Origin of the sequence: Streptomyces sp. NPDC057682 (assembly GCF_042799575.1) — a bacterium.
Classification (GTDB): Bacteria; Actinomycetota; Actinomycetes; order Streptomycetales; family Streptomycetaceae; genus Streptomyces.
The window spans coordinates 1-457,111 of the sequence record NZ_JBHVIN010000002.1; the positions used below are offsets into that span (position 1 = coordinate 1).

Below are 457,111 nucleotides of genomic sequence, written 5' to 3' on the forward strand. Positions count from 1 at the left end.
ATGTCGTGCGGTCCGGGCCCCTTCTGTTCTGCCGGGCGGATCAGGCCTTCGCCGGCTCCGGCTCGTCGGAGGAGTCCGGGGCGGAGGAGTCCGGGGCGGAGGAGTCCGGGGCGGAGGAGGACGATGTGCTCTCCTCGGACTCGGCCGGGGCCGGGATGCCCGCCTTCCTGGCCCGCTTGGCGGCCTTCTTCTTGCGGCGGCGCTCCTTGAACAGCTCCACCATCGTGTACAGCGTGGGCACCAGGAGCAGCGTGAGCAGCGTCGAGGTGACCAGGCCGCCGATGACGACGACGGCGAGCGGCTGGGAGATGAAGCCGCCCTCGCCGGTCACGCCGAGTGCCATCGGGAGCAGGGCGAAGATGGTCGCCAGGGCAGTCATGAGGATCGGGCGCAGACGGTGGCGTCCGCCCTCGACGACCGCCTCGACGACGCCGAGGCCCTGGGCGCGGTACTGGTTGATCAGGTCGATCAGGACGATCGCGTTGGTGACCACGATGCCGATGAGCATCAGCATGCCGATCATCGAGGCGACGCCCATCGGGGTGCCGGTGATGACGAGCAGGCCGATGGCTCCGGTGGCCGCGAACGGGATGGAGACCAGCAGGATCAGCGGCTGGATCAGCGAGCGGAACGTGGCGACCAGCAGCATGAAGACGATCGCGATCGCCGCCAGCATGGCCAGGCCCAGCTTCATGAACGCGTCGTCCTGGTCCTCGGTGACGCCGCCGATGGTGGCGGTGGCGCCCTCGGGCAGGTCCAGGTCCTTGAGCTTGGCCTGGAGGTCGGTGCCCACGGCGCCGGTGTTGTCACCGGTGGGCCGGGCCGTGACCGTGGCGGCACGCTGGCCGTCGATGCGGGTCATGGAGACCGGTCCGGGAACCAGCTTCACGTCGGCGATCCGGCCGAGCTTGACCGGGCCGAGCGGGAGGTCCTTCAACTGCTGCATCGTGGTGGCCGGGTGGGCGGACGTGATGAGCACATCGCGCTCGGTGTCGTCCATGATCGCCTTGCCGGCCGGGGTGCCGCGCACCGCTCCGGCGACGACCGCGCCCAGGGCGGCCTGGTTGAAGCCGGCGTCGGCGGCCTTGGCGTTGGCCGTGACCGAGATCCGCGGGATGCTCTGGGCCAGGTCGCTCTGGACGTCGGTGACGTCCTTGAGCTTGGCGACCTCGGCGCGGACCTGCTCGGAGGCCTTCTTCAGGGTGTCCGCGTCGGCGGCCTTGACCACGACGCTGAGGTCCTGGGAGCCGAAGCCGTCACCGGCGGAGATGGTGGTGTCGCCGATGCCGTCGAGCTTGGCCAGGCCCTGCTCGATACGGTCCTGCGCGGCCTCGAAGTGCTTGGAGTCCTTCAGCGTGACCTGGTACGAGGCCTGGTTGGAGCCCGTACCGCCGCCGAAGGCGGCCATGAAGCCCGAGGAGCCGACGGTGACCTGGTAGTCCTTGACGTCCTTGTCGTCCGCGAGGAGCTTCTCGATCTTCTTCGCGGCCTCGTCGGAGGCGGCCAGGCTGGTGCCGGGGGCCAGCTCCTGCTTGATGGAGAGGACCTCCTGCTCGCCCTGGTCGAAGAAGTTGGTCTTCAGGAGCGGGGCCATGCCGAAGGTGCCGATGAGGATGGCGACGGCGATGACGACGCTGGTGATGCGGCGCCGGGTGGCGAAGCGCAGCACCGGCAGGTAGATCCGCTGGAGGCGGCTGCGGGCTTCCTTCTCCTCGGCCTCGCGGCGGGCCTTGTCCGGGTCCTCGGCGCTGCCCTTGGGGGCGCGCAGGAACCAGAACGAGAGCACCGGGACCACGGTCAGCGAGACCAGCAGGGAGGCCAGCAGGGCGGCCGTGACGGTGAGCGAGAAGGAGCCGAACAGCTCGCCGACCATGCCGCCGACCAGGCCGATCGGCAGGAAGACGGCGACGGTGGTGAGGGTCGAGGCGGTGACCGCTCCGGCCACCTCCTTCACCGCGGTGATGATCGCGGACTGGCGCTCCTCGCCGTAGCCGAGGTGCCGCTTGATGTTCTCCAGGACGACGATCGAGTCGTCGACGACCCGGCCGATCGCGATGGTCAGCGCGCCCAGCGTGAGCATGTTGAGCGAGAGGTCACGCGTCCAGAGCACGATCAGCGCGAGGACGACCGAGAGCGGGATGGAGACCGCGGTGACCAGGGTGGAGCGGATCGAGGCCAGGAAGACCAGGATCACGATGACCGCGAAGACGAGGCCGAGCGCGCCCTCGGTGGTCAGACCGGAGATGGCCTTGGAGACGGCCGGGCCCTGGTCGGAGACGATGGTCAGCTCGGCGCCGGAACCGAGGTCCTGACGGAGCTTCGGGAGCTTGTCCTTGACGGCGTCCGAGATGGCGACGGCGCTGCCGTCCTTGTCCATGGTGGCCATCACGGCGAGGCTCGGCTTGCCGTTGGTCCGGGTGAGGGAGACCGCGGTGGCGGGCTCCTGCTTCACCGCGGCGATGTCGCCTACGCGGACCGGCTTGCCGGCCTTGCCGGTCGCCGGGTCCTGGGCGGTGACCCGCAGGTCCTCGATCTGCTTCAGCGAGGTGAAGGCGCCGCCGACCTGGACGGTGCGGCTCTTGCCGGACTCGGAGAAGGAGCCGGCCGGGACGGTGGCGCCGCCGGCCTGGAGCGCCTGGGCGAGCGAGGCCGCGTTGAGACCGGCCGCCGCGAGCTTCCTGTCGTCGGGGGTGATCGAGACCTGGAGGTCCCGGACACCGTCGACGGCGACCTGGCCGACACCGTCGATGTCCTCCAGGGCGGGGACGACGGTGCGGTCCAGCTGGTCGGCGAGCGCCTGCTGGTCCTTGTCGGAGGTGACCGCGAGGACGACGGTCGGGATGTCGTCGGTGGAGCCGGCGATGACCTGCGGGTCCACGTCGTCGGGCAGCTGGACGCGGGCGCGGTTCACCGCCTGCTGGATGTCCGCGACGAGCTGCTTGGTGCCCTCGTCGCCGAAGTCGAAGGACGCCATGATGACGGCGTTGCCCTCGCTGGCGGTCGAGGTGATGCCGGTGACCCCGTCGACGGCCTTGATCGAGTTCTCGAGCGGTTCGACGACCTGCTTCTCGACCACGTCGGGGGACGCGCCCTGGTAGGGGGCGAGCACCGACACCATCGGGAGCTCGATCGTGGGCAGCAGCTGCTGCTTGAGCTGCGGGATCGCGATCGCGCCGAAGACGAGCGCGACGACCGACATCAGCCCGATCAGGGCCCTTTGCGCGAGGCTGAATCTGGACAGCCAGGACATGGGTGGGGTCTCTTTCTGTGGCGTACGCGGCAGGCGGGCGGGCAACCTGGGGACAGGCCCGGCCCCTCTATACGATCGCTCACTCCCGGAGCCGGAAGGGGCGACCCCAGGCCGATATCTCACACCGCGCATACCGCAGCTGGAGTATGCCGGGGTGCAACCCTCACTCCACCCGTGGGCGCACCAGGCCCGATTCGTACGCTATGACCACCAATTGGGCCCGGTCGCGGGCGCCGAGCTTCGCCATCGCGCGGTTCACATGGGTCTTGACGGTGAGGGGGCTGACGACCAGCCGTTCGGCGATCTCGTCGTTGGAGAGCCCGCCGGCGACGAGGACCAGCACCTCCCGCTCCCGGGTGGTGAGGGCCTCCAGGCGCGCGGAGTACTCCGCTGCGCCCGGCCCCGCCTCGTCCGGACTGCCGCCCTGAGCCAGGAAGGTGGCGATCAGCCCCTTGGTCGCGGCGGGCGAGAGCAGGGCCTCCCCGGCGGCGGCGATCCGGATGGCGTTGAGCAGTTCCTCCGGTTCGGCGCCCTTGCCGAGGAAGCCCGAGGCACCGGCGCGCAGCGACTGCACCACGTACTCGTCGACCTCGAAGGTGGTCAGCATGACCACGCGCACCTCGGACAGCTCCGGGTCGGCGCTGATCATCCGGGTCGCGGTCAGTCCGTCGGTGCCGGGCATCCGGATGTCCATCAGCACCACGTCGGCGCCGGTCGTGCGGGCCAGTTCCACGGCCTGCGCCCCGTCCGAGGCCTCGCCGACCACCCGCATGTCCGGCTCCGAGTCCACCAGCACCCGGAACGCGCTGCGCAGCAGCGCCTGGTCGTCGACGAGCAGCACCCTGATGGCGTCGTCGGTCATGTGTGTCCCCCCGTACGGCCCGCCGTGTCCGGCCTCTCCGGCTCCTGTGCGCGGGCTTCGAGGGGCAGGATCGCATGGACCCGGAAGCCGCCTCCGTAACGGGGTCCGGCGGTGAGGGTGCCGCCCAGGGCGGTGACGCGTTCGCGCATGCCGAGCAGTCCGTGGCCGCCGCCGGTGGGGGCGGTGCCGGGCGCGGAGGAGGCGCCGCCGCCGTTGTCCAGGACCATGATCTCGGCCGTCGCGCCGACCCGGACGACGCTGATCTCGGCCTTGGCCCCGGCGCCCGCGTGCTTGCGGACGTTGGTCAGCGCCTCCTGGATCACCCGGTACGCGGCCAGGTCCACGGCGGCGGGCAGCGGCGGGCCCTCCTTCGCCGCGCAGGCCACCTCGACGGGCAGCCCGGCTCGGCGGACGGTCTCCACCAGTTCGTCGAGGACGGCGAGGCCGGGGGCCGGTTCGGTCGGGGCGGCCGGGTCGCCGGACTGGCGCAGCAGCCCGACGGTGGCACGCAGTTCGTTGAGGGCGGAGCGGCTGGCCTCGCGGACGTGGGCCAGGGCCTCCTTGGCCTGGTCGGGGCGGCGGTCCATGACGTGGGCGGCGACCCCGGCCTGCACGTTGACCAGGGCGATGTGGTGGGCGACGACGTCGTGGAGGTCGCGGGCGATGCGCAGCCGCTCCTCGGCGACCCGGCGCCGGGCCTCCTCCTCCCGGGTCCGCTCGGCCCGTTCGGCGCGTTCCCTGATCGCGTCGACGAAGGCGCGCCGGGAGCGGACCGCGTCCCCGGCCGCGCCCGCCATCCCGGTCCAGGCGAAGACGCCGAGGTTCTCCTGGCTGTACCAGGGGGCCGTGCCGAAGCACATCGCGGCGGCGGTGAGCGCCGCCATGGTGAGGAGGCCGACCCGCCAGGTCGTCGGCCGGTCGGTGCGGGCGGCGACGGTGTAGAGGGCGATGACGGCGCTCATCACCACGGGCGACGGCGGATCGGCGGTCACCAGCTCCACGACGGTGAGCACCCCGGTGGCGCCGAGCACGCACATGGGGCTGCGCCTGCGCCAGACCAGCGCGAGGGCGCCGAGTCCCATCAGGAACACGCTGCCCGCGGCGGGGGTGCGGGTGCCGAAGGTGGGTCCGTTGTGGGCGTTCGGGTCGGCGAAGGACGTGATGAACATGGCCACGAACACGGCCAGGGCGAGGGCGCCGTCCAGCGCGAGGGGATGGTCGCGCAGCCAGCTCCGGATGCGCAGGAGCCCGGTTCCGAGGGTGGTCACGTCAAGCTACGTTACGGCGTGTCGCACCGGAATCGTCCCGGCGCGGAGGAAAGCCGGACCCTGCGGTGCGTACGGCGGTGCCCCGTGTCCGGCGGGGCTGCCGGTTCACGGGGCACGGTCGGGACTGCCGGGGCGGCGGCGGTCCGCCGCCACGCGCTCAGCCGGGGATCAGGCCGTCGTCGCTGAGCATCGCCCGTACCTCTTCGAGCGTGGCGTCGGGCGACGGGAGGATCAGCTCCGACGGCTCCAGGGAGTCGTCCGGCAAGGGTGTGCCGAGCTCGCGCACCCGGGCCAGGAGCGCGTGGAGCGTGGCGCGGAACCCCGGTCCGTCGCCCCGCTCCATCTCGGCGAGCAGGTTGTCGTCGAGCTTGTCGAGCTCGGCGAGATGACTGTCGGCCAGGACTGCCTGGCCCTCCCCCATGATCCGTACGATCATGACGCTGCCTTAATTCTTGTCGAACTTGTGGGTGGTCCGGTCCTGCGGGACGGCGTCCTGCGGGCCGCCCTCGATGGCCTGCTGCTGGGCGGAGGGGCCTCCGGCCAGCTCGGCCTTCATGCGCTGCAGTTCCAGCTCCACATCCGTACCACCCGAGATGCGGTCCAGCTCGGCGGCGATGTCGTCCTTCGCCGTGCCGGTCGGGTCGTCCAGGGCGCCCGAGGCGAGCAGTTCGTCGATGGCGCCGGCCCGTGCCTGGAGCTGCTGGGTCTTGTCCTCGGCCCGCTGGATCGCCAGGCCGACGTCGCCCATCTCCTCGGAGATGCCCGAGAAGGCCTCGCCGATCCGGGTCTGCGCCTGGGCCGCCGTGTAGGTGGCCTTGATGGTCTCCTTCTTCGTGCGGAAGGCGTCGACCTTGGCCTGGAGGCGCTGGGCCGCCAGGGTGAGCTTCTCCTCCTCGCCCTGGAGCGTGGTGTGCTGCGTCTCCAGGTCGGTCACCTGCTGCTGGAGGGCGGCGCGGCGGGAGAGCGCCTCGCGGGCCAGGTCCTCGCGGCCGAGCGCGAGCGCCTTGCGGCCCTGGTCCTCCAGCTTGGACGTCTGGCCCTGCAGCTGGTTCAGCTGCAGCTCCAGGCGCTTGCGGGAGGTCGCCACGTCGGCGACGCCGCGGCGCACCTTCTGAAGCAGCTCCAGCTGCTTCTGGTAGGAGTAATCGAGGGTTTCGCGCGGGTCCTCGGCCCGGTCAAGGGCCTTGTTCGCCTTCGCGCGGAAGATCATCCCCATACGCTTCATGACACCGCTCATGGGCTTCGCGCGCCCCCTTCTGACTCAACCGGTCTTCCAGCAGTCCGACAGAACCCACAGTACGGGCCCTGTCTCTATTACCGCACTGTTCGAGCACGGATGGGGTCCTCCCCAAGGACGAGTGCCGTCGGTGACGGCTCCGGCCCAGGGAGTAGACGACGGCCGGGGAAACCCGGTGACGAAGCCCGTACCGTGCGGTGCGGACACCGGCAAGGACGCCGTCCGTTGCCGGATCGTTCCCGGCCGGCCTGGGGTCGTGGCCTTCGACCCCGTACCCTTGGGCCTTGTGTTTGGTAGCCGCTCCAAGGAAGAGAAGGCCCCCACCGGCAAGGTGACGGCGGACCTCTCCAAGACGCCCCGTGACCCTGAGGCACCCAAGGGTCGCCCCACCCCGAAGCGCAGCGACGCCCAGTCGCAGCGCCGTCGCGCCTCCAGCAGCGCGCCGCTCGACCGCAAGGAGGCGGTGAAGCGCCAGCGAGAGGCACGCCGGGTCGACCTGGCCAAGCAGCGCGAGGCCCTGGCCAACGGGGACGAGCGGTATCTGCCGGCCCGTGACAAGGGTCCGGTGCGGCGCTTCGTCCGCGACTTCGTGGACTCCCGCTTCTGCATCGCCGAGTACTTCCTGCCGCTGGCCGTGGTCATCCTGATCCTCAGCGTGATCCAGGTGCGCGGGATCCAGAACATCTCGCTGCTCCTGTGGCTCGGTGTGATCGTGCTGATCGTCGTCGACTCGATCGGGCTCGCCTTCCGGCTGCGCAAGCAGCTGAACGAGCGCTTCCTGGACACGCCCAAGCGCGGCGCGGTCGCCTACGGTCTGATGCGCACGCTCCAGATGCGTCGGCTGCGGCTGCCGAAGCCGCAGGTCAAGCGCGGGGAGCGACCCTGAGCGCGGACCCCTCCGGACCGGCCGGCGGGGCGCCCCGCGGGCGGACGGACGCCGTGGTCTCCGGGTTCACCGGGGCGGCTCCGGACTGGCTGAAGGGGCTCGGCGGGCTACGGAACACCGTGCGCCAGGAGCTGGTGGCCCGGCAGCTGGACGAGCAGATCGGGGCCCGGTTCCCGGTCGGGCAGCGGCTGCGGATCCTGGACGTCGGCATGGGCCAGGGCACCCAGGCCCTGCGGCTGGCCCGCGCCGGTCACAGCGTCACGGGGCTGGAGTCCGATCCCGAGATGCTGCGGATGGCGCGCGAGTCGCTGGCCGGCGAACCGGCCGGGATCCGTGAGCGGGTCCGGCTCATCGAGGGCAACGGCCAGGACACCGGTGTGCACTTCCTGCCGGGCAGCTTCGACGTGGTGCTGTGCCACGGAGTGCTGATGTACGTCCAGGAGCCCGACGCCATGGTGGCCGGGCTGGCCAGGATGCTGGCCCCGGGCGGACTGCTCTCGCTGCTCGTGCGGAACGCGGACGCGCTGGCGATGCGGCCCGGAATGGCCGGGGACTGGGACGCGGCGCTGGCCGCGTTCGACACCGACCGCTACACCAACCGCCTCGGGCTCTCCGTGCGCGCGGACCGGCTCGCCGATCTGACCGCGACGCTGGCCGGGATCGCCGCGCCGCTGCACGCCTGGTACGGGGTGCGGATCTTCACGGACAACGTGAGCAACGACGTCGAGCTGCCGCCGGCCGCCGAGCTGGAGCGGGTGCTCGCGGCGGAGGACCGGGCGGGGCGGACCGATCCGTACCGGGGCGTCGCGGCGCTGCTGCATCTGTGCGGGGTGCGCGGCTGAGGCGACGACGCCCGGGGCGGGTCCCCGGGCGGGTGCGCTCAACAGGCCGCCAAAGGGGTTAATAGTAATAATCCGGACATGGATGCCCTTCATAGCCGCAGCCGTGTGCGCCGGCTGCTGATGCCCCTGTCCGCCGGTGTCTGCGCGATCGCGCTGGTGAGCGGTTGCTCCGACGCGGATTCCAGCTCCTCCGGGACCACCCCGACGAAGTCCGGGTCGGCCCAGCAGGGCTCGGCCTCGAAGGCCAGCGGTGACCTGCAGAGCGAGTACCAGACCGTCATCGAGAACGTCCTGCCGTCGGTGGTGCAGATCGACGCCTCCGAGAGCCTGGGCTCCGGCATCGTCTACGACGACAAGGGCCATATCGTCACCAACGCCCATGTGGTCGGCGACGAGAAGACCTTCAAGGTCACCGTGGCCACCGGCGAGAAGGTGCTGAAGGCCTCGCTGGTCGCCGCCTATCCCGAGCAGGACCTGGCGGTCATCAAGCTCGACAGCGTCCCCAAGGGGCTGAAGCCCGCGAAGTTCGGTGACTCGGAGAAGGTCGAGGTCGGCCAGATCGTGCTGGCCATGGGCTCGCCGCTGGGGCTCTCCAGCAGCGTCACCCAGGGAATCGTCTCGGCCCTCGGCCGGACCGTGAGCGAGAGCCGGGCGGGAGGCGGCACCGGCGCGACGATCGCCAACATGGTGCAGACCTCGGCGGCGATCAACCCGGGCAACAGCGGCGGCGCGCTGGTGAACCTCGACAGCGAGGTCATCGGCATCCCCACACTGGCGGCCACCGACCCCCAGATGGGTGACAGCGCGGCACCGGGGATCGGATTCGCGATCCCGGTCTCGATGGTGAAGACGGTCGCCGACCAGATCATCAAGAGCGGCAAGGTCACCGACTCCGGCCGCGCGGCGCTGAACATCACCGGCCGCACGGTCGTCAACAGCAGCTACCAGCCCGCCGGGGTCGCGATCGTCAGCGCCACGAGCGGCGGCGCGGCGCAGAAGGCCGGGCTCCGGTCCGGCGACATCATCACCAAGGTCGGTGACACCCCGATCACCACGATCACCTCCCTGTCGGAGGCGCTGGCCTCCGACAAGCCCGGCGACAAGGTCACCGTGACCTATCTGCGCAACGGGGCGGAGAAGACGGCCGAGGTGACGCTCGGCGAGGTGTAGACCCCAAGTGGGGCCGACGGTGCGGCGGGCGGGCCCGGGAGGGTCCGCCCGCCGCACCGTGCGGGTCAGCCCTGGTCGGCGTGGAGGCTCATCGGGCCGTAGATCTTCGTCCCGTCGTCGAACAGGGTCACCTGGTCCGCGCCGCCGTCGGCGAGTTCCTTCCAGTACTCACCGACCCAGGACTCCGCGTCCCCCTGCGTCGTGAACTCCTCCGGCTGAAGGGCCGGCTCCGTCTCCGTTCCGTCGGACTTCTCGAACCGCCACGTCCACGCCATGTCCGCCTCCTGGATCACGTCTCTGCTCAAGTCAGCAGCCTAAGGGTTGTCCCGTAATCCCTTAGGGCCTCGGGTCCTGGTCACGCCGACGGACCCCGTGCGTGGGTCCTGCCCCGGACGGGCCCCCGCGACTCCGTTCACCCCCACATCGCGCAGCCGGTGCGGGGACGCGGGAGGATCGGGGCGTGGAACTGACACTGCTCGGCACCGGCGCCCCCGACGGGCTGCCCCGGCCCGACTGCCCCTGCGCCGCCTGCGCCGCCGCCCTGGGTACGGGTGCGCGCGCCGCGACCGCCCTGCTGATCGACGACGCGCTGCTGCTCGACCTGACCCCCGGGGCCGTGTTCGCCGCCGCCCGCGCCGGGCGTTCCCTGACCGGCGTACGGCAGGTGCTGCTCACCCACCCGCACGACGGACCGGCCGTCGAGCTGCCGGCCGGGCTGCCCCCGGCGGGCCGGGTCCCGGACGGGCGGGTGCTGACGCTGATCAGCGGTCACCGGGTGCGGGCCGTGCCGATGGACGCGCCGGGCACCGGTTACGAGGTCGTCTCGCCGGACGGGGAGCGGCTGCTCTATCTGCCGCCGGGCGGCGCCCCCGCCGGGCTGACCGAGCGGGCGGCCCAGCCGTACGACACGGTCGTCGGCGATCTCGTGGGGCGGCCCGACGCGCTGGCCCGGCTGCGGGCCGTCGAGGCGGTCGGCCCGGCCACCGAGGTCATCGCCGTCCATCTCGACCACGACGCCCCGCCAGGACCCGAGCTGGACCGCCGGCTGGCCGCGGCGGGCGCGCGGGCCGTCCCGGACGGGACGACGCTGCCCGTCGGCGGTTTCCGGGCGGTACCGGGGCCGCCCCGGCGCACCCTGGTCACCGGGGGCGCCCGCTCCGGCAAGTCGCTGGAGGCCGAGCGCCGGCTGGAGACGTATCCGGAGGTCGTGTACGTGGCGACCGGCGGCGGCCGGGACGGTGACGCGGAGTGGGCGGCGCGGATCGGACTGCACCGGGAGCGCAGGCCCGCCGCCTGGCGCACCGAGGAGACCTGCGAGCTGGCGGAGCTGCTGACGTCCGACGGGCCGCCGCTGCTCGTCGACTGCCTGTCGCTGTGGCTGACGGACGCGATGGACCGGGTGGACGCCTGGGACGACACGGCCTGGGCGCGGGGCGGCGAGAGCGCGCTGCGGAAGCGGACGGCCGAACTGGTCGCCGCCGTCCGCGCCACCCGGCGCACCGTCGTGCTGGTGACCAACGAGACCGGGTCCGGGGTGGTCCCGGCGACGGCGGCCGGGCGGCGCTTCCGGGACGAGCTGGGCCGGCTGAACGCCGCCGTGGCCGACCAGTGCGAGCAGGTGCTGCTGGTGGTGGCCGGACAGGCGCTGGTGCTGCGCGGCTGACGGGCCGGCCGGGAGGGCGGGCGCCCGCGTCAACTGCGGTGCGGGCGGCGGCGGGCGCACGGCGGAGGGGCGGAAAACGCGGCGGGTACTGTTCCGCAGTGAGGTTCTCGCGTGGCCGCGCGGTCCGGGATCGCCCGGGAGCCTCCGTTCCCGTCGGCGGGCCCCGGCCCCCACCCCGTATCGACCCGCGAGGCAGACCCCCGTGAATCTGGACGACTTCTCCGACCTGATCGAACGCCCCGACGGGGGTGTACGGCGTGACGCCGAGGAACGCCGGGAGCGGTTCCTCGTGCCGCCCGGTGCGCTCGGCCGTCTCGACGAACTGGGCGAGTGGCTGTCCGCCGCCCAGCAGGCCGTGCCGGTCCGGCCGGTGGAGCAGGCCCGGGTGGTGCTGTTCGCGGGCGACCACGGGGTGGCGGAGCTGGACGTGTCGGGGCGTGCGGCCGGGACGGCGCACGAGCTGGTGCGGGCCACGCTGGACGGTACGACGCCGCTCGCCGTGCTGGCCCGCCGGTTCTCCGTGCCCGTGCGGATCGTCGACGCGGGTCTGGACTGCGATCCGGAGCTGCTGCCGGAATCCGTGGTGCGGACCCGGGTGCGACGGGGCAGCGGCCGGATCGACATCGAGGACGCGCTGACGGTCGAGGAGGCCGAGGCGGCGGTCCGGCTCGGCATGGCGATCGCCGACGAGGAGGCGGACTCGGGCACCGATCTGGTGGTGCTGGGCGATCTGAGCGTCGGCGGCACCACGGCCGCGGCGACCCTGGTCGCGGCGCTCTGCGGCACCGACGCCTCGGTCGTCACCGGACGCGGGGGCGCGGGCATCGACGATCTGGCCTGGATGCGCAAGTGCGCGGCGATCCGTGACGCGCTGCGCCGGGCCCGGCCGGTCCTGGGCGACCAGCTGGAGCTGCTGGCGACGGTCGGCGGGGCCGACCTCGCGGCGATGACGGGCTTCCTGCTCCAGTGCGCGGTGCGCCGGCTCCCCGTGATCCTGGACGGCGTGGTCTCCGCCGCCTGTGCGCTGGTCGGTCAGCGGGCCGCGTTCCGGGCGCCCGACTGGTGGCTGGCGGGCCAGCTGAGCGGTGAGCCGGCCCAGGCCAAGGCGCTGGACCGGATGGCGCTCAACCCGCTGCTGGACCACGGCGTCATCGTCGGCGAGGGAAGCGGCGCGCTGCTCGCGCTGCCGCTGGTGCAGGCCGCGGCCGCGCTGGCGGCGGAACTGCCCGAGCGCGCGCCGGAGGACGACGAGGAGCCGGAGGGCGACGAGGAATCCGGGGACGGCGTAGAGCCGGAGGCCTGAGACAGGACCCGGGCCGTCGGCACGCAGGGCGACGGCGAGCGGTGACGCGTACCCCCGGACGAAGCGATATGCCCCATATGATCGCTTTTCATGGGAGAGGTCCGCATGACCACCGAGGAGTCCACCTACGCCGCGGCCCGGCCGCCGAGCACCGAACGCTCGCGCCGGGGTGCGGCGTTCGCCCTCTGGTATCTGCGCGTCGTGTCGTTCCTCAATTTCCTCAGCGCCGTCTGGGTCACCTTCGGCCAGGACCTGCGCCGCCACAACACCGAGAACTACTTCACGCCGTATCTGCTGACGGCCGGGTTCTCCTCGGGCGTCGTCGCGCTGTTCCTCGCCGTGACGATGCGGCGGCGCAAGCGCGCCGCGTGGATCGTCAACATGGTGCTGAGCGGTCTCACCCTGCTGCTCTTCGCCGCGGTGATCGGCTTCCCGGAGATCCGCCGCTATCCGCAGAACTGGATCTCGCTTGCGCTGACGGCCTCCTTCGTCCTCGCCCTCGCGCTCGGGCAGCGGGAGTTCTACGCGAAGGGCGACCGCTCCAACCCGAAGCTGGCCGCCCTGGTGGCGGTCGGCGGGCTGCTGGTCACCTCGCTGATCGCGGCCGCTCTGGTCACCGTCACCAACCGGGCGCACGACGAATACCGTTCGACGTTCCTGGACCGCTGGCGCTACGGCACGCTGCGGCTGATCTCGGTGGCCTCCGACGACTCCCGCTTCCCCGGCATCACCGCCCCGGGCTGGGTGAACGTCGCCATCAACATCCTGTCCACGCTGCTGCTGATCGCCGTCGTCTACGCGGCGTTCCGCGCCCGGCGGGCGGTCGACCCGCTCAGCCCCGAGGACGAGGCGGCGCTGCGCGCCCTGCTCGACAAGCACGGCGACCGGGACTCGCTCGGCTACTTCGCGCTGCGCCGCGAGAAGAGCGCGATCTGGTCGCCGACCGGGAAGGCCGCGGTCACCTACCGGGTGGTCGGCGGGGTCTCGCTGGCCTCCGGCGATCCCCTCGGGGACCCGGAGGCCTGGCCCGGGGCGATCGCCCCCTGGCTGGCCGAGGCCCGCGAGCACGGCTGGATCCCCGCGGTGATGGGGGCGAGCGAGGAGGGCGGCACGGTCTACGCCCGGCACGGCATGGACGCCCTGGAGCTGGGTGACGAGGCGATCGTGGAGACCGCCGACTTCACCCTGGAGGGGCGGGCGATGCGCACGGTCCGCCAGGCGTACAACCGGGTCAGACGGGCCGGTTACGAGGTGACGGTGCGCCGGCACGCGGACATTCCCGCGGCCGAGATGGCCGAACTGGTGCGCCGCGCCGACGACTGGCGCGACGGCGCGACCGAACGCGGCTTCTCGATGGCGCTGGGGCGGCTCGGCGACCCTGCCGACGGGCAGTGCGTGATGCTGGAGTGCCGGGACGCGGGCGAGGACGGGCGCCCCGGCGAACTGCGCGCCCTGCTGAGCTTCGTGCCCTGGGGCCCGGCCGGCCTCTCCCTGGATCTGATGCGCCGTGACCGGGACGCCGAGAACGGGCTGATGGAGTTCATGGTGATCGAACTCCTGCAACGGGCCGGGACGATCGGGGTCACCCAGGTGTCGCTGAACTTCGCGATGTTCCGCTCGGTCTTCGAACGCGGCTCGCGGCTCGGCGCCGGGCCGGTGCTGCGGCTGTGGCGGTCGCTGCTCAGCTTCTTCTCCCGCTGGTGGCAGATCGAGTCGCTGTACCGCGCCAACGCCAAGTACCGGCCGATCTGGGAACCGCGCTACATGCTCTTCGAGCGGAGCGCCGACCTGCTGCGCATCGGCGTCTCCGCGGGCCGCGCGGAAGGTTTCCTGGAGGCGCCCGGACTGCCCAAGTGGCTGCACCGCTCGCAGCTCGGACCGCGCGGGTGACCGTGCCGGCCGTCCTCGGCCGGGCGGCGCGGGCCGAATGGGGGCCGCTGTGGGCGACCGTACGGGCGGCACTCGCCGCCGAGCGGCTGCGGGCCGTGCCGATGACGCTGGGCGCGGTCGGTCTGACCGGGCTGCTCCAGATCGTGCAGAACCGCTCCTGGGGCTACGGGCCGGTGCAGACCCTGGGGGCGGTGCGCGCCGAGGACCCGCTCTGGGCGGCCCTGCTGCGCACGCCGCTGTCGCTCTTCGTGCCCGCCCTGGACCTGCCGGTGTGGGGCGCGCTGGCCCAGATCCTGCTGGTCTTCGGGACGGCCGAGATCTGCCTGGGCCGGTGGCGGACGCTGCTGATCGCGTACGTCGCCACGCTGGCCGGGACGCTGTACGCGCGGATCGGCGTGGCCCTCGGCCCCGACGCCTTCCTGGGCCTGCCCGGCAGTGACGCCCGGATCGTCGACACCGGCCCCTCCGCCGCCGTCGTCGCCCTGGCGGTCTGTGTCTGCTGCGCCTACCGGGCCCGGTTCACCGGGGCCCTGGTGATCGCCGCGATGGTGGCGGAGGTCGTCGTCAAGGACAACCTGGCGGGCAAGGAGCATCTGGCAGCCATCGTGGCGGCGCTGGCCCTCTGCGCGGTCCCGGCGCTGCGGGTGCGGCGGCCTCCGCGGCGCCGTCAGGGCTTGGACGAGGGGGCGGGGACGCGGTCGGGGGCTCCGCCGATCAGGTCCTGGAAGCGGCGGCGGGGGCCGGCCCAGCGGACGTCGTGGTGGTAGGCGCGCAGCACCGCGCGGGAGCGGGCGCGGTGGCGGTGGCGGTAGAAGCGCCGGGCCCACGGCGAGGTGGGCCGGGCCAGCCGGACCGCCCCGACGACGGCGACGAACGGGACGAGGGTGCCGACCACCGCCATCCGCGCCTTGCCCTTGAACAGGGTGATCAGCACGAAGCCGAAGTTGACGACGAGGGTGAGGACGGCGCCGAGCCGGTTCTGCTGCTGGGTGTCGCTGAGATCGTCCACCCCGAGCGGCGAGAAGCCGCCGAGGACCAGCAGGACGAGCGCGGCGGTGAGGACCACCATCTCCACGCTCTGCCGGCCCTCCTCCGTCCAGTACACGTCGTCCAGGTGCAGGATCAGGGCGAACTCGTCCAGGACCAGCCCCGCGCCCACCCCGAACAGGACCGCGCAGATCCCCGCCGCGACGCCGTGCTGCCCGCTGGCGACAGCGCCGAATCCGCCGATCACGCTGAGCACCACCCCCGGCACCACATGGTGGATGTGCACCCCGCCGGGCGTGATGTTGCGGAAGGGGCCCTTCCCTGCCCGGATCATCCGGGTGATGACCCGGGTGACCGCGAAGGTCAGCACGAACGCGGCCAGGGCCAGGAGCAGCGGGAGCTTGCCCGGCTCGACGATGTTGCGGGCGAACCAGTGACCCATCCCACCCACTCCCGATCAACCACATATGCCCGCATACGCACGGCTTCGCCCCAATCTAGCGGGCGGGGCCTCCGATTAGCCTGCGGGCCGTGACCTCCCTGAACAGCCACGGGCTGCGCTTCGCCTTCGGCACGCTCACCGTGCTGCCCGTCCGTGTGACCCGCTGGGACCGGGACACCGCGCGCACCGGCATGCTCTGCGCCCCGCTGGCCGGCCTCGTCGTCGGGGTGCTCGCGGCGCTGCCCGGCTGTCTGCTGCTGCTCTGCGGTGCGGGCCCGCTCCTGGCCGCCGTCGCCTCGGCCGCGCTCCCGGCGGCCCTCACCCGGGGTCTCCACCTCGACGGACTCGCCGACACCGCCGACGGACTGGGCAGCGGCCGGCCGGCCGACGACGCCCTGCGGATCATGAAGCAGTCGGACATCGGGCCCTTCGGCGTGATCACCCTGCTGTTCGTGCTCCTCGCCCAGGTGGCGGTCCTCCAGCAGCTGTACGCCCGGGGCTGGGCCGAGGGCGCGGCGGCGGCCGTGGTCGCGGCGGTCACCGCCCGGCTCGCCCTCACCCTCGCCTCCCGGCGCGGGGTGCCCGCCGCCCGCCCGGAGGGACTGGGCGCCGCCGTCGCCGGCACCGTCCCGCCCGGGTCCGCCGCGCTCTGCGCCCTCGCCGCGGTGGCCGCCTGCGCCGGGGCGGGCGCCCTCCTCGGCGGGTCCGGGGCACCGCGCCACGCCCTGGCCGCGCTGGCGGGCCTCGTGGCGGCGCAGGTGCTGCTGCGGCACTGCGTGCGGCGGTTCGGCGGGGTGACCGGCGATGTGTTCGGCGCGCTGGCGGAGACGGCGGCGACGGTGACGCTGATGGGACTGGCCCTGGGCTGAGCCCGCCCCCCGTCAGGCCCCGGCCGCGCAGCTCTCGCGCCAGGCGCCCAGCTCGTACCGTTTGCGCAGCGAGCTGAGCCCCAGCTCCCGGGAGCGCTCGCAGAACCGGGCCGCCGGCAGTTCGTACTCGACGTGGTAGACCGGTTTGCCCGCCTTCACGAACGGGGTGAGCTTCTCGCACTCGTCGTACTGGGCGCACTGCTCGTTGACCGCGAAGTCGAAGTCCCCCACCAGCTCGGGGATCTGCGGCAGATCGTTCTTCAGGCCGACCGCGAGTCCGTGGCGGTGGGCGATGCGGGCGACCAGCCGGTTGTAGCGCAGCTGGTCGGCGGCGGTCAGCGGGAAGCCGGTGGGATTGCGGTAGCCGTCCATGTTGTCCGGCTCGACCGCGTCGAAGCCCTTCTTCGCGCACATGGCGATCCGGCTCTCCATCAGCGGCTCCAGGACGTCCACCTGCCGGATGTCGAGCCAGCGCTCGCCCTCCCAGCCGTTGCCCCGGCCCAGGAGCGCGGTGGGGAACCGGGCCGCGTCCGGGCGGAACTCCTCCCAGGCACCGGTGGACAGATAGCAGATGACCCTGCGGCCCGCCCGGTGCAGCGCCGCCACCTCGGAGGCGTCGCGGTCGAAGCCGTCGACGTCGTAGACCGGCACGTCCACCGAGGTGTCCAGCCGGCCGGAGAGCTGCCACTGCCAGTCGGTGCCCGGTTCGGGCTTCCAGCGCGCGGACGCGGGGCCTCCGGACGGGTCGGGCGGCGGGGCGGTCCGGGGCGCCGCCGTGCAACCGGCCAGCATCGCCAGAAGAATCAGTACGGTGGCGGACCGTACGGCCCGCCCGCCGGTCCGGGGCGTGGCCACCCGGTCGTGCATCGTCTCCCCCTCGTCGCCCGACCACCGCCGGCTCCCGGCCGCCGGTCGTCCCGCCCGGGACGGACGGCCCGGGGACCACCACCGTACGGGCCGGCACCGGGCACGGGCCCACCGCGCCGTAATCGGGCAGCAAAGGCGCGCGTAGGCTCATTCCCGGCACATCCGGGGGCGTCTACGATGCGCCGGGCACGGTCGCCCACCCCCTCGACCGACACAGAACTCAAACGGAAGCGAGATTTCACCACCGTGACTGCTCTCACTCTCAGCACTGCCGGTGCGGCGACGCTGCGCGCCGACGCGCTCGTCGTCGGCGTCGCCAAGGGCTCCAAGCCCGGAGACCTGGTCCTCGCACCGGGCGCCGAGGCCGTGGACAAGGCGTTCGGCGGGAAGCTCGCCACCGTCCTGCAGACCCTGGGCGCCACGGGTGCGGAGGGCGAGCTGACCAAGCTCCCCGCCCCCGACGGGCTGAAGGCCCCGGTCGTCGTCGCGGCCGGTCTCGGCCGGGCCCCGGAGAAGGACGCCGGTTACGAGGCCGAGGCGCTGCGCCGGGCCGCCGGCTCCGCCGCCCGCTCGCTCGCCGGTGCCAAGAAGGCCGGCTTCGCGCTGCCCGCCGCGACCGTCGAGGACGCCGCCGCCGTCGCCGAGGGCGCGCTGCTGGGCGCGTACGCCTTCACCGCCTACCAGGCCGGCGAGAACAAGCTCGCCCCCAAGGGCGACAAGCCCGCCGCGAAGCTCCCGCTGGCCGAGGTCGCCGTGCTGGGCGCCAAGCCCCGCGACAAGGCGTTCAAGGCCGCCGCCGAGCGCGCGATCGCGCTGGCCGAGGAGATCAACCGCGCCCGCGACCTGGTGAACACCCCGCCGAACGACCTGTACCCCGAGTCCTTCGCCGCCGTGGCCACCGCCGCGGGCAAGGAGCACGGCGTCAAGGTGCAGGTCCTCGACGAGAAGGCGCTCGTCAAGGGCGGCTTCGGCGGCATCCTCGGCGTCGGCCAGGGCTCGACGCACGGCCCGCGCCTGGTCAAGCTCGCCTACACGCACCCGAAGGCGGAGAAGACCCTGGCCCTGGTCGGCAAGGGCATCACCTACGACTCGGGCGGCATCTCGCTGAAGCCGGCCGGCCACAACGAGACGATGAAGTGCGACATGGCCGGCGCCGCCGCCGTGTTCGCCACCGTCGTCACGGCCGCGCGCCTGGGCCTGAAGGTCAATGTCACCGGCTGGCTGGCGCTCGCCGAGAACATGCCGTCGGGCAGCGCCACCCGTCCGGGCGACGTGCTGCGCATGTACAGCGGCAAGACCGTCGAGGTCCTCAACACGGACGCCGAGGGCCGGCTGGTCCTGGCCGACGCGCTGACCCGCGCCTCCGAGGAGAAGCCGGACGCGATCGTCGACGTGGCGACCCTGACCGGCGCGATGGTGCTGGCCCTGGGCAACCGCACCTTCGGGATCATGGCGAACGACGACGCCTTCCGCACCTCGATCCACGAGATCGCCGACGAGACCGGCGAGGCCTCCTGGCCGATGCCGCTCCCGGCGGACCTGCGCAAGGGCATGGACTCGCCGACCGCCGACATCGCCAACATGGGCGAGCGCATGGGCGGCGGCCTGGTGGCCGGACTCTTCCTCAAGGAGTTCGTGGGCGAGGGCATCGCCTGGGCCCACCTGGACATCGCCGGCCCGGCCTTCCACGAGGGCGCGCCGTACGGCTACACGCCCAAGGGCGGCACCGGCTCCTCCGTCCGGACCCTGGTCCGGCTGGCCGAGCGCACCGCCGACGGCGACCTCGGCTGAGGCTCCGGCTCCCGTCGTCAGCGGCCCCGGGCATAGGTCCGGGGCCGCTGGTGTTCCCCCCATGGCTCCCCTGCGGGGCGCGGGCGGTTTCGCTCTGGACGAAACCCGGCCGGAGCGGCCCGCCCCCACGCAGCGGCGACCGTCCGGGACGGACGATCATCCGTCCCGGACACGGGCCCCGCGTCCCGCTCACCGTCAACAAGTGCGAAGATGGGTTCTCGGCAGGACAGGGCCCCCACCACAGGGCCGAAGACAAAGCGGCCGAACACCAGCCGACCGGCCGGTAACACCCCGAGGACGGGGCCCGGCGTACGGCGCACATGCATGGAGGACGTGACGTGGCGAACGACGCCAGCACCGTTTTCGACCTAGTGATCCTCGGCGGTGGTAGCGGCGGGTACGCCGCGGCCCTGCGCGGAGCGCAGCTGGGCCTGGACGTCGCTCTGATCGAGAAGGGCAAGGTCGGCGGCACCTGCCTGCACAACGGCTGCATCCCGACGAAGGCGCTGCTGCACGCCGGCGAGGTCGCCGACCAGGCGCGCGAGGCCGACCAGTTCGGTGTCAAGGCCACCTTCGAGGGCATCGACATGGCGGCCGTCCACAAGTACAAGGACGACGTGATCTCGGGCCTGTACAAGGGTCTCCAGGGTCTCGTCGCCTCCCGCAAGGTGCACTACATCGAGGGTGAGGGCCGGCTCTCCTCCCCCACCTCGGTGGATGTGAACGGCCAGCGCATCCAGGGCCGCCACGTGCTCCTGGCGACCGGCTCCGTGCCGAAGTCGCTCCCGGGCCTGGAGATCGACGGCAACCGGATCATCTCCTCGGACCACGCGCTGAAGCTGGACCGCGTCCCGAAGTCCGCGATCGTGCTGGGCGGCGGCGTCATCGGCGTCGAGTTCGCCTCGGCGTGGACGTCCTTCGGCACCGACGTCACGATCATCGAGGGTCTGAAGCACCTCGTGCCGGTCGAGGACGAGAACAGCTCCAAGCTTCTTGAGCGCGCGTTCCGCAAGCGCGGCATCAAGTTCAACCTCGGCACGTTCTTCCAGAGCGCCGAGTACACGCAGGACGGCGTCCGCGTGACCCTCGCCGACGGCAAGACCTTCGAGGCGGAGGTGCTGCTGGTCGCGATCGGCCGCGGCCCGGTCTCGCAGGGCCTGGGCTACGAGGAGGCCGGGGTCGCCATGGACCGCGGCTACGTCCTGGTCGACGAGTACATGCGGACCAACGTCGAGACGATCTCGGCCGTCGGCGACCTGGTCCCGACGCTCCAGCTGGCGCACGTCGGCTTCGCCGAGGGCATCCTCGTGGCGGAGCGGCTGGCCGGTCTGAAGACCGTCCCGGTCGACTACGACGGTGTCCCCCGGGTCACGTACTGCCACCCCGAGGTCGCCTCCGTCGGCATCACCGAGGCCAAGGCCAAGGAGCTCTACGGCGCGGACAAGGTCGTGGCGCTGAAGTACAACCTCGCGGGCAACGGAAAGAGCAAGATCCTCAAGACCGCGGGCGAGATCAAGCTCGTCCAGGTCAAGGACGGTGCCGTGGTCGGCGTCCACATGGTCGGTGACCGCATGGGCGAGCAGGTCGGCGAAGCCCAGCTGATCTACAACTGGGAGGCGCTGCCGGCCGAGGTCGCGCAGCTCATCCACGCCCACCCGACCCAGAGCGAGGCGCTCGGCGAGGCCCACCTGGCCCTGGCCGGCAAGCCCCTGCACTCCCACGACTGACGGTCGACCCGGGCGCGACGACCGACCACTTCCGCATTTTCGTTAGGAGCAACTGAAACCATGTCGGTTTCCGTAACCCTTCCGGCGCTCGGCGAGAGCGTCACCGAGGGCACTGTCACCCGCTGGCTGAAGGCCGAGGGCGAGCGCGTCGAGGCCGACGAGCCGCTTCTCGAAGTGTCGACCGACAAGGTCGACACCGAGATCCCGGCCCCCGCCTCCGGCATCCTGGCCTCGATCAAGGTCGCCGAGGACGAGACCGTCGAGGTCGGCGCCGAGCTGGCCGTCATCGACGACGGCACGGGCGCGCCGGCCCCCGCCGCGGCTCCGGCCGCCGAGGCCCCGGCCGCTCCGGCCCCGGCGCCCGCCGCCGAGGCCCCCGCCGCGCCGGCCCCCGCGGCCGAGGCTCCGGCCGCCGCGCCGGCCGGTGGTGCCTCCGGCACCGACGTCACCCTTCCGGCGCTCGGCGAGAGCGTCACCGAGGGCACCGTCACCCGCTGGCTGAAGGAGGTCGGCGAGGAGGTCACCGAGGACGAGCCTCTGCTGGAGGTCTCCACGGACAAGGTCGACACCGAGATCCCGGCCCCGGTCTCCGGCGTGCTGCTGGAGATCGTCGTCGGCGAGGACGAGACCGCCGAGGTCGGCGCCAAGCTGGCCGTCATCGGTGCGGCCGGTGCCGCTCCGGCCGCGGCCCCCGCTGCCGCCGCCCCGGCTCCCGCCGCGGCTCCGGCCCCGGCCGCTCCCGCCCCCGCTCCGGCGGCCCCGGCGCCGGCTCCGGTGGCACCTACGGCTCCGGCCGCTCCGGCCCCGGCTCCGGCTCCGGCTGCTCCGGCCCCCGCTCCCGCCGCCCCGGCTCCGGTCGCCGCTCCGGCTCCGGCCGCCCCGGCCGCGACCTCCGGTGACGACGGCGCGTACGTCACGCCGCTGGTCCGCAAGCTCGCCGCCGAGAACGGCGTCGACCTGGGCGCGGTCAAGGGCACCGGTGTCGGTGGCCGCATCCGCAAGCAGGATGTCGTCGCCGCCGCGGAGGCCGCCAAGGCCGCCGCCGCTGCCCCGGCGCCCGCCGCCGCTCCGGCCGCCGCCTCCAAGGCGCCGAAGCTGGAGGCCTCCCCGCTGCGCGGTCAGACGGTCAAGATGACCCGCATGCGCAAGGTCATCGGCGACAACATGATGAAGGCACTGCACTCGCAGGCCCAGCTGACCTCGGTCGTCGAGGTCGACGTCACCAAGCTGATGAAGCTGCGCGCCAAGGCGAAGGACGGCTTCGCGGCCCGTGAGGGCGTCAAGCTCTCCCCGATGCCGTTCTACGTGAAGGCCGCCGCCCAGGCGCTGAAGGCCCACCCGGTCATCAACGCCCGGATCAACGAGGACGAAGGCACCATCACGTACTTCGACTCGGAGAACATCGGCATCGCCGTGGACGCCGAGAAGGGCCTGATGACCCCGGTCATCAAGGGCGCGGGCGACCTCAACATCGCCGGCATCTCGAAGAAGACCGCCGAGCTGGCCGGCAAGGCCCGCGGTGGCGGTCTGACGCCGGACGACATGTCCGGTGCCACCTTCACCATCAGCAACACCGGTTCGCGCGGTGCGCTGTTCGACACCGTCATCGTGCCGCCGAACCAGGCCGCCATCCTGGGCATCGGCGCCACCGTGAAGCGTCCGGCCGTCATCGAGACCGCCGAGGGCACCGTCATCGGCGTCCGCGACATGACGTACCTCTCGCTCTCCTACGACCACCGTCTGGTGGACGGCGCGGACGCCGCCCGCTACCTGACCGCGGTCAAGGCGATCCTGGAGGCCGGTGAGTTCGAGGTCGAGCTCGGCCTCTGAGCACCCCGGCTGTAACCAGCCTCACCAGCGGCGCCCCCGTCCGGAACACTCCCGGGCGGGGGCGCCGCCGTATTGTCTAGACACCACCGGTCGCTCCGGCCGCCGCGTTGGTGCAGGCAGCACCGGTTTGCCCCGAAGGAGCCCCTCATGACCCCGCCCGTCGTCCACTCGCTGCGCGAACAGATCCGCGAGCACATCGTGGAGGGGATCGTCAGCGGGCGCTGGAAGCCGGGCGAGCGGATCGTGGAGCGGCGGATCGCCACCGAGCTGGAGGTCAGCCAGACACCGGTGCGCGAGGCGCTGCGCGAGCTGGAGACGCTGCGGCTGATCGAGTCGGCGCCCAACAAGGGCGTCCGGGTCCGCAACCTCACCGCCGCCGATCTGGAGGAGAGTTATCCGGTCCGGGCCGGCCTGGAGCAGATCGCCGCCGAGCTGGCGGCCCCCGGGCTCGGCGAGGACTGCTCGCTGCTGGCCCCGCACGTGGCGGCGCTGTACGAGGCGGACCGGCTGGCCGACGGGGAGGCCCAGGTGCGCCACACGGTCGGCTTCCACCGGGAGATGGTCCGGGCGGCCGGCAACGCGGTCCTGCTGCACACCTGGGAGGGGCTGGGCATCGAGGTGTTCACGGCGCTCTCGATCCGCTGGCTGGGCACGGTGCAGAAGTCCTACGCCGAGGAGCACGAGGCGCTCATCGAGGCGTTCCTGCGCAAGGACCCGGACATCGGGGTGCTCGTGAAGGCCCATGTGCTCGGCTGCGCGCCGCGCGCCTGAGCGCCGCCCGCGCTCCGGATGCCGCCGGGACGGGCGCGAGGGGTGATGCGCATGTGTCACCACGGGCGCTCTCCTGTGCAGACGAGCACCCCTTTTGACCGTTAAATCCCGTCACTCCGTGCCCCATTTCGCGGCACCGCATGCCAATTTCTTCATATCGAGAAGTTTTGCCTTTCATCCTTTGATCGATCATCGATCGGCGCCTTACAGTTCACTCCGCGGGCCCACCGGCCCCATCGCCCTGTCCTGCCAGTCAGGGACTTCTCCACCCCCCTCCTCACCGGAAGGCGGCGATCATGACCGACCCCGTAGGAAAGCTTCCGAGCGAGCTCGACCAGCTCCCGGACCGCGACCCGGAGGAGACCGCTGAATGGGCGGCCTCCCTGGACGCCGTCACCAAGGCGGCGGGCCCGCACCGTGCCGCGTACCTGATGCGCCGCTCGCTCCAGCACGCCGAGGGCGCCGGTCTCGCGCTGCCCAAGCTGCTGGAGACCGACTACGTCAACTCCATCCCCACGGCCGCCGAGCCCGCGTTCGACGGCGACCTGGAGATGGAGTCCCGGATCACCGCCTGGAACCGCTGGAACGCGGCCGCGATGGTCACCCGCGGCGCCCGCTACGGCGTCGGCGGCCACATCGCCACCTTCGCCTCGGCGGCCTGGCTGTACGAGACCGGCTTCAACCACTTCTTCCGCGGCAAGGAGGGGGACGGCTCCGGCGACCAGCTGTACGTGCAGGGCCACGCCTCCCCCGGCATCTACGCCCGCGCGTTCCTCGACGGCCGGCTCAGCGAGCAGCAGCTCGACAACTTCCGCCAGGAGGCGGGCGGCGACGGCCTGCCCTCCTACCCGCACCCGCGGCGGCTGCCCTGGCTGTGGGAGTTCCCCACGGTCTCCATGGGCCTCGGCCCGCTCTCGGCGATCTACCAGGCGCGCTTCAACCGCTATCTGTCCGGCCGGGGCATCAAGGACACCTCGAACTCGCACGTCTGGGCCTTCCTGGGCGACGGCGAGATGGACGAGCCCGAGTCGACCGCGGCCCTCGCGCTGGCGGCCCGCGAGAAGCTCGACAACCTGACCTTCGTCATCAACTGCAACCTGCAGCGCCTCGACGGTCCGGTCCGCGCCAACTTCCGCGTCGTGCAGGAGCTGGAGGGCGCCTTCCGCGGCGCCGGCTGGAACGTCGTCAAGACGCTCTGGGGCAACGCCTGGGACGAGCTGTTCCAGCTCGACACCACGGGCGCGCTGGTCCGCCGGCTCCGCGAGGTCCCGGACGCGCAGTTCCAGACGTACGCCACCCGTGACGTCGCGTACATCCGCGAGCACTTCTTCGGCGCCGAGCCCGCGCTGGCCGAGCTGGCGAAACTGCTCACCGACGCGAAGATCGCCGAGTGTTTCTACACCTCCCGCGGCGGCCACGAGGCCCGCAAGGTGTACGCGGCCTACCGCGCGGCCGTCGAGCACAAGGGCGCGCCGACCGTGATCCTCGCCCAGACGGTGAAGGGCTACACGCTCGGCAAGGGCTTCGAGTCCAAGAACGCCAACCACCAGATGAAGAAGCTGTCGATCGACGAGTTCAAGAGCATGCGCGAGCTGCTCGGCCTCCCGATCCCGGACAGCGCCTTCGCCGACGGCCTGGTGCCCTACGGCCACCCTGGCGCCGACTCCCCCGAGGTCCGCTACCTCCAGGAGCGCCGTGCCGCCCTCGGCGGCCCCGCGCCGGCCCGCCGCGTCCACGCCGTCGCGCTGCCCGAGCCCGAGGAGCGCGCGTTCGCCGCCCTCAAGAAGGGTTCCGGCAAGCAGGAGATGGCCACCACCATGGCCTTCGTCCGCCTGGTCAAGGACCTGATGCGGGACAAGCAGACCGGCAGGCGCTGGGTGCCGATCGTCCCGGACGAGGCCCGCACCTTCGGCATGGAGTCGCTCTTCCCGTCGGCCGGCATCTACTCGCCGCTGGGCCAGACGTACGAGCCGGTCGACCGCGACCAGCTGATGTACTACAAGGAGGCCACCGACGGCCAGATCCTCAACGAGGGGATCACCGAGGCCGGGGCCATGGCCGACTTCATCGCCGCCTCCACGTCGTACGCGACGCACGGCGAGACGATGATCCCGTTCTACATCTTCTACTCGATGTTCGGCTGGCAGCGGACCGGCGACCAGATGTGGCAGCTCGCCGACCAGCTCGGCAAGGGCTTCATCGTCGGTGCCACCGCCGGCCGTACGACCCTGACGGGTGAGGGCCTCCAGCACGCGGACGGCCACTCGCACCTGATCGCGGCCACGAACCCGGCGTCGCTCAACTACGACCCGGCGTTCGCGTACGAGATCGCGGTCATCGTCAAGGACGGTCTGCGGCGGATGTACGGCCCCGAGGCCGAGAACGTCTTCTACTACCTGACGGTCTACAACGAGCCGAAGCAGCAGCCCGCGATGCCGGCCGGGGTCGAGGAGGGCATCCTCAAGGGCCTGTACCGCTTCAAGGAGGGCACGCCCGCCAAGGCGAACGGGCCGCGCGCCCAGCTGCTGGCCTCGGGCACGGCGATCCACTGGGCCCTGGAGGCCCAGGAGCTGCTGGCCGCCGACTGGGGCGTCACGGCCGACGTCTGGTCCGCCACCTCGTGGGGCGAGCTGCGCCGGGACGCGCTGGAGTGCGACGAGGCGCTGCTCCGCGGCGAGCTGCGGGTGCCGTACGTGACCCAGGCGCTGGAGGGCGCACCGGGCCCGGTCGTCGCGGTCAGCGACTGGATGCGCCAGGTTCCGGACCAGATCAGCCAGTGGGTGGAGCAGGACTGGACCTCGCTCGGCACGGACGGCTTCGGCCTCTCCGACACCCGGGACGCGGCCCGCCGCCACTTCGGCGTCGACGCGCAGTCGGTCGTCGTCGCGGCCCTGGCCCAGCTGGCCCGCCGCGGTGAGGTCGACGCCTCCGCGGTCAAGGAGGCCCGCGAGCGCTACGGCCTCTGACGGCCACCGCTCCACCCCTGATGAGCCGGGCAGCACGCTCGGGGCCCCGCCCCGCGGCCACAATGGCCGTATGCGTGCTGCCCGGCTCATCAGAATGGTGCTGCTCCTCCAGTCCCGCCCCGGGATGGGGGCCGCCGAACTCGCCCGGGAGCTGGGGGTCTCGGAGCGGACCGTCACCCGGGACGCCCAGGCGCTGTCCGAGGCCGGGGTCCCGGTCTACGCGGAGCGCGGCCGGGCGGGCGGCTACCGGCTCGTCGGCGGCTACCGGACCGGGCTGACCGGTCTGGCCCGGGACGAGGCGGAGGCGCTGTTCCTCTCCGGTCTGCCCTCCGCGCTGCGCGCGATGGGGCTGGCCGACGCCGCGTCCACCGCCCGGCTGAAGGTGTCGGCGGCGCTGCTGCCCTCGCTCCGGGACGCGCCGGCCGGTGCCGCGCGGCGCTTCCATCTGGACGCGCCCGGCTGGTACCGGGAACCGGTCACCCCCGCCCTGCTGCCCGCCGTGGCCGGGGCCGTGTGGGACGACCGGCGGATCCTCACGCGCTACCGGCGGCCCGGCCGGGACGAGGACGCGGAGCGCGCGCTCGCCCCGTACGGGCTCGTCCTCAAGGCCGGGGTCTGGTACCTGTGCGCCCGTGCGGAGGAGGGTTTCCGGGTGTACCGGATCGACCGCTTCACGGCCGTCGAGGTCTCCGAGGAGCGGTTCGCGCGGGACGAGGACTTCGATCTCGCCGCGTTCTGGGAGTCCCGCGCGGCCGACTTCGCCCGGTCGATCCTGCGGTCCGAGGTGGTGCTGCGGCTCTCTCCGGCCGCCGTGGAGCGGCTGGGGCACGCCACGGACCGGGCCGCGGCCGGGGAGGCGCTGGCCGCGGCGGGACCGCCGGACGCCGACGGGTGGGTGACCGTCACCCTGCCGGTCGAGTCGCCCGAGGTCGCGTACGGTCAGCTGCTGGCGCTGGGCCCGGAGTTGGAGGTGCTGGCCCCGGCCGCGCTGCGCACCCGGTTCGCGGGGGCCGCGAGGGCCCTGCACCGGCTGTACGGGGACGGCGGCTGAGCGCGCTTCCGCGTGCGGGGGCCGCCGCCCGGACGGATCCTGGTCGCGTGATGGACGAGACGGAGTTCTGGGAGATCGTGGACCGCGCCCGCGAGGCCGCCGGCGGCGACCCCGAGGAGCAGGCCGATCTGATGGTCGAGCGGCTGGTGCGGCTCGATCCGGACTCCGTGCTGGACTTCGCCCGGCACTTCGAGGCCCGTTTCAACCGGGCCTACCGCTGGGACCTGTGGGGTGCCGCGGTCCTGCTCACCGGCGCGGCGGACGACGAGGGCTTCGACGCCTTCCGCTGCTGGCTGATCGGCCGGGGCCGGGACGTCTTCGAGGGCGCGGTGCACGATCCGGACGCCCTGGCCGGTCTGCTGGAGGACTTCGATCCGGAGCTGGACGGCGACGGGGAGGAGCTGGGCTACGCCGCCGACGAGGCGTACGAGCAGCTGACCGGGGTGGTCGCCCCGGACCTCGGGCTGCCGCCGCAGGCCGCCGAGCCGGACGGCACCCCGCTCGCCCTGGACGAGGACGCGGTGCTGGCGGCGCGGCTGCCCGCGCTGTGGGAGCGGTTCGGCGCGCTCACGGCGTGAGCGCGCGTCCCATCAGGACGTCGTCCACGTACCGCCCGTTCAGGAAGAACTCACCGGGCAGCACCCCCTCGACGACGAAGCCCTCGGAGGCGTAGAGCGCGCGGGCGGGGGCGTTGTGCCCGAGGACCCGGAGGGTCATACGGTTGGCCCCGGCCTCGCGGGCCGTCGCGCAGCAGGCCCGGATCAGGGCGCGGCCGATGCCCCGGCCGCGTGCCCAGCCGGCGACGGCGAAGCCCTGTATCTGCCGGACGTGCGTGTTGCAGGCCAGCGGGGTGGGCGGCACCGCCCGGATGTAGCCGGCCAGGGCGCGCTCCCCCGTCTCCGTCACGGCCTCCGCGACCAGCATGTCCTGCGGCCGGTGGCGTTCGTCGAAGAAGGGCGCGTACGGCGGCTGCGGGCGGGGCTGCACCTCGTGCAGCGTGGACCAGGCGCCCCGGTCGAGCGCGCCGAGCTCGGGGCCGTCCTCGGCGGCGGCGGGGCGGATCGAGTGGGCGGGGTGGTTCAGGGCTTCGGACATGGCGGCCACTGTGGCACGGACGCGGCGGGCGGGACAGGGCGGGCCCGGGGCGGTGGGGCGGGGCACGGTGAGCCCGGGGCGGCGGGCCGGGGTCGCGTCCGGCGGGCGGGCGATGGGGCAGGATGGGCCCATGGCTCACTCCCGTATCGCCGTCACCGGATCGACCGGACTCATCGGAGCGGCGCTGGTGCGCTCGCTGCGGGCCGACGGGAACGAGGTGGTCCGGCTGGTCCGCCGCCCCGCGCGTGCCGGTGACGAGGTGGAGTGGGATCCGCAGCGCGGTTTCGTGGACGTGGCCGGTCTGGTGGGGTGCGACGCGGTCGTCCATCTCGCCGGGGCCGGGGTCGGCGACCACCGCTGGAGCGAGGCGTACAAGCGGGAGATCCGGGACAGCCGGGTGCTGGGCACGGCCGCGATCGCCGAGGCCGTCGCCTCGCTGGACGTGCCGCCGAAGGTGCTGGTCTCGGGGTCCGCGATCGGTTTCTACGGCGACACCGGGGACCGGGCGGTCGACGAGGGCGCGCCGCCCGGCGACGGTTTCCTGCCGTCGGTGTGCGTGGAGTGGGAGGAGGCCACGGCCGCCGCCGAGGAGGCCGGGATCCGGACCGTGCACGCCCGCACCGGCTTGGTCGTCGCCCGGGAGGGCGGTGCCTGGGGCCGGCTCTTCCCGCTGTTCCGGGCGGGGCTCGGCGGCCGGATGGGCAACGGGCGGCAGTACTGGAGCTTCATCGCGCTGCACGACGAGGTCGCGGCGCTGCGCCATCTCGTGGACACCCCGGAGCTGTCCGGTCCGGTCAACCTGGCCGGACCCGCCCCGGTGACCAACGGCGAGGTGACGGCGGCGATGGGGCGGGTGCTGCGCCGTCCCACCCTGTTCACCGCGCCGGCCCCCGCGCTGCGGCTGGCGCTGGGCGACTTCGCCGAGGACGTGCTCGGCAGCCAGCGGGTGCTGCCGGGCCGGCTGCTGGACTCCGGGTTCGCCTTCGCCTTTCCGGGCATCGACGCGGCGATCCGCGCGGCCCTGCGCTGACGCCTCTCCCGACCGGACCCGTACGGGTGTGCGACCCCATGCACCGGTGCCCCGGGGCGCGCGCGACTGCGCACGATTCCGCCATGTCCCTAGCCTCGTGGGCGAACTCGCGCATTCCGGTGGCCGGTTGAGGGAAAGAGCCCCCCACTTGTTGCGCCGACTCGGGGAGGGCACGTGCTCAGCACGGCACACCACGCGGACGTCGTCATCATCGGGGCCGGGATCGCCGGCCTGTCAGCGGCCCACCGGCTGATCAGTGCGGGAGTCAGCGTCAGCGTCCTGGAGGCCGGCCCCCGGATCGGCGGCCGGATGGCCACCGACGAGGTGGACGGATTCCGGCTCGACCACATCGGACCGCTGCTCACCACCTCGTATCCGGAGCTGTACGGGACACCCGGGCTCGAAGGTCTCGCGCTGCGGACCTTCGACCCCGGCGTCCTCGTGCACAGCGCCGGTCACCGCCACCGGACCGGCGAGGTGCCGGGGCCCCGGGGCTCCCGCAGCGCACGGGGCGCGTTCAGGGCCGCGCGCGCCCTCGCGCACGCCCCCCGGGCTCCACTGGGCGGGGCCCTCACCGGAGCCATGGGCGGGGCGATCGACCAGGCCCGGCTGGGGGTGGCGCTGGCCCGGCTCGCTGCCACGCCCCGCTCGCGCGTCCTGGCCCGGCCCGAACGGGCCGCGCTCGACGCCCTGTCGGGGCGCGGGCTGTCCGCCCGTACGCTCAACGGCTTCGTCCGCCCGCTGCTGACCGCGCTGCTCAGCGATCCCGGGCTCACGACGTCGAGCCGCTACGCCGATCTCGCCCTGCGCGGCTACGCGAGCGGCCGGCTCTGTGTGCCGGAGGGCGGTTCGTCGGCGCTGCCCGAACTGCTCGCGGCGGCGCTGCCGCCCGGCACCGTCCGCACCGGTGTGCACGTCACGGCGGCCGACATCACCTCGGTGCGCACCAAGGAGCACGGCGAACTGGGCTGCCGTTCGCTGCTCCTGGCGACCAACGCGAGTGCCGCCGCCGAGCTGCTGCCGGGGCTGCGGGTGCCGCCCTTCCGCCCGGTCACGGTGGTCCACCACACCGCGCCCGCCGCCCCGCCGACCGGGGCCTCGCTGCTGCTGGACGCCGACCGGTCGGGCCCGGTGGCGCACACCGCGGTGATGAGCGAGGTGGACCCCTCGCGGGCGCCGAAGGGCCGGGCGCTGATCAGCTCGACGGTGCTCGGCACCCGTCCGGCCGATCTGGACCGGACCGTGCGCGCGCATCTGGCGGCCCTGTACGGCGTGCGCACGGACGACTGGGAGCTGCTGGCCGTCCACCACGATCCGGAGGCCGTGCCCGCGATGGAGCCCCCGCACGACCCGCAGCGCCCGGTGCGGGTGCTCGCGGGGCTGTACGTGTGCGGCGACCACCGCGACACCGGCACCGTCCAGGGCGCCCTGTCCTCCGCCCGGCGGGCCGCCGCGGCGATCCTGGACGACCTCGGCGTACGGCACGCGGACCGCGGCTCAGCGGCGCTCCCCGAGGCCGCGTAGGAGCCATGCGGGCGGGCGGCGGCGGGGCTCGGCACCCGCGGCGACGCGGCACCGGGCGCCCCGTCTGCCCCGCGCCCTCGGCCCCGCGCCGCCGTCCCGGGTCAGCCCAGGGCGGCGACCCGCTCGCGGTAACCGCGGACGGCGGCGGCGTCCCGGAAGGGCTCCAGCCGCCGTTCGAAGTCGCGTACGTACTCGGTGGCCCGGACCGAGCGCATCTCGGCGGCCTGCTGGGCGGCCTCCGCGCCGAGCCGGCAGGCCTGGTCCAGCTCGCCGAGGCCGAGCCGGGCGGAGGCCAGCACCACCCGGCAGAAGAGCCGGCTGCGGGCGTACGCGGGCGCGCGCAGCTGGAGGGAGCGCTCGGCGTACTGGGCGGCGATCCGGTACTGCTGGAGGTCGCGGTGGCAGTGGCCGAACTCGTCGGCGAGCTGCGCCTCGTCGAAGAAGCGCGCCCAGTACGGCACCTCGTCGCCGGGGCGGGAGGTCTCCAGCGCGCGTTCCGCCCGGGTCAGCGAGGCCGTGCACGCCTTGGCGTCGCCGAGCACGCCGTGACCGCGCGCCTCGACCGCGTGGAGCAGGGCGAGGACGGACTGGGGCGCGGCGGAGCCGACGCCCTGCTGGGCCACCCGGGCCAGCTGCACCGCCTCCCGGCCGTGCCCGAGGTAGACCGCCTGGCGGCTCATGGTGATCAGCACGAAGCTGCCGTAGGCCCGGTCGCCGGCGGCCTGGGCGAGCCGCAGCGCCTGGACGAAGTAGCGCTGGGCGAGGCCGTGGGCGGCGATGTCGTACGAGGTCCAGCCGGCGAGCCGGGTGAGGTCGGCGGCGGCCGCGAAGAGCCGGCGGCCGGTGGCCTCGCCGTAGGTGCCGCGCAGCATCGGCTCGGTCTCGTGCTCCAGATAGCGCACGAGCGCCTGGCGGGCGTGGCCGCCGCCGTAGGCGTTGTCCAGGGTGCGGAAGAGTTCGGCGACCGAGCGGAGCGCCGCCACGTCGCCGCTGCCGACCCGCTGGCCCGAGCCGCGTTCGGTCTGCCGCTGCCGGGGGACGCCGGGCGGCGCTCCGGCCGGGGCCTGCGGTCCGCCGGGCCGGGCGGGGGCGGGGCCGCGCAGTCCGTGCCGGGCGCCCTGCTCGGGCACGGCGCCCCCGTGCGGTCCGGGGGTGCCGGACCCGGGGCGGGGGCCCTGAGGGGTCCTGGCGGGGCCCGCCGGGGTCTCACCGGGACCGCCGCGCGCCACCCACTCGTCGGCGCGCCCGATCAGCCAGTCCCGGCTGGGCACGACCAGCCCCGCCGGGGTGAAGGCGATCTTCCGCAGTTCGGCGTGGCTGCCGGAGTCCTTGCGCCAGAGTCCGCTGACGATGTCGACGGCCTCGGCGGGGGTGGCGGCGAACTCCAGCCCGGCGTAGACCGGCGCGCAGGCGTCCAGCCCCAGGTCCTGCGCGGAGAGCCGGCGTCCGAGCCGGCGGGTGAAGACCTCGGCGATCAGCGCCGGTGTGGTGCCCCGGGGCTGCTGGCCGCGGAGCCAGCGGGTCACGGAGGTCTTGTCGTACCGCAGATCGAGGCCGTGCTCCAGGCCGAGCTGGTCCACCCGGCGGGCGAGCCCGGCGTTGGAGAACCCGGCCTCGGTGATGAGCGAGGCGAGCCGGCGGTTGGGGGTGCGCTGCGGAGGTCGTTCCGACATCAGCTGTACGGTCTCCTGCCTTCGGGTCAGGGACAGGCCTCCGGACGGGCCCTGGGGAACGGCGTGAATTTAACGGCCCCCGGGACGGCCTCAGCGGCCATCGCTTCACTTTCATCCGATCGTGTGAGGATTGGGGGCGGCGCTGACGGGAACACCTGCCGGGCCCCCGTTCCGGCCCCGGTCGTACAGTGGCTGAGGCGCGATGCGACGCGGCGTGGCAGTACGGGGACACCCCCCGCACCCACGGCACCGCAGGAAGAGAGGCAGCAGCCGTGACCGAGCTCCGGTTCGTCCGTCTGGGATTCGGCGAGCAGGCGGTCGACTATCAGGAGGCCTGGCAGAAGCAGCGCGAGGTGCACGCGGCGCGGTTCGAGGACACCGTCCCCGACACCTGCCTGCTGCTGGAGCACCCGCCCGTCTACACCGCCGGCCGCCGCACGGCCGACAGCGAGCGCCCGCTCGACGGCACCCCGGTCATCGACGTGGACCGCGGCGGCAAGATCACCTGGCACGGCCCCGGCCAGCTGGTCGGCTACCCGATCCAGAAGCTGCCCCGCCCGGTCGACGTCGTGGCGCACGTGCGCCGGCTGGAGGAGGCGCTGATCCGTACGGCCGCCGAATTCGGTGTGGAGACCTCCCGGGTCGAGGGCCGCAGCGGCGTCTGGGTGCTCGGCGACCCGGTCGAGCAGCGCCCGGCGCTCGGCGGCCTCTCGCTGGACTTCGACCCCCGGCTCCAGGACGAGGAGTTCGACGCCCGGCTCAACGGCCCGGAGTACGCCCCGTCCAACGCCGGCCAGCGCCGCGAGGACCGCAAGCTGGCCGCCATCGGGATCCGGGTGGCCAAGGGCGTGACCATGCACGGCTTCTCGTTCAACGTGAACCCGGACAACACCTGGTTCGACCGGATCGTGCCGTGCGGCATCCGGGACGCGGGCGTCACCTCGCTCGGCTACGAGCTGGGCCGCGACATCACCATCGCCGAGGTGCTCCCGGTCGTCGAGAAGCATCTGCGGGACGTCCTGGAGAACGCCGAACTCGCCCCGCGCACGATCGCGCGCGACGACGACGCCATGGCCACGGCGTGACCCACGGAACACCGGTCCGGGAATAGGACCTGTCGGCCCCAGGTTGGGCAGACGTAAAGCCGAACGAACCACGGGCGTACCCTGGTGTTCGCCGAAGAATCCAATGCAGTGAAAGCAAAGGGGAGTGCCGGAGTGTCTGTCGCACCCGACGGGCGCAAGATGCTGCGCCTGGAGGTCCGGAACAGCCAGACCCCCATCGAGCGCAAGCCCGAGTGGATCAAGACCCGGGCGAAGATGGGCCCCGAGTACAACCAGCTGCAGAAGCTCGTGAAGAGCGAGGGTCTGCACACGGTGTGCCAGGAGGCCGGCTGCCCCAACATCTTCGAGTGCTGGGAGGACCGCGAGGCCACGTTCCTCATCGGCGGTGACCAGTGCACCCGGCGCTGTGACTTCTGTCAGATCGACACCGGCAAGCCGCAGGCGCTGGACCGGGACGAACCCCGCCGCGTCGGCGAGTCGGTCGTCACGATGGACCTGAACTACGCCACCATCACCGGCGTCGCCCGCGACGACCTGGAGGACGGCGGTGCCTGGCTGTACGCGGAGACCGTGCGCCAGATCCACGCGCTGACCGCGGAGCGGGAGGCCGGCCGCACCAAGGTCGAGCTGCTGATCCCCGACTTCAACGCGGAGCCCGCCCAGCTCGCCGAGGTCTTCTCCTCGCGCCCCGAGGTGCTGGCGCACAACGTGGAGACGGTGCCGCGCATCTTCAAGCGCATCCGCCCCGGCTTCCGCTACGAGCGCTCCCTGGAGGTCATCACCCGGGCCCGTGAGGCCGGTCTGGTGACCAAGTCCAATCTGATCCTCGGCATGGGCGAGACCCGCGAGGAGGTCAGCGAGGCGCTGCGCGACCTGTACGAGGCGGGCTGCGAGCTGATCACGATCACCCAGTACCTGCGCCCGTCGGTGCGCCACCACCCGGTGGAGCGCTGGGTGAAGCCGCACGAGTTCGTGGAGCTGAAGGACGAGGCCGACGCGATCGGCTACTCCGGTGTGATGTCCGGGCCGCTGGTCCGCTCCTCGTACCGGGCCGGCCGGCTCTTCCAGCAGGCGATGGACCGGCGCGGGGCGACGGCCGCGGCCGGGGCGCCGACCGCGTGACGTCACCCGTGTGAATCCCGGCGCAGGCACCGCCCCGGCGGTCACCGCCGGACCGAAGCGGCTCGTACGCTCCTCGCAGGCCGGGGGCGCGTATGGGCCGCTTCGGCGTGCGCGGCGCGCTCATCGGGGTTTCATTGGTGTGTGACCGACCGGCCACGCGCTGGTAACACCGAGCCGCGACCCTGGGTGCAACGCTCGTTCCCGTCACTCCGTCCGCGCAGCACATCCCGCCCGCCGGGCCCGCCCGGTGCGCGCATCCGTTCCGAGGGGACTTCCACGATGCAGGCCGTGCCGGTACGTGCCACCGCCCTCCCGTCCGTCACGGGCGCCCTCCGCGCCGTCGAGTCGCTGCTCCTGGCCGGCGGCCAGCGCACCGCCCGCCGCAACGCCTGGACGGCGGTCCTGGAGGACCGCCGCCGGGCCGAGGACCGCGTCGCCTCCGCGCACGTACTGGAGGCCGTGGCGGACCACCGTTCGAAGGCCACGTAAACTTCATTGCATGGCGAGGAAGGCAAACACCACTGAAGGCGCGGACAGCGCCGAGAACGCGGGGCGGCTCAAGCAGATCGCCCTGACCTACAAGATGACCAGGCGGACCGACCCCAAGATCGGTCTTGTCGTCGCGGGTGTGGGAATCGTCACCTTCGGTGTCCTCCTCGCGATCGGTTTCTTGATCGATCACCCGATCTACCTGGGCATCCTGGGCTTCGTGCTCGCTCTCCTCGCGATGGCGATCGTCTTCGGACGGCGCGCCGAGCGGGCGGCCTTCGGCCAGATGGAGGGCCAGCCGGGTGCGGCGGCGGCGGTGCTCGACCGCGTCGGCCGGGGCTGGACCACGACGCCGGCGGTCGCGATGAACCGCAACCAGGACGTCGTCCACCGGGCCGTGGGCAAGGCGGGCATCGTGCTGGTGGCGGAGGGCAACCCGAACCGGGTGAAGAGCCTGCTCGCCGCCGAGAAGAAGAAGATGGCCCGCATCGTGGTCGACGTGCCCGTGCACGACATCATCGTCGGCAACGGCGAGGGTCAGGTGCCGCTCAAGAAGGTGCGCACCAAGATGCTGAAGATGCCGCGCGTGCTGACCGGCCCGCAGGTGACGGCCGCCAACGACCGGCTGCGCGCCATGGGCGACCTGATGAGCAACATGCCGCTGCCGAAGGGCCCCATGCCGAAGGGCATGCGGATGCCGCGCGGCGGAAAGATGCGCTGACCCGCCACGGACGGACGAAGAGGGCGGGCGTGAACCGAATCGGTTCGCGCCCGCCCTCTTCTCGTCTCCCGCAGTCCGGCCCGCGCGGGTCTCAGATGCGCACCTGGACGGCGCGGCCCAGCCGGTCGTGCACGCCCCGCCCGTCGCGGTCCCAGACCAGGGCCGGGATCACCAGGCAGAGCAGCAGGCTGCGCACCAGCGCCCGCCCGAACCCCAGCGGTCCGCCGTTCTCCGAGACGACCCGGACGCCCATCAGACGCTTGCCCGGAGTGCAGCCGATGGTACCGACGGTGAGCACGCTGAGGACGAAGAAGATCCCGAGCGCCCAGTTGCCCGCGGCCTGCTGGTCACCGCGAGCGAACAGCCCGTATGCGATCAGCATGCACAGGGCCCAGTCGATGAAGAGCGCGCCGAAGCGCCGCCCGAGGGGCGCCATGGCCCCCGGTCCCTGCTCGGGAAGCCCGAGCCGCTTGCCCCGGTACCCGAAGTCGGCGCCCATCTCCTCGGCGGCCGCACGCGGCCCGGAGAGCCACGATCCGATTGCTTGCCTGTTGTCCACCCGACCACGGTACTGCGCCCCTCCCGCGGCCCCGCCCGGCGGGGGCGGGCCACGGCCGTGACACGCGTCCGGAACAGGGCCGGAACGCCGCCGGAACGACCCCGGAGCAGAGGAAGGAGGCGCCGGTCACACCCGCCCCGGTTAACTTCGGCGAAACAAATGGGTCATGCTTGAGAAATCCGGTCTGCCTATGGTCGGGTCCAGCGTGGGCCACCGCACTGGCCGCACCACGAGCTACCACCCCGTTCCTCTCCGGACGGGAGTAGGAGGAGTTGGATGTTCCAGAACGCCGACGACGCGAAGAAGTTCATCGCCGACAACGACGTCAAGTTCATCGATGTCCGGTTCTGCGACCTGCCCGGTGTGATGCAGCACGTCACGGTCCCGGCGGCGACCTTCAACCCGGCCGACGAGCTTGCCTTCGACGGCTCGTCGATCCGCGGCTTCCAGGCCATCCACGAGTCCGACATGTCGCTGCGCGCGGACCTGTCGACCGCCCGGGTCGACCCCTTCCGCCGCGACAAGACCGTCAACATCAACTTCTTCATCCACGACCCGATCACCGGCGAGCAGTACAGCCGTGACCCGCGGAACGTGGCCAAGAAGGCGGAGGCCTACCTCGCCTCCACCGGCATCGCCGACACGGCGTACTTCGGCCCGGAGGCCGAGTTCTACGTCTTCGACAACGTCCGCTTCCAGACGTCGGCGAACGAGAGCTTCTACCACATCGACTCCGAGGCCGGCGCCTGGAACACCGGCGCGGTCGAGAACAACCGCGGCTACAAGGTCCGCTACAAGGGCGGCTACTTCCCGGTCTCGCCGGTCGACCACTTCGCCGACCTGCGCGCCGAGATGTCCCTGGAGCTGCAGAACAGCGGTCTGGAGATCGAGCGCCAGCACCACGAGGTCGGCACCGGCGGCCAGGCGGAGATCAACTACAAGTTCAACACGCTGCTCGCCGCGGCCGACGACCTGATGCTCTTCAAGTACATCGTGAAGAACGTCGCCTGGCGCAACGGCAAGACCGCGACCTTCATGCCGAAGCCGATCTTCGGCGACAACGGCTCGGGCATGCACGTCCACCAGTCCCTGTGGGCCGGCGGCGACCCGCTGTTCTACGACGAGCAGGGCTACGCGGGCCTCTCGGACACCGCCCGCTACTACATCGGCGGCATCCTCAAGCACGCCCCGTCGCTGCTGGCCTTCACCAACCCGACGGTGAACTCCTACCACCGTCTGGTGCCCGGCTTCGAGGCCCCGGTCAACATGGTGTACTCGCAGCGCAACCGCTCCGCCGCGATGCGCATCCCGATCACCGGCTCCAACCCGAAGGCCAAGCGCGTCGAGTTCCGCGCCCCGGACCCGTCGTCCAACCCGTACCTGGCCTTCTCCGCCCTCCTGATGGCCGGCCTCGACGGCATCAAGAACAAGATCGAGCCCGCCGAGCCGATCGACAAGGACCTCTACGAGCTGGCTCCCGAGGAGCACGCCAACGTCCAGCAGGTCCCGACGTCCCTCCCGGCCGTCCTGGACGCCCTGGAGGCGGACAACGAGTACCTCCAGGCCGGCGGCGTCTTCACGTCCGACCTGATCGAGACGTGGATCGACTACAAGCGCACCCACGAGATTGCCCCGATCCAGCTGCGCCCGCACCCGCACGAGTTCGAGCTCTACTTCGACCTCTAGATCGCGGATCGCGTACACGCACGGGCCGGGCCCGCTCCTCCTCGACGGAGGGGCGGGCCCGGCCCGTTTCCGTGCCCGCCCGGTGGCTCAGCCGCGGTGCCGGCGGAAGCCGATGTACGCGTAGCTCTCCCCCTTGCGCGGGGCACGGGTCCAGGAGCGGGTGGGGAAGGTGTGGAGGGCGCCGCGGGCGAGGGCGAAGCGGGGGAGGGAGAGGTTCAGTTCGGTGTGGAGGGCGGTCAGGAAGCGGCGCTCGTTGGCGAGGGGGGTGTCCTCGGGCCGGAAGAGCCGGGTGGGGTCCAGGGCCTCGGGTATCGCCCCGGAGCGCTCGGTCCCGGTGTCCCGGACGGTGAACGCGTAGAGCTCGCGGCCCTGTTCGGCGACGGAGAGGTGGAAGGCGGAGCGGTCGGAATCGGGGTCCTCGCGTCGGGGGTCGTTCCAGACCACGACCGCGCGGCCGGTGGCGGAGGCGGCCGCGGCGGGGGAATCGAGGCGGTCGCCCACCAGGTGGGACTCGCCGTCGAAGGCGAAGGCCCAGCCCTCGGCGGTGCGGCCGACGCTCACCGTGGCCCGGTCCTCCCACGGCTCGGCGTCGTCGAGACCGCGTCGGTCACGCCGGTGGTGGGGGGTCATGCGCAGGTTCACGGGGCCGCCCAGGGCGGCGCCCTCCCCGCCCAGCAGTGCGGGCAGCCGGTCCGGGGACGCGTCCTCCACCCAGACGCAGCGGTAGCCGGAGAAGGAGGGCTGGTAGCCGTCGGGCTCGGTGATCCAGACGAGGCCGGGCGGGTCGAGGTCGGGCACGGGGGCGGGGGCCGGGCCGCGCTCGCCGGAGCGGGGTGTGGCGAGGAGTTCGGCGCCGCGCTCCGGGGTGATCAGCGGGCCGAGGTACGGGTCGGCGAGCAGACCGACCGGGGCGATCAGCGAGGGGCCGGTGGTCTCCCACTCCGGAAGGCCGGCGCGCAGCGTGCGCCAGGCGGCGTCCGTCGCGCCCCAGCGGGCCTCGTCCCGGGCGCGGGCGACGGCCCGGCCCCAGGCGCCCTCGGGCGCGTAGCGGTGGGTGCCGTCCCGGACGGCACCGACGAGGGCCTCGGCCGTCTCCCGGGGGACGCCCCGTGCGGCGATCATCCCCAGCCAGTGGTCGTCCCCGCCCGGCCGCCAGGTGCCGCGGCCGGGGTCCAGGGCCTGCACGGGCAGGAACTCGGACAGATAGCGGGGGTCGCCGACCAGCATGCCGTAGTCCTGGCGGCCGTTCGGCGCGAGGAACTGCCGGATCTGCTGGAGCAGCACATGGCTGTGCGGCCGGCCGAAGGAGCCGGCGTCCTCCAGCAGCGGCACGGCCTCCTCGTACCGTCCCCGCAGGGCCAGCCGCCGGGCCTCCTCGACATGGGCGTCCTGGGCGCGCGTGGTCGCGTTCACGAAGCCTGGCTGTGCGGCGCGGTCGCCGTGGAAGCCGCGGTACATGTCCTCCATGTACGCGTGGAAGGAGGCGTAGCGCTCCGGGTACTCACCGCCCCAGCCCTGGTAGACGTACAGGGCCCATTCGCCGTCCTCGTCCGTGTCACCCGGGTCCAGGAGGGCGTGCGACATGTCGGAGTCGGTCTCCAGGCGCAGCGCGCGGGTCCACATCCCGGCCATCAGGACGTCCTCGCGGCGCGGGTTCTCGCCCAGGTTCTCCTCGTACATCGGGGTCATGTCGAAGGGGTCCCCGAACCAGTCGACGTCCTCGGCGCCGCCGAGCCGGTAGATCCCGGCGCTCTGGTCGACCTGCCATCCGTTGCTCGCGGCCAGGAAGCCCCGGTACGAGGGCGGCAGCCGCCGTCCGAGCCGGGCCTCGGCGGCTGCGATCGCGGCCTCGGACGCCCCCGGCACGCCGAGCCGGCGCGGCCCCTCCCCCGGGTCCTCGTCCGCTTCCTCGTCGGCCTCGTCGTCGGAGGGGACCCACTCGTCCTGCCAACGCCCGAGGAATGCCTGCCAGTCGAAAGAACCTTCACTCATGGCCCGGATGGTGTCATCCGGCACCGACAACGCCGCCGTCGCGCCCGTTCAGGCGCCGGCGTCGTGCACGATCTGGATGAGGTTGCCGCAGGTGTCGTCCAGCACCGCCACCGTCACCGGCCCCATCTCCAGGGGCTTCTGGGTGAAGCGCACCCCGAGTGCGCCCAGCCGGGCGTACTCGGCGGGCACGTCGTCCACGGCGAAGGACGCGGCGGGGATGCCGTCCTTGACCAGGGCAGCCTTGTACGGCTTCACGGCGGGGTGGCCGTCGGGCTCCAGGAGCAGTTCGGTGCCGTCGGGCGCCTCGGGCGACACCACGGTCAGCCAGCGGTCCGCACCCACGGGCACCTCGTGCTTCTTCACGAAGCCCAGCACCTCCGTGTAGAAGCGCAGGGCCTTGTCCTGGTCGTCGACGAAGACGCTGGTCAGATGGATGCGCATGAGGCTTCTCCGGGTCGGTGCGGCGGTGGCGGCTCAGTGTCGCAGGGCCTTGCCCACTTCGGCCTTCACGTCTCCTTCGAGCGTGCGGTTGCTGCGGGCCGTGGCGTCCTTGGTGCCCTTGGCCGCGACGTCGTCGACCGTGACCACGACCGTGTCGAGGAGGTTGCCGCTCGCGTCCTCGAAGTCGACCTGGACGGCATAGGACTGCGTGCTGTCGGTGCTGTTGGTGACGGTGATCTTCGAGGTGGCCCGGCCGTCGCCGTCGATCGTGGCGGCGGCCGCCTTGACGTCCCCGCTCGCGTTCACGCCGTCCTTGATGTCGTTGAGCTTGTCCCCGGCGGCGGCCGTCGCGGAGGCCACGGCGTCGGCCCCCTTGGAGGCGGCGGACGAGGCCGCGGAGGCCGCCTTGGAGACCGTGCTCGACGCGGTGTCCCCGTCGTCGGAGCAGGCCGTGGCCGTCGCGGCGATCACCGCCGCCACCAGCACCGCGCCCGCGCCCCGTACGCCTCGCCTCGCCATGGTGCCTCCCAGCACTCGCCGTGTCGGAGCCAGTCAACGGGGCGGCGGGGGCGGGCGCACCCGGGGCGGGCGGTGGTTGGGCCGGACGGGCGGCGGGGTCGCGGGACCGGGCCGGAGCACCGAGGGTGGGGGGATGGACGAGCCGGCCGCATCCCCGAGCCCCGCTCCGGAACCCGCGCCCGGGTCCGGGCCCCGGCGACGGCTGTGGCCGTGGGTGCTCGTGATGATCCTGGTGCTGCTGGCCCTGGGGGCCGGCGCGGTCTCCGCCGTACTGGCGCGGGAGGCGCACAGCGCGGGGGCCAGGACCCTGCACATCCGCTACGAGGTGACGGGGGCGGCCGAGAACGTGACCCTCACGTACAGCACCTGGCGGGACGACGAGCTGGCGACCGGGCGGCTGACGCTTCGCCGGCTGCCGTGGGCCGGGGAGGTGGACACGAAGGGCTTCATGGACGGCGGTTCGTTCACCGTCACGCTCGGCGGGTCCGGGGGCCGTGTGGCCTGCGCGGTGACCGTGGACGACGGCACCCGGCGGACCGCCACCGCCTCGGGGCCCTTCGCCACGGCCTCGTGCGACGGCTTCTGAGCGGCCGGCCACCGCACCCCGCCCCCGCCCGGAGAGGTCCGGACGGGGGCGGGGTGCGTGCCGGGGTGCGTGCGGGTCAGCGGCCGTAGCGGATGAGGGCGCGGACCATGCGGCACGTGGTGTCGGACGGCGGGTGGATGCCGATGCGCTCGGCGGTCGTGCGTATCCGGGCGTTGCTCGCGGTCGACGGGTGGTGGACGCCCGTGTCGAGCAGCACGATCGCCAGGCGCATCGCCTTCAGCCGGCGGTTGTGCGCGACGTACCACTCGCGCGGACGGCCGGCGGGAAGGCGCTTCTTCCTCAGGGGCTTGTGGACGGGCGGGGTCGTGACTGCGGCAACGGTCATGGGCAACCTCCTGGCGCGGTGGCGTGACTCTGCGGAACCCTCACGAACTACCCCCATTTTACTGCCCCCCACTGACAATCGCCCCTGGCCAGAGGGGTTTTCGGGGATCCATCCCGTACCTTTGGCCCCATGGAGATCTGGATCAATCCCGCCTGTTCCAAGTGCCGTTCCGCGGTGAGTCTGCTCGATGCGGAGGGGGCCGACTACACCGTCCGCCGCTATCTGGAGGACGTGCCCTCGCCCGACGAGATCCGGGCCGTGCTCGGCCGTCTCGGACTGGAGCCGTGGGACATCACCCGTACCGGGGAGGCCGAGGCCAAGGAACTCGGCCTCGCGGACTGGCCGCGCGACGCGGACGCCCGCGACCGCTGGATCACCGCCCTCGCCGAGCATCCGAAGCTGATCCAGCGGCCGATCATCACGGCGGACGACGGCACGGCCGTGGTGGGCCGCACCGACGAGGCGGTCCGGGACGCGCTGGGGCGGTGAGCGGACCGCCCGGGCCGGATCAGCCCGCCACCGCCTCGGCCTCCGCGAGCAGTTCGGTCAGCCGGAGGCCGAAGCGGACGTCGCAGGGGTGCGGTTCGCCCGTGCGGACGGAGTCGGTCAGGGCGTCCACGGCGGCGCGGAAGGCGTCCACGGCGCCGTCCCAGCCGGGCAGTGCGGCGGTGCCGTGCTCGCCCCGCAATTCGACGCCGACGCCGGCGGCGGCGACCGGGGCGCCGAGGGCGAGGGTCACGGTGCTGGAGGCGCCGGAGGTGTGACGGAGCACCAGGTGGTGGAGGTCCGCCGGGCCCCGGGCGGCGGTCAGGGCGGTGACGTCGCCGAGGACCGGGATCAGGACGGAGAGGGCGTGCGGGCCGACGTCCCAGAGGCCGCCCTTCTCCCGGCGCCACGGGGACGCGGCGTAGGCGCTGTCGGTGCCCGGGGCCCACAGCGCGCCGATCCACTCGGCCCGTGCGGTGAACCAGTCGCCCCGCGCGCGCTGTTCCTCGATCCAGGCGGCGGTCTCCGGCGCGAAGCGCAGGGTGCAGAACACGATCGAGGCGACCCGGGCCTGTTCGGCCGCCTCGGCGACCGCGCGGGCCGCCTCGACGGTGGTGGCCACCGGCTTGTCCATGAGCAGATGGCAGCCGGCCGCCGCGGCCCGCACGGCCAGCGGGGCCTGGACGTCCGGCGGCAGCGCGAAGGCGACGGCGTCACTGGCGGCGAACAGCTCGTCGAGCCCCGCGTCCCCGCTGTACGCCTCGGTCCCGTGCTCCCCGGCCAGCGCGCGGGCGGCCTCCTCCCGGCGGCCCCACACCCCGCTCAGCACGGCGCCGGGGTGGGCGGCGAGGGCGGGTGCCTGGGTGGCGCGGGCCCACGGGCCCGTACCGACCAGGCCGATACGCAGGGGGTTCACGGGAGGCGTCATGGGTCCAGTGTGCCCGGTGGGGCGTGGTGCGCGTCCGAATGGGGTGGCGGGGCGGACAGGCGTACGGATACGTTTGCGGGGCCGGCCGCGGGACTCCGGTGCGACTTCCGGGACTTGCCTTTGAAGCAAATATTTCGCTGTTCGCACCCCCATTCCCCGGCCGGCTTCCGTGTGCGCGCACGGCTCGCGGAACACCACGGGGGGGGCACCGACCATGACGACCGAGACGACCGAGACCCTGGCCGACCTCGTTGCGGCCGAGGACGTCCTGCTCTTCGTCAACGCGGCGATCACCGCGACCGGGCAGCGCGAATTCCGCTCGGACGCGGACGAGCAGCGGCTCTCGCTGGACTTCCTGCACGCGTACGTACGCGTCAACTACCGCCGGGTGTACGCCGCCACGCTCGCCCTGGACATCAACGACCACAACGCCGCGCACATCGTGCACGGCCTGCTGGCCCACGCCGGAGACGCCACCGCCGCACAGCGGCGCGCCGAGGGCCGGCTGATCGCGGCCCGGCTGGCGCGGATGGCGCCCCAGCGGGTCTACCGGCTGTTCCGGGCGCTGCGCGCGGCCGGGGTCAACAACCGGCGCACCCGTGCGATCGTGCGCGACTGGCTGGCCGCCCGGCCGGACCTCGGGCACGACGCCGTGAAGTACCGCGCGGGCCTGAAGGCCGCGGCCCGGCACACCCATCTCCGGCTCGACACCACGGACCCGGGAGCCGGCGGCGAGCTGGGGGCGTTCCTGTTCCGGCCGGGCACGCTGCCGCGCTACCGGCACCCGCTGCTGGACGCCTGGCGCCGGGCCCACTACGAGCAGGGCGCCGTCGGGGAGCTGCCGTTCACCGTCGCGGAGGGCTTCGCCGCCCGGCGCGGCATGGAGCGCGAGGCGTTCCTGGAGCGGATGGCGCCCCGGATGACCCGGCTGGAGCGGCTGCGCACCCGGGAGGAGCGGGCGGAGGGGCGTCCCGGTCCGCCCCCGGACGTCGATCTGGCGGTGATGCCGCTGACCCGTCTCGCGCTGTACGTGCTGGCGCTGGACCGGGAGGAGCGCGGGCGGCGGCGCGCGGAGCTGACCGGGGCGCTGCGCACGGCCGCCCGCCGGGCCGCCGGACCGCACGCCGGGAGCTGGGGACGGGTCGCCGCGGTGCTCGACGACAGCTACTCCTCGTCCGGTTCGGGCGTGAAGCGGCGCCGCCCGCTGGCCGTGGCGCTGGCCTGCCACCATCTGCTGGAGGCGCTCGCCGCGCCCGGCGCGTACACCGGGCTGTGGACCTCCGGCGCGCGCGATCCACTGCTGGTCGTGCCGTGGGGGCCGACGCCGCTGGGCCTGCGGATCCTGGACGCGCTGGAGCACGGCCCGGACCGGCTGGTCGTCGTCTCGGACGGCTGGGACAACGCCCCGCCGGGGCTGGCCGGTGAGGTGCTGCGGGTGTGGCGGACGCGGATCGACCCGGAGCGGCGCACCTCGGCGGTCCATGTGAACCCTGTATACGACGCGGAGGGTTTCGACGTGCGACGGCTGTCGCCCGCCGTGCCGACGGCCGGGATCCGCGACGCGGAGGACCTGCCGGCGCTGGTGGAGCTGGCGCAGTTCTCCGAGGGCCGTACCGGGCCCGCCGAGCTGTACGCGTACCTGGACCGGCAGGTCGCCCGGTTCACCGGGGCCGGTCCGCGGGGAGCGGAGCGGTGACCGGGATCGAGACGGCCGGGCTCACCACGGGCCCGGCGCAGGTGTGGGGCGGTATCCGGCTGGTGCCGCTGCTGCGCGAGGCCCCGGTGGAGGGGCTGCGGCTGCACCGGGAGGTGTACGAGGGGTACGGGGCCGGGACCGTGACGCTCGGACCGCGCGGGACGTACACCTCGTACATCCCGCACGGGTTCGTCGCGGACTGGTCGGGCGAGGGAGCGGGCTCGGCGGCGTACGGCACCCAGCTGTCCGGTGCGGACGGGGACGGCGGCGCGCGGCCGGAGGCCGTGCGGCTGCCCCGGCTGCGCCACCACCGGCTCGCCAAGCGGAAGCCGGGCGACCGGCTGCGCTTCCTGCCGCTGCATCTGGCGCTGGAGGGCTATCTGGCCCTGCACTTCGGCGGTCCCTCGACGGCCTGGGAGGAGTGGTCGCGCTCGGCGCTGCGGAACGGGCTGTCGCCGCGTGCGGAGGACACGTACCTGGGGTGGTCGGTGCGGGGGCTCGGCGAGGCGCTGCGGGTCTTCGAGATCCATCCGGGCCAGTGCGGGGTGATGGTGTACGTCTCGGACGCGCTCGCCGCCGCGTTCGTGGTGCCGCATCCGGAGGACTACCGGCTGCTGCACGCCACGCTGGTCCAGGACCTGTACGGGGAGCTGGTCCACCAGTACGCGATGTACGGCGCCCCGGTGGCCGATTTCGCGGCGCGGATCGCGGACGGCCCGCATCTGCGGACGCTCGGGGACCTGCGGGCCGCGGCGCGGGTCCAGGAGCGGGCGTGGCGCACGGGGCACGACACGCTGTTCGCGGGGGAGCTGCTGGACGGTTCGTACGCCTTCGACCGGGTGTACCGGATGGGGTCGTTCACGCTGCGGCGGTTCCTGCCGCCGTTCGCCCGCGACGGGACGGGGCAGCACATCGGGGAGACGATCACCGACCACAAGGGCCGCGTCGCGTACCTGAAGACGTTCCGGCTCTCCGAGGCGCAGATCCGGCGCGGGTACCTGCTGCGGCGGCTGGCCGCCGAGGACTGGCACCTGGGGAACACGGCGCGGGCGCTGGGGACGGGTCCCGAGGAGCTGGTGCGGCGGATCCGGGCGGCCGGTTTCGCGTCGCTGCTGCGCGACCGGGGGCGGTGAGCGCGGCCCCGGGCGCGGGGTCCGCTCCCCCGCACCGGGGGTGCGTCGCATGGCGGAAACCCCGGTAACACGGGGTTCACACGAGGGCAACGGTCGGGAAATCGCGCCTTGCGAAGCTGCGCTGCAGAGACCCGCAGCACCCCCGAAGGATGGCTTCCGTGACGTTCAAGGCTGAGTACATCTGGATCGACGGCACCGAGCCGACCGCCAAGCTCCGGTCCAAGACCAAGATCATGCCGGGCGCCCCGTCGTCCGACGTGGCCGCGCTGCCCATCTGGGGCTTCGACGGTTCGAGCACCAGCCAGGCCGAGGGCCACGCCTCCGACCGGGTGCTGAAGCCGGTCTTCACCTGCCCGGACCCGATCCGCGGCGGCGACGACGTCCTGGTCCTGTGCGAGGTCTTCGACATCGACATGACCCCGCACGCCTCCAACACGCGGGCGCTGCTGCGTCCGGTCGCCGAGCAGTTCGGCGGGCAGGAGCCGATCTTCGGCATCGAGCAGGAGTACACCTTCTTCGACGGCCACCGTCCGCTCGGCTTCCCCGAGGGCGGCTTCCCCGCCGCGCAGGGCGGCTACTACTGCGGCGTCGGCGCGGACGAGATCTTCGGCCGCGAGATCGTCGAGAAGCACCTCGACAACTGTCTCAAGGCGGGCCTGGGCATCTCCGGCATCAACGCCGAGGTCATGCCCGGCCAGTGGGAGTTCCAGGTGGGCCCGCTCTCCCCTCTGGAGGTCTCCGACCAGCTGTGGGTGGCCCGTTGGCTGCTCTACCGCACCGCCGAGGACTTCAACGTCTCCGCGACGCTCGACCCCAAGCCGGTCAAGGGCGACTGGAACGGCGCGGGCGCGCACACCAACTTCTCCACCCGGTCCATGCGCGAGGGCTACGACGCGATCATCACCGCCTGCGAGTCCCTCGGCGAGGGCTCCAAGCCCATGGACCACGTGAAGAACTACGGCGCCGGCATCGACGACCGTCTGACGGGCCTCCACGAGACCGCCCCCTGGAACGAGTACAGCTACGGCGTCTCGGACCGCGGCGCCTCCGTCCGCATCCCGTGGCAGGTCGAGCAGGACCGCAAGGGCTACATCGAGGACCGCCGCCCCAACGCCAACGTCGACCCCTATGTCGTCACCCGGCTGATCGTCGACACCTGCTGCACCGCGCTGGAGAAGGCCGGCCAGGCCTGATCCGCACCGCACACGCATGCGCCGAGGGGGCGTTCACCGGAATCCGGTGGGCGCCCCTTCGGCGTGGCGTGAGGTACGTAACGCCAAAGGTCCGTATCGACGGCCGAGAGAGGTCTGCTGCCGGAGGGTGTTCTCTGGTTCAATGGGGGCATGGCCAGCATCCCGTACCTCTCGACCGGTCGCAGCGACCTCGAACCGTTCTGGCCGTCCCGTCAGCACCACGACTTCGACCGGGTGTGTTGCCGCGCGTGGAACGCGCCGGCCCTCTAAAGCCGCTCACCCCGGTCTTCGGCCCGCGCGCACGAAGCACGTCCCTCCACAGACGACTCCTCGCGCGAAAGAGCTGACCCTCATGGCGAACACCCGTACCTTCTCCACCGCTGCCGCCTCCACCGCTCCTCCCCCGTCCGCCCCCCGGCACCGGCTGCGTGCCGTGGCACCGGACGAGACCGTCCGGCCCGCCGATGTCTCCGCGCTGCTGACACCGGGGGCGACCTGGCTGCCGGCACCCCAGCACACCCTGCCCGCGCTGCCGGGGCGGCCTCCGATGGTCGGCTATCTGGTGCTCGTACCGGCCGACCAGCAGCCGGCCCTCGCGGCCGCCGCCGCGCAGTACGTGCTGCCGGAGGTGCCGGCCCAGGCTCCGGCGGGGCCGGTGACCATCGATTCCGTCCAGCGTTCCGCCTCCGTGAACGGAGCGGTGCTCGATCTGACGTATCTGGAGTTCGAGCTGCTCGCCCATCTCGTGGCGCACCCCCACCGGGTGCACACCCGCGACCAGTTGGTGACCACCGTGTGGGGCTACGGGCATGTGGGCGACGGGCGGACCGTCGACGTCCACATCGCCCGGCTGCGCCGCAAGCTGGGGGCCGAGCACCGCCGGTCGATCCAGACGGTGCGGCGCGTCGGATACAAGTACGCGCCCTGACGTACGAAGGAGGGGGCCCGGTCCCGGACTGTTCCGGAACCGGGCCCCCTTCGCCGTCCGGGGGGCGGGAGACAGGTCAGACGCGTACGGCCGGGGCGGGCGCGGCGGCCGGTTCGCCGTGGTCGGGGGCCGGGAGGCGGGTCAGGGCGCGCGGGGTGCGCCAGTTGCGTTCGCCGAGGAGCGCCATCACCGAGGGCAGCAGCACCATGCGGACGATCGTGGCGTCGAGCAGGACGGCGACGGCCAGGCCGACGCCCATCTGCTGCATGTCCTGCATGGAGAGCGTGCCGAAGACGGAGAACACCGCCACCATGATCACGGCCGCGCCGGTGACGGCGCCCGCGGTGCGCCGGATGCCCTCGTCGATGGCCTCGCGGGTGGACAGGCCCCGCAGCCGGGCCTCGCGGATCCGGGAGACCACGAAGACGTGGTAGTCCATGGACAGTCCGAACAGGACGACGAGGACGAACAGCGGCATCCAGGACTCGATCGCGCCGACCCCCTCGGAGCCGATCAGCGAGGCGCCCCAGCCGTGCTGGAAGACCGCGGTCATCACCCCGTAGGCGGCGGCCACGGAGAGCAGGTTGAGGACGATCGAGGTGACGGCGACGACGTAGCTGCGGAAGCAGAACAGCATGAGCAGGAAGGTCACCGCGGCGATGAAGAGGAACACCGGCACGATGCCGCGCCGCAACTGGTCGTTGAAGTCGACGGACCCGGCCGTCTCGCCGGTGACGTAGGCGTGCGCCCCGGTGCCGTCGAAGGCGGCCGGCAGCCGCTTCTCGCGCAGTTCGCGCAGTCCGTCCGCGCCGTCGGGCAGCGGCACCTCGAACTCGGCGACGTTCTGGGCGCGGTGGACGGTCACGTGGTCGAAGCCGGTGAGCGCCTTCCGGACGGCCGGGGCGGCTATGTCGTCGGCCTCGACGACCACCTGAGCGGGGGCGGGGCCGCCGGGGAAGGTCTCGCTGATCTTCCGGTAGGCGACCGAGAGCGTGGAGTCGGAGCCGAACTGCTTCTCCAGGCCGAGCGATTCGGTCTTCATGCCGACGGCGGGCGCGGCGAGGGCGAGCAGGACGGCGACGGAGGCCACGGCGAAGAGCTTCGGCCGGTTGAGCACCGGGCGCAGCAGCCGTCCGGCCAGCCGGCCGCTCTCCTTGCGGCCGCGCCGGGCACGGCGGTTGAGCAGCGGGATGCGGCCCGCCTCGACGCGGTCGCCGAGCCAGGACATCAGGGCGGGCAGCACGGTCACGGAGCCGAGCATCGCGATGAGGACGACGAGGATCGTGGCGAGGGCGAAGCCCTTGAACAGCATCAGCCCGGACAGGAACATCCCGGCCATGGCGACCATGACGGTCAGCCCGGAGACGAGCACGGCGCGGCCGCTGGTCGCGGCGGCGATGTGCAGCGCCGTCTCGGCGTCGTGCCCGGCGGCCCGCTCGTCGCGTTCGCGGCGCAGGTAGAACAGGCAGTAGTCGACGCCGACGGCGAAGCCCATCAGGAACATCACGGAGTACGTGGTCTGGAACAGGTGCAGCTGGTGGCTGGCGAGCGAGAGCAGGCCGAAGGCGGCCATGCAGGCGGTGAGGGCGAGGCCGACGGGGAGCAGGGCCGCGACGACGGCGCCGAAGGCGACGAGCAGGATGCCGAGCGCGAGGGGCACGGCGGTGAACTCGGCCTTCTTGAAGTCGTCGGAGAGCAGGTCGCCGAGCCACTTGCCGGCGCTGGCGTCGCCGAACTGGCGGACGGTGACGTCGTTCCGTTCCTCCGCGACGCCGGCGACGGCGTCCAGGACCGGCTGGACCCGGTCGGCGGCGGTGTCCGGGTCGCCCTTCATGGCGAAGGTGATCAGCCCGTCCTTGCCGTTCCCGGAGGCGACGGGCGGGGCGAGGTCGGTGATCTCGCCGGTGCGGTCGAGTGCGGTGGCCAGTTCGGCGGCGGCCTTCCGCCAGCCGTCGGGACGGTCGGACGACACCATGACCAGTTCGCCGGCCCGGTGGCCCAGGCCCGCGTCGGCGAGGATCCTCTCGGCGCGGGCGGAGTCGCTGGCCCCGTTCTCGGCGTCGGTCATCTCGACCATGCCGGACGCGCCGCCGAGACCCGCGGCCAGAACCACGAAGAGCAGCCAGCCGAGAACGGCCGTCTTGCGATGGTGTGCGCTCCACACACCGATACGTGCCGCGAGGTTTCGCCTCATGGCGGTGTCGCCCCCTGAAGTAGTACGTCGGACCTGACTCCCCCGAATCTAGGAATCGCCGGTCCGCCGCCCCAGCCGCCGAGGCCCCCACCCGCCCGTGCCGTAGGGCGAGGTCCGGGGGGTGGTGCTGGGTACACCCCGCCCGGGTGGCGGACCGGCTGACGCCCGGGGCGCGGCCCGGGTCAGACTGGGTGCGCACCGGGCCGGCACGGCGGCCCGACGAGGGGAAGCGAGTGGTTCATGAACGCCATCGGAGGACGGATACGGGCGGCGCTGCTGGCCGCGTGGCGCGGACTGGTGCTGTCGTTCACCGCCCTCGCGGGCTCCGTCACGCTGTTCACGGTGACGCTGGTGTCCATCGCGCTCATTCCGCTGGGCATCGGCCTGGTGACCACTCCGTACCTGGTCGCGGCGGTGCGCAGGCACGCCAATCAGCGGCGGCTGCTGGCGATCACCTGGTCGGACGTGCGGATCCCCGTGCCGTACCGGCCGTTCCCCAAGGATCTGCGGAGCGGGTTCACCGGCTCGGTGGAGCGCACCACGCTGCTGATGAAGGATCCGGCGACCTGGCGGGACATGCGCTGGATGCTGGTGGACATGACGGCGGGCGCGGTGGTGGCGCTGCTGGCGGCGGCGCTGATGGCCTACCCGGTGGAGGGCTTCGTCCTGGCGGCCGGTCTGTGGCGGGTGTTCCGGGACGACCGCTACTGGTACGGGTTCGTCCCGGTGGACAGCCAGGCGACCGGGCTGATGGCCGCCGGGCTCGGCCTGGTGCTCCTCGTGGCCGGCATGGCGCTGAGCCGGCCGCTGCTGCGGGCCCACTTCGTGCTCGCCCGGTCGGTGCTCGCCCCCACCCAGGAGCAGGAACTGGCGCTGCGCGTCGACCGGTTGACCGAGACGCGGCACGAGGCCGTGGACACGGCCGCCTCGGAGCTGCGGCGCATCGAGCGGGATCTGCACGACGGGGCGCAGGCCCGGCTGGTCGCCATGGGCATGAACCTCGGGGCCATCGAGGCGCTGGTCGAGAAGGACCCGGCGCAGGCGAAGAAGCTCCTGGCGATGGCCCGGGAGTCCTCGGCCGAGGCGCTCACCGAGCTGCGCGATCTGGTGCGGGGCATCCATCCTCCGGTGCTGGCGGAGCGCGGGCTCGGGGACGCGGTGCGGGCGTTGGCGCTGCGGCTGCCGCTGACGACCGAGGTGGACGTGGAGCTGGCGGGCCGGGCCGAGGCCCCGGTGGAGTCGGCGGCCTACTTCGCGGTGAGCGAGGTGCTGACGAACGCGGCGAAGCATTCGGGCGCCGACCGGGTCTGGGTGGACATGCATCACGCGGAGGGGATGCTGCGGATCTCGGTGACCGACAACGGGCGGGGCGGGGCCGAGGCCGGGGCGGGTTCCGGGCTGAGCGGAATCGAACGGCGACTCGGTACATTCGACGGCGTCATGGCCGTCAGCAGTCCCGCGGGCGGTCCCACCATGGTGACCATGGAGATCCCTTGCGAGTTGTCCTAGCCGAAGATCTCTTCCTGCTGCGCGACGGACTGGTCCGCCTGCTGGAGGCGTACGACTTCGAGATCGCGGCCGCCGTCGAGACCGGGCCCGAACTGACCCGGGCCCTCGCGGAGTTGCAGCCGGACGTCGCCGTGGTCGACGTCCGGCTCCCGCCGTCGCACACGGACGAGGGGCTGCAGTGCGCCCTGGCCGCCCGGCGGGCGCGTCCGGGGCTCCCGGTGCTCGTCCTGTCCCAGCACGTGGAGCAGTTGTACGCGCGCGAGCTGCTGGCGGACGGCAACGGGGCGATCGGCTATCTGCTCAAGGACCGGGTCTTCGACGCGGACCAGTTCATCGACGCGGTCCGCCGGGTCGCGGCGGGCGGCACGGCGATGGATCCGCAGGTCATCTCCCAGCTGCTGAGCCGGCGGGCGCAGGACGAGCCGATGGGCGGGCTGACGCCGCGCGAGCGGGAGGTCATGGAGCTGATGGCCCAGGGCCGGTCGAACGCGGCGATCGCCTCGCAGATGGTGATCACGGAGCGGGCGGTGGCCAAGCACACCTCGAACATCTTCGGGAAGCTCGGTCTGCCGCCCTCCGACGACGACAACCGCCGCGTCCTCGCGGTGCTCGCCTATCTGGACCGGGGCAAGGCGTAGGACCCACTCGGTGTCACCCGTGTCACCCGTTGAACCAGGCGGCCATGTCGAGCCGGTTGGCGTCCGCGCCGGCCATGGTGCGCAGATCGTCCTCCAGGGCGCGGACGCGGTCGGCGCCGAGGGTGCGCACCCAGGCGGCGCGGAGCCGGTCGAAGCCCTCGGCGGACCGGGTCAGCATGTCGATGCCGTGCGGGGAGAGCCGGACCAGTTTGCGGCGGCCGTCGTGGGGGTCGTCGAGGCGTTCGACGTATCCGAGGGCTTCGAGTTTCTCGACGGTCTTGCCGGCGGCCTGTTTGGAGACGCCGAGCCGGCGGCCGATCTCCCCGGCGGTGGATCCGGCGAGGCCCACCGCCTGGAGCGCGTAGCCGTGCGCGGGGCTGAGGCCGGCGTGCCCCTCCTCGGCCAGTTCGGCGTGGAGGGCGTCGATGACCGACCGGAAGCCGGCGAACAGCAGCAGGGGCAGCTCGAAGCCGGCCGGGTCCGCGCCGGGCGTCCCCCCGACGGGCTCAGCCATTGCGAAACTCGACAACCTGGTTTACTTTTTCGTCAATCACGTTGTCGAGTTTACCGCGAGAGGCGACACCCATGTCCGCGACCCGCTTTCCCGACCACACGCTCGAAACCGCCCCGCCCGCCGCCCGTCCGACCATGGTCTCCGTGACGGAGAAGCAGGGCTATCTGCCCGCCGGGGTTGCCCGGCTCGCCACCTCGCCGGAGACGCTGAACGGCTTCCTCAGGCTCAGCGCCCTCTTCGAGTCGACGACCCTGGACCCGCTCTCCCGCGAGGTCCTGATCATGACGGTGGCCACCCGCAACGGCTGCCACCTCTGCGTGGCGATGCACACCGCCCGGCTCGCGGCGCTGGAGGCCGACGCCGCACTCGTCGCCGCCCTGCGCGAGGGCGGCCCGCTCCCCGACGAACGGCTCGACGCCGTACGGACGTTCACCCTGGCCGTCATCGGGACGACCGGCGCCGTGGACGACGCCGCGCTCGCGGCGTTCCTGTCCCACGGCTACACCCCGCGCAACGCCCTGGAGGTGACCCTCGGCATCGGCGCCTACACCGTCTCGACCCTGGCCAACCGGATGACGGGCGCCCCCGTCGACCCCCAACTCGCCGCCTTCGCCTGAGGATTGTCCTCTCCCGGGCCCGCCGCCCGGGGTGACCATCGCACGATTCGCTCGTTCTGCTGAATGTGCGCCCACAGCCAGAGCCATCGTCAGCCGGCGCGGAGCGGCCCGGGGCCGCGCTCGTCGAGCACTATCCGCGCCTGGTCCGGCTCGGCTATCTCATCCTGCCCCAGGCACCCGACCGCGACCGGCGCGTGCTCACCGCCCACGCCCTGGCCCAGCGGTCCCTCCAGGCGGCGCTGCGGGCCGGTCCGGCGCACGACGGGGTGCTGTCGCCGCCGCGCCGCCCCGGCCGGTCCGCGCCGGCCGATCCGGGGTACGCGTACGTGCGGAGCCGGGTGGTGCGGGGCGCTCTGGCGGCCGGACGCGGCGCGGGGCCGGGCCACCGCCCCCGGCTCCGCCCGCTGCCGCCCCTCCTGCCCCTGGCCTGGGGCCTGCGACTCCTCCCCCACGCCGGAGGGGCCGGTCAACTGGCCCTGGAGCAGGAGCTGTCGGAGGTCAGCCGGGCCGCGCGGGCGGCGTTCGCGCTGCGCGGCCTGGAGGGTCTCGCGGACGGGGAGATCCGCCGGGAGCTGGCCGACGCCGGCGTGGCGGATCCGCACGCGGCGCTGACCGAGGCGGACGGCGTGGCCTCGCCGGCGGCGCTGCTGGCCTCCCCGGGCTTCGACGCCTGCTCGCTCCAGGCCCGCCCGCCCGATCTGCCGCGCCGCCGGCGGTACGCCCGCGCCGGTCTGGTGGCGCTCGCCGCGCTGCTGGTCTGCGGGGCGCTGCTCGGGCTGCCCGGCGACGGCTGGGGCCACAGCGCCCCGGCCGCACCGCCGTACGCGCGCGACCCCGCCGCCGAGAAGGCCCTGGACCCGGCGGCGCTGCTCCGGGTCCCCGCGGACTTCTGGCGGCGTTCGGCCCGTACGGACTTCACGGCCTGGCCCACGCGCGGCGACCGCGCCGACGACACCGCGCTGCTGCGGCGGGCGCTCGCGGTCTGGGCACGGCCGGGCGAGGGAGTGCGGACCTCGGCGACGCCGCGCACCCCCGAGGGCCCGCCGATGGGACCGCCGCAACTGCTGTACGCGGGCGAGGTCGGCGCCTCCCGTGTGGTGCTGTTCCACGACGGGCTGCGGGTGGTGCGGTACGCGGAGCCGCGCGCGGCAGGAGCCGCGGGCGCCGCGCTCGACTTCGCCCGGGTCGACGGGGCCGACGCGGCGGCCTCGGGCGCGCTGGTCGTGGACCGGGGACGCGACGGGGTCCGGTATCTGACCGCGCCCTGGGTGCGCGGGGTGCGGGTGCGGGACCTGCTCGCCCCGGACCGGGCGCCCCGGGCCCTGCACCGCACCGCCGACGGGGTCACGGACGCGCTGCCGAGCCCGGTGAGCGCCTCCGGCTGCACGTCCTGGTCCGCGCTGGAACTGGCCGGGCCGGGGGCGGTGCGGCTGGTGACGGATCTCGGCGAACTCGCCCCGGCCCGGCTGACCTCCGGCGCGCCCGCGCACCCCCACGACGTCTCCGGGCGCGCGGAGCACGCGAGCTGGGCGCGGACCGCCTGTCTGCTTGCGGCGGTGAGCTCGCACGGGGTCCGGTCGGTCAACTCCTGGGTGTACGCCCGCCAGCCGCTTCCGGAGGGCACCGGCACGGCGGAGTGGCTGTGCACCCGGGCGGAGACCTGGCGGGGCACCGGGAGCCGGGTCCTCGCCGTGTTCCAGCCGCTGCCCGCCGGTCCGGGCGGGACCCCGCCGCCGGGTGCGGTCGCGGCCCGCGCCGAGGACTCGCCCGCCTGCGGGACGCGTACGCCCCGGGCGCTGGCCGGTGTGCTGTGGAAATCGCCCACCGGGCGGTGGTACGTCCTGGCCGGGGGCAGCGAGCAGTTCGCCTCGCTGACCGCCTCGGGCGGGGTGAGCGCACGGGCGCGCGGCCGGCTGCTCGCGGTGCCGGCCCGCGCGGGCGACCGGGCCCGGCTCGACGGCGAACTGGCGGACGGCAGCCGGGTCGGGGTGCTGCGGTAGGAAGCGTCCCGGCCCGCCGCGGCGGGCTCACGGGGGAAGGGGAGGAACCGGCGTTCCTCCCCTTCCCCGGCGGGTGTTCCGCTCCCGCACCGCGCTCCGGCGGATCAGGAGCGTGCGGCGGCAGGACCGCCGCAGGCCGTTCAGACCTGGAGCCCCGTGGCCTTCACGTCCTCGACCTTGCGGACCTTGATCTCCATGCGATTCACCTCCTCGTGACTGGATGACGTCCCCCGGGCCGGCGGTGCGCCGGACCGGGGTGGACCGGTACCCGCGGGGGTCTCAGCTCCTCGCCGTGAGCCGTCGCAGGCGCTCACGGACCGCGAGGGCCGCGGGAAGAACGAAGGGGGTCAGACAGACCGCGGTGCACAGCAGCGCCCACCAGAACGGTCCGGTGGCCGGGCCCGTGCCGAGTCGGCCGGCGGCCCAGCGCAGCACCTCCCAGGCGAAGGGCGCCAGGAAGAGCGCCGCCCAGACCAGGGTCAGCACGGCTCCGGAGAGCCGCACCCAGCGGAACCAGCGCCCGGCCCGGACGTCGACCGGATGTGCCTCGGCCAGTTCGGCCGCGCCCGCGGCGTCCAGCCGGCCGGCGGAGCGCCGGAGCATCAGGGTCGTGACCTGCCACAGATTGCGGCAGCCCAGCGCGTTGACCAGCACCGCGTACAGGTCCGTGCGCAGGAAGACCATGCACTGCCAGAGCATCGCGGTGAGCTTCACGTAGATCCAGGTGGCGAGGACCGTGTCGAGTCCGTCCGGCGCCGCCCAGGTGCCGGTGTCGATCAGCAGCCGCGCCGCCAGCGGTACGGCGAGCAGCACCGCGTCGAGGGCGAGGCCGGCCAGCAGCGGCCCGTACCGCTTGCGTCGCGGCACGGTCCACAGCTGGGTCAGATCGGTCTCGAAGACCAGCAGGAAGCCCATCCGCCGGTCCATGCCGAACCGGGCCCCCAGACCGAGCGCGCGGGCCGCGAACCAGTGCCCCAGTTCGTGCACCGCCGTGGCGGCCGTGGCGAGCGGCACGAGGATCAGGCTGCCGAGACCGATGTCGTCGACGACGAACGCGTCGGTGGCCGGATCGGGGAAGAGGGCGGGCCGGAACACGAACACGGCGAGCGCGAACACCGCGCACACGGCGTAGCAGCTCCAGGCCACCGGGCCGAAGAAGGGCCGCGCGACCTCCTGGCGGACGCCGTCCAGCCACCGTCCGCCCTGGACGGGCGCCGAGCGGACCGGGGTGCTCTCCTGCCCCTCGTCGAGGAAGCCGAGCTCGCGCAGGACCTCGACGAAGGACGGTACGTCGACGGGCTGTCCGGCGAACTCCTCGGCCTCGGCGGCGGCCTCCGCGATCGTCGCCCCGCGCGTCAGCGCCTCGACGACCACGCCCCCGACCTTCGGAATGGCGACGAACCGCCCCGTTTCCGGGTCGCCGACCAGGACCTCGTCCTCCCCCTCGGGCACCAGGCTCAGCGGGCGCAGCCGCACGGTCGTCCCCGGGGATCCGTCCGCCCCGCTCATCCCGCGGCCACCCGTACGGGAGCCAGCGCGCAGACCGGGCAGTCCGGCACGTCGGGGAACGGCACCCGTTCGGCCGCCAGTCCCTCGCGCAGATCGAGCCGGATCCTGGCCCCCGCGGCCACCGGCTCCTGGAACCCGGTCAGATGGCGCAGGCCCTCCAGCGCGATCAGTGAGCCGATCTGCATGGCCACCGGGCCGATGAGCGGGTTCGTGGTCCGCATCCCGTGCACGAGGTCCTCCGCGGCCGCCGCGCCGGTGCCCTCCTCCGGCCCCTGCGCGAACTCGCACGCCAGACAGGCGCTCCGGCCCGGATCGACGGACATGTAGGAGAGCAGCGTGCGGGTCGCGCCGCCGACGACCAGCGGCACACCGGCCCGGACGGCGGCCTCGTTCACCCAGAGGCCCGCGTCGGGGTGGCCGTCCAGACCGCCCACGATCAGATCGGTCCCGTCGGTGAGGTCGGCGAGGTCCTCGGGGCCCGCGACCCAGCGGTCGACGGCGCGCACCTCGATGTCCGGGTCGTAGGCCCGCACCCAGGCCGCGGCGCGCTCGACCTTGGAGCGGCCGACGTCCTCGTGCCGGTAGAGGAACTGCCGGGCGAAGTTGCGGGTCTCGACGCGGTCGTGGTCCAGCAGTGTCAGCCGGCCGACTCCCAGTCCCGCCAGGCACTGGACCAGCGAGGAACCGCCGCCGCCCACACCGAGCACCAGGACGTGCGCGTCGCGCACCCGGCGCAGGAAGTCGGTGCGGTGCCGGTCGAGGTCCGCGAAGGTGCCGAAGAACGCCAGGTTGGAGAAGTGCCGCTCGTCCACGGCCGGATCGCCGGTGAACCGGCCCTCCTCGCGTTCGACCAGCCCCAGGCCGGCCAGCCCCGCCAGTCCCCCGTCGAGTTCCCCGGCGGTGACCTCGACGCCCCGGGCGGCGAGCGCGTCCCGCAGTCCGGGGACGCTCCGGGGGCCTTCCCGGAGCACGGAGAGAAGCGCCTCGATCTTCCCCTCGGGGTCCTCCAGGGTGATCGCCTCGCGGGGGTCGAAGACGACGATCAGCTCCTCCCCCACCGTCTGCCAGGAGCACTCCTTGAGCGCGACACGCATCAACCCACCCGCCTTCGGCCTCAGCGGACCCCGGACCTCCCGGGGCACGGCCGCAACTCTGCTGTCCCGGGCTGAACTTCCGCTTTGACGTCGCTTTGGGCCCCTGCCTCGGGCCGCGGACCGGCCCGTACGGCGCGCGTACGTGCCCGGTGGCTCAGTCCGCCGCCCCCAGCAGCGCGCGCACGGCGTCCGCGTCCGGGTGGTCGAGTCCGCCGAGGAGGACGAGGGAGTCCCGCCACGCCTCGCGCGCGCCCGCGAGGTCGCCGACGGTGCGCAGGAGTTCGCCGAGGTTGCGGAGCGCGTCCGCCTCGCCGTACCGGTTGCCGAGCCGGTGGAACTCCTCCCGGCACCGGCGGTAGCAGTCGAGGGCCTCGGTGTACTCGCCCATCGCGCGACGAGTGAAGCCGAGCGTCTCCCAGGTGTACGCCTCACCGACGGAGGCGCCCGCCTCCCGGTGCAGCCGCAGCGCCTCGTGGCAGCAGACGAGTGCCTTCTCGTGGTCGCCGAGATGGCTGTGGCACCAGCCGATGTTGTTGAGCGCGCCGCCCCAGCCGGCCAGGTTGCCGGCGGCGCGCTCCAGTTCGAGCACCTGCTCCAGCCGGCGGAGCGTGGCGCGGTAGTCGCCCTGCTGCTCGTACAGCCAGGCCAGCGTCCGCAGGGTGTGGGTCTGCCCCGGCAGGTCGTTGAGCCCGCGCTGCAGCTCCAGCGCCCGCGACAGCGCGTCCCGGGCCTCCTCGTGCCGTCCCAGCCGGATCGCGGCCCGGCCCGATTCGCAGTGGCACAGGGCCGTCCCGGCCGGGTCGTCCTGGCGCCGGGCCGCGGCGATCGCCGTGCGCTGGGTGGCCGCCCAGTCGTGCCAGCGACCGCTGAGGTGCAGGAAGTCCCCCATGACAAGGGGCAGTTGCCAGGCGTGGCCGTCGAACCCCGCCGGGCCCGCCGCGTCCGTGACCGCGAGGAGCACGGCGCGCTCCGCTTCGAACCACGCCATCGCCTCCCCGTAGTCCTCGGGGTGGCGGGGCGCGGAGCCGGGCACCGGTGGCGGCAGCGGCAGTGCGCGGCGGACCGGGACGAGCCGCCGCCCCGCGAGGTGCGCGGTGTGCAGGAAGTGGTCGAAGAGGCGGTGGAGTGCCGCGGTGCGTTCCGCCGGGGACTCCTCGGCCGCCGCCAGCCCCGCCGCGTAGACGCGCAGCAGATCGTGGAAGGAGTACCGGCCGGGGCGGTGCTCGTCGATCAGATGGACGTGGGCCAGCCCGGTCAGCGCCGCCGCGGCCTCCTGGACGGTCAGTCCGGCCAGCGCGGCCACCGCGGGCGCGGCGGCGTCCCGGCCGGGGTAGAGCCCGAGCAGCCGGAAGACCCGGGCCGTACGGGCGTCCAGCCGGAGGTACGACCACGAGAAGACCGTCCGTACGCTGCTCGCCCCCTCGCCGGTGTCCAGCACGTCCAGCCGGCCCCGGGTGTCGCGCAGTTCCGCCGCGACCGCGCTCAGCGCGAAGCCGGGCCGGCCGACGGCGCGGGCGGCGGTCACGGCGAGCGCCAGTGGCAGCCGGGCGCACAGCTCGATCAGTTCGGCCGCCGCCTCCGGTTCCGCGGCGATGCGGTCCGCGCCGAGCCGGGCGACGAGCAGTTCGTGCGCCTCCTCGCGCGGCAGCACGTCGAGACGGATCAGCCGGGCCCCGTCGGTGACGGCGAGACCGGCCAGCCGGCCGCGTCCGGTGACGACCACGGCGCAGCCGGCCCCGCCCGGCAGCAGCGGGCGCACCTGGGCGGCGTCGGTGGCGTTGTCGAGGACGAACAGCAGCCGGCGGCCGGCGGTCTCGGTGCGCAGCAGCGCCGCCCTCGCCTCCAGCGGATCGGGGATGCGCTCCGGCGGCACCGACAGGGCCTCCAGGAAGCCGCGGACCGCCTCGCCGGGCGGCACGGGACCGGCGGTGGAGTCGAAACCGCGCAGATTCACGTAGAGCTGGCCGTCGGGGAAGTCCCGCGCCGCGCGATGCGCCCAGTGCAGGGCCAGCGCGGTCTTCCCGGCACCGGCCGTGCCGGTGATCACGCGTACGGCGGGGCCCGCCCCCGGCTCGGCACCGTCGGACGGCCCGTCCAGCAGGCGCAGTTCCGCCCGGCGGCCGGTGAACCCGCTGACCGCGGCGGGGAGCTGGCGCGGAGGCCCCGGGCCCCGTCCGGCGCGGGCGGCCCGCTCCGGTGGCCGGGGGCCGGGCCCGGGGGCCGCGAGCCCCGGATCACCGCGCAGCATGCGCCGGTGCAGCGCGCGCAGCGGGGCGGAGGGTTCGACGCTCAGCTCGGCGGCGAGCAGCCGGTGCACCTCCCGGTAGGCGTCGAGCGCCTCCGCCTGCCGCCCCGACCCGTACAGCGAGAGCATCAACTGCTCCCACAGCCCCTCGCGGAGTGGGTGTTCGCGCACCGACTGGCGCAGCTCCGGCACCAGTGCGCGGTGCCGTCCGCAGGCCAGATCCGCCTCGACCCGGGCCTGGAGGACGTCGAGCCGCTGTTCGTCCAGCCGGGCCGCCTCCGCCTCCACGACCGGCCCGGCCGGTACGTCGGCGAGCGCGGGGCCGCGCCAGAGCGCGAGCGCCTCCGCGAGCAGGCCCGCCGCACGTTCCGGCTCGCCGGCGGCCAGCGCGGCGCGGCCGGACGCGCCGAGCCGGGCGAAGACGGCGGCGTCCAGGTCGTCCTCACCGTCGGGCACCACCTGGTAGCCCGGTGGCCGGGTGACGAGTAACCGGCCCTCCCGGTCCCCGAGTTCACGGCGCAGCCGCAGCACGTACTGCTGGATGAGATTGGCGGCCGCCCTGGGTTCGCGTTCGCCCCACAGCTCCGCGCCCAGCCGGTCCGTCGGCACGGGGCCGTCGCGCCGCACCAGCAACGCGGCGAGCAGCGCGCGCGGTTTCGCGGCGGAGATCCCCCGCCAGTCGGTGCCGTCGAATATTTCGAGCGCACCGAGGATACGGAAACGCATCCGGCCTCCCCCGCCGTCCGTACCGTGCGAAGGTGATCTTGCCACTGGCCGGAACGATGCGCCACGCGGTTGCCCCGGTCGCCGGGCGGGTCCGCCCGGCCCGGGGGCCGAGGAAGTCGCCGCAGACCTCTGTCCTCCCGGCTTACCCCTCAGTACATTGACAACATGTCTAACACGCAGCCTGCGGCGGTCGCGTCGGAGCGGATCGCGCTCAAGGCCCGCCGGGTCTCCTTCGCCTGGGACCGGACCCCCCTGCACTGGGTGCCCGGCGATCCGTTCACCACGCACACCATCAATGTGCTCCATCTGCTCCTCCCGGCCGGGGAGCGCTGGTTCATCCACGTCTACCGCCAGGTGCTGCCGTACATCCACGACGAGCGGCTGCGGCAGGACGTCATCGGCTTCATCGGCCAGGAGGCGGTGCACTCCCAGGCCCACGACGACGTGCTGCCGCACCTGCGCGAACTCGGCCTGGACCCCACCCCGTACACCGCGCAGATCGACTGGTTCTTCGAGAAGCTGCTCGGCGACCGGACGCTGCCGCCGGGCCGCTCCCGCCGGTGGTGGCTGATGGAGCGGGTGGCGATCATCGCGGCGATCGAGCACTACACCGCGTTCCTCGGCGACTGGATACTCAACGCCGACGAACTGGACCGGCGGGGCGCCGACCCCACCATGCTGGACCTGCTGCGCTGGCACGGCGCCGAGGAGGTCGAGCACCGATCGGTCGCCTTCGACGTCTTCATGCACGTCGACGGCGGCTACCGGCGACGGGTACGGACCTGGGCGACGGCCTTCTCCGCCCTGCTCTTCCTCTGGCAGCGCGGTGCCCGCTTCTTCATGGAGAACGACCCGAGCCTGCTGGACGGCAAGGCGTCCTTCGGACAGTTCTACCGCGGCGGCCGGCGGGGCACCCTGCCCAGCACGCCGGCGATGCTGCGCTCCATACCGCGCTATCTGAGCCGTTCGTACCACCCCTCGCAGGAGGGAAGTACGGCCCAGGCCGCCGCCTACCTCGCCCGCTCGCCCGCCGCGGTCGCGGCCGAGGCCCGTACGACGGAAGCGCCCTGACGATGAACCGCACCTCCCTGCCCCTGCCCCGGCTGCGGACCGTCGCCGCGGTGGCCGGTGCCGCGCTGCTCACCCGGCGGGCCCTGCGCCGGCGCATCGCCCGCTCCCCGCTCTGGCCGCTCCCCGCGCTGGACGAACCGATATCCGGCCACGCCCGGCAGCGCCGCTCCACCGCCGGCCGGCGGCTGCTGATCACCGCGCGGACGGCTCCGGCCGACGGCGTCGTCCAACTGCGCCTGGAGGGGCCGGACCTGCCCGCCTGGGAGCCGGGCGCGCATCTGGACCTGGTGCTGCCCTCCGGCCTGGTCCGTCAGTACTCCCTCTGCGGCGACCCGGCCGACACCGGGGCGTACACCGTGGCGGTCCGGCTGGTCGAGGACGGCCGCGGCGGCTCCCGTGAGGTGCACACCGCGCTCCGCGAGGGCCTGGAGATCGAGGTGCACGGCCCGCGCAACCGCTTCCCGCTGGCCGGGGCCCCGGCCCATCTCCTCGTCGCGGGCGGCATCGGCATCACCCCGGTCCTGCCGATGGTCCGCGCGCTGGCCGCCGCCGGGGCGGACTGGCGGCTGGTCTACGGGGGCCGCAGCCGGGCCACGATGCCCTTCCTCGACGAGCTGGAGCGGCTGGACGCGGGCGGCGGCCGGGTGACCGTCGTCCCGCAGGACGAGTCCGGCCACCCCGACCTGAAGGCCGCCCTCGCGGACGCGGCCGAGGGCACCGCCGTCCACTGCTGCGGCCCGGAACCGCTCATGGAGGCCGTCGCCGCCGCGCTGCCGCCCGGCTGCACCCTGCACCTGGAGCGCTTCTCGGCACGCGGCGGCGACGCGGCGGACCAGTCCCCCTTCGAGGTCGAACTGCGCCGCACCGGCCGCACGGTGCCGGTCGCCGCCGGCCAGTCGGTGCTGTCCGCCGTCCGCGCGGAGGTGCCGTACGTGGCGTACTCCTGCGAACAGGGCTTCTGCGGTACGTGCCAACAGCGCGTCCTGGAGGGCGAGGTCGACCACCGCGACGAACTGCTCAACGACGAGGAGCGGCGCGCCTCCATGCTGATCTGCGTGTCCCGGTGCCGGGGCGAGCGGCTGGTGCTGGACCTCTAGAAAAGGGTGCCGGGAGCGGGTCGTACGCTGGTGACCATGACGACGACCCGGGTGAAGCGCAGGATGGGCGTCGAGGAGCGCCGGCAGCAGCTGATCGGCGTGGCGCTGGAGTTGTTCAGCCGCCGGGCCCCGGACGAGGTGTCGATCGACGAGATCGCGGCCGCCGCCGGGATCTCCCGGCCGCTGGTCTACCACTACTTCCCCGGCAAGCAGAGCCTGTACGAGGCGGCGCTGCGGCGGGCCGCCGACGAACTGGCGGCCCGCTTCCTGGAACCGCACGAAGGCCCGCTGGGCGCCCGGCTGTTGCGGGTGATGGGGCGGTTCTTCGACTTCGTCGACGAGCACGGCCCCGGCTTCGCCGCGCTCATGCGGGGCGGCCCCGCCGCCGGTTCCTCCACGGCGAACGCGATGATCGACGGGGTGCGCCGGGCGGCCTGCGAGCAGATCCTCGCCCATCTCGGCGTCGAGGACCCGCCCGCCCGGCTGGAGCTGGTCGTCCGCTCCTGGGTCTCGCTCGCCGAGTCCACCGCGCTGATCTGGCTGGACGGCCGGCGCGTTCCGCGCGCGGAGCTGGAGACCCAGCTCGTGCACGACTTCGCCGCGCTGGCCGCCGTGAGCGCCGCGTACAACGAGGAGATGGCCGGCATCGTGCTCCGCGTCCTCTCCCAGGAACCCCCCGACGGCCCCTTCGGCGACCTGCTGACCCGGCTCTCCGCCCTGGCACCCGCCGTCCCGGCCGTCCCCGCGCGACGGCTGCCGCGCGCAGACTCCTGAGGTACGGCGGGCCCCCGTTCACCCCCGCCCCGGGGAACCCGCGAACCTCAGCGAGCGGCGCGCCGCACCGAGACGAACGGCTGGGGCTCCGCGCCCGCCGCGGTCGAGGTGCCGACCACCGTCAGGCCGCCCCGGCCACCGGTCACCCCGTTCGCCACGTTCTCCGGGGACGCCGAGGGGTCGGCCGCCGCGGGCTGCGCCAGTGCCAGGTCCTTCCAGCGCCCCCGGGCCCCGGCCGCACCGGTCGCGCGCGGGTCGAGCGGCGTCCAGGACCAGGCCAGCGCGGAGCGCCGGGCGCCGAGGGTCTGGCCCACGACGGCGATCCCGCCCCCGGGGCGGGCGGTCAGGCCGAGGAGCCGCGCGTCCACGTCCGGCACGGCGACCCGGTGCCATCCGGTGCCGTCGTGGCGGGCGGCCAGGGCGCGGGTCGTGCCGTCCTCGGGCGACCAGTCCTCGCCGGCCAGCCACACGTCGCCCTCCTCGGTCACCGCGAGGCTCTGGGCCTGGCCGGGAACATCGGTGACGCCGGGAACGCCGACCCGCGTCCAGGAGACCCCGTCGTAGTGCATCAGCAGCGGGGTTCCGCCGGCGCCGTCGTACCCGGTCGCCCAGACGTCGCGGTCGGAGACGGCCCGTACCGCGTTCAGGTACCAGTAGTCGCCGGGCAGTTCGGGGAGCGGTACGTCGCGCCAGGCCGTCCCGTCGAAGTGCCGGGCGATCCCGGCGGTCCGGGACTCGATGATCCAGCCGCCCTTCGCCTCGTTCCAGGTGCGCGACACCTCGATCTGCGCGAGGCCCACGGCCCAGGCACCGCCCGGCCGCGCGTCCACGTCGAGCAGGGAGCCGTACTCGGCCTTCTCCGGCAGGCCGGCCGCGACGACCTGCCACCGCCTGCCGTCGAAGTGCTGCGTGTAGACCCGTCCGTCGAGGACCGGGGTGTCGTCGCCGACGAGCCACACATCGCGGGGGCCGTACGCGTCCATGGCGTTGACGCGGCTGCTGATCTCCCCGGCGGCATCGGTGGCCGGGGCGACCGGGGTCCAGGCACCGCCCGGTTCGGAGCGCTCGGCCACCACCGGCCCGAACCGGGTCACCTTGCCCTCCTGCCGCACGGTGAATCCGGCCGCCCAGGTCTTCCCCCCTCCCATCGGCACGACGTCGATGAGGGTGGCGTCACCGAACGGCACCGCCTCGCCCGCCCAGGCGGGTGCCGGCGCGGCGGTCGCGGGCAGGGAGACGGACAGGGCGACGGTCAGGGCGGCCGCGGCCACGACGGCCCGACGGCTGGGTCTCAGCACAGGTGGTTCCTTCCGGAGACGGTCTCACCCGCTAAGTGCGCCGGCCCCACGGCCGGGTTGCAGCAGGCTTCCCGCCTTCGCCGCTCAGAGCTTCCGGTACGACGGGTCCAGGTCGCGGGTCTCCGCCGAGAGGTGCGGGGCGAGCCCCTCGGCGGGCCGGATGTGCGCGGTCAGCAGGTCCAGTACGGCCTGGGTGAGCCGGGCCCGGACCTCCGGGGTGCGGCCGGGCAGCAGCGCGATCTCTACGTGGACGATCGCATCGCCCTCGGGGGCGTCCGCGACGACGGTCTCCTCGACCCGGCGGAACCGGGTCTTGCAGGCGGCGATCTTCGTGGTGACGGTCTCCGCGATCAGGGGATGCAGGGCGCCGGCGAAGCCGGTGCGGTCGAAGGTGTCGTCGAGTTCGGCGGAGTAGTCGACGGTGATCTGCGGCATGGCGGGCTCCTGGTCGGAACATGGGACGCGGAAATGCGACCGCCCCACCCTTCACCGCCGACGGCGGCCCGCACAAGCGCGATCCACCACGTGGAAGCCCCTGGGGTCCGTCTGACCACGCCCGGCAGACGGGAATGGTCGGACAGCCCCTAGGAGAGCAACTGCCCCTGGAGGGCCAGCGCCAGCCCGGTCTCCGCGTTGTCGGAGCGGCCCCGTTCGAAGGCGCGGCGGTAGGCGGCGTCGCCGATGGCGGCGCGGGCGCGGCGTTCGCAGGCCTCGCGGAGGGGGCCCAGTTCGGGGGTGCCGCGCTGGGGGTGGCCGACCATGCCCCAGTAGATCTGTCCGGTTCCGTAGACGCGGGCGGCCTCGGCGCCCTCGCCCTGGGAGGCGATGGCGGCGGCCAGGATGTCCAGGCCGAGGGCGATGCCGAAGCGGTCGCGGAGGCGGTGCTTGCCCGCGATCATGGAGCGGGCGTGCGCGGCGGCGGCGTCGGCGCGGTCCTGGAGCAGGGCGATCAGGGCGAGTTGGTAGTCGACGTAGCTGAGGGTCCATCCCTCGTCCCTGGCCTCGCAGGCGGCGCGGAGCACGACGGCGGCCTCGGCGGCCTCGTCGAGCCGGCCGAGGCCGATGAGGGCGAAAACGGTGATCATGTGGCAGCGCAGCCGGTAGGCGGTCTCCAGGGGGGTGCCGGCGCCGGTGGTGCTGAGGACCCGGTCCGCCTCGCGCAGCCCCTTCTGCGGTTCGCCGGTCATCAGATGGGTGAGGCCGCGCAGATAGGCGGCGGCGAGGATGCCCTCGTCGGTGCCGTCCTCGGCGGCCGCCCGCAGGCACTGCTCGCCGACGCGTTCGGCGGCCTGGTAGTCGCCCTGGAGCATCTGGCAGATGCCGAGGACCCACAGGACGCGGGTGCGGTGGGGGCCGTCGGCGGGGCCGCGTTCCAGGGCGCGCTGGGCGTAGCCGCGGGTCTGCGGGAGGTGGCCGCAGCAGCACCAGAAGAAGCCGATGCGGCCGGCCATCTCCTGGGCGGCCTCCGGATCGTGGTCGAGCAGGTGGTCGAGGGCGGCGCAGAGGTCGGCGTGGGACTCGGCGATGCGGTGGTACCAGTGGATCTGGTCGTCGCCGGTCCAGCCGGCGTGGGCGCTGCGGGCCAGCCGGAGGAAGCAGGCGGCGTGCCGGTCGGCGGCGGCGCGCTCCTCGCCGAGTTCGGCGAGCCACATCCGGCCGTACTCGCGGATGCTGTCGAGCATGCGGTGGCGTACGCCGTCGCGGTCGCGGGCGACGACCGACTGGGCGACCAGGGCGCGCAGGGCGCCGCGGACGGCTTCCGGGGTGAGGGGTCCGCCGGCGCAGACGGCGACGGCGGTGTCCTCGTCGAAGTCGCCGCGCAGCACGGTGAGCCGGGCCCAGAGCAGGCGCTGGGCGGGGGTGCACAGTTCGTGGGACCAGCCGATGGTGGTCCGCAGGGTGCGGTGGCGCCGGGGCAGCAGGGTGGTGTCGGCGAAGACGTCGAGGCGGGAGCCGAGCCGGGTGGCGACCTCGCCGGGGCTCTGGCGTCCGACGGCCGCGGCGGCGAGTTCGATGGCGAGGGGGATGCCTTCGAGGCGCCGGCAGATCTCGGCGGCGGCCCCGGGGTCGTGGGGGGTGTCGGGGGCGGCGGCGGCCGCGCGGTCGCGGAAGAGGGTGAGGGCGGCGGCCCCGGGCCCGTCCACGGGCAGCGGTTCCACGTCGACGCGCTGTTCGCCCCTGATGTCCAGGGGGCGGCGGCTGGTGGCGAGGACGGTGAGTCCGGGCGAGGTGGTGAGGATCTCGCCCAGGAGGTGCGCGCAGGAGGGGCGCAGGTGTTCGCAGGAGTCCAGGACGAGCAGCAGCTGTTTGTCGGCGAGCCATTCGCAGAGCACGTCGATGGGGGTGCGCAGGGTGTGGTCGCTGAGGCCGACGGCGTCGGAGACGGTGGCCAGGAGGAGTTCGTCGTCGTGCAGGGGGGCGAGGCCGGCCCAGTGGACGCCGTCGCGGTAGAGGGATTCCACGCGGGTGGCCGCGCGGACGGCGATCCGGGTCTTGCCGACGCCGCCGGGTCCGGTGAGCGTGGTCAGCCGGCCGGCGGAGAGGGCGTGGCCGATCAGTTCGAGCTCCGCCTCCCGTCCGACGAAGCTGTTGGTCTCCTCGGGGATGTTGCTCGCCATGGTCACCGTCGCTGCACAGCTGGATCGGCCGGTCCCGGCCCCCGGGGCCCGCACGCCCGTGGAGGGGGTGCGGGTGCCGGGGCCGGAACCGGCCGGTGGAGTAGGAGGGGCGCGTCGGGGAGTGCGCTGGTGGGGCTCTCTCCGACGGGCTGCCCCTACGGTAGTCCTGTCGCGGTCAGCGCAGGGCGAAGACCGCCACCGTACGTCCCGGAACGGTGAAGCTTCCCGAACTCCGCTCGTACGAGGCCTTCTTGACGGTAAGATCCGCGCCCGCCGCCTGGACGGGGTGGAGCGCGTAGTCCTTTCCGGCCAGGGCGGCGATCTTCTGGGTGGTGGTGCCGGGCGCGGCGTTGAAGACGACCACGAGCGGGCCGAGCCGCATGGTGATCACGCCGGGGGTCTCACCGGCGCCGGAGAGCGGGAACGAGAGCCGGTCCTGCACCTGCGCGGCGGTGGCCAGACCGAAGTCCTTCTCCGTGGCGCGGATGGTGAGCAGGTCCCGGTACGCGGCCGAGGTGCCGTTGATCTCCGCGCAGCCCGGGGTGATTGCCGGATTCGCCAGCAGCGGCTCGGCGTACGGCCACTTGGCCTCGTTGTCGGCGGCCGGCGGCAGTCCGCGCCCGAAGCCGTTGCCGTCCCGGCAGTCCCAGTGCAGGGCGTTGAACCAGTCGCCGCTGTCGAAGGAGTTGCGGTCCAGCGACTTGGAGCGGAGCAGGTCGGTGCCGGCCTGGGAGAGAGCGGGGCCCTGCGAGAGGGTCGCCGTCGCCATGGCCAGGACCTGCATCCTGGCCCGGTCGGCGGCGGAGGTGCCCGCCGGGAGCTTGAACGCGAGCGCGTCGTACAGGGACTCGTTGTCGTGGGCGTCGGCGTAGGCGAGGGCGTCGCCGGGGGCGGCGGCGTAGCCGGCCGGGGCACCGTTGTAGTCGACGTCGGAGCCCTTGACGGTGTTCCCGGAGGTGTCGGTGAAGGTGTAGCCGGCGAGGTTGCCGGTGAGGCCGACCTTGATCAGGTCCTGGTAGTGGAGGAGGCGGGCCTTCTGTTCGGCCTCCGTGCCGTTGGCGGTGGAGGTGTTGGGGTCGGTGTAGAGGCCGGTGGCGAAGCCCTGGACGCCGGGGTCCTCGTCGAACGGGGAGCCGCCGCGCACGGCGTCGCGGGCCCGGTCGGAGAAGGTGGCGATGCCGGTGCCGGCCATGTTCTTCTGGGTGGCCTGGACGAAGCGGGCGTCGTCGGCGATCTCGCCGAAGTTCCAGCCCTCGCCGTACAGGATGATCTTCTTGCCGTCCACGCCGTCCTTGGCGGGGGTCAGCGCGTCGAGGGCCTTGCGGACGGCCAGGATGTTGGCCTTGGGGTGGTGGCCCATCAGGTCGAAGCGGAAGCCGTCGACCTTGTACTCCTTGGCCCAGGTGACGACCGAGTCCACGACGAGCTTGCCCATCATGGTGTTCTCGGGGGCGGTGTTGGCGCAGCAGGTGGAGGTGGCGACGGTGCCGTCCTCCAGGAGCCGCTGGTAGTAGCCGGGCACGATCCGGTCGAGGACGGACTTCTCGTCCTGGCCGGCGGCGACGGTGTGGTTGTAGACGACGTCCATGACGGTGCGCAGTCCGGCGCCGTTGAGGCCCTGGACCATCTGCCGGAACTCGACGGTGCGCTTCGTGCCGTCGGGGTCGGAGGCGTAGCTGCCCTCGGGGACGGTGTAGTGCAGCGGGTCGTAGCCCCAGTTGAAGCCGTCCTTCGCGGCGGCCTTCGCCACGCAGGCCTGCTGTTCGGCGGAGTCGGGGGCGTAGACGGACAGTTCGCAGGCCGGCTTCTGCTGGTCCTTCTTCTTCTCGGGGACGGTCCCGATGTCGAAGGCGGGCAGCAGGTGGACGTAGCCGGTGCCGGAGTCGGCGAGCCGCTTGAGGTGCTTCATCCCGTCGGAGCGGGTGTCGGTGAACGCGAGGTACTCACCGGGGTGCTTCGAGGTGGGGTCCGCGATGGAGAAGTCGCGGATCTGCAGCTCCTGGATCTGCGCGTCGCGCAGCGGTGCGGCGGCGGGCTTGCGGAGGGTGTCCCAGCCCTTGGGGGCGAGGGAGCGGTCCTCCAGGTCGACGACGAGGCTGCGGGCGGAGTCGGCGGTCAGGGCGGTGGAGTAGGGGTCGGTGACCTTGTTGGTGACGCGCTTCTGGACGGTGGGCGCCCAGACGTCCACGACGTAGCGGTAGGGCTTGCCCTTCCAGTTCTTCTTACCGGTGACGGACCAGACGCCGGTGCGGTCGTCGCGCCGCATGGGGACGGTCTTCCCGTCGAGTTCGAGGGCGACGGTACGGGCGGTGGGGGCCCACACCGACAGGGTGGGGGTGCCGTGGCGGAAGACCGGGCCGAGGGAGGCGCCGCTCGCCCTCTCGCCGTAGAGGTCGTCGAGCACCCCGGCGCTCTGCACGCCGGTGGCGGCGAGCAGGGCTCCGTTGGCGGCGCGCTGCGTGGCGATGAGCTGGCCGCGCAGGGCCTCGCGGACGCGGTCGCGGTCCCGGGCGTCGACGGTGAAGGCGGGGTAGTCCTTGAGGTGCGGGTACGTCGCCTTCTGGGCGTCGGTGAGCGCGGACGGGGTGAGCCGCAGCCACTGGCCCTCGTCACTGAGGGCGCCGTCCTTGACGGTGATGCCACCCTTCTCCGCGTACACGAGCTGCTGGCTGGTGGCCTCGGTGGCCTTCACCTTCCAGACGACGGTGTCGGCGTCGATCCACTGCGCCTCGGCCTTGGTGAGGTCGGGCGTCGGTACGCCACCGGCCTGCGGGAGCAGGTAGCCGCCCCGGCCGCCGAGCATCCAGACCTCGTGGCCGTACGTGGCGAGGTCGAGGGACTGGTCGCTGGGGAGGTCCTTCTCGTCGCCCCGGTGCAGGATGTAGCTGAGCGCGGTGGCGCCGTCGGTGAGCGGGACCTCGAAGGTGAGCCCGGAGGCGTCCTTCTTCACGGGCTGGAGCGGCTTGGCCCAGTCGGTGGGCTCCTTGGCTCCGGTCCAGGTGTGCAGGCCCCAGCCGTCGTAGTCGCCGTCGGCGCGGTAGTAGTGCAGGACGGCCTTGGTGGTGTCCTGTGCGGGGTAGGCACCGTCGGGCGCGGTGTCCGCCTGGCCGTCCTGGCCCTGCGCGATCCACACCTCACCGGTCTTCGCCAGGTCGACGGTGCGCTCGGGCCCGTCGGCGGTGCCGGCCTTCTCGACGGTGTACGGGACGGTGGCGGCGCCCTCGGGCACCTCGACCCAGGCGAACGCGCCGTACGCGTCGCGCCCGGTGAAGGCGGCGGTGGCCTCGCCGGACCTCACCTGCCGGCCGTCGTAGTCGCCGTCGGCGCGCTTGTAGTGGACGACTGCGTAGTCGCGCTCGACGGCGACGGGCTTGGCGGGGGCGGGCGCCTGTCCGGTGGTGGAGGAGGCGGTGGCGCTCGCGGTGCGGCCGGTGCGGTCGACGACGACGGCCTTGTAGCGCAGCGGCGTTCCGGCGGCGGTGGTGGCGTCGATGGTCTGGGTGACCTTGTACGGGGCGTGGTCGGCGGTGCCGAGGGTGGTCCACTTCCCGTTGCCGGTCTGGGCTGCGAAGACGACCCGGTTGAGGGAGCCGCCGTCCACGTCGGCGGTGATCTCGACGGTGCCGGTGGCGCCGGCCGCCGGGGCCTTCAGGGTGACGGAGGGCTTGGCGGCCGGGGCCGCGAGCGGTCCGGAGGCGCGGAGCACGAGGCTCGACAGGGCCGGGACGGTGACCGTGATCTTCTTGTCGGCGCCGCTGCGGACCGTGCCGGTACCGCCGTACAGGGTGCGGAAGTCCATCCGGGCGGATCCGGTGGGCAGTTCGACGGTCTTCGCGGTCGTGCCGTTGTTGGTGGCGACGACGTACTCGGTGCCGCGCGCCGCGTCCGTACGGGAGAAGGCGTAGACGGAGCCCTCGGCGTACCGCTCGGTCTGCACACCGTCGCGCAGCGCCGGGTTGTCCCGGGTCAGCTTCGAGAGGGCGGCGATGGAGCGGTAGAGCGGGTGCGACGGGTCGTAGGCGTCGGAGGCGTGGGTGCGGTCGGTGCCCAGCTCGTCGTCATCGAGGTAGTCGGCGGTCTTCGAGGCGAACATCGTCTGGCGGGCGTCCTTGTCGCCGCCGGCGCCGGTGAAGCCCTGTTCGTCGCCGTAGTAGACGACGGGGTTGCCCCGGCTGAGGAACATCAGCTCGTTGGCCAGCTCCGCGCGCTCGACCAGCTCCGTGTCACCGGCGTCCGGGTTGTCCTGCTTGAGGAACGTCCCGATGCGGCCCATGTCGTGGTTGCCGAGGAAGGTGACCTGTTCGTAGGCGTTGGCCTTGTCGGTGGTGTACCGGTAGTCGTCGCCGAAGACGGCGGCGAGCTTCGAGGCCGGGGCGCCCTGCGAGGCGTACTGCCGGGCCGCCTCCTGGAACGGGAAGTCGAGCGTGGCGTCGAGCCGCCCCCGGGTGACGTAGGGGGAGGTGATCGCGGTGTCGGACGAGTAGACCTCGCCGAACATGAAGAAGTCCTCGCGCCCGCGCTTGGCCGCGTAGGCGTCGAGCGCGGTGGCCCACTGGGTCCAGAAGTCCAGGTCGACGTGTTTCACGGTGTCGATCCGGAACCCGTCGATGTCGAAGTCGCGGACCCACTTCTCGTAGATCTTCTCCATGCCGGAGACGACCTCGGGCCGCTCGGTCCACAGGTCGTCGAGCCCGGAGAAGTCGCCGTAGGTGGTGGACTCGCCGGCGTACGTCGAGTCGCCCCGGTTGTGGTACATCGTCGGGTCGTTGAGCCAGGACGGCGTCTTGCCGCCGCCGCTCACCGGCTTGTACGGGAAGGAGTCGGCGTCCACCTTCGCCATGCCCGCCGCGTCGTCGAAGGGGCGGCCGTCGCGGTCGAGGTAGGGGTAGGCGCCCTTGGACTTGTAGCCGTAGGTCTTCTCGGCGTAGTCGACGGTGTCGGCGGTGTGGTTGGTGATGACGTCGAAGAAGACCTTCATGCCCTTGGCGTGGGCCTTGTCGATCAGCTTCGTGAGGTCGGCGTTGGTGCCGAAGTGCGGGTCGACCTGGGTGAAGTCGGTGATCCAGTAGCCGTGGTAGCCGGCCGACGCGTCCTTGCCGGTGCCCTGGACGGGCCGGTTCCTGAAGATCGGGGCGAGCCAGATCGCGGTGGTGCCGAGCCCCTTGATGTAGTCGAGCCTGCTGGTCAGCCCCTTGAGGTCGCCGCCCTGGTAGAAGCCCTTGTCGGTGGGGTCGTAGCCCGTCTCCAGGCGCGAACCGGTCAGCCCGCCCCGGTCGTTGCCGGTGTCGCCGTTGGCGAAGCGGTCGGGCATGACGAAGTAGAACTGCTCGCGGGTCAGATCGTGCCGGGCGGGCTGTGCGGCCAGCTCGGCGTCCGACGGTGCGGCGGGCGGCCTGGCCGCGGCGGCGGGCAGTGCGGGCACCAGCGCCGCGCACAGGGCGGCCGCGACGACGGCGGGCGCCGTTCTTCGCGCGGGCACGCGCAGGGACGGACGTATCACTCGGGCTCTCCTCGGAGGGGTACGGGATGTGCGGGCCGGACGGGCCGCAGGGAGACGGCCCGTCCGGCGAGGGGGGAGGTCAGCTCCGCCAGACGTCGGCGGTCAGGGCGACCTTGCCGGAGGACGGCACCGTGCCCGTGCGGTTGGCACCGCTCTCCCAGGTGACGTTGCCGTTCGCGTCCTTGCGGATGTACTTGTACTCGAACGTGGTGCCCGCGGGCATGTTCACGTCGAGCTTCCAGACCGGGTACGTGGCCGGGTCCAGCTTCAGGGCGCTGCCGGTGTTCCAGTTGCCGAGGGCGGACTGGTTGCCGGTGACGTAGATGTTCTGGCCGAGCTGGGTGGTGGCGTTGACGCCGAAGGAGGCGCCGGACGTGCCCGTGCCCGTACCGGGGTCGGTGCCGGGGTCGGTGGAGCCGCCGCCGCAGGTGCGGGCGCCGGTGTGCAGCGCGAGGGCGGTGTCGGCGCCGAGGGTGGCGGTGAACTGTCCGGAGCCGTTGACGGTGACGCCCTTGCCGGACTGGACGTCGCAGTAGTCGCCAGCGGGCAGCGAGGTCTGGAAGGTCCGGGTCAGCGAGGAACCCTCGTGGTTGATCGCCACATACGCCTTGGAGCCGCGGCCGAAGGCGATCTGGTCGCCGCCGTTGTCCCACCAGTTCGTGACGGCCTCACCGCGCGCGGTGTTGCGGAAGCCGACCATGGAGGAGATCTCGCGCCAGGCGTGCTGGCACTTCCAGCCGTCGCTGTAGCAGGCGTTCACCGTGCCGCCGCTCGGCGGGCCGGCGTCCTTGTCGGACCACTCGTAGCCGGAGTGGACGTCGGGCGAGCCGTAGGGCCAGGCCAGCATGAACACGCTGGCGAGCGTGTAGGAGGCGCCGGCCTTGTAGTTCAGCGTCTCGCCGTTGCGCTCGGTGTCGTGGTTGTCGACGAAGACCGCGGCCCGCGACGACGGCATGAAGCCCCAGCCCTCGCCGAAGTTCTTCAGATAGGCGAGGTTCTGGTCGTTGAAGACCTGCTTGAGGCTCCGGGCGTACCGGAACTCCTGGACGTCACCGGTGCCGGCGTACTCGTCGGGCGAGACGGCCTCGCCGGCGCCGTAGATCGCCTCCTGCTTCCAGTAGGCGTTCGGGTTGCTCAGCCGCGACTTGATGTTGGCGAGGTCGGCGGCGGGCATGTGCTTGGCGGCGTCGATGCGGAAGCCGTCGACGCCGAGCGAGAGCAGGTCGTTGAGGTAGCCGGCGATCCTGCCCCGGACGTAGTCCTCACCGGTGTCCAGGTCGGCCAGCCCGACGAGTTCGCAGTTCTGGACGTTGGCCCGGTCGCCGTAGTTGGTGATCTGCGACTGGCAGTCGTTCATGTCGTTGACCGAGTACAGGCCGGGGTAGTCGTACTTCGTGTACGAGGAGCCGCCGGTGCCGGTGCCCGAGCCCGAGGACATGTGGTTGATGACCGAGTCGGCGACGACCTTCACGCCGGCGCCGTGGCAGGTGTTGACCATGTTCGCGAAGGACGCGCGGTCGCCGAGGCGCCCGGCGATCTTGTAGCTGACCGGCTGGTAGGAGGTCCACCACTGGCCGCCCTGGATGTGCTCCTGCGGCGGCGAGACCTGGACGAAGCCGTAACCGGCCGGGCCGAGCGTGTCGGTGCACGCCTTGGCGACGGAGTCGAACTTCCACTCGAAGAGGACGGCGGTGACGTCCTTGGCGCCCGGGGCGGATGCCTCGGCCGTCGTGGCGGGGACCACGAGGGCGGCGGCTCCCGCGACGAGGGCGAGCGCGGCAGACAGGGGTCTGCGGGCCATGTCTTTCCTCCTGCATGTGGGGGAAACGCGGGTGACGGTGCAGCCTCATACGGCAACGCGCCCTGCCCTCAAGGCTCTGAAGGTTCTTGCTGCAAGAATGCAAACCTTGCCGCGAGCAGACCGTACGAGCCCGTCAGTGCGCGGTCAACCCTTTGGACATGAGCTGCTCACATCCGCGAAATAGTGCAGATTTCTTTCTGCAAGGTCTTACGCAAGACATTGCAGCCCTGTTACGTTGCTCCCGACTCCGGTCCGGCCGGCCGGGGGTCCCGTTACCCCGGGCCCCACGCGCCCGGCCGGCCGGGCCGGTCACACAGGGGGTGCACCGGAGGTCACACTCCCCGCCGGCCCGTCCGGGCCGACTTCCGGTGCCTCTCCCCCGTGTACGACACCCCGCCGTCGCCCCCGTGCCGCTTCCGGCCTACGCTCGTGTGCCATGTCCACCGACCGGCCCCTGACCCCCCGCGGACGCCTCGTCGTCCGCATCGGCGTCGTCTTCGTGCTGCTCGTCTCGCTCGGCGGCGGACTCGGCCTGGCCGCCGAGGGCCTGGAGGGCCGGACCGCCCTGCGCTCGGGCCCCGTCGGCACCCTCACCCCCGCCGACCGCGACTGCGGCAAGGAATCCTGCGTCTGGACCGGCACCTTCACCGGCGCCGACGGCAGCGTCCTCGCGCACGACGTCGAACTGCGCGGCGCCGCCCGGGTCCGCCGGAGCGACCCCGCCCCCGCCCGCATCGACGACGTCCGGCTCGCCGGGGACGCCGGGGCCGCCTACACCGCCGACTACGGCTGGCACGGCCCCGTGGTCAAGGGCGCGGTACTCGCCGCCGTGGGCCTGGCGGTCGCGACCGGGCTCCTGGTGATGCTGCGCCGGCAGCGGAGGACCGCCGCCCCGCCCTCATGAGAACGGAAGAGGGAGGCCGGATCCCCCCTCCGGACCCGGCCTCCCTCTCCCTTCCGCCTCACGCCCCCCGCAGCGCCGCCGTCGACCCCCGTACGACCAGTTCGGGCTGGAAGACGTACTCCGTGCGCTGCACGGGGCTGCCGCCTATCTCCTCCAGCAGCGCGCCCACCGCGGCCGCCGCCATCGCCTGGACGGGCTGGCGGACCGTGGTCAGCGGCGGGTCGGTGAAGGCGATGAGCTGGGAGTCGTCGAAGCCGACGACGGAGACGTCGCGCGGGACGTCGAGACCGCGGTCGCGGGCCGCGCGGACCACGCCCAGGGCCATCAGGTCGCTGCCGCAGACGATGCCGGTGCAGCCCCGGTCCAACAGGGCGCCGGCCGCCACCTGACCGCCCTCGACGCTGAACAGCGTGGAGCAGACAAGGAGTTCGGCCTCCGCACGGTCCAGCCCCAGCACCGAGACCGCCGCGTCCACGAAGCCGTCCCGCTTGCGGCGGGAGGGCACGTAGCGCTGCGGACCTATGGCGAGGCCGACCTTGCGGTGACCGAGTTCGGCGAGGTGGCTCACGGCCATCCGCACGGCCGCGGCGTCGTCGGGCGAGACGAACGGGGCGCTGATGCGCTCGTTGTAGCCGTTGATCAGGACGAACGGCACGCCGCGCTCGGTCAGCGCGGCGTAGCGCGCCGGGTCGGCCGAGGTGTCGGCGTGCAGTCCGGAGAGGAACACGATGCCGCCGACGCCGCGTTCGACGAGCTGCTCGACGAGTTCGTCCTCGGTGGCGCCGCCGGGCAGCTGGGTGCAGAGCACCGGGGTGTAGCCGTGCCCGGCCAGGACCTGTTCCACGGACTGCGCGAACGCGGGGAAGATCGGGTTGGTGAGCTCGGGCGTCACCAGTCCGATCAGCCCGGCGCTGCGCTGCCGCAGCCGTACGGGTCGTTCGTACCCCAGGATGTCGAGCGCCGCGAGCACCCGCTGACGCGTGGTGTCCGCGACGCCCGGCTTGCCGTTGAGGACGCGGCTGACCGTCGCCTCGCTGACGGCTGCCTGGCCGGCGATGTCGGAGAGCCTGAGCGCGGAACCGGCCCTGGGCGGGGGGACGGTCACACCGTCCACCACACCGTGGTGTCGGCGGGCAGCTCGACCTCGGGGCCGTCGGTCTCGACCGGGGCGCTGGACAGCAGCGGGGTGCCGTACGCGGGGATCCGGACGGGGGCGCCGGTCGTGTTGACGGTGCAGACGAAACCGGGGCGGGCGAGGACGAGGACGCCCTCGGGGGCATCGAGCCACTCCACGTCCGTTCCGGCGCCGAGGCCGGGGTGGGCGCGGCGGGAGGCGATCGCGGCCCGGTACAGCTCCAGGGTGGAGCCGGGCGTGCCGGTCTGGGCCTCGACGCTCAGCTCGCCCCAGCCGGCCGGCTGCGGGAGCCAGCTGCCGCCCGCGCCGAAGCCGTAGCTGCTGCCCTCGCGGGTCCACGGGATCGGGACGCGGCAGCCGTCGCGGTAGCCGTCCTGGCCCTCGGCGCGGAAGAACGAGGGGTCCTGGCGGGCCTCGTCGGGCAGGTCGGTGACGTCGGGCAGGCCCAGCTCCTCGCCCTGGTAGACGTAGGCGGAGCCGGGCAGCGCCAGCATCAGCAGGGTGGCCGCGCGGGCCCGGCGCAGGCCCAGCTCGCGGTCGCCGGCGGTGCGGATCTGGGTGCCGAGGCCCGCCGGGTTGGCGAAGCGGGTGGCGTGCCGGGTGACGTCGTGGTTGGAGAGCACCCAGGTGGTGGGCGCGCCGACCGGGCGCATCGCGTCGAGCGAGGTGTCGATGACCTCGCGCAGGGCGGCGGCGTCCCAGGCGGTGGCCAGGTACTGGAAGTTGAACGCCTGGTGCATCTCGTCGGAGCGCACGTAGTTGGCGGTGCGCTCGACGGTGGGCGTCCACGCTTCAGCGACGGCAATCCTGTCACCCGGGTACTCGTCCAGGATGGTGCGCCAGCTGCGGTAGATCGCGTGCACCCCGTCCTGGTCGAAGAACGGCATGACGTCGTTGCCGAGCAGCTTCAGCTGGTCGTGGGTGCCGAGGTCCGGCAGGCCCTCGGCCTTGACCAGGCCGTGCGCGACATCCACCCGGAAGCCGTCGACGCCCATGTCGAGCCAGAAGCGCAGGATCGAGCGGAACTCGTCGGCGACGGCCGGGTGCTCCCAGTTGAAGTCGGGCTGCTCGGGCGCGAAGAGGTGGAGGTACCACTCGCCGGGGGTGCCGTCCGGGTCGGTGGTGCGGGTCCAGGCCGGGCCGCCGAAGATGGACTCCCAGTCGTTGGGCGGGAGTTCGCCGTTCGCGCCCTTGCCGGGGCGGAAGTGGTAGCGCTCGCGCAGGGCGGAGCCGGGGCCCTCGGCGAGGGCGCGCTTGAACCACTCGTGCTGGTCGGAGGAGTGGTTGGGCACCAGGTCGACGATGATCCGCAGGCCCAGGTCGTGGGCGTCGCGAATCAGCGCGTCGGCGTCCAGCAGGTTGCCGAACATCGGGTCGATGGCCCGGTAGTCGGCGACGTCGTAGCCGGCGTCGGCCTGCGGGGAGGCGTAGAAGGGGCTGAGCCACACCGCGTCGACGCCGAGGTCCTTGAGGTACGGGAGGCGGGCGGTGACGCCGGCGAGGTCGCCCATGCCGTCGCCGTTGCCGTCGGCGAAGCTGCGCGGGTAGACCTGGTAGATCACCGCGTCCTGCCACCAGCCGGTGCGGTGGCCCGGGGCGTCGTCGGACGTGCCGGTGGAGGGGGCAGCGAGGTGCTGGGTCATGTCGTCCCTGGGGTGTCTGGGTGGGGGTGGCGCCGGGACCGGGTCGGGATGCCGGCGCCACCGTGACGGTGCGTGGGGTCGTACGGCCGTGCTGTGCGGCTCAGCCCTTGACGGCACCGGCGGACATGCCGGTGACCAGGTGCTTCTGCGCGAACAGGAAGACCAGGGCCGCGGGTATCGCGATGAGCACGGACGCGGCGGTCATCGGGCCCCACTGGGCGCCGTACCGGTTGACGAACAGCTGGAGGCCGCCCGCGAGGGTCAGGTTGTCCTCGCCGACCAGGAAAGCGGAGGCGTACGCGACCTCGCCCCAGGCGGTGATGAAGGAGTAGAACGCGGTGACGGCGATGCCGGGCTTGGCCAGCGGCAGGATGAGCCGCCAGAACGTGCCGAACGGGGTGAGCCCGTCGACCTGTCCGGACTCGTCGATCTCGCGCGGGATGGTGTCGAAGAAGCCCTTCATCATCCAGGCGCAGAACGGCACCGAGATGGTGAGGTAGGTGATGACGAGACCGGACGGCTTGTTGAGCAGTCCCATGCTCGCCATGATGTTGTAGATCGGCACGATGAGGACGGCGACCGGGAACATCTGAGTGATCAGCAGCGTCCACATCAGGCCGCGCTTCCCGGGGAAGCGGAAGCGGCTGACGGCGTAGCCGGTGGAGGCCGAGATGATCACGCCGGCCAGCGTGGTGAGGCCCGCGACGATCAGCGAGTTGCCGAACCAGGTCAGGAACTTCGTGTTCGTGATGAGGTTCGTGTAGTTCTCGAACGTCGTGTCCTTGAAGAAGTCCGTGGTGGTGGCGAACTCGGCGGGCTTCAGCGAGGTGAGCAGGACCCACAGCACGGGGAACACCGCGATCACGGACGCGACGATCAGCGTCAGGTGCAGTGCCGTGGAGGCCAGCGGCGAACGCTCGCCGCGCAGCCGGACCTTGGCGGGGCGCGGGGCGGAATGCCGCGCGGTGGAGGTGGGTGCGGTGGTCACCAGTCGTCTCCCTGCGTGCGGAGGACTCGCCGGTAGATCGCGGCGAAGACCATCAGAAGGACGAGGATCAGCACGCCCCAGGTGGAGGACTGCGCGAAGTCGCGCGGGCTGATCTCGAAGGAGAACTTGTACGCCTGGGTGACCAGGATCTGCGTGGCCTCGCCGGGCCCTCCGCCGGTCAGCAGGAAGATCACCGGGAACATGTTGAAGGTCCAGATGGTGGAGAGCAGGACCACGGTCGTGGAGACCGGGCGCAGTCCGGGCATGGTGACGTGGCGGAAGCGCTGCCACGGGCTGGCGCCGTCCATCTCCGCGGCCTCGTACTGCTCGCTGGGGATCGACTGGAGGCCGCCGAGGAGCGCGACCATCATGAACGGCACGCCGAGCCAGACGTTGACGATGATGACGGAGACCTTGGCCAGGGTGGGGTCACCGAGCCAGTCGATCCCGCCGATGCCGCCGCCGGAGAGAATCTTGTTGAGCAGCCCGCGGTCCTCGTTGTAGAGGAAGCGCCAGGCGAAGACCGAGACGAAGCCGGGGATGGCCCAGGGAAGGATCAGCGCCATCCGGTAGGCGGAGCGCCCGGCGATCCTCCGGTTCAGGATGTTGGCCAGTGCCAGGCCGAGGGCGAAGGTGATGGTGACGCAGGAGACCGTCCACACCAGGGTCCACCAGAGCGTGCCGAGGAACTGCTGACCGGTGAGCGCGTCGGTGTAGTTGTCCAGGCCCACGAACTTGTACGTGGCGGGCATGTGGTTGACACCGATGGACCGCGCGACGTTGCGCTCGTTGGCGTCGGTCAGCGACAGGTAGATACCGCGGACCAGCGGGTACCCGATGATCACGCCGATCACGAGGACGACCGGGGCCACCATCGCCCAGGCGTACCAGTGCGTCGACAGGGCCCGCCGGAGCCGTCCCGGCGGCGGGGGGTTACCAGTACCGCGGCTCCGGCCGCGGGCGCTCTCGTCGCCCGCGGCCTTCACCACCGACTGGCTGGTGTGGACAGCCATCAGTCGGCCTGCCTTCCTGAGTTACTTCCAGCCCTTGAGGAGCTTGCGGTAGGAGTCACCGGTCGTCTTGACCGCCTTCTCCGGGGTCGTCTGACCGGTGAGGACCTTGGTGTACTCGGTCACCAGCGGCGCGAAGAGGCTGCCGGTCTCCGGGATCCAGGGGCGCTCGACCGCGCTCTCGACGACGGGCTTGAAGAAGCCGACGATCTCGTTGTCGACGACCGACTCCTCGGCGTAGGCGGAGGTGCGGGTCGGCAGGAGGTTGAGCTCCTTGGTGACCTGGGCCTGCGTCTTGACGGAGGTCATGTAGTCGACGAAGGCGTAGGAGGCGTCGAGGTTCTTGGAACCGGCGTAGACGGCCAGGTTGTGACCGCCCTGCGGGGCGCCCTGGGCGGCGGAGCCGGCCGGGACCGGGGCGACGCCCAGGTTGGCCTTGTCCTTGAACTCCTTGCCGGCGTAGGTGTCGGCGACGGCCCACGGGCCGTTGATCATCATCGCGACGTCGCCGTTCTTGAACGACGCCTGCATGTTCTCCCAGCCGTCCGTGGCGTCCGTCTTGGCGGCACCCGAGTCGACCAGGTCCTTGACGACCTTCATCGCCTTGACACCGGCGGCGTTGTCGATGGTGACGGTCTTGTCGGCGGCGTTGACCATGTCGCCGCCCTCGCCGTACAGGAAGGAGAGGAACCAGTACGCGTCGTCGCCGCGCAGGTAGAGGCCGGTCTTGCCGGTCTTGTCCTTGATCTTCTTCGAGACGGTCTTCAGGTCCTCGACGGACTTCGGGACCTCGACGCCGGCCTCCTTGAAGATCTTCTTGTTGTAGAAGACGCCCATGGAGTCGATGACCTGCGGCACCGCGTACGTCTTGCCGTTGTACTTGGTGGAGGCGGCGGCCTGCTTCAGGAAGTCCTCGGGCTTCTTGAGCGCGGTGGTGCCGTCGAGCGGGGCCAGGTAGCCCAGGTCCGCGAACTCGGGCGTCCAGGCGACCTCGGAGCGGATCACGTCGGGGGCGCCGGAGCCCGCCTGCGCGGCGTTCTTGAACTTGTTCTGCGCGTCACCGAAGGGGACGTTGACGTACTTGACGTCGACCTTCGGGTGCAGCTTCTCGAAACCCTCGGCGATCTTCTTGAAGACCTTGTCCTCGCTGCCCGCCGTGGAGGTGTCCCACCACGTGACGGTGCCGGAGAGCTCGCCGGAGCTCTTCGAGGTGCCGTTCGAACTGTCGTCATCGCTGCCGCAGGCGGTCGCCGCGAGCGCCAGGGCCGCGACCAGGGCGGTGGCCGTTATGCCACGTCGCATCTGAACTCCTTCAACTGCCGTACCGCTCCGTCGCGGCGCCGGGTCGACGTGAACGTAACAAGGATGAAAGACGACCGAAAGAGTTTGCGGAAGATTTCTGCAAGCTCCGGTGATCGTTACATTCGCGTGTCCTCACGGTTGCCGTCAAGCCTCTTGACGGAACCGGCTACCCCCTGGCAGAAGCGCCCCACCCCGGGTGATTCCGCAGTGCGACGATCCGACCGCAGACAGCGGGGAGGGTCCGCAAGAGCTTGCAAGATGTTGCCGATGCCCCGCCGGAGTCCGTCGCAAGGGGCCCGAGCGGCGCCGCCGCGACGGCCGGCCGGAGCCGAGGCCGCGGGCACCGCCGCCCGAATCCCGTGCATGGTGGGCAATCCGACCCGCTCCCGGTACAGTCCAGTGCCATGACCGCACGGCTTGCCGATATCGCCACTCAGGCGGGGGTCAGCGAAGCGACGGTCAGCCGCGTGTTGAACGGCAAGCCCGGTGTCGCCGCTGCCACCCGTGAATCCGTCCTCGCGGCGCTCGACGTCCTCGGCTACGAGCGGCCCGTGCGGCTGCGCCGGCGCAGCGCCGGTCTCGTCGGCCTGATCACGCCCGAGCTGGAGAACCCGATCTTCCCGGCGCTCGCCCAGGTCATCGGCCAGGCACTGACGCGCCAGGGCTACACCCCCGTGCTGGCCACCCAGACCCCCGGCGGCTCCACCGAGGACGAGCTGACCGAGATGCTGGTCGACCGGGGCGTCTCCGGCATCATCTTCGTCTCCGGACTGCACGCCGACACCTCCGCCGACATGGGGCGCTACGAACAACTGCGCGCCCAGGGCGTGCCCTTCGTCCTGGTCAACGGTTTCTCGCCCAAGGTGCAGGCACCGTTCATCTCGCCGGACGACCGGGCCGCGATGCGGCTGGCGGTGACCCATCTCGTCTCGCTCGGCCACACCCGGATCGGGCTGGCGGTCGGCCCCAAGCGCTTCGTCCCGGTGCTCCGCAAGATCGAGGGCTTCCACGCCACGATGCGCGAGCAGTTGAACCTCGCGGCGGACGACGTGGAGGAGCTGATCCAGCACTCCCTGTACACGCTGGAGGGCGGCCAGGCGGCCGCCTCGGCGCTGATGGAGCGGGGCTGCACGGCGGTCGTCTGCGCGAGCGACATGATGGCGCTGGGCGCGATCCGGGCCGCCCGCAGGCTCTCCCGCGAGGTCCCGCGCGAACTGTCGGTGGTCGGATACGACGACTCACCGCTCATAGCGTTCACGGATCCGCCGCTGACCACGATCCGGCAGCCGGTGACGGCCATGGGCCAGGCCGCGGTGCGCACGCTGCTGGAGGAGATCGGCGGCACGCCCGCCCCGCACAGCGAATTCGTCTTCATGCCCGAGCTGGTGGTGCGCGGCTCGACCGCCGCGGGACCCGGCGCCGGCCCCGGCTCGGGAGCCCCGGCCGTTCCAGGATCCCACGCGCGCTGATCCCCCGCGCGCCGATCCCACGCGCGTTCACCCCCCGCAGGATGTGCGGGCCACCCCCCGCCGGAGGATCATCGGGCGAAGGGGGCAAATCTGGCAGACTCTGTGCCTATGGGTGAATTGAGCGTGAAACCACAGGAAGGCCGGTCGAAGGCCACCCCGTCACCCATCGTGAACGAGGCGGCCGACGAGGCGAAACCCCAGCGCACCGCGTACGCGGACCGGATCGGCAGACTTCCCGCCCGGCTCAGGTCCGGGCTGAGCGGCCCGCACTCCCCGGGGCGGCCACGGCTCTGGTTCGAAATCCTGCTCATCGCGGTCAGTTACTGGCTGTACTCGCTGGTGCGCAACGCCGTCCCGGAACAGAAGGCGGCGGCCCTCGCCAACGCCGACTGGATCTGGTCGGCCGAGCGCTTCCTGGGCATCGCGTTCGAGCAGTCCGTCAACCACGCGGTCAACTCGGTGACATGGCTGATCGTGTCGATGAACTACTACTACGCGACGCTGCACTTCGTCGTGACCATCGGGGTGCTCGTCTGGCTCTTCCGCCGCCACCCCGGCCGCTACGCCCCCGCCCGGCTCGCGCTGTTCGCGACGACCGCGGTGGCCCTGCTCGGCTACTACCTGTACCCGCTGGCCCCGCCCCGGCTGATGAACGGCGGCCACTTCATCGACACGGTCATGATCCACCAGACCTGGGGGTCGATGGCCTCGGGCAACTTCAAGCAGATGTCGAACCAGTACGCGGCGATGCCGTCCATGCACATCGGGTGGTCGCTGTGGTGCGGGCTGACGGTGTTCGCCCTGGCGTCCGCCCCGTGGGCGCGGATCCTGGCCCTGGTCTACCCGGCCGTGACCCTGATGGTGATCGTGTCCACGGCCAACCACTTCTGGCTGGACGCCGTGGGCGGCATGGTCTGCCTGGCCTTCGGTTACGCGGTGTCGTACGCCTGGTACGGGGCGCTGCCGCACCACCTGCCGAAGCGGATCGCGCCGAAACCCGCCCGGCGTCCACGGCTGACGGCGGTGCGCAGGCCTCCCCGGCCGCTGCGGGACGCGCCCCGCCCCCGGCGCCGGGGCGCTCAGGCCGCCCCGTAGAACATCTCCTCCACCACGGCGCGGGCCCGGCGCGTGATCCGGCGGTAGTCGTCGAGCATGTCCCCGACGTGCCCGGCCTCGTAGCCGAGGTAGCGTCCCACGGCGGTCAGCTCCCTCGGCACGGACGGGAAGGTGTCGCCGGGCCGGCCGCGGACCAGCATCACGGCGTTGCGCACCCGGGTCGCCAGCACCCACGCCTCGTCCAGCGTCCGGGCGTCCTCGCCGGAGATCAGCTCGGCCGCGCAGGCGGCGGCCAGCGCCTCGCGGGTGCGGGTGGTGCGCAGCCCCGGCTCGGCCCAGCCGTGCCGCATCTGGAGCAGTTGCACCGTCCACTCCACATCGCTCAGCCCGCCGCGCCCCAGCTTGGTGTGCAGGGTCGGGTCGGCGCCGCGCGGCAGCCGCTCGGACTCCATACGGGCCTTGAGCCGGCGGATCTCCCGGACGGCGTCCTCGCCCAGCCCCTCCGCCGGATACCGCAGCGGATCGATCAGGTCGACGAAGTCGCGGCCCAGGTCCGCGTCGCCCGCCACCGGCTGGGCGCGCAGCAGCGCCTGGCTCTCCCACACCAGTGACCAGCGCCGGTAGTAGGCCTCGTACGACTTCAGGGTCCGCACCAGCGGCCCGTTCTTGCCCTCGGGGCGCAGATCGGCGTCGATGAGCAGCGGCGGGTCCGCGGTGGGCAGCTGGAGGAGCCTGCGCATCTCGGCGACCACCCGGTTCGCGGCCCGGCCGGCCTCCTGCTCGTCGACGCCCTCGCGGGGCGCGTGGACGAACAGCACGTCGGCGTCGGAGCCGTAGCCCAGCTCCTGGCCGCCGAAGCGGCCCATGCCGATCACGGCGAAGCGGGTCGGCAGGGTGTCGCCCCACTCCGCGCGGACGGCGGCGCGCAGCGCCCCGGCGATCGTCACCGCGTTCAGATCGGTGACGGCGCCGCCGACCCGGTCGACGAGCGCCCCCGGGTCGGGTTCGGCCGGGTTCTCCTCGGTGCCGTAGGAACCGATGAGGTCGGCGGCGGTGGTGCGGAACAGCTCGCGCCGGCGCACCCCGCGGACCACGGCGACCGCCGATTCGGCGTCGTCCGCGCGGCCGACGGCGGCCAGCACCTCCTGCTCCAGGTTCTCCCGGCTGCGGGGCGTCAGCCCCTGCGGGTCGCCGAGGAGCGCGACGGCCTCGGGGGCCCGCATCAGCAGATCCGGAGCGAGCCGGCCGGCCGACAGGACCCGGGCCAGGTTCTCCGCCGCCGCGCCCTCGTCGCGCAGCAGCCGCAGATACCACGGGGTCTTGCCGAGGGCGTCGGACACCTGGCGGAAGCCGAGGAGCCCGGCGTCCGGGTCGGCGGAGTCCGCGAACCAGCCGAGCAGCACCGGCAGCAGGGTGCGCTGGATGGCGGCCTTGCGCGAGACGCCGGAGGACAGGGCCTCCAGATGGCGCAGGGCGGCCGCCGGGTCCTCGTAGCCGAGCGCCTCCAGACGGTGCGCGGCGGCCTCGGTGCTGAGCCGGGACTCCCCCGGTGCCAGCTGGGCCACGGCGTCGAGCAGCGGACGGTAGAAGAGCTTCTCGTGGAGCCGGCGGACCACGGAGGCGTGGCGCCGCCAGGCCTGGTTCAGCTCGGTGACGGGGTCGGTGCGCAGCCCCAGCGAACGGCCGATCCGGCGCAGGTCCGGTTCGTCCTCGGGCACGAGGTGGGTGCGGCGCAGCCGGTAGAGCTGGATGCGGTGCTCCAGGGCGCGCAGGAAGCGGTAGGCGTCGTCGAGCTGGGCGGCGTCCACGCGCCCCACGTAGCCGCCCGCGGCGAGCGCCCGCAGTGCCTCCAGCGTCGATCCGCTGCGCAGGGTGGCGTCGCTGCGCCCGTGCACGAGCTGGAGGAGCTGCACGGCGAACTCCACGTCGCGCAGTCCGCCGGGCCCGAGCTTGAGCTCGCGGTCGACACGGTCGGCGGGGATGGTGTCCACGACGCGGCGCCGCATCTTCTGCACGTCGGAGACGAAGTTCTCGCGTTCGGCGGCCTGCCAGACCAGCGGGGAGACCGCCTCCACGTACTCGGCGCCCAGCTCGGGGTCGCCGGCCACCGGCCGGGCCTTGAGGAGCGCCTGGAACTCCCAGGTCTTCGCCCAGCGCTGGTAGTAGGCCAGATGCGAGGAGAGCGTGCGCACCAGGGGCCCGTTGCGGCCCTCGGGGCGGAGGTTGGCGTCCACGGGCCAGATGGTGCCCTCGACCGTGGTGTCGGAGCAGATCCGCATCATGTGGGCGGCGAGGCGGGTGGCGGCCTGCATCGCGGCGCTCTCGTCGGCGTCCCCGGCCGGTTCGCCGACGAAGATGACGTCCACGTCGGAGACGTAGTTCAGCTCGTGACCGCCGCACTTGCCCATCGCGATGACCGCGAGCCGGCAGCGCGCGGCGTCGGCGGGCTCCGCCGTGCGGGCGATGGCGAGGGCGGCGCGGAGCGTGGCGGTGGCCAGATCGGCCAGTTCGGCCGCGGTCTGGGCGACGTCCGTCGTCCCGCACACATCACGGGCCGCTATGGCCAGCAGGCACCTGCGGTAGGCGACGCGCAGCGCGTCGGGGTCGGCGGCGTCGGCCAGCTCCCGTTCGAACTCGGGGACGCCGGGGTGCAGATCGGCCGCCTCGTACGTGACGAGCGCCTGCCAGTCGCGCGGGTGGCGCGCCAGGTGGTCCCCGAGCGCCTCGGACGCCCCGAGCACACCGAGCAGCCGGTCCCGCAGGGGTTTGGCGGTGACGAGCGTGTCCAGCAGGACCTGCCGTTCGGCGGGCTCCTCGGCCTCGACGAGCCGGACGAGGCCGCGCAGCGCCAGATCGGGGTCGGCGGTGGCGCCGAGCGCTTCGAGCAGGACGGGGTCGGAGCGTACGGAGGAAAGGTCCGGCAGTTCGAGCAGCCGCTCGGCGGCGGACGGGTCGGTGAATCCGTGCCGCAGCAATCGGGTGAACGTGCTGCTCCTGCGCCCCGGCAACGTCGTCATTCCGTGCTCTCCTGCTCGCCGCCCGATCACCTTCCGGTCTTCCGAGCCTAGCGGGGTGTGGGGGGTGCGGGGTTGTCCGTGTGCGGGGTTCCGTCCTCAATCTCCCCCATAGCCTTAAAGGCATGGGGGGACCCCCTCGACGGGCTTGTTTGTGCGGGGTCCCCGCGGGGCGCCTTTGTCCGGTGGGTGGGGGTCCGGGGTCCCTCCGGGGCGACTCCTCGAACGACGAACGTGCGGGGACCTCGTACACGTACCCCGGTCTGTGTTCGTCGTTCTGCGGGGACGCCCCTGCACGCCCCCGAACCCGGCCGTCGTGCGTCTGCGACAGCGTGATTCACCGGCGTGAGGACGCACAACCGGCCCGGGTGGGGGCGTGCAGGGGTGTCCCCGCAGGAAATGGCGTACGACCCGACCCACTCCTCGTACCCGGGTGAACACGCCATTTCCGAGGAGTCACCCCGGAGGGACCCCGCCCCCACCCACCGGACAACGGCGCACCCCGCACCCCCGGAGGGCTATCGCGTGCCGATCACGACGGTCGCGTACCACTCGTCGGAGGTGACCACGCGCGGGAGGAGCCCGCCGGCGCGGACGGTCTCCTCGGCGCGTGCGGCCTGGCGTTCGCTGGTCTCGACGAGGAGGCTGCCGCCGGGGGCCAGCCACCGGGGCGCCTCGGCGGCGACGCGGCGCAGCACGTCGAGGCCGTCGCCGCCGCCGTCGAGGGCGACGAGCGGTTCGTGGTCGCGGGCCTCGGCGGGCAGGAGGGGGACGTCGTCCGTGGGTACGTACGGCACGTTGGCGAGGAGCACGTCGACGCGTCCGCGCAGGGAGCGGGGCAGGGGGGCGAAGAGGTCGCCCTCGTAGACCCGGCCGCGGGGGCCGAGGTTGCGCCGGGCGCAGCGCACGGCGGCGGGCTCGACGTCGGCGGCGTGCAGTTCGATGTCGCTCCGCCGGGCGGCGAGGGCCGCGCCGAGGGCGCCCGTACCGCAGCAGAGGTCGACCACGACGGCGGAGTCGGGGGCCAGGCCGACGGCCTGGCGGACCAGGAACTCGGTGCGGCGGCGGGGCACGAAGACGCCGGGGTCGACGGCGATCCGCAGTCCGCCGAACTCGGCCCAGCCGAGGACGTGTTCGAGGGGGTGTCCGGCGACGCGGCGCCGGGTCATGGTGCCGAGTTCGGCGGGGGCGGCGGCGGTGGCGGCCAGGAGCGAGGCCTCCTCCTCGGCGAACACGCAGCCGGCCGAGCGCAGCGTGGTGACGAGGGCGGAGAGGTCGTGCGGGGACAGGGGGACCGGCATGGAGCGGTGCCTTTCGGAGAACGCCGAGGGGTGCTCCGGGCCGGACACGCCCTAGAGAGGGCCGGCCGCGCGCTCGTGGGAGGGGAGCACCCGCGCTGATACAGCGGTGATGGGTCCCACCTCCTTCGGTACGCCCCGTGCGGGGACGGCGTCGCCCCGGCTTCCGGGGATGCGAAACACTACCGCAGCCGGGGCCGCCGCCGTACGGGGTTCAACGTTTGCGGGGCGTCCAGTCGTTGCCGCCGTCGATGAGGCGGTTGTGGACGGCGATCGACTTGTTGGCCGCCTTGATCTCGCGGATGTCGGCGCTGAACTGGCGCTCGATCTGCTGGCCGTCGAAGTTCTCCGTACGGCGGCGGTGCTTGAGCGATACGCGCACGATCAGGAAGACGATCACGGCGAGCAGAATTCCGAACACGACAAGTACGTCTGTCATCGGTCGTCCCCCGTTCGCGGCACGCTCCGACGCGGCGGCCGTACGGCCATTGTCCTTGATCACGGTCCAGGAGTCCACTGCTCGGACGCGAGGGGGACCCTGGCCGACCAGCGGATAATGGGGCCATGGAGCGCGCTGTGGGACTGCGGGAACGCAAGAAGCAAGCCACCCGGCAAGCCGTGCACGAGGCGGCCCTGAGGCTGACCGTGGAACTGGGCTTCGACCAGGTCACGGTGGAGGCCGTCGCGGACGCGGCCGGGATCTCCCGTCGGACGTTCTCCAACTACTTCGCCGGCAAGGAGGACGCGCTGCTGCACGGCGAGGAGCAGCAGATCCGGGAGCTGGTGCGGGCGGTGCGCGAGCGTCCGCAGGAGGAGGACGCGTGGCCGGCGCTGCGTGCGGCGGTGGCCCTCTTCGCGGAGCGGGTCCCGCCTCCGGAGCGGGAGTGGGCGGTGCGGACCCGGCTGGCGATGGGGCATCCCTCGCTGCTCGCCCGGCAGTTGGCCAATCACGCCGCGATGGAGCGGGATCTCGCGGACGCCGTGGCGGGGCGGGGCAGCGGTACGGGCGCGCCGGTGCGCCCGCTGGTGCTCGCGGCGGCGTTCCTGGCCGCGCTGCGGATCGCGATGCGGATCTGGATCGAGGAGGATCTGGCCCGGGAGCCGGCCGAGGTGATCGACGAGGTCCTGGAGGAGATGGGCCGCGCCTTCGGCTGACGCGTCAGGGGGCGGCGGGGCCGGGGCCTTCCTCGGCCTCCGTCGTCCGCGCGGCCTGCGCGGTCCCGGTGATCTCCGGGCAGTGGGTCCGGGTGTAGATGGTGGGCATGCAGCGGTTGCAGTGGATGCACTGCGAGCGGGTGGCGGCGTCGCGGCGGATGCGGTGCAGCAGATCGGGTTCGCGCAGCAGGGCGCGGGCCATCGCGACGAACTCGAAGCCCTCGGCCATGGCACGGTCCATGCCCGTGCGGTCGGTGACGCCGCCGAGCAGGATCAGCGGGAGTCCGAGGGCGGCCCGGAACTGCCGTGCGTCGTCGAGGAGGTACAGCGGCCGGTAGGGGTACGCGCGGAAGAACCGGTGCCCCGAGGCCCGGATGGCGAGCCGCTGGGGCAGCGGGAAGTTGGCGGCGAACTCGCGGACGGGGGCGTCGCCGCGGAAGAGGTACATCGGGTTGAGCAGGGAGCTGCCGGCGGTCAGTTCGAGGGCGTCGACGCTGCCGTCCTCCTCCAGCCAGCGGGCCACCTGAAGGCTCTCCTCCAGGGTGAGTCCGCCGCGTACGCCGTCCTTCATGTTCAGTTTGGCGGTGATGGCCAGCCGGTCGCCGAGTGCCTCGCGCACGGCCCGGGTCACCCGGAGCGCGACGGTGGCGCGGGCGCGCGGGGAACCGCCGAAGGCGTCGGTGCGGCGGTTGAGCCGGGGGCTGAGGAAGGCACCGGCGAGGTAGTTGTGGCCGAGGTGGATCTCCACCGCGTCGAACCCGGCCTCGGCCGCGAGCAGCGCCGCCTCGGCGTGGGCGCGCACGACCCGGTCGATGTCCTCGGCGGTGGCGGCCCGGTTGCGGCGCATGCTCAGCGCGTTGAACCCGGCCATGGGGGCGAGCGAGGGCGCCCCGTTGGACCGCCCGTCGGCGACGGGTCCGGCATGCCCGAGCTGGGCGCAGACGGCGGCCCCGGTGCCGTGCACGGCCTCCGTGAGCCGGCGCAGCCCCGGCACCGCCTCGGGCCGCATCCACAGCTGCCGCCGCTCGGTGCGCCCCTCGGGCGCCACCGCGCAGTACGCCACCGTCGTCATCGCGACCCCGCCCGCCGCGGGCCGCAGGTGGTAGTCGATCAGCTCCGGCGTCACCAGCGCGTCCGGCGTGGCCCCCTCGAAGGTCGCCGCCTTCAGCACCCGGTTCCGCAGCCGCAGCGGCCCGAGCCGGGCGGGCGCGAGCACGTCCGGTACCGCGTGGTCGTTCCCGTCTGCCGTTTCCGGTCCGGTCACCATGGCGCGCAGCATGACAGAGATCTGACGAATAGTCAGCAACCGTGCGGGGCCGCCGGGGACGTCGGGGCCGGGCCGTCCGGGGACGCCGTCGCGGGGCCGCCGGGGCCCGGTTGTCAGTGCCGTCTGTCAGGCTCGTCCGTGCACATCACCACCGTGGCCGAGGGGGGCACATGGCCAGGCGCACACGCCAGCAGGCGCGCGGACGGAAGCGGACCGGGGGCGGCAAGGGCATCGCGATCCACCACGACATGAAGGTGTACGAGAACTTCGAGCGCTCCGCCCAGCGGATCTTCGCGTGCGTCCAGCGGGCGGAGGAGACGGCGCCGGGTGCCCCGCGCTTCCTCTACATCGACATCCAGGGCCACCGCAACGAGGCGGGCGGCTTCGATCACGACGCGCACGAGCTGATGCGGGACTACGCGATGGGTTTCCTGCTCCCCTACCTCACGGAGGTGCACACCCCGCTGCTCTCCGTGCGCAATCCGAAGCCGCAGCGCAACGACGTCCCGCACGTCCTGGGGATCAACCACCCCACCGACGGCTCGGCCTTCGGATACGACGGCAACGCGCTCGGCATCAGACCCCGCGAGACGCGTCCGACCGAGCGCAGGACACCGCCCACGGTGCGGGCCATCGCCCGCTACCTCGGGATGGAGGAGGCGTGCTGTCTGGTCTGCTGGAGCAGGACCGTGGAGCGCGCCCATGTGGTGCCGAAGGCACTGGGCGGCTCGATGGACGTCCGGAATTTCGCCCTGCTCTGCCCCGACCACCACGCGGAGGCCCCCGACGTGGCGGACGCCGAGAGCTTCTGGGCCTGGGTGGACTACGCGGAGCTGCGGGACAGCCCGGCCAAGTGGAGCGCCGCTCCCGAGGAGCTCAAGGAGTTCCTGCGCACGCACCACGTCCGGGTGGACCGGGAGCCCCGTGAGCCGCTGTCGTTCTTCTCCGCGGTGAAGGAGCAGCTGAGGTCGCTCTACGGCTGGAAGGAGGACGACCTGCGGGCGGCGGACTGGTCGGAGCTGATGGACGAGTTCCACCGGGTGCTCGACACGGCGACCGGGCGGCACTTCTCCATCGAGAAGAAGGTCTCCACCCATGCCTGGGCCTACGACATCGCGCTGCGCCGGATCCGCGACGAGGGGGACGCGATCGTGCGCGCCACCATGTGACGGATCCGGCACGCCTCAGTTCTGGTTCACCGGCCACACCGCCGCCGGATCGCAGTGGTCCGGACAGGCCAGCAGATAGACCTCGTTGCCGAGGAACAGGTTGTACGTGTCGGCGCCGACGCTGTACGGCTGCTCGGGAAGGCCGGGGTGGACCTCGAATTCCATGTCCTCGGGGACCTGGCACAGATAGACCAGTTCGGCCCCGCAGGCGCAGGTGTGCTCCTCGGGGTCCTGGGCCCAGGAAGGGGTGCCGCCGACCTTGAAGGTCTGCTCTCCGAGGCCTCGGGCGCTCGGGGTCTCCGCGTACGGGCGGAGCGTGAGCCGTCTGGCCCGCACGGAGGGCTCGCGCTCCTCGGTGGGGTGGGAGGCCTCGCGCTGGAGGAGGACGCGCCAGAACGGGCCGGGGTAGGGGTCCTGCGGGGCGTCCCAGTAGCGGGGCACCAGACGTTCGCCCTCGTAGGAGGCGTCGGTGGCCTCGTTGTGGTCCCTGCAGTGGAAGACCAGGAGGTGGTCGCCGCCGAAGTGGGCGATGTCCTCGGGCACGTCGAGCTGGAAGAAGAGCGCCAGCCGTTCGCCGCAGAAGCAGACGGGCCATTCCTGCCCGGGGTCAAGGAAGGGGTGGCCGCCCAGGGAGTTCCGGGCGGGCCCGTCCAGCGGTCCGTCCCCGGTCTCGATGGTGTGGGCGGGCAGCGCGGCCCGCGTCGGACGTATCTCTGTCTCCGGCATCCGGTCACCCTATGGCCGGACAGACCTCAGAGGGTGTCGGCCGGGGCGTCCTCGGGCGCGTCCGGGACCACGAGTTCCCAGTCGAGCTGCCAGACGCGCAGGACGCCGTCCGTGGTGCGGGCGAGTGCGAGCCGGGCGTCGGGGGTCATCGACAGGGCGGACAGGCCGGAGGTGCCGGCGTGGGAGTCGAAGGCACGCAGACGGCGGCCGGTGGTCACGTCCCAGGCCAGCACGTGGGTGCCGATGTCGCCGGAGAGGGCGAAGTCGCCCTCGTCCGTGACGGCCAGCTCCCGGCAGGACCGGTCCCGGCCGAACGCGTGGAGCGCCGTGCCGGTGGCGACGTCCCAGATCTGGACGGTGTCGTGGTCCAGGCCCATCCCGCCCGCGACGAACAACCGTTTCCCCCCGTCCGCGAAGCGCAGCTGCGCCGGATTCCAGTGCTGGATGTTCCGGTGGGCCCGTGGATCGGTCAGCGTGTGCAGGACGGTGCCGTCGTCGGCGTCGAGCAGCGCGACACCGTTGCGGTCGGCGACCGCGACCGTGCGGCCGTCGGGTGCGGCCTCGACCCACTTGTCCTGCTGCCGGCCCCTCGGTGTCTCCACGGTCCGGTCGATCCGCCCGTCGCGCAGGTTCCACCACCGCAGGGCGTGCGGCGCGGCGACGACGGCGTGGCGGCCGCCGGGCAGCAGACGGGCTCCCACGGGCCGGTGTTCCCCCGGGTAGTCGTGCATGCCGGACGCCAGTGTGCGTACGCACTCCCCCGTGTCCGTCCGCCACAGGCGCACCGTCCCCGCGCTGTCGGCGGTCAGCAGCAGGCCGTGCTCCTCGCTCAGGTCGACTTCGAGCACATGTCTGGTGTGGCCGCCGAACTCCCGTATCGGGGCCCCGGTGCCGAGGTCCCACAACCGCACCGTCTCGTCCCAGCTGCCGGTGACGGCCAGCCGCCCGTCACCGGACAGGATCACGGGCCCGCTCGTGGAGCCGGGATGGGTGAACTCGCGTACGGGCCAGGCTCCCCGCAGCCGGCCTCGGCGGATGTGCCGGGCGAGGTCGCCCCAGGCGGCCATCACCCGGGGAGCCCGCTCGTACCCCGTCGTGGCCCGCACGGCTTCGAGCCGGGCGAGGGCGACGTCGTACCGCCCCGAGGTCCGCGCCTCCTCCGCCTCGCCGAGCAGCGTGTCCACGCGGTCCCCGAGCCGGCTCACCTCCGCGTGGCGGCGCGGCTCGCTCAGCCGGGGCGGGGCGGTGTAGCCGCCCGGCAGCGACCAGGCGCGGACCGTGCGGTCGGCGGAGGCGGACACCAGGGTCCGGCCGCCGTCGGTGAACGTCAGGGCGGTGACGTCGCGTTCGTGCCCGCGATAGGTCCGCAGACAGCGCCCGGTCCCCGTCTCCCAGAGCCGGACACCGCCGTACGAGCGTCCGGCCGAGGCCAGCAGCCGGCCGTCCGGGGAGAGGGCGACGGCCCGGTCCCCCGTGGCGCCGCCGAAGATCCGCAGACGGCGTCCGGTCTCCGCGTCCCACAGCACCAGCGTGCGGACCGTGCTCGTCACGGCGCGGCGGCCGTCCGCCGAGAGGTGCAGGACGCCCGGCATGTTCGCGTGCCCGGCCAGCGCGCGCAGACACCGGCCCGAGGGGACGTCCCAGACCTGGGCGGCGAAGTCACCCACGTCCACGGGGACATGGCCCTTCTCCTTGTCCCAGTGCGTGGCGATCACCCGGTTCCCGTCGGCGGACACCGCCACTCCTCCGCCCCCCAGATGGCCGGGGAAGGTGCCCCGCAGCCGCCCGTCACGCGTGTCCCAGACCCGGACCGTGCCCCGCCCGTCCACGGCCACGGCGGTACGCCCGTCCGGGGTGAGGGCGACGGAGCGCCGGGCCGGATCACGCGGGATGCGCGGCGGCCTGGCCGTGTCCAGGATCCGGGGCTCGCCCCGGAACAGGGGGGTGCCGAGGACCGGCCGGGCCAGAAAGCCCCGGGACAGGTTCCAGAAGCGGACCACCCCGTCGGCCGCCAGCGACAGCGCGTGGCGGCCGTCCGGGGTGAGGGCGACCCCCTCCACCTCGCGGCGGTGCCCCCAGAGCGTCTTCACGCACCGCTCCCGGCGCACGTCCCACAGGCGCAGCGCGCCGTCCGGGCAGCCGGTGAGCGCGATCCGGGCGTCGCGGGCGAGCGCCAGCGGCAGCGACTCCTGCTTCCAGGGCCGCTTCGTTCCGAGTCCGGGCAGGATGTCCAACGGGCCGCGCGGCAGCGGCAGTTCCCACCGTCCGGTGAGCGTGGCGTGCGCGGCGGTCCCGGACCGGGCGGCGTCGAGGGCGGCCTCGGTCTCCCGGTCCTCCGGCCGTGCGCGGGCCGTCTTCTCCAACAGGTCGCGGGCACCGTCCAGTTCGCCCCGCTCCAGCTGCACCTGGGCGAGGAGCCGACGGGTCTCAGCCGTGTCGCCGGTGTCCCGGCGGACCCGTTCGATCCGGGTGATCACGTCCTCGTCGGTGCGCCGGCCGCGCCGCCAGCGCAGCAACTCGTCGTTGTAGAGGGCCGGTACGTGGCGCGGGTCGGCGTCCAGCGCCGCCGCGAACGCCTCCGCCGCGTCGTCCGCGCGGCCCAGGTCGAGAAGCGACAGTGCGCGGTTGTTCAGCTCGTCGGCCCGCAGTTCCGCCGCCACGGGCAGGGGCCGGGGATACGGGGAGCCGGCGCACCCCTCGTAGATGTCGGTGAGCACATCGGCGATGTCCGCCATCGACGGCGGCCGCCCGGCGGCCCGCGGGCGCAGACAGCGCCGCAGCAGATGGGCGAGTTCCGGGGGCGCGGAGACCGGGTTGCCTGATTCGGCCAGGAAGTCGTCCAGCGCGAACGCGGCGACCGACCCGAACTGCCAGCGCACCCCGCCCGTCACCATCTCCAGCACCGAGACCGCGAAGCTGTGCACATCGCTGCGGCGCCCCACCGACTGCCCGGCCAATTGCTCCGGCGAGGCGTACGCGAGCGTCATCCCGCCCGTCGGCACCAGCACACTGGACTCGGGCTCCCAGCCCAGCACCCGGTTCTCCGCCGTGGGCATCCCGTACTTGGACCGGGCGAGCCCGAAGTCGGTGATCTTCGCCGTCCCCGCCCGGTCCAGCAGCACGTTCGCCGGCTTCACGTCCTGGTGCACCAGCCCCGTCCGGTGGGCGTGCCCGAGCCCCCACGCCATCTGCACCGCGATGTCCAGCACCCGCCGCAGCGCCTCGTCCGCGCCTCCCGCGTACAGCCGCCCGTCCCGTATCCACGCGGCGAGGCTCCCCCCGTCCACGTACTCCGCGAACACCCGGGGCAGCCCGTCGATCACGCGCACGTAGTGGCAGGCGCAGACGTTCGGATGCAGCCCGAGCGACACCCAGGTCTCCGCCTCCCGGACGAACAGCTCCTCGTCCCCCGGGTCCCGCACCGTCTCCGGCCTCGGACTCTTCACCGCCATATCGGTGCCCCACACCAGATGCCGCACCCGGTGCACGACCCCCATCCCCCCGCGCCCCAGCTCCCCGAGCACCCGGTACCGGCCGTCGACGGTGGAGCCCAGCTCCCAGGAGGCGTGCGCTTCAGGTGAGTTCACTCGGTCTCCCGGGGGCCGGCACGGCAGCGGAACGGCCGTCAGTATCCGCCGCCGCGCGATCGCCTGTCGACGCGGACGCGTCCCGGGCCTACTCCTCCCTTGTGATCCTCGACGGATCCGGGGCGGGGCCGCCGGGCACCTGGCCGGGATGGTCGACGATGCCGGAGGCCACACGGGCGGAGGACAGGGCGACGGCGTTCCGGCCCGGACGCTCGGTACGGCTGCCGAGGTAGGCGTACGTGTCCGGGTCCAGGAAGAGGAAGAGGCGCACGGGTCCGGGGAGCGAGTCCTGGCGGTCGAAGGCCAGGGTGAGCCCAGGCCGGCCGGCCGCGTCCCGCGCGGGGGTGTCCACCAGCCTGACTCCGGGGACGAGGGCCAGCGCCCGGTAGAGCGCGGCAGTGGTCCGTGGGGGGATACCCGGTTCGTTCTGCAGGATGAAGAGGATTCTGGCGAACTGGGATCCGGGGGTGGTCGCGTCGGGGAGTTCCGGAAGGCTCTGGTGTCCGATGGAGTGGACGATGGCCGCGTACGGGTCCGCTTCGAGGGCGTAGAAGCGGTCGGTGCTGATGCGTGCGAGGAGCTTGCGGGGGTCGGCCGGCAGTCGGGACAGGGCCTCTCGGGTCTCCCGGGGCCGGTCGCCGATCTTGCTGGGCCGTGTGGACCGGGGGGCGTCGCTGACGAGAACGCTGGGCTCGCCGGTGCTGGTCGCGGGGCCGTAACGCGCGTTGCTGGCTCCGTCGTACCTCTGCCAGGAAAGGCTGTGCTCGCAGCCCTTCGTACAGACGACCTGGTCGGTGTAGACCCATTGGTGAGGGCCGGGCTTCCGCTCCGGCTCCTTCGCGGCGGCGGTCGCGGCCGCGTCGAGGACCTGGGCGACCGTCATGGGACGCGGCGGCCGGGGCGTCGCGCCCGGTCCGTCCGAGGTGGCGACGACCGTGGCGGCCACGGCACCGGCCGCGAGACCCACCAGCAGGGTCCGCCGCACCCCGGGCCGCGCGAGGCCCCGACGGCGTGCGGTCACCGGCGCGCCGTTCCGTCCGTTCCTCTCCTGTCCGAGCCTCTCCTCGGCCGCGTGCCCGGCCCGTTCCTCTTCCAGGCGCGCCAGTTCGGCACCAAGCCGCTGGGTGAATCCGGTGGGCGTGTTCATCGGGTGACCTCCGCGACGGGGGAGCTGAACGTGCTGGGCGTGGTGGTGCCTCCGGCCCGCAGCGCGCTACGGGCACGGTGCAGACGGACGCGGGCTGTCGCCTGGGAGATCCGGAGGACCTTGGCGGCCTCCTTGGTGCTCAGACCGTCCACGACGACGAGGTCGATCACCGCGCGCAACGGCTCCGACAGCACCGCGTGCCGGGCGATCAGCTCACGGGCCTCCCGCTCGGCGTCGATGCGTTCCTCGAACCGCAGTACGTCCTGCTCGTCCAGCAGCCGCCGCCCGCTCACCGCGGCCACCGCCTCCCGTTCACGGGCCGCGTGCCGGGCGTGCGAGGCCAGCGTGTTCCGGGCGATCCCGTACAGCCACATCAGATGCGTCCCGCGCCCGACGTCGTAACCCTCGAACCCCTCCAGCGCGGCCACGAAGACATCGGCGGTCAGATCCGCCGCCAGATACGGGTCTCCGGTCCGCCGGGTGACGAACCCGAGGACGGCATCGACATGTTCCTCGTAGACCTCTCCGAACGGAGTTCTGCTCCGTCCGGGTTCGTGCTCGGGTGCCTGCACGGCGACCTCCTGTGCGGTTCTGCGGTCTGTCACCCGCTTCTTGGCACGGGGCCCGTGGACCGTTACTTCGCGCAGGTCAGGAGGTGCGGCGGAGGCGGGACGGACCCGAGCCGGACACAGCTGCGGGCGGGTCGCCCCGGTCTCACCGGGTGACCCGCCCGCTTTCTGGAACCCAGGCGCCTGGCCTGCTGCTACAGCACCGGCAGCAGGTTCTTCAGCTCGAAGGCCGTGACCTCGCTGCGGTACTCCTCCCACTCCTGCTTCTTGTTGCGGAGGAAGAAGTCGAAGACGTGCTCGCCGAGGGTTTCGGCGACGAGTTCGCTCTTCTCCATGAGGGAGATGGCCTCGCCGAGGTTCTGCGGGAGGGGCTCGATGCCCATCGCGCGGCGTTCCGAGTCGGAGAGGGCCCAGACGTCGTCGTCGGCGCCGGCGGGGAGTTCGTAGCCCTCCTCGATGCCCTTGAGGCCGGCGGCGAGGAGGACGGCGTAGGTGAGGTAGGGGTTGGCGCCGGAGTCGATGGAACGGACCTCGACGCGGGCGGAGCCGGTCTTGCCGGGCTTGTACATGGGGACGCGGATGAGGGCGGAGCGGTTGTTGTGTCCCCAGCAGATGTACGAGGGGGCCTCGCCGCCGGCGCCCGCGGCGCGGGTGGAGCCGCCCCAGATGCGCTTGTAGGAGTTGACCCACTGGTTGGTGACGGCGGAGATCTCCGCGGCGTGGCGGAGGAGGCCGGCGATGAAGGAGCGGCCGACCTTGGACAGCTGGTACTCGGCGCCGGACTCGTAGAACGCGTTGCGGTCGCCCTCGAAGAGGGAGAGGTGGGTGTGCATGCCCGAGCCGGGGTACTCGGAGAACGGCTTGGGCATGAACGTGGCCTGGACGCCCTGCTCCAGCGCGACCTGCTTCATGACGAGGCGGAAGGTCATGATGTTGTCGGCGGTGGAGAGCGCGTCCGCGTACCGCAGGTCGATCTCCTGCTGGCCGGGGGCGCCCTCGTGGTGGCTGAACTCGACCGAGATGCCCATGGATTCGAGCATGGTGATGGCCTGGCGGCGGAAGTCCATGCCGACGTTCTGCGGGGTGTGGTCGAAGTAGCCGGAGCTGTCGGCCGGGGTCGGGCGGCTGCCGTCGACCGGCTTGTCCTTCAGCAGGAAGAACTCGATCTCGGGGTGCGTGTAGAACGTGAAGCCCAGGTCGGACGTCTTGGCCAGGATCCGCTTGAGGACATAGCGCGGATCGGCGAAGGACGGCGAGCCGTCCGGCATCAGGATGTCGCAGAACATGCGCGCGGTGCCGGGCGCCTCCGCCCGCCAGGGCAGGATCTGGAAGGTGCCGGGGTCCGGCTTGGCGATCATGTCCGATTCGTATACACGGGCGAAGCCCTCGATGGCCGAGCCGTCGAAGCCGATGCCCTCGTCAAACGCCTGTTCCAGCTCGGCAGGGGCCACGGCCACGGACTTGAGGTAACCGAGCACGTCGGTGAACCACAGCCGTACGAACCGGATGTCGCGCTCCTCAAGTGTCCTGAGGACGAATTCCTGCTGCTTGTCCATGAGCCACATCCTTGCAGTTCAGACGGTCTGTGCACCACCGCCCGGGGAAGGGGTGAGGCACCAGTATCACGACCCCGGATTTCCCCCAGATTACGCACCCGGCGTGAGATGGAGCACGTGGCCACCCACTACGATCGTCCGCCGTGGTGTACGAGGGCCGCGACGGCCTCGCACTGGCCCCGCGCACACCGCTCGCGCGACCGTTCAGCCCCCTCATCGCCCCTTCGCCGAAGGACCATGACATGAGCTTCGACCGCAGGACCCGCATAGAGCAGATGCGCAACGCCGACCGGGCGCGCGACCGCCGCAATCGCGCGCTGGTCATCGGCGTGAGCGCCGTCGTCGTCGCGGGGCTCGTCACCTTCGGCGCGTACACCCTGGTGGACCGGTCGCAGGCGAACGCCGACCAGAAGGCCGCCGACGTGAAGGAGTCGAAGCAGGCCGAGGCGGAGAAGAAGGAGCTGGCCAAGGGCGACGTCGAGGGCGAGCAGTCCTGGGACCCGAAGAAGCTGACCCGCAACCACGTCACCAAGACCGTCAGCTACCCGATGAAGCCGCCGGTCGGCGGCGACCACAGTCCGGTCTGGATGAACTGCGACGGCGAGGTGTACAAGAAGGCCATCCCCGACATGAACGCCGTGCACGCCCTGGAGCACGGTTCGGTCTGGGTGACGTACACCGACAAGGCCCCGGCCGCCGATGTGGACAAGCTCGCGGAGCGGGTCGGGAAGACCCCGTACTCCCTGATGAGCCCCTACCCGGACCAGGAGGGCGCGCTCATGCTCAGCGCCTGGGGCAAGCAGGTCACCGTGGACAGTGCCGACGACCCCCGGGTGGCGACGTTCTTCGCCAAGTACGTGCAGGGCCCGCAGACGCCCGAGCCGGGTGCGGCGTGCACCGGCGGGCTGGGGGCTCCGTGACCGTGAGCGAGGGCACCCGGCGCGTGCGCTGGGTCGCCGGTTCCGCCGTCGCACTGGCGGCGCTGTTCGCGGGGGCGGCGACGGTCGCCTCCGCGGGCGGGGACGACGGGGACCACCCGGCGGCCACCGCCCCGGCGGTCCCGGCCGCCGGTTCCGCGGACGCCGGGTTCGCCCAGGACATGGCCGTCCACCACCAGCAGGCCGTGGAGATGTCCTTCATCGTCCGCGACCGCACACAGGACGAGGACGTGCGCCGGTTCGCGTACGACATCGCCAACACCCAGGCCAACCAGCGCGGCATGCTCCTGGGCTGGCTCGATCTGTGGGAGCTGCCGAAGACCTCCGCCGGGCAGGAGCCGATGGCCTGGATGCGGGAGCCCTCCGCCGACGGCCACGAGGGCCATGACATGGCCTCGATGCCCGGCATGGACATGGGCGACGGAAGCGGGGACGCCGACGCCCCGGACGGCGGGTACCAGCCCCACGACGGCTCCCTCATGCCCGGCATGGCCACCCGCACCGAACTCGACGCCCTGCGGCGGGCCGGCGGCAAGCGGGCCGAGGTCCTGTACCTCCGGCTCATGACCGACCACCACAAGGGCGGCATCGCCATGGCCCGGGGCTGCGTCCGGCTCTGCACCGTGAAGGCGGAGAAGCGGCTCGCCCAGGGCATGGTCGACGCCCAGCAGTCCGAACTGGACGCGATGGCCGCCCTGCTCAAGGAGCGCGGGGCCGCTCCGCGCGGCTGAGGAACGGGGGCGGCGCGCCCGCACATCCGCACGCCGCCCCGGTTCCCGTTTCACACCGGATGCACCCGAATGGGTGATAGCGGTCGCGTACTCCGAACGGGTCACCCGACGATGGAAGGGCTCGGGGTGTGACGGCTGTGCCTCACGGCACCAGGAGGAATCCCCATGACCACCGCCAAGGACATCATGCACAACGGCGCCACCTGGATCCCGGCGCACGAGACCCTCGACCGCGCCGCCCAGCTCATGCGCGACCACCACGTGGGTGCGCTGCCCATCTCGGAGAACGGCCACCAGGACCGGATGATCGGCATCCTCACGGACCGCGACATCGTGGTCGGGTGCATCGCCGCCGGTCACGACCCGTCGAAGATGACCGCCGGCGACCTCGCCCAGGGCACCCCGCGCTGGATCGACGCGGCGGCCGGCGTCGAGGCCGTGCTGGAGGAGATGCAGACCCACCGGATCCGCCGGCTGCCGGTCGTCGAGGACAAGATGCTGATCGGCATGATCAGCGAGGCGGACCTCGCCCAGCACCTGGAGGACGAGCAGATCGCCGCCTGGGCGGAACAGGTCTACGCCCGCGGCTGACCGGGACCGATCGCCGCTCACGTACGTACACCTCCGCCACGGCCCGCCGGCCCGCACCGCCCGGGTGGCGGGTCGTCGCCGTGCCCCTGGACGCCCTGCCGAAGGTCCGTCGAACGGCCCGGATACCCGGGAGGGGTAGGGTGACGCCATGTCGGTGACGAGGCGAGCGACGTACGGACGGCTGCTGCTGTTCGCCGCGCTGCTCTTCGGCATCGTCACGATGCACACCGTCGGGCACCCGGCCGAACACACGGACGCCGCGTCCATGGCGCCGGCGGCCCACGCGATGGCACCGGCCGCCGCCGCGCCGGAAACCCCTCCGACCGCGCCCGCCCCGTATACGGTCCACGGCCCCGGGGCCCACCGTCCGGCCCCCGACCCCGCGCCTGCGCACGGCATGGACCCGATGGCCGTCTGTCTCGCGGTGCTCGGGGCCTGGGGGCTGGCCCTGCTCGTCACCCTGCTGGTGACCCGCCACGCCGCCGGACGGATGCCCCGGGCCGCCGGGGCCGGTTCGTCCCGGCTGCCCCGGCCCCCTCCCCCGCGCCGGCCCGGCACGGCACTCCTCACCGATCTGTCGGTCCTGCGGATATAAGGCGGACCCGGCGCCCCGCGCCCGTCCGCCCCTTCCGCATGCCCCGACACCATCCTTGAGGTGCACTCCGTCATGTCCGCACAGCCCACCCGCCGCACCCTGCTCGGCGCGGCGATCGCCGTCGCCGGTACCGGCGTCCTCACCGCCTGCACCGGCTCCGACGCAGGCCCCGACCACTCCTCCATGAACCACGGGGCGCCCTCGGGGACCGCCGCCCCGGACGGCTATGTCGCCCCCGACGGCCCCGAGGCGGCCGCCGCCGAGAAGCGCCGGGGCGCCGGCCCCGAGCGCGCGGTCTCGCTGACCGCCACCCCCGCCCGGCTCGACCTGGGCGGCGGACGCACCGTCCGCTCCTGGGCGTACGGGGACCGGCTCCCGGGCAAGGAAGTCCGGGTCACCGCGGGCGACACCCTCGCGCTGACCCTCGCCAACCATCTGCCGCAGTCCACCTCCCTGCACTGGCACGGCCTGGCCCTGCGCAACGACATGGACGGGGTGCCGGGGCTGACCCAGCGGGCCGTCGCGCCGGGCGCGCGGTTCACGTACCGGTTCGCGGTGCCGCACCCCGGGACGTACTGGTTCCATCCGCACTCCGGTGTCCAGCAGGACCGGGGGCTGTACGCGCCGCTGATCGTCGAGGACCCGAAGGAGCCCCTGGCGTACGACAAGGAGTGGGTCCTCGTGCTCGACGACTGGGTCGACGGGGTGGACGGGTCCACACCGGACGCGGTGCTCCGCGAGCTGACCGGGGGCGGCGGGCACGGCGGGCACTCCATGGACGACATGGAGGGGATGGACGGGATGGACGGGATGCAGGGGATGTCCGGGGCGGAGGAGAGCCCGGCCCCGGGCGGCGGTCCCTCCCGCATGCTCATGGGGGCCACCAGCGAACTGCTGGGCGGCGACGCCGGGGACGTCGGCTATCCGGCCTATCTGGTCAACGGGCGCACCGCCGGGGACCCGGCCTCCTTCACCGCGCGGCCGGGCGACCGGATCCGGCTGCGGATCATCAACGCGGGCGGCGACACCGCCTTCCGGGTCGCGCTCGGCGGCCACCGGATGACGGTGACGCACACCGACGGCTTCCCGGTCCGGCACACGGCGACGGACGCGCTGCTGCTCGGCATGGGCGAGCGGTACGACGTGCTGGTCACCGCAGGGGACGGGGTGTTCCCGCTGACCGCGCTGGCCGAGGGCAAGAACGCCGTGGCGCGGGCGCTGCTGCGGACCGGGGGCGGCGCGGCGCCCGGCGCGTCCGTGCGGCCGAAGGAGCTGGACGGGGAGCTGGTGACGGCGGAGCGGCTGGTGCCGGACGCGTCGGCGGTGCTCGCGCCCCGGCGGCCGGACCGGACGGTGCGGCTGCGGCTGACCGGTTCGATGGCGGCGTACGACTGGGCCTTCGACGGGAAGCCGTACCGGGCGGACCGGCGGCATCCGGTGAGGGCCGGGGAGCGGGTGCGGCTCGTGGTGCGCAACGACACGGAGATGTGGCACCCGGTGCATCTGCACGGGCACACCTTCGCTCTGGCCGGAGGCGCGAAGGGGGCGCGCAAGGACACCGCGGTCGTGCTCCCCCGGCGCTCGCTGACCGTCGACTTCGACGCGGACAATCCGGGGCTGTGGATGCTCCACTGCCACAACGTGTACCACGCGGAGGCGGGCATGATGACGGTCCTCGGCTACCGCCGCTGACGGCCGGTCCGCCCCTGGGGTCCCGGCGGGCCGCGGCGTCTTCCGCACGGCCCGCCGGGACATCGCGTCAGTCAGACGATTACACTGGGCGGCGTGCCTCAACTACGCCTCGCACTGAATCAGATCGACTCGACCGTCGGCGACCTCGCCGGCAACAGCGAGTCGATCGTCCACTGGACCCGGCACGCCGCCGAGCAGGGCGCCCACCTCGTGGCGTTCCCCGAGATGGCGCTGACCGGCTACCCCGTCGAGGACCTGGCCCTGCGGTCGTCCTTCGTCGAGGCGTCGCGGAGCGCGCTGCGCGCGCTGGCCGCGCGGCTGGACGCGGAGGGCTTCGGGGAACTGCCGGTCGTCGTCGGCTATCTCGACCGCTCGGAGTCGGCGGCGCCCCGCTACGGGCAGCCCGCGGGCTCGCCGCGCAACGCCGCCGCGGTGCTGCACCGCGGCCGGGTCGCGCTGAACTTCGCCAAGCACCACCTGCCCAACTACGGCGTCTTCGACGAGTTCCGGTACTTCGTGCCGGGCGACTCGATGCCCGTGGTGCGGGTGCACGGCATCGATGTGGCGCTCGCGATCTGCGAGGACCTCTGGCAGGACGGCGGCCGGGTGCCGGCCGCGCGGGCCGCCGGGGCCGGGCTGCTGCTGTCGGTCAACGCCTCGCCGTACGAGCGGGACAAGGACGACACACGGCTGGAACTGGTCCGCAAGCGGGCCCAGGAGGCCGGCTGCACCACCGCCTACCTCGCGATGATCGGCGGCCAGGACGAGCTGGTCTTCGACGGCGACTCGATCGTCGTCGACCGGAACGGCGAGGTGATCGCCCGTGCCCCGCAGTTCTCCGAGGGCAGCGTGATCCTGGACCTGGAGCTGCCGGCCGCCGCGGCCGAGGCGCCGTCGGGGGTGGTGAACGACGGGCTGCGGATCGACCACGTGGTCCTCTCCGAGGAGCCGCTGCCGGCCTACGAGCCCGAGCTGACCGGCGGGTACGCCGAGCGGCTCGACGACGACGAGGAGCTGTACTCGGCGCTGGTCGTGGGCCTGCGGGCGTACGCCGCGAAGAACGGCTTCGGCAGTGTGCTGATCGGGCTGTCCGGCGGGATCGACTCGGCGCTGGTCGCCGCGATCGCCTGCGACGCGCTGGGCGCGGCGAACGTGTACGGCATCTCGATGCCGTCGAAGTACTCCTCGGACCACTCCAAGGGCGACGCGGCCGAGCTGGCGCGGCGGACCGGGCTGAACTTCCGGACCGTGCCGATCGAGCCGATGTTCGACGCCTATATGGGGTCGCTGGGCCTGACCGGTCTCGCGGAGGAGAACCTCCAGTCCCGGCTGCGCGGCACGATGCTGATGGCCGTCTCCAACCAGGAGGGGCAGATCGTCCTGGCGCCGGGCAACAAGTCGGAGCTGGCGGTCGGCTACTCGACGCTGTACGGCGACTCGGTCGGCGCGTACGGGCCGATCAAGGACGTGTACAAGACGTCGGTCTTCCGGCTGGCGAAGTGGCGCAACCGGGCCGCCGAGGAGCGCGGGCAGACCCCGCCGATCCCGGAGGCCTCGATCACCAAGCCGCCGAGCGCGGAGCTGCGTCCGGGCCAGGTCGACACGGACTCGCTGCCCGACTACGACGTCCTCGACCGGATCCTGGAGCTGTACGTCGACCGGGACCAGGGGCTGGACGCGATCGTGGCGGCCGGGTTCGATCCGGAGCTGGTGGCGAAGACGCTGCGGATGGTGGACACCGCCGAGTACAAGCGGCGGCAGTACCCGCCGGGGACGAAGATCTCGCCCAAGGGCTTCGGCAAGGACCGCCGGCTGCCGATCACCAACCGGTGGCGCGAGTCCGGCTGAGGCCGGGCGTTCGGTCTCCTCCGCCGGTCGCCGTCCGGGTCAGAGCCTGACGCGGGCGGCGATCGGCAGATGGTCGCTGTCGGTGGCCGGGAGGGTCCAGGAGGACATCGGCTCGACGCCCTTGACCATGATCTGGTCGATGCGCGCCATCGGGAACGAGGCGGGCCAGCTGAAGCCGAAGCCACTGCCGGCCGCGCCCTGGGTGGAGCGCATCTGGGAGGTCACGGCGGTGAGTGAGCGGTCGTTCATGGTGCCGTTGAGGTCGCCGAGCAGGACGACGCGTTCCAGCGGCTCGTGGGAGATCGCCTCGCCGAGCGCGTCGGCGCTCTGGTCGCGCTGGTCGGCGGTGAATCCGGCGTGCAGCTTGACCCGGACCGACGGCAGGTGCGCGACGTAGACGGCGACCTTGCCCTCGGGCGCGGTGACGGTGGTCCGCATGGCGCGGACCCAGCCCATCTTGATGTCCACGGGGCGGGTGTCGCCGATGGGGTACTTGCTCCAGAGTCCGACGGTGCCCTGGACGGAGTGGTACGGGAAGCGGGCGCGGAGCGCGGACTCGTACGCCGCGACCTTGCCGGTGGGCAGTTCCTGGAGCGCGACGACGTCCGCGCCCGAGCCGGCGACCTGCTGGGCGGTGCCGGCCGGGTCGGGGTTGTCGGCGTTGACGTTGTGGGTGGCGACGGTGAGGTCGCCGCCGCCGCTCTGCTTGTCGGTGAGCAGCCCGCCGAAGAGGTTGAACCAGACGGCGACGGGGAGCAGCAGGGCGATCAGCGCGGTCGCGGAGCGGCGGACCAGGCCGAGGATCAGCAGCAGCGGCACGAAGACCGCGCACCAGGGCAGGAAGGTCTCGGTGAGGCTGCCCAGGTTGCCGATGGTGTTGGGGATCTGGGCGTGGAGCAGCATCACCAGGGTCAGCAGGACCGAGCAGCAGGCGAGGACGATGCCCCGGCGCCAGATGCCCGGATTCCGGGCGATTCTGTCGCGCAGGTCCCGGAGGCGGGATCCGGAGCCCTGCGGCTCCGTGCCGTCGCTCCCGGTGTCCGTCCTGTACGCCTGCACCATTGCGCCGTCCTCACTGCCTTGCCCTGAACATCGCCGCGACCACGACCCTAGTGCCTCGGCGTGCCTCGGCCGCCGAGCCCTCGGTGCTGCGCGGCGCTTTCGCCGCCGTCGACGACGGCCGTACGGGGACGAGGACGACCGGGGCCCGTCGGCGGGTTCCGGCGGTGGGCCGCCGGGGCGGGCTTGTGACAGAACGCGCATACGCGTCCGGCCCCGGCGGGTCAGCCCCGGCCCGCTCCGTTCCGGTCCGCCGCTTCGGGGCCGAGGCCCTGGAGGAGCAGGCGGATGATCCGGTCGGCGAGGTCCTCGGGGAGCGGGGCCTCCAGGCGGTGGATGGTGCGGACGATCATGGGGCCGAGGAAGAGGTCGTCCATCAGCTCCACGTCCGTGTCGTCGCGCAGTTCGCCGGCCTCGACGGCCCGGCCGACGGCGGCGAGCATCGCGGCCCGGCGAGGTGCGATCACGGTGCCCTGGTACTCGGCCCAGAGCTTGGGGTGGGACTTCATCTGGGCGAAGACGTTGTGCAGGAAGACCGAGGAGCGCTGGGCGAGGCCCCGGGTGCGCATGGATTCCAGGAGGATGCGCAGATCGGCCAGGCCACCGGTGCCGGAGACCTCCGGTTCGGGGGGTTCGATATCGCGCAGGACGTCGACGAAGAGGGCCTCCTTGTCGGCCCAGCGGCGGTAGATGGTGGCCTTGCCGACGCCGGCGGTGCGGGCGATGCGCTCGATGGAGAGTCCGGCGAGGGGTTCACCGGCTTCGAGGAGGGCGGCGACGGCGTCCAGGATGGAGCGTTCGGCGGCGGCGCTGCGGGGCCGGCCCCGTCGGGGCTCCTGTTCGTCGCCCGGTGGCTGGTCCGGGCACGGCCCGGGGGCCGGTGGGCCGTCGTCGCCGGGGATCCGCCGGTCCTGCCCGCCGGGGACCCGGCCGCCCGGGTCCGCTGCCTGAGCCTGCACGTGAAACCACCTTTCGCCGCCCCGATTCTCGCCGAAGCGGGCGGCACCCGTGGCCGGACGGGTGCCGCCGCTCCCTCACCGTCCGGCGCCCGCGGGCACCGCCTTCTCGTCCCGGGCGGCCGGGTCGCCGCCGGAGGGCTTCCCCGGCAGGAACAGGGCGACCACGAGGGCGCCGAGCGCGGCGACGCCCGCCGAGCAGAAGGCGGTGACGTGCATGGCGCTCATGAAGGCGTCGTTCGCGGCGGCGACCAGCGGGGTGCCGGCCGGTCCCATCTTCTCCGCGACGCCGAGCGTCGCCTCGATCGACTCGCCCGCCACGTCCCGTACGGCGGCCGGGACCGCGCCGAGGTGGTCCTCGATGTCGCCCCGGTAGACGGTGGAGAGCACCGAGCCGAGGACGGCGATGCCGAGGGCGCCGCCGACCTGGCGGAAGGTGTTGTTGACGGCCGAGCCGGAACCGGCCTTCTCCCGGGGCAGGGCCTGCATGACGGCGACGGTGACGGGCGGCATGACGTGGGCCATGCCGGTGCCCTGGACGAAGAAGACCACGCACATCACCCAGACCGGCGTGTCGGCGTCGAACAGCGCGAAGGCCGCGAGGCCGGCGGCGACCGCCAGCATGCCGACGGTGCACACGGCGCGGGCGCCGAAGCGCGCGACGACGTGCCGGGCCCGGGGCGCGAAGACCATCTGGGCCACGGCCAGGGGCAGGATCAGCAGCCCGGACTGGAGGGCGCTCCAGCCGCGCACGCTCTGCATGTAGAAGGCGGAGAAGAAGGTCACGCCCATCAGCGCGAAGAAGACCAGCGCGATCGCGGCGACGGCCGCGGAGAACGCGGGCTTGCGGAAGTACGTGATGTCGATGGCGGGGCTGCTGCTGCGCTTCTCGTGCAGGACGAAGACCACGAGGACGGCGAGGCCGCCGAGGACCGGCAGGAGCACGGAGGCATCGGTGAAGTCGGCGAGTTCGCCGCCGCGGATGATGCCGTAGACCAGCAGCACCAGGCCGATGACGGAGAGCACCACGCCGACCGGGTCGAGCCGGCCGGGCCGGGGGTCCTTGGACTCCGGCACGAGCACCGCCATGGCGATCACCGCGATCACCACGACGGGCACGTTGACCAGGAAGATCGAACCCCACCAGAAGTGTTCGAGGAGCAGTCCGCCGGTGATCGGGCCGATCGCGATGCCGAGGCCGACGCTGCCGGCCCAGATGCCGATGGCCTTGGGCTGCTCGTCGCGCTCGAAGACGTTCATCAGGACGGCCAGGGTGGCCGGCATCACGAAGGCGGCGCCGAAGCCCATCACCGCGCGCCAGGTGATCAGCTCGGCGGGCGAGCCGGACATGGCGGCGAGGGCCGAGCCCAGGCCGAACAGGACGATGCCGAAGAGGAGGACCTTCTTGCGGCCGATGCGGTCGCCGAGGAGTCCGGCGGTGAAGAGCAGTCCGGCGAAGACGAGCGTGTAGGAGTTGATGGCCCACTCCAGCTCGCTCTGGGTGGCTCCCAGACCGGTGGGCGCGGGCGAGGCGATCGTCTTGACCGCGACGTTCAGGATCGAGTTGTCCAGCACCACGATGAGCAGACTGAACATGAGTACGGCGAGAATCGCCCACCGGCGGCGGTGGACCGCCTCGGGGACCTGGGGCACGGCGGCGGGTGCGCCGGACGGTATGGACATGGACGAGAGCGTAACCCCATTTCGATACGAGACCGTCTCGTATTGGAAAGTCTTTACCGGTCCCGTGGCACGGAGTGCCGTTCTGTGTGCGGGCCCACTTCACGCGAGCCGTACGGGGATGCCACCATGGAAGGGATCCGGGGACGCCGTCAGGGCGCCTCGAGATGACGAAGGAGCCGTACGCCATGTCGCTTCAGGCTGCGCAGAACCAGTCCGCCACACCCCCCTCCGGTGCCCCCGCCGACAGCAGCAAGGCGCTGTACGGCGGCAAGAGCAACCGCCGGGTCACCGTCCACGACATCGCCGCCGCCACCGCGCGGGGCGAGAAGTGGCCCATGCTCACCGCCTACGACGCCATGACCGCGTCCGTCTTCGACGAGGCCGGCATCCCGGTCATGCTCGTCGGCGACTCGATGGGCAACTGTCACCTCGGCTACGACACCACCGTGCCCGTCACGATGGACGAGATCGCCATCCTGTCCGCCGCCGTCGTCCGGGGCACCAGGCGCGCCCTGATCGTCGCCGACCTGCCCTTCGGCTCGTACCAGGAGAGCCCGGTCCAGGCCCTGCGCAACGCCACCCGGCTGATCAAGGAGTCCGGGGTCGGCGCCGTCAAGCTGGAGGGCGGCGAGCGCAGCCACGAGCAGATCAAGCTGCTCGTGGACGCCGGCATCCCGGTCATGGCCCACATCGGCCTGACCCCGCAGTCCGTCAACGCCATGGGCTACCGGGTGCAGGGCCGCGGCGAGGAGGCCGCCCAGCAGATGCTGCGCGACGCCAAGGCCGTCCAGGACGCGGGCGCGTTCGCCGTCGTCCTGGAACTCGTACCGGCCGAACTGGCCGCCGAGGTCACCCGCACCCTGCACATCCCGACCATCGGCATCGGTGCCGGCCCGGAGACCGACGCCCAGGTCCTCGTCTACACCGACATGGTGGGTCTGACCGGCGGCAAGGTGCCGCGCTTCACCAAGCAGTACGCCGACCTGCGGCAGATCCTCGGCGACGCCGCGAAGGCGTACGCGGACGAGGTCGTCGGCGGCACCTTCCCCGCGCCGGAGCACACCTTCCACTGAGACAGCCGGGCCGCCGGGCCCGAGGACCACCGCCGCACCACCGACAGCCCGCCGACTTCCCCCATCGGCGGGCTGTCGCGCTGCTGTCGGCGGACTGTCGGCGCGCTGTCGGTGGCGGCTGGTCTGATGGTGGACATGACGCGAATCGACAAGAACCCCGGAAACGGCAGGAGCGGCACGAACGCCGTAGAGGTGCGGGGACTGGTCAAGCACTACGGCGAGACCAAGGCTCTGGACGGCGTGGACCTCGATGTGCGCGAGGGCACCGTCCTCGGAGTACTCGGCCCCAACGGCGCCGGCAAGACCACGCTCGTCCGAGTCCTCTCCACCCTGATCCGGCCCGACGCGGGACACGCGGTCGTGGCGGGCTTCGACGTGGTGCGCCAGCCCCGCGCGCTGCGCCGCACCATCGGCCTGACCGGGCAGTACGCCTCGGTCGACGAGAAGCTCTCCGGCTGGGAGAACCTCTACATGATCGGGCGGCTGCTCGACCTCCCGCGCAAGAAGGCCCGCTCGCGCGCCGACGAACTGCTGGAGCGCTTCTCGCTCACCGAGGCCGCGAAGAAGGCCGCGATGGAGTACTCCGGCGGCATGCGGCGCCGCCTCGACCTGGCCGCCTCCATGATCGGCAACCCGGCCGTGCTCTATCTCGACGAGCCCACCACGGGGCTCGACCCCCGGACCCGCAACGAGGTCTGGGACGAGGTGCAGCGGATGGTCGCGGAGGGCGCGACCGTGCTGCTCACCACCCAGTACATGGAAGAGGCCGAGCAGCTGGCCAGTGAGCTGACGGTCATCGACCGCGGGAAGATCGTCGCCCGCGGCGGGATCGACGAGCTGAAGGCCAAGGTCGGCGGCCGCACCCTGCAGATCCGCCCCGCCGACCCGGCGGACCTGGCAGCGATGGCCCAGGCCGTCCGGGAGGCCGGACTCGACGGGGTGGCCGGTGCCCAGGCGGTCCCGGACGAGGGCCTGCTGTACGTACCGATCCTCAGCGACGAGCAGCTCACCGCCGTCATCGGCCTGCTCGGCACCCGGGGCTTCCCGCTGGCGCACGTCGCCACCGCGCTGCCCAGCCTGGACGAGGTCTTCCTCGCCATCACCGGCGACAAGGCCACCGTCACCGACACGACTCCCGAGGAGGTCGCGGCATGAGCACGACGACCCTGACGCCCACGCCCATCGACACCGCCTCCGCCGCCCCGGCCGGCAAGCTCCACGACGAGGGCGCGATCGGACTGCGGAACAACCTGCGCCACATCGGCGCGCTCGTACGGCGCAACATGCTCCAGATCAAGAAGGATCCGGAGTCCATGTTCGACGCGCTGCTGATGCCCGTCATCTTCACGCTGCTGTTCGTCTACGTCTTCGGCGGATCGGTCGGCAGCAGCATGGGCGGCGGCCGGCAGGAGTATCTGAACTACCTGATCCCCGGTCTGATGGCGATGATGGGCATGAACATCGCCATGGCCGTCGGCTCCGGAGTCAACGACGACTTCCGCAAGGGCATCATGGACCGGTTCCGGACCATGCCGATCGCCCGCTCCTCCGTCCTGATCGCCAAGATCGTGGTCGAACTCGGCCGGATGCTGGTCGCGACGGTCATCCTGCTCGCCATGGGCTTCGCCCTCGGTATGGAGCTCAAGGAATCGGTGGTCGGTCTGATCGCGGCGGTCGGTCTGTCGGCCGCGTTCGGCGCCGCCATCATGTGGATCTTCATCCTGCTCGGTCTGTCCATGAAGACCCCGCAGGCCGTCCAGGGCATGGGCATGCTGGTGATGATGCCGCTCCAGTTCGGTTCCTCGATCTTCGCCCCGACCCAGACGATGCCCGGCTGGCTCCAGTCGTTCACCGACTACAACCCGCTGTCCAACCTGGCCGACGCCGCCCGCGGGCTGATGATGGGCGGTCCGCTCGCCCACTCGGTCTGGGTGACCCTCGGCTGGACCGTGGTCATCACCGCGGTCATGGCGCCACTCGCGGTGTCCAAGTTCCGCAAGAAGGCCTGACCCCCTCCCGCGGGTTCAGTCCACGTACGCGTCGACGAGGGCGGTGGCCTCCTCCAGGGAGAGGCTGCCGCCCTCGGCGTAGGCGGTCTCGAAGACCTCGTCGCCCGCGGCGGCACGGGCCAGCGCCTCCGCGCGGGTGAAACTGTCGCGTTCCATCGTGGTCTTGAAATGCCCCGGGGGCAGCAGCTCCTGGGCGCAGGCCAGCAGCCGCGCTGCGAGGGCGCCCCGGTCCTCCCCGCCGAGCCCGGCCAGCGCCCAGGCCACCACCACCAGATTGATGATCCTCATCTGCGGGGCCACCATCTGCGTGAGCGGGTCGCCCAGCCGCGTCAGCGAGTACCGCGCCTGCTCCAGTCCTCGTTCGTACGCCCCGTCCTGGTTGTCCAGCCAGGCCAGGCCGCCCACCACGAAGCCCTCGAATATCGCCATCGTCTGGGACCTGAACTGCTCCAGCAGCGCCTCGAACTGCTCGCGGGCCTCGTCGGTACGGCCCGAGCGGCCCAGCAGCAGGGCGAGGAAGAGCCGGGCGGCGGGTTTCGCCTCGTGCCCGGTGTGGCGCTCGTCGGCCAGCACCTCGCGCAGGATGGCCTCGCCCTCCTCGGCCCGGTCCAGTTCGGACAGGGCGAAGGCGTACCGGGTCCGGAGCACCGAGACCTGGGCCAGCGCGCCGAGCTTCTCCGCGTACCGGACGGCCTCCAGATAGTCCTCGGCGGCCCGTTCGTAGGCACCGGTCTTCTCGTTGGCCTCGCCGCGCGAGGACAGTGCCTCGGCCATGCCCCAGTCGTCGCCGAGCCGGCGGAAGATCTCCAGAGCCTCGTCGGCGTCCACATGGGCCGCGCCCGACCAGTCGGGCCGGTTGGCCAGGACGTTGGCCCGCATCTGGAGGGCGGCGGCCAGCTCCCACTCGTAGCCGAACTCCCGCGAGGCGCGCACCGTCTCGTCCAGCAGATGGCGCAGGTCGCCGACGCCGCCGGTGAGCATCACGGCGAAGAACCAGAGCGAGCCGGGGCTGCGGCAGGTCTGCGGCTGGCCGGCCCGGTAGGTGGCGGCGATGGCCCGCAGCCGCCGCAGGCTCGACTCGTTCTTCCACTCGTCCATCGCGTGGTCCATGCTGACCAGCTGGACCAGGATCACCTGGCGGCGCGCCTCTTCGAGCAGTTCGGGCCGCATCGGCGGGGGCGCGTCCGTGCAGCGCTCGTGGATCGAGGGCGCCGGGCGCACGGGTTCGGCGAACGGGTCGGGCCCGAGGGCGGCGGTCGCGTCGGCCCAGTGCAGCGCGTCACCGCGCAGATTGCGGATCTGCCAGTACCAGGAGAGCGAGAGCACCAGGCACAGCGCCTCCTGCTCGTCACGGGTGGCGACGGCGTGCCGCAGCGCGGTGCGCAGGTTCTCGTACTCCTGCTGGAGGACGGCGACGGCGGCGTGCTGCCCGGAGCCGCGCAGCAGCGGATCGGTGGTGCGGGCCAGCTCCCGGAAGTACACGAGATGGCGGCGTTCGACGGCTTCCCGCTCACCGGATTCCGCGAGCCGCCGCGCCGCGTACTCGCCGACCGTCTCCAGGAGCCGGTAGCGCATGGCGCCGTCGGCGGCGGGCGCGGCCACGACGAGGGACTTGTCGACGAGGGAGCCGAGGATCGCGGCGATCTCGTGGGCCCGGTCGGGGTCGTGGGCGCAGACCGCTTCGGCGGCCTCCAGGGTGCAGCCGCCGGCGAAGGCCGAGAGCCGGCGCAGTACGGCCCGTTCGTCCTCGGCCAGCAGGTCCCAGGACCAGTCGACGACGGCGCGCAGGGTCTGCTGGCGCGGGAGGACGGTGCGGCTGCCGCTGGTCAGCAGGCGGAAGCGGTCGTCGAGGCGGTCGGCGATCTGGCGCGGGGTGAGCATCCGCAGCCGGGCGGCGGCCAGTTCGATGGCGAGTGGCAGTCCGTCCAGCCTGCGGCAGATCTCGGCGGTGGCCTCGGCCGTGGCGGGGTCGGCGTCGGTCCGGAAGCCGGGCCGGGCGGCGGCCCCGCGCTCGGCCAGCAGGCGCAGCGCCGTCGGGTCGGGCAGGGGTTCCACGGGGCGGAGGAACTCGCCGGGGACGCCGAGGGGTTCGCGGCTGGTGGCGAGGACGGTCAGCCCGGGGCAGTGGGCCAGCAGATGGTCGGCGAGGCCTGCGGCGGCCCCGATCAGATGCTCGCAGTTGTCCAGGAGCAGCAGCATGCGGCGGCTCGCGCAGTGCTCGGTGAGGCGGGCGAGCGGTTCACCGGCACCGCGTTCGGCGGCCCGGAACTCCTCGGCGCCCGCCCCGCGCAGCACGGTCTCCCGGGCGCCGAGCGCGCCGAGCACCGCCTCGGGGACGGCCTCGGGGTCGTCGACCGGGGCGAGTTCGGCGAGCCAGACGCCGTCGGGCCACCGGCCGGGGCCGAAGGATTCGGCGGTCTCCTGGGAGAGCCGGGTCTTGCCGGCGCCGCCGGGGCCGAGGAGCGTGACGAGCCGGGCGCGGGAGAGGTCGCCGCGCAGCGCCTCCATGTCCTGTTCCCGGCCGACGAAACTGGTGAGCCGGGCGCGGAGGTTGCCCTGCCGGACGGCGGGCACGGCGGGCGCGGCGGGCACGACCGGTGCGGCCTCGGGGGCGGCGGGCGGGGGCGCGGGCGCCGGTTCCTGATGGAGCAGTGCGGTGTGGAGCGCGGTGAGTTCGGGTCCGGGGTCGGTGCCGAGCCGGTCGGCGAGCACGGTGCGGACCTCGTCGTAGGCGGCGAGCGCCTGGGCGGTGCGGCCGGCGTCGCGCAGGGCGCGCAGCCGCAGCGCCTGGAGCGGTTCGTCCAGGGGGTGCTCGCCGCAGAGGGCGGTCAGCTCCGGCAGCACCTCGTCGGCGCGGCCGAGCGCGAGCGCGGCGGCGATCCGGGCGCGGCGGGCGTCGAGCCGGCGCAGGGACCAGCGCGCGGCGTCGGAGGCGCGGTCGGGCAGATCGGCGAGGACCGGTCCGCGCCACAGGGCGAGTGCCTCGTCGAGAAGGCCGAGGGCCTTCGCCGGATCGCCCCCGGCGAGGGCCCTCGTCCCTTCGCCGGTCAGCCGGTCGAAGCGGTGGAGGTCGACACGGTCGGGGTCGGCGGTGAGCCGGTAGCCGTTGGCGGCGGAGGCGACGGCGTCGTGGCCCACGGCGCGGCGGAGCCGGCCGACGAGTGCCTGGAGGGCACCGGGCGCGTCGGCGGGCGGCTCTCCGTCCCACACCTCGTCGACGAGGACGGCCGTGGAGACGGTCCGCCCGGCGCGCAGCGCCAGCACGGCCAGCAGGGCGCGCAGCCGCGCCCCGCCGACGGCGACGGGCGTGCCGTCGTCGCGGAAGGCCTGGGTGGTGCCGAGAATGCCGTAACGCATCCGCCCATTGTCCGTGACGGGCGGTGGGCCATCCACAGCCGCCCGGCCGACCCCGCCCGCCCCGCCCCGTGTGCTGCCCGTCATGCCCCCACCCTTCATGGAACTCCCCGCCCGGCGCGAGACGTTTTCCGCGTGTCGCCTGTACGGTCGGGGCGCGCCGCCCGACCGCTGGGTCCGGTCCGGAGTTCCGCGTCGTCCGCCCGCCGAGCGGACGGGGAACTCCGGACCGGCCCCAGGACCGTCCCACCGCCCCCGGGAGCCTGCTGATGACCTCCACGACAGCCCGCAGCGACCGGCGCATCAGCCCGGTCTTCCTCGGTATCGCCGCCGTGACGGCGGTCTCCGGCTGGGCGGTGTGGACGGATTTCGCCGAGCAGCCGGGCTTCGCGACCTTCCTGTTCGTCACCGGGGCATGGGTGGTCTCGCTCTGTCTGCACGAGTACGCGCACGCCAGGACGGCCCTGCACAGCGGGGACATCTCCATCGGCGCGAAGGGCTATCTGACGCTGAACCCGCTGAAGTACACACACGCCCTGCTGAGCATCGTCCTGCCGGTGCTCTTCGTGATCATGGGCGGGATCGGGCTGCCGGGCGGGGCGGTCTTCATCGAGCGGGGCCGGATCCGGGGCCGCTGGCGGCACAGTCTGATCTCGGCGGCGGGTCCGCTGACCAATGTGCTGTTCGCGGTGGTGTGCACGGCGCCGTTCTGGCTGGACGCGCTGGACGGGGTGCCGCGTCCCTTCCGGTACGCGCTGGGCTTCCTGGCGCTGCTCCAGGTGACGGCGGCGATCCTGAACTCGGTCCCGGTGCCGGGGCTGGACGGCTACGGGGTGGTCGAGCCGTGGCTGTCGCACCGGCTGCGCCGCTCGGTGGAGCCCTTCGCCCCGTACGGGCTGATCGCGGTCTTCGGCCTGCTGTGGATCCCCGAGGTCAACGCGGCCTTCTTCGACGGGGTCGACGCGATCCTGCGGGGGCTGGGCGTCAGCGGCACGGAGACGTACTGCGGTCTGGACGCCTACCGGTTCTGGCAGACGGGCGATCCGGGGTGCGCGGTGGCCGGCTGAGCCCCGCGCCGGCGGCTGGGCCCCGCGCCGGGCGACCGAGCCCCGCGCCGGGCGGTTGAGTCCCGGCCCGGCGACTGAGTCCCGCGCCGAGCGGCGGTCAGGCGTCCTGGGCGGTGTTCCGGCGTCGCACGTAGTACCAGGCCATGTTGGACGAGAGCCCGACGAGGAGCACCCAGACGACGCCGAGGAGCCAGCTGCCCTGGACGAAGGCGATCACGGCCGCGACGACGGCGAGGACGCAGACGGCGAGTGCGTAGAGGGCGAGGCGGGGCATGGGGTGGCTCCTGTCGGGGGTGCTGCGCGGTCCCGTCCAGTGTCCCCCATGCCCCCGGACGCCGTGAGCGGGGTGCGGGGCCGGCTCAGACGTCGGTGGTGCGCAGTCCGGCGTGGGCCTTGTAGCGGCGGTTGACCGAGATCAGGTTGGCGACCAGCGATTCGACCTGGTGGGCGTTGCGCAGCCGGCCGGCGAAGATGCCGCGCATCCCGGGGATGCGGGCGGCCAGGGCCTGGACGGTGTCGGTGTCGGCGCGGACCTCGCCGAGGACCAGGACGTCGGTGTCGATCTCCTCGATCGACTCGTCCTGGAGGAGCACCGCGGACAGATGGTGGAAGGCGGCGGTGACGCGGGAGTCGGGCAGCAGGGCGGCGGCCTGCTCGGCGGCGCTGCCCTCCTCGGGCTTGAGGGCGTAGGCGCCCTTCTTGTCGAAGCCGAGCGGGTTGACGCAGTCGACGACGAGCTTGCCGGCCAGTTCCTCGCGCAGGGACTCCAGCGTCTTGGCGTGGCCGTCCCAGGGGACGGCGACGATCACGATGTCGCTCTCCCGGGCGCAGGAGGCGTTGTCGGTGCCGCGCACCCCGTGGCCCAGTTCGGCGGCGGCGGCCTCGGCCCGGTCGGCGGCGCGGGAGCCGATGATCACGCGCTGTCCGGCGCGGGCGAACCGGTAGGCGAGCCCCCGGCCCTGCGGCCCGGTTCCGCCGAGCACGCCGACCGTCAGGCCGGAGACGTCGGGGAGGTCCCAGGGGTCCTTGGCGGGGGGCTTGGGCGCGCTGCCGCTGTCATTCGTAGTCATGGCCCCGACACTACTGCCAGGTACCGGACCGGGCGGCGGCCCCGGCCGTCCAGTGGGACGGGGGTGCCCCATGGACCCGTTCGGGTGATCCGGTGCTGTTCGCCGGTGCCGGGCGCGGCGGCCCTGCATGATGCCGGGCCATGGATGCCGTACGAGTGGCGCTGCTGCGCGAAGTGCTGGCGGGGACCCAGTGGCCGGCGGCCACCCGGCGGTTCGGGGGGACGCTGCGGTCCTGTGTGGTGCCGCACGGCGGCGGGCTGCTGCTGGTGGGGACCGAGGAGTACGAGCCGTGGCATCTGGCCGCCCATCTGGTCGACGAGTCGACCTGGTCCGGGCTGCCGGAGCTGACGCCGACGTTGGTGCGCCACCGGGTGGAGCCCGGGGATCCGGCGCATCTGTCCGTGGGGCTCGGCCGAATCGAGGCGGCCGGGCGGGGCGAGACGCTGCTCGTGGTGGTGCCGGAGCGGCCGGGGGCGGGGCTGCTGGAGCGGGTGCACGACGCCCGCCGGGCCGGGGCGACGGTGCTCTCGCTGGACAACGGCGATCCGGAGGTGCGCGGGCTCGCCCACGAGGCGCTGTCCGTGGCGGACGGCGAGGACGTGGACCTGGACACGGTCCAGCATCTGGTGAGCGCGGCGGCCGGGGAGAACGGGGTGCCGGTGCCACGCGGCCGGCGCCGCTTCCGGGACCGGCTGTCCCGGCTCGCCGACCAGCTGACCGCACCACCGCCGGCCCGGTGGTGAGCGGCGGCCCGCACCTGTCGGCCGCCCCGGCCGACGGGTGCGGGCCCCGACCGCCCCCGCCGATAGATGCCTGCCCCGGCCACCCCAGCCGTCCCGGCCGCTCCCGCCCCCCTCCGCCGCTTCCGCCACCCCGGCCACTCCCGCTACCCCGGCCACCCCATCCACCCCGGCCGATATCTGTTTGCGCAGGACACGGACCGGGACGGACCATGTCTCCTCGTGACCTCCCGCACCTCCCCCGCCGACCGCCCCTCCCTGGCGGCCCGGATCACCGCGCTGCTGCCCGATCTCTCGCCCTGGCGTTCGTCGGCGGACTTCCGCCTCCTGTGGGTGCAGGGGCTCGTCACGTACTTCGGCAGTTTCATGGCGCTGATCGCGCTGCCGCTCCAGATCAAGGAGCTGACCGGCTCCCCGCTGGCCGTCGGCGCGATGGGCGCGGTCGAACTGGTGCCGCTGGTCGTCTTCGGGCTGTACGGCGGGGCGCTCGCGGACGCGGTGGACCGGCGCAAGGTCATCCTGGCCACCGAGGCGGGACTGGGGCTGCTGGCGCTGATCCTGCTGGTCAACGCCTGTCTGCCGGATCCGCTGCTGTGGCCGCTCTACGTCGTGGCCGGCGGGGTCTCGGCCCTCGCCGGGCTCCAGCGGCCCGCGCTCGACTCGCTGATGGCCCGCATCGTGCCGCACGACCAGCTGGGCGCCGCCGCCGCGCTGAACTCGCTGCGCTGGCAGGCCGGCGCGATCATGGGCCCGGCGCTGGCCGGTCTGGTGGTGGCCTACGCGGGGCACGCCACGGCGTACGCGGTGACCGTGACCACCTTCGCCGTCTCCGTCCTGATGTGCCGGCGGCTCGCGCCCGCGCCGCCCGCCGAGAAGGGCACGAAGCCCTCCCTGCGCGGGATAGCCGAAGGGGCCCGCTACGCCTGGAGCAGGCCGGTGCTGCTGGGGACGTACGCGATCGACATGGCGGCGATGTTCTTCGCGTTCCCGAACACGATCTTCCCGTTCCTCGCCGACGACCTCGACGCGGACTGGGCGCTCGGGCTGATGTACGCGGCGGGCTCGGTGGGCTCGCTGCTGCTGGGGCTGACCAGCGGCTGGACCGCCCGGGTACGCAGGCACGGGCTCTTCGTGCTGTTCGGCGCGGCCGTCTGGGGGCTGGCGATCGCGGCGGCGGGCTGGTTCGGCAACGTCTGGCTGGTGCTGGTCTGCCTGGCCGTGGCCGGGGCGGGGGACATGCTCAGCGGGCTGGGCCGGTCCACGATCTGGAACCAGACGATCCCGGAGGAGCTGCGGGGGCGGCTCGCGGGCATCGAGGTGCTGTCGTACAGCGTCGGCCCGCAGCTGGGCCAGGTCCGGGCCGGGGCCATGGCGGGCTGGACGGGGACCCGGGCCGCGATCTGGAGCGGGGGCGTGGCCTGTGTCGCCTCGGTGGCCCTGCTGGCGGCCACCCTGCCGAAGCTCCTGACCTACGACGCGGAGACGGACGAGGACGCGCTGCGCCGACGGGCGCGCAGCCAGGAGGCCCTGGGTGCGGCCGGAGCGAGCGGAGCGGCCTGAGCGGGCGGAGCAGCCGGAGCGGGCAGGGCGAGTACGGCCGGAGCGGGCGCGGCAGGCAGGAGTGGGCGGGGCCTGAGCGGGCGGGGCGGGTGCGGTGGCGGCTGCCCGGGGCGCCGGCCCCGGGCCCGCGGTCCCGGCGCGGGGGCTCAGCCGGCCGCGTCCTCGTCCGGGCCCTGGCGGTCGTGCCACTTGGGGTCGTTCTCCCACTCCAGGTTCCGCTCCCGGGCGATGTCCATGGCGTGCTGGGCCTCCTCGCGGGTGGCGTACGGGCCGAAGCGGTCCTTGGCGGGGCACTCCGGGCCCTCCTCGACCTTCTTGTGCTCCAGGCAGTAGAACCACTCGCCCGGCTTGCCGACCGTGCGCTTCTTGAACAGGGCCATCCCGTGCTCCTTTCCTCTGTGCCATGCTGCCCCAGGCGCGCTGGTTAGACTCGCTGGCATGTCTGGTCAGTCGCTGCTTGTGCCGGGGGAGCTCACTCCCGTCCGTTCCGTGCCCGGAAACATCCGGCGCCCCGAGTATGTGGGCAAGCCGGCCCCGACGCCGTACACCGGCCCCGAGGTCCAGGACGCCGACACCGTCGAGCGCATGCGCGTCGCCGGGCGGATCGCCGCCCAGGCCATGGCCGAGGCGGCCAAGCACATCGCCCCGGGCGTCACGACGGACGAACTCGACCGCGTCGCCCACGAGTTCATGTGCGACCACGGCGCGTACCCGTCGACCCTGGGCTACCGGGGCTTCCCCAAGTCGCTGTGCACCTCGGTCAACGAGGTGATCTGCCACGGGATTCCGGACTCCACGGTGCTGCGCGACGGGGACATCGTGAACCTCGACGTGACCGCGTACCTGAACGGGGTGCACGGCGACAACAACGCCACCTATCTCTGCGGCGACGTCGACGAGGAGTCGCGCCTGCTCGTGGAGCGCACCGAGGAGGCGCTGAACCGGGCGATCAAGGCGGTGCGTCCGGGCCGGCAGATCAATGTGATCGGCCGTGTCATCGAGTCGTACGCGAAGCGCTTCGGCTACGGCGTGGTGCGGGACTTCACCGGGCACGGGATCAACTCCTCGTTCCACTCCGGGCTGATCATCCCGCACTACGACAGCCCGCACGCCACCACCGTGATGCGGCCCGGCATGACGTTCACCATCGAGCCGATGCTGACGCTCGGGACGCACGACTACGACATGTGGGACGACGGCTGGACCGTGGTGACGAAGGACCGCAAGCGCACCGCCCAGTTCGAGCACACCATGGTCGTGACGGAGACGGGCGCGGACATCCTCACGCTTCCGTAGGGCCCGTCCGCCGGATCACGGCCGGGGCGCCGGCGCGGCTGTCAGCACCTCCCGGCACCACTGGCGGAAGCCGGTGGGGGCCGGGGCGGTCAGGGTCCGCCAGCCGGGCGCGTAGATGCCGTCGTCCTGCGCGGCCGCCATGTCGAGCAGCCCCTGGGCCCAGGCGGGGTTCATCCCGTACCGCGTCAGCGTCGCGCGGTACTCCTCGGCGTCCGGCCGCTCGAAGCGGACCGGGCGCTCCAGGACCTCCGACAGCACCTCCGCCATGCCGTCGGGGGTGAGGGAGTCCGGGCCTATCAGCGGGACCGTCTCCTGCCCGCTCCAGGAGTCGTCGGCGAGGAGGCGGGCGGCCACGGCGGCGATGTCGCGGGTGGCGACGAGCGGCAGCGCCCGGTCGGCGGCGACCGGCAGGGAGAGCACGCCCCGCGCCCTGAGCGCGTCCGCCTGGTGGAGCAGGTTCTCCATGAAGAACGGCATGGCCAGGGACCGGTAGTCCACCCCGGTCGCCTCGATCGCCTCGTCCATCGCGAACGCGGCCGACAACTGCCCGGCGGGCGCCCCGTATGCCCGACCCAGGCTGCTGACCCCGACGACGCGCCGGACCCCCCGGTCCGTCAGAGCCGCGCAGGCCGGGCGGGTGAAGCCGAGGTAGTGCTCCCGGATGTCGCCGGCGCCCGGGTCCGGCGGGACCAGCCAGAGCACACTGCCGGCGCCTTCGAACGCCTCCCCCAGCACCGCCGGGTCCCGGTGGGAGCCCCGGACGATCTCCACGCGCTCACGCGCCTCCGGGGCGAGACGGTCGGGGTCGCGGGCAATCACCCGTACCTTCCGGCCCTCGTCGAGCAGCAGGCCGAGCACTTGGCGGCCGATCCGGCCGGTGGGAGCGGTGAGAACGATCACGGGTGCCTCCGAAATGCGCAGGGCTGTGGTGCGGCACGGCACGCCCGTCGTCGCCGACGACCCGCCGTTTCCACCGTTAACGATTGCACGCTAACACCGATACCGCAAGGCGCTAACAGCGTTCCGTTATCATCGGAAACCATGGAGACCGAGCGCCCCGCCCCCGCCGAGAGCAACCGCCAACGGATCATCGCCTCCGCCACCCGGCTGCTGGCGGAGGAGGGGCGCGAGGCGGTGTCGACGCGCGCCGTCAGCGCCGCGGCCGGCGTCCAGGCGCCCACCATCTACCGGCTCTTCGGCGACAAGCAGGGCCTGCTCGACGCCGTCGCCGCCCACGGGTTCGCGAGCCATGTCGACGAGAAGGCCGCGCTGGAAACGACCGGCGACCCGGTGGAGGACCTGCGCAGAGGGTGGGACTTCAACACCGAGTTCGGGCTGGCCAATCCGGCCCTGTACACCCTGATGTACGCCCAGCCCAGCCCCGGCACCCCCTCCACCGCCGCCACGGCCGCGCTGGAGATCCTCGGCGCCCACATCCACCGGATCGCCGAGGCCGGACGCCTGCGGATCGACGAGGCGCGCGCCACGCACCTGGTGCACGCCGTGGGCGGCGGCACCACCCTCGCCCTCATCGCCACCCCCGAGGACGACCGGGACCTGAGCGTGTCCCGTCTGGCCAGGGAGGCGGTCATCTCCGCGATCACCACCGAGGCCCCCGTCTCCCCTCCCCCCGGACCCGCCGCCGCGGCCGTCGCCCTGCACGCCCTGCTCCCCCGTACCGGCGCACTGACCGCCGGCGAACGCGCCCTGCTCACCGAACTGCTCGACCGCATCTCGGCCACCCCCGACGAGACCGGCTGACACCGGACGCCTGCCGACCGCCGCCTGCCGCCTGCCGCCTGTCGCCTGTCGCCTGCCGACCGCCGCCTACCGAAACCACCCGACGCAACCACCCGGCAGCAGGCCCCGCACCACCACCCGGCACGAGCGCCCGGCGAGACGAAACAGGCGGAAGGACCGCGCCGCCGCGCGTCCGCTTTTCCCGACAGCTTTTCCCGACAGCACGTCGGCAAGCAGTTGACTTAGGTAAGCCTAAGTAGGAAGATCGACGCACCGGCAGGCGTCGCGGGAGTCCCGCGCGACGGGCCGACATATCCCACTCTTTCTGGACTTCCCGTCCCCTTCGGCCCCGGAGGCCCGCCTTGGACGCAACCGCTACCGTCACGCCCTTCTCGACGCTGATCCGTACCGCGTCGCACGAGCAGCACACCGAGGCGGAGACCACGACCTTCATGGGCGACCTGCTCGGCGGGCGGCTCGGGGTGGACGCGTACACCCGCTACACCGAGCAACTGTGGTTCGTGTACCGGGCGCTGGAGGAGGGGGCCGGGGAGCTGGCCGGTGACCCGGTCGCCGGGCCCTTCGTCCGGCCGGAGCTGATGCGCACCGCCGAGTTGGAGCGCGACCTCGCCCATCTGCGGGGCGCGGACTGGCGCGAGGGCCTGGAGCCGCTGCCGGCCACCGCCACGTACGCCGCCCGGGTCGCCGAGTGCGCGCGCACCTGGCCGGCCGGGTACATAGCCCACCACTACACCCGCTACCTGGGCGACCTGTCGGGCGGTCAGATCATCCGGGACAAGGCGGAACGGACCTGGGGCTTTACGCGCAAGGGCGACGGGGTGCGGTTCTACGTGTTCGAGGAAATAACCAACCCCGCCGCCTTCAAGCGCGACTACCGCGAACTGCTCGACGCGGTCGACGCGGACAATCTGGAGAAGCAGCGGATCGTGGACGAGTGCAAGCGCGCGTTCGCGCTGAACACCGCCGTGTTCCGGGAGCTGGGCGAGGCCTTCCGCGCCGCCTAGGCCGGGTCCCGGTCCGGGCCGCCCGGACCGGGACCCGATCGATCAGCCGTGGTGGGCCAGTACCACCCTGCCGCCGATCTCCACCGTGCCGTCCGGTGCCGGTGCGGTGAGGATCTGGGAGCCGCGGCCCTGTGCGATGTTGAGCGCGCGACCGAGTTCCGCGCTCAGCAACAGGGCCGCGGCTCCCGTCGCTTCGTCCTCCGCGATTCCGTCATCCCTACGGGGGAACGCCCGAGCCCGCACCCGGCCCGCCGCCTCGTCCTCCCACGCCCAGGCGTACAGCCAGCCCTCGCCCGGCGGCGGGGCCGGCAGCGCGTCGACCTCGGCGGCCGAGGCGTACCGCTCCAGCCGGCGCGGGGGTGCCCACTCGGGGCGGGCGGTGATCCAGGTGAACTCCCCGTCGTGGCGGGCGAACACCTCCCCCACCCCCAGTTCCAGGATCTCCAGATCGAGCAGCCAGGCCGCTCCCACCACGGGATGTCCGGCGAAGGGCAGCCGGAGACCGGGGGTGTAGATGTCCAGATCGCCGCGCTCCGGGTCGTCCACGAACACCGTCTCGCTGAAGCCGAGTTGCCGGGCGAGCTGCTGCCGGGAGGCCTGATCGGGGTAGCCGCGCCCGTCGCGCACGACGCCGAGGGCGTTGCCGTGCCGTCCGTCGGGGCCGCAGAACACGCGCAGCACATCGGTGCCGGCGGGTACGTCGTAGTGGTTCACGTCCGCATTCAAGCACCCGTCCGGGCACCGGTTCCTCCTGAGGACCGGTGCCCGGACGGGTCGCTCCGCGTGGGGAGACGGGCCGGACGCGTCAGACGGTACGGCGGCGGCGCGCGACGACGACCGCTCCGGCACCGGCCGCCACGATGACGCCCGAGGCGGCGAACAGGGCGCCGGCCGGGAGGTCCGAGCCGGTGGAGGCGAGGGCCCCGGAGCCGCCGACCGTACCCGCGCCGCCCACGGTGCCGCCGGTGGACGAACCGGAGTTCGTGGTCGTCCCGCCCGTGGAGCCGCCTGTGGAGCCGCCGGTGGACGGCAGGGTCGCGTCCTTGTCGAGGGCGACCGCGACGGTCAGCGCGTCGAGCTGCTCGCCCGCCTTGTACATCCCGCCGAACACCTTGGCCGCGCCGTCGGCGGTGAGGGTGGCGGGCACGGCCGAGAGGGTCACCACGCCGTTCTTCGCGGTGAGTCCGCCGGCGGGCAGCCTGAGGTCGGCGACGGTCAGCGCGGTGTACGTGGACGTCTTGCCGGTGGCCCGGTCCTTCGCCGTGACATCGGCGACGAGGCGGCCCTTGGTGCCCTCGGCCCGGATCTCCAGTCCGGTCAGCGCGAGGTCGAGGGCGTAGCTGCCGTTCTCCTCGTGGCCGAGGAAGCGGACCTTTCCGTCGAAGGAGGCCGTGAGGGTCTGCTTCCCGGCGTCGAACCGACCGGTGGCGTCGGGGAAGCGGTAGCCCTGTCCGGTCGCGGTGGCTCCGGCGGTCGTCTCGACGCGGCCGTGCGCGATGGGGCCCGTGACGTACGAGCGGAAGGAGGACTTCACACCCCAGTCCAGGGTGCCGTCGACGATCTCGCCCTGGGAGGCGGGGCGGCCGGTGGCCGTGGCGGTGCTCGTCGAGGTGGGCTTCGGGGTGGACCCGGTCGGCTCGGTGGTGGGCTTCTCCGTCGGCTTCGTGGTGGGCTTCGTGGTCGGATCGGTGGGCTTCGTGGTCGGCTTCTCCGTCGGCTCGGTCGGGGCCTTGACCGCCGTGACGGTGAGCGTGGCGGGGTCGAGCACCTCCCCTTCCTTGTACTGGCCGTTGAAGGCCTCGGAGCCCGCCTTGGTGAGCGTGGCGGGGATGTCCTTGAAGACCATCGCCCCGCCCGTGCCCTGGCCCGGACGGACGGCCGAGAGGTCGAGGTCGGCGACGGCCACGTCGTTCGCGGTGCCCTGCGGGGTCGCCACATCGGCGGTGATCGCGCCGCCGGTGCCGCTGGTGGAGAGCTTGAGGTCGGAGAGCGTGATGTCGAGGACGCCGCCGTGGGCCGAGAAGTTGACGCTGCCGTCGAAGGCGGTGTCGGTGCCGTGGGTGGTGAGGTCGTAGGTGCCCTTGCCGTTGCCGAAGGTGAAGACGCCGTTGGAGGCGGCCTGGGTGGCGCCGTCCTTGACCGTGATGGTGCCGGCGGCGCCGATGTACTTGCGGAAGGACTCCTTGAAGCCCCAGTCCAGCGTGCCGTCCTTCAGCTCCATCGTGGAGGCGGCTGCGGCCTCCTGCGTGGACGACGGAGCGGCGGCGAGTGCCGGCAGGGCGAAGACGGCGCCGAGGGTGGCGGCGGTCGCGACGGCTGCGGCGAGGGTGATGGGGCGGCGGGTGGCTGCCATGGTCGGGGGTCTCCTCAGGGGTGGAACAGGTATCGGGGGATGGGGATACGGGGATGGGGATGTGACGGAGTCACGGGATGTGACGGAGTCACGAGGTATGGAGAGGGTCAGGAACCCGGGGGTGTGGGGGTCGTGGGGTCTGCGGTGGGGCGGTTGCGGCGGACCAGGGCGAGCACCCCGGCCGCGACGGCGGCCAGGACTCCGGCGCCGCCGAGGACCGCGTACAGCCCGGTGCGGGAGCCCTCGTCGGGCGCGGCGGCCGCGGCCGGGGCGGTGCTCGCGGGGGCCGCGGTGCCGGGCTCGGCCGAGGGGGCCGGCTCGCTGCCCAGATCGGGGAGGGCGGGCAGCTTCGCCGAGGCCTCGACGGCCACGGCCAGGGAGACCGGGTCCATGGCGGTGCCCGCCGTGTAGAGCGAGCCGAAGGCCTTGGCCCCGCCGGAGGTCAGGGTGGCCGGGGCCTCGGTGAGGACGGCGAGCCCGTTCTTCGGGACGAAGTCCTCGGCGGTGAAGGTGACCAGCGGGACGGCCCTGCTGGTGGCGTCGTCGGTGCGGACGTCCGCGCTCAGCGTGCCCCGGCCCGCCTTCACGGCGACCGTGAACCGGGACAGCGTCAGATCGAGGCCGCCCGCCCCGGTGAAGCGGACGCCGCCCGCGAAGTCCGCCGCCAGGGTTTTCCTCGCGGGGTCGTACGTACCAGTGCCCTTCGGGAAGCGGAAGAGCGCGCCGCCGTCCTGGGCACCGCCGGACAGCGTCCACTTCCCCTGTCCGATCGAGCCGGTGACGTACTCGCGGTAGGTGCGGCGTACGCCCCAGTCGACGGCGGCGTCCTCGATGCGGCCGGCCGCGGCGGTCTTCCTCGGCGCGGCGCTCGCGCCCTTCCCGGAGGGTGAGGAGGACGGGGACGGCTTCGCGGCCGGGCCCGTGGTGTCCACCGAGAGGCTGACCGGGTCCAGCGGCGTCCCGGCCGTGTAGTAGCCGGCGAAGGCCTGGGCGCCCCGCGCGGTCAGCGTCGCCGGGACGTGGGTGAGGGCGACGGGTGTGGAGCCGCCCCGCATGTCGATGCCGCCCAGCGAGAGCGTGGCGAGCGGGACCTGGGCGGCGGAGGTGACCCGCCCGGTCCCCCGGTCCCTGCTCGTCATATCGGCGTGGATCGTGCCGCTGCCGCCCTGGATGCGGACGGTGGGACGGCTGATCGTGAGGTCGAGTTCGTACGAGCCGTCCGGCTTGCGGTGGCCCGTGAAGTGGACGCCGCCCGAGAAGCCGGAGCGGAACGCGCCGCTCGCCGGATCGTAGGAACCGGTCGCCGAGTGGAAGCGGAACCGGTCGGCGCCGACCGTGGCGGCCCCGCCCGTCAGGCTCCAACTGCCTTGCGCGATCGGGCCCGTGACATAGCTCTGGAACGAGGACTTGATGCCCCAGTCCAGCCGCCCGCCCTGCACCGTACGGGCCGCGGCGTGCGCGGCCGTGACCGGGAGCAGGGCCCCGGCGACCACCCCCACGAGCGCGACCACCAGGGCGCGGACAGCACGGAACGACGGCATGGGGACCCCTCCGAGGGCTAGAAAGTGAGGTAAGGCTAACCTAAGGTATGAACATCCTGTGCTGGTACCCCCTTCCCGCACATTCCTCGCAAACCACTGCCAACTGCACGCCATGGAACGACAGGACGGTGCCCCGTGCGCTTCTCGCAGGACTTCGCCCCACCGGGACGCGTACGCGGTGCCGCCCGCGCCGCCGCGCTCGCCGCGGCCGCCGTGCTGGTGCTGGCCGGGTGCGGGGGCGCCGGGGCCTCCTCGGCGCGGACGGCGGGCGCCGGGGCCTCCGCGAGCGCCGCGGCCGACCGGGTCGAACCGCTGGACGCCACCCCGGAGCCCCGGCTCCCGGTCACCGTCGACTCCGCGGACGGCAAGCGGACCACCGTGGCCTCGGCCGACCGGATCGTGCCGCTGACCGGCGGACTGAGCGAGATCGTGTTCACCCTCGGGCTCGGCGGGCGGGTGGTGGCCCGGGACGTCACCGCCACCTTCGAACAGGCCGCGAAGCTCCCCGTGGTGACGCGGGCCCATGACGTATCGGCGGAAAGCGTGCTGTCGCTGCGCCCCACCGTCGTCCTCGCCGAGACCACGACCGGACCGGCCGAGGCCATCGGCCAGATCCGCGACGCCGGGATCCCGCTCGTCGTGATCGACCCCGCCAAGGACCTCTCGGACGTGGGGAGCCGGATCACCGCCGTGGCCGCCGCCCTCGGCGTCCCGGACGCCGGCACCGCACTGGAACGACGCACCCGGGACCGGATCGACGCCGTGCGCGACACCGTGCCCGCCCCGGCCGACGGGGCGGCGAAGCCCCGGGTCGCGTTCCTCTATCTGCGCGGATCCGCCTCCATCTATCTGCTGGGCGGCCGGGAGTCCGGGGCGAGTTCGCTGCTGGAGGCGGCCGGCGCCGTGGACGCGGGCAAGGCGTCCGGACTGCGGAAGGACTTCACCGCGATCACCAGCGAGGCACTGGCCAAGGCCGCCCCCGACGCGATCCTCGTCATGACCAAGGGGCTCGAATCCGTCGGTGGGACCGACGGGCTGGTGAAGATCCCTGGGGTCGCGGAGACCCCCGCCGGCATGGACCGGCGGATCGTCTCCGTCGACGACGGGGTGCTGCTGAACTACGGGCCGCGCACCGACCGCGTACTGCGCGAACTGATCGCCCAGCTCTATCCGGAGAAGGGAGCGGCCCGATGACCGCCCCCTGCGAAGCCCCCCTCGTGAAGGACGCCGCCGCACCGGACCCCGTACCGGCCGGCGGACCGCCCCGGGCCCGGCGCTCCACCGCCGTCCCGCTCACCGCCGCTCTCGTCGCCGCCCTGCTGGTGTGCTGTCTGCTCTCCGCCGGGCTCGGCGCGTACAGCATTCCGCTCGGGGACGTCCTCGCCTCCGTCCAGCACCGGATCGGACTCGGCGGCCACGCCCTGGACCGGGTCGGCGAGAGCGTCCTGTGGAACGTACGGCTGCCCCGTGTCGTCCTCGCCCTGCTGGTCGGCGCCTCGCTCGGCTGCGCCGGGGCCCTGATGCAGGGCGTGTTCGGCAATCCGCTCGCCGAGCCGGGGGTGATCGGGATCTCCTCGGGCGCGGCGGTCGGCGCGGTCGCCTCGATCGCGCTCGGGCTCAGCTTCTTCGGCAACTGGACCGTGACCGTCTGCGCGTTCGTCGCCGGACTGTTCACCGTCCTGCTGGTGTACGCGCTGTCGCGGTCCGGCGGCCGGACCGAGGTGGTCACGCTGATCCTCACCGGCATCGCCGTCAACGCCTTCGCGGGCGCGCTGATCGGGCTGTTCATCTTCTTCGCGGACAACGCGCAGATCTCCCAGATCACGTTCTGGCAGCTCGGTTCGCTGGCCCAGGCCACCTGGCCGAAGGTCCTGGCGGTGCTGCCGTGCGCGGTGCTGGGGCTCGCCGTCGCGCCGTTCCACGCCCGCCGGCTGGATCTGCTGGCGCTCGGCGAACGGCCCGCCCGGCACCTCGGGGTCGACGTCGAACGGCTCCGCGTGGTGCTGGTGCTGGTGGTGGCGCTGCTGACCGCCGCCGCCGTCGCGGTCGCGGGGATCATCTCGTTCGTCGGGTTGCTGGTACCGCATCTGCTGCGGATGGCGAACGGCCCGGGGCACCGCTTCCTGGTCCCGGGCAGCGCGCTGGGCGGCGCGCTGGTGCTGGTGGCCGGGGACCTCGCGGCCCGGACCGTCGCCGACCCGGCCGAGCTGCCGCTCGGCGTACTGACCGCACTCCTCGGCAGCCCGTTCTTCTTCTGGCTGCTGCGCAGGACCCGTCGCAAGCAAGGTGGTTGGGCATGAGAACGCTGCGGAACCCCTTCACGGCGCGCCCCCGGCGGCTGCCCGCCCCGGCCTCCCCCGGTGCGGCGGTGGCCGAGGCGCGCGGGCTGCGGGTCCGGCTAGGCGGCCGGCCGGTGCTGGACTCCATCGATCTGACGGCCCGCGCGGGCGAGGTGCTGGCGCTGGTCGGTCCGAACGGGGCCGGGAAGTCGACACTGCTGGCCGCGCTCGCCGCCGATCTGCCCGCCGGGGCCGGCACGGTGCGCGTCGACGGCCGCCCCGTCACCGACTGGTCCGCACCCGAACTGGCCCTGCGCCGGGCGGTGCTGCCGCAGTCCGCCGCGCTCTCCTTCCCGTTCCCGGTGGAGGACGTCGTCCGGATGGGGCGGGCGCCCTGGGCCGGCACGGACCGGGCCGACGAGGACGATCCGGCGGTCCGCGCGGCGATGGCGGCCACCGAGGTGACCGCCTTCGCGGACCGCCCCTTCTCCGCGCTCTCCGGCGGCGAGCGGGCCCGGGTGGCGCTGGCCCGGGTGCTGGCGCAGCGCGCCCCGCTGCTGCTGCTCGACGAACCGACCGCCGCGCTCGATCTGCGCCACCAGGAACTGGTGCTGCGGATCTGCCGGGAGCGGGCCGCCGCCGGGGACGCGGTGGTGGTGGTGCTGCACGACCTGGGTCTCGCGGCGGCGTACGCGGACCGGGCCGCGGTGCTGCACGGCGGGCGGATCGCGGTGGCGGGCCCGCCCGCCGAGGTGTTCAGCGGGGAGTTGCTCGGCGCGGTCTACCGGCAGCCGGTGGAGGTGTTCCCGCATCCGCGGACCGGGGTGCCGCTCGTCGTACCGGAACGGGCTTCTTGACCCTTGCTTGACCTTTTACTGGTTCGCTCATGGGTCGACCGTGATCCCGCCGTTCCTGTGGGTTCCCAGTGAGAGCTGAATCACTGCGGAGGGGGGTAACAGTCAGGTAAGCCTCGGTTAAGTTAGGTCCGCCTCACCCGCCTTTGTCCGACCCGCCGTTCCTCCCTTCGTCCCCCCTGTGGAGTCCGCATGCGAGCCGTTCGTCTCTCCGTCGCCACCGCCGCCGTCACGGCGGCGGCCCTGACCGCCGTCACGGGCTGCTCCGCGAAGAGCGACGGCAAGGGCGAGGGGGCCGTCCAGGTCGTCGCCAAGGACGACGCCTGCGAGGTGTCGAAGACGAAGCTGCCGGCCGGCCACGTCGAACTGGCCGTGGAGAACAAGGGTTCCAAGGTCACCGAGGTCTACGTCCTCTTCCCGGACGACCGCATCGTCGCCGAGCGCGAGAACATCGGTCCGGGCACCAAGGCCACCATCACCGCCGAGATCAAGGCCGGTTCGTACGAGATCGCCTGCAAGCCCGGGATGAAGGGCCACGGCATCCGGCAGAAGATCGAAGTCAGCGGCGGCAAGGCGGCCAAGCGCAGCCCCGAGATGGACCGGGCGGTGGCCGCGTACCGCACCTATGTCCAGGCCCAGGCCGACCAGACGCTGCCGAAGGCCAAGGTCTTCACGGACGCCGTCGCCGCCGGGGACGTCGAGGCCGCGAAGAAGGCGTACGCCGACTCCCGTATCGGCTGGGAGCGCACCGAGCCGGTCGCCGAGTCCTTCGGCGACATCGACCCGAAGGTCGACGTCCGCGAGGACGGCCTGGAGGACGGCCAGAAGTGGACCGGCTGGCACCGCCTGGAGAAGGCGCTGTGGCACGACAAGAAGCTGGGCGCCGAGGAGAAGGCCCTCGCCCCCGCCCTCTACAAGGACCTGGTCGACTGGCAGAAGCGCGTCGGCACCGCGGACATCACCCCGACCTCCATGGCCAACGGCGCCAAGGAACTCCTCGACGAGGTCGCCACCGGCAAGGTGACCGGCGAGGAGGAGCGCTACAGCCACACCGACCTGGCCGACTTCAAGGCCAACGTCGAGGGCGCCGAGCAGTCCTACCAGCTCCTCAAAGCCATCGCCGCGAAGAACGACGCGGAGCTGACCGCCACCCTGGACAAGCGGTTCGCGGAGCTGAACACGCTCCTCGACACCTTCCGCGCGGACAAGACGTCGTACGAGTTCACCTCGTACGACAAGGTCGGCAAGGCCGACCGCAAGAAGCTGTCCGACGCGGTCAACGCCCTGGCCGAGCCGCTGTCCCGGCTCGCCGCCGCGGTGACGAAGTAACGCGGACCGGAAGAGGGGGCCCGGAATGACCGGTCAGGCCGAGGAGAACTCCACCGCGTCCACCGCTCCGTCACGCCGGGCCGTGCTCGGCTGGGGCGGTGCGGGGCTGGCGCTCGGCGCCGCCGTGGCGGGCACCGCCGTGGCCGCGGTGCGCTCCGACGACACTCCCGTCGCCGCCGCGGAGAGCGGGGCGGCGGTGCCCTTCCACGGGACGCACCAGGCCGGCATCGCCACGGCCGTCCAGGACCGGCTGCACTTCGCCGCGTTCGACGTGACGACGAAGGACCGCGCCGACCTGATCGCGCTGCTCAAGGAGTGGACGCGGGCGGCGGAGCGGATGACGGCCGGCCACGCGGTCGGGGACGGCGCCTTCGGCGGACTGCCCGAGGCGCCGCCGGACGACACGGGCGAGGCGCTGGGCCTCAAGCCGTCCCGGCTGACGCTGACGATCGGCTTCGGCCCCTCGCTGTTCGCCAAGGGCCGGTTCGGGCTGGAGGACCGGCGGCCGGACGCGCTCGTGGACCTGCCGAAGTTCCCGGGCGACAATCTGGACGCGGCGCGCAGCGGCGGCGATCTGTGCGTCCAGGCCTGTGCGGACGACCCGCAGGTGGCGGTGCACGCGATCCGCAACCTGGCCAGGATCGGCATGGGCCGCACCGCGATCCGCTGGTCGCAGCTGGGCTTCGGCAAGACCTCGTCCACGACGCCCGACGCCCAGACCCCGCGCAACATGATGGGCTTCAAGGACGGCACCCGGAACATCTCCGGCACCGACACCGCCGCCCTGGACCGCCATGTGTGGGTCGGCGCGAAGGACGGCACCGACTGGATGACCGGCGGTTCCTATCTGGTGGCCCGCCGGATCCGGATGCACATCGAGACCTGGGACCGGGCCGGACTCCAGGAGCAGGAGGACGTGTTCGGCCGCGACAAGGGCGAGGGCGCCCCGGTCGGGAAGGCGAAGGAGCGCGACGAGCCGTTCCTCAAGGCGATGCTGCCGACCGCGCACGTACGCCTCGCGCATCCCGACAGCAACGGCGGTGCGGAGATCCTGCGGCGCGGCTACTCCTTCACCGACGGCACGGACGGCCTCGGCCGGCTCGACGCCGGGCTGTTCTTCCTCGCCTACCAGCGCGACACCCGCAAGGCGTTCGTCCCGCTGCAACGGCGGCTGGCCGCGCACGACGCGCTCAACGAGTACATCCAGCACGTGGGTTCGGCGCACTTCGCCGTCCCGCCGGGCGTCCGCGACACGGACGACTGGTGGGGCCGGGCGCTGTTCTCGTAACGGGACTCGAAGCGGAAAGGGAACCGAGACGTGTTCAGTAACTTCCTGATCGGACTGCGCGAGGGGCTGGAGGCCAGCCTCGTCGTCTGCATCCTCATCGCCTACCTGGTGAAGACGGGCCACCGCGACAGGCTGGCACCCATCTGGATCGGGGTGTCCATCGCGGTGGTGGTCAGCCTGGCGTTCGGCGCGGGGCTGGAGTTCGGCTCGCAGGAGATGACGTTCAAGGCGCAGGAGGCGCTGGGCGGTTCGCTGTCCATCGTCTCGGTGGGCCTGGTCACCTGGATGGTCTTCTGGATGCGGCGCACCGCGCGGCATCTGAAGACGGAGCTGCACGGCAAGCTGGACGCGGCCCTTGCGATGGGGACCGGGGCGCTCGTCGCCACGGCGCTGCTCGCGGTGGGACGCGAGGGGCTGGAGACCTCGCTGTTCGTGTGGCGCGCGGTGCACGCGGCGGACGACGGCTGGCATCCGATGATCGGTGCGCTGCTGGGCATCCTCGCGGCCGTGGTGCTGGGGTGGCTGTTCTACCGGGGCGCGCTGAGGATCAATCTGTCGAAGTTCTTCACCTGGACCGGCGGCATGCTGGTCGTGGTCGCCGCGGGTGTGCTGGCGTACGGCGTGCACGACCTCCAGGAGGCCGAGTTCCTGGGCGGTCTGCGGAACCGGGCGTTCGACATCAGCGGGGCGGTCCCGCCGGACAGCTGGTACGGCACGCTGCTGAAGGGGACGTTCAACTTCCAGCCGGATCCCACCGTTCTCCAGATCACGGTGTGGGCGCTGTATCTGATCCCCACCCTCGCGCTGTTCCTCGCCCCGGTAGGGTTCGGACGGTCAGGGAGCCCTGCTGTGGGGGCGACGGATCAGAAGGCGCGGAAGTCAACGGATGAGAAGCCTGAGGCCGGTTCGGCCGGCAACGGGGCTCGCGGCGGCGATAGTGCTGTGCATGACGGCGAGCGGGTGCGTGACGGTGCACGGCGAGCTGGAAGTCGTTCCGGCGGCGACGCGGTCTGAGGCCGCGCAGGCCCTGAAGGCCTTCACCACCGCGTACAACGCGGCGGACAAGGCCTACGACCCCGCACGGGACGAGAAACAGGTCACCGGCGCCCTCGGTGCGATCAACCAGGCCGGGCTGACGGCCCGGCACAAGAACAATCCGGACGGCAACGCGAACCACCGTCCGCTGGAGCTGACCGACGCCCGCTACGTCATTCCGCAGAAGGCGGGCTGGCCCCGGTGGTTCCTCGCGGACACCGATTCCAACCGGGACCGGGACGAGGGGGCCCAGGACACGCGCTGGCTGATCGCCTTCGTCAAGTCCGGCCCCCGCCAGGGGTGGAAGGCCGCCTATCTGGCGGTCGTCGCGCCGTCCCGGATCCCGGAGGCGGCGAAGGACGGCGACGGCAGGGCCACGCCGGTCGCGGCGGACGGTGCGGGTCTCGCCGTCGCCCCGCGGGACCTGGGCACGAAGTACACCGGGTACCTCCAGGAGGGCGCCCCGGACGTCTTCGCCCCGGGTACCTCGACCTCGGCCTGGCGCGCCGCGCGGCTGAACACCCGGCGGGCCGGTTTCTCCTTCCAGTTCCGCGACCAGGCGCTGGACAGCGGGACGTACGCGCCGCTGGGCCTGAGGACGAAGGACGGCGGCGCGCTGGTCTTCTTCACCAGCAAGCACTTCGAGCGGCAGACCGCCGCGCAGGGCCTGCGTCCGGAGGTCAGCCCGGACGTCTCGGCGCTGCTGACCGGCGAGGTGAAGAGCACGCTCACCAAGGAGCGGGTCTCCAGCCAGCTGGTCTACATACCGAAGAAGGGCGCCGGTGACGGCAAGGTCGTCATGCTGAACCGCCTGGCGGGCCTGGTCTCGGCCACCGGGTCGTAGTGCCGCGGCGCTGGAACGGCCGACAGGGCCTGTCCGGGTGCACCGGACAGGCCCTGTCGGCCTTGCGCGGGGGCCGTCAGCGACTCAGCGGCCAGGCCACGGACTCGTGGTCGACGTCGCTCTGCTCGGCGGAGCCCACGAAGCGGGCGCAGGCCTCCGTCAGGGTCTCCAGCAGGGTCAGCGGGTCCGGCAGCGGGTGCTCGGGGCCGCGCAGCCACTGGACGTCCAGTTCACCGGGGAGCGTCGCCGGCGGCAGGAGTACGTAGCTGCCGCGGCAGTGCCAGCGCAGTCCGGGGTGCTCGTCCATCGTCTCGGGGTGACAGTCCAGCTCGCACGGCCACCACTCGTCCTCGTCCTCGGGCGTGCCCCGGGTCGCGGTGAAGAAGAGCATCCGGTCGTCGCCGGAGCGGGCCACGGGGCCGACCTCGATGCCGGCGGCCAGCAGGTTCTCCAGGGCCTGGGCACCGGCGTCCAGCGGGACGTCCAGGACGTCGTGGACCATGCCGGTCGCGGTGATGAAGTTGGCCTGCGGCTGATTGCGGGCCCAGCGCTCGATCTGTGCCCGGTCGGTGGTGGACTGGGTCTGCCAGGCGAAGGAGACCGGATGCCGGGCGGGGGTGGGGCAGCCGATGCGTTCGCACGAACATCGGTAGCCGACGGGATGGGCGGCGGGCGCGATCGGCATCCCGGCCTCGGCGACGGCCAGGAGCAGTGCCACCCGTGCGGTGCCGTCGACATCGCTCGCGGGCGGTTTGGGCCGTCGGCGCAGCCACTGGGAAAACCTGCTCTCCGAGCCGCGACCGCGACTGAAATCGGCGCCCATCTATCCCCTTACCTCTACGTTGCCCCTGCCCATGGTCCCACCATCCTGCGCCTCGGGTGGCCAGAGTCCCGAAGCGGGGTACGCCGCCTCCTGCCCCGTCATGACCGTTGGCCTCACATTTGTCAGGGAATGGGAGGTCAGGGACCACCCGATCGGTTCACTGTGCGGGGCCCCGGAACGGGCGCACCATGGCCTCACGCACACACCCGTGCGACGCACCGGCCGCAGCGGCCACCATTGCCGCGCGACGATCCGTGAGGAGGCCCCGTTGCCTCGTTCAGCCCGACCCCGCCGCTATCTGATGTGCGCCCCGGCGCACTTCCGGGTGACGTATTCCATCAATCCGTGGATGGACCCCAGCAAACCCGTCGACCTGCCGCTGGCCCGGACCCAGTGGGAGGACCTGCGCGACCGCTACCGTGCGCTCGGCCACACCGTGGAACTGCTCACACCCCGCCCGGACCTCCCCGACATGGTCTTCGCGGCCAACGGGGCCACCGTGATCGACGGCCGGGTGCTGGGGGCGCGCTTCGCCTACCAGGAGCGGTTCCCCGAGGCCGCCGCCCACCGCGACTGGTTCCGGGAGCACGGCTTCGCCGAGATCCATGAGCCGGAACACGTCAACGAGGGCGAGGGCGATTTCGCGGTGACCTCCTCGTACGTGCTGGCGGGGCGCGGATTCCGGTCGAGCCCGCTGGCCCACGACGAGGCACAGGAGTTCTTCGGGCGGCCGGTGATCGGTCTCGATCTGGTCGATCCGCGCTACTACCACCTCGACACGGCGCTGTGCGTGCTGGACGACGGGAGCGACGAGATCATGTACTACCCGGACGCGTTCTCGCCGGGCAGCCGGTCCGTGCTGGCCCGGCTCTTCCCGGACGCGCTGCTCGCCACCGGGGCGGACGCGGCCGCCTTCGGACTGAACGCGGTGAGCGACGGGCTCCACGTGCTGCTGCCGCAGGCCGCGACGGGCCTGTTCGACCCGTTGCGGGAGCGCGGTTTCGCGCCGGTGCCGATGGATCTGGGCGAGCTGCTCAAGGGCGGCGGCAGCGTGAAGTGCTGTACGCAGGAGCTGCGCGGTCCGGGTCTGCTCTAGGGCCTGTGGATCGGACCGGATCAGGGGCCCTCGGGCTCCTGGTCCGGGTCGTGCGGGGGCGGCCAGGCGTCGCCCCAGCCGGCGTCCCGGGCGGCTCGGTACAGCTCGCCGTGCCGCTTGGTGACCGTCTCCCGGCGCAGCCCCTCCTCGCGGGTGCACAGCTCCAGCAGCACCTGGCCCTTGCGGATCTGCGGGCGGCGCGTGACCCGGGCCGCCGCGGGCGTCACGGGGAAGCGGGTGGCGGCCACGTACGCGAACTTCTCGTCCTCGTACGGCAGCGAGCCGCCCTTGATCCGGCGGTGCAGCGAGGAGCGGCTGACCCGGGCGGAGAAGTGGCACCAGTCGGTGCCCGGCTCGATGGGGCAGGCGCCGCTGTGCGGGCAGGGCGCGGCGACGGTGAGGCCGGCGGCGACCAGCCGGTCGCGGGCCTCGATGACGCGGGCGTAGCCGTCGGGGGTGCCGGGTTCGACGACCACGACGGCCCCGGCGGTGCGGGCCACGTCGTCGACGAGGGCGGCGCGGGCCGGGGCGGTCAGCTCGTTGAGCACGTAGGAGACGGTCACCAGGTCGGCGGGGCCGGGGACGGGGTCCGTGCCGATCCGGGCGCGCACCCACTGCGCCTCGCGCAGGGCCGGGGCTCCGGAGGCGGCGGCCAGTTCGCGGCCGAGCGCGAGGGCGGGCTCGGCCCAGTCCACGACGGTGCTGCGGGCTCCCTCCCAGGCCCCGGCGACCGCCCAGACCGCCGCGCCGGTGCCGCCGCCGACATCGGTGTGGGTGGCCGGGGCCCAGTCGGGTGCTGCGGCGCGCAGGGCGTCGAGCGCGGACCGTACGGCCTCGAAGGTGGCGGGCATCCGGTACGCGGCATAGGCGGCGACGTCGGAGCGGTCGCGCAGGACCGGGGTGTCGGTGGGAACGGTTCCCCGGTAGTGGGCGATCAGCCGGTCGACGGCCTGGGCGGCCCGTTTGGGCGGCAGACCGTCCAGCAGGGCCGCGAGGGCGGCGCGCAGGTCGTCGGTGGTGGGGAGGGTGGCGTTCACCGAGGAATTGTAGGCGTCCGCCGCGAAGGTCCGGACAGGGGCCGGTTCCGGTGCAGAACCGGGACGGAATGGGTACGGAACCGAACTGCGGATCGGTACCGACCAGTTGCTACGCTGACCGCCGCGAGGTCGGTATTGCTCTTCGGGGGGACCATGAGGCTGAGGATCGGGCGACTGGCTCCGGTGGGCATGCAGTCCACCAGGCAGCGGGTCGTGCGCATGGCCCTGCTCGGCGGCGTGCTGGTGCTGGTCCTGGTGCTCCTGCTCGCCACCTGCGGGGGCGGGGACGCCAAGAAGAAGGACGACGCCACGCCGAAGAAGCCGGTGAAGCGGAGTGCCGCGCCGGCCACCCAGCTGACCGTCCCGTCCGCGTACACGACGCAGCGGGGCTGGGAGCTGGTCGGCACCTCCCCGGACTACGCACTGTCGCGGACGACGGGGCGGCTGGCCTATCTGGTGCGGACCGCCGAGGGCGAGTACCAGCTGCGGACCATCGATTCGGAGACCGGCAAGGCCGGCTGGAGCGGCGAGAAGTGGCGGCCCCCGGCCGCGGCGCACTTCCCGAAGCTGCTCACCGTCACCGCCGACGACCACGAGTACTTCGTGACCTGGTCGTACGGGAAGGTCGGCGAGGACGCCCCGGCGCCCGCCGACCGGATCGTCTCCCTCGACGTGTACGCGGTGGAGGACGGCAGCCGGGAGCGCGTCGAGGTGCCGTGGTCCACGCAGCCGGCCGTGTCCGTGACCGGTCCCGGCATCCTGATCGGCGACGGCGGCACGACGAACGTGGTGGTGGACCCGGCGACGGGCCGGATCAGCCGGGTGCCCGCCAAGGCGCTGAAGTACCCGAAGGGCTGTGCGGCCTGCAAGCAGCTCACCGAGGTGCGCGGGGTCACGTCGAAGGGGCTGCTGGTCAGCGGGGCGCGGGAGTTCTGGGTGCAGGGCGGCTGGTTCAGCCGGAACGTGGCGCCCAAGGGCACCGACCGGCAGAGCGGGGTCCCGACGTCGGTGGCGCCCGGTCTGATCCTGGCCCGGTGGCAGCTGGCCAAGGGGACGAAGAACGCCGCGACGCACGAGCTGTGGACGGTGCACGACCTGGAGACCGGCAAGGCGCTGGTCTCGGTGCAGTGCCACAAGCCGGCGATCGCCCCGGGGCAGTTCCCGCAGGCGGTCGTCTCCTCCTCGGGCGGCTATCTGGTCGCCGGGAACCTGGCCTTCGACATGGAGGCCGGCAAGGGCTACTGCTTCGAGGACACGGAGGGCTCCAGGACCCTGGTGCTGGCGTCCGTGACCGACGGCGGCACGGCGTACGGGGCCACGAACGTGCGCAACGCCTCGGACGTGCTGGCCGGGGGCGGCTTCCCGGTGGAGGCCGACATCACCTCGGGGTCGACGGACCTGCTGTCGCCGAACGTGCGGGTGCCCGGCGCGGAGGGCGCCGAGGGCACCGGGCTGTTCCGCTGGACGGACGACAAGGACCGCCAGCATCTGATCGGCTACCCGCGCGAGGACTGAGGCCGGTACGCGAAGAAGCCCGGCCGGGCGGCATCGGTGCCGTCCGGCCGGGCTTCTTCGCGTACGGCGTCAGGGACGCGCGGCCAGGCGCTGCCAGGGGCGGCACATGCCGAGGAAGCAGCCCATCGCCGCCAGCGCGCAGACCAGCTGCACCACGGCCATCGGCACGGCGGTGTCCTCCCCCGCGACCCCGACGAGCGGGGAGGCGACGGCGCCGACCAGGAACGAGGAGGTGCCCAGCAGCGCGGAGGCGGAGCCGGCGGCGTGCTTGGTGCGCATCAGCGCCTGGGCGTTGGTGTTGGGCATCGCGAGCCCCATCGCCGACATCAGCACGAAGAGCCCCGTCGCCACCGGCACCAGTCCGACGTCGCCGAAGACCCCGGTGGTCATCAGCAGCAGGGCGGTGGCTGCCAGCACGATCACGCCGAGGCCGAAGCCGAGGGCCTTGTCGAGGCTGACCCGGCCGACGAGGACCTTGCCGTTGAACTGGCCCACCGCGATCAGCCCGATGGAGTTGACGCCGAACAGCAGGCTGAAGGTCTGCGGCGAGGCCCCGTAGATCTCCTGGACGACGAACGGCGAGGCGCTCACGTAGGAGAACAGGGCGGCGAAGGCGAGGCTGCCCGCGATCATGTAGCCGCTGAAGACCCGGTCGCCGAGGAGTCCGCGCATGGTGCGCAGCGCGTCCCCGACGCCTCCGGTGTGGCGCTCGGCGGGCGGCAGGGTCTCGTGCAGCCATTTGTGGACGACCAGGGTGAGCAGCAGCCCGACCACGGTGAGGACGGCGAAGATGCCGCGCCAGTCGGTGAAGCGCAGGACCTGGCCGCCGATCACGGGGGCGACGACCGGGGCGACGCCGGAGATCAGCATCAGCGTGGAGAAGAAGCGGGCCATCTCGTCGCCGTCGTACAGATCGCGGACCACGGCGCGGGCGATGACGATGCCGGCGGCACCGGCGAGCCCCTGGATCAGCCGGAAGCCGATGAGCAGCTCGGCGGTCGGTGCGAAGACGCAGATCGCGGTGGCCAGGACGTAGACCACCATCCCGAGCATCAGCGGGCGGCGGCGCCCCCAGCGGTCGCTCATCGGCCCGACGACGAGCTGGCCGAGCGCCATACCGGTGAGGCAGGCGGTGAGCGTGAGCTGGACGGTCGCGGCGGGGGCGTGCAGCGCGTCGGTGACGGCGGGCAGCGCCGGGAGGTACATGTCCATGGAGAGCGGCGGAAGCGCGGTGAGTCCGCCGAGGACCAGGGTGACGAGGAGGCCGGCGCGCCGGGCCGCCACCGGGGCACCGGCCGGGCCCGCCTCGGCCCGGGAATCGTGGGTGGGTATTCGCTGGGCCCGGCTGACGCCGCTGTCCGGCATTCTCATCTCCGTAGTCGTTGAATTCGCCCTCTATGCTCTCAGCTCGGCGGGGATGGTCGACACTCTTGGGAGAGCGTGCATGAGCAGGACAGTCCGTTGGGGCGTGCTGGCGACGGGTGGGATCGCGGCGACCTTCACCGCGGATCTGCTGGCGATGCCCGGTGCGGAGGTGGTCGCCGTGGCCTCCCGCACGGAGGCCTCGGCGCAGGCGTTCGCCGAGCGGTTCGGGATACCGAGGGCGTACGGGAGCTGGGCGGAGCTGGTGGCCGACGCGGACGTGGACGTGGTGTACGTGGCCACGCCGCACTCCGCGCACCGGGCGGCGGCCGGGCTGGCGCTGGAGGCCGGGAAGCACGTGCTGTGCGAGAAGGCCTTCACCCTGAACGCGCGCGAGGCGCGGGAGCTGGTGGATCTGGCCCGGGAGCGCGGTCTGTTCCTGATGGAGGCCATGTGGACGTATTGCAACCCGGTGATCCGGCGGATGACGGAGCTGGTCCGCGACGGGGCGATCGGTGAGATCCGGACCGTCCAGGCCGATTTCGGCTTCGCGGCGGAGCTGGACGCCGGGCACCGGCTGCGGAACCCCGCTCTGGGCGGCGGTGCCCTGCTGGACCTGGGGGTCTATCCGGTGTCGTTCGCGCAGTTGCTGCTGGGCGAGCCGGACCGGGTGCGGGCCGACGCGCTGCTGTCGCCGGAGGGCGTCGACCTGAACACGGGGATGCTGCTGGGCTGGGACTCGGGTGCGAACGCGCTGCTGTCCTGCTCGATCGTCGGGCACCATCCGACGGCGGCGACGGTGATCGGCACAGCCGGGCGGATCGACATCCCCGAGAACTTCTTCCACCCGGGCCGCTTCGTGCTGCACCGGGCCGGCCACGAGCCGGAGGAGATCGTCTCGGGGCCCGGACCGCAGGGCCTGTCCGGGATGCAGTTCGAGGCGGCCGAGGTGATGCGGGCCGTCCTGGCGGGCGAGAAGGAGTCCCCGCTGGTGCCGCTGGAGGGTTCGCTCGCGGTGATGCGGACGCTCGACGCGGTGCGTGAGCGCATCGGCGTCCGCTACCCGGTGGACGGCCCGGCGTGAGCCCGCGGGCCCTTCGCGCGGGGTGCCGCGCGAAGGGCCCGGGGAACCGGGTCAGGCGGGGGTGAGGCCCGGACGGCCCGCCTCCGTGACGAACGAGGCGGCCGTGGTGACGGGGGCGCCGGGCGTGGTGACGGCGGACACCGTGCGGTAGTCGGCGCGGGCCAGCCCCTCCCGCAGGGTGACCAGCGCGTAGCCGCGGCGGCCGTTGTAGTACTTCATGTGCGGGTTGGCGGTCGTGAGGTTGGTCCAGTTCGCGGGCTTCTCCGAGCCGTTCTTGCCGCTGGTGATCGAGGTGGCGACGATCTCGGTGCCGACGGTGCGCGAGGCGGGGTCGTCGAAGTCGGCCTTCAGGTCGAAGGCGTAGCCGACGTGCACATCGCCGGTGAGGACCATCAGGTTGTCCACCCCGGCGGACTCGGCGCCGCGCAGCACGCGGTCGCGGGAGGCGGGGTAGCCGTCCCAGGAGTCCATGGAGAGCTTGTACGCGTCGGTGGGGACGTCGCGCCGCCGCGCGAAGGTGACCTGCTGCGGGACGACGTTCCACACGGCGCGCGAGTGGCGCCAGCCGTCGATGAGCCAGCGTTCCTGGGCGGCGCCGGTGAGGGTGCGCGAGGGGTCCTCGGACTCGGGTCCCGGGGTCTGCCAGCCGTCGCCGTAGGCCTGGTCGCTGCGGTACTGGCGGGTGTCGAGGATGTCGAACTGGGCGAGCCGGCCGAACTGGAGGCGCCGGTAGAGCCGCATGTCCGGGCCCTGGGGCAGCTGCGGGGTGCGCAGCGGCTGGTTCTCCCAGTACGCGCGGTAGGCGGCGGCCCGGCGGATCAGGAACTCCTCGGGCGGCACGCTGTTCTCGGGGGTGCCGCCCGCGTAGTTGTTCTCCGTCTCGTGGTCGTCCCAGGTGACGACGAAGGGGTGCGCGGCGTGCGCGGCGCGCAGATCGGGGTCGGATTTGTAGAGGGCGTACCGCAGCCGGTAGTCCTCCAGCGTGGTCGTCTCCCGGTTGAAGAGCGCGGGCAGGGTGCGGTCGGTGTAGTTGCGGGCGCCGCCGACGGCGTTGACCGCGTACTCGTAGAGGTAGTCGCCGAGGTGGAAGACGACGTCGACGTCCTCGTCGGCGAGGTGCTTGTACGCGGTGAAGTAGCCGTCGTGGTACGCCTGGCAGGAGACGGCGGCCAGTCGCAGCTCGCCGGTGCGGGCGCCGGGGGCGGGGGCGGTGCGGGTCCGGCCGACGGGGCTGGTCCACTGTCCGGTGCGGAAGCGGTAGTAGAGGACCCGGTCCGGGGCGAGGCCCTTCACCTCGACGTGGACGCTGTGGTGGAACTCCGGGTGGGCGAGGGCGGTGCCGCGCCGGACGATGCGCTGGAAGCGTTCGTCGCGGGCGAGTTCCCAGCGGACCTCGACCCGGGCGGGGGGCAGTCCGCTGTCGGGTTCGAAGGGGCGGGGCGCGAGGCGGGTCCAGAGGAGGACGGATTCGGGCAGCGGGTCTCCGGAGGCGACGCCGAGCGTGAAGGGGTTCTCGGTGATCCTCCTGCCGTCGAGTGCGGCGGCGCTCGCGGTTCCGGCGGCCGGCAGCCCGACCGAGAAGGCGAGTGCGGCGGCGGCTCCGGTGACCGTGAGGAAGCGGCGCCGGTCGGTGTGCCGGGCGGCCTCGCGCAGCTCCTGCTGGGGCGATGCGTGCGTCATCTGTCCCTCCCCTGACTGGTGGTGTGGGGGGAAGTCCACCGGTCCGGCGCATCGCGCGGCTGTCGCGCTCGCGACGCGCGGGCGTCGGCGCGGTGAGGAGTGCGGCAGGAATGGATCCCCCAGGGCAAACACCGCATACGCGGCCGAAGCCATGATCATCACCGGTGGGTGCGGGGCCCGGGGGAATCGCCGGTCCGGGCCGGAAAATCACTCCCGGGGGTCGAACGCCCCGCCTCCGCGCCCCCTTTGGCCCGTCCGGCGGGTGGCGGGCGTACGCTGCCGCCCCATGAGCAACAGTCTGTCGCACAGCACCACGCGGACCGCCGTGGTCACGGGCGCCGGTTCCGGGATCGGCCGCGCGGTGGCGCTGGCCCTGAGCGGTGCGGGCTGGTCGGTGGCGCTCGCGGGCCGCCGTCCGGGCCCGCTCGCCGAGACCGCCGCGCTCGCCGCCCCGGACGCCCGGATGATCACCGTCCCGGCGGACGTGTCCCGCCCGGAGGACGTCGACGCCCTGTTCTCCGCCGTACGGGAGACCTTCGGCCACCTCGGTCTGCTCTTCAACAACGCGGGAACCTTCGGGCCCGGCGGCGTACCGGTGGAGGATCTGGCGTACGAGGACTGGCGCACGGTCGTCGACACCAATCTGACCGGGGCGTTCCTCTGCGCCCAGGGGGCCTACCGGCTGATGCGCGCGCAGGATCCGCAGGGCGGCCGGATCATCAACAACGGTTCGATCTCCGCCCACACCCCGCGTCCGCACTCCGTGGCGTACACCGCGACCAAGCACGCGATCACCGGCCTGACCAAGTCGCTGTCCCTGGACGGGCGTCCGTACCGCATCGCCTGCGGCCAGATCGACATCGGCAACGCGGCCACCGACATGACCGAGCGCATGCGCACCGGCACCCTCCAGGCCAACGGCGAGACGGCCGTGGAGCCGGTCATGGCGGCGGCGGACGTGGCCCGGACCGTGGTCCACATGGCGGATCTGCCCCTGGAAGCCAATGTGCAGTTCGCCACGGTGATGGCGACGGCGATGCCGTACGTGGGACGGGGCTGACGGCCCGCCCTTCGACGACGGCGCAGGGGTCAGCGGGCGAGGAACTCCCGGTACCAGGAGGCGTGCGCGGCGAAGGACTCTGCGAAGGCGGGGCCGGGGATCCAGTCGAGTTCCTTCTCGGCGCGGTCGTCGTCGAACCAGTGGTCCACGGCCAGCATCTCGAAGTGGTGCCGGGCCCTCGGGGCCGCCTCCAGCCGGGCCCACGCCTCGTCCGTGCCGATCTCCCCGTCGACGCCGGGCGGCCGGAGGGCGCCGAGCACGGTGGACAGCAGCTCCGAGCAGCCGACCGGTTCGGGGTGGTTGACGTGGAAGACGCCGGACGGCGCGGCCGGGGCGAGGGCGGCGCCGAGCAGGGCCCGGCCCAGGCTCTCCACATCGATCATCGAATGGCGGGCCGGACAGCCGGCGGGCGCGGCGGACAGGTACCGCAGCAGCCCCACCAGTCCCGGGACGACCCACCGGTCCCCCGTCCCGTACACCAGGTGCGGGCGCAGCACCGCTCCCTGGGCCTCCAGGACGTGGCGCTCGGCGGCGGCCCGGGTGCGGCTGGCCGCGGAGACCGGGGCGAGCGGGGCGGCCTCCGGCAGCAGTGCGGTGAAGGGGCCCCGGCCGTAGACGGAGGCGGTGGAGAGCTGGACGATCCGCCCGGCCCCGGCCCGGACCGCCTCGTCGACGAGGGCGCGGGTGCCGTGGTCGTTGACGGCGCGGAGGGTGGCCTCGTCGGCGTCGAGCCGGGAGGCGCAGTGGATGACCGCGTCCACGCCGTCGCAGCTGCCGCGCAGGGACGCGGGGTCGGCGAGGTCGCCGCGCACCGTCTCCACCCCGGGCCCGGTGAGGGAGGTGCCGAGGGCGGTGCGGTGGGTCATCAGGCGGAGCCGGACCCCGGGCGTGGCGCGGGCGGCGGCGGCCACCCGGCCGCCGATGAATCCGGTCGCTCCGGTGATGAGAAGGCGGGGGCTCATGCGCGGTCGCTCCGGACGTCGTGGGGGCCGGCCGCCGGCAGGTCGGCCGAGAACAGGTCGCAGGTGAAGGCCGGGGTGCCGTCCTGCACGGCCCGCACCCGCACCCCGGCGGGCAGGGCCCCCTCCGCCGGGAGTTCCTCGGCCTCGATCCGGCAGGGGCGGTCCAGCTCCACGTACTGGTGGAAATCGGCCTGCATCGTCGTCGGCAGGAAGGGGGCGCCACCCGCGGCGTGCGCGGCCTGCCGGGCCGCTTCCAGGAGCAGGATGCCCGGTACGTGGTCGTTGGGGCGCCCGAAGAGGGTCGGGTGGCGGGTGTCCAGCCGCAGCTGCCACGCCCCGGGGGCCGCGTCGGGCGAGAGGACGACGTCCTGTTCGCGGGTCCTGCCGACCGTGCGCGGCGCGACGGCGGGCAGGAGGGGTATCGGGGTGTCGAGGACCGCGCCGCGGTGCCCGCGCATCTTCTGGTACGCCCGCGCCGAGGAGCAGCTGATCCGGCCGCCGCCGGTGGCGAGGACGGTGCCGCGCCGGTGCAGCAGCAGTTCGAGGTGCATGGAGCCGAGGCTCCGGCCGCGCCTGCGGATCCGGGAGCAGGAGACGTCCACCGTGATGTCCCACGGTTCGTCGTTGCGTTCGAGGCGTTCGGACGCGGAGGTGTAGCGCAGCTCCCACATCACGAAGGCGTCGCCCACCGGCACGCCGAACTGGGCGTGGGCGATCAGCATCGTCGTCTGCCGCATGGTCTCCGCTATGAGGAGCGGGTCCTGGTGGCGGCCGACGGGGGCGAAGAAGCGGTGGGCGCGGGGCCAGCGCGCGGCGACGGAGAACTGGGTCTCGGTGAGCGGGGTCAGTCCGGTGGGGAAGGCGTCCCGCAGATCGGTCCGGTGAACCAGCTCACCCAGCCGCTCGGGCGCCCAGCCTCTGTGGCCCGGTTCCCCGACCCCGGCGGCGGCTTCCGCTTCCGCGCCTTCGGCGGGTGGTCCGGACGGGCGGCCGGTGCCGGTGGCGCGCTCGGCGGACCGGGCGTCGTCCACCGCGGTCGAAGCGCTGCGTGAGGTGAGCCGAACCATGAAGTTCCCCCAGGAGGATCCGCGCCGACGGGCCGAGCCGCCCCGAGTAAGATACTGACAGCCCGGTATTCCCCTCCAGCCAACCCCCTGTGGCCCCCACCACGCCACTATTAGAGAGAAGCTGATGGCACAGCAGGCGCGCGCGATCCAGACCCGGCACTCGATCCTGGTGGCGGCCGCAGACGTGTTCGACGAGCGGGGCTACAGCAGCGCCACCATCAGCGAGATCCTGGCTCGGGCCGGGGTGACCAAGGGCGCGATGTACTTCCACTTCGCCTCGAAGGAAGAGCTCGCGCTCGGCGTGATGGACATCCAGCTGGACAGCGATCCGCTGCCCCCGCAGCTCACCAAGCTCCAGGAGCTGGTGGACCAGGGCATGCTCCTGGCCTACCGGCTTCGCCACGAGCCGCTGGTCCGGGCGAGCGTCGGCCTGGCCATGGACCAGGCCGTGGAGGGCCTGGTCAGGGGCACTCCGTTCCGTGGCTGGATAGACCGGATCGAGCAGCTGCTGGCCGCCGCCAAGGGCCAGGGCGAGCTGCTGCCGCACGTCAATCCGGGTGAGGCCGCGGAGATGCTGGCGGGTTCCTTCTCGGGCATCCAGGTGATGTCCCAGGTCCTGTCCAACCGCGAGGACCTGGGCCGGCGCATCTCGGTCCTGCTCCACTACATCCTGCCCAGCATCTCGACCCCGGCCGTCCTGGCCACACTGGACATGGCGGAGGACCGCGGCGAGCGGCTGGTCCTGGGCCGGGAGACGGTGCCGAGCCAGGCCGCGGCGTCCGGCTGAGCCCGCCCGGGTCCGGCGGGCGGACCACGGCCGGGTCCGGCCGGGGAGTCACGGTCCGGTCCGGTCAGGCTCCCGCGTGCAGGTACGCGGCCCATTCGTGCGGCCGGTCCGGCGCACGGTCCCGCAGCTCCCTGACCGCCTCGTGGACCGCGTACGCGGCCGTCGGCCCGCCGACCGGGGAGCGGGCGTGGAAGGCGGCGAGGAACGCGCCGATCCGCGTGCTCTCCACCTCCCACAGCGTGCCCACCGCCTGCGGATAGCCGGCCAGCAGAAACGCGCCGGAGACATGCACGGCCTCGTCCGTGAGCCGGGTGGACGTCCGCGCGGTACCGCAGGCCGTGAGCACGGCGAGCCGGGTCGACTCGGGCCGGATCCGGCAGATGTCGGCCACGGACAGCGCCTCCCCGGACGGCAGCTGGATCCACCCGCCCGAGGGCTCCTCGGGCGAGCCGTGGGCGTGGCAGCCGAACTGCACCCACTGGGACCGTTCCAGGGCCGCGAGAACCGCCGGACGGGTGGCGGCGTCCCCGACGAGCAGGGTCGGGTGGGCGAAGGCGTCCGCGGTGAGCCGGGCCGCGGCCACGGCGCCCGGCAGGATCTCGTCCGTCTCGGAGACGATCAGCGCGCGCTCCGTCCCGGTTCCGGGCCGCCGGGCCGCCCGGGACCGGGCGTGGGCCAGGGTCTGGAATCCCGGGACGTAGGAGGAGACGACCTCGTCGAGCGCGCTGCCCCGTCCCCGCTCGCAGTCCTCGGACACGCACTGCGCCGCGTGCAGCGGCAGCGCCCCGAACGGTCCGGTCGGCACCCACCAGATCCTCGGCGGTGCGGTGCCCGGGGGCAGCGCACCGTCGCTCCGCAGCTGGTCGAGTACGGGCTCCACCACGGTGTGCCAGGTCCAGCCGAGCAGCCGGTGGATCGTGTCCCGGGCCTCGATCAGCCGGGACGGCGGCGGCCGTCTGCCGCCGCGCGCGTGGATCGTCGCGATGGCCCGGGCGAACTCCTCCGCCGCCGCCGTGACTTCCTGGGCCCGCACGTCCAGGAGCAGCGCGGTCGCCCCCTCGGCGGTGACGACGAAGGCGACGCACGAGAGGGTGCCCGCGTGGTTGAGCACGACGACCGGTCCCTCGGCCGCGAGGGCGCGCAGGCGCTCCGGCGGGAGCGGGGCGAGGAAGTCCTCGAAGCCCGGTCGCGTCCGGATGTGCGCGATGAGCCGGTCCAGTTCCCCGGAGGCGCGCCGCGCCGCCAGCCGGGCGCGGCCGGTTCCGTCGCCCGGCCCCCGCTCCAGTTCCCCGGTGATCCGGGCGAACCGGGAGGACAGGGCGGGGTGTTCCCGGGCCAGGGCGCCGAGATCGGTACGGGATTCCAGGCGCCTGGCCAGGAGCAGGCCGCGACCGCGTTCGTGCAGGGCCAGGGCCGCTTCGACCCGGGGGCCCCGCACGGTGCGGATCAGCCCCGGGTCCGGAAGGGCGGCCGTGAGCGCGGCGAGCGCGGCCTCGTCGCCGCGTTCGAGACGTTCGAGGCGTTCGGTGACCGTCCGCAGCCCCTCCGCCACCTCCATGGCGTGGGTCGCGTTGCGCCGGTGCAGCAGGTGGATCGCGATCATTCCCGTGAGCATGCGCATATCGCCGTCGAAGCCCAGGAGTCCGTGCTCGGCGGCGTGCTGCGGACCTCCCCGGTCGGTCACCCGCTCCAGCAGCTCCACGGTCTCCGCGCCCAGTGCCAGCGCCCGGTCGATGTCCTCCCTGTTGACGTCGGTGCAGTTCACCGCCGCCGCGATCCCGGCGTGGGCGCGCATCCAGACCGAGAGGCCGGGGCTGCGCAGCACGGCGAGATGCCGCTCCAGCCGGTCCCCGGGCGCGAGCGAACTCCACAGGGAGGACGTCAGCCCGCCCATCGGTCCGGTCGCCGGACCCGCGTCCTCCCCGTCGGCTCGCCGGGCGAGGACGTCCGGGCCGGCCACGGGCGGCCCGCCCGGTCCGGCGCGCAGATGGGCGGCCATCGTCCGCACCATCCTGACGACCGCCGCGTCGCAGTCGTCCGCGATCGCGTCGAGCACGGTCTCGGCCTCGTCGATCAGCCGGCCGGCGGCGTCCGGATCGCCGGGCCCCACCGCCATGGAGCGCAGCAGCAGGGCTCTGTTCAGGGTCATGCCCGCGGATGTCCGGTTCGGCCCCGGGGGCGCGGCCCGGAACGTCCGGCGGCATGCCTCGACCTCCTCGTCCGTGGTGCCGGTGGCCGGGCCGCCGCCGGGGCCGACGAGAGCGATCAGGTTCTTCAGGTTCTCGGCGCGGCTGCGGTTCTCGTCCGTCCCGGGTTCCTCGGCGTCGGCCCGCCGACCGGCCTCGATCAGCCGGGGCAGCAGGTCCCGGGCGTGCTCCATCCGGTCGGGGTCGTGCGCGTGGGTGTAGGCGAGGATGTCGGCCATGACCGCGAAGTAGAGCGCCCGGAAGGTCTCCCCCGCGCTCTGCGGCTCCCCGCCCGGCGGGAACCCCTCCCGTTCCTCGTGGACGGCGACCGATTCCATCACCAGGTCCGCCTCGCCGGTCGTCGCGCCCAGCACCACGAGCAGTTCGGCGAGCCGGGCCGCCACCGCGTCGGAGGAGCCGGTCTCCTCGTACGCCTGGCGCAGGATCGCGGCGGCGTCCGTGAGGGTCCCGGCGTCGGCGGTGCTCAGGTCCTCCGTGCCCAGCAGGGTGCCCAGCCACTCGACCGCCGCGCCCCGCAGGTCCTCGTCCCCGCCGAGCCGGTCCAGTACGGTCCGGATGTCCCCGACCCGGGCCGCCAGGGTGGGTGGTTCGGCGTCGTCCTCCTCCAGCAGCGCGAGCATGGACCGCAGGCCCGCGAGGTCGCCTCCCATCTCCTCCCTGATCGCGGCGGCGGCCGACGTGAGCAGTCCGCCCGCTTCGCGCAGTGCCTCGCAGCCCATGCGGCCCAGGACACGCTCCGAGTCGGCGGACCACGGGGGATCGGTGAGCGCGCACAGGGCGCCGAAGACCGCCTCGCGCGTGTGCCCGGCGCGGAGCCAGACGAGGGGTTCGAATCCCTCGGGCGCGCAGGCCGCCGTCGCCTCGGTGACCTCGGCGGCCGTCGCCCTCCACCGCGCGGCCGCGCCCGGCGGGCCGTCGGGCGGGTCCTCCGCCCTGAGCAGCGCCGACCCGGCGAGGACGACGCCGAGCACCGGGCGCAGCGCGTCGTCCGGTGCGAGTGCGTCGAAGGCCCGGCGGTAGCGGCGGAGCCGTTCGAACGGCCGGTCCGAGGGATCGTCCGGGGCCTGGTCGACGAGGCAGTCGGCGAAGGCGACGGCGGCCCGTACGTCGGCGGGGAGGCCGGGCAGGCCGTGGGCGCGGGCCAGTTGCTCCGCCAGGTCCAGGACGTGGTCGAGCAGGGCGGCCGCCTCGCCCGTCCGCTGCCGGTCCTGGTCGCGCTGGATCAGGAAGTACCGTACGACGGCCGCCTCGATCCGTTCCTTCGGTCCGGCCTCGGGACGCGGGGCGTCGCCGGTGTCCTCGCCCAGCCGGTCGAGGATGTCGTGCAGGGTGGCGGCGAGGACGCCGCGGTCCGGGGCGTCCGGCGGCAGCGCGGCGAGCGCGGCCCGTACGCGTACGGCCGCGCAGGCCAGGACATGGGCGGTCCCGCTGCCCAGGTACTCCGCGGCCAGCAGCAGTCCGGTGGCGGCGTGGGCCTCGGCGGGGTCCTGGTGGGCGGCGCGCCACAGCTCCCGCAGCCGGGCGAGCGCGCCGGCCGTGTCGGGCAGCGGGGTGATGCCGTAGCCGGCGAGCAGGTGCTCGACCCGCTCCGGGGCGGGTTCGCCCAGCAGCAGGGCGGCCCGGACGACCACGTCGAACAGCCGGGGCAGCACGGCGCCCTGGCGGGGGTGCGAGGGCGGCACCAGGACGCACGCCTTGGCCGCGGTCCGGGCCGCCGCCGTCAGCGAGTCGGGTTCGGCCAGCGCCTCGAACCGCTGCATGCGCAGCGCGACGAGTGCCGTGGAGAGGTCGCCGTATCCCTCGTGGGCGGCGGGCATCACGGTGAACGCGTCGAGCAGCCAGGCGATCCCCTGGTCGTAGAGGGCGGCCGCTCGGGCCGGGTCGTCGCACTCCCCCGGGTACCCGGCGACGGTGGTGCAGGCGGCGCTCATGAGGCAGGCGAAGTCCGCGAGGCAGGCGTGCGGGTCGGTCTCCGGTTCCCCGGCCTCCGGCGGCAGTTCGGGCAGCATCCGCGGATCGGGGAGCCGGGGGCGCAGGGTGGCGCGCAGGGCCAGGGCGATCGCGGCCTCCGCCTCGGCCTCCGGGTTCTCCTCCCCCGCCCCCGCGCGGAACCAGTACGTCCAGCAGATCAGCAGCAGGGGGCCGAACCGGACCTCCCGGTCCGGCGACGGTGCCACCGTCACGAGCAGCCGGAGGGCGTCGGCCGCGGCCTCCTCGCTCAGCAGCTCCCGGCGGTCCTGGGTCCTTTCGGCCCGGTCCAGACGGCCGGCCACACGACGGATCAACGCGTCGTCAGACATGACGCGTATCCTACGGTGACACAGCGTCAAGGACCGGTGTCAGAGGTGTGGTTCAGCGACGCGGAGCACGTCCGGGGACGGGGAGCGTGACAGGTGCGCAAGGCGGAACGGCTGCGACGCGAGGCCTATGAGGGGGCCGTTGAATATCTGTGCGCCCAGTTCGCCCTGTTGGAAGAGGAGTTCGGCGGCCCCGACTGGGCCGGCCGGGTCGGGGCGATCACCTCGGGCGAACCGTTCACGGAGGAGTGGTACGCCGCCGTCCTGCGTCTGCACGAGTCCCTGGAGGCGGGGGGCCTGCCGGGCGGGCTCGGCCTGACGACGCCCATGGGCGGCACGGAGTGGCCCGGCCCCTCGCCCCGTACGGCGGGCTGGGTCTGTCCCACCGGTGCCTGTTCGCGCGTACGGCGCACCGAGGGCGGCGCGCCGGAGCGGGACGCTCCGCGCTGCGCGCTGGTGGGACGGGCGATGCGTTTCGTGGGGGACTGACCGGCATGGGGCTGCTGCTCGCTCTCCAGAGCCGGCTGCCGGACCGCTGGTTCCTGCGCCGCCTGCTGCCGTCGGCGCTCTTCGTCGCGGTCGCCTTTCTCGCGGGCGGGCCGGGCCACTCCCACTGGTACGACGCCGGTCGTGCCGCCCGCCGGCTGGAGCGGCAGCTGGGCACCGCGGGCGGCGGCACCCCGCACACCACGACGACGACGCTGCTGCTCTACGCGCTCGCGGTGGTCTGCGGGGCGTTCGTCGTGCCGGTGGCGGCGCGGGCGGTGAGTCTGCTGGCCGCCGGTGCGTGGCCGTGGTGGCTGGCACCGGTGGGCGAGCGGATGCGGGCGTCCCGGGTCCGGCGCTGGCGTGCGCCGGACGCGCTGCGGGACGACGCCCTGCGCAGCCGGGGCCGCGGGGAGGTCCTGCGCGCGGCCCGGCTGGAGGCGCGTGCGGCGGCCGCGCCCAGGTCCGCCCCGAGGACGCCGACCTGGACGGGCGACCGGTTGCGGGCGGCGGCGGACCGGGTCCGCGCGGCGCGCGGCCTGACCGTGGAGGCGTCGTGGGTCGCGCTCCTGCTGGAGTTGCCGGACGGCGACCGCGCCGCCGTGGCCGAGGCGCGCGAGGGCTACGACGAGGCGTGCGAGGCGACGGTCTGGAGCATCGCCTGTCTGGCCCTGGGGGTGTGCTGGTGGCCCGCCGCCCTCGTGGGGGCCGTGGCCTGGCTGGGCGCCTGGCGGTGGCTGCGGCGCGCGGCCGACCTGTTCGCGAGCACGGCGGAGGCCGTTCTGAGCACGCCCCGCACCTGAGCGGGGCCGCGTACGCCCCGTTCGTGCCGGGTGGTGCGTCCGGTCAGCCGCAGGCGAGCGGACGCGTCCTCGGTCCGGACGGGGTCGGGGTCAGCCAGGCCACGCAGACGGCGGTGGCGGTGTGCCCGTCCTCCGTGACGCGCACCTCGTAGCGCACCGGGCCGGCACGGGCCCCGTCCGTGGCGTGCAGCCGGAAACCGGCCGGGACGGTGGCACCGGCGGCGATCCCGCCCGGTGCGGTCCCGGCGGGGTCGGCACGCCAGCCGGGCGGCAGGGCCGGGGGCCGGACGTCGACGGCCACCGGCCGGTTCACCGTGCTGGTGATCAGCAGGTCCGGACCGTCGGGCCGCAGCCGGAGCAGTCCGTTGGAGGGCGACCAGACGCGCAGCGTGCCGAGGAACACCCCGCCGGGTTCGGCCTCGGCGGGGATGTTGATCCTGAGCGCCGACGCGGTGGCCCCCACGGTGATGTCGTCGTCGGCGACGGAAACGGCGGGGTCCGGTTCGACGCGGTGCGTGACGGTCCGTTCCGTCCAGCGTCCGGTGCCGTTCCGCGTCAGGATCTCCAGAGCGCGCGTGGGGGGTTGTTCGTCGGCGACGGTACCGATCATCAACTCGATCCGGGAGATCGGCACCGGCAGGCCGAAGTCCACCTCCAGCCAGTCCCCCTTGCCGCCCTTGCCCCTGTTGGGGCTTCCCGATGTCGACCAGAGGCCGACGATGCCCGTCCGGGCACCGTCCGGGCTCGCCCCGCCCGCCGTGTAACTCGCCTTGAACACCGGCCACTTGACGCCCTTGTGATAGGCCGTCAAGTCCTGTTCGGTGTGGTGGGAGTGCAGCGGTCCGGCCCATCGGTCGTAGGCCGCGGGCAGGCCGAAGAGCGAGGTGGCCGGGAGGGACGAGGTCATCAACAGGACGGACAGCAGCGGAAGGGCCGCGAATCCGGCGGCGTGCGACAGCACCAGAGCACCGCGGGCGGGTCCGGTCCGCCGCCGGGAGGGGCGGCGGCGGACCGGGCGCGGCAGCCCGGGGAGGGAGAGGGCCGGGCGTCGCCGGGGGGCGGCCCGGATGCCCGCCGTCCAGAGCAGCAGGGCCCCGAGGTCCGTGTTCCCGCGCGCCCCCGCGCCGTCGGCCAGAAAGCGCACCGGGGCGCCGGTCTCCCCCAGCAGGCGCACCAGGTTTCCGGCGCCCGCCGTCACCAGCCACGCGCGTACGGCGTCGTCGCCGTCCCCGAGTTCCGCACCGGCCGAGACGGTGCGGAGCGCGGCGCTCTTCGTCACGACGACGGCGATACGGCGGGGACGCTGCCGCGCGGGGAGCGTGACGACGGTGCGCAGCACGCGCTCGGCGGCTTCGACGGGGTCCTGGCGGGCCTGCGGCACCGAGGAGATCCGCTCGCGCTCCTCGGTGGTCGAGGCCCGTCGTACGGTGCCGAGCGCGGGCCCGTCGAGCACCAGCAGCAGACCGTCGGCATGGCGCGGCCCGTCCATGGTGTCGAGCTTCGACTGCCCGGCGAAGGCACCCTTGGGCGGGTCGAGCAGGGTGAGGGAGCGGCGGCGGCCGCGCAGGCGGTACAGCCCGGTCGCGGTGGTCCCGGGCACCCCGCCGCCGGCGCTGCCGCCCAGCGAGCGCACCAGCCGGGACACCTGGACGAGCCCGGTGCGCGCCACGGTACTGCGGCCGGAGCCGGGCGCCCCGGCGACGAGGACCGCGTGGGGCCGGGTGTCGTCCCGTGGCAGCGGGCGGGAGCAGTGCGGGCACTGGGCGTCCAGGCGGCGGATGCCGGAGAGGACGGCCGCGGGCAGCCGGATCCCGCAGCGGCAGGTGTGGTGCAGGGCGCCGTTCCGGTCGGGCACGAGGTTCCGGTGGAGCAGACCGCAGCCGGGGCAGAGCCGTACGGGCCGGGTCACGTACCGCCCGCACGACGGGTGCGGGCACGGGGCGCCGGGCCGGCGGGCGGCCCGGTCGGCGGCCCGGACGCCTGCGCGGCACAGCCGGAGGGCTCCCGCCAGCACGGCCCAGACCAGGAGGTGGAACAGTGACGCCGACAGGACCAGCACGGTCGCCACCAGGGCGACGGCCAGAAGCCACAGGCTCCGGTACAGGCATCCGGAGAGGCCGACGAAGGCGTCCATCAGCACCGAGGAACGGTCGCGGGGCCGGCCGGCCGTCACGAAGATCTCGTAGTCCCGGGTGAGCGCGCGCTTCGCCTCCACGGCGCACGCCTCCCCGTGGTCGCGGAACAGGGCCCGGAGCACCCGGGGTCCGGACCGGGAGAGGTACGGGGTCCTGACCGGTTCGGTGCCCCCGGCCGCCGGGGCCGGGCCGCCGGTCAGCCGCCATACGGTCTTCGCGTGGCGGACGACGAGCCTCGGGAGCACGCCGAAGACGTAGAAGAAGGCGAATCCGACGCCCATGAGGAGGAAGAACACCGCGCAGGTGCCGAGGAGCACCACGGCCATGAACGGAAAGGCCAGGATCTTCGCGGTGGTCTCGGCGCACGCGCGCAGGAACCCGCGCGGTGTGCCCGTCGTCGTCCCGCCCTCGCGCCTGGGCAACGCCGCCCCCCTCAGCGTCCGGGTCCGGCGCCGTCGAGCAGCCCGAAGCGGTGCAGCAGCCACAGCAGCGGGTCCTCCGCCCGGTGCGGCCGGGGTCCGCCGGGCGGCACCGTGGCGCCGCGCGGTGCGGCGCCCAGCGCGGAGAAGGCGAAGAGCTGGTGGTCCGCGCAGCGTTCGCGGAGCCATCCGTCGATCTCCTCGCCCTGCCACAGCGCCAGCAGGGCCCGCAGCTCCGTGTGCACGGCCGACCGGTCGTCGGCGTCGAACCCGGTGCCGGGACGGCGCTCCCGGTGCAGGGGCGAGTGGGGCGGCAGCCACGGGGTGACGAGGTCCAGTTTCGGTACGGCGACGGCGACCGGAACGCGGGCCCGGCCCCCGGCGGCGGACCGGCCCCTTCCGGTACGCAGCCGGTCGAGCACCCGCTCCGCCACCCGCAGGGAGTCCCCGGTCGGCGCCCGTCCGGCCGCGGGCGAGACCGCACCGGTCAGGTCCCGGGGGTCCAGCAGGAGCAGGACCGCGTCCGCCACGTCCAGTTTCCGCAGCTCGCTCTCGTCCGGTTCCGGGTCCGCGAACCGCGGTCCGGACGTGTCGAGGAGCACGAGCGAGACGGCGGGCCGGCGTCGTCCCGTGCTCCGGCTCAGCCGGTGGACCAGCGCCACCCCGGCACCGGGCGCCACGGGCGGCGGGTGCTCGTCCTCGTAGAACGGCCGCTCGTACCGCAGGCGCGCCTCGGTCGCGGTGCGGTCGTCGCGGGGCAGCAGGGTCAGGCCCTGTTCCTCGCCGAGGCGGTGCCGCAGGGCGTGCAGGGCGACGGCGACGAAGGTGCTGCGTCCGCTGCCCGCCGCGCCCGCGAGGACGACGACGCGGCTGCGGTCCGCCACGTACCCCTCCGGCAGCCGCTCACCGCACCGGCCGCAGTGCGGACGTCCCGTCGTGCGCGCGCAGGTGCGGCAGCGGACGGCGGGCGGAAGCGGTGCCGTGGCCGGCACGCGCGGCCGTCCGCCGCAGCCCCGCACGCACCGGAAGGCGATATCGGTGCGGGAGAGCCTCCGCAGACACGACGGACACGTCCAGGCACCCGGGCCGTGCGTCAGGAACGCCATCGCCCCGCCCGTCCGGCCGCCATGCGCAGCTGCCGCGTCGGGGGATCGACGAGGACGGATTCCTCACCGACGGCGAAACAGCGCAGCCAGGGGACCCGGCCCCGGGGCAGCCGGGCCGTGAGGACGGCCGGGCTGCCGGGCCCGACCTCGACCGCGCCGAGCCCGGCCAGGGTGTCGCCGTCCCCCGCGGCCAGGGGCCATGACGGCCCATAGGAGGCGACGAGCAGCAGTCCGGGCACCCGCACGGGGACCGGGGAGGTGAACACCGCCCGTACCGAGGACCGTCCGGGCAGCCCCCGGCGGGTCAGGGTGTAGCCGATGTCGAAACGTGCCGGGAGCGCCAGCCGTGCCGGTTCGCCCACCGCGCGCAGGCCGTGCGCCCTGCCGACGGGGCGTACCTCGATCTCGACGGCGGCGCCGCCGGGGACGGGAAGCCGGGCCCCGGCGCGGTGCAGGTATCCGAGCCGGGTGACGGTCCGCCGCTGCGGTGCGCCGTCGCCGGTGTGCCACAACAGCTCCACCTCGTTGGGCCCGTCGGGCGGCCAGCCGAAGGTGACCACGGCTTCTCCGGGGCCCCGGGCCACCGCGACGTCGCGCAGTTCCGGGACCGCGACGACCAGTTCCCGGGCACCGGCCACCGCCCGGTCCCCGGCGACCGTGGCCGCCAGCACGACGCTGCTGTGCCACGGCGGCCGGAACACCAGACCGCCGCTCACCGGCCGGGCCGTGATCCGGACGCCTCCGGCGTCGAGCTCCGCCGGGGGCAGCCGCCGCCCAACGGGCCAGGGCGGGGGGCCGTCGAAGGCGTAGAGCCGCACCTCGCCCCGTGGCGCGTCGAACCGGGCCTCGAACAGCGCGCGTTCCTCGGGCACGGCACCGATCGCCAGGCCGGTGACCGGCTCGGGCGGGCCGTAGGGGGTGGCCGCGAGCCAGGTGCCCTTCGAGGCCGCGACCGTGCCGTCGGCCTCGCCGTAGAGCACCTGGACCAGATAGCGGTAGGTGACGTCGTCGGTCAGCCCCTTGTCGGTGAACCCGTCGCGCCGGGCGGGCACCGGGCGTTCTCCGCCGGGGCCGGAGCGGCGTGCCACGCGCACGGACACCGCTTCGGACGGCACCTCCCAGTGGGCGTTCACCACACCGTCCGCGGCGTCCACCACGACCGCGCGGACCTCCGGCCGGTACCGCACGGGACCGGAGACGGCGAACTCGGACAGCGGACCGTCCGGCTCGACCGCGCGCCGGACCGCGACGCCGTAGTGGACGGGGACGTTCACCGGGACGTCGGCGTCCAGCAGTTGGCGTGACCCGTCCGGGGGCACCGGCAGACAGGTCCCGTCGGCCGCGGAGCGCGGTGGCCGTCCCACCTGGCGCACGACCACGTATCCCGGTTCACCGGCGGTCGACCCGGTGGCCTCCCAGGAGACCAGCGCCCCTTCGGGGCCCGTGGTCACCAGCACCCGGGGAACCTTCATCACGGGCAGCCGGCGCCGCATCTCGTGGATCCTGGGCAGATCCCGGACCATGTCCTCGGCCTGGTCCAGCAGGTCCCAGGCGAGGTCGGGGGCCTCGACGGAGCGGATCGAGGCGTGAATGGTCAGCTGCTCCGCCTCGGCCAGGACGGAACGCACCCGGCCGGCCAGTTCCACGGCGTCCGGCGGCAGCCCTCCGGGAGGCAGCCGGTCCAGGACCGCTGCGGCCTCGGAGAGCAGCCCGTCCGCCACGAGCGACCGCAACCGTGCGGTGAGGGGGTCGGCGGCCCGTTCGTGCACGACGGCGAAGACGAGACGGCGGGCGTCCGCCTGTGCCAGGGACAGCTCGCCGGTGGCGTACGCGAGAAGCGTGCGCGCCCCGGACCGCGCCGCGTGCCGTGCCCGCACGCGTTCCGCCAGTTCGTGGAGCATCACCGCCTTCAGGCCCTCGGGTCCCGCGTCCTCGACGACCGTGCGCGCGGCGGCGGCGACGGCCTGCGCCGCCGTGTGCGCGGCGCTGTGCGGGAGGCGGCCCCAGCGCCGGGCGGCCGCCGACACCTCGCTCGCCGTGGGGGCGGGCCCGGTGAAGGGGCGGACCGGGTCGGTCCGGCGGTCGCCGGGACCCTTCGCGGCCAGGAAGTCGGCGAGATGGCGCAGCCGCAGCACGGCCAGGTGCCGGTGGCAGCGCGCGTAGGCGGGATGCGGCAGCTCCACGGGCAGGGGATCCGGCTCCGCGACGGCGACGGACAGGGCGGTCAGGGCGGTGGCCACGCGTGCCGCGTCGGCCCCGTGGACGAGACCGGCCTGCCGCCGCGTCTCCTCGGTGATCAGCCCGAGTCCTTCGGCGGCCTCGCTCAGGGTGGCGGTCAGTTCCTCCTCCGCCGCCGTGGCCCGTCTGCCCTGTTCCTCCAGGGCCGCGCGCAGGGGGGCCAGATCACCGTCGCCGACCGCTTCGAACAGGGGCTGGTGCACCAGATGGCCGGATTCCAGCTCCTCGATGACCGCCCGGTACGCGAGCCGGCCGCGCTGGCGCCGCCAGCACGCGCGGACCGCCCGCACGGTCTCGGCGACCGCGGGGGCGAGGAGCACCTGCGGGAGCTGGTAACGGAACCGCAGGTCCTCCTTGACGGGCAGTCCCGCGTCGAGCACCTCGCGCCGGTATCGCGATTCGTCGAAGGCCATGGCCGCACGCGCCCGGACGCCGTCAGGCGATCCTCTCCCGTCCCAGGGCCACGCGGGCCTCGTCCACATCGGTGCGGGTCATGCCGCCGATCTGCACGGACAGGTGAAGGCGTTTTCCCGTCTCGCGTTCGGTGGCGACCACGTCGAGCAGCCCCGACGCGTTGAGGGAGAACTCGCAGGCGAACGGCCACCGGGCGGGCTTGCCCGGCGGGATGTCCAGATTGCCTTCGGCGACGACCGTGTTGTGGTCGAGCTCCTCCGACTCGACGGCGCCCGCCTGTTCCATCACCTGGATGTGCACCTTGCGCTGGTCGTCCCTGATCGTGTAGAAGTCCTCGCTCACGGCGGCGGGCAGACTGTCGTTCGCGTGCACGAGGTGGGACACGTAGTCCCGGTCGGTCTCGACGTCCAGCACCCGGATCCCGTAGCTGCGCGAGGCGACGGTCGAGACCTGGTACGGCTGCCGCGTGATCCGGCCGGTGTCGGGGACGTCGGGGGCGTCCGCGGCACGCATCTCGCCGGAGTTGATGGCGTACAGCGCCCGGTCGAGCGCGTAGAGGGCGGCGCCCCGGGCCACCGTCAGATCGGGGTTGTGGAGCCTCGGTTCGAAACCGAAGGCGTCGGTGAGCCGCTGCGCGACCGCGGGCATCTTGGACGCCCCGCCGACCAGCAGCACCTCGTCGAAGCGGTCGACTCCGCGTTCCTGGGCGACGGCGATGGTGCGCCGGGTGATGTCGACCGTCCGGTCGAGCAGGTCGGAGGTGAGCTCCTCCAGCAGTTCGCGGGTCAGATCGACCTCGGCGACCAGGCCCTGGTGCATGACGCGGACCGTGTACTGGGCGCGGAAGGAGAGCGCCTTCTTCGCGTCCTCGGCGTCCCGCCGCAGCTGGGTCTCCGAGTGCTGGTCCGCCAGCGGGTCCTCGGCGTCGGGGAACTTGTCCCGGAAGGTCTCCACCAGGTGCATCACGATGCGGTCGTCGAAGTCCGCTCCGCCGAGTTCCTTGGCACCGTCGGTGCACAGCACGCTCAGGTCGGTCCCGCGCAGCGTCAGGACCGTGGTGTCGAAGGTGCCGCCGCCCAGGTCGTAGACGAGGACGTTGCGGTCGCCCCCGGCGGCGACGTCGAGGGCCCCGTAGTCGAGCGCCGCGGCGATGGGTTCGGCGACGATGTCCAGCACCCGGAGTCCGGCGATCTCACCGGCCTTCCGCGTGGCGTCCCGCTCCGCGAGCCCGAAGTAGGCCGGCACGGTGATCACCACGTCGCGCACCTCGGCCCCGCCGCTGACCCGGGCGTCGTCGGCGAGTTTCCGTACGATGCGCGCGGAGATCTCCTCCGCGGTGAAGGAGCGCCCGTGGAAGGTGCGCTCCACGGACTCCCCCATGTCCCGCTTGATCAGCTGGACGACGTTCTCCGGATCGAGCACCGCCGCGTCCTTGGCGCTCTGGCCGACGACCGTCTGGTCCTCGTTCTCGAAGTACACCACCGACGGTGTGGTGTCCGACCCCTCCAGATTGCGCAGGACCGTGGGCCGGCCGACATCGTCGACGCAGGCGACGCAGGAGTAGGTGGTGCCGAGATCGATTCCGTAGACGGCCATGTACGGCTCCTAGCTGTCGAGAGGTGCTGGAACACTGCGGCGGGGGCCGGGGGGGGTGGCGGTCAGGGCGCCCAATGGGTGACGAAGACCTCGGACTTCCGCACGACGCGCTCCCCCTGCTCGAACCCCGCGGTGACGACGCGGCCGACGAGACGGTCCTCCTCGGCCGACCCGGCGGGGACCCGCCCGAGCGGCCGGTGCCGCGACGCGTCGTAGGCATCGCCCTCCCGCGCCTCGTACCGCTCGACGCCGGATGCCGCCAGCGCATCGGCCGTCTCGTCCGCCAGGGCCCTCAGGAGCACCCGCAACTCCTCGACGCTCAGGGGCTCGTCGACCCGGTCGGCCTGCTGCAGGATGCGGTCGTGGAGCCGGATCAACGGCCTGCGCACGACATCGAGCGCCTGCTCGACCTCGCCCCGCCGCAACTGCTCCAGCTCCCCGTGCAGACGCGTGATCACCGCTTCCCGCGCCGCCGCGAGCTCCTGCTCACGGGCCAGGGCGGCCACGAACTCCCGGGTCAGTGCCGCGAGTTCCCCACCGCTCACGCCCGGATCCGCCTCGACGGGTTCCGTACCGACCGGCTCCGTGTCCACGGGCTCCGTCACGGCCGGTTCGGCCTCGGTCGGTTCCGCCTCGGCCGGCGTCTCGGACATCGGTGCTCCCTCCCGCCGAAAGGTGTACTCGACCGTAGCCCGTGCGACGGCTCCGGACAGCCGGGTTTCCGCAACTCTCCTCCCTCAGGGGGGCATCCGCCGATATATGGCCGACAACAGACGGTCCGCCGCGTGCGGTGACGGGCCGCCCCGGGGTCCAGCACGCCCACCGGCCCCCGCCCGGCGGACGGGTGTCCACCGGGCGGGGGCCGGGGCGGCGTGGTGGGGCACGCCGTGACGGGGCGGTTCAGGAGGTGCGGAGAATCAGCAGGCCCCCAGGTCCTTCCAGACACCCCACTCGCCGGTGCTTCCCGGCGCCTCGTTCTGCGTCCACCACTGGGCCTTGTACCGGTGGCCGCCGTAGGAGACCTCGCTGCCCGCGTTGTACACGGATCCGGCCACGTACGCCGGGACCGAGCCGCAGCCGGTGGCGGGCGGGTCGGTGGGGTCGGTGGTGGGAGGCGTGGTGGGGTCGGTGGTCGGGGGCGTCGTCGGCGGGGTGGTGGGCCCGGTGGTGGTGCCGCCGAGCGCGGTGTTGATCTGCTTCAGCAGGGTGGCGTTGTCGTCCAGACCGATGAGCGAGTACATCATCGCCCCGGCCAGTCCGCGCTGCTTGGCGTAGTCGACACGGGCCTGGATGGACTTCTGGTCCAGGCCGGTGAAGAACTCGCCGTCCTTGTAGAAGTAGGAGGCCTTCGCCTCGTCGTCCCAGTAGGTCGTCGCCGGGTTGTCGACGATGCCGCCGAGCTCCTTGTAGTTGGCGATGCCGGCCTGCTGGCTGAGCGGGCGGGCGGCGGAGCCACCGGTGGCGGTCTGGGCGAGGCCGTGGGTGGTCCCCTCCGGGACACCCTTCCAGCCGCGGTAGTAGAACTCGTAGCCCAGGTTCAGCTTGGCGGCGGGGAAGCCGCCCGCGATGCCGTACGCCGGCTTGCCGTCGATCCAGGAGTCGACCGCGTTGTCGACCGAGTACTTCTCGGTGCCGGGCGCGACCGGGTCGGAGGGGTCGTTGCCGCCGGAGTAGAGCGGGGACTGGTGGTACGTCGGCCCGTCGCCGTCCCAGGCGCCGTGCATGTCGTACGTCATCAGGTTGGCGTAGTCGAGGTACTGACCGATCTTGTCGGTCTCGATGTTCTTGATCTTGTCCTGGCCGGCCCCGAACGCGGCGGTCAGCAGGTACTTCTTGCCGCCGTTGGCCGCGCCGTACGCGTCGAGCTGCTTGCGGAACTCGGCGAGCAGCAGGGTGAAGTTCTGCTTGTCCTCGGGGGCGTAGTGGTTGCCCAGGTGGCCGCCGTCGGAGCCGGGGTACTCCCAGTCGAGGTCGATGCCGTCGAAGATGCCGGCCGCCGAACCCGGGCCGCCGTAGCCGCCCTCGACCGGCAGGTTGCCCTTGATGTACTGGTCGATGCAGGAGGAGACGAGCTTCTTGCGGCTCGCGTCCGTCTTGGCCGCGTCGCTGAAGTACTTGGAGTAGGTCCAGCCGCCCAGCGAGATGTTGATCTTCAGATGCGGGTACTTCGCCTTCAGTTCCTTGAACTGGTTGAAGACACCGACGATCGGCTGGTCCCACTTGTCGCCCACGCCGTCCACGCTGTCGGCGGCACTGAAGGACTTCTGGTAGTCGGCGTACGAATCGCCCGCGCCGTCACCGGCGTTGGGGTTGTTGTCGTCCCCCGCGGCCTTGTTCGCCTCGAAGCAGGTGAGGTCGGTGGGGTGGATGTTGCCGAACGAGTAGTTGATGATGTCCAGCTGGCCGGCGATGCCCCGGGTGTCGAGGTGCTTCGGGTAGAAGGCGTTGCCGTAGACGCTCCACTGGTCGTAGTACGCGATGCGCACCTTGCCCGCGGCGGGAGCGGCCTCCGCACCGGCCGCCTGGGCCGAGCCGATGCCGACGGTCGCGGCGAGCGCGCCCGAGGCGAGGGCCGTGCTGAGAAGCGCGGCGATCAATGTCTTACGGGGGTGCACGTACAGCCTCCAGCGGGGAGTGGGGTTGCGCTGCGAATGAGCTGGAGCAGTGATAACCGGCCCGTGACCTGCACGTCAACGATCCCAAGAAGATTAGGACTAGACCAATTTGACGCCCCGTACGCCCCTCGGAGGCGGCCGGGACGGGACGCGGCGGCGCGCGGCATCGTTGACCAGGGACTTAAGGATCACTTAAAAACAGCCCGCCAGTGATTCGAAAACGAACCACTCGATCTTAAAAAGTGGACGCCTGGACTTACCCGTTCGCACTCCTTGACTGGGGCCGGTTCGTCATTAAGGTCTAGACCTACATCGCCCAGGGCCCGGCCCAGGTCGGGGCCCCGTATCGGCCGCGACCACGCCTGCCCGGATGCCGCGACCCGTACCGCCCGGCCCCGCGCCGACCGGACGGCTCCGCACCCCCCGTACCACCGACGAGACCGCCCGACCCCCTGGAACCGCCGCCGCACACACGCCGCGACGGTCCCGGGCGGCCTCCGCACGAGCGAAGGAAGTGATGTGGCATGAACACAAAGAGGCGACTGGCCGTTTCGATCGGCGCCCTGGTCGCGCCGGTACTCGCCCTCGGCGTCCAGGCCGGCACCGCGAACGCCCACGGCTGGGTCACCGCCCCGGCCAGCCGGCAGGCCCAGTGCGCGACGGGCATCGTCGACTGCGGCCAGATCACGTACGAACCGCAGAGCGTCGAGGGCGTCAAGGGCCTCAAGAGCTGCAGCGGCGGCAACGCCGCGTTCGCCGAGCTGGACGACGACAACAAGGGCTGGCAGGTCACCCCCGTCGGCAAGAAGTTCACCTTCACCTGGCACCACACGGCCCGTCACGCCACGGCGAACTGGCAGTACTTCATCGGCGACCAGAAGATCGCCGAGTACCAGGGCAACGGCGCCCAGCCCCCCGCCGACGTCAGCCACGAGGTCGACTTCGGCAGCTTCACCGGCAAGCAGAAGGTCCTCGCCGTCTGGAACGTCGCCGACACCGTCAACGCCTTCTACTCCTGCGTCGACGTCAACATCGGCGGCACGGACGGCGGTACGGGCGGCGGCGACGGAGGCACGGGCGGCACCGGCGGCGGCACGGGCGGTACGGGCGGCGGCGACGGCGGCACCGGCGGCGGCACCACCGACCCGGGCGACTGCGCCGCGCCCCTCTGGAGCACGGAGGCCACCTACACCGGCGGCGACACCGTCACCTCCGAGGGACACACCTGGCGCGCCAAGTGGTGGGTGAAGGGCGACAAGCCCGGCACCACGGGCGACTGGGGCGCGTGGGAGGACCTGGGCGTCTGCGCGGCCTGATCATCACCGAACAGTGATCGCCGTCAGCTGATCACTGACCACCGGGAACGGACCCCGGCGGGCACGCGCACGCGTGCCCGCCGGGGTCCTGCGCCCGGACTCGTGGCCCGGTCACCTCACACCGGACCGCACCCGTGCCCGCGCAGATACCGGCCCACGCTCTCGTTGAAGTCCTCGGCGCGTTCCACCTGGGACCAGTGCCCGCACCGGCTGAAGAGGTGCGCGTCGGCACGCGGAAGGGCGTGCAGGAGTTCCCAGGTCCGGGAGACCGGGATGACCACGTCCCGCGTGCCGTGGATCAGCAGCACCGGGATGTCCACCTCCGCGAGCGCGCCGAGGTCGAGCGGCAGCGCGTCCCGGTCGCGGTCGCGGGCCGCCACGACCTCCTTCAGCCGGCTCGACGCGCTGTCGTTGAGAGCCGCCCGGTAGCGAAGGCCGACGAGTTCGTCGGTGATCAGCCCCGTGTCCACGACGAACTGTTCGAGCGTGCGGCGGATGCCCTGCGGCGTGAGTTCCGGCGTGGCGTGGCCCGCCAGTGCCGCGGTCCTCCTGGCTCCTCCGGTGCCCATCGAGACGATGCCCAGGATGCGCTCGGGGGCGTCGATGGCGAGTTGCAGGGCGACCCAGCCGCCGATCGAGTTGCCGACGATCCAGGTCTTGTCGATGCCCAGCGCGTCCAGGACGCGCAGCGCGTGCCGGCCCCACTCCCGGATACCGTACTCGGTGCCCGGCGCCACGACGCTCTGGCCGTAGCCGATGGAGTCGATGGCGATACAGCGGCCGTGCCGCGCGAGCCGGGGCAGGTTCAGCCACCAGTTGGCGGCGGCGGTGACCCCCGTACCCGAGCCGTGCAGAAAGAGGACCGGGGTTCCTTCCCCGACCTCGTGGTAGTGGGTCAGCTCGCCGTCGGCGGTGGACAGCCACCGGTCCTCCAGGCCGAAGAAGGGGTCGGTCCTGTACTCGGGGATCTCGACCGTGGTCATCGGCATTCCTTTCCCTCTTCCTTTCCCCGGGTCGTCCCGTGACGCCCGGGGACCCGTCACGAACGGCGGGTGAGCTTCTCGACGACGGCGTGCACGCCGACGACGTTGTTCACCATCTGGGTCACGCGGACGTCCGCGGCGATGGAGCAGAGGCTGTACGCCTCGTCCGGGTCGAGGCCCTCCCCGGTCAGCCAGTTCACGAGGTCGTCCACCGCGTCGTGGGCGGCGGCCTCCAGGTTCTCCCCGAAACCGGTGGAGACGAAGTGGTCCGCCGTCTCGGCCCGGGGGGTACGCGGAGCGGCCCCCGGCTCCACCGTGAACCGCAACCGGACGTGGTCCATCCCGGTCTCGATCGCGGTCTGGTTCACCTCGCCGTCGCCCTGGACGGCGTGGCCGTCACCGCAGTAGAAACCGGCGCCGTCCCGGAAGACGGGGAGCCTGAGGCGGGTGCCCACGACAAGTGCGGACAGGTCCATGTTGCCGCCGAAGGGGCCGGGTTCCACCGTGCTGCGCGGGCCGTCCTCGGCCGGGGCGACTCCCATGATGCCCAGGAACGGCCTGAGGGGGACGCGCACCTTGCCGCCGAGCGTGGTGGTCATGGTGGCGCGGTCCAGCTCGAAGTGGCGGATCGTTCCCCGGGGGAAGCGGTCCCGCAGGACGCCTCGGCCTCGTGGCCCGGCCACCACCAGGTTGAACCCGTGGGCCGCGGGCGTCAGCGCCAGCACGTCCACCACGAGGGCGTCACCGGGACGGGCCCCGCGCACCCGGATGGGGCCGGTGAGGGAGTGCGGCCCGAGCGCGTCGGGGAAGGCCGCCCGGAGCGCCGGGAAGTCCTCCATCACGGTGCCCGGGGTGACCCGGTTGCCCCAGTGCCCCCAGGTCGACAGCGTGACCTCGTCGCCGGAGTCGATCGTGAGCACCGGCGGTGCGGCGGGATCGATCACCCCGACCCGGACGGTGTCGGGCCCGGCGGGGAGCTCGTGGACACGGCCGCCCCCCACCGCCGACGGAACGGGCACCCGCGTCACACGTCACCCGTTTCGGTACGGCCTGCGGCGGGTTCACCACGGATCGAGGCCAGCAGGTGCTGCACGGCACTGGTGGCTCCGTTGGTGTTGCTGGCGAACAGGATCCGGGCGAACTGGGCCCCGAGGTAGGGGTGGAACCCAAGGTCGTAGAGGGTGCGGAAGTCGCGTTCCTCGATGGCGGTGCGCTCGGCACCGGTCAGTTCGTATCGGTCGAGCACGGCGGCCTCGTCCTCGGCGAACTCCGCACGGAGGCCGGCGTCCCACTTCAGGTCCTGCACGAGGTCGTGCGCGACCAGGGCGCGGTTGATGTGTTCCAGACTCATGGCGTTCTCCTTCTCAGCGTCCGGCCGGCGCCGAGGTCATGTCCCAGCTCACGGCCCCGATGCCGCAGCGCCACTGGTCCCAGGCGGTGTAGCCGAGGACGTCGCAGGGCCGCTCGCCGATCGCGCCCATGACCAGGATCCAGCTCAGCAGCTCGCCGGTGCCGCCGATGCCGGCCCGGTCGAGCCGCTCCAAGGTGACCTCGGTCAGGACCTTCTCGTGGTCGCCGTCGGCAAGCAGGCCGAGGAACCACTGGTCGAACTCCTCGTCGATCCAGAAGTCCCGGACCCCGCCGGGCTCGTGGCTCATGCCGCCGGTGGCGAAGAGGCCGACGCGCAGATCGGACGGCAGGTCGTGCTCGATGAGGTCGGCGAGCTGTCGGCCGATCTCGTAGCAGCGGTGCTGGTCGGGGAAGGGCGGGACCGTGACGTTCTGGAGGACGGGCACGATCGGGACGCCGCTCGCCTCGATCCCGGTCCTGACCACGGGCACCGAGACGTTGTCGTCGAAGTTGAGGTTGTCGCGGGTCGCGGAGACCGGGACACCGCGCCGGTTCAGGCCGTTGAGGATCTTCTCCGCGATGTCCGGGCGCCCCGGTATCCGGTACTCCCCGCATCCCAGCCAGTCCTTGAAGAACTCGGCCGGGCCGCGGTGCTCGGGCGCCATGCCGATGACGAAGTCCGGGTACGCGCGGATGCGGTTGTTGGCCATGTGGTCGTTGGCCACCATGAGGAGGACGTCGAGTTCGGCGTCACGGATCTGCCGGGTCAGGGTCCCGTAGGCGGACGTGACCATCTGCTGCGACGCTTCGGGCGCCTGATCGAGCATGCCGATCAGGCCGGGGGCGTGGCTCGCCGCCACGGCGAGGCCGATGTGGGCCATGGTGCGTGTTCCTTTGGTGCTCGCGGTGATGTGGGGGGGGGCCGGTCAGATCGCGGCGCGCAGGTCCCGGGTCTCGTCCTCATGGACTTCGAGGGTGTCCGCGTCGATGGCGACGCCGTAGACGGTGCGCGCCGCGTCGAGGGAGACGACCCCTTCGCGTACGTCGCGCAGCACCAGGTCGGCGGGGCGCAGTCGCGGGTCGCCGAAGCCGCCGCCCCCGCTCGCGATCACCTCGACCACGTCGCCCGTGTTGAGGGTGTAGAAGGAGTTCGAGTCGATGGCGACGGGCTCGGCGCCGGCGCGGGTCAGGGTCAGGTGCTGGACGATGCCGGGGCGTCCGCCGAGCAGTCCCACGGGAGCGGTCTGCGGCATGAAACCGCTGCCGTACGTGGCGCAGGCGATGTTGTCGGCCAGCACCCGCCACCGGTACCGCACGCCGAGACCTCCGCGCCACTGGCCGCCGCCCGCGCTGTCCGGCAGGTATTCGAGCTCCTCCAGCAGGTACGGGGTGTCCAGCTCGTGCAGTTCGGGGTCCGGGGCGCGCAGTCCGCCCAGGGTGTTCGACGGGGAGAGGTGGTCCCAGCCGTCGAAGCCCTCGGTGGCGCCGCTGCCGCCCTTGCCCAGGAAGTGGAGGTCGCCGAAGTGGCGTCCGGTGCGCGGGTTCATGCCCATGGTGGCGGGTGTGCACCAGCGGGCCCAGCCGGCGTGCGCGCGGTCGGGGACGGCCTGGGAGAGGGCCACCCAGACCGCCGACGCGATGGCCTCGCAGGTCGGGACGGTGCAGGCGGCGACGGGGGCCGGGGCTTCGGGGTTGGTGAGGGAGCCGGCCGGGGCGATCACGTCGATCGGCTCGATCGCGCCGTCGTTGTAGCGGATGTCCGGATCGATGCATCCGAAGAGGGCCAGATGGGCCGAGGACACCGTGTTGGCGATCGTGCTGTTGATGAAGCCCTTGGCCTGCTCGTCGCTCTCGCCGAAGTCGAAGGTGAGGTGCTCGCCCTCGACCCTGATCGTCAGGGCGACCCGGTAGGAGCGGTCCCGGTCGATCCCGTCGTTGTCGAGCAGCGCGTCGGCGCGGTACTCGCCGTCGGGGATCCGGGCGATCTCGGCGCGGACCTGGCGGGCGCTGGCCCGCAGCAGTTCGTCGGTGGCGGCGGCGATCGTCTGCGGCCCGTACTTCTCCAGAAGGCCCTTGAGGCGTCGTTCGCCGATGGCGGTGGCGCCGATCTGGCAGTTCAGCACGCTCTCCACCAGGGCGCGCATCCGCACGTTGGAGAGGATCAGCTCCCATGCGTCGCGCCGCAGCTCGCCCCGCGAGACCACGCGGGTGGGCGGGATCACGATGCCCTCCTCCTGGACGTCCCGCGCACCGGGGTTGAACCCGACGACGCCGCCACCGCCGACATCGGCGTTGTGCCCCTTGGTCGTGGCCCAGAAGACGAGTGCGCCGTCCCAGAAGACCGGCCGGGCGATGGTGATGTCGGGCAGGTGCGAGCCGCCGTTGAACGGGTCGTTGTGGATGAAGATGTCGCCGTCGTGCACGTCGTCGCCGAAGAACTCCGCGATGGCGCGCAGGGCGAACGGCGTCGCCCCTCCGATGACCGGGATGTAGTGGGTCTGGGCGAGCAGCCGGCAGTCCGCGCTGAAGAGGGAGGTGGCGAAGTCGCGGGCCTCGACGAAGATGGGCGACCGCGAGGTGCGCAGCATCGTCTGGCCCATCTCGCCGGTGATGCCGTCCAGGGCGCTGCCGATCACGGCGACGAGGATGGGGTTGGACGGGGACTGCGTCTGGGTCGTCTGCTGTGTCATCTGCTCGATTCCCTTCAGGCCGGCTGGTTCGCCGGTTCGATGACGTAGTTGCCCTGCGCGTCCACCGTCATGGCGTAGCCCTCGATGAGCACGACGGTGGTGGTGGGCTGCTCGATGATCGCGGGGCCGACGACGCGGTTGTCACGGCGCAGGGCCAGGCCGTCGTAGACGTCGGTGCGGACGGTGCGGCCGGAGAAGACGGCCTCGCGGGCGCCCTTGCGGGCGGCGCTCGGGTCGGGGCCGGCGGAGGGCTCGTCGGCGAGGGCGGGCTTGGTCGTACGGCCGAGCGAGGTGAGGCGGACGTTGATGAGTTCGGTGGGCTCGCCGGGCATGGCGTACCCGTTGAGGGCCTCGTGCTTGGCCTCGAAGTCGCTGACGAGCTGCTTGACCGACTCCTGGGTCAGCTCGCCGTCGAACGACAGGGGGACCTCGATCTCGGTGAACTGGCCGATGTAGCGCACGTCCGCGCTGAAGACCAGACCGATCGCCCCGTCCTCGACGTTCTCCGAGCGGAGCGTCTCGACGGCCTCGTCGCGCATCTCGCGGTACAGCGCGCCGACACGGTCCAGGTCCAGGGCGTCCATGTCCGACACGAAGGTGCGGGCGTACAGGTGCTTGAGGTCGGTCAGAAGGGTGCCGACGGCGCAGAACACCGACGATTCGCGCGGCACGATGATGCGGGTGATGCCGAGTTCCTGGGCGATCGGTACGGCGTGGATCGGTCCGGCGCCGCCGGCGACCACCACGGTGAACTCCCGGGGGTCGACACCGCGCTTGACCGACACCGCGCTGACGGCCTCGGCCATGGTCGCGTTGACCACGCGGTAGATGCCCTCGACCGCTTCGGTGACCGTGAGTCCGAGCGGTTTCGCGACCTTCTCCTCCACGGCCCTGCGCGACGCCTCGATGTCCAGGGTGAAGGCGCCGTCGCCGAACATGTCGGGGTTCAGGTAGCCCATGAGGAGATCGGCGTCCGTGGTGGTGGGGTTCTCGCCGCCGCGTCCGTAGCAGGCGGGGCCCGGGTTGGCGGTGGCGCTCTGCGGACCCACCCGGAGGATGCCGCCGGAGTCCACCCACACCAGCGAACCGCCGCCCGCGCCGACCGTGTGGATGTCCAGCATCGGCAGGGCGACGCGGTATCCGGCGATCTCGCTGTCGCCGGTGAGCAGCGACTCCCCGTCGCGCACCAGGGCGACGTCGAAGCTGGTGCCCCCCATGTCGACGGCGATGACGTCCTGGGCGCCGTGCCTGCGGGCGTACTGGAGGGCCGCCCCGGGCGCCGCCGCCGGTCCCGACATGAGCGCGTTGACCGCGGAATTGCTGGCGATCTCGGGCGACATCACGCCGCCGTTGGACTGCACGATGAGCAGGGTTCCGAAAAATCCCCGGTCCGCCAGCTGCCGTTCGATGTTCGCCAGGTAATTCTGCAGTTTCGGTCCGACGAACGCGTTCAGCACCGTGGTGCTGTGCCGCTCGTAGGCGCGGATCTGGGGCACCACGTCGCTGGATATCGTGATGAAGACACCGGGAAGTTCCTCGCGCAGGATTTCCGCGGTGCGCTGCTCGTGGGCGGCGTCGACGAAGGACCACAGATACGAGACCGCGACCGCCTCGACACCCTGTTCGCGGAAATAGCGCGCCGCCGCGCGCACGTCCTCCTCGTTGAGCGCCTCGATCTCGTTGCCGGACACGTCGACGCGTTCGCGGACGGTGGCGATGAGCTCCCGGGGGACCAGCGGGGGCGGCGGCGCGTACTTGGAGTCGTTCTGCCGGTCCCGGATACCGCGGCGCATGTTCAGCAGGTCACGGAAGCCGTGCGTCGTGACGAAGCCGGTCTTCGCCCCCTGGTGGGTCAGCACGGCGTTGGTGGCGATCGTCGTGCCGTGCACGATCGTGGACACCGCGCCGAGGAAGTCCTCCAGCGACTCCCCGAAACTGTCGGCCGCTTTGGTCAGGCCGTTCAGCAGACCGACGGACGGGTCGTGCGGCGTCGTCGGAGACTTGTAGATACGGGACTCCCCGTTCCCTTCGACCACGAAGAGGTCGGTGAATGTCCCACCGATATCAATTCCGATCCGCCGACTCGCACTGCTGCTTACGTTCGTCATCGAGGAAACTCCATTACTGAGGACCGAATGGGCACGCAGAAGGGCGTGCGGCGCATTGACGCAAGAAGAATTGCGCGAATGGTGCGGCCGGTGCGAACCGAATTCGAGACTTACAGAAGGCGCGGTGTTTCCAGGACCGTAGCCCCTCGTACAGGGGCCGACAACGAAGTGTTCGGCTCAGCCGAACAGGGGCGACCGGGTCACGGCGCGCGCTCGGAAAGCCGCCGGGCCGCCTCGGCCACGGCGCGGGCGTAGGTGTCCCCGTGGGTGGCCAGCCGCTGCTCGACGAAGCTCATGCTCAGCGCCCAGGTGACGTCGCCGTGCCGGTTGCTGACCGGCGCCGCGACACAGCACACGCCCTCGACCGCCTCCTCGACGTCCCGTGCGTACCCGCGCTCACGCACCGTGTGCAGCTCCGCCTCCAGCGCGGGGAGCGTGGTGAGCGAACGGTCCGTGAGCGCGGTCAGCGGGTCGTGACCGTAGACATCGCGCAGTTCGCGGGGGGAGAGATAGGCCAACAGCATCTTGCCGGGCGCCGTGCAGTGCGCCGGAAGGCGTTCACCGACCCGGGTCGCGTTGAGCCGCACCCCGTCGTGCGGCGCGAGCTTCTCCAGGTAGACGATCTCGCCGTAATGACGTGACGACAGCTGAACCGTCTGCTGATGAGCGGCGACCAGGGCGCGCATCTCCACCCACGCCGGCTCGGAGATCTCCGAGGTCATCCGCGCACGCAGCCCCAGCTGGAAGGCGCGCCACCCGAGCCGGTAGCGACCGCGCCCCGTCCGGCGCAGCAGGCCGAGCGCGACCATGGACTGCATGTGGTCCCAGGTCGTCGTCTTCGGAAGGCCGAGCGCGCGGCACACCTCGCTGACCGTCCGCTCGGGGGCGTCGGAGGAGAAGAGGTCCAGAATCCGCACGGCCCGCTCAAGACCGTCGATCACGCCGCATCACGTACCCGCACGACCGAAAGGATACGGGGCCCGGCACGCCCGCGAGGGACGGCGAGGTCCTGTCCTCGGGGGCTGAAGCCGCAGGTGGGAGCGTCGGCGGTGCCCCGGGGAGCATCGGCGCTTCCCGGCGTCCGGAGCGGCCCGGCGTATCGGCCGGCCGCCCGGACGGCCCGGCAGGTGACAACGCCCTTTCCCCGAAACGCCGTTGGGGAGAGAAGGACGCCCGGACGCCTACCGGAGCGCGATCCGGGCCGCCACAATCTCGGTATGACGATCACGCCGGCCCCTCCGAGCGCACCGCCGACGCGCCGCACCTCGCTCGTGCTCGCCCGCGGGGTCCTCACGGGCGCGGTGATCGGGAGCTCGCTCGCCGCACTCGCCGTCGGCACTGTCCTCGAACACGTTCCCCTGCTGATCGGCGGCCTGGCCGTCCCCCTCGCCTACGGACTGCTGGTCCTCGCCGCCGGGGCACCCGGGCGCGCACGCGAGGCGGCCGTCGCCCCCCGTACCGCGCTCGCCGTGATCGAGAGCCTGCGCGCCACCGGTGGGGAGACCAGCGACGTACCCGTCCGCTTCGACCTCACCGTCGCCCCGGACGGCGGACCGGCGTACCGCGTCGAGTCCACCCAGTTCGTCAATCTCGTCGACCTGCGCGACTACGAGCCGGGCGGCATCGTCGTCGTCCAGTACCCACCGCACCGGCCGTGGGCGGTGAAGCTGGTGAAGCGCCCGACACCGGAATGGGAGGACCGCGCGGCCGGGGCCCGGATCGATTCGGCACCCGGCCCGGCCCTGGCCGACGAGCCGTCCCCGGGCGGCACCGTCGGCGGCTACCTCACGCTCCTCGCCCTGCTGCTCGGCGCGGCCGGCGTGGTCCTCGTCTTCCGGGGCGAACTCTTCGGCGCGGAAGAGCCCACCGACCGACCCCCCTCGGCCGCCGGGCCCGCCGACCCCGGCACCTCGTCCACCACCATCGTCTCGGCCGCGTCCGGCACCGTCGCCCTCGGCCCCGGACAGTCCCTGTTCGACGAGGGCCGGCTGCGTCTGGCGGTCGACTCGCTCACCAAGGGCGACAGCGGGAAGCGCCAGGCCCTCACCGTCGTGGTGCAGGACCGCCTCCTCACCGTCGTCTTCACCCCCGCGGGCTCGCGGGCACCCGGCTTCGACCTGGACGACCTGCCCTACCCGCGCATCCCCGCCCTCGTCCGGGAGGCCAGGACCACGCTCGGTGTCCGCTCCCCGAAGACCTGGCAGCTCACCGCCGAGAGCCTGTCCGGCGCCCTCACCCTCAGGGTCGGGGTGACCGGCACCGACGGCGCCGCCTCGTTGGAGGCGAACGGCCGGGGCGAGATCGTGCGGCGCGTCCCGGCGCGCTGAGGGAACGGACGGGACGGGCAGGACAGGCGAAACGGGTAGGCCGGGCGGATCGGGTGGGTCGGGCGGGGCAGTCGGCTGGGACCAGGAGGAGCACGGATGGGCTGGCACGGATATCTGGCGGTGTGGTGCGTCGTTCTCGGCGCCGTCGCGCTCGTCGGATACGGGCGGGCGCTGGCCGGGGTGACCCGCGGCCAGCGGGCGGTCCGCGTCATGGGGCGGATCGAACGGGTCGCGGAGCCCCGCCACGGGAGCTCGGGACACGAGGGGATCGCCGTGGTCGTCACCTTCCGCGATCCCGCCACGGGGCAGGAGTTCACGGTCACCAACGACGGCGAGTGCGGCGACCGCATCAGTACGGCGTGGACCGGCCGGGAGGTCGGCATCCGCTACCCTCCCGGCCGCCCGCACGCCTACCGCTTCACCACCGACCCGGACGCCGGACGGAGCGGGCTCGGACAGCCCAACTTCATGGTCTTCCTCATCTACGTCGGGCTGGTCGTCGTCGCCTCGATCGACTGGGGCTGGCCGTGGGCCCTCGTCGGCTTCGGCGTGCCCTGGACACTGCTGGGCGCGACCTACCTGCCCGGGGCCGTACGCGACACGCGCCTGCGCGTCGAGGCCCTCGCCTCCGGCGGCCCGGTCCAGGGCCGCGTCATCGCCGTACTGAAGGACGTCACCGTCGACGAGGACAGCGGCACCCTCACCAGCCACACCCCGGTCGTCGCCTTCACCACGCACGACGGCACCGCCGTCACCGCGTACCGCACCACAGGGCTGCACGATCCCGCAGGCTCACGCGGCCGGGATCTCAGGATCCACTACCGCCCCGACGACCCGAGCGTCTTCACCACGGACCTCGCCGCCGAACACCGCTCCAGCGTCGGCGAGATCGCGTTCGCCGTCGTGGCCCTTCTCGTGGGGGTGGCGGCAGCCGCGGCGGGAGGGATCATGATCGCGGGCTGACGCCGGCCACCCGGGCCGCGGGAATGACGGAAGAGGGGACGACGCGCGAGCACGTGTTCAAGGGGATTCGGGTTCGACGTGCTCGCTCCCGAAAGCCCGGAAAGGGCCTCCGCCGCGGGCCGGAGGCCCTTCAGCAGGTGAAGCCGCGGGTAGGGGCGGCAGACGAGTCGGGCTGTACGCCGGGTTCTGTCACCCGGGCGCCTCGCGGCGGCCGGGGAGACGGCCATCCATCTAGGGCCGGCATTGCTGCCGGCCTCGTGCGGTCTACCCGCGAACTCGGGCGGGCCGCCCTCGAACGTTCGCGCAGGGCCGTCGTACGACGGCCCCTCTTGACCTTGCTCCGGGTGGGGTTTACCTAGCCGCCTGAGTCGCCTCAGGCGCTGGTGGTCTCTTACACCACCGTTTCACCCTTACCCGGGACCGAGGTCCCGGGCGGTCTGTTCTCTGTGGCACTGTCCCGCGGGTCACCCCGGGTGGCCGTTAGCCATCACCCTGCCCTGTGGAGCCCGGACGTTCCTCGGGAGGGTCCGAAGATCCTCACGCGGCCGTCCGCCCGGCTCGTCTGCCGTGGGACCCATCGTACCGGTCAGATGAACTCGTCGGTCCGCAGGTCGAGCGCGAAGGGGGCGGGGAGGTGGATCTCCTTGCCGAAGGGGATCGTGCAGTGCTGGCGGTAGTCGTCGTCGCCCGGGTCGCTGAACAGGGTCACCGAGGACTCCTCCCGGTCGACCAGCAGGTAGAGGGGGACGGGGCCCCTGGCGTAGCAGTGCCGTTTGGCGGTGCGGTCGGCCACCGGCTTCGAGGACGTGACCTCGACGACCAGCGCGACGCCCTCGCAGGGCATCCACGGGTCCGCTCCCCGGTAGAGGCGCAGGGCGGTGGGGGCGAAGGTGCCGTCGGGGATGGCGTGGTCGTCGGGACAGCCTCCTGCGCCGCGAAGTCTCAGTCCCTTGTTCGCGGAGAAGTCCATTCCGGTGCGGCCGTAGCGGATCACCTGATCCAGGATCACGCTGAGGGAGTACTCATGGTTCCCGTCCGGCGGCGGCGTCAGCACGATATCCCCCTCGATCAACTCGGCCCGGAAGCCTTCGGGTGGGTCCAGCGCAAAGAAGTCCCCAAGCAGGACGTCCGCCCGCGAGAGCGGTTCATGCGGCTTGGCAGACATGTCGTGCCCTTTCCTCGGTCCCGGTCGCTCGCCAGGATGGGGCACCAGTGGATCCGTCGCCCATGGGTGGAGGGGGCGTTCCCTCGATCGTGGGGTGGAACCGGGACCCGTCAGAGGCCGACCGGCCCCGTCCCGGCGAAGGCGTCGATGCCCGCGTGCCAGGCCTCGGTGACGGTGGCGTCCGTGGGGAAGCGGCCGTTCAGTTCCATGGTGACCATGCCGTGGGCGAAGGCCCAGGCCGCCCTGGCGCGGGCCTCGTCGCCGGAGAGGGCGCGCAGGAGCGGGGCGGCGGCGCGCACCTCCAGGTCGCGCGGGAGGGGGCGGGCGGTGATGAGGCGGTAGAGGTGGGGGTGGGCCAGGGCGTGGGTGCGGTACGCGGTGGCCAGGGCGGGGAACGAGCCGGGGGACGTCCGCTCCGCCGCTTCGAGCACCTCCGCGATCTCCCGGAGCATCGCGTCGGCCAGGGCGTCGACCACGGCGGACTTGTCCGGGAAGTACTTGTAGAGCGAGGGCGCGGTGACGCCCGTGGCCCCGGCGATCCGGCGCATGGTGAGCGCGGCCGGCCCCTCCTGTTCCAGGAGTTCGCGTGCGGCGGCGAGGATCCGGCGGGGGCGGTCGGGCACGGCGGTCTCCTCCGGTGGTCGGGTGCGGGGTACGGGCCGGTGGCCGAAGGCGCGATCGTACGAGACGGCGGGCGGCGGCCCGGGGAGCGGGGGGCGGGTCGGGGCTTGACCTTGTCGCGGCGTCAGGGTTTCTACTGGCCCCATGCGCATCGGAGAGATCGCCGCGCTGGTCGGGCTCACCCCCCGGGCCGTGCGCCACTACCACCGGATCGGGCTGTTGGCGGAGCCCGCCCGCCGGGCCAACGGCTATCGCTCGTACACCGTGCGGGACGCCGTGTTCCTGGCCCGGATCCGCAGGCTCAGCGAGCTGGGGCTCCGTCTCGACGAGGTGCGGGAGGTCCTGGCCGGGGACGCCGGGCGGCCGCTCGGGGAGGTGCTGGCGGAGCTGGACGACGATCTCGCCCGGCAGGAACGGGAGATCGGGGAGCGCCGGGCGCGGCTCGCGGAGCTGCGGGCCGGAGTGGCCGCCGGGGCGGGGCCCGTCTCCCCCGCGCTCGCCGGACTGCTCGCCGCCGGGCCCGTCACCGGTTCCCCGGCCGCCGCCCGGGACCGTGAGCACCTGGAGCTGCTGGACACGGCCGTGGCGGACGGCGAGGTCTTCTCCGTACTGCGCACCCTGGCCGACGATCCGGCCGTACTCACGCTGTACGGGGAGCTGGACGCGCTCGAATCGGCGCCCGTGGACGATCCGCGCATCGGGCCGCTGGCCGCGCGGATCACCGCACTGGTGCCGGAGGAGCTGCTGGCCGCCCTCCCGGACGGCGGACCGGAACGGACCGGGGTCGGGGAGGCACTGCTGGCGGACTATCCGCCGGCGCAGGCCGAGGTGGTGCGCCGCGTCATGACGGCGCTGGTGGCGCGTACGGAGGCGCGGAAACGGAAGGAAGAGGGGGCCGGGGGATGACCGGAATACGGGGAGCGCGGATCGCGGCCGGGGCGGTGCTGCCCGCCGAGCTGGCCGTCGTGGTCTGTCTGGTGGCAGGGGTGCGGGTTCCGGTGGCCGTGGTGGCGGGGGTGGAGGGGCTGCTGCTCGCCGTCCTGGTGCTGGAGGCGGTGGTCCTGGCGCGGCTGGTGCGGGCGGGGCGCCGGGCGGGAGCGGGGTGGCGGGAGGCGGCGGCCGGGGCGGTGCGGAGCGTCGTACCGGTGGCGGTGCGCCGGCTGGTCGTGCACGAACTGCGGGCGCTGCACAGCCTGGGGCTGTGGGTGCTGCGCCGCCGCCACGCCGTGCCGGAGTCGGCCGTGGCCGTCCCGTACACCGGGCCGCAGACCGCGATGATGTACGGCCTCGTCTTCGTCTCCGTGGTGGAGACGGTGATGCTGGCGCTGTTGGTCCCGTGGCCGGTCGTGCACCGGATCCTGCTGGTCGTGGACGTGTACGGCGTGCTGCTGGTGCTCGCGCTGCACGCCGCCTGTGTGACCCGGCCGCATGTGGTGGAGGCGGACGGCGGGCTCCGGCTGCGGTACGGGGCGCTGTTCGATCTGCGGATCCCGGCCGCCTCGGTCGCCGCGGCCCGGATCGACCGGCGCTTTCCCGGGGGGCGGTCGGTGGCGCTGGGGGCGGACGGGGTGCTGGACGTCGCGGTCGGCGGGCAGACCACGGTGACGGTGGAGCTGACCGGGCCTCTCGGCTTCGTGCGTCCGCTCGGCGGGCGGGGGACGGCGGGCGCGGTCCGGTTCCACGCGGACGATCCGCGCGCGGTCGTCGCCGCGCTCACGCGGGCGCGCCGGGACGCCTCCCCTTCCGGGCCGGACCGGCCCGACCGGCCGGAACGGCCCGAACGCACAGCGCCACCGGCGCTCAAGCCGGGGCGAACAGCACCTTCGACGTTCCCGGGTCCGCCTGTGTGAGCCGGACCCGCAGCCGCTGCCCCAGCGGGAGCGCGGTGGAGCCGCCCTCGATCCGGGCGACGACCGCCGGTTCGTCGATGTGGACGGTCCCGACGGACGGGTCGCTCTCCTTGACGTCGACGACGTACGCGTCGAAGACCGTGCCGACCCGGTCCTTGAGCAGCGCCGCCTCGACGAGGTCCACGCACGCCCGCTCCACCGTGTTGGCCCGCCCGGTGCCCTCCGCCATCTCCTTGGGCAGACCGGGCAGCGCGGACAGGACCCACTCCGGCGGTTCGGCCCCGGCGGCCGCGGCGAGGCAGAGTTCGGCCGCGTACCGGTCGACGAGCCGGCGCAGCGGGGCCGTGCAGTGGGTGTAGAGGTCGGCGACGGCGGCGTGCACGGCGGGGTCCGGCAGCTCGCCGTGGTCGAAGACCGTGTAGCCGGCGCCGCGCAGCAGGGTGGTGCACTCCTGGAGGAACGCCGCGTGGCGGGTCCGCTTCGGGTCGAGGGAGCGGACGACCTCCGCGTAGGGCACATGGTGCGGCCAGTCGACGTGCAGGGCCTCGGCCGAGCGGCGCAGCCGCGCGACCGCCCCGTCCGGGGCCACGGGCAGGGTGCGCAGGATGCCCGTACCCGAATCCCGCATCAGCCGGGCCGCCGCCATGCCGGTGAGCAGGGAGATCTGGGCGTTCCAGGACTCGGCGGGGAGCGGGGCGCGGTATTCCAGTCCGTACCGTCCGTCGCGCGCGACGATCTCCTGCTCGGGCACGTCGAGCGAGATGCCGCCCCGGGCGATCTCCTGTTCCTCGCGCAGGATGCCGATCTCCCGCAGCAGCGCCAGCGGTTCCTCGGCGGTCCCGCCGTCGATCGCCCGCTGCACCCCTGCGTAGTCGAGCTTGGCGCGGCTGCGGACGAGCGCCCGGCGCACCCGGGTGGCGACGGCGGCACCGTCGCCGTCCAGGTCGATCTCCCAGAGCACGGCGGGGCGCGCCCCGCCCGGCAGCAGGCTCGCCGCGCCCTCGGAGAGCTCCTCGGGGTGGAGCGGCACCCTGCCGTCGGGGAAGTAGAGGGTGTTCACCCGGCGGTGGGCCTCGGCGTCGAGCGCGCCGCCGGGGCGGACGAACGCGGCGACGTCCGCGATGGCGTAGTGCACGCGGTAGCCGTGCGCCCGGCGGGCCAGGTGCATGGCCTGGTCGAGATCGGTGGAGGCCGGCGGGTCGATGGTGAGGAACGGCAGGTCCGTGGCGTCCTCGTGCCCGGAGACCGCCGGGGTCCGCGCCGCCTCCGCGGCCTCCGCCAGCACCTCGGCGGGGAAGCCTTCGGGGAGCGCGAGTTCGGTCCGCAGCGCGCGCAGGGCCGTGCCCAGCGGGGTGTCGGCTGCGCCGGTCATGTGCAGATGGCGGCGGGGCATGGACCGAGCGTATGACCGGGCCGGTCGGGCGGCATCCCGGGTGCGGACCGGCGAACCCGGGGGGGTGGACGGCTTCGGGTGCCGGGGGTCCGTCCCCGTACGCTGGCGCGAGGGGTTTCGCGTCCCGTTCCGTCCGTACGAAGGAGAACCACCGTGCTCGTGCTGTTGCCGCCCTCCGAAGGAAAGGCCGCCTCGGGGCGCGGGGCACCGCTGAAGATCGAGTCGCTGTCGCTGCCCGGTCTGACCGGGGCGCGCACCGCCGTGCTCGACGCGCTGGTGGAGCTGTGCGCGGCCGACGAGGAGAAGGCCCGCGGGGTGCTGGGGCTCAGCGAGGGGCTGCGCGGCGAGATCGCGAAGAACGTGGAGTTGCGGACGGCGGGGACGCGTCCGGCCGGGGAGATCTACACCGGGGTGCTGTACGACGCGCTGGACCTGGCCTCCCTGGACGCGGCCGCCCGGCGCCGGGCGCGGACGTCGCTGCTGGTGTTCTCCGGGCTGTGGGGCGCGGTGCGGGTGGGCGACCGGATCCCCTCGTACCGCTGCTCGATGGGGGTGAAGCTGCCGGGGACCGGTGCCCTGGGAGCTTTCTGGCGTACGCCGATGGCCGAGGTGATGCCGGAGGCCGCCGGGGACGGGCTGGTGCTGGATCTGCGCTCGTCCGCGTACACGGCGGCGTGGAAGCCGAAGGGTGCGGTGGCCGAGCGCACGGCGAGCGTGCGGGTGCTGCACTCCCAGGTCGTCGACGGGGTGGAGAAACGGTCGGTGGTCAGCCATTTCAACAAGGCGACCAAGGGCCGGATCGTCCGGGATCTGCTGGTGGCCGGAGCCCGTCCGAAGGATCCCGCGGAGCTGGTGGAGGTCCTGCGGGACCTCGGCTACGTGGTGGAGGCGGAGGCTCCCGCCCGCTCCGGGAGGCCCTGGGAGCTCGATGTCGTGGTGACCGAGATCCACTGACCGGGCCCGGCGGACGGAGACGGCCGGACGGCCGCAGGGACCTTGGTCGGCGGGGGCGGCCGGGACGTCGTTCGGGCCCGGCGGGCGGGGAGGGTCGGTAGGTCGTTCGGGCCCGGCGGGCAGGGGGCGACCGGAGACCGTTGCAGCATACGCAACGGCCGTTGCGCAACGTGCCGCGCACCGGCAGGATGAGGGCATGACCTCCTCCGTGCTGGACCTTGCCCCCGTCGTGCCCGTGGTCGTCCTGGAGGACGCCGCCGACGCGGTGCCGCTCGCGCGCGCCCTGGTGGCGGGCGGTCTCCCGGCGATCGAGGTGACGCTGCGCACCCCCGCCGCCCTGGACGCGATCCGGGCGATCGCCGAGGGCGTGCCGGACGCGGTGGTCGGCGCCGGCACGGTGATCGCGCCGCGGCATGTCGAGGACACGGTGGCCGCCGGCGCCCGCTTCCTGGTGAGCCCGGGGTGGACGGACGCCCTGCTGGACGCGATGAAGGCGTCGGGACTGCCGTTCCTTCCGGGCGTCTCCACGACGTCCGAGGTGGTCGCGCTGCTGGAGCGCGGGGTCACCGAGATGAAGTTCTTCCCGGCCGAGGCAGCCGGCGGCACGGCCTATCTGAAGGCCCTGGCGTCACCGCTCCCCCAGGCCCGGTTCTGCCCGACCGGCGGGATCTCCCTCGCCTCGGCCCCCCGCTATCTCGCCCTGCCGAACGTCGGCTGCGTGGGCGGCAGCTGGATGGTGCCCGGCGACGCCGTGGCGGCCCGGGACTGGTCCCGGGTGGAGAAGCTGGCCGCCGAGGCGGCGGCGCTGCGCGGCTGAGCGGGGCGCACGCCGGGCGCCGGAGGGCCGCCGTCCCGGCGGCGCCGGAGCGGACCAGGGTCCGCTCGCGCGCCCGGGTCGGCGCCCCCGCGCGGCCGAAAACCGACGCCCGCGACGGGCGGCCGAAAAGCGACGGGCGCGAGCCCTTCCGCGAGCGCCGCAGGCATGCTTCCCGGCAACCGGGGCACGAGACATTCAAGACGTGACCCGGGCTCCCGGGACACCCGGGTTCCGCCGGACAATCCCCCGGCCCGGCGGAACCGCCCCGGCCCCATCGGCCTTCCCCCCGCCGATGGGGCCGGCTGCCGTCCCGGCCCGGTCCACCGGGACCGGGGCCGCGGCCCGAGCCGCTACCGCAGGTGCGAGGTGTCGTTCAGCAGCCGTACGGAGGCGTTGCCGTCCGCGTAGTACGCCACGGCCGACACCGAGGCCGCCGAGAGCTCCATCCGGAACAGCGACTCCGGCGGGGCGCCCAGGGCCAGCCGGACCAGGGTCTTGATCGGCGTGACGTGGGTGACCACCAGGACCGTACGGCCCGCGTACCGGGTCACCAGGCGGTCGCGGGTGGCGGCGACCCGGCGGGCGACCTCCGCGAAGCTCTCGCCTCCCCCGGTCGGCGCGGCCTTCGCCGAGCCGAGCCAGGCGTCCAGGTCCTCCCCGTACCGCTCCCTGACCTCGGCGAACGTCAGGCCCTCCCAGGCCCCGAAGTCCGTCTCGCGCAGCCCGTCCTCGATCCGGACGTCCAGCCCCAGCCGGGCCGCGACCGCGCCCGCGGTCTCCCGGCAGCGCCGCAGCGGCGAGCAGACGATCTCCTGCACCGTGCCCCGCGCGGCGAAGGCCTCGGCGGCCCGCCGGGCCTGCTCGCGACCGGCCGCGGACAGCTCCGGATCCGTCCCGCCGCTGCCGGAGAACCGCTTCTCCGGCGTGAGCGCCGTCTCCCCGTGGCGCAGCAGCACGAAGGTGGCGGGCGCGCCGAGATCGGGGGCCGAACCCCAGCCGACCTGCGGGGTGGCGGTGGTCGAGGAGCCGGAGGAAGCGGAAGAGGCAGAGGAGCCGGAGCCGGCGGGAAAGCCTGAAGAGCCGGAGGAGGCGGAGGAGCCCGGCGGGGCCGAGGCGCCCGGGGAGGCGGCAGGGCCCGAAGGGGCCGCAGCGCTCGTGGAAGCGGGCGCGGACGCCGTCGTCCGGTTCAGCGCCGCCCTGGCGCGGGCCGCTCCGGCCGCCGCGTCGCCGGGCGGGCCCGAGACCGGTGGCAGGGCGGCGGCGACCGAGTCCCGCGGGGTGTCGAGGGCGGCGGTCGAGGCGGACGGCTCCCACTGCTCGCCCCGGCGGCCCGCGTCCATGGCCTCGTTGGCGAGCCGGTCCGCGTGCTTGTTCTTCTCGCGCGGGATCCACTCGTAGGTGACGGCGGACGCCGGAAGGATCCGGGCCGCCTCGGCGGCGAGCGGCTTCATGTCCGGATGCTTGATCTTCCAGCGGCCCGACATCTGCTCGACCACGAGCTTGGAGTCCATCCGGACGCGGACCCGCGGGACGCCCTCGGGCACCAGGGCCGCGGCGGCGCGGAGCCCGGCGATGAGGCCCTTGTACTCCGCGACGTTGTTCGTCGCGACGCCGATGTACTCGGCGGCCTCGGCCAGGGTCTCCCCCGTCCGCGCGTCGATGACGACCGCGCCGTAGCCGGCGGGGCCCGGATTGCCCCGGGAACCCCCGTCGGCCTCGACGACGAAGTGGCGCGGCCCGCCCACTACAGGCCCGAGTCGGCGGTGCGGACCAGAATGCGGCGGCAGTTCTCGCAGCGCAGCACGGCGTCGGGGGCGGCGGCCTTCACCTCGTTGACCTCGGTGATGTTGAGCTCCAGCCGGCAGCCCTCGCAGCGGCGCTGGTAGAGGCGGGCGGCGCCCACCCCGCCCTGCTGGGCGCGGAGCTTGTCGTACAGCTTGAGCAGGTCGGCGGGGACGGAGGCGGCGACGACCTCGCGCTCCTTGGCCACCGTGGCGGCCTCCTCGTCCAGCTCGCGGGTGGCGGTGTCCCGGCGGCCGGTCGCGTCGTCGGCCTTGGCCTGCACGGCGGCGACGCGGTCGGTCAGCTCGGTGACGCGCTCCTGCACGGACTCGCGGCGCTCCATGACTTCGAGGACGACGTCCTCCAGGTCGCCCTGGCGCTTGGCGAGCGAGACGATCTCGCGCTGGAGGTTCTCCAGGTCCTTGGGCGAGGTCACCGCGCCGGAGTCCAGCCGCTGCTGGTCGCGGGCGGCGCGCTGGCGCACCTGGTCGACGTCCTGCTCCGCCTTGGTCTGCTCGCGGGCGGTGTCGCTCTCCTCGGTCGTGGCCGCGACCAGCAGATCGCGGAGCTGGGCGAGGTCGGCGGTCAGCGACTCGATCTCGGCGTGCTCGGGCAGGGAGGTGCGGCGGTGCGCGAGCTGGGCGAGGCGCTGGTCGAGGGCCTGGACGTCGAGGAGTCGGATCTGGTCGGCGGGCGCGGCGTTCAGTTGGGGGCTCCAGAAGAGTGGTGGGTGGTCCAGGGGTCGGTGACCTGCTTCGAGACATGGACCCGCAGGTCCCATCCGTGGCGGTCGGAGATCGCGTCGAGCTGCGCCGCGGCCTGCTCGCACCACGGCCATTCGGTGGCCCAGTGCGCGGCGTCGACCAGGCCGAGCGGCGAGTGCTGGATGGCCTCGGAGGCCGGGTGGTGGCGCAGGTCCGCGGTGAGGAAGGCGTCCACGCCCGCCGCGCGGACCGCGTCGAAGAGGCTGTCACCGGATCCGCCGCTCACCGCGACCCTGCGCACCACGGCCTCGGGGTCGCCGGCGAGGCGGATGCCCTGGGCGGTGGCGGGCAGCCGGGCGGCGGCGCGGGCCGCGAAGGCGGCCAGGGTCTCGGGGTGGTCGAGCGCGCAGATCCGGCCGAGGCCACGGCGGCCCGCGGGGTCGGTGGGGTCCGGTACGAGGGGGCCCTCGACGCGCAGGTCGAGGGCGCCGGCCAGGGCGTCGGAGACGCCGGGGTCCGCGGTGTCGGCGTTGGTGTGCGCCACGTGCAGCGCGATGTCGTGCTTGATCAGGGTGTGCACGACGCGGCCCTTGAAGGTGCCGGCCGCGACCGTCGTCGTCCCGCGCAGATAGAGCGGGTGGTGGGTGACGATCAGCTGGGCGCCGAGCCGCATCGCCTCGTCGGCGATCTCGTGCACGGGGTCGACGGCGAAGAGCACCCGGCGCACCTCGGCGTCCGGATCGCCGCAGACCGTGCCGACCGCGTCCCATCCTTCGGCCCGCTCGGGCGGCCACAGGGCGTCGAGCTCGGCGATGACTTCAGACAGACGGGGCACGGAGGAAAGGCTACCTGCCCTCCGTGCCCCGCGGTCCCGGGCCGCCGGACCCGCGGGGGCGGGGCGGCGGCCGGTCATGAATCGTTACTTCGGCGGGTGCGCGCGGCCGTCACTTCACCAGGTCGGCGCGCAGGTCGTCGAGGACCAGGTTGGCGGCGGTGACGCCGAGGCCGAGGTACCAGGTCTCGTCGGAGACGTTCTTGGCGCGGCCCTCCTTGACGGCGGTGAGGTTCTTCCACAGCGGGTTGGCCTGGGTGGTGTCCCGCTTGGTGGCCTTCACGGGGCCGTAGACGCCGGTGAAGATCCAGTCGGCGTCCGCCTCGTCGATCTTCTCCGGGCTGATCTCCGCGGCCAGCTCGTTGATCTGCTGGTTCTTGGGCCGCGGCAGTCCGGCGTCGTCGAGGATGGTGCCGATGAAGGAGGCCTTGGCGTAGAGGCGGATCTTGTCCGGCAGGTAGCGGACCATGGAGATGGTCGGCTTCTTCGGGCCGATGTCCTCGCCGAGCTTCTTGGCGTTGGTCTCGTAGGCGCCCAGCTCGGACTTGGCCTTGGCGGTCTTGTCGAGCGCGGCGGCGTTGAGGAGGTAGTTCTCCTTCCAGGTGAAGCCCGGACGGATGGAGAACACGGTCGGCGCGATCTTGGACAGCTCGTCGTACTTGTCCGCGGCGCGCAGCTGGCTGCCGAGGATCAGGTCGGGCTTCAGTCCGGCGATCGCCTCCAGGTTGAGGTTGTTGATCGTGCCGACGTTCTTGGGCTCGCCCGCGTCCTTCTTCAGGTACGAGGGGATCGCCGCGTCGCCCTCGGAGGGGGCGTAGCCGACCGGCTTCACGCCCAGCGAGACGACGTTGTCGAACTCGCCGACGTCCAGCACGACGACCCGCTTCGGGGCGGCCTTCAGCTCGGTCTTGCCCATCGCGTGCGTGATGGTGCGCGGGAACGTGCCGGCCGGGGCGTCCGTGCCGTACGCCGCGGTCTTCGCCGCCGCGTCGCCGAAGTCCTTGCCGCCGGTGGCGACCGAGGCCTTCTTGTCGGCGTCGGACTTGGCCGAACCGCCGGAGCCGCCGTCGTCGCTCCCGCAGGCGGAGAGGGACAGGGCGGCCACTACGGCCAGACCGACTGCGGCGGTGCCGCGGCGTCGAAGGGACATCACTTGCTCCAGTCGAGGGTCACACAGGCAATGCTTAGGAATGCCTAACCTTAGGCGCTCCTCCTGGGGCAAGCACAACCACCCCCGCCTCTTCAGGCGAATACGGGCATCGCCACCCTTATGTGTGAAGTGGTGTGGCTCGTGTTGTTCGGCTGGAAGTGCGAAAACTAGCTTCGGTTGCCGGAGGTGATGAGTCGATGACTGCCTGTGCCATCGAGGACGAGGTCGCCGAGGCGGTCGGACCGGCCGGCGCGGAGGGTCCGGCGCCCGGTGCGCCGGAGACGGCCGGGGAGACCGCGGAGCCGGCCGGGGACGCGGCGGGCCCCGCCCGGGACGCCGGGACGGACCCCGACGCGAACCGCGACGAGGACGTCGACAGGGACCCCGCGTCCCCGCCGCCCGCACCAGCACCAGCACCCGCACCCGCACCCGCCGAAACGGTCCTGCCCGTCCTCGCGCTCAGCGCCGACGGGGCCTACGGCGCCCGGCTCACCACGGCCCGCCCGGCGGGCGGAGGACCGGACTCCGGCGGTGAGCCCGCCTGGTTCGCCGAGCGGTGGACGCTGGACGGGCCCGAGCCCTACGCCGTGCCGCTGCCGCTGGACCAGCCGGAGGAGGCGGACTCACAGGTGCTGCCGCTCGCCGACGGGCGGGTGCTGATCCACCGCCGGGTCGCCGGGCACCGGGCGTTCTCGCTGCTCTATCCGACCGGCCCTGGCACCGGTGAACTCCCCCTGGGCATCGTGGAATGCGAGGAGCTGACGCTGCTCCCGCCCTCGCCCGACGGCGTCAGCGCGTACGCCCTGGCCCCGGGGACGTACTCCACAGCGCTCTGGCGGATCGCCGGCGCGGCCGGGGGCCCCGAGCATCTGGCGGATCTGCCGGGGCACTGCACGGGCGGGGTCTGGCTGGACCGGGCGGGCCGGATGCTGGCCCTGGACCGGGAGCCGGCGGGCGGCGGCCCGGTCAAGGCGGTCGCGGTGGATCTGGGCCGGGACGCCGAGACGACCCCGCTGCTGCAGATCGCGCCGGAGAGCGACGACCGGCTGCTGCTGGCCGATCCGGACAGCGGGCTGCTGCTGATCCGCTCCGACGCGCCGGGGCACGACCGGATCGGCTGGGGCGTGCTGGGCAGTTGCCTGCCCGTGCGCTTCCCGGAGTGCCTGCGGCTGCCGGACGCCGCCGTGACGCCGTTCGCCGTGCAGCCGGGGCAGGCGCTGATGCCGGAGAGCTGTGCGGTGGCCCTGCGGATCGACGGGGCGGCGGGCACCTGGCTGGGCGTCTGGCGCCCCTCGGGCCGCCGGCTCCATCAACGCCCCGCGCCCTTCGGCTGGTTGGCCGGCAGCGGGGTCTGGTCGGCCGACGGCGTCCTCGCCCTGCCGTACGCGGACGCGGAGACGGACTGCGCGGTGGCGCTGCTCGACGCCCCCTCCGACGAGGCTCCGTCCGGCCCGTCCGGGGGTACCGGAAACGGTACGCAACCCTCCGCCGCCGGGAGGGGTCTCACGGTGTGCCGACCCGTTCCGCTGGGGCAGGCGCCGCTCGTGGGACGCATGGCGTCGCACTGAAGTGCCGCTCTAGGAAATCGGTCTAAGGTGAGGCCGGGGATCTTGCGCAACCGCGCTCGCGGTCGCCGACGGTGACCGGGTGCGCGGGGGCGTGCCGGCCCCCGTGACACACGCAGGCAAGCAATCGCAACGGGGTGACTTCCCAGATGTCTGAGGCGCGAACCGACACGACCCAGACGCGTCCGCCGGGGGCGGACGCACCACGGGCCGGAGCCGGCGGCTCCGGAAAGCACCGAGGGGGTGTGGCCGTGGACGACGCGGCGGTGCAGCCGCTCGGACGCCACCGCCGCCCCTCCGAGGGCGGTGACAGGGCGGCCTGACCGCCCGCGAGACGTAACGAGGGGAGACGGAGGGCCCCCGCATCCGGCACCGGATGCGGGGGCCCTCCTCTGTCGCGGGGTGCTCCCCTCCCGCGTCAGCCCCGCTTGAGTCCCAGCACCTCGGCCGCCGCGAACGTCCGGTTCGGCGGCTGCTGCGCGTAGTACGGGGAGAGCAGTTCGTCCAGCTCGTCGAAGGAGAAGGTGTCCTTCGTCGCGTCGAACTGCGCGGCCACCCGGGGCCGTTCGACGACCGCGACCATGCCGCCGTGCACCACGAGCAGCTGCCCGTTGACCCGGGCGGCGGCCGGTGAGGCCAGATAGCCGACGAGCGGTGAGACGTGCTCGGGGGCGAGCGCGTCGAGCCGGCCGTCCTGCGGCACCTCGAAGCCCGCGAAAACGTCCTCGGTCATCCGGGTGCGGGCGCGCGGGCAGATCGCGTTGGCGGTGACGCCGTACTTGGCCAGGGCCAGCGCGGTGGAGGTGGTCAGGCCGACGATGCCGCCCTTGGCCGCGGCGTAGTTGGGCTGGCCCGCCGAACCGGCCAGGAAGGCCTCGGACGAGGTGTTGACGATCCGTCCGTAGACCGGGCCGCCGGCCTCCTTCGAGCGGGTCCGCCAGTGCGCGGCGGCGAAGTGCGTGGTGTTGAAGTGGCCCTTGAGGTGCACCCGTACGACCGAGTCCCATTCGTCCTCGGTCATCGAGAAGATCATCCGGTCGCGCAGGATGCCCGCGTTGTTGACCAGGATGTCGAGCTTGCCGTAGGTGGTGACGGCCAGGTCGACCAGGGCGCGGGCCTGGTCGTGGTCGGCGACGTCGCCGAGGTGCGCGACGGCGCGGCCGCCCGCCGCGCGGATCTCCTCGGCGACCTCCTCCGCCGGAGTGGCGGACGCCTCGCCCGAGCCGTCGCGGCCCGGCTGCCCGTAGTCGTTGACGACGACGGCCGCGCCGAGCCGGGCCAGTTCCAGCGCCTCGGCCCGGCCGAGACCGCGCCCGGCGCCGGTGACGATCGCGGACAGTCCGTCCAGGGGAAGTGACATCGGATCTCGGGTTCCTCTCGGGTGGGGGCGGGGGGTCAGAGTTCGATGCAGGTGCGCAGCGACTCTCCGGTCCGCATCTGGTCGAGGGCGTCGTTGATGCCGTCGAGCCGGACCCGGTGGGTGATCATGGACTCCAGGTCGATGCGGCCGGCCCGCCAGAGCGCGATGGCCCGTTCGTAGGAGCGCAGGACGTCCCCGCCGCCGTACATGGAGGGCAGGATGCGCTTCTCGTCGAAGAACAGCTCGAACATGTTGACCTGGAAGTTGTCGTCCATGGCGCCGGCGCCGACGATGCACAGGGTGCCGCCGCGCCGGGTGTGCTCGTAGGCGGTGCGGGCGGTGACGGACTTGCCGACGACCTCGAAGACGTAGTCGAAGCCCTCGCCGGCGGTGATCCGCTGTTTGGCGTCGGTGAACTCCTCGGGCGGGACGGCCTCGGTGGCGCCGAAGCGCAGGGCCGCCTCGCGCCGGGAGGCGACCGGGTCGACGGCGACGATCTGGGCGGCGCCCTGGACTCGGGCGCCCTGGATCGTGGAGATGCCGACGCCGCCGCAACCGATCACGGCGACCGAGGAACCGGCCTCCACCCGCGCGGTGTTGATGGCCGCGCCGAGGCCGGTGGTGACCCCGCAGCCGATCAGGGCGGCGATCTCGAACGGGACGTCGTCGGGGATGGGCACCGCGCAGCCGGCGCCGACGACGACCTCCTCGGTGAAGGTGCCGGTGCCGGCGAAGCCGAAGACGTCGCCGCCGGGGCGCTTGAAGTTGGGGGTGCCCGCGTTCATGAAGCCGGCGAGGCAGAGCTGGGTCTGGCCGCGCTTGCAGGAGGGGCAGGCGCCGCAGGCCGGCAGCCAGCAGACCAGCACCCGGTCCCCGGCGCTCAGTCCGGTCACCCCGTCGCCGACGTCGACGACCTCGCCGGCGCCCTCGTGGCCGGGGATGAAGGGGGCGGGCTGCGGCAGCACACCGCTCATCGCGGAGACGTCGGAGTGGCAGAGGCCGGTGGCCCGGATGCGGAGCTTCACCTTGCCGGGGCCGAAGCCCACCGCCTCGACGTCGTCGAGTACTTCGAGTTTCTCCTGGCCGATCTCGTGCAGTACGGCTGCGCGCATGGTGCGGCTCCCCTCATGGGCCGGGTGGTGCGGTGACGGGTTCGTTCTCGTTCCGGTGCGGGTCGGGGGGTGCGGGGTCCGGGTTCGGGTCCGGTGTCTGCCGCCCGGGATCCGGGGACGGACCGGGTCCGGGATGCGGAACGCGGGGTGCGGGATGCGGAGGCGGGGTGCGGGGTGCGGGATGCGGGATCCCGCGTACGGGTCAGTCGTGTTCGACGAAGGTGTCGCCGAGGACCGCCGCGCCGTCCCGTTCCACGGCGCTCACCTCGACGCGTACCCGCTTCTCCGAGGTCCACATGGCGATGCGCAGGGTCTCGCCGGGGAAGACGACCCCGGTGAAGCGGGTGCGGCAGGCGCGGACGCGGGAGGCGTCGCCGCCCAGGACCGTGTCGGTGACGGCCTTGAGCGTCATGCCGTAGGTGCACAGACCGTGCAGGATCGGCCGGTCGAAGCCGGCGAGCGCGGCGAACTCGGGGTCGGCGTGGAGCGGGTTCCAGTCGCCGGACAGCCGGTAGAGCAGTGCCTGGTCGGGGCGGACAGGGCGTTCGACGACGTGGTTCGGGGCGACGGCGGGGTAGGCGGTCCGTTCGGAGGGGCCGCGCTCCCCGCCGAAGCCGCCCTCGCCGCGTACGAAGATCTGGGCGTCGCTGGTCCACAGCGGTCCGTCCTCGTCGGCCGCCTCGGTCCGCAGCACCAGGACGGCCGCCTTGACCTTGTCGTACACGGCGGCGACCTTCGAGGTCTGGACGGCGGAGCCGCTGACCGGGATCGGGCGGTGCACCCGGACGCTCTGGCCGCCGTGCAGCACGGCGGCGAGGTCGACGTCGATCCCGGGCGAGGAGAGGCCCGCCGAGGTGCCGAGGCCCGCACCGGCGACGGTGGCGAAGGAGGGCAGCACCTGGAGCCGCGACTCCAGGGTGTAGCGCAGTTCGCCGGGGTCGACGGCGGGGGCGGCGACATCGGGGCGGGCGCCCGCGCCGATCCCGAGGTGGTAGAGCTGGACGTCCTTGTGGTCCCAGTCGATCCGGCTGGTCCGGGGTTCGGCGGCGAGAGCCTTCTCGGCATCAATGGGCATGGGGAAGCTGCTCCTCGACGGTGAAAGACCCCGGCGCGGCCGTCCGCACCGTCGGCCGCACCGAGGTCGTACGGGACCGGAGCCCGCGCCCGTTCTAGAACGCGTTCTATCCGGCTGGCCCTATGTATAACGCAGCCCCCAGCACATGGGAAGACTCCTGACGTGTCGTCAGATCACTTGGACGCAAGGCATATCCGGTCATCGCTACAGGGCGGCCAGGCGATCCGTCCGCGCCCCACCGGTGACATTTGTCATCGCGGAGTCCGTACAAGCGCCTCTGCCCCGTGCGCCGCGGACTCCGTAGCGTCGTAGCCATGACGAAGACAACGGGGAACGAGGCCGCGGTGGTGTTCACCGGGGCAGTGAAGACCTTCGGCCGGGCGGAGCGGACCGTGCGCGCCGTGGACGGGATCGGGCTCACCGTCGGGCGGGGCGAGACCGTCGCCCTGCTCGGCCGCAACGGGGCCGGCAAGTCCACCGCGATCAGCCTGCTCCTCGGGCTGAACGAGCCGGACTCCGGCAGCGTGCGGGTGCTGGGCCGCACCCCCGAACAGGCGGTGCGCGCGGGCCTGGTGGGTGCGATGCTCCAGGAGGGGCAGCCGATCCCCCGGGTGACCGTCCAGGAACTGATCACGTTCGTCGCCTCCACGTATCCGAAGCCGATGCCGGTCGCCGAGGCGCTGGACCTGGCGGGGGTCGCCCCGTACGTGGACCGGCGGATCGACAAGCTGTCCGGCGGCCAGCTCCAGCGGGTCCGGTTCGCCGTCGCGCTGGCCGGGAACCCCGAGCTGATCGTGCTGGACGAGCCGACCGCCGCCCTGGACGTGGAGGCCCGGCACACCTTCTGGGAGTCGATGCGGGGCTACGCCCGGCGCGGCAACACGGTCCTCTTCTCCACGCACTACCTGGAGGAGGCCGACGAGAACGCCGACCGGATCGTCGTCGTCGACCACGGCCGGATCGTGGCCGACGGCAGCGGCGAGGCCATCAAGGCGGAGGCCGGCCACAGCCAGGTCTCCTTCGATCTGGCGGGCCGGCCGTCCGAGGGCCTGGAACTGCTGCCCGGCGTGGTGACCGTCGAGATCACCGGCGACCGGGCCGTCCTGCACACCGAGGACTCCGACGCCACCGTCATGGAACTGGCCCGGCTGAACGCCGTCCGCAACCTCCAGGTCGCCCAGGCCTCGCTGGAGGCCGCCTTCCTCTCCCTCACCGCGCCGGGCGCCGGCGCCTCCCGCCTCACGAAGGAAGCCGTCTGATGTACCAGTACGTGATGCTCGAAGTCCGGCGCACCCTTCGGGACGCCTCGTTCCTGATCTTCGGCACGGGCATGCCCGTGATGATGTACCTGATCTTCACCAATATCGGCGGGGGCGGCGACGTCGACGGCTGGAAGACCGCCTCGATGGTCGGCATGGCCGCGTACGGCGCCCTGGGCTCCGCGATGTCCATCGGCACGGGTGTCGCCTCCGACAAGTCCCTCGGCTGGCTCCAGCAGTTGAGGGTCACCCCGCTCGCCCCCACGCACGCGGTGGTGGGCCGGGCGATCAGCGGCTCGGTGACCGTACTGCCGACGATCCTGACCGTGCTGCTGGCCGGCGGACTGGTCAACGGCGTACGGATGGCGGCCTGGCAGTGGGCCGCGCTGGTCCTGCTGCTCTGGATCGGCGCGCTGCCCTTCACCATGCTCGGCCTGGGCAACGGCTACCGGCTGACCCCGCAGGGCACCGGAGTGGTCAACATCGCCTGTCTGATGGGCTTCGCGATCATCGGCGGCCTCTGGTTCCCGATGGAGGTCATGCCCGGCTGGATCCGCTCCTTCGGCACCCTCACCCCGGCCAACCGCTTCGCCGACCTGGGCTGGGCGATCACCGACGGACACGCCCCCGGCCTCGCGACCGTCGGCGTCCTCCTCTTCTGGCTGGCGCTGTTCGGCGGGTACGCCGTGATCTCGTACCGTCGGTCCGCGAGGACCGTGTGACGGGAGTGGACATGCTGGGGTACGGCACAGAGGGGTTCCGGGAACGGCGCCGGCTGCGGAAGGAGCGGCGCGGACCGGGCCCCGGGCCGTACGCCCTGCTCCCCTGGCTGCTGATGGGCCTGGGGTCCTTCTCCAATCTCTTCCAGGGCAAGACCCCCAACCCGTGGATCGGCGGGCTGGGGCTGCTCGCCTTCAACAGCCTCTACATCTCCCTGGTGGCCCGGGGGTTCACCAGGGAGAAGCGCGAGAGCACCGTCTCCTACGTCCTGCTGGGGACGATGGCCGTGATCACCTTCGGGCTGGCGATCGGCTACGGCGGGAGCTGGCTGCTCTTCTTCCCGCTGCTCTCCCTGGCCTGCGGGACGATCCTGCGCCGGCGCTGGCTCGCCGCCGTGCTCTTCGCCCTCGCCGTGTCGGTCTGCCTGATCGCGGTGTGGCGCGAGGACGGGGCGGCGACCCCCTGGACCCTGGCGTACGGCACGTTCATCTCGGGCGCGGTGACGGCGGCGATCCTCACCCTGTCGGAGACCGTGCGGGAACTGGCCTCCACCCGCGAGGAACTGGCCCGCACCGCCGTCGAGAAGGAGCGGCTGCGCTTCTCCCGGGACCTCCACGACCTCCTGGGACACACGCTCTCCGTCATCGTCGTGAAGTCGGAGGCGGCCCGCCGGCTGGCCCCCCGCGACATGGACGCCGCCCTCCTCCAGGTCGCCGACATCGAGTCCGTGGGCCGGCAGGCGCTCACCGAGATCCGGGAGGCCGTCACCGGCTACCGCGAGGGCAGCCTCGCCACCGAACTGGACCGCGCCCGCTCCGCGTTGACCGCCGCCGGCATCACCCCGTCGGTCCGCCTCTCCGGCGCGCCGCTCGCCCCGCAGACCGAGGCCCTCCTCGGCTGGGTGGTCCGCGAGGCCGTCACGAACGTCGTCCGCCACTCCTCCGCCACCACCTGCTCCTTCGTCGTCGACGGCACCGCCGACCGCGTCCACCTCACCGTCACCGACGACGGCACCACCCCCGCCGCCCCGCCCTCCCCCGGCATCGGCGGCACCGGCCTCAAGGGCCTCACCGAACGCCTCGCCACCGCCGGCGGCTCCCTCACCGCCGGCCCCGCCCCCTCGGGCGGCTTCACGGTCAGGGCGGAACTGCCGGCGGACGCGGGGGCGGAGCCGGGGGCGGAGACGGAGACGGACCGGGTCAGATGATGCGCGGGACGACCTCGTCCTTCCGGGTGGACCAGTTGGTCACGATGGGCTTCTCGACGGTGGCGGTGTCGGGGAGTTCGACGTCGGCCGGGTCCGGGTCGTCCTCGCGGACGGCGATGACGACGTGGTCGAACTGGACGCCCGCGTCGCCGGGGGTGGTCTTCGGGGAGATGCCCGCGTGGGCGACGGCGGAGCCGCCGAGCTTGATCGGGTCCTCGCCGCCCTGGCCGACCGGGGAGGCGACGCCTTCGGCCTTGGAGCCGAAGGAGACGCTGGGCGTGTTGACGTCGAGGTAGCAGGTGATCCCGGACTTCGCCTTGGCCGTGACGATGTAGTGGCTGATCGGCCGGGCCTCCCATGTGACGGTGAGGTCCAGGTCGTTGGTGCCGCAGGACTGGCCGTAGCCGCTCTTGTCGCCGCCGCCCGAACCGGAGTCGCCCTGGTCGCCCCCGGTTCCCGCGTCCGGGGTGCCGGAGGACGAGGAGCCTCCCGAGGTGTCCTGGCCCGCGGTGTCCCCGGAGGGCTTCCCGCTCCCCCCGGTGGCCGCGGCGGGGGACGCCGTGGATCCGTCGGCGCCCGCGATGTCCTCCGGGCCGCAGGCCGTCGCGGTGAGGGCGAGGGCGGCGACCGCGGTGGCGGTCAGCAGGAGGCGGGCGGAACGGGCCGTACGAGCGGAACGGGCAGGGGTGAGCGAGCGCATGAGGGTCTCCGGAGAGTGTGTCGGGTGCGGTGTGTTCTCCCGCTGACACCTCGACAGTAGGGGCGCCCCTGTCCTGGAACGATCGCGTGAATGTCCAGGTTCTGTCGCAGCGGATCGGTTCCGTCGAACGGTGTCGAATGTCCGCGCGGAGGTGCGTGACGGGTCCCAACGGGCCCTCGGCCCTACCCTGTTCCCGTGAACGAGATGCCGCAGGACCACCGGCCGTCCAAGTCCGTACGGGTGCTCCTCGCCGAGGACCAGGGAATGATGCGCGGGGCGCTCGCGCTGCTGCTCGGACTCGAACCCGACATCGAGGTGGTGGCCCAGGTCGGGGCGGGGGACGCGATCGTACCGGCGGCGCTGGAGTCGCGGCCCGATGTGGCGCTGCTGGACATCGAACTGCCGGGGCGCAGCGGGCTGGACGCGGCGGCGGATCTGCGGGAGGAGGTGCCGGACTGCCGGGTACTGATCCTCACGACGTTCGGCAGGCCCGGGTATCTGCGGCGGGCGATGGAGGCGGGGGCGGCGGGGTTCCTGGTGAAGGACGGGCCGGTGGAGGATCTGGCGGCGGCGATCCGGAAGGTGCTGGCCGGGGAGACCGTCGTCGATCCGGCGCTGGCCGCCGCCGCGCTGAGTGCGGGGCCGAGCCCGCTGACGGCCCGAGAGCGGGACGCGCTGGTCGCGTCGGTGGACGGGGCGACGGTCGCCGATATCGCGGGGAAGCTGAGCCTGTCGGAGTCGACGGTCCGGAACTATCTGTCGTCGGCGATCGGGAAGACCGGGACCCGCAACCGGATGGAGGCGGTCCGGGCGGCCCGGCAGCAGGGCTGGCTCTGAGGCGGGACCGGGACGCACTGCCTGCGGACCGGGGCGCATCTCGCAGCCGTACCGGCTCCGAGGCGGGCCCGGGTTGCGGGAGGGCCCGCGCGGACGGTTCGTGTCCGCGCGGGCCCCTCTGTGCGAGCGGTCAGTGGTGGCGGCGTTCGGCCGCCTTCAGGGTGACCGCCACGGCCTGCCCGGTGTAGGGCGAGTCCGTGCCGAGGGTGAGATCGGCGGTGTACGTGCCGGCCGCGGGGACCGCGCCCGCGTCGGCGGTGACGGGCACGGTGGCCGACTGTCCGGGCCTCAGCGTGAGGTGCGTGCGCTTCGCGGAGAGCCAGGAGACGTCGTCGTCCCCGCACTGGTCGTAGCTCGGCAGGTAGGAGGCGCGGACGCCTCCTACGAGGTACGAACGGACGGACTGGCCGCCGCCGATCTCGTAGAGGCCGCAGCCGACGCCGCCCTGGTAGACGGGGTACGGGGAGTCCGGCAGCGAGGACCAGGCCCCGGTGACCGGGTCGTACTCGTAGACGGCGTCGGAGGCGAAGGGCGTGTCGTCGCTGTAGCCGCCGACGACCTGCATCCGGCCGTTCGCCCCGGTCCCGGCGGCACCGGCCATGCCGTCCGGCATATCGGCGATGCGCCGCCAGGAGTCGGTCGACGGGCGGTAGGCGTACGCCGCCGGCGTCAGGCTCTGGTCGCGGGCGCGGTCCTGGCCGCCGGCGCAGATCACCTCACCGGCCACGCCCGCGCACACCGTGCTGGTGAGCGCCGTCGGGTGGTCGGCGACCCTGGTCCAGCGGTCGGACGAGGGCGTGTAGCGGTAGACGGCCCTGGTGGGCTTGGTGCAGTCGTCCACGCATCCGGAGACGACGTACAGCTTCCCGTCGAGGACCGCCGTGCCCGCCACCTTCACGGCCTGCGGAAGGGCGGCCGCGCGGGTCCAGGTGTCCGTCGCGGGGTGGTAGGCGTACACGGTGGTACGGGAGGCGGCGTCGTCGCTCTGGCCACCGGCCACGTACAGCGTGCCGTTCACGAAGGCGGAGGAGGCCGCGGCGACCGGCTCGGGCAGGTCGGCGATGCGCCGCCACGCGCCGGCGGCCGGTTCGTAGACGTAGCCGTGCGTCGTCAGCGTCGCGCCGACGGCGCGGTCGAAGCCGCCGACGGAGTAGACCTTGCCGGCGTAGGTGCTGACGGCGTTCATCATGATGGGCTCGGGATAGTCCGGCAGGCTCGACCAGGCGGCCCCGTCGGCGGACTTCGAGGGCTTCGCCGTGGTGGTCTGCTCGCCGAGGTCCACCGTCACCGGCGCCCGGCCGGTGTTGGTGAGGGTGACGGTCTTCGTCCGCTTCCGGCCGAGGTCGGCGTCGAAGGAGACCGAGGGCTTCGCGACCACGTGCCCGGCCTCCAGACGGAGGTCGAACCGGGTGATCCGGCCCGGGGCGACCTTCACCGTGTGAGTGCCGGTCGCGTAGCGCGGGGCGGAGACGGCGACGGTGTGCTTGCCGGCGCCGGGGGCGAAGAGCCAGTAGCGGCCGCCCCGGTCGGCGGGGTTGCCCTCGGTCGCCGCACTGTATCCGGCGGTGTAGGGGGTGGCGGGGTCGGTGACCGTGGCTCCGTTGACGGGCTTCCCGGTGTTGCCGTCGGTGACCGTGCCGGTGAGCAGGGACCCGGGGAGCGCGCTGCACCCGCCGAGCTGGACGCTGTCGGTCTGCCAGACGCCGAGTTCGCCGGCGGTGCTGGTGAAGTGGAAGCGGATGCGGACCTTGGACTTCCCCTCGGCCTGCGGGAGCTTCACGGTCTCGTGACCGGCGTGCAGGTCGACCGGGTCGTTGACGGCCTTCCACACGGTGTTCCAGGTGGTGCCGCCGTCGGTGGAGAGGTCTACGGTTCCGGAGGCGGCGTCCTCGGCACCGGCGAACATCGAGTCGAAGTCGAGCCGTGCCTCGTGTCCGCGCAGGTCGACGACCGGGGAGGTGAGGACGGTGTCCTCGGCCGCGAGGTCGTGGGCGAAGTTGTTGGCGGTGGCGAAGTTGCCGCTGCCGCCGGTCATGTTCTCGATGCCGAACGGGGCGTCGAACTGCCAGCCCGGGTCGGCGCCGCTGACGGTCCAGCCGTTCTTCGGGCCGGTCCAGCCGTCGAAGTCGGCCGCGGCGGCGTTGCCGTAGCCGGGGGCGAGGCACACCGCCCGGTCCGGCACCGAGGTGACGTTCCGGGTCAGGTCGGAGTCACCGACCTCGACGGTGAGATCGGTGGTGTGGTAGCCGGGGCTGAGCGGGGTGGCGTGCAATTGGTACGTGGCGCCGCGCGGGAGGTCGACGGAGTAGGCGCCGGTCTCCGGGTCGGTGAACACCGCGCCGCCGGGGTAGCCGTCGACGGTGATCCGGCTCGCGAGCGGCCAGCCCTGCTCGGCGCCGTCCTTGACGGTGCCGCTGACCTTGGTGGTGGCGGTCTTGACGAGGCTCAGGTCGACGGTGGTGCTGGTGCCCTTGCCGACCTTCGTGGCCGCTCCGGTGGCGTCGGCGTAGCCGAACAGCGAGGCGGTGATCCGGTAGGTGCCGGTGGCGGCGGACAGGGTGTAGCGGCCGTCGGCGCCGGTCGTCGTACGGAAGCTGCGTCCGCTCGCCTCGTCGGCGGCGCGGACCACGGCTCCGGCCAGCGGGGCGCCGTCGGCACCGGCGGTGATCCGGCCGGTGAGGGTGCCGCTCTCGCCGAAGGTCAGGGCGGACACGCCGTTGGGGGTGCCGAGACCGGTCGGGCCGTCGTAGCCGGGACCGGCGGTGCAGGTGACGTCGCCGCAGGAGTCGTTGGCGCCCTCGGTGACGTCGTTGAGGCCGCTGTCGCCGGTGTAGGCGTACGGGTAGGTCACCGGGTACGTCGACGGCGCGGGGTCGCCGGCCACGGCGTACATCGCCGCGACGAGCGGGGCGGAGAGGCTGGTGCCGCCGACCTGGAGCCAGCCGTCGTTGCCGACGGTGTCGTAGACGCCGAGTCCGGAGGCCGGGTCCGCGTCGGCGGAGATGTCGGACGTGGACCGGGTGTCGCAGCCGGTCTCGATGCCCTCCTGGTAGGCGGGGGTGGCCTCGAAGCGCGAGCAGCCGGAGCCGGCGCTGGCCCAGGCGGTCTCGGTCCAGCCGCGCTCGGTGCCGGGCGCGGCGCTCAGCCGGGTGCCGCCGACGGAGACCACGTTCGGGTTGGTGGACGGCCAGCTCTGCACATGGCCGGTGTCGCCTGAGGAGACGGTGATGACGACGCCCGGGTGGTCGTAGTAGTGGTCGTAGAGCGTCTGGTCGGCGCCCTCGCCGTCGACGCCGTAGGAGTTCGAGACGAACTTGGCGCCGAGCCGGACGGCCGTCTCGACGGCGGCGCCGAGGTTGTCGAGCGAGTTGTCGTCGCCCTGGACCAGCAGGATCTTGCAGTTGGGGCAGGCCGCCGACACGGCGTCCAGGTCGAGCGAGGTCTCGGTGGCCCAGCCCGGGTCGTCGGCCGGGTAGTCGGTGCCGCCGCGCTGGTCGACCTTGCGGAAGCAGCCGTTGGCCGTGGTGCAGGCGGGCAGTCCGTGGTGGGCGCGGAAGACCGCCAGGTCCTCCTCGGCGCGGGAGTTGCCGAAGGCGTCGACGATGGCGACGGTCCGGCCCTCACCGCCGGCGGGCAGCTTGTAGGCGGCCTGGATCTCCTTCGGGCCGAGCGAGGTGGCCGGCGGGCCGGAGGCCGCGGACCGGGCCCGGATGTTCTGGTCCGTGCGGGTGTTCACCAGCGAGAGGCAGCGGGCGTACCCGGTCTTCTGCGCCGGGTTGTTGCAGTCGGTGGGGGTGTACGGCCGGACGGTGGGGTCGGCGGGCGCCGTCGCGCCGGTGGACGGGCCGTCCGTCGCCGCGAGGGCGGCGGGCGACGCCGACAGCAGGCCGACGGTGAAGCACGCCGCGGCGGCGTAGGTGAGGACCGCGCGTATGCGCCGTCCGCGGGGCGGGCGGTGATCGGGTCTCGGACTCACGGGGAGCCTTTCGGGGAAGGGCCGGGTGGGCCGGTCTTCAGAGGGGTTCGTAGCCGTCCGCGTCCGGCCGCGGGGGCGCGGTGGGACGCGGTGCCCCGTCCGGGACGGGTTCGCCGGACGGGGGGATCGGAGGGGGCGGAGAGGTCGGGGGGATCGGGGGGATCGGAGGGCCGGCCGGGGGCTCGTGGGTCGGCTCGGGAGCCTGGCTGCTCATGGGAAGGGGGTGCTCTCGTACGGTCGCGCGGTCGCGGGACGGGCGGGTGACTCCCGCAGTGTCGGGCGGGGACGGGACCGGTTGCGATTGGGCGGATGCCTCAAAGAACGTGGGGCGGGGCCGCATTGAGACCCCGGAGGGACGGGCCCGCCCCCAGGGGCCGGGCCCCTGGGGGCGGGGCACGGGAAGCCTCGACGGCCGCCCCGGCCGGTCCCGCCCACGGCGCGTCGCGGCCCGGCGCAGGGTGCGCCGGGCGTGCCGCTACTCGGCCGGGTTCTGTTCCGCCGTCGCCACGCTCACCGCGAGGGCGGTGCGGGTCGTCACGCCGTGCTTGCGCATCGCCGACTTGAGCTGGGCGGCGACGGTCTTGGGCGAACGGGAGAGCGCGGCGGCGATCTCCCGGTTGGTCAGCCCGTCGAGGAGCAGCCGGACGACCTCGGTCTCGCGGGGCGAGAGGCGGTCGCCGTACCCGCGCCGGCCGCCGCGCCAGACCACGCGGGCGGTCTCGCCGTGCTCGCGCAGGGCCGCCGCGACCCGGTCGGCGTCGCCGCGCGCGCCGAGCGCGTCCAGTTCCCGCCGCACGTCGTGGAGGCGCGCGAGGCCCGCATCGGGCGGACCGGCCGCGATCCGGTGGAGGGCCTCGCGTTCGGCGGCGAGCAGGGCCTCGTACGGGCGGGGCAGGGCGCGCCAGGCCTCGGCGGCGGCCGCCCAGGCGTCGGCGGCCCGGTCCGCGGGGCCGTCGGCTCCCGTGACGAGGGCCCGGCAGACGAGCGCGGCGGCGGCCGCGGCGGGGATGGCGCGGCCGGCCGTGCCCCCGGCGAACGCGTCGGTGAGCCGCCCGGCCTCCTCGGTCCGGCCGGCCGCGAGGAGCGCCTCGACGCGGGCGGGCAGGAGTTCGGCACCGAACACCCACAGGCCCTTGGCGGTCAGGGTGCCGGTGACCTGCTCGGTGGCGGCCAGGGCCCGGCCCGTCTCGCCGTCGGCGAGATGGAGGCGGCCGAGGGCCCCGGCGGGTTCGGCCTGGAGCAGCAGGTCACCGCCGCGCAGGCCCTCGTCGAGCGCGGCGGCGAGCCGTTCCTCCGCGGTCCGGCGGTCGCCCGCCGCGAGGTCGTGCAGGCCGAGCAGGAGCTGCTTCTCGGCGAGGAAACGCGGATCGTCCTCGGACTCGGCGAGGGCCCGGACCCGCTCGGGGTAGTTCTCCCAGTGGCCGCAGAACCAGTCCAGGTGGACGACATTGGCCGCGATCATCATGTGCTGGCCCTGGATGCCGTGGCGGTCGGCCTGGTCGAGGGCACGGTCGAGGAGCTGCCGGGCCTTGGCGTGGCGGCCCCAGTACATGGCGCCGGCCCCGGAGTTGAGCAGGCCGCGGTTGAGGTGGAGGATGTCGCCGGGCGCCACCTCGCTCTCGTCGCGGAGGAAGCCGTCGACGGGCTGCCAGCCGGTCTCCTCGCCGAGTTGCAGCAGGGCGTTGGACCAGCTGACCCGGTAGAACAGCCGCCGTTCCCGGGGGACTTCCCGCTCCATCAGCTCCGCGGCGCGGTCGAGCCAGCGCAGATGGGCGGCGACGGGCAGCGGGGAGTCGGTCGGCACGCCGAGCAGGATCATGGCCCGCGCGGCCTCCAGGGGGTCGTCGGCGAGGCCTTGGATGGCCTGTTCGAACTGGTCCTGGGAGGGGCGCAGTTCCCCGGCGGCGTGGATGATCCGGCCGAGCTGCATATGGACGTCGGCGCGCTCCCTCGGGGAGAGGCCGTCGTCGGTGAGGCAGTCGCGCAGGGTGCGCAGCATCTCGTCCCGGTTGCGCAAGCCGCCGTAGGTGTGCAGCGGGACCTTGCGGACCAGCCGGACGATGTCGCGGGCGGGCAGGCCGGGGATGGTCAGCAGATCGTGGACGAAGGCGACGGCGGTGCGCTGGTCGCCGGCGGCGAGGGCCAGGTCGGCGGCCCGTTCGCCGTGGCGGAGCCAGGGGCCGAGGTCTCCGGCGCCCCGGAAGTGGTGGGCGAGGCGGGCCGGTGAGGGGCGGGCGCCCTCCGCCAGGGCGCGGCCGGCGCGGGCGTGCAGCCGGGCACGGTCGCGGGCGGTGAGTCCGTCGTGGACGGCCTGGGCGGACAGGGCGTGCCGGAAGGCGAGCCGCCCGTACGCCCCCTCGGTGAGCAGCCCGCCCCTGACGGCGGCGTCGGCGGCGGGGCGGGCCCGGTCCGCAGGCAGTCCGGCCACGGCGAACAGCACGTCCTCGGGGGCGGGTTCGCCGAGGACGGCGGCGGCCTCCAGGACGGTGCGGGCGTCCGGGTCGAGCCGGGCGACGCGTTCGGCGACGGCGTCGCGGATGGTCGGGGGGACGGCGATGTCCGCGAGGGCGTGGCGGACCCACTCGTCCTCGCGGCGCACCAGGTCCGCGCGGTCGCGCAGCAGATGGACGGACTCCTCCAGGGCGAGCGGGATGCCGTCGGTGCGGGCGTGCAGGAAGGTGGAGAAGGCGTCGGAGACATGGTCGTCGTCGAGCATCGACGAGACGAGTCCGGCGGTGTCCGCGACGCCGAGCGGGCGCAGTGCGAGGCGTACGTGGCGTCCGCCGGCCGCCGGGCGGGAGGTCAGCCGGGGCAGCAGGGAGCCGGGCGGCAGATCCTCGGGGCGGTAGGTGAGGACCAGGCTGACGGTGCGGGTGGGGCGGGTGGTGAGGAAGAGGAGGAAGTCGAGCGTCGCGTCGTCGGCCCAGTGGACGTCCTCGACGACCAGCACGCGTATCGCCAGCCGGTCCAGGAGTTCGGCCAGGGCCCGCAGCAGCCGGTGCCGGGCGGCGCCCGGGTCCGGCAGGGGTTCGGGCACCGGCTGGAGGTCGTCGGCCCATTCCGGCAGCAGCGGGCGCAGGACCCCCGCGAGGGGCGAGAGACCGAGCCCGGCGGGCCCTTCGGGCCGGGCGTCCCGCACCGCGTCGATGATCGGCCCGAAGGTGAGCGCGTCCCGGAACGGCGGACAGACGGCGGTCAGCGTGCCGCCGGAGCCGTCGGGGCCTCCGAGGCCGTCAGGGCCGCCGTCCCCCGTCTCCGTTTCCCGGCGCTCGCCGCACAGCCGCAGCGCCTCGCGCACCAGTCGGCTCTTGCCGATCCCGGCCTCGCCCTCGACCACGACGAGCGCCACGGGACCGCCGGGTGCCAGGGCGTCGACGAGATCGCGGAGTTCGGCGTCGCGGCCGGTGAAGCGGGGCGGCCGGGGCCGCGGCCGGTGATCGGGAACGGGCTCGGGGCGGGGGGCCGCGGTGCCCGGAGAAAGGCCCTGAGTGGCGTGAACGACCTGGTGTGCCGCCGTGCTCCGCTCGCCGCTCATCCGCCGTGCCACTCCCCTCGCCGTCCCCGCGCGGCCATCCTCGCCTGCCGGGGGCCCACTTCACCAGGGGGTCGGGCGATCTTCGGAAGTGATCCTTCCGCGAGCTCGGGGACGCGGCGTACCAGGGCCTGTCCGCCCCTTCCCGTCGTCCGCCCGGAGGGCGGGCCGGGCGCCGTCAGGACTGTGCCGTGGCCCGTCGCGGCAGCCACAACGCCATCAGCAGCAGTCCGCCGACCAGGACGCAGCAGGCCGTCCGGAAGGCGATCGCGTAACCGGCGGTGAGGTCCACCGGGTCGGCGGAGCCGGCGGTGCGGGCGGCGGCGACGGTGGAGAGGACCGCGAGGCCGAGGGCGCCGCCCATGGTGCGGGAGGTGTTGACGAGGCCGGAGACCAGGCCCGCCTCGCCGGGGGCGGCGCCGGAGGTGGCGAGGGCGGCGAGCGGGGTGGCCGCCAGGCCCGTACCGGCCATCATGAGGATGCCGGGCAGGCAGATGGAGGTGAGGTACGAGCCGTCGGCGGTCATCGTGGACTGCCAGCCGAAGCCCGCCGCGGCGACGGCCGTACCGATCAGGGCGAGGTTCTTCGCGCCGGTGAACGCCATGAGCCGGGGCGCGATCTTGGAGAAGACGACGATGGCCACCGAGGTCGGCATCAGGGCGAGTCCGGCGTCGAGCGCGGAGTACCCGAGGACGTTCTGCGCGTACACCGTCATGAAGTACCACATGGAGAAGGTGGCGGAGCCGATGATGAGCATCGCGGTGTTCGCCGAGGCCACGGCGCGGGCGCCCAGGACCCGCAGGGGCATCAGCGGACGGGCGGTGCGGGACTCGACGAGGACGAAGAGGGCGAGCAGGGCGGCCCCGCCGAGCAACGGCAGCAGGGTGGCCGGCGCGGTCCAGCCGGATTCCTCGGTCTGGACGATGCCGTAGGCGACCAGGGCCAGGCCCGCCGTGACGAGCACCGCGCCCAGCAGGTCGATGCGGCTGCGCTCGCCGGCCCGGCCCTCGGCGAGGACGAGGGCGGCGCCGATCAGCACGAGGACCCCGATGGGCACGTTGATGAGCAGCACCCACCGCCAGGAGAGGGTGTCGGTGAGCACCCCGCCGATGAGTCCGCCGGCCGCGCCGCCGCCCGCCCCGACGGCCATCCAGGTGCCGATGGCGCGGGTGCGGGCGGGGCCCTCGGGGACGGCCGCGGTGAGCAGGGTCAGGGTGGCCGGGGCGAGGACGGCGGCGCCGAGCCCCTGTCCGGCGCGTGCGGCCAGGAGCTGCCAGCCCTCCTGGGCGAGTCCGCCGGCGAGCGAGGCGGCGGTGAACAGGCCGAGGCCGACGAGGAACATCCGCTTGCGGCCGTAGAGGTCGGCGGCGCGTCCGCCGAGGAGCATGAAGCCGGCGAAGGCGATCGAGTAGGCGTTGAGCACCCACTGCAGACCGGCGGCGCTGAGCCCGAGGTCGGTGCGCATGGACGGCAGGGCGACATTGACGACGGACACGTCGAGGACGACGAGGAACTGTCCGGTGCAGGCGGCGAGGACGACCGCCCAGGTGCGGGCGCGGGTCCGGGTGGTACGGCGTGTGGGCGTCGAGACGTCAACCATGGCGTCATCCTCGCAGCCGCCCCGTACCCCGTACATCGGTTTCCGGACCGTGGCGGCCTCGGTCCCCTGGCCTACGACCGGGGTCCCGGCCCCGGTCGTGGGCACGGTGCGGGACGCGGGCGTCAGCGGCGCAGCAGGGTCACCACGGCGGCCCCGCCGAGTCCGATGTTGTGGGCGAGGGCGGTGCGCGCGCCCGGGACCTGGCGGGCGCCGGCCTCGCCGCGGAGCTGCCAGGTGAGCTCGGCGGCCTGGGCGATGCCGGTGGCGCCGAGCGGGTGCCCCTTGGAGATCAGCCCGCCGGACGGGTTGACGACCCAGCGGCCGCCGTGGGTGGTGGCCCCGGACTCGACGAGGGCCCCGGACTCGCCCTCGCCGCACAGGCACAGCGCCTCGTAGGTGAGGAGTTCGTTGATGGAGAAGCAGTCGTGGAGTTCGATGACGTCGAGGTCGTCGGCCGAGATCCCGGCGGTCTCGTACACCCGGCGGGCGGCCTCGCGCGACACGGGGAGTCCGACCGCGTCGATGCAGGTGCCGGAGGCGAAGGAGTCCTCGGTGTCGGTGGTCATGGCCTGGGCGGCGATCTCCACGGCCCGCTCCCCGAGGCCGCGCTCCTCGACGAAGCGCTCGGAGACGACGACGGCCGCCGCCGCCCCGTCGGAGGTCGGGGAGCACTGGAGCCGGGTGAGGGGGCGGTGGACGGGTTTGGCGGCCAGGACCTCCTCGACCGTGTACGGGTCCTGGAACTGGGCGTACGGGTTGCCGGCGGAGTGGCGGTGGTTCTTGGCGGCGACGGCGGCGAGCTGGGCCTCGGTGGTGCCGTAGGCCGCCATGTGCTCGCGGGCCGCGTTGCCGAAGATCTGCGCGGTCGGCGGGGTCATCTCGAAGCCGTGGGCGGCGGCCATGATCCCGTAGTGCCGGGCGACCGGCGAGGTCTTGAAGTCGGCCGCCCCGCCGTCGGCCCCGCCGCCGCCGAGCGAGCCGCGCGCCATCTTCTCGAAGCCGGTGGCGAGGACGCAGTCGGCGGCTCCTCCCTGGACGAACTGGCGGGCCGTCATCAGCGCGGTGGAGCCGGTGGCGCAGTTGTTGTTGACGTTGTAGACAGGGATGCCGGTGAGGCCAAGCGTGTAGACGGCCCGCTGTCCGGCGGTGGAGGGCTGGAAGCAGTAGCCGACGACGGCCTGTTCGATGTCCCGGTACGTGAGCGTGGCGTCGGCGAGCGCGGCGGTGCCGGCCTCCTCGACCATGTCCCAGTACTGCCAGTCGCGGGTTTCGGGCTTCTCGAACCTCGTCATCCCGACGCCGACGATGTAGGCCTTCATCATGTGTCCTCTCAGTCCCTCGGCAGGCCGAGGATGCGTTCGGCGACGACGTTGAGCTGTACCTGGGTGGTGCCGCCGGCGATGGTCAGGCAGCGGGACATCAGGAAGCCGTGCACCGCCCGCTCCCCCGGCCCCTCGTTCACCGCCCCTTCCGGGCCGAGGAGTTCGAGGGCGAGTTCGGCGACCTTCTGCTGGTGGACGGTCTGGACGAGTTTGCGTACGGAGGCGCCCGCGCCCGGTTCCAGGCCGGAGACCTGCTGGAGGGTGGTGCGCAGGGTGATGCAGGCCAGGGCGTGCGCCTCGGCGGCGAGGGCGCCGATCCGGGTGCGGCAGGCGGCGTCGAGGACGTCGGCGCGGGCGATCAGCGCCTCCAGGCCGGTGTCGAACGCCATCTGGTCGGCCATGTGGACGCGTTCGTTGCCCAGGGTGTGACGGGCGACCTTCCAGCCGCCGCCCGCCTCGCCGACGAGGGCGTCCGGGGGCAGCAGGACGTCGTCGAAGTACACCTCGTTGAAGAGGGAGTCGCCGGTGATCTCCTTGAGGGGGCGGATGTCGATGCCCTCGGTGTGCTTCATGTCGACGACGAAGTAGCCGAGCCCCTGGTGCTTGGGGGCGTCCGGGTCGGTCCGGGCCAGCAGGATGCCGTGGTCGGCGCCCCGGGCGGCGCTCGTCCACACCTTCTGGCCGTTGATCCGCCAGCCCTCGGGGATGCGTTCGGCCTTCGTGCGCAGCGAGGCGAGGTCGGATCCCGCGCCGGGTTCGGAGAAGAGCTGGCACCACTGGAGGTCGCCGCGCAGGGTCGGAAGGAGGTAGCGCTCCTGCTGGGCGGCGGTTCCGTGGGCGATGAGGGAGGGCACGACCCAGGTGGCGATGGAGAGGTCGCTGAGCCGGACGCCCTGGTCGCGCAGTTCCCGCTGGACGACGAGTTGGTGGACGGGGCCGGCGTCCAGTCCGTAGGGGGCGGGCAGATGCGGGGCGGCGTAGCCGGTGGGGGCGAGGGCGCGGCGGGCGGCCTTCGGGTCGAGGCCATGGACGGCGGCGACGGCCTTACGGGCGGCGGCGCGGTGGGCGTCGGCCTCCGCGGGCAGTTCCAGGACGAGTTCGCGGCGGGCGCCGCCCGCGGCCAGCCGGACGGCCCGCTGCCGGTGTTCGTCGCCTGCGCCGAGCAGTTGGCGGGCGACCAGGGCGCGGCGCAGATACAGATGGGCGTCGTGCTCCCAGGTGAAGCCGATGCCGCCGAGGATCTGGATGGTGTCCTTGGCGCAGCCGTACGCGGCGTCCAGGGCGGTCGCGGCGGCGAGCGCGGCACCGAGCCCCCGGGGGCCGTGGTCCCGGCCGTCCGGCGGGTCCGTGGCCGGGGAGGCCTCCCCGGCGGCCGCGCGGGCGGCGTCCCAGGTGAGGGCGCGGGCCTGTTCGAGGCGTACGAGCATGTCGGCGCAGAGGTGTTTGACAGCCTGGAACCGGCCGATGGGGCGGCCGAACTGTTCGCGGACCTTGGCGTGTGCGGTGGCCGTGTCCAGGCAGCGGGCGGCGGTGCCGCAGGCCTCGGCGGCGAACAGGACGGCGGCGAGGTCGCGGACGAGCTCCGGATCGGCGTCGAGCAGCCGGTGCGCGGGGACGGCGACGCCGTCGGCGCGGACCTCGGCGGTGGGCCGGGTCGGATCGGCGCTCCGGTGCGGGCGCACCCGCAGACCGGGGCTGTCGGTGTCGACGGCGAACCAGCGGACGCCGGTCGCCGTGGCCGCCGGGAGGATCAGCAGACCGGCCTCGGCTCCGGAGAGGACCGGGGGAAGCACGCCGTCCAGGCGGTGGCCGTCCGGCTGCTCGACGGCTTCGAGGGTGCCGGGTCCGAGGGCGACGGCTCCGATGCGGGTGCCGGACGCCAGTGCGCGGACCGGGTCGCCGGCGCCGCAGGCGTGGAGGACGGCGGAGGCGAGGGCGTTGGCCAGGAAGGGGCCGGGCAGGGCGGCGCGTCCGGCCTCTTCGAGGACGACGGCGAGATCGAGGAGGTCGCCGCCGCTTCCGCCCGCGTCCTCGGGGAGGTGGATGCCGAGGAGGCCCTGTTCGGCGAGCGCGTCCCAGTGGGCGGGGCGTGCGCCGGGGGCGGAGGGGGCGTCCGCGTCGAGGAGTTCGCGGATCTCGGCGGGTGGGACGGCGCGTGCCAGCCATCCCCGCACGGAGTGTGCGAGTGCCCGGTGTTCTTCGGTGATTCCGATGCCCATGCGGATCCTCGCCGGTCGCAGCCACTGGAACGGCGCAAGAGTAGAACACGTTCCAATCTGACGGAAGGTCAGATGGCACCCCAATCACGTCCGTCCCGGAAGGGCGGTCCCGCGATGTGTCCGGTTCCGGTCCCGTTCACCGGAATACCGGGGCCGTACGGAAGGTTTCACTCTGCACGCACTTGGTGGCCGAGGGGGGTCCGCCGCCGTGACCGGGCAGTCGCGCCCCCTCCCCCACCGCACCTACGTACGCTGCCGGGAGGCCGCACGCATGCCACAGACGACGCACGATCAGCCCGCCGCGGAGCTTCCTGATCCGCGGCCCTCGGGGACGGGCCGGGGGATCGTCCCCGTCCTCGCCTTCGCGGGCATCACCGTCGCGGTGATGCAGACCCTGCTCGTCCCCGTCATCAAGGATCTGCCCGCTCTTCTGCACACCGATCCGGCCAACGCCACCTGGGTGATGACCGCGACCCTGCTCGCCGGGGCCGTCGCCACCCCGATCATGGGACGGCTCGGAGACCTCTACGGCAAGCGACGGATGCTGCTCGCCAGTCTCGCCGTGATGGTCGTCGGCTCGCTGATATGCGCGTTCACCGACAACCTCGTGATCATGATCACGGGCCGCGCGCTCCAGGGCTTCGCCATGGGTGCCATCCCGCTGGGCATCGGCATCATGCGCGACGAACTGCCCCGCGAGAAGCTCGGTTCGGCGATGGCGCTGATGAGTTCGTCGATCGGCGTGGGCGGCGGACTCGCGCTGCCCGCCGCCGCGCTGGTCGCCCAGCACACCGACTGGCACGCCCTGTTCCTCGGCTCGGCCGGCCTCGGGGTGCTGGCCATGGCCCTGACCGTGGCGGCCGTACCGGAGACCTCGCTCCGCGCCCCCGGCCGCTTCGACCTCGTCGGCGCGCTCGGCCTCTCGCTCGGCCTGGTCCTCCTGCTGCTGCCCGTCACCAAGGGGAGCGACTGGGGCTGGACCTCCACCACCACGCTCGGACTGCTCGCCGCCTCGGTCGCGGTGCTGCTGCTGTGGGGCGTGTTCGAACTGCGCAGCCCCACCCCGCTGGTGGACCTGCGGACCACCGCCCGCCGGGAGGTGCTGCTCACCAACCTGGCCTCGATCATGGTCGGCGTCGCCTTCTACGCCGTCTCGCTCGTGCTGCCGCAGCTGCTCCAGCTGCCCACGTCCACCGGGTACGGCCTCGGCCAGTCGATGGTGGTCGCCGGGCTCTGCGTGGCCCCGCTGGGCCTGACGATGATGTTCGTCGCCCCGCTGTACGCCCGGATCTCGGCCCGCCGGGGCCCCAAGGTCTCGCTGATGCTCGGCCTGCTGGTCATCGCCGCCGGGTACGGGGCGGGGCTCGGGCTGATGAGCGCCGCCTGGCAGACCGTGGTGATCGCGGTCCTGCTCGGCGCCGGGATCGGCCTCGCGTACTCCTCGCTGCCCGCCCTGATCATCGGGGCGGTCGACGCCTCGGAGACCGGCGCGGCCAACGGGCTGAACACGCTGATGCGGTCGATCGGCACCTCGGTCTCCAGCGCCGTGATCGGCATGGTCCTGGCGCACACCTCGGTGCGAATGGGCCCGGTGACCGTGCCCACCATGGAGGGGTTCCGGACCTCGTTCATGATCGCGACGGGTGCGGTGGTGGTGGGTCTGGTGCTGGCCTCGTTCCTGCCCTCGCAGCGCCCGTCCACCGCTCCGGTCCTGCTGGCGAGCAGCGCGGCCGACGCCGCCGCCCGGGAGGTCGGCGAGCCGCTGCCCGCCGTGCCGCACCCGTTCGACGGCCCGCCCGCCTTCCGCGGCCGGGTCCGGGAGGCGGACGGCACCCCGGTCGCCGGGGCCAATGTGACCCTGATCGACCGGCACGGCCGGCAGGCCGGGCTCACCACCACGGACGCGGAGGGCCGCTACGCACTGGCCGCCCCGGGCAGCGGCAGCTTCGTGCTGGCCGGTTCGGCCGCCGGCTACGCGCCGCGGGCCCGGCCCGCCGCGTATCCGGCGGACGGCGGCCCGGCCGAGACCGATCTGGTGCTGACGCTCAGCGCACCGGAGCGTCGAACCGCGGCACGGTCGTGAGGAGTTGAGAGACGTCCGCCCCGGACGGCAGTTCGCGCGGCTCGGCGCCGCGGGCGAACAGCCGGGCGGGGCGGGCGCCCAGGACCCGGGCCCGGCCGCCCTCCACGCGCAGCCAGGAGCCCTCGCGCAGCCCGAGCACGGGCACGTCGTTCTCCTCCAGGAACTCGGTCAGCCGCTCCTCGCGGGTCTCGCCCTTGTGGGTGCTGGCCGGGTCCGGGTCGAGGTAGTGCGGGTTGATCTGGAACGGGACGAGGCCGAGCGTCTCGAAGGAGGGCGGGCACACGATCGGCATGTCGTTGGTGGTGCGCAGGGTGGGCGCCGCCATGTTCGTCCCGGCGCTGGCGCCCATGTACGGCAGTCCGCCGCGCACCGCGTCGGCGACGGCCTCGCACAGTCCGGTGCGGTACAGCGCGCTCAGCAGCCGGAAGGAGTTGCCGCCGCCGATGAACACCGCGTCGCAGGCGGCGAGTCCGTCGACCGGGTCGGCGCCCTCGTGGACGCCGCGCACGCTGATCCCGGCCGGTTCCAGGGCCGCGCGGACGCGTGCGGTGTACCCGTCGTGGTCGGCGAGCGCGTACGGCACGAAGGCGAGCCGGCCGCCGGAGGGCAGGAAGGCGGTCACGGTGTCCAGGGCGTGTTCCAGATAACCGCGGCCGTGCTGGGTGGAGTTGGAGAGCAGCAGCAGATTCATGGGGTCCTCGTCGGTTCGCGCGGGCGGGCGGTGCGGTCGGTACGGGGCGGAGCCGGGCCGTACGGGCGGCGGAGCCGGGGCGTACGGGGGCGGAGTCAGGCCGTACGGGGGCGGCGGGGGCGGGGCTTGGGGCGCTGCGGCGGATGGGTCAGGCGCCGCTCCAGGAGTTCGGCGGCCTGCCGCAGGGCGTCCAGCCGGTTCTCCGGCGCCCCCTGGAACCGTTCCCTGTCGCCGCCCAGGCTGAGGCTTCCGTAGGGCTCGCGGCCCAGGAAGACCGGCACGGCGACGGTCGCGACGCCGGTGTCGTACTCGCCGACGGTCCAGGCGTACCCCTGGGCGCGGATCTTCAGGAACTCCTGCTCCAGCAGGTCCGGGTCGGTGACGGTCCGGTCGGTGAAGCGGGCCATCGGGCGGCCCCGGAAGAGCCGGTGGCGCTGCTCGTCGGGCAGATAGGCGTAGAAGGACTTGCTGGTCGCTCCGGCGTGCGCCGGGTAGAGCTCGCCGACCAGGGGGTAGTAGCGCAGCGGCCCGGTCTCGCCCTCCTCCGCCGCGACGCACCGCATGTGGAAGCTGTCCGGGAGGCAGAACAGCACGGTGTCGCCGGTCACCCGGCGCAGTTCCTCCAGGACCGGTCCGGCCAGCAGCTCCAGTGATCCCGAGCGCTCCCAGAGCCGGCCCAGGCGGAGCACGGCGGGGCCGATGCGGTAGCGGCGGGTGACCGGGTCGGAGACCAGGAAGCCGCGTCCGGCGAGGGTGGCGAGCAGCCGCTGGGCCACCGAGGTGTCCCAGCCGAACTCCTCGGCGACCTCGGTGACGCCCCAGTCGGGCCGGGAGCGCTCGAACGCGAGCAGGACGAGGAGCGCCCGGTCGACGGTCTGGAGGGCGCCGGGGGGCGTCCGCCGGTCCAGATCAAAGTCCGCCATGTCATCTCACCATTCAGACCTGAATTGCAAATAACGGGAAACGGTTGCGTTCAACGCTATCGGATCCCGAATCTGCTCTCAGCACCCCGTCCCGGCTCCCCTCTCCCTGCCGGGCGCCGGACGGGTGCGACGGATGCGCGAGAAAGGCCCCCCATGTTGAAGTACGTGCTGGATGTCGTCGATCTCCTCGACGACCCCCAGGTCAATGGCAAGACGGTCGTCGAGTACCTCGACACGGTGGCGGGGGCCGAGGGCTCGTCCGCGACGGTCACCACGGTCGCCGGTGAGCGCGGTTCGACGGACTTCGTGATGGTCCGCATCCCGGGCTCCCGGGGCCGTACCGCCGGTGGCGACGCCCGGACGCTCGGCGTCGTCGGCCGGCTCGGCGGCATCGGCGCCCGGCCCGAGGTGACCGGCATGGTCTCCGACGCCGACGGCGCCGCCTCGGCGCTCGCCGCCGCGGCCAAGCTCCTCGACATGCGCCGCCGGGGCGACGTCCTGCCCGGCGATGTGATCGTCGCCACCCACATCTGCCCGGACGCCCCGACCGAACCGCACGACCCGGTGCCGTTCATGGGCTCGCCGGTGGACATCGCGACCATGAACCGGCACGAGGTGACCGGCGAGATGGAGGCGGTGCTCTCCATCGACACCACCAAGGGCAACCGCATCATCAACCACAAGGGCCTCGCCCTGTCGCCCACCGTCAAGGAGGGCTGGGTGCTCCGCGTCTCCGAGGCCCTCGGCGAGCTGCTGGCCGTGGTGACGGGTGAGCCCCTGGTCACGTATCCGGTGACCACCCAGGACATCACCCCGTACGGTAATGGGGCACACCACATCAATTCGATCCTTCAGCCCGCCACGGCGACGGCCGCCCCGGTCGTCGGTCTGGCCATCACCTCGGCCGCCGCGGTGCCGGGCTGCGGGACCGGCGCGAGCCACGAGGGCGACATCGCCTCCGCCGCCCGCTACGCCGTCGAGGTCGCCAAGGCCTTCGGCGGCGGCCACCTGGACTTCCACGACGCGGTGGAGTTCGACAACCTCGTCAACCGCTACGGGTCGCTGGCTCACCTGCAGACCTTCGGCCGTACCCCCCAGGAGTCCTGATGGCAGCCGCCCCGCAGGCCGACGCCGCGGTCCCCGCGACCAAGAGCATCGGCAGCGACGACTACGCGCTCTCGCGCGTCCCGCGCGACAAGCGCTTCGGATTCTGGTCGATGCTGCTCCAGTGGCTGGCCCAGTCCGGTTCGATCTCGCAGTTCACCCTGGGCGCCACCATCGGCGTCGGCATGACCTTCGGCGACGCCTTTCTCGCGTTCACGCTGGGCGCGGTGATCCTGGAGGTGGTGATCTTCGCGATCGGTCTGGCCGGGATGCGCGAGGGTCTGGCGACCCCGATGCTGACCCGCTGGGTCGGCTTCGGCCGCAACGGCTCGGCGCTGGTGAGCTTCGTCATCGCGGTCAGCCTGGTCGGCTGGTTCGGCGTCCAGAACAAGATCTTCGGCGACAGCGTCTCGGCGCTGGTCGGCGGGCCGTCCTGGATGTGGTGCGTGCTCGCGGGCATCGCCATCACCGCCCTGGTGATCTTCGGATTCCGGTACATGGCCAACTTCGCGAAGATCGTCACCCCGCTCTTCTTCGCCATGGTCGCCTTCTCCGTGATCCGGACGCTGAACGACCACTCCTTCAGCGACCTGATCCACTCCCCGCCGCCGGGCGACACCATTCCGCTGGCCGTCGCCGCCACCGCCATCGCGGGCGGCTACATGACGGGCGCGATCGTCTCCCCCGAGATGACCCGCTACAACCGCAAGGGCTCGCACGTCTTCCTGCAGAGCGCCTCGTCGATGATCCTCTCCGAGTACATCGTCGGTCTGACCGGTGTGCTCCTGGGCCATCTGGTCAAGAGCAACGAGGTCTCGCACATCGTGCTCTCCACCTCCGGCGCCTTCGGGGTGCTCGTCGTCCTGATGTCCACCGCGAAGATCAACGACTGGAACCTGTACGGCTCCTCGCTGGGCGTCGTCAACTTCTTCCAGGTCGTCTTCGGCAAGCGCGTCCACCGCGGCGCGGTCACCATCGTCCTGGGCATCGCCGGCACCGTGCTGTCCGCCGTCGGGATCATGGGCCACTTCACCGAGTTCCTGACCATCCTCGGTGTGGCCATCCCGCCGATCGGCGGGATCATCGTGGCCGAGTACTGGGTCGTGAAGCGGATGCGCAAGCCGCTGGACGACACCCGCGAGGCCGAGACCCTTCCGGCGTACTCCCCGACCTGGGTCCCGATGTCGATCGCCATCTGGATCGCCGCGTTCTGCGTCGGCAAGTTCTACGACGGCGGCATCCCCGCGCTGAACTCGCTGGCCACCGCCTTCGTCCTGTACAGCGTCCTGGGCCTGCTGGGCTGGATCAAGCCCTACGGCACCTCCGTCCTCGCCGACGAGCAGGACGGCACCGCCCCCGCCCCGGCCGCCCGCACCACCACCCCCGTGGGAGCAGCATGAGCACCGCATCCGGCACCGCCCTGGTCCCGGCCTCCGACGAGGCCCAGGCGGAGGTCGTCGACCTCTGCGCCGAGCTGATCAGGTTCGACACCTCCAACCCGACGAGCGACGAGCGCGCGAGCGCCGAGTGGGTGGTGGGCCGCCTCGCCGAGGTCGGCATCGCCTCCGAACTGATCGAGTCGGCCCCCGGCCGGGCCAGCGTCATCGCCCGGATCGCCGGCCGCGACCCGGAACGCGGCGCCCTGCTGGTCCACGGCCATCTGGACGTGGTCCCCGCCGACGCCTCCGAGTGGCAGGTCCCGCCGTTCTCCGGCGAGATCCGCGACGGCTACCTCTGGGGCCGGGGCGCGATCGACATGAAGGACACGGTGGCCGTGATGCTGGCCACCGCGCGGCACCTCGCCCGCACCGGTACGCAGCCCTCGCGCGATCTGGTCCTGGCCTTCCTCGCGGACGAGGAGGCGGGCGGGAAGTTCGGCGCGCACTGGCTCGTGGAGCACCGCCCGGAGCTGTTCGCCGGGGTCACCGAGGCGATCGGCGAGGGCGGCGGTTTCTCCTTCGCCCTGGACGACAGCCGGCGCCTCTACCCGATCGAGAACGCCCAGCGCGGCATGGCCTGGATGGAGCTGACCGCCACCGGCCGGGCCGGCCACGGCTCCTCCCCCAACGACGAGAACGCGGTCACCGACCTCGCCGAGTCGCTGACCCGGATCGGCCGCGAGACCTTCCCGATCCGGCTGATCGAGCCGGTCCGCGCACTGCTGGAGGAGGCCGCCCGGCTCTACGGCGTCGACTTCGACGAGGACGACATCGAGGGCAGCCTCGCGAAGCTCGGCCCGGTCGCCGACTTCATGCAGGTGGTGCTCCGCAACTCCGCGAACCCCACCATGTTCAACGCCGGCTACCAGACCAACGTGATCCCCGGGAAGGCCACCGCCCGCGTCGACGGCCGCTTCCTGCCCGGCCACGAGCAGGAGCTGATCGACACGATCGACCGGCTGCTGCTGCCCTCGGTCACCCGTGAGTGGGTCAACCACGACATCGCGATGGAGACCACGTTCGACGGCCCGCTCGTCGACGCCATGTGCGAGGCGGTGCGCGCCGAGGACCCGGACGGCCACCCGGTGCCGTACTGCAACCCGGGCGGCACGGACGCCAAGGCCTTCACCCACCTCGGCATCCGCTGCTTCGGCTTCAAGGGCCTGAAGCTGCCGCACGACCTGGACTACGGCCGGCTCTTCCACGGCGTGGACGAGCGCGTCCCGCTGGAGGGACTGCGCTTCGGCGTCCGCGTCATGACCCGACTCTGGCAGAGCTGCTGAGACACCCGTCTCGGCTCTGCCGGGGGCCCGCCCCGACCCGGGCTCACCCCTCCGTACGCCCCCGCCGGTTTTTCCGGCGGGGGCGTACGGCACGATGGCGCCGTCGCACCGCCCGTCCCGTACCCCGCCCCACCAGGAGGAACCCCGTGGCCGCCGAGCCCCAGCCGGAGATTCTCGCCGCCTTCCAGGCCGCCAAGGGCTTCATGCCGGTGGGCGAGGGGCTGGCGCTGTACGCGGCCGCCGCCGAGGCCGCCGCGCTCGGACTGCCGCTGCTGGAGGTGGGCACCTACTGCGGGCGCTCCACCATCCTGCTCGCCGACGCCGCGCGGGCGGCCGGGGTGACGGCCCTCACCGTCGACCACCACCGGGGCAGCGAGGAGCAGCAGCCGGGCTGGGAGTACCACGACCCGACGGTGGTGGACCCCGAGGTGGGCCGGATGGACACCCTGCCGACGTTCCGCCGCACCCTGCACGCGGCCGGTCTGGAGGAGCACGTGGTGGCGCTGGTGGGCCGCTCCCCGCAGGTCGCGGCGGTCTGGGGCGGCCGGCTCGGCCTGGTCTTCATCGACGGCGGCCACACCGACGAGCACGCGAGCGGCGACTACGAGGGCTGGGCCCCGCACGTCGCCGAGGGCGGGCTCCTGGTGATCCACGACGTCTTCCCCGATCCGGCGCACGGCGGCCAGGCCCCGTACCGGATCTATCTGCGCGCCCTGGAGTCCGGCGCGTTCACCGAGATCTCCGTCACGGACTCGCTGCGGGTGCTGCGGCGCACCGGTCCGGGCATCTGACCCCCGGACCCGCTCCCCACGGCCCGGTCCCCGGCAACCGCTCCCCCGGACAGCGCGCGGGCTCCCGGATAGCATCGCCGGGTGTTCCACGACGAGAGTGTTCCCCCCACGCCCCGCCGCCGTCCGTCGCTGACCGCCGTCGCGGCGGTGGCGGTGCTGGGGGTGGGCCTGACCGGGTGCGGCGGCGACGGGGGCGGGCTCGTGGGGGCCGGGGCCGGCAAGGGCGGTGACGCGGTCCCGTCGTCGGCGGCCCCGTCCGCACCGGCCTCCCCGTCCCCGTCGCCGTCACGCACCGGTCCGTCGCCGTCGCCCTCGAAGAAGTCCGCCGCGTCCCCGTCGAAGGCGCCCTCGGGCCCGCTGTCCGGCCGGACGGTGGTCATCGACCCGGGGCACAACCCGGACAACCGGCTGCACACCGCGGAGATCAACCGCCAGGTGGACATCGGCACCACGCACAAGGAGTGCGACACCACCGGAACCGCCACCAACTCCGGTTACGCGGAGGCCTCGTTCACCCTGGACGTCTCGCGCCGGCTGCGGACGCTGCTGCGGGCGCAGGGCGCGACAGTGGTCCTGACGCACGACGGGGACCGGCCGTACGGGCCGTGCGTCGACGAGCGGGCGCGGATCGGGAACCGCGCGAAGGCCGACGCCGTCGTCTCGGTGCACGCCGACGGGTCCGCCGCGGGGAACCGGGGCTTCCATGTGATTCTTCCCGCATCGGTGCGCGGCGGTGGCGCGGACACCTCGAAGATCACCGGCCCCTCGCGCGATCTCGGCACCCGTATTGCGGGACTTTTCGTCCGCGCTACCGGAAGCTCTCCTTCCAATTACATCGGCGGCGGCACGGGGCTGGACACCCGTGGGGATCTGGGCGGACTGAATCTGTCGACCGTCCCCAAAGTCTTCATCGAATGCGGCAATATGCGTGATCCGAAGGACGCCGCCCTGCTCACCAGCGCGGGGTGGCGCCAGAAGGCGGCCCAGGGCATCGCGGACGGCATCAGCAGCTACCTGAACGGGTAGAACGGCCTCACCCGCGAGGTGGTTCCGCGAGGAATTCGGGGGGATCCCCGTCGATGATCCGCGCAGGGACCCAACCCGTCCGGGCAGACGATAGATTCATCCGTACGATGGGGAGCCGTTCCCGAGCTTCGCGCCGTGCGCCGTACCGGTGGCAGCGACGACCGCCCCGACGAGACGACCGACTAAGGACCTACACGTGAATATCCGCTCCCTCACACGAGGCGATGGCGTAGTGATCGGAGCAGCGGTGGTGCTGTTCATCGCCTCGTTCCTCGACTACTTCGACTACGGAAACTCCAACATCGACGGCCCCAACTCCTGGGACTCCCTGGGCAACGGCATCGGTGTCTACATGGTGGGCGTGATCGGCGCCGCGCTGATCGTGCTCTCCCGTTCGCAGCCGCAGCGCAAGGTCGCCGGTCTCGACCTCGGCGCGTTCGGTGTCGCCGCCACGGTGTTCACCGCCTGGAACATGTTCTGGACGATCATCGACCTCGGTCAGATCGACGCCGGCGCGGGCCTGATCCTCGGCCTGATCGCCGCGCTGGTCCTGGCCGGTGCCGCGGTGGCCTCGCCGCTGGTCCCCGCGCTGAAGGCGCCGCTGTCCTCGGGCCCGAAGCCGCAGGCCGTACAGCCGCCGTACGGCGGTCAGCCGCAGCCGGGCCAGGGGTACGGCTACCCGGGCGCCCAGCAGCAGCCCTACGGCGGTCAGCCGCAGGCCCCGTCCTACGGCGGCCAGCCGCAGCCGGGCCAGCCCGACCCGCAGCACGCTCCGGCCCAGCAGGCCGCGCCCGCCGGGGACTTCACCCCGTTCTGGTTCGCGGTGCCGGTGGCCCGTCCGCTCTTCGGTGAGGACGGTTCGCCGTCGCCGATCGCCGAACTGGCGCCGGGCACCTGGTACCTCGCGGTCGACCAGCAGGGTCCGAACCTGATCGCCCAGACGCAGGACGGCCGCCGGGGTGTGCTCCAGGACACCTCGGGCATCCAGCGCGGCTGACGCCGGGCGCGCGTCCCACCGACAGCGGCCCCCCGCCCCTTCCGGGCGGGGGGCCGCTGTCGTACGCTCCGCACACACCCTCATCTGATACACCGTCAGAAACCTTGGGAGGCGGCGGAATGCGGCTCGGACTCGCTCTCGGATACTGGGGCCGCGGCCCGAACCCCGCCCATCTGGACCTGGCCCGCGAGGCCGAGGAGCTGGGCTACGCCTCCGTATGGACGGCCGAGGCCTGGGGCTCGGACGCCTTCACCCCGCTGACCTGGATCGCCGCCCACACCTCCCGGATCCGGCTGGGCACCGCGATCGCGCAGATGGCGGCCCGCACCCCGACCGCCACCGCGATGCACGCGCTCACCCTCGACCACCTCTCCGGCGGCCGGATGATGCTGGGCCTCGGACTCTCCGGCCCCCAGGTCGTGGAGGGCTGGTACGGCCGCCCCTTCCCCCGCAGCCCCCTCACCGCGACCCGCGAGTACGTGGACGTGGTCCGCCAGGTCCTGCGCCGCGAGGCCCCGGTGACCCTGGACGGCCGCTTCCACACCCACCCGTACACCGGCCCCGACGCCACCGGCCTCGGCAAACCCCTGAAGCCCATCACCCACCCCCTGCGCGCCGGTCTCCCCCTGCTCCTGGGCGCCGAGGGCCCCAAGAACATCGCCCAGACCACCCGCATCGCCGACGGCTGGCTCCCCCTGTACTGGTCCCCGACCCGCACCGACGTCTACGAGGCCTCGCTCACCGGACTCCCCGAGGACTTCATGATCGCCCCCATGGTCCGGGCCCACGTCTGCGACGACGTCGCCGAGGGCCTGCTGCCGGTGAAGGCGATGCTCGGCTTCTACATCGGCGGCATGGGCGCCGCCGCCCGCAACTTCCACGCCGACCTGATGGCCCGCATGGGCTACGAGGACGAGGCCCGGCGCATCCAGAAGCTCTTCCTGGAGGGCCGCAAACAGGAGGCGGTCCTGGCCGTCCCGGACGCGTTCGCCGACGAGATCTCCCTCGTCGGCCCGCGCGACCGCATCGCGGAGCGACTGACCGCCTGGCGCTCCGGCCCGGTCACCGACCTCCTGGTCACGGCCCCGGACCCGCACACGCTCCGGGTGCTGGCGGAGCTCAACGCGTAACGTTCGGCGACACGTCCCACGGGCCCGACCGGCTCACCGCGTCCACTCCAGCACCCGGTCCGCCGACCACGTCGTGACCACACGCTCCGCCGGAACCCCGCACTCCTCCGCACGGGCGCACCCGTAGACCTGCCAGTCGAGTTGCCCGGGGGCGTGGGCGTCGGTGTCGATCGCGAAGAGGCATCCGGCGGCGACCGCCTCGCGCAGCAACCGCCGGGGCGGGTCCAGCCGTTCGGGCCGGCTGTTGATCTCCACGGCGGTGCCCGACTCCGCGCAGGCGGCGAAGACCGCGTCCGCGTCGAACCGGGATTCCGGGCGGCCCCGGCCGCTGACCAGGCGCCCGGTGCAGTGGCCGAGGACGTCGGCCCGGGGATGGCGTACGGCGGCGAGGAGCCGACGCGTCATCGGGGCGGGATCCATCCGCAGCTTGGAGTGGACCGACACCACCACGAGGTCGAGCCGTTCCAGCAACTCGTCCTCCTGATCGAGGCTGCCGTCCGGGTTGATGTCGCACTCGATGCCGGTGAGCAGCCGGAACGGCGCCCAGCGGGCGTTGAGTTCGGCCACCTCGTCGAGCTGCCGCCGCAGCCGCTCGGGCGACAGCCCCCGTGCGACCTTCAGCCGGGGCGAGTGGTCGGTGAGCACCGCCCAGTCGTGCCCCAACGCGGCGGCGGCCCGCCCCATCTCCTCGATCGTGCTGCCCCCGTCCGACCAGTCGGAGTGCAGATGGCAGTCCCCGCGCAACGCCGCGCGCAGTTCTTCGCCGCCCTCGGCGAGTGGCCCGCTGTACGCGGGATCGTCCTCCAGGTCCGCCAGATAGCCGGGGACCTCTCCGGCCACCGCCTCCCGCACGACCTGCGCGGTACGGGGCCCGATCCCCTTCACCCGCTGCAGCGACCCGTCCACGACCCGCCGCACCGCTTCCCCGTCCCCCATCGCGGCAACGGTCCGGGCGGCCGTCCGGAACGCCTGCACGCGATACGTATCCGCCCGCCCCCGCTCCAGCAGAAACGCAACGCGCTCCAGGGCCTCGACGGGGTCCACGGGCACCTCCTGGACGGGCGGGACGGGCTGCCCGTCCAGCTTGACCCAGGCCGGTGCGGGCCGCACATGGGCGGCGCGGCCGGTCCCGGTCAGCCGAACGAGGACCGCTCCAGCCAGAAGTCCAGGAGCTCCGCGTCGCCCAGGACCTCGACGCGGTCGCTGCCGGGGGCCAGTCGGCGGTTGAAGACGAGCATCAGGTCGGTGAGCGGGCCGCGCAGGGCGACCGTGGCCTTGGCGTGGGCGCGGCGCCAGGTGAAGCCGTCGTCGGTGAGCTCGATGAGCCATTCCGCGTCGGGGACGTCGGTGGCGTGGAGATGGAGGGAGCGGCCGGCGCCGCGGAGTTCGGCGGCCTCCTCGTCGCCCTCGGCCTGGGCGAAGGAGACGATCTGCAGCCATTCGTCGATGGTGTCCGCGGCCAGTTCGGGCGAGACCGCGTACGGCACGTTCGCGGCGAGGGCCGCGTCCGCGAGGTGGACGACGGTCTCCAGTGCCATGCGGCGGGCCCAGAAGCCCGCGCTGGCGTCCCAGGACCAGGACCAGACCTCGGCCCCGGCGCCTGCCTCGCGCAGGGCCGTCGCGGTGCCGGCCGCACCGGCCGCGAGCCAGGCGTCGAGGACGGCGGGGTCGTCGCTCGCGGGCGTGAAGTCGGGGATCTTCTCCTCCGGGAGCTCCTCGGTGGCCCGGGTGCGGACGATCTCACCCGCCCAGCGGTGGGCGCCGCCCACGTGGACGGCGAGGTCGCGCAGGGTCCACTCGGGGCACGTCGGCACGTGGGCGTCGAGGTCGGCGCCGTTCAGCGTCCGGCGCAGCTCGTCCGTCAGCCGCTCAATCGCGGTGCAGTAGTGCTCATGTGAAAGAAGATCCATTGTCGCACCCTAGTGCGACGGCGGCCCGGCCCACACGTGGTTATCCGCCCAGTTGCGCGGTGGACGGCACCTTGTCCTTCACCTCGGCGCCCGCGCTCCTCCCGGCGTCCTTGACGCTGTTGATGACGCCCTCGAAGAGCCCGATCTCGCCCGCGCCCGCCTCGCCCTTGCGGAGCTTGGTGCCGAGGCCCTTCAGCGATTCGATGGAGGCCGTCAGCGGGGCGACGGCCTTTGACAGGAGCGGATCGCCCTTGGCGTTGTCGGAGGCGGCCTTGAGGCGGTTGTACGCGAAGGCGCCCGCGAGGCCCGCCTTGACCAGGGCGAAGGTCCGCCCGTCGGCGCCCTTCTTGAACCTGCCCGCGCGGTACGGCTTGACGATCCACTGGTACGTGGCGCCGGCCGCGAGCCCCGCGTTGGCGACGAACCGGGTCTTGGCGAACTTCTGCGCCTGGGCCGAGGACGTGCCGGTGGGCGAGACGGTGGTGCTCGCGTCACCGCCGCCGCTGCCGTCGTCGCTCCCGCACGCGGCGGCGCCCGCCAGCAGCGAACAGGTCAGCGCCAGTGCCACGAGGAGGCGGCGGAGCGGCGTGGAACGGGGCACGGCTGGCCTCCCTGGCCGGGGCGTCCGGTGCCGGTCGCGGCACTCCCCGTCAGGCTGGCCGCGGCGCGGCGCCCCCGCCACCCGGGAGCGCCGTCCGGGTTCCCCCCGAGTGCCGCCCGGGTTCCGTCCGCGTATTCGTCCGGGGTTTCGTCCGGCCGGACCGGGCAACCCGGAACACATGTCCTACAGACGAGGCAACGGAAGCGGCACCGCGGCACGCGTCATCGTCGCGGTCGCCGACGTCATGGCGTTCATCATCGGCCTGTGGATCCTGATGTACCTGCTCGACGCCAACCGGGGCAACGAACTGGTGGAGTTCGTGCGGCACAGCGCCCGGTGGCTGGCGGGCTGGTCGTACGACCTGTTCACCTTCGACGCGGCCTGGGCCCGGGTGGTCTGCGGATACGGACTGGCCGCCGTCGTGTACCTGTTCATCGGTCACGCGGTGGCCGGCCGCATCCGGCGCTGAGGGCGGCCGGTCCTCAGCCTCCACAGCAGTCCGCCTCCAGGCCCCTCGGCAGCCGTTCGCCGCCGAAGACCGCCGTGGTCGCCTCGTCCCCGCCGAGCGCGGCCACGGCCAGCAGCAGGGCGCCCGCCGTCCAGGAGGTCTGCTCCTCGGGCCAGAACGCGCGGTTGCCCTCGAAGACGTAGCCCGTCCAGTAGAGGCCGCCCTCGTGGCGCAGGTGCTGGATGGCCTGGAGGATGTCCAGGGCCCGGTCGGACTCGCCGATCGCCCAGAGGGCCAGGGCCAGTTCGCAGCTCTCGCCGCCGGTGACCCAGGGGTTGGGGAGCACACAGCGCACCCCGAGGCCGGGGACGACGAAGCGGTCCCAGCCCTCCTCGATGCGGCGGGCGGCCCGGGGGCCGGTGACGGCGCCGCCGAGGACCGGGTAGTACCAGTCCATCGAGTAGCGGCTCTTGTCGAGGAAGCGCTCGGGGTGGCTGCGGATGGCGTGGCCGAGCTGCCCGGTGGCCAGTTCCCAGTCGGGCTGGGGCTCCTCGCGGCGTTCGGCGAGGGCCAGCGCGCAGCGCAGGGCCTGGTAGACCGAGGAGGAGCCGGTGAGCAGGGCGTCGGTCACCGGGGTGCCGTCGTCCTCGCGCTTCCAGCCGATCTGGCCGCCGGGCTGCTGGAGGCGCAGGACGAACTCGACGGCGGCGTAGACCGTCGGCCACATGCGGTCGACGAAGGCGTCGTCGCCGGTGGCGAGGTAGTGGTGCCAGACGCCGACGGCGACGTACGCGCAGAAGTTGGTCTCCCGGGCCCGGTCGGTGGGGCGCCCGGGGTCCCCGTCGTGGTAGGCGGCGTACCAGGAGCCGTCCTCGTTCTGGTGGCGGGCGAGCCAGGCGTAGGCGCGTTCGGCGGCGGCGTGCTCGCCGGCCGCGTCCAGGGCCATGGCGGCCTCGGTGTGGTCCCACGGGTCGAGGTGGTGGCCGCGGAACCACGGCAGGGCGCCGTCCTCGCGCTGCACGGCCAGCAGGGCGGCGACGGTCTCGGCGGCCTGCGCGGCGGTGAGGACCCCGGGCAGGACGAGGTGTTCGGTCCGCTCGGGAAGACTCACGCCTCGGCCTCGGCGGCCGCCGCGGGCAGGTGGGGCTTGGTCGCGTAGGCCACGAAGCTCTTGCCGACGACCGGGTTGAGCAGCTGCTCGGTGATCCGGGTCAGGGCGGGCTTCTTCATGATGTCCCAGACGAGGAGCTTGTGGTACGCCTTCACCGGCAGCGCCTGGTCGTTGTCCACGCCGAAGGCGCACTTCAGCCACCAGTACGGGGCGTGCAGGGCGTGGGCGTGGTGGGTGCCGTACGGCTTGAGCCCGGCCTCGCGCATTTTGCCGAGCAGTTCGTCGGCCTTGTAGATGCGGATGTGGCCGCCCTCGACCTCGTGGTACGCGTCGGAGAGCGTCCAGCAGACCTTCTCGGGGCCGTAGCGCGGCACGGTGACGGCGATCCGGCCGCCGGGCCGCAGCACCCGGACCATTTCGGCGAGGACGCCCTTGTCGTCGGGGATGTGCTCCATGACCTCGGAGATGATCACGACGTCGAAGGAGGCGTCGGGGAAGGGAAGGTTGAGCGCGTCGCCCTCCATCGCGGTGGCGGTGGCGCCCTCGGGGGCCTCGCCGGCCTCCTTCATCGCGGCGAACCACTTCGCGACCTCGCGGATCTCCTCGCCGTTCCGGTCGAGCGCCACCACCTGGGCGCCGCGCCGGTAGCACTCGAAGGCGTGGCGTCCGGCGCCGCAGCCCAGGTCGAGCACTCGGTCGCCTGCGGCGAGCGGGAAGCGGGTGAAGTCCACGGTCAGCACGAATGCCTGCTTTCGCGGTCGAGGGGGTTCGAGTCGGGGTGGGGTACGGGTCAGGAGGCCCGGACGGGCCCTGGCGGGCGCGGCGGGGTCACCGCCGGCCGCCGGGGCCGGTGGCGGCGCGGGCGGCGATCGCCTCGCGGTAGAGCGCGGCGGTACCGATCGCCGCCTGCTTCCAGGTGAACCGGGCGAGGACCCGTTCACGGCCGGCCGCCCCGAGCCGGGTGCGCAGCTCCGGGTCGGCGAGGAGTCGGCCGAGCGCGTCGGCGAGGGCGCCGGGGTCGGCGGGCGGCACGGCCAGACAGGTCTCGCCGTCGGGCCCCGCGACCTCGGGGATCGCGCCTCCGGTGGTGGCGACGAGCGGGGTGCCGGTGGCCATGGCCTCGGCGGCGGGCAGCGAGAAGCCCTCGTACAGGGAGGGGACGCAGGCGATCTGGGCGCCGCGGACCAGGTCGACGAGTTCGGTGTCGCTGATGCCCTTGACGAACTCCACGGCGTCGGCGAGCCCGTGGCGTTCGATGGCGCGGGCGACGGGCCCGTCCTCGGCGCGGCGGCCGACGACCACGAGATGGGCGGCCGGGTGGCTGGTGCGCAGTTTGGCGAGGGCGTCGACGAGGTGGACCAGGCCCTTGAGCGGGACATCGGCGCTGGAGGTGGTGACGATGCGGCCGGGGACCTCGGGGACGGCGGGGTCGGGCGACCAGAGGTCGGTGTCGGCGCCGATGTGGACGACCCGGACACGTCGGGCGTCGACGCCGAGGTGGTCGACGATCTCCTGCTTGGAGGAGCCGGAGACGGTGAGCACGGACGGCAGCCGGCGGGCGACGCGCTTCTGCATGCGGGTGAAGGCGTACCAGCGGCGTACGGAGGCGCGGCGGCGGCGGTTCGGGGCGGCGTCCAGGTCGAGCCGGCGGTCCACGGTGATGGGGTGGTGGATCGTGGTGACGAGGGGGGCGCCGAGGTCGGCGAGGAGCCCGTAGCCCAGCGTCTGGTTGTCGTGGACCACGTCGAACTCGCCGCGCCGGGCGGCGAGATGACGGCGGGCGCGGAGCGAGAAGGTGAGGGGCTCGGGGAAGCCGCCGGTCCACATGGTGGCGACCTCGGTGGCGTCGATCCAGTCCCGGTACTCCCCGCGCTTCGGAGTGCGGAAGGGGTCGGGCTGGCGGTAGAGGTCCAGGCTCGGCAGTTCGGTGAGCGGGACGCCCTCGTCGAGGACCGGGTAGGGCTGGGCGCCGATCACCTCGACGCTGTGGCCGAGCCGGGCCAGTTCGCGGGAGAGGTGGCGGACGTAGACGCCCTGGCCGCCGCAGAAGGGGTTGCCCTTGTAGCTGAGGAGGGCGATGCGCAGGGGCCGGTCACCGCCGGCGTCGGCGGCGTGCGTGGCGGCGCCCGCGCGGGGGCCCGACTCTATGGCCTCTGCGGTCACACTCGGCCCCCTTCTCGCTGGCGTGTTCGCCGGAGCGTAACCGCTCGCGCTAATCTAGAACAAGTTACAGTCCGACGGCGAACGAAGGGCGGCACCGGAGCGGATCGTTTAACGGGCTACGAATCTACCGGCAAGTAGCAACGGTGCAACGGCCGGATCAGGTGATTCGCGCCACGGCACACACCCTGGCATGCTGTGCGCCGCCGCACCGGCCGCCGGGCCCCGCGGCCGCGGGGAGAAGCACGGGGATGGAAGACATGACAGCGGAAGCCAGACCGGCATCGCCGCCCCTGACGGAACGCCAGGAGGCCCGCCGCCGCCGCATCCTGCACGCCAGCGCCCAGCTCGCCAGCCGGGGCGGCTTCGAGGCCGTCCAGATGCGTGAGGTCGCGGAGGCCGCCGGGGTCGCCCTGGGCACCCTCTACCGCTACTTCCCGTCCAAGGTCCACCTCCTGGTCGCCACCATGCAGGACCAGCTCCAGCACATGCACGGCACGCTGCGCAAACGGCCCCCGACCGGCGACAACGCGGCGGACCGGGTCGCCGACACCCTCATGCGGGCCTTCCGCGCGATGCAGCGCGAACCGCATCTGGCGGACGCCATGGTGCGCGCCCTGACCTTCGCGGACCGCAGCGTCAGCCCCGAGGTGGACACCGTCTCCCGGCTGACCACGGCGATCATCCTGGACGCCATGGGGCTGGACCGGCCGACGCCGGAGCAGCTCTCGGCCGTCCGGGTGATCGAGCACACCTGGCACTCGGCGCTGATCACCTGGCTCTCCGGCCGGGCCTCCATCGCCCAGGTGAAGATCGACATCGAGACGGTCTGCCGACTGATCGATCTGACCGCCCCCGATCCGGCCGGCTGATCCCCCCGGGCGCCGCCCATGTGCGGCGCCCACACGTGGCGGGGGCCAGGTGGGGTGCCCTGCACCATATCGACGACGGCGCGGTGTTCATACGGTTCGGCGACATCACAGGAACACGCCGAGGAGCCGGTCACCATGCGCCGCACAGCCAGCAGATCCCGCAGACCCCGCACGGGCCTCCGTACCGTCGCCGTCCTGGCCGCAGCCGGACTGCTGCTGACCGGCTGCACCGCCGCCGGCAAGGCGGGCGACTCCGGCTCGGGGAAGTCCGCCGACGACGCCGCCGTCAAGGTCGGTCTGGTCTACTCCCGCACCGGGCTCCTCGCGGACTACGGCAAGCAGTACCGCGACGGCTTCATGGCGGGCCTGGACTACGCGACCAAGGGCACCGGCAAGGCCGCCGGCCACCGCATCGAGGTCACCGAGCAGGACGACGCGGGCGACCCGGGCAAGGCCGTCGCCGCCGCCAAGAACCTGATCGGCAAGGGCTACAAGGTGCTGGCCGGCACCACCGACTCCGGCGTCGCCCTCCAGATGGCCCCGCTCGCCGCGCAGAACAAGGTCCTCTACGTCAGCGGCCCGGCGGCCACCGACGCGGTGACCGGCATCAACGACTACACCTTCCGCTCGGGCCGCCAGTCCTACCAGGACATCCTGACGGCCGGGACGATGCTGGGCGACGCCACGGGCAAGAAGGTCACCGTGCTCGCCCAGGACTCCACCTTCGGCCAGGCCAACGTGGCCGCCGTCAAGGCGGTGCTCGGCGCCAAGGGCGCGAAGGTCGGCTCGGTGCTCGCCCCTCCCAGCGCCACGGACCTCACCCCCTTCGCCCGCCAGGTCAAGGCGGGCGGCCCCGACCTCGTCTTCGTCGCCTGGGCCGGCTCCACCGCCCCCGCGCTGTGGACCGCGCTGGACCAGCAGGGCGTGCTGGGCGGCGGCAAGGTCGTCACCGGTCTCGCGGGCACCGCCTCCTACCCGGTGTTCGGGGCGGCGGGCTCCAAGGTGTCGTTCCTGGCGCACTACTTCCCGGGCGCCGGCGGCGGCAACCCGGTGGAGAAGGCCATGCTCGACGCGGTGACGAAGGCGGGCGGCACCCCCGACCTGTTCACCCCGGACGGCTTCACCGCCGCGCAGATGATCGTCCACGCCGTCGAGGCGGGCGCCACCGACCCGGCCGCGATGGTCAAGGCCCTGGAGGGCTGGAGCTTCGACGGGGCCAAGGGGAGGACGCAGGTACGGGCCGAGGACCACGCCCTGCTCCAGCCGATGTTCACGGCCCGGCTGACCGGCAAGGGCGCCGCCCTCGAGCCGGAGCTGGTGAAGACGGAGCCGATGGAGACCGTCACCCCGCCCGTGAAGCCCTCGGCGGGCTGACCGGTGACCGCACCGCACGCACCGGACCACCGGGACGGTCCGGCGACGGCCGCCGCCCCGGTACTCCGGCTGAACGGAATCGGCTGGAGCGTCGGCGGCGCCACCATCGTCCAGGACGTCTCCTTCGAGGTCCGCGAGGGCGAGTTCCTCGCCTTCATCGGCCCCAACGGGGCGGGCAAGACCTCGCTGTTCAACCTGATCAGCGGGGTCACCCTGCCCACCGCCGGGACCCTCGCCCTGGACGGCGCGGACCTCACGGACCGGCCCGCGCACGAACGCGCCCGCCGCGGCCTCGGCCGCACCTTCCAGACCTCCAGCCTCTGGCCCGCGATGTCGGTCGCCGACCACGTCCGGCTGGCCGCGCAGGCCGCCCGGGGCGGCTCGTACCGCGTCTGGCGGCGGGCCCAACGCTTCACCGCCGAGGTCGACGGCGTCCTGGAACGCACCGGGCTGGCCCACCGCGCCGCCGCGACCGCCGCCGCACTCTCGCACGGCGAGAAGCGGAAGCTGGAGCTGGCCGTGCTGCTGGTGGGCGAGCCCCGGCTGATGCTGCTCGACGAGCCGATGGCCGGGGTGAGCGCCGAGGAGGTCCCCGCGCTCACCGAACTGATCCGCACCCTGCACCGGGACGAGGGACGCACGGTCCTGATGGTCGAACACCACATGGACGTCCTGCTCGGTCTCGCCGACCGGCTCGCCGTGATGCACCACGGGCGGCTGCTCGCCCTGGACACCCCGGAGGCGGTCACCGCCGACGCGACCGTGCAGCAGGCCTACCTCGGGGAGGGGCTGTGACGGAACACCCCCTGCTGGACGTGCGGGACCTGCGGGTCCTCATCGGCGGCCGGCACATCCTGCACGGCGTCGACCTGGACGTCCGCGCCCACGGCGTCACCGCGCTGCTCGGCCGCAACGGCGCCGGGAAGACCACCACCGTCCGGGGCGTCCTCGGCCTCGTCCCGCGCACCGGCAGTATCCGGTTCGACGGCGAGGAGACCGCGGGACTGCCCACGCACGCGCTGGTCCGGCGCGGTATCGGCTACGCCCCCGAGGACCGGGGGATCTTCGCCGGGCTGACCGTGGCGGAGAACCTGCGGCTGGCCGAACGGCGCGGGGCGGGCGAGCCCGACTATCCGCTGGTCCACGAGCTGTTCCCGGAACTCAAGGCACGGGCACGGCAGTTGGCGGGCACGCTGTCGGGCGGCCAGCAGCAGATGGTCGCCATCGGCCGGACCCTGCTCAACACCAACCGGCTGATCATCGCGGACGAGCCCACCAAGGGCCTCGCCCCGAAGGTGGTCACGGAGGTGGCGCAGGTGCTGGAACGGGCCGCCGAGGCGGTTCCGGTGCTGCTCGTGGAGCAGAACCTCGCCGTCGTCCGCCGGCTGGCCCGGCACTGCGTGGTGCTGGCCGACGGCCGGACCGCCCACCGGGGCCCCGCCGACGAGCTGCTCGGCGACGCGGAGGCGGCCCGCCGGCTGCTCGGCGTGGGCCACGGCCCGCTGACACCCACCGCGGAGGCGGATTCCTGATGTCCACGTTCGTCCTGCTCACCATGACCGGACTCGGTCTGGGAGCCCTCTACTTCCTCATCGCGTCCGGACTCTCGCTGATCTTCGGCCTGATGGACGTCCTCAACTTCGCGCACGGGGCGCTGCTCTCCATCGGCGCGTACGGCACCTGGTGGGCCGCCTCCGGGAATCTGCCCGGTGCGGGCCCCGGCGGCGCCGGCTTCGTGCTCGCGGTGCTGTTCGGCACGGCGGTGGGCACCGCCGCCGCCGTACTGCTCGAACTCGCCGTGGTCCGCCCGCTCTACACCCGGCCCCGCGAACAGGTGCTCGCCACCGTCGGGGTGGGGCTCGCCGTCCCCGCGCTGCTGTCGGGCATCTGGGGCTCGGACGCCCGGACCTTCCCCGGTCCGAAGGCGCTGTCCGGCACCTTCGGGCTGCTGGGCGCACAGGTGCCCGTCAACCGGCTGGTGCTGGTGGCGGCGGCCGTCGTGGTCCTGGTGGCGCTGCGGCTCTTCCTCGGCCGGACCCGGCACGGGCTGGTCGTCCGGGCCGGGGTCGAGGACCGGGCCATGGTCACCGCGCTCGGCATCGACGTCCGCAGGGCGTTCACCCTGGTCTTCGCGATCGGGGGGTGCGCGGCGGCCCTCGGCGGGGCGCTGGGCGGGCTGTACTTCGGCTCGGTCGACCCCCGGCAGGGCACCTCGCTGCTGATCTTCGCCTTCGTCGTCGTGGTCACCGGCGGCATGGGGTCGGTGACCGGGGCCGCCGCGGCGTCCGTCGTCATCGGCCTGGTCCAGCAGTTCGCCAACTACTACACCGCGGCGGGGCTCGGCGATCTCGCGGTCGTCGTCCTGCTCGCCGCGCTGCTGCTGATCCGCCCGCGCGGACTGACGGGGAGGCTCGCGTGAGCACCGCCACCGAGACACACGACCGTACCGCCGCCGGGCCCGCGCCGGGTCCTTCGGCCGGCCGCGGGACGCCCCGGATGCTGCGCTGGTGGCCGGCCGCCGTGCTGCTGGTGCTGGCCGTCGCCCCGTTCAGCGCCGTTCCGGTGCCGGGGCTGCTGGACGGCCCGCTCGGCAGCGCGGGCAGCCTCCAGCTGCTGGCCACCTGCCTGCTGTTCGGGGCGCTGGCCACCGGGTACGACCTGCTGCTCGGGCGCACCGGACTGCTCTCGTTCGGCCATGCCCTGTACTTCGCGGCGGGCAGCTACGCCACCAATCTGTTCCTGCTGGACGCGGGGCTGCCGTTCGGGCTCGCCGCGGTGCTCGGTCTCCTCTTCGGGACCGCGCTGGCCGTGGCGCTGGGTTCGGTGAGCCTGCGCGTCACGGGGATCGGTTTCTCCATGGTGACGCTGGCCTTCGCCCAGGCGGGCTCGATCCTGGTGTCCCGCAACCCCGGCGGCGTCACCGGCGGCGAGGAGGGCCGGGCGGCCCCCGCCGATCTGCTGCCGTCCTGGCTCGTCGGCATCGACCACACGGCGAACCTCTACTGGGTCGCCCTCGCCTATCTCGTCCTCACCCTGGGCGTCGTGCACTGGGCGGTCCGCTCCCCCACGGGCCGGGTCTGGGAGGGCATCAAGGAGAACGAGCGCCGGGTGGAGGTGCTGGGGCTGAGGCCGTACGGGTTCAAGCTCGTGGCGTTCGTCCTGGCGGGCTCGCTCGCCGCGCTCGGCGGCATCGTGCATCTGCTGCTGACCGGCGGTTCGACCCCGCAGACGACCACTTCCGACTTCACCCTGTCGCTGCTGGTGATGGTGGTCCTCGGCGGCTCCGGGACCCGCTGGGGGCCGATGGTCGGCGGCATCCTCTACACCTGGGCGGACCACCGGCTCGGCGATCTGGCCGGTTCCGGCGCGGTCGCGGACCTGCCGGCGGTGCTCCGGGTGCCGCTCTCGCAGCCGTTGTTCCTGCTGGGCGTCGTGTTCGTGGCCGTGGTACATCTGCTGCCCGGCGGTCTGGCCCGGCTGCCGTCCAGGCTGCGGGCCGCCCTGCACCGGAAGGAGACCGGAGACCAGTGATTCCGTACGAGGAGACCGAAGTCGCCGTGCGCGGGGGCTCCCTGACCGCGCTGCGGTGGCCCGCCGACCGCCCGGACGCCCCGACCGTGGTGGCACTGCACGGCATCACCGCCAACGCGCTCTCCTGGGCCGCCGTGGCCCGCGCGCTGGCCGGCCGGGTCACCCTGGTCGCCCCGGACCTGCGCGGCCGGGCGGGCAGCGCCCATCTGCCCGGTCCGTACGGCATCGCCGCGCACGCGGACGACGCAGCCGCCCTGGCCGCCTCGCTGTCCCCGGGGCGGGTGGTGCTGGCCGGCCACTCGATGGGGGCGTTCACGGCGGCGCTCGCGGCGGTGCGCCATCCGGACCGCTTCGGCCCGCTGCTGCTGGTCGACGGCGGGGTGGGGTTCCCCGCGCCGACGCATCTGACCCCGGACGAACTGCTGACCGCGGTGATCGGTCCGGCGATGGATCGGCTGTCGATGACCTTTCCGGACCGGGACGCCTACCGGGCGTTCTGGCAGGCGCACCCGGCGTTCGCGGCCGGCTGGTCGCCGGAGGTGGACGCCTACGTCCAGCGCGATCTGACCGGCGAGGAGCCCGAGCTGCGCTCGTCGTGCCGGCTGGAGGCCATCCGCACGGACGGTGTCGGCCTGTTCGACGCGGAGGTCCTCTCGGCGGTCCGGAAGCTGCCCGTCGAGGCGACGCTGCTGTGGGCGGCGCGCGGGCTGATGGACGAGGAGCAGGGCCTGTACGACGAAGGGCGGCTGGCCGCCGCGGAGCTGGGCGGCACCCGGCTGGAGCCCGTCGCGGTCCCGGACGTCAACCACTACACGGTCCTCACGGGCGAGCGGGGCGCCCGTGAGGTCGCGGACCGTCTGGTGGCGTACGCGGGCGTCTGAGCCCCGGACACGACCGGGCGCGGACCGGCCCGGCGGACGATTCCGCCGGGCCGGTCCCGTGTGTGCGTCAGGCGGTGCAGCCGGTGTCCGCGAGCACGAAGTACCCGGCGGGCGACTCCCGGAGGGTGTGGGTGACGAAGACGTTGTAGAGCCCCATGTTCTGGCCGGAGCCGTTGGCGTAGACGTATCCGCCGCTGGTGCGGGCCCGGCCCGCGGCGACATGGGCGTAGTTGGTCGCGGTGTGGCAGGTGGCGGGGGCGGTCCCGCCGGTCGTCGTGGCGGTGGTCCGCGCGGACGCGGTCCCGGCCGCGCCGTCGGCGTCGAGCGCGGTGACGGTGTAGTGGTAGGCGGTGCCGGCGGTGAGACCGGTGTCCGTGTACGTGGTGGCGGTGGGCGAGGCGACCTTCACGCCGTCGCGGTGGACGGCGTACGAGACGGCGCCCTCGACGGCGTTCCAGGACAGGGACACGGTGGTGTCCGTGGTGCCGGTGACGGTCGGCGCGCCGGGCGCCGGGAGCGGGTCGCCGTCGCCGTCCCCGGGGCCGGTTCCGCCGTCCAGGCCCCAGAAGACGCCGGTGTAGTAGGACGAGCAGATCGTGTCGAGGAAGTACGCGGCGGTCGAGCCGCACTGCTGGTCACCGGTGCCCGGGTCGACGGGCAGTCCGTGGCCCATCCCGGCGACGGAGTACAACTGCACGGCCGGCTGCCCGGAGGCGTCGTCGTACTGGGTGCGGGTGGTGCCGCCCGGCAGGGTGTCGGTGGACGAGGGGGTCTGGCCGATGCCCCAGACGTCGGTCCACTGGTCGCGCAGGGCCGTGGCGTTGGCGGGGTAGACCGTGTAGTCGGCGCTGCCCTGCCAGATCGCCACCCGGGGCCAGGGGCCGTGGTAGCCCGGGTAGCCGGCCCTGACCTTGTCGCCCCACTGCGCGGGCGTCAGCTTCTGCGGGCCCGTCTGGCAGCCGGAGGCGGCGGCCTGGCTGGTGGCGCACTGGGCGGGCAGCCCGGAGGCGACGGAACCGCCCGCGAACACGTCCGGGTAGGCGGCCAGCAGATCGGCGGTCATCCCGCCGCCGGCCGAGAGCCCGGTGACGTAGACGCGGCGGGCGTCGGAGCCGTAGGTCTTCTCGGCGTGCTCGACCATCTGCACGACGGACGCGGCCTCGCCCCGGCCCCGGGTGGACTCGGCCGGGTCGAACCAGCCGAAGCAGGACAGCGCGTTGTTGGCGGAGGTGGTCTGCGGGAAGACGACGGCGAAGCCCCAGGCGTCGGCCAGCTCCCGCCAGCCGGAGTTGCTGTAATACGCGTCGGCGGACTGGACGCAGCCGTGCAGGGCGACGACGAGCGGTGCGTTCGCCGGGAGGCCGGCGGGCGTGTAGGCGTACATCTGGAGGTTGCCGGGGTTGGTGCCGAAGCCGGTGACCTGCTGGAGGCCGCCGGCCGCGGCGGCGGGCGGGGCGGCGGCCGTGGTGCTCAGCGTCGCCGCGAGCAGGGCGAGGGCGGCCGCCGACGCGAAGCGGCGGGCGAGACGTCCGGGGAACGATGGGCGCACGAGTGCCTCCCTGGTCGGTGCGTGCGGGGGGAACGGACTGCTGCCGGAACCTATGGGCGGCACGTCCACGCGCCCATGTGCCGGGCGGACACCGGGTGGGGGCGGGTGTGTGCGGCGGGTCCCTTGCGCGGGGCCGGGGCGGTGCGGGGGCGGCGCGGGAGCCGGGCGCACCATGTACGCCGGCACCATGGCGGGCCGGGAGGGTGTGTGCACCGGCGCCGTGTGACGGGGGCCGCCGCGTACCTACGGTGACGGCCATGGAGACTTCCCGCAGACCCGGTCACACCCCCGCCGCCCCCGCCCCCGACGGGACCCCCCGCCCACCCGTGGCCCGTGTGCTCGACGGGCGCACCGCGCTGGTGACGGGGGCGGCGAGCGGGATCGGGCGGGCCTGTGCGCTGGCCCTGGCCGAGGCGGGTGCCCGGGTGCACGTGGTGGACCGGGCGGCCGGGGCCGCCGAGCGGCTGGCGGAGGAGATCGGGGGCACCGCCTGGGTGGTGGACCTGGCCGATCCCTCGGTGGTCGAGACGCTGCCCGCCGACGCGGACGTGGTGGTGAACAACGCGGGGCTCCAGCACGTGGCCCCGGTGCACGCCTTCCCGCCGGACCGCTTCGCGCTGATCCAGCGGGTGATGGTGGAGACCCCGTTCCGCATCTTGCGCCGGACCCTGCCGGGCATGTACGAACGCGGCTGGGGGCGCGTGGTCAACATCTCGTCGGTGCACGGGCTGCGCGCGAGCCCGTACAAATCGGCCTATGTGACGGCCAAGCACGCGTTGGAGGGGCTGAGCAAGGTGGTCGCGCTGGAGGCGGCGGAGCACGGGGTGACGAGCAACTGCGTCTGCCCCGGCTATGTCCGCACCCCGCTGGTCGAGAACCAGATCGCCGACCAGGCGCGGACCCACGGCATCTCCGAGGAGGAGGTGGTGGGGCGGGTGATGCTGGAGCGCAGCGCGGTGAAGAAGCTGATCGAGCCGGCGGACGTCGCCGAGGCCGTCCTGTGGCTGTGCGGTCCGCGCACCGGGCACATCACGGGCACCTCGCTCTCGATGGACGGCGGCTGGACCGCCCACTGACCGGCACGACATCCCCGAGGAACCCCGGACACCATGACCGAACCGCTCCCCTCCGCCGCCGCGCATCTGCGGCGCCTGTTCGACCTGCTGGCCGACGACGCCCCCGCCGAGGAGCTGGGGGCGGTCGTCTCGGGGGCGCGCGAGGACGGGGTGGCCGCCGGTGAACTGGCGGAGGTGGAGCGGGCGACGGCGACGGCGCTGCGGATCCGGGGCGCGCTGCGGCAGCACCGTCGCCGTGAGCTCCAGCTCACCGCGCTCTTCGAGACGGCGGGCGATCTGGCGGCCTCCCGGGAGCTGGACGACGTGCTGAAGGCGATCGTGCGGCGGGCCAGGATGCTGCTGGGCACGGACACCGCGTACCTCACGCTCCCGGACGAGGAGGCCGGGGACACCTACATGCGGGTGACCGACGGATCGGTCTCGGTGCTGTTCCAGCGGCTGCGGCTGGAGCTGGGCGAGGGGCTGGGCGGTCTGGTGGCGCAGACCGCGAGCCCGTACGCGACCCCCGACTACCGCACCGACGACCGCTTCCGCCACACCCGCAACATCAACGCCGGGGTGCTGGACGAGGGGCTGGTCGCCATCCTGGGCGTGCCGCTGCTGCTGGGCTCCAGCCGGGGCGGGACCGGCAAGGTGATCGGGGTGCTCTTCGCGGCGGACCGGGCGCCCCGGGTCTTCGGTCCGGACGAGGTGGCGCTGCTGTGCTCGCTGGCCGCGCACGCCGCGATCGCCATCGACACGGCCCGCGCGCTCGCCGACACCACGGCGGCGCTGGCCGGTCTCGCGGAGGCCAACGCGGAGCTGGCCGAGGCCAATGCCTCGGTGCGGGCGCATTCGGCGGCGATGCGGCGGGCCGAGGAGTCGCACGACCGGCTCACCGATCTGGTGCTGCGCGGCCGGGACGTGAAGGACGTGGCGACGGCCGTCGCCGGGCTGCTGGACTCCCCGCTGACCATCCACGATCCGGCGGGCCGGCCGCTGGCCGCGGTGCGCCCGGACGGGACGGACTTCGCGGCCGACAGCATGGACGCCGGCTGGCTGGCGGAGGCGGCCGAGGAGTCGCGTACGGGGGCGCGGGCCGTGCACCGCGACGGGCGGGTGGTCTGCGCGGTGCTGGCCGGGCAGGAGCTGCTGGCCGGTCTGGTGCTGCACCGGGGGCGGCGGCTGGACGACTCCGACCGGCGGCTGTTCGAGCGCTCGGCGGTGGTCACGGGGCTGCTGTTGCTGCTGCGGCGGACGGTGGCCGAGACGGAGAACCGGATCCGGGGCGAGCTGATCGCGGACCTCCTGAGCGATCCGGACCGCGATCCGTCGGGGCTGGCCGAGCGGGGGCGGCGCCTGGGCATCGATCTGGACCGCCCGCATCTGCTGCTGGTGGCGGAGGCCGGGGCGCGGGAGCGGCTGGCTCCGGCGGCCCTGCGCTATCTCTTCGGGTCCGACATCCGGGGCGTGAGCGCCGAGCACGCCGGGACGGTGGTGCTGCTGATCGAGGGCGGGGCGGCGGCCGCGGGCCCGGCGGCCCGTGCGGCGGCGGCGCAGCTCGGCCAGCTGACGCAGGGACCGGTGACCGTGGCGGCGGCGGGTCCGGCGCGCGGCGCCCGGGAGCTGGCCGCGGCGTACGGGGAGGCGGCGCGCTGTCTGCGGGCGATGCGGGTGCTGGGGCGGACCGGCGAGGGCGCCTGTGTGGACGAGCTGGGCTTCCTGGGTGTGGTGCTGGGCAACGGGCAGGACGTGGCCGGTTTCGTGGCGGCGACGCTGGGTCCGCTGCTGGAGTACGACGCGCAGCGCGGCACGCATCTGGTGCGGACCCTGGGCGCGTACTTCGGCGCGGGCGGCAGTCTGATCCGGGCCAAGGACGAACTGCATGTGCATGTGAACACGGTGGTCCAGCGGCTGGACCGGATCCAGGTGCTGCTGGGCCGCGACTGGAACGAGCCGGACCGGGCGCTGGAGCTCCAGCTCGCGCTGCGGCTGCACCTGCTGTCGGGGGCCCGGCCGTGAACCGCGCGGCACGGCCTGGGGCGTGTCCGAGGGTCCCGCCTGCTCGGCGACGGGCGGACGGCGCCGCTTTCCGGACACGCCCTAGAATCCGCTCGGACCAGACGGTGGTGGACGACGGGGGCGGGGCCGGATGGAACTCCGGGACATCGAGATCTTCCTGACGGTCGCCCGGGAGCTGCATTTCGGCCGCAGCGCCGAGCGGCTGCACGTGAGCACGGCCCGGGTGAGTCAGGCGATCAAGAAGCAGGAACGGCTCATCGGCGCCCGGCTGTTCGAGCGCACCAGCCGGCAGGTGCGGCTCACCCCGGTCGGCGAGCTGTTGCAGCGGCGGCTGCGTCCGGCGTACGAGGGGATCCAGGACGCGGTCACGGAGGCGACGGCCTTCGCCCGGGTGTCGGTGGGAACGCTGACGCTGGGGGTCATGGGGGCGCAGACGCATGAGCTGGTGCCCGCGCTGAACCGGTTCCGCGCCCGGTATCCCTCGGCCGAACTCCGGTTCCGCGAGGTCTTCTTCAGCGATCCGTTCACCGCGCTGCGGGCGGGCGAGGTCGATGTGGTGACCACCTGGCTCCCGGTGCGCGAACCGGATCTGACGGTGGGGGCGCTGCTGCGCGAGGAGCCGCTCCGGCTGATGGTGTCCGCCCACCATCCGCTGGCCGGGCGGGAGTCGGTGAGCCTGGAGGTGCTGGCCGAGTACCCGGTGCCGCGCGTCGGCAACAGCGTTCCGGCGTACTGGGAGGCGGCGGTGCTGCCCGAGCGCACCCCGTCCGGGCGCCCGGTGCCCAGGGGCCCGGAGGTGACCACGTTCTACGAGGTGCTGGCGCTGGTGGCGACGGGCGAGGCGGTCTGCACGGTCCCGGACGAGGGGCGGCGCTACCACGCCCTCGACGGCATCGTCTATCTGCCGGTGCACGACGCCCCGCCGGTCCAGTGGGGCCTGGTCTGGCGGACGGACCGGGTGCCGCCGCTGGCCCGTGCGCTGGCCGGGGCGGCCGAGGAGCAGCGGGAGGCGGAGGCGGCCGGGACCGCGTGAACGCCGGCCCGGCCGCCGTCCGTCAGTCCTCGGGCGGGAAGACCACCTCGCCGGAGTCGGCCAGGGTGAGGGTGATCGCCTCGACCGGGCAGCCCTCGGCTGCGGCGAGGACCCGTTCGTTGGCGTCGGTCTCGGGATCGACGGGGTGCGACTGGCGCGCGGTGTCCAGCCGGAAGCCGTCCGGGGCGTGGTTGACGCACATGCCGGAGCCGATGCAGACGCCCCGGTCGACCTCGACGCTCCAGCGGTCGCCCATCAGGCCTCGCTCCCGTAGCCGGCGGGCAGATGGATCATCTTGTGCTCGAAGTACTCCCCGTACCCCTCGGGTCCGAACTCCCGGCCGAGGCCGGAGTTCTTGTAGCCGCCGAACGGGCCGAGCATGTCGAGGCTGAAGGTGTTCACGCTGTACGTACCCGTCCTGACCCGGCGGGCGATGTCGATGCCGTGCTCGGTGTCGGCGGTCCAGACGCTGCCGCTGAGCCCGTAGTCGGAGTCGTTGGCGATCCTCACGGCCTCGTCCTCGTCGCCGTACGGCAGCAGGCAGATGACCGGGCCGAAGATCTCCTCGCGGGCGATGCGCATGGCGTTGTCGACGTCGCCGAAGAGCGTGGGTTCGACGTACCAGCCGCGTTCCTGGGAGGCCGGGCGGCCGCCGCCGGTGAGGATCTTGGCGCCCTCCTCCTGGCCGATCCGGATGTAGTCGAGGGAGCGCTGCTGCTGGCGGCGGGCGACGAGCGGGCCGAGTTCGGTGGCCGGGTCGAGCGGGTCGCCGACCTTGAGCGCGCCGGCCGCCGCGGCGAAGGCCTCGGCGGTCTCCTCGTAGCGGGAGCGGGGGACGAGGATGCGGGTCTGGGCCACACAGGCCTGGCCGTTGATCATCCAGGCGAAGGGCACGATCCCGGCGACGGCGGCGTCCAGATCCGCGTCGGGGAGGATCACGGCGGCGGACTTGCCGCCGAGTTCCAGGGTGACGCGGGTGAGGTGGCGCGAGGCGACCTCCATGACGCGCCGGCCGGCGGCGACGGATCCGGTGAAGGAGACCTTGTCGACGCCGGGGTGGGCGACGAGGTACTCGCTGACCTCGCGGTCGGCGGGCAGGATCGACAGCACCCCTTCGGGCAGCCCGGCCTCGGCGGCGATCTCGGCCAGGATGTAGGCGTCCAGCGGCGATTCGGGCGACACCTTCAGGATCGCCGAGCAGCCGGCGAGCAGGGCGGGGGCGAGTTTGGCGGCGGCGGTGAACTGGGGGACGTTCCAGGGCACGACGGCCGCGACGACGCCGACGGGCTCCCGTCGCACCAGCAGCGGCCCGAGCGCCCCGTCGCGGCGCTCCTCGTACGGGAAGGTGCGGGCGACGGTGAGGGCGGCGTCCCAGACCATCATGGCGGCCAGGGCCTGGACCATGACGCTGGAGGTGTAGGGGGTGCCGTTCTCCGAGCTGATGACGCGGGCGATCTCCTCGTACCGCACCGCGAAGGCGTCCTTGATCCTGGTCACGACGGCGATCCGCTCGTCGAGCGTCGTCCGGGACCAGGGACCGTGGTCGAAGGCCTGCCGGGCGGCGGCGACGGCCCGGTCCACATCGCCCTCGGAGGCGTGCGGCACCCGTCCGATGACCTGCTCGGTGTGCGGGGAGACGACCTCGATGACGTCCCGCCCGAGCGGATCGACCAACGCCCCGCCGATGAACAGTTTTCCGTGTTCGACAAGCTCGCTCATGGCTGCTGCCTCCCGCGCCGCGGCCTGGGGCGCCCTGCTGGCGCGCACCCCCTGATCTGACTCCGTGTCAGAACTGATACCAGTTCCAGTTACAGGAGTCCACGGGCGGGACGACTCCCGTCCGCGCCGGAAGGAGGGACCATGAACGGACGGACGGGCCCCGAACGGACGGACCGCGGAGGGCAGGCCCGGGAATGAATAGTCGACCGGGGCTACCACTGAAACAAGTTCTCGTTACAGTGGACGCGGTGCGCCGCGGCCGAAACTCCGCACGTCGCCGCGGCCTCGACGAGATGGGGAGTCATGACGCAGGTGATCAACCACGGTGGCGGCGTCCACAGCATCAAGGTCCCCATCCCGGACAATCCACTCGGACACACCCTGGTCCACCTCCTCGACACGGACCGGGGCCCGGTCCTGATCGACACCGGCTGGGACGATCCGACGGCCTGGGACACCCTCACGGCGGGGCTCGCCTCGCTGGGCACGGACGTCTCCGACATCCACGGGGTGGTCATCACCCACCACCACCCCGACCACCACGGCCTGTCCGGGCAGGTCCGCGAGGCCTCCGGGGCGTGGATCGCGATGCACGCCGCGGACACCGCGATCGTCCGCCGCACCCGCGCCTCCGAACCGGGCACCTGGCTCGCCTACCTGGCGGCCAAGCTCACGGCCGTGGGCGCGCCCGACGACCATGTCGCCCCACTGCTGGCGGCCCGGGAGCAGGGCGGCCGGATGCGCACCCTGCCGGGGCTGGGCGCCGCCGTCCCGGACCGGGAGATCGTGCCGGGCGAGCTGCTCGACCTGGCGGGGCGCAGCCTCCGCGCCGTCTGGACCCCCGGCCACACCCCGGGCCATGTCTGCCTGCACCTGGAGGAGGAGCACCCGGCCGGACTGCCGGGCCGGGGGCGGCTGTTCTCCGGGGACCACCTGCTGCCGGGGATCAGCCCGCACGTCGGCCTGTACGAGGACCCGGACGACGCGACGGAGACGGATCCACTGGGCGACTACCTGGACTCGCTGGAGCGGATCGGGCGGCTCGGGGTGGCGGAGGTGCTGCCGGCCCACCAGTACGCCTTCACGGACGCGGCCGGGCGGGTGCGCGAACTGCTCGGCCACCACGAGGAGCGGCTGACCGGGCTCCTCGCCCTGCTCGCCGAGCCGCTCACCCCGTGGCAGCTGGCCGAGCGCATGGAGTGGAACCGCCCCTGGGAGCAGATCCCCTACGGTTCGCGGAACATCGCGGTCTCCGAGGCCGAGGCCCATCTGCGGCGGCTGGTGAAGCTGGGGCGCGCGGAGGCGGTGGCGGGCAGCGGGCCGGTGGCGTACGTGGCGGTGTGACGCCGTACGGACGACGGTGGGCCCGCCGGGAGTTCCCGGCGGGCCCACCGTCGTCGCGGTGCGCGGACCGCGGTCGGGCTCAGATGCGCACGGCGCCGTAGAAGCTGCCGATGGTGCTCATGGACTCGTAGCGCACATAGGCGCCCGAGTACGGGGCGTGCAGCACGGTGCCGTTGCCCGCGTAGAGGCCGACGTGCGAGTTGCCGTTGAAGAAGACGAGGTCGCCCGGCTTGAGCTGGCTCTGGCCGATCCGGGTGCCCTGGTTGATCTGGGTGTACGTGGTGCGGGTGATGTTGGCACCGGCCTGGGCGTACGCCCACATGGTCAGACCCGAGCAGTCGAAGGAGCCGGGACCGGCCTGGCCGGGGGCGTACGGCAGACCGATCCGGCTCTTGGCGGCGTTGAGCGCGGCGGCGCCGAGGCCGGAGGCGGGGGCCTCGTTGCCCAGCTGGACCCGCTCGCCGGCGTCGCGGCTGGCGCGCTGGTCGTCGGCGCGGAGCTGGTCGCGCTCGGCCTGGGTGAGGGTGTTGAGCAGCTGGCGGGCCGCGGCGAGCTTGGTCTGCTGCGTCTTCTTCTTCTCGCCGAGGGTCTTGCGGACCTGGGCGAGATTGCTCAGCTTGTCCTGGGCCTCCTTGCGCTCCTGCGCGAGGGCCCGCTGCTTCTCCTGGATCTTCGTCAGCGACTGGGCCTGCTTGGCCGTCAGCTGGTCCAGGGCCGAGGCCTGGTCGAGGAAGCTGTCCGGGTCCGAGGAGAGGAAGAGCTGCACGGAGGGGTCGAGGCCCCCGGAGCGGTACTGCGCGGCGGCGAGCATGCCGAGCCCGGCCCGCATCCCGTTCAGCTCCTGCTGACCGCGCGCCACCTTGTCCTGGATGGCGTCGATCTGCTTCTGGAGCTTGTCCTGCTTCTCCTTGGCGAGGCTGTACTGCTCGGTGGCCTCCTCCGCCTCGTGGTAGAGCTTGTCGACCTTCGCCTTGACCTCGCCCTTGGTCGGCTTGGGGTCGGCGTGGGCGGCCTGGGAGGTGAGGGCCACCGCGGCGGCGGCAGTGGCGGTGAGCACGGTCACACGAGCGCGGCTCGGCTGCTTGGGACGACGGTGGGACGCCACGAAGGCGAGCTCCTTCTTCCTCCGGCCGCCTGCCGGGAACACTCATAGGGGGACGGATCCCCGGCTCCGTGCACACCACGGACTCGGCGGGTCTTCGCGCCACCCCGGGTGGGTGATCAATCGTGCGAAGGTTCGAAGCCCGACCATAGTGACCTTCCTGTGATGACTTCAAACCCCCAGCGGCAAAAACTCTGCGGAACGGTCATGAAATCCGCGCACACCACACCGCGCGTAGCGGCCGTCTGACGGTCCGTCCCCGAACGGGGCGCGCGCCCGGTGCCCCTCCCCCGGGCCCGTACGCGCCGTCCGCGCGTGGCCACCGTCACGCCTCCGCCCGCCGGGGAGCCGGCACCCGCCCGGTAGAGTGGCCCGGTCGTCATCATGCCCGTTCAGGGGGAAGCCGGTGCGAATCCGGCGCTGACCCGCAGCCGTGACCGCCTCCCGGGGCGGGAGTCGGAATGCCCTGCCCGTGTCGTGACCGGCTCGTGCCGTCGGGAACCCCCGGTGGCCGGCACCGTCGAGGTATACGGAGCCGGAGCCCCGGTGCCTGTGCGCGCCCGTGCCCGGTTCCTCCAGGAGAGGTCCCGCCCGCCATGACCGTTCGCCGCAGCGCTGCCGCGCTCGCCGCCACCGCCACCGTGCTCTGCGTGGCCGCGGCCCCGGCCGCCGTCGCCGCGCCGTCCCCCTCGCCCTCCGCCGCGCTGCCCTCGGGTCTCTACGGCACCAAGGACCCGACGTACGACGGTGTCTGGCGGCAGTCCCTGGCCTTCGCCTCGCAGCGGGCCGTGGGAGTCACGCCCGCCGGGAAGGCCGTCGACTGGCTGCTCGGCCAGCAGTGCGACAGCGGCGCCTTCCCCGCGTACCGGGCGGACACCTCCGTGCCCTGCGACGCCAAGACACCGATCGACACCAACGCCACGGCCGCCGCCGTGCAGGCGCTGCACGAGGTGCGCGGGCACGAGGACGCGGTGCACCACGGGGCCGCCTGGCTGAAGTCGGTGCAGAACGAGGACGGCGGCTGGGGCTACACGGCCGGCAGCCCCAGCGACGCGAACTCGACCTCGATCGTGATCGGCGCCCTCGCCCGCGCCGGGGAGAAGCTCGGCGATGTGACGACGCACGGCGGGAAGACGCCGTACGACGCCCTGCTGACCCTGGCCGTCCCGTGCGGCGGCGAGGACGGCGGCGCGTTCGCCTACCAGCCCGACAAGGCCGGCAAGCTCGTCGCCAACGGCGACGCCACCGCCGCCGCCGTGCTCGGCTCGCTCGGCAAGGGGCTCGTCGTCGGCAACAACGCCGCGGCGAAGGAGCCCACCTGCACCGCGGGGGCCGTGACCGAGCCCGAGCAGGCCGCCCAGAACGGCGCGTTCTACCTGGCCGGGGCGCTCGCGAAGACCGGTCATCTGAACGCCCCGCCGATGCCCGGCGCCGAGGACAGCGCCCCGCAGCCCGACTACGGCAACACGGCCGACGCGGTCGTCGCGCTCTCCGCGTCCGGGCACAAGGACAAGGCCGCGCCCGCCCTGAAGTGGCTGAAGGCCAACTCCGCCGCCTGGGCGAAGGAGAACGGCCCCGCCGCCTACGCCCAGCTCGTCATGGCCGCCCACGCCACCGGCTCCGACGTCCACGACTTCGGCGGCGCCGACCTCGTCGCCCAGCTCAACGCGACCGGCCCCGAGCCGGCCGCCGTCAAGCAGCCCCGGTCCTCCGCCTCCAAGGACGAGGAGAAGAAGGACAGCGGCGACGGCGACGGCATCGGCGGCGTCTGGTGGTTCGTCGGGATCGGCCTCGCGGTCGGCGCCGGCGCCGGCTTCCTGATCAGCGGCCGCCGCAAGAACCAGCAGCTTTGACATCCTCCCCCTGCCGAAGCAGGGGGATTCCTGGCTCAGGCCGCCTCCGGAAGCAGCGCTCCCGGAGGGCTTCCGCCGTCAGCACCAGCCGGGTTGAGACCTGCCCGGACGAGCATCACGTGGGCGGAGTTCTTGTCCCGGGGGGACACGGCTCCGCACGCGGTGCACGCGTACGTTCGTTCAGAGAGGGGAAGTGCGTGCTTGGTTCTCGCACCGCACTGTGCGCAGTCCATCGTGGTGTGGGCCGGGTGCACCAGGTGCACAGTGCGGCCGTGCTTGCGGGCCATCTCGATCAGCGCGGTCCTGGTCGCGCCGATCGCCGCATCGGCGGCCTTGCGGGCCATCGTCGACTTCGCGAGGAATTTCGGCTTGAAGTCCTCGACGGCGAGCTGGTCGAAGTCGCGCACGACCCTTTTGGCCCACTTGCGCGTGGCGTCCTGTCGCTGGCGGGCAACCTTTTTGTGGACCTTGGCCGCCGCGCGGGACGCCGCACGGTAGCCCTTCGACGCGGCCTTCCCGCGTCCGGGCTTCCGCCTCGCCATCTGCTTCTGGTACCGGGCCAGCTTCGCGGCGGCGCTCTTGCCGTGCTGGGGGTGGGGAAGGTCGTGCGCGTCCGAGGTGGTGGTCGCGGTTTCCTTGACGCCCCAGTCGATACCGATCGCACGGCCCGTCGCCGGCAGCGGCTCTGCGGCTGTCCCCACGACGAACGAGGCATACCAGTGGCCGAGGCTGTCCCGGTACACCCGGACCGACGTGGGGTCGACGGGCAGGTCACGGGACCACACCACGGTCAGGGCGATACCGCCCGCGAGGTGCAGGCGTCCGTCCTTGAGCCGGAAGCCGCGCCGGGTGTAGTTCATCGAGGGCCGCGCGTCGCACTTGCGCTTGATGCGGGGCATCCCGGCACGCCGACGCATCGGCAGCCCCGCCTTGATGTCCTTCAGGGCCTTGGCACGGGACCTGCCGAAGTCGCGGATGGTCTGCTGCTGCGGCACCGAGGAGCCTGCGCGCAGCCATCCCATGGTGGTGCGGGCCCCGGTCAGCATCTTGTCGAGCTGCGCGGGGCCGCACGTCGACGTCTCCGTGGCGCCCTTGTTCAGGCCGTGAATCCTGCGGGACACGGCCACGCATTCGTTCCAGATCCACCGGCAGCGCGCCCATTCGGCGTCGAGTCCGACCAGGGCGGTCGACGACACGCGAAGCCGGTAGGTGTACCGGGCGCGCCCGGACTCCTCACCCGCTTCCTGTCGCGTCGCCATGGTGTCATTCTAGTGGCTGGAAGGCGTCGACGCGCCACTATTCTAGGGTCATGGATGAAGACAAGCGCATCACACTCCGCCTGCCCGCCGACCTGCACGAGTGGCTGGCCGCTCAGGCCAAGTCCGCCCGCCGGTCCCTCAACTCCGAGATCGTCCACCGCCTGGAGGTCGAGCGCGACGCCGCGATGGCGGATGCCGAATCGCCCTGACGGCGATTCGACTTTTCCTGCCCCGCTCCGCAGGAGTCCGGTCCCTCCCCGGCCAGTGAGTCAGGGCATCGTCGGAGGAAACTCGTGAAGCCCTCGATGCGCGCCGCACGGGCCACCGCGCTCCTGGTGGTCCTGGGCACCCTCCTGGCCGGGCTCGCCACGGGCACGGCCCAGGCCGCCGGCTACCGCTACTGGTCGTTCTGGGAGGGCTCCGGCGAGAAGTGGGCGTACGCCACCCAGGGGCCGTCGCTGGTGCGCCCGGAGGACGGCGCGGTGGCGGGCTTCCGGTTCGCCGTGAGCGCCGATTCGCAGGACGCGGCCACGCCCCGCCGGGCCCCCGACTTCGCGGCGATCTGCGCGGACACGCCCGCGAAGGACGGCACCAAGCGGATCGCCCTCGTCATCGACCCCGGCACCGCCGCCGACGCCCCCTCCGGCGAGACCCCGCCCGCCCCGCGGACCGCGTGCGCCCGGGTCCCCGGGGACGCGAGCGCCGCCGACGCCCTCGCCTCGGTCGCCAAACCGCTGCGCTACAACGGCGACGCCCTGCTCTGCGCGATCACCGGCTATCCGGCCTCGGGCTGCGGCGAGCAGGTCGCCGGCACCGGCGGCACCGGCGAGAAGTCCGCCCCCGCCCCGGAGCCCGCCACCGCGAACGCCTCCGCGGGCGGCGGCGACTCCGGCGGCGGCCCGTCCGCCGGGGTGCTCGTCGGGATCGGCGCCGTCCTGCTCCTCGGCATCGCCGCCGTCGCCCAGGCCCGCCGCCGCCGCGGATGACCGGGCGGACGACCGGCGCGCCCGCCGCCGGGCCGGACGCGCCCCCGGTGCGGCTGCCCGCCTGGCGGGCGCCCGCCGCGAGCCGGAGCAACGCGCTGCCCGCCGGGGCCTGGTGGCTCTGGGCGCTGGGCCTGGCCACCGCCTCGTCCCGGACGACGAATCCGCTGCTGCTCGGCCTGCTGGTCGGCGTGGCCGGCTATGTCGTGGCCGCGCGCCGCACCGACGCGCCGTGGGCCCGGTCGTACGGGGCGTTCATCCGGATCGGGCTCTTCGTGATCGGGGTGCGGCTGCTGTTCTCCGTCTTCCTCGGCTCGCCGATCCCGGGCACGCACCTCGTGTTCACGCTGCCCGAGGTGCCGCTGCCGGACTGGGCGAAGGGCGTCCGGATCGGCGGCCGGGTCACCGCCGAGCAGCTGGTGTTCGCGCTGTACGACGGGGCGAAGCTGGCCGCGCTGCTGATCTGCGTCGGCGCGGCGAACTCGCTCGCCAACCCGGCCCGGCTGCTGAAGTCGCTGCCCGGCGCGCTGTACGAGGCCGGGGTCGCGGTCGTCGTCGCGATGACCTTCGCGCCGAACCTGGTCGCCGACGTGGTGCGGCTGCGCACCGCCCGCCGGCTGCGCGGCCGGCCGACCGGCGGGGTGCGGGCCGTCCTCCAGATCGGGCTGCCGGTGCTGGAGGGCGCGCTGGAGCGCTCGGTGGCCGTGGCGGCCTCGATGGACGCCCGCGGCTACGGCCGCACCGCCCGGGTCCCCGCCGCCGTCCGGCACACCACGAACGTCCTCACCCTGGGCGGACTGCTCGGGGTGTGCGCGGGCACCTACGGACTGCTCGCCGCCGACGGCGCGGTCTACGGGACGCCGCTGCTGGCCGCCGGGCTCCTCGCCGCGGTGGCCGGGCTGCGGCTGGGCGGGGCGCGTTCGGTGCGCACCCGCTACCGGCCCGACCGCTGGGGGGTGCGGGCCTGGCTGGTCGTCGGGTCGGGGGCGGCGGTCGCGGTGGCCATGATCTGGGCGGCCGGAGCCGATCCGGCGGCGCTGCGCCCCGGGGTCGTCCCGCTGACCGCTCCCGTGCTGCCGCTGTGGCCGGCCGCCGCCGTGCTGATCGGCCTGGTGCCGGCGTTCGTGGCGCCCGTGCCGCCCTCCCCCACACGTTCCGAGGTGGCCCTGTGATCCGGTTCGACGATGTTTCGGTGCGGTACGAGGGGGCCGAGCACCCCACCCTGTCGGGGATCGACCTGACCGTCCCCGAGGGCGAGCTGGTGCTCCTCGTCGGGCCGTCCGGGGTCGGCAAGTCGACCCTGCTGGGCGCGGTGTCGGGGCTCGTCCCGCACTTCACCGGCGGCCGGCTGACCGGGCGGGTCACCGTGGCCGGGCGCGACACCCGGACCCACAAGCCCCGGGAGCTGGCCGATCTGGTCGGCACGGTGGGCCAGGACCCGCTCGCGCACTTCGTCACCGACACGGTCGAGGACGAGCTGGCGTACGGGATGGAGTCGCTGGGGCTGGCCCCGGACGTGATGCGCCGCCGGGTGGAGGAGACCCTCGATCTGCTGGGGCTCGCCGGGCTGCGCGACCGGCCCATCGCCACCCTCTCCGGCGGCCAGCAGCAGCGCGTCGCGATCGGCTCGGTCCTCACCCCGCACCCCCGGGTCCTGGTGCTGGACGAGCCGACGTCCGCGCTGGACCCGGCGGCGGCCGAGGAGGTCCTCGCGGTGCTGCAACGGCTGGTCCACGATCTGGGCACCACGGTCCTGATGGCGGAGCACCGGCTGGAGCGGGTGGTGCAGTACGCGGACCAGGTCGTCCTGCTGCCCTCGCCGGGCGCCGCCCCGGTGACGGGCGCGCCCGCCGAGGTGATGGCCCTCTCGCCGGTGCATCCGCCCGTGGTGGCGCTGGGCCGGGCGGCCGGCTGGGAGCCGCTGCCGCTGTCGGTCCGGGACGCGCGGCGGCGGGCGGCCGGGCTGCGGGAGCGGCTGGCGGGTTGCGAGCCGGGGCCGTCCGGCGGGACCGGTGCGCCCGGCTCCCCGGCCGGGGTTCCCGCCCCGCCCCCGCCGCGCCCCGCGCCCCGGCGCTCGGCCCTGGCCCGGCTGCTGGGCCGGGGGACGTCCGGGGCGCCCGCGCCCCGGGACACCGGCGGGGCGCTCGCCCGGACCGAGCGGCTGGGGGTGCGGCGCGGCCGGATCGAGGCACTGCGCGGGGTGACGCTCGATGTGGTTCCCGGGGAGACCGTGGCCCTGATGGGACGCAACGGCGCGGGCAAGTCCACCCTGCTCTCGGCCCTGGTCGGCATGGTCGCCCCGACATCCGGCTCCGTGCTTGTCGGCGGGCTCGCCCCGTACCGCACCCCGCCGCCCGAGATGGTGCGCCGGGTCGGTCTCGTCCCGCAGGAACCGCGCGATCTGCTGTACGCGGACACGGTCGCCGCCGAGTGCGCGGCGGCCGACGCGGACGCGGGCGCCGAGCCCGGCAGCTGCCGGGCACTGGTCTCGCGGCTGCTGCCGGACGTGGCGGACGCCACCCATCCCCGTGATCTGTCCGAGGGGCAGCGCCTCGCGCTGGCCCTGGCCCTGGTGCTGACCGCCCGGCCGCCTCTGCTGTTGCTGGACGAGCCGACCCGGGGGCTGGACTACGCGGCGAAGTCCCGGCTGGTGGGGGTCCTGCGCGGGCTGGCCGCCGAGGGGCACGCCATCGTGCTGGCGACCCATGACGTGGAGCTGGCCGCCGAGCTGGCGCACCGGGTGGTGATCCTGGCCGACGGGGAGGTCGTCGCGGACGGGCCGACGGCCGAGGTCGTGGTGTCCTCGCCGGCGTTCGCCCCGCAGATCTCGAAGGTGCTGGCCCCGCAGCGGTGGCTCACGGTGGCGCAGGTGCGCGCGGCGCTGGGCGGTGCGGTGTGAGCGGGCGGGGGACGCGGCCGGTGCGGCTCGGGCCGCGCGCGGTGGCCGCGCTGGTGCTGATCAGCCTGATCGGGGTGGCGGCCTTCGGCTGGCCGCTGCTGGCCGGGCCGGATTCGGGACTCGCGCACTCCGAGGACGCGCCGTGGCTGTTCGCCGCGCTGCTGCCGCTGCTGGTCGGGGTGGTGGTCGCGATGATCGCGGACTCCGGTCTGGACGCGAAGGCCGTGGCGATGCTGGGGGTGCTGGCGGCGGTGGGGGCCGCGCTGCGTCCGCTGGGGGCCGGGACGGCCGGTCTGGAGCCGATGTTCTTCCTGATGGTGCTGAGCGGGCGGGTGCTGGGGCCGGGGTTCGGTTTCGTGCTCGGGGCGGTGACGATGTTCGCCTCGGCGCTGCTGACCGGCGGGGTCGGGCCGTGGATGCCGTTCCAGATGCTGTCGATGGGCTGGTTCACGATGGGCGCCGGGCTGCTGCCGGGTGCGGAGCGGCTGCGCGGCCGGGCCGAGCTGCTGATGCTGGCGGCGTACGGGGCGGCGGCCTCGTTCGCGTACGGCACGGTCATGAATCTGTACGGCTGGACGATCGTGCCGGGGCTCGGTTCGGGTGTCTCCTTCCGGGCGGGTGACCCGCTGGGCGAGAACCTGGCCCGCTTCCTGGCGTACTGCGCGGCCACCTCGCTCGGCTGGGACCTGGGCCGCGCGGTGCTCACCGTGGTGCTGACGCTGACCGTCGGGGCCGCGCTGCTGAAGGCGCTGCGCCGGGCCACCCGCCGCGCCGCCTTCGAGGCCCAGGTCACATTCGGGCCGTCCGCGGAGTGAGGGCACCCACAGGACTTTGGTCCTGTACGAAGCGGCTTAGGAGACCCGGAACGGGGTCGTACACCCCCCTTACCGCCTCTGTGACCTGCTATGGAGCATTTTGGGGTGGTTCGGGACCTTCGGTCCGGGGTGCGAGGCGGGGTCGTAACGGGGGTCGTTGCGGTGGTTGAAAGCCGCCGCTAACACTGGACACGTCGCCGAGCACCGCAGCGTCCACCGGACACGAACGCGGTCAACAGGCACTGGTCCACGCAGGATCCGGACCGGAGCACGCGACTCCCCCGTACCCGACGTTAGGTTCCCTGTGTCGTTCGCCCGTAACATCCTCGCCCGTCGTAAGTCCGCCGTCGCCGGTGCCGCCCTTCTCCTGGGTGCCTCCGGTGTGGCCCTGGGCGTCACCCCGGCCATGGCGGCCACCCCGGCCGCCGCGCCGACGTCCTCGTCCGGAAGCGCGCAGGACACGGCCCGGCAGATGATCGGTGACGAGGCCCAGTTCCAGTGCTTCAGCAACATCGTCAGCCACGAGAGCGGCTGGAACCCGACCGCCACCAACGCCTCCTCCGGCGCCTACGGCCTGGTCCAGGCGCTGCCGGGGTCGAAGATGGCCTCCGCCGGCTCCGACTGGCAGACCAACCCGGCCACCCAGATCAAGTGGGGCATGGACTACATGAACTCCCGCTACGGCAGCCCGTGCGGCGCCTGGTCGTTCTGGCAGGCCAACAACTGGTACTGATCCGGCCCCACACCGACCGGTGAATCCGAGGACCCCCGACCGCGACGCGGCCGGGGGTCCTCGCCGTTCCCGGGGTCAGTGGCGCGCCCCCAGCGCGTCGAACCAGCGCACGATCTGCGGGCCGGAGGCCAGATACGTGCCGTTGTGGTCGGTGCCGCCCTGGTCGACGACCGGGGCCCGCACGCCGCGCCGGGCCAGATCGGCCGCGCAGTCGCGGGCGTTGGCGATCGGCACGTCGGTGTCGCCGGACGAGGTGTACAGCCGCACCGGCACCCGGGGCTTCCACGCGCAGGTGCCGTCCTGCGCCCGGACCGCTTCCAGCAGCCCGCCCGTCGGGTGCTGGACCTTCTCGTAGAAGCGGTCGGTGAGCAGCTCCTTCACCGTGCCGGGGAGCGCCGAGAAGATCTCCTCCTCGGTGTGGTGGGTGTCGAACAGCGTCTCGACGACGTCCGCGTACGGCGCGCGGAACGCCTCGGCCGGGTCCCGGTAGATCGGGTGGAGCCGGTTCTGCGCGGTGAGGAAGTACGTCAGGTAGAAGATGCCGCTGGTGTCGTTGACCCGCCCGTCGAAGAGCGCGGGCAGTTCGGCGTCCTCGACGGCGTAGGGGCCGGAGACGGGTGCCAGGGCCTTCAGCGTGAACCGCCGGTCGGCGCCCTCGGCCAGCGCCCGGCCGAGCGCCATGGCGACCTGGCCGCCCTGCGAGAAGCCGCTCGCGTACACGTCCCCGGTCAGCGGTCTGCCCAGCCGCGCGGAGGCGGTGCGGGCGGCGCGCAGCATGTCGAGCGAGGCGCTGACGGACGAGGCGGTGTCCATGTACGGGTGGGGCCCGGGGCCCCTGCCGAGGCCCAGGTAGTCCGGGGCGGCCACCGCGCGTCCGGCGGAGGCGTGCAGATAGGGGGCGTAGCGCCCGAAGTCCTCGCCGACGGAGGGCGCGTAGTCGCGGTGGACCATCGTGCCGTGGGTGTCGGCGACGAGGTCCAGGCGGTGCGGTCCGCCGGCCGGGATCACCAGCAGTCCGGTGGCGGTGGTGGGGGCGCCCTGCGGGGTGACCGTGCGGTAGGTGAGGCGGTAGCCGCGCACACCGTGGCGGACGGTGCCCGTGTCCATGCCGGCCGAGGCGAGGAAGTCCTTGACGCCGGCCCGGTCGTGGGCGGCGACGGGGGTGACCGCGAGCAGGGCGCCGCGGGCGGCGGTGTGTTCCCCGGCGTGGCGCGCGGGGCCCGGCCGGGCGTCCGCGGCGGTGGCGGGAAGGGTGCCCAGCGCGACGAGGACCACGGCCGCGGCGGCGGCGACGAGGCGTCGGGTGCGGTGCGTCGGGGCTGAGTTGACCGTGTTGTTCTCCATGGCCACGACGGTATGCGGGGCTCTCGGGGCGGACCATCGGCGTGAACACCCGGCCGGGGTGCACCTGAGTGAACCCCCGCCGACGGGGTGTTTCCCCTGCCCCGGGTGGGCCGTCCGGGGCCTGTCCGAAAGAAGTTGGGGACCCGTTGTCGCGCCTGCGGGCCGCCATTAACGTGCGCACCGCAGAATCCGGTTCACACCTGACGCACCATCCGTGGCCCTGCCCAAGGAGTGTCGTGACGCAGCTGTCGAGACGTACGCTACTGACCTCGGCCGGAGCGGCGGGCGTGTCCGCCGCGCTCGGCACGCAGATCCCGGCGGTCGCCGGGCCCGCCCCCGGCACGGCCGGCACGGGGCCCGCGCAGGCGGCGCTGAGGCGGCTGCTGGGCGGGCACGCCGCGCAGTTCCGGCTCACGCTCCTCGACCCGGCGGGCGGGGACCGCTTCCGGGTGGGCGGCCGGCGGGGCCGCGTGGAGGTCGCCGGGACGACTCCGGCGGTGATCCTGACCGGGGTGCACTGGTATCTGAAGTACACGTGCGACGCGGTGATCTCCTGGGCGGGCAGCCAACTGGACCTGCCGGCTGTGCTGCCGGCGCCCCGGGAGGTGCTGGAGCGCCGGGCGACGGTCCCGCACCGGTTCACGTTCAACGACACCTATGACGGCTACACCGCCCCGTACGCCGACTGGGACCGCTGGGAGCGCACGCTGGACGTGCTGGCCCTGCACGGCTGCAACGAGGTCTATCTGACCGTCGGTCAGGAGGCCGTGTACCACCGGGTGATGCGGGAGTTCGGCTACAGCGACGCGGAGGCCAGGGCGTGGATCCCGGCGCCGACGCACCAGCCGTGGTGGCTGCTGCAGAACATGAGCGGGTACGGGGGCCCGGTGGGTCCGGAGCTGATGGCCCGGCGGGCCGCGCTGGGCCGGCGGGCCGCCGACCGGATGCGCGAGCTGGGCATGTCCCCGGTGCTGCCGGGCTACTTCGGCACGGTCCCGGAGGGTTTCGCGGAGCGCAACCCGGGCGCGTCCGTCGTCCCGCAGGGCCAGTGGTCCGGATTCCGCCGCCCGGACTGGCTGGACCCGCGGACGGACGCCTTCGCCCGGGTCGCCGCCGCGTTCTACCGCCACCAGCGGGAGCTGTTCGGCGACGTCCCCTCGTACAAGATGGACATCCTGCACGAGGGCGGCAGCGCGGGCGGGGTGGACATTCCCGAGGCGGCTCGCGGGATCGAGCGGGCGCTGCAGACCGCCCGGCCGGGGGCGACCTGGGTGATCATGGGGTGGACCGGCAATCCGCGCCCCGAGCTGCTGGCCGCGCTGGACAAGACCCATGTGCTGATCGTGGACGGGCGCTCGGAGCTGGACGAGGCCACCGACCGGGAGAAGGAGTGGGGCAGCACCCCGTACGCCTTCGGGGCCATCCCGAACTTCGGCGGCCGGACCACGCTGGGCGCGATGGCCCCGGCGTGGACCACGAAGTTCCCGGCGTGGCGCGACAAACCGGGCAGCGCGCTGGCCGGGACGGCGTATCTGCCGGAGTCCACCGACCGCGATCCGGCCGCCTTCGAGCTGTTCACGGAGCTGGCCTGGCGTCCGGAACCGGTGGACCGGGCCGACTGGTTCGCCCGGTACGCGCGCTTCCGCTACGGCGGTCCGGACGCACGGGCCACCGAGACCTTCGCGGCGCTGCGCGACACGGCGTACGACGTGCAGAGCGCCGACGGCCGCCCGCACGACTCGCTGTTCGCGGCCCGGCCCGATCTGGCGGCCGTCAACGCGACCTACTGGGGCACCACCCAGCTGTCGTTCGACTCGGCCGGTTTCGACACCGCCTTCGCGGCGCTGCTCGGCGTGAAGGAGCCGCTGCGCCGCTCGGAGGCGTACCGCTTCGATCTGACCGACTTCGCCCGTCAGGCGCTCGCCAACCGCTCCCGGCAGCTGCTGCCGCAGTTGCGCGCCGCGTACCTCGGCAAGGACCGCGAGGCCTTCGGTGTGCTGTCCGCGCTCTGGCTGAGGCTGATGCGGCTGAGCGAGGAGATGACGGGCGGGCACCGGGCGTTCATGCTCGGCCCGTGGCTGGACGAGGCCCGGCGCGCCGCGTCCTCGCCGGAGGAGGCGGCCCAGCTGGAGCACAGCGCCCGCGCCCTGATCACGACCTGGGCCGACCGCCCGGCCGCCGACGGCGGGCTGCTGGCCAACTACGCCAACCGCGACTGGCAGGGGCTGATCGGCGACTTCCATCTGCCGCAGTGGCAGACGTATCTGGACGAGATGGCGGACGCGCTCGCCCACGACCGGGCGCCGCGGACCTTCGACTGGTACGCGGTGGAGGAGCCGTGGACGCGCGAGCGCCGGAGGTATCCGCTGCGCGAGCTGACCGCGGCCGCCGTGCACCGCACCGCGCTGCGGGTGCACGACGTGCTGGCCGCCGCCCCCTATCAGGGCACGGTCACCGTCGCCGCGGACCGGGCGGCGGTGGCGCCGGGCGGCTCGGCCCTGGTCGAGGCCGCGTTCCGCAATGTCAACGGGCTGCGCGCGACCGGCCCCGTCGGCTTCTCGCTCTCCGTCCCCGGCCTGGATCCCGAGGCGCTGGAGCCGGTGGAGCTGTCCGGGGTGGCGCCGGGCGGCAGCGCCGGGACCAGTTGGCGGGTCACCGCCCCGGCGGACGCCCCGAAGGAGCCGCTGGAGCCGCACCCGTTCACGCTGCGGGCGCGCTACGGACCGCTCGGGGAGCGCCCGGTGACGGCGGTGACCGAGGGGCGGATCTACGTGGCCGGGCCGCTGGACGCCGGCTGGTCGACCGTCGACGCCAACGCGGCCTCCTTCGGCCAGGCCGGCGACCGTTTCGCGATCGACGGGGCCGGGCGCGATCTGTGGGGCTCGACGGCCGAGTTCGGGGCGGTGTTCCGGGCCGGGGCGTTCCGGGACGGCGCGAGCGCGACCGTACGGGTGGACGCGCAGGAGAACACCGGGAACTGGGCGCGGGCCGGGCTGGTCGTCCGCAACGCGATGGGGACCAGGGGCTCGCGCGGCTTCCTGAACCTGGCGCTGACCCCGGTGAACGGGGTGGTGCTGTCCTACGACGGCAACGGCGACGGGACCCTGGAGAGGCGGGACTCGGTGCCCGGGGTCACCGGCCCCGTCCTGCTGCGGCTGACCCGGGGCGGCGGCACGTTCACGGGCTCCTGCTCCACGGACGGCGGCGCCACCTGGCGGGCCCTGGGGGCGGTGACGGTGCCGGGCGCGGCGGACGTCCAGGACGTCGGCTTCTTCATGACCGCGGCGAACGGCGGTTCGGGCCGGCGCGGCCGGGCCGATTTCAGCGGCTGGTCGCTGACGGGCTGAGCGCGGCCGGGGCCGGGCGTGCTCCGGCCCCGGCCCCGGTCACAGGCGCTGGATGATGGTGCCGGTGGCCAGCGCGCCGCCGGCGCACATGGTGATCAGGGCGAACTCCTTGTCCCTGCGCTCCAGTTCGTGCAGGGCGGTGGTGATCAGCCGGGCCCCGGTGGCGCCGACCGGGTGGCCGAGCGCGATCGCGCCGCCGTTGACGTTGACCTTCTCCAGGTCCTGGTCGAAGACCTGGGCCCAGCTGAGGACGACGGAGGCGAACGCCTCGTTGATCTCCACCAGGTCGATGTCCTTGAGCGACATCCCGGCCTTGCCGAGCACGGCGCGGGTCGCGTCGATGGGGCCGTCGAGGTGGAAGTGCGGATCGGAGCCGACCAGGGCCTGGGCGACGATGCGGGCACGCGGTTTGAGTTTGAGCGCCCGCGCCATCCGCTTGGAGGACCACATGATCGCGCAGGCGCCGTCGGAGATCTGCGAGGCGTTGCCGGCGGTGTGGACGGCGGTGGGCATGACCGGCTTGAGCCGGGCCAGGCCCTCCATGGAGGTGTCGCGCAGCCCCTCGTCGCGGTCGACCAGCCGCCACATGCCCTGACCGGCGGCCTGCTCCTCCTCGGTGGTGGGGACCTGCACGGCGTACGTCTCGCGCTTGAAGCGCTCCTCGGCCCAGGCGGCGGCCGCCCGTTGCTGCGAGAGGAGGCCGAGGGCGTCGACGTTCTCCCGGGTGAGGCCGCGGTTGCGGGCGATGCGCTCGGCCGCCTCGAACTGGTTGGGCAGGTCGACGTTCCACTCGTCGGGCCAGGGCTTGCCCGGACCGTGCTTGGAGCCGCTGCCCAGCGGGACCCGCGACATGGCCTCCACCCCGCAGCTGATGCCGACGTCGATGACCCCGGCGGCGACCATGTTGGCGACCATGTGCGAGGCCTGCTGCGAGGAGCCGCACTGGCAGTCCACGGTCGTCGCGGCCGTCTCGTACGGGAGTCCGACGGTGAGCCAGGCGTTGCGCGCCGGGTTCATGGACTGTTCGCCGGCGTGGGTGACGGTGCCGCCGACGATCTGCTCGACGCAGTCGGCCTGGATGCCGGTGCGCCCGAGGAGTTCTCGGTAGGTCTCACCCAGCAGATAGGCCGGGTGCAGATTGGCGAGCGCGCCTCCGCGCTTGCCGATCGGGGTGCGTACGGCTTCGACGATGACGGGTTCCGCGGCCATGAGCTCGTCCTCTCCATCGCTCTTCCGCAGGGGCGTCCCGGCGCCGGCGGAAGGAACTAGTACGCGTTCTAGTTCTTTCAGCAGTCTTATGAGCCTTACCCCCGGTACGCAAGGGTCGTGCACCGACCTTGCCGCCGCCGACCACACCTCTTCACCGCGAACTTGTCCGGTTCACCACGCCTTCACGCAACAGATCGGGCCATGGGCCTTGTCAGTTGTAGAACTCGTTACTACCTTTCCCGGCAACTTCTGATGGGTCGTCAGACAACGCCCGACGGCTCTCGGACCGACCCGGAGTTCTCGACCTGGAGCCGCTGATGCCCTGCCCCCATCTGCCCGAAGGGTTCGACTTCACCGACCCCGACCTGCTCCAAGCCCGCGTCCCCCACCCCGAGTTCGCCCTCATGCGGGAGACCGCCCCGGTCTGGTGGTGCACCCAGCCCACCGGCATCTCCGGCTTCGACGACTCCGGCTACTGGGTCGTGACCCGGCACGCCGACGTCAAGTACGTCTCGACCCACCCCGAGCTGTTCTCGTCGAACACCAACACCGCCGTGATCCGCTTCAACGAGTCGATCAACCGCGACCAGATCGACGTGCAGAAGCTCATCATGCTCAACATGGACCCGCCCGAACACACCCGGGTCCGCCAGATCATCCAGCGCGGATTCACGCCCCGTGCCATCCGCTCCCTGGAGGAGACCCTGCGCCGGCGCGCCCGCTCGATCGTGGACGCGGCGCTCGCCTCGGCCGACGACAGCGGTGCGTTCGACTTCGTCACCAACATCGCCGTGGAACTTCCGCTCCAGGCCATCGCGGAGCTGATCGGCGTCCCCCAGGAGGACCGCGCCCGGATCTTCGACTGGTCGAACAAGATGGCCGCGTACGACGACCCGGAGTACGCGATCACCGAGGAGATCGGCGCCGAGGCGGCCATGGAGATCGTCTCGTACTCCATGAACCTCGCGGCGGCCCGCAAGGAGTGCCCGGCCAAGGACATCGTGACGCAGCTGGTCGCGGCCGAGGGCGAGGGCAACCTCTCCTCCGACGAGTTCGGCTTCTTCGTGATCCTGCTCGCCGTGGCCGGCAACGAGACCACCCGCAACGCCATCAGCCACGGCATGCACGCCTTCCTCACCCACCCCGAGCAGTGGGAGCTGTACAAGCGCGAGCGCCCCGGGACGACCGCCGAGGAGATCGTCCGCTGGGCGACCCCCGTGGTCTCCTTCCAGCGCACCGCGACCCAGGACACGGAACTGGGCGGGCAGCGGATCAGGAAGGGCGACCGGGTCGGGCTGTTCTACTCCTCCGCCAACAACGACCCCGAGGTCTTCGAGAACCCGGAGGCCTTCGACATCACCCGCGACCCCAACCCGCACCTCGGCTTCGGCGGCGGCGGACCGCACTTCTGCCTGGGCAAGTCCCTCGCCGTGATGGAGATCGACCTGATCTTCAACGCCGTCGCGGACACCCTGCCGGACCTGCGGCTCATCGGCGACCCCCGCCGGCTGCGCTCGGCCTGGCTGAACGGCATCAAGGAACTGAGGGTCAGCACCTCGGCGGGCTGAGCGGCCCCGCCCCGGGGCCGCGCCCGCACCCCCGTGCCGGGGGCGCACATCCGTACGGAGATCATGGCGGGATGTCCGCCGTGCTCTCCGCCTTCACCCCGATCTGGCTGCTGACCGGTATCGGGTACGCGGTCGGCCGGGGCGGACTCCTGGGTGAGCAGGCGGAGTCCGTCCTCGGCCGTTTCGTCTTCCATGTGGCGATGCCCGCCGCCCTGTTCACGATGGTGTCCGGGGCGCGGCCGGGCACGTTCGCGCATCCGTCGCTGGTGGCCTTCGGGGCGGGCACGGCCGCCGTGTCCGCGCTGGGCTACGCGGTCTTCCGGCGGAGCTTCGGCCGGGACCGGGCCGGGGCGGCGATCGGCGCCATGTCCTGCGGCTACGTCAACTCCGCCAACCTGGGCATCCCGGTGGCCGTGCAGGTGCTGGGGGACGCCTCGTTCGTCGCCCAGATCATCCTGTTCCAGGTGCTGCTGGTCTCGCCGGTGATCCTGACCCTGCTGGACTCGGGCACCCGCGAGCGCGGCGGGCGGCCCCGCGAGGGGCTGCGGCGCATGGTCACCCTGCCGGTCCGCAATCCGATCATCCTGGCCTCGCTGCTCGGGGTGGCCGTCGCCGCGACGGGGCTGCGTCCGCCCGCCGCGCTCACCCGCCCCCTGGACGTGCTCGGGGCCGCCGCCGTGCCCACCGCGCTCGTCGCGCTGGGGCTGTCGCTGCACCGGGGCCCCGGGGGCGGCACGGGCCCGGGGCCCCGGCGGGCGGAGACGGCGGTGGCGGTCGGGCTGAAGACCCTGGCGCAGCCGCTGGCCGCGTTCCTCGTCGCCGGTCCGCTGATGGGCCTGCCCGCGCACCAGCTCCTGGCCGTGGTGATCTGCTCCGCGCTGCCGACCGCGCAGAACGCCTTCGTCTACGCCCGCGAATACGGTCTGGACACCGGCCCGGCCCGGGACTCCGTGATGGTCTCCACGCTGGTGTCGATGGTGACGCTGTCCCTGGCCGCCTGGGCGCTGGGGCCGTCGGGCTGATCCGCCCGAATGGCGGTCACGGGGCCGGGAGCGGATGCTGGAGGGGCGACGATCCACCGGTGAGGGGGGCGGGACGGCCACGGCCTCCCACCCCCCTCACCACGTCGTGTTCAGGCGCTCTCGGGCACCCGCGTCTGCGGTGCCAGCGGGTCCGGGTCCTTCTTCGCCTCCGGCCGCTCCACCGGGGCGCGCAGCCGGCGGGGGCCGCACAGCACATGGGTGAGCCCGAAGCCGAGGGCGACCACCAGGGCCCCGCCCACCGCGTCGAGCACCCAGTGGTTCCCGGTCGCGACGATCGTGGAGACCGTGAACAGCGGGTGCAGCACACCCAGCGCCTTCATCCAGAGCTTCGGGGCGAGCATCACGATGACCACCCCGCACCACAGCGACCAGCCGAAGTGCAGCGAGGGCATCGCGGCGTACTGGTTGGTCACCCCGGTCAGCGTGCCGTAGTCCGGCTTGGCGAAGTCCTGGACGCCGTGGACGGTGTCGATGAAGCCGAGGCCCGGCATCAGCCGGGGCGGGGCGAGCGGGTAGAGCCAGAAGCCGACCAGGGCCAGCACGGTGGCGAAGCCGATGGAGCTGCGCACCCAGCGGTAGTCGGCGGGGCGGCGGACGTAGAGCACACCGAGGATGGCGAGCGGCACGACGAAGTGGAACGTCGAGTAGTAGTAGTCGAAGAAGTCCCGCAGCCAGTCCACCTTCACGACCGCGTGGTTGACCCAGTGCTCGATGTCGATGTGCAGCCACTGCTCCAGCGAGTGGATCTGCCGTCCGTGGTGCTCGGCGGTGGAACGGCCGGCCGTCGCGGCGAGGCGCACATGCTGGTACGCGGAGTAGACGACCCGGATCAGCAGCAGTTCGAGCAGCAGATTGGGCCGGCTCGTCACCCGCCGCCAGAACGGCAGCAGCGGCACCCGGCTCCAGCGGGAGGCCACCGGGGCCCGGTAGTCGGTGGGGACCGGGTGCTGCCAGTACGGCGAGGTGCGGGGCAGGAAGGGGGCGGCGACCGCGGCCCCGAGCGCGGCGATCAGCAGCACGTTGTCGCGGACCGGGAACATCGCCTCGATGTTCGGCAGCAGCATCTTGCCCGGCAGCGTCAGGACGAGGACGACCACGGCCGGCCACACCAGCCGGTCGGAGGCCCGCTTCCCGACCCGGCCCACCACGGCGAGCAGCACCCACAGCAGCTGGTGCTGCCAGGCCGTCGGGGAGACGGCGACGGCGACGCAGCCGGTCACGGCGACGGCGAGCAGCAATTGTCCGTCCCGGGCGTAGCGCACCGCGCGGCGCAGACCGACGAGGACGACGGCGGCGGCCAGGACCAGGAAGAGCGTGATCTCCAGTGGCCCGCTCAGGCCGGACCGGAGCAGCGCGCCGTGCAGGGACTGGTTGGCGAGACTGTCGGCCTGGTCGCCGAGGCCGGCGCCCGCGACATGGTGCACCCAGTACGACCACGAGTCGTGCGGCATCGCGGCCCAGGCGAGTGCCGTGCAGACGGCGAAGGCGGCGCCGCCGGTGAGGGCGGCGGCCCGTCTGCCGGTCAGCCAGAACAGCACGGTGAAGAGGAGCACGGTCGGCTGGAGGGCGGCGGCGATGCCGACGAGCACGCCGGAGGCGCGCTCGCCCCGGACCGCGAAGCAGCCGACGAGGACCAGGAGGACCGGCAGGATGCTGGTCTGGCCGAGGTGGAGGGCGTTGCGCACCGGCAGCGAGAGCATCAGCAGGCTGATCGCGACGGGGGCGGCGAGCAGCGCGGTGCGGCGGCCGACGGGGGCGGGCAGCGCGCGGGCGGCGACGACACCGAGCGCGGCGACCAGGAGCAGCGAGCCGAAGGTCCAGACGACGCCGAGGTTCTGTTCGGCCAGGCGGGTCAGCGGCTTGAGGACGAGCCCGGCGAACGGGGTGCCGGTGAAGCGGTCGGTGTCGTACAGGGAGCCCGTCACATGGAGCACACCGTTGTCACCGATCCAGGTCTCCAGGTCGGTGAGCCGTTCGCCGGGCGGCTGCCGCAGCACCACCGCCATCTGCCGCACCGCCAGCACCGCCACGACCAGCCAGAGCACGGCGCGGGCCGCCCCGGTCCTCGCTCCCGTCACCGCGTCCCCGTGCACCCTGTGCTCCGCATTCGCCACGTTGCGCCGACCCTCCTGACATCCGTCACCGTTTGTGCGTGTCCGTCATGCTCTGAAACCTTCGCATTGCGCTCTGGGGAAGACCCAATCAACCCCCTCTTCGCCTGACTGTCATCCGGCTTTTGTCCGAAAGAATGCCCGGCCATGGTGTAACGGGCTCGCGCGGGGCCGTACGGGCGGGCCGGACACGCGGGAACCGGGGCGGTCGGACGCACGTCTGAGCCCCTAATCGGCGATCACGGGGAGGCCAGGAGAGATGCGCGGTTCGGGGAACGGGCGCGGGGACCGGCACCGGCGGCGCGGCTGGACGGCACGGGCGCTGTCGCTGGTGCTGCTGGTGCTCTCGTTGCAGGTGGGATCGCTGGTGGCACCGGCGTACGCCTGCGGCTGCGGGGCCATGGTCGTGGATCCCGCGCACTCGGTGACGGTCGGCCGGGAGACGTCCGTGGTGAGCTGGGACGGGACCACCGAGCAGATCGTGATGCGGCTGACGGTGCGCGGGGACGCCCCCGAGGCCGCCTGGATCATGCCGGTGCCGCACCGGGCGACGGTCGAGCTGGGTGAGCCTTCTCTCTTCTCCGAACTGGAGTCCCTGGCCGCCCCGGTGCGCCGCGAGCGCCACTACTTCTGGCCGCGCTCGGACGACTGGCCGTTCGGCGGTTCCGGGCACGCCGTCGGGGACGCCGCCCCCGCGCCCGGCGCGGCCCGCCCGGTCGAGGTCGTCGGCCGGGAGCGGCTCGGCCCCTTCGACGTGGCCCGGCTGGCGGCGACCGACCCACAGGCGCTGGAGTCCTGGCTGAAGCTGAACGGCTTCGAACTCCCGGACCGGCTGGCGAGCGCGCTGCGCCCGTACGTCGAGCAGAAGTGGGAGTACGTGGCGGTGCGGCTGGCCCCCAGCCGGAGCGGGGTGCCGTTGAGCGGCACGCTGGACCCGCTGCGGCTGCGCTTCGCCAGCGACCGCCTCGTCTATCCGATGCGCCTGTCCGAACTGGCCGCGACCCCGCAGTCGCTGGGGCTCTACGTGCTGGCCGCGCACCGGATGGAGCCGAGCGGCACGATCGGCGGGCAGCGGCCCGAGGTGACGTACGCGGGGCGGGTGGACACCGTCGCCGAGCACGACCGCTACCCGGCGATGAGCATGCTGGCGGGCCGGAAGCCGGTCTTCGTCACGGCGATCGAGCAGTCCTTCCCGCGTCCGGAGCTGATCGACGGGGACCACATCCTGCGGGCCGCCGACGCGGACACCCCGTACCAGCGGGTGACCTACCGGGACACGCTGCTGACGGTGGGCGGCGTCCCGGTCTGGGCGCTGACCGTGTTCGGCGGGGCGGCGGCGGTGACCGGCGCGCTGGTGTGGGCACTGCGGGCCCGGCGGCGGCGCCCGGTGCCGCCCCCGCCGCCGGTGACGGTCCCGCCGCCGCTGGGCTGAGCGGAGGCGGACCGGGGCGGAGGATCCGGGGGTCACTCCTCTTCCGGGATGCCCGCCTGCCAACCGGTGAACAGCGGCACCTCGCCCCCGTTGTCCAGGACGACGACGCCGAAGGGCCGGTCGAAGGCGATGTGGAGGCGGCGCGGCGGTGCGGCCGGCGCGGCTCCGCCTCTGGTGACGGCCACGGTGACGGCCGCCGCCTCCACGCCCTCCTCGGCCACCTTCACCACCGCTTCCTGGACCACCTGGGAGAGCGTCAGCGGCTCCTGGGAGATGCCGGAGAGGTCGGCGGACATGGACACCGCCTCCCGGATGCCGAGGGCCGGCAGCTGGCCGGTGACCCGGATATGCGTACGCAGGGTGAAGCGCGGGACGGTCATACTCACGTGAGCCGCCCCGGCGGCGGTGCGCCGGTCCGCCGGGGCCCAGGCCGCGGGCAGCACCTCGGCCGCGCCCGCGCCCGGTTCGCCCAGCACCAGCCGGACCCTGGCCGGTGCCCCGCCGCCCTCACCGGCCCGGCACTGCAGCTCGACGACCCGCACGGACCCCACGGTCCACGTCTCCCACGGCTCGGGTTCGCCGTACATCGTCGGCACCGGGCGGCTCGTCCCGTCGGCGGCGGTGAACGGCAGGTCCTCGGTCCCGGCCCGCTCGAACGGCACCTCCCAGCGGGCCCTGAGCGCGAGCACGTTGACGAGGACGAGCAGCGTCGAGGGGTCGATCCGCAGGGGCAGCCGGCCGATCAGCCCCTCGGTCGCCTCCCGCACCCACGCGTCGGCCCCCGAGGGGTCCATGGGCCCGAAGCGGACGTCCGCCAGGGCCGCCTCGTACTCCGGACGCACCGGCACCCGGCTCCAGACCCGGGTCGCCACCCTCAGCGCGTCGGTCGCGGTCAGCTCACGGGAGGCGGCCGTCACCGCCTCGGCGGCCTCCTCCCCCGCGGCCCCGAGCACGGCACGCAGTTCGTCGGCCGTGGTGCCGCGCGCCCCGGCGGCGACGGCGGACAGGGCCAGCCACAGTCCGGCGGGCGAGCAGACGAAGCTCGTCCCCGGCCGCACGGCCATCTCCCCGATCCACCGCTCGGCGAGACCGCGTACGGCCTCGCCTCTGGTCATCCGTTCCGCCTCCGGCACGTCCGGCCCCCTGTCGCCCTGTCATCAATCCGTTTTCCGCACAGGTGTACGCGAGGACAGAATGACCCGGTGACATGGACCGTGACCCCCGAACGCTTCGATTCGCCCGATGCCGCGCTGCTGCGCCGGGACTACTACGACGAAGTGGCGAGCCGCTACTGGGGGCGTCCCGCGACCGCGCGCGAGATCGACGAGGGGCTGACCGACGACGGGGCGGAGCTGCTCGCGCCGCCCGCCGGCGCCTTCGTCGTCGGCCGCCTCGACGGCCGGGCGGAGGCGTGCGCCGGTCTGGTCCTGGGGGAGGCGGGGACGGCGGAGCTGACCCGGGTCTTCGTGCGCCCCGGGGCCCGCGGTACGGGCGGCGGCGGACTGCTGCTCGCGGCGGTCGAGGAGCTGGCCCGGACCGCGGGCGTCCGCCTGCTGCGCCTGGACACCCGGTCCGATCTCGTCGAGGCCCGCGGGCTGTACGCCAAGCACGGCTACCGGGAGGTCCCGGCCTTCCACCACCGGCAGTACGCCGAGCACTGGTTCGCCAAGGAGCTGTAGGGGATCCGGGGCTCAGACGGGCGGCGGCTCATGGCGGTGGCCGGCCGCGTGGTCCCGCCGGGGCTCGGGGCTGTGCGGGCGCTCCTTGCTCGACCCGTTGGTCTCCTCGGTCAGCTCCGCCACCAGGGCCACCAGGTCCGTCGGCCGGTCCGGCCCCCACCAGTCGCCCAGCAGTTCGGCCAGCGACTCCTCACGGGCGCGGGCGAGCTTCACCACGGCCTCGGCGCCCGGTTCGGTGAGGACCAGCTGCACCCCGATCCGGCGGGCCAGCCCGCGTTCCTCCAGTTGCCGGGCCGCGTCGCTGATCACCCGGAGCGGCACGGGGGCGATGTCGGCGAGCCGGGAGGGCTCCACGGTGCCGTGGCGTTTGATGCGCAGCAGCATCCACCCGGCGGCGGGCAGGAGGTCGTACCCGGCCCGTTCGGTGATCTTCACATAGATCTCGCGGCGCCCCTCCCGGGTGGCCAGGACGGAGAGCGCGCGGGCGCATTCGTCGTACGAGGAGCGCTCGACCGGGTTGGAGGCCAGGGTCTCGCTGGGGTCCGGGGCGGTCACCGAACCGCGCAGCTTGTCCTCCTTGAGCAGCCAGGCGAAGAGGAAGGCGACCAGGACGACGGGGGCGGCGTACAGGAACACATCGGTGATCGAGGTGGAGTACGCGTGCAGGACCGGCTGCCGGAGGGACGGCGGGAGCTGGGAGATGGCCCGGGGGTCGGCGGCGAGGCTGTCCGCGCTGACGCCGGGCGGGAGGGTGCGGCCGGCGAGCGCGGTGCCGAGTTTGTCGGTGAGGCGGTTGGTGAAGATGGTGCCGAAGACGGCGACGCCGAACGAGGCTCCGATGGACCGGAAGAAGGTCGCCCCGGAGGTGGCGACGCCGAGGTCCTGGTACGAGACGGCGTTCTGCACCACGAGGACGAGGACCTGCATGACCAGGCCGAGGCCCGCGCCGAAGACGAAGAAGTAGATGCTCATCTCCCACGTGGGGCTCGTCTCCGTGAGCCGGTGCAGCAGGAGCAGGCCGACCGCGGTGAGGCCGGTGCCGACGACGGGGAAGACCTTCCAGCGGCCGGTGCGGCTGACGACCTGCCCGGACGCGGTGGAGGTGATGAGCAGCCCGAACACCATCGGGAGCATGTGCACACCGGACATGGTCGGCGTGATGCCGTGCACCACCTGGAGGAACGTCGGCAGGTAGGTCATGGCGCCGAACATCGCGAAGCCGACGACGAAGCTGATCACCGCGACGAGGCTGAAGGTCCTGATCCGGAACAGCTTCAGCGGCAGCACGGGCTCCGCGGCGCGCCGCTCCGCGTACACGAAGGCGATCAGCAGCACCACGCTGAGCGCGGCCAGCGCGATGATCTGCGCCGAGCCCCAGGCCCAGGTCGTCCCGCCGAGCGAGGCGACGAGGACCAGACAGGTGGCGACCGAGGCGATGAGGAAGGTGCCGAGGTAGTCGATGGTGTGCGGGGTGCGGCGGACCGGGATGTGGAGCACGGCGGCGATGACGACGAGGGCGACCACACCGATGGGCAGATTGATGTAGAAGACCCAGCGCCAGCTGAGGTGCTCGGTGAAGAAGCCGCCCAGCAGCGGTCCGAGGACGCTGGTCGCGCCGAACACCGCACCGAACAGCCCCTGGTACTTGCCGCGTTCGCGCGGGGCGACGATGTCCCCGACGATCGCCATCGACAGCACCATCAGCCCGCCGCCGCCGAGGCCCTGGAGGGCCCGGAAGGCGATCAGCTGCGGCATGTTCTGGGCGATGCCGCAGAGCGCCGAGCCGATCAGGAAGATGACGATCGCGATCTGGAAGAGGCGCTTGCGGCCGTACTGGTCGCCGAGCTTGCCCCAGAGCGGAGTCGCCGCGGTCGAGGCCAGCAGATAGGCGGTGACCACCCACGACAGATGCTCCAGACCGCCGAGGTCGCTGACGATCGTCGGCAGCGCCGTGGAGACGATGGTCTGGTCGAGCGCCGCCAGCAGCATGCCGAGGAGCAGGGCCCCGATCGCCACCAGGACGGAGCGGGTGGAGCGCTCGGCTCCGGGGGCCGGGGCGGGGCTCAGCTGCTGGGCCATGAAACATCTCCTCGGATCCGCTACACCCCCATCCTGTCCGTTCCGTCCCGTTATGGCCTGCCGAGGGGCCGGGTGATTGGGCTTCCCGGCGGCGGGCTGCATAATCGCAGGCAGTTCAAGGGGAGGGGACCCACCATGGCCGGACATATGTGCCCGGAGTGCGGTACGGACAGCAGACCCGACGGCGCTCCGCGCTGCGCCTGCGCGGCGCGGGCGGCCCACGGCGGCCCCGGCCCGTACGGCACCGGCGGCCCGGTTCCGTACGGCACCGGCGAGGTGGACCGCGCCGCCGAGCAGCGGCGCATCGCCGCGCAGCACGCCGAGCGCACGGCGGAGGCCGCGGCGGCGGAGGACTTCGACCCGCTGCGCATCCGGCCGTACGTGACGCTGGGCGGCGCGGACACCGCCCCGGCGGCGGACGGGGCACCGGAAGGGGGCCACGACGGCCGGTCCGGGGACGCCGCGACGACCATGCCGCTGTTCCTGGACCCCGCCGGGCCCGGCCCGCACCCGGGCCCGCTGCCGGACGCGGTGGCGCCCGGCACCCCGCTCGTGACGGCGGGACCCGACCCGGTCCAGCCGCGCCGCCGCAGGCCCTTCGCCGCCCTGATGGCGGGGGCGGCCGTGGTGACGGTGGTCGGCACGGCCGCGTTCATCGGCGGACTGTTCGACGGCAGCGCCGACAAGGAGGCGGACCTGGACCAGGCGATGCCCTCCACCGTGGCGACCCTGCCCGAGGAGGACGCCGAGCCCACGGCCCCGGCCTCCGCCTCGCCCACCCCCTCCGCGACGCGCCCGGCCTCCGCCTCCCCGTCCGCCTCGGCGTCGGCGTCCGCGTCCGTGTCCACCCGCCCCTCCGCCTCGGCGACCCGGTCCGCACCGGCCTCCCCCACCCCGTCGGCGCCCTCCTCGTCCCCCGCGGCCACGCCCTCCGGCAGCAGCCCGGCCCTGGCCCCGCCGGGCGGCTCGCAGGGCGGGGGCCCCACGCTCCGCCTCGGGGACCGGGGGCCCGAGGTGACCGAGCTGCAGCTCCGGCTCCAGGAGGTCTGGGTCCTGGGAGGCGGCGAGGTCGGCGACGACTACACCAAACGGGTCGAGAAGGCCGTGCGCGACTTCCAGGTCTGGTGGGGCGTCCAGGGCGACCCCGAGGGCGTCTACGGCCCGGAGACCCGCCGGCGGCTGGAGGGCGCCACCACCGGCCGGGGGCGCGACTGACCGGCACCCCCGCCTCCGGGCAGGGGGATTCGCTTTCCCGCTCCCGTTTTTGTATCGTGGAGGAACAAAGTGGCCTCCGCGCGCACACCCTGACCGGCGAGCGGGGGCCGCTTGTTCTCCCCCGCGCCGCACACCCCACTGCGGCGCTCGTTCCCCCTTGGAGCCCGCCCATGCCGGCCACCGCCCTCACCGCCCACGCCCTCCTCCTCGACATGGACGGCACCCTGGTGAACTCGGACGCCGTCGTGGAGCGGTGCTGGCGGCGCTGGGCGCTGCGGATGGGCCTGGACCCCGAGGAGGCGCTCAAGGTCGTGCACGGCCGCCAGGGGTACGCCACCATGGCCGCGCTCCTCCCGGACCGCCCGATGGAACAGAACTACGCGGACAACCGGGTGATGCTCGCCGAGGAGACCGCCGACACCGACGGCGTCGTCCCGGTCGGCGGCGCCGCCGCGTTCATGGACGCGATCGCGGCCCTGCCGCACGCCCTGGTCACCTCGGCGGATCTGGCACTGGCCCGCGCCCGGATGGGTGCGGCCGGGCTGCGGATGCCCGACTTCAAGGTCACCGCCGAGAGCGTCGGCGCCAGCAAGCCGGACCCCGAGGGCTTCCTGAAGGGCGCGGCGGGCCTCGGCTTCGCCCCGGCGGACTGCGTGGTCTTCGAGGACTCCGAGGCGGGCATCGCGGCCGGCCGCGCGGCGGGCATGCGCGTGGTGGGCGTGGGCCCCCGCGCGGCGGCCCTCTCCCCCGACGCGCACGTGGACGATCTGACCCGGCTCCGCGTGGACCCGGCGGCGGACGGCACGATCACGCTCCACTTCGACGTGCGCTGACCCACGCGCCGGGGTCGCCCACACCCCGTCACACACCAGCACCACGAACCTTCGTACGGCCCTCGCCCCCACCGGGCGGGGGCCGTACGCATGCGCTCCCGCGCGGGTCATGAGGGCCGACTCGTCCCCGTATCCGGTGTTCCGCGCCCGCGCGCACGGCCCCGCACGCCCCCCGCACCACGACGCCCTCTGTCAGATCCCTTGATGTGACGTGCCCATGTCGCCACCCTGTTACCTGGCGCCCACCCCACGGAAACCCGGCGCCGCCACGATGGCCGGGCCGTTTCGGCGACCGGGTCTTCTTCCCCCCACATCAAGGGAGTTCGCATGTCAGGTGTCTACGCGCGTCGCATAGCCGTCCTCGCCGCATCCGCCGCGCTCGCCGCCACCACCGGCCTGCTCACCGCCCCCCAGGCCCAGGCGGCGATGCCCACTCCGGTCTCGGCATCCACGGCCCGCACCTATCTGAGCCAGCTCACCGTGAAGGCGGAGGGCTCGTCCACGGGCTACAGCCGCGACAAGTTCCCGCACTGGATCACCCAGTCCGGCGCCTGCAACACGCGCGAGGTCGTCCTGGAGCGCGACGGCACGAACGTCACACAGGACTCCAGCTGCGCCGCGGTCAGCGGGAGTTGGTACTCGCAGTACGACGGCGCGACCTGGACCGCGGCGTCCGACCTCGACATCGACCACATGGTCCCGCTCGCCGAGGCCTGGCGCTCCGGCGCCTCCGGCTGGACGACGGCCCAGCGCCAGGCGTACGCCAACGATCTGACCCGCCCCCAGCTCATCGCCGTCACCGACAACGTCAACCAGTCCAAGGGCGACAAGGACCCGGCCGACTGGCTTCCGCCCCGCACCGCCTACCGCTGCACCTACGCACGCGCCTGGGTGCACGTGAAGCACTACTACGACCTGAGCGTCGACTCCGCCGAGAAGAGCGCCCTGCAGTCCGTACTGAACGGCTGCTGACCGAGCGTCGCGAGAGGAAGCCGCCGCGCCGGCCCACCCGGGTCCGGTGCGGCGGCTTCGCCGTGCCCGCGCGCTCCTGACACCGACGCATTTTCGGCCGAGTACGAGGAAGGGCCCGGGACGACGGCACGCTCCGCGCGGCCCCGTACGGCACTCCGCACGGCCGCCGCCGCACGCGCGGCAGACGCCGCCTCCGCACCGGCGCCGGGCACGGAACCCGGGGCCCGCCGCTGCCTCCAACGAGGCACGTCCGAGCGAGCCGGTCACCCGGCGCGGTGACCCACCTCGAACGGTCTCCGGTTCGGCGTCCAACCAAAGACACATGGCACGAGTGGCCGGAAAACTGCGCTGACATTGGTTCAGGCCAAGTCATGAGCCGCAGGTCCCCTGTTGGAGAGGGTATCCGCCCATGCGCTGACCGGTGACGGTCCATCGATTTTCAGCCAGTCGACAAAATGTTGAACTTGCAAGCATTGGTCAGGCCTACCTAATCTGTGGCGCTCAGTCGGTTCACGTCCCCACCAGACCGAAGGAGCTCCCCCCATGTACACACGCCTCAACCAGGCCCAGCCCTACGCCCTCGCGCTCTTCCGCATCGTCGTCGGCCTGCTGTTCGCCTGCCACGGCGCTGCATCGCTCTTCGGTGTGCTCGGCGGCGCCATGGGCGGCGGGACCATACCCGCCGGCACCTGGCCCGGCTGGTACGCGGCCGTCATCCAGCTCGTCGGCGGCAGCCTCGTGATCCTGGGCCTCGGCACCCGTATCGCCGCTCTCGTCTCGTCCGGCTCGATGGCGTACGCGTACTTCAAGGTTCACCAGCCCGAAGCACTCTTCCCGCTCCAGAACGGTGGTGAACCTTCCGCCGTGTACTGCTGGGTCTTCCTGCTCCTCGTCTTCACCGGCCCCGGCGCGTTCGCCCTGGACCGGCTGTTCACCGCCCGCGCCGCCGCACAGGGCACCGCCGACCGCGCCTCCGAGGCGAAGTCCCCGGTCGCCGCCTGACGCCTCCCCCCGTCAGCGGTCCACGGACCCGCGCCGACCGGGTCCGCCCGACCCCGACCCCCGCCGCACCCCGCACCCCGCACCCCGCACCCCGCACCGAACGACGCGGATGCCCGCAAAAGCCGCAAGGCATCCGCACGGGCGGGGACGCGGGTGCGCGAGGGGCGCGGGGGCCACGTGAGATGCCCAACATCGCTCATATATATGGATCACCGGGTGAACGGCAGGCGTACGCTGTACAGCTGGCCCTGCCGCTCCTGCCGCTCCCCTGCGACGTCGCGGCGTTGTTACGAATCGGGGAGTCGTAGGTGTTCGAGAGCGTGGGTGCGCTGATCGGCAGTCCATGGATCTATGCCGTGGTCGCCCTCTCCGTACTGCTCGACGTCTTCCTCCCCGTCCTGCCGAGCGGGGTCCTCGTGATCACCGCCGCCACGGCCGCCGCCGCGGGCACCACGACCGTCGCCGCCGACGCCGCGGGCGCGGCCCGTCACGTGGCCGAGGTGCCCTCGCTCCTGGCCCTGGTCCTGTGCGCCGCCACCGCCTCGGTGCTCGGCGACCTCGTCGCGTACAAGCTCGCCTGGCGCGGCGGCGAACGGCTGGACCGCGCCATCGCACGCTCCCGCCGCCTCACCTCCGCGCAGGAACGGCTCGGCGCCGCCCTGAGCCGCGGCGGCGGTGTCCTCGTCGTCATCGCGCGCTTCGCCCCGGCCGGCCGGTCGGTGGTCTCACTGGGCGCCGGGGCGTCGCACCGCGACGTCAAGGAGTTCCTGCCGTGGTCCGCCGTGGCCGGTGTGGCCTGGGCGGGGTACAGCGTGGGCCTCGGTTACGTCGGCGCGCAGTGGCTGGGCGCTAGCTGGCTCGGCACCGCCGTCTCGGTCCTGGCGCTGTTCGTCGCCGGGGCGTTCGCCGCGTTCCTGATGAAGCGGCCCGCCGCGGCCGCGGCGGCCGCGTCCGTCCCTACGGCGTCCTGACACCACCCCGCACTTCCAGTCCGTCCAGCAGCCGGGCGGTCGCCTCGGCGATCTCGTCGACCGCGCGGTCGAACACTTCCTTGTTGTGCGCGGCAGGGGCGCGGAAGCCGGACACCTTGCGGACGAACTGCAGGGCGGCGGCGCGGATGTCCTCCTCGGTGGCTTCCTCGGGGAGGGCGGGCGGGCGGAGAGTCTTGATACTGCGGCACATGACTCCAGTGTGACCCGCACCACTGACAACGCGCCGGGACGCGGGCCAGGGCGGTCCGGGACCGCTCACGTCCCGCGCCTCCCCCGTGCCCGCGCCCGCTGCCGGACGTGCGTCTACGGCACCGGCGCCTTTCTCCTCGCCCGCACGCCCGCGTGCCCGCTGCCGGACGGCCCTCCCTCTCAGGCCAGTCCGCTGAGGGAGTCGCCGATGTACTTGGCGCCGAGGACGACCAGCACGGTCGTCATGATCGCCGCGTTGTGCCGCCCCATCCACTCCTTCCACTCGCCGAGCACCCGGGCGGACCGCGCGCCGCCGAAGAGGTACACGGCCAGGGGCAGCGTGGTGCAGAGCGAGGCGACGACGACCATCAGGACGCCCGCGACGGCCTTCCCCCCGGCGTCCGCGGTGCTGGAGGCGATCGAGACCGCCCCGCCGACGGCCAGCACGAGGTTCTTCGGATTGGCCACGGCCAGCGCGGCGGCCAGCCCGGCCGCCTTCACCGGCGTGAAGCCGTCGATCGCCCGCATCCATCCGGGCTGCCCGGCCTCCTGCCCCTCCTTCGGGCGCCCCCGCCACTGCCGGACCGCCATCAGCACGAACAGCACCCCCAGCGCCAGCTTCAGCCACAGGGTCCAGGTGGCGGGTCCGCCGTCCCCGGCGGCGTCGGCCCCCGATCCCGCGAGGACGACGACCGCGACCAGGACGGCCAGCGAGACCGTCCACCCCACGGTGAAGGCGATGCCGTTGGACCGGCCGCGCGGGGTGGCGAGCATGAGGATCACGGCGATCAGCGGCAGCGGACTGATCGCGATACCGACGGCGGACGCCAGCATCTGCCCGACGGCATCACCCATGACCGGCCACCCCGGACCGTCCGGCCACCCCGGACCGTCCGGCCATCCCGGACCGTCGGGCCGGCCCGGCGGCGGGCGTCCGCACGCCCGTCACCGCCGGACCCGCCCCTCGGCCTGTGTGCATCAGAGGACCGGCTCGGAGCGGTCCGTGCACAGGGCCCAGATCACGAAGGTGTCGATCGCCAGGGAGACGACCGCCCAGATGGGCTGGTAGGGCAGCCACATGAAGTTGGCGATCATATTGAGCGCCGCCAGCCCCACACCGATGCCGCGCGCCCAGCCCGAGCCCCTGAGGATGCCCCAGCCGACGACGGCAATGATCACCCCGAGGACGAGGTGGATCCATCCCCAGGTGGTCGTGTTGAACTTGAAGACGTAGTCGTTGATCCGTGCGTAGACGTCGTTCGACGCGATGCCGGCGATGCCCTTGATCGCTCCGAGCACCCCGTCGACCATCAGCAGCACGCCGGCGAACATGACCCCTCCGGCCGCCCAGGGATTGGGTCCGGCGGGCGCGGAGGACGGTGCGGCGGGGCCTGCGGGGGACGGGCCGCCGGGCGTGGGCGCGGACTGTGCCATGAGAACTCCAACCTCCTGGGCCGGTGGGTCCGTGTGTCTGACCGACCCTGCGCGGCACCTCGCGGGGCGACCACTTGGACGCGTCCGTCCGGGTGACGGGGAGAGGGCACCGGGCCGTCCCGCACCCGCCCCCCGCCACGGGGTCCCGGCTCACCCCGCCCCGGCCCCCGGCCTCGCGCTTCCCGGACCGACATATGCCGATGGGTGACTTATCATGCGGGCATGAGTGATCGCGCGATGCAGGAACCGACGCTGCTGCTGCTCACCGCCCTCGCGGACGAGCCCCGTCACGGCTACGCGATCGCCCGCGAGGTCGAGAAGATCTCGGACGGCCGGGTCAGGATGCGTACGGGCACGCTGTACGGCGGACTGGAGCGGCTGCTCAACGAGGGCCTGATCGAGGTGCACGCGGAGGAGGTCGTGGACAGCCGGCTGCGCCGTACGTACACGCTCACGGCCGCGGGCCGCGACAGCCTGGCCGCGGAGGCCCGGCGGATCGCCGCCACCGCGCGCGAGGCGACCCGGCGCCTGGGGGTCGCGGGGAAGCCGGCCACGGCGTGAGCACACCGCTGCTGCGGCTGTATCCGGCCGGCTTCCGCCGGGACTTCGGGGACGAGATCGCCGCGTCGTACCACGAGGCGGTCGAGGGGGCGGGCCGGTGGGCCCGCGCCCGGGAGGCCGGCGACATCGTGGCGCACGCGCTGCGGCTGCGGCTGGGGCTCGGTTCGTCCCAGCGCGGCGGCCCGCTGTTCGCCGCCGCCGCGCCGTTCGCCCTGGCCGCCACGGCCGCCTACGCGGCGTTCACCCTGGTGTCGCTCGTCGGGGACCGGTACATCAGCGGGAGCCCGGACTTCCTGGTCCCGCTGAGCTATGTGATGGGCGGCTGCGCCCTCGTCACGCTGACCGGCGCCGTCCTCGCGCTGGGCGGACGGTTCGCCGCGGGCGCGCGGTGGGCGTGCGCCGGCACGGTGACGTACGCGGCGGTCCTGTACGCGATGACGCTGCCCGCCCACGCGTCGATGCCGTGGCAGGCGGCACTGTTCCTCGCGGCCCCGTCGCTGGTGGCCGCACTCCCCCTGGCCTGCCCGCCGGACCTGCGCCCGCCGGGCCGGGTCCGGAGCGGGGCGGGGCGGGTGGCACTGACGGTCTGGGCCCTGGTGGGCGTGGTCGCCGTGGCGCTGTGGGACGCCCGGGGCATCGGCTCCGTGGTGCACTGGCGCCTGGGCGTCCCGGTGGCCGCCGCCCTGCTCCTGGCGGGCCGCCGGCCGCCGGCCCGTATCCGCACCACCGGCCGGTTCGCCCTGGCGGCGGCCCCGTTCCTCGCGATCGGGTTCTGCGCGGGCGTGGTCGACGCGGACACACTGCTCCCGTCCGTGGCCGTCCTGGCGGGCGCTGCGGCGGCGCTGCGGCTGCGGCGGGCGTACGGAAGGCGCTCGGACCCCGCCCGCCCGCGCTGATCCGGCTCAGCCGGCGGTGACGCGGATCTTCGACTGTCCGTGCCCGAGCTTCTCCCAGTCGTCCATGAAGCGGGCGGTCAGGCCGTGCCCGGCGGCGAGGTCCACGAGGGTCTCGGTCCGGTAGTAGAAGTCCTCGCGCAGGACCTGGTGCTCGGTGCCGGTGGTGCGGTCGAAGGTGAAGTCGAAGTGTCCGCCCGGCGCGAGCACGCGCCCCACGTGGGCGAGGCATTCGTCGATGATCTCGATCGGCGAGTGCGAGAAGACGCTGTGCGCGTGGACGACGTCGAAGTAGGCGTCGGGGAGGAAGTCCAGCGTCAGGTCCTTGGTGAGGGTCAGGTGCGGGACCTTGTCCTGGAGGCCCTGGGCGGTCAGTGTCCGCTTGGCGGCGATGAGGATGTCGGGCGAGATGTCGATGCCGTAGTAGTTCCCGGCTTCGAGGTGGTCGATGAAGTGCCACCCGGCCCGCAGGTTGCCGCAGCCGATGTCGAGCATGCGGGCCCCGGGGGCGAGCCCGTGCGCCAGCAGGTAGTCGAACTGCATCTTCCCGAGCGCCAGCCACCGTTCGTGCGTCTGGCTGCCCACGGCCGCCTCGGGGTTGCGCCGGGTGTCGGAGGCCATGACGGCCCGGTAGTAGTTCACGTGGTCCGGGTGCTTGAAGGCCAGCCAGCGGTCCCGTGCGGCCCGCTTGAGGTACGGGGCTATCCGGTCCGGCCGGCTCGCCGCGTACCGCACCTTGTGGGCGAGGGTCTCCCGGTTGGCGACGAGGTTCTTCTTGGACGCCATGTCTGCTCCGTTCCGTCTCCGCTGCACGGCGTGGGCGGGGCACGGCCGCAGCGTGGACCGGCCCCGGGGCGGGGATCGCGTGGACCACTATAGGTCGGTGACCGACATATACAAATCACCGACACAATCACGCTCACCCCTCCCCGGGCCCGGCCACGCCCCGGAGAGACGTGACCGGTCACCGCACCCGGGGGCGGGGCGTCAGCCCGTCACAGGATCTCGATGTCCTTCACCTTCGGCGGGTTGTTGGGGAAGGTGATGTCATGCCACCGGTCGATCCGTACGGAGTCGCCGTTGGCGTCGTAGTAGATGAGGTCGTTGTTCCCCGTGGAGATCCTGTCGACCCACCAGTTGCCGAAGCCGGTCCGCCCGGCGTTGGCGTAGCAGTCGACGCTCTGGGTGCCCCCGTTGTGGGACCAGATCTTCAGGAAGTTCTCGCCGCCGCGGCATTCGACGTGGTCGATCGCGGACGCGTTGCCGCTCATGCCGAACGTGAAGGCGGTGGCGGCCGCGAGCGACACGGTCAAGGCGCGAGCGATCCGCTTGCTTTTCGAGATCACGCATTCCCTTTCACATAAAGGACGGCCCGCGGGCCGTCCTTCCGAATTGGGCCATCGGCATTCCCCTACGAACTCCCGCACAGGGGCATGAGACCCCCTGGACAGCCCGAACGATGGCTTCTCCACGCTATCGAGGACATAAAGCCCCGACGGACACCCGCAGATGAAACGCACCCAACGGGTGAAACACCCCGGACGCCACCCGCCGGAGAGGAGCCAGAGAAGGCGTGTTGACGCCCGAACTCGCCGTCTGACCAGCCGAATTGACCTCTACCACCGACAACTCGCGGCAGATTGGCGCCACTCCCCCGTCGCCATCCCGCGATCCATGCGCGTAAGGTCCATTACCATCACACCTTGTTCACACGGACGAGTAATCCGGCCGCAGTTGACGGCCAGGTACGGGAGCAGTGAAGTATGCGCGCACGCATGAGCGGAAGATGGGCCGTTCTCGGCGGGGTGACCGCACTCACGACCTCCCTGCTGATCTCCGCACCGGCACGGGCCGAGGAACCCCTCGACGCCCTCGGCGAAGTCCTCTTCCCCGTCTCCGCCACCGATCTGATCACCGCGGACACCGTGGAGAACGTCCCCACCGTCACCCCGAAGGAACCTTTCCCCACCACCCCCGCCCAGGCCGCCTCCGCCACCACCGCCACCTGCCTCGGCGACACCGCCACCTACGGCGCCCAGGGCTGCTTCCAGCACAACGGCGACACCACCTGGGTCGCCGACACCGTCGCCGACGGCATGTCCGCCGCCGTCGGCGTCTACACCGACTACGGACGCCCCTCCTTCGTCTGCATCAACAACCAGGGCGCCCACACCTGGGCCACCTGCAAGAAGGACTACCGCGAGGGCGGCAACGTCCGGCTCCGCATCCTCCGCTACGACGGCGACACCGGAAAGTTCTACCAACCGCAGTCCTGGTCCGGCTGGATCCCGGTCGACGGCCAGTACTGACCACCGGTTCGTCTGCCGGAGCCCCGGCGCCCCCGTACCGCGGGCGACCGCTTCCGTTGATGTTGGATGTAGATGCCGAAGGCCCCCAACCATGATCGGTTGGGGGCCTTCGTCGGGCTACCTACTGGTGGGCGCGGACGGTTTCGAACCGCCGACATCTGCTTTGTAAGAGCAGCGCTCTACCCCTGAGCTACGCACCCGTGGATGAAGGAACAGGTTACATGGCGGGCGGGGCCTGTCGACAATCGGTTCGGTGGGGGGGGAACGGGGGGATATCCCCACCCCGGAGACGGGAGCGGGCCGGATCGTGCGGGGGACGGGGGGTGCATAGCTTGGGGGTCTACAGCCGGTCGTACAAAACAGGGGGACTTGATCGCATGCGTAGCTCTGACCGCAGCCTCGGGAACGTCAGCAGGGTCAGCCGCGTCGCGGGGCGGCGGAGGCTGGTGCGGGGGGCGGTGGCCGCCGGTGGGGTGGGGGTGCTGGTGTGGGGGTTGAGCGGGTGCGGGAGTACGGATGTGGACGGGGCGAAGGCGGAGCACCGGTCGTTCGCGTACAGCGGGAAGGCGCTGACGATCGACGCGCGGAACTCGACGGTGGAGCTGGTGCCCGCGGATGTGGACGGGATCGAGGTGACCCGGAAGGTGGACGGATGGGTCATGTTCGGGAGCGGGCCGGATCCGGTGTGGAAGCTGGAGGGGGACAAACTGACGCTGCGGGTGAAGTGCGACGCGCTGATCAGTGACTGCGGGGCGCGGCACACGGTGAAGGTGCCCCGGGGGATCGCGCTGACCGTGGACGCGGCGAACGGGAAGGTGACCGCGTCGGGGTTCCGCACGTCGCTGAAGCTGTCCTCGGACAACGGCGGGGTGGTGGTGCGGGACGTGAGCGGGCCGCTGGAGCTGAAGAGCGACAACGGGTCGGTGCGGGGCGAGCGGGTCTCGGCGGGCTCCGTCGTGGTGCGGTCGGACAACGGGGGTGTGCGGCTCGGCTTCAGCCGGGTGCCGGACCTGGTGGACGGCGTGAGCGACAACGGGAGCATCACCATCGATCTGCCGTCGGGCCCGGAGCGGTACGCCGTGTCCGCCACGGCCGACAACGGGCACGTCTCCGTGAAGGTTCCCCGCAGTGACGACAGCCGTCACGCGGTGAAGGTGCACAGCGACAACGGGCAAGTCACGGTACGAACCGCGAACTAACCGGCCCGTGTGTTCGTCCTTACCTGGTGGGAGAATGTACCGGGCAGGGCGAAACGGCACGGGAGAGGGATGTGACGGCGACACACGCGAAGCCGCAGGCCGGAGCGGGTGCGAGTTCCGCCGTCAGTGATGTCCCGGCCGGCTCGCGGGCCCGCGGGGTGCGTGACGCGTTCCTGCTCCTGCTGCTGCCCGTGCCGCTGCTCGCCGCGGCGCTGCCCGCCGCCTTCGCCGGCGGGGGGACGCGCCGCTGGTTCGGCGGGCGCGGGGAGAGCCAGCGGGCCGAGGCGCAGGCCGCGCGGGACGCCGCCGCGGAGGCCTTCTACCAACTGGACACCGCCCAACGCGATCTTGAGATCTCCATCGAGACCATCACCGCCGTGGACAGCTCTCCGGCCGCGCGCAAGGCCGTAGACGACTTCGCGGCCCTCGGCCGGCGCATCGACGAGGTCAGCCACTCCTACATCACCGCCGTCGACGCCCACGACCTGGACCGGGACGATCTGGAGCCCTCCGCAGCCTCCCGGGCCAGGAGCGAGCTGTCCGCCGCCAAGGACGAGCTGGTACGGGTCAAGGGCGAGCTCGACCGTTTCGCCGCCGGGCTCGCGCCACTGCTCGGTACGGCGGAGACCCAGCTCGCCCGGCTCGCCCCCGCCGTGGAGCGGGCGCGTCAGGCGCTCCTCGCCGCGAGCAACGCACTCGACGCGGTGCGGGCCTCCGGGCTGCGCGCGGACGACCTCGCCGCGCGGCTCGCCGCCCTCGCCCCCGAGCTGACCAAGCTCAACCAGGGCGCCGGCAAGCACGGCGTCCCCGAGACGCTCCAGCGCGCCGACCGGGTCGTGCGCGACGCGGAGTCCGTACGGGCCGAGGCGGCGAAGCTGCCCGAGCGCGCCGCCGAGATCGACAAGCGGCTGGTCACGCTGCGGACCCGCGCCCAGGCGCTGACCACCCGCGCGGCCTCCGTCGAGCCGGTCCTCAGCGAGCTGCGCCGCCGGTTCTCCGCGGCCTGCTGGCAGGATCTCCAGCCGGTGCCCGAGCAGGCCGTCGTCACCGTGCGCCAGGCCGAGGAGAAGCTGAAGGAGGCCGCGAAGGCCCGCGACGAGCAGCGCTGGGCCGACGCCACGTCCCGGCTCAGCACCGTCCGCGCCCTGCTCAACGCCACCGACGAGGCGGTCTCCGCCGCCGGTGACCGGCTCCAGCGGCTGGACGCCGTCGCCAAGGACCCGCAGCAGGAGATCCAGCGGACCCGCTTCGCCCTCCGTGACGCCCAGCGCCTCGCCATGGCCGGTCGCCACACCCCCGAGCCGCGCCACGCCCGGCCGCTCGACGACGCCGTCGCCCGCCTCGACCGGGCCGTCACCGCCCTCGAAGACCGCCACCCCGACTACTGGCACTTCCTGACCGTCACCGAAGGCATCCGGCAGACCGCCGCCCACGTCGTCTCCGAGATCCGCGAGGAGCGCGGCGCGGGGGCCGGCTGACGGCGGACCGGGACCGCGAACCAGCCGACCAGCGCGAAAAGCCCGCACCTCGCCCGCATGCGCCCCCCGCCTCTCCGCGTGATCCTGGAGGTACGTGAAGGAGGCCCCCGCCATGGCCGGCCATGTGCTGCATCCCGTACGAGGAGCCCGAAGGTCCTCCGGCCGTCGCCGTACCGCCCGGCTGGACGAGCAGTTGCCCGTCGACCACCGGCTCAGCCGGGTCTATCGCGTCGGCGCGGGGCTGATGGGTCTGGTGCTGCTCGCCTTCGGGATCCTGGGGCTCTTCGACCGGGTCGGCTTCTTCGACACCGGCGGTGACACCGTGGCCGGGCTGAACACCAACGGCGCGCTGAGCGTGCTGTCGATCGCGGTGGGGCTGCTGCTGTTCCTCGGGATGGTGATCGGCGGCAATCTCGCCTCGACGCTCAACATGGTGCTCGGCGTCGCCTTCGTCCTCAGCGGGTTCGTGAATCTCGCCCTGCTCGACACGGGGCTCAATTTCCTCGCCTTCGAGATGCAGAACGTGCTGTTCAGCTTTGTCGTCGGTCTGCTGCTGATGATGTTCGGGATGTACGGGCGGGTCAGCGGCGGGCTCCCCCACGACAACCCGTACTGGCGCGCCCGCCACCCCGAGGAGGCCGCGCACGAGCGGCGGCGGGCGCGGCGGCGGACGGTCGAGGAGATGCCGGTCGTCCGGCGGTCGTCGCCCGGTGCGTCCGGCGGCCGGAGCGACGGGCCCGCGTAACGTCGCCGGAACGGGTCCGCGCAACGCCGCCGCCACCGGGACGTGCCCCCCTCACTCCTCCCGCAGCCAGGCCAGGGCGATGTGGGCGTCGGCGAAGCGCCAGCCCGCCGGGGTGCGCACGGCCTCGCAGGTCATGCGGAGCCCGCTCGAGCGGTGCGGGGCGCTGCCCTCGCGGTAGAAGTACGTCACTCCGTTCGCGGTGGTCCGCGCGCGGTCGCCGTCGACCTGTACGAGGACGCTCGTGTAGGTGTGCTGCGAGCGTTCGTCGCCGGAGGTGCTCCGCTTCAGGAGCGCGGTCACCTCGTCGAGGCCGTGCAGCTCCCCCTTGGGGGAACGCACGACGACGGACTCGTGGTAGACCGTGCCGGCGTCCTCGATCCGGCGTTCGTCCAGCAGGCCGCCCAGCCGGGCGAACAGGTCGCCCACCTCCATCCGGTCCACGATCTCGCGCTGTGCCGTGTCGCTCAGGTCCGTCATGCCGGTTCCCTTCACCTTGATGTGGGTGTAACCAACGTTGGCGACACCCACACTAAAGGATGAGTGTGGGTGCCTCCAACACTTCTGTCGATAGAATGCGGCCATGGACGACATCCCCGAGCGGCTGACCACGAAGCCCAGCTGGCTGATCACACAACTGGCCGTGCACGCCCGCCGGCTGGCGTCCGAGGGCTTCGCCGCCGCCGGTGCGCGCGGGTACCACTACCGGATCCTGTCCACGCTGCGGGAGTTCGGGCCGGCCAGCCAGGCGGACCTGGGGCGCCGCGGGCGCATCGACCGCAAGGACATGGTCACGGCCGTCAAGCAGCTCGCCGAACAGGGTTACGTCGACCGGGTACCGGACCCCGACCACGGGCGGCGCAACCGGGTGACGCTCACCGAGAGCGGACTGCGCCAACTCCAGCGCATGGACGGGCTGCTCGACCGGGTGCAGGACGATCTGCTCGCGCCGCTCTCCCCGGAGGACCGCCGCACCCTCACCGAGCTTCTCGGCCGGGTCCTCGCGCACCACGAACCGCGCTGACCCACCACGAACCGCACCGACCCACCGGGGATCACGGAACAGCCCTTAGCCTGGGGCCATGCCTCGTTACGAATACCGCTGCCGCTCCTGCGGAGACACCTTCGAACTGAGCCGGCCCATGGCCGAGTCCTCGGACCCCGCCTCCTGCCCCGCCGGGCACGAGGACACCGTGAAACTGCTGTCCACGGTCTCCGTGGGCGGATCGTCCACCGGTTCCGCGCCCGCCCCCTCGGCCGGTGGCGGAGGCGGAGGCGGCTGCTGCGGCGGGGGCTGCTGCGGCTGAACCGCGCCGGTACCCCGGCGGCCGAGGCGACACTGTTGGCGTCACCGAGGCCGCCGGGGCACGGCAGGTCCTAGCGCTTGCGTGACAGCGTCAGCCCGTCCGCGACCGTGAGCAGCACGCTGTCCATCCGGGGGTCGGCGGCCACATGGTCGTTGAACTCCCTGATGGCCGCGGCCGCACCGGTCGCCTCGGGGTTCGTCACGCCGCCGTGGAAGAGCACGTTGTCCGTGGTGATCAGACCGCCCGGCCGCATCCGGGGCACCAACTCCTCCCAGTACGCGATGTAGTTGCCCTTGTCCGCGTCCAGGTAGGCGAGGTCGATGTGCGGGTCCCCGGGCATCGCCCGGAGGGTGTCGAGGGCGGGGGCGATCCGCAGCTCGATACGGTCCGCCACACCGGCCTTCTCCCAGGCCGCACGGCCGTACGCCGTCCACTCCTCCGAGATGTCGCAGGCGATCAGCCGTCCGTCGGCGGGGAGCGCCTGGGCCATGGCGAGCGCCGAGAAGCCGGTGAACGTGCCGACCTCCACGATGTGCCGGGCCCCGGTCAGCCGGACGAGGAAGGCGAGCAGCGGGGCCTGCTCCTCGGCGGACTGCATGCCCGCGTGGCCGGGCAGTTCGGCGTACGTGGTCTCCACCAGTTCGCGCTGGACGGCGTCCAGCGGCGGGTTGTGGGCCAGCATGTACGCGTACAGCTCGTCCGTGATCTTCGTTTCGTTGCCCTTGGTCATGGCGCCACTCCCTCGTCGGTCGGCTGCGCGGCCGCCGGTCCGTGCACGCCCGACGCCCCGAGAAAGCGTCGCAGGATCTCCTCGCCCGCCGCCACTCCGCGCTCGGCGGTGGCCTCCACATGGGGGGCGCTCCAGCCCGCGTCGGCCAGTTCGCCGTGGCCGGGGCGCCAGCCGCGGTCGGCGGCGAGCAGCAGGTCGGCGTCGAGGAGGGAGTCACCGGCGGCCAGGGTGAGCGCGGCCCCGGTGCGGCGGGCGACCTCGCGCGCGGCGGCGCTCTTGGTGAGCGGGCGCGGGACGACGTAGATCTTGCGGCCCTGGAGGGACACGGTCCAGCCGCGCGGCCCGGCCCAGGCCGCGAGTTCCTTCGTCCAGTCCGCGGGCAGCCGTTCCCGTTCGACGACGAGGTAGGCGAACAGGTCCTCGGCGACCCGTTCCTTGAGCAGCCAGGCCGGGTCGGCGGTGGCGAGCAGACGGGCGCGGATCTCGTCCAGCGGGGCGCACTCCTCGGCCAGCCGGGCGGCGACCCGCCGCTGCCAGTCCCGGTCCGGCACGCCGTCCACCAGGAGGTGGCCGCCGTTCGCGCAGATCGCGTACCGGGCGGGCGGGCCGGGGAGGTGGATGCGTCCGTACTGCTCACGGGTGCGCGTGGTGGTCGGGACGAAGACGGTGGCCGGGTCCGAGGACAGCTCGGTGAGCAGCCCGGCGGCCGTCTCGGTGACGTACGACAGCGGCTTGCCGCCGTACACCTCGACGCACAGCAGGCGCGGGGCCTCGGCGTCCGGCATGGGGAGCTGGAGGGCGGCGGAGGAGTAGATCAGGGTGCGGTCGAGGTCGCTGGCGACCAGGGTGGGCGCGGTGGCGGCGGTCACCGGGACTCCACCGCCTTGCCGTCGGCGCCGGTCGCGCCCCGGGTGTACCGGGGGTGGATCAGCCCCACGCAGGTGTACGGCAGATCGTCGACCTCCTCGACCGGGACGCCGCGCTGCTCGGCCAGCAGCCGGATGTGCTCCAGGTCGGCCCCCGCGCCGCGCTTGGCGAGGATCTTCCACGGGACGCGGCGCAGCAGGACGCGGGTGGTCTCGCCGACGCCGGGCTTGACCAGGTTCACATCGTGGATGCCGTACTCCTCGCTGATGCGTTCCACCGCGGCCCAGCCCTCCCAGGTGGGCGCGCGGTCGGCGGTCAGCAGTTCCTTGACGTCCGCGTCCACGGTGGCGGCGACCTCGTCGAAGCGGGCGGCGACGGTGTCGAGGAAGTGGCCGGAGACATCGGACCCGGCCAGTTCGCGATAGAACTTCGCGCCGTGGAAGTCGTCCGGACCCACCAGGTCGGCGCGCAGGACCGTACGGGAAATGAGCCCGGACACCGTGGAGTTGAGGCAGGCGGACGGGATCAGGAAGTCCTCGCGGGTGCCGTAGGTGCGCACGCAGCCGCCCGGGTCGGCGAGCACCGCGATCTCCGGGTCGAAGCCCTCGGTGCCGTCGGCCTCCTCGAACTCCGCGATCGCCGCGGCCAGTTCGCGGGTAATGGCACCCTTGCCGGTCCAGCCGTCGACGAAGACGACGTCGGCCGGGTTGTGGTGGGCAGCCAGCCAGCGCAGGGCGTTGGCGTCGATGCCCCGGCCGCGCACGATGGACACGGCGTAGTGCGGCAGGTCGAGGGAGTGCCGGTGCAGGGCCCAGCGGCGCATCAGGACGCCGACGGGCGTCCCGGCCCGCGCCAGCGAGACGAGGACGGGGCGACGGCCTCGTTCGGCGAGGACGGTCTCGGTGACCGTGCCGACGGCGCGGGCGACGCGGGCCGCCGAGAGGTCGAGGGCCGAGGCGAAGAGTTCCTGGTACCGCGCGGACGGCTGGTACTCCACGGGCAGGGATTCGGCGTAGTGCGCGCCACCGCTCTGTATCGCCTCCTCGCGCTCCTCGGTGGGCGCCTCCAGCTCGGTGTCCGAGAGGTCCTGGAGCAGCCAGCCGACCTCGTCCGGTGCGTAGGAGGAGAAGGCGGGGCCGCGCAGGGGCTCGGGCAGCATCGTGGAGGGCTCCTCGGGGGTGGGGGGCGTGGTCCGGGCGGAGGACGGCGTGTAGGACGGGACGACCGCCAGCAGGACGTGCGGGGTGTGCGCGGCGAGCTGGTGCAGCAGGCCGCCGGGGGCGTGCAGGGCCGGGGTGTCGGCGGTGGAGTCGACGACGAGCACCACGGCGTCGAAGCCGGCGCCCGCGACGTTGTACGCGTACCGCTCGCCGGGCCCGTCCGCCGGGTCGTCGTGGGCCGGGAAGACCAGGCGGGTGCGTATCGCGTAGCCGGGGTCGTCCACGGCGAGGACCGGGGAGCGGGTCGTGGTCGAGTAGCGGACCTCGGCGGTGACGCGCTCCTCCAGGGCGGTGCCCAGGCGCAGCGGCGCGTACATCAGCTCCTCGAAGCCGAGGACCAGAACCCGGCCGCCCCGGCACGGTCCCTCGCCGAGGGCCTGTGCGACGCGGTCGGCCATGGCGGGGAGCGCGGGCTCCAGCAGGGCGCGGTGGGCCGGGGTGAAGCCGTGCCGGCCGCCGTCCGGGACGCCGGCGGGCCAGCGGAGGTCGACGCGGGTGGCGGCCGGCGGTGCGGGGTGGTGCGTCTCAGCCGTGGGGGCCGGGGCGGAGGCGGGGCCGGCTGCCGCCAGGGGGTCCGGGGCCGCCGAGGGGTCCGGGGCCGCTGCCTCCCGCTCCGCCACCAGGGCCCGGCCCTTCTCCAGGACGCCGTCCGGGAGGGCCACCGTGCCCGTGCCGCGGGCGACCAGGTCGATCCGGGCGCCGATCTCCCGGGCGAAGGCGGTGAACCGCTCCCGGTCGGCCGGGGCGCGCATGTCGACCAGGGCCACGATCACGTACCGCTTGCGCGGATGGCGTGCGTGCAGGTCGCGGATGGTGTTGAGCACGGTGTTGCCGGTGGAGAACTCGTCGTCCACGAGGACGAGCGCGGCCTCGGGGTCGTCCGCCCCGCTCGCCAGCAGCTCCGGGTCCTCGGGGAGCAGCAGGTGCGAAGTGGCGTGGGAGTGGGACTCCTCGAAGCCGCCGGCCGTGGCGACGCCCTCGACGGGGCGGCGGGTCGAGTGGAGGTAGGGCGCCGTGCCCAGGCCGTCGGCGACCGCGTGGCCGAGGCCGGTGGCGGTCTCCGCGTAGCCGAGGACGACGGCGCGGCGCGACCCGGCCTCGCCGAGCAGGGCGTGCACCCGGCGGCCGAGCGCGTACCCGGCCCCGTAGACGACGGAGGGGCGCTGCGGCACATGCTTGCCGAGCACGTTGGACACGAGCAGATGCGCCCGCTTGGGGTTGCGCCGCAGAGCGAGGCCCAGGAGCTCGTGGAGCTCCCCGTCGCCCGTCAGCTCGACGCCCAGCCGCTCCGCGACCCAGCTACCCGACCACACCACGTTCGCCGTCTCTCCTTCTGTTGGCCTGCCGTGCACGTGTCCGCACGCGCGGACCGCTCGTTCCGGTGCCGCCCCGGGGGCCCACAGGGGGAACCCGTGCCGCACCGCCGCTCATTCCGCGACGCTCGCCGCCAGCAGGTCGACGAAGCCGATGTCCTCGTTCGCCACGCCGAACACCTCGGCCCGCCGCAGTGTGCGTTCGGCCCAGGCGCGGTGCGGCTTCACCTCGTTCATCTTGTTCGTGTACGAGGAGCGCAGCACCCCGCCCCCGCCGCGTTCGGGCCGCAGGATGTCCTGGGCGTCGCTGTACTCCTCGTGGCTGACCACCGACAGCGCGTGCACGGGGGGCACGTGCGAGGGGTGGATGCAGGTCTTGCCGAGGAGGCCGTTGGCCCGGTCGAGCTCGATCTCGCGGAGCAGTCCGTCGAGGTCGTGCTCGATCAGCGCGGTGCGGAGCTTGTCCACCCGCCCCTCCAGGAAGGGGCTGCGGCGCAGCTGCGGCTTGAAGATGCGTTCCTGGCGCCGGAAGTACTCCCAGACGGGTCCGGTGACGACGAAGCCCGTGCCGTCGGCGCGGCCCAGTACGTTGACCACGGCGGCGATGATGTCGGCGACGATGTGGACGTCGTACGCCGTCATGTCGGGGGCGCGGCGCAGTCCGTAGGCCGAGCAGAAGTCGGTGACGCCGAGACGCAGCGCGAGCACCCGGTCACGGTAGGTTTCGACGGTTCGGGCGACCCCGAGGAGGGCCTCTTGGCGGGTCTCCAGGTGCAGCAGCTCGGGGGACTCCAGGACGGGCATGGCGAAGAGCCGCCGGCCGGCCAGGGATTCCGCCTTGGTGAGCGCCTCCATGAAGGGGACGCCACGCTCCCGCGTGAATTTGGGAAGCACAAAACCGGACAACAGCCGGACGGAGGGGCCGAGGCGCCGCACCAGGTCCGTGATCTGGCCGGGTTCGCGGACCCGGATGAACAGCAGGGGCGGTTCGACACCGCGGCCGTCGAGGTCGGCGAACTGCCGCACCAGGTTCTCCTCGGCGGCCGGCACCTCGGCGTCGTCGATGGAATCCTCCAGGCACAGGACCATGGAGACGACTCCGCGGGCGGCCTGCTTGAGGATGTCGTCGGCGAGTCTGGGCCGGGTCGCGGGGCTGTAGAGCGTGGCGCCGAGGGCGGCGGCGAGGACGGGGGCCGGCGAGCCGGCGTCGAACTCGACGGGCTCCCGATAGAACAGCTCACCCCGCGCAGCTGCGGCAATATGCCCGAAATGACGCACTCGATTCCCCCGTAACTCCCTGATCGACCGGACAACACATGGCCGGTAATAGTACGTACGGACGGATGGCGACGGTTCCCCGACTGCATGAATTCCGGGTAACTCGTCCATTTCGCGACGGTTCGGCGGACCCCGGAGACGCTCCTTCCCCCGGCCGCGCGAGACACGCTTCCACGCCCCCCGCGTTGTCCGGACGGGCAGCCAGCAGGCAGGATGACGGGCATGACGCACGCGATGGTGAAAGGCTCGAACGTCCCTCTCGACGCCATGGCCGTACGGGCCGTGCTGCGCTGGACCCCGGGCTCCGGGGTTCCCGACGTGGACGCCTCGGCCCTGCTGCTCGGTTCCGGCGGCCGCGTGCGCTCGGACGAGGACTTCGTCTTCTACAACCAGCCCCGCCACCCGTCCGGCCTGGTGCGGCGGCTGCCGAAGCGGAGCCTGCCCGAGGGGCTGACCGACACCGTCGAGGCCGATCTCAACGCGCTGGACCCCTCGGTCGAGCAGGTGGTGATCGCCGCCTCCTCCGACGGCGCCGCCTTCGCGCACGTGCACGATCTGCGGATCCTGATCTACGACGCCGCGGCGGCCGGCGCCGAACCGCTCGCCGTCTTCGACGTGCGCCCCGAGACGGGCGAGGAGACCGCCATCATCTGCGGCGAGCTCTACCGGCGCGGCGACGGCTGGAAGTTCCGGGCCGTGGGCCAGGGCTATCCGACCGGGCTCGTCGGTCTCGCCACCGCCTTCGGCATCTCCGTGGACGAGGCGGAGGCCGCCGCCGAACCCGAACCCGAGCCCGCACCGGCCCCCGTCGCACCCGTCGCGCCGCCCCCGCCCGCCTTCCCGCCGTCTCCCGCCCCGGACGCCCAGGCGACCGTGCAGCACCAGCAGCCCGCCTACGGCTATCCGCAGCCCGCCGCGGCCCCCGCGCCGCAGCCCGCCTACGGCTACCCCCAGCCGGCCTCCGCACAGCCCGCCTACGGCTATCCGCAGCCCGCGGCGGCCGCCGCCCACGCGCCCGACCCGAACTTCGTCCTGCCGCCGCAGGGCCCCCAGTTCATACGCCCCTGATCCCCGGGGCCGCCGCTCAGGCACGGGATTTGTAGCCGCGTCCCCACTGCATGCCGTAGCCGTACATCCGGTCCAGCTCCGACTGGAAGCCGTACACGAACTTCACCTCGCGCCGCACGAGCATCTCGCCCTTGACGTTCTCCACGGTGAACACCGCGCAGGAGCGGGCCTGCGGGGCCCGTTCGTCCAGCTCGATCTCGATGCGCGGGCCGTTGCCCGGGTAGAGCGTCACCTTGGCGTGCGTACGGTCGAAGGCCGGGGTCTGGTCGTAGATGTAGACGAAGAACAGCAGCCGCTTGAACTGCTCGCGCTGGTCGAGGTTGACGTAGACCGTCTCGCCGGACGGGGCGCCGAAGCGGTCGTCGCCGCTGAGCCTGATGTACGGCGGCGCGTTCAGATCACCGAGCAGATTGCCCAGCGGCTGCACCACGCCCTTGGTGCCGTCGGCCAGTTCGTACATGCACCCCAGGTCCAGGTCGACGTTGACGACGCCCTGGGTGTGCGCCTGGACCGGGTCCGGCTGAAAGAGCTTCAGCGGGCGCAGCAGCCGGCCGCTCTGGCGGGAGCGGCCCTCGATGTCCGAGGTGCGCATCCGCCAGGAGAGATTGACCCGCAGATTGCCGCTGAGGGCGCCCTGCTTGGTCAGGGAGACGGTCGAGTGGCGCCGGGAGAGCACGATGGAGCCGGTCGCCGAGTTGCCCGACTCGAACTGCGATTCCCGGCCCAGCGGCCACAGATCGTTCCAGAACCCCATCCCCAACCCCCACACATGTCGGCCCCGCACCCGTCGCACGCGGCACATGCGACGCACACGCCGCTGCGGGGCGGCTCCGGGCCCGCGGTCCGGGTGTTCCCGGATCCGTCGCCGTACGAGCCGCCCCGCAGAGAGCGTTCCTCAATAACCGCCGGGTCACACCCCGGCGGTGACTTCCGGCGCGTCCTCGCCGTCACCGCCGGCCTCGGCCTCCGCCTTGTTGCGGCGGACCGAGGACCAGAAGGACCAGGCGATCAGGACGACGCCCACCAGACCGGTGATGAGCTCGTTGATCTGGTACTGGATCGTGATGAGCAGCAGGACGGCCAGCGCGCCGATCGCGTAGTGCGCGCCGTGCTCCAGGTAGACGTAGTCGTCCAGGGTGCCCTGGCGGACCAGGTAGACCGTGAGCGAACGGACGTACATGGCGCCGATGCCGAGGCCGAGGGCCATCAGCACGATCTCGTTGGTGATGGCGAAGGCGCCGATGACCCCGTCGAACGAGAAGGAGGCGTCGAGGACTTCGAGGTAGAGGAACATGAAGAACGCGGCCTTGCCGGAGAGGGCGATCGCGGAGATCTTCTTGCCGCTCCGCTTGGCCTCTTCCTCCTCCTCGTGCTCGCGTTCCTCCTCCTCTTCGAGCTTGTCCTCGAAGTAGCCGGAGAGTCCGCCGACGATGAGGTACGTGATCAGACCCGCGACGCCCGCGAGCAGGACCGTCTCGGCCTTGTCGGCGTGTCCGCCGCCGTGCTGGTGCGCGTTGCCGGCGAACGTGAGGGCCGAGATCAGCAGGACGATCAGCGCAATGCAGACCGACAGCATGTCGACCTTGCCGAGCTTGGCGAGCGGGCGCTCGATCCAGCGCAGCCACTGGATGTCACGGTCCTCGAAGATGAAGTCGAGGAAGATCATCAGCAGGAACATGCCACCGAAGGCGGCGATCGCCGGGTGGGCGTCGGTGACCAGTTCCTTGTAGCGGTCCGGGTCGTTGAAGGAGAGATCGATGGCCTCGATCGGTCCCAGCTTGGCGCTGATGGCCACGATCACGACGGGGAAGACCAGTCGCATACCGAAGACTGCGATGAGCACACCGATCGTGAGGAAGATCTTCTGCCAGAAGGCACTCATCTTCTTCAGGATTCCGGCGTTGACCACCGCGTTGTCGAACGACAGCGAGATCTCCAGAACGGACAGGATCGCCACCACACCGAAGGCTTCCCACCCCCCGTAGAACCACGCCGCGATCAGGCCTAGCACGGTGATCGCGAACGACCAGCCGAAGGTTTTCAGAAGCACTGGCTACCCCATCGTGTAAGTAACGGGTCTCCCCCGAAAAGACCGGGGCTCCCCCGCGCCGAGCGCGGCTTTACGAAACGTTGACCCCGAAGTCTAGAGCGATGCCCCGCAGCCCCGACGCGTACCCCTGTCCCACCGCACGGAACTTCCACTCGCCGTTGTACCGGTAGAGCTCGCCGAAGATCATCGCGGTCTCCGTCGACGCGTCCTCGCTGAGGTCGTAACGGGCCAGTTCCTGACCGTCGTTCTGATTGACCACGCGAATGAACGCATTGCTGACCTGGCCGAACGTCTGCCCGCGATTATCGGCCTCGTGAATGGAGACCGGAAAGACGATCTTGTCGCAGTGGGCCGGGACCTGGGCGAGATTCACGATGATCGACTCGTCGTCGCCCTCGCCCTCACCGGTGAGGTTGTCACCGGTGTGCTCCACGGAGCCGTCGGGGCTCGTGAGGTTGTTGTAGAACACGAACCACTCGTCGCCGAGCACCCGGCCCGACTGGCACAGCAGTGCGCTGGCGTCGAGGTCGAAGTCCGCCCCCGTCGTGGATCGTGCGTCCCAGCCGAGCCCGACCAGCACCTGGGTGAGATTGGGTGCGGCCTTGGAGAGGGAGACATTGCCTCCCTTGGCGAGCGTGACGCCCATGGTGTGTGTCCTCCCCGAGTCGATGAACCGTCTGTTGTTCCGTGCGCTGAAAACCCGGGCGGGACCGGTGGGAACACACCGCCCGCCGAGCGCGTCCGGCGCCGCACGAGGTGCGGCGCCGGACGGACGAACTGCTGCGGTCCGGGGGCGCGGAGGCGTCCCCGGACCGTCGGCTACACGTTGACGCCGAAGTCCTGGGCGATGCCCCGCAGACCCGAGGCGTAGCCCTGGCCGATGGCCCGGAACTTCCACTCGGCACCGTTGCGGTACAGCTCGCCGAAGACCATGGCGGTCTCCGTCGAGGCGTCCTCGCTGAGGTCGTAGCGCGCCAGCTCGCTGTTGTCGGCCTGGTTGACCACGCGGATGTACGCGTTGCGGACCTGGCCGAAGCTCTGCTGGCGGGACTCGGCCTCGTAGATCGAGACCGGGAAGACGATCTTGTCGACGTCGGCCGGGACGGTGGCCAGGTTGACGTTGATGACCTCGTCGTCGCCCTCGCCCTCACCGGTGAGGTTGTCACCGGTGTGCTCGACGGAGCCGTCGGGGCTCTTGAGGTTGTTGAAGAAGACGAAGTTGCCGTCGCTGGCGACCTTGCCGGAGGCGTTGGTCAGCAGCGCGCTGGCGTCCAGGTCGAAGTCACCACCGGTGGTGGTGCGGGCGTCCCATCCCAGACCCACGATGACCGCGGTCAGGTTGGGCGCGGCCTTGGTCAGCGAGACGTTGCCGCCCTTGCTGAGGCTGACTCCCACGAGTCCTCCCATTGGTTTGCTTGGGGGCCGGCCGGGGCCGGCGCCTCCACGTCTGTTGGCATCGGATCAACGAGTGGATCCTAGTGACCGGTTCCCGCCCCCTCAGGCTTTTGACGCGGACCGGCGTCCGGATCCACCCGATCCGCGATCAGAGGGCGCCGAGCGCCTTGATGTAGTCGTTGAGGTCGCGCGCGTCGGGCAGGCCGTTGACGACCGTCCAGCGCACCACGCCCTCCTTGTCGATGATGAAGGTGCCGCGCACCGCGCAGCCCTTCTCCTCGTCGAAGACGCCGTACGCGCGCGAGGTCGCGCCGTGCGGCCAGAAGTCCGACACCAGCGGGTACTCCAGGCCCTCCTGCTCGGCGAAGACGCGCAGGGTGTGGATGGAGTCGTTGGAGACGGCGATCAGCTGGGTGTCGTCGTTCTCGAACGTGGGCAGTTCGTCGCGGAGCGCGCAGAGCTCACCCGTGCAGACGCCGGTGAAGGCGAACGGGTAGAACAGCAGCACCACGTTCTTCTCGCCGCGGAAGTCGCTGAGCTTCACGGTCCGGCCGTGGTTGTCCTTCAGCTCGAAATCCGGGGCCTGGGTGCCGACCTCGATCGCCATGAAAACGCGTCCCTTCGCTACGTCACCGGGCTGGGCTGTCCGGGTGACACCCACCCTACGCAGAGCCGCGGGGACGCCGCGCGGCACCCGGGGAAGGTTCGCGCGGACGGACCGGTGAACGGGGCCGGAACGGGGCCGGAACGCGGAGGAACGCAGGAAGGCCCCGGCCGGCGCGGTGCCGGCGGGGGCCTTCCGGGGAATGCGGTTCAGCGCTTGGCCTTGGCCGCCTTCGGGGTGGCGAGACGGCTGCCCGTCCAGTCCTTGCCCGCGCTGATGCTCTTGGTCTGGGTCAGACCGGCCGTCTGGGCGGCCTCGTTGATGTCGCTCGGCTCGACGTAGCCGTCGCGGCCCGTCTTCGGCGTCATCAGCCAGACCGAGCCGCCCTCCTCAAGCAGACCAATGGCATCCACCAGCGCGTCCGTAAGGTCGCCGTCCTCATCGCGGAACCAGAGCAGCACGACGTCGGCGACGTCGTCGTACTCCTCGTCCACGATGTCTTGGCCGATGATGTCCTCAATGCCCTCACGGAGCTCCAGCTCGACGTCGTCGTCGTAGCCGATCTCCTGGACCACCTGTCCGGGCTCGAACCCCAGGCGTACTGCCGGGTTGGTCCGCTCCTCCGCGTGGTCCGCGGTCGCGCTCACGGGTTGCCTCCTGATCATGTTTCGGAAAATGCTTCCGCCCCGCGCGTGCGCGTGGCGCTGGCCGTAGTCCACACGGGAGCGGCGGATCGCGCAAGTACCCCGCGTACGAGACCGCCTAAACGGTGACGTTACGTCCTTGAACAGCTTATGCGGTTTCGGCCCGGCAAACGGAGTCGAACGGCCTTTGGGAACGTATGGACCCCTTGGGCGTATGGTTGCGGTTCGGCCCCACTCGTCCCTCCCCGGCCATCCTGCCGGACGCGCGGCGTCCGGCCCGGCAGCCGCTCCGGCGCGGCTCGGTCGCCGTCCGGGAGCCCGTGGCGGGATCGCCGGCGGTTACCTCGCGGTAGAGATGACGTTTGCGTATCCGCGGTACACGATGGGATGGCGTACGCAGACACACCGGGGGGCGACTCCCGGGCCCAGGCCCCGTAGGTGCAGCACCGAACAGCGAAGGAACAGCGTGGCTTCCGGATCCGATCGCAACCCGATCATCATTGGCGGCCTTCCGAGCCAGGTCCCGGATTTCGATCCCGAGGAGACCCAGGAATGGCTCGACTCCCTCGACGCCGCCGTCGACGAGCGCGGCCGTGAGCGGGCCCGCTACCTCATGCTCCGGCTCATCGAACGCGCGCGCGAGAAGCGTGTCGCCGTGCCGGAGATGCGCAGCACGGACTACGTGAACACGATCGCCACGAAGGACGAGCCGTTCTTCCCCGGCGACGAGGAGATCGAGCGCAAGGTCCTCAACGCGACCCGCTGGAACGCCGCCGTGATGGTGTCGCGCGCGCAGCGCCCGGGGATCGGGGTGGGCGGCCACATCGCCACCTTCGCCTCGTCGGCCTCGCTGTACGACGTGGGCTTCAACCACTTCTTCCGGGGCAAGGACGACGGTCTGGGCGGTGACCAGATCTTCTTCCAGGGCCATGCCTCGCCCGGGATCTACGCCCGCGCCTTCCTGCTGGACCGGCTGAGCGAGGCGCAGCTGGACGCCTTCCGCCAGGAGAAGTCGAAGGCGCCGAACGGGCTGTCCAGCTATCCGCACCCGCGGCTGATGCCGGACTTCTGGGAGTTCCCGACGGTGTCGATGGGCCTGGGCCCGCTCGGCGCGATCTACCAGGCGCGGATGAACCGCTACATGCACGCGCGCGGTCTGGCCGACACGTCGAATTCGCACGTCTGGGCCTATCTCGGCGACGGCGAGATGGACGAGCCGGAGTCGCTGGGCCAGCTCTCCATCGCCGCCCGCGAGGGCCTGGACAACCTGACCTTCGTCGTCAACTGCAACCTCCAGCGGCTCGACGGCCCGGTGCGCGGCAACGGCAAGGTCATCCAGGAGCTGGAGTCGCAGTTCCGCGGCGCCGGGTGGAACGTGATCAAGCTGGTCTGGGACCGCTCCTGGGACCCGCTGCTGGCGCAGGACCGCACGGGCATTCTCGTCAACAAGCTGAACACGACGCCGGACGGCCAGTTCCAGACCTACGCGACCGAGACGGGCGCGTACATCCGCGAGCACTTCTTCGGGGACGACCCGCGGCTGCGCGAGATGGTCAAGGACATGTCCGACCAGCAGATCCTGCACCTGGGACGCGGCGGTCACGACCACCGCAAGGTGTACGCGGCGTACGCGGCGGCCAAGGAGCACAAGGGCCAGCCGACGGTGATCCTGGCGCAGACGGTCAAGGGCTGGACGCTCGGGCCGAACTTCGAGGGCCGCAACGCGACCCACCAGATGAAGAAGCTCACCGCCGAGGACCTGAAGCGCTTCCGGGACCGGCTGCACATCCCGATCGCGGACAAGGAGCTGGAGGACGGCAATCCGCCGTACTACCACCCGGGCCGCGACTCGGAGGAGATCCAGTACATGCACGACCGCCGCAAGAGTCTGGGCGGGTACGTCCCGACCCGGATCGTGCGGGCGAAGCCGCTGGTGCTGCCGGAGGACAAGACCTACGCGACCGCGAAGAAGGGTTCGGGTCAGCAGTCGATCGCCACGACGATGGCGTTCGTCCGCATCCTGAAGGACCTCATGCGGGACAAGGAGATCGGCAAGCGTTTCGTACTGATCGCGCCCGACGAGTACCGCACCTTCGGTATGGACGCGTTCTTCCCGAGCGCGAAGATCTACAACCCGCTGGGTCAGCAGTACGAGTCGGTGGACCGCGATCTGCTGCTCGCGTACAAGGAGTCGCCGACCGGGCAGATGCTGCACGACGGCATCTCGGAGGCGGGGTGCACGGCCTCGCTGATCGCGGCCGGTTCGGCGTACGCGACGCACGGCGAGCCGCTGATCCCGGTGTACGTCTTCTACTCGATGTTCGGGTTCCAGCGGACCGGTGACCAGTTCTGGCAGATGGCCGACCAGCTCGCGCGCGGCTTCGTGCTGGGCGCGACCGCCGGGCGGACGACGCTGACCGGTGAGGGGCTCCAGCACGCGGACGGCCACTCCCAGCTGCTGGCCTCGACGAACCCGGCCTGTGTCGCCTACGACCCGGCGTTCGGCTACGAGATCGCGCACATCGTGAAGGACGGTCTGCGCCGGATGTACGGGGAGGACAGCGAGGACGTCTTCTACTACCTCACCGTCTACAACGAGCCGATCCAGCACCCGGCCGAGCCGGAGGACGTGGACGTCGAGGGCATCCTGAAGGGCGTCCACCGCTACCGCGCGGGCGAACGGGGCGAGATCCCGGCCCAGATCATGGCGTCCGGCGTGGCGGTCCCCTGGGCCGTCGAGGCGCAGCGGATCCTCGCCGACGAGTGGAACGTGAAGGCGGACGTCTGGTCGGCGACCTCCTGGAACGAGCTGCGGCGCGAGGCCGTGGACGTGGAGCGGTACAACCTGCTGCACCCGGACGAGGAGCAGCGCGTCCCGTACGTGACGCGCAAGCTGTCGGGGGCGCAGGGTCCGTTCGTGGCGGTGTCGGACTGGATGCGGTCGGTGCCGGACCAGATCGCGCGCTGGGTGCCGGGGACGTACCAGTCGCTGGGCGCGGACGGCTTCGGTTTCGCGGACACCCGCGGGGCGGCCCGGCGGTTCTTCCACATCGACGCGCAGTCGATCGTGCTCGCGGTGCTCACGGAGCTGGCGCGGGACGGGAAGATCGACCGTTCGGCGCTGAAGCAGGCGCTGGACCGCTACGACCTGCTGGACGTGGCGGCGGCCCACCCGGGAGCGGCGGGCGGCGACGCGTAGCCTCACGCGTACGACGGATGCGGGGCGGCGGGACCGGACGGTCCCGCCGCCCCGCGGCGTTCCGGGAGGGCGGTCAGTTCTCCCAGACCTTGAAGGCCCGTACCTGGTACGGGGAGCGGGGCAGCCAGGTGCCGCCGCCGGGGTAGGTCTCGAACTCTCCGGTCTCTCCGCATTCGGCGGACTGGTAGGTGGTGACGGGCCGGCCGGTGCGGTTGGCGAGCGACTGGACGGTGGTGCCCGGCTTCAGCGGGACACAGCTCTCGATGTCGGTGCCGGACAGTTCATGGACCTGCCGGCCTCCGGTGAAGTCGGGTTTCGCCCAGAGGCACAGCTGTCCGCTCGCGCAGTCGCCGAGCTTTCCGGGCGCGGCGCCCGCCGGTGCGGGCGCGGTCGGGATCAGGGCGGTCGCGGCCAGGGCGGCCGCGAGGACGGTCGTACGCATCAAGAAACCCCCGTGACTGATGTGGATCTTCCACGCCCACCCTGAGCGGGGCGGATGCCGTACGGGAAGGGGGTTCGGGGCCGGACCACCCTGATAGGCGACAGCCCCGCCGGAACGTTCCGGCGGGGCTGTGGGACGCGCTGTGTTGACGCCGTGGGGCGTCGGGCGGGATCGGTCAGATGTGTCCGGCGCCGGCTCCGGCCTCGGCGTTCTCCCCGCGCTTGGTCAGGGTGGCGACCAGGGCGGCGACGACGGCGACGATGCCGGCGACCATGAACGCGGTGCTCATGCCGGAGACGAAGGTGTCGTGGGCGACGCCGACGATCTTGCCGGCGACCTCCGGCGGGGTGTCCTCGGCGACCGGCGGCATGCCGACCTTGATCGCGGAGGCGGCCTGCTCCAGCTGGGCCGGGGGCAACGGCGGGAGCTGGGCCTCCTTCCAGTTCCCGGAGAGCTCGGAGTCGACCCGGGCGGCCATGACCGCGCCGAGCACGGCCGTGCCGAGGCTGCCGCCGACCTGCATGGCGGCCTGCTGGAGACCGCCGGCGACACCGGAGAGCTCCATCGGGGCGTTGCCGACGATGACCTCGGTGGCACCGACCATGACGGGGGCGAGGCCGAGGCCGAGCAGACCGAACCAGATGGACATGGTCAGCGTGCCCGTGCCGACGGACAGCTGGGACATGCCGAACATGGCGACCGCGGTGCACACCATGCCGCCGACGAGCGGGACCCGGGGGCCGAACTTGGTGATCATGGCGCCGGCCAGCGGCGAGGCCACGATCATCATCCCGGTCAGCGGCAGCAGGTGCAGACCGCTGTCGACCGGGCTCAGACCGTGCACGTTCTGCAGGTAGAAGGTGACGAAGAAGAGCCCGCCCATGAAGGCGAAGGCCATCAGCACCATCAGGACCGTGCCCGCGGAGAGCGGGACGGAGCGGAACATGGCGAGCGGGATCAGGGGTTCGCGTACGCGCTGCTGGACCAGGGCGAAGGCGGCGAAGAGCACGACCGCGCCGACCAGGAAGCCGACCGTCTTGGTGTCGCCCCAGCCCCACTCGGCGCCCTTGATCAGCGCCCAGATCAGGCAGAACATCGCGCCGGACAGCAGCACGATGCCGGCGATGTCGAAGGAGCGCGGCGCGTTCTCGGCGCGGTGGTCCTTGAGGATCAGCACGCCCAGGACGAGGGCGATCACCCCGACCGGCACGTTGATGAAGAAGACCGACTGCCAGTTGACGTGCTCGACGAGGACACCGCCGAGGATCGGACCGCCGGCGGTGGAGGCGCCGATGACCATGCCCCAGATGCCGATCGCCATGTTCAGCTTCTCGGCCGGGAAGGTGGCGCGCAGCAGGCCGAGCGCGGCCGGCATCAGCAGGGCGCCGAACAGACCCTGGAGCACGCGGAACGTGATCACCAGGACGACGCTGCTGGAGAAGCCGATGGCCCCCGACGCGGCGGCGAAGCCGACGACACCTATGAGGAAGGTCTGGCGGTGGCCGAACCGGTCACCGAGCTTGCCCGCGGTGATCAGGGAGACCGCGAGGGCGAGCATGTAGCCGTTGGTGATCCACTGGACGTCGGCGAGCGAGGCGCCGAGGTCCTGCTGGATGGCGGGGTTGGCGATCGCGACGATCGTGCCGTCGAGCGCGACCATCATCACGCCGATGGCCACGGAGAAGAGCGTCAGCCAGGGGTGGCCGCGCAGCCCCTTGGCAGGTGCGGGGCCGACGGGGTCCTGGGGGTCCCGCGACGCCTTTTCGACGGTGGTCTGACTAGTCATACGCGGGAGATTAGTGTCAGTCACTGACAGTTGACAAACCAATTCACAAGTCGGTAACTGTCACGTAGCTCACAGGTAGGCTGAGCTGGACAAAGCAGGGAAAAGAGGACCAGTTCAGTGAGCGACGGGCAGCGAGCCACCGGCCGTCCGGCCGGGTTGCGCGAACGCAAGAAGCAACGCACCAGGGACGCGCTGCTCCGTGCCGCCCTCGATCTCTTCACCACCCAGGGGTACGAGGAGACGACCGTCGACGAGATCGCGGACGCCGTCGAGGTCTCCCAGCGCACCTTCTTCCGCTACTTCGCGGGCAAGGAGTCGGCCGCCTTCGCCGTCCAGGAGATGATCGAGTCGCGCTTCCTCCTGGAACTGCGTCAACGCCCCGCCCCCGAGGCCCCCTTCGAAGCCATGCGCCGCGCCGTGGTGTGCTCCTGGAACAGTATCGGAGAGGCGATCGAGGCCATCGTCCCGGTCGAACTCCACATGCGGACCTACCACATGATCGAATCCACGCCCGTGCTGCTGGCCGCCCACATGCGCCGGGGCGTGGCTCTGGAGGAGCAGATCGCGCACCTGATCGCCGAGCGCGAGGGGCTGGACGTCGGCCGCGATCCGCGCCCCCGGGTCGCCGTCGCCGCCTTCTGCGGGGTGATGCGGGTCACCGGCCAGCTCTGGGGGCACGGTTGCGACGGCACGATGGAGTCGCTGCGCGATCTGACCGAGCGCTATCTGGACCAGCTGGGACCGGCCCTCGCCGGCGGCTGGCGCTCCCGTCCGGCCGGTGCCGAGTGCCCCCGCCGCCCCGCGGCCGATCCCGCAACTGCCCCGTATACGGCGGAGCGTGCCGCCTCCCCGCACACAGCGTGAGGGGAGCGGAGTGCCGCTCACCACAGTCGGGTGATGTGCGTCACCCCCGTCCCCGGGCCCGTGTACGCGTCTCCTAATGTGGGCCTGAGTGACTTCCTTCGACTCCTCCCCCACGCTCACCGCCTGGCGCGCCCTGCTCGCCGTCGCGGTCGTGTTCGTGATGCTGGCGACGACCGGCTGGACCGCCGTACGCCACCACCCCACGTCCGAGCCACGCGCCGCCGCCCTCGCTTCCTGGGCCAAGGGGTCGATAGCGGGGCGCCCGCTGCCCTCGCCCGACGCGCCCGCGTACAAGCTGGCCCATTTCTTCGCCACGCTCACCGAGGCCCAGCGCGCCGATCTGGCCCGCGCCTATCCCTTGGTGGTGGGAAATCTGAACGGCGCCCCGGTGACCTTGCGTTACCGGGCGAACCGGCTGGCGATCGCCCAGGCCCGCACCGTCGAGCGCAAGCGCGTGCACGATCCGCGGCTCTCGCCCGACGGCCGCGCCGACGCCTCGCGCCGCGCGGACCGCTTCCGCTCCATGCTCGGCACGGGCCGGCACTTCCTGGCCTTCGACCCCTCGGGCCGCGGGCACGCCGCCGAGGTGCTCGGCGATCTCGAACGGGCCGACCGGGTCTCGGTGATCGTCCCCGGCGTCGACACCAACCTGCTGACCCTGGAGCGCACCGGCGCCAAGACCAACGCGGCCCCCGTCGGCATGGCACGGTCGCTGTACGCGGCGGAGCGTTCCGGCCACCCCGGGGTGCGCACCGCGGTGATCGCCTGGGCCGACTACACGACCCCGGCCGGGATCGGCGTGGACGCGGCCCTGGGCAATCTCGCCGAACGCGGCGCGGTCCGGCTGGAAGCGCTCGTGGACGCCCTGCCCGGGGCGGGCCCCGTCTCGCTGTTCTGCCACAGCTACGGCTCCGTGCTCTGCGGGGTCGCCGCCGACGAACTGCCGGGCCGGGTGACGGACATCGCGGTCGCCGGCAGCCCCGGCATGCGCGTCGACAACGCCGGGGAACTGCACACCCGCGCCCATGTGTGGGCGATGCGGGACCGGGGCGACTGGATCGAGGACGTGCCGAACCTGGAGTTCGGCGGTCTCGGACATGGCGCGGATCCGGTGGACCCGGACTTCGGCGCACGGGTGGCCTCGGCGGGCGGCGCGGTCGGTCACAGCGGCTACTTCGAACCGGGCACGGAGAGCCTCGGCAACTTCGCCGCGATCGGCGCGGGCGCCTACGCGTCCGTGACCTGCGCGGCGGCCGACGGTCCCTGCCACGAACAGATTTCCGGCGCCGCACCGGTCTGACGCGCGAACGTCCGCACACGCGCGCCGAGGACGGTGCACTCCGAGGGGGGACGGGACGGGCACGTGCCGCATACGATGAGGCACATGGGTGATGTGCTGGCCGGAATTCATGCCACCTGGGAGTTCGACGCCGACTCCGTGCTCATCCGCTTCGAACGGGGAATCCGCACGCCGAGGCTCTTCCAGAGCCTCCGGGAGCGCCGTGTCCCGCACACGGCGCTGTCGTCGGTGACGCTGACCCCGGGCAAGCGGGGCACGGTGGTGCTGCGCGCCGTCCCGAGACCCGGCGCCGACCCACTGCTGGAGGCCGCGGCCGGCCAGCTGAAGGACGGCTGCGACCCCTACCGTCTGGTGCTCCCCGCGGAGCGCGAGACCCTCGCCGAGTACTACGCGGACGAGCTGCGGTCCCGGCTCTGCGCCGAGGCGGACGAACCGGCGGACCGCTTCCTGGTGGCCGCGCCCCCGGCCCCGATGCAGTTCAAGGCGTACGACGGACGGGCCAGTTTCGACGGGGACCGGATCTCGTTCCGCTGGTTCTGGACGGGGGCGTCCTCGGAGAAGTGGAAGGCCGGCGACCAGACGTTTCCGGTCGCCGAACTGAGCGGCGTCGAATGGCGTTCGCCCGAGGCCTTCGAGGGCTATCTGCGGCTGCTGCCGCGTGCCGCGGAGCCCGCTCCGGGGGCGGAGACGGCCCCGGGGTCCCTGCCTCGCGCGCTGCCCGGACCGGGGCACGCCGCCCGTGCCGACCAGGACCCGGCGGCGGTGATCTTCGGCCTCGGCTACGGGCCGGTGCACGAGTCGCTGCCGTTCGCCGCGGCCGTGCTGGAGTCCGTCCGCCGCAGGCAGCCCGCGCCGGTGGCGTCCCCGGCCGCGCTGTCCGCCGCGGGCCGCCGCGATCCCGCGGACATCGCGGAACGCATCCGCCACCTCGGGGAACTGCACGAGGCGGGGCTGGTGACGGACGACGAGTTCAGCGCGAAGAAGGCGCAGTTGCTCGCGGAGCTGTGAGACCCGGGTACGGCGCAGCTGCTCGCGGAGCTGTGAGACCCCGGGTACGGCGCAGCTGCTCGCGGAGCTGTGAGACCCCGGGTACGGCGCAGCTGCTCGCGGAGCTGTGAGACCCCGGGTACGGCGCGGCTGCTCGCGGTCCGTGCGCTCCGTGCGGGACGCGGTTGCCCGCGGCGCTGTGAGACCCGGGTACGAGGCGGAACCCGCTACCCCGGTATGACGCCGGGGGACGGCCGTGCTGCCTACCCTGGGCGGGCCATGCCGACTCCCTCCGCGCCCCCGCCGCCTCCGCACCCGCCCGCCGACGGCCTGTTCAGCGCCGCGCGCCGCAATCTGACCGCGCTCGGCAGGGCGCTGGCCCGTCCCTCCCATCCGCCGACGCCTCCGCTGGCCGGTGCCCGGCAACGGTGGAAGCGGGCCGTTCCGTACGTCGTGGTGGTGGCGCTCGGGGCGGTGCTCATCCCGATCACGAGCGTCGACCTCGCGAACCAGTACGCGCTGAACGGGGGCCTCGTGGCCCTGCTCACGCTCGCGCAGGCCGGCCCGCTGCTGATGCTGGCGCACCGGCCGCTCCAGGCCTGGTGGATCGTCTTCCCGGCGCAGATCGTGGGCGCGCTGCTGGTGCTCGGCCGGGAGGAGGGGCAGGGCGCGGCCTGGCCGTGGACGCCGCCGGGCGTCATCACGTACCTCTTCGTGCTGCTGGCGCTGGGCCTGCGCGAGCAGCGGCGGGCGCTGATCGCGGTGTGGCTGGCGACGGCGGCGGCGGGGTTCGGCCTCTATCTGACCGCCTCCACCCACGGCAGCGACAACTCGATCCTGGTCCTCGTGCTGAGCGCCATCGTGCTGGTGATAGGCGCGGCGATCCGCGAACGCGGGGACGCGCAGCGGCTGCTGGCCGAGCAGGAGACGATCAGCGAGGGGGAGCGCGCCCGGCGCACGCTGCTGGAGGAGCGGACGAGGATCGCTCGGGAACTGCACGACGTCGTCGCCCACCACATGTCCGTGATCACGGTGCAGGCCGACTCGGCGCCGTACCGGCTGAGCGGGGTCGGGGACGAGGTCCGGGAGGAGTTCGCGTCGATCGCCGCGAGCGCGCGGGAATCCCTCGCGGAGATGCGGCGGCTGCTGGTGGTGCTGCGCAGTGACGGTACGGAGGGCGAGCGGGCGCCGCAGCCGGGGCTGGACCGCTTGCAGCAGCTGGTGGAGGCGACGGTGCGGTCCGGGCTTCCGGTGGAGCTGTCGCTGCCCGCCGGGCTCGGGAACGTCCCGCAGACCGTGGACCTGTCCGCGTACCGCATCGTGCAGGAGGGGCTGGCGAACGTGGTGCGGCACGCGCCGGGCGCCCGGACCCGGGTCGCGGTGAGTTCGGACGGGGCGCATCTGACGGTGCTGGTGGTCAACGGGCCGCCGGAGCGCACCGGTTCGACGCGCGCCCCGGTGGAGACGAGCGGCACCGGGCACGGGCTGGTCGGCATGCGCGAACGCGTACGGTTGACCGGCGGCACGCTGGACACCGGCCCACTGCCGGACGGCGGCTTCCGGGTGGCCGCCCGGCTGCCGCTGCCCCCGGCGACCGCACCCGCGTCCGCACCGTCTGCTCCGCCCGCATCACCCGCATCACCCGCCCCGCCCGTGCCGCCCGCCCTTCCGGAGGACCCCCCGTGACCATCCGCGTGATCATCGTCGACGACCAGGCCATGGTCCGCGCGGGGTTCGCGGCGCTGCTGGCGGCGCAGGCGGACATCGACGTGGTCGGTGAGGCCCCGGACGGGCGCCAGGGCGTCGAGGTCAGCCGCCGCACCCACCCCGACGTGGTCCTGATGGACGTGCGGATGCCGGAGATGGACGGCCTGGCGGCGGCGCGCGAGCTGCTGAACCCGCCGGTGGGCGTGGAGCACACGCCGAGGGTGCTGATGCTGACCACCTTCGACGTGGACGACTACGTGTACGAGGCGCTGCGCGCCGGCGCGTCCGGCTTCCTCCTGAAGGACGCGCCCCCGGCCGACCTGATCTCGGCGGTCCGCGTGGTGGCCTCCGGCGACGCGCTCCTGGCCCCGTCGGTGACCCGCCGGCTGATCGCGGACTTCGCGAAGCAGCGCCCGTCCGGGGCGACCGGCGGCGGCGCCGCGCTGCGGCTGAACGGGCTGACCCCGCGCGAGACGGAGGTCCTCGAACTGATCGCGCGCGGGCTGTCGAACCAGGAGATCGCGGGCCGGCTGGTGCTGGCCGAGCAGACCGTGAAGACCCATATCGGCCGGGTGCTGGCCAAGCTGGACCTGCGCGACCGCGCGCAGGCGGTGATCTTCGCGTACGAGGCGGGGCTCGTGGTGCCGGGCGAGGCGTGAGCGGGCCCCCCGCGCGTTCCCGTGCGCCGGGCTCGTACCGTTCGCGCGCCCGCGCCCGGGGGATTTCCCCCCGTACACCCCCTACCCAGGTATCACGTCCGGGTTGGCGCCCCGGTGTGACGCCCTCGCACCCGTCCTCTTCCTACCTTCCTTCCCGTCACGCCGGACGGCGTGCGGGAGCCGGCCGGGCCGGGGACGGAGGGAAGACGGATGCGCCGTTACGCGAGGACCCTGGTGGCGGTCGCCCTGGCGACGACCGTGGTGACCGGAACCGCCGGATGGGCGTCGGGGAACAGCCAGAGCCCGCTGACCGGCCCCCCGCCGGGCACCGCCTCCTGGCGGACCGATCAGGTGCTGGGGCAGCGGCTGCCCGACCCGGAGCGGGACACGCCCGCCCAAGTGGCGCGGTTTTTCGCGGGGTTGAGCGAGGAGGAACGGGAGACCCTGGCCGTGCGGCATCCGCTCGTCGTCGGCAATCTCGACGGCGCCCCGGTCGCCCTGCGCTACCGGGCCAACGCGCTGGCCCTGCGGGAGAGCGACGATCCCCGGTACGCCGGACTGGCCGCCGGCCCCGGGCGGCAGATCCTCGCCTTCGACCCGAGGGGGCGCGGCCAGGTCGCCGAGGTCTTCGGTGATCTGGAGACGGCGGACCGGGTGTCGGTCGTGGTGCCCGGTTCGGACATCGACGCGGGGACCTTCGACCGTACGGACGATGTGTACGGGACCCCGGCCGGGATGGCCCGGTCGCTGTACGCCCGGACCGGTCCGGGCAGTGCGGTGATCGCCTGGGCCGGCTACACCACCCCGGTGGGCCTGGGGCTGGACGCGGCGACCGGTTCGCTGGCCGAGGCGGGAGCCGACCGGCTGACCCGCTTCACGGACGGGCTGACGGCCGCCGGACTGCCCGAGCCGGTGGTGTTCTGCCACAGCTACGGCTCGGTCGTCTGCGGTCTGGCCGCCTCCCGGCTGCACGCCACGGACCTGGTGGTCCTCGGCTCGCCCGGGATGCGCGCGAAGAACGTCGCCGCGCTGCACACGGGGGCGCGGGTGTGGGCGGCGAAGGACCCCACCGACTGGATCGACCACGTGCCGAACATCGAGTTCGCCGGTCTCGGCCACGGCCCGGACCCGACGTCCGACGGATTCGGCGCCCGCCGGGTCCCGGCCGGGGACGCCCGGGGCCACACCGGGTACTTCGCGCCCGGGACCGAGTCGCTGACGGCCTTCGCGGAGATCGCGGAGGGGACGTACGGATAGGGGCGCACGGGCGTAACGGGGCTACCGGCAGGGGCGTACCAGCAGGAAGGGACACGCGCGGAGGGCTCGGGCCGAGCCCTCCGCGCGCGGAGGACGTGTGCTCCTCGTACGCCTTCCGGAACCGGGCGTTGACCGCCCTACTCGCGCGCGGAGGACGTGTTGCTCATGTCCGGGTAGCGGTCGCCCGCCACCTTGTCCGCGAGGGGTTCCAGCAGGGCCAGTTCCCCGTCGGTGAGCGTCAGCCTCGTCGCGGCGGTGTTCTCCAGGAGCCGGGAGCTCTTCCGCGTGCCGGGGATCGGGACGACGGACAGTCCGTGGACCTGCGCCCGCTGCTGCACCCAGGCGAGGGCCACCTGTGCGGGGCTCGCCCCGTGGGCGGCGGCGATGGTGCGGACGGGCTCCAGGAGCGCGGCGTTGGTGCGCGCGTTGTCGCCGTTGAAGCGCGGCTGGGAGCGGCGGAAGTCGCCCGCGCCCAGCTCCTTGCCGGCATCGGTGAAGGAGCCGGTCAGGAAGCCGCGCCCGAGGGGCGAGTACGGCACGACGGTGACGCCCAGTTCGACGGCGGCGGGTACGGCGCTGCGTTCGGCGTCCCGGGTGAAGAGCGACCACTCGGACTGGAGGGCGGCGATGGGGTGGACGGCGTGGGCCTCGCGCAGTTCGGCACCGGTGACCTCGCTGAGCCCGAGCTGCCGGACCTTGCCCTCGCGGACCAGCTCGGCCATGGCGCCGACGGACTCGGCGAAGGGGACGGCCGGATCACGCCGGTGCATGTAGTAGAGGTCGATGACGTCGGTGTTCAGCCGGCGGAGGCTGTTCTCGACGGCCCGGCGGAGGTACGCGCGGTCGTTGCGCACGCCCCGGTAGGCCGGGTCGTCGTCGCGGCGCTCGATGGCGAACTTGGTGGCGAGGACGATCTCGTCGCGGTGCGCCGCGACGAACGGCGCGAGGAAGGTCTCGTTGGCGCCGCTGCCGTAGATGTCGGCGGTGTCGAAGAGCGTGACGCCCGCGGCGAGGGCCGTCTCCAGCGTCTCGCGGGCGGCCGCCTCGTCGGTGTCCCCGTAGAACTCGCTCATGCCCATGCAGCCGAGCCCCTGGACGCCCACCTGCGGACCGTCCGTGCCGAGCTGCGTGGTCGCGATCTTCTGGTCGGTCATCAGGCACAGGGCCTTTCCGGCGCCCGTCGGGCGCCTGCGTAGAACTCGATCTTGTGGTCGAGGACGGCGAGGGTGTCCTGGAGCTCCGCGATCCGCGTGCGGACGTCGCGACGGGTCGCCTCCAGCAGCTCCTGCCGCTCCTCGAAGGTGTGCTCGCCCTCGCGGATCAGTTCCGCGTACCGGACCATGTCGGCGACCGGCATCCCGGTCAGCCGCAGTTTGCCGACGAAGGACAGCCAGTCCAGATCGCGGTTGGTGAAGCGGCGCTGCCCGGTGTGCGAGCGGTCGACGGTGGACATCAGCCCGATCCGCTCGTACCAGCGCAGGGTGTGGGCGGTCAGCCCGGTGAAGGCGGCCACCTCGCTGATGGTGTAGCGGTCCTGGCCCTCGGGCCGGGGGTGCGCCCTGGGCGGCGCCGCGCACAGGTCCGTCCTCGTCGAAGCCGTCCCGGCCCTCGTCTCCGTCTCCGTCTCCATCACCGTCATGACCACCACGCTAAATCCTTCGAGTGCACTCGAAGCAAGCGGATTCGGAGGCGGCTTTCGGCCATCGGCAGGGAACTGCATTCAGGCCCTACCCTCGTAGGCATGCAGAGTCTGGCACTGATCGAGAACTGGCCCGTCCCCACCGCGGCGGCGGCCGTCGTCCGAGCGGACGGGACGGTCGTCGGTACGCACGGCCCGACCGCGCACCGCTTCCCGCTGGCCTCCGTGACCAAGCCGCTGGCCGCGTACGCCGCGCTGGTCGCGTACGAGGAGGGCGCGGTCGAGCTGGACGAACCGGCGGGTCCCGAGGGCTCCACGGTCCGCCACCTCCTCGCCCACACCAGCGGCCTCGCCTTCGACGAGCACCGGGTGACGGCCCCGCCCGGCACCCGGCGGCTGTACTCGAACGCCGGCTTCGAGGTTCTGGGCGACCACATCGCCAAGGCGACGGACATCCCCTTCGCCGAATACCTGCGCCAGGCCGTCCTCGAACCCCTCGGCATGACCGCCACGACGCTCGACGGCTCCCCCGCCCGCGACGGCGTCTCCACCGTGGACGACCTGGTCCGCTTCGCCGCGGAGATCCAGGCCCCGAGGCTCCTCGACCCGCGCACGGTCCTGGAGGCCCAGACCGTCGTCCACCCCGGCCTCAAGGGCGTCCTCCCCGGCTACGGCCACCAGAACCCCAACGACTGGGGCCTCGGCTTCGAGATCCGCGCCCACAAGTCCCCCCACTGGACCGGCACCCGCTCCTCCCCCGCCACCTTCGGCCACTTCGGCCAGTCCGGCACCTTCCTCTGGATCGACCCCACCGCCGACGCGGCCTGCGTCGCCCTCACGGACCGGGCCTTCGGCCCGTGGGCGGCCGAGGTGTGGACCCCGTTCACGGACGCGGTGCTGGCGGAGCTGGCGTCCTCGTAACTCCTCCGGCCGGTCCGGCGGCGGTCAGGCACTCGAACCACACGGTCTTCCCGCCGCCGTCCGGGCGCGGCTCCACGCCCCACTTGTCGGCGACGGCGTCCAGGAGCAGCAGCCCGCGCCCGTCCTCGGCCAGTTCGTCCGCCTCCACGATCACCGGCAACCGCGGGCACGCGTCCGCCACTTCGACACGGATACCGGCGCCGCCGGGCAGCCGGAAGACGAAGGTCTGGCACCGCCGCCCCGGCACGTGCCGCACCACGTTGGCGATCAACTCGGTCAGCGCGAGCCCGGCCGCGTCGACCAGTTCCGGCATCCCCCAGCCCTTGAGGTAGAGCCACAGGATGCGGCGCAGATGGCGGGCGGAGTGCGCTCCCATGGCGAACTCGGCGCGGTAGACGGGTTCTTCGTGGCCCTCGGACTCAACGTCCGGGTCAGTTACGTGATTCATGTCACCATCCTGCGAGCGGATGACTACGCTCGGCTACGTACGGAACCGAACGCCGCAAGGCGTTGCACACCGGAGGTCCGCCGTGGCCAACATCCAGACGCTCGATCCCTTCGCCTCTCCCCTGGACTACTACGGCTCGGAATTACGCCGTATCCGCGAGGCCCACCACCTCAACCAGACCCAGCTGGGCCAGGTGATCTTCTGTTCCGGCTCCCTCATCGGCCAGGTCGAGACGACGAAGAAGGTCCCCACCCGCGACTTCTCGGAACGCGTTGACGCGGCACTGGGGACGGACGGGCACTTCTCACGGTTGGTGGGGTTGGTTCTGCGGAGCCAGTTGCCCACGTGGTTCCTGGCGTACGCGGATCTTGAGGCCAAGGCGACCTACATCTCCACGTATCAGGCGCAGTTGATCTACGGGCTGCTCCAGACCGAGGAGTACGCAAGAGCTGTACTGGCCACGGGGCTGCCCGACGATCTGGACGCTCTGGTAGCCGCTCGTATGGAGCGCCAGCGCATTCTGGAGCGCGACCGGCCGCCGTTGATCTGGGTCATCCTGGACGAGGCCGTACTGTACCGGCCGATCGGTGGCCACAAGGTCATGCGAGCCCAACTCCAGCGACTGTTGGACGAGGGCGCGAAGCGGTGGATGCGAATTCAGATTCTTCCCTTTGCGGCAGGCCAACACGCGAGCCTGGCGGGATCGTTCAACATGCTCCGCTTTGACGACGATCCGGACCTCGTGTACACCGAAGACCTCATCGCGGGTCATATGACCGCCAACCCAGACACGATCAGGGAGGGCGCGCTCCGATACGCTCAACTGCAGGCAGCGGCCCTCTCCGTGGAGGAGTCGGCGGCTCTGATCGCCCGCGTGATGAAGGAGCGTTATGGAGATCCGTCCCTACCTGACAAGCGCGCAGTGGCGTAAATCCAGCTACAGCGGAAACACTGGTGGCGACTGCGTCGAATGCACCGTCACCGGCGGCGCCACGTGGCGTACGTCCTCGTACAGCGGCAGCACCGGCGGCGAATGCGTCGAAGCCGCCCCCGGCGCCTGCGCCACCGTCCCGGTCCGCGACAGCAAGCTTCCGGACAGCCCGGTGATCGTGGTCGGGGCGGACGCCTGGCGCGGGTTCGTGAGCGGGCTGCGCGGGGAGTGAGGCGGGGCGGTCCGGGGCCGAGCCCCGGACCGGGCGGGACATCGCTGGGGACCCGGGTCCCCGTCGGCCCTCGTCATGCCACGGCACCGCGCAGGGCCGCGAGGCGGTAGTCGCGGGGCGTGGTGCCGTACGCGTGGCGGAACGTCCGGCTGAAGGCGGTCGCGCTGGTGAAGCCCCAGCGGGCGGCGATGGACTGGATGGGCTGCCGGCGGAGATCGGGGCGGGCGAGATCGGCGCGGCAGCCCTCCAGCCGACGGCGGCGGATGGTCGCCGCGACGCCCTCCGGCTCGTCGTGGAACAGCGCGTGCAGGGACCTGAGCGACAGGTGATGGCGGGCGGCCACCGTCCTGGGGGTCAGGTCGGGATCACCGAGGTGGTGATCGATGAAGGCCCTGATCTGCCGGAGCAGGGCCTGGGCGCGCAGTTCGGCGGTCGGCTCCACCGGAGAGCCGAGTTGTCCGGCCAGCGTGGTGGCGGCGATGTCCACGGCCATCTCGCCGAGCCCGTTCAACTGGTCGGAAGTGCAGTCCGGTCCACTGTCGGCCAGGTCCGTCAGGAACCCGGCGAGGATGGCGGCGAGGCCCGTGCCGCTGCGGATGGGGCGGGCCAGGAGCCGTTCGACCCGCTGCGACGGGAGCGGCAGCCGCGCCTTCGGGATCTGGAGCACGAGGACGTCGACGTCCCGGCCGTCCGTCCCCGAGCCGGACTCGTACGGGCGGGAGGTGTCCCACAACGTCATTCCTCCGGGCCCGAGTTCGGCCCTGCCATCCTCCTGCCCGAACCAGGCCGTCCCCCCGGCCACCAGCGCAAGCTGATACTGCTCCGGATCCCCCTTGCGTATCAGCGCCGGAGTCCTCCGCGAGCGCAGCGGCCCGTAGCTGAACCGTGCCAGTCGAGCCCCTCCCAGATCGAGCATTCCGCCCCGAGCGTCGAACCCGCTCGGGTCCTCCGCCCGGAACGCCGTCGGCAGCAGGACGTCGGACACCACCTGCTCGAACCACTCGAACCGGTTCCCCGGCGCCGCCTCCGCAGCCGTCATCGTCTGCCACACCGTCACAACTCCCCCATCACGGCCGGTCGTTGCCGGAAAGGGTCAGTTTCCGGCCGAATGCAGTCTGAATGATCGGCCAAGATCACGCCAGCGACGCCAGGGAGTGGCGCGCCGTTCCGTGCCCGGTTCCGCCGTGGGCGGACACCACCGGCACCGACACCGGGGCCGGTGCCGTTTCGATCACCAGGGCGGTGGTGGCGGTGGGATGTACACGTACGGCCGCGCGAGGGCTGCCTGGCGCTCCCGCAACGCCTGGCAGAGCCGGTCACCGACCAGATGGATGAAGGCGACCTGAATCATCAGCACGGCCACGAAGGCCGCGATGAGACCGACGACGAGACCGAAGAGCCCGAGTTGATCGGCGAGATCCCCCTCCCCGGAGTCGTTCCCGTCCACGAAGTCCAGCAACGGCTCGAAAGGAAGGAAGCCAATCACCATGTCCATGCCGACCACCAGCAGCGCCGCGAGTGCCAGGGGCCAGAACGTCCGCCACCATGCCCCCCTGGTCAACTGCTGCGCCCGGCCCAGGGCCCGGAGCATGCCCACACCGTCATGGCCCATGACCGACGGAGCGAGCGCATACAGCACCCAGAACCAGACCACCACCGGCGCGAGCGGGGTCAGCATGAGGGGCAGCAGGAAGAGGGACAGCACATAGCCACCGGTCGCGCCGGGAATCCGGCGCACGCTCGCACCCACGAGCCCGCGCACCGTGACCCGCGTCCCGGTCCCGTTCAACTGCGCCAGGGCGGCGGCCAGAGCCGCCACGGTCCCCTGGGTCCCGTAGAAGGCGACGACGAACGGCAGGAGGACGACCAGAACCATATCCAGGAAGAAGTCCGGTTCCACGCCGGTCGCGTCGGGCTCTCCCCGAAGCACGTACATACCGACGACGGTGGCGACGGTCAGCAGGAAGATCGTCAGCTCCGCAAGCAACAGTGCTGCCAGAAGCTGCCCCAGCGACCGGAACAGCACCCGGAAGGCATCGCCGAAGACCGTCCCCGCGCTCGGGAACGGAGGCGGGAGCGGCCGAAGAGGCGGAGGGGGCGGAGGAAAGGGCGGGCCCATTCCCGTATAGGGCCACGGACCTGACATCGCCTCAGCCTCTCCCGCCCGCGCACTGGGGGGACAAAGGTAGGCGCCGCCCATCCCGGAGGACAGCACTCCACCCGAGCCTGACCGGAATCCGCCTCTTCCGTCCATCCTGGAGCCCTGCCCACGACGCCTCTACCAGGGACAGACGCGCGTACGCAGAACCCTTCTCCCCCCGCCCGGGTCAGCCCAGAGGGGCCAACTGGGCGACACGGTCCCGGAGTTCCGCCATCAGCGACGACGCCTCCGCGCGGTCGCGGGCGATGCTCACGGCGCCGAACTTCCCGTACTCGGTGACCGCGCTCATCATGTGCAGGACCACACCGGTCCTCCGGACGGGGTCGTAGCCGATCGGCGAACCGGTCACCGCCGCGATGAGCTGGGACGGCCGCAGTCCCTTGTAGCGGGGGTCCATGAGCACGTCCGATGCCTCGTAGACGTACTCCGTACCGTCCACCACGAAGCGCCCGTCGTCCGTCGGTGCGGTGCCGAGCAGGGCCGCCGCCATGGTGAAGGGGTGCTTGGTGGCGGTCTCCCGGAGGTTGATCTCGCACCCCAGCAGGCGCCAGCCGGCCCCGGCCCGGGTGGCCAGGAAGTCGACCCCGAAGCCGCCCCTGCCCAGACCGCGTTCGCGCAGGACCTCGCCCACGCGGAGCCCGTGGGCCACGAGCTGGCTCCGGTAGGCGGCGTCGGCGGGGAAGGCACAGCCCTGGTAGCTCTGGGCGTTCCCGGCGAGTACCTGGTCGTGCGTGGAGACCGCCCGGACGGTGCCGTGCTCGGTGAGTCGGCCCTGGAAGCTCGGGCTGAGCAGGGGCTCCCCGGCGATCATCTCCTCCGCGATCACCCCGGTCTCCTTCATCAGGGTGACGTACTCGTGCCAGCTGAGCTTGGGGTCCATGAGCGCCGCCCCCGGCAACGCCCGTACGACGCGCTCGGCGGTGCCCTCGCCGTCCGGTGCGGCGATGTGCGGATCCAGCGTGAGCAGGGCGTTGCCGAGCCCGCCGCCGAACGCCGAGGAGTCGAGCTTGAGGACCAGTTCCCGCACCCCGTCCGCGGCGAGCCGGGCGATCGCCTCCGCGAGCGTGTGGAGGTCGTAGCAGACCCCGGTGCCCCTCGGCACCGGGACGCCCGCGGCGGCGAAGATCTCCCGGCTGGAGTGCTTGGTGCCCAGGGGGATGTGGGCGGCCGCGGGCTGGTTGCCGGGGATCCCCAGTTCGCGTGCCAGGTTCTCCAGCGGCTCGGACGGTTCGAAGTAGCTGAGCCGCACATCGGACCCGGCCGCCCGGTGCAGCGCGGTGAAGTCCCGCAACCGGCGCCGCACTTCGGCGGCCTGGGGGTTCACGGGGTCGAGGACCTTCGTGCTGAGCCACCGGGTGGAGTCGTCGTCGATGGGGGTGATGGTGACGAGCCCGCGCATCCGCCGCATGCTCTCCGCACCGGTCGCCCGTACTCCGCCGCCCAGGAGACCGAGGTAGTAGTCCACCTGTTCCGTCACGTCGATCATGCTCGGGGCCGTCACGTACATCAGATGTCCTCCCGCGCGGCCGACCGTGCCGACGAGGGCGGGGCCCAGCAGCCGCTCGGGGAAGTACGTGGCGCCGGTGAGCCGCTCCAGCAGTTCGGGGGAGCATTCCCGGCTCTCGATGTGGATACGGGCCATGGGGCGGCGGTGCGGTTCGGTCACAGCGTCCTCGACGTCTCGGGTGCCGGGATGGGATTACGTAAGGCAACAACATGGGTACCCGCGTCGAGGTCACGGCCGCCCACGGTGGCATGGACGCGGCGGTGCGCGACGGGCTCCAGCCCCTCGTCACGCGCCAGCGTCAGGAAGTTCTCCACCCACGTCTTGCGCTCGACGTCGTAGTCCACCCCCGCCACGAGCGCCTCCAGTTCCAGGACGCAGAAGCGCACCCGCTGCCAGGGGCCGCCGTGCGCCGTCGTGGGGAACTCCCGGTCCCGTCGGGTCTCTTCGAGCAGGGCCGGAAGGAGCGCGGGCGTCCGGCGGTCCTTGTCGAGCAGGGCCAGGAGCCGGCGCTGCTCCACCGGGGGCAGCTCCGCCACCGGCACATGGGCGAGCGCTTCGTCGATGTAGGCGAAATGGTGGTCGATCACCGCTTGCGCCCGTTCGGCGTCCGAGGAGAAGGGCGCAATCATCTCGTCCGCCACGATGACGAGGCCCCCGGGCGCGGTGTGCTCTTTCAGGCCACGCAAAAACATCCGCGTGTCCATATGGTGAGAAGCGCCCACGGAAACGGTCACCGGATAGTCGCGCCGGCCGCTGAAATCGGTAATTCCCGTCCGGTGGGCGGTGACCGCATGGCCGGACGTATTTCTCAGCAGATGAGGAAAGGCGGCCGGGCTCGGTTCCACGGCGTCGATGTGCGCGTCCGGGAACATTTCGGCGAGCATCACCGTCGGGAGCCCCGGCCCACTGCCCACATCCAGCACCGCGTCCGGCAGGAATGGGGCATGGGCGAGAATCATGTGCCCCAGCTCCACCATCTGCACCGCGTATCCCGGATGGGTGGCTTCGAAGAGCGCGTACTCGTCGACGCTGATGCGCGCCTCCCACACTTCGGTGAACGTCCCGTTGCCGCCCGTGCTCCCGCTGCCCGGGACCGCGGGGGTCAGGCCGTGCGCGCGCACGAACTCCGGCACCCCGGGCACCCCGGTGCGGTTCAGCAGGTCGCAGGCGAGGGTCGCGATCAGCCAGCTCTCGTGCTCCAGGGCCGCCAGGAGGGTCTCCAGGGCGGGCCCCGGGAGGGGCAGGCCGGCCTCCATCAGACCGGTCAGGGCCGCCGCGGTCCGCCAGACCTCCTCGGCCTTCTCCGGCACCGGCAGCGGGACCCGGGGCGTGGGCGGCAGCCACGCGGCCCGACGGCCGCTGACCGTGAGGGACGACTCCTGCTTCTGCACCCGCAAGGAGGCCCGGGGGACTCGCAGTTCCAGCCCGTCGTGCCAGGTGTCCACGGCGGCGCCGGTCAGCGTGGCGTACGTGTGCAGGCAGTCCCGGAGAGCAGGCCATGCGAGGTCGCTCGCCACGCGGATATGCCTTTCGGGTAATCCGTTCTGGCACTCCTGCACTGTTTTTGCCACGACGGACACGAGGTGTGCAGGTGAATCGATGGTCCATGCGGGGTGCGAGAATTCCACAACTGCCCTTCCATGGTGGCCCGACCCGGAGCCGCGGCGGCTCGTACCGGGGAAGCGAGATCGGAATATCCGGCCGTCGCCGTGTTCCGTCCGGAAACGCGACGCTCCAGCCTGGGTGAATCGCCCGGCCGGAGCAAGACCGCGTTCTCCGACTGCGCGCCCTGTGCGGCGGACGGCCCTCGGGTTTCCTTTCCCGGATGTCGGACGGTGCGCCGACCCGACGTGCGGAAACGGGTACGCCGATGGGTGCGGGCCCGCTCGGTCGTCCCCGGGAGCGGTTGCCCGCCCGGCCGCGTAACGGAGAACGCCGTTTCCCGAGAATGGCCAAATGTTGCCAGGGATGGCGAGATCGATTTGCCCCGGCAAGCACCGGACAAGAAAAGTCGGCGGGCATATTCGACGCCGGCGACCCGAGAGCGGCGATTCCGCGCACGCTCCCCCGGCCGTTCCTTCGCCCCCCTGCACCCGCATCCGCATCGGTGGCCGGAACGCGTACCCCCGCCTCGCCCTCACCGGCGATCTCCACGACGATCTGCGCAACGGCCTCCTCGCCACCGACCCCGCCGGTACGCTGTGGCTCCACCGCGGGACCGGCGCCCCGGGCAACGGGTTCTCCCCGCGGCGCACCATCGGGAAGGGCTGGGGGATCTCCAACCTCCCCGTCCGACACGGGGGTTCGCCGGGCCTTCGGCCTCCGACGCGGGCCCACCCCACGACACCGGGATCACCTACTCCATGACCCTCACCGCCGCCCTGTGACGCCGATACGACGCCACCACCACGCCCCGCGCCCCGCACACTGGGGTGCGGCCCTGCTCGCCCTCGCGCTGGCCACCGGGTGTTCGGGTTCGCATCCGGCCGCCGCCCCGTCCCCCTCCCGCACCGCTTCCGCTTCGGCAGCTCCGTCCGAGACGCCGGACGGTGCCGCGGACGCCCCGGTCGACGAAGCGAGCCCGGAGCCCTCGCCGGTCATCAGCCGCGAGGGCAGGACGAAGATCGTCACGCTGGGGAACACCGAGGTGCGGGTCACTCATGGCCCGCTCGGCTTCAGCCTCGCCTGCAACGTGACCAACACCTGGGACCGGACCCTCAATTTCACCGTCACGGTCAGCGTGGGCGACGGCGAGGAATGGGTGCGGACCACCGAATGCGACCTTCCGAAGGTCGCGGCCGGCCGGACGGGGAAGGTCACCACGACCGTCGCGGACGACTCCTACGGCGGTGCGTCGCCGGACGACCCGAAGGTCTACATCGACTCGGTCATCGAGTACTGAACCCGTGCGCGACGGACACCGGCCTGAGGACCCTGGCCGGTGTCCGTCGCGCTGCGGGGCACGGGGCGCCCCGGGACGGCCGTCAGGCCGTCGCGATGCGGCCCGCGTAGCGCTGGGTCCACTCCGTGCCGGTGTCCGTGGTGAGGACGACGTCGTAGTAGCCGTGTTCGGTGGGCCAGTCGACGACGGCGGAGGAGCGGCCGGGGACGGTGAGCTTGCGGGTGCCGCCGGTGTAGTCGTGGGCCTTGAGGGTGTAGCGGACGGGGTGGCGGCCGTCGTTGTGGAGGTGGAGGCGGACGACGGGGCGGCGGCCTCGGACGAGGCGGGCCTCGACGCGGGGGACGGCCAGGTGGCGGGTGTCGGCGTGTTCGGGGAGGACGCGGCCGGCGAAGGTGCGCAGGAAGCCGTCGGGGCCGTAGACGGAGAAGGCGTAGGCACCGTCGGTGAGTGAGGTGTCCCAGGTGTACGTGCGGGGGGTCCGGGCGCTGACCGTGTGGGGGGTGTTGGTGAAGGGAAGGTGGCGGTCGGGGAAGACCTGGAGGCTGACGGCCTTGCCCTCGGGGCCGCCGGTGAGGGTCATGGCGGCGGTGACGGTCCCGGTCGCGCGGTCCTCGGTGAGCGTGGCGTGGGGGTGGAAGGAGAGGCCGCGGGGCTCCATGCGGTCGCGCGGCGGCTTCGGCGGGGTGCCGGTGACCGGGTCGGCGATGACGACCGGGCCGGGGCGCGGGTGGGCGAAGTCGATGGCGCTGGTGAGGTCACCGGCGATCGAGCGGCGCCACGGGGTGATGTTCGGGCAGGTGAACGGCTTGCCGAGGTGGGCGGCCCAGGTCTCCAGGAACTTCACGGTCGAGGTGTGGTCGAAGACCTCCGAGGCGACGTATCCGCCCCGGGTCCACGGTGAGACGAGCAGCATCGGCACCCGGGGACCGAAGCCGTACGGGGTGGTGCCGGAGTACTCGCCGGGGGTGCCGGACTCGGGGCGCGGCGGCAGGACGTGGTCGAACTTCCCGTCGTTCTCGTCGTAGGTGATGATCACCAGGGTGTGGTTCCAGATGTCCTCGTTGCTCTGGAGGGTCTTGAGGACCTTGTTCATGTACCGCTCGCCGTGCACCGTGTCGAAGCCCGGGTGCTCGCTCCACGCGGCCGGCATGACCACCCAGGAGACCTCGGGCAGCGGGTGCTCGGCGCCCGGTTCGCAGGCGGCGATGAGGTCGCGGAGCACCGCGTCGAGGTTGGCCTCGGAGTCGTCGTTGGGGGTCGTGGCGCCCGCGTAGACGAAGGAGTTGGCCTTCCAGATCCTGCCGGTGCCGGGAGCCAGGTCGGCCTCGTTCGCGGTGCGCGGGTCGAAGGCGGCGAAGCTGTTGGTGACGTTGCAGCCGTACTCGCCGACGTAACCGCTCTGGAGGCTCTTGCCGACGCCGTTTCCGCTGTTGTCGGAGTAGACCCGCCAGTTGATGCCGGCCTGCTGGAGCTGCTCGGGGACCGTGGTCCAGCGGCGGGTGTAGTTGTTCTGGCCCGCGTTGGTCGTCTCGCCGCCCGCCGCGCCGCTCATCAGGTAGTAGCGGTTGGGGATGGTGGGTCCGTGCAGCGAGCAGAAGTTCATGTCGCAGACGGTGTACTGGGAGGCCAGCGAGTACATCCAGGGCATGTAGTCGGGCGTGTAGTACCACATGCAGTGGTCGCCCTTGTCCTTCACCCAGGTGTCCCACCGCCCCTCGTTCGCCCCGTAGAAGTTGTGCTTGTCGCTCCAGGTCGCCGTCGAGACGGCGGGCGTCACGATCGTGCCGTCCGCGTCGCGCTGCTGGAAGACGCTGGTCCCGTCCTGGAAGGTCAGGACCTGCTTGTCGTCGTGGCCGCGCACCCCCTTCAACTGACCGAGGTAGTGGTCGAAGGACCGGTTCTCCTGCATGAGGATCACCACGTGCTTCAGATCCGAGATGTCCCCCTTGTAGCCCTTGGGCAGGTGGTACTCGGCCGCCCCGGCCCGCGCACCGCCGACCGCGTCGGCCACCGGGCCCGCCGCGATCGCCCCGAGGGAGACGGCGGCCGTCCGGAGCATGCGGCGGCGGCTGATCCGGAACTCGTTGGTGACGGTCTCGGGCCGTACGCCGGCCGACGCGTCGGCGGGAGCGTCGGTCTCCGGTGCGGAGAACGACTGTTCGGTGATCTGGAGAGTCATCGGGGCACCTCTGGGGGGAGAGCGATCAGGGAAGGAACGTCGGGGCGTGCCTGCGCAAACTAGGGCGCCGTCACGAACGGGAGGCGAACCGTGCGCGTATTCCTGAGGCACCGGAAGATTTCCACGCACCCGCCCGGAGGTCGAGCCGCCGCACGGTGATAGCCGAAACTCGCGCCCCGTTGGCCGGTGGGCCGGTCTTGCCACGACGGTGGTGTCCGGTCCCCGGCTGCCGCTACCCTCCCCGCCCATGACCGACATCGTCCGCGCCACCGCCTCCGACGTCCCCGTGCTCGCCGGTGTGCTCGCCAGCGCCTACGCCGAGGACCCCGTCTGGTCCTGGCTGATGCCGCACGACCGGGACCGCAGGCTGCGGTTGCTGTTCACCGCGCATCTCGCCCAGCAGGTCCCGGCGGGCCGGGTGTGGACCGATCCGGAACGGACGGTGGCCGCGATCTGGGCGGAGCCGGGGCGGTGGAAGCTGCCGGTGAGCTACCTGCTGCGGAACGCGGGGACGCTGCTGCGCGCGGGGCGGGCCCAACTACCGCGTACGGGGATGCGGTTGCTCGCCATGGAGCACCGCCACCCGGCCGGTCCGGAGCACTGGTACGTCGAGTACATCGGCACCCACGCCGACGCGCGCGGCACCGGGCGCGGGTCGCGGGTCCTGGGCGCGCTGCTGGAACGGGCGGACGCGGACGGTCGGCCGGTGTTCCTGGAGTCGAGCAACCGCCGCAATCTGACCTTCTACGAGCGGCACGGGTTCACGCTCCAGGAGGAGATGACCTTCCGCTCGGGGCCCCCGATGTGGTCGATGTGGCGGCACGACAAATAGGTCCGAAAAGGTTTATATCGGCATAGGATCCGGGCGGTGGTGTGCACTTCGGCGCTGAGGGAGAACGGACATGCCGTCGGTCGACACGGGAACCGTCCAGCGGATGGCGGACGCCCTCTTCATCGAGCGTTCGCCGCGCAGCCCGAGCTCCACCCGGTTCTGGGGGCTCCTGGTGCTCGCCTCCGTCATCGCGAGCGCCGGCGTGGTGGGCGATTCCACGGCGACCGTCATCGGCGCGATGATCGTCGCCCCGCTGATGACGCCCATCCTCGGCAGCGCGCTGGCCCTCGTCCTCGCCGACCGGCCGCAGGTCGTCCGGTGCGCGCTGCTCGTGCTGGGCGGTGCGCTGGCCGTCGTCGCCATCGGCATGCTGCTCGGCTGGATCGTTTCGCCGCCGGACGCGTTCGGCTCCAACAGCCAGGTGTCCTCCCGGATCAGCCCGCGTCTGATCGATCTGCTGGCCGCCCTGGCCACCGGCACGGTCGGTGCGTTCGCCCTCGTACGCTCCGACATCTCCGACACCCTGCCGGGCGTGGCCATCGCCATCTCCCTGGTGCCGCCGCTCGCGGTGACGGGGCTGCTCCTCACCGTCGGCCGTTACCACGACGCGAGCGAGTCCGCGCTGCTGTTCGGCACCAACGTCGCCGCCATCGTGGCGACCGGGACCGTCGTCTTCCTCGCCTACGGGATCCGGGCGGCGGCCCAGCGCTCGGGGCGGCGTGTGGGGCGGTTCCACGGCTGGACCCTGGTCGCCGTCGCCGCCGTGGTCCTGCTGATCGCGGTGCCCCTGACCGCCGGCACCGTGGCCGTCGCCCGCGACCGCGCACTCGCGGCCGACGCCCGGCCGGTGGCCGAGAAGTGGGCCGCGAACGGGAAGTGGCAGATCGCCTCGGTCGAGGCCCGCAACGGCGTCGTCGTCATCGGCGTCCTGGGACTCCCTCCGCAGCCCGCGCCCACCGCACTCCGCGAGGCACTGGACCGCGGCGGCATGGCCGACGCCAACCTCGAACTGCACCTGGTGGGCGGACGGACGCACTGGTGCCCGGCGAACACCGACACCTGCACGGTACGCAACGCCGGACTCGGCTGAGACCGCCTGCCCGGCCCGGCGGCCCCGTTCAGTCCGGCAGCTCCCACATCAGCGCCTCCGCCGCCTCCGCCGCGACCAGTTCCAGCCCGGTCCCGCCCGTGATCCGGGCCGCGTCGCCGGGCGTCAGCCGCTCGTCGCCGAGAGCCACCGTGCCGCGCACCACGTGGACGTACACCTTCGGCGCGTCCGGCACCGCCGTGCGCTCGCCCTCGGCCAGCCGGCGCACCTGGAGCATCGCGCCCGCTTCGGGCAGGGCGTACGGGGTGGAGTCCGCGATGCCGGGGACCGTCGTGTACGACGGGTCGCCGCCCGGTTCGAGGGGGGCCAGCCACATCTGGAGGAAGGTCAGCGGGGTTTCGCCGTCGTTGCGTTCGACGTGGCGCACGCCGGAGGCCGCGCTGAGGTGCTGGACGTCTCCGGGGCGGACGACGGTGGCGTGACCGGCGGAGTCGCGATGGGTCAGTTCGCCCTCCACCACCCAGGTCACGATCTCGGTGTGGCTGTGCGGGTGCTCCTCGAAACCGGCGCCGGGCGCCAGCCGCTCCTCGTTGCAGGCCAGGATCGGGCCGAAGCGGAGGTTGTCGGGGTCGTAGAAGGAGCCGAAGGAGAAGGAGTGCCGGGACTCGATGCCGGCCGCCCCGTCCCCGCCCCGGAACCGGTCGCCCGCGCGGTGTACGGATATCACCCGTCCACGGTAGCCCGCCGGGGCCGGGAAGGACTCCCCCGCTACCGGACGGTACAAGCCCGCCGGGGCCGGGAGGAAGCCCCCTCGCGAGGCGGCCGGTACGATCCGCCGGCGGCGGGAAGGAGCTCCCCGCTACCGGACGGTACGGCCCGTGGCCGGGGTCGCCGAGGACCCGCGCCACCGGACCGTACGACCCGCCGGGCCCTCCCCGGCGGCCCCGCCCCTTCGGGCACCCGTCCGGATAGGGCAGTCTTGTCCCCGTGCCCCGACCCGATCCTGAGCAGCCCGCTGCGAACGACGCCCATCTCCATGCCGCGACCCTGAAGCGGCTGGAGCAGTCCTCCGGCCGGCTGGCCGCGAACGCGATCGCCCGCATGGACGAGTCGCTGCCCTGGTACCGGGCGATGCCGCCGGAGAACCGGTCCTGGATCGGCCTGGTGGCCCAGGCCGGTATCGCCGCGTTCACCGAGTGGTTCCGGCATCCGGAGACCCCGCAGGCGATCTCGACCGATGTGTTCGGCACCGCTCCGCGCGAGCTGACCCGGGCGATCACGCTGCGGCAGACCGTCGAGATGGTGCGCACCACGATCGAGGTCATGGAGGCGGCGATCGACGAGGTCGCCGCACCCGGCGACGAGTCGGTGCTGCGCGAGGCGCTGCTCGTCTACGCGCGGGAGATCGCGTTCGCCACCGCGCAGGTGTACGCGCAGGCCGCCGAGGCACGCGGGGCGTGGGACGCCCGGCTGGAATCGCTGGTGGTCAACGCGGTGCTGTCCGGGGAGGCCGACGAGGGCGCCGTGTCCCGGGCCGCCGCGCTCGGCTGGAACTCGCCCGAGCACGTCTGCGTCCTGCTGGGCACCGCCCCGGACGGGGACAGCGAGCTGACCGTGGAGGCGATCCGCCGGGCCGCCCGGCACGCCAAGCTCCAGGTGCTCACCGGGGTGCTCGGCAACCGGCTGGTCGTCATCGCCGGCGGCAGCGACAACCCGCTCCAGGTCGCCAAGGCGCTGATCGGCCCGTACGCGGCGGGACCCGTCGTGGCCGGTCCCGTGGTGCCGGACCTGCTGGCGGCCACCCGGTCCGCGCAGGCGGCGGCGGCCGGGCTCCGGGCCAGCGGGGCGTGGCAGGACGCGCCGAGGCCCGTACTCGCCGATGATCTTCTGCCGGAGCGCGCGATCGCGGGCGACCCGGCCGCCCGGGATCAGTTGGTGGAGGAGATCTACAGACCGCTCGAAGAGGCGGGTTCGGCGCTCCTGGAGACGCTGAGCGTGTATCTGGAACAGGCGAGCAGCCTGGAGGGCGCGGCCCGGATGTTGTTCGTCCACCCCAACACCGTGCGCTACCGGCTCCGACGTGTGACAGACGTCACCGGCTGGTCGCCTTCCGACGTCCGCTCGGCGTTCACGCTGCGGATCGCCCTGATTCTGGGGCGTCTGGCCGACAGGGATCCCCAGTCCTAGACTTTTGTCGGACTTCAACAATTCCCCCCACGGTTCTTCGTCCCTGTCCCCACGGGTCTTCCGGACCGTTCACAAGAGAGAGTGTGAGGGTGCTCGTACTCGTCGCTCCCGGCCAAGGCGCTCAGACGCCCGGCTTCCTGACTCCCTGGCTCGAACTCCCCGGTGCCACCGACCGCATCGCGGCGTGGTCGGACGCCATCGGGCTCGACCTCGCCCACTACGGCACGAAGGCCGACGCGGAGGAGATCCGCGACACCGCGGTGGCCCAGCCGCTGCTGGTCGCCGCCGGACTGCTCTCCGCCGCCGCGCTGGACGCGTCGCCGGGTGTCGTGGCCGGTCACAGCGTGGGTGAGATCACCGCTGCCGCTCTCGCCGGAGTCATCGGCGACGAGGCGGCGCTGCGGTTCGTCCGCACCCGCGGGCTCGGCATGGCGGAGGCCGCCGCGGTCACCGAGACCGGCATGGCGGCGCTGCTCGGCGGTGACCCCGAGGTCACCGTGCCGCATCTGGAGAAGCTCGGCCTGACGCCGGCGAACGTGAACGGCGGCGGGCAGATCGTGGCCGCCGGCACCGCCGAGCAGATCGCCGCGCTGACCGAGGACAAGCCCGAGGGCGTGCGCCGGGTCGTCCCGCTGAAGGTCGCCGGAGCGTTCCACACGCACCACATGGCGCCCGCGGTGGAGCGGCTCCGGGAGGCCGCGACGGCCCTGGAGGTCTCCGACCCGACCGTGACGTACGTCTCGAACGCGGACGGGAAGACCGTCGCCACCGGTGCGGAGGTCATCTCCCGGCTGGTCGGCCAGGTCGCCAACCCGGTCCGCTGGGACCTGTGCATGGAGACGTTCCAGGAGCTGGGCGTCACCGCGCTCATCGAGGCCTGCCCCGGCGGCACGCTGACCGGCCTGGCCAAGCGCGCGCTGCCCGGTGTGAAGACCCTCGCGCTCAAGACCCCCGACGACCTCGACGCGGCCCGCGCGCTCATCGCTGAGCACGCGAGCGCCTAAGGAGCCCGAGAGCATGTCGAAGATCAAGCCCGCCAAGGGCGCCCCGTACGCGCGGATCATGGGCGTCGGCGGTTACCGGCCGACCCGGGTCGTGCCCAACGAGGTGATCCTCGAAACGATCGACTCGTCCGACGAGTGGATCCGCTCCCGGTCCGGTATCGCCACCCGTCACTGGGCCTCCGACCAGGAGACCGTCTCCGCGATGTCCGTGGAGGCGGCGGGCAAGGCCGTCGCCGACGCCGGGATCGCCCCGGAGCAGATCGGCGCGGTCATCGTCTCGACCGTCTCGCACTTCAAGCAGACCCCGGCCATCGCGACCGAGATCGCCCACAGGGTCGGTGCGGGCAAGCCCGCCGCCTTCGACATCTCGGCCGGCTGCGCGGGCTTCGGCTACGGGCTGACGCTCGCCAAGGGCATGATCGTCGAGGGCTCGGCAGAGTACGTACTTGTGATCGGCGTGGAGCGGCTGAGCGACCTCACCGACCTGAGCGACCGCGCGACGGCGTTCCTGTTCGGCGACGGTGCCGGTGCCGTGATCGTCGGTCCCTCGGACGTCCCGGCCATCGGTCCGACGGTCTGGGGTTCCGAGGGCGACAAGTCCGAGACGATCAAGCAGACCGTGGCGTGGGACACCTTCCACGCCGACCGTCCGGAGAAGTTCCCCGCCATCACGCAGGAGGGCCAGGCGGTCTTCCGCTGGGCCGTCTTCGAGATGGCGAAGGTCGCCCAGCAGGCGCTGGACGCGGCCGGGATCGCTCCGGAGGACCTGGACGTCTTCATTCCGCACCAGGCCAACATGCGGATCATCGACTCGATGGTGAAGACCCTGAAGCTGCCGGAGCACGTCACGGTCGCCCGTGACGTGGAGACCACCGGCAACACCTCCGCCGCCTCGATCCCGCTCGCGATGGAGCGGCTCCTGGCGACCGGTCAGGCGAAGAGCGGCGACACCGCGCTCGTCATCGGCTTCGGGGCGGGTCTCGTCTACGCCGCGACGGTCGTTACCCTCCCCTAGGCACACCGGGTCTTTTCGCCCGGCCGTCCGAACCCAGCAGATACATACCGATAGGAGCGCCGACATGGCCGCCACGCAGGAAGAGATCCTCAAGGGTCTCGCCGACATCGTCAACGAGATCGCCGGCATCCCGGCCGAGGACGTCCAGCTGGACAAGTCCTTCACGGACGACCTGGACGTCGACTCGCTGTCCATGGTCGAGGTCGTCGTCGCCGCCGAGGAGCGCTTCGACGTCAAGATCCCCGACGACGACGTCAAGAACCTCAAGACCGTCGGCGACGCTGCCGACTACATCCTCAAGCACCAGGACTGATCCAGTCGGTTCGTGTGTCGCCACCCGGCGGTGGCGCCGCTGATTCACGACCCTCTACACGTGGAGAAGATTTTCCAGTGAGCCCGACCAATCGCACCGTGGTCGTCACCGGTATCGGCGCAACCACTCCGCTGGGTGGCGATTCCGCATCGACCTGGGAAGGTCTGATGGCCGGCCGTTCCGGCGTCAAGCCTCTTGAGGGCGAACGTTTCGCCGAGCTGCCCGTCCGGATCGCGGCCCTCGCGGCCGTCGACCCGGCGGACGTCCTGCCCCGCCCGCTGGCCCGCAAGCTCGACCGCTCGGCGCAGTTCGCGCTGATCGCCGCGCGCGAGGCCTGGGCGGACGCGGGCTTCACCGCCAAGGCCGGTGAGGACGAGAACATCCGCCCCGAGCGGCTGGGTTCGGTCATCGCCTCCGGCATCGGCGGTGTGATCACCCTGCTCGACCAGTACGACGTGCTGAAGGAGAAGGGCGTACGCCGCGTCTCCCCGCACACCGTTCCCATGCTCATGCCCAACGGCCCGGCCGCCAACGTCGGCATCGAGGTGAACGCCCAGGCGGGCGTGCACACCCCGGTCTCCGCCTGTGCGTCGGGTGCCGAGGCCATCGGCTACGCCGTCGAGATGATCCGCAGCGGCCGTGCCGACGTGGTCCTCGCCGGTGGCACCGAGGCGGCGATCCACCCGCTGCCGATCGCCGCGTTCGCCAACATGATGGCGATGTCCAAGAACAACGACGAGCCCGAGAAGGCCTCGCGTCCGTACGACACGGACCGTGACGGCTTCGTCCTCGGCGAGGGCGCGGGCGTCGTCGTCCTGGAGTCCGCCGAGCACGCCGCCGCGCGCGGTGCCCGCGTCTACTGCGAGGTGCTGGGCCAGGGCCTGTCCGCGGACGCCCACCACATCGCCCAGCCCGAGCCCACCGGGCGCGGTATCGCCGCGGCGATGCAGAACCTGCTGGACCAGACGGACCTCAAGCCGTCCGAGCTGGTGCACCTCAACGCGCACGCGACCTCCACCCCGCAGGGCGACCTGGCGGAGCTGAAGGCGCTGAGCAAGGTCCTCGGCGACGATCTGAACCATGTCGCGATCTCCGCCACGAAGTCGATGACGGGTCATCTGCTCGGCGGCGCCGGCGGCATCGAGACGGTGGCGACGGTCCTGGCGCTGCACCACCGCATGGCCCCGCCGACCATCAACATCGAGCACCTCGACGAGGCGGTGGAGGCGGACATCGTGCGCGACAAGCCGCGTCCGCTGCCCGAGGGCCCGATCGCGGCCGTGAACAACTCGTTCGGCTTCGGCGGACACAACGTGGTGCTGGCCTTCCGCACCGTGTGATCCCCCGGCCGTACGCGTGCGAGCCCGCCTCCCCCGTGTGGGGAGGCGGGCTCGCGTCGTCTCCGGTCCGCGTCGCGCGGGCGGCTCAGACCACCTGGTGGAGCCAGCGCACCGGGGCGCCCTCGCCCGCATGGCGGAAGGACTCCAGCTCGTCGTCCCAAGGCTTGCCGAGGAGTTTGGCGACCTCTTCCGCGAGGTCGCTCTCGCCGCGCTGGGCACGGGCCAGGGCGGCGCGCAGCCGGTCCTCGGGGACCAGGATGTCGCCGTGCATGCCGGTGACGGCGTGGAAGATGCCCAGTCCGGGCGTGGAGCTGTAGCGTTCGCCCTCCGCCGCCGGGGAGGGTTCGGCCGTCACCTCGAAGCGCAGCAGGTCCCAGCCGCGCAGCGCGGAGGCGAGTTTGGACGCCGTGCCGGTCCTGGCCTCCCAGGAGAATTCCGCGCGCCAGGTGCCGGGCGCCGCGGGCTGTCTGATCCAGTCGAGCTGGACCCGCACACCGAGTACGCCCGCCACCGCCCATTCGACGTGGGGGCAGAGCGCGCGCGGGGCGGAGTGAACGTACAGGACTCCACGTGTCGTCACCGGGACCTCCAGTGTGGGACGAGGTTCGCCTTCCCCAGCGGCCTCGTGCCCGTACCACCTCTCACCGGACGGGCCCCGAGGCTGTCATCATTTAACAGCATCGGGAGTTAATATCCGGAAAGGGACAGGAGCTGACGTGACGTGATGTACGGAAGCCACCCGAGTGGAGCCGGACGGCCGAACGAGCCACTGGTTCGACGGGGAAAAGCTACCGTGCCGCGCCGTCCGAGGTGTGACGTACCGTCGGTCCTGGGCCCATGATTCGCGCTCCATTCACCCGACGGGGCGCGCGGGCCCGCCGACCGGTGCCGGACAGGTGTGCCGGGGGCATGGGACAGGAGGGGACGAGGACATGCCGGATGGCTCCGCACGGCTCCACCCGCGCACCGCACGGCTCCGCCCGCGCACCGCACTGGCCGCGCTGGCCGCCATGTCGCTCCTCGGCGGCGCGGTGCTGACGGGGTGCGACTCCGGGCCCGGGGAGACGACGAAGGGGGCCGCGGCCGGTGAGGCCAGGCGGCCCGCGCCCGCGCCTCCGGTCTGGAACCGCAGTCCGGATTCGGTCGCCGCCGTGGGTGACTCCATCACACGCGGCTTCGACGCCTGCTCGGTGCTGGCGGACTGTCCCGAGGCCTCCTGGGCGACCGGTACGGACCGGGAGGTGCGCAGTCTCGCGGTGCGGCTGCTCGGCGCCTCGGGCGCGCAGGCGCACAGCTGGAACCATGCCAGGACCGGGGCCAGGATCGCCGAGCTGCCGGAGCAGATAGCGCGGGCGGCGGAGGAGGGCCCGGCGCTGGTGACGGTGATGATCGGCGCCAACGACGCCTGCCGGGACTCCGTGCGGGCGATGACCCCGGTGGCCGATTTCCGTAGGTCCTTCGAGACCTCGATGCGCGCCCTGCGCAAGAAGGCGCCGAAGGCGCAGGTGTACGTGTCGAGCGTGCCGGACCTGAAGCGGCTCTGGTCGACCGGGCGGGGCAATCCGCTGGGCAAGCAGATCTGGAAGCTGGGCATCTGCAAGTCGATGCTGGCCGACGCGGACGACGTGGGCCCGGCCGCGGTGGCCCGGCGCGCGGCGGTGCGGGACCGGGTCGTGGCGTACAACCGGGTGCTGCACGAGGTGTGCGCGAAGGACGCGCGCTGCCGGGACGACGGCGGGGCGGTGTTCGACTACCGGTTCACCGGCAAGCAGCTCAGCCAGTGGGACTGGTTCCATCCGGGGCGCGACGGGCAGGCCAGGCTCGCCGAGATCGCCTATCGCACGGTCACGGCGACGCGCCCTCCCGCGTAGAGTTTCCGATCATGGACACGAGTTCGACCACGGTCACGCGCACGGAACACTTCGGCACCCTCGGGGACGGCACCGCCGTGCACCGCTGGACGCTGGAACGGGGCGGTACGCGGGTGCGGGTGCTGACGTACGGCGCGATCGTGCAGTCCGTCGAGGTGCCGGACCGGGACGGCGCCGTCGCCCCGGTGGCGCTGGGGCTGCCGGACCTGGCCTCGTACCTCCGGTACACCGGGCCGTACTTCGGCGCGCTGGTCGGGCGGTACGCCAACCGGATCGGCGGGGCGGCTTTCGCGCTCGACGGGCGGACCCACCACCTCACCCGCAACGAGGGCCGCAACCATGTGCACGGCGGGGCGACCGGCTTCGACAAGCGGGTGTGGGACACCCGCGAGGTCCCGGGCGGGGTGGAGATGTCGCTGGTCTCCGCGGACGGCGAGGAGGGCTTCCCCGGGCGGCTGGAGGTGACGGTGGCGTACACCCTGGACGAGGACGGGGCGCTGCGGATCGGCTACCGGGCGACGACGGACGCGCCGACCGTGGTCAATCTGACGAACCACACGTACTGGAACCTGGCTGGCGCGGACTCCGGCAGCGCGCTGGGCCAGCGGCTGCGGATCGCCGCGGGGCGGATCACGCCGGCCGACGGGGAGTCGCTGCCGACGGGCGAGTTCCTGCCGGTGGCGGGGACCCGCTTCGACTTCCGGGAGCCGCGTCCGGTCTCCAAGGAGTTCGACCACAACTTCGTGCTGGACGAGGCGGTGGAGGGCCCGGTAGCCGAGCTGTACGACGAGGTGTCGGGGCGCGTCCTGACCGTCACGACGACGGAGCCGGGCATGCAGTTGTACACGGCGGACCACTTCGACGGGCGGCCGTTCGGGCCGTGCGCCGGGATCGCGCTGGAGACCCAGCACTTCCCGGACTCGCCGAACCGGCCGGAGTTCCCGAGCACGGTGCTGCGGCCGGGCGAGGCGTACGTGTCGACCACGGTGTACGGCTTCGGGGTGCGCTGACGAGACGTCGGCAGGAACGGTTCCACCTGCGGTGACGTCGTACGGGCGGCAGTACGACAAGATCGCTTGCGGCACCTGCGGGTGATTCCGGACGGATCTACGCGCGTTCGCGCAATGCGCCCCGTTCCACGCCCCCCAGGGTGTCGGCATGACTACCGAACCCTCCGGGCCCACGTCCGCCCTGCCCTCCCGCCGTTCCCTGATCGCGGGGGCCGCCGCGGGGGCCGCGGCCGGTGCCGCCGCCCTCGCCACCACCGCCGCCGCCCCGGCGGGCGCCGCCGTCCCCGCGGCTCCCACCGCCCCGGTCGCGGCCCCCGGCTCCGACTGGAACGCCTGCCTGGAGGTCGCGCGCGCGATCCTCGTCCGGGACGAGCAGGACCGCTCGCTCGTCCCGCACTACCGCGACGTCCTGCTGACCAAGGGGCTGCCGCGCAGCCGCAAGGCGCCCAAGAAGGTCCTGGTCGTCGGCGCCGGCCCGGCCGGACTGGCCGCCGCCCGGCTGCTCCACGAGGCCGGCCACGAGGTGACCGTCATCGAGGCCAACGGCAACCGGGTCGGCGGCCGGATCAAGACCTTCCGCACCGGCGGCCACGAGCACGCGAAGGCGCCGTTCGCCGATCCGAAGCAGTACGCCGAGGCGGGGGCGATGCGCATTCCGGACAGCCACCCGCTCGTCACCGGGCTGATGGACAGCCTCGGTCTCAAGCGCCGCCGCTTCTACCTGGTGGACGTGGACCCGACCGGGAAGCCCGTCAACCACACCTGGATCCACGTCAACGGCATCCGGGTCCGCAAGGCCGACTACGCGCGGAAGCCGCAGGCGGTCAACCGTTCCTTCGGAGTCCCCGCCGCCTTCGAGGACAAGCCCGCGGCCACCATCGTGCGCGAGGCCTTCGCCCCGGTGCGCGCGGAGTTCGAGGGCAAGGAGGGATCGGAGCTCGTGGAGGGCTGGGCCCGGGTCATCCAGCGCTACGGGCACTGGTCGATGTTCCGCTTCCTCACCGAGGCCGCCAAGCTCGACGAGCGCACCATCGACCTGATCGGCACCGTCGAGAACCTCACCTCCCGGCTCCCGCTGGCCTTCGTGCACAGCTTCATCGGCGCCGCCCTGATCAGCCCCGACACCGCCTTCTACGAACTGCCCGAGGGCACGGCGACGCTGGCCGACGCGATGTACGCGCCGGTGAGGAAGCTGGTGCACCTGGACCGCCGGGCGGCCCGGATCACCCACGGCGAGGACGGGGTGCGGGTCGAGACGGTGTCCGAGGGCCGCGACGGCACGGTCGTGCGGGAGACCTTCACCGGGGACCGGGCGATCGTCACCGTGCCGTTCTCCGGACTGCGCCACGTCCCGGTCACGCCCGCGCTCTCGTACGGCAAGCGGCGCGCGATCACCGAGGTCCACTACGACTCGGCCACCAAGGTGCTGCTCGAATTCAGCCGCCGCTGGTGGGAGTTCGAGGAGAAGGACTGGAAGAAGGAACTGGACGCGGTCCGGCCCGGTCTGTACGACGACTACCGCCTCGGCAGGGCCCCGGCGGACGGTTCGCTGCTGGGCGCGCACCCCTCGGTGCCGGCCGGTCACATCCCGCCCAACCAGCGCGTGCACTACGCCGCGTACCGGGCGACCGCGCGCAACCAGCCCGAGGCCGCCCACGTCATCGGCGGCGGCTCGGTCACGGACAACGCCAACCGCTTCATGTACCAGCCCTCCCACCCGGTCCCCGGCAGCCGGGGCGGTGTCCTCCTGGCGTCCTACAGCTGGGCCGACGACGCCCTGAAGTGGGACTCCCTGGACGACGACGAGCGCTATCCGCACGCCCTGGGCGGGGTGCAGGACGTGTACGGGCAGCGGATCGAGGTCTTCTACACGGGCGTCGGCGCCACCCAGTCGTGGATGCGCGACCCGTACGCGTACGGCGAGGCGTCCGTGCTGCTCCCCGGACAGCACACCGAACTCCTCGCCGACATCCGGTCGGTGGAGGGCCCGCTGCACTTCGCGGGCTGCCACACCTCCGTCAAGCCGGCCTGGATCGAGGGCGCGCTGGAGTCGGCGGTGCGCGCGGCCCTGGAGGTCCACGCGAGCTGACGGTCAGTCGTCGTCCTTGCCGTCGCCCGAGCCGTCCCCGGCCGTGCCCTCGCCCACCAGGTCGCGGGCCAGCAGGGTCGCTCCGGCGACGGCTCCGGGCATCAGGAGGACGGCGACGAAGGGGACGAGGAAGGCGAGGCCGAGGGGGACGCCGAAGCCGAGGGTCAGCAGCCGGCGGCCGCGCAGCAGCACGAGCCGGTCCTTGAGGACCAGGCCCCGGCGCTGGAGGGCGACGGCGGTGAGTTCCTCGGCGAGGAAGTAGCCGGTGACGCAGAAGCCGATGACCGGGACGACGGTCTGCCCGGCGACCGGCACGAAGCCGAACGCGAAAAGCAGGACGGAGTAGAGCGCGACCCGGGCCAGCACGCGCACGCTGTCCCGCGCCGAGATCCACAGCTCCCGCCAGAGCGGCAGCCCGGACTCGGGGACCTCGCCTCCCTCGGCCCGTTCGACCTCCTCGGACAGCGCCTCGTAGAAGGGCTGTCCGACCAGGAGCGTCACAGCGGTGAACGTGATGACGGCGAGGAAGAGGCCGAGGGCGAAGACGAGCACGGTCAGCGTGGTGCGCAGCAGCCCGTTCCAGGGTGAGGACCAGTCGTCGGCGAACGGTGTCGCCCGGTCCACGAGGTCGTCGGCCCCGTAGGCGAGGCCGATCAGGGCGCCCGCGTACAGGACGAGGGTGATGAGGCCGGGGAGCAGCCCGAAGCCGAACCAGCGGCCGTGGCCGGCGACCCAGCGCTGCCCCTTGACCAGATATCCGAAGCCCGCCCCGAGATCACGCATGGGCGTCAGCGTAACGGGGCCCCGGAGGGCCCCGTCCGCCGCCCGTCAGGCCAGCCGGATCATGTTCCAGGACATCGGTTCCAGCACCGCGTGGAGCACGCCCGCCTCCAGGGTCGTGCCCTCGGCCGGGTGGGGGGCGACGCGCTCGGGCTCGTCGAGGGTGTTGCGGGCCTCGGGGTCGGTGTCGGCGAGGACCTGGTGCTCGGTGACCTCCGTCAGTTCCAGTCCGTGCAGGGCGATGTCGAGGGGCAGGGCGGTGTCCCGGCCCCGGTTGACCGCGAAGACGGTGACCGCGCCGGTCTCCGGGTCGTGGACCGCGGTGGCGTGCAGCAGGTCCGTCTCGCCGTACTTGGCGGTGTCGTACGTGGGCGAGTCGACGCGGACGTCGAGGACCCGGCCGCGTCCGTGGCGGGCCGTCAGGGCGAAGGGGAAGAAGGTGGTCTGGCGCCAGGCCGGGCCGCCGGGCTCGGTCATGATCGGGGCGATGACGTTGACCAGTTGGGCCAGGCAGGCGACGGACACCCGGTCGGCGTGGCGCAGCAGGGCGATGAGGAGGCTGCCGACGACGACGGCGTCGGTGACGGAGTAGTTGTCCTCCAGCAGCCGGGGTGCCTCGGGCCAGTCGAGCGGGTGGGCCTCGGCCTCCTGGAGGCTGCGGGTCATGTACCAGACGTTCCACTCGTCGAAGGAGAGGTTGATCCTCTTCTCCGACTTCAGCCGGGCGCCGACGTGGTCGCAGGTGGCGACGACGGCCTCGATGAAGGACTCCATGTCGACGGCGGAGGCCAGGAACGAGTCGCGGTCGCCGCCGGTCTCCTCGTAGTAGGCGTGCAGCGAGACGTAGTCGACGAGGTCGTAGGTCTCGGCGAGGACGGTCGCCTCCCAGGCGGCGAACGTGGGCATGGCGCGGCTGGAGGAGCCGCAGGCGACGAGTTCGACGGAGGGGTCGATCTGGCGCATGGCGCGGGCCGTCTCGGCGGCGGTCCTGCCGTACTCCTCGGCGGTCTTGTGGCCGGTCTGCCAGGGGCCGTCCATCTCGTTGCCCAGGCACCACAGCCGGATGCCGAAGGGGTCCTTGTCGCCGTGGGCGACGCGGCGGTCGGAGCGTTCGGTGCCGGACGGGTGGTTGGCGTACTCCTGGAGGGCGAGGGCGTCCTCGACGCCCCGGGTGCCGAGGTTGACGGCCAGCATCGGCTCGGCCTGCGGGCCGGTCTTCCGGAGGAAGTCCATGAACTCGGAGAGCCCGAAGCGGTTGGTCTCGGTGGAGCGCCAGGCGAGGTCGAGCCGGCGGGGGCGTTCGTCGACGGGGCCGGTGCCGTCCTCCCAGCGGTAGCCGGAGACGAAGTTGCCGCCGGGGTAGCGGATGGCGGTGACGCCGAGTTCGCGGACGAGTGCGAGGACGTCGGTGCGCAGGCCCGCGTCGTCGGCCGCGGGGTGGCCGGGTTCGTAGAGGCCGTCGTAGACGCAGCGGCCGAGGTGCTCGACGAACGAGCCGTAGAGGCGGGGGTCGACGTCTCCGACGGTGAACGCGGGGTCGAGCGTGAAGCGGGCGGTGCGGGTCATGACGTCCTTCGGGGTCCGGCGCACCGGGCGGCGCGCGTACGACATGTTCGAGATTTCGAATGGTGACCGTAACTTCGAACGGACCGTAGAATCGAAGCGCTTGCGCGTCAATGGCCCGCACCGGAATTCCGCCCTGGAGTCCGGGGCATACGAAGGGGGCCGCACCCCGTGGGGAGTGCGGCCCCCTTCGCGGGCGGGCGCGGATCAGCCGAGGGTGACGATCATCTTCCCGGTGTTCTCGCCGCGGAGCAGTCCGTCGAAGGCCTCGAAGCCGTTCTCGATGCCCTCGACGACGGTCTCGCGGTACTTCAGCTCACCGGACGACAGCCAGCCGGCCACCTCGCGGACGAACTGGTCCTGGAGGCCGTAGTGGTCGCCGACGAGCATGCCCTGGAGGCGCAGGCGCTTGCCGATGACGAGGGCGAGGTTGCGCGGGGCGGGGGTCGGCTCGGTGGCGTTGTACTGGGCGATCATGCCGCAGATGGTGGCCCGGCCGTGCACGTTGAACGAGGAGATCGCGGCCTCCAGGTGCTCGCCGCCGACGTTGTCGAAGTAGACGTCGATGCCGTCCGGGGCGGCCTGGCGCAGCTGCTCCGCCACGGGGCCGTTCTTGTAGTTGAAGGCCGCGTCGAAGCCGTACTCCTCGGTGAGGAGCTTGACCTTCTCGTCGGAGCCGGCCGAGCCGATGACCCGCGAGGCGCCCTTGATCCGGGCCATCTGGCCGACCTGGCTGCCGACCGCGCCGGCCGCGCCGGAGACGAAGACCGCGTCGCCCTCCTTGAAGGAGGCCACGTCGAACAGTCCGGCGTAGGCGGTGAGACCGGTCATGCCGAGCACGCCGAGGTAGGCGGAGAGCGGGGCGAGCGAGGCGTCGACCTTCACCGCGTGCTCCGCGGGCACCGAGGCGTACTCGCGCCAGCCGAGGCCGTGCAGGACGTGGTCGCCGACCTGGAAGCCCTCGGCGTTCGAGGCGACGACCTCGCCGACCGCGCCGCCGTCCATGGGGTGGTCGAGCTTGAACGGCGGGACGTAGGACTTCACGTCGTTCATCCGGCCGCGCATGTACGGGTCGACCGAGAAGTGCAGATTGCGCACGAGGACCCGGCCCTCGGCGGGGGCGGTGACGGGCTCCTCGCGCAGCGCGAAGTCCTCGGCCTTCGGCCAGCCGTGCGGACGGGCGACCAGGTGCCAAGCGCGGCCGGACGCGGGAAGGGTGAAAGTCATCGCCGGGGGTCTCCTCGGAGTGCGGGGGTGGAAGCCGCGCCGTGGGGGCGCAAAAGCTTCATGAGGTGAAACAACCATGCGCCCAGATATTTCATGTTGTCAAGTAACCGGGTATCCTGACCGGTATGGCGTCCCCCCGAACAGACCCGCTGACCCTCGAAGTCGTCGAGCTGATCGGCACCGTCGTCGCGCGGTACTACGAGGAGTACGAGCAGGCCGCGTCCGCGCACGGGCTCACCGGCGCCCAGGCCCGGGTGCTCGGGCTCCTCGCCCTCGACCCGCTGCCGATGCGCCGCATCGCCCAGAAGCTGAAGTGCGAGCCGTCCAACGTGACCGGCATCATCGACCGGCTGGAGGCGCGCGGCCTCGTCGAGCGGCGCCCCGATCCGGCCGACCGGCGGGTCAAGCTGGCCGCCCCCACGGAGCTGGGCGCCCGCACCTCCCGAGAACTGCGCGACTCGCTGGACTTCGCGGGCGAACCGCTGGCCGGACTCTCCGAGGCCGACCGGGCCACCCTGCGCGATCTGCTGCGGCGAATGCTCGGACTGGACCCGGCCGCCCCGCGCTGACTCCCCCGGTCCGGGCCCGCACCGGCCGCCGGCGCCCCGGGCGCCCGCCCGGATGTGGAAGCGTGGCACCCATGACCGCCGCCGCCCCCTTCGGCCCCCGTGCGTTCCAGCTCGTCCTGCTGCGCCGGATGGCCGACCACCAGCCCGGACTCGTCGAGGACGCCCGTCGCGCGCTGGGCGCCCCGCTCTCCGAGATGCGCGAGGCCAACCGCCGCTGGCAGGCGATGAGCCGGGCGCCCCGGGGGCCGGGCGCCCTGCGCCGCTACCGCTCGGTGCTGGGCGAGCCCGAGGTGTCCGAGCGGCGCGTGATCGGCGATCTGGAGTGCGACGCGCTGCTGTGGCCGCTGCCGCTCTGGCCGGAGCTGCGGTTCGAGGTGATGGCCGGGCCCGGCGGCGCGGTGTGGAACGCGTGGCTGGTCCGGGCGCTGAACGCGCCCTCCCCCGTGCTCGGCCCGGCCGCCACGCTGCTCCCGTGGTCGTGCACGGTCGCCGAGGTGGCCCGCGCCTTCGCGCCCGCCCGTCCGATGGAGGGCAGCGCACCGACCCGCTGGGCGCTCGCGTTCACCGACGGCGCCACCGGCACCCCGTACGTCGCGGAGTTCACCTGGGGGCTGTTCCAGCGGCTGCTGCCCGGCCGCGCGGACGGCTGAGGCGGGGCCCGTTCCCGGGCCGCCCCACAACCGTACGAACCCCCGGCCCGGGGCCGGGCCCCGGGCCGCCCCCGCGGTCGGCCGGTCCGCGTCCGACACGCCGTCAGCTCCGTCCCTCCTCCGGCGTACCCCAGCGCGCACCACGCCCACGAACGGCGCACGATGCGAAGAGAACCGGCTGCCCGTCGGTCCCCCCTCAGCGCTCTCGGGAGAACCTGCCGTGACCGTCAGCCTTGAGCAGTTGCGCCGTTGCCATGTCGCCGTCGACCTCGGGGCCGCCCGCACCCGGGTGTACGTCAAGGGGCTCGGGCTCGTCGTGGACGAACCGAGCGTCGCCGCCGTCAACACCCGTACGGGCTCGCTCATCGCGGTCGGCGCGCTCGCCGACCAGATGACGGGACGTACGCCCCACTACATCCGGGTGGTCCGTCCGGTCTCCGGCGGCACCGTCGTCGACATCGAGATGGCCCAGCGCATGCTGCGCCATCTGCTGGGCGAGAAGCTCCGCCGCCAGCTGCGGCGCAAGCCGCGGCTGCGGGCCGCCGCCTGCATTCCGCACGAGAGCGACCCGCTGGCCCAGCGCGCCGCGGTCGAGACCCTGGTCGGTCTCGGCGCCCGCCGGGTCGAGCTGGTCGACACGCTGATCGCGGCGGCCGTCGGCTGCGGGCTCCCGGTCGAGCAGCCGACCGCCACCATGATCATGGTGTGCGGGGCGGCCACCACCCAGATCGCGGTGCTCTCGCTCGGCTCGATCGTGACCGCCGTGCGCATCCCGGTCGGCGGCGAGGCGATCGACGCCGCCGTGATCCAGCATCTGCGCCAGCACCACGAGCTGATGCTGCCGAGCCAGTCCGTGCGCCCGCTCCAGCTGGCCCTCAGCGGCAACGGCCTGACCGCGCAGGGCCCCACCGTGACCGAGATCCACGGCCGGGACGTGGCCACCGGCCTGGCCCGCTCCGTGGAGGTCGACACCGCCGCCGTGCGCCAGGCCATCCACACCCCGCTGACCGCCGTCCTCGACGGCCTCGGCAAGGTGCTGCGGGACTGCCCGCCCGATCTGGTGGCCGATCTCGCCGACTCCGGGATCATGATGGTCGGTGGCAGCGCGCTGCTCCCCGGGCTCGACCAGATGCTCCGGAACGCCACGGGCGTGCCCGTGCACATCGCCGAACGCCCGGACACCTGCTCCGTCCTCGGGCTCGGCGCCATGCTGGACGGCAAGATCAGCCCGATGGTCCTCGACCCGCTCGCCGGCTGAGCCGCGGGCGCCGATGAACGGTCCCCCGGAGGAGGCGGCGCCCGCGCCCGGCGTCCCCAGGTCGCCGCTGCTGCCGAGACTGCTGGAGGCGGTGCTCGCCGTCGGCACCGAACTGGAGCTGCGGGCCACCCTCCAGCAGATCATCGACACCGCCACCGCGCTGACCGGCGCCCGCTACGGGGCGCTCGGCGTCCTCGGCCCCGGCCGCACCACGATCAGCGAGCTGTACGTGACCGGGCTGAGTCCGGCCGAGAAGGAGGCGGTCGGCGCGCTGCCCAACGGGCACACGGGTCTGCTCGGCGCCCTCATCGAGGAGTGCCGGCCGCTGCGCTCGGACGATCTGGCGGCCGACCCGCGCTCCTCGGGGGTGCCTCCCGGCCATCCCCCGGTGCACTCCTTCCTCGGCGCCCCGGTCCGGGTCCACCGCAGGGTCTTCGGGAACATCTACCTCGCCGACAAACGGACCGGGACCTTCACCGACACGGACACGACCCTGCTGCGGGTCCTCGCCGACCAGGCGGGCATCGCGATCGGCAACGCCCGTCTGTACGAGAGCGCCCGGCAGCGCGAGCGCTGGATCGAGGGCGCGGCCGCGGTCACCACCACCCTGCTGACCGGGGAGAACGTCTCCGACGCGCTGATGACGGTGGCCGAGCGGGCCCGGCTGCTGAGCGACGCGGCGGCCGGGGTGATCCTCCAGCCGACCGAGGAGGGCGGCATGGAGATCGTCGCCGCGTCCACCCGGGAGGACCCGGCCGGTCTGGTGGGCACGACGATCGCGCCCGGCTCCCCGGTCCTGGAACAGCTGCTGGGCGGCGAGGCCGTCTTCGTCGACGACTCGGCGACCGACCCCCGGATGACCACCCCGGTCCGGTCGCGCTTCGGCCCGAGCATGATGCTGCCGCTGCAGAGCGGCGGGCGGCTGATCGGCACGCTGGCCCTGCCGCGCGGGCGCGGTGCCCGGCCGTACACCGATGTGGAACGGCTGCTGGCCGCCCAGTTCGCCTCGCAGGCCGCGCTCGCCCTGGTGCTGGCCGACTCCCAGCACGACCGCGAGCAGCTGGCGGTCTACGAGGACCGGGACCGGATCGCCCGCGATCTGCACGATCTGGTCGTCCAGCGGCTGTTCGCCACCGAGATGATGCTGGAGTCCACCCGCCGCCGGACCGCCGCCGCGGAGACGGACGAGCTGCTCGGCCGGGCCGTGGACGAGCTGGACTCCACGATCCAGGAGGTGCGGACCGCGATCTTCGCCCTCCAGCAGCCGCCCGCCGAGGCCCCGACGACCTTCCGGGGCCAGGTGCTGCGGGAGACCGGCGGGGCGGCCGCGCTGCTCGGCTTCCCGCCCTCGGTGCACTTCGAGGGGCCGGTGGACGCCCTGGTGGGCGGGGATGTGGCGGACCGGCTGCTGGCGGCGCTGCGCGGGGCGCTGGCCGCCGCGCACCGGCACAGCGGGGTGTCGGCGATCGAGGTGGAGGTGGACGCGACGACGGTGCTCCCGGACGGCCGGGCGGCGGTCCGGCTCTCGGTCGCGGACGACGGGCGCGGGCCGGACGGCGCGCGGGTCCCGCCGGTCACCTGGCAGGCGCCGCTGTAGGGCCTGCGCGGCGGACGGACGTGCCCGGTCCGGGATCGCCCGTCCCCGCCCCGGTCACGAACCGGCGCCGGCCCTGAGGGCGATCCGGGTGGTGGAGTGGGCGACGCCCGCCTCGCGCTTGAGCCGGCGCAGCAGCGTGTCCAGCGCCGCGGTGTCGGCGGCCGTGGCCCGGACGAGGTAGTCGTGGGGGCCTGTCACATGGATCACCTCGGTGATCCCGGGGAGGGTGAGCACGGCGCGTTCGAAGACCTCGTGGGTGGTGTCCGACCGCAGGCTGACGTCGATGAAGACGACGAGGCCGGTCCGGGTGTCGGCGGCCGGGTCGATGATCACGGTGAAGCCCCGGATGACGCCGTCGCGGCGCAGCCGGCGCACCCGGTCGGCGGCCGCGTTGGCGCTCAGTCCGACCTGCGCGCCGAGGTCGCGGTACGAGATCCGTGCGTCCTCCTGGAGGGCGCCGAGGATTTCCCTGTCCAGACGATCCATACCGCGATTGTCCCAGTTTCTTCTGGATTGCGACTGCGGGGAGGGTGGAGGCCCGGTCCCGGCCGCCGTCCGGCCTCCTCGTTCGGCCCAGTCCGGCGGGCCGGTGACCGGCGCCCGCTCTTGACTGGTGCTGTGGAAACAGCCGCCAAGCAGTCCCCCGCACCGGCCGACGCCCCGCCCTCCGGCGCCTACCGCAACCTCGTGATGGCCACGATCGGCTTCGCGCTCACCTTCTGGGCGTGGAATCTGATCGCGCCGATGTCCGCGGACTACAAGGACCGGCTGGGTCTCAGCTCCTTCCAGCAGTCGCTGCTGGTGGCGGTACCGGTGCTGGTCGGTTCGGTGGGCCGCATCCCGGTGGGCGCGCTCACCGACAAGTACGGCGCCCGGCTGATGTTCCCGCTGGTCTCGGCGCTGACCATCGTGCCGGTGGTGCTGCTGATCCCGGCGAAGGACTCCTACGGGGCGATGCTGGCCGTGGGCTTCCTCCTGGGCCTGGGCGGGACCACGTTCGCCATCGGGATCCCGCTGGTCAACTCCTGGTTCCCGCCCTCCGACCGGGGTCTGGCGCTCGGTGTCTTCGGCATGGGCATGGGCGGCGTCGCGCTGTCCGGCTACTTCACCCCGCGCATCGCCAAGCACGGCGACAACCTGCCGTTCCTCGTGGTGGCCGGGGCCCTGGTCGTGTACGCGGCGCTCGCGGCGGTGCTGGTCAGCGACCATCCGGACCGCAAGGTGCCCACGGACTCGCTGGCCGAGCGGCTGGGCTCGGCGGGCCGGCTGCGGGTGACCTGGGAGCTGTCCGCGCTGTACGCGATCGGCTTCGGCGGCATCGTGGCCTTCGGCGTCTATCTGCCGACGTACCTGAAGACCTGGTACGAACTGACGCCGACCGACGCCGGCACCAAAGCGGCCGGGTTCGCCCTGGTCACGGTCATCTTCCGGCCGATCGGCGGCTGGCTCTCGGACCGGATGCACCCGGCGATCGTGACCTCGGCCGCGCTGGGCCTCGCCGCCGTGACCGCGATCGTGCAGGCCTTCGACCCCGAGCTGTCGCCCGGCGGCACGATCGCGCTGCTCTGCATGGCGGCCGGCCTCGGCACCTCCAGCGGCAGTGTCTTCGCCCTGGTCTCGCAGGTCACCCCGCAGGCCAAGGTGGGCAGTGTGACCGGCATCGTCGGTGCCATGGGCGGTCTCGGCGGCTTCGTGCCCCCGCTGGTGATGGGCGCGATCTACAGCGCGAAGGGCTCCTACTCGATCGGTTTCATGCTGTTGTCCGATCTGGCGCTGGCGGGCTGTGTGTACGCGTACGGGCGCATGCGGAACATCCGGCGGGACGCCTGAGCGGCCTCCCCGCCGCGTACGAGAACGGCAGCGTTCCCGCCGGAACGCTGCCGTTCGCCGTGGGTGCCGGTTCAGCGGGCCGCGGCCCGCTGTCCGGCCTCGAACCGCCCGGCCCAGTACGCCGTCCGGTCGAGGTAGGCCGTTTCGGCGGCCTCACCGGTCTTTCCGTACGCCCCCTCGTAGGTCCGGTAGCCGTGTCCGGCCGGCGGGGTGCTCGACGCCGGTTCGATCGGGCTGCCCTCGTGCCACTCGTTGAACGAGGTGACGGAGACCCAGGTGGGTGATCCGCCGACGGCCGGGTCCAGGGCGTTGCTCCACTCCAGGTCGTACGCGGCGCCGTCGTCCCGGTCCAGGGTCGGGGTGGTGTTGCCCGGCACGGCCCGGTCGTCGAGGTAGCCGGGGGCCACCGAGGGCGCCCAGACCAGTCCGTTGGCCTTCGCGTACTCCCCGGCCTGCCGCCAGCCCGGGGCGGTCGCCCCGGCGATGCCGTCGTAGGTGTAGAGCCCGCCGAAGTGCGCCACCTTGGTGGTGTCGGTGGTCTGGGCGAGGACGACGGCGGTGTCCCGTACGACGTCCAGGGCGGACCAGTCCTGGATCCGCAGGCTCTCGAAGACGTAGAACGCGGGGCGGTTGCCGTGCTCCGCGTCCCGGTAGTAGGCGGGGTGGCCGCCGTACGTCGCGTCCAGATACGCGATGTCGTCGACGACGGAGGCCGCGGTCCGGCCGCTGTACGGCTCGATGTGCCAGGCGACCTGGATGCCGTGCCGGGCGGCGGCGTCCAGCACCCGCCCGGCGAGCGCGTCCTCGTAGCCGCCGCGCCCCCACCAGCTGTAGACGATGACCCCGGCACCGGACCGCTCGATCCACTTCATGTGCTGCTCGACGGCGCCGGCCACGTCGCCGGAGTCGTAGGGACCGAGCTTCGGGTAGAGGTCCGCCCCGATGTCGTCCGGCGGGGTGTGGCCGCCCTGTTCCCAGTGGCGCCAGCTGCCGTGGGTGCCCGGGTTCCCGTACCACGGGTAGTAGAAGAGGTGGACGTCCCGGGAGAGCGCCGCCTTCGGTTCCTGGCCGCCCGCGCCGCAGTCGGCGGTCACCGCGCCGGCGGCGTACTGCACGCCGCCCAGGAGGAGCCGGCGGAAGTCCGCGTCGGCGTAGGACTCGGCGGTGTGGCCGAGGCCGGTGTAGAACGACCGGCCGGAACCCTGCGGATGGCACCAGGTGATGGGGTGGTCGCCGCCCATCTCGCCGCCCGTGTAGCTGCTCTCGTCGAGGCTCTGGAGCACATGGACGCCGTCGCGGGGATCGGTGCGGTAGTTGTACCACTCGTCGGTGCGGGTCCAGCTCTCGCCGAGATGGGCGGTGGCCGGGTGGGTGCGGTCCTCGGTGACGACCCGGGCCTGCTGGATCGCCGGATGGCTCTTGAACCAGGCGCCGACGAGGTGTTCGTAGTCCGGCCAGTCGTACTCGGTGTCGGCGGCCGCGTGAACGCCGACGAATCCGCCGCCCCCGTCGACGTACGCCAGCAGCGCGTCCTGCTGCGCGGTGTCCAGGACGTCGCCGGTGGTGCTGAGGAAGACGACGGCCTCGTAGCCGGCGAGGTTCTGCGGAGTGAAGGCGGCGGGGTCCTCGGTGGCGGTGACGGTGAAGCCCCCCTCGGCACCGAGCTGCTGGATCGCGGTGATCCCGGCGGGGATGGAGTCGTGCCGGAATCCGGCGGTCCGGGAGAAGACGAGGACGTCGTACGGCTCGGCGGCGGGCGCGGCGCCCGCCGTGGGGGCGGGGGCCAGGAGCGCGGCGCCGAGGGCGAGGACGGCGGCGCACACGGCGTGACGGGCGCGGCGGAGCGGACGGTGGCTCATGCGCCGCTCACCCCGCCGTCTCGAAGGTGAAGGAGTCGATGTCGAACAGGTTGCCCTGTCCGGTCGGCCCCCTGAGGACGAGGAAGAGCGTGGTGGGGACGGCCGGGGCGTCGTGCACGGCGGCGCTCACCTCGGTGAAGGTCTCCCAGCCGCCGGTCGGGGCGACGTCCAGCGTGGCGATCAGGGGCCCGCCGACGGAGCCGGTGCGGACCTCGATGGTGCCGCCGGGTCCGGCCGAGGAGACCCGGGCCGTGATCCGGGAGGCGTCGCCGACCGCGTACGGGGTGAAGGAGATCCAGTCGCCGTCGTCGGTGAAGCCGACGGTGGCGCCGCCCTCGGCGGGCCCGTGTCCGGCGATCTCGATGCCGGAGGAGTCCGTGCAGTGCTCGGCCTGGCGGTGGCGCGGCTGGAGGACGCTGTCGCTGTGGGTGGTCAGTCCGCCGGAGTCGGTGTACTCGGCGTCGAAGACCCCGTAGATGTCGGCGGCGCTGTCGTGCTCGCCGTCGACCGGGACGTCGATGGTGCCGGTGCAGCCGTTCTTCGAGGTGATCTGGTGGCGGTGGCTGTCGTGGCCGAGCAGATAGGTGACCTTGACCTTCGCGCAGTCGACGGTGCCGTCCTCCGGGTCGGTGACGGTGACCGTGAAGGGCACGGAGTCGCCGAAGGAGAAGAGTCCGCCGTCCACGGGGGTGGTCAGGGTGACGGACGGGGCGGTGTTGCCGGCGGTGACCACGAGGCTGGCGGTGCCGGTGAGCCCTTCGGGATCGGTGACGGTGAGCGTCGGGCGGTAGGTCCCGGCGGTGGTGTACGTGTGGTGGGGGTCGGCCTCGGTGGAGGTGGTCCCGTCCCCGAAGTCCCAGGAGTGGCGCAGCGCCCCGCCCTCGGGGTCCTCGCTGCCGGCCGAGGAGAAGGCGACGGCGAGCGGGGTGGATCCGGAGGTGCGGTCGGCGGCGGCCCTGGCGACGGGCGAGCGGTTGCTGCCGGCCAGGTACTCGACGCGGTAGAGGGCCTGGTTGCCCGAGCCGGTGCCGTAGTCCAGGACGTAGAGCGCTCCGTCCGGGCCGAAGGCGGAGTCCATGACCTGGGTGCCGGTCCAGGGGAAGGTGTCGATGGCCCCCGGGGAGCCGTCGGCCCGCACTTCCACGGGCTTGATCCACTTGCGGCCGTACTCGGTGGCGAAGAAGCGGCCGTCCAGCGAGGCGGGGAACTTCACCGAGGAGTCGAGGTCCGCGTCGTAGTGGTAGACCGGGCCGGCCATCGGCGATTCGGAGCCGCCGCCGAACTCGGGCGGGGAGCCGGCGTCGCCCGCGTACCGGATCCAGGCCGGCTGCGCGGCCGGGAGCGTCGGCAGACCGGTGTTGCGGAAGGAGTCGTTGGCCGGGCCGCCCGCGCAGTCGTACTTCGCTCCGGAGGGGCCGGAAGGGAAGGTGTACGCGTGGTACGTCTCCGAGGCGGTGTTCGTGCCGGTGCAGTACGGCCAGCCGAAGTTGCCGGGGCCGGTGACGCGGTCGAACTCGACCTGGCCGCTGGGGCCGCGGTCCGGGTCGGTGACCCCGGCGTCGGGGCCGTAGTCGCCGATGTAGACGGTGCCGGTGGGCCGGTCGACGGACATCCGGAACGGGTTGCGGAAGCCCATCGCGTAGATCTCGGGGCGGGTCCGGGGGGTGCCGGGGGCGAAGAGGTTGCCGGCCGGGACCGTGTAGCCGCCGTCGGCCGCGGGGGTGATCCGCAGCAGCTTGCCGCGCAGGTCGTTGGTGTTGCCGGAGGAGCGCTGGGCGTCGAACTGCGGGTTGCGCTCGGTGCGTTCGTCGATCGGCGCGTAGCCGGCGGAGTCGAAGGGGTTGGTGTCGTCGCCGGTGGTCAGATAGAGGTTCCCGGCCGCGTCGAAGTCGATGTCGCCGCCGACGTGGCAGCACTGGCCGCGGTCGTTGGGGACTTCGAGGATCACCTTCTCGCTGGCGGTGTCCAGCGTCCCGTCCGCCCTCAGGGTGAAGCGGGAGAGGTTGAGGTGGCCCTTCCAGGCCTCGAAGTCGGCGGCGGTGCCGGTCACCGGGGCGTCGCCGGGCGGGGTGTCCAGGGCGGGCGAGTAGTACAGGTAGAGGTGGCGGTTGACGGCGAAGTCCGGGTCGGCGGCGACGCCTTGGAGCCCTTCCTCGTCGTGCGTGTACACGTTGAGCTTCCCGGCGGTCCTGGTGGCTCCGGAGGCGTCGGTGAGCCGGACCGTGCCGTCGCGGGCGGTGTGGACGACGGAGCGGTCGGGGAGGACCGCGAGGGACATCGCCTCGCCGAGTTCGGCGGGGCCGAGGGCGAGGGGGACCTGCTGGTAGTCGGCGGCCGGGATCTCCGCCGCGGCGCGGTCCGCCGTGGGGACGGCCGTCGCGGTGCCGGAGGCGAGTCCTCCGGCGGCCACCAGGGTGAGAGCGGTGAGCGCTCTCCACCACCGTGGGGGTGACAAGGACATGGACGCTGTTCCTTCCTGACGGTGCGTGGGGTTGTCAGGCAAGGCGCTGTCGCGCTTTGCGACGTGCGTGAGCGGCCGGGCGGACGGCGGACGCGTCGGCGCGAACAGGTTTTTTCTTGTCTGTCGCGCCGATGCTCCGCCCGGAGTGAACTTTTTGCATGCTGGCAACGCAAAATTAATAAGTCAACCCTGTATCCAAATTCACGCAGGATGCCCCGTACAGCCATCGGCCCCCGGATCCGACCCCTGTCGGGGCGTGCTTCGAGGCACATTCGAGGGCCGGAAGCGCTTCACCGATCTAGGGTGCGCAGAGTGATGCCACTTCTGCCTGCACTCCAGGACCCGACCGGATCCGCGGGGGCCCGCGAGGCCGTCCGCTTCGACGAAACCTCCCTGTCCTACGCGCGGTTGGCCGCCGCGGCGGACGCGCTGGCCGCCGAACTCCCCGCGCCGGGACCGGTCGCCGTGTGGGCGCTGCCCACCGCGCACACCGTGGTCGCGGTGGTGGCCGCGCTGCGCGCGGGCGTCCCCGCCGTCCCGCTCAACCCGAAGACGGGCGCACGCGAACTGGCCCACATCGTCGCCGACAGCGCGCCCGCCGCCGTGCTGGCCGCCGCCGGCGAGACGCTGCCCCCGGCACTGGCCGGCCTGCCGCGGATCAACGTGTCCACGACCGCCGGGGACGCCGTCCGCCCCGCTCCGCCCGAGCCCTCCCCCGAGTCCCCCGCCCTCGTCGTCTACACCTCCGGAACCACCGGCCCGCCGAAGGGCGCGGTGCTGCCGCGCCGGGCGATCGCCGCGTCGCTGGACGCGCTGGAGGACGCCTGGCAGTGGACCGGCGACGACGTCCTCGTGCACGCGCTGCCCCTCTTCCACGTCCACGGGCTGATCCTCGGCATCCTCGGCCCGCTGCGCCGGGGCGGTTCGGTGCGCCATCTCGTCCGGTTCTCCACCGAGGGCGTGGCCCGGGAGCTGAACGACGGCGGCACGATGCTGTTCGGCGTCCCGACGATGTACCACCGGCTCGCGGAAGCGCTTGCGGACCCGGCGGGCCCGGAGGGTCTGACGAAGGCGCTCGCGGGCGCCCGGCTGCTGGTCTCCGGCTCGGCCGCGCTCCCCGTCCACGACCACGAGCGGATCGCCGACGCGACCGGCCGCCGGGTCATCGAGCGGTACGGGATGACGGAGACCCTGATGAACACGGGCGTACGGGCCGACGGCGCGCCCCGCCCCGGCACGGTCGGCGCCCCGCTGCGCGGCGTGGAACTGCGGCTGGTCGAGGAGGACGGCACCCCGCTGGACGACCCGTCGGCCATCGGGGAGATCCAGGTGCGCGGGCCGAACCTGTTCACCGGCTATCTCAACCGCCCCGACGCCACCGCCGCCGCGCTCACCGCCGACGGCTGGTTCCGGACCGGCGACATGGCCACGCTCGACCCCGACGGCTACGTACGCATCGTCGGCCGCAAGGCCACGGACCTGATCAAGAGCGGCGGCTACAAGATCGGGGCCGGGGAGATCGAGAACGCCCTGCTGGACCACCCGGGCGTCCGGGAGGCCGCCGTCACCGGCGAACCGGACCCCGACCTCGGCGAGCGCGTCGTCGCCTGGGTGGTCCCGGCCGACCCCGCCGCCCCGCCCCCGGCGGACGAACTGGCCGCCCATGTCGCCGCCCAGCTCTCCCCCCACAAGCGCCCCCGCACGGTCCGCTATCTCGACGCCCTCCCGCGCAACGACCTGGGCAAGATCATGAAGCGGTCCCTCCATGGCTGAGCGGGCGGCGGGCGGGACGGCCCGTGCGGCCGTCGCCGCGCTCACCGACGACTTCACCGAGTCGACCGCCCCGGTCGGGGACACCGCGGGCGACGGACCGCTCGGCTGGGAGGGGTACGCCGACTCCCGCGTCCGGGCCACCGCACGCACCGGCGAGCAGGAGTCCGTCGTGCACGGCCTGGCCACCGTCGGCGGGCAGCGCTGTGTGCTGATCTCCTTCGAGTTCGGCTTCCTCGGCGGCTCGCTCGGGCAGCGCACCGGTGACCGGCTGGAGGCCGCGTACGAGGAGGCCGCCCGGCGCGGCCTCCCCCTCGTCTCCCTGATCGCGACGGGCGGCAGCCGCATGCAGGAGGGCATGATCGCCCTCACCCAGCTGCACCGGGTGGCCCGCGCCTCGGCCCGCCTCCGGGCGGCCGGGCCGGCCCAGATCGCGGTGGTCCGCGACCCCACGACCGGCGGCGGCTGGGCGACCCTGGGCGCGGGCGCCGATGTGATCCTCGCCCTGCCCGGCGCCCAGGTCGGCTTCGCCGGATCCCGCGTCCGGCCGCCCGACGCCGACCCGTCCGCCTACACCGCGGAGGGCCAGTTCGCCGCCGGCCAGGTCGACGCGATCGTCGCGCCCGAGGACCTGCGGGAGACGGTGGGCCACTGGCTGCGGCTGCTGACCCGCCGCACGGATCCGTCCGCGTCCGTTTCGGTGTCCGGCACATCGGTGTCGGACGCCACCTCGGTGCTGGGTGCCACGCAGGGGCCGGACGTCGCGCAGGTACCGGGTGCCACGCCGTCACCGGACGCCACCTCGGCCTCGGACACCACACTGGCCCCGGCACCGACCGCCGTGCCGCTCCCGCCCCCCGCCCCGGTCCCCTCCGCACCCGTCGCGACGGAGCTGCCCCGGACCGGCTGGGACGCGGTGCTGCGGGCCCGGAGCGCGGACCGGCCGCGCGCGCACGCCTATCTGGACGCCTACTTCGCCCTGCGGATGCCGTTGAGCGGGGACCGCTGCGGCGGCCGGGACCCGGGGCTGCTGTGCGGCTTCGGGCTGCGGGACGGCGCGCCCGTGGCGTACGTCGCGCAATGCGGGACGGCGACGCGCCCGGCGGGCTACCGGACGGCGGCCCGGGTGATCCGGCTGGCCGACCGGCTGGGCGTCCCGGTCCTCACCCTGGTCGACACCCCGGGCGCGGCCAACGACGCGGAGGCCGAGCGGAGCGGGGCGGGACCGGCCATCGCGGACGCCTTCGCGGCGATCGCGGCGGCCCGGGTGCCGGTCACCACCCTGGTCATCGGCGAGGGCGGTTCGGGCGGGGCGCTGGCCCTGGCGTCCCCGGACCGCACCCACGTGACGGCCGACAGCTACTTCTCGGTCATCGCCCCGGAACTGGCCGCGGCGATCCTCAAACGCTCCCCCGACCGGGTCCGGGCCACCGCCGACCAGCTGCGGCTGCGCCCGCAGGACCTGGTGGAGCTGGGGGTGGCCCGCTCGGTCGTCGGGGCGGCTCCCGCGGAGGACGGAGGCGTGCCGCCGCGCGAGGGCGGGCCGGGGTGACTAGCGTGGCGAGGGGGCCATCCACCGACTGAGGAGATGACCGGTCATGGCCGCAGAGCCGGAGGGCACACCGTGCTGGGCCGACGCGACGTTCGCCGACCTCGACGCCGCCAAGCACTTCTACGGTGAGCTGCTGGGCTGGACGTACGGCGAATCGTCGCCCGAGTACGGCAACTACACGCAGGCGTTCGCGGACGGCAAGGCGGTCGCCGCGCTGATGCCGCCGCCTCCGGGCCACGACGTTCCGTCGGCGTGGTGCCTGTACCTCGCCTCGCCGGACGCCGCGGCCACCGCCGCGAGGATCCGCGAGCACGGCGGCACGGTCCTGGTGGAACCGATGCAGGTCGGGGAGTTCGGCACGATGGTGGTGGCGAGCGACCCCGGCGGCGCCGTCTTCGGCGTCTGGCAGCCCGGCAGCCACCAGGGCTTCGAGGCCCGCAACGTCCCCGGCGCGTACAGCTGGGCCGAGATCTTCACCCGGGAGCCGGAGAAGGCCGACGCCTTCTTCCCGGCCGTCTTCGGGTACGGCGTCAAGCGCATGGAGGACGACGCCGTCGACTTCACCCTGTACGACCTGGGCGCCGACCCGGTCCTCGGCCGGATGAAGATGACGGAGGACTTCCCGCCGGAGGTGCCGCCGTATCTGAACGTGTACTTCACTGTGGACGACTGCGACGCGGCGGTGGCGAAGGCGCAGTCCCTAGGGGCGACGCTCCGCTTCGGCCCGCTCACCATCCCGTTCGGCCGGTTCGCCGCCCTGACCGACCCTCAGGGCGCCCCGTTCTCGCTGATCGACGGTACGACGACGGGCGGCGACATGCCGACGCTCACGGACGTGTCCTGACGCTTTCCGTTCCCCGCTCCCGGACAGGCGCGGGACCGCGCCCCCGGCCGCGGCTCAGGCCTCGGGGGCGCGCGCGTCGTAGCGCGCGAACCCGGGCCATCGCAGCGCCAGCAGCCCCACGGCGAGGACGCACGCGATCCCGCCTCCGGTGACGGCCCAGCCCGGGGAGGCCAGGTCCGCGACGGACCCGGCGATGAAGTCGCCGAGCCTCGGGCCGCCCGCCACCACGACGATGAACACGCCCTGGAGCCGGCCGCGCATCTCGTCCGGCACGGCGGCCTGGAGCATGGTGTTCCGGAAGACCATCGAGGTGGTGTCCGAGGCACCCGCGAGCGCCAGGAAGACGAGCCCGAGCCAGAGCTGCCGGGTCAGCCCGAAGGCGGCGACGGCGGCGCCCCAGCTCGCCACGGCGAAGAGCACCGCCCGCCCGTGCCGCCGGATCCGCCCGAGCCAGCCGGAGAACACCCCGCCCAGGAGCGCCCCGAGCGCCGGGGCCGCGACCAGCAGCCCGGTGGTCTTCGCGTCGCCCCCGTACCAGAGTCCGGCGACGACGGGGAACAGGGCGCGGGGGTGGGCGAGCACCATCGCGCACAGGTCGGTGAAGAACGTCATCCGCAGATTGGGCCGCGTGCCCAGAAAGCGCAGCCCGTCCAGGACCGAGGCGCGCTTGACCGCCCCCGTCTCCCCCGCGCCCCGCTCGGGCAGCATCGCGGGCAGCCGCCACATCGCGTACAGCGAGGCCGTGAAGGTGACGGCGTCGACCCCGTACGCGGCCCGGTACCCCCACCAGCCGACGACCAGCCCGCCGAGCATCGGCCCCAGCAGCATCCCCGTCGTACTGGTCATCGAGGACAGCGCGTTCGCCGCGGGCAGCTGCTCGGCCGGCAGCAGCCGCGCGATCATCGAGCTGCGGGCCGGTGAGTTCAGCGCGAAGCAGACCGCCTGGAGCGCCACGACCCCGTACAGCAGCCCCACCGCCTCCACCCCGGCCACGGTGACCCCGAACAGCCCCACCGACAGCAGGAACGACCCGGCCGCGCTCACCAGCCCCAGCTTCCGCCGGTCCACCGTGTCCGCGATCGCCCCGCCGTACAGCCCGAACACCACCAGCGGCACCAGCGAACAGAACCCGATCAGCCCCACCGAGAACGCCGACCCCGTCAGGTCGTACACCTGCAACGACACCGCCAGCGAGGTCATCCCCTGCCCCACCCACGACACCGTGTTCCCGAACCACAGCCGCCGGTAGTCCGGCGAGATCCGCAGGGGCGTCAGATCGGCAAATATCCGACGCCGCGGAGCCGGCTCGCCGGCCGCTTCCGCGGGTTCGGTCAGGGATTCGGTCACAGCGGATGGTATCGACCGGCCACGAAGCCTCCGGAACGAGGAGACCCCCGCCGGAGCGGGGGCGTCGTCGAAGTGCCGGGCCGGTAAGGCGAACCGGATCTGCCCACGTCTCCAGCAACGTCCACGTGGCTGCTCGTCGTGATGCCGAACGGACGGGACGTGGCCGGTTCCGGTGGACTGGGTGCGACGAATCAGCCGCGTACGTCTCGCTGCTGCAGTTCCTTGAGGACCGCCGCCACCGTGGCGAAGTCGTCGTCCACGTGGAGCACCGTGTGCCCGTGATGGACCGCTGTCGCGCACACCACGAGGTCGATGGCTCCGGCGGCGCGGTGCTGCGCCCGCTGGGTGAGCTTGTACTGAGCGGTGTCGACCCAGCGCCAGGCGTTCTTGGGGACCGGCGAGAGATGACAGAGATCATCCAGCTCTTCGACCAAGTCGTCCCGATGCGCCGGGCCAGTGGCCGAATAGAGGAACTCCGTCTTCGTGGGTTCACAGACATGGAACACGCCGGCGGCGATGTGGCCTTCCCAGAGCCGCAACGCGCCCGGGGTCCGGAAGAGGTACCACAGGGCGGACGTATCGAGGAGGTACGTGATCACTCGAAGGCTGCCTGCCGTGCACGCTTGGCCGCCGCATGCGCCGCAGCCGCAGCCTCGAACTCGCCCCGCTCACCTCGCGCCGCAAGCTTCTCGGCGGCCTCCAGCCGCTTGACGCGTGCCACATAGTCCCGCAGAGCTCCGTTGACCGTCTCCTTCTTCGTCGACGCACCCATGAGCCGCATCGCCTCGGCCAGAGCGTCGTCATCGAGATCGACCTGGGTCACAGACATACCGACCACCCCTCCACCTCTACAAGTCCACGATGTACATAAACATGATACGTCACCAACATTCGCGGGCGCCGACGCACGGCACAGAGGGAGTGCGGAGGGGGTGCGGAGGGGGTGCTGTCACACCGATGCGGGGCGGGTCGAACGGAGCGCGACACCCCCTCAACGGTCGCGGGGCCGTTCCACGACGGCCCCACGGGGGCGTCGCCACAAAACGCCAGGCCACAGCCATCCAGAGAACATCTTCGGCCTACGAGGGCCCGCGTTCACCACACCCCGGAGGCGATCGCCGCACCCGGAAACATCTCCGGAAAATGCGATACCCCAGGTCAGAACGATTCTGCCTGGGGAAGCTGGGTGGGGCGGGTGGGACTCGAACCCACGGCCGACGGATTATGAGTCCGCTGCTCTAACCGGCTGAGCTACCGCCCCGTTTCGGCGTGGCGCGTACATGTGTGCGCTCCGTCTGCCGCAGCATAGCCGGTCATACGATCTCTCGCTCCGGGTGCCCGGGTACTCGTGACCTTGAAGACGGCGCTGCTCGACGCCCGGTTCCGGGCATACGAAAAAGGACCCCGGAGGGTCCTCTTCCGATCCGCTCCCCCGACTGGACTCGAACCAGTAACCCTCCGGTTAACAGCCGAATGCTCTGCCAATTGAGCTACAGGGGATCGCGCTCCCCCGACTGGACTCGAACCAGTAACCTGCCGGTTAACAGCCGGCTGCTCTGCCAATTGAGCTACAGGGGATTGCTGCGTTGCCTCGAACGTACCTGCCTGGCTGCTGCCGGGCGGCGCGCGTTCGCTGCGACACATACATTAGCGCAAGCAGGGGGGTGCTTTGCCAATCGGTATCGCCCGGGGTGATCTCGGGCGCCCGCGGGTAGGCGGAGCAGCACACGTCGCACGGAGCGAAGACGGAGCGAAGGAAGGGTGGCAGCCATGCGGTACCGGCTCACGTTCATCGCCGGAGTGGCGCTCGGTTACGTGCTCGGCACGCGGGCCGGGCGCGAGCGTTACGAGCAGCTGAAGAAGTCCGCGCGCCAGTTCGCCCAGAACCCGGCCGTGCGCAACACCTGCGAGACGGCGGCCCAGAGCGGTCGCGAGTTCGCGGGGAAGGCGTACCACGCGGTGGGCGAGAAGGTCGGGGAGAAGGTTCCGGCGTCGGTGGCGGACCGGGTGCGGTCGCTGCGCGGGCGGGGCGGGGACCTGGAGGACGACTGGGGGACGACGAACACCTGAGCCGCGGCGCCACGTCTGCCGCACCATCGGTACGGGAAACCGCCGCTGGTGCGGCAGAATTCTGTGCATGGGGATAGTCGCCGGCTTGGACAGTTCATCCGCCTTCACTCACATCGTGGTCTGCGATACGGACACGGGCGCCGTGCTGCGCGAGGGGTACGCCGCGCATCCCGTCGATCCGAAGGCCGCCGAGGTCGACCCGCAGGCCTGGCTGCTCTCCCTCGGTGAGGCCGCCACCGGCGGGCTCCTCGAAGGGGTGCAGGCCATCGGGGTCGCCGCACAGCAGCACGGGCTCGTGCCGCTGGACCACCAGGGCAATCTGGTGCGTCCGGCGCTGCTCGGCAACGACAAGCGCGCCCAGGTGGCCGCCGCGGACCTGGTCGACGGGCTGGGCGGGCGGCAGGCCTGGGCCGAGGCGGTCGGGGCGGTGCCGCAGGCCGCGCAGCCGGTGGCGAAGCTGCGCTGGCTGGCCCGGACCGAGCCGGAGCTGGCGCAGCGGGTCGCCGCGGTGCTCCAGCCCCACGACTGGCTGGTGTGGCAGTTGCTGGGGCGGCCGGCCCGGCGGACCACCGACCGGGGGGCCGCCTCCGGTACGGGGTACTGGTCGGCGCGCGAGGCGGCCTACCGGCCCGATCTGGTGGAGCTGGCGCTGGGGCGGCTGGCGGCGCTCCCCGAGGTGCTCGGCCCGGCCGACGCGGCCGGGACGACGCCCGAGGGGCTGCTGATCTCGGCGGGGACCGGCGAGACGATGGCCGCCGCGTTCGGGCTCGGGGTCGGGGTCGGTGACGCGGTGGTGTCGCTGGGGGCCTCGGGCTCGGTGATGGCCGTGCACCACGAGGCGCTCGCCGATCCGACCGGGATGATCACCTCCTTCGCCGACGCCACCGGTATGCACCTTCCGGTCGTCCACACCTCGAACGCGGTGCGGGCGCTGCGCGGCACGGCCGAGATGCTGGGGCTCGCCGGGCTCGACGAGTTGTCGGAGCTGGCCCTGAAGTCGACGCCCGGCTCCTCGGGGCTGGTGCTCCTGCCGTATCTGGAGGGCGAGCGCACCCCGGATCTGCCGCACACCGCCGGCACGCTGTGCGGGCTGCGGCGCGAGTCCATGAAGCCGGAGCACCTGGCGCGGGCCGCCTTCGAGGGCATGCTCTGTTCGCTGGCCGACGCCCTGGGCGTGCTGCGCGACCGGGGCGTCGAGGTGCGCCGGGTCTTCCTGCTGGGTGCCGCGGCCGAGCTGCCCGCCGTCCGGGCCTTGGCCCCCGCGCTGCTCGGCACGCAGATCGTCGTACCGCAGCCGGCCCAGTACGCGGCGCTGGGTGCGGCCCGGCAGGCGGCCTGGGCGCTGGGCGTCTCGCAGGGCGCGCTGGACGCGCGGACGCCTCCGGTGTGGCGGGAGGCGGCGGCGCAGGTGCTGGAGCCGGGTGACGAGCTGCCGGTGGGGCAGGCGGTGCGCCAGCAGTACGCGGCGACGCGGGACCAGATCCACCCGGGGGCGTTCGACCCGGCGGGCTGAGGGGTGGGGTCCTACGCATGGTGACGTGCGCGGGACCCCCGGTGAGCCTGGCCGCGAAAATTGTGGACCCGGTCCGTATTTTGACCTGGACTTGAATAAAAACGTTCGCTGTCCCGGTGTCCGGTGCTCGAAGATGGGTCGACTCCCGACCTACGCCGACTCCGAGAGACACGCGTGCTCATAAAAATCCTGCGGGCCCATCTCGGTCCGTACCAGAAACCGATCGCGCTGCTGGTCGTCTTCCAGTTGCTGCAGACCTGCGCCACGCTCTATCTGCCGACACTCAACGCCGACATCATCGACAACGGTGTCGTCCAGGGCGACACGGGCTACATCCTGAGCTACGGCGGCGTGATGATCGTCGTCAGCATCGCCCAGGTCGTCTGCAACATCGGAGCCGTCTACATCGGTGCCCGTACGGCGTCGGCGCTCGGCCGTGACATCCGGGCGGGGGTCTTCGACCGGGTGCAGTCCTTCTCGGCCCGCGAGGTCGGCCGGTTCGGGGCCCCTTCGCTGATCACCCGGACCACCAACGACGTCCAGCAGATCCAGATGCTGGCCCTGATGACGTTCACGCTGATGGTGTCGGCGCCGATCATGTGCGTCGGCGGCGTCGTCATGGCGCTCGGCCAGGACGTCCCGCTCTCCGCCGTGCTCCTCGCCGTGGTGCCGGTGCTCGGCATCGCGGTGAGCCTCATCGTGCGGAAGATGCGCCCGCTGTTCCGTCTGATGCAGGAGCGGCTCGACACGGTCAACCGGGTGCTGCGCGAGCAGATCACCGGCAACCGCGTCATCCGCGCCTTCGTCCGCGACGGCTACGAGGAGGAGCGCTTCCGGGGGGCCAACACCGAGCTGACGGACGTGGCGCTGTCCACGGGCCGGCTGATGGCACTGATGTTCCCGACCGTGATGACGGTCGTGAACGTGTCGTCGATCGCCGTCGTCTGGTTCGGCGCGCACCGCATCGAGAGCGGCGGGATGGAGATCGGGGCGCTCACCGCGTTCCTCTCGTACCTCATGCAGATCGTGATGTCGGTGATGATGGCCACCTTCATGTTCATGATGGTGCCGCGCGCCGAGGTCTGCGCCGAGCGCATCCAGGAGGTCCTGGAGACCGAGTCCAGCGTGGTGCCGCCGGTGGACCCGGTGACGGAGCTGCGCGCCCGGGGGCATCTGGAGCTGCGCGGGGCGGACTTCCGCTACCCGGGCGCCGAGGAGCCGGTGCTGCGCTCGATCGACGTCGTCGCGCGGGCCGGTGAGACGACCGCGATCATCGGGTCGACCGGCAGCGGCAAGTCCACGCTGCTCGGACTGGTCCCCCGGCTCTTCGACGTGACGGACGGCCAGGTGCTGGTCGACGGCACGGACGTACGGACCCTGGACCCGGCGCTGCTGGCGAAGACCGTGAGCCTGGTCCCGCAGAAGCCGTACCTCTTCTCCGGGACGGTCGCCACGAACCTGCGGTACGGGAATCCGGACGCCACCGACGAGGAACTGTGGCGCGCGCTGGAGATCGCGCAGGCCAAGGAGTTCGTCGAGGGCCTGGAGCACGGTCTCGACGCCCCGATCGCGCAGGGCGGCACGAACGTCTCCGGCGGACAGCGCCAGCGGCTCTCGATCGCCCGGACGCTGGTGCAGCGGCCGGAGATCTATCTGTTCGACGACTCGTTCTCGGCGCTGGACTACGCCACGGACGCGGCGCTGCGCGCGGCGCTCCAGCGGGAGACGGCGGGGGCGACGGTGGTGATCGTCGCGCAGCGGGTGTCCACCATCCGCGACGCCGACCGGATCGTGGTGCTGGACGAGGGCCGCGTCGTCGGCACCGGCAGCCACCACGAGCTGATGGAAGGCAATGAGACCTACCGGGAGATCGTCCTCTCCCAGCTGACGGAAGCGGAGGCCGCGTAATGGCCGGGCCTGGCGGACGCATGATGGCGGGCGGGGCGCCGACCCAGCGGTCCATGGACTTCAAGGGGTCCTCGAAGCGGCTGCTGAAGCGCTTCGCGGCGGAGAAGTCGACCCTGTATCTGATGCTGGCGGCCGTCGCGGTGAGCGTGGCGCTCTCCGTGGTCGGCCCGAAGATCCTCGGCAGGGCCACCGACCTGGTGTTCGCCGGGATCGTCGGCGGGCGGATGGACCCGGGGGCGACCAAGGAGCAGGCCGTCGAGGGCATCCGCCGGACCAACAGCGGTCTGGCGGACATGCTGTCCTCGGTGGACTTCGTCCCCGGCCAGGGCATGGACTTCGACGCCATCGGCCGGGTGCTGCTGATGGCGCTGGCCGTGTACGTCGGCGCGGGGCTGCTGATGCTGGTGGCGACGCGGCTGTCGATCCGGGTGATCAACCGGGTCGTCTTCCAACTGCGCGAGGACATCCAGACCAAGCTGGCGCGGCTGCCGCTGTCGTACTTCGACCGGCAGAAGCGCGGCGAGGTGCTGAGCCGTGCGACCAACGACATCGACAACATCTCGCAGACGATGCAGCAGACGATGGGCCAGCTCATCAACTCGCTGCTGACCATCGTCGGCGTGCTCGTGATGATGTTCTGGATCTCGCCGCTGCTGGCGCTGGTCGCCCTGGTGACGGTGCCGCTGTCGGTGGTCGTCGCGACGAAGGTCGGCAAGCGCTCGCAGCCGCAGTTCGTCCAGCAGTGGAAGGTGACGGGCAAGCTCAACGCCCACATCGAGGAGATGTACACCGGCCACACCCTGGTGAAGGTCTTCGGGCGCCAGGCGGAGTCCGCGCGGGACTTCGCCGAGCAGAACGAGGCGCTGTACGAGGCCGGGTTCAAGGCGCAGTTCAACAGCGGGATCATGCAGCCGCTGATGATGTTCGTGTCGAACCTGAACTATGTGCTGATCGCCGTGGTCGGCGGGCTGCGGGTCGCCTCCGGCGCGCTGTCGATCGGTGATGTGCAGGCGTTCATCCAGTACTCCCGGCAGTTCTCCATGCCGCTGACCCAGGTGGCCTCGATGGCGAACCTGGTGCAGTCCGGGGTGGCGTCGGCCGAGCGGATCTTCGAGCTGCTGGACGCCGAGGAGCAGAGCCCCGACCCCGCGAAGGCGGACGCCGCCCACCCGGAGGAGCTGCGCGGCCATGTCTCGCTGGAGAAGGTGTCGTTCCGCTACGACCCGGAGAAGCCGCTCATCGAGGACCTGTCGCTGAGCGTCGAGCCGGGCCACACGGTGGCGATCGTCGGCCCGACCGGGGCCGGCAAGACAACGCTGGTCAATCTGCTGATGCGGTTCTACGAGGTGACCGGCGGGCGCATCACGCTCGACGGGGTCGACATCGCGTCGATGTCCCGCGACGACCTGCGGGCCGGGATCGGCATGGTCCTCCAGGACACCTGGCTGTTCGGCGGGACCATCGCGGAGAACATCGCCTACGGGGCGCCGGGCGACGTCGGCCGGGAGCGGATCGAGGAGGCGGCGCGGGCGGCCCACGCCGACCGTTTCGTCCGGACCCTGCCGCTGGGCTACGACACGGTGATCGACGACGAGGGCTCGGGCGTCAGCGCGGGCGAGAAGCAGCTCATCACCATCGCGCGGGCGTTCCTGTCCGACCCGGTGATACTCGTCCTCGACGAGGCGACCAGCTCGGTCGACACCCGGACCGAGGTGCTGATCCAGAAGGCGATGGCGCGGCTCGCGCACGGCCGCACCAGCTTCGTGATCGCCCACCGCCTCTCCACGATCCGGGACGCCGACGTCATCCTGGTGATGGAGAACGGCTCGATCGTCGAGCAGGGAACGCACGACGAGCTGCTGGAGGCGCGGGGGGCCTACGCGCGGCTGTACGCGGCGCAGTTCGCCCAGGCGGTCGTCGAGGTCGAGTAGGGCGTGTGGTCCGGCAGTGGTCCGGGCCTCCTCCGCGGCTGCCGGGGTTCGCGCGTCGGGGACGGCGCGTCAGTCCAGGTAGCCGCGGAGCTGGTCCGCGAAGGCGTGGTCGCGGAGTCTGGAGAGGGTCTTGGACTCGATCTGGCGGATGCGCTCGCGGGTCACGCCGAAGATGCGGCCGATCTCCTCCAGGGTGCGCGGGCGGCCGTCGGCCAGCCCGTAGCGCAGCTGGACGACCTTGCGCTCGCGCTCGCCCAGGGTGGAGAGCACCGCCTCCAGGTGCTCCCGCAGCAGCAGGAAGGCCGCGGACTCCACCGGGGAGGCGGCGTCGCCGTCCTCGATCAGATCGCCCAGGGAGACATCGTCCTCCTCCCCCACCGGTGCGTGCAGGGAGATGGGTTCCTGGGCCAGCCGCAGTACCTCGCCGACGCGTTCCGGGGTGAGGTCGAGCTGGGCGGCGACCTCCTCGGCCGTCGGTTCGCAGCCGTGTTCCTGGAGCATCCGGCGCTGGACGCGGACGACGCGGTTGATGAGTTCGACGACGTGGACGGGGACCCGTATGGTCCGGGCCTGGTCGGCGAGGGCGCGGGACATGGCCTGGCGGATCCACCAGGTGGCGTACGTGGAGAACTTGTAGCCGCGGGCGTAGTCGAACTTCTCGACCGCCCGGATCAGACCGAGATTGCCCTCCTGGACCAGGTCGAGCATGGTCAGCCCGCGTCCGACGTAGCGTTTGGCGACGGAGACGACGAGGCGGAGATTGGCCTCGATGAGGCGGCGCTTGGCCATCCGGCCCATGACGACGAGCCGGTCCAGGTCGACCGCGAGGCGGGTGTCGGGGTCCGGGGTGCGGGCCAGGCGTTCCTCGGCGAAGAGGCCGGCCTCGACACGGCGGGCCAGTTCCACCTCGTCGGCGGCGGTGAGCAGCGGGATGCGGCCGATCTCGCGCAGGTACTGGCGGAACAGGTCGGAGGTGGGTCCGCCGGTGTCCGGGCGGGCGCGGGGCTCCGGCGGTTCGGGGAGCCGGGAGTCCTCCATGGCGGCCTCGGGCGGTTCGGCGGCCTCCTGAGGGCCCGGGTCGGGCGGCTCGGCGGCCTGCGGCGCGGCCGGGTCCGGCCGGGCGGGCGGGACCGGCGGCGGGTCCACCGCGGCCTCGGGGTGACGCGCGGCCCGGTTCTGCGCGGGGACGGCCGGGACATGCCCGGTTTCGGTCACGGTCCGGGTCTGCACGGGGGCGACCTCCAGGTGATCGCTGCCGGCCCGCGGGACGGGGGCCACCGCTCGGTGGGCCGGCCGCGTTCCGATGACTCCTGCACCGCTCCCCAGTGTGGGGTACGACACACAGCCACCACGAGGGGCGTGCGGGCACTTTCTGGGGGCGGGGCGGGCCGTCAGAGCGCGTCGGCGCCGTGGCTGCGCAGCGACTGGGCGTACTGCTGGAGGACCCAGACCTCGTTCTGCGCGGCGGCCAGGTGGTCCGGGGCGACGTTGCTGCCGAGGCGGGCCAGGCTGCCCTGGACGTCGGCGATGCGGCGGTCGACGGCGCGCAGCCGGACCTTGACCAGGTGCTCGCCCGCGTAGGCCTCGTCGATGGACTTGCCGTGGAAGACCTCGACGGCCAGCTCCGTGATCAGCTTGCGGACCGATTCGTTGGGGGTCGCGTCGAGCACCCGGACCAGGTATTCGCGGTTGTCGGCGAGGCCCGTCTCGGCGCCGCCGGCCTCCGCGACGCACTGGCGCACGGAGGCGTAGGGCGGGGCGGTGAACTCGTCGGCCCCGTAGGCGTCGAAGGCGGGCGAGACCAGCTCGGGCTTCTGCAGGGCGAGCTTGAGCAGCTCGCGCTCGGTGCGGTGGGCGGGGCTGCGGAGGTTGAGCGCGGGGCCGGAGTGGGCCACCGGGGCGGGTGCCTCCTGGTGGCGCGGGGTGCCGCGGCCGCCGGACGGGCCGGGGCCGCGCCGGTCGCCGCCGCGGCCCCGGGCCCACTGGGCGAGCTGGTTGACCCGGTGGACCACGTACTCCTGGTCCAGGATGCCGACGAGGCCGGCCAGCTGGACGGCGACCTCGCGCTGCATGCTGCCCGTCTTGATCTTGGCGACGACGGGGGCGGCCTCGTCCAGCGCGGCGGCGCGGCCGGCCGGGGTCTCCAGGTCGTAGCGGGCGACGATCTGGCGCAGGGCGAACTCGAAGAGCGGGGTGCGCGGCTCGACCAGGTCGCGGACGGCGTCGTCGCCCTTGACCAGGCGCAGGTCGCACGGGTCCATGTTGTCCGGGGCGATCGCGATGTAGGTCTCGGCGGCGAACTTCTGGTCGTCCTCGAAGGCGCGCAGGGCGGCCTTCTGGCCGGCCGCGTCCCCGTCGAAGGTGAAGATCACGCGGGCGCTGCCGTTGTCCATGAGGAGCCGGCGCAGGATCTTGATGTGGTCGCCGCCGAAGGCGGTGCCGCAGGTGGCGATGGCGGTGGTGATCCCGGCGAGGTGGCAGGCCATCACGTCGGTGTAGCCCTCGACGACGACGGCCCGGCTGGACTTGGCGATGTCCTTCTTGGCCAGGTCGATGCCGTAGAGCACCTGGGACTTCTTGTAGATCGGGGTCTCGGGGGTGTTGAGGTACTTCGGTCCGTTGTCGTCGTCGCGCAGCTTGCGGGCGCCGAAGCCGACGATGTCGCCGGAGGTGTCGCTGATGGGCCACATCAGGCGGCCGCGGAAGCGGTCGATGGGGCCGCGCCGGCCGTCCTGGGAGAGGCCGGAGGTGATCAGCTCGCGGTCGGTGAAGCCCTTGCCGCGCAGGAAGCGGGTGAGGTGGTCCCAGCCGGCCGGGCTGTAGCCGATGCCGAAATGGGCGGCGGCGGTCTGGTCGAAGCCGCGCTCGGCGAGGAACTTCCGGCCGATCTCGGCCTCGGGGCTCTCCAGCTGCTGCACGTAGAACGCGGCGGCCGCCTTGTGCGCCTCGACCAGGCGGATCCGCTCGCCGCGCTGGTGGGAGGGGTTGTACCCGCCCTCCTCGTACCGCAGGGTGATGCCGGCCTTGGCGGCCAGCCGCTCGACGACCTCGGCGAACGTGAGGTGGTCGATCTTCTGGACGAAGGCGATCGTGTCGCCGCCCTCCTGGCAGCCGAAGCAGTGGAAGAGACCCTTGCTCGGACTGACCTGGAAGGAGGGGGACTTCTCGTCGTGGAAGGGGCACAGCCCCTTGAGGTTGCCCCCGCCCGCGTTGCGCAGCTGGAGGTACTCGGACACGACGGCGTCGATCGGGACCGCGTCCCGCACCGCCTTCACATCGTCGTCATTGATCCTGCCTGCCACGAGTGAAGTCTACGGGTGGGGGCGGACAGTCCGGCCGCGGCCGGGTGCGATCCGGTCCGGGCCCCGCCCCCGCCGGCCGGGGCGCGGGCGGGGCGCGGGACCGGGGCGGGACCGGCTCAGACCAGTGATTCCAGGGGCACCGAGGGGGCGGCCAGGGCGTCCGGGTCGACCGGGTTGCCCGCCCTGATCAGCTGCTGGACCGGCTCGGTGACGTCCCACACGTTCACGTTCATCCCGGCGAGCACCTTGCGGTCCTTCAGCCAGAACGCGATGAACTCGCGCTTTCCGGCGTCGCCCCGGATCACCACCTGGTCGTAGGAGCCGGGCGGGGCCCAGCCGGAGTACTCCAGGCCGAGGTCGTACTGGTCGGAGAAGAAGTACGGCACCCGGTCGTAGGAGACCTCCTGGCCGAGCATGGCGCGGGCCGCCGCCGGGCCGCTGTTCAGCGCGTTGGCCCAGTGCTCGACCCGGAGCCGGGAGCCGAGCAGCGGATGGGCCACGTTGGCGACGTCGCCGGCGGCGTAGATGTGCGGGTCGCTGGTGCGCAGCGAGGCGTCCACGGCGATGCCGCCGCCCTGTTCGCGCGGGGCGACGGCCAGGCCCGCGGCCTCGGCGAGCGCGGCGCGCGGGGCGGCGCCGATCGCGGCGAGGACGTCGTGGGCGGGGTGCTCCTCGCCGTCGTCGGTGCGGACCGCGAGGACCATGCCGTCCTGGCCGACGATCTCGGTGAGCCGGCCGCCGAAGTGGAAGCGGACGCCGTGGTCGCTGTGGAGCTCGGTGAAGATCTGGCCGAGTTCGGGTCCGATGACGCGGTGCAGCGGGGTCGGTTCCGGTTCGACGACGGTGACCTCGGCGCCGTAGCCCCGGGCGGCCGCCGCGACCTCCAGGCCGATCCAGCCGGCCCCGGCGATCACCAGGTGCCCGTTGTCGCGGCCGAGGGCGGCCAGCACGTGGCGCAGCCGGTCGGCGTGGGCGAGGCGGCGCAGATGGTGGACGCCGGCCAGATCCGTGCCGGGGATGTCGAGGCGGCGCGGTTCCGCGCCGGTGGCCAGGAGCAGCTTGTCGTAGCGGACGACGGTGCCGTCGCCCAGCTCCACGGAGCGGGCCTCCCGGTTCAGTGCGGTGACCGGCTGGCCGAGGTGCAGTTCGACCTCGGCCCCCGCGTACCAGCCGGTCTCGTGGACGAAGACGCTGTCGCGGTCCTCCTTCCCGGCGAGGTAGCCCTTGGACAGCGGCGGGCGTTCGTAGGGGTGGTCCCGCTCGTCGCCGATCAGGATGACCCGGCCGCTGAATCCCTCCGCCCGGAGCGTCTCGGCGGCCTTCGCCCCGGCCAGCCCTCCGCCCACGATCACGAACGTCCGATGTGCGTCGACCACTTGATGCCTCCTCGGTGCTTGCTGCGCGGCGCCAACTGCGAGCGTCCCGCACGCAGCGTAAGGGCGAAAGGGGGTGTGGCCCGATCAGGTCACGCCCAGTGGTCGCCGCGGATCCGCCGGCCCCCTTCGCCGGCCGCCGCGCCGCACCTTTCGACGAGAACGCAAAGGTGTCCGGAGGGCGGGCGGAGGGGACCGGGATCCGGTTACCGTGAAGGTCCGGCCGGTGCGCACCTGACTCGCGCGCGCCGGGCGGTGTGTACGTGGAGCGCTCGGGGGACGCATGTTACGTATCCACTTCACCAGCGAGGACCTGACCAGGCTGCGCGTGGCCACGGGTCCCGATCCCATGTGGGAGCTCGTGCTGTCGTTGCACCTGCTCCAGAACCGGCAGGCGGCGCTGGTCTTCGACCCGTGGCGCCGGGAGGTCCGCGCGGGGCTCGCGCGGGCCGGGCTGACGGACACGGTGGCGGACCTGGCCCGGCTCTGCCCGTTCGCCACGTACTTCCCGGACTTCCTGACGCCGGGGCAGGGCGTCACGGAGCTGGAGACCGGGATCGACCGGGTGCTGTCCACCCCGGTGCCCCGGCTGTCCGCCGAGGTGTCCCAGCTGTACGGTCCGGGCCGGATGCCCGCGGGGGCGCGGCGGCTGGCCGGGGGCGACCGCGTGGCACTGGGCCGGCTCGGGGACGCGCTGCGCCGCTACTACGCGGTGGCGGTCGCGCCGTACGCCGCGGAGATCGGGGCGGCGGTGGCCGCCGACCGGCCGGTGCGGGCGCAGGCGGCGCTGGACCGGGGCAGCGACGGGCTGCTCGCGACCTATCAGCCGGATCTGACCTGGCGGGACGAGAACCGGGTGCTGGAGGCGCCGTATCCGGTGGCGAGCGAGAAGTGGCTGGACGGGCGGGCGCTGACGCTGATCCCGGCGTTCTTCTGCGTCCGTCATCCGGTGGCGCTGGCCGATCCGGGGCTGGACCAGGTCCTCGTCCATCCGCTGACCCCGCGGCCGGGCTGGCTGGAGCGGGCCGGGGCGGACCGGGGCGAGCGGGGGGAGGCGGTCCGGCCGGCGGTGGCGCAGTTGGTCGGTCACACCCGGGCGGCGGTGCTGGAGGTGCTGGAGCGGCCGCTGAGCACGACGCAGCTGGGCTCGGTGCTGCGGCTGGCGCTGTCGACGGCGAGCCGGCACGCCTCGGTGCTGCGGGAGGCGGGGCTGGTCGTGTCGGAGCGGTGCGGGCCCTCGGTGGTGCACCGGCGCACGGCGCTGGGCGACGCGCTGATGAACGGGGCGTACCCGGCGCCGCCCGCGCGGGCGTGCTCTGCGCCTGCTGGCGGGGCGCACCGGCGGGAGGCGCGGGCGGCGGTGCCCGCCGGGCGGGTCAGCGGGGGGGTGTGGTGAGGGTGTGGTGCAGGGTGCGGGCCGAGGCGTCGGTGAGCGCGGCGATCTGGTCGACCAGGACGCGCTTGCGGGCCCGGTCGTCCGGGGCGGACTCGTAGAGGGCGCGGAGCTGCGGTTCGAGGCCCTCGGGGGCGCGAGCGGTCAGCGCCGCGGCCAGTTCGGCGATGACGACGCGCTGTTCGGCGCGGATCGTCTCCTGTTCGGCGCGCTGCATCACATAGCGGTCGGCGACCGCCTTGAGAACGGCGCATTCGTTGCGGGTCTCGCGGGGGACGACGAGCGCGGCCCCGTAGCGGGTGAGCCGGCCGCCGCCGTACGTCTGCCGGGTGGCGCTCTCGGCGGCCAGGCAGAAGCGGCCGATGAGCTGGCTGGTGGCGTCCTTCAGCCGGGCCTGGGCGACGGCCGATCCGTCGTAGCCGTGCGGCCACCACTCCTGGTCCATGAGCCGGTCCAGGGCCTCGGCCAGTTCCTCCGGGTCGGTGCCGGCGGGGACGTACCGTCCGACGGCGACGTCCCAGATCGCGCGGCGTTCGGGTTCGGCGTCCAGGCAGTTGGGGTCGATGTGTCCGGCGTGCAGCCCGTCCTCGAAGTCGTGGACGGAGTAGGCGACGTCGTCGGACCAGTCCATGACCTGGGCCTCGAAGCAGGTGCGGCCCTCGGGGGCGCCCTCGCGGAACCAGCGGAAGACGGGCAGGTCGTCCTCGTAGACGCCGAATTTCGGTGAGCCGGGGGCGGTGGGGTGGGCGCCCCGGGGCCAGGGGTACTTGGTCGCGGCGTCGAGCGCGGCGCGGGTGAGGTTGAGGCCGACGCTGACGAGGTCGCCGGTGCGGGTGTCGGGCACGAAACGCTTGGGCTCCAGGCGGGTGAGCAGCCGCAGCGACTGGGCGTTGCCCTCGAAGCCGCCGCAGTCGGAGGCGAAGTCGTTCAGCGCCTGTTCGCCGTTGTGGCCGAAGGGCGGGTGTCCCATGTCGTGGGAGAGGCAGGCGGCCTCGACGAGGTCGGGGTCGCAGCCGAGCGCGGCACCGAGTTCCCGGCCGACCTGGGCGCATTCCAGGGAGTGGGTGAGCCGGGTGCGGGGGCTGGCGTCCCAGACGTGGCTGCGGGTGCCGGGGGCGACGACCTGGGTCTTCCCGGCGAGCCGGCGCAGCGCGGCGGAGTGCAGCACCCGGGCGCGGTCGCGCTGGAACGCGGTGCGGCCGGGCCGCTTGTCCGGCTCGGGGTCCCAGCGCTCGGCGTCGGCCGGGCCGTAGGGCGCGGTGCCGTGGTCCTGTCCGCCGGCCGTGGGGTGCGTGGGCTGGGTGCCGTCCATGGCATCGACAGTAATCCGCGCCTCTGACGAACGGGCCGCGACGGCGGCCGTACGGCTCAGGCGGGGGCCGGGAAGCGGGTGGGCACCGGCACGCCGTGGTCCCGGCCGGGGCCGGCCTCCCGGGGGCCCGGTTCCGTCAGGGCGCGGTCGTAGCGGTGGAGCAGCAGCCGGGCCATCGCCGGATGCGCGCCCAGCGGTTCGGCGGCGATCCAGGGCGCCGCGTCGGCCGCGGCGGAGGCGAAGCGTCCGGGTGCGGTGAAGTACGAGGCGACGGCGATCCGGCGGTGGCCCCGGGCGGCGAGCGCGCGCAGGGCGGCCGGGACGGTGGGGGCGGCGGCGGAGGCGTACGCGGGCACGACGGGCACTGAGCCGAGCCGTTCGGACAGCAGGTGCGCGGTGCGGCGGGTGTCGGCCGCGGACTCGGGGGCGCGGGAGCCGGCGGCGGCCAGCACCACGGCGCTGTTGCGGTTGCCGTCGTCCGAGGTCCGCCAGCCCGCCTCGGTGAGCCGCCCGTGCAGCGCCTCGACCAGCAGCGGATGCGGTCCGAGCGGGGCGGCGCGGCGGGTGCGCACGGCGGGTGCGGCCTCGGCGGCGCGCGGGATGTCGTGCGTGACGTGGTGGCCCCGGCCCAGCAGCAGCGGGACGAGGACGGCGTCGCCGCCCCGGAGCCCGGCCAGGGTGTCGGACAGCAGCGGTGCGTTCAGCTCGATGTGGCCGAGCCGGACGTCGAGTCCGGGGCGCAGTTCCCGTACGCGGTCCAGCAGCCGGGTCACGGTGTGCAGGGCCCGGGGGTCGCGGCTGCCGTGGGCGACGGCGACGAGGGCGGGGGCCCGGGACGGTACGGGGTGCGGCCGGGTGCGGTGGGCGGGGCGCGGGCCCTCCGGCGCGACGCGGCCGAGCCCGGCACCGAGCTCGGCGCCGATGCGCGTGAGCAGGTGCGCCGTGCTGTCGAGGGGCGGGGGCTCCTGGGATGCCGACGGGTTCATGGACCGAGGGTGCCGGGTGCGGGTTGCCGTCGCGTTGCGTGCCGGTCACGGGAGCTTTCGGACCGCCTCACGGGGCGCCCCGGACCACCGTCAGCCAGGAGGGCGCTGCGCCGGGGCGGGGCAGGTCCGGGAAGTCCTGCCGTACGCCCGACGGGGAACCGGTCCGGGTCGTCAGTCCGTGAAGAGGCGTTCGATGACTTCGGCGACGCCGTCCGCCTCGTTGCTGGCGGTGTGGACGGGGACGGCGGCGAGGACCGACGGGTGGGCGTTGGCCATGGCGTAGCCGGTGCCCGCCCAGGTGAGCACGGTGAGGTCGTTGGGCATGTCGCCGAAGGCGATGACCTCGGCGGCGGTGATGCCCCGGGCCGCGCAGAGCAGGTCCAGGGTGCCGGCCTTGGTGACGCCGGGGGCGCTGATCTCCAGGAGCCCGTGGCCGCCCGAGTGGGTCACCTGCACCTCGTCGCCGGTGCCGCTCCGGGCCGCGGCGAGCAGGGTGTCGGCGTCGAGCCGGTCGGACCAGGCGAGCAGTTTCGTGACGGGGGCCTCGGTCAGCCAGAGGTCGGCGAAGGAGGGGACGGGGAGTTCGGCGCCGGCGTCCTCGGACAGCCGCAGCCGGTAGGCGGGTTCGTACAGGACCTGGTTGCCGGTCTCCAGGGCGAAGCCCACCTCGGGCAGTGCGGCGGCGAGCACGTCGGCCACCCGGCGGGCGGTGGGCAGGGGCAGGACGCGGGAGGTGACGACGGTGCGGGTGGCGATGTCGTAGACGAGGGCGCCGTTGCTGCACACGGCCGTGCCGGTGAGGCCGGCGGCCTCGGCGAGCCGGTCGACGAAGCGGGGCGGCCTGGCGGTGACGATGACGATCTCCGTACCGGCCTCCTCCGCCCTGCGCAGGGCGCGCAGCGTGCGGGGCGACACGGTGCCGTCGTTGCGCAGGAGCGTGCCGTCGAGATCTGAGGCGATCAGCCGTGGGAACACCATCGGCCGATGCTACCGGCGGCCGGGTCCGGAGAACCCTTTCGGCCGTCAGTTCGTCCGTCACTGAGGGGTGGTGCGCTGGACCACCGCCCCGGTGACGAAGGGACGGGGTGCCGGATGCGGTGGAGGCCACGGGGCGGCCGGGCGGTGCGGGGTCGGCTGCGGAGGGCGGCGGCGCGGGTGCGCGGGGCCGCCGTGCGGTGCGTGCCGCGGACCCGGCGCGGGCGGCGGCGGGCCGTACAGGGGGTGATGGCCGCGTGTGTGCTGGCGCTGGCCCCGGCCACCTGGCTGTATCTGGCGGCCGAGGGGCGGACCGGGACGGCGGCGGACGCGCCCGCCCGGGACGTGGCCGTGGTGTTCGGCGCGGGGCTGTGGGACGGGAAGCCGTCCCCGTATCTGGCGAGGCGGCTCTCGGCGGCGGCCGGGCTGTACCGGGAGGGAAAGGTGCGGGTCGTGCTGGTGACGGGCGACAACAGCCGGACGGAGTACGACGAGCCGGACGCGATGCGCGCCTATCTGGTCGCCCGGGGCGTGCCGGACGACCGCGTGGTCAGCGATTTCGCGGGCTTCGACACCTGGGACTCCTGCGTCCGGGCCAAGAAGATCTTCGGCGTCGACCGGGCGGTCCTGGTGAGCCAGCGCTTCCACATCCGGCGGGCGACGGCGCTGTGCCGGGCGGCGGGGATCGACGCGTACGGCGTCGGGGTCGACGACGTCCACGATGTGACCTGGTACTACGGCGGGACGCGCGAGGTGTTCGCCGCGGGGAAGGCGGCGCTGGACGCGCTGTTCGCACCCGACCCCCGTTTCCTGGGGCCGAAGGAACCGGGGGTCCACGAGGCGCTGGCGGCGGCCGCCGGGCGGTGACGGCACCCGGGCACGCCCTGGGCCCGGGTCAGAGCGAGGTGACCGGTGCCGTCTCGGCGGAGATCCAGCCCAGATAGCGGGCGCTGCCCCGGACCACGGGGAGCGCGATGATCTCCGGGGTGTCGTAGTCGTGCTCGCGCTCGATGTGGGCCTCCAGCTCCTCGTACCGTTCGGCCGACGTCTTGAGGAACAGGTGCCACTCCTCGGCCGTCTCGATGCCGTTCTGCCAGCGGTAGACGGAGGTGACGGGCCCGGAGATCTGGACGCAGGCGGCGAGCCGGGCCTCCACCACTCCCCGCGCGAGCGTCCGGGCCTTCTCCTCGCTGTCCGTGGTGGTGAGCACGGTCAGCCAGGCGGGCGGTGTCCGGGTCACGGTCGTCTCTCCTCGGTGCGGGCGGCGGGTCTTCTCCATTGTCGGGCCCGCCGCCCGGATCCGCGGCTCAGGCGGCGTACGGATGGGCGGCCCTGGCCTCCCTCAGCGCCCTGCCCCACCACACCAGTTGGTCCAGGAGCGCCTTGGCTGCGGCCTCGGGGCCGGCCGGGTCGCGGTGGCGGCCCTCGTCGTCGAAGAGGGCGCCCGCGTTGTGGAAGGAGACGGTGTCGCGGATGGAGACGCTGTGCAGTTCGGCGAAGACCTGGCGCAGGTGCTCGACCGCGCGCAGACCGCCGGAGATCCCGCCGTAGGAGACGAACGCGACCGGTTTCGCCTGCCATTCGGCACGGTGCCAGTCGATGAGGTTCTTGAGCGGGGCCGGGTAGGAGTGGTTGTACTCGGGGGTGACGACGACGAAGGCGTCGGCCGCCGCCAGCCGCGCCGAGACCTCGGCGAGCAGCGCCCGGTCCTCGGGCCCGGGGCCGTAGGAGAGGGCGGTCGGCAGATTCAGCTCGGCGACGTCGACCAGGTCGGTCGTGATGCCGGGGTGCTCCCCGGTCCGGGAGAGGAACCAGTCGGCGACGACGGGGGCGAAGCGCCCCTCGCGGTTGCTGGCGAGGATGACCGCGACCTTCAGCGGGGCGGTCGGGGATGCGTCGGTGGCCGGGTTTCCGGCTGTGGTGAGGTCCATGGCGAGAGGTTCGTACATCAAGTTTGGTTGAGGTCAAGCGGCGGCTCGCGGCACGTCGACGCGCGGCGCCCCACCGCCTTTCCCGGGTGTGCGTACGCCGCCTACGGTGGGCGCCATGACGACTCCCACCACCCCGCTCCCGTACGCCGAGTTCGACGGACACCCCGCCACCGAGGACGACCTGCGGGCGATGGCCTTCGCCGGATTCGGGCACTTCACGGCCATGCAGGTCAGGAACGGTCGGGTACGGGGTCTGGAGCTGCATCTGGCACGGCTGGACTCCGCGCACCGGGAGCTGTTCGGGCTGCCGCTGGAGGGGGACCGGGTCCGGGAACTGGTCCGGGGGGCGTTGAAGCGGGCGGGGGCGGTGGACGCCTCGGTGCGGGTGCACGGGATGCGGGCGCCGGACGGGGCCGGGGCCCTGCCGGTGGTCACGGTGCGCGCGCCGGCCCGGATGGCGCCGACGCCCACGAGCCTGTTGCCCGTCGCGCACGCGCGCACCGTGCCGCACCTCAAGCGGCCCGGCGATTTCGGACCGGTCCACCACGGGAATCTGGCCCGCCGGGCCGGGTTCGACGACGCGCTGCTGACCCTGCCGGACGGCGAGGTGACCGAGGGCGCGATCACCAACATCGGGTTCTGGGACGGCGCGTCGGTCGTGTGGCCGCAGGCCCCCGCGCTGCTGGGCGTCACGATGGCGCTGCTGGAGCGGGGGCTGCCGGACGCGGGCGTTCCCTCGGTGCGCCGGTCCGTGACCGTGGACGGGCTGGCCGCCTACCGCGCGGCGTTCGTCACCAACTCGCAGGGCATGGCACCGGTCGCCCGGATCGGGGAGGTCCGGTTCGCCGTCGACGAGGAGCTGATGGGCCGGCTGGCCGCGGTGTACGAGGCGGTCCCGGCGGACGAGATCTGAGGGCCGCGCCCCGAGGGGCCGCCCGGGGACAACCCGCTCCGCGGCAGGGGCCGACCGGCCCGTTCCGACGGTCCGCCCCCACCGGGCCCAGGGGGGGGCGGGTCCGGTGGGGGCGGTGGCCGGGGGCGGCGGTGTCGCACCGTCCCGTGGGGGGTGTGCTTCATGTGCCCGCCGTCGGCCGGCTCATGCGCGGGGCGTACGAGATTTTCCGCGCGGCGGAGTCACCCGATCGGCACCCGGCACCGGACCGGCCACGCCTTTGCCCGCTTTCACCGCTGTGACCTGCGGTCATGCCGGTTGGCAAGGAGGCGGCACCGGTCCGGTCGGGTGAAAGCTGACCCGATGTCAGCGCGCGTCGGCGGCGGTGCGGCGGTTGGCTCGGGGCAGGACACACCAGCCCGCGCCTTCCCGCTCGGAGGAACTCCTCATGCGCCGTCCTGCCCGCCTCGTGACCGGCACCGCCGCCGCTGCCCTCACCGCCGCCGCGCTCGGCCTGGGCGCCGCCGCCCCGTCCGCGTACGGGGAGCCGGCGGCGTCCCTGGAGATCACTCCGGCGAGCGCGGCCCCGGGTGCCGTGGTCACCGTGAACACCACCGCGTGCGGCGGCGACACGGCCGCCACCGGGGACGCGAAGTCCCTGGACGCGCCGGAGTTCCGGCTGGCCCCGGCCACGCTCCAGGAGGTGCTGGCCGGGACGTTCACCGTGCCGGGCAACGCCGAGCCGGGGCCGTACCGCATCGGTGTGGACTGCGCGAACGGCAAGCGGGCCACGGGCGAGATCGAGGTGCGGGCGGCCGGTGCCGCGTCCAAGGACACCGGGCAGTCCGCCGGTGACCGGCCCGGCGGAAACACGGCCGGCCAGGACACCTCGGACCGCGCCCCCGAGTCCGACGCGCCGGCGGACGACGCCTCCGGGAGCGGTCTGCCCTCGGACGACACCGGGAGCGGCCTGCCCTCGGACGCGTACGGCACCGAGCCGTACGGTTCGGCCGGGCTCGACGAGGCGGAGGCGGAGGGTTCGGCCCTGGTGCCGGACGCCCCGGACGCCGCCGGCCTGTCCTCGTCCGGCGACTGGGCGAGCCCGTCGCAGCGCCCGAGCGCACCCGGTCGTGCGAGCTCCTCCCCCGGCCGGGACGACACGTCCTCCGGCCACGAGACCCCGGCCGGCCGCCACCCCTCGGCCGAGCCCACCGCCCCCACGGGGCACGTGAAGACCGGTGTCGGCGGCAGCGTCGGCCCGGACACCACCCAGATCGCGGCGGGAGCCGGCGTTCTCGCCGCGACCGCCGTCGGCGGAGCCTGGCTCCTGCGTCGCCGGGCGAGCGGCACGCGGGACGGCTGACGGAGACTTCCACCTCTCCGTGACCGCCCGGTCTCCGTCCCGGTGGCCCCGCGCCACCGGGACGGGACCCCTTTCCCCCGTCCGGCACTCGTCTCCCGGAGGACGACCGTGTCCCAGAAGGCCAAGGGCTGGCTGCTCGTCGTCGCGGCGCTGGCCGGTCTCTGGCTGATCCGCAACGGGGCCGGCACCCAGCTGACGCCGCCCGCCCCGGCCGCCGCCGACGCGTTCGCCGCCGGCCCCGGGCTGCTGCCCGGCTCCCCGGTCGCCGCGCCGCTGAAGCCCTCCGCGCCGGTGCGCATCAGAATCCCCGCCATCCGGGTGGACGCCCCGATGATGCGGCTGGGACTCGGCCCGGACGGCAGTCTCGACGTCCCTCCGGCCGGGAACACCGACATCGTCGGCTGGTACAAGGACGGCACCCCGCCCGGCGCCAAGGGCACCGCGATCGTCGCCGGCCACGTCGACAACGCCGACGGGCCCTCGGTCTTCTACGACCTGGGGGCGATGAAGAAGGGCAGCACCATCGAGGTGCTGCGCCAGGACGGCCGCACGGCCGTCTTCGCGCTCGACGCGATCGAGGTGTACGAGAACGAGGACTTCCCCGACCGGCGGGTCTACGGGGCCTCGGAGCACGCCTCGCTGCGGCTGATCACCTGCGGCGGCGGCTTCTCCCCCGCGACCGGCTACCGGGGGAACGTGGTGGCGTACGCCCATCTCACCGGGGTGCGCTGACCGGCCCGCCCGGGTCCGTGCCGCTCAGGCGTGCCACTGGTCGAAGGCGAGCTTCGCGACCAGGGAGAAGACGACCACCAGCAGCACGCCGCGCACGAACTCGCTGCCCCGGCTGAGCGCCATCCGCGCCCCGAGCAGCCCGCCCGCCAGGTTGAACACGGCCATCAGGGCGGCCAGCTGCCACAGCACATTGCCCTGGTGGGCGAACATCGCGAGGGCTCCGGCGTTGGTGCAGACGTTCACGATCTTGGCGGTGGCGGAGGCCGTCACCAGATCGAGGTGGAGCACCGCGGTCAGCGCCAGCACCAGAAAGGTCCCGGTGCCCGGCCCGAAGAGCCCGTCGTACAGGCCGATCCCGCCGCCGACCAGGACGATCGCGGTGACGGTGCGGGCCCGGGTGACCTTCGGAGCCGTACCGTCCCCGGAGGCCCGGCCGAACTGGGGCCGCAGCATCACGAACGCGGCGACCGCCAGCAGCACCACCATGATCACCGGGCGCAGCACCTCGCTGCTGATCCCGGCGGCGAAGAAGGCCCCGGTCATCGAACCGGCCAGGGCGGCCAGACCGATCCGGACGGCGGTGCCGACGCGGACCGGCGCCCTGCGCGCGTAGGTGACGGCCGCGCCCGAGGTGCCGACGATGGCGACGGCCTTGTTGGTGCCGAGGACCTGGGCGGCCGGCAGGTGCGGCAGGCCGAGCAGCAGCGCGGGCAGCAGGAGCAGTCCGCCGCCCCCGACCACGGCGTCGATCCAGCCCGCCGCGGCCGCGGCGAGGCACAGCACGACCAGGGTGGTCAGGGTGATGTCAGGCATGTCCGCGACTGTATGGAAGGGGCATGTATCGCGTCCAACCGTGATCGAAAGCTTGAGCTACATCTGAGCCGGGGGCGTCCCGCGCAGGTCGAAGGCCCCTCCCCGGCCCTCACAGACGGCGGTCCGGAGCGCTGAGCGCACGGTTCCTCCCGGGAAACAGCGGGGATCCGGCCGGGTAACACCCTCCCGGCACGCTTCCTGGCATGAGGACACGGACGTGGTGTCCGCCGAGCGACGACGGAGGCCCTTGAGATGCCGGAGTCCCCTTCCCCGACCGACCGCACCTCCACCGCGACGCCCGTGCCGACGATCGTGGTCGTCGGACACGGCATGGTCGGCCAGCGTTTCCTGGAGTCCCTCGCCGAGCGCGGGCTGACGGCCGCCGCGGGCACCGCCCGGGTCGTCGTGCTCTGCGAGGAGCCCCGCCCCGCCTACGACCGGGTGCAGCTGACCTCGTACTTCGCGGGGCGGACCCCCGAGGAGCTGTCGCTGGTCGAGGACGGCTTCATGGAGCGGCACGGCTTCGAGCTGCGCACCGGCGATCCGGCGGTGTCCGTGGACCGGGCGGCGCGCACGGTCACCGCGCGGTCCGGGGAGGTCCTCGCGTACGACACGCTCGTGCTGGCCACCGGCTCGTACCCGTTCGTCCCGCCGGTCCCCGGCAGGGACGGCACGGGCTGCTTCGTCTACCGGACGATCGAGGACCTGCTCGCGATCGAGGCGTACGCGAAGAACGCGACGACCGGCGCGGTGGTCGGCGGCGGTCTGCTCGGGCTGGAGGCCGCGGGCGCGCTGAAGGGCCTGGGGCTGGAGACCCATGTGGTGGAGTTCGCGCCCCGGCTGATGCCCGTCCAGGTCGACGAGGGCGGCGGCGCGGCGCTGCTGCGCACCATCGAGGAGATGGGGCTGGGCGTCCACACGGGGGTCGGCACCCAGGAGGTCCTGACCGGCGGGGACGGCGCGGTGACCGGGATGGCGCTCTCGGACGGCTCCGTGCTCGCCACGGACCTGGTGGTGTTCTCGGCCGGGGTGCGCCCCCGCGACCAACTGGCCCGGGAGTGCGGGCTGGAGGTCGGGGAGCGCGGCGGGATCGTCGTCGACGAGGCGTGCCGCACCTCCGACCCGGCGGTCTTCGCGATCGGCGAGTGCGCGCTCGCCTCCGACGGCCGGGTGTACGGGCTGGTGGCGCCGGGCTACGAGATGGCGCGGACGGCCGCCGAGGTGATCGCGGGCGAGGAGGCCGCGTTCACCGGCGCCGATCTGTCGACGAAGCTGAAGCTGCTCGGGGTGGACGTGGCGTCCTTCGGCGACGCGCACGGCACCGCCGAGGACTGCCTCGACGTGGTGTACGCCGACGCCCGCTCCGGCGTCTACAAGAAGCTCGTCGTCGGCCGGGACGGCACGCTGCTGGGCGGGGTGCTGGTCGGGGACGCCGAGCAGTACGGCATGCTGCGCCCGCTGACCGGCACGGTGCTGCCGGTCGCCCCGGAACACCTGGTCCTGCCCGCCGGGGCCGGCGCGCCGGTCGCCCTCGGTCCGTCCGCGCTGCCCGACGAGGCGGTGATCTGCTCCTGCCACAACGTCACCAAGGGCGCGATCTGCGAACACACCACGCTCCCCGAGGTGAAGAAGTGCACCAAGGCGGGCACCGGTTGCGGCAGTTGCGTCAAGGTGATCGGCCAACTGCTCCCGCAGAGCGCGGACCAGGGGCTGTGCGGCTGCTTCGCGTACACCAGGAGCGAGCTGTACGAGATCGTCCGCACCCTGGGGATCACCTCCTACGCCGGACTGCTCGACTCGCACGGACGGGAGGAGGCGCGCGGCGGTGACGGCTGCGAGATCTGCAAGCCCGCGGTCGGTTCGGTCATCGCCTCGCTGGCCCCCACGGTCGGCGCCAGCGGCTACGTCCTGGACGGCGAGCAGGCCGCGCTCCAGGACACCAACGACCACTTCCTCGCCAACCTCCAGCGCAACGGCTCGTACTCGATCGTGCCGCGCATCCCCGGCGGCGAGATCACCCCGGAGAAGCTGATCGTGATCGGTGAGGTGGCCCGCGACTTCGGCCTCTACACGAAGATCACCGGGGGTCAGCGGATCGACCTGTTCGGAGCCCGGGTGGACCAGCTGCCGCTGATCTGGACCCGGCTCGTCGACGCGGGCTTCGAATCGGGGCACGCGTACGGGAAGTCGCTGCGGACGGTCAAGTCCTGCGTGGGGCAGACCTGGTGCCGCTACGGCGTCCAGGACTCCGTGAAGATGGCGATCGACCTGGAGCTGCGCTACCGGGGCCTGCGCTCCCCGCACAAGCTGAAGTCGGCGGTCTCGGGGTGCGCCCGGGAGTGCGCGGAGGCCCGGGGCAAGGACTTCGGGATCATCGCCACCGCCGGGGGCTGGAACCTGTACGTGGGCGGCAACGGCGGCGCGACCCCGCGCCACGCCGATCTGCTCGCCCAGGACCTGTCCGACGCCGAACTGGTGCGGCTGATCGACCGCTTCCTGATGTTCTACATCCGCACCGCGGACCGGCTGGAGCGCACCTCCGCCTGGCTGGAGCGCATCGAGGGCGGCCTGGAGCACGTCCGGGACGTCGTCGTGCACGACTCGCTCGGGCTCTGCGACGAGCTGGAGCGGATGATGGCCGACCACGTCCGCGGCTACCGCGACGAGTGGGCCGAGACCATCAACGACCCGGAGCGGCTGCGCCGCTTCGTCACCTTCGTCAACGCGCCCGACGCGCCCGATCCGTCGGTGAGGTTCGTGCCCGAGCGCGACCAGGTCAAGCCCGACCTGGACATCCTCGCCGGCCCCGTACTCGCCATCCGCACGCTTGAAGGGACCCCCTCCTGATGACGACAGAGACGATGACCCCGCGGACGACGGCTCCGCGGCCGGAGCGGGCGGCGGCCGGTGCCGTGCGGCTCGCGGCCGGGGACGGCTGGCTCACGGTGTGCGACCGCTCGGTGCTGACGCCCGGCCGGGGCGTCGCGGCCCTGCTGCCGGACGGCCGGCAGGTGGCGCTGTTCCTGGACCGGGCGGGGCGGGCGTACGCGATCGACAACCGCGATCCGTTCACCGGGGCGTACGTCCTCTCGCGCGGACTGGTCGGCTCGGCGGACGGGCAGCCGTTCGTCGCCTCGCCGCTGCTGAAGCAGCGCTTCGACCTGGCGACGGGGGCCTGTCTGGACGACGACGAGGTGTCCGTCCCGGTCTTCGAGGTCCGGGCGGACTGAGCACGGTCCGTTCACCGCGTGTTGACGCTCCGTCAACTGCGTCCCTCTACTGTCCTGACGTTCGACCCGCCGGCCGACCGGACCGGCGGGCCCTCACTCACCCGTGGAGTGATCGTGGAACGTCGGACCTTCCTTCGCACCGCCGTTGTCGGCGGCTCGGCCGCGGCCTTCGGCGGCACCCTGTGGCGGGGTGCCGCCTTCGCCGGCCCCGCCCAGCCGGCCACCGGCCCGTACGGCGCGCTCCAGGCGGCCAACGGCAACGGGATCCTGCTGCCGGCCGGCTTCACCAGCAGGATCGTCGCCCGTTCGGGGCAGACCGTCCCCGGCACCTCGTACGCCTGGCACAGCGCGCCCGACGGGGGCGCCACGTTCGCCGACGGCAGCGGCTGGATCTACGTCTCCAACGCCGAGGTCTCCTCCGGCAGCGGCGGCGGGGCGAGCGCGGTGCGTTTCGACGCCTCCGGCACCGTCACGTCCGCCTACCGGATCCTGTCCGGAACGAACAACAACTGCGCGGGTGGCCGCACCCCGTGGAACACCTGGCTGTCCTGCGAGGAGGTCAGCCGCGGCGCCGTCCACGAGACCGACCCGTGGGGTGTGAAGGCGGCCGTGCGGCGCCCGGCGCTGGGCCTCTTCAAGCACGAGGCCGCGGCGGCCGATCCGGACCACGGGTACGTCTACCTCACCGAGGACGAGACGGACGGCCGCTTCTACCGCTTCCGCCCCACCACCTGGGGCGACCTGTCCGCCGGCACGCTTCAGGTGCTGGTGGCGGGGACCGGCACCTCGGGCCCGGTGACCTGGTCGACGGTCCCCGACCCGGACGGCTCGCCCACCCAGACCCGCTACCAGGTCGCGGGCGCCAAGGTGTTCAACGGCGGTGAGGGCTGCTTCTACGCGGCGGGCACCTGCTGGTTCACCACGAAGGGCGACAACCGGGTGTGGGCGTACGACGCGGACGCGTCCAGCATCTCGCTCGCCTACGACGACTCGCTCGTCACGGGCGGCAGCGCCCCGCTGACGGGCGTCGACAACGTCACCCGGTCCGCCTCGGGCGATCTGTACGTCGCCGAGGACGGCGGGAACATGGAGATCTGCCTGATCACCCCGGACGACACGGTCGCCCCGTTCCTGCGGATCAGCGGCCAGTCGGGCTCGGAGATCACCGGCCCGGCCTTCTCCCCGGACGGCAGCCGGCTCTACTTCTCCTCGCAGCGCGGAACGAGCGGCAGCTCGTCCGGCGGCATCACCTACGAGGTCACGGGGCCGTTCCGCGGCTGAGCGCCCGGACCCCGGCCGCGCGGCGTCCGTAGCGGCGCCGCGCGGCTGCCTCTCCCGCCATCAGGCGGGCTCGCCGCCGCTCTCGACGGCCGCCGGGTCCATCCACACGACCTCCCACATGTGGTGGTCGGGGTCCTGGAAGGACCGGCCGTACATGAAGCCGAGGTCCTGGGTGTCGTTGGCGGGCGAACCGCCGTGGGCGAGGGCGGCGTCGACCAGCTCGTCCACCTTCTCGCGGCTGTCGGCGCTCAGCGCGAGGATCACCTCGGTGGTCGCGGAGGCGTCGGCGACCTCCTTCTTGGTGAAGTCCTTGAAGCGCGGCTCCTCCAGGAGCATCGCGAAGATCGCGTCGCTGATCACCATGCAGGCGGTGTGCTCGTCGCTGAACTGGGGGTTGAAGGAGTAGCCCAGCTTGCCGAAGAAGTCCTTGGTCGTCGCCAGGTTCTTGACGGGCAGGTTCACGAAGATCATCTGGGGCATGGCCGTCACGCTCTCTCGGTGGTGGGTCGGTGCGTCGCTCGAACGCGCTCACACCGGGTAGACGCCCGGACCGCCGGGAACTCATCGGCCCCGGACGAGGAAATCCCTTCCGTGCGGCGCCGGAGAGAAAACCTTTCCTCAAACGGCGGGACGGCGGCCGGGATCAGGGCACGGCCAGCGGCGCACCCCCGCGCAGCAGCGCCCCGCCGAGCGGGGTGAGCGTGTGGAGGACCGCGCTGCCGTGGCGCAGGGTGTGCACGAGGCCGGCCTCCCGGAGCACACAGGCGTGCTGGCTGGCCGAGGCGAGGGAGACCCCGGCCCTGCGGGCCAGCTCGCTGGTCGTGCAGCCGTCGCCGATCACCCTCAGGACCGTGGACCGCGTGGAGCCGAGGAGCCGGCCGAGCCAGGGGCCCGGTTCGGCGAAGGCGGGGGCCGCGGCGTGGGTGACCGGGTAGACGAGCACCGGCGGGAGCAGCGGGTCCCGGAAGACGACCGGGGTGCCCCGGCAGAAGAAGGACGGCTGGAGGAGCAGCCCGCGGCCGTCCAAGTGCAGTTCCCGGTCGAAGGGGTAGTCCGCCTCCAGGACCGGGGCGCGCCAGCGGATGACCGGCGGGAGCGAGGCGAGCAGCTCCTCGGGGCCGCCGTCCAGCAGGGCCCGGCCGCGGACGGTCCGGTCGGCCTCGATGCTCGCCTGGATGTGCGGCCAGTAGGGCTCGACGGCGGCGCGGTGGTAGGCGCGCAGCGCGCCGATGAGCCGCCCCAGGGGCTCCGTGCGCCCCTCCCCCAGCGCGTCGGGCTCCAGCGGCCGGAGCGCGCGCCGGGCGGCGCCCCTGCCGCAGGCCGCGGCCTGGGTGCCCAGCACCGCCAGCTCGGCGCGCAGCCGCTCGGGCGGGGTGTCGCGCAGGACCTCGATTCCGCCCGCGAAGTCCAGCGGCTCGGGACCACCGCCGGAAGGCGTCAGAAAGTCGGGGAAATAGCCGCGGGATGGCACGACGGAGGACAGCAGGCGTACTTCACTATTCAACCGGGTCCGGGTTTCCGTACGCCATTTCCCGAAGACCGTGGAAGCCCGGCGGTCCCTGAGCCGGTGAAAGCTGAGAATGGTCTCCCATAATGCGTCCGGCCGGGTGGCCATCCGCACCGTGGAAAGGTCCCATCCGGACACATGGATACGCAGCACCGAACCCCCACCCCTTGCACGTGCAATTACCCCTGCCCAAGAGTATGCGAAGCGTAACTACCCGTCACCACGGGGTTTCGGCCAGAGCTGAAACGTCTCGCCCGGACCCGTCGCCAACCGAAAGGCTGTACGGCGTCGGGTGCGATTCCGGAACCACCGGAAGAGCGGGTGAAGGCCGTGGGGGGTTTTGCTCGTTCGGCGGCGGTTGGTGACGGTGCGGCTCCGCACGCGACGGGGGTAAGAGGGGTGCGGTCCATGGGTGGGGATCCATGGACCGCACCCCGGTCCGTTCCGGGCCCGCCCGCGGGCATGGGCCGATCTCTTTGCGCATTAAACGAAAAGGGGAATGGCGGAGCGGCGGCACCCCCGCACAGGGTGCCGCCGCTCAGGGGGAATTCCGTGGCCGCCGCCGGGACCGCCGAGGGTCTCCCGGTCCGGCACCGGCCTCCGGAATCGGTCGCTCGGGGGTCAGCGGCTGTCGCTGCCCTTCGCCTCCGCCGCCGCCCGGCCCGCTTCGAGGCGCGCCACCGGAATGCGGAACGGGGAGCAGGAGACGTAGTCCAGGCCCACCTCGTGGAAGAAGTGCACCGACTCGGGGTCGCCGCCGTGCTCGCCGCAGATGCCGAGCTTCAGATCGGGGCGGGTGGCCCGGCCGGCCGCGACCGCGCTGCGCACCAGCGAGCCGACGCCGTCCTTGTCGATCGTCTCGAACGGCGACACCCCGAAGATGCCCTTCTCCAGGTACGCGGTGAAGAACGAGGCCTCCACGTCGTCGCGGGAGAAGCCCCACACGGTCTGGGTCAGGTCGTTGGTGCCGAAGGAGAAGAACTCCGCCGCCTCGGCGATCTGACCGGCGGTCAGCGCGGCGCGCGGCAGCTCGATCATGGTGCCGATCTTCAGCTTGAGGTTCGTGCCGGTGGCGGCCTGGACCTCGGCGATGACCCGGTCGGCCTCCTCGCGGACGATCTCCAGCTCCTGGACCGTGCCGACGAGCGGGATCATGATCTCGGCGCGCGGGTCGCCCTTGGCGTTCTTGCGCTCGGCGGCGGCCTCGGCGATCGCCCGGACCTGCATGGCGAAGAGTCCGGGGATGACCAGGCCGAGCCGGACCCCGCGCAGACCCAGCATCGGGTTCTGCTCGTGCAGCTTGTGCACGGCCTGGAGGAGGCGCAGATCGTTCTCGTTGGCGTCCTTGCGGGACTCCGCGAGCGCCACGCGTACGGAGAGCTCGGTGATGTCGGGCAGGAACTCGTGCAGCGGCGGGTCCAGCAGCCGTACGGTGACGGGCAGTCCGTCCATCGCCTCGAACAGCTCGATGAAGTCGGCCTTCTGGAGCGGCAGCAGCTCCTCCAGGGCCGTCTCGCGCTCCTGGTCGGTGTCGGCCAGGATCAGCTTCTCGACCATCTCGCGGCGCTCGCCGAGGAACATGTGCTCGGTGCGGCACAGGCCGATGCCCTGGGCGCCGAACCGCCGGGCCCGCAGGGCGTCCTCGGCGTTGTCCGCGTTGGCCCGCACCCGCAGCCGGCGCACCCGGTCCGCGTACGCCATGATGCGGTGCACGGCGGCGACCAGTTCGTCAGCGTCGTCGGCGCCCGCGTGCATCCGGCCCTCGAAGTACTCGACGACCGGGGACGGTACGACGGGTACCTCACCGAGGTACACCTTGCCGGTGGAGCCGTCGATGGAGACGAGGTCGCCCTCCTCGATCACCGTGCCGCCGACCGTCATCCGGCGGCGCTTGGTGTCGACCTCCAGCTCCTCGGCACCGCAGACACAGGTCTTGCCCATGCCGCGCGCCACGACCGCCGCGTGCGAGGTCTTGCCGCCGCGCGAGGTCAGGATGCCCTCGGCGGCGATCATGCCTTCGAGGTCGTCGGGGTTGGTCTCGCGGCGGATCAGGATGACCTTCTCGCCGGAGCGGGACCACTTGATCGCGGTGTACGAGTCGAAGACGGCCTTGCCCACGGCGGCGCCCGGCGAGGCGGCGATGCCCCGGCCCAGCAGCTCCGTCTTCGCGTCGTCGTCGAACCGCGGGAACATCAGCTGCGCGAGCTGCGCGCCGTTGACCCGCTGGAGGGCCTCGGCCTCGTCGATGAGCCCCTGGTCCACGAGCTGGGTGGCGATCCGGAAGGCGGCCCCGGCGGTGCGCTTGCCGACCCGGGTCTGGAGCATCCACAGCCGGCCGCGCTCGATGGTGAACTCGATGTCGCAGAGGTCCTTGTAGTGGGTCTCCAGCGTCTCCATGATGCCCATGAGCTCGTCGTACGACTTCTTGTCGATGGACTCCAGCTCGGCGAGCGGCATGGTGTTGCGGATCCCGGCGACGACGTCCTCGCCCTGCGCGTTCTGCAGGTAGTCGCCGTACACGCCCTGGTGGCCGCTGGCCGGGTCCCGGGTGAAGGCGACGCCGGTGCCGGAGTCGGGGCCGAGGTTGCCGAAGACCATGGAGCAGATGTTGACGGCGGTGCCGAGGTCGCCGGGGATGCGCTCCTGGCGGCGGTAGAGCTTGGCCCGGTCGGTGTTCCACGATTCGAAGACGGCCTTTATGGCCAGGTCCATCTGCTCGCGCGGGTCCTGCGGGAAGTCGCGTCCGGCGTCCCGGGCGACGATCTTCTTGAACTGCTTGACCAGCTTCTTCAGATCGGCCGCGTCCAGGTCCACGTCGACGGTGACGCCCTTGGCCGCCTTCGCCTCCTCAAGCGCCTCCTCGAAGAGGTCGCCCTCGACCCCGAGGACGGTCTTGCCGAACATCTGGATGAGCCGGCGGTAGGAGTCCCAGGCGAACCGCTCGTCGCCGGACTGGGCGACGAGACCGGTCACGGAGGCGTCGGAGAGCCCGATGTTGAGGACCGTGTCCATCATGCCGGGCATGGAGAACTTGGCGCCGGAGCGTACGGAGACCAGCAGCGGGTCGTCCGCCTGGCCGAGCTTCTTGCCCATCCGGGTCTCCAGGGCGTCGAGGTGCGCACTCACCTCGTCGCGCAGGGCGGCCGGCTCCTCACCGCTGTCGAGGTAGACCTTGCACGCCTCGGTCGTGATGGTGAACCCGGGAGGGACGGGAAGACCGAGGTTGGTCATCTCGGCGAGGTTGGCCCCCTTCCCGCCGAGGAGGTCCTTCAGATCTTTATTGCCCTCGGTGAAGTCGTAGACGAACTTCTGCACATCACTGTTTTCCGACACGGTCTCGACTCCTCGAAGACGCGGTGGCTGCCCTGACGGCGAGGAACATACCCAGATCGAAGGTGCGTGGGTACGTCCACTTGCGCGTCGTACGGCCGCAACCACCCGTCCGCCAGCAGATCGAAAGTGGAGCGAGTCGGAGTCCCGCCGGATTCATTCGTTCATTTCTTAAACGCATAACTACGCACCGCGATCATTTTTCGTCACTTTCGCGACAGTGCGTAAGGGAAGCGTCGATCGATCAAAGTGTGAGCCGCTGGCACGCAGTGCCGTCATTTGAGAAGTGCATCCCCCGAAAGAGCGCTCATGTGAGCGATCAAGGCATCAGGCGTGGCGAGGATCACGCCGGAGGGGCCGCTCAGATGTCACCATCCGGACACCTGAAGGGCAGCGGATGGTGCCGACCCGGTCACGTATGGCGATCCTCTGCCCCTTGATGCACCACGAATGGGGAGGCGGGGGGTGAATCGCGCGCGATTCACCCCTCCCTAGGCGCTCATTTGAGCGGAGAGGTGGGTGGGGCACCCGGTGCCGCCAGAGCCTCCGTCGCCGTACGCACGATCGCATGGTCCTCGCCCAGCTCCCGGGACGCGATGTCCCGCACCGCCGTCCACTCGGCGCGGGCCCGGTCCGTCGACCCCAGGGCGGCCAGCGCGTCGCCCAGCCGCTGGCGGGAGCGGAGGGTGTCGGGGTGGGCCTCACCGCGCCGGGCGCGGCGTCCCTCGACGACGGACGTGAGGAGGTCGACAGCCTCCTGGGGGCGGCCCGCGGCGGTCAGGGCGACGCCGTAGCGGTGTCCGACGGAGAGCGTGGGCAGGGCGTCCGGGCCCATCGCGCGTGTATGCGCGTTCCACACGAGATCCATGAGTGCGGCCGCTTCCCCGTGGCGTTCGAGGTCCGTGAGAACCGTCGCCGTCCGGTGCCGGGTCTTCGCCAGGGACAGGCTCCACTCGGGCAGGGTGCGCTCCTCGATGACCAGCAGCTCCTGGAAGAGGGCGAGCGCCTCCTCGTCACGGTCCAGGGACGTCAGCACATGGGCCAGGTGGTAGCGGGTCAGCCCGGTGAAGGTGTCCTCCGGGCCCCGCTCCTCGCTCATGTCCGGCAAGAGGGCTCGCAGCAGGTCCGCCGCCTCCTCGGAGCGCTCCGCCGCGTGCAGCACGGTCCCGAGGTCGTGGCGGAAGCTGAGCAGGGTCCGCCGTTCCCGTGCGCCGAGGCTCTCCGTCTGCCCGATCAGCCGGTGCATCCGCTCCACCGCGTCGTCGTACTCGGCCAGGTCCGCGCGGACGAGCGCCTGCAGCTCGCGCACGAGCAGGGTCTCCCGGTGGTACTCGCCCAGCGCCTGCACGACGTGCGGCTCCAGCGCGTCGGCCTCGTCACGCGCCTCCGGGAAGCGCTCCAGGCCGCGCAGCGTCGCGATCAGGTCCCGCCGCGCCTGGAACGTGGTCCTCCGGTCGGGTCCGTAGTACCGCTCACTGGCCTCGACGGTGGCCCGGCGGAACGGCTCCGCCTCCTCGTACCGTCCGAGGTCGTCGAGGAGGTCCGCCAGACTGTCCGTGATCCGGATCGGACCCGCGCCCTCGACGTCCTCGTCGGCTGCCTCCACTTCCGCGAGACCGGCGCGCAGTTCGGCCTCCGCCTCGGCGTACCGGCCCTGCTCGGAGAGCGTGGCCGCGTACCAGGAGCGGGTGTGGAGTCTCGTGCTGAGCGTGACCGCGTCCCCCTCCTGCCACGCGAGCACCCTGGACAGCAGTTCCTCCGCCTCCTGCGACCGTTCCAGCCGGTGGAGGGCGTACGCCTGGTACTTCAGGGCCTGGGTGTACTCCCACCCGTACCGTTCGCCGTCCAACCGCTGGTACGTCGCCAGCAGGGCCTCGCCCTCCTCGACCGCCTCCGCGTAGCAGTCGTCGTCGTAGAGCATCTCCAGGAGGAACTGGCGGGCGTTGAGGGTGTAGCCGTGGTCGGGGCCGTGGACCTCGGCGGCGAGGGCGATGATCGCCCGCAGCTCGCCCGTCGCCTCGGCGGTCTCCCCCAGACCGCTCAGCGCGATCGCGAGGTGGCCCCAGGTGTTCCGGGTGACGAGATCGGTCCGCGTCCGCAGGACCGCCACGTGTTCGCGGATCAGCCCCACCAACTCGTCCCGGTAGCCGGTCAGCCCGCATTCGACGAGCCGTCGGCCGAGGGCGGGGACCTGGGTCACCGGGCTCCAGCCGAACCCCGGCTGCCAGCTCTCCGCGAGGTCCACGATGTGGTCGGCCTCCAGCACCACGACCCCGGGAGTCGACGGGTCGTCCAGCAACCGCTGCGCGAACGCCACCAGCGCCGGCGCCATCTCCTCCATCACGTACAGCTCGGCCGGGCCCACCGGTCCGTCGGGCTCCGGTTCCCCGTCGGGGGCCGGGTCGGGGGTGTCCGGGGGCGGGTCGGTGCGTCGCGCGTCGGTGAGGCCGAGGCGGCGCAGGAGTTCCGGGGAGGCCGCGGCGAACGGGCCGGCGTGGTCGGGGAGGCTCGTCGTGGCGTCGGGGCCGTCGCCGGAGAGCCGGGCACGGAACTCGGGTCCGGGGCCGCTGCGTTCCAGGAGGTACCTGGCGACGCGGTCGGCGGTGTCCAGGGCCACGGAGGTGCGGACGGTGTCGAGGAGCAGGTCGGCGACGCCGGGGAGGAAGGCGTACTCGGCGCCTTCGCCGGTCGTGCTCCGGTCCGAGCGGCGCAGCAGACCGCCGAGGAAGACCTCCGCGAGCTGGGCGCGGTGGAAGGTGCCCCCGGCGGCGCGGTGGGCCTCGTGGACGACGCGCATGACGGGCAGGGTGAGCGGGGTGACCGAGGCCAGGGCTCCGGCCAGCCGCCGGCCCTCCGGGGAGGCCGCCTCCCGGAAGCGGCGGAACCGCTCCTCGGGGGTGGGCGGGGGCGCCGGGGCGGGCGCCGGGGGCTCGGGGCGGGGGGCCGGGTCGGTGTCGGGGATCATCAGCACCGGCAGCGCGGCGCGGCTGTCGCCGTCGGCGAGGAGCGAGACCCAGGGGGCGAGCTGCCCTTCGGTCGCCTCCAGGACCGGGACGGGCGTGCCCTCGTAGGTCATCAGCTCGGGCGGGAGCACCGGGTGGCTGACGCGCAGGGTGCGGCCGGGGGCGGCGGGGTGGCGGGAGCGGACCCGGAGGCGTTCGGCGGGGTGGCCGCCGGGGGCGGGCCACATCCGTTCGGGCAGCGGCTGGAGGATCGCGACGGGGCCCTTCCGCGCCCAGCCCCGCAGCAGGGCGGGGACGGCGCCGGAGCGCCAGGCGGGTCCCACCGTGTCGGAGACCACCAGGACCACGGTGGGGCGCACCGGGTCGGTCCGCAGGACGGCCGGCGGGTGCGGGCCGGGGGCGAAGGGGTGGGCGTGCAGCAGCGGGCCGGGGCCGCCGGAGCTGTCGAGGCCGTGGACGCGGAGGTCGTGGAAGGTGCCCTGGCTCTCCAGCAGGGCGCGGACCTCGGCGGCGTACCGCTGCCAGAGCACCATGGAGGGGCCGTCGTCGACCACGAGGACGGCGCTCAGCCAGCGTTCGGGCCGGGGCCGCAGGACGGGTTCGGGCAGGGCGGACTCGGCCATCCGCTCGACGGTCGCCGCCTCGTCGAGCACCAGGTCGGTACGGGAGGCGACCGTGCGGCGCAGCGGGCGCATCGCCCGGTTCAGGGCGCGCTGGGACTCCAGGGACCGCACCCCGGTCACGCCGACCGGGCGCGAGGTGCGGCCCGCCGCGGTGCCGTCGGCGGCGGGGGCGTACAGGCCCTGGGGCTCGGCGCGTTCCGGTTCGGGTTCGGGCAGCACCGGCAGGTCGTGGCCGGACCGGCGCGTGTCGTGGTCGCGGGCCGCCTCCTCCGGTTCGAGGGGGCGGACCGGGCGGGCGTCCGGCTCCGGACCGGGTGGCGGCTCGTCCCCCGGCCCGCCCCGCCGCCGCACCTCGGCGATCCACAGGACGTCGAGCAGCTCCTCGGTGGACAGGTCCACCCCGGCGCGGCCGAGCAGGGAGGTGAGCCGGTCGAACATCAGGCGTCCAGGTCCCCGAGCGAGCGGAACACCGTGTCGCGCAGCTTGTCGAAGTCCATCGCCGCGCCCGAGACGCGCAGATGGACGGCGTTGAGCAGCTGGTCGGTCGCCAGGTCGTGCGCCTGGTTGTCGCGCAGCCGCAGGAATTCCTCGATCAGCCGCTCGGCCTGTGCGGCGGCGTCCGTGCCGAGGTGCATGCCGACGATGGAGCGGAGCTGTTCGGCGTCCGGCTGCTTGAGGTCCAGGCGGACGCAGCGGCGCAGGAAGGCGGGCGGGAACTCGCGTTCGCCGTTGCTGGTGATGACCACGACGGGGAAGGTGCGGCAGGTGACCCGGCCGCCGGTGACGGTGACCCGGCCGTCGTCCGGGCCGGTGACCCGGACCTGCGCCGAATCGCCCTTCAGCCGGGCCAGTTCGGGGATCTCGTAGGTCCCCTCCTCGAACACGGTGAGCAGGTCGTTGGGCAGGTCGACATCGCCCTTGTCCAGCTCGTCGATGAGCAGCACCCGCGGTGCGGCGCGCGGCAGGAGGGCGGTGCCGAGCGGGCCGAGCCGGAGGTAGTCGCCGATATCGGGCTCGGCGGTGTCCTCGTCGGCGGCGCCGCCGCGCAGCGAGGCGTCCCTGAGCCGGCCGACCGCGTCGTAGCGGTACAGCCCCTCGGCGAGGGTGGAGCGGCTGTTGACCGCCCAGTGCAGGACCTCGCCCAGGCAGAGTTCGCGCGCGACGGCTCGGGCGAGCGTGGACTTGCCGGTGCCGGGAGGGCCGGTGACGAGCAGCGGGCGGTGGAGGTGGAGGGCGGTGTTCACGATGTCGCGGTCGGTCTCGGAGATCACGTACCGGCGCCGGGGCCGCTCGGGCGCCGTCTCCTCGCCCTCCGCCGGGGCCTCGCCGCCGCCGAAGGTCCGCCACGGCGGCGGCGCGGGCCACGCGGTGACGGGATGCGGCTCGATGTCGCCTCCGTGGAAGAGCCGCCAGTCGGTGCTCATCGGTTCCCTCGTCTCGTGCTTCTCATGGTGCGGACAGATCGAGGCGCGGGGGCAGTTGCCGTTCCGGGTCGTCCCAGAGGAGGGCCAGCCCGCCACGCGGGTGCGTGTCGTCGCCGTCGCAGTCCGCTCGCAGCCTACGCAACCGGGCGGGCAGTTCCGGCAGCGGACAGTCCGTCAGGAGGTTCTTCAACTCCTCTGCGGCGCGGTCCGGTTCGCCGTGGCCGCACCAGACCATCACGGGGACGCCGCCGAAGACGCAGGCGGTGAAGACGTCCGTGCGCGGGGCGGCGGACCCTGCGGCGGACCCGTCGGCGGTCACGACGACGCCCGGCGCGTCCTCGCGGGCGCTCACGAGACCGTGCGCCGCCTTCATCGTGGGCAGGTCGCCGGGGAGCCAGTGCAGGTCCCCGGTCCGGGCGTGCGCCACCTGCTCCCAGCGGCCGCGCCAGAGGTGTTCCTGCTGGGGGCGGCGGTGCTCCGTGCAGCGGACGGCGACCGGGAACTCGGCCCCCAGCGAGCGTTCGAAGGGGCCGTCGGACCCGATCTGCCAGCGGTGGACGTCCAGTTCGAGATCGCGGGCGTCCAGGAAGAATTCCACCGGGGTGCTGTTGACCCGCCCGTGCCGGGCCAGGAGCGTGTCCACCGCGCGCTCGATCGCGGCCGGGGCCACGGGCGTGTCCCGGACCTCGACGGACTCCGCGCCCGAGGCGCCGTGCGTCCACACCTGGTACGTGCGGTGCCCGGCGGGTCCGGACGGCGCGGACAGCCGGATCTGCACCCGTTCGTCCGCCGTCCCCGCGGACGCGGCCTGTTCGGCGAGCGTGGCGCGCCGGTCGGCCAGGACCGCCGGCAGGGCGGCGTCCAGCCGGCGCGCGCAGGCGTCCGACCACTGCCGCAGCTCCTCGGCGTACGGGCCGTCCCCGGCCGCGGCGGCGGCGCGTTCGACCGTGCCCAGCAGCCGGGGCAGCCGGGGCAGGTCGGGGAGCAGGGCCTCCAGGGCGTCGACCACCTCCCTCGGCGCGGTCGCCGTGAGGTCGGTGCCCACCGCCTCCTTGCGGGCGGCTTCCGTGAACTCCCGTGCCACCTCTTCGGGTTGGGCTTCGAGCAGGGCCATCAGGGTGTCGTACTCGGCGCAGAGCAGCCAGCGGTCGGGGGCCAGTCGGCGCCCGTCGGCCTTCATGGACACCAGGTCGGCCGGCTCCAGGCCGCACGGCGCGGCGGCCAGCAGGTGGATCAGGGTGGCGATGCCGTGCGGGCGGGTCCGGGCCCAGTCGACCAGGGTCACGGCATCGATCTCCGCCGGCTCGCAGGGCAGCGGTGCGGCCAGGTGCGTGCCGAGCTTCCGGGCCACCCGGGCCAGGGCGGGGCCGTCGTCGGCCAGCGCGGCGCGGACCAGCAGGGCCAGCCCGTCGCGCGCGGGGTTCCGTTCGGCGGGCGGCTTCGCCGCGGCGGGAAGCCTTCGGGGCGCGTAGTCCTCGTCGCTCGTCCAGTTGCGGCACAGCGCCGTCGGCACCTGGCCGGCACCGTCGCGTTCCGCCAGCTCGTCGAAGTGGCTCCGGATCCCCTGCCACACCTGGTCGAGATCGGGGGCGGCGGCCGGGTCCCGCCGGGATCCCGCCTCCAGTTCGTCCATCAGCTTCGAGGTGAAGAGACCCACCCCGTGGACGGACTTGGCGGCCTGCCCCGGCCTCGACGCCCGCATGACGAACAGCGGGCGCTCGACGTTGGCCTCCGTCCGGTTGGTGAGGGTGTCGGGGTCGGCGGCGTGGGCCTGCTCGCCCGGCCTCAGGGTCGTGCGGCACGCGTCCAGGACGACGACGGCGCGCTGTGCCGCACGGGCGGGCAGCCGGTCCGTACGCAGCAGGGAGATCAGGTTCTCGGCGTCCGCCCCCTGCGGGTCGCCGTCGCGGGACTCCGGATAGAGCAGGCTCCAGCGGTTGTGCGCGGCCTGGATCCCGTGGCCCGCCCAGTACACCCAGAGCCAGTCGACGTCGAGGGCGCGCAGCTCGTCCTGGAAGACGCGGCGGACGTGCATCCGGTCCGCCGTGCTGCGCCGGACCCCGGTGAACTCGGCGAGCAGCCCCTCGTTGCGCTCCAGGGGCGAGGCCAGCAGGTGCATGTGGTCCTCGGGGACGCCCCGGCCGCGCAGCCAGCGCATCATGCGGGCGGCGTCGTTCGCCGGCCCGTCCAGGTCCCAGCCCTCCCCCCGGGTCGCATACTGCTCGACCGCGACGACGACCGCGTGGGTGCGCCGCCAGTCGTGCCCGGCGGGCCTCACGGCAGCTCGGCCGCTATGCGCTCGTAGAGGCCCTGATGCGCGAAATAGCCGGTGTGGGAGCGGGGGAAGGGCTGGCGCAGGTTGACCCGCACATCGGTGACGCGGCCGGGGAACACCCGCTCCCCGACGAACCCGAGCAGGTCCCTGCGGTCGTACACGTTGATCCAGCGCGGGAACGTGGCGGGCAGGTCGTCGCCGCGCCGCAGCCCGGTCAGCGCGTCGATCTCGTAGAGGAACGGCGCCTGCGAGCCGACCGTGATCAGCAGGTCGACGCCGTGGGCGGGCTCCATGGCCAGCAGGTCGAAGGAGGCGATGCCGCCGAGGCTGTGGGCGAGCAGGACGACCGGGCCGCCCTCGCGCTCCCTGGCCAGTGCGACGGTGTCGGCGATCCGGGTGCGCAGTCCGGTGCCCCGGCCCTGGTAGCGCAGGATGTCGCCGCTTCCGGGGAGGATCTTGCCGGTCATCGGGCGGCGGCCCCTCTGGACGACGGGCGAGGAGGCCCACAGGAGCGGGTCGCCGAGCAGCCGGCCGCCGACCCAGGACGCGGCGCCCTTGAGGCCGCGGTCGGTGCCGCCGAGGCGGTCGGTGAGCACCCGGACCAGGGCGTCGCGGTCCGCGCCGTCCACCGGCAGCGGTTCCTCGGCGTCCTCGGTGTGCTCGGTCAGCCGGGTCGCGAGGGCGACGACCGCGCGGGCGGCCATCGCCTCGGTGTCGCGGCCCGGGGCGGTGCCGGAGAGCCGCAGCGACAGTTCCTCGGCGACGCGCAGGGCGGCGTCGTACAGCCGGGGGCCCAGCTCCTCGGCGAGCGCGGCGGCGTCGCCGTCGCCCGTCGTGTCCGTCGTGTCCGTCACCGGGCCTGCCCCGGCGAGGGCGCGCACCCGGTCGGCGAGGGCGTCCCACGGGTCGGTGCGGCCGGGCGCGAAGCCGCCGCCCTCGTCCTCCCGGGCGCTGTCCGCGAGCAGTTCGATCTCCGCGAACGGGTCCTGTTCGAGCAGCGCCCACACGGCGAGCGGATCGTCCGCGCCGTCGGCCCCGGGCACGGCCCGGTCCTGCTCCCGTTCCGGGAAGCTGGCACCGCCCAGCGCGAGATGGGCCCCGTAGGTGTCGCCCCAGTAGCAGGGCGCGAGCCTCACCTCGGGCCGTACCCGCGCGAGTCCGCGGGCGACCCGCTGGTAGGACTTCCGGTACGAGTCCTCCCGTACGCCCGTTCCGTGCACAAAGACAACGCTCGTCACGCGATCCCCCACTGTGGCCGAGTGACGCATTCTAACGAACGGACGGGCCGTCAATCCCGGGGTCGGTGACAGTGGTTGGGGCAAGCGGGTCAGCCGCCGGAGGTGTCCAGTTCGGCGTCGGCGCTCACGCCCGCGCAGTCGTACGGGTCCTTCAGCCAGCCGTCCGGGAGTGCCACGCGGTTGTTGCCCGAGGTGCGGCCGCGGGGGCCGTCGGCGCCGTCGGGCCAGGGCTGGTCCAGGTCCAGTTCCTGGAGCTGGGAGCCCAGCTCCTCCAGGGAGGAGGTGATCGCCAGCTTCTTGCGCATCTCGGAGCCGACGGCGAAGCCCTTCAGATACCAGGCGACGTGCTTGCGGAAGTCGATCACGCCGCGCGCCTCGTCGCCGATCCACTCCCCCAGCAGTGTCGCGTGGCGCAGCATCACGTCGGCGACCGTGCGCAGGGACGGTGCCTGCCGGGCCGCCGTGCCCTCGAAGGCGGCGACCAGGTCGCCGAAGAGCCAGGGGCGGCCCAGGCAGCCCCGGCCCACGACCACGCCGTCGCAGCCGGTCTCGCGCATCATCCGCAGCGCGTCGTCCGCGCACCAGATGTCGCCGTTGCCGAGGACGGGGATCTCGGGGACGTGTTCCTTGAGACGGGCGATGGCGTCCCAGTCGGCGGTGCCGCCGTAGTGCTGGGCGGTGGTCCTGCCGTGCAGGGCGACGGCGGTGACGCCCTCCTCGACGGCGATCCGGCCGGCGTCCAGGAAGGTGAGGTGGTCGTCGTCGATGCCCTTGCGCATCTTGATGGTGACGGGGAGGTCCCCGGCCTCGGAGACGGCTTCGCGGAGGATCGCGCGCAGCAGCGGCCGCTTGTACGGGAGGGCCGAGCCGCCGCCCTTGCGGGTGACCTTGGGGACGGGGCAGCCGAAGTTCAGGTCGATGTGGTCGGCGAGGTCCTCGTCGACGATCATGCGGACGGCCTTGCCGACCGTGACCGGGTCCACTCCGTAGAGCTGGATCGAGCGCGGGGTCTCGCTCGCGTCGAAGTGGATGAGCTGCATGGTCTTCTCGTTGCGCTCGACCAGCGCCCGGGTGGTGATCATCTCGCTGACGAACAGCCCCTTGCCGCCCGAGAACTCCCGGCACAGGGTGCGGAAGGGCGCGTTGGTGATCCCGGCCATGGGGGCCAGCACCACCGGCGGCCGCACGGTGTGCGGGCCGACGCGGAGCAGCGGGGAGGAAGGGGCGAGCGTGGTCATGCCCCCCATTGTCGCGTACCGGCGGAACTGCTCCGGTGACGGAGGCCCGCCGGGGCACGGCGGTGACCCGCTGTTGTCGGACCCTCGCCGTAGCGTGGCGGGGACGGCGAGGGACGCCGGCCCACGAAGGAGATCCATGACCTCTCGGACGCGCTTGGACCCGACAGCCCTTCCGCGCCGTACCGGCGGCGCGGCTCCCACCCGGCGCGGGCTGCTCGCGCTCGGCGGCGCCTCCGCGGCCGGTGCGCTGCTCCTCGCGGGGCCCGCGCACGCCGCCGCCCCCGGCCCCGCGTCCGCGACGGCCCGGCTGCGGGAGCTGGAGCGGGTCCACGGCGCCCGCGTCGGCGCTTTCGCGTACAACCTGGCGACCGGGGTGTCCGTGCGCCACCGGGCCGACGAGCGGTTCCCGGTGCTGTCCACGTTCAAGACGCTCGCGGCGGCGGCGGTGCTGCGGGACCTGGACCGGGACGGCGAGGTGCTGGACCGGCTCGTGCGGTACACGGACGCGGACTGCGTCGCGGATTCCCCTGTCACCCGCACCCCGGAGCATCTGGCGAGCGGGATGACGATCGCCGAGCTGTGCGACGCGGCGATCTGCGACAGCGACAACACGGCCGCCAATCTGCTGCTGCGCGAACTCGGCGGGCCGCGCGCGGTCACCCGCTTCGCCCGCTCCATCGGGGATCCGGTGACCCGGCTCGACCGCTGGGAGCCGGACCTCAACTCGGCCGAGCCCGGACGGCGCACGGACACCACCACCCCGGCCGCCCTCGCCCGCGACTACGCCCGGCTCGTCCTCGGGGACGTCCTGGAACCGCGCGACCGGGAGCGGCTGACCGGCTGGCTGCTGAACTGCCGGACCAGCGGCACGCGGTTCCGGGCCGGGCTGCCCCCGGAGTGGACGGTCGCGGACAAGACGGGTGGCGGTGCGTACGGCAGTTGCAACGACGCGGGCGTCGCCTGGACGCCCGAGGGGGTTCCGGTGGTGCTGGTGGTGCTGACGACCAAGCCCGACGCGGACGCGGCGGGAGACCATCCCCTGGTGGCGGCGGTCTCCGGCGTCCTGGCGGCGGAAGTCGTTAGTTAGGCGTACTATCCATGCATGCCCGAGCTCACCCATCGGGGACGGATGCTCGTACTCGCGATCTGCTGCATGAGCCTGCTGATCGTCAGCCTCGATGTCACCGTCCTGAACGTCGCCCTGCCCGCCATGCGCCAGGACCTGGACGCCAGTGTCTCGGGCATGCAGTGGACGATCGACGCGTACACGCTCGTCCTCGCCTCCCTCCTGATGCTCGCCGGATCCACCGCCGACCGGATCGGCCGCCGCAAGGTCTTCATGGCGGGCCTGGTCCTGTTCACCGCCGGATCGGCGCTCTGCTCGCTCGCGTCCAGCCTGGACGCGCTCATCGTCTTCCGCATGGTGCAGGCGGTCGGCGGCTCCATGCTCAACCCGGTGGCGATGTCGATCATCACCAACACCTTCACCGACCCCCGTGAGCGGGCCCGCGCGATCGGGGTGTGGGGCGGTGTCGTCGGTGTCTCGATGGCGGCGGGCCCGCTGGTGGGCGGTGTGCTGGTCGACTCGGTCGGCTGGCGGTCGATCTTCTGGATCAATCTGCCGGTCGGCCTCGCCGCCCTCCTGCTCACCTGGCGTTTCGTCCCCGAGTCCCGCGCGCCCCGGGCCCGCCGCCCGGACCCGGTGGGCCAGCTGCTCGTCGTCGCGCTGCTGGGCGCGCTCACGTACGCGATCATCGAGGCGCCCCAGAAGGGCTGGACCTCGCCGGAGATCCTGCTCTTCGCCGCCGTCGCGGCGGGCGCCCTGGCCGGTCTGGTGCTGTACGAACCGCGGCGTACCGACCCGCTGATCGATGTGCGCTTCTTCCACAGCGCCCCCTTCAGCGGGGCCACCGTCATCGCGGTCAGCGCCTTCGCGGCCCTCGGCGGCTTCCTCTTCGTCACCACCCTCTACCTCCAGGACGTACGGGGCCTGAGCGCCCTGGACGCCGGGCTCCACATGCTGCCGATGGCCGTCATGGTCTGCGTGCTGCCGCCGCTCTCCGGGCGGATCGTCGCCACCCGGGGACCGCGTATGCCGCTGCTGGTGGCGGGGATCGGCATGGCGGTGGGCGGGCTGATGTTCGCGGCCTTCGACGCGGAGACCGGCACGGCGACGATGTTCACCGCGTACGTCGTCTTCGGCGTGGGCTTCGGCGCGGTGAACGCGCCGATCACCAACACCGCCGTCTCCGGGATGCCCCGCGCCCAGGCGGGCGTGGCCGCGGCCGTCGCCTCGACCAGCCGGCAGATCGGGCAGACCCTGGGGGTCGCCGTGATCGGGGCGGTCCTGGCGGCCGGGACGAGCGCGGCGCACACCTCGGACGGAGGGATTCCGGCGGCCGGCTTCGTGGCGGCGAGCCGGCCCGCCTGGTGGATCATCACCGGCTGCGGGGTCTGCGTCCTGCTGGTCGGCCTGGTGAGCAGCGGGCGCTGGGCCCTGGCGACGGCCCGCCGGACCGCCGAACGGCTGGAGGGGGACGCGGCGGCCCCGGCCCCGCCCGGAGGCGCGCGGGAACGGCCGTCCTCGGCGCGCGCCCGGGGCTGAGGGACGGCGGCGTTCGCGGTCCCGGCGACGGCCCTCCCGCGCACGGGAACACCGGGCCGTCCGGGCACGTTGGTCCTGGGGGCCGCGCACGGCCCAGGGAGACATCGGCCACCGTGACATGCCCGGGGGGCGGCTCATGATGACGGCTCTGCTCGACCTCGACGGTCTGCCGCCGAGGGACCGGCTGACGGCGCTCAACGAGATGTTCCTGACGAGCAAGCACCCCATGGGCGTCGTGGGCGACGAGGCGGACGGCTTCGCCGCCTCGCTGCGCGGCGTGGAGCTGGCCTCGGTGCACATGGCGGAGCTGACCATGTCCCCGGGGAAGGTGGTGCGCTCCGAGAGGATGGTGCGGCAGGCCGATCCGGAGCTGGTCTCCGTGGTCGTGGCCGCGTCCGGGTCCGTGGTGCTGAGCCAGGCCGGGCGGGACGCGGTCCTGGACCCCACCACGCTCGCCCTGTACGACAGTTCGTACCCCTACGAGATCCGGCTCGACGGCGACGGCGGGACGGCGACGCTCCTGCGGGCCCACATCCCCCGGACGCTGCTGGGCCGGTCCCCCGCGCGGCTGCGCCCGCTGCTCGCCCGGCCGTTACCGGGCCGGGACGGCTTCGCGGGCATGGTCGTCCACCTGATGAACAGCCTGGCCGGCGAGGCCCACGCGTACGGATCGCATGACCTGCCCCGGCTGTCCGAGATCAGCGGCGACCTCCTCACGGCCCTGGTCACCCACCACCTCGACGAGCGGACGGATCCGGAGGACCCCTCGGGGCGGGGCGCCCTGCTGCTGAGCATCGAGGCGTTCGTCCGGCAGCGGCTGCACGATCCGGAGCTGTCGCCCCGGGTCATCGCCGGCGCCCACCATCTCTCGGTCGGCCATCTGCACCGGCTGTTCCACACCCGCGGCACCACGCCCGCGGCCTGGATCCGGGGTCTGCGCCTGACGTACGCGGGCCGGGACCTGCGCGATCCCGCGCTGCGCGAGGTGACCGTGCACCAGATCGCGACGCGCTGGGGCTTCAGGGACCACTCGACCTTCACCCGCAGCTTCCGCACGGCGTACGGGATGTCGCCCCGGGACTACCGCCACGTCCCGCCGGGTCCGGGAGGTGTCCTGCCGACGCCGGGCTGACGGCCCGGCACACCGGTCCGGGCCGGGGCGGCGCGGACCGGTGCTCCCGGACTCCCGTGGTCTCAGACCGCTTCGCTCTGGCGCTCGCGTGCGGGGGCGGGGGCCGGTTCCCCGGTGGCGAGGGGCGGCATCCGGAACATGAGGACCGCCGCGACGAGGCTGATCAGGCTGATCCCGCCGGCGTAGAGGGTGACACCGGCGGAGGAACCGGTGGCGTCCTGGAGGGCCACCGCGATCATGGGGGCGAGACCGCCTCCGATGATCGCTCCGGTCTGCATGACGAGGGACGAGCCGGAGTAGCGGACGTGGACCGGGAAGGTGTCGGCGATGATCGCGCCCTGCACGCTGTGCGTGATGGGCATGACCAGTCCCATCATCAGGAACGCGGCGAGCGTGACGCCCCGGGAGCCCGTGTCGACGAGCGGCAGGAAGACGGAGCCCGCCACCAGCAGCGCGCCCGATCCCGCCAGGAACATCCGGCGCCGGCCGAAGCGGTCCGCGACCATCGTCCACACCGGGATGAGGCAGCACCAGACGGCGGCGGCAGCGGTGACGCACAGCACCAGGTACTGCCGGTCGAAACCGACGGTCGAGGTGCCGTAGGAGAGGCTGTAGACCATGAACACATAGCCCACCGCCCCGCTGGCCACGGCCGCGAACAGGGTGGCCGCGAGCCTCGGGAAGCCGACCTTGAGGGATTCCCGCAGCGGGTTGGCGACCACGCGGTCGGCGGAGACCGCGGCGGCGAACGACGGCGACTCGGCCACGCGGAGCCGTACGAACAGGCCGAGGACGACCAGGATCCCGCTGAGCAGGAACGGGATCCGCCAGCCCCAGGCGGTGAAGGCCGCGTCCGGCATCACGGCGCCGGTGGTGAGGATGACCAGGTTCGCCAGGACGAGGCCGGCCGGCGTGCCCATCTGCGGGAACCCCGCGAACAGGTTCTTCCTGCCGTCCGGCGCGTGCTCCATGGACAACAGCGTGGCGCCGGCCATCTCGCCGCCGAGGGCGATGCCCTGCACGAAGCGCAGCAGCACCAGCAGGACCGGGGCCCAGACCCCGATCACCGCGAAGGTGGGGACGAGGCCGATGAGGGTGGTGGCGATCCCCATCATCAGGAGGGAGACGACCAGGGTTCCCTTGCGGCCGACGCGGTCGCCGAAGTGGCCGAACACCAGGCCGCCGACGGGGCGGGCGGCGAAGCCCACGGCGAAGGTGCTGAACGCGGCCAGCGTGCCGGCCGTGGGGCTCAGCGAGGGAAAGAACTGCGAGTTGAAGACGAGGGCGGACGTCGTCCCGTAGACGAAGAAGTCGTAGCCCTCCAGCACGGTGCCGCTGAGGGTCGCCAGGGCGACCCTGCGGGTGGCCCGGCTGTCGTGGGTGCTGGGGGTGTTGGCGGTTCTTGGAGTGCTGCTTCCGGTACTGCGGCTGTTCTTCATACCGTGGCCCTGTCAGGTCGGCGGGAAGGGGATTCAGCGGTCCGTCCGCCGCGTACCACGGTGCGGGCCGGACTTTCGGGTCGATCGGGGTCACTGCGGACGGGGGCGGGGGCCTAAGACGCGGGTGCGGGGGTGCGTGACCGTCATGGCGTGGCTCGTTCCTCGAAGGGGACGGGGTCGGGGAAGGACTGCCGCGAGGCGCCCCACTGCGGGGCGGTGACGAAGCGGCCGAGCCGGCCCCGGGCGATGACCCGACGGGCCTCCTCGCCCGCCGCGTCGATCACCTCGGCCTCGTCGGTACGGGTCGGGCGTCCGTCGCGCAGCAGCACCCGGCCCGCCACGACGACATGGCTGACGTCCTGGCCGCCCGCCTTGTAGACCAGGGCGTGGACCGGCATGTGCAGGGGCTGGAGATGGGGCCGACGGGTGTCCACGACGGTGATGTCGGCCGCCTTGCCCTCCTCCAGCGAGCCGATCTCGGCGTCCTGGCCGATCGCGCGGGCCGCGTCGATGGTGACCATCTCCAGCAGCTTGCCGGGGGGCAGCAGATAGGTGTCGCGCTGTTGCAGCTGGGTGAGCGTCTGGGCCTGGCGTACGGCGGTGAACAGGTCGAAGCTCGACATCGGCGCGCAGCCGTCGGTGGTGACGGCCACCGTGACCCCCGCGTCCAGCAGTTCGGGGACCGGGCAGCGTCCGCGCAGCGCGCCGACCACCACGCCGGGACCGTGCGTCACGCTCGTCCCCGTCTCGGCCAGGATCGCCACCTCGCGGGCGCTGAGACCGAAGCCGTGCTGGAAGTGGACGTCGGGGCCGAGCAGCGCCTGCGGGTCGAGCCGGTGGGCGAGTTCGACCATGCCGCCGAAGGCGTCCGTGTGGACGCGGGTGCCGTAGCGGGCCGCGAGGTCGCGTACGCGTGCGGACTGCTCCCGGTCCTGTGCGGTCAGCCGGGTGGCGCGGTCGGGCGTGGCCGGGCCGCTCGGATCGAGGGAGGGGACCATGGTGTACGGGGTGACGGCCACCTTGATCCGCCCGTCGGCGCCGTTGTGCCAGGCGGCGACGGTCTCCTCCGCCCCCGCCATCATCCGGTCGAGGTCCACGCGGGTGCGGCGGTGGGTGCCCTCGTCCGTCCAGTGGCCGTTCTCGCGCGGCCAGGGCAGACCGCTCGGGCCGACCCCGAGCACCAGGCGCGTGCCCGTCCCGGCGTAGGCGCGGGCGTGGGCGTCGCCGAACTCCGGCCGGTCGGAGCGGGGCTGGGAGCCGAGGACGCTCACCCCGCAGGTCACGCCGAACCGCAGCCGCTCCAGGGCGGCGAGGCGTCCGTCCGCGTACCAGTAGCCGGTGTCCGTGTGCTCGAAGTAGGTCCGGGTGGCGATCCGCATCCACCAGGACAGGGTGTCGACGCCGATCGTCTTCAGCAGGGCGTGCCCGCCGTGGCCGTGGGCGTCGATGAGCCCCGGGAGGACCACCTGTCCCGTGCAGTCGAGGGTGTCGGCGGCGCTCCAGCGGGCCCGGACGTCCTCGGTGGGGCCGACGGCGGTGACGCGGCCGTCGGTGACGGCGACCGCGCCGTCGGTGAGCACCCGCCGGGCCGGGTCCATGGTGATCACGCAGCCGCCGGTGAGCAGGAGGTCGGCGGTGCGCCGGCCGGGGTCGCCGTGGCCGGTCATGGTGCGGCCCTTCTGATCGGGTAGGTCGGCGGGAAGAGTTCCTGTTCCGTACGGCCGAGGTGGTCGCGTTCGGGGTAGGCGGCCCGGTAGCGGTCCAGGTACGCCTGGGCGCGTGCGCGGTCGTCGGGGCGTGCGCCGAGGAGGACGCCGCCGTCCACGACGGTCCGCCCGTCGACGACGACGGTGCGCACGTCCCGGCCGTCGCCGGCCAGCACGAGGGTGCGGATCGGGTCGTCGACGGGGCCGGTCCGGGGGCCCGACAGGTCGATCACGGTGAGGTCGGCCCGGGTGCCCTCGGCCAGCCGTCCGAGGTCGGGGCGGCCGAGCGCGTCGGCTCCCCCGAGGGTCGCCGCGTCGTAGAGGTCGCGGCAGGAGCCGGCGGAGCGGCGCCGTTCGACCGCCTTGGTGAGGACCATTCCGGTGTCCATCGCGCGGATCATGTCGGGCGGGGCGGTGTCGGTGCCCATGGCCATGCGGATGCCGTGGGCGAGGTAGCGGTCGAAGGACTCCAGGACGACGGCGTAGCGGGCCACCGCCATGGGGCAGAAGATCACGGTGGTGCCGCTGTCGCGCAGCAGGTCGAGATCGTCGCCGGGGACCGGGAGTTCACTGTGCCCGGCGACCGCCCAGGCGTGCGGGATCAGGGTGCGCGGTCCCAGGAAGCCCAGGTCGTGGAGGAGTTCCATGGGGCGGCGGCCGTGCGCCTCGCGCAGCAGGCCGACCTCGAACAGGGTCTGTCCGGCGTGCAGCCGGACCGGGCAGCGCAGTTCGTCGGAGAGGGCGCGGGTGCGGCGCAGCAGCGCGGGGTCGACCGTCTCGACGCGGGAGGGGGCGAGCATGCCGCGGACCAGGCCGTGGCCGGCCCGCTCGATGTCGGCCACGAACCGGGCGGCGGCGTCCAGTCCGGCCTCGCCGAGCCGCGGTTCACGGTGCAGCCGGGTGCGGCCCCGGCCGTCGACCACGGGCACGGCCGAGCGGTAGCTGGGGCCGAGGTAGACGCGCAGTCCGAGGTCCGCGGCGGCCTCGGCCGCGTCGGCCGTCTCCTCGTACGTCTCCGCCCACTCCTTGGAGATCTCCGAGGCGATGGGCAGGGCGGTGGTGATGCCGTTGAGGAGGAGCTGGCCGAAGGCGTAGCGGCGTTTGAACGCCTCCTCCTCGCGGCCGAAGACCTCGTGGCGCCGCTCCAGATAGCTCTCGGACCACCGTTGTCCGGTGGCGAGGGCGTCGTCCTGGTAGGTGTCGAAAACCGCGTGGTCGATGTCGCCGAGGGCGTTGAGGTCGACGAAGCCGGGCCCGACCAGGGCGAGTCCCTCGTCGCGCTCGACGTCGACCCGCCCCTCGAAGCCGTGGCCGACGTGGACGACCGTGTCGTCCTCGTAGACGACCGCGCCGTTCTCGTACACGACGTGGCCGGTCCCGTCGTACCCGACGACGAACCGCGCCGAGATACGGGTCCTCATCGGGCCGGCCCGTCGGGCGCGCTGCCGGGTGCGCCGTCCGCGGCGAGGATCCCGCGCAGGTGCTCGGCGGTGCGGGTGATGAAGCGGAGCTGTTCGGGGCCGTCGCACGGGGTGCCGGTGAGGTGGCCCATGTCCGGCCGGTGCCCGGCCGCGGCCAGGTCCTCGTAGGTGTGGGTGAGGCGGAAGATCTCGGCGAGTTCGGTGGTGGTGAGGTCGGGGTGCGCGGCCAGCCAGTCGGGGTCGTACACGTGCATGGGCATGACCGTGCGGTCGCGGGAGTTCTCGATGGACAGCCGGAGGTCGGGCCGGTGCGCGCCCAGGGCCCGGAGGATGGCCTGCCAGTCCATGACGCCCTCGCCGCAGGGCGCCAGCATGCGTCCGATGCCGTAGTCGGTACGGAACAGCGCGACGTCCCGGACATGGCTCATCCGCACGTAGGGTGCCACCCGGCGGGCGGCCTCGACGGGGTCCTCGGCGCGGGCGACGACGTTGGCGGAGTCGTACGTGATCCCGACGGCGTCCGGTCCGACGGCCTCCACCAGGCGGACCACCTCGAAGGAGGTGATCTCCTCGTGGGTCTCGACGTTGAGGTGGATGCCCAGGTCGAGGGCGGCGGGGCGCAGGACGCGCAGGAACTTCTCGATCCCGGCGAGCTGGTCGCTCCAGGGGGCGTCGGTGCGGAACCGGTCGAAGACGTGGTAACCGGGCAGCCGGGGCTTGTAGTTGGCGGTGCCGACCCAGAGTTCCCGGCAGTCGATCTCCGCGCAGGCCCGCATCATGCGGATCATGCCGGCGGTGTAGTCGCCGTTGCCCAGCTCGCGGACCTCGGGCGCCTCCGCGTTGGCGTAGGGGTTGACCTTGGCCAGCCCCATGTCGAGGTACAGGCCGAGTTCGTCGGCGCGCCGGCGCAGTTCCTCGAGGACGTGCCGGTCCAGCGTCGGCGTGATGTCGAGGACGGTCCTGAAGAAGACCCCGTCCAGGCCCAGTTCTGCGGCCTTCTCCAGGCTCTCGACCGCCGGGCGCGTCGCCGCCCCGGGAAGCTTGCGGCCGTCCACTCCCACCTTCATGCGTATGTCTCCTTGCGCTGTTCCGTTGCGGTTCATGACAGGACGGCGGCCGGTGCCGGGCGGTGGCACTTCACGGTGACCGAGCCGTACGGCGAGCCGAAGGGCGTCGGGCCGGGGACCTCGTGGAGGCACCGGTCGTGACCCCGGCCCTGGGGGCAGTGCGCCGCGAAGAAGCAGCCGCGCCCGGTCCCGGAGCCGTACGGGGGTGCGCCGTCCCCGGTCCGCAGGGCCGTGGTGAGCCCGTGCCGGGGGCGGGCGCGGAGTTCGGCGGCGGGCCCTCGCTCGACGATCCGCCCGCCCGCGACGACCTGGAGCGTGTCGCAGAGTCCGGCGACCGCTCCGAACGGGCCGCCGATCACGATCAGCGCGGTGCCGTCCGCTTCGAGGGCCGGGGCGAGGGCCCTCAGCCGGTCGGTCCGGGCCCCGGCCTCATCGGCGGAGAAGCCGGTGAGGACGGTGACGAGCACCCGTGTCCCGGCCGGTGCGGGGCCGGTGTGCGGGAGGACGGGCGCCGCCGGATCGAGGAGGGCGATGCCGGACGCCGGTTTCCCGGCCTCCGCCGGGGCGCGCCCCGGACCGTCCGCGAGGGTGACCGTCCCCGCGAGGACCCGGTCGCCCGGGGCGGGGCGGCCGGTCAGTGTCCGGGCGAGCAGCGGGAGGGCGGCGTCGTCCTCCCCCAGCACGCCGAGCCGTTCGCCCCGGCGCAGATCGAAGTTCACGTCGTCGAGCACCGTGCGCACCGCGCCGTCGAGGGGGAGCGCCGCACGCAGGCCGCGCACCCGGAGCCGTACGCCGCGGGCCGCGACCCTCGGGCCCGGTGAAGCCGGTATGTGGTGCGCCGTCACGTCGTTCTCCCAGTCCGCCGGGGTGACGCGGGTGGGTCCCGGTCGTTCCGGCCGCGTTCGTTGCTGGTGAGTCTCGGCGCGGGACGTCATGCGTGTCCAATACCTCTTGCCGCCTCCGGCATAGCCGTACGGGCATGGGTCGGGCGGGGCCGTTCCCCGGCCGGGACCGCCGCCCTGCCTTGCCCGTTCCGGCTGCTGAACCCCTTGCGTCATAGCCGCCGGGGCATACCCTGGGCCGATGGATCCCGAGAAGCTGCTGGACGGCCGTCTGAAGCTGCGCCATCTGGTGCTCCTCACGACCATCGCGGAGCACGGCTCCGTGATGCGGGCCGCGGAGCATCTGCGGGTGACCCAGCCGGTGGTGACGCGCGGGCTGCGCGAACTGGAGGCGATCCTCGGCGCCGAGGTCTTCGAGCGCGGTCCGCGCGGGGTGACGCCCACCGTCTGCGGAGAGGCGTTCATCGGGCACGCGCAGGTGGTGCTGGCCCATATCCGCAAGGCGGGCCAGCACGTGGCCGAGCTGAACAGCGGGCAGGTGGGCACGGTCACCGTGGGCACGCATCTGGCCGGGGCCGGTCTGCTGCTGCCGAAGGCCATCACCCGGCTCAAGCGGGAGCGCCCCCGGGTGACCGTCGTCGTGAAGGAGGCCCCGCCGGACGTGCTCCTGGCCGACCTCATGGCCGGTCAGGTGGATCTGACCGTGGGCCGGCTCAACGCCCCGGACCCCGGGGGCCGCACCCGGCAGATCCAGCTGTACAGCGAACCGGTCAAGCTGGTCACCCGGGCCGGCCACCCGGCGCAGTCCCTCGCCGCCCCGCGGCTGGCGGACCTGATGCACTTCCCGTGGAGCCTGCCGGTGGCCAACACCTCCCTGCGCAGGGAGGTGGAGCGGGTCTTCTTCGAGGCGGAACTGCCGCTGCCCGAGGACCGGGTGGAGTGCACGTCCATCCTGACCCTGCGCACCCTGCTGGAGGAGTCGGACACCGTGGCCACGCTGCCGGTGCTGATCCCGCAGCGTGACGACCGGCTGGCCGTGCTGCCGACGCCCCTGCCCTCGGTCTCCCGCCTCGTCGGGGTCACGCTGCCGCACGACCGCGCGCCCAGCCCGAGCACCCAGGCCCTGCTCCAGCATCTGCGGGACGTGGCGGCCGAGATCCGGGGCATGCTCCGGCCCGTGGGCGGGTCTGAGGCCGGGGCAGAGGCAGGGGCCGGGGCCGCCGCCGGAGCCGGAGCCGGGACCGGCTGAGGCGCACACGCGCGTCGGCTCCCCGCGAACGTCCGGCGGGAGCCGGGAGCCGGGTGACGTCAGCGGGTTGGCGGGTCAGGGGGTCAGCGGTACGAGCGGTGCGGGCAGCGGTCCCGGGTCGCCGGTACGGGCGAAGGAGGCCCAGGCCGCGCGGACGCCCCGGCCCACGGCGTCCACCTCCGCCCAGGAGAGGCTGCCCAGCATCGGCGCGTGCCGCCAGGCGTCGGCCGAGCCGAGGAGCAGCGGGATCTCGACGCAGTGGGTGGCGCCGTGGGGCGAGCCGGCCGGCCACCAGTCCAGCCGGTATCCGTGGACGCGGGCGCCCCGGTGCTCCAGCCGCGCGCGCAGCTCCCGCAGCGGCTCCTCGTAGACGCGCCGGGTGCGTGCGGCGACACCGCCGCTGTCGGACGGGCCCTCGGGGAAGGCGGACATGTCGTCGGCGTTCCAGCCGTACAGCACGTCCGGGGCCCGGTCGCCGAAGGGCGCGGGGCCGGGTCCCGCGGGCAGCGGCGCGGTGCCGGCCACCGGTCCGAACGGCGGTTCCAGGAAGTTCCCGGTCCGCTGCCGGTGGTCGGCCGCGGTGCGCGCCTGGGCGGCGAGCAGTGCGTCCGCCGGGGCGGTGCGGGGGTCGGTGCCGAGGTGGGCGGCGAAGATCCGTCCGGTCGCGCGTGCCTCGTCCGGGGTGCGGGTGAGCAGCGACAGCGGCGGGCTCTGGAGGATCACCCGGCGCAGCAGGGTGCGGGCCCCGGGCGTCTCCAGGAGCAGCAGGGCGGACAGGGCACCGGCCGACTGGCCGAAGACCGTGACGTTGTCGGGGTCGCCGCCGTGGTCCGCGATGTGGTCGCGGACCCAGCGGAGCGCCTCCAGCTGGTCGTACAGGCCGAGGTTGCCCTCGCTGACCCCGTCGTGGACGAGATAGCCGAGCGCGCCGAGCCGGTAGTTGGCGGCGACCACGACGACGTCCTGCTCGGCGGCGAGGGACCCTCCGTCGTACCAGTCGAGGATCCCGGCCCCGCTGCTGAACCCGCCGCCGTGGAACCACACGAGGACGGGCCGCCGCCCCGCCGCGGGGGCGGCGGGGCGGGTGACCGTGAGGTGGAGGCAGTCCTCGTCGTGCGGGTGCCGGCCCGGGGGCGGGCCCATCAGTGCTTCGAGGCGGGAGTCCGGCTGGGGGCAGACCGCGCCGGACGAGGACGCGGTGTCCCCGTACGGCACGGGCCGGGGCCGGGCGAATCGTGCGGCCGTGGCGTACCGGAAGGGGCCGCTGCGGACCGTACGCGGAGTGTTCATGCCTCACCTGCGGGTTCGGGGACGAGGCGTCGGGCCGGGGCGGCGGGACGCTCGGGAACCATACGGAACAGCGCCACCGCCCCGACGAGGCTGAGGGCGCACATGCCCACCAGATACCAGGTCACACCGGTCGACGACCCGCTCGCGTCCAGAAGCGCGCTGGAGATCATGGGGGCCAGTCCGCCGCCGAGCACCGCGCCGATCTGGAGGATCAGGGAGGTGCCCGAGTAGCGCACGCGCACGGGGAAGGTGTCGGCGATGATCGCGCCCTGGACGCAGTGGGTCACCGGGATGATCAGGCCCATGCCGGCGAGCGCGAGCAGCGCCGGCAGCCGGTCCCCCGTGTCGAGCAGCGGGAAGAACACCGCGCACCACAGCAGGATGGCGACCGATCCGCCGATGAAGAGCGTGCGGCGCCCCCTGCGGTCGGCGACCGCGGTCCACAGGGGGATCGAGACGAACCAGAGCACGGCGGCGGCGCTCACCCCGAGGACCAGGAACCGCTGGTCGAAGCCGAGGTGCTTGGTGCCGTAGGACAGCGTGAAGACCATGAAGACGTAGGCGACCGCGGAGTTGGCCACCACGGCGAGCAGGGTGACGGCCAGCCTCGGCAGTCCCGTGCGCACCGCCTCCGCCAGCGGGAAGCGGACCACCTCGTCCTCCTGCCGGGCCCGGTCGAAGGACGGCGATTCGGTGACGCGCAGCCGGACGACCAGTCCCACACCCACCAGGACGAAGCTCAGCAGGAACGGGATGCGCCAGGCCCAGGCGGTGAACGCGGCGTGTCCGGCGAGCGAGCTGGTCGCCAGGAAGATCATGTTCGCCAGGACCAGTCCGGCCGGGGTGCCCATCTGCGGGAAGCCCGCGTACAGGTTCCGCCGCCCCTCGGGCGCGTGCTCCATGGACATCAGGGTGGCACCGGCGCCCTCGCCGCCGAGGCCGATGCCCTGGACGACGCGCAGGAGGACCAGGAGGACCGGGGCCCAGATGCCGATGGTGTCGTAGCTGGGCACCGCGCCGATGAGGGTCGAGCCGATCCCCATCATCACCAGGGACACCACCAGCGTCGACCGGCGTCCCAGCCGGTCGCCGAAGTGTCCGAAGACCAGACCGCCGAGCGGCCGGGCGACGAAGCCGACCGCGAGGGTGGAGAAGGCCGCCAGGGTGCCCGCCGCCGGGCTCAGGTCGGGGAAGAACTGCTTGTCGAAGATGAGGGCGGCGGCCGTGCCGTACAGGAAGAAGTCGTACCACTCCAATGTCGTTCCGAGAAGCGTGGCCAGCGCGGTTCTGCTCGCGCCCGTGGAACGGTCCGCGTCGCTCATGGATCACCTCGTCTGCCGGGGACGCGGGGGAGCCCCCGCTTTCGGTGGATCCTGGGCCCCCCGGCGGAAGCGGACAAATGCCGGTTCGCCCCGGAGGTATAGCGGTGCGGGTATACCGGAGGACCGAATCCGTCGGACCGGGGAGCGCCGGCCGCCGGCCGCCCCGCGTGGAATCCGGGCCACGGGGAAGACCACCGGCCCTGCCATACCGAAGTCGGCATACCTGCTGCGCAAAACGTCATTTGTGGTCATGGCCCCCCGCTCCCAGGGTGGAGACCATGACGGCACAGACATCGCGGTGGATCCGCAATTTCGTCGATGGACGCTTCATCGACCCCGACGACGGCGGCAGGAGCTTCGACGCGACGGACCCGGCCACGGGCCTCGTCCACGCCCGCGTCCACGAGGCCGACGCGCCTCTGGTCGACCGCGCCGTCACAGCGGCGCGCAGGGCGCTCGGGCCCTGGTCGGCAACGCCCGTACGGGAGCGGACCGAGGTCCTGCGCCGGGCGGCCGACCTGATCGAGGAGCGGTTCGACGCGTTCGTGGCCGCCGAGGTCGCCGACACCGGCAAGCCCGTGGCGCTCGCCCGTGACCTGGACGTCTCCCGGGCCGTCGCCAACTTCCGCACGTTCGCCGACGTCGTCGCGGCCGCCGGCCAGGAGTCCTTCCTGACCGATCTGCCGGGCGGCGCCCACGCCCTCAACTACGCGGTGCGCAAGCCCCTCGGGGTGGTCGCGGTCATCGTGCCGTGGAACCTCCCGCTGCTGCTGCTCACCTGGAAGGTCGCCCCCGCGCTCGCCTGCGGCAACACCGTCGTGGTCAAGCCCAGCGAGGAGACGCCGGGCACGGCCACCCTGCTCGCCGAGGTGCTGGCCGACGCGGGGCTCCCGGCCGGGGCGTACAACGTCGTGCACGGCTTCGGCGGCGGATCGGCCGGGGAGTTCGTCACCACGCACCCCGGCATCGACGGCGTCACCTTCACCGGATCCTCGGCGACCGGCGCCCAGGTCATGAGGACCGTCGCACCGCGCGTGCGCCCCGTCTCCTTCGAACTGGGCGGCAAGAACGCCGCGCTCGTCTTCCCCGACGCCGACCTCGACGAGACGCTGGACGGCCTGACCCGGTCGGTGTTCACCAACACCGGCCAGGTCTGCCTGTGCACCGAGCGGGTCTACGTCCACCGGTCGGTCTTCGCCGACATCGCCGACGGCCTCGTCGAGCGGGCGCGCTCGCTGCGCCTGGGCAGCCCGCAGGACCCGGCGACCACCACGGGGCCGCTCATCTCGCAGGCCCACCGGGAGAAGGTGCGCGGCTATCTGGACCTCGCCCGGGAGTCCGGCGCGAAGGTCCTCACCGGCGGCGGCACCCCCGCGCTCGGCGCGGAGCTGGACGGCGGATCGTGGATCGAACCGACGCTGTGGACGGGGCTGACGCACGCCGACCGCCCGGTGCGCGAGGAGATCTTCGGCCCCGTCGCGGCCCTGATCCCCTTCGACACGGAGGACGAGGCCGTCGCGCTGGCCAATGACACCGACTACGGTCTCGCCGCCTCCGTGTGGACCCGCGACCTGCGGCGCGGCCACCGCGTGGCCCAGGCCATGAACGTCGGGATGTCCTGGGTCAACACCTGGTTCCTGCGCGATCTGCGCTCGCCCTTCGGCGGCGTCGGCCTCTCCGGTCTGGGCCGGGAGGGCGGTGCGTCCTCCCTGCACTTCTACACCGAGCCGACCAATGTGTGCGTGCGGCTGTGACGGCTCCCGCCCCCTGGCGGCCGGTGCTCCCCGGCTTCCCCGACCGAGCGAAGGCCGCCCCTCCCTCGGGCGGCCGGAAGGACGTGACCATGGGCGACCACGCCCCGTGCCGCGGCCGGGCCCCCGTGCCCGGCGCGCATCCGACCCCCTGCGCACCCCCCGCGCACCCCGGCGAAGGAGGCAGCCGATGATCCCCGAAGAGACGGTCCGGGCCCTGGCCGAACGGCTCGACACCGCCCAGAGCACCGTGACGGACACCCTCAGCCTCGCCGACACGCACACCCTGTCCGTCGAGGACGCCTACGCCGTGCAGGCGGCGCTCCTCGCCCTGCGGCAGGGACGCGGCGAGCGCGTCACCGGCGTCAAGCTGGGGTTCACCAGCAGGGCCAAGATGGAGCAGATGGGGGTCTCCGAGATCATCGTCGGCCGGCTGACCGACGCCATGTGCGTGGCGGACGGCGGCACGGTCGACCTGTCCCGGTTCATCCACCCGAAGGTGGAACCCGAGGTCGCGTTCCGGCTGGGGCGCGACGTGGACGCGGACGATCCGGACACCGACATCGTCGCCTGCGTGGACGCCGTCGCCCCCGCCCTGGAGATCATCGACTCCCGCTACCGCGACTTCCGTTTCACCTACGAGGACGTCGTCGCGGACAACACCTCGGCGGCGGGCTACGCCATCGGCCCGTGGCGCCCGGTCCAGGACGTCTCCGACCGGGCCGTACGGCTGCACGGCGGGGACCACGACGTACGGGGGACGACCGCGGCCATCCTCGGCGCCCCGGTCAACGCCCTGCGCGCCCTGCTCGACATGGCCCGGCGGCGGCGCGTCCCGCTGCGCGCGGGCGAGGTCGTGCTCGCGGGGGCGGCCACCGCGGCGGTGCCCCTGACACCCGGAACGATCACCTGCGAGGTCGACGGCCTCGGCCGGGTCGGCGTGAGGGGCGTCTGATGGACCAGGCACGTGTCATCCCCGGCAAGGCGCGCCCGCGCGGCCGGTTCCCGCACTACCGCCGCGCCGGGGACCTCGTCTTCGTCTCCGGCACCAGCTCCCGCCGGCCCGACAACACCTTCGTCGGCGTGGCGACGGACGAGCTGGGCACCACCGACCTCGACATCCGCGCGCAGACCGGCGCCGTCATCGAGAACATCGGCGGCATCCTCGCCGAGGCCGGGGGCTCGCTCTCCGACGTCGTCCAGGTCACGGCCTATCTGGTCAACATGAACGACTTCGGCGGCTACAACGAGGTCTACGGCCGGTACTTCGACGAGAGCGGTCCGGCCAGGACCACCGTCGCCGTGCACCAGCTTCCCCATCCCCATCTGCTCATCGAGATCCAGGCCGTGGCGTATCTGCCCGCCGCCGCCACCGCGAAGGAGACATCGTGACGGACATCCCCGAGGTCATCGACTTCCAGGGCTGGATCGACGCCCACGCTCATCTGCTGAAGCCCCCGGTGAACAACCGCACCATGTCCCTCGGGAACGACTTCATCGTGCAGATCGTCGGCGGCCCCAACCAGCGCACCGACTTCCACCTGGACCCGTACGAGGAGTGGTTCTACCAGGTCAAGGGGGACATGCACGTCAACCTCATGACCGACGACGGCCCGCGGACCGTGCACATCAAGGAAGGGCAGGCGTGGCTGCTGCCGGGCGACGTCCCGCACTCCCCGCAGCGCCCCGACCCCGACTCCATCGGCCTGGTGATCGAGCGGGTCCGCGAGGAGGGCACCCTGGAGAAGTTCCTGTGGTTCTGCCCCTCCTGCTCCGCTCCCGTGCACGAGGTGGAGCTCCAGGTCCGCGACATCGTCGCCGATCTGCCGCCGGTCTTCGAGGAGTTCTACGGCGACGAGCGGGCCCGGAGCTGCTCCCGGTGCGGGGCCCTGCACCCCGGGAAGGGCTGACCGTGGCGGATCTGATCGACGTCCACACCCACTACGTGCCGAAGGGCTGGCCCGATCTGACGGCCCTCGGCGGGCCGGACGCGCCCTGGCTGCGGATCGAGTCCGAGTCCGAGGCCATGATCATGACCGGCTCCTCGGAGTTCCGCCGCATCCAGGCGGACTGCTGGGACGCCGCGACCCGGCTGCGGGACATGGACGCGGACGGCGTACGCGCCCAGGTGGTCTCCCCCACCCCGGCCTTCTTCTCCTACGGCCGCAGCGGCGCCGAGGCCGCGAAGATCGCCACGATCTTCAACGATCTGGCCCTGGAGATCACCGCCCCGGCCCCGGACCGGCTGATCCCGTTCTGCCAGGTGCCCCTCCAGGACCCGGACGCCGCGTGCCGCGAGCTGGAGCGGGCGGTCGCCGCCGGCCACCGGGGCGTGGAGATCGGCAACCACGTCGGTGACCGGGACCTGGACAGCGAGGGGGTCGTCACCTTCCTCCAGCACTGCGCCTCGCTCGACGTGCCGGTGTTCGTCCACCCCTGGGACATGGACTCCTCGCCCCGGCTCGACCGGTGGATGGCCCGCTGGCTGACGGCGATGCCGGCCGAGACCCATCTGTCGATCCTCGCGCTGATCCTGGGCGGCGCGTTCGACCGTATCGACGAGCGCCTGAAGATCTGCTTCGCGCACGGCGGCGGCTCGTTCGCCTTCTGGCTGGGCCGGATGGAGAACGCCTGGCACGGGCGCAACGACGTGATCGGTACCTCGCAGTACCCGCCCTCGCACTATCTGGGCCGGTTCTCCGTGGACTCCGTCGTCTTCGACGACCGCGCGCTGCGGCTGCTGGTGGACACGGTCGGCGAGGACCATGTGATGGTCGGCAGCGACTACCCGTACCCGCTGGGCGAGCGTCCGGCGGGCGGGGTGGTCCGCACGAGCCCCTCGCTCACCGAGACGGCACGGCACAAGATCACCCACGGGAACGCGGAGCGCTACCTGGGGCTCTGAGCCCGCCACCAGTCCGGCGCTGAAGGGAACTCTGTACAGGCCCCTGCTCGCCCTCAGGCCCCCGGTCCGCTCCCGTGCGGGTCCGGGGGCCTTGTCGTCAGTCCCCTGGCCGCCTCCTCCAGACTCCGCAGCAGCGCGTGTGCCGACGGGCTGAGCGTGCGGTCCGCCGACAGGGTCAGGCCCACCCGGTGCCCGATCCGGTCCATCGGCACCGGCACCTCGGCGAGCCGGCCGTCGTCCCGGATCAGGGAGCTGGGCAGGACGGCGACCACGTCCGTCTCCAGCAGCAGGTGGCGCACGGTCAGGAAGGAGGTGGCCTCCACCCGGTTCCTGGGCAGTCCGAGGCCGTGGAGCGCGAACAGCTCCTCCACCTCGCGGCGGAGCACGGTCTGCGTGCCGGGCAGGATCCAGGGGAAGTCGAGGGTGTCGGCCAGTGCGACGGCCGGTGACGCGGTCAGCGCGTGGCCGGCGCGCACGACCAGCCCGACGGACTCGTCGTACAGCGGGCGCCGGATCAGGCCCTCGCCGGAGGAGGCGGTCAGCCGGCCCACGACGAGGTCGACCCGCCCGGCTTCGAGGTCCAGCAGCAGGTCCTCGGGGGACGCCTCGCGCACCACCACGGTGAGGAAGGGGTGGTCGCGCTTCAGCTCGGCCACGGCCCTCGGCAGCAGGATGTTGGACCCGGCGAGATGGGTGCCCACGACGACGGTTCCCCGGTCCGCGTCGGCCAGCTCCACGACGTGCCGCCCGGCCTGGGCGAGCTGGGCGAGGACGGCGCGCGCGTGCTGGGTGAACGCCTCGCCGAACACGGTCGCGCGCACACCGCGCGGGCCGCGCTCGAACAGCGCGACGCCGAGGATGTCCTCCACCTCGTGCAGGCTCCGGGTGGCCGCCGGCTGCGTGGTGTGCAGCTCGGCCGCCGCCGCCACGACCGAACCCTGCCGGGACAGCGCGTCCACCAGCAGCAGGTGCCGCATCTTGAGCCGGCCGTCGAGCAGGCGGGGGATCTCCACCCCACGACCCTAACGGAGCCCTTCCGGCCCACCGGCCAGGAGGTGACCGGTGGTCAAGCCATCGGTCACCGACGGTCAAGGACAGCCCCGGGACCGCGGCCCGATGCTGGAACCACCCGGTTCGCGGGAGTCACCGGAGCAACGGGGGGGGCCGCGAACCGGGATCACCACCGGCACGGACACATCTGAGCCCGACACGAACAGGGGAACCCGATGAAGATCAAGCACGCCCTTACCGGACTGGCCGCCACGGCGGCGCTCCTCGTGGCGGCCGGCGCCGTCGCCCCCGCCGCGACGGCCGCCTCCCCGTCCACGGCACCCGCCTCCGCCTCCGCCTCGCACGCCACCGCGACCCCGGCGGGCTGGTTCCCGGTCGACCCGAACGGCTGGTTCCCGGTCGACCCCGCCGGCTGGTTCCCCGTCGGTCCCACGGGCTGGTTCCCGGTCGGTCCCGCCGGGGGCGTCGCCGTCTGACGCGGCCGGACACGACGGTGGGCCCGGAGCGCCTCGCGGCGTTCCGGGCCCACCGTCATGCGGTCAGTCCTGGGCGGACGGCTCCTGCTCCGGGGTCTCCGGCGCGGCGGCCGGCTCCTCGGCGGCGGGGGCGTCGGGCTGCGGGGCCCCGGCGCGCTCGCGCATGCGGCGCAGCAGGTCCTGCTTCTGCTCGGCGGCCGTCCTGCGGTCGGCGTCGCGTGCGGGGCCGGCGCCCTGCTGGTCGGCGCGGGACAGCTTCTTGCGCTGTCCGCCGACGCCGAGAAGGTTGTTACGGCTCTTGGCCACGGGTTCTCCCATGCATGGTGAAGTGAGGTCTCGGCAGACCCTGGATCGATCCGGTGGGCGGCGGGTGCGCGGACCCGCCGCGCTCTCACTCGTAGATCTGGAAGAACGAAGACATGAGGGCACCGTACCCGCCCCGGCCGGGCGGGGCACCGGATTTTCGCCCCCGGACGCCCGGAGCCCCCGGCTCCGTACGGCGTACGGGGCCGGGGGCTCGGGGTGCGCGCGGGGTCAGCAGCCGAGGAGACGGGCGCCGAGGTAGGCCTGGATCTGGTCCAGGGAGACGCGCTCCTGCTTCATGGTGTCGCGCTCGCGCACGGTCACCGCGTTGTCGTCGAGGGTGTCGAAGTCGACGGTGACGCAGAACGGGGTGCCGATCTCGTCCTGGCGACGGTAGCGGCGGCCGATGGCGCCCGCGTCGTCGAACTCGATGTTCCAGTTCTGCCGCAGGTCGGCCGCGAGGCCCTTGGCCTTCGGCGAGAGCTGCGCGTTGCGGGAGAGCGGCAGCACCGCGACCTTGACCGGCGCCAGGCGCGGGTCGAGGCGCATCACGGTGCGCTTCTCCATGACGCCCTTGGCGTTGGGCGCCTCGTCCTCGATGTAGGCGTCCATCAGGAAGGCCAGCATCGAACGGCCGACACCGGCCGCCGGCTCGATGACGTAGGGGGTCCAGCGCTCGTTGGCCTCCTGGTCGTAGAACTGGAGGTCGGTGCCCGAGGCCTGGGAGTGCGCCTTGAGGTCGTAGTCCGTGCGGTTGGCGACGCCCTCCAGCTCGCCCCACTCGCTGCCGCCGAAGCGGAAGCGGTACTCGATGTCAGCGGTGCGCTTGGAGTAGTGGGAGAGCTTCTCCTTCGGGTGCTCGTACCACCGCATGTTCTCCTCGCGCAGGCCGAGGCCGGTGTACCAGTTCCAGCGCTGCTCCATCCAGTACTCGTGCCACTGCTCGTCCTCGCCCGGCTTGACGAAGAACTCCATCTCCATCTGCTCGAACTCGCGGGTGCGGAAGATGAAGTTGCCCGGAGTGATCTCGTTCCGGAAGGACTTGCCCATCTGGGCGATGCCGAACGGCGGCTTCTTGCGCGCGGCGGTCTGCACCAGGGAGAAGTTGGTGAAGATGCCCTGGGCGGTCTCGGGGCGCAGATAGGCGACCGAGCCGGTGTCCTGGGTGGGGCCGAGGTGCGTGGAGAGCAGGCCGGAGAACTGCTTGGGCTCGGTGAAGGTGCCCTTGTTGCCGCAGTTCGGGCAGTTGAGGTCGGCGAGGCCGTTGACCGGCGGCTTGCCGTGCTTCTCCTCGTACTGCTCCTCCAGGTGGTCCGCGCGGAAGCGCTTGTGGCAGGAGGTGCACTCGGTCAGCGGGTCCGAGAACGTGGCGACGTGGCCGGAGGCCACCCACACCTCGGGGGCCAGGATGACCGACGAGTCGAGTCCGACCACGTCCTCGCGCGAAGTGACCATGTAACGCCACCACTGGCGCTTGAGGTTCTCCTTGAGCTCAACGCCCAGCGGCCCGTAGTCCCAGGCGGCCTTCTGACCACCGTAGATCTCACTGCAGGGGAAAACGAAGCCACGGCGCTTGCTCAGGCTGACGATGGAGTCGATCTTGTCGGCGGCCACGGTGCTCTCTTCATTACGACGGCGACGAACGGAGAAGCACTCAGGTTACCGGCGGGCCCGCCCCTTCGATCAAATCGGTATCGGCACGGACCGCCCGGGGACCGGACCGGACCCCTTGTTGACAATCGTTTCCACTTTTGTTGAAAATGACTGTCATGAACATACGCCGTCTCATACCCGCACCGGCCGTCGCGGGGGCAGTCGTCCTCGGTCTCACCGCCCTCACCGCCTGCTCCGCGTCCGACGCCGCCGACCGGAAGAACGGCGACCGGCTGGACGTGGTGGCGTCCTTCTATCCGATGCAGTTCCTGGCCGAGCGGATAGGCGGCGACCACGTCTCGGTCACCACGCTCACCAAGCCGGGCGTGGAACCCCACGACCTGGAGCTGAGCCCGCGCGAGGTGGGCCGCCTGAGCAGCGCGGACTTCATCCTCTATCTCAAGGGCCTCCAGCCCGCCGTGGACGACGCGATCAAGCTGTCCGAGTCCAAGCACACGCTGGACGCCGCCACGCTGACCTCCCTGGAGGACCACGGCGCCGAGGTCGGCGGCGAGGAGCACGGCCACGAGCACCACGGCGACGAGGCCGGCGCCGACCCCCACGTCTGGCTGGACCCCGTGAAATACGCCGAGGTCGCCCGGGGCGTCGGCAAGTCCCTGGAGAAGACCGACCCCGAGCACGCCGCGGACTACCGCAGGAACACCGACGCCCTGGTCACCCGGCTCGGCGCCCTGGACACCGCCTTCAAGCAGGGCCTGGCGGGGACCGCCACCAAGACCTTCATCACCACCCACTCCGCCTTCGGCTACCTGGCCGAGCGCTACGGGCTCACCCAGGAGGGCATCGCCGGCATCGATCCCGAGGCCGAGCCCAGCCCCGCCCGGATCGGCGAGCTGCACACGATCGCCCGGGAGAAGAAGGTCACCACCGTGTTCTTCGAGACCCTGGCCAGCGACAAAACCGCGAAGACCGTCGCCCGGGACACCGGGCTGCGCACCGACGTCCTGGACCCCCTGGAGGGGATCACCGGCAAGTCCCGGGGCACCGACTACATCGAGGTCATGGAGTCCAACCTCGCCGCGCTCAAGAAGGCCCTCGGCCCCGCATGAGCACCCACCACCCGCAGCCCGAAGCAGCACCGGAGACGCCCGTGTCCGAGCCCCGCCCCGCCGCACCCGACCCCGTGATCGCCGTACGCGACGCCACCGCCACCCTCGGGGCGCGCCCCGTGCTGCGCGGCATCGACCTGACCGTGCGCCGCGGCGAGGTCGTCGCCCTGCTCGGCGCCAACGGCTCCGGCAAGTCCACCGCCGTCCGCTCCGTCATCGGCCAGGTCCCGCTGACCGGCGGCACCGTCGAACTCTTCGGCACCCCGCTGCGCCGCTTCCGCGACTGGGCGCGCGTCGGCTACGTACCGCAGCGCACCACCGCGGCCGGCGGTGTCCCCGCCACGATCCGCGAGGTCGTCTCCTCCGGCCGGCTCTCCCGCACCCGGCTCGGGCTGCTCCGCAGGGCCGACCGGGCCGCCGTCGACCGCGCCATCGCCCTCGTCGGCCTCGCCGACCGCGCCCGCGACTCCGTCGACGCGCTCTCCGGCGGACAGCACCAGCGCGTCCTGATCGCCCGCGCGCTCGCCGCCGAGCCCGAGCTGCTGATCATGGACGAGCCGATGGCAGGCGTCGACCTGGCCAGCCAGGAGATCCTCGCCGACACCCTGCGCGAACAGGTCGCGGCCGGCACCACCGTGCTGCTCGTGCTGCACGAGCTGGGCCCGCTGGAGCCCCTGATCGACCGGGCGGTGGTGCTGCGCGACGGCTGTGTGCTGCACGACGGACCGCCCCCGAAGGCCGTGGGGCAGCACGCCCTGCCCGGCCACGACCACGTACACCCCCACGCGGCCTCCGAGCCCGTCCGGACGGGACTGCTGAGCTGACCATGGAATTCCTCACCCCTCCCTTCATGCAGCGGGCGCTGATCGCCGCCGTCCTGGTCGGCGTGATCGCCCCCGCCGTCGGCGTCTACCTGGTGCAGCGCCGGCAGGCCCTGATGGGCGACGGCATCGGCCATATCGCGATGACCGGCGTCGGCCTCGGCTTCCTGCTCTCCACCAGCCCCGTCTGGATGGCCACGGCCGTCGCCGTCGCGGGCGCGGTCACCATGGAGCTGATCCGCTGGTACGGCCGCACCCGGGGCGACATCGCGCTGGCGATGCTCTTCTACGGCGGCATGGCCGGCGGTGTCCTGCTGATCAACCTCTCCGACACCGGATCGAACGCCAACCTCACCTCGTACCTCTTCGGCTCGCTGTCCACGGTCGCCCCCGAGGACATCACCGCGATCGCGATCCTGGCGGCGTTCGTGCTGCTGGTGACGGTGGGGCTGCGCAGGCAGCTGTTCGCCGTCAGCCAGGACGAGGAGTTCGCCCGGGTCACCGGGCTGCCGGTGCGCTTCCTGAACCTGCTGGTCGCGGTCACCGCCGCGGTCACCGTCACCGTCGCCATGCGGGTCGTCGGGCTGCTGCTGGTCAGCGCCCTGATGGTGGTCCCGGTCGCGGCGGCGCAGCAGCTCGCCCGCTCCTTCCGGCTGACGTTCGTGCTCGCGGTCGTCACCGGGGTCGTGGTCACCCTGGCCGGCACGGTCACCTCGTACTACCAGGACGTCCCGCCCGGCGCGACGATCGTGCTGATGGCCATCGCGGTCTTCGTCGGCATGACCCTGCTCGCCGCCCCGCTGGCCAGAAGCCGGGCCAGGCGGCGCGAAACGGCCGACAGCCGGTGCACCCTGGAGGTACCGGCCGGCCGCCCGGCACCGGACGACGTGCGGGTCTGACCGCACCCCCGGGGCGGACTGGCACAATGGCCCGACACACGTACGGGCGACACGAGGAGGCTGCTGTGGCGACAGCGCCGATCAGTGGAACGAACGCGGCCCCGGTCCGCGGCCGGTCGACCCGGCAGCGGGCCGCGGTGGCGGCCGCGCTCGACGAGGTGGACGAGTTCCGCAGCGCGCAGGAGCTGCACGACGTCCTCAAGCACCGGGGCGACTCGGTCGGGCTGACCACCGTCTACCGCACGCTCCAGTCCCTCGCGGACGCCGGCGAGGTCGATGTGCTGCGCACCACCGAGGGCGAGTCCGTCTACCGGCGGTGCTCGACCGGCGACCACCACCACCATCTGGTGTGCCGGGTCTGCGGCAAGGCCGTCGAGGTCGAGGGCCCGGCCGTCGAGCAGTGGTCCGAGACCATCGCCGCCCAGCACGGATTCGTGAACGTGGCGCACACGGTCGAGATCTTCGGCACCTGCGCCGACTGCGCGAACGCGCAGGACTGAAAGCGGCCGCGCCCCGGGGGCGGTGGGTCCCCCGGGGCTTCCCCGCGCCCGGCTCCCGTGCTCAGCTCCCGGAGGGAGCCACCTCCTCGGCACCGCCGAAGCGGCGGTCGCGCTGGGCGAACTCCAGACAGGCCCGCCACAGGTCCCGGCGGTCGAAGTCCGGCCACAGCACGTCCTGGAAGACCATCTCGGCGTACGCGCTCTGCCAGATCAGGTAGTTGGAGGTGCGCTGCTCGCCGCTGGGGCGCACGAACAGGTCCACGTCGGGCATGTCCGGGTAGTAGATGTACTTCGCGAAGGTCTTCTCGTTGACCTTCGACGGGTCGAGCCTCCCGGCCGCCACGTCCTGCGCGATCCGCTGCGCCGCGTCCGCGATCTCGGCCCGGCCGCCGTAGTTGACGCAGAAGTACAGCGTCATCCTGTCGTTGTCCTTGGTCTGCTCCTGGGCGACCTGGAGCTCCTGGACGACGGACTTCCACAGCTTGGGCATACGGCCCACCCAGCGGATCCGGATGCCCAGCTCGTCCATCTCGTCGCGGCGGCGGCGGATGACGTCCCGGTTGAAGTTCATCAGGAACTTCACCTCTTCCGGGGAACGCTTCCAGTTCTCCGTGGAGAAGGCGTACAGCGAGAGGTTCTTGACGCCCATCTCGATACAGCCCTTGAGGACGTCCATGACGACGCCCTCGCCGACCTTGTGGCCCTCGGTGCGCGGCAGTCCGCGCTCCTTGGCCCAGCGGCCGTTGCCGTCCATCACGATGGCGACGTGCTTGGGCACCAGTTCACCGGGGATCTTCGGGGGCACGGCACCGGAGGGGTGCGGCTCGGGGATCTTGTACTCGTGCCGGTTCCGTCCACCGAGGATTCCGCGTACTGCCATGAGCTTCTCTGTCTCCCTGTGTCACTTCTCTACGTACCGCAGCGAACGCAGCCCGCGCTCCAGATGCCAGTGCAGATACGCGGACACCAGTCCGCTCCCCTCCCTGACATGACGCGCCTCGCACGCGTCCGCCGTCGCCCAGTCGCCGGTGAGCAGTGCGCTCAGCAGGGTGACGGCCTCCGCCGAGGGTACGACGCTGCCGGGCACCCGGCAGTCGCCGCATATGACGCCGCCCGCCGCGACGGAGAAGAACCGGTTGGGGCCGGGCAGTCCGCAGCGGGCGCAGTCGTCGAAGCTCGGGGCGTAGCCGTTGACCGCGAGGGAGCGCAGCAGGAAGGCGTCGAGGACGAGGTGCGGTTCGTGCTCGCCGCGCGCCAGGGTGCGCAGTCCGCCCACCAGCAGGAGGTACTGCTGGACGGCGGGCTCGCCCTCGTGGTCGGTGAAGCGTTCGGCGGTCTCCAGCATCGCGGTGCCGGCGGTGTAGCGGGCGTAGTCGGTGACGATGCCGCCGCCGTACGGGGCGATCGTCTCGCTCTGGGTGCAGAGCGGCAGCCCGCGTCCGACCAGCTCGCTGCCCCGGGCGAAGAACTGCACGTCGACGTGGGAGAACGGCTCCAGCCGGGCCCCGAACTTCGACTTCGTGCGCCGCACCCCGCGCGCGACGGCCCGCACCCGGCCGTGGCCGCGGGTGAGGATCGTGATGATCCGGTCGGCCTCGCCCAGCTTCTGCGTGCGGAGCACCACACCGTCGTCCCGGAACAAGCTCATGGCTCCATTGTCCGGTACGCGGCCGCTCCGGCGGGGCCGCCCCCGCGACCCGGTCCGTTCAGTCCCGTTCCGCCGCGCCGCCCGCCGGGACGACCAGCCCCGATTCGTAGGCGGCGATCACCAGCTGGGCCCGGTCGCGGGCGCCGAGTCTGCCCATGATCCGGCTGACGTGCGTCTTGGCGGTGAGCGGGCTGAGGCCGAGGGTCTCGGCGATCTCCGTGTTGTTCAGCCCGCGTGCGACGAGGGCGAGGACCTGGCGCTCCCGGTCGGAGAGGTTCCCGGGGCCGCCGGGCGCGGTGCGGGCCGGGGGCTGCGGGGCGCTGAGCACCCGGGCGATCAGCCGGGCGGTGGGACCGGGCGAGAGCAGCGACTCGCCGGCCGCCACCGTGCGGATCGCGGCCAGCAGCTCGGCGGGCCGGGTGTCCTTGACCAGGAAGCCCGAGGCCCCGGCGCGCAGGGCGTCGAGGATGTGGTCGTCGGTGTCGTACGTGGTGAGGACGAGGACCTTCACCCCGGCCAGGTCCTCGTCCGCGGCGATCCGGCGGGTCGCCTCGATGCCGTCGAGCTCCGGCATCCGGATGTCCATCACGACGAGGTCCGCGCGGGCCTCCCGGGCGAGCGCGACGGCTTCGAGCCCGGTGGCCGCCTCACCGACCACCTCCATCTCCGGATCGGACCCGACGAGCATCGCGAAGGCGGCCCGCACGAGGGTCTGGTCGTCGGCGAGCAGGACGCGGATCACGGGGCGGCCTCCGGGGCGGGGACGGGCGGTACGGCGACGGGGGCCGGGGCGGGCGCCACGGGTCCGGGTGCCGGTCCGTCGGTGGGGGCTTTCGTCGCGGGTCCGGGTGCGGGTCCGGCGGCGGGGGCTTTCGTCGCGGGTGCGGGTCCGGGTCCGGCGTCGGCGCCCGGGGAGAGCAGGGCCGTGACCTCGAAGCCGCCGCCGGGGCGGGGGCCCGCCCGCAGGGTGCCGCCGGTGCTGCGGGCCCGCTCCCGCATCCCGGCGATGCCGAACCCGGGCGGGGTGCCGTCGTCCACCGGACCGGTGCCGTCGTCGGTGACCGTGACCCGCAGTCCGGCCGCGCCGGCCGGTTCGACGGAGACGGTGACGCGGACGCCGGGGCCCGCGTGGCGTACGGCGTTGGTCAGGGACTCCTGCACGATCCGGTAGGCGGCGGCCGCGGTCACCGGGGCGAGGCGGCCGTCGGGGACCCGGACCTCCAGTCCGACGCGGGCCCCGGCGGTCTCCGCCGCCCGGACCAGCCCCGGCAGGGCCGCCAGGTCCGGCAGCGGCCCCTGCGCGGAGCCGTCGTCGCGGCCGGTGTCGCGCAGCACCTGGAGGGTGGTGCGCAGCTCCGCCCTGGCCTCCCGGCAGGTCTCGGCGATGTCGTCCAGGGAGGCGGCGATCGCCGTACGGTCCAGACGCCCGGGGTCCACGGTCAGGATGTGCGAGGCGACCGAGGTCTGCACGCCGATGAGCGTGATGCTGTGGGCCAGCAGATCGTGCAGGTCCCGGGCGATGCGCAGCCGCTCCTCGGCGACCCGGCGGCGGGCCTCCTCCTCCCGGGTCCGCTCGGCCCGTTCGGCGCGCTCCACCATGGAGGCGACGTACTGGCGGTAGATGCGCACGTCGACCCCGCAGAACAGGATGGCGACGATCCAGCCGGAGATCCGCAGGAGTTCGAGGCCCCGGTGGGCGTCGATGCCGAGGACCACCGTCACCATCACCGAAGTGACCCCGATGCCGACGAGCAGGGTGCGCAGCGGCCGGCCGGTGACGGCGACCGTGTAGAGCATGATCCAGGTCTGCGGGATCGGGGCCGAGTGGACGTAGTCCAGTCCGTGGTAGAGCGCCAGCAGCGGGGTCATGGCGAGCAGGGCGAGGACGGGGCCCCGGCGCCGCAGGGCGAGCGGGACGGCGGTGGCGAGCAGCAGGCACCAGCCGAGCGCGTCGGGGCGGTCGGCCGAGCCCAGGGCGAGGCCGGCGGAGAGCGCACCGGCGCCCACCGCGAGGAGGGCGTCGGTGCGCGTCCGGTGCGGCGCGCTCATCGGGTCGCGGTTGATGACGGCCATGACGCGTTCGCGACGGCCTGCGGGAGCGGACACGGGGTCATCCTCCGCTACGGGACGGGGCACTGTCAGGGGGCCCCGACGAGTTCGGGTTCGCGCGGGGCCGGGGCGGCCGGGGTGCGGCCGAGCGCTCCCGGCCACCAGATCCGGCGTCCGAGGGCCACGCTCGCCGCGGTGACCAGATAGGTGCGGACGAGGAAGGTGTCGAGCAGGACGCCGACGGCGATGACGAAGCCCAGTTCGACCAGGCCGGTCATCGGCATGTTCGTCAGGACCGCGAAGGTGGCCGCGAGCACGAGTCCCGCCGAGGCGATGACCCCTCCGGTGGCGCGCAGTCCGGTGAGCGCCGCCTCGGTGGGTCCGGCGCCCGCCCTGGCCTCCTCGCGGACCCGGTGCATCAGGAAGATGCCGTAGTCGACGCCGAGGGCGACGAGGAAGACGAAGGAGAGCAGCGGCAGCCCGGGGTCGGTGCCCTTGAGCCCGAGGAGCGGTTCGAAGAGGAGGCCGCCGATGCCGAGGGAGGCGCCCCAGACCGCGACGACGGCCGCGACGAGCAGCAGCGGGGCGACCAGTCCGCGGAGCAGGACGACGAGGATCACGAGCACGGACAGCAGGACGAGCGGGACGACGCTCCGCAGATCGCGCGCGCTGGCCGTGTCCAGGTCCATCTGCTGGGCGCCCGGCCCGCCCACATGGCTGCCGTCGAGGGTGTCGCGCAGGGCCCGTACGGTGTTCCGCTCCCCCGCCGACTCGGGGGCGGCCGTGGCGACGACGGAGAGTTCGGTCCAGCCGCCGCCGCTGCGGACGCGTGCGGCGGAGGCGACGCCCTCGGTCGTACGGGCGCGGGCCAGGGCATCGTCGGCCCGGCTCGTGGGGGTCATCACGGTGATCGGCTGGGTGGAGCGGCCCGGGAAGGCGTCGGCGAGCGTGGTCATGGCGGTGACCGAGTCCGGTGCGCTGGTGAAGGAGTCCTCCTGCTTGAGGTCGCCCGGCAGCGCGAACGCCCCGAGGGACAGCGCGCCCAGCAGCACCCCGCCGGTGACGAGGACGGCGACGGGCCGGCGTCCGGCCGATCCGCCCATGGCGGCGAACACCGAGCGGCGCCGGCGCGGCTCGGCTCCGTGGACCGGCACGAGCGGCCAGAAGACCCGGCGGCCCAGCAGCACCAGGACGGCCGGGAGCAGCGTCAGCATCGCCAGCAGCGCGCACAGCACGCCGACGGCGGCGAGGGGTCCCATACCGCGGCTGCTGTTGAGATCGGCGGCCAGCAGGCACAGGAGGCCCGCGGCGACGGTGGCGGAGGAGGCGAGGACGGCGGGTCCGCAGCCGCGCAGGGCGGCCGCCATGGCCGCGTGGGGGCTGCGCAGACGGATCAGCTCCTCGCGGTAGCGGGAGACGAGCAGCAGGGCGTAGTCGGTGCCGGCGCCGAAGACCAGGATGGTCATGACGGCGGAGCTCTGGCCGGTGACGGTGGTGTCGAAGCCCCGGTTGAGGCCGTAGACGACGGCCATGGACAGGGCGTCGGCGGCTCCGGCGACGACGAGCGGGACCAGCCATAGCAGCGGACTGCGGTAGATGAGGATCAGCAGGAGGGCGACGACGGCGACGGTCGTGTAGAGGACCGGGCCGCCGACCGAGCCGTAGACCTTCTGGGCATCGGCGGTCAGCGCTCCGGGCCCGCCGACCTCGGCCTCCAGCCCGTCGCCGGCGCGCACGGTCTCCCGCACCGCATCGACGAACGCCGTGCGCGCCTCGTCGTCCTGACCGGGCGCGGTCGTGGAGACCGGGTACATCAGCGTCGTGCCGTCCTTGGACGGGACTCCGTGCGGCGGCGCGGTGAGCGGGTGGTCCCGGGCCACCTCGTCGCTCTGCCGGGCCGCGAGGGCCCGGTCGGCGGCGGTCAGTCCGCCGTCGCGGTGGTAGACGAGGACCAGGTCGGTGGACTCGCCGCCGGGCAGCGTCTCCTGGATCCGGGCGACCCGGGTGGAGTCGGCGCCGGCCGGGAGGTAGTCGACGGCGCGGTTGACCTGGACGTCACCGAGCCGGCCGGCGAGCGGTCCGGCGACGGCGAGCACGGCGGCCCAGAGTCCGACGATCGCCCAGGGCAGCCATCGCCACCGCGTCCGTGTCCGCTCGCGGCCGTCCTGTTCTGCGCCCCTCATGGGAGGCCCCCCTTCCGTACGGGTGTCCGGTCGTGTCCAGACTCCCGCCGGGGCAGGGGCGGTTCATCGCGCCGAGGGCCGAGTTCGGGGCTACTGCGGGGGTGGGTGCGGAGGTCCCGTTACTCCCCGGGGAGTAACGGGAGGTGCTCAGGAGGGCGTACGCGCGGCCGCGGCGAGCAGCCGGGCGGTGTCCTCGCCGCAGAGCCGCAGCGCGCCGCCGACGGTGCTCAGGACCTCGCGTTCGGCCGGGCTGTAGGGGCCGTCGGCGAGGGCGATCCGGGCGCCCTGGAGCAGAATCGATTCGCGGCCCGCGGGGGCCAGATGGGGGGCGAGCGGCTCCAGCGCCTCGTGGAGCTCGATGGCCAGGGCGGCACCGCACGCCTCGGCGGCGGGGCCGCCGGCGGAGCCCTGCCCGATGTCGGCCGAGAGGACCTCGACGACGGTGGCGAGCTGCTCCTCGGTGCAGTCGTCGAAGCCCGCGCCGCGCACGGTCTCGGCGGCGGCCTCCAGGACCGTGCGGGAGGTGGATCCGCCGGCCGCGAGGACACCGAGGGCGACCGTGTGGACGGCGTCCCTGAGCATCGCGGAGAACCGGGTGGTGGTGGGGTGGTCGAGCGTCTCGGTGTCGAAGTGGGCGTGGCAGGCGGCGCATTCGACGACCGGACCGGCCTCGCCGCGGCGCAGCAGCGGCAGTCCGAGGACGGTGAAGCGCCGACGCCCGTTCAGACGGCGGTAGTTGCGGTCGCCGCCGCAGCCGGGGCAGAAGAACTCGCCGTCGCCGACGGTGTCCCAGTGCGTACGGACGCCGCAGATACGCAGCTTCTTGGCGCGTTGTCCCAGGGCTGACCGCACGTCGCACACCTCCGTCACTCCCCCGCGGGCCGCTCGGGCACGGGAGGCACCCCTCGGCATCGTTGCCGTGTGAACGTGATGTTAACCACATCGCCCTGGCGGCGTCAGCACCTCGCCCGTCACAACCCTCCGGAGATGGCCGAACCCCGCCCTCCCGGGAGCGGGTGGGCGGGGTTCACGAACCGTACGGGGCGGGCCCTTTCGGGCACCGCGCGGTTCAGCGGGCGGCTCGGTTGACGGCGGAGACGACCGCCTTCAGGGAGGCGCGGGTGGTGTTGGCGTCGATGCCGATGCCCCACAGGACCTTGCCGTCGATGGCGCACTCGATGTAGGAGGCGGCGACGGCGCTCGCGCCCTCGCTCATGGTGTGCTCGGTGTAGTCCAGCAGCCGGGCGTCGATGCCGATGGCCTGCAGCGCTTCGAAGAACGCGGAGATCGGGCCGTTGCCGGTGCCGGTCAGCACGGTGTCCGCGCCGTCCACCGTCGCCTCGACGGTGATCGTGTCCTGGCCGTCGGAGCCGGTGGTGGTCTGGCCGGAGCGGATCTGTACGCGCCCCCATCGGGCCTCAGCGTTGTCGGGGTTGGGCAGGTACTCGTCCTGGAACACCGTCCAGATCTGGGCCGGGGTGACCTCGCCGCCCTCGGCGTCGGTCTTGGCCTGAATGATCCGGGAGAACTCGATCTGCATCCGACGGGGCAGGTCCAGCTTGTGGTCGTTCTTCAGAACGTACGCGATTCCGCCCTTGCCGGACTGCGAGTTGACCCGGATGACGGCCTCGTAGGAGCGGCCGACGTCCTTCGGGTCGATCGGCAGGTACGGCACGGCCCACTCGATGTCGTCGACCGTCTTTCCCTGGGCGGCCGCGTCGGCCTCCATGGCGTCGAAGCCCTTCTTGATGGCGTCCTGGTGGGAGCCGGAGAAGGCGGTGTAGACCAGGTCGCCCGCGTAGGGGTGGCGCGGGTGGACCTCCATCTGGTTGCAGTACTCGCTGGTGCGGCGGATCTCGTCGATCTGCGAGAAGTCGATCTGCGGGTCGACGCCCTGGGAGAACAGGTTCATGCCCAGCGTCACCAGGTCGACGTTGCCGGTGCGCTCGCCCTGGCCGAACAGGCAGCCCTCGACGCGGTCCGCGCCGGCCATCAGGGCCAGTTCGGCGGCGGCGACGGCGGTGCCGCGGTCGTTGTGCGGGTGGACGGACAGGCAGACGTACGCGCGGCGCGACAGGTTCCGCGACATCCACTCGAAGCGGTCCGCGTGCGTGGACGGCGTCGAACGCTCCACGGTGGCGGGCAGGTTCAGGATGATCTCGCGGCCCTCCTCGGGCTGCCAGACGTCGCAGACCGCCTCGCAGACCTCCAGGGCGAAGTCCAGCTCGGTGTCGGTGAAGATCTCGGGGCTGTACTGGTAGCCGAAGATCGTCTCGTCGCCCAGGATCTTCTCGGCGTACTCCATGACCAGCCGGGTGCCGTCCACGGCGATCTGCTTGACCTCCTCCTTGGAGCCGCGGAAGACCACGCGGCGGAAGGTGGGGGCGGTCGCGTTGTACAGGTGGACGGTGGCGCGGTGGGCGCCGCGCAGGGATTCGACGGTGCGCTCGATCAGTTCCTCGCGGGCCTGCGTCAGGACGGAGATGGTCACGTCCTCGGGGATCGCGCCCTCTTCGATGATGGAGCGGACGAACGCGAAGTCGGTCTCGCCGGAGGACGGGAAGCCGACCTCGATCTCCTTGTAGCCCATGCGTACCAGCAGGTCGAACATCTCGCGCTTGCGGGCCGGCGACATGGGGTCGATCAGGGCCTGGTTGCCGTCGCGCAGGTCGGTGGAGAGCCAGCGGGGAGCCTTGGTGATCCGCTGGTCGGGCCAGGTGCGGTCGGGGATGTCGACGGCCTCGTAGCGGCCGTACTTGTGGACCGGCATCCCGGACGGCTTCTGGAGTCCCGTGGCGTTGGTGATCGGCGTGGGGCGGCCGACGGCGCCGGAGGCGGGGGTCTGCGCGGGATTCACTGCGGTCATGGCGGGGGCTCCTCGGGGTCCTTCAAGGGGACGGCCGACTGTGCTGCTGCAGCACCAGACTCCGCGGGGAGGGGGTCGGCCTACGACTACAGGCCCTCGCCGCGGCAGCTAAGAAGAAGCAGCCCGAAACGCATGATGCGTCGAGCGTAGCGGAGAGGCGCCCGGGACGTCGGTGCCGTATCAGTATGCGGGATCGGGTGCCGGTAACGGGTGAACAGTGATGGATCACTCTATTTCGTCAATCCCGGTGGCAAGCAGTGACAGCCCGATCACGGACTGCCACAGTCGTTGTATGCAGCCTCGAACCCACGGGTCACACCCCGTCTTCTGCACCATCGTGCCGCCCCACGTCCTCGACAAGCTGTCGCAGTCCGACGATCCCGTCCTGGCCGAGCCCGCCCGCCGCACCCTGGAGGCCGACGCCGCCCGGCGCACCCGCCGCCAGGTGACCACCGTCGTCCGCACCTCCGTCGCCCCCGTCCCGGCCGACGGCGACCGCTCCGGCACCCCCGACCGCACGATCTACGACTGCCGCCAGGGCACCGACCTGCCCGGGACGAAGGTCCGCGCCGAGGGCGAGGAGCCGACCTCCGACGCCAGCGTCAACCGCGCGTACGCGGGCCTGGGCGCCACCTTCGACCTGCTGCTCAGCGCCTACGGCCGCCGCTCCATCGACGGCAACGGACTGCCCCTGATCGGCTCCGTCCACTACGACGAGAAGTACAACAACGCCTTCTTCGACGGCGAGCAGATGGTCTTCGGCGACGGGGACGGGGAGGTCTTCCTCGACTTCACCGTCGCCATCGACGTGATCGCCCACGAGCTGGCCCACGGGCTCACCCAGTACACGGCGAACCTGAACTACTACGGACAGTCCGGGGCGCTCAACGAGTCCGTGTCGGACGTCTTCGGCTCCCTGGTCAAGCAGTACTCCCTGGGCCAGACCGCCGCCCAGGCCGACTGGCTGATCGGCGCCGGGCTGCTGGCCCCCCGGGTCCAGGGCGTGGCCCTGCGCTCGATGAAGGCACCCGGCACGGCGTACGACGACGACGTGCTCGGCAAGGACCCGCAGCCGGCGTCCATGGACGACTACATCCACACGGGCGACGACAACGGCGGGGTGCACCTCAACTCCGGCATCCCGAACCGCGCCTTCTACCTGCTGGCGACCGCGCTCGGCGGCAGTTCCTGGGAGCGGGCGGGCCAGCTCTGGTTCGATGTGCTCACCGGTGGTGAACTGGCGGTGGACGCGGACTTCGCGTCCTTCGCCCGGCTGACCGTGGCGGCGGCCCGCAGCCGCTTCGGCGAGGGCGACGAGGTGGAGGCGGTCCTCAAGGCCTGGTCGGAGGTCGGCGTACCGACCAGGTGAGGCACCGGGCCGTCGTCGGGAAGGGACAGGCATGCGGATCAGGGTCAGCAGGACCGGCGGTTTCGCCGGGATCGCGCGCGAGCGCGAGATCGACACCGCGGGGCGGCCCGACGCCGCCGACTGGGAGTCCCTGGCCGAGGCGGCCCTCGACGGCTGCCCGGACACCCCGCCCCGGGGCGTCCCGGACGGTTTCCACTACCGGATCACGGTCGGCGGCCGGACGGTGCACTGCGCCGACCCGAAGCTGACCGACGCCCAGCGCGCGCTGGTCTCACGCGTCCTGAAGGAGGGCGCGTGAGACCGGCGCGGCCGGGTCGGACACCTCGGAAGCCTCGGAAGCCCCGATATCCCCGGAAGCCTCAGAGGCGTCGGAAGCCTCAGAAGCCGAGCTTGCGCAGCTGCTTGGGGTCGCGCTGCCAGTCCTTGGCGACCTTGACGTGCAGGTCGAGATAGACGGGCGTGCCGAGCAGCGCCTCGATGTGCTTGCGGGACTTGGTGCCGACGTCCTTCAGCCGCTTGCCCTTCGGGCCGATGATGATGCCCTTCTGGCTGGGCCGCTCGATGTAGACGTTGGCGTGGATGTCGAGCAGCGGTTTGTCCGCCGGACGGTCCTCGCGCGGCAGCATCTCCTCGACGACGACGGCGATCGAGTGCGGCAGCTCGTCGCGCACCCCTTCGAGCGCGGCCTCGCGGATCAGCTCCGCGACCATGACCATCTCCGGCTCGTCGGTGAGGTCGCCCTCCGGGTAGAGCGGCGGGCTCTCGGGGAGCAGCGGGACGATCAGATCGGCCAGCAGCCCGACCTGGCTGTCCTTGACCGCCGAGACCGGGATGATCTCCGCCCACTCGAAGCCCAGCTCCTCGCCGAGGCGGGAGACGGCCAGCAGCTGTTCGGCCAGCTGCTTGGAGTCGACCAGGTCGGTCTTGGTGATGATCGCGATCTTGGGCGTCTTCCTGATGCCCGCGAGCTCCTTGACGATGTACTTGTCGCCGGGGCCGAGCTTCTGGTCGGCGGGCAGACAGAAGCCGATGACGTCGACCTCGGCCCAGGTGGTGCGCACGACGTCGTTGAGCCGCTCGCCCAGCAGGGTGCGCGGCTTGTGCAGGCCGGGGGTGTCGACCAGGATCAGCTGCGCGTCCGGCCGGTGGACGATGCCGCGCACGGTGTGGCGGGTCGTCTGGGGCCGGTTGGACGTGATGGCCACCTTCTGGCCGACCAGAGCGTTCGTCAGGGTGGACTTGCCCGCGTTGGGACGTCCCACGAAGCAGGCGAATCCGGCCCGGTGGGGGGCGGTGGTACCGGCCGGCCGGGCAGCGGGTTCAGGGTTAGGTCGAGCGCTCATGGCGCCCATTGTCCCCGATCCCGGTGGCCGCGGGGCACCACGGCGCCCCCGCGGCCACCGGCCGCCCCGTTCAGCCCGCCGCCGGGGCCGCGCCGCGGCGCCCCCGGCGGGCCCTGATCCACAGTGCGGCGCCGCCGCCCAGCACCACGAGCAGCACCCCGGCGACCAGCCAGGGCAGGGCGAAGTACGACACGGCCGCGGACTCGCGGGTGTCGCGGGCGCTGGCGGTCAGTTTGATCTCGCCCCACTCCAGCTGCGGCGCGCCCGCCCACTCCTCGGTGAGCCGGACCTCCTGGCGGGGCAGCAGCTCGGACGGGATCCGGGTGAGGTCGCGGGCGAGCAGGGTCCGGCCGAACAGCCCCTCCGCCCTGAGGGCGACCTTGGGGCTGAGGGTGACGTTGCCCCGGTTGCGGAGGGTGTACGAGATGACGGCGCGGGAGGCGCCGGTGCCCGGGACGAGCGGCTGGCTGTGCTCGACCCTCACGTCCTCGACGGAGAGCGCGGGCACGGTGGGCCCGTTGACCCGCAGATAGATCCGGGCGCCGACCGCCTTGCGGATGCCGACGGCGACGGCGCCCTCGTCGGCGGGGTCGATGCGCTCGTCGAGGGCGACGACGGCTCCGGGGTGGTCGCCCGGCTCGGCGTCCTCGGGGACCCGGATGGTGACGGGCACGGTGACCGAGCCGTGTGGTTTCACCGTGACCCGGTCGCGGGCGGCCCTGGCCCAGGCACCGACGGAGCGCTGCTTCTCGTTCTGCGCCCGGACGGCGAACCCGCCGTCGCGCGCGGTGTTGTACGCGTCGGCCGCGTACAGCCGGAAGGTCATCGCGGTCCCCGTCTTGTTGGTGACGGTGACCTTGTCGGTGAGGGTGGCGCCGGGGTCGGCCGAGAGGTAGAAGTACGGCCGCCCGCCGGTGTCGGCGGTGGCCGGGAAGACGGAGAAGCTGCCGTTGTCGGCGGCGCCGGCCGGGGGCGCCCCGAACAGGAGGAGAACCCCGGCCAGCAGGAGGGCCGGGGCGCGTCGGAACGACGGGGTGAGGGCGGATGTGTGCATGGTGCGGGCTCCCAGGGCACGCGCTCGGGCGGGGCGGGCCGGCCGGGTGCGCGGCCGGCCCACCGGTCGATCAGGTGCGGCTCACGTCAGGGTGAGCGTGAGCACTCCGGCGTACGCGCCCGGAGCGGTGAACGCCGGTACGTCGAGCGTCAGCCCGGCGTCGACGGTGAACTCCCCGCCGGTGAAGGCGCCGTCGGGCGTGGAGGCCAGGGTGGCCCCGGCGCTGCCGACGGTGCCCTCGGATCCGGCCGCGCAGGTGCTCGGGCTGCCGGACCTGGTGGCGCAGGCCGGCTTCCAGCCGAGCGCGGACGCGCCGATCACGGCTCCGCCCGGACCGGTGAAATCGGTGACCTTGCCGGTCAGGGACCAGCCGGCGGGGCCGCCGCGGAAGTCCTTCACCGTCACCGTGTTCAGGGCGCCGCTGGAGGCGCCGCCCTGTCCGAAGTCGACCGCCGAGAGGGCGACGGCGTCCCCGGCCTGGCTCATGGTGAGGGTGCCCGCGCGCACCGACGAGGTGAGCCGCTGGCTGTTGTCCGGGATCTCCCCACCCCCGGTGAGGGTGTAGGCCTGCGGGCCCGCTCCCTTGGCCGGGTCCCAGCTCGCGCCCTCGAAGGCGACGATGCCGACGGTGGCCGGATCGCTGATCGCGGGCCGGAAGGTGAAGGTGCCGTCGCCGGCCGCCTCGGCGGTGATCCGGTCCGCGGTCGGGCCGGAGCCGTTCCAGCCGGCCACGGTGACAGCGGCGCCCGGGGTGAATTCGGCGCCGGTGACGGTCACCCGGTCACCGGGCTTGCCCGAGGCCGTGCCCAGCGAGATCGTCCGCTTGTTGACCTCCCCGCCGCCGTCCTGGGTGGCGATGATCCGCTGGGAGACCGGAGCGGGCGGATCGGTGACGGTGCAGGGCGTGTCCAGCTCCATGATGTAGCTGGTGTGGATGTTGTAGTCGCCGGGCGAGAGGGTGATCTCCCCGGGCGCGGTGACCGTGAAGGTGCCGGTCATGGAGAACGACGGGAAGGCGCCCTTGGGGGGCACCGGGTCGTTCTTCTTCGGACCCGCCACCGTGACGGAGCCGCTCTGCGCGCCGCCCAGGGTGACCGTCCCGGTGGGCGTCATGATGTCGGCGGGCAGTGCCAGTTCGACGGGGTTGCTCGCCGCCGCCGTGACGACGGTGTAGGTCACGGTGACGGTCTCGCCGACCTTCGGGGCGGCGTTGTCGACGGTGATCTCGGCGGAGGTCGTCCCGTCGATCGGCGGGATGCCCGCGATGGCGGGCGGGATGCAGTGGGTCGGGAAGTCCACCGCGACCGACGCGGTCGCCGCGGCCTGCGCGGGCCCGGCGAGCAGCCCTCCCCCGGTGACGACGAGTGCGCCGACGCCCAGCGCGGCGGCCCAGCGGCGGGCGTGGCCGGAACGGCGGAAGGATCTTCGGCTCGCTGATCTTCGGATGGCTGGACGCATAAGCCCCCTCCTGCGGGATCCGGCGCGGCGGCTCTTCCGCGCCGGCAGGGGGCCATTGATGACTCCGGCCGAAAAGAAGTCAATGCAAGCGAAACGCGTCGACTGATGGGCCATCAGACACTGTCAAGATCACCGCGTTCCGCGCCCCGCACGGCCGCGGTGCGTACGGGCGGCCGTGGCGGAGGCACCGGGTCCTGTCCGGAGTTCCGCGGGGGCGTCAGCCCGCCCGCACCACGAGCCGCACCGCGCCGTCGGGCCCCGCGAGGAACACCGGGGTGTCCGCCCCGCCCAGGTCCCGCACCGCGGCCCGGTCCTCCTCCGAGGGGGTCTCGGCACCGGAGACGACCGCGGCCGCCTCCAGGGACGTGGCCCCGCTGGCCACGGCCATCGCGACGGCGGTGCGCAGCGCGCTGAGCCTCAGCGACTCCAGCTCCACGGTGCCCGCCACATACGTACGTCCGGTCTCGTCGCGCACGGCCGCGCCCTCGGGCACGCCGTTGCGGGCGCGGGCGCTGCGCGCCAGCGTGACGATCTTGCGGTCCTCGGCGCCGAGGTCGGTGCTCTCAGTCATGTGCCGAGCATACGAAGCGCGGTGCCGGGCACGTCACGCGGGCGGCGCGGCGTCACGCGCCGACCTGCCGCATCGAGCCGCGCCGGCCCTCCGCCGAGGCCAGCCACCGCAGCTTCTCCTCCGTGCCGGTGTCCGGCCACGGGTGGTGCAGCACGACCGCCAGGTCCGGGCGGGCCGGGATGCGCAGCTGGGTGACCTCCATGGCCAGCCTGCCCACCACCGGATGGGTCAGCTCCTTGCGCATCTGCCCGCCCGGCGCGATGTCCCGCCGCTCCCACAGCTCGGCGAACTCCGGGCTGCGTTCCTTCGCCTCGTCCACGATCGCGCGGAACCCCTCGTCGTCGGGGCACTCCGAGCACGCGGCCCGGAACTGGGCGACGACCCGGGCGGCGATCTCCTCCCAGCCCTCGTACCGGATCCGGTGGACCGGATCGGTGAAGAAGGAGATGACGCAGTTCTGCTGCCGGTCGGGCTGCATGCCCATGACGACCGACGCCGCCTCGTTGCAGAGGACGACGTTCCAGTACGCGTCCATGAGGTGCGCCGGGTACGGCATCCAGCCGTCGAGCAGCCGCCGCAGTCCGTCGCACATGTCCGCGTGGGCCGGATCGACCTCCGGGGCGGGCGGGTTGAGCCCCGCCAGGACGTAGAGGTGGCGCCGTTCGGCGCTGCTGAGGCGCAGCACCCGGGCCACCGCGTCCAGCACCTGGGGCGAGACGGTGATGTCCCTGCCCTGCTCCAGCCACTGGTACCAGGAGACGCCGACGCCCGCGAGGACGGCGACCTCCTCGCGGCGCAGTCCCGGGGTGCGGCGGCGGGCCCCGCCGTCGGGAAGACCTGCCTCGGCCGGGCTGACCCTGGCCCGTCTGCTCATCAGGAACGCGCGCAGCTCCGCGAGCCGATGCGCCTTTCCGGTGTCCTCCGCGACCCCGGCCGGTGTCCCCACGCCACTCCCCCTGGTGTCCGTGTCCGGGCCGTGCCTGGTGGTGCGGCCAACAGGATAAGTTCCCGCTCCCCACGGTTATTCCGTGCGCCGCAGGCTCGTCGCCATGGCAATCGACTCCTCCGCCCCGGCCCCCTCCACGGCCCCCGCCCCCGTGCCACCCGCCCCCACCCGGCTCTCCGGCCGGGCCCGGCTGGTCCTGCTCGTCCTGTGCGCCGCCCAGTTCATGGTGTCGCTCGACTTCTCCGTCCTGAACGTGGCGCTGCCGGTGCTCGGTGACGACCTCGGTCTGAGCCGGTCGGGACTCCAGTGGGCGATCACCGCGTTCGCGCTGCCGTCCGGCGGCTTCCTGCTCCTGTTCGGCCGGATCGCCGACCTCTACGGCCGCCGCCGGCTGTTCCTCACCGGGCTCGCCGTCTTCGGCGCGGCCTCGCTGCTGGCCACGCTCGCCTGGAGTCCTGCCGCCTTCCTGGCCGGGCGGGCCTTCCAGGGCCTCGGTGCCGCGGCCATCGTGCCGACCGGCATGTCCCTGCTGACCACCACCTTCCCGGAGGGTCCGCTGCGCGACCGGGCCCTCGGCATCAGCGGCACCCTGCTCTCCCTCGGCTTCACCGTCGGCATGGTCGCCGGGGGCACGCTGACCGACACCCTCGGCTGGCGCTCCACGATGGGGCTGCTGACCGTGGCCGCCGTGGCCGTCCTCGCGGCGGCGCCGGGGCTGCTGCCCGAGTCCCGTACGCCCGACCGGCCGCGGCTGGACGTCCCGGGTGCCGTGACCGTCACCGGGGGTCTCCTGGCCGTGATCTACGCCCTGTCCACGGCGGCCGAGCACGGCTTCGGGCGCACGGACGTGCGGGCCGCCCTGGCCGCGGGGGTGGTGCTGCTCGTCGCGTTCGCCGTCGTCGAGTCGCGGGCCGCCGCCCCGCTGGTCTCGCTGCCGATGCTCCGCCGGCGCACGGTGGCGTTCGGCAATCTGGGCGGGCTCCTCACCTTCGCGACGATGAGCACGATCGTCTTCGTCCTGACCCTGTACCTCCAGGAGGTCCTGGACCTGTCGGCCTTCGGGACCGGGCTGGTCTTCGGGGTGCAGGGGCTCGCCTCGGTGGTGGCCGGGGTGTACGCCCCGAAGGTCATCGGCCGGATCGGGGCCCGGCGCACGCTGGCCCTCTCCCTGCTCGGCCAGGGCCTGTTCCTCGCGGCCCTGCTGAGCATCGGCGCGGACTCCGGCGTCTGGCAGGCCACCGTCGCGGTCTCGCTCGCCAGCATGTTCCATCTGGGGGCGATCATCGCGTACGGGCTGACCGTCACCTCGGGCGTGCCCGACACGGAGCAGGGTCTGGCGACGGGCCTGGTCACCACGACGCAGCAGGTGGGGCTCACGGTGGGCATCCCGCTGCTCGGCGCGGTGGCGACGGCTCAGGACTCCCTGCTGGACGGCGTACGGACCGTGATCGTGGTGGCCGCCGCGCTGCTGGTCGTCGGCGCCGGGGCGGTCGCGGCGGGGCTGCGCCGGGCCTGAGCCGCCGCCGTGCGGGCCGCGCCGGGCGGGTCAGCCGGCCGCCGCGTCCTCCCGCTGCCGCTGCTCGGCGAGCACGCGGTGGTAGGCGGCGGTCAGCTCGGCCAGGACGCCGTCCTCGGGGGCCAGGGCCCCGGACAGATGGGTGGCGCGCAGTTCGTCCATGAAGCGGTCCCACATCGGGGGCCCGCCGGCGGCCAGCAGCTCGGCCCGCACCGTCAGTTCGGCGCTCGTGTCCAGCCAGCGGGCACCCCAGGCACCCAGCTGGGCGAGGACCGGGACGAGCTGCACGGCCGCCTCGGTGAGGCGGTAAGCGACCTTCTGGCGGTGGCTCGGATCGTCGTGGCGGGTGAGCAGCCCCGCCTCGACGAGTTTCGCCAGCCGGTTGGCCAGGATGTTGGAGGCGATGCCCTCCATGGAGGCGTTGAGCAGCTCCCGGAAGTGGGTGAGGCCGCCGAACATGATGTCGCGCAGCACGATCAGGCTCCAGCGGTCCCCGAGGAGCTCGACCGTCATGTTGATCGGGCAGCCGGACCGGCCCCGCGACACGGGCAGCTTCTCGGCGGGAACTGGTTGCAGCATGGGATCAGTCTAGATAGTTTGACAACCGGTTGCAGATCGCAACCGGAAGGGGATCCGATGAAACAGCTGGTCCGCGTCCAGAACTTCGCCCTCTCCCAGGACGGCTTCGGCGCCGGCGAGAGACAGACACTCGAACGCCCGTTCGGCAGCGCCGACCCCAGCACGCTCATGTCCTGGGCCGGGGCCACCGCCCACTGGCCCAACCGGACCGACCCCGGCGGCAGCCTCGGCCTGGACGACTACTTCACCCGCGACTTCACCAACAACATCGGCGCCGAGATCATGGGACGCAACAAGTTCGGCCCGGAGCGCGGACCCTGGAAGAACTACGACTGGGAGGGCTGGTGGGGCGAGGAACCGCCCTTCCACACCCCGGTGTTCGTCCTCACCCACCACGAGCGGCCCACCCTCGTCAAGGGCGAGACCACGTTCCACTTCCTCGACGCCTCCCCCCGGGAAGCGCTCGACCGCGCCTTCGAGGCCGCGGAGGGCAAGGACGTCCGCATCGGCGGCGGGGTCGCCACCGTCCGGGAGTTCCTGGAGGCCGATCTCGTCGACACGCTCCACATCGCCGTCGCCCCGGTCGAGATCAAGGCCGGCGAACGGTTCTGGGAGAGCCCCGACGAGCTGACCGACCGCTTCCACCTGGAGCGGGTGCCCAGCCCGAACAGCGGCATCGTGCACCACCTGTTCTGGCGGAAGTGAGCCGGGCCTGGGCGCCCTACTTCCGGTCGAGCCGCAGCCGCTCCGCCCGGGGCAGCCCGGCCACCACCAGGTCGTAACTGTCCTCGATCAGCTCGCGCAGCTTCGCCTCCGGCAGACCGGACACCGTGACGGTGTTCCAGTGCCGCTTGTTCATGTGCCACCCCGGCGCCACGGCCTCGTACTCCTCCCGGAGCCGCACCGCCTCGTCGGGGTCGCACTTGAGGTTCACCGTCAGCGGGGTGGCGTCCAGCGCGCTCAGCGCGAACATCTTGCCGAGCACCTTGAAGACCGACGTCTCCGGCCCGAACGGGAACTCCTCGACACCGGCGTTGAACTCCAGGCAGAACGCCCGCAGCTGCTGCGGAGTCATGGGGCCGTCTCCTCCTCGTCCGGAGCCAGCGGCTCCACCAGCACCGTGACGATCTTGTTCCGCCGGCCGGCCGGGGACTCCGCCGTCAGCCGCAGCCGGCGCCCGTCCGGCAGCTCCACCTCGGCGCTCGCCCCGGCGATCGGCACCCGGCCCAGCGCCTTGGCGAGCAGACCGCCGACGGTCTCCACGTCCTCGTCGTCGTACTCGTCGAGCCCGAACAGCTCGCCCAGATCACCGATGTCCAGCCGCGCGGTCACCCGGAAGCAGCCGTCGGCCAGCTCCTGGACGGGCGGCAGCTCGCGGTCGTACTCGTCGGTGATCTCCCCGACGATCTCCTCCAGGATGTCCTCGATGGTGACGATGCCGGCCGTGCCGCCGTACTCGTCGATCACGACGGCCACATGGCTGCGCTCCTGCTGCATCTCGCGCAGCAGATCGCCCGCGTTCTTCGTGTCGGGCACGAACGCGGCCGGGCGCATCGCCGTGGAGACCAGATCGGCCTCGGACTCCCGGTTGATGTGCGACTTGCGGACCAGGTCCTTCAGATAGACGATCCCGACGATGTCGTCCTCGTTCTCGCCCGTGACCGGGATCCGCGAGAACCCGGAACGCAGCGCCAGGGTCAGCGCCTGCCGGATCGTCTTGTAGCGCTCGATGCAGACGAGGTCGGTGCGCGGCACCATCACCTCGCGCACGAGGGTGTCGCCCAGCTCGAAGACCGAGTGCACCATGCGGCGCTCCTCGTCCTCGATCAGCGACTCCTGCTCGGCCAGGTCCACCATCGCCCGCAGCTCCGCCTCGCTGGCGAACGGCCCCTTGCGGAAACCCTTGCCGGGCGTCAGCGCGTTGCCGATGAGGATCAGCAGCTGCGGCACCGGCCCCATGACCCTGGCCAGCGGCAGCAGCACGTACGCCGCCGCCGTGGCCGTGTTCAGCGGGTGCTGGCGGCCGATGGTGCGCGGCGAGACCCCGATCGCGACGTACGAGACGAGGACCATCACCCCGATGGCGACGGCCAGCGCCTCCCAGGTCTCCGGGAACTCCTTCAGACAGGCGTAGGTGACCAGCACCCCGGCCGCCATCTCGCAGGCCACCCGTACCAGCAGCGCGACGTTCAGATAGCGCGTCGGATCGGCGGCCACCTGCTCCAGCTTGTCGCTGCCGCGCCGCCCCGAACGGACCGCCTCGGCGGCCCGGAAGCTGGACGTACGGGCGATGCCCGCCTCGGCGCAGGCCGCGAGCCAGCCGACGACGAGCAGCAGGACGACCCCGGAGACGAGTGCCAGGCTCACGAGACGGTGGGGGCCGGGGACGGACCGGTCAGTCCGCGCTCACCGCGCCAGCCGTCCACGATGGCCGCCTGGAGACCGAACATCTCGGCCTTCTCGTCCGGCTCCTCGTGGTCGTAACCGAGCAGGTGCAGCACCCCGTGGACCGTGAGGAGCTGGAGCTCCTCGTCCATGGAGTGCCGCGTCTCGGCGTCCTCGCCCTGCTTCCTGGCCACCTCGGGGCAGAGCACGATGTCACCGAGGAGCCCCTGCGGGGGCTCCTCGTCGTCCTTGGCCGGCGGACGCAGCTCGTCCATCGGGAAGGACATGACATCCGTCGGGCCCGGCAGGTCCATCCACTGGATGTGGAGCTGTTCCATCGCCTCGCCGTCCACCACGATCACCGAGAGCTCGGAGAGCGGGTGGATCCGCATCCTGGCGAGCGCGTAGCGGGCGATGTCGAGGATCGCCTGCTCGTCGACCTCGGTTCCGGACTCGTTGTTGACGTCGATCGACATGGTGCGCTGCTACTGCTTCCCGTTGTGGCGGCCCCGGCCCTTACCGGCCGTGCCGTCCTGCTCGCCCTGGCTGTCGTACTTCTCGTACGCGTCGACGATACGGCCGACGAGCTTGTGCCGGACGACATCCTGGGACGTGAGCCGGGAGAAGTGCACGTCGTCGATCCCCTCCAGGATCGCCTGCACCTCCCGCAGACCGCTCTTCGTGCCGCCCGGCAGGTCGACCTGGGTGATGTCGCCCGTGACGACGATCTTCGAGTCGAAGCCGAGCCGGGTCAGGAACATCTTCATCTGCTCGGCGCTGGTGTTCTGCGCCTCGTCGAGAATGATGAAGGCGTCATTCAGAGTCCTGCCACGCATGTACGCCAGCGGCGCCACCTCGATCGTGCCGGCGGCCATCAGGCGCGGGATCGAGTCGGGGTCGAGCATGTCGTGCAGGGCGTCGTAGAGGGGGCGCAGGTAGGGGTCGATCTTGTCGAAGAGAGTGCCGGGGAGGAAGCCCAGGCGCTCGCCGGCCTCGACGGCCGGGCGGGTCAGGATGATGCGGCTGACCTGCTTGGACTGGAGGGCCTGGACGGCCTTGGCCATGGCGAGGTAGGTCTTGCCGGTGCCGGCGGGGCCGATGCCGAAGACGATCGTGTGCTTGTCGATGGCGTCGACGTACCGCTTCTGGTTCAGGGTCTTGGGCCTGATGGTGCGGCCGCGGCTGGAGAGGATGTTCTGCGTCAGCACCTCGGCCGGGGTCTCGGTGCCGTCGGCCTGGCCGCTGTCCGAGGCCCTGAGCATCGCGATCGAACGTTCCACGGCGTCCTCCGTCATCGGCTGACCGGTGCGGAGCACCAGCACCATCTCGTCGAACAGGCGCTGGATCAGGGCGATGTCCGCCGGGTCGCCCGTCGCGCTTATCTCATTGCCCCGGACATGGATGTCGGCCGCCGGGAACGCCGCTTCGATCACGCGCAGCAGCGAGTCGCCCGATCCCAGGAGCATCACCATCGGGTGTGCGGCCGGGACGCTGATGTGGGCACGCGCCTGTGGCTGTGTGGGTGTCTGAGTCATGGGCCGGCCCTCGGGCCTGCGCATACCTCCCGTTCAGGGCTCTCGCTGCTCGAAAACCTCCGGAGTACCAAGCCTACGACTCCCCACCGACAACGCCGAGAGGTTTTCACCGGCGGAAATCCCGCGGGAGACCCCGTCCGGTCAGGGCCGGAAGCCGATGGTGGGCACGGCCCGGCGCAGCGGCCAGGGGCGGGCGGCGGCGGGCAGCAGGTCCTGGAGGAAGGCGTAGCGGTGGAGGGCGGCGGGGTCCTGGCCGCTGAGGGTGCGGATGCGTTCCCACCAGGCGGCGACCTCCTGCCAGCCGGGGGCGGAGAGCGAGCCGCCGAACTCCTGGACGGAGAGCGCGGCGGTGAGGCCCGCGAAGGCGAGGCGGTCGGCGAGGGGCCAGTTGGCGAGGGTGCCGGTGACGAAGCCGGCGACGAAGACGTCCCCGGCGCCGGTCGGGTCGAGGGCTTCCACGGCGATGGCGGGGACCTCGGCGCTGGTGCCGGTGGAGGCGTCGACGGCGTAGGCACCCTCGGCGCCGAGGGTGACGACGGCGAGGGGGACGCGTTCGGCCAGGGCGTGGGCGGCGGCGCGGGGGCAGGCGGTACGGGTGTAGCGCATGGCCTCCTCGGCGTTGGGGAGGAAGGCCTGGCAGTGCTCCAGGTCGGGCAGCGCGTCCAGGTCCCAGCGGCCGGTGTCGTCCCAGCCGACGTCGCCGAAGACGGCGGCGCCGTGGCGGGCCGCGGCGGCGACCCAGGGTTCGGAGCGGCCGGGGGTGAGCGAGGCGATGGCGGCGCGGGCGCGGGGCGGGCACCGCGGGAAGGAGGCGGGGGCGGATGCCGCCGCCGGAGGTGACGGGGGCGGTGCCTCGTGGCCGTGGGAGACCATGGTGCGTTCGCCCTCGTAGGCCATGGAGACGGTGACCGGGGAGTGCCAGCCGCGGACGGTGCGGGACATGGACAGGTCGATGCCCTCGCCCTGTTCGAGGGCGTCCCAGCAGTACTCGCCGTAGTGGTCGTCGCCGAAGGCGGCGGCGAGCGAGGTGCGCAGGCCGAGGCGGGCGAGCGCGGTGGCCATGTTGGCGACGCCGCCGGGGCTGGAGCCCATGCCGCGCGCCCAGGACTCGGTGCCGCGGACCGGAGCGCTGTCCAGGCCGGTGAAGATGATGTCGAGGAAGACCGTGCCGGTCAGGAAGACGTCGCACTGCGGGTCCTGCGGTGCGCGCAGTCCGTCCAACGGGTCGATCCCCGGATTCTCTGCGCTCACCCTGCACTCCCCGGTCGTGGCGGTTCCGGCCAGTGTGCCCGATTCCCGTCCGTGGGTGCGGGGTCCGCGCCGAGCCCGGCGGCGGCACCGCACAACCAGACCCTGACCTGCATAAACATGCGTCACTACCCAGGCCGGACCATGCCAAACGCATATGTGACCCAGATCACGGCATGTCGGCTTTCGGGGAACCGGGGGCGCTTGATACAAATTGGCCCGCGACCACCGTCGGGGATCTCCCGACATGTGTGGCCGAGTCCCGCATGACCCAGCATCACGCCGCTCTGCTCCGCATCGCCCCGTTGTGCCTGGTTTTCCGCATCACCCTTCCCGCTCCGCCTTTCCGCCTCCTCTGGCATGTCTTCAGGAACGCCCATGTCCTCGCGCCCTCGCGCCGCGTGGCCCCTGGTCGCCGTGTTCACCGCCGGTTACCTCGCCGCCTACCTCCTCCCCACCATCGTGGGACGGCTCTCCGTCCATCTGGGCCTCAGCACCGCGCAGGCCGGTCTGGTCGGCAGCGCGCTGCTGCTGAGTTCGGCCACGGCGGGGTTCTGTCTGGCGGGGCGGGTGGAGACCCTCGGCCCGCGCCGGCCGGCCCGGCTCGGGCTGGTGCTGGCCGCGGTCGGCTACGGCTGCGCGGCGCTCGCGCACTCGGTGCCGCTGGTCGTCCTGGGCGTGGTGATCGGCGGCCTCGGCTCCGGTACGGCGACCGCGGTGGCCGCCTCGGGCATCGCCGCGCAGAGCGACCCGCACCGCGCCTCCTCGCTGGGGCTGCTCAGCGTCTCGGCGACCGCGGGCGCCCTCTACCTGACCGTCCCCCACCTCGGCGGCGGCCACCGGCTGCCGTTCGCCTCGATCGCCCTGGTGGCGCTGCTGGTGTGGCCGGCCACCTCACGGCTCGGCGACTTCGCCCCCGCCGGACCGGCCGTCCCCGCCTCGGGGCGGCTGCCGCACCGCCGCTCCGGTCTGGTGCTGGCGGGCGGCATGCTCGTCTGGTCGATGGCGCAGAACGCGCTGTGGGGCGTCAGCAGCCGTATCGGCGTGGACCAGGTCGGCCTCTCCGAGGTCACCATCGGCGCAGTGTTCGCCGCCGCGCTCGGCGCCGGTCTGCTCGGTGTGATGGGGGCCGGGGTGCTCGGGGCCCGGCTCGGCCGGGCCGTCCCGATCGGCCTGGGCACCGTCGTCATCGCGGCGAGCATCGTGCTCAGTTCCTCGGCCGGCAGCCTCGGCTCGTTCGCGACCGGCGAGATCCTCTGGAACACCGTCTACCCGGTGGTCCTCTCGTACCTGATCGGTCTGGCCGCCTCGCTGGACGTGCGCGGCCGCTGGGCGGTGCTCGCGGGCTCCGCCTCCTCGGTCGGCGTGGCCTGCGGCCCGGTGCTCGGCAGCGTGCTGTCCGAGGAGGCGGGGTTCCCCGTGATGGGGCTGATCCTGGGCACGGTGACCCTGCTGGTCGCGGTGCCGGTGACGGCGGTGGCGCTGCACACCGGCGGGCGTCCGCTGGTGCCGGGTTCGGTGCGCCGCAGGGGCGGTGCCCCGGCGGCCCTGCTCGCGGTCACCACCGGCGCGGTGCCGGGCGCGGTCCCGAAGCTGGGCGCGCCCGAGCAGCCCGTCGCGGAGATCAGCCTGCCGGTACGCCGCAGGCGGCCGGTCCGGAGCGCCTTCCGGGCGGCCGGGCCGGCCGGGGGCGGTCAGTCGAACGCGTACGCCTCGACCTCGGACAGATAGCGCGCCCTGCGCTCCTCGTCGTGGTCGAGGAAGGCCGCCTCGAAGGAGTTGCGCGCCAGGGTGCGCAACTGCTCGCGGTCCAGGCCGAGCGCCTCGTGGACGGCCCGGAAGTTGTCTCCGGCGTACCCCCCGAAGTAGGCGGGGTCGTCGGAGTTGACCGTGCAGAGCAGCCCGGCGTCCAGCATGGCCCGCAGCGGGTGGTCCTCCAGGGTGTCGACCGCCCGAAGCCGGACGTTGGAGAGCGGGCAGAGGGTGAGCGGCACCCGCTCGGCGACCAGCCGCTCCACCAGCTCCGGGTCCTCCATGCAGCGCAGCCCGTGGTCGATGCGCTCCACGCCGAGGACGTCGAGCGCCTCGCGGATGTAGGCGGGCGGCCCCTCCTCGCCGGCGTGGGCGACCTTGCGCAGCCCGAGCGCGCCGGCGGCCTCGTACACCTTGCGGAACTTCGCGGGCGGGTGGCCGACCTCGGCGGAGTCCAGGCCGATGCCGCTGATCCGGTGCAGATGCGGCCGGGCGGCCTCCAGGGTCTCCAGGGCGGAGTCGGCGGACTGGTCGCGCAGGAAGCACATGATCAGCTGGGTGGAGATGCCGTGCTTCTCCTCGCTGCGCTCCAGGGCCCGGCCGAGTCCCTCGACGACGGTGGCGACCGGGACGCCCCGGGCGGTGTGCGCCTGCGGGTCGAAGAAGATCTCCGCGTGGCGCACGCCCTGCGCGGCGGCGCGGGCGAGGTAGGCGTCGGCGAGTTCGGTGAAGTCGTCCTCGGTCCGCAGGACGGCCATCAGCGCGTAGTAGAGGTTGAGGAAGCTCTGGAGGTCCTCGAAGAGGTAGGCGGTGCGCAGTTCCCCGGTGTCGGCGAAGGGCAGCGTGACGCCGTTGCGGGCGGCGAGCGCGAAGGCCAGTTCGGGTTCGAGGGTTCCCTCGATGTGGAGGTGGAGTTCTGCCTTGGGGAGGTGCACGGGGTTTCTCGCTTACGCAGGTGGTGCGGGTGTGTCAGGGGTGCCGGGAGGGTACGGGGACACGGATCAGGTCCTCGGCGATGGTCAGCGCGCCCTCGAAGCCGGCGGCGCGTGCCTGGGTCTCGAAGGCCTCCGGGTCCGGGTAGCGCTGCGAGAAGTGGGTGAGCACGAGATGCCGTACGCCCGCCTCCTTCGCGACCCGGGCGGCCTGCCCGGCGGTCAGATGGCCGTGGTCGGTGGCCAGCCGTTCGTCCTCGTCGAGGAAGGTCGATTCGATGGCCAGCAGGTCGCAGCCCTCGGCGAGGGCGTGGACGCCGTCGCAGAGCCTGGTGTCCATGATGAACGCGAACCGCTGTCCGCGCCTGGGCTCGGAGACGTCGTCGAGACCGACCGCGCCGAGTGAGCCCTCGCGCTGGATCCGTCCGACGTCGGGTCCGGTGATGCCGTGCTCGGCGAGCTTCGCGGGCAGCATGCGCCGTCCGTCGGGCTCGACGACCCGGTAGCCGTAGGACTCGACGGGGTGGGAGAGCCGGTGGGTCTCCAGGGTGTACGCGGCGGTGGTGGCCAGCGGTCCGTCGGTGTCCACCGGGGCCTCGGTCAGCTCGACGGACTCGCGGTAGGCGGTGGCGTACCGCAGCCGGTCGAAGAAGTGCTGTCCGCTCGCCGGGTAGTGGGCGGTGACGGGGTGCGGGACCTGGTCGAGGTTGATCCGCTGGATCACCCCGGCCAGGCCCAGCGCGTGGTCGCCGTGGAAGTGCGTGACGCAGATCCGGTCGATGTCGTGCGCGGCGACGCCCGCCCGCAGCATCTGGCGCTGGGTGCCCTCGCCGGGGTCGAAGAGGATGCCCTCGCCGTCCCAGCGCAGCAGATAGCCGTTGTGGTTGCGGTGCCGGGTCGGGACCTGGCTGGCGGTGCCGAGGACGACGAGTTCACGGGCGGACACGGGGAGTGGCCGTTCCTCTCTCTAACCGGGGGGCCACTGGAGGCCGCGGCCTCCCAGCACGTGGGCGTGGGCGTGGAAGACGGTCTGTCCGGCGCCGGCGCCGGTGTTGAACACGACCCGGTAGCCGGTGCCGTCGATCTTCTCGTCGGCGGCCACGTTCCCCGCCTCGCGCAGGACGTCGGCGAGGACCTGGGGCTCGGCGGCGGCGAGGGAGGCGGCGTCGGGGTGGTGCAGGCGCGGGATGACGAGGACGTGGGTGGGGGCCTGGGGATTGATGTCGCGGAAGGCGACCGTGGTGTCGGTCTCCCGGACGATGGTGGCCGGGATCTCCCCCGAGACGATCTTGCAGAACAGGCAGTCGGGCTGCGGCTCTCCCGCCATGGGGACGCTCCTTGGGGTCGCGGTGATCCGTTACGGGGCAGCCTAGCGGGCGGGGGGAGGCCCCCTGAGACGGGCACCGGGGGGGCGCGGGCCGGGGGCGGGAGGGCTGCCCGGACACGGGCGGCGGTGTGCGCCCCCCGTGTCCGCCGCCCGGCCCCGCGCCGGCCCGCCCCGTTCCTACTCCGGCAGGGCGGGCGCCGTCTTCGCCGGGGTGCGGGCCAGCGACTCCAGGGCGATCCGGATCGCCTCCTCCAGCTGCGGATCGCGGCCGGCCGCGTGGTCCTGCGGTGTCATGACGACCTCGACGTCGGGATCGACGCCGTGGTTCTCCACGCCCCAGCCGTATCCGTCCAGCCAGAAGGCGTACTTGGGCTGGGTGACCAGCGTGCCGTCGACGAGCCGGTAGCGGCTGTCGATGCCCACCACACCGCCCCAGGTGCGTACGCCGACGACGGGGCCGATGCCAAGCGCCTTGATCGCCGCGTTCACGATGTCGCCGTCCGAGCCGGAGAACTCGTTGGCCACGGCCACCACCGGTCCGCGCGGGGCGTCGCCCGGGTAGCTGGTGGCGCGCATGCCGCGGGGCAGGTCCCAGCCGACGATGCGGCGGGCCAGCTTCTCGACGACCAGTTGCGAGGTGTGGCCGCCGCGGTTCTCCCGCACGTCCACGACCAGGCCCTCGCGGGCCACCTCGGTGCGCAGGTCGCGGTGGATCTGGGCCCAGCCGGAGCCGACCATGTCGGGGACGTGGAGGTAGCCGAGGCGTCCGCCGGACCGCTCGTGGACATGGCGGCGGCGGTCGGCGACCCAGGCGTGGTAGCGCAGGGCCTCCTCGTCGGCGACCGGGACGACGACGACATGGCGGGGGTCCCCGCCGTCGACCGGGGAGACGGTCAGCTCGACGGGCTTGCCCGCCGAGCCGGCGAGCAGCGGGGCGGGTCCGGTCAGCGGGTCGACGGCCTGGCCGTCGACGGCCGTGATCGCGTCGCCGGGCCGGACCGCGACGCCGGGAGCGGCCAGTGGGGAGCGGGCCTCCGGGTCGGAGGTCTCGGAGGGCAGGATGCGGTCGATCCGCCAGCTCCCGTCGTCCGCGCGTGAGAGGTCGGCGCCGAGCAGCCCCTGACGGGCCGCGTCGTCGCGCCAGCCGCCGGACGGGTTGACGTAGGCGTGCGAGGTGCCGAGTTCGCCCTGGACCTCCCAGAGCAGGTCGACCAGGTCGTCGTGGGTGGCGACCCGGTCCAGGACCGGGCGGTAGCGGTCCAGGACGCCGTCCCAGTCGACGCCGCCCATGTCGGGCCGCCAGTAGTTGTCCCGCATCACGCGGCCGGTCTCGTCGTACATCTGGCGCCATTCGGCGGCCGGGTCGAGGATCCGGCGGATCCGGGAGAGGTCGACGACGACGTTGCCGTCGCTGTCGTGGTCGTCGTCGCCGGAGACCCGGCTGTCGGACGGCACGACGCGGAGCCGGCCCCGGCTGTGCAGCACCAGCCGCTTGCCGTCGCCGCTGACGGCGAACCGGCGGATGTCGGAGGCCAGTTCCTCGCAGCGCAGCTTCTCCAGGTCGTAGCGCTCCAGGACGGTCTCGGGCTGGTGGGCGTCGGGGCCGGCGGCGCTGGTGCCGAGGACGCCGACGACGGGGTGGCGCAGCCACAGCAGTCCGTCCCTGGCCGCCCTCAGCGAGGAGTAGCTGGCGGCCTCGACGGGCAGCGGGACGATCCGGTCGGCGAGTCCGTCGAGGTCGATGCGGGTGACGGGGAGCGCGGTGGGGTTGTCCTCGGCGTCGCCGCTCTTCTCCTTCTCGGTCGGCCGGCCGTGGAGCTGCGGTCCGAACGGGGAGGGGGTGGTCGCGGCGAGCGTCAGCAGATGCGGCCGGCAGGCGCCGATGAACGCGAGGTCGAAGACGTGCGAGTCGTAGATCGGGTCGAAGGCCCGCTCGGAGAGGAACGCCAGGTGCTTGCCGTCGGTGGTGAAGGCGGGGGCGAAGTCCCGGAAGCGCAGCGGGGTGGCCTCGGAGACCGAGAGGTCGGCGAGGTGGGCCAGCTTGATCTGGGCGAGCGGCTCGGGTCCGGGGTGCGACCAGGCGAGCCAGGCGGAGTCGGGCGAGAAGGCCAGCCCGGAGGCGTCGCCGTGCTCGCTGCGGTCCACCTCGTGGACCTCGCCGCTCTCCCGTTCGACGATCAGGATCCGGCCGTCGTGGGCGGCGACGGCGAACCGGCTGCCGTCGGGGGCGGGCGCGAGGTCCAGGACCCGGCCGATCCGGCCCGCGGCGAGGCGGCGGGGGACGGCGCCCGGGGCGGTGCCGGTGGCGGGCGCGCACTCCAGCGCGTCGTCGCCCTCGGCGTCGGTGACCCAGACGACGTGCTGGTCGCCGTCGGCCTGGAAGGTGTGCGGCAGCCTGGCCCGTACGCCGGGTTCGGCGGCCAGCGCGCGGGCCGGGCCCTCGCGGTGGGTGACCCAGTGGACGGCGCCCCGGGAGCCGACGGCGCTGCCGCGGCCGGTGCGGTCCGGGGAGGCGGCGCTCAGATGGCTGCCGGCGTGCACGGGGTGCGGCTGGAGGTCGGCGCGCTGGCCGCCGAGCCGGATGTCGGCGCGGCGCGGTTCCGCGCCCTCCAGATCGTCCAGGAGCCACAGTTCGCCGGCGCTCGCGTAGGCGACGCGGGTGCCGTCGGTGGTGGCGTGCCGGGCGTAGAAGCCGTCGGTGCCGGTGTGGCGGCGCAGGTCGGTGCCGTCGGGGAGGGAGGAGTAGAGGGCGCCGACGCCCTCGTGGTCGGAGAGGAACGCGAGGCGTCCGCCGACCCACATCGGGCATTCGATGTTGCCGTCGAGTCCGGCGTGGACCCGGGCGAACTCCGCCGGGTCCTCCTCCGTCGCGAGCCACAGCTTGCCGGCCGTGCCGCCCCGGTAGCGCTTCCAGGTGGCGGCCTCGCGCCCCATGGTGGCCGAGAGCAGCAGGACGCGTCCGCCGGGCCCGTACGCCAGGGAGCCGACCGGTCCGTACGGCAGGGTGCGGGCGGGTCCGCCGTCGACCGGGACGGCCCGCGCCCAGGTGCGGCGCAGCGACATCTGGCCCTGGGTGCTGGTGACCAGCACCTCGCCGTCGGGCGTCCAGCCGCGGACGGTGGTCCGGGCGTCGCCCCAGTGGGTCAGCCGCCGCGCGGGCCCGCCGTCGACGGGGGCGAGGTGCACCTCGGGCGCCCCGTCCCGGGTGGACGTCCAGGCGACCAGGGTGCCGTCGGGCGATATGCGCGGCTGGGTGACGGGGCGGTTGTCGGCGCTGACCCGCCAGGCGCGACCGCCCTCCAGCGGCGCGAGCCAGACATCGTCCTCGGCGGTGAAGGCGATCAGTTCGCCCTGGACATGGGGGTACCGGAGGTAGGAAGGCTGTGTCACGACGATCAGCCTAGGTCTCCGGTCCTGCGGGCGGAACGGGGTTGGCCGGAGTCCGCCCTCCGTGCGGGGGACGGCCCGGTCATTTGCCCTGGGGATGTTCGGTGACCGTGACGGTCACGGTGACCGTCGGCCGGGCTCCGCCGCCCCCTCCGCCACCGCTCCCGCCCCCGATGAGGCCCACCGGTGCGCGGGTGGAGGGCGGGGCGGAGCAGTTGCCGAGGAGGCTGGCCCGGAAGACGGTGCGTCCGGCGGCCTTCGCCGTCATGTCGCCCCGGACGCACCGGCCTTCGACCTCGCGGTCGACCCGGCCGCTGACGCTGATGTCCTTGCCCTCCTTGGTGCGGCCGTTGCAGTCCACGGAGGCGATGCGCTCGGCGGAGGTGCTCGGCGAACCCGCCCCGCCGTCGCCCCCGTCGGTGGAGGCGGTGCAGCTCAGCCACTGCACATGGACGCCCTCGTGCTCCAGGGCGCGGGTGGCGGTGCTGTCGGTGGTCACGGCGATGGACGCGGTGTTCAGCCCGTTCCCCGGTTCGCAGGCGGTCAGGCCGGCGACGGCTGCGGCGGCCAGAGCGAACGCGGCCGGAAAGCGACGGGTCGTTCGGCGACCCCATGCCCTTGATGTCCCCATACGGGCAGCTTCCCACCGCTCCTGACGGAGCGGTAGTCCGCTTGCGGCCACAACACCCCTGAAGTGGACGCCGATTCACCCGTGAGGGGTGCGGGCGCCACCCCTCATGACCAGCGGCCCGTGCGTCCCAGCAGCAACGCGGTGGCCGCGGTGCCCGCCGTGGAGGTGCGCAGTACGCTCCGGCCGAGCCGGCAGATCCGCGCCCCGGCCTCGGCGAAGACGGCCAGTTCCTCCGGTGAGACGCCGCCCTCCGGGCCCACGACCAGCACGATCTCGCCCTCGGCGGGCAGCGGGACGGTGGCCAGCGGCTCGCTGGGGTGGTCGCGGTCCTCGTGCAGGACGGCGGCGAAGTCGGCCGTGGCCAGAAGTGCGGCAACCTGGCGGGTGGTCGCCGCGTCCGCGACGTCCGGGAAGCGGACCCGACGGGACTGCTTCCCGGCCTCGCGGGCCGTAGCGCGCCATTTCGCGAGCGACTTCAGGCCCCGTTCGCCCTTCCACTGGGTGATGCAGCGGGCGGCCTGCCAGGGCACGATCGCGTCGACGCCGGTCTCCGTCATCGTCTCGACGGCCAGTTCGCCCCGGTCGCCCTTGGGCAGGGCCTGGACGACGGTGATGCGGGCGGCGGCCGGCGGCTCCTCGTGGACGGTCTCCAGGCCTCCGACGGTCAGCCGGTCCTTGCCCTCGGCCGCGGTGACGACGCCCTCGGCCCAGCGGCCCCGGCCGTCGGTGAGGACGACGTCCTCCCCCGCGCGCAGGCGCTTCACCGACACGGCGTGCCGGCCCTCGGGGCCGTCCAGGACGAATCCGGGGCCCTGCGGCAGCTGGTCGACGACGAAGACGGGTGCCGTCACGGTGTGCTCCTCGTGCTCAACGCCGCGCTCGCGGCGTCCAGTTCCTCGGCGAGCAGGCGTACCAGCCGGCCGGCCGCCATCTCGCGGACCATCCGGTGGCCCTGCCCCGCCCACAGTGCCATGCCCTGGGCGTCCCCGGTGCGGGCGGCCGCCTTGCGCAGCGGCGCGGTCAGATGGTGGACCTGTGGATAGGCGGCGGGGGCGTACGGTCCGTGCTCGCGCACGAAGCGGTTGACCAGGCCGCGGGCCGGGCGGCCCGAGAAGGCCCGGGTCAGCGTGGTGCGCGTGAACAGGGGGTTGGTGAGGGCCTGTTTGTGCAGCACATGGGCCCCGGACTCGGGGCAGGGCAGGAAGGCGGTGCCGAGCTGTGCGGCGTCGGCCCCCGCGGCGAGCACGGCGGCGATCTGCGCGCCGCGCATCAGCCCGCCGGCGGCGACGACCGGTATCTGCACGGTCTCGCGGACCTGGGTGACCAGGCTGAGCAGCCCGGTCCCGGCGCCGCCCGTCTGCGGGTCGTCGTGGAACGTGGACTGGTGGCCGCCCGCCTCGACGCCCTGGGCGCAGACGGCGTCGGCCCCGGCCCACTGGGCGGCCTGGGCCTCCTCGGGCGTGGTGACCGTGACGACGGTGTACGTACCGGCCGCGGCGAAGGCGTCGAGCGTGTCGCGGGAGGGGCAGCCGAAGGTGAAGGAGACGACCGGGACCGGGTCCTCCAGCAGGATGGCGAGCTTGGCGTCGAAGCCGTCGTCGCCACAGGAGTCGGTGTCGCCGAGCGGGGTCTCGTACCAGGTGGACTCGCCCGCGAGCTGCTGCCGGTAGACCTCGACGGCGGCCGGGTCGGTGAGCACGGGCTGCGGCATGAAGAGGTTGACGCCGAAGGGCCGGCCGGTGAGTCCGCGCGTCTGGGTGATCTCGTGGTACATGCCGTCCGCCGTCTTGTACCCGGCGGCCAGGAAGCCGAGCCCGCCGGCCTCGCAGACGGCGGCGACCAGTTCCGGACAGGCGGCACCGCCCGCCATCGGGGCCTGCACGATCGGATACCGGCAGAGATCGGTCAGTGCGGATGACATGACCGCATCGTGTCATGTCCTTCCCGTCCCGTGACGCACACCCCGTGTCCGTGATTTGTCCGTAAATGAGGTACGGGCCCGGCGAAACCGGGCCCGTACCTCATCGATCACACGCCCTAGCGGCCGTTGAACGCGTCCTTGAGGCGCGAGAACAGGCCCTGCTGGCCGGGCTGGAACTGCCCGGTGGGCCGCTCCTCGCCGCGGATCTTGGCCAGCTCGCGCAGCATCCGCTCCTGCTCGGGGTCGAGCTTGGTCGGGGTCATCACCTCGACGTGCACGATGAGGTCGCCGCGACCGCCGCCGCCGCGCAGATGCGTGACACCGCGCCCGTGCAGCGGGACGGACTGGCCGGACTGGGTGCCGGGCCGGATGTCGACCTCCTCCAGACCGTCCAGCGTCTCCAGCGGCACCTTGGTGCCGAGGGCCGCCGCCGTCATGGGGATGGTGACCGTGCAGTGCAGATCGTCGCCGCGCCGCTGGAAGACGCTGTGCGGCAGCTCGTGGATCTCGACGTACAGGTCGCCGGCCGGGCCGCCGCCGGGGCCGACCTCGCCCTCGCCCGCGAGCTGGATGCGGGTGCCGTTGTCGACACCGGCGGGGATCTTCACGGTGAGCGTGCGCCGGGAGCGGATGCGGCCGTCACCGGCGCACTCCGGGCACGGGGTCGGCACGACCGTGCCGAAGCCCTGGCACTGCGGGCAGGGGCGCGAGGTCATGACCTGGCCCAGGAAGGACCGGGTGACCTGGGAGACCTCACCGCGGCCGCGGCACATGTCACAGGTCTGCGCGGAGGTGCCGGGGGCCGCGCCCTCGCCGCTGCACGTCGTGCAGACGACGGCGGTGTCGACCTGGATGTCCTTGGTCGTCCCGAAGGCCGCCTCGGCGAGGTCGATCTCCAGCCGGATCATGGCGTCCTGGCCGCGGCGGGTGCGCGAGCGCGGTCCGCGCTGCGAGGCCGTGCCGAAGAAGGCGTCCATGATGTCGGAGAAGTTGCCGAAGCCGCCCTGTCCGAAGCCGCCCGCACCGCCGCCGCCGGAGGCGGACAGCGGGTCGCCGCCCAGGTCGTAGACCTGCTTCTTCTGGGCGTCCGACAGCACCTCGTAGGCGGCGTTGATCTCCTTGAACCGCTCCTGGGTCTTCGGATCGGGGTTCACGTCCGGGTGCAGCTCGCGGGCGAGCCTCCGGAAGGCCTTCTTGATCTCGTCCTGGGAAGCGTCGCGGCGCACGCCGAGTACGGCGTAGTAGTCCGTGGCCACTTACGACTCCGCCAGGATCTGTCCGACGTAACGTGCCACTGCGCGTACCGCTCCCATCGTTCCGGGGTAGTCCATGCGGGTCGGTCCGACCACGCCGAGTTTGGCGACTGCCTCGTCGCCCGAACCGTAGCCGACCGCGACGACGGACGTGGAGTTCAGCCCCTCGTGGGCGTTCTCATGCCCGATTCGTACGGTCATGCCCGAGTCCTTGGCCTCGCCGAGCAGCTTCAGCAGCACGACCTGCTCCTCCAGTGCCTCCAGCACCGGCCGGATCATCACCGGGAAGTCGTGTCCGAAGCGGGTGAGGTTGGAGGTGCCGCCGATCATCAGCCGCTCCTCCGTCTCCTCGACGAGGGTTTCGAGCAGGATCGAGAGCACGGTGGACACGGTTCCCCGGTCCTCGCTCTCGAAGGATTCCGGCAGGTCCTGCACCAGCTGCGGGACGTCCGCGAAACGGCGGCCCACGACGCGGCTGTTGAGCCGCGCGCGCAGATCCGCCAGGGACGTCTCGCCGAAGGGCGCGGGACAGTCCACCATGCGCTGTTCGACCCGGCCGGTGTCCGTGATGAGCACGAGCATCAGCCGGGCGGGCGCCAGGGAGAGCAGCTCCACGTGCCGCACCGTCGAACGGGTCAGCGAGGGGTACTGCACGACGGCGACCTGCCGGGTCAGCTGCGCGAGCAGCCGTACGGTGCGGCCCACGACGTCGTCGAGGTCGACCGCGCCGTCGAGGAAGTTCTGAATGGCGCGACGCTCCGGCGACGACAGGGGCTTGACGCCCGCGAGCTTGTCGACGAAGAGCCGGTAGCCCTTGTCCGTCGGGATGCGCCCGGCGCTGGTGTGCGGCTGGGCGATGAATCCCTCGTCCTCCAGCACCGCCATGTCGTTGCGCACGGTGGCCGGGGAGACCCCCAGCTTGTGCCGCTCGGTGAGCGCCTTGGAGCCGACGGGCTCCTCGGTGCCGACATAGTCCTGGACGATGGCGCGCAACACTTCGAGTCTGCGTTCGCTGAGCATCGCGCACACCTCCAGCTGTGTACCTCGGTCGTTCTCGGGCCGTTCCCGGGTCCGTCCCTGGCACTCTGCGCGGACGAGTGCCAGCCCTGCCCCGGTCAGTGTACGGCGACGGGGTGGCCCCCTAGCAAGGGCGACCGGCCACGCTACCCCGAGACTGCGCAGGTCGTTGCCGATAGCGTCGCGGTATGGACGCCTCTTGGGAAGACTTCGGCTGGGAGCGGCTCGGACACGGGGTGGGGCGGCGACGCCTTCCGGTGTGGGACGCGACCGTTCTCCTGGTGGCCGGGGCCGACGGCGTGCTGCTCTGCGACACCGGCTCGTCACTCCGCGAAGCCGCCGAAGTGCGCGCCCAGGCAGAGGCGATGCTGGGCCGGAGGGTGACGCATATCGCACTCAGCCACCCCCATTTCGATCATGTGCTCGGCACCGCGGCGTTCCCCGGGGCACAGGTGTACGGGGCGGCCGGCACCGCCGCACTGCTACGGGCCGGGGCGGAGGAGCTGCGCGCCGACGCCGTGGCCCAGGGGCTGCCGGAACGGGACGCCGCCGAGTCCGCCGAGGCGCTGGTGGCCCCGGCGCACGAGGTGACGGGCGAGTCCGTGCTCGATCTGGGCGGCGGGCGCGAGGTGCTGCTGGTGAACCTCGGCGCGGCGCACAGCGGCCACGACCTGGCCGTCCTGGTGCCCGGGTCTCCCCCGGTCGTGTTCTGCGGCGATCTCGTCGAGGAGTCGGGCGAGCCGCAGGCGGGCCCGGACGCCGTCCCCGCGCGCTGGCCGGCCTCCCTGGACCGGCTGCTGGAGCTGGGCGGCGAGGAGGCCCGGTACGTGCCGGGGCACGGGGCCGTGGTGGACGCCGCGTTCGTCCGGGCCCAGCGGGACGACCTGGCCCGGCGGTTCGACGTGCCGGACCCGGCGTGAATCCGTTGGGCGGGACCGCGGTCCGGCGTGCGGCGGGCCCGAGGTGATTTCGGTGGACCGGCCCGCGGTCCGGCGTGCGGCGGGCCCGGCGTGGAGCCGAAAGGCGGGACCGCGGACCGCCCGCCGCTTATCGTCGTGCGATGCGCAGCTACCAGCCGGACCTGACCCCGCCGTGGAAGCGGTCCGCCCCCGTGCCCGAGGTGCCCGCGGATCCCGATCTGGTCGTGGAGGAGGTCGCCACCGGCTTCTGCGGTGCGGTGATCCGCTGCGAGAAGACCGC

The 457,111-nt window shown here is 72.9% G+C and carries 385 protein-coding genes, 4 tRNA genes, 1 other RNA gene and 1 riboswitch (1 of these 391 cut by a window edge); of the genes, 189 read left to right on the forward strand and 201 right to left on the reverse strand.

Features of this window, described 5'->3' with window-relative positions; genetic code table 11:
* Positions 1-40 precede the first annotated feature (40 nt).
* From ACFVDM_RS02830 to ACFVDM_RS02850, 5 genes are all read right to left on the reverse strand, one after another.
* On the reverse strand, positions 41-3,250 hold the full coding sequence (locus ACFVDM_RS02830; protein ID WP_383632169.1) for an efflux RND transporter permease subunit: 3,210 nt from the start codon (positions 3,248-3,250) through the stop codon (positions 41-43).
* Positions 3,251-3,413: 163 nt separating this feature from the next.
* The gene (locus ACFVDM_RS02835; protein WP_383632172.1) at positions 3,414-4,112 is read right to left on the reverse strand and encodes a response regulator; all 699 of its coding nucleotides are present in this window, start codon (positions 4,110-4,112) and stop codon (positions 3,414-3,416) included.
* Positions 4,109-5,380: a sensor histidine kinase gene (locus tag ACFVDM_RS02840; protein ID WP_383632175.1), complete on the reverse strand. Its 1,272-nt coding sequence runs from the start codon at positions 5,378-5,380 to the stop codon at positions 4,109-4,111. The genes ACFVDM_RS02835 and ACFVDM_RS02840 overlap by 4 nt, the downstream gene beginning before the upstream one ends.
* A gap of 157 nt (positions 5,381-5,537) precedes the next feature.
* Positions 5,538-5,816: a hypothetical protein gene (locus tag ACFVDM_RS02845; RefSeq protein ID WP_383632178.1), complete on the reverse strand. Its 279-nt coding sequence runs from the start codon at positions 5,814-5,816 to the stop codon at positions 5,538-5,540.
* 9 nt (positions 5,817-5,825) lie between these two features.
* A complete protein-coding gene (locus ACFVDM_RS02850; RefSeq protein ID WP_383632181.1) occupies positions 5,826-6,605 on the reverse strand; it encodes a PspA/IM30 family protein in 780 nt (259 codons plus the stop codon).
* A gap of 298 nt (positions 6,606-6,903) precedes the next feature.
* On the opposite strand from ACFVDM_RS02850, the gene ACFVDM_RS02855 reads away from it, so the two are divergent.
* From ACFVDM_RS02855 to ACFVDM_RS02865, 3 genes are all read left to right on the forward strand, one after another.
* Positions 6,904-7,503, forward strand: coding sequence for a DUF3043 domain-containing protein (locus ACFVDM_RS02855; RefSeq protein ID WP_383632184.1), 600 nt, complete (start codon positions 6,904-6,906; stop codon positions 7,501-7,503).
* Between the two features lie 89 nt (positions 7,504-7,592).
* The gene (locus ACFVDM_RS02860; RefSeq protein WP_383633474.1) at positions 7,593-8,345 is read left to right on the forward strand and encodes a class I SAM-dependent methyltransferase; all 753 of its coding nucleotides are present in this window, start codon (positions 7,593-7,595) and stop codon (positions 8,343-8,345) included.
* Positions 8,346-8,423: 78 nt separating this feature from the next.
* Positions 8,424-9,515, forward strand: coding sequence for a S1C family serine protease (locus ACFVDM_RS02865; RefSeq protein WP_383632187.1), 1,092 nt, complete (start codon positions 8,424-8,426; stop codon positions 9,513-9,515).
* 65 nt (positions 9,516-9,580) lie between these two features.
* Here ACFVDM_RS02865 and ACFVDM_RS02870 read toward each other — a convergent pair whose 3' ends face one another.
* The gene (locus ACFVDM_RS02870; protein ID WP_383633477.1) at positions 9,581-9,790 is read right to left on the reverse strand and encodes a hypothetical protein; all 210 of its coding nucleotides are present in this window, start codon (positions 9,788-9,790) and stop codon (positions 9,581-9,583) included.
* Positions 9,791-9,975: 185 nt separating this feature from the next.
* On the opposite strand from ACFVDM_RS02870, the gene ACFVDM_RS02875 reads away from it, so the two are divergent.
* The 4 genes from ACFVDM_RS02875 to ACFVDM_RS02890 all read left to right on the forward strand — a co-directional run bounded on the left by ACFVDM_RS02875 (position 9,976) and on the right by ACFVDM_RS02890 (position 15,138).
* Entirely contained in the window at positions 9,976-11,178 is a 1,203-nt protein-coding gene (locus ACFVDM_RS02875) for a bifunctional adenosylcobinamide kinase/adenosylcobinamide-phosphate guanylyltransferase (protein WP_383632190.1), read from the forward strand.
* 202 nt (positions 11,179-11,380) lie between these two features.
* Positions 11,381-12,481: a nicotinate-nucleotide--dimethylbenzimidazole phosphoribosyltransferase gene (cobT, locus tag ACFVDM_RS02880; protein WP_383632193.1), complete on the forward strand. Its 1,101-nt coding sequence runs from the start codon at positions 11,381-11,383 to the stop codon at positions 12,479-12,481.
* A 90-nt stretch (positions 12,482-12,571) separates the two neighbouring features.
* The gene (locus ACFVDM_RS02885; RefSeq protein ID WP_383632196.1) at positions 12,572-14,371 is read left to right on the forward strand and encodes a phosphatidylglycerol lysyltransferase domain-containing protein; all 1,800 of its coding nucleotides are present in this window, start codon (positions 12,572-12,574) and stop codon (positions 14,369-14,371) included.
* Positions 14,368-15,138, forward strand: a complete 771-nt coding sequence (locus tag ACFVDM_RS02890) for a hypothetical protein (RefSeq protein WP_383632199.1) — start codon at positions 14,368-14,370, stop codon at positions 15,136-15,138. The genes ACFVDM_RS02885 and ACFVDM_RS02890 overlap by 4 nt, the downstream gene beginning before the upstream one ends.
* Here ACFVDM_RS02890 and ACFVDM_RS02895 read toward each other — a convergent pair.
* A complete protein-coding gene (locus tag ACFVDM_RS02895; RefSeq protein ID WP_383632202.1) occupies positions 15,039-15,800 on the reverse strand; it encodes a hypothetical protein in 762 nt (253 codons plus the stop codon). The genes ACFVDM_RS02890 and ACFVDM_RS02895 overlap by 100 nt on opposite strands.
* An 89-nt stretch (positions 15,801-15,889) precedes the next feature.
* Between ACFVDM_RS02895 and cobS the strand changes: the two genes are divergently transcribed.
* Positions 15,890-16,669, forward strand: coding sequence for an adenosylcobinamide-GDP ribazoletransferase (cobS, locus tag ACFVDM_RS02900; RefSeq protein ID WP_383632204.1), 780 nt, complete (start codon positions 15,890-15,892; stop codon positions 16,667-16,669).
* Positions 16,670-16,681: 12 nt separating this feature from the next.
* Here cobS and ACFVDM_RS02905 read toward each other — a convergent pair whose 3' ends face one another.
* Positions 16,682-17,536: an endo alpha-1,4 polygalactosaminidase gene (locus tag ACFVDM_RS02905; RefSeq protein ID WP_383632207.1), complete on the reverse strand. Its 855-nt coding sequence runs from the start codon at positions 17,534-17,536 to the stop codon at positions 16,682-16,684.
* Positions 17,537-17,782: 246 nt separating this feature from the next.
* Here ACFVDM_RS02905 and ACFVDM_RS02910 point away from each other — a divergent pair, with 246 nt between their 5' ends.
* The 7 genes from ACFVDM_RS02910 (at position 17,783) to ACFVDM_RS02940 (ending at position 28,250) form a co-directional block, all read left to right on the forward strand.
* Positions 17,783-19,327 carry a leucyl aminopeptidase gene (locus tag ACFVDM_RS02910; protein WP_383632210.1) on the forward strand — a complete coding sequence of 515 codons (1,545 nt, stop codon included), beginning with the start codon at positions 17,783-17,785 and terminating at the stop codon, positions 19,325-19,327.
* Between the two features lie 338 nt (positions 19,328-19,665).
* A complete protein-coding gene (lpdA, locus tag ACFVDM_RS02915; protein ID WP_383632213.1) occupies positions 19,666-21,054 on the forward strand; it encodes a dihydrolipoyl dehydrogenase in 1,389 nt (462 codons plus the stop codon).
* A 60-nt stretch (positions 21,055-21,114) separates the two neighbouring features.
* Positions 21,115-22,884 (forward strand): 2-oxoglutarate dehydrogenase, E2 component, dihydrolipoamide succinyltransferase, encoded by a 1,770-nt coding sequence (gene sucB, locus ACFVDM_RS02920; protein WP_383632216.1) that lies wholly within the window; start codon positions 21,115-21,117, stop codon positions 22,882-22,884.
* A gap of 147 nt (positions 22,885-23,031) precedes the next feature.
* A complete protein-coding gene (locus tag ACFVDM_RS02925; RefSeq protein WP_383632219.1) occupies positions 23,032-23,655 on the forward strand; it encodes a GntR family transcriptional regulator in 624 nt (207 codons plus the stop codon).
* A 296-nt stretch (positions 23,656-23,951) separates the two neighbouring features.
* Positions 23,952-26,621, forward strand: a complete 2,670-nt coding sequence (aceE, locus tag ACFVDM_RS02930; RefSeq protein ID WP_383632222.1) for a pyruvate dehydrogenase (acetyl-transferring), homodimeric type — start codon at positions 23,952-23,954, stop codon at positions 26,619-26,621.
* A 70-nt stretch (positions 26,622-26,691) separates the two neighbouring features.
* Positions 26,692-27,672: a helix-turn-helix transcriptional regulator gene (locus tag ACFVDM_RS02935; RefSeq protein WP_383632225.1), complete on the forward strand. Its 981-nt coding sequence runs from the start codon at positions 26,692-26,694 to the stop codon at positions 27,670-27,672.
* Between the two features lie 50 nt (positions 27,673-27,722).
* Positions 27,723-28,250: a DUF4240 domain-containing protein gene (locus ACFVDM_RS02940; protein ID WP_383633480.1), complete on the forward strand. Its 528-nt coding sequence runs from the start codon at positions 27,723-27,725 to the stop codon at positions 28,248-28,250.
* On the opposite strand, the gene ACFVDM_RS02945 is transcribed toward ACFVDM_RS02940, so the two are convergent.
* A complete protein-coding gene (locus ACFVDM_RS02945) occupies positions 28,240-28,767 on the reverse strand; it encodes a GNAT family N-acetyltransferase (RefSeq protein ID WP_383632228.1) in 528 nt (175 codons plus the stop codon). The genes ACFVDM_RS02940 and ACFVDM_RS02945 overlap by 11 nt on opposite strands.
* 130 nt (positions 28,768-28,897) lie before the next feature.
* Here ACFVDM_RS02945 and ACFVDM_RS02950 point away from each other — a divergent pair, with 130 nt between their 5' ends.
* Entirely contained in the window at positions 28,898-29,797 is a 900-nt protein-coding gene (locus ACFVDM_RS02950; RefSeq protein WP_383632231.1) for a TIGR01777 family oxidoreductase, read from the forward strand.
* Positions 29,798-29,971: 174 nt separating this feature from the next.
* Positions 29,972-31,321: an FAD-dependent oxidoreductase gene (locus ACFVDM_RS02955; RefSeq protein WP_383632234.1), complete on the forward strand. Its 1,350-nt coding sequence runs from the start codon at positions 29,972-29,974 to the stop codon at positions 31,319-31,321.
* 101 nt (positions 31,322-31,422) lie between these two features.
* Here ACFVDM_RS02955 and ACFVDM_RS02960 read toward each other — a convergent pair whose 3' ends face one another.
* Positions 31,423-32,994 carry a proline-rich domain-containing protein gene (locus ACFVDM_RS02960; RefSeq protein ID WP_383632236.1) on the reverse strand — a complete coding sequence of 524 codons (1,572 nt, stop codon included), beginning with the start codon at positions 32,992-32,994 and terminating at the stop codon, positions 31,423-31,425.
* A gap of 272 nt (positions 32,995-33,266) precedes the next feature.
* On the opposite strand from ACFVDM_RS02960, the gene lipB reads away from it, so the two are divergent.
* From lipB to ACFVDM_RS02980, 4 genes are all read left to right on the forward strand, one after another.
* Positions 33,267-34,079, forward strand: coding sequence for a lipoyl(octanoyl) transferase LipB (gene lipB / locus ACFVDM_RS02965; RefSeq protein WP_383632239.1), 813 nt, complete (start codon positions 33,267-33,269; stop codon positions 34,077-34,079).
* Positions 34,080-34,238: 159 nt separating this feature from the next.
* The gene (gene lipA, locus ACFVDM_RS02970) at positions 34,239-35,180 is read left to right on the forward strand and encodes a lipoyl synthase (RefSeq protein WP_383633483.1); all 942 of its coding nucleotides are present in this window, start codon (positions 34,239-34,241) and stop codon (positions 35,178-35,180) included.
* 279 nt (positions 35,181-35,459) lie between these two features.
* Positions 35,460-35,669 carry a hypothetical protein gene (locus ACFVDM_RS02975; protein ID WP_383632242.1) on the forward strand — a complete coding sequence of 70 codons (210 nt, stop codon included), beginning with the start codon at positions 35,460-35,462 and terminating at the stop codon, positions 35,667-35,669.
* A gap of 10 nt (positions 35,670-35,679) precedes the next feature.
* Positions 35,680-36,390, forward strand: coding sequence for a DUF4191 domain-containing protein (locus tag ACFVDM_RS02980; RefSeq protein WP_383632245.1), 711 nt, complete (start codon positions 35,680-35,682; stop codon positions 36,388-36,390).
* A gap of 91 nt (positions 36,391-36,481) precedes the next feature.
* Here the strand turns inward: ACFVDM_RS02980 and ACFVDM_RS02985 are convergent, their stop codons facing one another.
* Positions 36,482-36,949, reverse strand: coding sequence for an RDD family protein (locus tag ACFVDM_RS02985; RefSeq protein WP_383632248.1), 468 nt, complete (start codon positions 36,947-36,949; stop codon positions 36,482-36,484).
* Positions 36,950-37,225: 276 nt separating this feature from the next.
* Here ACFVDM_RS02985 and glnA (ACFVDM_RS02990) point away from each other — a divergent pair, with 276 nt between their 5' ends.
* A complete protein-coding gene (gene glnA, locus ACFVDM_RS02990) occupies positions 37,226-38,635 on the forward strand; it encodes a type I glutamate--ammonia ligase (RefSeq protein WP_383632251.1) in 1,410 nt (469 codons plus the stop codon).
* A gap of 87 nt (positions 38,636-38,722) precedes the next feature.
* On the opposite strand, the gene ACFVDM_RS02995 is transcribed toward glnA (ACFVDM_RS02990), so the two are convergent.
* From ACFVDM_RS02995 to ACFVDM_RS03005, 3 genes are read right to left on the reverse strand one after another with little or no spacing between them, the layout of a single operon-like run.
* The gene (locus ACFVDM_RS02995) at positions 38,723-40,627 is read right to left on the reverse strand and encodes an SMI1/KNR4 family protein (RefSeq protein ID WP_383632254.1); all 1,905 of its coding nucleotides are present in this window, start codon (positions 40,625-40,627) and stop codon (positions 38,723-38,725) included.
* Positions 40,628-40,675: 48 nt separating this feature from the next.
* Positions 40,676-41,068: a VOC family protein gene (locus ACFVDM_RS03000; protein WP_383632257.1), complete on the reverse strand. Its 393-nt coding sequence runs from the start codon at positions 41,066-41,068 to the stop codon at positions 40,676-40,678.
* A gap of 33 nt (positions 41,069-41,101) precedes the next feature.
* Positions 41,102-41,587: a hypothetical protein gene (locus tag ACFVDM_RS03005; protein ID WP_383632260.1), complete on the reverse strand. Its 486-nt coding sequence runs from the start codon at positions 41,585-41,587 to the stop codon at positions 41,102-41,104.
* A gap of 223 nt (positions 41,588-41,810) precedes the next feature.
* Between ACFVDM_RS03005 and ACFVDM_RS03010 the strand changes: the two genes are divergently transcribed.
* A complete protein-coding gene (locus tag ACFVDM_RS03010; RefSeq protein WP_383633486.1) occupies positions 41,811-42,173 on the forward strand; it encodes a hypothetical protein in 363 nt (120 codons plus the stop codon).
* Between the two features lie 76 nt (positions 42,174-42,249).
* Here ACFVDM_RS03010 and ACFVDM_RS03015 read toward each other — a convergent pair whose 3' ends face one another.
* Positions 42,250-42,519 (reverse strand): hypothetical protein, encoded by a 270-nt coding sequence (locus tag ACFVDM_RS03015; RefSeq protein ID WP_383632262.1) that lies wholly within the window; start codon positions 42,517-42,519, stop codon positions 42,250-42,252.
* A 129-nt stretch (positions 42,520-42,648) separates the two neighbouring features.
* On the opposite strand from ACFVDM_RS03015, the gene ACFVDM_RS03020 reads away from it, so the two are divergent.
* Positions 42,649-43,008 (forward strand): arsenate reductase family protein, encoded by a 360-nt coding sequence (locus tag ACFVDM_RS03020; RefSeq protein WP_383632265.1) that lies wholly within the window; start codon positions 42,649-42,651, stop codon positions 43,006-43,008.
* 19 nt (positions 43,009-43,027) lie between these two features.
* Here the strand turns inward: ACFVDM_RS03020 and ACFVDM_RS03025 are convergent, their stop codons facing one another.
* Positions 43,028-43,933, reverse strand: coding sequence for a Gfo/Idh/MocA family protein (locus ACFVDM_RS03025; protein ID WP_383632268.1), 906 nt, complete (start codon positions 43,931-43,933; stop codon positions 43,028-43,030).
* 214 nt (positions 43,934-44,147) lie between these two features.
* Between ACFVDM_RS03025 and ACFVDM_RS03030 the strand changes: the two genes are divergently transcribed.
* The 4 genes from ACFVDM_RS03030 to ACFVDM_RS03045 all read left to right on the forward strand — a co-directional run bounded on the left by ACFVDM_RS03030 (position 44,148) and on the right by ACFVDM_RS03045 (position 48,883).
* Complete coding sequence (locus ACFVDM_RS03030) at positions 44,148-45,629, forward strand: hypothetical protein (RefSeq protein WP_383632270.1); 1,482 nt, start codon at positions 44,148-44,150, stop codon at positions 45,627-45,629.
* Positions 45,626-46,762, forward strand: a complete 1,137-nt coding sequence (locus ACFVDM_RS03035) for a hypothetical protein (protein WP_383632273.1) — start codon at positions 45,626-45,628, stop codon at positions 46,760-46,762. Before ACFVDM_RS03030 ends, ACFVDM_RS03035 begins: the two co-directional genes overlap by 4 nt.
* A gap of 158 nt (positions 46,763-46,920) precedes the next feature.
* Positions 46,921-47,955 (forward strand): glutamine synthetase, encoded by a 1,035-nt coding sequence (glnII, locus tag ACFVDM_RS03040; protein WP_383632275.1) that lies wholly within the window; start codon positions 46,921-46,923, stop codon positions 47,953-47,955.
* A gap of 352 nt (positions 47,956-48,307) precedes the next feature.
* Positions 48,308-48,883, forward strand: a complete 576-nt coding sequence (locus tag ACFVDM_RS03045; RefSeq protein ID WP_383632278.1) for a winged helix-turn-helix domain-containing protein — start codon at positions 48,308-48,310, stop codon at positions 48,881-48,883.
* 76 nt (positions 48,884-48,959) lie between these two features.
* Here the strand turns inward: ACFVDM_RS03045 and ACFVDM_RS03050 are convergent, their stop codons facing one another.
* Positions 48,960-51,077 (reverse strand): MMPL family transporter, encoded by a 2,118-nt coding sequence (locus ACFVDM_RS03050; protein WP_383632281.1) that lies wholly within the window; start codon positions 51,075-51,077, stop codon positions 48,960-48,962.
* Positions 51,078-51,317: 240 nt separating this feature from the next.
* Between ACFVDM_RS03050 and ACFVDM_RS03055 the strand changes: the two genes are divergently transcribed.
* Positions 51,318-52,586 carry a sensor histidine kinase gene (locus tag ACFVDM_RS03055; protein WP_383632284.1) on the forward strand — a complete coding sequence of 423 codons (1,269 nt, stop codon included), beginning with the start codon at positions 51,318-51,320 and terminating at the stop codon, positions 52,584-52,586.
* Positions 52,571-53,224, forward strand: coding sequence for a LuxR C-terminal-related transcriptional regulator (locus tag ACFVDM_RS03060; RefSeq protein WP_383632287.1), 654 nt, complete (start codon positions 52,571-52,573; stop codon positions 53,222-53,224). The genes ACFVDM_RS03055 and ACFVDM_RS03060 overlap by 16 nt, the downstream gene beginning before the upstream one ends.
* A gap of 22 nt (positions 53,225-53,246) precedes the next feature.
* On the opposite strand, the gene ACFVDM_RS03065 is transcribed toward ACFVDM_RS03060, so the two are convergent.
* The gene (locus tag ACFVDM_RS03065; protein ID WP_383632290.1) at positions 53,247-53,738 is read right to left on the reverse strand and encodes a MarR family winged helix-turn-helix transcriptional regulator; all 492 of its coding nucleotides are present in this window, start codon (positions 53,736-53,738) and stop codon (positions 53,247-53,249) included.
* Between the two features lie 71 nt (positions 53,739-53,809).
* Here ACFVDM_RS03065 and ACFVDM_RS03070 point away from each other — a divergent pair, with 71 nt between their 5' ends.
* The gene (locus tag ACFVDM_RS03070; RefSeq protein WP_383632293.1) at positions 53,810-54,355 is read left to right on the forward strand and encodes a carboxymuconolactone decarboxylase family protein; all 546 of its coding nucleotides are present in this window, start codon (positions 53,810-53,812) and stop codon (positions 54,353-54,355) included.
* Positions 54,356-54,420: 65 nt separating this feature from the next.
* Positions 54,421-56,355, forward strand: coding sequence for a hypothetical protein (locus ACFVDM_RS03075; protein ID WP_383632296.1), 1,935 nt, complete (start codon positions 54,421-54,423; stop codon positions 56,353-56,355).
* Positions 56,356-56,634: 279 nt separating this feature from the next.
* Here the strand turns inward: ACFVDM_RS03075 and ACFVDM_RS03080 are convergent, their stop codons facing one another.
* From ACFVDM_RS03080 to ACFVDM_RS03090, 3 genes are all read right to left on the reverse strand, one after another.
* Positions 56,635-57,864, reverse strand: a complete 1,230-nt coding sequence (locus ACFVDM_RS03080; RefSeq protein WP_383632299.1) for a hypothetical protein — start codon at positions 57,862-57,864, stop codon at positions 56,635-56,637.
* On the reverse strand, positions 57,861-58,958 hold the full coding sequence (locus ACFVDM_RS03085; protein WP_383632302.1) for a HesA/MoeB/ThiF family protein: 1,098 nt from the start codon (positions 58,956-58,958) through the stop codon (positions 57,861-57,863). The genes ACFVDM_RS03080 and ACFVDM_RS03085 overlap by 4 nt, the downstream gene beginning before the upstream one ends.
* A gap of 154 nt (positions 58,959-59,112) precedes the next feature.
* Positions 59,113-61,929 (reverse strand): BTAD domain-containing putative transcriptional regulator, encoded by a 2,817-nt coding sequence (locus ACFVDM_RS03090; protein ID WP_383632304.1) that lies wholly within the window; start codon positions 61,927-61,929, stop codon positions 59,113-59,115.
* A gap of 165 nt (positions 61,930-62,094) precedes the next feature.
* Here ACFVDM_RS03090 and ACFVDM_RS03095 point away from each other — a divergent pair, with 165 nt between their 5' ends.
* The 3 genes from ACFVDM_RS03095 to ACFVDM_RS03105 all read left to right on the forward strand — a co-directional run bounded on the left by ACFVDM_RS03095 (position 62,095) and on the right by ACFVDM_RS03105 (position 64,871).
* The gene (locus ACFVDM_RS03095) at positions 62,095-63,000 is read left to right on the forward strand and encodes a metal-dependent hydrolase (RefSeq protein ID WP_383632307.1); all 906 of its coding nucleotides are present in this window, start codon (positions 62,095-62,097) and stop codon (positions 62,998-63,000) included.
* A 17-nt stretch (positions 63,001-63,017) separates the two neighbouring features.
* On the forward strand, positions 63,018-64,097 hold the full coding sequence (locus tag ACFVDM_RS03100; RefSeq protein ID WP_383633488.1) for a PDR/VanB family oxidoreductase: 1,080 nt from the start codon (positions 63,018-63,020) through the stop codon (positions 64,095-64,097).
* A gap of 63 nt (positions 64,098-64,160) precedes the next feature.
* A complete protein-coding gene (locus ACFVDM_RS03105; RefSeq protein WP_383633491.1) occupies positions 64,161-64,871 on the forward strand; it encodes a TetR/AcrR family transcriptional regulator in 711 nt (236 codons plus the stop codon).
* Between the two features lie 47 nt (positions 64,872-64,918).
* Here the strand turns inward: ACFVDM_RS03105 and ACFVDM_RS03110 are convergent, their stop codons facing one another.
* The 5 genes from ACFVDM_RS03110 to ACFVDM_RS03130 form a co-directional block, all read right to left on the reverse strand.
* The gene (locus ACFVDM_RS03110; RefSeq protein ID WP_383632310.1) at positions 64,919-66,169 is read right to left on the reverse strand and encodes a hypothetical protein; all 1,251 of its coding nucleotides are present in this window, start codon (positions 66,167-66,169) and stop codon (positions 64,919-64,921) included.
* A gap of 84 nt (positions 66,170-66,253) precedes the next feature.
* A complete protein-coding gene (locus tag ACFVDM_RS03115) occupies positions 66,254-66,604 on the reverse strand; it encodes a 5-carboxymethyl-2-hydroxymuconate Delta-isomerase (RefSeq protein ID WP_383632313.1) in 351 nt (116 codons plus the stop codon).
* A 149-nt stretch (positions 66,605-66,753) separates the two neighbouring features.
* On the reverse strand, positions 66,754-68,787 hold the full coding sequence (locus ACFVDM_RS03120; protein WP_383632316.1) for an ATP-binding protein: 2,034 nt from the start codon (positions 68,785-68,787) through the stop codon (positions 66,754-66,756).
* Between the two features lie 175 nt (positions 68,788-68,962).
* Entirely contained in the window at positions 68,963-74,287 is a 5,325-nt protein-coding gene (gene pulA / locus ACFVDM_RS03125; RefSeq protein WP_383632318.1) for a pullulanase-type alpha-1,6-glucosidase, read from the reverse strand.
* Between the two features lie 79 nt (positions 74,288-74,366).
* Positions 74,367-76,088 carry a carbohydrate-binding module family 20 domain-containing protein gene (locus ACFVDM_RS03130; RefSeq protein ID WP_383632321.1) on the reverse strand — a complete coding sequence of 574 codons (1,722 nt, stop codon included), beginning with the start codon at positions 76,086-76,088 and terminating at the stop codon, positions 74,367-74,369.
* 436 nt (positions 76,089-76,524) lie between these two features.
* Between ACFVDM_RS03130 and ACFVDM_RS03135 the strand changes: the two genes are divergently transcribed.
* A complete protein-coding gene (locus tag ACFVDM_RS03135) occupies positions 76,525-76,992 on the forward strand; it encodes a hypothetical protein (RefSeq protein ID WP_383632323.1) in 468 nt (155 codons plus the stop codon).
* Between the two features lie 58 nt (positions 76,993-77,050).
* Here ACFVDM_RS03135 and ACFVDM_RS03140 read toward each other — a convergent pair whose 3' ends face one another.
* The 5 genes from ACFVDM_RS03140 to ACFVDM_RS03160 all read right to left on the reverse strand — a co-directional run bounded on the left by ACFVDM_RS03140 (position 77,051) and on the right by ACFVDM_RS03160 (position 83,070).
* Positions 77,051-78,109, reverse strand: coding sequence for a LacI family DNA-binding transcriptional regulator (locus tag ACFVDM_RS03140; protein WP_383632326.1), 1,059 nt, complete (start codon positions 78,107-78,109; stop codon positions 77,051-77,053).
* Positions 78,094-79,770: a glycoside hydrolase family 13 protein gene (locus ACFVDM_RS03145; protein ID WP_383632329.1), complete on the reverse strand. Its 1,677-nt coding sequence runs from the start codon at positions 79,768-79,770 to the stop codon at positions 78,094-78,096. The genes ACFVDM_RS03140 and ACFVDM_RS03145 overlap by 16 nt, the downstream gene beginning before the upstream one ends.
* A 100-nt stretch (positions 79,771-79,870) precedes the next feature.
* The gene (locus tag ACFVDM_RS03150; protein WP_383632332.1) at positions 79,871-80,758 is read right to left on the reverse strand and encodes a sugar ABC transporter permease; all 888 of its coding nucleotides are present in this window, start codon (positions 80,756-80,758) and stop codon (positions 79,871-79,873) included.
* Entirely contained in the window at positions 80,755-81,771 is a 1,017-nt protein-coding gene (locus ACFVDM_RS03155; RefSeq protein ID WP_383632335.1) for a carbohydrate ABC transporter permease, read from the reverse strand. The genes ACFVDM_RS03150 and ACFVDM_RS03155 overlap by 4 nt, the downstream gene beginning before the upstream one ends.
* A 21-nt stretch (positions 81,772-81,792) precedes the next feature.
* On the reverse strand, positions 81,793-83,070 hold the full coding sequence (locus ACFVDM_RS03160) for an extracellular solute-binding protein (protein WP_383632338.1): 1,278 nt from the start codon (positions 83,068-83,070) through the stop codon (positions 81,793-81,795).
* A gap of 404 nt (positions 83,071-83,474) precedes the next feature.
* On the opposite strand from ACFVDM_RS03160, the gene ACFVDM_RS03165 reads away from it, so the two are divergent.
* Complete coding sequence (locus ACFVDM_RS03165; protein WP_383632341.1) at positions 83,475-84,539, forward strand: LacI family DNA-binding transcriptional regulator; 1,065 nt, start codon at positions 83,475-83,477, stop codon at positions 84,537-84,539.
* A 108-nt stretch (positions 84,540-84,647) separates the two neighbouring features.
* Positions 84,648-85,634, forward strand: coding sequence for a phosphatase PAP2 family protein (locus ACFVDM_RS03170; RefSeq protein WP_383632344.1), 987 nt, complete (start codon positions 84,648-84,650; stop codon positions 85,632-85,634).
* Here the strand turns inward: ACFVDM_RS03170 and ACFVDM_RS03175 are convergent.
* The 3 genes from ACFVDM_RS03175 to ACFVDM_RS03185 all read right to left on the reverse strand — a co-directional run bounded on the left by ACFVDM_RS03175 (position 85,619) and on the right by ACFVDM_RS03185 (position 90,346).
* Positions 85,619-88,612, reverse strand: coding sequence for a bifunctional [glutamine synthetase] adenylyltransferase/[glutamine synthetase]-adenylyl-L-tyrosine phosphorylase (locus ACFVDM_RS03175; RefSeq protein WP_383632347.1), 2,994 nt, complete (start codon positions 88,610-88,612; stop codon positions 85,619-85,621). The two genes, ACFVDM_RS03170 and ACFVDM_RS03175, sit on opposite strands and share 16 nt — an antisense overlap.
* Before the next feature lie 515 nt (positions 88,613-89,127).
* Positions 89,128-89,910: a putative protein N(5)-glutamine methyltransferase gene (locus ACFVDM_RS03180; protein ID WP_383632350.1), complete on the reverse strand. Its 783-nt coding sequence runs from the start codon at positions 89,908-89,910 to the stop codon at positions 89,128-89,130.
* Between the two features lie 211 nt (positions 89,911-90,121).
* A complete protein-coding gene (locus ACFVDM_RS03185; protein WP_383632353.1) occupies positions 90,122-90,346 on the reverse strand; it encodes a hypothetical protein in 225 nt (74 codons plus the stop codon).
* A gap of 125 nt (positions 90,347-90,471) precedes the next feature.
* Between ACFVDM_RS03185 and ACFVDM_RS03190 the strand changes: the two genes are divergently transcribed.
* A complete protein-coding gene (locus ACFVDM_RS03190; RefSeq protein ID WP_383632356.1) occupies positions 90,472-91,062 on the forward strand; it encodes a TetR family transcriptional regulator in 591 nt (196 codons plus the stop codon).
* 4 nt (positions 91,063-91,066) lie between these two features.
* On the opposite strand, the gene ACFVDM_RS03195 is transcribed toward ACFVDM_RS03190, so the two are convergent.
* Positions 91,067-92,329, reverse strand: coding sequence for an NADH:flavin oxidoreductase (locus tag ACFVDM_RS03195; RefSeq protein WP_383632359.1), 1,263 nt, complete (start codon positions 92,327-92,329; stop codon positions 91,067-91,069).
* Between the two features lie 170 nt (positions 92,330-92,499).
* Between ACFVDM_RS03195 and ACFVDM_RS03200 the strand changes: the two genes are divergently transcribed.
* Positions 92,500-93,498, forward strand: coding sequence for an HNH endonuclease signature motif containing protein (locus ACFVDM_RS03200; protein WP_383632362.1), 999 nt, complete (start codon positions 92,500-92,502; stop codon positions 93,496-93,498).
* Between the two features lie 15 nt (positions 93,499-93,513).
* Here the strand turns inward: ACFVDM_RS03200 and ACFVDM_RS03205 are convergent, their stop codons facing one another.
* The 5 genes from ACFVDM_RS03205 to glnA (ACFVDM_RS03225) all read right to left on the reverse strand — a co-directional run bounded on the left by ACFVDM_RS03205 (position 93,514) and on the right by glnA (ACFVDM_RS03225) (position 101,083).
* A complete protein-coding gene (locus tag ACFVDM_RS03205; RefSeq protein WP_383632365.1) occupies positions 93,514-94,224 on the reverse strand; it encodes a hypothetical protein in 711 nt (236 codons plus the stop codon).
* 26 nt (positions 94,225-94,250) lie between these two features.
* The gene (locus tag ACFVDM_RS03210) at positions 94,251-97,811 is read right to left on the reverse strand and encodes a WD40 repeat domain-containing serine/threonine protein kinase (protein ID WP_383632368.1); all 3,561 of its coding nucleotides are present in this window, start codon (positions 97,809-97,811) and stop codon (positions 94,251-94,253) included.
* Between the two features lie 88 nt (positions 97,812-97,899).
* A complete protein-coding gene (locus tag ACFVDM_RS03215) occupies positions 97,900-98,958 on the reverse strand; it encodes a CU044_5270 family protein (protein WP_383632371.1) in 1,059 nt (352 codons plus the stop codon).
* Positions 98,955-99,563: an RNA polymerase sigma factor gene (locus ACFVDM_RS03220; protein WP_383632374.1), complete on the reverse strand. Its 609-nt coding sequence runs from the start codon at positions 99,561-99,563 to the stop codon at positions 98,955-98,957. Before ACFVDM_RS03220 ends, ACFVDM_RS03215 begins: the two co-directional genes overlap by 4 nt.
* Positions 99,564-99,721: 158 nt before the next feature.
* Positions 99,722-101,083, reverse strand: coding sequence for a type I glutamate--ammonia ligase (gene glnA / locus ACFVDM_RS03225; protein ID WP_383632377.1), 1,362 nt, complete (start codon positions 101,081-101,083; stop codon positions 99,722-99,724).
* A 242-nt stretch (positions 101,084-101,325) separates the two neighbouring features.
* On the opposite strand from glnA (ACFVDM_RS03225), the gene ACFVDM_RS03230 reads away from it, so the two are divergent.
* From ACFVDM_RS03230 to ACFVDM_RS03255, 6 genes are all read left to right on the forward strand, one after another.
* A complete protein-coding gene (locus tag ACFVDM_RS03230) occupies positions 101,326-102,003 on the forward strand; it encodes a DUF3105 domain-containing protein (protein ID WP_383633494.1) in 678 nt (225 codons plus the stop codon).
* A 2-nt stretch (positions 102,004-102,005) separates the two neighbouring features.
* The gene (locus tag ACFVDM_RS03235; protein ID WP_383633497.1) at positions 102,006-102,752 is read left to right on the forward strand and encodes a DUF305 domain-containing protein; all 747 of its coding nucleotides are present in this window, start codon (positions 102,006-102,008) and stop codon (positions 102,750-102,752) included.
* Positions 102,753-102,917: 165 nt separating this feature from the next.
* Entirely contained in the window at positions 102,918-103,343 is a 426-nt protein-coding gene (locus ACFVDM_RS03240; protein WP_383632380.1) for a CBS domain-containing protein, read from the forward strand.
* 148 nt (positions 103,344-103,491) lie between these two features.
* Positions 103,492-103,938 (forward strand): DUF6153 family protein, encoded by a 447-nt coding sequence (locus tag ACFVDM_RS03245; RefSeq protein ID WP_383632383.1) that lies wholly within the window; start codon positions 103,492-103,494, stop codon positions 103,936-103,938.
* A 72-nt stretch (positions 103,939-104,010) separates the two neighbouring features.
* Positions 104,011-105,630, forward strand: coding sequence for a multicopper oxidase family protein (locus ACFVDM_RS03250; protein WP_383632386.1), 1,620 nt, complete (start codon positions 104,011-104,013; stop codon positions 105,628-105,630).
* A 93-nt stretch (positions 105,631-105,723) separates the two neighbouring features.
* Positions 105,724-107,478, forward strand: coding sequence for an NAD+ synthase (locus ACFVDM_RS03255; RefSeq protein ID WP_383632389.1), 1,755 nt, complete (start codon positions 105,724-105,726; stop codon positions 107,476-107,478).
* A gap of 39 nt (positions 107,479-107,517) precedes the next feature.
* On the opposite strand, the gene ACFVDM_RS03260 is transcribed toward ACFVDM_RS03255, so the two are convergent.
* The 3 genes from ACFVDM_RS03260 to ACFVDM_RS03270 all read right to left on the reverse strand — a co-directional run bounded on the left by ACFVDM_RS03260 (position 107,518) and on the right by ACFVDM_RS03270 (position 111,176).
* On the reverse strand, positions 107,518-108,540 hold the full coding sequence (locus ACFVDM_RS03260; protein ID WP_383632393.1) for an endonuclease/exonuclease/phosphatase family protein: 1,023 nt from the start codon (positions 108,538-108,540) through the stop codon (positions 107,518-107,520).
* 221 nt (positions 108,541-108,761) lie between these two features.
* Positions 108,762-109,496, reverse strand: coding sequence for a TetR/AcrR family transcriptional regulator (locus tag ACFVDM_RS03265; RefSeq protein ID WP_383632396.1), 735 nt, complete (start codon positions 109,494-109,496; stop codon positions 108,762-108,764).
* Positions 109,497-109,571: 75 nt separating this feature from the next.
* Positions 109,572-111,176, reverse strand: a complete 1,605-nt coding sequence (locus tag ACFVDM_RS03270) for an MFS transporter (protein ID WP_383632399.1) — start codon at positions 111,174-111,176, stop codon at positions 109,572-109,574.
* A 185-nt stretch (positions 111,177-111,361) separates the two neighbouring features.
* Between ACFVDM_RS03270 and panB the strand changes: the two genes are divergently transcribed.
* The 3 genes from panB to ACFVDM_RS03285 all read left to right on the forward strand — a co-directional run bounded on the left by panB (position 111,362) and on the right by ACFVDM_RS03285 (position 114,258).
* Positions 111,362-112,249 (forward strand): 3-methyl-2-oxobutanoate hydroxymethyltransferase, encoded by an 888-nt coding sequence (gene panB, locus ACFVDM_RS03275; protein WP_383632402.1) that lies wholly within the window; start codon positions 111,362-111,364, stop codon positions 112,247-112,249.
* A gap of 126 nt (positions 112,250-112,375) precedes the next feature.
* A complete protein-coding gene (locus ACFVDM_RS03280; RefSeq protein ID WP_383632405.1) occupies positions 112,376-113,404 on the forward strand; it encodes an ATP-binding cassette domain-containing protein in 1,029 nt (342 codons plus the stop codon).
* The gene (locus ACFVDM_RS03285; protein WP_383632408.1) at positions 113,401-114,258 is read left to right on the forward strand and encodes an ABC transporter permease; all 858 of its coding nucleotides are present in this window, start codon (positions 113,401-113,403) and stop codon (positions 114,256-114,258) included. Before ACFVDM_RS03280 ends, ACFVDM_RS03285 begins: the two co-directional genes overlap by 4 nt.
* Before the next feature lie 15 nt (positions 114,259-114,273).
* Here the strand turns inward: ACFVDM_RS03285 and ACFVDM_RS03290 are convergent, their stop codons facing one another.
* Positions 114,274-117,615, reverse strand: a complete 3,342-nt coding sequence (locus tag ACFVDM_RS03290) for an ATP-binding protein (RefSeq protein WP_383632411.1) — start codon at positions 117,613-117,615, stop codon at positions 114,274-114,276.
* A gap of 266 nt (positions 117,616-117,881) precedes the next feature.
* On the opposite strand from ACFVDM_RS03290, the gene ACFVDM_RS03295 reads away from it, so the two are divergent.
* Positions 117,882-118,679, forward strand: a complete 798-nt coding sequence (locus tag ACFVDM_RS03295) for a site-2 protease family protein (protein WP_383632414.1) — start codon at positions 117,882-117,884, stop codon at positions 118,677-118,679.
* Between the two features lie 97 nt (positions 118,680-118,776).
* Here ACFVDM_RS03295 and ACFVDM_RS03300 read toward each other — a convergent pair whose 3' ends face one another.
* Together ACFVDM_RS03300 and npdG are read right to left on the reverse strand one after the other, a co-directional pair.
* Entirely contained in the window at positions 118,777-118,953 is a 177-nt protein-coding gene (locus ACFVDM_RS03300) for a hypothetical protein (RefSeq protein ID WP_383632417.1), read from the reverse strand.
* Between the two features lie 85 nt (positions 118,954-119,038).
* A complete protein-coding gene (npdG, locus tag ACFVDM_RS03305; RefSeq protein WP_383632420.1) occupies positions 119,039-119,749 on the reverse strand; it encodes an NADPH-dependent F420 reductase in 711 nt (236 codons plus the stop codon).
* A 140-nt stretch (positions 119,750-119,889) separates the two neighbouring features.
* Between npdG and ACFVDM_RS03310 the strand changes: the two genes are divergently transcribed.
* Together ACFVDM_RS03310 and ACFVDM_RS03315 are read left to right on the forward strand one after the other, a co-directional pair.
* Positions 119,890-120,492, forward strand: a complete 603-nt coding sequence (locus ACFVDM_RS03310; RefSeq protein WP_383632423.1) for a hypothetical protein — start codon at positions 119,890-119,892, stop codon at positions 120,490-120,492.
* A 267-nt stretch (positions 120,493-120,759) separates the two neighbouring features.
* Entirely contained in the window at positions 120,760-122,049 is a 1,290-nt protein-coding gene (locus ACFVDM_RS03315) for an MFS transporter (protein ID WP_383633500.1), read from the forward strand.
* A gap of 146 nt (positions 122,050-122,195) precedes the next feature.
* Here the strand turns inward: ACFVDM_RS03315 and ACFVDM_RS03320 are convergent, their stop codons facing one another.
* Positions 122,196-122,429, reverse strand: a complete 234-nt coding sequence (locus ACFVDM_RS03320; RefSeq protein ID WP_383632426.1) for a hypothetical protein — start codon at positions 122,427-122,429, stop codon at positions 122,196-122,198.
* A 58-nt stretch (positions 122,430-122,487) separates the two neighbouring features.
* Here ACFVDM_RS03320 and map point away from each other — a divergent pair, with 58 nt between their 5' ends.
* Positions 122,488-123,345, forward strand: coding sequence for a type I methionyl aminopeptidase (map, locus tag ACFVDM_RS03325; RefSeq protein WP_383632429.1), 858 nt, complete (start codon positions 122,488-122,490; stop codon positions 123,343-123,345).
* Positions 123,346-123,360: 15 nt separating this feature from the next.
* Here map and ACFVDM_RS03330 read toward each other — a convergent pair whose 3' ends face one another.
* Positions 123,361-124,245: an NAD(P)H-binding protein gene (locus ACFVDM_RS03330; protein ID WP_383632432.1), complete on the reverse strand. Its 885-nt coding sequence runs from the start codon at positions 124,243-124,245 to the stop codon at positions 123,361-123,363.
* A 141-nt stretch (positions 124,246-124,386) separates the two neighbouring features.
* Here ACFVDM_RS03330 and ACFVDM_RS03335 point away from each other — a divergent pair, with 141 nt between their 5' ends.
* Both ACFVDM_RS03335 and ACFVDM_RS03340 read left to right on the forward strand, forming a co-directional pair.
* Entirely contained in the window at positions 124,387-125,106 is a 720-nt protein-coding gene (locus ACFVDM_RS03335) for a TetR/AcrR family transcriptional regulator (RefSeq protein WP_383632435.1), read from the forward strand.
* Positions 125,107-125,447: 341 nt separating this feature from the next.
* Complete coding sequence (locus tag ACFVDM_RS03340; RefSeq protein WP_383632438.1) at positions 125,448-126,110, forward strand: heme oxygenase (biliverdin-producing); 663 nt, start codon at positions 125,448-125,450, stop codon at positions 126,108-126,110.
* A gap of 42 nt (positions 126,111-126,152) precedes the next feature.
* Here ACFVDM_RS03340 and ACFVDM_RS03345 read toward each other — a convergent pair whose 3' ends face one another.
* From ACFVDM_RS03345 to ACFVDM_RS03355, 3 genes are all read right to left on the reverse strand, one after another.
* Positions 126,153-126,824: a PhzF family phenazine biosynthesis protein gene (locus tag ACFVDM_RS03345; RefSeq protein ID WP_383632441.1), complete on the reverse strand. Its 672-nt coding sequence runs from the start codon at positions 126,822-126,824 to the stop codon at positions 126,153-126,155.
* Between the two features lie 91 nt (positions 126,825-126,915).
* Positions 126,916-128,463, reverse strand: a complete 1,548-nt coding sequence (locus tag ACFVDM_RS03350) for an HtaA domain-containing protein (RefSeq protein ID WP_383632444.1) — start codon at positions 128,461-128,463, stop codon at positions 126,916-126,918.
* A gap of 107 nt (positions 128,464-128,570) precedes the next feature.
* Positions 128,571-130,004 (reverse strand): HtaA domain-containing protein, encoded by a 1,434-nt coding sequence (locus ACFVDM_RS03355; protein ID WP_383632447.1) that lies wholly within the window; start codon positions 130,002-130,004, stop codon positions 128,571-128,573.
* Between the two features lie 135 nt (positions 130,005-130,139).
* Between ACFVDM_RS03355 and ACFVDM_RS03360 the strand changes: the two genes are divergently transcribed.
* The 7 genes from ACFVDM_RS03360 (at position 130,140) to ACFVDM_RS03390 (ending at position 137,633) form a co-directional block, all read left to right on the forward strand.
* Positions 130,140-131,198, forward strand: a complete 1,059-nt coding sequence (locus tag ACFVDM_RS03360; RefSeq protein ID WP_383632450.1) for a hemin ABC transporter substrate-binding protein — start codon at positions 130,140-130,142, stop codon at positions 131,196-131,198.
* The gene (locus ACFVDM_RS03365; RefSeq protein ID WP_383632452.1) at positions 131,195-132,304 is read left to right on the forward strand and encodes a FecCD family ABC transporter permease; all 1,110 of its coding nucleotides are present in this window, start codon (positions 131,195-131,197) and stop codon (positions 132,302-132,304) included. Before ACFVDM_RS03360 ends, ACFVDM_RS03365 begins: the two co-directional genes overlap by 4 nt.
* Positions 132,301-133,140: a heme ABC transporter ATP-binding protein gene (locus tag ACFVDM_RS03370; protein ID WP_383632454.1), complete on the forward strand. Its 840-nt coding sequence runs from the start codon at positions 132,301-132,303 to the stop codon at positions 133,138-133,140. The genes ACFVDM_RS03365 and ACFVDM_RS03370 overlap by 4 nt, the downstream gene beginning before the upstream one ends.
* 189 nt (positions 133,141-133,329) lie before the next feature.
* Positions 133,330-134,466 carry an iron uptake system protein EfeO gene (efeO, locus tag ACFVDM_RS03375; RefSeq protein ID WP_383632457.1) on the forward strand — a complete coding sequence of 379 codons (1,137 nt, stop codon included), beginning with the start codon at positions 133,330-133,332 and terminating at the stop codon, positions 134,464-134,466.
* Between the two features lie 25 nt (positions 134,467-134,491).
* Complete coding sequence (gene efeB / locus ACFVDM_RS03380) at positions 134,492-135,754, forward strand: iron uptake transporter deferrochelatase/peroxidase subunit (protein ID WP_383632460.1); 1,263 nt, start codon at positions 134,492-134,494, stop codon at positions 135,752-135,754.
* 30 nt (positions 135,755-135,784) lie between these two features.
* Complete coding sequence (efeU, locus tag ACFVDM_RS03385) at positions 135,785-136,768, forward strand: iron uptake transporter permease EfeU (protein WP_383632463.1); 984 nt, start codon at positions 135,785-135,787, stop codon at positions 136,766-136,768.
* A complete protein-coding gene (locus tag ACFVDM_RS03390; protein ID WP_383632466.1) occupies positions 136,701-137,633 on the forward strand; it encodes a hypothetical protein in 933 nt (310 codons plus the stop codon). The genes efeU and ACFVDM_RS03390 overlap by 68 nt, the downstream gene beginning before the upstream one ends.
* Before the next feature lie 76 nt (positions 137,634-137,709).
* Here the strand turns inward: ACFVDM_RS03390 and ACFVDM_RS03395 are convergent, their stop codons facing one another.
* The gene (locus ACFVDM_RS03395) at positions 137,710-138,456 is read right to left on the reverse strand and encodes a bifunctional DNA primase/polymerase (RefSeq protein WP_383632468.1); all 747 of its coding nucleotides are present in this window, start codon (positions 138,454-138,456) and stop codon (positions 137,710-137,712) included.
* 268 nt (positions 138,457-138,724) lie between these two features.
* Between ACFVDM_RS03395 and ddaH the strand changes: the two genes are divergently transcribed.
* Positions 138,725-139,552 (forward strand): dimethylargininase, encoded by an 828-nt coding sequence (gene ddaH / locus ACFVDM_RS03400; RefSeq protein WP_383632471.1) that lies wholly within the window; start codon positions 138,725-138,727, stop codon positions 139,550-139,552.
* Between the two features lie 20 nt (positions 139,553-139,572).
* Here the strand turns inward: ddaH and ACFVDM_RS03405 are convergent, their stop codons facing one another.
* Positions 139,573-140,589 carry a small ribosomal subunit Rsm22 family protein gene (locus ACFVDM_RS03405; protein WP_383632473.1) on the reverse strand — a complete coding sequence of 339 codons (1,017 nt, stop codon included), beginning with the start codon at positions 140,587-140,589 and terminating at the stop codon, positions 139,573-139,575.
* Between the two features lie 189 nt (positions 140,590-140,778).
* Between ACFVDM_RS03405 and ACFVDM_RS03410 the strand changes: the two genes are divergently transcribed.
* Positions 140,779-142,104, forward strand: coding sequence for a hypothetical protein (locus tag ACFVDM_RS03410; RefSeq protein ID WP_383632475.1), 1,326 nt, complete (start codon positions 140,779-140,781; stop codon positions 142,102-142,104).
* A 69-nt stretch (positions 142,105-142,173) separates the two neighbouring features.
* Here the strand turns inward: ACFVDM_RS03410 and ACFVDM_RS03415 are convergent, their stop codons facing one another.
* Positions 142,174-143,469 carry a multidrug effflux MFS transporter gene (locus tag ACFVDM_RS03415; RefSeq protein ID WP_383632477.1) on the reverse strand — a complete coding sequence of 432 codons (1,296 nt, stop codon included), beginning with the start codon at positions 143,467-143,469 and terminating at the stop codon, positions 142,174-142,176.
* A gap of 79 nt (positions 143,470-143,548) precedes the next feature.
* Here ACFVDM_RS03415 and ACFVDM_RS03420 point away from each other — a divergent pair, with 79 nt between their 5' ends.
* Positions 143,549-144,550, forward strand: a complete 1,002-nt coding sequence (locus ACFVDM_RS03420; RefSeq protein ID WP_383632479.1) for a Gfo/Idh/MocA family protein — start codon at positions 143,549-143,551, stop codon at positions 144,548-144,550.
* A 51-nt stretch (positions 144,551-144,601) separates the two neighbouring features.
* Here ACFVDM_RS03420 and ACFVDM_RS03425 read toward each other — a convergent pair whose 3' ends face one another.
* Positions 144,602-146,230 carry an alkaline phosphatase D family protein gene (locus ACFVDM_RS03425; protein WP_383632483.1) on the reverse strand — a complete coding sequence of 543 codons (1,629 nt, stop codon included), beginning with the start codon at positions 146,228-146,230 and terminating at the stop codon, positions 144,602-144,604.
* A 286-nt stretch (positions 146,231-146,516) separates the two neighbouring features.
* Between ACFVDM_RS03425 and ACFVDM_RS03430 the strand changes: the two genes are divergently transcribed.
* Positions 146,517-147,290 (forward strand): SDR family oxidoreductase, encoded by a 774-nt coding sequence (locus ACFVDM_RS03430; RefSeq protein WP_383632485.1) that lies wholly within the window; start codon positions 146,517-146,519, stop codon positions 147,288-147,290.
* A 29-nt stretch (positions 147,291-147,319) separates the two neighbouring features.
* Here the strand turns inward: ACFVDM_RS03430 and ACFVDM_RS03435 are convergent, their stop codons facing one another.
* Positions 147,320-148,252 (reverse strand): NAD-dependent epimerase/dehydratase family protein, encoded by a 933-nt coding sequence (locus ACFVDM_RS03435; RefSeq protein WP_383632488.1) that lies wholly within the window; start codon positions 148,250-148,252, stop codon positions 147,320-147,322.
* Complete coding sequence (locus ACFVDM_RS03440) at positions 148,249-149,319, reverse strand: ScbA/BarX family gamma-butyrolactone biosynthesis protein (RefSeq protein WP_383632491.1); 1,071 nt, start codon at positions 149,317-149,319, stop codon at positions 148,249-148,251. Before ACFVDM_RS03440 ends, ACFVDM_RS03435 begins: the two co-directional genes overlap by 4 nt.
* Positions 149,320-149,443: 124 nt before the next feature.
* Between ACFVDM_RS03440 and ACFVDM_RS03445 the strand changes: the two genes are divergently transcribed.
* Entirely contained in the window at positions 149,444-150,106 is a 663-nt protein-coding gene (locus ACFVDM_RS03445; protein WP_383632494.1) for a ScbR family autoregulator-binding transcription factor, read from the forward strand.
* A 64-nt stretch (positions 150,107-150,170) separates the two neighbouring features.
* Here ACFVDM_RS03445 and ACFVDM_RS03450 read toward each other — a convergent pair whose 3' ends face one another.
* The gene (locus ACFVDM_RS03450; protein ID WP_383632497.1) at positions 150,171-154,613 is read right to left on the reverse strand and encodes a CHAT domain-containing protein; all 4,443 of its coding nucleotides are present in this window, start codon (positions 154,611-154,613) and stop codon (positions 150,171-150,173) included.
* 93 nt (positions 154,614-154,706) lie between these two features.
* Between ACFVDM_RS03450 and ACFVDM_RS03455 the strand changes: the two genes are divergently transcribed.
* A complete protein-coding gene (locus ACFVDM_RS03455; protein ID WP_383632499.1) occupies positions 154,707-155,099 on the forward strand; it encodes a hypothetical protein in 393 nt (130 codons plus the stop codon).
* A 5-nt stretch (positions 155,100-155,104) separates the two neighbouring features.
* On the forward strand, positions 155,105-155,899 hold the full coding sequence (locus ACFVDM_RS03460) for a hypothetical protein (protein ID WP_383632502.1): 795 nt from the start codon (positions 155,105-155,107) through the stop codon (positions 155,897-155,899).
* 43 nt (positions 155,900-155,942) lie between these two features.
* Here the strand turns inward: ACFVDM_RS03460 and ACFVDM_RS03465 are convergent, their stop codons facing one another.
* From ACFVDM_RS03465 to ACFVDM_RS03490, 6 genes are all read right to left on the reverse strand, one after another.
* Positions 155,943-158,456 (reverse strand): hypothetical protein, encoded by a 2,514-nt coding sequence (locus ACFVDM_RS03465; RefSeq protein WP_383632505.1) that lies wholly within the window; start codon positions 158,454-158,456, stop codon positions 155,943-155,945.
* Positions 158,457-158,467: 11 nt separating this feature from the next.
* Positions 158,468-159,337, reverse strand: a complete 870-nt coding sequence (locus ACFVDM_RS03470) for a hypothetical protein (protein WP_383632508.1) — start codon at positions 159,335-159,337, stop codon at positions 158,468-158,470.
* Positions 159,338-159,546: 209 nt separating this feature from the next.
* On the reverse strand, positions 159,547-162,210 hold the full coding sequence (locus ACFVDM_RS03475; RefSeq protein ID WP_383632511.1) for a hypothetical protein: 2,664 nt from the start codon (positions 162,208-162,210) through the stop codon (positions 159,547-159,549).
* A gap of 22 nt (positions 162,211-162,232) precedes the next feature.
* The gene (locus ACFVDM_RS03480) at positions 162,233-163,807 is read right to left on the reverse strand and encodes an Hsp70 family protein (protein WP_383632514.1); all 1,575 of its coding nucleotides are present in this window, start codon (positions 163,805-163,807) and stop codon (positions 162,233-162,235) included.
* A gap of 62 nt (positions 163,808-163,869) precedes the next feature.
* Positions 163,870-164,460 (reverse strand): nucleotide exchange factor GrpE, encoded by a 591-nt coding sequence (gene grpE, locus ACFVDM_RS03485; RefSeq protein ID WP_383632517.1) that lies wholly within the window; start codon positions 164,458-164,460, stop codon positions 163,870-163,872.
* Positions 164,461-164,724: 264 nt separating this feature from the next.
* A complete protein-coding gene (locus tag ACFVDM_RS03490) occupies positions 164,725-166,422 on the reverse strand; it encodes a glycosyl hydrolase family 18 protein (protein ID WP_383632519.1) in 1,698 nt (565 codons plus the stop codon).
* A 524-nt stretch (positions 166,423-166,946) separates the two neighbouring features.
* Here ACFVDM_RS03490 and ACFVDM_RS03495 point away from each other — a divergent pair.
* A complete protein-coding gene (locus ACFVDM_RS03495; protein ID WP_383632522.1) occupies positions 166,947-167,738 on the forward strand; it encodes a lytic polysaccharide monooxygenase in 792 nt (263 codons plus the stop codon).
* A 116-nt stretch (positions 167,739-167,854) separates the two neighbouring features.
* On the opposite strand, the gene ACFVDM_RS03500 is transcribed toward ACFVDM_RS03495, so the two are convergent.
* The 7 genes from ACFVDM_RS03500 to ACFVDM_RS03530 all read right to left on the reverse strand — a co-directional run bounded on the left by ACFVDM_RS03500 (position 167,855) and on the right by ACFVDM_RS03530 (position 175,810).
* Positions 167,855-168,721, reverse strand: coding sequence for an alpha/beta fold hydrolase (locus ACFVDM_RS03500; protein ID WP_383632525.1), 867 nt, complete (start codon positions 168,719-168,721; stop codon positions 167,855-167,857).
* A gap of 56 nt (positions 168,722-168,777) precedes the next feature.
* Positions 168,778-169,665, reverse strand: a complete 888-nt coding sequence (locus tag ACFVDM_RS03505) for an acetamidase/formamidase family protein (RefSeq protein WP_383632528.1) — start codon at positions 169,663-169,665, stop codon at positions 168,778-168,780.
* Between the two features lie 80 nt (positions 169,666-169,745).
* The gene (locus ACFVDM_RS03510) at positions 169,746-170,072 is read right to left on the reverse strand and encodes an extradiol ring-cleavage dioxygenase (protein WP_383632531.1); all 327 of its coding nucleotides are present in this window, start codon (positions 170,070-170,072) and stop codon (positions 169,746-169,748) included.
* A 13-nt stretch (positions 170,073-170,085) separates the two neighbouring features.
* Positions 170,086-170,952 (reverse strand): hypothetical protein, encoded by an 867-nt coding sequence (locus ACFVDM_RS03515; protein WP_383632534.1) that lies wholly within the window; start codon positions 170,950-170,952, stop codon positions 170,086-170,088.
* A gap of 45 nt (positions 170,953-170,997) precedes the next feature.
* Positions 170,998-172,761 (reverse strand): hydantoinase B/oxoprolinase family protein, encoded by a 1,764-nt coding sequence (locus ACFVDM_RS03520; protein WP_383632537.1) that lies wholly within the window; start codon positions 172,759-172,761, stop codon positions 170,998-171,000.
* 14 nt (positions 172,762-172,775) lie between these two features.
* Positions 172,776-174,869, reverse strand: coding sequence for a hydantoinase/oxoprolinase family protein (locus ACFVDM_RS03525; protein WP_383632540.1), 2,094 nt, complete (start codon positions 174,867-174,869; stop codon positions 172,776-172,778).
* Between the two features lie 200 nt (positions 174,870-175,069).
* A complete protein-coding gene (locus tag ACFVDM_RS03530; protein WP_383632542.1) occupies positions 175,070-175,810 on the reverse strand; it encodes an IclR family transcriptional regulator in 741 nt (246 codons plus the stop codon).
* A 276-nt stretch (positions 175,811-176,086) separates the two neighbouring features.
* Here ACFVDM_RS03530 and ACFVDM_RS03535 point away from each other — a divergent pair, with 276 nt between their 5' ends.
* Both ACFVDM_RS03535 and ACFVDM_RS03540 read left to right on the forward strand, forming a co-directional pair.
* Positions 176,087-177,196 carry a hypothetical protein gene (locus tag ACFVDM_RS03535; RefSeq protein ID WP_383632545.1) on the forward strand — a complete coding sequence of 370 codons (1,110 nt, stop codon included), beginning with the start codon at positions 176,087-176,089 and terminating at the stop codon, positions 177,194-177,196.
* A 96-nt stretch (positions 177,197-177,292) separates the two neighbouring features.
* Entirely contained in the window at positions 177,293-178,159 is an 867-nt protein-coding gene (locus tag ACFVDM_RS03540) for a DUF3592 domain-containing protein (protein ID WP_383632548.1), read from the forward strand.
* Positions 178,160-178,318: 159 nt separating this feature from the next.
* Here the strand turns inward: ACFVDM_RS03540 and rnpB are convergent.
* The 3 genes from rnpB to ACFVDM_RS03555 all read right to left on the reverse strand — a co-directional run bounded on the left by rnpB (position 178,319) and on the right by ACFVDM_RS03555 (position 179,947).
* An RNA gene (rnpB, locus tag ACFVDM_RS03545) (RNase P RNA component class A) lies at positions 178,319-178,720 on the reverse strand.
* 25 nt (positions 178,721-178,745) lie between these two features.
* A complete protein-coding gene (locus ACFVDM_RS03550; protein ID WP_383632551.1) occupies positions 178,746-179,324 on the reverse strand; it encodes a Uma2 family endonuclease in 579 nt (192 codons plus the stop codon).
* 110 nt (positions 179,325-179,434) lie between these two features.
* Entirely contained in the window at positions 179,435-179,947 is a 513-nt protein-coding gene (locus ACFVDM_RS03555) for a TetR/AcrR family transcriptional regulator (RefSeq protein ID WP_383632554.1), read from the reverse strand.
* A gap of 142 nt (positions 179,948-180,089) precedes the next feature.
* On the opposite strand from ACFVDM_RS03555, the gene ACFVDM_RS03560 reads away from it, so the two are divergent.
* Both ACFVDM_RS03560 and ACFVDM_RS03565 read left to right on the forward strand, forming a co-directional pair.
* Positions 180,090-180,851 (forward strand): MerR family transcriptional regulator, encoded by a 762-nt coding sequence (locus ACFVDM_RS03560; protein ID WP_383632557.1) that lies wholly within the window; start codon positions 180,090-180,092, stop codon positions 180,849-180,851.
* The gene (locus tag ACFVDM_RS03565) at positions 180,848-181,795 is read left to right on the forward strand and encodes a hypothetical protein (RefSeq protein WP_383632560.1); all 948 of its coding nucleotides are present in this window, start codon (positions 180,848-180,850) and stop codon (positions 181,793-181,795) included. The genes ACFVDM_RS03560 and ACFVDM_RS03565 overlap by 4 nt, the downstream gene beginning before the upstream one ends.
* Here the strand turns inward: ACFVDM_RS03565 and ACFVDM_RS03570 are convergent.
* Positions 181,746-183,188: an RNB domain-containing ribonuclease gene (locus ACFVDM_RS03570; RefSeq protein WP_383632563.1), complete on the reverse strand. Its 1,443-nt coding sequence runs from the start codon at positions 183,186-183,188 to the stop codon at positions 181,746-181,748. The genes ACFVDM_RS03565 and ACFVDM_RS03570 overlap by 50 nt on opposite strands.
* A gap of 153 nt (positions 183,189-183,341) precedes the next feature.
* Between ACFVDM_RS03570 and yaaA the strand changes: the two genes are divergently transcribed.
* Positions 183,342-184,142, forward strand: a complete 801-nt coding sequence (gene yaaA / locus ACFVDM_RS03575; protein WP_383632566.1) for a peroxide stress protein YaaA — start codon at positions 183,342-183,344, stop codon at positions 184,140-184,142.
* A gap of 196 nt (positions 184,143-184,338) precedes the next feature.
* Positions 184,339-184,959: a bifunctional 4-hydroxy-2-oxoglutarate aldolase/2-dehydro-3-deoxy-phosphogluconate aldolase gene (eda, locus tag ACFVDM_RS03580; RefSeq protein ID WP_383632569.1), complete on the forward strand. Its 621-nt coding sequence runs from the start codon at positions 184,339-184,341 to the stop codon at positions 184,957-184,959.
* Positions 184,960-185,309: 350 nt separating this feature from the next.
* Here eda and ACFVDM_RS03585 read toward each other — a convergent pair whose 3' ends face one another.
* The 4 genes from ACFVDM_RS03585 to ACFVDM_RS03600 form a co-directional block, all read right to left on the reverse strand.
* Complete coding sequence (locus tag ACFVDM_RS03585; protein ID WP_383632572.1) at positions 185,310-186,704, reverse strand: bifunctional RNase H/acid phosphatase; 1,395 nt, start codon at positions 186,702-186,704, stop codon at positions 185,310-185,312.
* Positions 186,704-187,447, reverse strand: a complete 744-nt coding sequence (locus ACFVDM_RS03590) for a zinc ribbon domain-containing protein (RefSeq protein WP_383633504.1) — start codon at positions 187,445-187,447, stop codon at positions 186,704-186,706. The genes ACFVDM_RS03585 and ACFVDM_RS03590 overlap by 1 nt, the downstream gene beginning before the upstream one ends.
* Positions 187,444-188,280, reverse strand: a complete 837-nt coding sequence (locus tag ACFVDM_RS03595) for a Nif3-like dinuclear metal center hexameric protein (RefSeq protein ID WP_383632575.1) — start codon at positions 188,278-188,280, stop codon at positions 187,444-187,446. Before ACFVDM_RS03595 ends, ACFVDM_RS03590 begins: the two co-directional genes overlap by 4 nt.
* Positions 188,281-188,389: 109 nt before the next feature.
* Positions 188,390-189,427, reverse strand: coding sequence for an ABC transporter substrate-binding protein (locus tag ACFVDM_RS03600; RefSeq protein ID WP_383632578.1), 1,038 nt, complete (start codon positions 189,425-189,427; stop codon positions 188,390-188,392).
* Positions 189,428-189,624: 197 nt separating this feature from the next.
* On the opposite strand from ACFVDM_RS03600, the gene ACFVDM_RS03605 reads away from it, so the two are divergent.
* Positions 189,625-190,995, forward strand: coding sequence for a hypothetical protein (locus ACFVDM_RS03605; protein ID WP_383632581.1), 1,371 nt, complete (start codon positions 189,625-189,627; stop codon positions 190,993-190,995).
* A gap of 415 nt (positions 190,996-191,410) precedes the next feature.
* Here ACFVDM_RS03605 and ACFVDM_RS03610 read toward each other — a convergent pair whose 3' ends face one another.
* The 3 genes from ACFVDM_RS03610 to ACFVDM_RS03620 all read right to left on the reverse strand — a co-directional run bounded on the left by ACFVDM_RS03610 (position 191,411) and on the right by ACFVDM_RS03620 (position 194,539).
* Positions 191,411-192,352 (reverse strand): 3-oxoacyl-ACP reductase, encoded by a 942-nt coding sequence (locus tag ACFVDM_RS03610; protein WP_383632584.1) that lies wholly within the window; start codon positions 192,350-192,352, stop codon positions 191,411-191,413.
* Positions 192,353-192,387: 35 nt separating this feature from the next.
* On the reverse strand, positions 192,388-193,464 hold the full coding sequence (locus tag ACFVDM_RS03615) for a Zn-dependent alcohol dehydrogenase (protein ID WP_383632587.1): 1,077 nt from the start codon (positions 193,462-193,464) through the stop codon (positions 192,388-192,390).
* A 202-nt stretch (positions 193,465-193,666) separates the two neighbouring features.
* Positions 193,667-194,539, reverse strand: coding sequence for a MaoC/PaaZ C-terminal domain-containing protein (locus ACFVDM_RS03620; protein WP_383632590.1), 873 nt, complete (start codon positions 194,537-194,539; stop codon positions 193,667-193,669).
* Positions 194,540-194,853: 314 nt separating this feature from the next.
* Between ACFVDM_RS03620 and ACFVDM_RS03625 the strand changes: the two genes are divergently transcribed.
* From ACFVDM_RS03625 to ACFVDM_RS03635, 3 genes are read left to right on the forward strand one after another with little or no spacing between them, the layout of a single operon-like run.
* A complete protein-coding gene (locus tag ACFVDM_RS03625) occupies positions 194,854-195,798 on the forward strand; it encodes an ABC transporter ATP-binding protein (protein WP_383632593.1) in 945 nt (314 codons plus the stop codon).
* Positions 195,798-196,520, forward strand: coding sequence for an ABC transporter permease (locus ACFVDM_RS03630; RefSeq protein WP_383632596.1), 723 nt, complete (start codon positions 195,798-195,800; stop codon positions 196,518-196,520). The genes ACFVDM_RS03625 and ACFVDM_RS03630 overlap by 1 nt, the downstream gene beginning before the upstream one ends.
* 11 nt (positions 196,521-196,531) lie before the next feature.
* Positions 196,532-197,725 carry a sensor histidine kinase gene (locus ACFVDM_RS03635; RefSeq protein ID WP_383633508.1) on the forward strand — a complete coding sequence of 398 codons (1,194 nt, stop codon included), beginning with the start codon at positions 196,532-196,534 and terminating at the stop codon, positions 197,723-197,725.
* On the opposite strand, the gene ACFVDM_RS03640 is transcribed toward ACFVDM_RS03635, so the two are convergent.
* Positions 197,718-198,425, reverse strand: coding sequence for a hypothetical protein (locus tag ACFVDM_RS03640; RefSeq protein ID WP_383632599.1), 708 nt, complete (start codon positions 198,423-198,425; stop codon positions 197,718-197,720). The two genes, ACFVDM_RS03635 and ACFVDM_RS03640, sit on opposite strands and share 8 nt — an antisense overlap.
* Before the next feature lie 204 nt (positions 198,426-198,629).
* On the opposite strand from ACFVDM_RS03640, the gene ACFVDM_RS03645 reads away from it, so the two are divergent.
* On the forward strand, positions 198,630-199,262 hold the full coding sequence (locus tag ACFVDM_RS03645) for a response regulator (protein ID WP_383633511.1): 633 nt from the start codon (positions 198,630-198,632) through the stop codon (positions 199,260-199,262).
* A gap of 130 nt (positions 199,263-199,392) precedes the next feature.
* Here the strand turns inward: ACFVDM_RS03645 and ACFVDM_RS03650 are convergent, their stop codons facing one another.
* From ACFVDM_RS03650 to ACFVDM_RS03670, 5 genes are all read right to left on the reverse strand, one after another.
* On the reverse strand, positions 199,393-203,238 hold the full coding sequence (locus tag ACFVDM_RS03650) for a carboxypeptidase regulatory-like domain-containing protein (protein ID WP_383632602.1): 3,846 nt from the start codon (positions 203,236-203,238) through the stop codon (positions 199,393-199,395).
* Positions 203,239-203,713: 475 nt separating this feature from the next.
* The gene (locus ACFVDM_RS03655) at positions 203,714-206,773 is read right to left on the reverse strand and encodes an ATP-binding protein (RefSeq protein ID WP_383632605.1); all 3,060 of its coding nucleotides are present in this window, start codon (positions 206,771-206,773) and stop codon (positions 203,714-203,716) included.
* A gap of 175 nt (positions 206,774-206,948) precedes the next feature.
* Positions 206,949-208,370, reverse strand: a complete 1,422-nt coding sequence (locus ACFVDM_RS03660; RefSeq protein ID WP_383632608.1) for an MFS transporter — start codon at positions 208,368-208,370, stop codon at positions 206,949-206,951.
* Positions 208,371-208,492: 122 nt separating this feature from the next.
* On the reverse strand, positions 208,493-209,689 hold the full coding sequence (locus ACFVDM_RS03665) for a lipid-transfer protein (protein ID WP_383633514.1): 1,197 nt from the start codon (positions 209,687-209,689) through the stop codon (positions 208,493-208,495).
* An 11-nt stretch (positions 209,690-209,700) separates the two neighbouring features.
* Positions 209,701-211,911 (reverse strand): acyl-CoA dehydrogenase, encoded by a 2,211-nt coding sequence (locus tag ACFVDM_RS03670; protein WP_383632611.1) that lies wholly within the window; start codon positions 211,909-211,911, stop codon positions 209,701-209,703.
* Between the two features lie 271 nt (positions 211,912-212,182).
* Between ACFVDM_RS03670 and ACFVDM_RS03675 the strand changes: the two genes are divergently transcribed.
* A complete protein-coding gene (locus ACFVDM_RS03675; RefSeq protein ID WP_383632614.1) occupies positions 212,183-213,994 on the forward strand; it encodes an MFS transporter in 1,812 nt (603 codons plus the stop codon).
* Here ACFVDM_RS03675 and pepE read toward each other — a convergent pair.
* Together pepE and ACFVDM_RS03685 are read right to left on the reverse strand one after the other, a co-directional pair.
* Positions 213,957-214,685, reverse strand: a complete 729-nt coding sequence (gene pepE / locus ACFVDM_RS03680; protein WP_383632617.1) for a dipeptidase PepE — start codon at positions 214,683-214,685, stop codon at positions 213,957-213,959. The two genes, ACFVDM_RS03675 and pepE, sit on opposite strands and share 38 nt — an antisense overlap.
* Positions 214,686-214,780: 95 nt before the next feature.
* Complete coding sequence (locus ACFVDM_RS03685; protein WP_383632620.1) at positions 214,781-215,608, reverse strand: IclR family transcriptional regulator; 828 nt, start codon at positions 215,606-215,608, stop codon at positions 214,781-214,783.
* Between the two features lie 153 nt (positions 215,609-215,761).
* On the opposite strand from ACFVDM_RS03685, the gene ACFVDM_RS03690 reads away from it, so the two are divergent.
* From ACFVDM_RS03690 to ACFVDM_RS03720, 7 genes are all read left to right on the forward strand, one after another.
* Positions 215,762-216,715 (forward strand): DUF1177 domain-containing protein, encoded by a 954-nt coding sequence (locus ACFVDM_RS03690; protein ID WP_383632623.1) that lies wholly within the window; start codon positions 215,762-215,764, stop codon positions 216,713-216,715.
* A complete protein-coding gene (locus ACFVDM_RS03695) occupies positions 216,715-218,112 on the forward strand; it encodes a cytosine permease (protein WP_383632626.1) in 1,398 nt (465 codons plus the stop codon). Before ACFVDM_RS03690 ends, ACFVDM_RS03695 begins: the two co-directional genes overlap by 1 nt.
* Positions 218,109-219,434, forward strand: a complete 1,326-nt coding sequence (locus tag ACFVDM_RS03700) for a M20/M25/M40 family metallo-hydrolase (protein ID WP_383632629.1) — start codon at positions 218,109-218,111, stop codon at positions 219,432-219,434. Before ACFVDM_RS03695 ends, ACFVDM_RS03700 begins: the two co-directional genes overlap by 4 nt.
* Positions 219,435-219,637: 203 nt before the next feature.
* Positions 219,638-220,225: a class I SAM-dependent methyltransferase gene (locus ACFVDM_RS03705; protein ID WP_383633517.1), complete on the forward strand. Its 588-nt coding sequence runs from the start codon at positions 219,638-219,640 to the stop codon at positions 220,223-220,225.
* Between the two features lie 81 nt (positions 220,226-220,306).
* On the forward strand, positions 220,307-221,251 hold the full coding sequence (locus ACFVDM_RS03710; RefSeq protein WP_383632632.1) for an N-acetylmuramoyl-L-alanine amidase: 945 nt from the start codon (positions 220,307-220,309) through the stop codon (positions 221,249-221,251).
* 196 nt (positions 221,252-221,447) lie between these two features.
* Positions 221,448-222,248 carry a DUF5336 domain-containing protein gene (locus ACFVDM_RS03715; protein WP_383632635.1) on the forward strand — a complete coding sequence of 267 codons (801 nt, stop codon included), beginning with the start codon at positions 221,448-221,450 and terminating at the stop codon, positions 222,246-222,248.
* A gap of 119 nt (positions 222,249-222,367) precedes the next feature.
* Entirely contained in the window at positions 222,368-223,378 is a 1,011-nt protein-coding gene (locus ACFVDM_RS03720) for an LLM class F420-dependent oxidoreductase (protein WP_383632638.1), read from the forward strand.
* A gap of 33 nt (positions 223,379-223,411) precedes the next feature.
* On the opposite strand, the gene ACFVDM_RS03725 is transcribed toward ACFVDM_RS03720, so the two are convergent.
* From ACFVDM_RS03725 to ACFVDM_RS03735, 3 genes are all read right to left on the reverse strand, one after another.
* On the reverse strand, positions 223,412-224,422 hold the full coding sequence (locus ACFVDM_RS03725; RefSeq protein WP_383632641.1) for a PHP domain-containing protein: 1,011 nt from the start codon (positions 224,420-224,422) through the stop codon (positions 223,412-223,414).
* 89 nt (positions 224,423-224,511) lie between these two features.
* Positions 224,512-225,288, reverse strand: a complete 777-nt coding sequence (locus ACFVDM_RS03730) for a maleylpyruvate isomerase family mycothiol-dependent enzyme (RefSeq protein WP_383632644.1) — start codon at positions 225,286-225,288, stop codon at positions 224,512-224,514.
* A gap of 40 nt (positions 225,289-225,328) precedes the next feature.
* Positions 225,329-225,889, reverse strand: a complete 561-nt coding sequence (locus ACFVDM_RS03735; RefSeq protein WP_383632647.1) for a hypothetical protein — start codon at positions 225,887-225,889, stop codon at positions 225,329-225,331.
* 178 nt (positions 225,890-226,067) lie between these two features.
* Between ACFVDM_RS03735 and ACFVDM_RS03740 the strand changes: the two genes are divergently transcribed.
* Positions 226,068-226,358 carry a hypothetical protein gene (locus ACFVDM_RS03740; protein ID WP_383632649.1) on the forward strand — a complete coding sequence of 97 codons (291 nt, stop codon included), beginning with the start codon at positions 226,068-226,070 and terminating at the stop codon, positions 226,356-226,358.
* Positions 226,359-226,371: 13 nt separating this feature from the next.
* Here the strand turns inward: ACFVDM_RS03740 and ACFVDM_RS03745 are convergent, their stop codons facing one another.
* From ACFVDM_RS03745 to ACFVDM_RS03755, 3 genes are all read right to left on the reverse strand, one after another.
* Positions 226,372-227,448 carry a prenyltransferase gene (locus ACFVDM_RS03745; protein ID WP_383632652.1) on the reverse strand — a complete coding sequence of 359 codons (1,077 nt, stop codon included), beginning with the start codon at positions 227,446-227,448 and terminating at the stop codon, positions 226,372-226,374.
* Positions 227,445-228,188, reverse strand: a complete 744-nt coding sequence (locus ACFVDM_RS03750) for a class I SAM-dependent methyltransferase (RefSeq protein WP_383632654.1) — start codon at positions 228,186-228,188, stop codon at positions 227,445-227,447. The genes ACFVDM_RS03745 and ACFVDM_RS03750 overlap by 4 nt, the downstream gene beginning before the upstream one ends.
* Before the next feature lie 88 nt (positions 228,189-228,276).
* A complete protein-coding gene (locus tag ACFVDM_RS03755; protein WP_383632656.1) occupies positions 228,277-229,611 on the reverse strand; it encodes a glycosyltransferase family 4 protein in 1,335 nt (444 codons plus the stop codon).
* A 257-nt stretch (positions 229,612-229,868) separates the two neighbouring features.
* Between ACFVDM_RS03755 and ACFVDM_RS03760 the strand changes: the two genes are divergently transcribed.
* The 7 genes from ACFVDM_RS03760 to ACFVDM_RS03790 all read left to right on the forward strand — a co-directional run bounded on the left by ACFVDM_RS03760 (position 229,869) and on the right by ACFVDM_RS03790 (position 236,266).
* Positions 229,869-230,480 carry a TetR family transcriptional regulator gene (locus ACFVDM_RS03760; protein WP_383632658.1) on the forward strand — a complete coding sequence of 204 codons (612 nt, stop codon included), beginning with the start codon at positions 229,869-229,871 and terminating at the stop codon, positions 230,478-230,480.
* A 135-nt stretch (positions 230,481-230,615) separates the two neighbouring features.
* Positions 230,616-231,854: a substrate-binding domain-containing protein gene (locus ACFVDM_RS03765; protein ID WP_383632661.1), complete on the forward strand. Its 1,239-nt coding sequence runs from the start codon at positions 230,616-230,618 to the stop codon at positions 231,852-231,854.
* A 3-nt stretch (positions 231,855-231,857) separates the two neighbouring features.
* Entirely contained in the window at positions 231,858-232,649 is a 792-nt protein-coding gene (locus ACFVDM_RS03770; protein ID WP_383632664.1) for an ABC transporter ATP-binding protein, read from the forward strand.
* Complete coding sequence (locus ACFVDM_RS03775) at positions 232,646-233,386, forward strand: ABC transporter ATP-binding protein (protein ID WP_383632667.1); 741 nt, start codon at positions 232,646-232,648, stop codon at positions 233,384-233,386. The genes ACFVDM_RS03770 and ACFVDM_RS03775 overlap by 4 nt, the downstream gene beginning before the upstream one ends.
* Positions 233,386-234,273 carry a branched-chain amino acid ABC transporter permease gene (locus tag ACFVDM_RS03780; protein WP_383632670.1) on the forward strand — a complete coding sequence of 296 codons (888 nt, stop codon included), beginning with the start codon at positions 233,386-233,388 and terminating at the stop codon, positions 234,271-234,273. Before ACFVDM_RS03775 ends, ACFVDM_RS03780 begins: the two co-directional genes overlap by 1 nt.
* Positions 234,270-235,385 carry a branched-chain amino acid ABC transporter permease gene (locus ACFVDM_RS03785; RefSeq protein ID WP_383632673.1) on the forward strand — a complete coding sequence of 372 codons (1,116 nt, stop codon included), beginning with the start codon at positions 234,270-234,272 and terminating at the stop codon, positions 235,383-235,385. The genes ACFVDM_RS03780 and ACFVDM_RS03785 overlap by 4 nt, the downstream gene beginning before the upstream one ends.
* Positions 235,382-236,266, forward strand: coding sequence for an alpha/beta fold hydrolase (locus ACFVDM_RS03790; protein WP_383632676.1), 885 nt, complete (start codon positions 235,382-235,384; stop codon positions 236,264-236,266). Before ACFVDM_RS03785 ends, ACFVDM_RS03790 begins: the two co-directional genes overlap by 4 nt.
* Before the next feature lie 67 nt (positions 236,267-236,333).
* Here ACFVDM_RS03790 and ACFVDM_RS03795 read toward each other — a convergent pair whose 3' ends face one another.
* Positions 236,334-237,815, reverse strand: a complete 1,482-nt coding sequence (locus tag ACFVDM_RS03795; protein ID WP_383632679.1) for a PHB depolymerase family esterase — start codon at positions 237,813-237,815, stop codon at positions 236,334-236,336.
* Between the two features lie 257 nt (positions 237,816-238,072).
* Here ACFVDM_RS03795 and ACFVDM_RS03800 point away from each other — a divergent pair, with 257 nt between their 5' ends.
* From ACFVDM_RS03800 to ACFVDM_RS03810, 3 genes are all read left to right on the forward strand, one after another.
* Positions 238,073-238,891, forward strand: coding sequence for a 3-hydroxybutyrate dehydrogenase (locus tag ACFVDM_RS03800; protein ID WP_383632682.1), 819 nt, complete (start codon positions 238,073-238,075; stop codon positions 238,889-238,891).
* 33 nt (positions 238,892-238,924) lie between these two features.
* Positions 238,925-240,892 carry a helix-turn-helix domain-containing protein gene (locus tag ACFVDM_RS03805; RefSeq protein ID WP_383632685.1) on the forward strand — a complete coding sequence of 656 codons (1,968 nt, stop codon included), beginning with the start codon at positions 238,925-238,927 and terminating at the stop codon, positions 240,890-240,892.
* Positions 240,893-241,022: 130 nt separating this feature from the next.
* A complete protein-coding gene (locus ACFVDM_RS03810) occupies positions 241,023-241,925 on the forward strand; it encodes a LysR family transcriptional regulator (RefSeq protein ID WP_383632688.1) in 903 nt (300 codons plus the stop codon).
* A gap of 22 nt (positions 241,926-241,947) precedes the next feature.
* Here the strand turns inward: ACFVDM_RS03810 and ACFVDM_RS03815 are convergent, their stop codons facing one another.
* Positions 241,948-242,181 carry a ferredoxin gene (locus tag ACFVDM_RS03815; RefSeq protein ID WP_383632691.1) on the reverse strand — a complete coding sequence of 78 codons (234 nt, stop codon included), beginning with the start codon at positions 242,179-242,181 and terminating at the stop codon, positions 241,948-241,950.
* On the reverse strand, positions 242,181-243,644 hold the full coding sequence (locus ACFVDM_RS03820) for an aldehyde dehydrogenase (RefSeq protein WP_383632694.1): 1,464 nt from the start codon (positions 243,642-243,644) through the stop codon (positions 242,181-242,183). The genes ACFVDM_RS03815 and ACFVDM_RS03820 overlap by 1 nt, the downstream gene beginning before the upstream one ends.
* 303 nt (positions 243,645-243,947) lie before the next feature.
* Between ACFVDM_RS03820 and ACFVDM_RS03825 the strand changes: the two genes are divergently transcribed.
* A complete protein-coding gene (locus ACFVDM_RS03825; protein ID WP_383632697.1) occupies positions 243,948-244,988 on the forward strand; it encodes an MBL fold metallo-hydrolase in 1,041 nt (346 codons plus the stop codon).
* A 79-nt stretch (positions 244,989-245,067) separates the two neighbouring features.
* Here the strand turns inward: ACFVDM_RS03825 and ACFVDM_RS03830 are convergent, their stop codons facing one another.
* On the reverse strand, positions 245,068-246,093 hold the full coding sequence (locus ACFVDM_RS03830) for an NlpC/P60 family protein (RefSeq protein WP_383632700.1): 1,026 nt from the start codon (positions 246,091-246,093) through the stop codon (positions 245,068-245,070).
* Between the two features lie 370 nt (positions 246,094-246,463).
* Positions 246,464-246,557: riboswitch (cobalamin riboswitch) on the forward strand.
* A 129-nt stretch (positions 246,558-246,686) separates the two neighbouring features.
* Here ACFVDM_RS03830 and ACFVDM_RS03835 point away from each other — a divergent pair.
* Positions 246,687-247,943 carry a prenyltransferase/squalene oxidase repeat-containing protein gene (locus ACFVDM_RS03835; protein ID WP_383632702.1) on the forward strand — a complete coding sequence of 419 codons (1,257 nt, stop codon included), beginning with the start codon at positions 246,687-246,689 and terminating at the stop codon, positions 247,941-247,943.
* Positions 247,944-247,978: 35 nt separating this feature from the next.
* On the opposite strand, the gene ACFVDM_RS03840 is transcribed toward ACFVDM_RS03835, so the two are convergent.
* On the reverse strand, positions 247,979-249,202 hold the full coding sequence (locus ACFVDM_RS03840) for an RNA-guided endonuclease InsQ/TnpB family protein (protein WP_383632705.1): 1,224 nt from the start codon (positions 249,200-249,202) through the stop codon (positions 247,979-247,981).
* Between ACFVDM_RS03840 and ACFVDM_RS03845 the strand changes: the two genes are divergently transcribed.
* The 6 genes from ACFVDM_RS03845 to ACFVDM_RS03870 all read left to right on the forward strand — a co-directional run bounded on the left by ACFVDM_RS03845 (position 249,103) and on the right by ACFVDM_RS03870 (position 254,632).
* Positions 249,103-249,411, forward strand: coding sequence for an Arc family DNA-binding protein (locus ACFVDM_RS03845; RefSeq protein WP_383633520.1), 309 nt, complete (start codon positions 249,103-249,105; stop codon positions 249,409-249,411). The two genes, ACFVDM_RS03840 and ACFVDM_RS03845, sit on opposite strands and share 100 nt — an antisense overlap.
* Before the next feature lie 96 nt (positions 249,412-249,507).
* Positions 249,508-250,188 (forward strand): SCO2322 family protein, encoded by a 681-nt coding sequence (locus ACFVDM_RS03850; RefSeq protein ID WP_383633523.1) that lies wholly within the window; start codon positions 249,508-249,510, stop codon positions 250,186-250,188.
* Positions 250,185-251,357, forward strand: a complete 1,173-nt coding sequence (locus ACFVDM_RS03855) for an energy-coupling factor transporter transmembrane component T (protein WP_383632708.1) — start codon at positions 250,185-250,187, stop codon at positions 251,355-251,357. Before ACFVDM_RS03850 ends, ACFVDM_RS03855 begins: the two co-directional genes overlap by 4 nt.
* Positions 251,354-253,084 (forward strand): ABC transporter ATP-binding protein, encoded by a 1,731-nt coding sequence (locus ACFVDM_RS03860; RefSeq protein ID WP_383632711.1) that lies wholly within the window; start codon positions 251,354-251,356, stop codon positions 253,082-253,084. Before ACFVDM_RS03855 ends, ACFVDM_RS03860 begins: the two co-directional genes overlap by 4 nt.
* On the forward strand, positions 253,081-253,899 hold the full coding sequence (locus tag ACFVDM_RS03865; RefSeq protein ID WP_383632715.1) for an ECF transporter S component: 819 nt from the start codon (positions 253,081-253,083) through the stop codon (positions 253,897-253,899). The genes ACFVDM_RS03860 and ACFVDM_RS03865 overlap by 4 nt, the downstream gene beginning before the upstream one ends.
* Positions 253,900-254,203: 304 nt before the next feature.
* On the forward strand, positions 254,204-254,632 hold the full coding sequence (locus ACFVDM_RS03870; RefSeq protein WP_383632718.1) for a transglycosylase SLT domain-containing protein: 429 nt from the start codon (positions 254,204-254,206) through the stop codon (positions 254,630-254,632).
* 75 nt (positions 254,633-254,707) lie between these two features.
* Here ACFVDM_RS03870 and ACFVDM_RS03875 read toward each other — a convergent pair whose 3' ends face one another.
* Positions 254,708-255,976, reverse strand: a complete 1,269-nt coding sequence (locus ACFVDM_RS03875) for an alpha/beta hydrolase (RefSeq protein WP_383632721.1) — start codon at positions 255,974-255,976, stop codon at positions 254,708-254,710.
* A 236-nt stretch (positions 255,977-256,212) separates the two neighbouring features.
* Between ACFVDM_RS03875 and ACFVDM_RS03880 the strand changes: the two genes are divergently transcribed.
* On the forward strand, positions 256,213-259,323 hold the full coding sequence (locus ACFVDM_RS03880) for an alpha-N-acetylglucosaminidase TIM-barrel domain-containing protein (RefSeq protein ID WP_383632723.1): 3,111 nt from the start codon (positions 256,213-256,215) through the stop codon (positions 259,321-259,323).
* A 39-nt stretch (positions 259,324-259,362) separates the two neighbouring features.
* Here ACFVDM_RS03880 and ACFVDM_RS03885 read toward each other — a convergent pair whose 3' ends face one another.
* The gene (locus ACFVDM_RS03885; protein WP_383632726.1) at positions 259,363-260,532 is read right to left on the reverse strand and encodes a steroid 3-ketoacyl-CoA thiolase; all 1,170 of its coding nucleotides are present in this window, start codon (positions 260,530-260,532) and stop codon (positions 259,363-259,365) included.
* Positions 260,533-260,849: 317 nt separating this feature from the next.
* Here ACFVDM_RS03885 and ACFVDM_RS03890 point away from each other — a divergent pair, with 317 nt between their 5' ends.
* Together ACFVDM_RS03890 and ACFVDM_RS03895 are read left to right on the forward strand one after the other, a co-directional pair.
* A complete protein-coding gene (locus ACFVDM_RS03890) occupies positions 260,850-262,100 on the forward strand; it encodes a cytochrome P450 (protein ID WP_383632729.1) in 1,251 nt (416 codons plus the stop codon).
* A gap of 71 nt (positions 262,101-262,171) precedes the next feature.
* Positions 262,172-263,122, forward strand: a complete 951-nt coding sequence (locus ACFVDM_RS03895) for an AEC family transporter (protein WP_383632732.1) — start codon at positions 262,172-262,174, stop codon at positions 263,120-263,122.
* 110 nt (positions 263,123-263,232) lie between these two features.
* On the opposite strand, the gene ACFVDM_RS03900 is transcribed toward ACFVDM_RS03895, so the two are convergent.
* Positions 263,233-265,188 carry a bifunctional glycosyltransferase 87/phosphatase PAP2 family protein gene (locus ACFVDM_RS03900; RefSeq protein WP_383633526.1) on the reverse strand — a complete coding sequence of 652 codons (1,956 nt, stop codon included), beginning with the start codon at positions 265,186-265,188 and terminating at the stop codon, positions 263,233-263,235.
* A gap of 325 nt (positions 265,189-265,513) precedes the next feature.
* On the opposite strand from ACFVDM_RS03900, the gene ACFVDM_RS03905 reads away from it, so the two are divergent.
* Positions 265,514-266,686: a DUF2330 domain-containing protein gene (locus ACFVDM_RS03905; RefSeq protein ID WP_383632735.1), complete on the forward strand. Its 1,173-nt coding sequence runs from the start codon at positions 265,514-265,516 to the stop codon at positions 266,684-266,686.
* Between the two features lie 32 nt (positions 266,687-266,718).
* Here ACFVDM_RS03905 and ACFVDM_RS03910 read toward each other — a convergent pair whose 3' ends face one another.
* The gene (locus ACFVDM_RS03910) at positions 266,719-267,801 is read right to left on the reverse strand and encodes a serpin family protein (protein ID WP_383632738.1); all 1,083 of its coding nucleotides are present in this window, start codon (positions 267,799-267,801) and stop codon (positions 266,719-266,721) included.
* Positions 267,802-267,888: 87 nt separating this feature from the next.
* On the opposite strand from ACFVDM_RS03910, the gene ACFVDM_RS03915 reads away from it, so the two are divergent.
* Positions 267,889-268,365, forward strand: a complete 477-nt coding sequence (locus ACFVDM_RS03915; protein ID WP_383632741.1) for a GNAT family N-acetyltransferase — start codon at positions 267,889-267,891, stop codon at positions 268,363-268,365.
* A gap of 12 nt (positions 268,366-268,377) precedes the next feature.
* Here ACFVDM_RS03915 and ACFVDM_RS03920 read toward each other — a convergent pair whose 3' ends face one another.
* Positions 268,378-270,444 (reverse strand): MFS transporter, encoded by a 2,067-nt coding sequence (locus ACFVDM_RS03920; protein WP_383632744.1) that lies wholly within the window; start codon positions 270,442-270,444, stop codon positions 268,378-268,380.
* Positions 270,445-270,579: 135 nt separating this feature from the next.
* Here ACFVDM_RS03920 and ACFVDM_RS03925 point away from each other — a divergent pair, with 135 nt between their 5' ends.
* From ACFVDM_RS03925 to ACFVDM_RS03945, 5 genes are all read left to right on the forward strand, one after another.
* Entirely contained in the window at positions 270,580-271,659 is a 1,080-nt protein-coding gene (locus ACFVDM_RS03925) for a peptidoglycan-binding protein (RefSeq protein ID WP_383632747.1), read from the forward strand.
* A 170-nt stretch (positions 271,660-271,829) separates the two neighbouring features.
* Positions 271,830-272,492: an HAD-IA family hydrolase gene (locus ACFVDM_RS03930; RefSeq protein WP_383632750.1), complete on the forward strand. Its 663-nt coding sequence runs from the start codon at positions 271,830-271,832 to the stop codon at positions 272,490-272,492.
* 327 nt (positions 272,493-272,819) lie between these two features.
* On the forward strand, positions 272,820-273,464 hold the full coding sequence (locus ACFVDM_RS03935; RefSeq protein ID WP_383632753.1) for an HNH endonuclease family protein: 645 nt from the start codon (positions 272,820-272,822) through the stop codon (positions 273,462-273,464).
* A gap of 543 nt (positions 273,465-274,007) precedes the next feature.
* The gene (locus ACFVDM_RS03940; protein WP_383632756.1) at positions 274,008-274,466 is read left to right on the forward strand and encodes a DoxX family protein; all 459 of its coding nucleotides are present in this window, start codon (positions 274,008-274,010) and stop codon (positions 274,464-274,466) included.
* A gap of 308 nt (positions 274,467-274,774) precedes the next feature.
* Positions 274,775-275,437: a DedA family protein gene (locus ACFVDM_RS03945; protein WP_383632759.1), complete on the forward strand. Its 663-nt coding sequence runs from the start codon at positions 274,775-274,777 to the stop codon at positions 275,435-275,437.
* On the opposite strand, the gene ACFVDM_RS03950 is transcribed toward ACFVDM_RS03945, so the two are convergent.
* From ACFVDM_RS03950 to ACFVDM_RS03960, 3 genes are all read right to left on the reverse strand, one after another.
* Positions 275,424-275,648, reverse strand: coding sequence for a DUF2277 domain-containing protein (locus ACFVDM_RS03950; protein ID WP_383632762.1), 225 nt, complete (start codon positions 275,646-275,648; stop codon positions 275,424-275,426). The genes ACFVDM_RS03945 and ACFVDM_RS03950 overlap by 14 nt on opposite strands.
* Positions 275,649-275,827: 179 nt before the next feature.
* Positions 275,828-276,502: a GAP family protein gene (locus tag ACFVDM_RS03955; RefSeq protein WP_383632765.1), complete on the reverse strand. Its 675-nt coding sequence runs from the start codon at positions 276,500-276,502 to the stop codon at positions 275,828-275,830.
* A gap of 123 nt (positions 276,503-276,625) precedes the next feature.
* A complete protein-coding gene (locus tag ACFVDM_RS03960) occupies positions 276,626-277,081 on the reverse strand; it encodes a hypothetical protein (RefSeq protein WP_383632768.1) in 456 nt (151 codons plus the stop codon).
* A gap of 222 nt (positions 277,082-277,303) precedes the next feature.
* Between ACFVDM_RS03960 and ACFVDM_RS03965 the strand changes: the two genes are divergently transcribed.
* Both ACFVDM_RS03965 and ACFVDM_RS03970 read left to right on the forward strand, forming a co-directional pair.
* Positions 277,304-277,642, forward strand: coding sequence for a PadR family transcriptional regulator (locus ACFVDM_RS03965; RefSeq protein ID WP_383632771.1), 339 nt, complete (start codon positions 277,304-277,306; stop codon positions 277,640-277,642).
* Positions 277,639-278,538: a hypothetical protein gene (locus tag ACFVDM_RS03970; protein ID WP_383632774.1), complete on the forward strand. Its 900-nt coding sequence runs from the start codon at positions 277,639-277,641 to the stop codon at positions 278,536-278,538. Before ACFVDM_RS03965 ends, ACFVDM_RS03970 begins: the two co-directional genes overlap by 4 nt.
* Positions 278,539-278,544: 6 nt before the next feature.
* Here ACFVDM_RS03970 and ACFVDM_RS03975 read toward each other — a convergent pair whose 3' ends face one another.
* Complete coding sequence (locus tag ACFVDM_RS03975; protein ID WP_383632778.1) at positions 278,545-279,321, reverse strand: class I SAM-dependent methyltransferase; 777 nt, start codon at positions 279,319-279,321, stop codon at positions 278,545-278,547.
* A gap of 209 nt (positions 279,322-279,530) precedes the next feature.
* Entirely contained in the window at positions 279,531-279,881 is a 351-nt protein-coding gene (locus ACFVDM_RS03980; protein ID WP_383632781.1) for a beta/gamma crystallin domain-containing protein, read from the reverse strand.
* Positions 279,882-280,310: 429 nt separating this feature from the next.
* On the opposite strand from ACFVDM_RS03980, the gene ACFVDM_RS03985 reads away from it, so the two are divergent.
* Positions 280,311-280,844, forward strand: a complete 534-nt coding sequence (locus ACFVDM_RS03985) for a hypothetical protein (protein ID WP_383632783.1) — start codon at positions 280,311-280,313, stop codon at positions 280,842-280,844.
* Between the two features lie 125 nt (positions 280,845-280,969).
* On the opposite strand, the gene ACFVDM_RS03990 is transcribed toward ACFVDM_RS03985, so the two are convergent.
* Positions 280,970-281,044, reverse strand: a tRNA-Val gene (locus ACFVDM_RS03990).
* 258 nt (positions 281,045-281,302) lie between these two features.
* On the opposite strand from ACFVDM_RS03990, the gene ACFVDM_RS03995 reads away from it, so the two are divergent.
* The 3 genes from ACFVDM_RS03995 to ACFVDM_RS04005 all read left to right on the forward strand — a co-directional run bounded on the left by ACFVDM_RS03995 (position 281,303) and on the right by ACFVDM_RS04005 (position 284,266).
* Positions 281,303-282,043: a DUF4097 family beta strand repeat-containing protein gene (locus tag ACFVDM_RS03995; RefSeq protein WP_383633529.1), complete on the forward strand. Its 741-nt coding sequence runs from the start codon at positions 281,303-281,305 to the stop codon at positions 282,041-282,043.
* 71 nt (positions 282,044-282,114) lie between these two features.
* Positions 282,115-283,521 carry a hypothetical protein gene (locus ACFVDM_RS04000; RefSeq protein ID WP_383632786.1) on the forward strand — a complete coding sequence of 469 codons (1,407 nt, stop codon included), beginning with the start codon at positions 282,115-282,117 and terminating at the stop codon, positions 283,519-283,521.
* Between the two features lie 112 nt (positions 283,522-283,633).
* Complete coding sequence (locus ACFVDM_RS04005; protein ID WP_383633532.1) at positions 283,634-284,266, forward strand: DUF4383 domain-containing protein; 633 nt, start codon at positions 283,634-283,636, stop codon at positions 284,264-284,266.
* 51 nt (positions 284,267-284,317) lie between these two features.
* Here the strand turns inward: ACFVDM_RS04005 and ACFVDM_RS04010 are convergent, their stop codons facing one another.
* A complete protein-coding gene (locus tag ACFVDM_RS04010; RefSeq protein ID WP_383632789.1) occupies positions 284,318-284,743 on the reverse strand; it encodes a nuclear transport factor 2 family protein in 426 nt (141 codons plus the stop codon).
* Between the two features lie 103 nt (positions 284,744-284,846).
* Here ACFVDM_RS04010 and ACFVDM_RS04015 point away from each other — a divergent pair, with 103 nt between their 5' ends.
* Both ACFVDM_RS04015 and ACFVDM_RS04020 read left to right on the forward strand, forming a co-directional pair.
* Positions 284,847-285,287: a MarR family winged helix-turn-helix transcriptional regulator gene (locus ACFVDM_RS04015; RefSeq protein ID WP_383632792.1), complete on the forward strand. Its 441-nt coding sequence runs from the start codon at positions 284,847-284,849 to the stop codon at positions 285,285-285,287.
* Positions 285,288-285,345: 58 nt separating this feature from the next.
* Positions 285,346-285,570 (forward strand): zinc ribbon domain-containing protein, encoded by a 225-nt coding sequence (locus ACFVDM_RS04020; protein ID WP_383632795.1) that lies wholly within the window; start codon positions 285,346-285,348, stop codon positions 285,568-285,570.
* Positions 285,571-285,640: 70 nt separating this feature from the next.
* Here the strand turns inward: ACFVDM_RS04020 and ACFVDM_RS04025 are convergent, their stop codons facing one another.
* The 4 genes from ACFVDM_RS04025 to ACFVDM_RS04040 all read right to left on the reverse strand — a co-directional run bounded on the left by ACFVDM_RS04025 (position 285,641) and on the right by ACFVDM_RS04040 (position 290,978).
* Positions 285,641-286,300: an O-methyltransferase gene (locus ACFVDM_RS04025; RefSeq protein ID WP_383632798.1), complete on the reverse strand. Its 660-nt coding sequence runs from the start codon at positions 286,298-286,300 to the stop codon at positions 285,641-285,643.
* On the reverse strand, positions 286,297-287,169 hold the full coding sequence (locus ACFVDM_RS04030) for an HAD family hydrolase (protein WP_383632801.1): 873 nt from the start codon (positions 287,167-287,169) through the stop codon (positions 286,297-286,299). Before ACFVDM_RS04030 ends, ACFVDM_RS04025 begins: the two co-directional genes overlap by 4 nt.
* Entirely contained in the window at positions 287,166-289,703 is a 2,538-nt protein-coding gene (locus ACFVDM_RS04035) for a phosphoribosyltransferase (protein ID WP_383632804.1), read from the reverse strand. Before ACFVDM_RS04035 ends, ACFVDM_RS04030 begins: the two co-directional genes overlap by 4 nt.
* Before the next feature lie 111 nt (positions 289,704-289,814).
* Positions 289,815-290,978 (reverse strand): HpcH/HpaI aldolase/citrate lyase family protein, encoded by a 1,164-nt coding sequence (locus tag ACFVDM_RS04040; RefSeq protein WP_383632807.1) that lies wholly within the window; start codon positions 290,976-290,978, stop codon positions 289,815-289,817.
* A 222-nt stretch (positions 290,979-291,200) separates the two neighbouring features.
* Between ACFVDM_RS04040 and ACFVDM_RS04045 the strand changes: the two genes are divergently transcribed.
* The gene (locus tag ACFVDM_RS04045) at positions 291,201-292,046 is read left to right on the forward strand and encodes a TerD family protein (protein ID WP_383632809.1); all 846 of its coding nucleotides are present in this window, start codon (positions 291,201-291,203) and stop codon (positions 292,044-292,046) included.
* A 16-nt stretch (positions 292,047-292,062) separates the two neighbouring features.
* On the opposite strand, the gene ACFVDM_RS04050 is transcribed toward ACFVDM_RS04045, so the two are convergent.
* The 6 genes from ACFVDM_RS04050 to ACFVDM_RS04075 form a co-directional block, all read right to left on the reverse strand.
* On the reverse strand, positions 292,063-292,800 hold the full coding sequence (locus ACFVDM_RS04050; RefSeq protein ID WP_383632812.1) for a Tellurium resistance: 738 nt from the start codon (positions 292,798-292,800) through the stop codon (positions 292,063-292,065).
* A 156-nt stretch (positions 292,801-292,956) separates the two neighbouring features.
* Positions 292,957-294,096 (reverse strand): DUF475 domain-containing protein, encoded by a 1,140-nt coding sequence (locus ACFVDM_RS04055; RefSeq protein ID WP_383632815.1) that lies wholly within the window; start codon positions 294,094-294,096, stop codon positions 292,957-292,959.
* A 70-nt stretch (positions 294,097-294,166) separates the two neighbouring features.
* Entirely contained in the window at positions 294,167-294,742 is a 576-nt protein-coding gene (locus ACFVDM_RS04060) for a TerD family protein (RefSeq protein WP_383632818.1), read from the reverse strand.
* 173 nt (positions 294,743-294,915) lie between these two features.
* The gene (locus tag ACFVDM_RS04065; RefSeq protein ID WP_383632821.1) at positions 294,916-295,491 is read right to left on the reverse strand and encodes a TerD family protein; all 576 of its coding nucleotides are present in this window, start codon (positions 295,489-295,491) and stop codon (positions 294,916-294,918) included.
* A 148-nt stretch (positions 295,492-295,639) separates the two neighbouring features.
* On the reverse strand, positions 295,640-296,098 hold the full coding sequence (locus ACFVDM_RS04070) for a peroxiredoxin (RefSeq protein WP_383632824.1): 459 nt from the start codon (positions 296,096-296,098) through the stop codon (positions 295,640-295,642).
* A gap of 206 nt (positions 296,099-296,304) precedes the next feature.
* Entirely contained in the window at positions 296,305-296,742 is a 438-nt protein-coding gene (locus tag ACFVDM_RS04075) for a DUF3052 domain-containing protein (RefSeq protein WP_383632827.1), read from the reverse strand.
* Between the two features lie 463 nt (positions 296,743-297,205).
* Here ACFVDM_RS04075 and aceE (ACFVDM_RS04080) point away from each other — a divergent pair, with 463 nt between their 5' ends.
* Positions 297,206-299,938 carry a pyruvate dehydrogenase (acetyl-transferring), homodimeric type gene (gene aceE, locus ACFVDM_RS04080; RefSeq protein WP_383632829.1) on the forward strand — a complete coding sequence of 911 codons (2,733 nt, stop codon included), beginning with the start codon at positions 297,206-297,208 and terminating at the stop codon, positions 299,936-299,938.
* Between the two features lie 73 nt (positions 299,939-300,011).
* Here the strand turns inward: aceE (ACFVDM_RS04080) and ACFVDM_RS04085 are convergent, their stop codons facing one another.
* Positions 300,012-300,380, reverse strand: a complete 369-nt coding sequence (locus ACFVDM_RS04085) for a peptidase inhibitor family I36 protein (protein WP_383632832.1) — start codon at positions 300,378-300,380, stop codon at positions 300,012-300,014.
* A 175-nt stretch (positions 300,381-300,555) separates the two neighbouring features.
* Positions 300,556-302,166: an MFS transporter gene (locus tag ACFVDM_RS04090; RefSeq protein ID WP_383632835.1), complete on the reverse strand. Its 1,611-nt coding sequence runs from the start codon at positions 302,164-302,166 to the stop codon at positions 300,556-300,558.
* A gap of 117 nt (positions 302,167-302,283) precedes the next feature.
* On the opposite strand from ACFVDM_RS04090, the gene ACFVDM_RS04095 reads away from it, so the two are divergent.
* The 6 genes from ACFVDM_RS04095 to ACFVDM_RS04120 all read left to right on the forward strand — a co-directional run bounded on the left by ACFVDM_RS04095 (position 302,284) and on the right by ACFVDM_RS04120 (position 308,940).
* Positions 302,284-303,030, forward strand: coding sequence for a TetR family transcriptional regulator (locus ACFVDM_RS04095; protein ID WP_383632838.1), 747 nt, complete (start codon positions 302,284-302,286; stop codon positions 303,028-303,030).
* An 88-nt stretch (positions 303,031-303,118) separates the two neighbouring features.
* Positions 303,119-304,330: an alpha/beta hydrolase gene (locus tag ACFVDM_RS04100; RefSeq protein WP_383632841.1), complete on the forward strand. Its 1,212-nt coding sequence runs from the start codon at positions 303,119-303,121 to the stop codon at positions 304,328-304,330.
* 84 nt (positions 304,331-304,414) lie between these two features.
* The gene (locus ACFVDM_RS04105; RefSeq protein ID WP_383632844.1) at positions 304,415-305,338 is read left to right on the forward strand and encodes a DUF4429 domain-containing protein; all 924 of its coding nucleotides are present in this window, start codon (positions 304,415-304,417) and stop codon (positions 305,336-305,338) included.
* A gap of 258 nt (positions 305,339-305,596) precedes the next feature.
* A complete protein-coding gene (locus tag ACFVDM_RS04110; RefSeq protein WP_383632847.1) occupies positions 305,597-307,003 on the forward strand; it encodes a sensor histidine kinase in 1,407 nt (468 codons plus the stop codon).
* A complete protein-coding gene (locus ACFVDM_RS04115) occupies positions 307,000-307,683 on the forward strand; it encodes a response regulator (protein WP_383632850.1) in 684 nt (227 codons plus the stop codon). Before ACFVDM_RS04110 ends, ACFVDM_RS04115 begins: the two co-directional genes overlap by 4 nt.
* Positions 307,684-307,893: 210 nt before the next feature.
* A complete protein-coding gene (locus ACFVDM_RS04120) occupies positions 307,894-308,940 on the forward strand; it encodes an alpha/beta hydrolase (RefSeq protein ID WP_383632852.1) in 1,047 nt (348 codons plus the stop codon).
* Between the two features lie 137 nt (positions 308,941-309,077).
* Here the strand turns inward: ACFVDM_RS04120 and ACFVDM_RS04125 are convergent, their stop codons facing one another.
* Entirely contained in the window at positions 309,078-310,094 is a 1,017-nt protein-coding gene (locus ACFVDM_RS04125; RefSeq protein ID WP_383632855.1) for an aldo/keto reductase, read from the reverse strand.
* Positions 310,094-310,579: a MerR family transcriptional regulator gene (locus tag ACFVDM_RS04130; RefSeq protein WP_383633535.1), complete on the reverse strand. Its 486-nt coding sequence runs from the start codon at positions 310,577-310,579 to the stop codon at positions 310,094-310,096. Before ACFVDM_RS04130 ends, ACFVDM_RS04125 begins: the two co-directional genes overlap by 1 nt.
* 102 nt (positions 310,580-310,681) lie before the next feature.
* On the opposite strand from ACFVDM_RS04130, the gene ACFVDM_RS04135 reads away from it, so the two are divergent.
* Positions 310,682-311,500: a serine hydrolase domain-containing protein gene (locus tag ACFVDM_RS04135; RefSeq protein WP_383632858.1), complete on the forward strand. Its 819-nt coding sequence runs from the start codon at positions 310,682-310,684 to the stop codon at positions 311,498-311,500.
* Here the strand turns inward: ACFVDM_RS04135 and ACFVDM_RS04140 are convergent.
* The gene (locus tag ACFVDM_RS04140) at positions 311,463-311,948 is read right to left on the reverse strand and encodes an ATP-binding protein (protein ID WP_383632861.1); all 486 of its coding nucleotides are present in this window, start codon (positions 311,946-311,948) and stop codon (positions 311,463-311,465) included. The genes ACFVDM_RS04135 and ACFVDM_RS04140 overlap by 38 nt on opposite strands.
* An 82-nt stretch (positions 311,949-312,030) precedes the next feature.
* Here ACFVDM_RS04140 and ACFVDM_RS04145 point away from each other — a divergent pair, with 82 nt between their 5' ends.
* Both ACFVDM_RS04145 and ACFVDM_RS04150 read left to right on the forward strand, forming a co-directional pair.
* Positions 312,031-312,879, forward strand: coding sequence for a Scr1 family TA system antitoxin-like transcriptional regulator (locus ACFVDM_RS04145; RefSeq protein WP_383632864.1), 849 nt, complete (start codon positions 312,031-312,033; stop codon positions 312,877-312,879).
* A complete protein-coding gene (locus ACFVDM_RS04150; protein WP_383632867.1) occupies positions 312,839-313,111 on the forward strand; it encodes a DUF397 domain-containing protein in 273 nt (90 codons plus the stop codon). Before ACFVDM_RS04145 ends, ACFVDM_RS04150 begins: the two co-directional genes overlap by 41 nt.
* Before the next feature lie 73 nt (positions 313,112-313,184).
* Here ACFVDM_RS04150 and ACFVDM_RS04155 read toward each other — a convergent pair whose 3' ends face one another.
* From ACFVDM_RS04155 to ACFVDM_RS04170, 4 genes are all read right to left on the reverse strand, one after another.
* Positions 313,185-314,150, reverse strand: a complete 966-nt coding sequence (locus ACFVDM_RS04155; protein WP_383632870.1) for a helix-turn-helix domain-containing protein — start codon at positions 314,148-314,150, stop codon at positions 313,185-313,187.
* 192 nt (positions 314,151-314,342) lie between these two features.
* Positions 314,343-315,137 carry a hypothetical protein gene (locus ACFVDM_RS04160; RefSeq protein WP_383632873.1) on the reverse strand — a complete coding sequence of 265 codons (795 nt, stop codon included), beginning with the start codon at positions 315,135-315,137 and terminating at the stop codon, positions 314,343-314,345.
* A 301-nt stretch (positions 315,138-315,438) separates the two neighbouring features.
* Positions 315,439-316,938 carry a peptide ligase PGM1-related protein gene (locus ACFVDM_RS04165; protein ID WP_383632876.1) on the reverse strand — a complete coding sequence of 500 codons (1,500 nt, stop codon included), beginning with the start codon at positions 316,936-316,938 and terminating at the stop codon, positions 315,439-315,441.
* On the reverse strand, positions 316,935-318,296 hold the full coding sequence (locus ACFVDM_RS04170) for a class I SAM-dependent methyltransferase (protein ID WP_383632879.1): 1,362 nt from the start codon (positions 318,294-318,296) through the stop codon (positions 316,935-316,937). The genes ACFVDM_RS04165 and ACFVDM_RS04170 overlap by 4 nt, the downstream gene beginning before the upstream one ends.
* Positions 318,297-319,162: 866 nt before the next feature.
* Here ACFVDM_RS04170 and ACFVDM_RS04175 point away from each other — a divergent pair.
* Positions 319,163-319,681 (forward strand): hypothetical protein, encoded by a 519-nt coding sequence (locus ACFVDM_RS04175; RefSeq protein WP_383632882.1) that lies wholly within the window; start codon positions 319,163-319,165, stop codon positions 319,679-319,681.
* A gap of 82 nt (positions 319,682-319,763) precedes the next feature.
* On the opposite strand, the gene ACFVDM_RS04180 is transcribed toward ACFVDM_RS04175, so the two are convergent.
* The gene (locus ACFVDM_RS04180) at positions 319,764-321,860 is read right to left on the reverse strand and encodes an alkaline phosphatase family protein (protein ID WP_383632885.1); all 2,097 of its coding nucleotides are present in this window, start codon (positions 321,858-321,860) and stop codon (positions 319,764-319,766) included.
* A 247-nt stretch (positions 321,861-322,107) separates the two neighbouring features.
* Here ACFVDM_RS04180 and ACFVDM_RS04185 point away from each other — a divergent pair, with 247 nt between their 5' ends.
* Together ACFVDM_RS04185 and ACFVDM_RS04190 are read left to right on the forward strand one after the other, a co-directional pair.
* A complete protein-coding gene (locus ACFVDM_RS04185) occupies positions 322,108-322,692 on the forward strand; it encodes a GNAT family N-acetyltransferase (RefSeq protein ID WP_383632888.1) in 585 nt (194 codons plus the stop codon).
* A gap of 70 nt (positions 322,693-322,762) precedes the next feature.
* On the forward strand, positions 322,763-323,782 hold the full coding sequence (locus ACFVDM_RS04190) for a TIGR00341 family protein (RefSeq protein ID WP_383632891.1): 1,020 nt from the start codon (positions 322,763-322,765) through the stop codon (positions 323,780-323,782).
* A 28-nt stretch (positions 323,783-323,810) separates the two neighbouring features.
* Here ACFVDM_RS04190 and ACFVDM_RS04195 read toward each other — a convergent pair whose 3' ends face one another.
* Positions 323,811-324,467 carry a pirin family protein gene (locus ACFVDM_RS04195; RefSeq protein ID WP_383632895.1) on the reverse strand — a complete coding sequence of 219 codons (657 nt, stop codon included), beginning with the start codon at positions 324,465-324,467 and terminating at the stop codon, positions 323,811-323,813.
* A gap of 260 nt (positions 324,468-324,727) precedes the next feature.
* Here ACFVDM_RS04195 and ACFVDM_RS04200 point away from each other — a divergent pair, with 260 nt between their 5' ends.
* The 5 genes from ACFVDM_RS04200 to fabF all read left to right on the forward strand — a co-directional run bounded on the left by ACFVDM_RS04200 (position 324,728) and on the right by fabF (position 329,599).
* Positions 324,728-325,927 carry a PucR family transcriptional regulator gene (locus ACFVDM_RS04200; protein WP_383632898.1) on the forward strand — a complete coding sequence of 400 codons (1,200 nt, stop codon included), beginning with the start codon at positions 324,728-324,730 and terminating at the stop codon, positions 325,925-325,927.
* A gap of 89 nt (positions 325,928-326,016) precedes the next feature.
* On the forward strand, positions 326,017-326,931 hold the full coding sequence (locus tag ACFVDM_RS04205) for an ACP S-malonyltransferase (protein WP_383632901.1): 915 nt from the start codon (positions 326,017-326,019) through the stop codon (positions 326,929-326,931).
* 13 nt (positions 326,932-326,944) lie between these two features.
* Positions 326,945-327,946 (forward strand): ketoacyl-ACP synthase III, encoded by a 1,002-nt coding sequence (locus ACFVDM_RS04210; protein ID WP_383632904.1) that lies wholly within the window; start codon positions 326,945-326,947, stop codon positions 327,944-327,946.
* A gap of 64 nt (positions 327,947-328,010) precedes the next feature.
* A complete protein-coding gene (locus tag ACFVDM_RS04215; protein WP_383632907.1) occupies positions 328,011-328,259 on the forward strand; it encodes an acyl carrier protein in 249 nt (82 codons plus the stop codon).
* 77 nt (positions 328,260-328,336) lie between these two features.
* Positions 328,337-329,599 carry a beta-ketoacyl-ACP synthase II gene (fabF, locus tag ACFVDM_RS04220; RefSeq protein ID WP_383632910.1) on the forward strand — a complete coding sequence of 421 codons (1,263 nt, stop codon included), beginning with the start codon at positions 328,337-328,339 and terminating at the stop codon, positions 329,597-329,599.
* An 85-nt stretch (positions 329,600-329,684) separates the two neighbouring features.
* Here fabF and ACFVDM_RS04225 read toward each other — a convergent pair whose 3' ends face one another.
* Positions 329,685-330,179: a DUF3145 domain-containing protein gene (locus tag ACFVDM_RS04225; protein ID WP_383632913.1), complete on the reverse strand. Its 495-nt coding sequence runs from the start codon at positions 330,177-330,179 to the stop codon at positions 329,685-329,687.
* 352 nt (positions 330,180-330,531) lie between these two features.
* Here ACFVDM_RS04225 and ACFVDM_RS04230 point away from each other — a divergent pair, with 352 nt between their 5' ends.
* From ACFVDM_RS04230 to ACFVDM_RS04240, 3 genes are all read left to right on the forward strand, one after another.
* Entirely contained in the window at positions 330,532-331,470 is a 939-nt protein-coding gene (locus tag ACFVDM_RS04230; protein WP_383632916.1) for an SGNH/GDSL hydrolase family protein, read from the forward strand.
* Positions 331,471-331,481: 11 nt separating this feature from the next.
* Positions 331,482-332,480: an aldose epimerase family protein gene (locus tag ACFVDM_RS04235; RefSeq protein ID WP_383632919.1), complete on the forward strand. Its 999-nt coding sequence runs from the start codon at positions 331,482-331,484 to the stop codon at positions 332,478-332,480.
* 148 nt (positions 332,481-332,628) lie between these two features.
* Entirely contained in the window at positions 332,629-334,569 is a 1,941-nt protein-coding gene (locus ACFVDM_RS04240; protein ID WP_383632922.1) for a flavin monoamine oxidase family protein, read from the forward strand.
* 3 nt (positions 334,570-334,572) lie between these two features.
* Here the strand turns inward: ACFVDM_RS04240 and ACFVDM_RS04245 are convergent, their stop codons facing one another.
* From ACFVDM_RS04245 to ACFVDM_RS04255, 3 genes are all read right to left on the reverse strand, one after another.
* Positions 334,573-335,352, reverse strand: a complete 780-nt coding sequence (locus ACFVDM_RS04245) for an EI24 domain-containing protein (RefSeq protein ID WP_383632925.1) — start codon at positions 335,350-335,352, stop codon at positions 334,573-334,575.
* 45 nt (positions 335,353-335,397) lie between these two features.
* Positions 335,398-336,915, reverse strand: a complete 1,518-nt coding sequence (locus tag ACFVDM_RS04250) for an alpha-N-arabinofuranosidase (RefSeq protein ID WP_383632928.1) — start codon at positions 336,913-336,915, stop codon at positions 335,398-335,400.
* Between the two features lie 204 nt (positions 336,916-337,119).
* The gene (locus ACFVDM_RS04255) at positions 337,120-338,139 is read right to left on the reverse strand and encodes an NADP-dependent oxidoreductase (RefSeq protein WP_383632932.1); all 1,020 of its coding nucleotides are present in this window, start codon (positions 338,137-338,139) and stop codon (positions 337,120-337,122) included.
* A gap of 125 nt (positions 338,140-338,264) precedes the next feature.
* Between ACFVDM_RS04255 and ACFVDM_RS04260 the strand changes: the two genes are divergently transcribed.
* The 4 genes from ACFVDM_RS04260 (at position 338,265) to ACFVDM_RS04275 (ending at position 342,213) form a co-directional block, all read left to right on the forward strand.
* On the forward strand, positions 338,265-338,708 hold the full coding sequence (locus tag ACFVDM_RS04260; RefSeq protein WP_383632935.1) for a MarR family winged helix-turn-helix transcriptional regulator: 444 nt from the start codon (positions 338,265-338,267) through the stop codon (positions 338,706-338,708).
* Between the two features lie 71 nt (positions 338,709-338,779).
* Positions 338,780-339,358: a hypothetical protein gene (locus ACFVDM_RS04265; RefSeq protein ID WP_383632938.1), complete on the forward strand. Its 579-nt coding sequence runs from the start codon at positions 338,780-338,782 to the stop codon at positions 339,356-339,358.
* A 220-nt stretch (positions 339,359-339,578) separates the two neighbouring features.
* A complete protein-coding gene (locus ACFVDM_RS04270; RefSeq protein ID WP_383632941.1) occupies positions 339,579-340,616 on the forward strand; it encodes a rod shape-determining protein in 1,038 nt (345 codons plus the stop codon).
* 13 nt (positions 340,617-340,629) lie between these two features.
* On the forward strand, positions 340,630-342,213 hold the full coding sequence (locus ACFVDM_RS04275; protein ID WP_383632944.1) for a GAF domain-containing protein: 1,584 nt from the start codon (positions 340,630-340,632) through the stop codon (positions 342,211-342,213).
* A 54-nt stretch (positions 342,214-342,267) separates the two neighbouring features.
* On the opposite strand, the gene ACFVDM_RS04280 is transcribed toward ACFVDM_RS04275, so the two are convergent.
* Positions 342,268-342,699, reverse strand: a complete 432-nt coding sequence (locus tag ACFVDM_RS04280) for an Lrp/AsnC family transcriptional regulator (protein ID WP_383632947.1) — start codon at positions 342,697-342,699, stop codon at positions 342,268-342,270.
* Positions 342,700-342,831: 132 nt separating this feature from the next.
* On the opposite strand from ACFVDM_RS04280, the gene ACFVDM_RS04285 reads away from it, so the two are divergent.
* Positions 342,832-344,043, forward strand: a complete 1,212-nt coding sequence (locus tag ACFVDM_RS04285) for a nitrate/nitrite transporter (RefSeq protein WP_383632950.1) — start codon at positions 342,832-342,834, stop codon at positions 344,041-344,043.
* Between the two features lie 71 nt (positions 344,044-344,114).
* On the opposite strand, the gene ACFVDM_RS04290 is transcribed toward ACFVDM_RS04285, so the two are convergent.
* Together ACFVDM_RS04290 and ACFVDM_RS04295 are read right to left on the reverse strand one after the other, a co-directional pair.
* A complete protein-coding gene (locus tag ACFVDM_RS04290) occupies positions 344,115-345,902 on the reverse strand; it encodes a ThuA domain-containing protein (protein WP_383632953.1) in 1,788 nt (595 codons plus the stop codon).
* A gap of 7 nt (positions 345,903-345,909) precedes the next feature.
* A complete protein-coding gene (locus tag ACFVDM_RS04295; protein ID WP_383632956.1) occupies positions 345,910-348,363 on the reverse strand; it encodes a PQQ-dependent sugar dehydrogenase in 2,454 nt (817 codons plus the stop codon).
* A 315-nt stretch (positions 348,364-348,678) separates the two neighbouring features.
* On the opposite strand from ACFVDM_RS04295, the gene ACFVDM_RS04300 reads away from it, so the two are divergent.
* The 3 genes from ACFVDM_RS04300 to ACFVDM_RS04310 are packed head-to-tail and all read left to right on the forward strand — an operon-like array spanning position 348,679 to position 352,529.
* On the forward strand, positions 348,679-350,136 hold the full coding sequence (locus tag ACFVDM_RS04300) for an acyl-CoA synthetase (protein WP_383632959.1): 1,458 nt from the start codon (positions 348,679-348,681) through the stop codon (positions 350,134-350,136).
* Complete coding sequence (locus ACFVDM_RS04305) at positions 350,129-351,685, forward strand: carboxyl transferase domain-containing protein (RefSeq protein ID WP_383632962.1); 1,557 nt, start codon at positions 350,129-350,131, stop codon at positions 351,683-351,685. The genes ACFVDM_RS04300 and ACFVDM_RS04305 overlap by 8 nt, the downstream gene beginning before the upstream one ends.
* Before the next feature lie 46 nt (positions 351,686-351,731).
* The gene (locus ACFVDM_RS04310) at positions 351,732-352,529 is read left to right on the forward strand and encodes a VOC family protein (protein ID WP_383632965.1); all 798 of its coding nucleotides are present in this window, start codon (positions 351,732-351,734) and stop codon (positions 352,527-352,529) included.
* Between the two features lie 54 nt (positions 352,530-352,583).
* Here ACFVDM_RS04310 and ACFVDM_RS04315 read toward each other — a convergent pair whose 3' ends face one another.
* The 6 genes from ACFVDM_RS04315 to ACFVDM_RS04340 all read right to left on the reverse strand — a co-directional run bounded on the left by ACFVDM_RS04315 (position 352,584) and on the right by ACFVDM_RS04340 (position 355,454).
* Positions 352,584-353,876 carry an MFS transporter gene (locus ACFVDM_RS04315; protein WP_383632967.1) on the reverse strand — a complete coding sequence of 431 codons (1,293 nt, stop codon included), beginning with the start codon at positions 353,874-353,876 and terminating at the stop codon, positions 352,584-352,586.
* A 191-nt stretch (positions 353,877-354,067) separates the two neighbouring features.
* The gene (locus tag ACFVDM_RS04320) at positions 354,068-354,475 is read right to left on the reverse strand and encodes a PIN domain-containing protein (RefSeq protein WP_383632970.1); all 408 of its coding nucleotides are present in this window, start codon (positions 354,473-354,475) and stop codon (positions 354,068-354,070) included.
* A complete protein-coding gene (locus ACFVDM_RS04325) occupies positions 354,472-354,705 on the reverse strand; it encodes a type II toxin-antitoxin system VapB family antitoxin (RefSeq protein WP_383632973.1) in 234 nt (77 codons plus the stop codon). The genes ACFVDM_RS04320 and ACFVDM_RS04325 overlap by 4 nt, the downstream gene beginning before the upstream one ends.
* A 358-nt stretch (positions 354,706-355,063) precedes the next feature.
* Positions 355,064-355,137 (reverse strand) — tRNA-Ile (locus tag ACFVDM_RS04330).
* Positions 355,138-355,303: 166 nt separating this feature from the next.
* Positions 355,304-355,376 (reverse strand) — tRNA-Asn (locus ACFVDM_RS04335).
* Between the two features lie 5 nt (positions 355,377-355,381).
* Positions 355,382-355,454 (reverse strand) — tRNA-Asn (locus ACFVDM_RS04340).
* A gap of 192 nt (positions 355,455-355,646) precedes the next feature.
* Between ACFVDM_RS04340 and ACFVDM_RS04345 the strand changes: the two genes are divergently transcribed.
* The 4 genes from ACFVDM_RS04345 (at position 355,647) to ACFVDM_RS04360 (ending at position 361,298) form a co-directional block, all read left to right on the forward strand.
* Positions 355,647-355,946 carry a YtxH domain-containing protein gene (locus ACFVDM_RS04345; protein WP_383633538.1) on the forward strand — a complete coding sequence of 100 codons (300 nt, stop codon included), beginning with the start codon at positions 355,647-355,649 and terminating at the stop codon, positions 355,944-355,946.
* 67 nt (positions 355,947-356,013) lie between these two features.
* A complete protein-coding gene (locus ACFVDM_RS04350) occupies positions 356,014-357,459 on the forward strand; it encodes an FGGY family carbohydrate kinase (protein WP_383632976.1) in 1,446 nt (481 codons plus the stop codon).
* A gap of 174 nt (positions 357,460-357,633) precedes the next feature.
* Entirely contained in the window at positions 357,634-359,367 is a 1,734-nt protein-coding gene (locus ACFVDM_RS04355) for an ABC transporter ATP-binding protein (protein WP_383632979.1), read from the forward strand.
* A complete protein-coding gene (locus ACFVDM_RS04360) occupies positions 359,367-361,298 on the forward strand; it encodes an ABC transporter ATP-binding protein (protein ID WP_383632982.1) in 1,932 nt (643 codons plus the stop codon). Before ACFVDM_RS04355 ends, ACFVDM_RS04360 begins: the two co-directional genes overlap by 1 nt.
* 69 nt (positions 361,299-361,367) lie before the next feature.
* Here ACFVDM_RS04360 and ACFVDM_RS04365 read toward each other — a convergent pair whose 3' ends face one another.
* The 3 genes from ACFVDM_RS04365 to ACFVDM_RS04375 all read right to left on the reverse strand — a co-directional run bounded on the left by ACFVDM_RS04365 (position 361,368) and on the right by ACFVDM_RS04375 (position 365,976).
* A complete protein-coding gene (locus ACFVDM_RS04365) occupies positions 361,368-362,528 on the reverse strand; it encodes an RNA polymerase sigma factor (protein ID WP_383632985.1) in 1,161 nt (386 codons plus the stop codon).
* Positions 362,529-362,689: 161 nt separating this feature from the next.
* Positions 362,690-364,600 (reverse strand): DNA primase, encoded by a 1,911-nt coding sequence (gene dnaG, locus ACFVDM_RS04370; protein ID WP_383632988.1) that lies wholly within the window; start codon positions 364,598-364,600, stop codon positions 362,690-362,692.
* Positions 364,601-364,716: 116 nt separating this feature from the next.
* Entirely contained in the window at positions 364,717-365,976 is a 1,260-nt protein-coding gene (locus ACFVDM_RS04375) for an NAD(P)/FAD-dependent oxidoreductase (RefSeq protein WP_383632991.1), read from the reverse strand.
* Between the two features lie 280 nt (positions 365,977-366,256).
* Here ACFVDM_RS04375 and ACFVDM_RS04380 point away from each other — a divergent pair, with 280 nt between their 5' ends.
* Positions 366,257-367,369, forward strand: a complete 1,113-nt coding sequence (locus tag ACFVDM_RS04380) for an ArsR/SmtB family transcription factor (protein ID WP_383632994.1) — start codon at positions 366,257-366,259, stop codon at positions 367,367-367,369.
* Here ACFVDM_RS04380 and ACFVDM_RS04385 read toward each other — a convergent pair.
* The 3 genes from ACFVDM_RS04385 to ACFVDM_RS04395 all read right to left on the reverse strand — a co-directional run bounded on the left by ACFVDM_RS04385 (position 367,350) and on the right by ACFVDM_RS04395 (position 370,627).
* The gene (locus tag ACFVDM_RS04385; protein ID WP_383632997.1) at positions 367,350-368,678 is read right to left on the reverse strand and encodes a deoxyguanosinetriphosphate triphosphohydrolase; all 1,329 of its coding nucleotides are present in this window, start codon (positions 368,676-368,678) and stop codon (positions 367,350-367,352) included. The two genes, ACFVDM_RS04380 and ACFVDM_RS04385, sit on opposite strands and share 20 nt — an antisense overlap.
* A 56-nt stretch (positions 368,679-368,734) precedes the next feature.
* On the reverse strand, positions 368,735-369,664 hold the full coding sequence (locus ACFVDM_RS04390) for a sirohydrochlorin chelatase (RefSeq protein WP_383633000.1): 930 nt from the start codon (positions 369,662-369,664) through the stop codon (positions 368,735-368,737).
* 171 nt (positions 369,665-369,835) lie between these two features.
* Positions 369,836-370,627 (reverse strand): Cof-type HAD-IIB family hydrolase, encoded by a 792-nt coding sequence (locus ACFVDM_RS04395; RefSeq protein ID WP_383633541.1) that lies wholly within the window; start codon positions 370,625-370,627, stop codon positions 369,836-369,838.
* Positions 370,628-370,756: 129 nt separating this feature from the next.
* On the opposite strand from ACFVDM_RS04395, the gene ACFVDM_RS04400 reads away from it, so the two are divergent.
* Positions 370,757-371,506, forward strand: a complete 750-nt coding sequence (locus ACFVDM_RS04400) for a vancomycin high temperature exclusion protein (protein ID WP_383633003.1) — start codon at positions 370,757-370,759, stop codon at positions 371,504-371,506.
* A 28-nt stretch (positions 371,507-371,534) separates the two neighbouring features.
* Here ACFVDM_RS04400 and cutA read toward each other — a convergent pair whose 3' ends face one another.
* Both cutA and ACFVDM_RS04410 read right to left on the reverse strand, forming a co-directional pair.
* Positions 371,535-371,879 (reverse strand): divalent-cation tolerance protein CutA, encoded by a 345-nt coding sequence (gene cutA, locus ACFVDM_RS04405; protein ID WP_383633006.1) that lies wholly within the window; start codon positions 371,877-371,879, stop codon positions 371,535-371,537.
* A gap of 67 nt (positions 371,880-371,946) precedes the next feature.
* Complete coding sequence (locus ACFVDM_RS04410) at positions 371,947-372,570, reverse strand: NADPH-dependent FMN reductase (protein ID WP_383633009.1); 624 nt, start codon at positions 372,568-372,570, stop codon at positions 371,947-371,949.
* A 115-nt stretch (positions 372,571-372,685) separates the two neighbouring features.
* Here ACFVDM_RS04410 and ACFVDM_RS04415 point away from each other — a divergent pair, with 115 nt between their 5' ends.
* From ACFVDM_RS04415 to ACFVDM_RS04425, 3 genes are all read left to right on the forward strand, one after another.
* A complete protein-coding gene (locus ACFVDM_RS04415) occupies positions 372,686-373,483 on the forward strand; it encodes an aminotransferase class IV (RefSeq protein WP_383633012.1) in 798 nt (265 codons plus the stop codon).
* 427 nt (positions 373,484-373,910) lie between these two features.
* Complete coding sequence (locus ACFVDM_RS04420) at positions 373,911-374,825, forward strand: hypothetical protein (RefSeq protein ID WP_383633015.1); 915 nt, start codon at positions 373,911-373,913, stop codon at positions 374,823-374,825.
* 108 nt (positions 374,826-374,933) lie between these two features.
* The gene (locus tag ACFVDM_RS04425; protein WP_383633018.1) at positions 374,934-375,557 is read left to right on the forward strand and encodes a class F sortase; all 624 of its coding nucleotides are present in this window, start codon (positions 374,934-374,936) and stop codon (positions 375,555-375,557) included.
* 24 nt (positions 375,558-375,581) lie between these two features.
* Here ACFVDM_RS04425 and ACFVDM_RS04430 read toward each other — a convergent pair whose 3' ends face one another.
* Positions 375,582-376,370 carry a sulfite exporter TauE/SafE family protein gene (locus tag ACFVDM_RS04430; RefSeq protein WP_383633021.1) on the reverse strand — a complete coding sequence of 263 codons (789 nt, stop codon included), beginning with the start codon at positions 376,368-376,370 and terminating at the stop codon, positions 375,582-375,584.
* Positions 376,371-376,622: 252 nt separating this feature from the next.
* On the opposite strand from ACFVDM_RS04430, the gene nirB reads away from it, so the two are divergent.
* From nirB to ACFVDM_RS04445, 3 genes are all read left to right on the forward strand, one after another.
* Complete coding sequence (gene nirB / locus ACFVDM_RS04435; protein WP_383633024.1) at positions 376,623-379,217, forward strand: nitrite reductase large subunit NirB; 2,595 nt, start codon at positions 376,623-376,625, stop codon at positions 379,215-379,217.
* A 14-nt stretch (positions 379,218-379,231) separates the two neighbouring features.
* A complete protein-coding gene (gene nirD, locus ACFVDM_RS04440; RefSeq protein ID WP_383633544.1) occupies positions 379,232-379,600 on the forward strand; it encodes a nitrite reductase small subunit NirD in 369 nt (122 codons plus the stop codon).
* Positions 379,601-379,714: 114 nt separating this feature from the next.
* Positions 379,715-380,881, forward strand: a complete 1,167-nt coding sequence (locus ACFVDM_RS04445) for an alkaline phosphatase PhoX (RefSeq protein WP_383633027.1) — start codon at positions 379,715-379,717, stop codon at positions 380,879-380,881.
* Between the two features lie 60 nt (positions 380,882-380,941).
* Here ACFVDM_RS04445 and ACFVDM_RS04450 read toward each other — a convergent pair whose 3' ends face one another.
* The 8 genes from ACFVDM_RS04450 to dusB form a co-directional block, all read right to left on the reverse strand.
* Positions 380,942-381,361, reverse strand: a complete 420-nt coding sequence (locus ACFVDM_RS04450; protein WP_383633030.1) for a VOC family protein — start codon at positions 381,359-381,361, stop codon at positions 380,942-380,944.
* Between the two features lie 163 nt (positions 381,362-381,524).
* Positions 381,525-382,541: an ArsR/SmtB family transcription factor gene (locus ACFVDM_RS04455; RefSeq protein WP_383633033.1), complete on the reverse strand. Its 1,017-nt coding sequence runs from the start codon at positions 382,539-382,541 to the stop codon at positions 381,525-381,527.
* Positions 382,542-383,009: 468 nt separating this feature from the next.
* Positions 383,010-385,721: a pyruvate, phosphate dikinase gene (gene ppdK, locus ACFVDM_RS04460; RefSeq protein WP_383633036.1), complete on the reverse strand. Its 2,712-nt coding sequence runs from the start codon at positions 385,719-385,721 to the stop codon at positions 383,010-383,012.
* Positions 385,722-386,217: 496 nt separating this feature from the next.
* Positions 386,218-389,742: an SAV_2336 N-terminal domain-related protein gene (locus ACFVDM_RS04465; protein WP_383633039.1), complete on the reverse strand. Its 3,525-nt coding sequence runs from the start codon at positions 389,740-389,742 to the stop codon at positions 386,218-386,220.
* A complete protein-coding gene (locus tag ACFVDM_RS04470; protein WP_383633042.1) occupies positions 389,742-390,728 on the reverse strand; it encodes an AAA family ATPase in 987 nt (328 codons plus the stop codon). The genes ACFVDM_RS04465 and ACFVDM_RS04470 overlap by 1 nt, the downstream gene beginning before the upstream one ends.
* A 22-nt stretch (positions 390,729-390,750) precedes the next feature.
* Positions 390,751-393,006 (reverse strand): caspase family protein, encoded by a 2,256-nt coding sequence (locus ACFVDM_RS04475; protein WP_383633045.1) that lies wholly within the window; start codon positions 393,004-393,006, stop codon positions 390,751-390,753.
* Positions 393,003-394,241, reverse strand: a complete 1,239-nt coding sequence (locus ACFVDM_RS04480; protein ID WP_383633048.1) for a hypothetical protein — start codon at positions 394,239-394,241, stop codon at positions 393,003-393,005. Before ACFVDM_RS04480 ends, ACFVDM_RS04475 begins: the two co-directional genes overlap by 4 nt.
* An 89-nt stretch (positions 394,242-394,330) precedes the next feature.
* Positions 394,331-395,479, reverse strand: a complete 1,149-nt coding sequence (dusB, locus tag ACFVDM_RS04485) for a tRNA dihydrouridine synthase DusB (protein WP_383633051.1) — start codon at positions 395,477-395,479, stop codon at positions 394,331-394,333.
* Positions 395,480-395,615: 136 nt separating this feature from the next.
* Between dusB and bla the strand changes: the two genes are divergently transcribed.
* The 3 genes from bla to ACFVDM_RS04500 all read left to right on the forward strand — a co-directional run bounded on the left by bla (position 395,616) and on the right by ACFVDM_RS04500 (position 399,216).
* On the forward strand, positions 395,616-396,566 hold the full coding sequence (gene bla / locus ACFVDM_RS04490) for a class A beta-lactamase (protein ID WP_383633054.1): 951 nt from the start codon (positions 395,616-395,618) through the stop codon (positions 396,564-396,566).
* 15 nt (positions 396,567-396,581) lie between these two features.
* A complete protein-coding gene (locus ACFVDM_RS04495) occupies positions 396,582-398,084 on the forward strand; it encodes an MFS transporter (RefSeq protein WP_383633057.1) in 1,503 nt (500 codons plus the stop codon).
* A gap of 136 nt (positions 398,085-398,220) precedes the next feature.
* Complete coding sequence (locus tag ACFVDM_RS04500) at positions 398,221-399,216, forward strand: helix-turn-helix domain-containing protein (RefSeq protein WP_383633059.1); 996 nt, start codon at positions 398,221-398,223, stop codon at positions 399,214-399,216.
* 62 nt (positions 399,217-399,278) lie between these two features.
* On the opposite strand, the gene ACFVDM_RS04505 is transcribed toward ACFVDM_RS04500, so the two are convergent.
* The 5 genes from ACFVDM_RS04505 to ACFVDM_RS04525 all read right to left on the reverse strand — a co-directional run bounded on the left by ACFVDM_RS04505 (position 399,279) and on the right by ACFVDM_RS04525 (position 405,694).
* Complete coding sequence (locus ACFVDM_RS04505) at positions 399,279-400,655, reverse strand: MFS transporter (RefSeq protein WP_383633062.1); 1,377 nt, start codon at positions 400,653-400,655, stop codon at positions 399,279-399,281.
* A 143-nt stretch (positions 400,656-400,798) separates the two neighbouring features.
* Entirely contained in the window at positions 400,799-402,322 is a 1,524-nt protein-coding gene (locus ACFVDM_RS04510) for an amidohydrolase family protein (protein WP_383633065.1), read from the reverse strand.
* Positions 402,319-403,782 carry a chlorohydrolase family protein gene (locus ACFVDM_RS04515; protein ID WP_383633068.1) on the reverse strand — a complete coding sequence of 488 codons (1,464 nt, stop codon included), beginning with the start codon at positions 403,780-403,782 and terminating at the stop codon, positions 402,319-402,321. Before ACFVDM_RS04515 ends, ACFVDM_RS04510 begins: the two co-directional genes overlap by 4 nt.
* Positions 403,779-404,849: a sugar phosphate isomerase/epimerase family protein gene (locus tag ACFVDM_RS04520; protein WP_383633071.1), complete on the reverse strand. Its 1,071-nt coding sequence runs from the start codon at positions 404,847-404,849 to the stop codon at positions 403,779-403,781. Before ACFVDM_RS04520 ends, ACFVDM_RS04515 begins: the two co-directional genes overlap by 4 nt.
* Positions 404,850-404,881: 32 nt before the next feature.
* Positions 404,882-405,694, reverse strand: a complete 813-nt coding sequence (locus tag ACFVDM_RS04525; RefSeq protein WP_383633074.1) for a hypothetical protein — start codon at positions 405,692-405,694, stop codon at positions 404,882-404,884.
* Positions 405,695-405,932: 238 nt separating this feature from the next.
* Between ACFVDM_RS04525 and ACFVDM_RS04530 the strand changes: the two genes are divergently transcribed.
* Positions 405,933-406,940 (forward strand): LysR substrate-binding domain-containing protein, encoded by a 1,008-nt coding sequence (locus ACFVDM_RS04530; protein WP_383633077.1) that lies wholly within the window; start codon positions 405,933-405,935, stop codon positions 406,938-406,940.
* Between the two features lie 75 nt (positions 406,941-407,015).
* Here the strand turns inward: ACFVDM_RS04530 and ACFVDM_RS04535 are convergent, their stop codons facing one another.
* Positions 407,016-408,230 carry a carboxylesterase family protein gene (locus ACFVDM_RS04535; RefSeq protein ID WP_383633080.1) on the reverse strand — a complete coding sequence of 405 codons (1,215 nt, stop codon included), beginning with the start codon at positions 408,228-408,230 and terminating at the stop codon, positions 407,016-407,018.
* The gene (locus ACFVDM_RS04540) at positions 408,227-409,552 is read right to left on the reverse strand and encodes an MFS transporter (RefSeq protein ID WP_383633082.1); all 1,326 of its coding nucleotides are present in this window, start codon (positions 409,550-409,552) and stop codon (positions 408,227-408,229) included. Before ACFVDM_RS04540 ends, ACFVDM_RS04535 begins: the two co-directional genes overlap by 4 nt.
* Positions 409,553-409,830: 278 nt before the next feature.
* Between ACFVDM_RS04540 and ACFVDM_RS04545 the strand changes: the two genes are divergently transcribed.
* The 5 genes from ACFVDM_RS04545 (at position 409,831) to ACFVDM_RS04565 (ending at position 414,208) form a co-directional block, all read left to right on the forward strand.
* Positions 409,831-411,306 (forward strand): 2-hydroxymuconic semialdehyde dehydrogenase, encoded by a 1,476-nt coding sequence (locus ACFVDM_RS04545; RefSeq protein WP_383633085.1) that lies wholly within the window; start codon positions 409,831-409,833, stop codon positions 411,304-411,306.
* Between the two features lie 187 nt (positions 411,307-411,493).
* Complete coding sequence (locus tag ACFVDM_RS04550; protein WP_383633088.1) at positions 411,494-412,258, forward strand: 2-keto-4-pentenoate hydratase; 765 nt, start codon at positions 411,494-411,496, stop codon at positions 412,256-412,258.
* Positions 412,258-412,695, forward strand: coding sequence for a RidA family protein (locus tag ACFVDM_RS04555; RefSeq protein ID WP_383633091.1), 438 nt, complete (start codon positions 412,258-412,260; stop codon positions 412,693-412,695). Before ACFVDM_RS04550 ends, ACFVDM_RS04555 begins: the two co-directional genes overlap by 1 nt.
* Positions 412,692-413,213 (forward strand): 3-hydroxyanthranilate 3,4-dioxygenase, encoded by a 522-nt coding sequence (locus tag ACFVDM_RS04560; RefSeq protein WP_383633094.1) that lies wholly within the window; start codon positions 412,692-412,694, stop codon positions 413,211-413,213. The genes ACFVDM_RS04555 and ACFVDM_RS04560 overlap by 4 nt, the downstream gene beginning before the upstream one ends.
* Before the next feature lie 2 nt (positions 413,214-413,215).
* Entirely contained in the window at positions 413,216-414,208 is a 993-nt protein-coding gene (locus ACFVDM_RS04565) for an amidohydrolase family protein (RefSeq protein ID WP_383633097.1), read from the forward strand.
* Positions 414,209-414,261: 53 nt separating this feature from the next.
* Here the strand turns inward: ACFVDM_RS04565 and ACFVDM_RS04570 are convergent, their stop codons facing one another.
* Positions 414,262-415,221, reverse strand: a complete 960-nt coding sequence (locus ACFVDM_RS04570; RefSeq protein WP_383633100.1) for a LysR substrate-binding domain-containing protein — start codon at positions 415,219-415,221, stop codon at positions 414,262-414,264.
* Positions 415,222-415,434: 213 nt separating this feature from the next.
* On the opposite strand from ACFVDM_RS04570, the gene ACFVDM_RS04575 reads away from it, so the two are divergent.
* Complete coding sequence (locus ACFVDM_RS04575) at positions 415,435-415,695, forward strand: hypothetical protein (RefSeq protein ID WP_383633103.1); 261 nt, start codon at positions 415,435-415,437, stop codon at positions 415,693-415,695.
* 63 nt (positions 415,696-415,758) lie between these two features.
* Here ACFVDM_RS04575 and ACFVDM_RS04580 read toward each other — a convergent pair whose 3' ends face one another.
* Complete coding sequence (locus ACFVDM_RS04580; RefSeq protein WP_383633107.1) at positions 415,759-416,001, reverse strand: DUF6243 family protein; 243 nt, start codon at positions 415,999-416,001, stop codon at positions 415,759-415,761.
* Positions 416,002-416,229: 228 nt separating this feature from the next.
* Positions 416,230-417,612 carry a glycine--tRNA ligase gene (locus ACFVDM_RS04585; RefSeq protein WP_383633110.1) on the reverse strand — a complete coding sequence of 461 codons (1,383 nt, stop codon included), beginning with the start codon at positions 417,610-417,612 and terminating at the stop codon, positions 416,230-416,232.
* 155 nt (positions 417,613-417,767) lie between these two features.
* Between ACFVDM_RS04585 and ACFVDM_RS04590 the strand changes: the two genes are divergently transcribed.
* The 4 genes from ACFVDM_RS04590 to ACFVDM_RS04605 all read left to right on the forward strand — a co-directional run bounded on the left by ACFVDM_RS04590 (position 417,768) and on the right by ACFVDM_RS04605 (position 420,941).
* Positions 417,768-418,721, forward strand: a complete 954-nt coding sequence (locus tag ACFVDM_RS04590) for a metal ABC transporter substrate-binding protein (RefSeq protein WP_383633113.1) — start codon at positions 417,768-417,770, stop codon at positions 418,719-418,721.
* Entirely contained in the window at positions 418,718-419,545 is an 828-nt protein-coding gene (locus ACFVDM_RS04595) for a metal ABC transporter ATP-binding protein (protein ID WP_383633116.1), read from the forward strand. The genes ACFVDM_RS04590 and ACFVDM_RS04595 overlap by 4 nt, the downstream gene beginning before the upstream one ends.
* 2 nt (positions 419,546-419,547) lie before the next feature.
* Complete coding sequence (locus ACFVDM_RS04600) at positions 419,548-420,441, forward strand: metal ABC transporter permease (RefSeq protein WP_383633119.1); 894 nt, start codon at positions 419,548-419,550, stop codon at positions 420,439-420,441.
* A 65-nt stretch (positions 420,442-420,506) separates the two neighbouring features.
* Positions 420,507-420,941 carry a Fur family transcriptional regulator gene (locus tag ACFVDM_RS04605; RefSeq protein ID WP_383633122.1) on the forward strand — a complete coding sequence of 145 codons (435 nt, stop codon included), beginning with the start codon at positions 420,507-420,509 and terminating at the stop codon, positions 420,939-420,941.
* 61 nt (positions 420,942-421,002) lie between these two features.
* On the opposite strand, the gene ACFVDM_RS04610 is transcribed toward ACFVDM_RS04605, so the two are convergent.
* From ACFVDM_RS04610 to leuA, 7 genes are all read right to left on the reverse strand, one after another.
* The gene (locus ACFVDM_RS04610) at positions 421,003-421,821 is read right to left on the reverse strand and encodes an isoprenyl transferase (RefSeq protein WP_383633125.1); all 819 of its coding nucleotides are present in this window, start codon (positions 421,819-421,821) and stop codon (positions 421,003-421,005) included.
* Positions 421,822-421,842: 21 nt separating this feature from the next.
* The gene (recO, locus tag ACFVDM_RS04615; protein ID WP_383633128.1) at positions 421,843-422,589 is read right to left on the reverse strand and encodes a DNA repair protein RecO; all 747 of its coding nucleotides are present in this window, start codon (positions 422,587-422,589) and stop codon (positions 421,843-421,845) included.
* 58 nt (positions 422,590-422,647) lie between these two features.
* Positions 422,648-423,331, reverse strand: coding sequence for a response regulator (locus ACFVDM_RS04620; protein ID WP_383633130.1), 684 nt, complete (start codon positions 423,329-423,331; stop codon positions 422,648-422,650).
* Complete coding sequence (locus ACFVDM_RS04625) at positions 423,328-424,662, reverse strand: sensor histidine kinase (protein ID WP_383633547.1); 1,335 nt, start codon at positions 424,660-424,662, stop codon at positions 423,328-423,330. The genes ACFVDM_RS04620 and ACFVDM_RS04625 overlap by 4 nt, the downstream gene beginning before the upstream one ends.
* 65 nt (positions 424,663-424,727) lie before the next feature.
* Positions 424,728-426,821, reverse strand: coding sequence for an MMPL family transporter (locus tag ACFVDM_RS04630; protein WP_383633133.1), 2,094 nt, complete (start codon positions 426,819-426,821; stop codon positions 424,728-424,730).
* Between the two features lie 147 nt (positions 426,822-426,968).
* A complete protein-coding gene (locus ACFVDM_RS04635; RefSeq protein WP_383633136.1) occupies positions 426,969-427,673 on the reverse strand; it encodes a TerB family tellurite resistance protein in 705 nt (234 codons plus the stop codon).
* 217 nt (positions 427,674-427,890) lie between these two features.
* On the reverse strand, positions 427,891-429,687 hold the full coding sequence (leuA, locus tag ACFVDM_RS04640; protein WP_383633139.1) for a 2-isopropylmalate synthase: 1,797 nt from the start codon (positions 429,685-429,687) through the stop codon (positions 427,891-427,893).
* A gap of 292 nt (positions 429,688-429,979) precedes the next feature.
* Here leuA and ACFVDM_RS04645 point away from each other — a divergent pair, with 292 nt between their 5' ends.
* Complete coding sequence (locus ACFVDM_RS04645) at positions 429,980-431,056, forward strand: M4 family metallopeptidase (protein WP_383633142.1); 1,077 nt, start codon at positions 429,980-429,982, stop codon at positions 431,054-431,056.
* Positions 431,057-431,087: 31 nt separating this feature from the next.
* A complete protein-coding gene (locus ACFVDM_RS04650) occupies positions 431,088-431,354 on the forward strand; it encodes a protealysin inhibitor emfourin (protein ID WP_383633144.1) in 267 nt (88 codons plus the stop codon).
* A gap of 79 nt (positions 431,355-431,433) precedes the next feature.
* Here the strand turns inward: ACFVDM_RS04650 and era are convergent, their stop codons facing one another.
* The 5 genes from era to ACFVDM_RS04675 all read right to left on the reverse strand — a co-directional run bounded on the left by era (position 431,434) and on the right by ACFVDM_RS04675 (position 436,428).
* On the reverse strand, positions 431,434-432,408 hold the full coding sequence (era, locus tag ACFVDM_RS04655) for a GTPase Era (protein ID WP_383633147.1): 975 nt from the start codon (positions 432,406-432,408) through the stop codon (positions 431,434-431,436).
* Positions 432,409-432,469: 61 nt separating this feature from the next.
* Positions 432,470-433,453 (reverse strand): WxL protein peptidoglycan domain-containing protein, encoded by a 984-nt coding sequence (locus tag ACFVDM_RS04660; RefSeq protein WP_383633150.1) that lies wholly within the window; start codon positions 433,451-433,453, stop codon positions 432,470-432,472.
* Positions 433,454-433,534: 81 nt separating this feature from the next.
* Positions 433,535-434,911, reverse strand: coding sequence for a beta-xylosidase (locus ACFVDM_RS04665; RefSeq protein ID WP_383633153.1), 1,377 nt, complete (start codon positions 434,909-434,911; stop codon positions 433,535-433,537).
* A 217-nt stretch (positions 434,912-435,128) separates the two neighbouring features.
* Complete coding sequence (locus ACFVDM_RS04670; RefSeq protein ID WP_383633156.1) at positions 435,129-435,482, reverse strand: cytidine deaminase; 354 nt, start codon at positions 435,480-435,482, stop codon at positions 435,129-435,131.
* A gap of 52 nt (positions 435,483-435,534) precedes the next feature.
* Positions 435,535-436,428: a helix-turn-helix transcriptional regulator gene (locus ACFVDM_RS04675; RefSeq protein WP_383633159.1), complete on the reverse strand. Its 894-nt coding sequence runs from the start codon at positions 436,426-436,428 to the stop codon at positions 435,535-435,537.
* 103 nt (positions 436,429-436,531) lie between these two features.
* Here ACFVDM_RS04675 and ACFVDM_RS04680 point away from each other — a divergent pair, with 103 nt between their 5' ends.
* Positions 436,532-437,944 (forward strand): MFS transporter, encoded by a 1,413-nt coding sequence (locus ACFVDM_RS04680; protein ID WP_383633161.1) that lies wholly within the window; start codon positions 436,532-436,534, stop codon positions 437,942-437,944.
* A 30-nt stretch (positions 437,945-437,974) separates the two neighbouring features.
* Here the strand turns inward: ACFVDM_RS04680 and ACFVDM_RS04685 are convergent, their stop codons facing one another.
* Positions 437,975-438,523, reverse strand: coding sequence for a winged helix-turn-helix transcriptional regulator (locus ACFVDM_RS04685; RefSeq protein WP_383633164.1), 549 nt, complete (start codon positions 438,521-438,523; stop codon positions 437,975-437,977).
* 57 nt (positions 438,524-438,580) lie between these two features.
* Here ACFVDM_RS04685 and ACFVDM_RS04690 point away from each other — a divergent pair, with 57 nt between their 5' ends.
* Positions 438,581-439,228, forward strand: coding sequence for a dihydrofolate reductase family protein (locus ACFVDM_RS04690; protein WP_383633167.1), 648 nt, complete (start codon positions 438,581-438,583; stop codon positions 439,226-439,228).
* 16 nt (positions 439,229-439,244) lie between these two features.
* Here the strand turns inward: ACFVDM_RS04690 and ACFVDM_RS04695 are convergent, their stop codons facing one another.
* The 5 genes from ACFVDM_RS04695 to ACFVDM_RS04715 all read right to left on the reverse strand — a co-directional run bounded on the left by ACFVDM_RS04695 (position 439,245) and on the right by ACFVDM_RS04715 (position 443,694).
* Complete coding sequence (locus tag ACFVDM_RS04695) at positions 439,245-439,598, reverse strand: MmcQ/YjbR family DNA-binding protein (protein WP_383633171.1); 354 nt, start codon at positions 439,596-439,598, stop codon at positions 439,245-439,247.
* Positions 439,595-440,890: a hemolysin family protein gene (locus ACFVDM_RS04700; RefSeq protein WP_383633174.1), complete on the reverse strand. Its 1,296-nt coding sequence runs from the start codon at positions 440,888-440,890 to the stop codon at positions 439,595-439,597. Before ACFVDM_RS04700 ends, ACFVDM_RS04695 begins: the two co-directional genes overlap by 4 nt.
* Positions 440,887-441,384 (reverse strand): rRNA maturation RNase YbeY, encoded by a 498-nt coding sequence (ybeY, locus tag ACFVDM_RS04705; protein ID WP_383633177.1) that lies wholly within the window; start codon positions 441,382-441,384, stop codon positions 440,887-440,889. The genes ACFVDM_RS04700 and ybeY overlap by 4 nt, the downstream gene beginning before the upstream one ends.
* A 9-nt stretch (positions 441,385-441,393) precedes the next feature.
* Positions 441,394-442,443, reverse strand: a complete 1,050-nt coding sequence (locus ACFVDM_RS04710; RefSeq protein ID WP_383633180.1) for a PhoH family protein — start codon at positions 442,441-442,443, stop codon at positions 441,394-441,396.
* Between the two features lie 141 nt (positions 442,444-442,584).
* Positions 442,585-443,694: a PfkB family carbohydrate kinase gene (locus ACFVDM_RS04715; protein ID WP_383633183.1), complete on the reverse strand. Its 1,110-nt coding sequence runs from the start codon at positions 443,692-443,694 to the stop codon at positions 442,585-442,587.
* A 375-nt stretch (positions 443,695-444,069) separates the two neighbouring features.
* Here ACFVDM_RS04715 and ACFVDM_RS04720 point away from each other — a divergent pair, with 375 nt between their 5' ends.
* Positions 444,070-445,422: an MFS transporter gene (locus ACFVDM_RS04720; RefSeq protein ID WP_383633186.1), complete on the forward strand. Its 1,353-nt coding sequence runs from the start codon at positions 444,070-444,072 to the stop codon at positions 445,420-445,422.
* Here the strand turns inward: ACFVDM_RS04720 and ACFVDM_RS04725 are convergent.
* The 9 genes from ACFVDM_RS04725 to hrcA form a co-directional block, all read right to left on the reverse strand.
* The gene (locus ACFVDM_RS04725) at positions 445,386-446,378 is read right to left on the reverse strand and encodes an adenosine deaminase (RefSeq protein WP_383633189.1); all 993 of its coding nucleotides are present in this window, start codon (positions 446,376-446,378) and stop codon (positions 445,386-445,388) included. The two genes, ACFVDM_RS04720 and ACFVDM_RS04725, sit on opposite strands and share 37 nt — an antisense overlap.
* A gap of 34 nt (positions 446,379-446,412) precedes the next feature.
* A complete protein-coding gene (locus ACFVDM_RS04730) occupies positions 446,413-447,321 on the reverse strand; it encodes a ribonuclease Z (protein WP_383633191.1) in 909 nt (302 codons plus the stop codon).
* A 21-nt stretch (positions 447,322-447,342) separates the two neighbouring features.
* Entirely contained in the window at positions 447,343-447,702 is a 360-nt protein-coding gene (locus ACFVDM_RS04735) for a histidine triad nucleotide-binding protein (RefSeq protein ID WP_383633194.1), read from the reverse strand.
* Positions 447,703-447,879: 177 nt separating this feature from the next.
* Entirely contained in the window at positions 447,880-451,092 is a 3,213-nt protein-coding gene (locus tag ACFVDM_RS04740) for a S41 family peptidase (protein WP_383633197.1), read from the reverse strand.
* 79 nt (positions 451,093-451,171) lie between these two features.
* Positions 451,172-451,720, reverse strand: coding sequence for a hypothetical protein (locus ACFVDM_RS04745; RefSeq protein ID WP_383633200.1), 549 nt, complete (start codon positions 451,718-451,720; stop codon positions 451,172-451,174).
* 104 nt (positions 451,721-451,824) lie between these two features.
* Entirely contained in the window at positions 451,825-452,571 is a 747-nt protein-coding gene (locus ACFVDM_RS04750) for a 16S rRNA (uracil(1498)-N(3))-methyltransferase (RefSeq protein WP_383633203.1), read from the reverse strand.
* Positions 452,568-453,641 (reverse strand): nitronate monooxygenase, encoded by a 1,074-nt coding sequence (locus ACFVDM_RS04755; RefSeq protein WP_383633206.1) that lies wholly within the window; start codon positions 453,639-453,641, stop codon positions 452,568-452,570. The genes ACFVDM_RS04750 and ACFVDM_RS04755 overlap by 4 nt, the downstream gene beginning before the upstream one ends.
* 116 nt (positions 453,642-453,757) lie before the next feature.
* Complete coding sequence (dnaJ, locus tag ACFVDM_RS04760; RefSeq protein WP_383633208.1) at positions 453,758-454,897, reverse strand: molecular chaperone DnaJ; 1,140 nt, start codon at positions 454,895-454,897, stop codon at positions 453,758-453,760.
* Positions 454,898-455,914: a heat-inducible transcriptional repressor HrcA gene (gene hrcA / locus ACFVDM_RS04765; RefSeq protein WP_383633211.1), complete on the reverse strand. Its 1,017-nt coding sequence runs from the start codon at positions 455,912-455,914 to the stop codon at positions 454,898-454,900.
* A 185-nt stretch (positions 455,915-456,099) separates the two neighbouring features.
* Between hrcA and ACFVDM_RS04770 the strand changes: the two genes are divergently transcribed.
* Both ACFVDM_RS04770 and ACFVDM_RS04775 read left to right on the forward strand, forming a co-directional pair.
* Complete coding sequence (locus ACFVDM_RS04770) at positions 456,100-456,831, forward strand: MBL fold metallo-hydrolase (protein WP_383633214.1); 732 nt, start codon at positions 456,100-456,102, stop codon at positions 456,829-456,831.
* Between the two features lie 140 nt (positions 456,832-456,971).
* Positions 456,972-457,111: the 5' portion of a DUF3097 domain-containing protein gene (locus tag ACFVDM_RS04775; RefSeq protein ID WP_383633216.1), read on the forward strand. It continues 682 nt past the right edge of the window; the window shows 140 of its 822 coding nt (coding positions 1-140); the start codon lies at positions 456,972-456,974; its stop codon lies beyond the right edge, outside the window.

Bases quoted from the DNA above. Each gene is read 5' to 3' on its own strand.
- ACFVDM_RS02830 (WP_383632169.1), bottom strand. From the start codon at position 3,250: ATGTCCTGGCTGTCCAGATTCAGCCTCGCGCAAAGGGCCCTGATCGGG.
- ACFVDM_RS02835 (WP_383632172.1), bottom strand. From the start codon at position 4,112: ATGACCGACGACGCCATCAGGGTGCTGCTCGTCGACGACCAGGCGCTG.
- ACFVDM_RS02845 (WP_383632178.1), bottom strand. From the start codon at position 5,816: ATGATCGTACGGATCATGGGGGAGGGCCAGGCAGTCCTGGCCGACAGT.
- ACFVDM_RS02850 (WP_383632181.1), bottom strand. From the start codon at position 6,605: ATGAAGCGTATGGGGATGATCTTCCGCGCGAAGGCGAACAAGGCCCTT.
- ACFVDM_RS02865 (WP_383632187.1), top strand. From the start codon at position 8,424: ATGGATGCCCTTCATAGCCGCAGCCGTGTGCGCCGGCTGCTGATGCCC.
- ACFVDM_RS02870 (WP_383633477.1), bottom strand. From the start codon at position 9,790: ATGGCGTGGACGTGGCGGTTCGAGAAGTCCGACGGAACGGAGACGGAG.
- ACFVDM_RS02885 (WP_383632196.1), top strand. From the start codon at position 12,572: ATGGGAGAGGTCCGCATGACCACCGAGGAGTCCACCTACGCCGCGGCC.
- ACFVDM_RS02895 (WP_383632202.1), bottom strand. From the start codon at position 15,800: ATGGGTCACTGGTTCGCCCGCAACATCGTCGAGCCGGGCAAGCTCCCG.
- ACFVDM_RS02905 (WP_383632207.1), bottom strand. From the start codon at position 17,536: ATGCACGACCGGGTGGCCACGCCCCGGACCGGCGGGCGGGCCGTACGG.
- sucB (WP_383632216.1), top strand. From the start codon at position 21,115: ATGTCGGTTTCCGTAACCCTTCCGGCGCTCGGCGAGAGCGTCACCGAG.
- ACFVDM_RS02925 (WP_383632219.1), top strand. From the start codon at position 23,032: ATGACCCCGCCCGTCGTCCACTCGCTGCGCGAACAGATCCGCGAGCAC.
- aceE (WP_383632222.1), top strand. From the start codon at position 23,952: ATGACCGACCCCGTAGGAAAGCTTCCGAGCGAGCTCGACCAGCTCCCG.
- ACFVDM_RS02935 (WP_383632225.1), top strand. From the start codon at position 26,692: ATGCGTGCTGCCCGGCTCATCAGAATGGTGCTGCTCCTCCAGTCCCGC.
- ACFVDM_RS02940 (WP_383633480.1), top strand. From the start codon at position 27,723: ATGGACGAGACGGAGTTCTGGGAGATCGTGGACCGCGCCCGCGAGGCC.
- ACFVDM_RS02945 (WP_383632228.1), bottom strand. From the start codon at position 28,767: ATGTCCGAAGCCCTGAACCACCCCGCCCACTCGATCCGCCCCGCCGCC.
- ACFVDM_RS02950 (WP_383632231.1), top strand. From the start codon at position 28,898: ATGGCTCACTCCCGTATCGCCGTCACCGGATCGACCGGACTCATCGGA.
- ACFVDM_RS02960 (WP_383632236.1), bottom strand. From the start codon at position 32,994: ATGTCGGAACGACCTCCGCAGCGCACCCCCAACCGCCGGCTCGCCTCG.
- lipA (WP_383633483.1), top strand. From the start codon at position 34,239: ATGCTGCGCCTGGAGGTCCGGAACAGCCAGACCCCCATCGAGCGCAAG.
- ACFVDM_RS02975 (WP_383632242.1), top strand. From the start codon at position 35,460: ATGCAGGCCGTGCCGGTACGTGCCACCGCCCTCCCGTCCGTCACGGGC.
- ACFVDM_RS02980 (WP_383632245.1), top strand. From the start codon at position 35,680: ATGGCGAGGAAGGCAAACACCACTGAAGGCGCGGACAGCGCCGAGAAC.
- glnA (WP_383632251.1), top strand. From the start codon at position 37,226: ATGTTCCAGAACGCCGACGACGCGAAGAAGTTCATCGCCGACAACGAC.
- ACFVDM_RS02995 (WP_383632254.1), bottom strand. From the start codon at position 40,627: ATGAGTGAAGGTTCTTTCGACTGGCAGGCATTCCTCGGGCGTTGGCAG.
- ACFVDM_RS03000 (WP_383632257.1), bottom strand. From the start codon at position 41,068: ATGCGCATCCATCTGACCAGCGTCTTCGTCGACGACCAGGACAAGGCC.
- ACFVDM_RS03005 (WP_383632260.1), bottom strand. From the start codon at position 41,587: ATGGCGAGGCGAGGCGTACGGGGCGCGGGCGCGGTGCTGGTGGCGGCG.
- ACFVDM_RS03010 (WP_383633486.1), top strand. From the start codon at position 41,811: ATGATCCTGGTGCTGCTGGCCCTGGGGGCCGGCGCGGTCTCCGCCGTA.
- ACFVDM_RS03015 (WP_383632262.1), bottom strand. From the start codon at position 42,519: ATGACCGTTGCCGCAGTCACGACCCCGCCCGTCCACAAGCCCCTGAGG.
- ACFVDM_RS03020 (WP_383632265.1), top strand. From the start codon at position 42,649: ATGGAGATCTGGATCAATCCCGCCTGTTCCAAGTGCCGTTCCGCGGTG.
- ACFVDM_RS03025 (WP_383632268.1), bottom strand. From the start codon at position 43,933: ATGACGCCTCCCGTGAACCCCCTGCGTATCGGCCTGGTCGGTACGGGC.
- ACFVDM_RS03030 (WP_383632270.1), top strand. From the start codon at position 44,148: ATGACGACCGAGACGACCGAGACCCTGGCCGACCTCGTTGCGGCCGAG.
- ACFVDM_RS03045 (WP_383632278.1), top strand. From the start codon at position 48,308: ATGGCGAACACCCGTACCTTCTCCACCGCTGCCGCCTCCACCGCTCCT.
- ACFVDM_RS03050 (WP_383632281.1), bottom strand. From the start codon at position 51,077: ATGAGGCGAAACCTCGCGGCACGTATCGGTGTGTGGAGCGCACACCAT.
- ACFVDM_RS03055 (WP_383632284.1), top strand. From the start codon at position 51,318: ATGAACGCCATCGGAGGACGGATACGGGCGGCGCTGCTGGCCGCGTGG.
- ACFVDM_RS03065 (WP_383632290.1), bottom strand. From the start codon at position 53,738: ATGGCTGAGCCCGTCGGGGGGACGCCCGGCGCGGACCCGGCCGGCTTC.
- ACFVDM_RS03070 (WP_383632293.1), top strand. From the start codon at position 53,810: ATGTCCGCGACCCGCTTTCCCGACCACACGCTCGAAACCGCCCCGCCC.
- ACFVDM_RS03080 (WP_383632299.1), bottom strand. From the start codon at position 57,864: ATGAGCGGGGCGGACGGATCCCCGGGGACGACCGTGCGGCTGCGCCCG.
- ACFVDM_RS03085 (WP_383632302.1), bottom strand. From the start codon at position 58,958: ATGCGTGTCGCGCTCAAGGAGTGCTCCTGGCAGACGGTGGGGGAGGAG.
- ACFVDM_RS03090 (WP_383632304.1), bottom strand. From the start codon at position 61,929: ATGCGTTTCCGTATCCTCGGTGCGCTCGAAATATTCGACGGCACCGAC.
- ACFVDM_RS03095 (WP_383632307.1), top strand. From the start codon at position 62,095: ATGTCTAACACGCAGCCTGCGGCGGTCGCGTCGGAGCGGATCGCGCTC.
- ACFVDM_RS03105 (WP_383633491.1), top strand. From the start codon at position 64,161: ATGGGCGTCGAGGAGCGCCGGCAGCAGCTGATCGGCGTGGCGCTGGAG.
- ACFVDM_RS03115 (WP_383632313.1), bottom strand. From the start codon at position 66,604: ATGCCGCAGATCACCGTCGACTACTCCGCCGAACTCGACGACACCTTC.
- ACFVDM_RS03120 (WP_383632316.1), bottom strand. From the start codon at position 68,787: ATGGCGAGCAACATCCCCGAGGAGACCAACAGCTTCGTCGGACGGGAG.
- ACFVDM_RS03130 (WP_383632321.1), bottom strand. From the start codon at position 76,088: ATGGCCCGCAGACCCCTGTCTGCCGCGCTCGCCCTCGTCGCGGGAGCC.
- ACFVDM_RS03135 (WP_383632323.1), top strand. From the start codon at position 76,525: ATGTCCACCGACCGGCCCCTGACCCCCCGCGGACGCCTCGTCGTCCGC.
- ACFVDM_RS03145 (WP_383632329.1), bottom strand. From the start codon at position 79,770: ATGACCCAGCACCTCGCTGCCCCCTCCACCGGCACGTCCGACGACGCC.
- ACFVDM_RS03155 (WP_383632335.1), bottom strand. From the start codon at position 81,771: ATGGCTGTCCACACCAGCCAGTCGGTGGTGAAGGCCGCGGGCGACGAG.
- ACFVDM_RS03160 (WP_383632338.1), bottom strand. From the start codon at position 83,070: ATGCGACGTGGCATAACGGCCACCGCCCTGGTCGCGGCCCTGGCGCTC.
- ACFVDM_RS03165 (WP_383632341.1), top strand. From the start codon at position 83,475: ATGACCGCACGGCTTGCCGATATCGCCACTCAGGCGGGGGTCAGCGAA.
- ACFVDM_RS03170 (WP_383632344.1), top strand. From the start codon at position 84,648: ATGGGTGAATTGAGCGTGAAACCACAGGAAGGCCGGTCGAAGGCCACC.
- ACFVDM_RS03175 (WP_383632347.1), bottom strand. From the start codon at position 88,612: ATGACGACGTTGCCGGGGCGCAGGAGCAGCACGTTCACCCGATTGCTG.
- ACFVDM_RS03180 (WP_383632350.1), bottom strand. From the start codon at position 89,910: ATGCCGGTCCCCCTGTCCCCGCACGACCTCTCCGCCCTCGTCACCACG.
- ACFVDM_RS03185 (WP_383632353.1), bottom strand. From the start codon at position 90,346: ATGACAGACGTACTTGTCGTGTTCGGAATTCTGCTCGCCGTGATCGTC.
- ACFVDM_RS03190 (WP_383632356.1), top strand. From the start codon at position 90,472: ATGGAGCGCGCTGTGGGACTGCGGGAACGCAAGAAGCAAGCCACCCGG.
- ACFVDM_RS03195 (WP_383632359.1), bottom strand. From the start codon at position 92,329: ATGGTGACCGGACCGGAAACGGCAGACGGGAACGACCACGCGGTACCG.
- ACFVDM_RS03200 (WP_383632362.1), top strand. From the start codon at position 92,500: ATGGCCAGGCGCACACGCCAGCAGGCGCGCGGACGGAAGCGGACCGGG.
- ACFVDM_RS03205 (WP_383632365.1), bottom strand. From the start codon at position 94,224: ATGCCGGAGACAGAGATACGTCCGACGCGGGCCGCGCTGCCCGCCCAC.
- ACFVDM_RS03215 (WP_383632371.1), bottom strand. From the start codon at position 98,958: ATGAACACGCCCACCGGATTCACCCAGCGGCTTGGTGCCGAACTGGCG.
- glnA (WP_383632377.1), bottom strand. From the start codon at position 101,083: ATGGACAAGCAGCAGGAATTCGTCCTCAGGACACTTGAGGAGCGCGAC.
- ACFVDM_RS03230 (WP_383633494.1), top strand. From the start codon at position 101,326: ATGAGCTTCGACCGCAGGACCCGCATAGAGCAGATGCGCAACGCCGAC.
- ACFVDM_RS03240 (WP_383632380.1), top strand. From the start codon at position 102,918: ATGACCACCGCCAAGGACATCATGCACAACGGCGCCACCTGGATCCCG.
- ACFVDM_RS03245 (WP_383632383.1), top strand. From the start codon at position 103,492: ATGTCGGTGACGAGGCGAGCGACGTACGGACGGCTGCTGCTGTTCGCC.
- ACFVDM_RS03250 (WP_383632386.1), top strand. From the start codon at position 104,011: ATGTCCGCACAGCCCACCCGCCGCACCCTGCTCGGCGCGGCGATCGCC.
- ACFVDM_RS03260 (WP_383632393.1), bottom strand. From the start codon at position 108,540: ATGGTGCAGGCGTACAGGACGGACACCGGGAGCGACGGCACGGAGCCG.
- ACFVDM_RS03270 (WP_383632399.1), bottom strand. From the start codon at position 111,176: ATGTCCATACCGTCCGGCGCACCCGCCGCCGTGCCCCAGGTCCCCGAG.
- panB (WP_383632402.1), top strand. From the start codon at position 111,362: ATGTCGCTTCAGGCTGCGCAGAACCAGTCCGCCACACCCCCCTCCGGT.
- ACFVDM_RS03280 (WP_383632405.1), top strand. From the start codon at position 112,376: ATGGTGGACATGACGCGAATCGACAAGAACCCCGGAAACGGCAGGAGC.
- ACFVDM_RS03285 (WP_383632408.1), top strand. From the start codon at position 113,401: ATGAGCACGACGACCCTGACGCCCACGCCCATCGACACCGCCTCCGCC.
- ACFVDM_RS03290 (WP_383632411.1), bottom strand. From the start codon at position 117,615: ATGCGTTACGGCATTCTCGGCACCACCCAGGCCTTCCGCGACGACGGC.
- ACFVDM_RS03295 (WP_383632414.1), top strand. From the start codon at position 117,882: ATGACCTCCACGACAGCCCGCAGCGACCGGCGCATCAGCCCGGTCTTC.
- ACFVDM_RS03300 (WP_383632417.1), bottom strand. From the start codon at position 118,953: ATGCCCCGCCTCGCCCTCTACGCACTCGCCGTCTGCGTCCTCGCCGTC.
- npdG (WP_383632420.1), bottom strand. From the start codon at position 119,749: ATGACTACGAATGACAGCGGCAGCGCGCCCAAGCCCCCCGCCAAGGAC.
- ACFVDM_RS03310 (WP_383632423.1), top strand. From the start codon at position 119,890: ATGGATGCCGTACGAGTGGCGCTGCTGCGCGAAGTGCTGGCGGGGACC.
- ACFVDM_RS03320 (WP_383632426.1), bottom strand. From the start codon at position 122,429: ATGGCCCTGTTCAAGAAGCGCACGGTCGGCAAGCCGGGCGAGTGGTTC.
- map (WP_383632429.1), top strand. From the start codon at position 122,488: ATGTCTGGTCAGTCGCTGCTTGTGCCGGGGGAGCTCACTCCCGTCCGT.
- ACFVDM_RS03335 (WP_383632435.1), top strand. From the start codon at position 124,387: ATGGAGACCGAGCGCCCCGCCCCCGCCGAGAGCAACCGCCAACGGATC.
- ACFVDM_RS03350 (WP_383632444.1), bottom strand. From the start codon at position 128,463: ATGGCAGCCACCCGCCGCCCCATCACCCTCGCCGCAGCCGTCGCGACC.
- ACFVDM_RS03355 (WP_383632447.1), bottom strand. From the start codon at position 130,004: ATGCCGTCGTTCCGTGCTGTCCGCGCCCTGGTGGTCGCGCTCGTGGGG.
- ACFVDM_RS03365 (WP_383632452.1), top strand. From the start codon at position 131,195: ATGACCGCCCCCTGCGAAGCCCCCCTCGTGAAGGACGCCGCCGCACCG.
- ACFVDM_RS03370 (WP_383632454.1), top strand. From the start codon at position 132,301: ATGAGAACGCTGCGGAACCCCTTCACGGCGCGCCCCCGGCGGCTGCCC.
- efeO (WP_383632457.1), top strand. From the start codon at position 133,330: ATGCGAGCCGTTCGTCTCTCCGTCGCCACCGCCGCCGTCACGGCGGCG.
- efeB (WP_383632460.1), top strand. From the start codon at position 134,492: ATGACCGGTCAGGCCGAGGAGAACTCCACCGCGTCCACCGCTCCGTCA.
- ACFVDM_RS03390 (WP_383632466.1), top strand. From the start codon at position 136,701: ATGACGGCGAGCGGGTGCGTGACGGTGCACGGCGAGCTGGAAGTCGTT.
- ACFVDM_RS03395 (WP_383632468.1), bottom strand. From the start codon at position 138,456: ATGGGCGCCGATTTCAGTCGCGGTCGCGGCTCGGAGAGCAGGTTTTCC.
- ACFVDM_RS03410 (WP_383632475.1), top strand. From the start codon at position 140,779: ATGCAGTCCACCAGGCAGCGGGTCGTGCGCATGGCCCTGCTCGGCGGC.
- ACFVDM_RS03415 (WP_383632477.1), bottom strand. From the start codon at position 143,469: ATGCCGGACAGCGGCGTCAGCCGGGCCCAGCGAATACCCACCCACGAT.
- ACFVDM_RS03420 (WP_383632479.1), top strand. From the start codon at position 143,549: ATGAGCAGGACAGTCCGTTGGGGCGTGCTGGCGACGGGTGGGATCGCG.
- ACFVDM_RS03425 (WP_383632483.1), bottom strand. From the start codon at position 146,230: ATGACGCACGCATCGCCCCAGCAGGAGCTGCGCGAGGCCGCCCGGCAC.
- ACFVDM_RS03430 (WP_383632485.1), top strand. From the start codon at position 146,517: ATGAGCAACAGTCTGTCGCACAGCACCACGCGGACCGCCGTGGTCACG.
- ACFVDM_RS03435 (WP_383632488.1), bottom strand. From the start codon at position 148,252: ATGAGCCCCCGCCTTCTCATCACCGGAGCGACCGGATTCATCGGCGGC.
- ACFVDM_RS03440 (WP_383632491.1), bottom strand. From the start codon at position 149,319: ATGGTTCGGCTCACCTCACGCAGCGCTTCGACCGCGGTGGACGACGCC.
- ACFVDM_RS03445 (WP_383632494.1), top strand. From the start codon at position 149,444: ATGGCACAGCAGGCGCGCGCGATCCAGACCCGGCACTCGATCCTGGTG.
- ACFVDM_RS03450 (WP_383632497.1), bottom strand. From the start codon at position 154,613: ATGTCTGACGACGCGTTGATCCGTCGTGTGGCCGGCCGTCTGGACCGG.
- ACFVDM_RS03460 (WP_383632502.1), top strand. From the start codon at position 155,105: ATGGGGCTGCTGCTCGCTCTCCAGAGCCGGCTGCCGGACCGCTGGTTC.
- ACFVDM_RS03475 (WP_383632511.1), bottom strand. From the start codon at position 162,210: ATGGCCTTCGACGAATCGCGATACCGGCGCGAGGTGCTCGACGCGGGA.
- ACFVDM_RS03480 (WP_383632514.1), bottom strand. From the start codon at position 163,807: ATGGCCGTCTACGGAATCGATCTCGGCACCACCTACTCCTGCGTCGCC.
- grpE (WP_383632517.1), bottom strand. From the start codon at position 164,460: ATGTCCGAGACGCCGGCCGAGGCGGAACCGACCGAGGCCGAACCGGCC.
- ACFVDM_RS03495 (WP_383632522.1), top strand. From the start codon at position 166,947: ATGAACACAAAGAGGCGACTGGCCGTTTCGATCGGCGCCCTGGTCGCG.
- ACFVDM_RS03500 (WP_383632525.1), bottom strand. From the start codon at position 168,721: ATGACCACGGTCGAGATCCCCGAGTACAGGACCGACCCCTTCTTCGGC.
- ACFVDM_RS03510 (WP_383632531.1), bottom strand. From the start codon at position 170,072: ATGAGTCTGGAACACATCAACCGCGCCCTGGTCGCGCACGACCTCGTG.
- ACFVDM_RS03515 (WP_383632534.1), bottom strand. From the start codon at position 170,952: ATGGCCCACATCGGCCTCGCCGTGGCGGCGAGCCACGCCCCCGGCCTG.
- ACFVDM_RS03520 (WP_383632537.1), bottom strand. From the start codon at position 172,761: ATGACACAGCAGACGACCCAGACGCAGTCCCCGTCCAACCCCATCCTC.
- ACFVDM_RS03525 (WP_383632540.1), bottom strand. From the start codon at position 174,869: ATGACGAACGTAAGCAGCAGTGCGAGTCGGCGGATCGGAATTGATATC.
- ACFVDM_RS03535 (WP_383632545.1), top strand. From the start codon at position 176,087: ATGACGATCACGCCGGCCCCTCCGAGCGCACCGCCGACGCGCCGCACC.
- ACFVDM_RS03540 (WP_383632548.1), top strand. From the start codon at position 177,293: ATGGGCTGGCACGGATATCTGGCGGTGTGGTGCGTCGTTCTCGGCGCC.
- ACFVDM_RS03550 (WP_383632551.1), bottom strand. From the start codon at position 179,324: ATGTCTGCCAAGCCGCATGAACCGCTCTCGCGGGCGGACGTCCTGCTT.
- ACFVDM_RS03560 (WP_383632557.1), top strand. From the start codon at position 180,090: ATGCGCATCGGAGAGATCGCCGCGCTGGTCGGGCTCACCCCCCGGGCC.
- ACFVDM_RS03565 (WP_383632560.1), top strand. From the start codon at position 180,848: ATGACCGGAATACGGGGAGCGCGGATCGCGGCCGGGGCGGTGCTGCCC.
- ACFVDM_RS03570 (WP_383632563.1), bottom strand. From the start codon at position 183,188: ATGCCCCGCCGCCATCTGCACATGACCGGCGCAGCCGACACCCCGCTG.
- eda (WP_383632569.1), top strand. From the start codon at position 184,339: ATGACCTCCTCCGTGCTGGACCTTGCCCCCGTCGTGCCCGTGGTCGTC.
- ACFVDM_RS03600 (WP_383632578.1), bottom strand. From the start codon at position 189,427: ATGTCCCTTCGACGCCGCGGCACCGCCGCAGTCGGTCTGGCCGTAGTG.
- ACFVDM_RS03605 (WP_383632581.1), top strand. From the start codon at position 189,625: ATGACTGCCTGTGCCATCGAGGACGAGGTCGCCGAGGCGGTCGGACCG.
- ACFVDM_RS03610 (WP_383632584.1), bottom strand. From the start codon at position 192,352: ATGTCACTTCCCCTGGACGGACTGTCCGCGATCGTCACCGGCGCCGGG.
- ACFVDM_RS03615 (WP_383632587.1), bottom strand. From the start codon at position 193,464: ATGCGCGCAGCCGTACTGCACGAGATCGGCCAGGAGAAACTCGAAGTA.
- ACFVDM_RS03620 (WP_383632590.1), bottom strand. From the start codon at position 194,539: ATGCCCATTGATGCCGAGAAGGCTCTCGCCGCCGAACCCCGGACCAGC.
- ACFVDM_RS03625 (WP_383632593.1), top strand. From the start codon at position 194,854: ATGACGAAGACAACGGGGAACGAGGCCGCGGTGGTGTTCACCGGGGCA.
- ACFVDM_RS03630 (WP_383632596.1), top strand. From the start codon at position 195,798: ATGTACCAGTACGTGATGCTCGAAGTCCGGCGCACCCTTCGGGACGCC.
- ACFVDM_RS03635 (WP_383633508.1), top strand. From the start codon at position 196,532: ATGCTGGGGTACGGCACAGAGGGGTTCCGGGAACGGCGCCGGCTGCGG.
- ACFVDM_RS03640 (WP_383632599.1), bottom strand. From the start codon at position 198,425: ATGCGCTCGCTCACCCCTGCCCGTTCCGCTCGTACGGCCCGTTCCGCC.
- ACFVDM_RS03645 (WP_383633511.1), top strand. From the start codon at position 198,630: ATGCCGCAGGACCACCGGCCGTCCAAGTCCGTACGGGTGCTCCTCGCC.
- ACFVDM_RS03655 (WP_383632605.1), bottom strand. From the start codon at position 206,773: ATGAGCGGCGAGCGGAGCACGGCGGCACACCAGGTCGTTCACGCCACT.
- ACFVDM_RS03660 (WP_383632608.1), bottom strand. From the start codon at position 208,370: ATGGTTGACGTCTCGACGCCCACACGCCGTACCACCCGGACCCGCGCC.
- ACFVDM_RS03665 (WP_383633514.1), bottom strand. From the start codon at position 209,689: ATGAAGGCCTACATCGTCGGCGTCGGGATGACGAGGTTCGAGAAGCCC.
- ACFVDM_RS03670 (WP_383632611.1), bottom strand. From the start codon at position 211,911: ATGGGCATCGGAATCACCGAAGAACACCGGGCACTCGCACACTCCGTG.
- ACFVDM_RS03675 (WP_383632614.1), top strand. From the start codon at position 212,183: ATGCCACAGACGACGCACGATCAGCCCGCCGCGGAGCTTCCTGATCCG.
- pepE (WP_383632617.1), bottom strand. From the start codon at position 214,685: ATGAATCTGCTGCTGCTCTCCAACTCCACCCAGCACGGCCGCGGTTAT.
- ACFVDM_RS03685 (WP_383632620.1), bottom strand. From the start codon at position 215,608: ATGGCGGACTTTGATCTGGACCGGCGGACGCCCCCCGGCGCCCTCCAG.
- ACFVDM_RS03690 (WP_383632623.1), top strand. From the start codon at position 215,762: ATGTTGAAGTACGTGCTGGATGTCGTCGATCTCCTCGACGACCCCCAG.
- ACFVDM_RS03695 (WP_383632626.1), top strand. From the start codon at position 216,715: ATGGCAGCCGCCCCGCAGGCCGACGCCGCGGTCCCCGCGACCAAGAGC.
- ACFVDM_RS03700 (WP_383632629.1), top strand. From the start codon at position 218,109: ATGAGCACCGCATCCGGCACCGCCCTGGTCCCGGCCTCCGACGAGGCC.
- ACFVDM_RS03705 (WP_383633517.1), top strand. From the start codon at position 219,638: ATGCCGGTGGGCGAGGGGCTGGCGCTGTACGCGGCCGCCGCCGAGGCC.
- ACFVDM_RS03720 (WP_383632638.1), top strand. From the start codon at position 222,368: ATGCGGCTCGGACTCGCTCTCGGATACTGGGGCCGCGGCCCGAACCCC.
- ACFVDM_RS03730 (WP_383632644.1), bottom strand. From the start codon at position 225,288: ATGGATCTTCTTTCACATGAGCACTACTGCACCGCGATTGAGCGGCTG.
- ACFVDM_RS03740 (WP_383632649.1), top strand. From the start codon at position 226,068: ATGTCCTACAGACGAGGCAACGGAAGCGGCACCGCGGCACGCGTCATC.
- ACFVDM_RS03760 (WP_383632658.1), top strand. From the start codon at position 229,869: ATGACAGCGGAAGCCAGACCGGCATCGCCGCCCCTGACGGAACGCCAG.
- ACFVDM_RS03765 (WP_383632661.1), top strand. From the start codon at position 230,616: ATGCGCCGCACAGCCAGCAGATCCCGCAGACCCCGCACGGGCCTCCGT.
- ACFVDM_RS03780 (WP_383632670.1), top strand. From the start codon at position 233,386: ATGTCCACGTTCGTCCTGCTCACCATGACCGGACTCGGTCTGGGAGCC.
- ACFVDM_RS03800 (WP_383632682.1), top strand. From the start codon at position 238,073: ATGGAGACTTCCCGCAGACCCGGTCACACCCCCGCCGCCCCCGCCCCC.
- ACFVDM_RS03805 (WP_383632685.1), top strand. From the start codon at position 238,925: ATGACCGAACCGCTCCCCTCCGCCGCCGCGCATCTGCGGCGCCTGTTC.
- ACFVDM_RS03810 (WP_383632688.1), top strand. From the start codon at position 241,023: ATGGAACTCCGGGACATCGAGATCTTCCTGACGGTCGCCCGGGAGCTG.
- ACFVDM_RS03815 (WP_383632691.1), bottom strand. From the start codon at position 242,181: ATGGGCGACCGCTGGAGCGTCGAGGTCGACCGGGGCGTCTGCATCGGC.
- ACFVDM_RS03820 (WP_383632694.1), bottom strand. From the start codon at position 243,644: ATGAGCGAGCTTGTCGAACACGGAAAACTGTTCATCGGCGGGGCGTTG.
- ACFVDM_RS03825 (WP_383632697.1), top strand. From the start codon at position 243,948: ATGACGCAGGTGATCAACCACGGTGGCGGCGTCCACAGCATCAAGGTC.
- ACFVDM_RS03835 (WP_383632702.1), top strand. From the start codon at position 246,687: ATGACCGTTCGCCGCAGCGCTGCCGCGCTCGCCGCCACCGCCACCGTG.
- ACFVDM_RS03840 (WP_383632705.1), bottom strand. From the start codon at position 249,202: ATGGCGACGCGACAGGAAGCGGGTGAGGAGTCCGGGCGCGCCCGGTAC.
- ACFVDM_RS03850 (WP_383633523.1), top strand. From the start codon at position 249,508: ATGCGCGCCGCACGGGCCACCGCGCTCCTGGTGGTCCTGGGCACCCTC.
- ACFVDM_RS03855 (WP_383632708.1), top strand. From the start codon at position 250,185: ATGACCGGGCGGACGACCGGCGCGCCCGCCGCCGGGCCGGACGCGCCC.
- ACFVDM_RS03875 (WP_383632721.1), bottom strand. From the start codon at position 255,976: ATGGAGAACAACACGGTCAACTCAGCCCCGACGCACCGCACCCGACGC.
- ACFVDM_RS03885 (WP_383632726.1), bottom strand. From the start codon at position 260,532: ATGGCCGCGGAACCCGTCATCGTCGAAGCCGTACGCACCCCGATCGGC.
- ACFVDM_RS03890 (WP_383632729.1), top strand. From the start codon at position 260,850: ATGCCCTGCCCCCATCTGCCCGAAGGGTTCGACTTCACCGACCCCGAC.
- ACFVDM_RS03895 (WP_383632732.1), top strand. From the start codon at position 262,172: ATGTCCGCCGTGCTCTCCGCCTTCACCCCGATCTGGCTGCTGACCGGT.
- ACFVDM_RS03905 (WP_383632735.1), top strand. From the start codon at position 265,514: ATGCGCGGTTCGGGGAACGGGCGCGGGGACCGGCACCGGCGGCGCGGC.
- ACFVDM_RS03910 (WP_383632738.1), bottom strand. From the start codon at position 267,801: ATGACCAGAGGCGAGGCCGTACGCGGTCTCGCCGAGCGGTGGATCGGG.
- ACFVDM_RS03920 (WP_383632744.1), bottom strand. From the start codon at position 270,444: ATGGCCCAGCAGCTGAGCCCCGCCCCGGCCCCCGGAGCCGAGCGCTCC.
- ACFVDM_RS03925 (WP_383632747.1), top strand. From the start codon at position 270,580: ATGGCCGGACATATGTGCCCGGAGTGCGGTACGGACAGCAGACCCGAC.
- ACFVDM_RS03930 (WP_383632750.1), top strand. From the start codon at position 271,830: ATGCCGGCCACCGCCCTCACCGCCCACGCCCTCCTCCTCGACATGGAC.
- ACFVDM_RS03935 (WP_383632753.1), top strand. From the start codon at position 272,820: ATGTCAGGTGTCTACGCGCGTCGCATAGCCGTCCTCGCCGCATCCGCC.
- ACFVDM_RS03940 (WP_383632756.1), top strand. From the start codon at position 274,008: ATGTACACACGCCTCAACCAGGCCCAGCCCTACGCCCTCGCGCTCTTC.
- ACFVDM_RS03950 (WP_383632762.1), bottom strand. From the start codon at position 275,648: ATGTGCCGCAGTATCAAGACTCTCCGCCCGCCCGCCCTCCCCGAGGAA.
- ACFVDM_RS03955 (WP_383632765.1), bottom strand. From the start codon at position 276,502: ATGGGTGATGCCGTCGGGCAGATGCTGGCGTCCGCCGTCGGTATCGCG.
- ACFVDM_RS03960 (WP_383632768.1), bottom strand. From the start codon at position 277,081: ATGGCACAGTCCGCGCCCACGCCCGGCGGCCCGTCCCCCGCAGGCCCC.
- ACFVDM_RS03965 (WP_383632771.1), top strand. From the start codon at position 277,304: ATGAGTGATCGCGCGATGCAGGAACCGACGCTGCTGCTGCTCACCGCC.
- ACFVDM_RS03975 (WP_383632778.1), bottom strand. From the start codon at position 279,321: ATGGCGTCCAAGAAGAACCTCGTCGCCAACCGGGAGACCCTCGCCCAC.
- ACFVDM_RS03985 (WP_383632783.1), top strand. From the start codon at position 280,311: ATGAGCGGAAGATGGGCCGTTCTCGGCGGGGTGACCGCACTCACGACC.
- ACFVDM_RS04005 (WP_383633532.1), top strand. From the start codon at position 283,634: ATGGCCGGCCATGTGCTGCATCCCGTACGAGGAGCCCGAAGGTCCTCC.
- ACFVDM_RS04010 (WP_383632789.1), bottom strand. From the start codon at position 284,743: ATGACGGACCTGAGCGACACGGCACAGCGCGAGATCGTGGACCGGATG.
- ACFVDM_RS04015 (WP_383632792.1), top strand. From the start codon at position 284,847: ATGGACGACATCCCCGAGCGGCTGACCACGAAGCCCAGCTGGCTGATC.
- ACFVDM_RS04020 (WP_383632795.1), top strand. From the start codon at position 285,346: ATGCCTCGTTACGAATACCGCTGCCGCTCCTGCGGAGACACCTTCGAA.
- ACFVDM_RS04025 (WP_383632798.1), bottom strand. From the start codon at position 286,300: ATGACCAAGGGCAACGAAACGAAGATCACGGACGAGCTGTACGCGTAC.
- ACFVDM_RS04045 (WP_383632809.1), top strand. From the start codon at position 291,201: ATGACGCACGCGATGGTGAAAGGCTCGAACGTCCCTCTCGACGCCATG.
- ACFVDM_RS04050 (WP_383632812.1), bottom strand. From the start codon at position 292,800: ATGGGGTTCTGGAACGATCTGTGGCCGCTGGGCCGGGAATCGCAGTTC.
- ACFVDM_RS04060 (WP_383632818.1), bottom strand. From the start codon at position 294,742: ATGGGCGTCACGCTCGCCAAGGGAGGCAATGTCTCCCTCTCCAAGGCC.
- ACFVDM_RS04070 (WP_383632824.1), bottom strand. From the start codon at position 296,098: ATGGCGATCGAGGTCGGCACCCAGGCCCCGGATTTCGAGCTGAAGGAC.
- ACFVDM_RS04085 (WP_383632832.1), bottom strand. From the start codon at position 300,380: ATGCGTACGACCGTCCTCGCGGCCGCCCTGGCCGCGACCGCCCTGATC.
- ACFVDM_RS04090 (WP_383632835.1), bottom strand. From the start codon at position 302,166: ATGACTAGTCAGACCACCGTCGAAAAGGCGTCGCGGGACCCCCAGGAC.
- ACFVDM_RS04105 (WP_383632844.1), top strand. From the start codon at position 304,415: ATGGGTGATGTGCTGGCCGGAATTCATGCCACCTGGGAGTTCGACGCC.
- ACFVDM_RS04110 (WP_383632847.1), top strand. From the start codon at position 305,597: ATGCCGACTCCCTCCGCGCCCCCGCCGCCTCCGCACCCGCCCGCCGAC.
- ACFVDM_RS04120 (WP_383632852.1), top strand. From the start codon at position 307,894: ATGCGCCGTTACGCGAGGACCCTGGTGGCGGTCGCCCTGGCGACGACC.
- ACFVDM_RS04125 (WP_383632855.1), bottom strand. From the start codon at position 310,094: ATGACCGACCAGAAGATCGCGACCACGCAGCTCGGCACGGACGGTCCG.
- ACFVDM_RS04130 (WP_383633535.1), bottom strand. From the start codon at position 310,579: ATGACGGTGATGGAGACGGAGACGGAGACGAGGGCCGGGACGGCTTCG.
- ACFVDM_RS04135 (WP_383632858.1), top strand. From the start codon at position 310,682: ATGCAGAGTCTGGCACTGATCGAGAACTGGCCCGTCCCCACCGCGGCG.
- ACFVDM_RS04140 (WP_383632861.1), bottom strand. From the start codon at position 311,948: ATGAATCACGTAACTGACCCGGACGTTGAGTCCGAGGGCCACGAAGAA.
- ACFVDM_RS04150 (WP_383632867.1), top strand. From the start codon at position 312,839: ATGGAGATCCGTCCCTACCTGACAAGCGCGCAGTGGCGTAAATCCAGC.
- ACFVDM_RS04155 (WP_383632870.1), bottom strand. From the start codon at position 314,150: ATGACGGCTGCGGAGGCGGCGCCGGGGAACCGGTTCGAGTGGTTCGAG.
- ACFVDM_RS04180 (WP_383632885.1), bottom strand. From the start codon at position 321,860: ATGACTCTCCAGATCACCGAACAGTCGTTCTCCGCACCGGAGACCGAC.
- ACFVDM_RS04185 (WP_383632888.1), top strand. From the start codon at position 322,108: ATGACCGACATCGTCCGCGCCACCGCCTCCGACGTCCCCGTGCTCGCC.
- ACFVDM_RS04190 (WP_383632891.1), top strand. From the start codon at position 322,763: ATGCCGTCGGTCGACACGGGAACCGTCCAGCGGATGGCGGACGCCCTC.
- ACFVDM_RS04210 (WP_383632904.1), top strand. From the start codon at position 326,945: ATGTCGAAGATCAAGCCCGCCAAGGGCGCCCCGTACGCGCGGATCATG.
- ACFVDM_RS04215 (WP_383632907.1), top strand. From the start codon at position 328,011: ATGGCCGCCACGCAGGAAGAGATCCTCAAGGGTCTCGCCGACATCGTC.
- ACFVDM_RS04230 (WP_383632916.1), top strand. From the start codon at position 330,532: ATGCCGGATGGCTCCGCACGGCTCCACCCGCGCACCGCACGGCTCCGC.
- ACFVDM_RS04235 (WP_383632919.1), top strand. From the start codon at position 331,482: ATGGACACGAGTTCGACCACGGTCACGCGCACGGAACACTTCGGCACC.
- ACFVDM_RS04240 (WP_383632922.1), top strand. From the start codon at position 332,629: ATGACTACCGAACCCTCCGGGCCCACGTCCGCCCTGCCCTCCCGCCGT.
- ACFVDM_RS04245 (WP_383632925.1), bottom strand. From the start codon at position 335,352: ATGCGTGATCTCGGGGCGGGCTTCGGATATCTGGTCAAGGGGCAGCGC.
- ACFVDM_RS04250 (WP_383632928.1), bottom strand. From the start codon at position 336,915: ATGACCCGCACCGCCCGCTTCACGCTCGACCCCGCGTTCACCGTCGGA.
- ACFVDM_RS04255 (WP_383632932.1), bottom strand. From the start codon at position 338,139: ATGACTTTCACCCTTCCCGCGTCCGGCCGCGCTTGGCACCTGGTCGCC.
- ACFVDM_RS04260 (WP_383632935.1), top strand. From the start codon at position 338,265: ATGGCGTCCCCCCGAACAGACCCGCTGACCCTCGAAGTCGTCGAGCTG.
- ACFVDM_RS04265 (WP_383632938.1), top strand. From the start codon at position 338,780: ATGACCGCCGCCGCCCCCTTCGGCCCCCGTGCGTTCCAGCTCGTCCTG.
- ACFVDM_RS04275 (WP_383632944.1), top strand. From the start codon at position 340,630: ATGAACGGTCCCCCGGAGGAGGCGGCGCCCGCGCCCGGCGTCCCCAGG.
- ACFVDM_RS04280 (WP_383632947.1), bottom strand. From the start codon at position 342,699: ATGGATCGTCTGGACAGGGAAATCCTCGGCGCCCTCCAGGAGGACGCA.
- ACFVDM_RS04290 (WP_383632953.1), bottom strand. From the start codon at position 345,902: ATGAGCCACCGTCCGCTCCGCCGCGCCCGTCACGCCGTGTGCGCCGCC.
- ACFVDM_RS04295 (WP_383632956.1), bottom strand. From the start codon at position 348,363: ATGTCCTTGTCACCCCCACGGTGGTGGAGAGCGCTCACCGCTCTCACC.
- ACFVDM_RS04300 (WP_383632959.1), top strand. From the start codon at position 348,679: ATGCCACTTCTGCCTGCACTCCAGGACCCGACCGGATCCGCGGGGGCC.
- ACFVDM_RS04305 (WP_383632962.1), top strand. From the start codon at position 350,129: ATGGCTGAGCGGGCGGCGGGCGGGACGGCCCGTGCGGCCGTCGCCGCG.
- ACFVDM_RS04310 (WP_383632965.1), top strand. From the start codon at position 351,732: ATGGCCGCAGAGCCGGAGGGCACACCGTGCTGGGCCGACGCGACGTTC.
- ACFVDM_RS04325 (WP_383632973.1), bottom strand. From the start codon at position 354,705: ATGTCTGTGACCCAGGTCGATCTCGATGACGACGCTCTGGCCGAGGCG.
- ACFVDM_RS04345 (WP_383633538.1), top strand. From the start codon at position 355,647: ATGCGGTACCGGCTCACGTTCATCGCCGGAGTGGCGCTCGGTTACGTG.
- ACFVDM_RS04350 (WP_383632976.1), top strand. From the start codon at position 356,014: ATGGGGATAGTCGCCGGCTTGGACAGTTCATCCGCCTTCACTCACATC.
- ACFVDM_RS04360 (WP_383632982.1), top strand. From the start codon at position 359,367: ATGGCCGGGCCTGGCGGACGCATGATGGCGGGCGGGGCGCCGACCCAG.
- ACFVDM_RS04380 (WP_383632994.1), top strand. From the start codon at position 366,257: ATGTTACGTATCCACTTCACCAGCGAGGACCTGACCAGGCTGCGCGTG.
- ACFVDM_RS04385 (WP_383632997.1), bottom strand. From the start codon at position 368,678: ATGGACGGCACCCAGCCCACGCACCCCACGGCCGGCGGACAGGACCAC.
- ACFVDM_RS04390 (WP_383633000.1), bottom strand. From the start codon at position 369,664: ATGAACCCGTCGGCATCCCAGGAGCCCCCGCCCCTCGACAGCACGGCG.
- ACFVDM_RS04400 (WP_383633003.1), top strand. From the start codon at position 370,757: ATGCGGTGGAGGCCACGGGGCGGCCGGGCGGTGCGGGGTCGGCTGCGG.
- ACFVDM_RS04410 (WP_383633009.1), bottom strand. From the start codon at position 372,570: ATGGACCTCACCACAGCCGGAAACCCGGCCACCGACGCATCCCCGACC.
- ACFVDM_RS04415 (WP_383633012.1), top strand. From the start codon at position 372,686: ATGACGACTCCCACCACCCCGCTCCCGTACGCCGAGTTCGACGGACAC.
- ACFVDM_RS04420 (WP_383633015.1), top strand. From the start codon at position 373,911: ATGCGCCGTCCTGCCCGCCTCGTGACCGGCACCGCCGCCGCTGCCCTC.
- ACFVDM_RS04430 (WP_383633021.1), bottom strand. From the start codon at position 376,370: ATGCCTGACATCACCCTGACCACCCTGGTCGTGCTGTGCCTCGCCGCG.
- nirB (WP_383633024.1), top strand. From the start codon at position 376,623: ATGCCGGAGTCCCCTTCCCCGACCGACCGCACCTCCACCGCGACGCCC.
- nirD (WP_383633544.1), top strand. From the start codon at position 379,232: ATGACCCCGCGGACGACGGCTCCGCGGCCGGAGCGGGCGGCGGCCGGT.
- ACFVDM_RS04450 (WP_383633030.1), bottom strand. From the start codon at position 381,361: ATGCCCCAGATGATCTTCGTGAACCTGCCCGTCAAGAACCTGGCGACG.
- ACFVDM_RS04465 (WP_383633039.1), bottom strand. From the start codon at position 389,742: ATGTTCGACCGGCTCACCTCCCTGCTCGGCCGCGCCGGGGTGGACCTG.
- ACFVDM_RS04470 (WP_383633042.1), bottom strand. From the start codon at position 390,728: ATGAGCACCGACTGGCGGCTCTTCCACGGAGGCGACATCGAGCCGCAT.
- dusB (WP_383633051.1), bottom strand. From the start codon at position 395,479: ATGACCACGCTCGCCCCTTCCTCCCCGCTGCTCCGCGTCGGCCCGCAC.
- bla (WP_383633054.1), top strand. From the start codon at position 395,616: ATGACCTCTCGGACGCGCTTGGACCCGACAGCCCTTCCGCGCCGTACC.
- ACFVDM_RS04495 (WP_383633057.1), top strand. From the start codon at position 396,582: ATGCCCGAGCTCACCCATCGGGGACGGATGCTCGTACTCGCGATCTGC.
- ACFVDM_RS04500 (WP_383633059.1), top strand. From the start codon at position 398,221: ATGATGACGGCTCTGCTCGACCTCGACGGTCTGCCGCCGAGGGACCGG.
- ACFVDM_RS04505 (WP_383633062.1), bottom strand. From the start codon at position 400,655: ATGAAGAACAGCCGCAGTACCGGAAGCAGCACTCCAAGAACCGCCAAC.
- ACFVDM_RS04510 (WP_383633065.1), bottom strand. From the start codon at position 402,322: ATGACCGGCCACGGCGACCCCGGCCGGCGCACCGCCGACCTCCTGCTC.
- ACFVDM_RS04515 (WP_383633068.1), bottom strand. From the start codon at position 403,782: ATGAGGACCCGTATCTCGGCGCGGTTCGTCGTCGGGTACGACGGGACC.
- ACFVDM_RS04520 (WP_383633071.1), bottom strand. From the start codon at position 404,849: ATGAAGGTGGGAGTGGACGGCCGCAAGCTTCCCGGGGCGGCGACGCGC.
- ACFVDM_RS04530 (WP_383633077.1), top strand. From the start codon at position 405,933: ATGGATCCCGAGAAGCTGCTGGACGGCCGTCTGAAGCTGCGCCATCTG.
- ACFVDM_RS04535 (WP_383633080.1), bottom strand. From the start codon at position 408,230: ATGAACACTCCGCGTACGGTCCGCAGCGGCCCCTTCCGGTACGCCACG.
- ACFVDM_RS04540 (WP_383633082.1), bottom strand. From the start codon at position 409,552: ATGAGCGACGCGGACCGTTCCACGGGCGCGAGCAGAACCGCGCTGGCC.
- ACFVDM_RS04545 (WP_383633085.1), top strand. From the start codon at position 409,831: ATGACGGCACAGACATCGCGGTGGATCCGCAATTTCGTCGATGGACGC.
- ACFVDM_RS04550 (WP_383633088.1), top strand. From the start codon at position 411,494: ATGATCCCCGAAGAGACGGTCCGGGCCCTGGCCGAACGGCTCGACACC.
- ACFVDM_RS04555 (WP_383633091.1), top strand. From the start codon at position 412,258: ATGGACCAGGCACGTGTCATCCCCGGCAAGGCGCGCCCGCGCGGCCGG.
- ACFVDM_RS04575 (WP_383633103.1), top strand. From the start codon at position 415,435: ATGAAGATCAAGCACGCCCTTACCGGACTGGCCGCCACGGCGGCGCTC.
- ACFVDM_RS04590 (WP_383633113.1), top strand. From the start codon at position 417,768: ATGAACATACGCCGTCTCATACCCGCACCGGCCGTCGCGGGGGCAGTC.
- ACFVDM_RS04595 (WP_383633116.1), top strand. From the start codon at position 418,718: ATGAGCACCCACCACCCGCAGCCCGAAGCAGCACCGGAGACGCCCGTG.
- ACFVDM_RS04600 (WP_383633119.1), top strand. From the start codon at position 419,548: ATGGAATTCCTCACCCCTCCCTTCATGCAGCGGGCGCTGATCGCCGCC.
- ACFVDM_RS04610 (WP_383633125.1), bottom strand. From the start codon at position 421,821: ATGGCAGTACGCGGAATCCTCGGTGGACGGAACCGGCACGAGTACAAG.
- recO (WP_383633128.1), bottom strand. From the start codon at position 422,589: ATGAGCTTGTTCCGGGACGACGGTGTGGTGCTCCGCACGCAGAAGCTG.
- ACFVDM_RS04625 (WP_383633547.1), bottom strand. From the start codon at position 424,662: ATGGCCGTCATCAACCGCGACCCGATGAGCGCGCCGCACCGGACGCGC.
- ACFVDM_RS04630 (WP_383633133.1), bottom strand. From the start codon at position 426,821: ATGAGGGGCGCAGAACAGGACGGCCGCGAGCGGACACGGACGCGGTGG.
- leuA (WP_383633139.1), bottom strand. From the start codon at position 429,687: ATGACCGCAGTGAATCCCGCGCAGACCCCCGCCTCCGGCGCCGTCGGC.
- ACFVDM_RS04645 (WP_383633142.1), top strand. From the start codon at position 429,980: ATGCAGCCTCGAACCCACGGGTCACACCCCGTCTTCTGCACCATCGTG.
- ACFVDM_RS04650 (WP_383633144.1), top strand. From the start codon at position 431,088: ATGCGGATCAGGGTCAGCAGGACCGGCGGTTTCGCCGGGATCGCGCGC.
- era (WP_383633147.1), bottom strand. From the start codon at position 432,408: ATGGGCGCCATGAGCGCTCGACCTAACCCTGAACCCGCTGCCCGGCCG.
- ACFVDM_RS04660 (WP_383633150.1), bottom strand. From the start codon at position 433,453: ATGCACACATCCGCCCTCACCCCGTCGTTCCGACGCGCCCCGGCCCTC.
- ACFVDM_RS04665 (WP_383633153.1), bottom strand. From the start codon at position 434,911: ATGCGTCCAGCCATCCGAAGATCAGCGAGCCGAAGATCCTTCCGCCGT.
- ACFVDM_RS04670 (WP_383633156.1), bottom strand. From the start codon at position 435,482: ATGACTGAGAGCACCGACCTCGGCGCCGAGGACCGCAAGATCGTCACG.
- ACFVDM_RS04680 (WP_383633161.1), top strand. From the start codon at position 436,532: ATGGCAATCGACTCCTCCGCCCCGGCCCCCTCCACGGCCCCCGCCCCC.
- ACFVDM_RS04685 (WP_383633164.1), bottom strand. From the start codon at position 438,523: ATGCTGCAACCAGTTCCCGCCGAGAAGCTGCCCGTGTCGCGGGGCCGG.
- ACFVDM_RS04690 (WP_383633167.1), top strand. From the start codon at position 438,581: ATGAAACAGCTGGTCCGCGTCCAGAACTTCGCCCTCTCCCAGGACGGC.
- ACFVDM_RS04695 (WP_383633171.1), bottom strand. From the start codon at position 439,598: ATGACTCCGCAGCAGCTGCGGGCGTTCTGCCTGGAGTTCAACGCCGGT.
- ybeY (WP_383633177.1), bottom strand. From the start codon at position 441,384: ATGTCGATCGACGTCAACAACGAGTCCGGAACCGAGGTCGACGAGCAG.
- ACFVDM_RS04710 (WP_383633180.1), bottom strand. From the start codon at position 442,443: ATGACTCAGACACCCACACAGCCACAGGCGCGTGCCCACATCAGCGTC.
- ACFVDM_RS04720 (WP_383633186.1), top strand. From the start codon at position 444,070: ATGTCCTCGCGCCCTCGCGCCGCGTGGCCCCTGGTCGCCGTGTTCACC.
- ACFVDM_RS04735 (WP_383633194.1), bottom strand. From the start codon at position 447,702: ATGGCGGGAGAGCCGCAGCCCGACTGCCTGTTCTGCAAGATCGTCTCG.
- ACFVDM_RS04745 (WP_383633200.1), bottom strand. From the start codon at position 451,720: ATGGGGACATCAAGGGCATGGGGTCGCCGAACGACCCGTCGCTTTCCG.
- ACFVDM_RS04755 (WP_383633206.1), bottom strand. From the start codon at position 453,641: ATGTCATCCGCACTGACCGATCTCTGCCGGTATCCGATCGTGCAGGCC.
- hrcA (WP_383633211.1), bottom strand. From the start codon at position 455,914: ATGCTCAGCGAACGCAGACTCGAAGTGTTGCGCGCCATCGTCCAGGAC.
- ACFVDM_RS04770 (WP_383633214.1), top strand. From the start codon at position 456,100: ATGGACGCCTCTTGGGAAGACTTCGGCTGGGAGCGGCTCGGACACGGG.